We start from the raw sequence: 461,373 nt of genomic DNA, 5'->3' as shown, positions 1-461,373 counted from the left end.
GTTGATGCCTCCGGTGTTGCAGTGCGGGTGACGCGTTCCCGCCGATCCCGCACCCGCCGGTCTCCGATCCCGCCGCTTGGATGCCTCGCTCGTCCCCGGTTCCACGCGGGAAAGGTCACATTGCCCTTCGAATTCCAAGGGAATTTGCCCTCTGCGTGACGCCTGCGACACGTCTAGCGGGTCGCCTCCGTCTGGTATGCATCCGCGGCCCCGCACCGGCGACTACCCCCCGGCTTCTCCCATGCGCATCGTCGACGTCTCCGAGTCCTATTCGCCCCAAGGGGGCGGCGTCCGCACGTACGTGCACGCCAAGCTCCGCGCCGCCGCGGCGCTCGGCCACGACGTCACCATCGTCGCGCCCGGCACCTCCGACGAGGAGCAGACCGTCCCCGGCGGTCGCATCCTCCGCATCAAGTCGCCCCGCTCGCCGTTCGATGCCCGCTACGGCGTGTTCGTCTCGCCCCGCCCGGTGCACGCGGCGATGCTCGCGTTGCAGCCCGATCTGGTCGAGGGCTCGTCGCCGTGGCTCGGTGGTCACATCGCCGGCACGTACCCCGGCGATGCCAAGCGCGTGATGGTGTTCCACACCGATCCGGTCGCCGTGTGGGCGCAGACGCTGCTCTCGCCGCGGCTCGGCTTCGGCAGCGTCGATCGTCTGATGATGCCCGCGTGGCAGGCCTTCCGCCGCATGAGCGCGAAGTTCGACGGCACCGTGGTCTCGGGCCTGTGGCTCGCGCGCCGGTTGCTCTCGCAGGGCTTTCGTCGTCCCTTGGTGGTGCCGTTCGGCATCGACAAGTCGCGCTTCGACGCGGCCGCGCGCAGCGAGGACATGCGCACCGAGTTGTTGGCCGCGTGCGGCCTCGGACCCGACGCGCAGCTGGTCGCGGTGGTCGGTCGCCTCGACCCCGAGAAGCGCATCGGCACGCTGATCCGCGCCTTCGATCGCGCGCGTCGTCATCGCCCGATGGGGCTCGTCATCTTCGGCCGCGGCGCGCTGGCGCCGATCTACGGTGCGATGGCCAAGCGCGTGCCTGGCGTGCACATGGCCGGCTTCGTCGACACGCCCGAGCGCATGTCGACGGCGCTCGCGAGCGCCGATGCGTTCCTGCACGGCGGCGCCGCCGAGACCTATGGCATGGCGGTCGCCGAGTCGATCTGCGCGGGCGTGCCGGTGGTGGTCCCCGACGTCGGCGGAGCCAACGCGCTCTACGGCGCGCCGTGGGGCGAGCGCTACAAGGCCGGCGATCCGGACGCCGCTGCGGCGGCGCTGCTGCGCCTGCTCGACCGCGATCCGGTGGCGCTGCGCCAGGCGTGCGCCGGCAAGGCCGCTGCGATCCCGTCGATCGAGCAGCACTTCGAGAACCTCTTCGAGGTCTACGGCGCGCTGTGTGCCGAGGCCCGCAGCAACCAGGCGACACCGCGGCTGCGGGTCGCGTCGTGAGTCGACGCGCGCCCCGGTCACGGCTGCCACGGCAGGCGTGAGAAGCCCATGGCGCGCATCCACATCTACGTGCATGGCCGCGGTCGCGGCCACGCGAGTCGCTGCGCACGGATCTCCGAGGAGCTGCGGCGCCGCGGCCACGACGTGCTCGCCGTCGCCGGTGCCGACGCGGCGCCGGTGATGACGAAGGTGGTGCCGACCGAGCCGGTCGACTCGCTGCCGCCATCGTTGGGTCTCGCGACCGCGACCGGCCTCATGGCGCGCCTGCTCGACGCGCTGCACCGCAACCGTCGCGCGCGGCCGGACGTGGTGGTGAGCGACGGCGATCTGCCGGGGCTGGCGGCGGCGCGCATCTCGGGCGTGCCCGCGATCGCGATCGGCCACGGCCTGGTGTTCCTCAGCTGCCGGGCGCCCGCCGGCGCGCCGAGGCTGCCGTGGCTGCGCGAGTCGATCAAGGCGCGGCTGTCGAGCCTCGGCGCGTCACGACGGATCGCGGTGAACTTCGTCGATCTGCCGCTGCGCCGCCGCGATGCCGAGCTGGTGCGGCCACCGGTCGAGCGCTGGCCGCTGGCGGCGCGACGCGACGCGGTGGTCTGCTACTTCCGCGACGGCGTCGACGCGGCGCGGCTCGAGCTGCTCGCGCGTGTGGCCCCGGGCGCCCAGGTCTTCACCGCGAAGTCGCCGACAGTGGTGCCGGCCGGCGTGACGGTGCGCCCACTCGATCCGGGGGCGTTCGTGGCGTCGCTGGCCGGTGCACGCGCGGTGATCGCCAGCGCGGGCAGCCAGCTGATCTCGGAGTGCATCGCCCACGGCATGCCGCTGTTCGTGGTGCATGCCCGCGACGACGACGAGCAGCGTTGCAACGCGCACATGCTGGTGTCGGCGGGCCTCGGCCACGCCGCGCCCGCCGACGCGCTCGACGAGGCGGCCCTGCGGCAATTCCTGCTCGCGCCCGCCGTGCGCGGGGTCGCGCGGATGCCCGGCCGCGAGGGTGCGGCGGCGGTCGCCGACGCCTGCGAGGCGTTGTCGTCCACGGCCGGTCGCGCCGCGCCGGTGTCGGGGGCCGCGTGAGCCGTCACGCCGCAACGTGCCCGTCGTCGTCGCACGATGGGACGTACCGCACGCCTGCGCGCGCGCCGGGCGACGGCGTGATCTGCATCCAGCAATTCTCGTCCGACCGCGGCACCCGCTGTGCTACGGGATGCATCCAAGCGGCCCGGATCCGCGACCAGCACTCGGGGACCCCTGGCGCGCCGCGTCAGTTCCTTCGACACCGCCCAGACGTCACCGCGCCGCGGTGACGCATCGAGACGCGAAAGCGAGAGCAAGCATCATGCGCCAGCGCATCGACCTCCACGTGCACTCGAAGTATGCCGGCCGCTTCAAGCTGTTCGTCCTGAACTCGCTCGAGGTCGAGGAGTGCTACACGGAGCCGAAGGCGCTCTACGAGAACCTGGTCGAGCGCGGCATGACGATGGTGACGATCACCGATCATGACTGCATCGACGGCTGCCTCGAGATCGCGCACCTGCCGGGGGTGTTCCTCTCCGAGGAGGTCTCGGCACGCTTCCCCGAGAACGGCTGCATCGTGCACGTGCTGACCTACGGCATCACCGAGGCCCAGCACGTCGAGCTGCAGCGACTGCGCACCAACATCTATGACTTGGTGGCGTACATGCGGCAGCAGGACATCCTGCACAGCCTCGCGCACCCGTTCTCGCCGGTGAACCACCGCCTCACGCCGGCGCTGCTGGCCAAGTCGCTGGTGCTGTTCGACACCGTCGAGGTCATCAACGGCCAGAAAGACCCCAGCCACGAGCGGCTGATGCGGCACATGATGGCCACCACCGACGACGAGACCCTGCTGCGCTGGGCCGACGAGACCGGGCTCGAGCCGCCGGCGGCGCCCCGACGCTGGCGCATCACCGCGGGCTCCGACGATCACAGCGGCATCACGGCCGCGCGCGCGTACACCGAGTTCGAGGGCGAGGCGAACTTCGCCGCGCTGTCGGCCGCCGTGCGCAGTGGCGACGTACAGATCCGCGGCTGGGACAAGAACTCCACCAGCTACGCCCATACTGCGGCCGCCGGCGCGCTCAACTACATGCGCCACACCCATCGCAACGGCGACAAGCAGACCTTCTCGCGGCTCTTCGAGGTCGCGCGCGGGGGCAAGCTGCCGGCGCGCCTCGAAGACCTGCCGCCGGTGCTGCAGCGGCTGCTGCCGGCCTCGCTCGAGACCCTCGCCGAGCGCAACGTGCCGCTGTCGGGCAAGTGGCTCGCCGCCGAGGGCCACACCCCCGAGGTCCACGAGGAGCTCTACCAGGTCATCCTGGGCACGCTCACCCGTGCGTTCCGGGCCAGCTTCAAGGCCGTGCGCGAGAGCGCCGAGAAGTTCGACCCCGAGCCCATCATCGACGAGCTGCCCACGCTGCTGCGGCTGTTCCTGTTCAACATTCCGTACTACTTCGGCTTCCGCTTCTTCCACGCGGAGCGTCGTCGCGCCCGCGTGCTGCACGAGAGCCTGGGCCTGCCCGACACCCCCGAGCCGGAGTCGAAGGTCGCGATCATCTGCGACACCCTCGACAACGTCGACGGCGTCGGCATCGGCCTGCGTCGGCTCGCGAAGGAGCTGAACGAGGCCGGTCGCACCGCCTATCTCTGCGGTGTGCGCGTCGACGAGGGCAACGAGACCACCGAGGACGACATCGTCCGCTTTCCCAGCCTCGGGACCTTCCCGATCCCGGGCTACGCCTCGTACACGCTGGGCTGGCCGAGCCTGGTCGAGATGCTGCGATGGTTCGACCACCGCGAGATCGATCTCATCGTCATCACCACGCCGGGCCCGGTCGGCCTGATGGCGTTGTTGGCGGCCTGGATCCACGGCATCCCGGTCGCGGGCCAGTACCACACCCACGTGGCCGAGTTCGCCTATCGCCTCATCGGTGACCGCAGCGTCGCGCGCATCGTCGCCGGCTACACCGGCTGGTTCTACGGCTGCCTCAACGAGATCAGCGTGCCCAGCCAGGCCACCCGCGACGCGCTGGTCGAGTACGGCATCGACGCGCGGACCGTGCACGTGATCCCACGCGGCGTCGACACGCGGCTGTTCAGCCCCCGGCGCCGCGAGGAGAACTTCTGGGCCCGTCGCGGGCTCGACAATCGCCAGGTGCTGCTCTACGTCGGCCGCCTCTCGCAGGAGAAGAACATCGACGCGGTGGTCGAGGTCTTCAAGGGCCTGCGCGAGCAGGCGCAGCTCGATCGCGGGCTCGACGTGGGCCTGGCGATCGTCGGCGACGGCCACTACGGCGATACGCTCAAGGCCAAGCTCGAGGGGCTGCCGGTGTGCTTCACCGGCTACCTCCACGGCGAGGAGCTCGCGGGTGCATTCGCGTCGTCGTCGCTGATGATCTTCCCCTCGACCACGGAGACCTTCGGCAACGTCGTGCTCGAGTCGCTGGCCTCGGGCACCCCGGCGGTGGTCTCGGACATCGGTGGCCCGTCCGAGATCGTGCAGCACGGCAGCACCGGCTTCGTGATGCCGGCTGGCAACACCAGCGCGTGGCTGCAGGAGATCTCGGGTCTGCTGGCCGATCCGGAGCGGCTCGAGCACATGGCGAAGGCCGCCCGCGCGTACGCGACCGAGCACACCTACGCGGTGTCGCGCGAGGAGACCTGGGCGTTCTACGAGCGGCAGATCGCCCGCGCCCGCGCCCGCATGCGTGAGGCCGAGGTCTCGCTGCGATGAGCGCGGCGGCGTCGGCCGAGAAGCTGCCGCTGCGCGTGGTCCACTACGGGCGCCGCGATCCCAGTCGCGGCGCCGGTGGCGTCGAGGCCTTCGCGCGGCGGCTCGCGCTGGTGTTCGACGAGGTCGAGTTCGCGTGGCCGGGGCATCCCCAGCTGGGCGCGCTCGCCCGCGATCGCGCGATCATCATCTGCGACAACGACACCGCGCTCGACTGGCCGCGCGAGCTGCCGCTGGTCGCGTTCCAGCACGGGGTCGCGTGGCAGAAGGCCTGGCTCACCCACACGCTGACCGACGCGCGCATGGCCGCGCGGCAGCTGCTGGCCGCCCGGCGACGGCACACGGTGTGGGCTGCGTGTGCGCACTGGATCGCCGATGCGTTCGGCCGCCTGCACCCACAGGCACCGCAGCACGTCATCTTCCACTTCGTCGAGCCCGAGCGCTTCGATGGTCGGCTCGACAATGCCGGCTCGAACCTCGTGCTGCACGACGCGCGCAGCGAGCACAAGGGCAAGCGCTTGGTCGAGCAGCTGCAGCAGGCGCTGCCGCAGTGGCGCTTCGAGTCGCTGGCGTGCGCGCCCGAGCAGGTCGCCGATCGCATGCGCAAGGCCGCGGCGTTCCTGCACCTGTCGCGCTACGAGGGCAACAGCATCGTCTGCAACGAGGCGATGGCGATGGACTTGCCGTGCATCTTCACCGACGTCGGTCTCGCACGCGACGCCAAGCGCGGCCAGGTCGAGCTCGACGTCGCGCTGCTCGACGCCAAGCGCTGCTTCGAGTCGACCGCGTACCTGGTCGAACAGGTCGGTCAGCAGCTCGCCACGCTCGGTCGCGTGCGCCGCTCGCCGCGGCGCTTCATGCTCGAGCACGCGACCCCAGCGGCCGCCCGCGAGCGCTGGCGGGCGGTGATCGAAGACCTCGCGAGGCTGCGCGGCGCACCGATCGACCTCGGTGTGGCGCCGCGTACGGCCGCGGTGGCCGGGGGCGGCGGCGCGTGACCGGCTCGTCGCTGCGTGTGCTGGTGGTCGCCACCAACATCGACGTGCCCGGCACCCACGGCGGCTCCACCCACGTCGGCGAGCTGATGGCGGCGCTCTCGGAGTCGGCGCAGACCATGCTGCTGGCGCGTCGCGGATCGCACGGCCCCGGCGTGCACGGGGTCGGGCTGTGGCCCCGAACGCCGCCATTCGGCCTGCGCCACGCGCTCAGCACCGTGGTCTCGGCCCGGTCGCTCGCGGCGGTGCGCCGGTTCGCGCCGCAGGTGATCTACGAGCGCGCGTCGTCGTACGGCACCGGCGCGCTGCTGGGGCTGGCGACGGGGGCGCCCAGCGTGTGCATGGTGCTCGACGAGCACCACAGCCCGCTGTCGCTGCACTACGCCAGCCGCATCATCGCGACCGACACCACGCTGGTGCCGGCGCGCTACCGGCACAAGGCCGTGCAGGTGAGCTGGGGCGCGAACGTCGAGCGCTTCCGGCCCGACGTCGACACCTCGGCCGTTCGACGCCGCTTCGCGCTCGACGGCCGTCGCGTCGTCACGTACGCCGGGTCGTTTCGCAACTGTCACGGCGTCGACGTGCTGCTCGACGCGGTCGCGCGCCACCGCGGCGCGCCGCTGACGGTGCTGCTGGTCGGTGACGGCCCCGAGCGCGCCGCGCTGCAGGCCCGCGCGGCGACGAACGGCGGCGACGTGAAGCTGCTGTTCACCGGCGCGCAGCCGTACGACGACATGCCGGCGATCCTCGCCGCCAGCGACGTGTTCGTGGCCCCGTTCGTGCCCGAGCGCCACCCGCTGTCGGCCCGACGCGGGTTCGTGCTCGACCCGCTCAAGCTGTTCGAGTCGCTGGCCGCCGAGGTGCCGACCATCAGCGTGCGCGCACGCAACATCGAGGCGCTGTTCACCGATGGCGAACACCTGGCGTTGACGCCGAGCGGTGACGCTGCGGCCTTGGCGGCGGCGATCGATCGCATGCTCGACACCCCCGAGGTCGCGCGCGCGATGGCCCGGCGCGGGGCCGAGAAGGTCCGCCGCGAGCACACCTGGCGCGCCCATGCGCAGCACCTGCTGCGGCTGTTCGCCGAGGTGCGCAGCGCGTCCGCAGCGGCCTGAAGCGGCGCCGCGATCGCTCCGCTGGAGGGCACCCCTTCGGTCTCGCCGCCGCGTCGCATCGAGCGAAGGCCGAGGACGACGCCAAAGCCGTCACGAAAGGCGCGATGACGGCGGCCGTGCTCGCGCGATACCGACCGAGATCGCGTGCCCGTGGGGACGCGCGCGAGGGGGCGCCGTCGCAGCCGCGGCTTCGCGATCCGGGGAGCATTGAACGCAGGTGGTTTTTCCGCGATCGTTGGATCAACTGCCCGCAGCGGGCCGCCCGATCGCAGCCATGCCCCCCGAGTCCCACCATCGCGACGGTCCACCGCAGGTGCCGTCCGATCCGACGGCCACCATGGACGAATTCTCGGCGCCGCCTCCGGTCGCCGACCCCGAGCGACTCGGCCGCTTTCGCGTGGTGCGGCGACTCGGGCAGGGTGCGATGGGCGTGGTCTACGAGGCGCTCGACGAGGGCCGTGGTCAGCGCGTGGCGATCAAGGCCATGCACCGCCTCGGACCCGAGCGGGTCTACCGCTTCAAGCGCGAGTTCCGGGCGCTCACGGGCGTGCGCCACCCCAACGTGGTCGGGCTGCACGAGCTGGTCAGCGATGGCGAGCAGCTGTTCTTCACGATGGAGCTGGTCCGCGGCACCGACTTCATCACCGATCTGTGCGGACCCGCGATCCAGGGCCGCCGCCACCCCCCGTGCCGCGATCGCGAGCGGCTGCGCAGCGTGATGCGACAGCTCGCCGACGGGGTCCAGGCCATCCACGAAGCCGGCATCCTGCACCGCGACATCAAGCCCTCGAACGTGCTGGTCGCCACCGACGGTCGGGTGGTGTTGCTCGACTTCGGACTCGTCCGCGAACACGGGGTCGACGAACACGTCGGGGTGACCGCCGATGGTGCGCTGCTGGGCACGCCGATGTACATGGCGCCCGAGCAGGCCACCGGCGGTCAGGTCGGACCGCCGGCCGATTGGTACGCGGTCGGCGAGCTGCTCTACCACGCGCTCACCGGCGTGCCACCGTTCCACCAACTCGGCATGCTCGCGATGCTCGCGGCCAAGCGCGACACCACGCCGCCGCCGCCGTCGACGCTGGTCGACGACGTGCCACTCGATCTCGAGGCCCTGTGCGTGGCGCTGCTGGTACCCGACGCAGCGGCGCGGCCGACCGGCCCGGAGATCGTCGCCAAGCTCGGCGCCGTCGCGGGACGCGGCGGCGGGCTGCGGGTCGGCGAGGCCTTCCACGGCCGCAGCAAGGAGCTCGCGGTGCTGCGCGACGCCTATGTGCAAGCCGCCCGGGAGCCGGTGCTCGTGCTGATCGAGGGCCCCTCGGGCATCGGCAAGACCGCGCTCGCGCAGCACTTCGCCGCCGAGGTCGCGGGCCGCGACGACGCGCTGGTGCTCGGCGGACGCTGCTCCGAGCGCGAGTCGATCCCGTACAAGGCGCTCGACGCCGTGATGGACGCGCTCGCGCTGCGGCTTGGGGTCCACTCCGACCCGCGCTACGTCGACGCGCTGCTGCCCCGCGACGTGCGCTCGATCGCGCGGCTGTTCCCGGTGCTGCGCGGCGTGCCGGCGATTGCGTTGGCGGCCGGCCGCCGCGAGGACGACCCCGAGCCGGTCGACGCACGTCGACGCGCGATCGCGGCGCTCGCCGACATGCTGGCGCGCATCGCCGATCGTCGGCGCTTGGTGATCCGCATCGACGACTTCCAGTGGGCCGATCACGACAGCGCCGTGCTGCTCGGCGGCGTGCTCCGCCAGGTCGATCCGCCATCGGTGTTGATCGTGCTGACGGTGCGCGACGGCGCCCAACGCGAGGGCACGCCGCTGCAGCGCCTGCTGGCCGAGGTCGCCGAGCGCGACCGGGCGTTGGACGTGCGACGCCTGAGCCTGGGCCCGCTGCCGGCCGCCGAGGCCGAGGAGCTCGCGCTCGAGCTGCTGGGCGCGCGTGCACGGCGGGCTCGCGCGCTGGCCCGCGACATCGTGCGCGAGGCCGACGGCAGCCCGTTCTTCGTCGGCGAGCTGGTGCGCTACGCGAAGCTGCTCGAGAGCGGTGAGGGGCTCGCCGTCGACCAGTCGGTGGTCAGCCTCGACAACGTCATCCGCGGCCGGCTCGCGCGCCTGCCCGCGTTGGTGCGCCGCGTGCTCGACGTCGCAGCCGTCGCCGGCGGTCGCACGACCCAGCGCATCGCGCTGTCGGTGGCCTGCGGGGTCGAGCCCGATCCTGGCGCCATCCAGCGGCTGGTCGACGAACGGCTCGCGCGGGTCGGCGGCTCCAACCTCGACGACTCGCTCGAGATCGATCACGACCGCATCCGGGAGACCGTGCTCGCGCAGCTCGACGCCGCGCAGTTGGCTGCGCTGCACCTCGACATCGCCAACGCGTTGAGCGCGGCCGGTGTGGCCGACGAGCCCGCGCTCGCGCACCACTTCCGCGCCGCCGGCGAGAACCGCCTCGCCAAGGAACACACCCTGGCCGCGGCCGATCAGGCCGCCGCTGCGCTGGCCTTCGATCGCGCCGCCGAGCTGTATCGCATCGCGCTGTCGCTCGAGATGCTCGCGGCCTCGGACTACGCAGAGGTCGAGGCCAAGATGGCCGATGCGCTCGCCAACGCCGGGCGACTGCTCGAGGCGGCGCGCGCCTATCGAAGGGCGGCGGAGCGGGGCGGGCCGCTGGCCATCGAGTGGCGTCGACGCGCGGCGGAGCACCTGCTGACGGCGGGCTACACCGACGAGGGCCGCGCGGCGCTCGACGAGGCCCTGCGCGCGGTCGGGCTGGCACTGCCGACCTCCAACACGCGGGCGATCGGCTCCTTGCTGCTCGACCGCGCGCGCCTGGCCGTGAGCGGGCTGCGGCCGCAGCCCGCGGCCGCGGGCGACGAGGCCGAGCTGGTGCGACTCGACGTGTGCTGGGCCGCCTCGCGCGGGTTGGTGTTCACCGACGGCCTGGTCGGCGCGGCCTTCCATGCGCAGCACCTGCGGCTCGCGCTGAAGCGCGGCGAGCCGGTGCGGGTTGCCCGTGCACTCGCGGCCGAGGCCCACCTCATGACCGCGCTGGGGGCTGATGCGAAGCTCGCCGAGGCCGACGCGTTGATCGAGCGCGCCCGCGCCATCGCCGAGAGCACGGGCAGCGCCTACGCGCGAGGCATCGTCGCCGAGTGTGCGGGGAGCGTCGCGATCAGCGTCGGCGACTGGGCGCGCGCCTACGAGGCGCTGGAGGACGCGACATCGATCTTCCGCGAGCACTGCACCGGCGTCTCCCACGAGATCGGGATCTGTCGGGCGCACTCGGCGTTCTGCCTGCAGTTCCTCGGCCGCGTGCCCGAGCTGCGCGAGCGCGCGTACGCGCTGCTCGACGAGACCCGCGACCGCCCCAACCCGTACGTGTCGGGCTTTGCCCGCGGCATCCTCGGCAACATGGCGCTGCTGGCACCCGATCGCGTCGACGAGGCCGCCGAACAGCTGTCGATCTACCAGCACGACGTGCCGCGGCGCTTCGAAGCCCACCTCATCAACTACGTGTGCCAGACCGCTGCGCTCGAGCGCTACCGCGGTCGCGCGGAACGAGCGTGGGCGATGGCGGTGGACGACCGACCGCGCGTGGCCAAGCTCGGGGTTCGCCGATCTCCCCACGCGAACTCGGAGATCCTGCTGTGGCAGGCCCAGAATGCGCTGGCGGGCGCGACCGTGGTGCGCGACCCCGCGTCGCGCCTGGTCGACGCCGAGCGCCCCATCGACGCTCTGCTGCACCACCCCAGCGTGTTCGCACGCGCCTATGGCGAGCTCTCGCGCGCCGGTGCGCAGGCACTGTCGGGGCGCACCGACGAGGCGGTGGCCGCTCTCGAGCGCGCGATCGAGGGCTTCGAGCAGCGACAGATGCGAGCCTTCGCCGCCGCCGCGCTCCGACGGCTGGCGGCGCTGCAGGGTGGGAGCGCCGGTCGTGAGGCGCAGGCGCGCAGCGACGCTGCGATGGCGACGATGGGCGTCGTGCGACCCGACGCGTTCACCGACATGATGGCGCCGGGCTTCGTGCGCGCGTAGGGGATCTGACGAATGCACGGGCACGACGACGAACCATCGCCAGCGTCCGACCTCGACGATGCACTCGCGGCCGCCCACGCCGACGGCGTGCCGCAGTCGCAGGGCTCGGCCCGCGAGGGCCGCGGCCACATCGACACGGTGATGGTGGTGGTGGTGCTGCCGGCCGAGACCGTGCAGGCGATGCTGCCGGCCGGGCTGCAGCTGGGACCCCAGCCGCTGGTGCCCGCGGGCCGACACCCGCTGCTCATCTCGCTGGCCCACGATCACTTCGACGCATGGTTCGGTGACATGGACTACCGCGAGGCCATGTTCGCGATCCCGTGGGTCGAGCTGGCCGACGAGCGCGCACCGCATCGGGGCCCGTTCGTGTACATGCCACGGCTGTACCTCGACGCCGCGATGCCGCAGGTGCTCGGTGAGCGTGTGTATGGCTACGAGAAGCTGGCGGCGACGATCGAGGCCGACGCCGGCAGCTTCACCGCCACCGACGAGCAGGGCGATCTGCTGGTGCGGGCGCGCTTCGAGCCCGACGGCGAGCCGCGGTCGCCGGACGGCTGGCCCAACTTCGCGTGGGTGCGCAAGCTGTTCGAGCAACCGACGGTGTCCCAGGCCCGTCGTCGGCTCGACCGCGACGCCCGCGAGGCCGCCGCCGCCGATCAACGCCTGCTGGGCAGCTGCGTGCGCTACCTGCTGGGCGGCGTCGACTGGGACGGTCGCGAGGTCGCGCCGACGATCCAACCGATGCAGGTCGAGCTGCAGCTCGGCAACGGCCTCACGCTCCCGGGCGGGCTGCCGCAGCACGCCATCGCGTCGCCGAGCCTGGCGGCGCACGTGATGGGTGCCTTTCGCATGCGCGCGCAGCAGGTCGTGTCGCTGCCGGGCTCGGTGGCCGAGGTCCGCTACGACGCACCGCTCGGGCGTCCGCTGAAGGTTGCGGTGCTCGGTGGCGGGCCGGCGGCGTGCAGCGCCGCGTTCTGGCTCGCGCGTCAGCGCGGCGCCTACGAGGTCTCCATCTTCACGCAGGGCTGGCGCATGGGGGGCAAGTGCGCTGCGAGTCGCAACCCCGACGCATGCGACCGCATCGAGGAGCACGGCCTGCACGCGTTCCCCGGCTTCTACCGCAACGCGTTCCGCACCGTCCGCGAGGTCTACCGCATCCTCGAGCGACCGCTGTCGTCGCCCGAGGGCCCGCTGGCGGCGGCGTTTCGCAGCCAGCCGCACGTCGGGGTCTTCGATCGCCACCGCGATGCGTGGCGCTACTTCCCCACGCCGCTCGACCCCAACCCCCGTGAGCCCGGCGTGGTGCCGCAGCGCGGTGGCGAGGTGCCGCTCCGGCTGGGCGACGCCCTGCAGCGGATGTTCGCACGCGCGGGCAGTGACGCGGCCACGCTGGCCGAGCGCGAGGCCGCCGACGAAGGCCGCATCGAACGCTCGCTCGGCGCGCTCGGGCATGGCTGGCAGCAGGCGCTCGGCGGCGTGCTGGAGTGGTTCGCGCAGGCCTCGGGCAACGCGATCGAGGCCTTCGTCGAGACCCCGCCGGCCGCGTCGCCGCTCAAGCGCACGCTGCTCGCGACGCTACGCCACATTCGCGATGCACTCGCGTGGTACTGGCGCGACCGCCAGGACGACCCCGATGCATGGTTCACCTGGGGCGGACTCGACACCGTGCTCACGCTGGCGATCGGTGTGCTCGAGGAGAGCACGCTCGACTTCGACGAACTCGACGAGCACGACTTCGTGACGTGGATGCGGCACTGGGGGCTGGCGCCCGAGCACGCTGCGGTGTCGTCGCTGATGCTGGTGTACGAGACGCTGTTCGCCCACCTCGACGACCGCGCGCCGTACCGCATGGGCGAGCTGGCCTGCGGTGTGGCGCTGCGATGGTTCCTGTTGGTGTCGTTCGGCTACGAGGGCGCGCCGGCCTACGACTTCGGCTGGTCGTGCGCCGAGACGCTCATCACCCCCTACTACCAGGCGCTGCGGCAGCTCGGGGCCGAGGTGCACTTCTTCCACCGCGTCGAGCGGCTGGGCTTCGCCGGCAGCGGCGATGACAAGCAGCTGTCGCGGGTGCACCTGCGCGTGCAGGCGACGGTCGCCGAGGGCCGCGAGTACCAGCCGCTGCGGCTCGACTACGACCCGCCGGCATGGCCGATGACGCCGGACTGGTCGCAGCTGCGCGAGGGCGCCGAGCTGCGCGAGCGTGGCATCGATCTCGAGTGTGCCTACGACGGCTGGCCCGGCGTCGGTGAGCGCGTGCTCGTGCAGGGCGACGACTTCGACGTCTGCGTGCTCGCGATCCCGCTCGGCGCGCTGCCGCCGGTGATCGACGAGCTCATCGACCCGCGCTCGCCGCACTTCGATCCCGACTGGCACGCGTTCGTCGACGGCACCGCGCTCACGCAGACGCTCTCGACCCAGCTGTGGTTCCGGCGCGACGCGGCGCAGCTGTTCGATCAGCGCGACGCCGCGACCGGGCGCTCGCGCGTGCGCGGACTGGCAACCGGCTTTGCCCAGCCCCAGGCCAGCTTCGGCGAGCTCTCTCACCTCATCGCGCACGAGCGCTGGCCTGCGCCAGCCCCGGTGTTGCTGACGTACCACACGGGTGCGCTCGAGGGCGCGGTACGGCTGCCGAGCGTAGGCGACGCGACGCGCGGCTTCCCGGCGGCGGAACGGCTGCGCGCGCGCGGCATCGTCGAGGCGTGGCTGCGGGAGAACCACCGCGGTCTGTTCGATGGCGAGCTCACGGACTTCGAGGCGCTGCTCGATGCCCTGGCGGTGCCGCCCGAGCAGGAGTGCAGCGGGATCGAGCGACTGTGGGCGCAGCACTTCAACATCGCGTGTCAGCCCAGCGATCTCTACGTGCTGAGCCGCCCGCGACAGACTCGGCTGCGACGAGCGCCGCACGACAGCGGCGCGCGCTTCTTGCTGCTCGCCGGCGACTGGACCAAGACCGACATGAACTGCGGCTGTGTCGAAGGCGCGACGCAGTCGGGGATGCTTGCAGCCCGCGCGCTGTCGGGCCACCCGATCTATGTCTGGCGCGTCGGGTTCTAGTTCTGACCCATCACAATCCCTGTGTCGAGGTACTAGCCCGCGCGGGGTCGCGGCTTTGGGGGGCACGGCTGGGGCCGTGCCCCGGGCGGTCGTGCGGGGTGTTGGCCGCGAAGCGGCGCGGGCCGCAGCTCGGGCCGCGTGTCGGGTCGGCGCGCAGTGGCTTTGCGTCCCGCCGCATCGGTGGCATACCCACTGCACCGTGCACGCACCCGTGCTCGACGAACCACTTCGCGCCTTCCGCGATGCGATCGGCTACCTCGCCGAGGGGCGCGACGCGGTCGAGCGCGCCATCGGTCTCGTCGAGCGCGAGGCGCCCGGCGCGGACGGCATGCTCGCGCGTGGGCTCGCGATCGCGTCGACGCTCGCGACGCTCCAGCTCGACGCCAGCGCCTTGCAGGCCGCGATCGTGCGGCCGGCCTGCGAGGACGGCCTGCCGCTCGAGCGGGTCGCGGAGGTCGCGGGTGCCGAGGTCGCGCGGCTCGTGACCGGTGTGCAGCGGCTCGAGCACATCCGTTGGGATCACCTCGAGCAGGAGGCCACCGAGAACCTCCGCAAGATGTTCCTCGCGATCGCCTCGGACATCCGCGTGGTGCTGCTGGCGCTGGCGGAGCGCGTACACGTGCTGCGCGGGCTCGATGCACGGCCCGAGCCCGAGCGTCGCGGCATCGCGCGCGAGACCATGGAGGTCTACGCCCCACTCGCGAATCGGCTCGGCATCTGGCAGATGAAGTGGGAGTTCGAAGACCTCGCGTTCCGAGCGCTGGAGCCCCAGACCTACCGCGAGATCAAGGCGCTGCTCGCCGACAAGCGCACCGCGCGGACCGCCGCCATCGAGCAGGTCATCACGCTGCTGCGCGAGCGCGTGGGCGAGCTCGGCATCGACGCCCGCGTCAGCGGCCGGCCCAAGCACATCTACAGCATCTACAAGAAGATGCAGCGCAAGCGCCTGGGCTACGAGCAGATCTACGACGTCAGCGCGGTTCGGGTGATCGTCGATCGGATCGAAGACTGCTACGGCGTGCTGGGCATGGTCCACGGGCTGTGGACGCCGATCGCTGGCGAGTTCGACGACTACATCGCGCGCCCCAAGGGCAACGACTACCGCTCGCTGCACACCGCGGTGGTCGGCCCCGATGGCAAGCCGCTCGAGGTGCAGATCCGCACCCAGGAGATGCACGAGTACAACGAGTACGGCGTGGCGGCGCACTGGCGCTACAAAGAGGGCGCGTCGCGGGCCGACAAGCGCTTCGACGCGAAGATCAACCTCCTGCGTCAGCTGATGGCGTGGCAGCGCGAGGTCACCGTCGCGCCCGAGCACAACGACGACGGCGAGCTCGCCAACGCCATGCGCTCGGAGCTGTTCACCGACCAGGTCTACGTGTTCACGCCCGGCGGCGAGGTCGTCGATCTGCCGCAGGGCGCGACCCCGGTCGACTTCGCCTACCGCATCCACACCGACGTCGGCCATCGCTGCCGCGGCGCCAAGGTCAACGGCCAGATCGTCACGCTCGACTATCGCCTGCAGACCGGCGAGCGGGTCGAGATCATCACTGCGAAGCAGCCCAAGCCCAGCCGCGACTGGATCAATCCGCAGCTCGGCTTCGTGCACACCTCGAGCGCACGGCAGAAGATCAAGGCCTACTTCCGGGCGCAGCAGCGCGACGCAGCGATCGCCCAGGGCCGCGAGGTCGTCGAGCGCGAGCTCGAGCGCCTCGGCATCGCGTCACGCGGCGTCGAGTCGATCCTGAGCTTCTACCCCCGCTACGCGGCGCTCGACGACCTGCTGGCGGCGATTGGCTTCGGCGACGTCGTGCCGCAGAGCATCGGCACTCGCCTGCTCGAGTGGATCGAGCTCGAGCGCGCTGCGACGCAGCCGGTGCCGCAGACCACCGCGCCGATCGAGCCCGCCGCGAAGCGGGCCGCGCAGGTCAGCATCGCCGGCGTCGAGGACGTGATGAGCCACCCCGCGCGCTGCTGCAATCCGGTGCCGGGCGACGACGTGGTTGGCTACATCACCCGCGGTCGCGGCCTGGCGATCCATCGCGTCGACTGCAGCAACGCCCGTACGGACCACGAGCCCGAGCGGTGGATGCCGCTGTCGTGGGGGGCCCGGCGCAACCAGACCTATCCTGTGGCGGTGCGCATCGTCGCCGACGACCGCGCGGGCATGCTGCGCGACGTGCTCGACATCGTCGCGCAGGAGGGCGTCAACATCGCCAACACCGCGGCGGTGAAGTCGCCCCGCGAGCAGACCTCGACCATCACGCTGCAGCTCGAGATCCGCAGTGCCGAGCAGGTCGTGCGCATCATGAACCGCATCGAGCGCGCGGCCGGCATCCGCAGCGTGCGACGCGTGAGCGTCTGAGCCCGGGCACGGCGGCTCCCGCTGGCGGCGGGCGCGGTCGGTTCGGACGCGCGGGCGATCTCGTGATCGGTCGGCCCGCTCGCGAGTCTAGCCGGCATGGACCGGACGACATCGAGCACGTCTACGCGTTCGTTCGCTGCGCCGGTGGTGGCCCTGCTGGGGCTCGCCTTCGGTGGCGCGTGTGAGCCCCGTCGCGGCGATGCGGCGGGCACGGACTCGAGCAGCTCGGGTGAGCCGGCGTCGAGCGACGATGCGGCGGCGTCGGACTCGCACGCCAGCAGCGGCGAGGGCGACGCGTCGAGCGGTGGTCCGATCCTGCCGTGCACCGACTGCGATGGGCCGCCGACGGTGTTGTGGCAGCACGCCGAGGGTGGGCCGTACTGGGAGTCCGCGTTCGCGGCCGGGGTCTCGCCGAGCGGCCGCATCGCCGCTGCGGGACCGGTGGACTGGCCGTTCACGAGCGGCTTCCTCTCGATCTACGAGGCCGACGGCACGCTCGTGACGACGCTCGCCACGCCCGACAACGCCTACGGACTGGTGTGGGACAGCGAGACGTCGTTCGTCGTCGCTGCGCAGATGCCCGGGGGTACCGGCGTCTCGAACCTGCGCCGGTACGATCAAGACGGCAACGAGCTATGGTCGCGCACGGAGGCCGACACATCGATCGGCGCGCTCACCCGCACCACGGGCGGCACTCTGATCACCGGTGGCGGAACCTCGACCAGCGGGCTCATCGCGCGCTATGACGCCAGCGGTGCACCACTGGCGACCATCTCGACGCCGATCGATCTCTACATCTCCGATCTCGCCGTGGGCCACGACGGCCTGCTCGCCGTCGGCACCGACGTCGTCGACAACCCGTGGATCGGCAAGTACGACGGCCACGACGAGCTGCTGTGGTCCCACACGGAGGTGGGCAGCGACACCAAGGCGGTCGCGGTCGCGGAGGATGGCACGGTCTTCGCGGCCATCCAGACCGTCGCCGACACCCCTCGGCTGCTGAGCTTCGCACCGGACGGGACGCCGTTGCCCGACGTCGCGCTCCCGTGGGCGTACGGGCTCATCACCGACCTGCGGGCGCTGGCCGACGGTGACGTGCTGGTGGTGACTTCGGTGACCGAAGCCAGCGTGCATTGCTCGCTGACGCGGGTCACGTCCGCGGGGCAGATGACCTGGGGCGTCGCGTTCGCCGACTTCGCCGAGTTCGGTGACAACGAGTGCACGGAGGTGCACGTCGCCCCCGACGGGACGCTCGTCGCTGCGGGCGTCATGCGCGACCTGACGGGCGACGGCGATCCGTGGATCGTCGCGGTACAGCCGTGACTAGCCAGCGCTGCGCCGCGCCGTGTCGCGCTTGGCCTTGGCCTTGGGCTTGTCGGCGGGCGTGGCGGTGCGCGTCGCGGTCTCGCTGCGCTTGGCCGCGCCGCTGCGCTTCGCACCGCGGCCCTTGTCCGTCCGCGCCGACGCGACCAGCTCGGCCGCGTGATCGCGCGCGCTCTGGGTGACCTTGGCGCCGCCGAGCATGCGCGCAATCTCCTCGACTCGTTCCTGGTCGTCGAGGCGCGCGACCTCGGTGATGGTTCGCCCCTTGCGCTGCAGCTTTCCGACGCGGAAGTGGGCGTCGGCGAAGGCGGCGATCTGCGGCAGGTGGGTCACGCACAGCACCTGGTGGTGCGCGGCGGCCCGCTGCAGGCGACGGCCGATCGACTCGGCGACCGCACCGCCGACACCGGCGTCGACCTCGTCGAACACGTAGGTCGCGATGCGATCCTCGGCCGCGAGCGCGCCCTTGAGCGCCAGCAGCACGCGCGAGAGCTCGCCACCGGACGCGACCTTGCGCAGCGGCGCCAGCGGCTCGCCGGGGTTGGCCGAGAACAGGAACTCGACGCGATCGAAGCCATCGGGCCCGGGCTCGGCGTCGCGCTCGATCTGCACCTGCATGCGCGCCTTGGGGATGTGCAGCGCGGCGAGCTCCTGCTCGATCGCCGCGGCCAGGCCCGTGGCGGCCTCGGTGCGCGCGACGTGCAGCCGCTGCGCGCTTTGGTTCGCGGCCGCGAGCAGCTCGTCGGTGCGATCGCCCAGCGCACGCAGGTGCTCGTCGGCGTGCTCGAGCTGCTCGAGCTCGGCCCGCATCTGCGCGAGCTTGTCGGCCAGCTCGCCGATGCCGACGCCGTGCTTTCGACGCAGGCGTTCCAGCTCGTGCAGACGATCGTCGGCGGCCTCGAGCTCGCCGGGCTCCACCTCCAGCTCGTCGGCAAAGCGCGCAGCGGCGCGCGCCGCCTCTTCGCAGGCGATCTGCGCCACCGCGAGCTGCTCTTCGATGAGCCCGAGGTGGTTCGAGTCGTCGCGACCGCCCTTGGCGCGATCGAGCAGCGACGCCAGCCGGCCTGCGACCGCGTCGTCGGCGTCGTACAGCGTCGCGTGGGCCTCGCGGGCGAACTCGGCCCAGCGCTGGGCGTTGCGCAACAGCGTGACGCGGCGCGACAGCGCCTCGTACTCGTCGAGGTCGGGCGCCACCGCGTCGAGCTCGTCGACCGCGAAGCGCAGGTAGTCGAGGTGGCGCTCACGCGTGGCGGCGCGCTCCTGCAGCTCGTGCAGCGCGCGACGTGATTGCTGCCAAGCGTGGTAGCGGCCGTGGTGCTCGGCCAGCTCGCCGCCGAGCTTGGCCCACGCGTCGAGCACCTCGAGGTGGCGCGTGGCGTGGGTGAGGAAGTGGTGCTCGTGCTGACTGCAGATGTCGACCAGCTCCTCGCCGACCTCGGCCAGCACGGCCTGCGTCACGAGGCCGCCGGCCACCGCCGCACGGCTGCGACCGGCGCGGGTGATCGCGCGATGGACCAGCAGGCCGTCCTCGCCGTCGACCTCGGGGCTGTGGCCGTGGCGCTCGAGCACCGCACGTACGCGCTCCACCTGTGCGGCGTCGAGATCGAACTGCGCGTCGACCTCGGCGCTGTCGCCCCCCTCGCGCACCAGCTCGACGCGACCACGCGCGCCGCGTACGAGCGACAACGCGCCGACGATGATCGACTTGCCGGCCCCGGTCTCGCCGGTGAGCACGTTCAGGCCGGGCACGAGATCGAGGGCGACGTCTTCGAGCAGCGCGAGACCGCGAATGCGCAGGTGCAGCAACATGGTCGGCTGGACACTACCCGCCCCAGCCGAGCTTGAGCGCGAGCACGTCGAACACCGTCGCGCGTGGCGGCACCAGCCGCAGTGGCGCGTCCGCGCGGCGGATCGCCACGCGATCTCCGACCAGCAGCGGACAGCCCCACTGGCCGTCGATGGACAGGGTCGCGGGGCCCGCGTCCTCCGGGCCGAGGTACTCGATCGCGACGGTGTGCCCCGCGCGCGTCACCACCGGCCGATGGGTCAGCGTGTGCGGACAGATCGGCGTGATGGTCCAGGTGTCGGTGTCGGAGTCGACGATCGGTCCGCCGGCCGCGAGGTTGTATGCGGTGGAGCCCATCGGGGTCGACACGATCAGGCCATCGGCGCGCAGCGACGCGGCGAAGTTGCCCGCGATGCTGGTACGCAGCTGCAGCATGCGCGGCAACTCGCCGTGCTTCACGTAGGTGTCGTTGCAGCCGGTCTGCGTCGCGTGCAGCTTGCCGCCGCGGAACAGCTCGACCTGCATGCGCAGCCGCGGCTGCCACACCAGCTCGCCCGCGGTCGCGGCCCGCAGCGCCTCGTCGAGCTCGGCGGCGCCATAGGCGGCCAGGAAGCCGAGGTTGCCGAGGTTCACGCCCATCAACGGGATCGGCCGCGCGCCGACCCAGCGGGCGGCCCGGAGCAGGGTGCCGTCGCCGCCCAGCGCCACCACGAGGTCGATCTGGGTGGTGACGTCGTCGAGCTCGAGCGCGACGTGGTCGCTGCTGGGGCGGGCGCCGGAGCTCTGCAGCCACTCGCGCGGCAGCAGCACCGAGACGCCGTGGGTCGCCAACGTCTCGAGCGCGGCGTGGGTGGCCTTGCGGGCGTCGTCGCCGTCGCGCGGATACAGCAGGATCGAGCGCGTGGCGGCGATCGGCGAGCGGTCGGTGGGGATCACGGATCCTCGGGCGCGTAGATGTAGCCCTGGTGCTGGAACAGGCAGATGCGTCCGCCACCCTCGCCGCGGGCGCGCTCGAGCGCCGCGTCGCAGAGCTCCACCAGCTCGCGCAGTGCGTGCACGTCGCGGTTCGGGAAGAACGCCACGCCGATGCTCACGGTCTTGCCGCCGCTGCGGCTGCGGGCGTCGCGGGCGATGCGTTCGGCGACCGCGAGCGCCCCCGGAAAGTGGGTGTTGGGCAGCGCGACCAGGAATCCGCCGGGTCGTGCAGGGAACACGAGATCGATCTTGCGGACCGTCGCGTCGATCACCGCGCGCAGCGTTGCGCGCAGGTCGGGGGCAGCCTCGTCCTCTCCGTCGATGGCGATGCGCAGGCACGCGAGCGGATCGCTGTAACGCTCGGCGCGATCGAACTCCTGCTCGAGCCGCCGCAGGTGTGCACCGTCGAGCCGTCCGTCCTCGGTGACACCGGGCTCGCGTGCGTGCTCATCGCCCAGCATGCGACGCGCGCGGAGCAACGCGTCCACGCGTGCGCGCAGCTCCTCGGGATCGTAGGGCTTGCCGAGGTAGTCGTCGGCGCCCGAACGCAGGCCCTCGACGCGCGCGTTCACGGAGTTGCGCGTGCTGACCATGATGACCGGCAGATAGGTCTGCTGGGTCTTGGCCTTGAGGATGCGGCAGCACTCGAGGCCCGACAGTCGCGGCATCACGACGTCGAGCATCACGAGGTCGGGGCGCTCGCGCGCGAACACTTCGAGTGCGTGCTGGCCATCGGTCGCGTCGACCACGATGTGGCCGCCGGCCTCGAGCGCGTCGCGCGCAGCACGGCGATCTGCCTCCGTGTCATCCGCGACGAGGATGCGCGCCGGCCGGGCGGGCAGGGGCCCGGCGGTGTCGCTCGCGGGAGAGGTCACGTCGGCCATCGTGGGGCGGGGCGGGGTTGGGGTGGTCTCGAAGGCCTTCGGGCGCGCGCCCGGGTCGACCACGACGCCCGTCAGTGTAGCCCGTCTGGGCCCGTCTTGACAGCGACGCGGGGCCCGAGGCAGGCTCCGCCCCCATGGGGACGATGTACCCGAAGCCGAACGAAATCCGCCGTGACTGGTGGGTAGTGGACCTGAGCGGGCAGACGCTGGGCCGCGCTGCGAGCCAGATCGCGAGCCTGCTGCGGGGCAAGCACAAGCCCATCTTCACGCCCCATGCCGATGCCGGTGACTTCGTCATCGTCATCAACGCCGAGAAGGTGAAGCTGACCGGGCGCAAGCTCGATCAGAAGCTGTACCACAGCCACACCGGATTCCTCGGTCACATGAAGAGCGTGCCGGCGCGACAGATGCTCGCCGACAAGCCCGAGGAGCTGATCAAGCAGGCCGTGCGGCGCATGTTGCCGCGCAACGCGAACGGTCGCGCGACCTTCAGCAAGCTCAAGATCTACGCCGGCGCCGAGCATCCCCACTCGGCCCAGAACCCCAAGCCCTTCACGCCCGTCGCCTAGGATCCCATGGCCTTCTCCAACGACTCGATGACGTACTACGCGACCGGACGCCGCAAGACTGCGGTCGCGCGCGTGTGGCTCTTCAACGGTGGTGGCCGCATCACCATCAACCGCCGCGAGGCCGAGCGCTACGTGACGCGCCCGACGAACATGAAGATCGTCGAGCAGCCGCTCGTGGCCACCAACACCCGCGACAAGTTCGACGTGTGGTGCACGGCCAAGGGTGGTGGTCTGTCGGCGCAGTCGGGCGCCGTGCGCCTGGGCATCGCCCGCGCACTGCTGCGCATCTCGGACGAGTATCGCGAGGCGCTCAAGGAGAACGGCTACCTCACCCGCGACTCCCGGAAGAAGGAGCGCAAGAAGTACGGTCGCAAGGGCGCTCGCGCGCGCTTCCAGTTCAGCAAGCGCTAGGCGACGCAACGTCAGCATCGCGGTTGCGATGCGGGCCAGAGAATCTCGAAGGACGCGCGGGTGGGGAACCATTCCGCGCGTTCGTGCGTTCGAAGGCCGCCGTTGGTGCGCGCGCCAAACCGACATTCCCACCGCGGGCGCGCCCGCACGTGGGCGGAATCCCCTCGTAGTCGCGGTTTGCCGCGGGTTCGAGGCACTTTTGATCTGGCGCTCGCCGACGCGGCGAAGAACAATACGGCTCGAGCACATCGCGGCCAGTCACACCTGACCTCGACGTGCTCTCTCTTAGCCTGCCATGCGTTGTCTTGCTCCCGTCGAACTCCATTCGATCTTCGCGTCGTACGTCGCGGCGATCGAATGCCGCATGGTGGTTGTCCAACGGTTGGTGCGAGCTGTCGCCCGTCCTCGTCCTCGGATCCTGGCGCGCGCTTTCGGCGAAGTTTCGCCGTGAGTGCGACGTCCATGGCCCGGTGACGCGGCCAAGCGCTCGGCCCCGCACGAACCCCTCGAACTGATCCACAGGAGAATACCCCTCGATGTTGACCCACAAGAAGTTCATCGCTGCCTTCGCGCTGCTCTCCCCCCTCTTCGGCGCTTGCGTCGTCACCGACGGTGACGACGATGGTGCCTCCACCGGCGGCGCCACCGACTCGGCTTCGGCCTCGGCCTCGGCCTCGGCGACCGACTCGGCGTCGGCCTCGGCTTCGGCTTCGGCGACCGACTCGGCCTCGGCCTCGGCTTCGGCGTCGGCCTCGGCTTCGGCTTCGGCGACCGACTCGGCGAGCGCCACCGGCGACTCGACCGGTCCTGACACCGACACCGGCGGCAGCGCTGGCTACTGCAACTTCACCTGCGCCGAGGCGATCGACTGCTGCGCCGGCGAGCCCACCTGCGAGGCCGGCATCGGTACCTATCCGTACGCGTGGACGTGCGACGGTGGCTTCTGCGCCTTCGGCGGCTGTACCTCCGACGACGAGTGCACCATGGGCGGCGCGTTGCCGGCGTGGATCTGCGCCGACATCGGCGGTGGCACCATGGCGTGCCAGCCGGGCTGCGCGGCCGACATGGACTGCGAGGACCAGTTCCTGATGGGCTGGACCTGCACCGGTGGCGACGGCAGCTACTGCCAGCCGCCGGGCTGCACCGCCGACGCGGACTGCGGCGCGGGCTTCACCTGCGACACCGAGACCGGCGCCTGCCTGGTCCCGCCGTGCACCGCGGACGCCGACTGCGGCGACCTGGTCTGCGACACCGCCACCGGCCTGTGCGGCTGCACCGACGACGCGCAGTGCGGCGAGGGCAGCAGCTGCGTGATCGAGTAGTCGATCGCGCGTCGTTCCCTTCGAACGACACCAAGGGCGTCACGGCACATCGCCGTGGCGCCCTTCTTCGTTGGTTCGCGCGCTCGCTTCAGGTGCCGCCGATGCCGTCGACCTTCTGGTCGCCGATCACCTCGAGCGAACCCGGGCAATCGAGCGACTTCAGGAACGCGACGAGATCCGCGATCTGATCATCGGTGAGCTTGCGATCCAAGAGGTTCGCGTCGACCGGCCCGTGATCGCGCACGCCGCCGCCGGCCATGATGCGCACCGCCTCCTCGAGGGTGGCGACGCTGCCGTCGTGGAAGTAGGGAGCGGTGCGGGCGACGTTGCGCAGCGTCGGCGTGCGGAACATGAAGTTCTCGTCGGCGTTGCTGGAGATCTTGCCGCGACCGAGATCGGCACCCTCGGCGGCGGGCTCGCTCGCGCCGATGCCGGTGCGATGGAAGAGGCCATCGGTGAAGTTGTCCTGCGCGTGGCAGGTGATGCAGCCCGCGGTGGTGCTGAAGAGCGCCCAGCCGCGCTTGGCCGCCTCGTCCTGGGCGTCGCGGTCGTGCGCCGTGTCGCCGCACAGCAGCGTGCGCTCGTAGGCCGATAGCGCCTGCGTGACGTGCTTGCCGGTGATCGCGGTGCCTGGCGCGAGTCCGAACGCCTTGGCGAACGCGTCGGCGTACTCGGGCAGCGCGCCGATCTCCGCGGCCTTGGCCTCGACGCCGTCGCCGAGGCCCATGTTGCCGCCCTTGAGCGCGCCGAGGCCCTGCGCCTCGAGGTCGGCGGCACGCCCGTCCCAGTACAGCGCCGACAGCAGCCCGACGTTCCAGATCGTGGGTGAGTTGCGGGGCAGGTCCTTGTTGCCGGGGCCCAGCGCCTTCGCGCGGCCGTCGGCGTTGCCGAGCTCGTTCTGGTGGCAGCTGTAGCAGCTGCGCGAGCCGTCGACCGACAGGCGCTTGTCCATGAACAGGCGGTGACCGAGCTCGACCTTCGCGGCCGACATCGGGTTGTCGTCGGGCACCTTCGGCGGCGTGTGGATGCCGGTCGGCAGCTGCCAGCTCCACGCCGCCGCGGGCGTAGCGGCACCATCGTCGACCGCGTCGTCGGCCTTGTCGTCGGCCTTGTCGTCGGGCTTGTCGTCGGGCTTGGCGTCGGGCTTGGCCGCCGTCTTCGCGTCGGCCTTGGCGGCCGTCTTGGCGTCGCCCTTGGCGTCGGGGGCGTTGCCGCCACAGGCGGGGGCGAGCAGCGTGAGTGCGAGGGCTGCGATCGTTGCCGCGTTGCCGTTCAGCATGGCCCGCACGCTACCCGAGCGCGCCCGCTTCATCCACCGGGACGGCGGCCGACCATCCCCGCGCCCGCGCGGCGCGGGCGGGCTGCTATCCTCGCCCGCGTCATGTCGTTCGCGGGCCGTCGTGCACCCGTGTCCGCCGGTGCCTTCGCGGTGCTCGCGGTGGGTTCGTTCGCGGTGCTGTCGCTGCTGCCCGGCCTGGGCGACGCCGGCTTCTGGAGCGGCGCCGAGCTCGGCGTGCTGGACCGCGCGGCCGCGGCGACCGGTGAAGCGCGCACGGGTCTCGTGCGCGCGCCGGCACTGCCCGATCTACTGCGCACGTTCACGTGGTCGAAGCTCGGCGGTGAGCTGGGCCTGCGGCTGCCCCACGCGCTCGCCGTCGCGATCACAGCCGCGGCCTGTACGTGGCTGGCGCGGGCGCGCGGCGCCACCACGTGGGTCTCGATCGCCGCCGGTGTGATCGCACTGTCGATGCCGGCGCTCGCGATCGCGGGGCGCACGGTGATGGGCGATCCCTTCGGCGAGTGCTTCGGGGTGCTCGCGGTGGTCGCCGCGCTGGCGGGCGAGCGCGCCGCGGGGCCCAGTCGGGCGCTGGGGTTCGCGGCGTCGCTGGTGGCGATTGCGGCCGCGGTCGCCAGCGCGGGGCTCTTGCTCGGCGGTTTGGTGCCCGGCTTCGCGATGCTGGCGATGTTGCCGGCAACCGCGGAGCTGCGCCGCCGCGCGCTCGCGGCGGGCCTGCTGGTGGCCGCCGCGATCTCGGCGTGGCTGGTGGTGCACCAGGGCGACGGCTTCATCCCGCTGCTCGGCGCGGCGAAGGACCTCGAGCTGGTCGACAAGCCCGAGCTGCGCCGCTTCACCGCCGCGTTGTCCGATCTCGGGCACCAGAGCTTCCCGTGGCTGCCGCTGGCAGTGGTCGGGCTCGCGCTGGGGCGCGACCGCGGCCTCGCGGGGTGGCTGCTCGGCGGCGTGGTGATGTGCAGCGCGTGGTCGCTGATCTACGGCCTCACCGACGTCCCGCTGCGCGTCCCGGTCGCAATCGCGGCCGCGGGCGCGCTCGCGTCGCTGTCCGATCCTCGCGCCGCGCGTCCGCGTCGGCGCGCCGCCGTGCTGCTGGCGGTGTTCGGCACACTCGCACTCGCCAAAGATCTCGAGCTGGCGCCCGAGACCATTGCAGTGCCGCTGCACGCGTTCGCGGTCAACGAGTACCCCGCCGACCTGCTCGGCACCGCCGCGCAGCTGGGCCGCTTCGCGAAGCTGCTGGCGCTGGTGCTCGTCGTCGGGCTCGCGCTCGCACCCGGCGACGACGACGGCCGCCGATGGTCGCGCGTGCGCGCCCGCGTGCCGGCGGTCGTGGGCGAGCACGCCGCAGTCGTGCTGGCGCTGGCGCTGGCGGCCGCGTTCGCCTGGCAGCAGACCCACGGCCTGCTGCGCGAGACCAGCGCGAAGCTCTCGCCCCGCGCGGTGCTCGACCACTTCGCGGGTTTGGTGGAGGCAGGCGAGCTCGAGCCGACCCTCGGCACCCATCGTGTGCGCGACCGCGGCCTCGCGTTGTACGGGCCCGCCAGCCTCGAGCCGCTGCCCAATCGCCGGGAGATCTACGATCGCCTCGCCGGCGAGACGCCGACCGCCGTGTTGCTGCGCGCGCTCGACGTCCCCGCGGTCTACCAGCAGCACCGCCAACATGGCGTGCCGATGTTCGTGCTCGACGACACGCACGAGGACCTGCGGCTCATCAGCAACGTGCTGCCCGCGGGCGAGGTCGATCACAACCGCATTCTCGAGGTGTTGTTCGACGCACCGCCGGCGCTCGAGCACGAGACGCTGGTGCGCTTCGAGGAGTTCGTCGAGGTCATCGCGTGGCAGATCGACGCGCCGATCGTCCGCGGTCGGCGGCACACGGTGCAGATGGTGCTGCGCGTGCTCAAGCCGGTACCCGGCGGCGCCAAGATGTTCGCGCGCTTGCTCGGCGGGCGACTGTCGCGGATGAACCCCGACGCCCAGCCGCTCGCCGAGGACCTCTACCCGTGCAACCTGTGGCGGCCGGGCGACTACATCCTGCATCGCGCCAGCTTCGACGCGCCGTTGACCGAGGTGCCGGGCAGCTATGACCTCGTGATCGGGCTGCGACGCGGCGAGACCAAGAACTTCGAGATCAGCGTGCCCGCAGGGGCCGACGGGGAATTCGGCGTGCACATCGACGACCCGAAGCGGGGCTACGCCCGCATCGGCACCGTCACCGCCTGGTGATGCGCGCTCGGGGCTCGCGCGCCGTCGTCGGCCGTGCGCTGCGCGATCGAGGCGGGGGCACCAGCTCGTCGAGCGCGCGCATGCTCGCGCCGAGTTGCTGCTCGCCCCAGCGCACCAGCGCGTCGATGAACGCACGCACGGCGGCGGGCTGCAGCTCGCGCTCGACGAACACCACCGACAGACGTACCTCGCGCTCGAAGATGCCGGGCAGCACCCGCACCAGCTCGCCGCGCTGCAGCGCCTCGGACACGACCATGAGCGGCATCAAGGCGATGCCGAGCCCGGCGCGGACGGCCTCCTCGAGCACGACCATGTCGTTGCACGACATCGCGCCGGCGATCGCGACCCGGCGGCCGCGCGCGGTGGTCCAGTGGGTCGCCGGCAGCTCGCCGCGCTCGAAGCCTTGGATGCAGCGGTGCGCGCGGAGGTCCTCGACGCGACGCGGCGTGCCGGCGCGGGCGAGGTATGCCGCCGAGGCGACCGCGACCACGCGTGAGCGCCCGACGGTGCGTGCCATCAGCCCCGGCTCGAGCTGCATGCTCGCCCGCAGCGCGACGTCGTAGCCGCCCCGGCGCAGGTCGACCATCTGCGTGGTCACGTTCACGTGCACGCGCACCTCGGGGTGTGCGATCGCGAAGTCCCGCACCAGTGCGGCGATGTTGGAGCCGTGCACCGGCGGCACCGAGACCCGCAGGTCGCCGCGGAGGGTCGAGTCGTCGCGACGCACGCTGGCCTCGGCCTGGGCGACCGCGTCGAGCACGAGTCGTGCGTGGCGGTAGAGCGCCTCGCCGGCCTCGCTGACCGCCAAGCTGCGGGTCGAACGACGCAGCAGACGGACCCCGAGCCGGCGCTCGAGTCGCGACAGCCGTCGCCCGAGTGTCGAGCGCGGGACGCCCAGCTCGGCGGCCGCGCGGGACAACGAGCGCGCGTCGACGGTGGTCGCAAACGCCAGCAGATCGGTGGTCTCGAGCGGTTCGGACATTTGGAGCGGTTCCTGCCCAATCATGGCCGTTGTTGCGACATTGCTGCAAGCGGTCTGCGGGCCCACCCTGCGGCCACCATGAACGAACGATCCAAGCGAGTCCTGGGATGGGTGGCGACTGCACTGGTGGGCTTCGCCTTCGCTGCCGGTGGCCTGGCCGATCTGCTGGGTGCTGACGCCGTGATGGTGGGGATGCGGCACCTCGGGTACCCCGACTACTTCGCGCTCATTCTCGGCACCTGGAAGGTGCTCGGCGCGGTGACGATCGTTGCGCCCGGCATGCGCCGCCTGAAGGAGTGGGCCTACGCGGGCATGGTGTTCGATCTCACCGGTGCGATCGCGTCCCACGCGGCCGCCGGCGATGCCCTCGCGCAGCTGGCCACGCCGGCGGTGCTGTTGGGCCTGGTCGCGGTGTCGTGGGCGCTGCGCCCCGCCAGCCGTCGACTCGCGGGCTGACGCTGCGCTTGCGCGGGCGGAGCTTTCGCGACGGGCTGCTAGACTCCCGGCCGATGTCGCGGTCGTCCCCCGCTGCGCCCGACGCCCCGCTGCGGCCGTGGCCGGTGCCGTCGCTGCAGGTGGTGTCGACCCGCGCAGCGGCCGACGAGGCGATCGCGGCGTGGCGGACGTCGATGCCGAGCAGCGTGGCGTTGCACGTCGCCGCCACGCGCCCGGGTGGGTGGGCCGATCCCGACGATCATCGCAGCGGCGAGCTGTGGGCGCTGGCGCTGCATCGCGAGCACGGCGACGGCCCTGCGGCGCTGGTCTTGACCGGTGACGCGCTCGCGCAGGTGTCGACATTGCTCGCCTGGTGGGCGGGCGGGGAGTCGCCGTTCGTGGTGGTGCACGGGGCCCAGGCCGCAATCGGCCGCCTGTGGCGACACGGCGGCGAAGAGCTCGCGCCCGCGCGGCTGGGCTGCACCCAGAGCGCGGCGGTGCTGCTCGGTGATGGTCAACGCGGGCCCAGCAGCGTCGGCCTCGACGTGTGCGCGGCGTTGGTGCTGCAGCACGCGGTCTCGCTGCCGCGCTTCGTGCCCGAGCAGGAGCGTGATGCGCTCGTGCAGTGTGCGACCGCGGCCGCGGCCGTGCACGCGCTCGCGCAGCGCATGGTGCCGATGCTGCGCAAGCGCGACGCGATGGCGGCGTGGCAGCTCGAGTGCGAGCTGGTGCCGTCGGTGGTGGCGATGGAGCGCGCCGGCATGCCCTGCGATGCGGCGGCGTTCGAGCGCGTGGCCGCGTCGTGGCGCGACGAGCGGGCGCAGGCCACCGCTGCCGATCGCATCACGCGGCTGGACAAGCTCATCTCGACCTACGCCCACTGGCCCCGCGACTTCACCCACGGCAACCGCATCCACGCGCGGCTGCATCCGCTGGCGGCGGACTCGGGCCGCTTCTCGTGCACGGAGCCCAACCTCCAGCAGGTGCCCAGCGAACACACCGCGCCGGGGCTGCGGGCCTGCTTCCGTGCGCCCGCGGGCCACGTGCTGGTGGTCGCCGACTACGCGCAGATCGAGCTACGGGTCGCTGCAGCGCTCGCGCCCTGCGACGCGCTCGCGCAGGTGTTCCGCGAGGGCCGCGATCCCCACCGCGCGACCGCGGCGACATTGGCGGGCAAACCCGAGCACGAGGTCACTGCCCACGAGCGCAAGCTCGCCAAGGCGGTGAACTTCGGCTTCCTCTTCGGCATGGGCGCCGAGCGCTTCCGCGAGTACGCGGCGGCGGGCTACGGCGTGGAGCTCGATCTGGCGGGCGCACGACGGGCCCGCGAGGCGTTCTTCACCACGTTTCCTGGGATCGCCGCGTGGCACCGACGCGTGGCCGATCGATGCCGCAGCGGTGGCACGGTGGTGGTGCGCACGGCCCTGGGCCGACGCAAGCGCTTCCTGGCCGGGCACGTCAGCGTGCCGGCCGCGCTCAACATCCCCGTGCAGGGCACGGCGGCCGAGGGCTTCAAGCGCGCGATGGCGGCGCTGCACCGCGTGCTGCCGGCGCTCGGAGCCCGCGGCGTGCTGGTGGTCCACGACGAGTACCTCGCCGAGTGCCCGGCCGCGGCCGCGGCCGCGGTGCGGGACAGTGTCGAGCAGACCATGGTGGCGCAGATGGCCACCGTCGTGTCGCGGGTGCCGATCGTGGTCGAGGCCGAGATCGTCGAGGCTTGGCGCTGAGCTCGGCCGCGAGCGACGGGGCTCACGCAAGCACGTCGGCGATGCGGCCCTCGGTCTGCGAGCGCTCGATCTCCGACAGCAACGCCGACTGGATGTGGTCCTCGGTGCGATCGTCGGCGTGCTCGAACGCGATGCCGAGCGCGACGTCGTCCCGGTCGCCACGCACGTGCACCACTCGCGCGGGCACGCGGAACTCGGGGTACAGCGGCAGCCGCAGCGTGATCTCGATGTGATCACCCTCCATCAGCGGTGGACCGTCCACCAGCAGCGCGCCGGCGACCGAGAGGTTGCTGACGGTGTAGTGGAAGATGCCGCGCCGCGTCGAGACCATCGCCTCGGTATGGCTGAGCGTGCGGGGGTGTTGTCGCCGGTCAGCGGCGATCGCATCGACTTGCATGGCGAAGAGGTCCTTTCTGATCGGGCGTGCGCGAGCAGGTCGCAGGGCACGTCGCGGGTTCGAGGAACGTCGGCGACACCAACAAGGACAAGGACGCGCCCCCACCACTCGCAAACGGAGCGGGCACGATTTCCCAGGATAGACATGGTTCGTGGCGCGTGGGAATCGGCGCACGCGCGTGCGCGGTCGATCGCGATGGCGATCGCGCGCAGATCGAATGGACGTTCGCCGACGGCTCGCGTGGTGGGCGATCAGCCCAGACGCGCGGCGTAGTCGACGTAGCCGAACCGACGATGGACCTCGAGCGTGCCCGACTTGGGATCCCAGGTCGCGATCGAGGGCAGCCGCACGCCGTTGAAGGTCGTGGTCTTCACCATCGTGTAGTGGGCCATGTCGCGACACACGATTCGATCGCCTGTCCGGAGCGGTCGGTCGAACGAGTAGTCGCCGATCACGTCACCGGCCAGACAGGTCAGACCGCCCAAGCGTACGTCGTGCCCCCGCTCCCCGGGCTCACCTGCGCCCACCACCAGCGGCCGGTACGGCATCTCGAGCACGTCGGGCATGTGGGCGGTGGCCGAAGTGTCGAGGATCGCAATGCGCATGCCGTTCTCGACCACGTCGAGCACCTGCGCCACCAGCACGCCGGTGCCGAGCGCGACCGCTTCGCCGGGCTCGAGGTAGACCTCCACGCCCCAGCGCTTGCGGAACGCCGTCACGGCGGCGATCAGCTGCTCGACGTCGTAGTCGGGCCGCGTGATGTGGTGGCCGCCACCCATGTTGATCCACTTCATGCGGCCGAGGAACTCGCCGAAGCTGCGCTCGACCGCCGCGATCGTGCGGACCAGGGCGTCGGAGCCGAGCTCACAGAGGTTGTGGAAGTGCAGCCCGGCGATGCCCTCGAGCAGCTCGGGGCGGAACTGCCCACGGGTGACCCCGAGCCGCGAGCACGCACCGCACGGGTCGTAGAGCTCGACCTCGACCTCGCGGTGCTCGGGGTTCAGCCGGATGCCGAACTCGACCGGCCGGCCGCCCTGATCGAGGTGCCGTTGGTAGCGTGGCCGCAGCCGCTGCCACTGCGAGAACGAGTTGAACACCACGTGATCGCACAGCCCCAGCAGCTCGTCGAAGTCGGCGTCCGAGTAGGCTGGCGCGCAGGCGTGCACCTCGCCGCCGAAGTGCTGGCGCCCCAGGCGGGCCTCGTGCGGCGAGCTCGAGGTCACGCCGGGCAGCGCCTCGCGGATCTGTGCGAAGCAGGGCCACGCCGCGAAGCCCTTGAGCGCCAACAGGATCTTGCAGCCGGCCTCCTGCTGCACGCGCCGCAGGATCGCGAGGTTGTCGGCGAGCGCCCCGCGATCGATGACGAAGCACGGGGTCTCGACGGTCGCGAAGTCGATCGCGGGGACTCGTTCCGACACGAACACGTCGATCACAGCTCCTGCACGTGCCAGGGCAGACCGGCGGGCGCGAGGCGCTCGAGGAACGGCACCGCGTCGAACTGTTCCATGTGCCACACGCCCGGCCGCTTCCACTTGCCGGTCAGCATCATCTCGGCGCCGACGGTGGCGGGCACCCCGGTGGTGTACGACACCGCCTGCGCGCGGACCTCCTGCCAGCACGCGTGGTGATCGCAGATGTTGTAGATGAAGACCTTGCGGGCTTTGCCGTCCTTCTTGCCCTCGATGATGCAGCCGATCGAGGTCTTGCCGGTGTAGTTCTCGGCCAGACTGGCGGGGTCGGGCAGCAGCGCCTTGAGGAACTGGATCGGCACGATCTGCTGGCCGTTGAACTCGACCGGATCGATGCGCGTCATGCCGACGTTCTGCAGCACCCGCAGGTGCGTCAGGTACTCGTCGCCGAAGGTCATCCAGAAGCGGATGCGCTGCAGCCCGGGCAGGTGCTGCACCAGCGACTCGAGCTCCTCGTGGTAGATGAGGTAGGCCTTCTTGGGCCCGACGCCGGGGAAGTCGATGGTCTGGCTGATCGACATGGGGTCGATCTCCTTCCACTCGCCGCGCTCCCAGTACTTGCCGCGCGCGGTGACCTCGCGGATGTTGATCTCGGGGTTGAAGTTGGTCGCGAACGGATGACCGTGGCTGCCGGCGTTGCAGTCGACGATGTCGACCGACTCGATGGTGTCGAACAGCTGGTCGCGCGCGTAGGCGCAGAACACGTTGGTCACGCCGGGGTCGAAGCCCGAGCCCAGCAGCGCCATGATGCCGGCCTTCTCGAACCGCTCGCGGTAGGCCCACTGCCACTTGTATTCGAACTTCGCGACGTCCGGCGGCTCGTAGTTGGCGGTGTCGAGGTAGTCGACCTTGGCCTCGAGGCACGCGTCCATCAGCGGCAGGTCCTGGTAGGGCAGGGCGACGTTGATGACGAGCTCGGGCTGCAGCTTGCGGATCAGCGCGACGGTCTGCGCGACGTCGTCGGCGTCGACCGAGGCGGTCTGGATCGTGCGGCCGTGCAGCTCGCTGATCTGGGCCGCGATCGCGTCGCAGCGGGCCTTTGTGCGGCTCGCGAGCACGACGTCGCCGAACACCTGCGGATGCATCGCGCACTTGTGCGCGACCACGCCGCCGACGCCACCCGCACCGATGATGAGAACCTTGTGCATGGCCTTCTTCTCCCGCGCGCGGCGCTCGGATCGTGGTCGACCGGCCCGCGGCGCGCGCGAACGTAGCACGCCGCCCCCGCGCTAGGCCGCCCGAGCCGTCGTATGCTCGCGCCCACGCAACCCTCGAGCACGCTGCTGCGGGTCGCCTACGACGGCACCGACTTCCACGGCTGGGCGCGGCAACCCGCGCATCCGGCGGGCCCCGCCATGCGCACGGTGCAGGGCACGCTCGAGGACGCGCTGTCACGGCTGTGTCGCGCGGAGATCCGCGTGCGCGGGGCCTCGCGCACCGACGCCGGCGTGCACGCACGCGGGCAGGTGGCGGCGTTCGAGTGTCCGGTGCCGATCCCCTGCGCCAACCTCGTGCGTGCGCTCGATGACCTCCTGCCGGCCGACGTGGCGGTGACCGACGCCTGGACCGAATGCCCGGCGCCGATCGAGCCCCGCCACCACAACGACGGCAAGCACTACTGCTACCGCATCCGCACCGCGGCCGGCCGCGACCCCATGACCGCGCGCTACCAGTGGCTGCTGGGGCGGCCGCTCGAGCTCGCGCCCATGCGCGCCGCCGCGGCGGTGCTGGTCGGGACCCACGACTTCGCCGCGTTCCGCTCGAGCGCGTGTCAGGCCACCAGCACCGAGCGCACGATCTTCGGGGTCGAGCTGCGCGAACACGGCGCGCTGCTCGAGCTGCACGTGCGCGGCACCGCGTTCCTGCACAACATGGTGCGCATCATCGCGGGCACGCTGGTGGAGATCGGGCTCGGACGCGGCGATGCCGGTCGCATCGAGCGCGCGCTCGCGGCGGGCGATCGACGGCTCGCCGGGCGCACTGCGCCGGCCGCGGGCCTCGAGCTGGTCGAGGTGTCGTGGCCGGGGCGCACGCTCGCGGGCGCGGGCGCCTCGCTGCGGGGCTCCGCGCCGGGCTTGGGCGCGGGCTGACGTGGGGCTCACGCCGTGAGGTCGGCCGCACGACGGCCACCGCGACGGCGACCGTCACGACGACGGGGCCCACGGCGCAGATCGAAGCTGAAGCCGCGCTCGCCGACGAAGGACGCGATGCCGATCGCGAGGTTGAGGAGGGCGGCGACGATTGCGATGACGAAGAACACGTTCATGACAGGACGTGGCGCCGCGTGTGCGAGGCCCGTGCCGAGCCCCGCGGGGGGCTCGAGGCATGGATTCAAGCAGACTTGGGGCGTGTGACCGCGCACGCGTCCGGGCGGCCCTGGCTGGCGTGGTCGATCCACCCGGCTATGACAGTGGCCGGTCGGACGCACGAAGTTTCGCCAACGCGGGTCCCTCGTTGTCACACTCCCGGCCGTGCCCGACGCGCTGCGCTCCTCGGCCCCGGTCTCGCTGGCCATCCTGGCCTCGCGCGTGCTCGGTTTGGTGCGCGAGACCGTGTTCGCCGCGTTGTTCGGCGCCGGTGCGATCGCCGACGCCTACCAGGTCGCGTTCCGCGTGCCGAACCTGCTGCGCGACCTGTTCGCCGAGGGCGCGCTGTCGTCGGCGTTCGTGCCGACGTTCACGGCCGCGCTGCACAACGATGGTCGTGAGCGGGCGCATGCCCTCGCCGACCTCGTGATGTCGCTGCTGCTGGTGGTGACCGGGCTGCTCACCGCCGCCGCGATCGTCTTCGCCGAGCCGATCGTGGTCGCGATGACGCGCAGCTTCGCCGGCGACGCGGACAAGCTCGCGCTGGCGGTCGAGCTGACCCGCACGATGTTGCCGATCCTCGTCCTCGTCAGCCTCGCGGCGGTCTGGGCCGGCATGCTCAACGCGCAGCGGCGCTTCGTGCTGCCCGCGCTGGCGTCGGCATGGTTCAACCTCGTGAGCATCGCGGCGGGCGTGGTGGTGTTCGCACTCGGCAGCCGCGGGCACCAGGCGATCCTGTGGTGGAGCATCGGCACCACCATCGCGGGCGCGGTGCAGGCGTTCGCACAGCTCGGCGCGCTGTGGCGCGACGGCTACCGCCCACGGCTGCGGCTGCGCGGGGCCCTGGGCGACGTCGGCGTGCGCCGCATCCTCGGGCTGATCGCCCCGGCGGTGGTCGGCATCGCCGCGGTCAATCTCAACGTCTTCATCAACACCGGCTTCGCAGCTGCGCTCGGCGACGGTCCGGTCGCGCAGCTGAGCTACGCGTTCCGCCTGTTCTTCCTGCCGCTCGGGGTCTTCGGGGTGGCGATCGCGACCGTCACCACCACCGGCGTGTCCGAGCAGGCGGCGCGGGGCGATCGCGACGCGCTCGCGCTGCGCACCCGCGACGGCGTGTGGGCGGCCGCGATGCTCACCTCGGCCAGCGCGGTGGGCCTGTTCGTGCTCGCCGAGCCGATCGTGCGCCTGGTGTTCCGTTGGGGCGCGACCTCGGCCGACGATGCACTCGCGATCGCGTGGGTGCTGCGGGCCTACGTGCTGGGCCTGGTGCCCTACGCCCTGGTGAAGGTGATCGCGCCGGCGTACTACGGCGTCGATCGGCCGCGCATCCCCATGACGGCCTCACTGCTCGGCGTTGCGGCCAACCTCGTGTTCAACGCGCTCACGTACCGCGAACTGGGCGCGCCTGGCATCGCGCTCGGCACCAGCGTCGGGGCGCTGGTGAACCTCTCGGTGCTGCGCCTGTCGTTCGGCCGCGTGATCGCGCGACCGCCCGCGCAGGGCACGTGGTCGCGGCTGGGCGCGCTGATGCTCGGCAACGCCGTGCTCGCGGGGCTGGCGTGGGCGATGGTCTACGGCGCGGCGCGCCTGCCCGCCGGCGGCCTCGCGCAGCGCGTCATCGATCTCGGTGTGACCGCGGCGGCGGGCGGCCTGGGCCTGCTGGTGTATGCGGCCGTGTTGGCGCGACTCGGCTTCCCCGGCGCCACGCGGCTGCAGGGCCTGCTCGCGCGCATGTGGGGGCGTCTGCGTCGGCGTCGAGGTTGACGCTCCGGGGCAGCGTTCATCGCCGGAGCATTCGAGCGCGACACAGATGCGGGGTCGGCGTGCCATGGCCGGGGTAGATGGTCGCTGCACCGGTGGATAGGCACCCCGCGCTGGCGCGGGTGCGACGGGCGTTGCTGAAGTCGCCGCGCCTCGTGCACGCCGCCCGGTCGCTGTACAGCTGGCCGCCGCTGACGCGCACGCGCGCGTTCCGGGCGTTCGTCCACCACCGGGTCGCGGCCGCCGATCGGGCGCTGCCCGAGGTGGTACCACGGGTCGCGATCGAGACCGCGCTGACCTGCAACGCGCGCTGCGTGATGTGCGTGCACGGCGAGCGTCGCATGGTCGGCATCATGGATCGCGCGCTGTTCCAGCGCCTCGTCGACCAGCTTGCGCGCTGGGGCGTACCGGAGGTGTGCCTGTCGATCTACGGCGAGCCGCTGGTCGACAAGCACTGGCTCGAGCGGATCGCGATCGTACGCGCCGCGGGCCTGTCGTACTCCTTCTACTCCAACGGCAGCCTGCTGACCGAGGCGCTCGCGTCCGCGATGCTCGAGCAAGGTGGCTGGACCGACGTGAACTTCAGCGTCAACGGCTATTCGGCGGCGGTCTACGAGCGCATCATGCCGCCGCTTCGCCGCGAGCGGACCTACGGCAACCTGCAGCGCTTCCTCGCGCTCAAGCAAGCCGCCGGCGGCGGTCCGCGCGTGACCGTCTCGTGCGTGGCGATGCAGGAGAACGTGCACGAGCTGGCGGCGTTCGAGGATTTCTGGCGCGCACAGCCCGGCGTCGATCGCATCTCGATCACCAACCGGACCGACTGGCTCGGCGAGCTGGCCCGCAAGGACGTCGGGCAGCCGGTGCGCAACCGCCTGCGGGTGATCGCCCAGGACAGCTGGCACGCGCCGTGCCCCACGCCGTGGTCGTCGATGTTCGTCTACCACGACGGCCGCGTCGCACCGTGCTGTGACGACGCGGCACTGCGCAAGCTGGTGGTCGGCGATGCGAGCCGCGACAGCTTGCGAACGATCTTCCACGGTCCCGGCATGACGGCCCTGCGTGACGCCCATCGTGCCGATCGCCGACGCGAGCACGCGGTGTGCGGCTCGTGCCACGCCAGCTGGCCGTGGGTCTGATCGACGCGCGACGCCGCTGGCCGCCGAACCGGCGCGTCGAGCCCCGAGCTGGGGGGTCTTGCGCGTCGGCGCACGGGCCTGCCATCCTCCCGCGGTGCGCGGGTCCGCCACGCTCGCCTTGCTGCCATCGCTGGCCGATGCTAGCGTCGTCACACGCGCCGTCGTTGCGCGTCGAGCCGAGCATCGGTGGCACGGTCTCGTAGGCGGTTGGGTGGTGGTTTAGCGATGGACGATGGCGAGCGCGGGCACGAGCCCCGATGGAAGCGTGCGTGGGGCAGCGGGACGTTGCGGAGCATCGCCGTCGCGCTGGTGTGCCTTATCGGCGTGGCGGTGTTCGCCGCCACGGTGAACCATCACTATCCGCTGCGGGCGTGGTTGGTCTGGCGCGTGGGCCTGCTGTGGGTCTACCTCGCGCTGTACACCGCGGCCTGCGTCGGCATGGGCCGCGTGATCCTGCGACGGTTGCTGCGCGAGCACGAGCCGCCGCTGGCAGAGACCTGGCTGCTCAGCATGGCCGTCGGCCTGGTCGCGTTCGTGCTGAGCCTCTACGTGGCCGGCGCAGTCGGTGCCTTCCACCCCTCGGTTGCGCTGGGCCTGCCGGTGCTGTTCGTGACCTTCGCGCGTCGCGAGCTGCGGGGGCTGGTCGTGCGCACGATCGACGAGCTGCGCGCGCCGGTGCAGGAGTCGGCCGCGATGGCGATGTTCCGCCGCGTCGCCGTGATCTGGTGCGTGATCGGCTTCGCGGTGGTCTACGTGATCGCCTTCAGCCCCGAGGCCATCTCCCTCGATGCGGCCTGGTACCACCTGCCGATCGCCCACGACTACGTGCGTGCCGGTCGCATCGTGCCGTTTCTCTCCGAGTACAACCGCACGCTGCCGCACCTGTCGAGCATGATGTACACCTGGGCGTTCCTGCTGCCCGGGGTCCACAACCCGTTCGAGTGGATGCTGGCGCTGCACCTCGAGTTCGTGATGCTGGCGTGGCGCACGGTCGCGGTGGCTGCGGCCGCGCAGTGGATGCTGGGCGACCGCAACGTACGAGGGCTGTGGACCGGCGTGATGTTGTTCCCGCTGCTGTTCGCGTTCGCCCACAGCGTGACCGCCGGCGCCGAGCACTTCCTCGGCTTCTGGGCCGTGCCGGTGCTGCTGGCGACGGTGCGCCTGCTCGATCGCTTCGACCTGCGGTGGGCGGCGGTGCTGGGCCTGGTCTCGGGTGGATCGATCCTCACCAAGTACCAAGCCATCTACATGATCACCGCGTGCGGGGCGATGGTCGTGGTGCGCTGGTGTTGGCTGTGGATCGAGCGCCGTCGTGGTCGCACGGAGGTCACCGCGCGCACGCTGTGGCTGGCGCCGCTGGTGGTGATGGGCGTCGGCCTCGGCGTCGCGTCGCCGCACTTCATCAAGAACTATCTCTTCTACGGCGACCCGATGTACCCGTTCCTGATGGGCAAGCTGGCCGGCGCCCATCCCAACAACCCCGAGGCGACCACGCTGTTCACCTCGAACCTCGGCGACCCCGACAACCGGCCCACCTCCCACGGCATCGGCCGCCTGACCGACGCGGTGCGCAACTTCTTCACGTTCAGCTTCCAGCCCCACTACGTGGTCGTGAAGCAGAAGTGGCCGCTGTTCGGCAGCCTCTTCACGCTGCTGACGCCGTGCGTGTTCTTCCTGCGCGACACTCGGCGCATCTGGGTCGGCATCTGGTGCTGCTTCGTGGTGATCCTGGTGTGGACCAACACCTATCTGCAGGACCGCTACCTCAACGCCGCGGTCGCGGTCTTCATCGCGACCACCATGGCGCTGGTGGTGCGCTTGTGGCAGATGGGTCGGCTCGCGCGGCTGGCCGTGGTGCCGCTGGTCGCGTTCCAGGTGTTGTGGAGCGTCGACACCATGGTCTGGTCCGGCGAGGAGTTCATCAAGTCGACCATCGACTTCGTGCGCACGGGCTACGTCGGCAAGCTCGATCCGAGTGATCGCTACCCGTGGCGCAAGCACTTCCGCGAGATCACCGACGCGACCCCCGAGGACGCGGTGTTGCTCGTCCGCGGTACCCGCGAGGTGCTCGGGCTCGACCGCGTCGTCCACCGCGACGTGCAGTGGCACCAGGCGTACTTCTACTACGCGCCCCTGAAGACATCGCAGGAGCTGTGGGCGTACTACCGCGAGAAGGGCGTCACGCACCTGGTGTGGCAGCCGCGGGTCGGTCACGCCGGCTCGTTGCAGTCGACGATCCTCTTCAGCCAGCTGGTGAAGGACGCGAAGGCCAAGCCCAAGGCCTTCGGGCCGTGGCGCCTGCTGGCGCTGCCCGAGGCGCCCACCGACCACGACGCCCCGATCCGGGTCGCCATCACCGGGCTGCAGCGCAGCTATCCGGCGGGGCTCTACCAGGTGGAGGATCTGACGCTCTACAGCGGCAAGCTCACCGGTGGTCGCGGCGGGCCCAAGCACCCACGCAAGCCGTTGCCCAAGACCGGCGGACTCGGGGCGCTGCTGCCCGACGCCGACGCGGTGGTGCTGGGGCCGTCGGTCAAGCTGCCGAGCGAGGCCCAGAAACTGCTCGACAAGCGCTTCATCAAGGTCGAAGAAATCGACAAGGTGAAGATCTACCTCGAACGATAGCCGCGATGAGCGACGACCACTCGACCAAACACATCATCCAGTCGCTGATGGTCAACCTCGCGATCGCGGTCGCGAAGGGCGTGGCTGCGATCTTCACGGGCTCGGGTGCGATGTTGGCCGAGGCCATCCACTCCAGCGCCGACTGCACCAACCAGCTGCTGCTGCTGTTGGGGGTGCGTCGATCCGCGAAGCCGCCCGATCGCGAGCACCCGCTGGGCTACGGACGCTCGCTGTACTTCTGGTCGTTCATGGTCGCGCTGCTGCTGTTCACCGGCGGTGGTGTGTTCTCGATCTACGAGGGCATCCACAAGCTGCGTCATCCGGAGCCGGTCGAGCAGGTGTGGCTGGGGCTGACGATCCTCGGCTTCTCGCTCCTGCTCGAGGGCGGTGCGACGCTGTCGAACATCAAGGAGCTCCGCGCCCGCGCCAAGGGCAGACCGTTCCTCCGCTTCGTTCGCGAGACCAAGGACTCGGATCTGGTGGTCATCTTCGGCGAGAACTCGGCGGCGACCCTGGGCCTGGCGGCCGCCATGTTGGCGCTGACGCTGGCGTGGGCGACCGGTGACGCGCGCTGGGATGCCGTCGGCAGCATCGCCGTCGGGCTCATCCTCGTGGTGGTCGCGGTGTTCCTCGCGGTCGAGGTGAAGTCGCTGCTGATGGGTGAGCGCGCCGACACCGAGGTCGACGAGGCGGTCGCCCGCATCGCCGCGGCGGACCCCGACATCATCGAGGTTCTGCGGGTGCTCACGCTCCAACAGGGTCCCGGCGAGGTCATGGTCGCGCTCAAGCTGCGCATGCGTGCCGAGCTCACCGCCAACGATCTGTGCGGTGCCATCAATCGCTTCGAGGCGGCGCTCCAGCGCGAGCGTCCCGAGGTCAAGTGGTCGTTCGTCGAGCCCGACGTCGAGGCGTGAGCGAGACCGTGCCCGCGCCGGGCACGGTGACGGTGCGCGAGGGCGACAACCTGGCGCTGTTGCCGAGCGTTCGCGACGGCAGCATCGCGCTGGTCTACACCGACCCGCCGTTCAACACCGGGCGGGTGCAGAAGCGCGTGCAGCTGCGCACCACCGGCGCCAGCGATGGCGACCGCCGCGGCTTCGGCGGCCGGCGCTTTCGCACCGAACGGCTCGGCAGCCAACAATTCGACGACAGCTTCGGCGACGACTACCTGGCGTTCCTGCGACCTCGGCTCGAGCACCTGCGACGGGTGCTGACCGACGATGGTGCGCTGCTGCTGCACCTCGACCCCCGCGAGGTCCACTACGTGAAGGTCGAGCTCGATCGCCTGTTCGGGCGCGCGTGCTTCATGGGCGAGATCATCTGGGCCTACGACTACGGCGCGCGGAGTCGTCGACGCTGGCCCGCCAAGCACGACAACATCCTGTGGTACGTGCGCGATCCGAAGCGCTACTGCTTCGACTACGACGCCATCGATCGCATCCCCTACATGGCCCCGGGCCTGGTTGGTCCCGAGAAGGCCGCGCGTGGCAAGACCCCCACCGATGTGTGGTGGCAGACGATCGTGAGCCCGACCGGCCGCGAGAAGACCGGCTACCCCACGCAGAAGCCGCTGGCGATCGTTCGCCGCATCGTGCGGGTGCACTCGCGGGTTGGCGATACGCTGCTCGATCCGTTCGCCGGTAGCGGCACGTTGGGCGAGGCCGCGGCACGCGACGGTCGGCATGCGCTGCTCTTCGACGCGAGCCCGACCGCGATCGCGGTCATGCGACGCCGGCTCGCCACGTGGATCTGAGCGCGCCCGATCGCGCGCCGCCGTGACGCGGATGTCAGGGTGTGACGGCGGCGTCGGCCGTGCGGTGGTCGGGCCATCGCGGATCCCGATGGCTGACATTCGTCGGTGTGCATGGCGTCCGCAGCGTCGAGGGCGAAGGCTGTAGTAGTTGCGGTGCCATTGCCACTTTCGAGGCGCCGCCCGCAGGACCTGACGATGACCATGCACCGCTGGATTGCCCACAAGCTGCCCCTCTTCCTCTTCAGCACCGCGTCGCTCGCGTGCAACAACGACGGCCCGGCCGACGGCGGCGAGAGCGACAGCTCGGGCGGCACGACGGCGACGTCGCTGACGACCACGGGCGTGCCGCCCACCACCACTGACGGCAGCACGGGCACCGACACCGTCGACCCGGACAGCTCGGGCAGTGACACGACGGACACCGGTGAGCCCACGATCGCGCTGCCGGGCCCGACCAAGGGCGGCGCGATCCAGGTCTCGCCCGACGGCACTCAGCTGGCCGTGGTCAACAAGGGCACCGGCGAGCTGACGCTCTTCACGCTACCCGACCTCGCCGAGCAGGCGCGCATCGACGTGGGCAGCGAGCCCGAGTCGATCGCCTACGGGCCCGGCGGCGACGAGCTGTTCGTGGTGCTGCGCGGCAGCGGCGAGGTCGCGCGGGTGGTCGAGCTGGGCGGCTCGCCCAGCGTCGCGCAGACCGTCGAGGTCGGTGCCGAGCCCGGGCGCGCCGCGTTGTCGCCGACCGGCCAGACGCTCTACGTCCCGCTGTGGAACGAGGGCTACGTGATCGCGGTCGACACGGCGTCGATGACGATCGCGCAGGAGATCGAGACCGGTGGCGCGCCCTATGCGGCGTGCGTGACCAACGACCTCGACCTCGACGACGGCGACGAGACGGTGTTCGTGACCGACTTCTACGCGCAGCCCGCGGGCGCCAACAAGGAGGCCACCGATGGCGCCCGCGAGGGCCGCGTGTTCACGATCGACGCCGCCGGCACCGTCGGCGAGGTCTCGCTGGCGCCGCTGGCGGCCTCGGGCACCACCGGTTTCGAGGCCACGGGCGCCTACCCCAACCAGCTGTACTCGTGCGCCATCAACGACGACACGCTGTATGTCACCAGCGTTGGCGCATCGCCGGCGTCCTTCAACGGCGCGACCGACTTCCACCAGAACTTGCAGGGGTTGGTGCATCGCATCGCGCTGGCCGATCTCTCGCCCGTCGACGACGGGCCCATCGATCTGAACGCGCTGGTCGACGATCTCGTGGCGCCCAAGCGCTTCGTCGCGATCCCCATCGACCTGGCGTTCGCACCCAACAGCGAGTTCGGCTACATCGCCTCGCTGGCCTCCGACAGCGTGCTTCGGGTCGACTTCTCGGTCGATCCCCCGGTGGCAGGTTCGCCCTCGGGCGCGTCGTTCCTGGCCGCCAGCCAGTCGCCGGTCGGCGTCGCCATCGGCGGCACCAATGCCTACGTCGCCAACGAGGTCGCGCGGAGCATCTCGCACATCGATCTCGCCACGCAGACCACCGCCGCCGCCGACATCGCGTCGGCGACCGCTGCGGGCAGCGCGGCCGAGATCGCTGCGCTGCGGGGGCAGCGTTTCTTCGAGACCGGTCTCGGTCGCTGGTCGACCAACGGCTGGGTCAGCTGCGTGGGCTGTCACCCGTTCGGCACCACCGACAACGTCACGTGGTCGTTCCCCGCCGGGCCGCGCCAGACGGTGGACACGTCGGCGAGCTTCGACCGCAGCGGGGCGCAGCAACGCATCTTGAACTGGACCGGCATCTTCGACGAGGTGCACGACTTCGAGCTCAACACGCGGCTCGTCGCTGGTGGCACCGGCGCGATCGTCAGCGACACCACCCTCAACGACAACGGCACTGCCAACGCCGCGGCGCGCATCGACATCGTGGGGCCGGGGCAGACCGCCAACCCGATCAACGCCTTCAACATCGGCTCGTCCCGCGGCGCCGCGCTCACCGGTGCGTTGCCCGACGACTGGGACGACATCGAGGCCTACGTCGCGACGCTGCGCTCGCCAGCCGGCTCGACGCGGCCCGGCGGCGATGCAGCCGCGGGGCGCGACGTGTTCGAGGCCGCGCGCTGTGACGCGTGCCACGCGGGTCCGCTGTGGACGCTGTCGCGCCGCACGTACACCCCGGCGTTCAACCCCAACGACGGCACCGACGTCGACGAAAGGCTGACCTCGCTGGCTTCGGTCGGGATCGCGTCGCTCGGCATGGTCCGTGCGGACCAGGTCACCGGCAGCGACACCTCGGCGATGTTCGTGCTCGCCAACGATGCCAACGGCGCGCCGGCGCGTCACACCTGCGTGGTGCGGAAGGTCGGCACCTTCGGTGCGCAGGGCCCCGCGACGCGCGGCGCCGACGAGCTGCGCCAGAACGCGACCCCGGCCCAGGGCGTCGACGGCTTCAACGTGCCGTCGCTGCTGGGCATGCGCAACGGCGCGCCGTTCCTCCACAACGGCGCCGCCGACTCGCTCGAGGAGCTGCTCGATCCCTCGGGCGACTTCACCACCCACCTGCGCGCAGGCAATCAGGTGTTCGCGCCGAGCCCGGCCGAGCTCGCCGATCTCATCGCGTTCGTGCGCAGCATCGACGACGACACCGAGATCTTCCCGATCGACGCGCAGCAGGACTTCTGTCCCAGCTCGGTCCCGCAGTGATGCGAGCCCCCGCGGGCGGTGCCAGGGCGAGCGAGCGGCCCTGGCACCGCCGGTCGCGTCGCGGCGGCCTCGATCGCCGCGACGGCCCCCGGTGGACCGGCTTTGGCGGCATCATCGAGGGCGATGGATCTCATGCACCTGCACTACTTCCGCACCATCGCGGAGATCGGCAGCATGACCGCGGCTGCACGCAAGCTCGGCGTCGCGCAGCCGACCTTGACCTCGGCGGTGAAGCGGCTCGAGGACAGCCTCGAGACCACGCTGTTGCTGCGTAACGCCCGCGGCGTGGCGGTCACGCCCACCGGTGCGGCGCTGGCCAACGCGGCCTCGCAGATCCTCGCGTTGGTGGACGAGACCGAGCAGCGCATCCGTGGGCTCGAGCGCGAAGAGGTGGGGCAGTTCGCGATCGGCTGCCACGAGTCGCTCGGAGCCTACTTCTTGCCCGACTTCATGGCCGACTTCCTCAGCCGTGCCGCCGGCATCGACATCCGCGTGTGGAACGGGACCTCGGCGGACGTGCGCGAGGCGGTGCTCCGGCGCGAGGTGCACTTCGGGCTGGTCGTGAACCCGCAGCCCCACGACGAGCTGGTGTTGGTCGAGGCCTTCCCCGACGCGGTCGCCGTGGTCGCGCGCCGCGACCTGGTCCCGCGCGACGCGGCCGGCATCTCGGCGCTGCTCCGCAAGGGTCCGCTCATCTACGCCGGTCGGGTCGACCAGTGTCGGCAGATCGTCGACGCGCTGTCCGGGCTCGACCTGCTGCCACAGCGCCTGGTCAGCACCGGCGATCTCGAGCTGACCAAGAGCCTGCTGTTGGCGGGGGTCGGCGTCGGCATCCTGCCGCGCCGCGTCGCCGACTACGGCCACCGCGGCGAGCTCGTGGTGGTCGATCCGACGCTGCCGCAGATCGCCGATCGCATCGTGCTGTGTTGGCGGGCCGACGCCCATCGTACGGCGGCGTGGCTACGCACCAAGGCCGGGTTGCTCGAGCATGCCAATCGCATCGCGCCGATCCCCGGCGCCCGCCCGCCCGCGTCGTGAGGGCCGCGACCCGCTACGAGCAGAAGAGGTGGGCCTCGGGGTGGCTGCGAAATGCCGACGAGTTGATGAGGGGGCACTCGTCGCGGAGCAGGTCCTTCAGATCGGTGACTTCGTCCCACTCGAGCGAGAGCGAAGGGAACACGATCGGGATGAGCGGCGTCGGCAGGCTCGAGACCTGCGCGCGGAAGGCCGCGAGGGAATCGTCGGCGCGGCCGGTGTCCCACATGCCGGCGAAGTTGGCCTCATACGCGGCGACCAGCTCGGCATGCTGCGCGCCGGAGAAGTGCAGCATGTTCTCGAAGGTGTTGTGCTCGGCGTTGTCGGACAGGTTGTAGCTGCCGGTGAAGAGCTCGTCGCCGTCGACCACCATGTACTTGTGGTGCATCTGCGTGGCGTAGATCGCCGACCAGCGGTACGCGTAGTACTTGTAGCGGACATGGGCGCCGGCGTCGGCGACCATGAAGCCGAACAGAAAGCCCGAGTCGTTGCAGTCGCGCAGCTTGGTGGCGCTGGTGCCCGCGGCCGCGCGGCAGGCCTCGAGGTCTTCGACCTGATCATCGTGGGTGGCCTCGCTGATGTACTCTTGGCCGTCGAGGTAGATCAGGATCTCGACCTCGGGGTGCTCGGCTGCCTTGCGCATGAGCGCCTCGGACACCGGACGCGAGCGCAGGTGGCCCGAGGCGATGTGGATCGAGTCGGTCGCGCCGTCGATCGCCGCGACCCACTGGTCGGCGATGGTGTCGCGGCCCTCGGTCACGAAGGTGTCGGCGCCCTGGACGCGGAAGTTGGCGCTGGTGAAGAACGCATCGACGCTCGGGTCGTCGCCGATCAGCTCGTCGGTGATCGCCAGCGTCGCGTGCTCGGTCACGAGCGCCGGGTTTGCCACGAGGTCGCGCGAGTGCTCCCACATGAGGTCGAACTCCCGCTGCATGCGAAGGTTGAGCTCGCGCTGCCCGACCATGAACAGGGTGTTCTCGTCGTAGCGGGTGGCTGCGCCGCCCGACCAGTTCGCGCTGCCGCTCACCAGCGTGGCGGTGGTCGCCGCGTCGGCGCTGTCGCGCGGGCCATCCACGATCATGAACTTGTGGTGCATGATCTTGTTCACCCATCGCACGTCGACGCCGGCCGCCTCCAGACGGCCCGACTTCGAGCTCTGTAGCGCGGCACCGGCGAGCTTGCGATCGTCGTTGGCGGTGTCGAAGATGAAGCGGACGTGCACGCCGCGGGCGGCGGCCTCGGTCAGGGCGCGGTTGATGCCAGCGTCGGAGAACGAGTACATCGCGATGTCGAGGCTGTGCTGGGCGCCGTCGATGAGCTGCGCGACGCGGGCGTTGTGGCTGTTCTCGACCGTCTGGGGCGAGAAGATCACGTCGATGTCGGTGGTCGGTGTCGGCAGCAGGTAGCCGTGGTCGACGGCGTACGCGAGCAGCCGGTCGAACGCGATGCGCCCCACGAACGGCACCGCATCGAGCTCGGCGAGGTCGTCGAAGCGATCGTCGTCGTCAGTGCCGGCGGTCGCGTCGGCGCCGTCGCGGTGCGCGATGATGCCCCGCGCGGCGCGGGCATCGAGACCGGCATCGACGTCGAGGATGTCGAGATCGATCGCCGGGTCGTTCACCAGCGCGAGCACGGCACGGGCCTCGTCCGACGCGGGGTCGATGCCGCCGTCGGCCTTGCCGCCGCCGAGGCCGTCGTTGCGACCGTCGCTGGCCTCGTCGGCCTCGCCCGCGCAGGCGGAGAGCACCAGGGCACACGCGACGACGAGACGGCTGCGGCGGCTTCGCATGGCCCGCCCCGACTACAAACCGCAGGCCATGTAGGACATGACCGCACCTGGCCCAAAAGGTCAGGTGAATCGCGCGGTTGCCGGCGTCTCGCGGGGCGACGTCGGGCGGCGTCCGAGCTAGCCTGGCAACCGGTCTGGCCAGCGATCGGGGCTGGAAGACGGCCAGGGACGTCGTGGTAGCGTGCGCGCCTGCCCGTGCGCACTCCAGTAGCACTCGCCGTCTTCGTGGCCCTGGCCACATCCTGCGAATCGCCTGATGTGCCGGACCGCGAGCGGTGGGGCGGCACCCCGTGTCGGCTCGCGGGCCTCGATCGCCCCGCCCAGTGCGGCACGGTCGAGCGTCCGCTCGACCCTGCAGCGCCCGGCGGAGCCACCATCGCGATCCACGTCGCGCGCATCCCCGCGAGCAAGGCGGCGCGGCGCAACCCGTTGTACTTCTTCGCCGGCGGTCCGGGGCAGGGCGCCATCGCAGCGTTCGCGCCGCTGCTGTCGGCGTTGGACGAGCTCGGCCGTGACCGCGACATCGTGCTGGTCGATCAGCGTGGCACGGGGGATTCGTCGCCGCTGGCATGCAGCAGCGATCCCGACGCGCCGCTGTCGGAGCGGATGTCACCGGAGGTCGACGTGGCACTGCTGCGCCGCTGCCTCGCGGGGTACCAGGTCGACCCCCGCTTCTTCACCACCGAGATCGCCGTCGAAGACCTCGACGCGGTTCGTGAGGCCCTGGGCGACGCCCGCATCGACGTGATCGGCGGCTCGTATGGCACGCGCGCCGCGTTGGTCTACACCCGAGCGCACCCCGATCGGGTCGGACACATGGTGCTCGACGGCGTGGCGCCGGTCGACATGGCGATGCCATCGTCGTTCGGCGTCGACGGCCAAGCCGCGCTCTCGCGGGTGTTCGCCGACTGTGCGGCGGATCCCGACTGTGGGCCGCGCTTCCCCGACCTCGAGCGGCGCTTCGACGCCTACCTCGACGGGCTCGCTGGCCAGCCGCGATCGATGACGCTCGAGGACCCGCGCACGGGCGCGGTCGAGACCATCGTCGTCCAGCGCGACGCGATCGCCCATGCGGTCCGCGGGCTGCTCTACGTGCCGCAGCTGCAGGCCTTGCTTCCGCTCACCTTGGACCGTGCGGTCGCGGGTGATCTCGGCCCGCTGCTGGCCCAGGGCAGCGCGCTCGGCGGGGGCATGAGCGAGACCATGTCGCAGGGCATGTTCCTGTCGGTGGTGTGCGCCGAGGACGTGCCCTTCGCCGCGGTGCCGGCCGATCCGAGCTTCCTCGGCGGTGCGTTCGTGCGGCTGCTGCAGGACAGCTGCGCCCAGTGGCCGCGCGCGAACATCGATCCGCACTACCGCGATCCCATCGTGCTCGAGACCCCGACACTGCTGCTGTCGGGTGCGCTCGATCCGGTCACGCCGCCGCGCTGGGCCGAGCACGCCCTCGAGGGGCTGCCGAACGGTCGCCACGTGGTGTTCCCCGCCGCCGGGCACGGCAACCTGACCTCGGCGTGCGCGCGCGAGCTGATCCACGGCTTCTTGGACGACGCCGAATCGCTCGCCGACGACTGCGTGGCCGAGTCGGCGCGCCCGCCATTCTTCCTCGACCTCGCGGGGCCACCGACGTGAGCCGCGCCCTCCACCCGCACCAAGGGCACGGCCTGTCATGATCCGCGCGATCGATCTGCGCAAGGCGTTCGGCGAGAAGCTCGCGGTGGCCTCGGTGTCGTTCGAGGCGCCGGACGGACGCATCACCGGCCTGCTCGGGCCCAACGGCGCCGGCAAGACCACCACGCTGCGCATGGTCGGCACCATGGTGGTGCCCGATGCCGGGCGTGCGGAGATCGACGGCCGCGACGTGCAGCGCGAGCGCGACGCCGTGCGCCGAACGCTCGGCGTGCTGCCCGACGCGCGCGGCCTCTATCCGCGCCTGACCGCGCGCGAGAACGTCCGCTACTACGCGCAGCTGCACGACCTCGACGGCGAGGCGATCGAGCGCGAGATCAACCGGCTGTTCGACGTGCTCGACATGGGCGAGCTCGCAGATCGTCGCGTGCATGGCTTCTCGCAGGGTGAGCGCATGAAGGTGGCGATTGCCCGCGCGCTGGTGCACGGCCCTCGCAACGTGATGCTCGACGAGCCCACCAACGGCCTCGACGTGATGAGCACCCGTGCGATGCGCGACGTGATCCGCGGCCTGCGTGACGAGGGCCGCTGCGTGGTGTTCTCGAGCCACGTGATGCAGGAGGTCGCCGCGCTGTGCGATGAGATCGTCGTGATCGCGCGGGGCAAGGTCGCCGCGCGCGGCACCCCCGACGAGCTGCGCGAGCACACCGGCAAGGCCGACCTCGAGGACGCGTTCGTGGCCGCGATCGGCTCCGAGGAAGGACTGGCACCGTGAGCGTTCGTCACGTCGGCGTGGTGTTCCGCAAGGAGCTGACCGATGGTCTCCGCGACCGTCGATCGCTGTTCTCGGCGCTGGTGTTCCCGCTCATCGGCCCGTTGCTGGTGGTGGTGATGTTCCGCTTCCTCGCCCAGCAGCAGGCCATCGATGGACCGCTGCCGCTGCCGGTGGTCGGCGCCGAGCATGCACCCGGGCTGGTCGATTACCTCGGCCGCCATGGCGTCGAGGTCGAGCCCGCGCCGGTCGATGCCGAGGCGGCGGTCCGCACCGGCGAAGCCGCGGCGGTGCTGGTGATCGCGCCCAGCTACGGCGAGCGCTTCCGGGCGTCACGCAGCGCGAAGGTCGAGCTGCTGGTCGACAACTCGCGCAACGAGACCCGCAGCAAGGTTCGCCGCGTCCGCCGGGTGCTCGAGGGCTTCGGCGCGGAGATCGGTGCCGAGCGCCTGATGATGCGCGGCATCGATCCGCAGATCGCGGCACCGCTGGCGCTCGCGGAGGTCGACCTCGCGACCCCGCAGCAGCTCGCCGCGCAGGTGCTCAATGTGATCCCGATGTTCGTGATGATGGCGGCGTTCATCGGTGGGATGTACGTCGCGACCGACTCGACCGCAGGGGAGCGCGAGCGTGGCTCGCTCGAGCCACTGCTGGGCACGCCGGTGTCGCGCACCAAGCTGGTGCTGGGCAAGTGGCTGGCGACGTCGGTGCTGTCGGGCACCAGTCTGCTGCTCACACTGTTGACCGCCGGCATCGCGCTGCGCCGGGCCCCGCTCGAGGACCTCGGCATCGTCATGAACTTCGGCGCCGACCAGGCCGCACTGGTGGTGCTGGTGATGCTGCCGGTCGCAGGGCTCGCGGCCGGCCTGCAGCTGCTCATCGCCACCTTCGCCCGCAGCTTCCGCGAGGCCCAGACATACCTCTCGGTGCTCACGCTGGCGCCGATGCTGCCGGGTGTGTTGCTGACGGTCATGCCGCTCGACCAGGCGGCCTGGACCATGTGGGTGCCGATCCTCGGGCAGCAGCAGGTCTTGATGGACGTCATCCGCGGCGACGCGATCGGTCTGGCCGCGATCGTGGTGCCGAGCGTGATCGTGACGGTGCTCGCGCTGGTCGCCGTGCGAGTCACGGCGTGGCTGTTCGGGCGCGAGCGCATCGTCTTCGGCGGTTAGCAGCACCGCAGGTGCGCGCCGCTGTAGCCTCAGGGATCCGTCCTGCCGCGGGCGCCCGCCGAGCGCTGCTCGAGGTACGCCGCCACCAGTTCGTCGACGCCGGCGATCCAGTCGAGCGCACGCAGGCGATCGCGGTCCACGACCTCGCCGCACTCGCCCTCGAGCACCGGCACGGCGGCGCAAGCCTCGAGCGCGCCGTCGTCGAGCACGATCTCGAACAGCGAGACCGTGAAACCGGCCGCCAGCGTGCGTGCGAGGAACACCGGCACCGCGGGAGCGGCCCGCAGCGTCGCCGCGCCCTCGCCGAGCTCCTCCACCAGCTCGCGGGCGAGCGCGGCGGCGGGCGACTCGTCGGGTTCGATGGCGCCGCCGAAGAGGCTGAAGCCGCGGGGATGCGGGCGGTAGTCGGCGTCCTTGCGCTGCACGAAGAAGCGGGTGCGGCCCACGTTGGTGACGATCGCGACGGCGCCGCGGTGCGAGGACGTGGTCATGCTCTCCCGCCGCAGGATAGCGCAGGCGGCCGCGGGCGCCGACCCAGCGACGGTCACGGCACCACGGTGGCCGCGTCGTCCTCGACCATCACGCGGACCTCGCGACGGACGCGGCCGTGACCGTCGTCGTCGTCGATGATCTCGATCTGCGGCTGGCCGGTGATGCCCTCGCGCGCGAGCTCGTCCAGGATCTCCTGCTTCGCCGCCGCGACGCCGTGACGGTCGATGACCAGGTCGAGCCAGTCGTGCGAGAGCCGCCCGCCGAGCGTGCCGTGCACGCGGCCGTGCAGCCGACGGTCCTCGAGACGGGCACCCTCCAGCTCGGGGAAGGCCTGCTGCAGATCGGCCCAGATGCGCGCGGTGTCGAGCCCGTCACCGATCGCGTCGAGCTCGAGACGCAGCTCGCTGTGCTCGACCACGCGGCCGTCGTCGCCGCGCTCGCGGCTGTGCTGGCGCTCGACCGCCATGCGCACCTCGTCGGGGTGGTAGCGCTCGAGCACGAACTCGGCGATCGCATCGTGGTCGAGCTCGAGCTCGGCGTCGTCGATCACGATCGCGAGCCGGTGGCCGAGGTCGGCGTCGTACTCGCTGGGCAGCACGCAGGCCCCCGCGAGCACGGCGGCGCCGAGGCCGGTGGCGAGCAGCCAGCGCGGCCACCGGCGTCCCCGCGGCGCCGCCGGGGGCACGGCCGCGAGCAGGCGTCGCTCCAGCGCGTCGCGGGCGTCGGTGTCGACTTCGGGAGCTTCGGCACGCAGCGCGCGTCGCAGCTCGTCTTCGAGATCAGATCGCATGGGCGGCGGCTCCTTTCGCGGACGGCACGGTCGAGAGGCGCGCACGGAGCTCGCGCAGCGCACGGGCCATGCGTTGCTTGACCGCGGCCTCGGTGAACCCGAGCAGGGCCGCGATCTCACGGTAGTGGAGGTCGTCGGTGAAGTGCAGCGTCAGCATCTCGCGGGTCGTCGCGGGCAGCTCGCGCACGTGCTCGCGCAGCGCCGCGGTGCGCTCGTCCGGCGCGTCGCTCAGCCACGCCAGCGGCTCGATCACCGCGATCTCGTCGCCTTGGTGCTCGTCGAACGGGGCATGGTCGCGGCGCGTGCGGAAGTGATCGATGACGAGGTTGCGCGCGATCGTCAGCACCCAGCCGCGCACCGGCGCGCGCGCGGGGTCGAAGCGCGACAGGTGCTCGAGCAGACGGTGGAAGACCCGCGCGACCAGGTCCTCCGCGTCGGCGGGCGCGGCGACGCGTCGCCGGACGTAGGCGTGCACCGCGGGGTGCAACGCGCGGTAGAGAGCCCCGAGCGCTGCCACGTCACCGGCGGCGGCGCGCCGCGCCAGCCGGGCGTGGGTGTGGGCGTGGGACCAGGGCAGCAGCAAGGGGGGCCGAGCTCAGCATACGAGCGAGCGGTGCCGAGGGTGACATCGCGGCCGCGGTCGCGATGATGGCGTGCGCGCGCGACCACCTGGCGCGGGCCTCACAGGCCCAGCACGCCCTCGACCTGTTCCATCAGCTGCACGCGGCGCCGCGTGATCGGGCTGCTGCCGTCGACCAGCGCCGCGCTCTGCTCGAGCACGACTTGCAGCGGATAGCTGCTCACCGAGGGGTCGCCGGTCGGGGTCCCACCCGGCGGGCCCTGCCACCCCATCATCACGTCGGTGGTGCCGGCCAGCACCGCGTCGACCGCCGCGAGGCCCAGGCGTCCCGCGATCATGCGGTCTTGGAACGAGGGGTTGCCGCCGCGCACCAGATGACCGAGCACGGTCGCGCGCACGTCGACGCCGGGCAGGTCGGCGCCGAGGCGCTCCTCGACCATGCGCACCAGCTTCGTGCACGGCATGCTGACACCCTCGGCCTTGAGGATGAGCACGCGTCGACGCGCCCAACCCTCGCCGCGGTCGGCGAAGCCGCGGCGGATCGCACGCTCGACCGAGGCCACGATCGCGTCCTCGTCGCGGCCTTGCTCGCGGAACAGCACCGCGTCGGCCCCGGCTGCGATCGCACCGGCCATCGCGAGGTAGCCACAGTCGCGGCCCATGACCTCGACGACGAACGCGCGGCGGTGGGCGCGGGCCGTGTCGCCGATCTTGTCGCAGGCGGCAACGATGGTGTTGAGCGCGGTGTCGACCCCGATCGCGCTGGCGCTGCAGCCGACGTCGTTGTCGATCGAGGCTGGCAGTCCCACCACCGGGGTGCCGCACTCGCGGGCCAGGGCGTGCGCACCGGCGAGCGAGCCATTGCCGCCGATCACGACCAGGCCCGCGAGCCCGCGCAGTCGCGCGATCGCGGGCGCGCGGCCCTCGGGGGTGTGGAATCGGAGCTCGCGGGCAGAGCCCAGCACGGTGCCGCCGAGCGACGCCGCGGCATCGATCTCGGGATCCGGCCACACGCGATCACCGACGCGGCGCGTGAGCGGACGAAACGCACCCTCGCGCAGCCCGGTGTAGCCGCCGACCACGCCGACGACCTCGACGCCGCGGCTGGCACCGACCTTGGCGATGGCTCGGATCGCCGCGTTCATGCCCGGTGCATCGCCGCCGGAGGTCAGCACCGCGATGGCCCCGTGCGCCGCATCGCCTCGCGCATCGCCTCCGCGCGCTCCGCTTTCGTGGGTGGTTTCCATGTTGCCTCTGCTACCATCCTGCCATGTCTCTGATCTCGTCTGCACGTGCGGTCTTGCTGGGCTCCGGTGTGGTGGTCGCGTTGGCGTCGTGCGGCAAGGACGGCGGCGGCGAGGGCCAGGCCGACAGCAGCAGCAGCGGCGGTGGCTCGACCACGTCGACCGCGACCACCGACGCCGACGAGAGCTCGACCAGCACGTCGGGCGCCGACGAGAGCTCGACCACGGCCGTGATGACGACCTCGCCGGTGCCCGAGTGTGGCAACGGCGTGGTCGAGGCCCCGGAGCAGTGCGATGACGGCAACCAGATGGCCGGTGACGGCTGCGACGTCGACTGCACCACCGTCGTCGACACCACGCTGTGGAGCGACGTCATCCCTGGTGCCGCCGAGGTCGCCGAGGCCGGGCAGGGCGTTGCGGTCGACTCCCAGGGCAACGTCGTGGTGGTCGGCTACATCGTCGACGCGCTCGACAACCCCGACATCTGGCTGCGCAAGTACGACCCCGCTGGCGTCGAGATCTGGACCACCGTGCTCGATCCCAGCATGGGCGCCGACGATCGCGGCTACGGCGTGGCGATCGACGCCGACGACAACATCGGCGTGGTCGGTGACGTCGGCGTGGGCCAGACCTCGTCGGACATCTTCATCGCCAAGCTCGATCCCGACGGCGGCATCCTGTGGACCGCGGTGGTCGACGGGCCTGACAGCCAGAACGACATCGGCGAGGACGCGGCGTTCGACAGCGAGGGCAACCTCTGGGCGGTGGGTTCGGTGCGCGTCGACATGGCCGACACCAACATCTGGGTTGCCAAGTACACCTCCGACGGCACCGAGAGCTTCAGCGAGATCGTCGGCGGTCCGTCGACGCTCGAGGACCGTGCGCTCGGGGTCGGTGTCGACGCCGACGACAACGCCTTCGTCGGTGGCTACATCTCCGACGAGGGCTTCAAGCGCGACGTCTGGCTGCGCAAGTACGACCCCGAGGGCGTCGAGGCGTGGACGGTGGTCTGGGACAGCGTGGAGATGGGCGCCGACTCGGGCTTCGACGTCGCAGTCGCGCCCGACGGCAGTGTCGGCGTGGCCGGGCAGACCCCGGTCAATGCGGTCAACCAGGACGTATGGCTGGGCCGGTTCGCCAACGAAGACGGCGCGCTGGTGTGGCAGAAGAACTTCGGCGGGCCGGCGATCCTCAACGATGCCGGGCTCGGCATCGCGGTCGACTCGACCAACGCGTTCATCGTGTGCGGCCTCAAGGGACTGACCGACACCAACACGGACATCTGGATCCGCAAGTGGTCGAACGAAGGCACCACGGTGTGGACGCAGACCTTCGCCGGCGACGGGGGCAACCGCGACGTGGCGCTCGGCGTGGCGGTCGATGGCAACGACGACATCGCGGTCACGGGGCAGATCCGCGCGATGGACAACGACAACGCGGACATCTGGGTCGCCAAGCTCGGCGGCGACTGACGATCGCGGCAGGTCGAAACCACCGCGCCCGCGCTTGCGTCGCGTGGGATCGCGGTGCTAGATCGCGCACGGGAGGACGGTCGGCCGAGCGGGACAAGATGATCGCGCCGTGGTGCCCTCGGGCACCCACGTCGAGGAAAGTCCGGGCTCCACAGGGCAGGGTGCTGGTTCGACGCCAGTCGGGGTGACCCGAAGGAAAGTGCCACAGAGAACAGACCGCCCGCGTCCGCGCGGGTAAGGGTGAAACGGTGTGGTAAGAGCACACCGGGTCCTCGGCGACGAGGACCGCATGGTAAACCCCATCCGGAGCAAGGCCGAACAGGGGCAGGCGGTGTCCGCGAGGATTCCGCCAGGGGCTGCCCGTCCCGTCCCGGGTGCGCCGCACGAGAGGAATGATCATCACCCGCATGCGAGCAATCGCGGCGGGGACAGAACCCGGCTTACGACCCGTCTCGACCGACCGCCCTCCCACTTTCGTCGAGCCGCCCCGCCCCGACGGCAAGCCCGCGCGACTGCACGCCGCGCGCGAGCCGCGGACCACACTACGCTATGATGTTGGGCTGTCGATGCCGGCCCACGCCCCACGCCCACGCGTTCGCTTCGCATTGCCGTGCGCAGCGCTGGTGATCGCGTGTGCCGGCGGTGCGCCGGGCTCCGAGGGCAGCCACGGCGCCTACGAAGAGAGTCTGACGTCGCCCGACGGTACCGACGGCGCGACCTCGGTCGCGACCTCGGTCGGTGGCAACGAAGGCGAGGTCGGGCCCGGCAGCGGCATGCCACCGGATCTCGGCGCGTGCGAGGACGATGCCGACTGCGAGCTCTCCGACGAGGTCTGCTACCTGCCCGGCGTGTGCAAGTCGGGGGGCTGCGCGTTCGAGCCGCGACTGGCCGGCGACGCGTGCGACGACGACGACCCCTGCACCAACGGCGACGTCTGCGACGGCTCGGGCCACTGCATCGGACAACCATCACCGTGCGAGGCCCCGCACGCGCAGGGCGGCACCTGCGTCGACGGCCTGTGTGGCGGACTCACCTGCGACGTCGGGTTCGGCAACTGTAACGGCGACTGGAGCGACGGCTGCGAGTTGCCGCTCGACGACGCCGCGAACTGCGGCGGCTGCGACATGCCCTGCGTGGCGGGGCCCCACGGCACCGCGAGCTGCAACGCGGGCGCCTGCGAGCTGAGCTGCGACGCGCCGTGGGCCGACTGCGACGGCGACGTGACCAACGGCTGTGAGATCCCCGAGGGGGTCGCCAACAGCTGCGACGCCGGCGGCATCAACATGGGCGGCGGCTGCTGGACGCCGTACTGCGGGCAGTCGGCCGATCCCAACGCGACCAACTTCGGGACCTGGTACTGCATGGAGTGCTCGACCTGCCACGTGCCCGCCGGCGGGACCTGCCAGTGGTGCAACCACGCCACCGGTCTGTGGTACCCGGCCGAGGCCGGCTGCGCGTGCGGAGCCTACGAAGACCTCGCGTGCGGCTGACGCTGCGCGGTCACGCGACCGCCCAGCACGAGACCTCGATCGAGACCTGCGCGTCGAGCCAACCGAAGTAGCTCGGGCTGGTCGGCGAGACCACGAGGGTGAACTCGGTCGGCGGGATGTGTCCGACGCTGACGGTGCTGACGTGGCGCATCTGGGCGTCGTCGAAGGTCGAGGTCACGCACTGGCTCTCGGGCCCGTCGCACGCGCCCTCCTGCAGCGCGGCCGAGGCCGGGAAGCCGGTGGTCACCACGAGGTCGCAGCCGCTGTTGGCACCGACCATGCCCGGCGACATCCACGAGAGCGTCAGATCGGGCTGCGTGACGGTGGTGGGGCCGTCGACGTAGCCGTCCTGACCGCAGCTCGACGTCATCACGTCGTCGTGGTCGGTGATGATGCCGGAGAAAGCGCCGTCGAGTGCGGACTCGGGGCACATGCCGGTGACCTCGGTGATGTCGAGCGTGAAGTCGCCGGTGCCACCTTGACTGTCGACCTGCACCACCACGTACGCGCCAGCCGCCAACGCGCGCACGACCTCGCCGCGGCCGATGCCACCGTCGGCGTTGCAGCCCAGCAGCGGCCCGCCGCAGACCGGCCCGGTCTCGAGGTAGACCGCGGGCGTGAAGTCCTCGGAGCTGGCGCGCACGCGGAAGAGACCGTCGTTGGGCGCCGTCCAGCGAAACGCACGCTCGGGCACGCCGTCGCCGCCGCAGCTGCCCCCGTGGACATTGCTGCCCGCGACATTGGAGAAGTCCTGCGGCAGCAGCTGATCGCTGACGTCGGCGGCGGGGCAGTCGACCGGGTTGATGTTGAGCTGGGCGGTGCCCGACTCGCCGGCGTTGCCGTCGAGCACGACGACGACCCGCTGGCTGGCGTCGAACGACGCGATGATCTGCGAGTAGGCGACGCCGTCGCCATTGTCGCTGCAGCCGATCGCGGCGCCGTCGCAGGCGCCGTCGAGGGCGTACAGCACGGTGTCGAAATCCGAGCCCTGGGTGTCGAGCACGAAGAAGCCGTCGTAGGGCACGCGCCACTCGAACGCCGCGTCGGGGCTGCCGGCGCCGCCACAGGTGCCGACGAAGTCGTCCCCGCTGGCCTGGGTGTCGATCTGCACGAGGTTGCTGCCGAGGTCGGGCTCGAGGATCGACTCCACGCACGGCAGCGGCGGCAGCTCGCCGCTGCTGCTGTCGGCGTCGGTGGTCGACACGGTGGTCGAGGCGGTGGTCGAGGCGGTGGTCGAGGCGGTGCCGGAGACGGTGCTCGACGCGCTGGCGTCGCTGTCGGTCGCGCTGACCCCGGTCGAGCCGTTGCCCGAGCTGCCCGTGTCGCCGCCGTCGAGGTTCGAACGCGCCGGGTCGAAGCACGCCAGGGGTGCTGCGCCGAGGAGGATCAGGCCGACGCCATGCCGCATCACGAGCCGCAGTCTACCGCCCGCGGGCGCGCGGATGCGGGCCTCGGGGGCCGCGCGTCGGGGGCCGGCGCGGCTTCGCCCAGGCGTGCGGGATCGCGGGGGATTTTCGCGGGGCTACGGCCGCGGTGTCATGGCGCTACGCTTCGAGGGAAGGACCTGTCGTCGGGCGCCCATCCACCTCGCGGGCCATGTCCACTCGACCACCGCACCTACGACCGGTGACCTCCACGGAGGTCGAACCCGGTTCGTCCCCCCCCGATCCGACGATCTCGCCGGAGGTGCTCGCACGCGCCGAACGCGGTGACGTGCACGCGTGGTCGGAGATCTATCAGAAGCACTACATGGGCGTGTACCGACAGCTGCGCTATCTCGCCAACGATGCGGGACTCGCCGAGGAACTCGCGCAGGAGACCTTCGCGCAGGCGATGGCCTCGCACGCGCGCTTCGACGCCGCCCACGGGCGTGCGGGGCTGGCCGGCTGGCTGCATGGCATCGCGCTCAACGTCGTGCGCAAGCACTGGCGGAAGCAACGCAACGGCGTGCGGGCCCACGAGCGCCTCGAGGTCGCGATGCGCCTGTTGCCCGGTGGCGGTGGCGATCCCGACAGCCATCACCTGCGACGCGAGCGATCGCGGGCGCTCGGTGCAGTGCTCGACGAGCTGCCGCCGCGCTGGCGCGAGGCCTTCGTGCTGCGCGAGCTGCAGGGCCTGTCGACCGCCGAGGCGGCGGCGACCCTCGGCATCACCGCCGAGAACCTCGCCGTGCGGGTGAATCGAGCGCGCAATCGCATCCGCGAAGAGCTCGGCCGTCGCGGTTGGTTCGGCGGCGCGCTCGGAGGGGCCGCGACGTGACCGACGTGCGCGACGGATTGCCCGACGAGGAGCGCGTCACCGACGCGTTCTTCGAGGCCGCGTGTCACCACGCGGAGGCCGACGTCGCGCAGGCAGAGGTGCCGAGCTTCGCGGCCATCGTCGCTCGCGCCCATCGCATCGACCCTGCGGCGGTGCCGGCCGAGTCGGTCGATCGTGCGCGCAAGCTGGGGCGCCCGGCCGCGCTCGCGCCGGCGGCCGTGATCGCGGATTTCGACGGCCAGTTGCGCGTGTGGATGCTCGCCGCGCGCGAGGAGGCCGAGGCCGACATCGCACGGCGGGCCGCCGCTGGTCCACCGCCCCTGCGAGCGCCGGATCGTTCGCGCAGGTCACTGCGCATCGGTGTGTTTGCGGCGTGCATGCTGGCGGCTGCAGCGGCCGTGGTGCTCTCGCTCGATCGCTTCGAGCGCTGGCGCCTGTCGCAGCAGGCCGAGCAGCACGGCGGTACGCAATCGGTCGCGCAGGTCCGCGAGGACGATGGCTGGCGTGCGACCGATCGCGCGCCCGAGCCCGCGCCGCGTCGCCCCGCCGCGGTCGCACCGCCCTGGCACCCGCCGGCCGAGCCGGTGCCGGCACCGGTGCCGTCGTTGCCCACCGCGATCGATGCGGCTGCACCCGGCGACACGCCCGCGCCTGGGCGTCACCACGGCGCACGCCACGACGTCGGCTCGCACGCAGTGCCCGCACGGGATCATGCACGCGAGCGCGAGCGCGAGGTTCCCCGCGAGTCGCTGCTGCAGCGGCTCGATCGCGAGGCCCAAGCGGCGCTCGCGGCCGGTGATCGTGAGGGTGCCGATCGCTTGTACGCCGAGGTCATCGCGGTCGGACGCGAACACCCGCTGGTCGAGCTCGCCTTCGCCGAGCGCTTCGCTCTGGCCCGCCGCGGCGGGGGCGATCGCCAACGCGGCCTCTACGAGGCCTACCTCGGGCGCTTCCCCGACGGCCGCTTCGCCGACGCGGCGCAGGCGGGTCTGTGCCGCGCGGCGCCCAGCGCCGACAAGCGCGGCTGCTGGGCGGACTACCTGCAGCGGTTCCCGTCGGGGGCGTATCGTGCCCATGCCGAGCGATGGTCACCGAGCGACGAGCCGCCGACCGAGGGTGCCGACGACGCGCCATGAGTGCGGTGCGACGCACCTCGCGGTGGTGCCTCGCGTCGGCGCTGCTGCTCGGCTGCAGCGTCGAGGAGCTCTACATCGATCACGGCGGCCCGCCCGACGGCGTCACGCAGGGTCACGAGGGCGGCAGCACCTCGAGCAACGACACCACCGGCTGTGAGGCCGGCTGCACCGACGGCTCGCCGCCCGACGTGCCGTTCGACCTGCCATCCGATCCGTGCCTCGACGATCCCGCGTGCTGCCTCGCGCCGGGTGATGCGGGCTGCTGTGCGACGCCGGGCAACCCTTGGTGTTGTGCGGCGGGGGTCGACCCTTGGTGCTGCAGCGACCCCGCCGACCCCAACTGCTGCATCGCACCCGGCGACGTGGCGTGCTGTGCCGCCGGTCTGGACCATCCCTGGTGTTGCGTCGACGACGGTGGCATGGCGTGCTGCGGCGATCCGTTCAATCCGTCGTGCTGTCCGCCCGGCATCGTGCCGTGCTGTCGTCCCGGCGATCCTTGCTGTGGCGATCCTTGCTGCGGTGATCCGTGCTGTCTCGAGCCGACCTTGCCGTGTTGCGCCGATCCCATTGGGCCGTGCTGCCTCGACCCCGCTGGGCCGTGCTGCCTCGATCCGGGTGGGGCCTGCTGCCTCGACCCGGGCGGCCCGTGCTGCATGAACCCGGCGGACCCGTGTTGCCTGCTGCCGTCGGATCCGTGCTGCGTGAACCCGTCGGATCCGTGTTGCGTGTGGCCAGACGATCCGTGCTGCCTGAACCCCGAAGATCCCTGTTGCCTCGAGCCCGCCGCGCCGTGCTGTCCAGGCACCGGTACCGAGGGCGATCTGTGCTGTGTCGCGCCGTGGTCGAGCTGTTGCGCCGCCGAGCAGGCCGGCATGCCGTGTTGTGAGCCCTTCGATCCCGCGGATCCGTGCTGCTACGAGCCGTCCAGCAGCTGCTGCATCGCGCCCGATGCGGGCTGCTGCATGCCGTTCGACGCCGCGAATCCGTGCTGCTTCGAGCCGCTCGGGCCGACCTGTTGAACCCTCGCGCACGGCCGTGAAATGCGAGCGTTAGCTCGACACGGTTCACGCGAAAGTCTCCTCGAGTGAGCGATGGCGCGGCCGCGGCGGATGTCGCTGGTCACGACGGCTCGCTCCAACCACCGAAGGAGTATCCGATGTTCAATCGCGCTGGTGTGCGCGCGCTCGGTCTGCGCGCGTCGATGATCCTCTCCACTGCTGCACTGCTCGCCTGTGATCCGAAATTCGGCGACGGCTTCGGCGATGATGGCGATGCGACCGCCGATGACGGCGATGCCGACGACGGCCAGCTGCCACCGGACGAAGGCGGCGGCGAGGGCAACATCCCGCCCGATGACGGCGGCCCCGGCGACGACGGTGGGCACGACGGCGGGGACTGTCCACCGCCCGTCGATCCTTGCATCGAGGCGTACGACACATGTCTGCAGTCGGTCGAGGATCCCGCGCAGTGCGAGGACATCCTGCGCATGTGCTTCCCCGAGCCGGAGCCCGATCCGTGCTTCGAGGCCTACGACCAGTGCATCCAAGTCGCCGAGGACCCGACCGAGTGCGACGCCTTGCTCGAGCAATGCTGGCCCATCGATCCGTGCCAGCAGGAAATCGCGCAGTGCGAGGCCGACTACGGGCCGATGGCGCCCGAGTGCGCCGAGCTGTACCAGTGGTGCTATCCCGAGCCCGAGCCCGATCCGTGCTTCGACGGCTATCTCGCGTGCCTCGACGCCGGCATCGACGAGCCGGTGTGCTCCGCCGAGCTGTGGGTCTGCTACGTCGGTCCCGGCGTCGATCCCTGCATCGACGCCTACTCCGCGTGCATCGAGGGCGGCAATGATCCGCTGGCCTGCGAAGAGGAACTGAACGCCTGCTGGCCGCAGCCCGAGCCGGACCCATGCTCCGACGCGTACAACGCGTGCATCGAGGCGGGCACCGATCCGCAGCAGTGCGAGGAAGAGCTGTACGCCTGCTGGCCGCAGCCGGAGCCGGATCCGTGCTACGACGCGTACAACGCGTGCATCGAGGCGGGCACCGATCCGCAGCAGTGCGAGGAGGAGCTGTACGCCTGCTGGCCGCAGCCGGAGCCGGACCCGTGCTTCGATGCGTACGACGCGTGCCTCGAGGCGGGCACCGATCCGCAGCAGTGCGAGGAGGAGCTGTACGCCTGCTGGCCGCAGCCGGAGCCGGACCCATGCTACGACGCGTACCTCGCGTGCCTCGACTCGGGCTCCGACCCCGCCGAGTGCGACGCGGCGGTGATCGAGTGCTACTGCCCCGGTGATCCGAGCTGCGGCGGCATGGTCGAGGGCTGACGCCCGCAACGCCCGCGTCCCTCGCCGTGAGGACGCCGCCCGAGGTGACGGGTGGCGTCCTCGCGTGCGATCCTGCCGCGAGCGTGTGGGTCGCCCGGGTGATCGCAGCGTGGCTTTGCGCGGGAGCTCCGCTCGCACTGGCGTCGGCCCCCGCGACGGCACCCGACGTCACGCTGCCGCGGCCGGCCGGTGACGCGCCCGTGATCGTGCGCAGCACCGCGGTCGATCCTGCGGCGCTGCGGGCCGAGCTGCGCACGCGCTGGCCGGACGCGGAGCTGCTCGACTACAGCACCGCCGCCTTCACGCAGGTGGCCGGGCGCGCCTACGTCTACGTCGAGGTGCTGGGCGAGACCGTGGGCGACGTGCCGGTCTCGATCGCCGTCATCACCTCCGATGGTCGCGGCTACGTGCGGCAGGCGGTGGTCGGCGAGGGTGGGCGCGCGCGCGTGCTCGCGGTCGAGGTCGCGGGGCTGCTCGCGGCGGCGGTCGACGAGGACCTGCCGCCCGATCGCACCGATCTGGTGGTGCCGACGCTGCAGCAGCCGACGCCGCCGCAGCCACCGGTCCGACCGCCCCTGCGCGAACCGAGCCCAGCGCCTGGCCGCGCGTCGAAGCCCGCGCCGCCGCCACGCGCGACGCCCGAGGACGACGCGGTCGACGAGGCGTTGCCGCCCGAGCCCCGCGGCTGGCAGCTGGGCCCGGTCGTCGATGCGTCGCTGCTGCTCGGTGCGGCCCCGCGGGCACGTCGCGGAGCGCCCGATTTCGCAGGGCGTGCAGGGCTCGACGTACGCACGCCGTTCGGGCTCGCCGTCGGTGCGTCGGTGCGACTGCTGGGCGACAGCGCGCTCGAGTACCGACTGGTGCGCACGCGCCTCGACGCTCGCATCGGCTATGTCGGACGCGTGGGCGCGCTCGAGTACCTGGTCTCGATCGCACCGACCTTCGAGCCCTGGCGCGTGCGCGCCAACGGCCACGGCTTGGTGCTCGCGAGCAGTCGCGGTCGCGGTCGCACCGTGCTGTGGGGGGCGGCCCTGCGCGGCGCGGTGGGCTATGCGTGGCGGGTGCCCGAGCGTGGCATGCGGGCCCGCGTGGGGCTGGCGGCCGAGCTGGCCGCGAGCGCGCTGCGATCGGGCGCCGCGGCGCGGGTGCGTGAGCCGGTCGACGGCGCGCCGTTGTTCGCGATCGGTGGCCTCGAGTTCGTGGTCGGCGTCGAGGCGGCACTATGGTTCCAGCTGACCGGTCCGCGCGCGCGCGCGAAGCGGGGAGCACGAACGCGATGAGCAACCGCTACGACGAGGTCCCCTACACCAGCCATCCCTATGCCCGCACGCACCCCGATCGGCTCGCGACGCTGGCGCGGCTGTTCGGCCTGGAGCCGCCGTCGCCGACCACCGCGCGGGTGCTCGAGCTGGGCTGCGCCAGCGGCGGCAACCTGCTGCCGATGGCCGAGCTGCTGCCGCAGGCTCGCTTCGTCGGCGTCGATCTCTCGCCGCGCCAGATCGAGCGCGCGCGCGAGCTCGCCGCGGCCGCGCAGCTGGGCAACCTCGAGCTGCACGCCGCGAGCATCCTCGACGTCGACGAGCGCTGGGGCCAGTTCGACTACGTGATCTGTCACGGCGTCTACTCGTGGGTGCCGCGCGAGGTGCAGGACAAGATCCTCGCCATCTGTCGCGAGCGGCTGACCTCCGATGGCGTCGCCTTCATCAGCTACAACACCTATCCCGGCTGGCGCATGCGCGAGATGGTGCGCGACATGATGCGCTGGCACGTGCGCGGCATCGCTTCCCCCGCGGCCGCCATCGACCAGGCGCGCGCGCTGGTCGACTTCCTGGCGCGCAGCGTGGCCGGCCACGATCACCAGCCCCACGCGCTGCAGCTGCGCAAGGAGCTGGCGCTGCTCGAGCACGCCAGCGACGACTACCTCTTCCACGAGCACCTCGAGGAGTGCAATCAGCCGCTGTACTTCCACGAGTTCGTCGACCGACTCGCGCAGCACGGCCTACGCTACCTCTGCGAGAGCGACCTGCACACGATGCTCTCGCGCGAGCTCTCCGACGACGTGCGGCGCACGCTCGATCGCATCGCGCCGGATCTCGTGCACATGGAGCAGTACCTCGACTTCGTGCGCAATCGGCAGTTCCGCGCGTCGCTGGTGTGCCACGGCGAGCGCACGCCCCACCGCGCGCTGTCGCCGGCACGCATGCACGGGCTTCGTTTCGGCCTGCCGCCGACCGCGGCGGGCGAGGCGATCGACCTGTGGCCCGGCGTCGTTCACAGCTTCGTCGACGCCGAGGAGCGTCGCATCAGCAGCGGGCGATCGATCACCAAGGCCGCGCTGGCGTGCCTGCAGCGCAGCTGGCCGCGCGAGCTCGACTTCGCGACGCTGCATGCACGCGCCGCCACGCTGCTGCGGGAATCTGGCATCGCCATCTCCGAGGGCGCCGAGTCGGAGCTCGCCGCCGACCTGCTCGAGTGCGTGATCTCGGGCTCGGGTCTCGACGTCCGCTGCGAGCCGTGCGGGGCCCCCACCGCGCTACCGCAGCGGCCGTGGGCCCCGGCGGTCGCGCGCGCGCAAGCGCGGAGCTCGGGCGCCGCGACCAGTCTTCGCCATCAGCGTGTCGCGCTCGACGGCTTCGGGATCGAGCTGCTGGCCGCCTGCGACGGCACCCGTGATCACGCCGGGCTGCTCGCCAAGGCGATGCAGCTGCTGGCCCGCGGCGCCATCTCGGTGGTGCTGCCCGAGGGCGTCGACGTGTCACCGCAGCGGCAGGCCGCCGCGCTCGCGGATGCGATCGAGCGCACGCTCGCGCAGCTGCACCGCTCGTCGCTGCTGGCCGACGGCGGACCACCCTGAAGCGGGTCCAAGCGGGAGCCCCGCGTGCGGCCGCGGCCGACCCGGTTTGCGGGGTCGCACGCGGCGCGGGCAGGCCGCAGCCGGCGGGCGCGAACGATGCGAGCGCACCGCCTGCGGGCCCGTGATACCTACGGGCCCGCCCCCGGCAGGAGCGTCACTGGCCATGTCCGCCAACGTCCACGTCATCGAACACCCGCTGATCCTCCACAAGCTGACGCTGATGCGGTGCAAGGACACCAGCACCACGAAGTTCCGCGCGCTGCTCGAAGAGATCGCGATGCTCATGGGGTACGAGGTGACCCGTGATCTGCCGACCGAGCTGGTCGAGATCGAGACCCCGCTCGCGGTCACCCGCGCGCCCATGGTCGCCGGCAAGAAGGTCGTCCTGGTGTCGGTGCTGCGCGCCGGCACCGGCATGCTCGACGGCATCCTCAAGGTGCTGCCGGCCGCGCGGGTCGGACACATCGGGCTCTACCGCGACCCCAAGACGCTGCAGCCGATCGAGTACTACTTCAAGGTGCCGGCCAGCATGGACACTCGCCAGGTGATCCTCGTCGATCCGATGCTTGCGACCGGCAACTCCATCGTCGCTGCGGTCACGCGCATCAAGCAGACCGGCGCGCGCCACATCAAGTTCGTGTGCCTGTTGGCCGCGCCCGAGGGCATCCGCACGCTCAGCGCAGCCCACCCCGACGTCGAGATCTATACGCCGGCGATCGACGAACGCCTCGACGACCACGGCTACATCGTGCCGGGGCTCGGCGATGCCGGCGATCGGTTGTTCGGCACCAAGTGAGGCCCCCGCCGTCGTCGCGGCCCCCGGAGCGGGTCCGCGATGATGTCGCCGACGTTGGGCAAGTTGCCCGCGCGGGGGCGGCTTCGCGGGGCAACTCGCGCAAACCGGGTGGCGGGTGCGGGGCTGCGACTGATCGACTTGCACGATCGTCTCGACCAGCGCCCCACGCCTTGCGGGCGGTGTCGCGGGCTGTCGAAGATCGTGCGCGATGAGGACCACACGCGCGCGACACCTCGTGATCACGATCGCTGCGATGACCGTGTCGGCACAGCTCGGCGCACCCGCCACCGCCAGCGCGGGGGCGCAGCTGACCGCGCCACCCGAGGTGCAGCCCATCTATGGCGGCGGACCGTCGGCGGAGTGTTCGTGGCCGACCACGGTGTCGTTGGGCGGCTGTACGGGCACGCTGGTGCACCCCGAGGTCGTGATCTACGCCGCGCACTGCGGGCAGATCGACGAGGTGTTCTTCGGCAACTCGATCTACGAGCAGGGACGCTCGGTGTCGCCGGCGTTCTGCGAGGTCTATCCCGGCGGCGGTCCAGGTGCGGGCAACGACTGGGCCTTCTGCAAGCTCTCCGAGGCCGTCACCGACATCGCCGTGACGCCGCCGTTGATGGGCTGCGAGACCGAGCTGTTGGTCAGCGGGCAGGAGGTGTGGTTGGTCGGCTTCGGCAACACCGACGACGGCAACTTCGGCGTGAAGTACGAGGCCAAGGCCAGCTTCGGCTACATCCAGAACGACGAGGCCTTCGTCGGGGGCAACGGAGTCGACACTTGCCAGGGCGACTCGGGTGGTCCGGTGTTCGTGCAGCTCGACGACGGCTCGTGGCGAGCGTTCGGCATCACCTCGTACGGTGACGGCTGTGGTGGCGGCGGCTGGTACTCGATGATGCACACCGGCATGGCGTGGTTCGAGTCGGAGAGCGGTGTCGATCTCACGCCGTGCCACGACGCCGACGGTACGTGGAACCCGGGACCTGCGTGCACGGAGTTCCCACTCACGCCGGGGCAGGGCAGCGGCACGTGGCCCTCGTGCGACGCCGGCCCGCGCTCGGGGTGGTCGGCGAGCTGCGGCACGCCGTTCGCGGGTGACGACGACGACGCGCCGACGGTGACCATCGTCGCGCCCGACGACGGAGCGATGCTGCTCAGTGATTCCGGCAGCGGTCGCGCGCGGGTACTGGTCGATCTCGCGGCGGACGACGGCGACGGCACCGGGGTGCAGCAGGTCGTGCTCACCATCGACGGCACTGCCCTGCAGCCCGACGCCAGCGCGCCCTACCAATACGCCGTCGACCTCGAGCCCGGCGTGTACACGCTCGGGGCCACGGCCACCGATCTCGCCGGCAACCTCGGCGAGGCGGTCGCGGTCGAGATCGGCGTCGACGAGCGGCCGCCCTCGGCCGAGGACGGCGGCGACGGCGATGGCAGCGTCGGTGGCGGCGAGGGTGACGGCGTCGGCGACACCACCGACGACGCGCCGGCGGGCGGCGTGCTACCGCCGGGCTTCGGACTCGACGCCGACGCGCAGGGGTGCGGCTGTCGCTCCACCGGTGCCGGCGGCGATGGGTGGGTCGCGGGGCTGCTGGTGTGGGCGTGCGCGCGACGACGGCGTCGCGCGGCGCCGGTGTGCTAGCGTGCGCGGCGGTGACGGCCGCGCGTACGATCGCAGTGGTGGGACTGGTGGTGGCCGCGTGCGTGTGCGAGGTCGACGACGGCACGCACGCCCGCGCCCGCGTCGCGACGAACGCGACCGGCGAGTCCGCACCGGCACCCGCCGTCGTCGCTTCGGCACCCGCGCCCGCGCCGACCCGGCCCGTCGCCGTCGCCGCCGAGCCGGCCGCCGCCGAGCCGGCCCCGCTGGCCGCGGAGTTCGTCGCGCTGCCGCGTCGCGCTGCCGCGCCCGAGGGCCTCGTGCTCGACGACGCGGGGGCCGAGCCACGCCGCGTCGTCGCGTGGCGGGCCCGCAAGGGACAACGCGAGCAGGTGCAGCTGTCGCTGGGGCTCGAGGTCGCGCTCGCGCTCGGCACCCGCGTGGTGCCGTCGACGACGATCCCCGCGCTCACGGTCTCGCTGCTGTGCGAGGTGGTGAGCACCGGTCGCGAGGCGTCCGCGCTCGCGCTGTCGGTGACCGACGTGCAGGTGCCGAGCGTCGACGGTGCCGTCGCGACGCCGCGCGTGCAGCAGGCGTTGACGCGGGTGGCCGACGAGCTGCGCACGACCTCCGGCACCCTCGAGCTCGGTGCCGACGGGCGACTGGGGCGGCTGGAGCTGAGCTCGAGCGCCGACGGTGGCGCCCGCGAGCTCGCGCCCGAGCGGGGTGGCCTGGTCGCTGCGCTGCAGGAGCTGCTGCCGGTGATGCCCCGCGCGCCGATCGGCGTCGGTGCGCGTTGGACCGTGACACAGACGGTGCGGCGCGAGGGCGCCACACTGCAGCAGACCCGCGAACATCACCTGACCGCGCTCGACGAGCACGGCGCGACGGTGTCGATCACGACGCGTCACGTCGCGATCACCGACGACGCCGCGGCCGCGACCGTGGCGCTCGATCGCGCGACGCCGATGATCATCGAGGCCGCCAGCGGCGCTGGCACGGCGACGTTGGTGCTGCGCGACGATCACGTGCTCCCGCACGCGGCGACTGCCGACGTCGACGGCGTGACACGGGCGCAGGTGCAGATCGCCGGTGCACCCGAGTCGATCGCGATGCGAACGCGGCTGCATGCGGCGCTGCGTGCCGACGACTCGCCGGCGCCCTGATGGGCCCTCGAGGTCCTCGTGCGGCGTCGGCGGCGACCAACGGCGCGAGGGTGGAGCGCGGGTCGTACATCGGACGTACGTCTGCGACCTCGATTGGTTCCCGAATCCTGCCCACGATCGAACGGTGATCGATCCTGGGATCGTCGCGTTGAAAATCGCGTGATCCAGGGCCCGAAGTCGTGCGTGGTTCCCCTGCGTCATCGCGCTGCATGGGGGCTGCAGCGGTCGCTTTTCGGTCCCGTTGGGGTTTCGCGGGTCGCATGCGGTGCCGTATCGTTCCATCCGTGATGGGACTGCGACGACACGCGATCGTCGGTCTGTTCGCGGTGCTCGCCCTCGGCGCGTGGCACCTCGAGCCGGCCGAAACGCCGACGCCAGCCGCCACCGTGGCGCTTGCCACCGCCATCGGCGGTGCTCCTGCGGTCGCCGTGCCCGCGGCACAGGCCCGACGCGCGCCCGAGCCCCTGCGCGCGGCACCGCAGGCGCCGGTGTTCCCCAACCTCGCCGCGCTCGCGGCCACCACCCGCGCGGCGGCAGCAGTCGCCGACGCGCCACCCGAGCCCGCGCTCGAGCCCATCGTCGCACCGCCCGCCGACGCGGTCGGCCCCGACGAGCTGCTGCAGGTGCGCTGGACCGTCGAGCGTCGCATGCCGCTGGTCGACGTCGCGGGCAACTGGGGCATGTGGCCCAAGGATCTCCGCGAGCTCAACCCCGGCTACGACGCCGACGCATGGGTCGATGCCGGCACGCGCCTGGTCGTGCACGTCGCCGACCCCCGCAAGCCGACCCAGTCCGTCGGCGCGCCGAACAAGGGCCACCTGTTGCGTGGGATCCCGCTACCCGAGGGGCCGGCGTGGCGCCTGCGCGAGCATCGGCCGCGCGCGTTCGGATCCGCGACGACGATCACCGCGCTGCTCACGGCCATGCGCGCCTATGCGGCCGCCGATCCCAGCGCGCCCGCGCTGCGCATCGGTGAGCTCTCGCGTCGCAGCGGCGGTCACATCGATCCCCACGTCTCGCACCGCAGCGGTCGCGACGTCGACATCGGTTACGTGCTCAAGGATCCCGCGCCCGAGGGCGAACGCTTCTGGCGCGCGGCGACCGAGAGCTCGATCGACGCCCCCCGCACGTGGGCGTTCGTGCAGGCCCTCATCGCGACCGGCGACGTGCAGCAGATCTTCATCAGCGCGAAGCTGCAGCGGGTGCTCGCGCGCGAGGCCGCCAAGCACGTGTCGCGCGAGGAGGTCGAGCGAATCTTCAGCGCCGCCAACCCCGACGCCCGCGTGCACACCATCGTGAAGCACGAGCACGGCCACCGCGACCACATGCACGTGCGCTTCGCGTGCGAGGACGGCAACCTCCGCTGTCGCAGCAGCTCGGTCGAGGCGCTGTAGCGCGCCGCGGTCAGTAGCCGGACGGGATCCGTCCGTGCAGGAACGTGATCGTGTTGGGCGCGCGGAGGCGCGACCACGCGGCGCGACGCGGCGCGTCCGGGGTCCCGTCCAGCAGTGCCTCTTCGTCCGACCACGACGGCGTCTCGCCCGGCAGCAACGAGTGCAGTCCGCTCTGCCAGTGCCCGATGATGTAGGTGTGGCCCGCGACGCGGCAGCCGATGAGCTCGGCGAGGTGCTGCGCGAAGCGATGACCGGGGCGCGCACCGAAGGTCTCGCAGGTGCGAAACCACAGCAGGCCGGCGTCGCCGCGACACATGCGGGCCGCGACCCGATCGAGGCGCGTGCGCAGGCCGTGGCCGCGACGCAGCGCGTCCTCGTCGAGCGGTTGGGTGGCGACCCGCGCGGCGCCCCACTTGCCGTGCCCCCAGTACTGGATCTCCGCGATCGGTCGCTCGGGCTCGTGGCTGGCGAGCCAGTCGAGCGCCTCGTCCCACGAGCCCACGCCGCGATACGCGTCGAGCCGGCCCAGCGCCTTGTAGAGGCGTGCACCGGACCACCACGCGTGCGAGAGGCCGGGTAGCCACGGACCGCCGCGACAGGTGCGGTCGTACACCATCAAGCGCAGCGGTCGGGGCTCAACCGTCGCCATGATCGCTCCGCACGCACACCACTGCCGCGGGCTTGTACCGCACGCTCGCCTCGCGACGGCTGGAGTTCCACGCCATCCGGGTGTCGCCGAAGGTGTCGGCGGCGGTGTTGGTCCAGTAGGCACCCCGCGCCAGCATGCCCGCGTCGGTCAGTGACGCCAGCTCCCCCAGTGCGGGCAGGCGCCAGTGCGCGACGCCGGCGACGTCGAGCGCGTCGCAGTGCTTCTCGGCATCGGCGACGGTCATCGTCCCGCGCTGCCGGGCGACCAGCAGCACGTCGAGGGCACGGATCGTGCGCGCGCGCAGGGCCGCGATCACGCGCGTGCGCGGCGGTGCGGCGGCCTCCTGCGCTGCGCGGGAGGGCGTGCGCGCGGCCGTGCGCGTCGGCGCGGGCGGCTCTTGCTCGCGCGGGTCGGGCTTCGCGTCGGGCTCTGGCTTCGCGTCGGGCTCTGGCTTCGCGTCGGGCTCTGGCTTCGCGTCTGGCTCTGGCGTCGCGTCGGGCGTCGCGTCTGGCTCTGGCTTCGCGTCCGGCTCTGGCTTCGCGTCTGGCTCTGGCTTCGCGTCTGGCTCTGGCTTCGCGTCGGGCGTCGCGTCGGGCTCTGGCTTCGCGTCGGGCGTCGCGTCGGGCGTCGCGTCGGGCTCCGGCGTCGCGTCGGGCTCTGGCTTCGCGTCGGATTGGGCCGCGGCCGTGCGCGTCGCGTCGTCGTCGGCCGCGTCGCCGCCGCGGGCGAAGCTCACGACCACCGCGATGGCGATTGCGATGCTCGCGACCGCCGCGGCGGCGATCCAGCGGCCGCGGGGTGCGTCCTCGATGGGTTCGCCGTCGAGCGCGAGGGCCGGCGCAGCCGTCGGGGCCACCGCGGCGGTGGTCATCGCGGGCAGCACCGCCGCGGGCGGCGTGGGGATCGCCGCAGGCACCATGCTCGGCGAAGGTGGCGGGGCCGCGGGCGCCGGGGCGATCTGCGTGATGTCGGCGCGATCGAAGCCGTCGTCGTCGGGATAACCCTCGAAGGGGATCGTCGCCGCCACCTGCGTGCCGCTACGCGGTGCCGCGGCGACCTGCGTGCGATCGACCCCGAGGTCTTCGAGCGCGCGGTCGAGATCGATGCCGGTCGGTGCCTCCTCGTCGAACGCGGGGGCGCGCGCGACCACCGAAGCACCGGCGGCGAGCTCCTCGAGCATCTCTGCGTCGAGCTCGATCGCGCTGGCGCTGGTATCGGGCGAGGGCCCGCCCGCGGATGCGTCCGGCTCGAGCACGCCGGCGGTGGTGTCGAGCGTGACCACACCCGAGAAGGTGTTGGGCGTCACCGCGCCCGCGGTGGTGTCGGGTGTGACGCCGGCGTGGGCACCCGCGTGGGTGTCGAGCGAGGCCACGCCGGCGGTGGTCTCGGGCGTGGCACCGGCGTTGGTCTCCGTGCTCGGCGCGTCCGCGCGGGTCTGCTCGCGCGGATCCTCGGCGATCACCTCGGGCTCGCGGTGCTGCGCGACGGTGTTGGCCTCGGGCAGCACCGCGCTGCTGCGTCGCGGTGGAGGTGGCGGCGCCATGGTGGGCCGACGCACGCCGGCGGGCTTGCCCGCGGCCGGCTCGGCCGACGCGGCGGGCCGGGCCGTCGCGCCGCTCGGGCTCGCGGCGGGCTTGCTCGGCCGCGGCGCGACCGGGGCCGGCATCATCAATGTCGCGCGCCGAACCTGTGGCGCCGCGGTCGAGACGGGCGCCTCGCCCTTGGGCGCCACCGGCAGGTGGGCGACCATGCGGCGCAGACTCTGATCGATGCGCTCGAGCATCTCGTCGGCGCGTGCCTGCGAGAGCGTGAGCGTGCGCCCGAACGGCACCCGATGCGCGAGCAGGATCTCGCGCACGGCGTCGATGCGTTCGCGATCGAAGGCGCCGCCGCGCACGAGCACGTAGAGCCCCGCGCCGCGGTTGGCCTCGATGGCCGTCGCGAGCAGATGTGGATCGTTCTCGACGCCGCGCGTGATTGCGACGCGGTGGCCGCGCTGCTCGAGCATCGTCGCCACCGCGGCGGTGGTCTCGGCCCCGTCGATCGCGCAGCACAGCACGATCGGCACCGAGCCAGAGCTTTCGTTCGCGCGCGGGCTGTCCACCATCGGCTTTCCCGGGATCGTAGCAGTGTTTTGCGACCACACGAACCAAGCGCACGAACCGTGGGCGACCGGGGCGCGGTCGGACCGCGCGATGGTGGTATCATGCCGCGCGTGAGGCCCCCGACGCCCACCGCAGGCGAACCATCGACGCGATCGGTGCGCCCGTGGCCCGCGATGCTGCGCAGACACGCAGGACGCGTGGTCGTCGACAACATCTGGCGTGGGCTCTCCGCCGCCGGACGCATGGTGCCCGCGGCGCGTCCCGAGCGTCACGGCGTCGAGTGCATCCGCGACGTCACGTATCGCGACTCGTCGAGGGTCGAGCATCGCCTCGACGTCTACCGCCCGCAGGACGTCCAGGGCCCGCTGCCGGTGGTGATCTACGTGCACGGCGGTGGCTTCCGCGTGCTCTCGAAGGACACCCACTGGGTGATGGGCATTGCGTTCGCGCGCGCCGGCTACGTGGTGTTCAACGTCAGCTACCGCCTGGCGCCCCGCGATCCGTTCCCGGCCGGGCTCGAGGACGTCGCAGCCGCGTTCGCATGGGTGCGGGCGAACGCCGCGCGCTACGGCGGCGACGCCTCACGGCTCGTGCTCGCGGGCGAGTCCGCCGGCGCGAACCTGGTCACCGCGCTGACGATCGCGAGCTGCCAGCGCCGGCCCGAGCCGTGGGCGCACGCGGTGTTCGAGGCCGACGCGGTGCCCCGCGCAGTGATCCCGGCGTGCGGTCTGTTGCAGGTCACCGACCCGGATCGTTACCGACGTGAGCACGGCGTCTCATGGTTCGTGCACGATCGACTCGAAGAGGTCACCCACGCCTATCTCGGCGCCCACGCGTCGACCGACGATCCCGCGCTCGCGCTCGCCGATCCGCTGTGCGTGCTCGAGTGCGAGGCGGAGTTCGAGCGCCCGCTGCCGCCGTTCTTCGCCCCGGTTGGCACCGCCGATCCACTCATCGAGGACAACCGTCGGCTCGCGCGCGTGCTCGCACGGCGCGGCGTGCCCCACCGCGCGCCGGAGTATCCCGGCGAGCCCCATGCCTTCCATGCGCTGGTGTTCCGTCGCAACGCGCGTCGTTGCTGGCGTGACATCTTCGCGTTCCTCCGCGACACCGGGGTCTGACTCCACGCTGCCACCCATGACTGCTTCCGTCCTCCGCTCCACCATCGCCACCAAGGTCCTCATGGCCGCGTGTGGCATCGGTCTCGTCGGCTTCGCGCTGGTGCACATGCTCGGGCACCTGCAGGTGTTCGGCGGCCGCAACGTCTACAACGCCTACGCGCAGACGCTGCAGAACCTCGGCGCGCTCAAGTGGGTTGCGCGCCTCGGTCTGCTCGGCATCCTCGTGGTGCACGCGCGCTCGGGCGTGATGATGGCGCAGCGCAACCGGACCGCGCGACCCCACGACTACGCGGCGCGCAACTACCAGCGCGCGACCACGCAGGGCCGCACGATGCTGCTGACCGGCATCGCGTTCGTGGCGTTCCTGCTCTACCACCTGGCTCACTTCACGCTGGGTTGGGTCCACCCCGAGTACTTCCACACGCTGGATTCGCTGGGCCGGCCCGACGTCTACGGCAACTTCGTGCGGAGCTTCCAGCATCCGCTCATCACGGTGCTGTACTTGGTCGCGGTGTTCGCCGTCGCCATGCACTGCACCCACGCCACCAGCAGCGCGCTGCGGACCCTGGGCCTGTCGACCGGTCGTTTCCGCCGCGCGTGCGAGGCCGCAGGTCCAGTGGTCGGCGTCGCGGTGCTGGCCGGGTTCGCCTGCGTGCCGCTGGCGTGCCTGTTCGGGCTCGTGCAGCCCTAGCGCCCTGCTTCGCCCCCTCGAGAGCCGCATAGAGAGCCGTTCATCGTCATGGAACTCGACGCCAAGATTCCTCCTGGGCCGCTGCGCGAGAAGTGGGACAACCATCGCTTCGCGCTCAAGCTCGTCAATCCCGCCAACAAGCGGAAGTACCGCATCGCGGTGGTCGGCTCCGGGCTCGCCGGCGCATCGGCGGCCGCCAGCCTCGCGGAGCTCGGCTACGACGTCGACTGCTTCTGCATCCAAGACAGCCCCCGTCGCGCGCACTCGATCGCCGCGCAGGGTGGCATCAATGCCGCCAAGAACTACCCCAACGACGGCGACAGCGTGTGGCGGCTGTTCTACGACACCGTCAAGGGCGGCGACTTTCGTGCGCGCGAGGCCAACGTCTACCGCCTCGCGCAGGTCTCGGTCGACATCATCGACCAGTGCGTCGCGCAGGGCGTGCCGTTCGCCCGCGAGTACGGCGGCATGCTCGACAACCGCAGCTTCGGCGGCGCCCAGGTCTCGCGCACGTTCTACGCCCGCGGCCAGACCGGCCAGCAGCTTCTGCTCGGCGCCTACTCGGCGCTGGTGCGCATGATCGAGGCCGGTAAGGTCACGATGCACGCGCGCCACGAGATGCTCGACGTGGTGCTGGTCGACGGCCACGCCCGCGGCATCGTCACGCGCAACCTCCAAGACGGTGCGATCCGCTCGTGGGCCGCCGACGCGGTGGTGCTGTGCACCGGCGGCTACGGCAACGTCTTCTACCTCTCGACCAACGCCAAGGCCTCGAACGTCACGGCGGCGTTTCGCTGCTACAAGCGCGGGGCCGGCTTCGCGAACCCCTGCTTCACGCAGATTCACCCGACCTGCATCCCGCAGCGCGGTCAGTACCAGTCGAAGCTCACGCTCATGTCGGAGTCGTTGCGCAACGACGGCCGCGTCTGGGTGCCGCGCAACCCCGGCAACGCCGAGACCGACCCGGCGAAGATCCCCGAGTCGCAGCGCTACTACTACCTCGAGGAGCGCTACCCGAGCTTCGGCAACCTGGTGCCGCGCGACGTGGCTTCGCGCGCTGCCAAGAAGGTCTGCGACGACGGGCTCGGCGTGGGGCCCGAGGTGCTCGGCCAGCGCAACGCGGTCTATCTCGACTTCGGCGACTCGATCCGACGGCTTGGCAAGCCCGCGATCGAGGAGCGCTACGGCAACCTCTTCGAGATGTACGAGCGCATCACGGCGGTGAGTCCGTACGTCGCGCCGATGCAGATCTACCCCGCGGTCCACTACACCATGGGTGGCCTGTGGGTGGACTACAACCTCATGAGCACGATCCCCGGCCTGCACGTGCTCGGCGAGGCCAACTTCTCCGACCACGGCGCCAACCGCCTCGGCGCCAGCGCGCTGATGCAGGGCCTCGCCGACGGCTACTTCGTGATCCCGTACACGCTCGGCCACTACCTCGCGACGGGGCACCGCGGCAAGGTCACCGCCGACGATCCCGCCTTCAAGCAGGCCGAGCAGGAATGCCGGGCACGGACGGACAAGCTGCTGTCGCTCAAGGGCAAGCGCCCGGTCGACGACCTCCACCGCGAGCTCGGCCGCATCATGTGGGACCACTGCGGCATGGGCCGCACCGCCGAAGGGCTGCAGCAGGCGCTGAAGCTCATCCCCGAGCTGCGCGAGCGCTTCTGGCACGAGGCTGCGGTGCCCGGCAGCGCATCGGAGCTGAACCCGTGGCTCGAGCACGCGGGCCGCGTCGCCGACTTCCTCGAGTTCGGCGAGCTGATGTGCCGCGACGCGCTCGAGCGCGACGAGTCCTGCGGCGGCCACTTCCGCGAGGAACACCAGAACGCCGAGGGCGAGGCGGAGCGCGACGACGAACGCTTCTGCCACGCGGCGGTCTGGGAGTATCAGGGCGACGATCGCCCGGCGCTGCGGCACACCGAGCCGCTGGCCTTCGAGAACGTCAAGCTTTCGACCCGGAGCTACAAGTAGTGCGCGTTCGACTCAAGATCTGGCGGCAGAGCGGACCCAACGACACGAGCGCGGGCCTGCGGGACTACGAGCTCGAGGCCGACGAACACATGTCGTTGTTGGAGACGCTCGACTTGCTCAATGCCGGCCTCATCCGCAAGGGTGAGCTGCCGGTGGCGTTCGAACACGACTGTCGCGAGGGCATCTGCGGCGCGTGCTCGTTGGTCGTCAACGGGGTGCCCCATGGGCCCCGCGCGGCCACGACCACGTGTCAGATCCACATGCGCGAGTTCAAGTCGGGCGAGACCATCACGCTCGAGCCGTTCCGTGCGCGCTCGTTCCCGGTCATCAAGGACCTCGTGGTCGATCGCTCGTCGTTCGATCGGGTGATGGCGGCGGGCGGCTATGTGTCGGTGCGAACCGGTGCGGCGCCCGACGCCAACGCGATGCCGATCGGCAAGCACACCGCGGAGAAGGCCTTCGACTACGCGGCCTGCATCGGCTGCGGTGCGTGCGTGGCCGCGTGCCCGAACGCCAGCGCGATGCTGTTCGTGGGCGCCAAGGTCTCGCACCTGTCGCTGCTGCCGCAGGGCAAGGTCGAGCGATCGAACCGCGTCAGCCGCATGGTCGAGCGCATGGACGCCGAGGGCTTCGGCGGCTGCACCAACCACGGCGAGTGCGAAGCGGTGTGCCCCAAGTCGATCAAGCTCGACGCCATCGCGACGCTCAACCGCGAGCTCATGCGCGCGGCCGTCGTCGACGACTAACGCCGCGTCGCGATCGCGGCCTCGAGCGCGTCGGCGACCCCGGCGTGCTCGACGTCGGGGACGACCAGGCGCGCGACCGCCTTGACCTCGGGCACCGCGTTGGCCATCGCGACCGGGAAACCGGCTTCTTGCAGCGCGCGCAGGTCGTTCATCGCGTCGCCCACGACCATCACCTGCTCGCGCGAGAGCCCCAGCGCCCCAGCCACGGCCCGCACGCCGACGTGCTTCGAGATGCCGGCGCCGGTGAGGTTCACGAACACGGTGTCGGGCATCAGCGGCGAGGTCGACGGCACCACCTCGAGGCCGTCCCGTGGCTCGGCCATGACCTCGTCGAGCGCATCGGTGGGCAACAGCCACTGCGCGCGGACGATCGGCTGCGTGAGGCTGGCAAAGGCGCGGGTGCGGAACTCGATGCCCAGCAGGTCCGCGTGGGCACGCGTGCGCGGAACATCCTGCTCGACCGCGTGCTCGTCGTCGGCGTAGAGCTCGAGCGCGCGTCCGGTCGCCGCGGCGCGGGCGACGAGCCGCGCGACCGCCTCGGGCGGCAGTGGTGAGGAGCGGCGGCCGTCGCCGCCCAGCTGGATCACGCTCGCGCCGTTCTGGAACACGTGCCACCCCTCGGGGTCGAGCTGCTCGGCCCAGCGTCGCGCGATGCCGAAGCCGGGGCGCCCGGTGTTGATCGCGAGTCGGATGCCGCACGCGCGCGCGCGCGCGGCCGCATCCCACACTCGCGGCGCGATCTCGCCGTCGTTGCCGATCAAGGTGCCGTCGACGTCGATGCAGACCAGTCCGATCACGGGCTTGCTCATACGACAACTTCGGCGGCGCGCGCCAGGGCGACCGCGCGGCGCGGCTTCAGGCCGTGGACGGCGGGTCGCCGCCGTCAGGCCGCAGCGAGCGTTGCAGCGCGCGCAGCTCGGGGGCAGCGCCGGGGCTGTCCGCGGTCGGGTCGTCGTCGGCGCCGCCGTGCGTCCCGAGCAGCTCGCGCAGCCGCTCGCGCGCGCGGAAGAGGCGGCTCTTCACGGTGCCCGCGGGCACCTCGAGCACCTGGCCGATCTCGCCGACGGCCATGCCCTCCCAGTAGTGCAGCTCGAGGATGATCTGCAGGTCGAGCGGCAGCGCGTTCAAGGCATCGAGCACGACGCGCTCCTCCTGGCGCATCGCGACCACACGGCTGGGGGTGCCACCGGCGTCGAGCACCGACTCGAGCATCGGATCGAAGCGCGCGGCCTCGCGTCGGCTGCGGCGGAAGTGATAGATGAGCTGGCGGCGCGCGATGCCGAAGAGGTACGCGCGGAAGTTCAGGTCCTCGTCGATGCGATCGACCGCCTCGGTGCAGCCGAGGAAGGTGCGCTGGATCAGCTCGTCGACGTGCTCGGGGGCCTTTGCGCGCAGAAACCCGAAGATGGCGTCGAAGTGACGCCGCACCAGCAGGTCACCCGCGAGCGCGTCACCGTCGCGCCAGGCGAGCAGCAGATCGTGGTCGGTAGGCTCGGCGGCGATCACGGGCGGGTCTCCGCGAGCACCGCGAGGTCGTTGCCCTCGACCACCGCCGCGAGGTCGGCGCGCAGCTCCGGATCGTCGACCGCGAGCTCGGCCAGCGCCAGCTCGGCGAGCGCGTGGGCGCGCTGGTGCTCGCCGGCGTCGGCGAGCGCCCGTGCGAACGCGAGTCGATCGAGCCCGACCTGCGCCTCGGCGCGACCCCACACGGCGATCGCGATCGCGATCGCGTGGTCGAAGTCCTCCTGCGCGGCCGCCACCTGTCCGCTGCGTGCCCGCGCGCGGGCACGGTTCAGGCGGCAGCGGCCGTACTCCTGGTGATCGGGCCCCAGCGTGGCCTCGAACAGCGCCAGCGCCTCGTCGAACAGCGGCAGCGCGGCGTCGTCGCGGCCGTCGGCGACCTCGACGTTGGCCGCGCCCGTGAGCAGGCCGGCCAGCAGCGGATCGCGCTCCATGCCACGGGCCCGCACGATCGCCAACGCGCGGCCGTAGCTACCCCGCGCATCGTCGAGCGCGCCGGTGCGTCGCTGCGCGACCCCGAGGTTGGCCAGCGTGGTCGCGAGCATGGGGTGGGCGGGGCCGAGCAATCGCTCGCGCAGCGCGACCACGGCCTGCAGGTGATCCCGTGCGGCCTCGTCGTCCCCCCGCGCGAGCTCGACGGCCGCGAGGTTGTTCAGCGCCATCGCGACGCGGGGATGCTCGTGACCGTAGCTGCCTTCGAACAGCACGAGCGCGCGCTGCAGGTGCTCCTCGGCCGCGCTCAGATCGCCGATGCTGCGCTCGATGTCGCCGAGGTTGTTGAGCAGCATCCCGAGGTCACCATCGGAGGGGCGCAGGTCGGCCCGGTGGCGTGCGACCGCCTCTGCAGCTGCCGCTCGCGCCTCCGTGAGCCGGCCGCCGAGCGCGAGCGCGGAGGCCAGCACCGAGGGCAGCCGCGAGGGGTCGTCGCTGCCACCGGCGCGTTCGTCGTCGAGCGTGGCGCGCTCGGCCCACGCGAGCGCCTCGTCGAGGCGACGACGGCGGTTGCCCTCGACGAACACCAGCATCGCGGCCGCCTTGCCGGCCACGACGTCGTGACGACACGCGAGTGCCGATGCGTGCGCGCGCTCGAGGGTGTCGCTCGCCGTCGGATAATCGCCGATGCCTTCCTGCGCGCTGCCCAGCTGTAGCAGCGCCTCGGCGATCACCGGCTCGAAGCCAGTGGCCGTAGCGGTCACGGCCGCAGTCTCGGCGAGCGCGCGGGCCTCGTGCACGCGGCCGCTCGAAGCCACCGCCTTTGCGGTCGCGAGCTCGCTGCGCGCCGCGGCCACCCGGCCGGCGAGCGCCGGGGCTGGCTCGGGCGCCTGCTCGGGCTGCAGCAGCGCGCAGCCCTGCGGCGCCGGCAGGGCGTCGAGTGCGTCGAGTGCGACGGCGGGCGCGCGGCCGCCGGGCTGCGACAACACCTCGATCACCGCGAGCGCCTGTCGTCGGTGCTCTCGCAGGCAGCTGCTGCGTCGATCGAAGGCGGTAGTGTCGAGCGCCGCGTCGCAGGTGCGCGCCGCAACCTCGTGCCACTGGGCATCGAAGCGATCGATGCGTGTCCAGACCCGCGCGAGCGCGGGGTCGTCGACCTCGGTGCCGAGTGCCCCGGCAATCGCGGTGCGGGCCGCACCCGCCGCGGGCGCGAGCGGGGACGCCTGCGCGAGCGTGCAGGTCCGTGGGCGCGAGGACGCGGCCACCACCACGAGCCCTGCGATCGCGACGCTGGCCGCGGCGAGAGGCAGCCAGGGGTGCGCGCGCGCAGGTGCCAGCGCGCGCAGGAGTGCTTCCATGTCGTGGAAGCGATGCGACGGATCGACCGCGAGTCCGCGGCGCAGCGCTGCGAGCACGCGGGCGGGCACCGCGGTGCCGCGCGGCGTCGCGGGCGGACCACGGTGCTTCGCGCGCGCCACGGCCGCGAGCGTCGGCGCGACGAACGGTCGACCGCCGAGCAGCGCCTCCCACAGAGCCACGCAGAACGCGTACTGATCGCTGCGCGCGTCGGCCTCGCGACCGGCGTGCTGCTCGGGGGCCATGTACGCCGGGGTCCCGACCAAGCTGCCATCGCTGGTGCGGTGGCTGTCGAGCTCGTCGAGGTCGTCGCGGGGCGCCGTGGTCGCGCGCTCTTGCTGTGTGCGCGCGAGACCGAAGTCGATCACGCGCACGCGGCCGTCGCGGCCGACGATCGCGTTGGCCGGCTTGAAGTCGCGGTGCACCACGCCGGCGCGATGGGCCGCGGCCAGGCCCGCACCCGCGGCGCAGAAGACCTCGAGCACCGTGCGCCACGACCTCGGGGTCGACAGCCACGCCCGCAGATCCTCGCCCTCGACGTACTCGAGCACGAGGAAGCCGACGCGGGCGCCATCCTGGGCGGGCAGCGTGCCGACGTCGTAGATCGCGAGCACGTTGGGGTGGGGCGCTCGAGCCAGCGCCTCGGCCTCGCGCAGCAAGCGATGGCGGCGCGCCGCGCTGCCCTCGTGCGCGCCGGGGTCCTCGCGCAGCAGCTTGATCGCGACCGGTCGATCGAGGCGCGGATCGTGGCCGAGGTAGACGATGCCGCCGCCACCCGCACCGAGCGTGCGCTCGATCGTGTAGCGCTCGAGCGTCGGGTGCATCGCGCCGCCGAACAGACGCGCACGCAGGCGGGCCAACGCCGCGACGCCCTCGCCGCGCTCCGCCTGCGGCCGCGCGGCCAAGAGGCGCGCGAGCTCGGGCGCGTCGAGCGGCGGTGGACTGTCCACGCGATCATGGTAGCGCGGTCGCAGGGGCGCTTTGCGGCACCGCGCGCCGCAGCGCCTTCGCGCCGCAGTGGACTAGAAGCGCCCCGCGACCATGACGCCCGCCTGCCCGCGTCCGCCGTAGGGCGACACCTGCACCCGCTGCTCGCTCGCGTGCCGCTTGTAGGTGCTGCCGTAGGCCAGCATCGCGGCGCCGGCCGACACCATGGCGAACGAGCTCCAGTTCCACATGGTCCAGCCGGCGTAGGCGCGGCGGAGACAGCGATCGCCCGCGAGCGGGTCGCCGCCATCGATCTCTTTGTCGAGGCAGCGCTTGCCCATCGTGAAGGCCAGCGCGACGCTACTGATCACGCCGACGGCCCCGACGCCCAGCACCGCACCGCCGGCCCCCATGATCGCACCGAGCTTGCGCTGCTTGCCGGTGCCGGCGTCCTTCCACGCGTGGTAGCGCGCCAGCATCACGCCCGCGCCAGGGGCCACACCGACGTTGGCGAGGTTGAGCGACCACTGTCCGGCGGCGAGCCCGAGGTCGGTCTTGAAGGAGTAGGTGCACGCGACCGGCATCTTGGGATCGAGCGGACAGTCCTTCGCGAGCTTGGCGTTGCGCGCGATGGTGAGCGCCAGCGACGTGCCCGCGAGCAGGCCCGTGGCGGTGAGCAGCCCGGTGCCGCGGTACTTCGGCTGCGCGGGTGCGGGCTGGTCGACCGGTGCGCTCGCACTCGCTGCGGTGGCCGGTGCGGGGTCGGAGGCGATCAAGGACAGGACGACGACGACGGCAGGGGACATCGTCGAGGCCTTAGCGCCACCGTGCCGACCGGTTCACGGATCGCGGTCGATTGCATCATCGTCGGCGTCGCGGCCGTCGCTGCGGCCCTTCGTGGGTCGGGTCGCGGGCGATCAGGCGCCGCCGCAGACCTGCGCCACACCGGCGCCGTCGCACGGATCGGCGTCGCCGCCCTGGAGCTGCTGACACGGCACCATGCTCATGCACGCGTAGTACTCCTCGATCGCCGAGCCACACTGACCACCGCTCATCGCGGCGTACATCAGGTCGCCGGCGCAGTACTGCGCGATCTCCTGCGCGTACTGCATCGCGGCGGGGATGCACTCGAGGTAGTGATCGACGAAGGCGTAGCACTCGGGCGGCAGATCGCCCCCGCCGTAGCTGCCACCGTACGAGCCGCCATAGCTGCCGCCGTAGCTGCCACCGTAGGTCATGCCGTAGGTCATGCCGTAGGTCATGCCGCTGGCCCCGGTCGCGCTCGCTCCGGTCGCGCTGGCCCCGGTCGCACTGGCCCCGGTCGCGCTGGCGCCGGTCGTGTTCGAGGTATTGCTGGCGCCGGTGGCCGAGCTCGCGCCGCCGTCGCCGGTGCTCTCGTCGCCGCCGTCGGTGTCGTCCGAGCCGTCGTCGCCGGCGCTCGCCGAGCCCTGCCCCGTGGTGAAGTACGGATAGCTGCCGCCCGCTGGCTCGGCCCCGGTGGTGCAGCCCGCTGCGATCGGCAGCGCGCCGAGCGAGAGCAGCAGCGCGAGATCGGGTCGAGGCGCGCGGGGGAACGGATGCTTGTCGCTCGGGATCACGGGTGCTGGTCTCCGCCCTGGGCGCGACACCGCCCACCGGCACCCGAGGTGCCCGTGGTCGCCGCCCAAGCGGTAGTGCCGTGTGCGGCCCCCGAGGTTCCAGCGAAGCGTCAGGCCAGGCCGTCGAGCGGCTGCGTGCCCTCGTCGCCGTAGGTGCTGACGTCGACGCCCAGGCCCTCCAGCACGGCGAGGAACAGGTTCGCGAGCGGCGCGGCGTCGAACTGCACGTGACGACCCGGCGTGATCGCGCCGCCCAGTCGACCGGCGAGGAGAATCGGCATGTCACGGTGCGAGTGCGTGTTGCCGTCTTCGATCTCGCTGCCGAAGAACACCACCGAGTTGTCGAGCAGCGTCCCGTCGCCCTCCGGCGAGTCCTTCATCGCCTGCAGCAGGTACGCGAGCCGCGAAATCTCCCAGGTGTCGATCAGCGTGAGCTTGTCGTAGTTCTCCTGCAGACCGCCGTGGTGCGAGATGTTGTGGTGGCCGCCGCCGGCCCCGATGTCGCCGAAGTCGCGGTTGCTGCCGCCGTTGTCCATCATGAAGGTCAACACGCGCGTGCGATCGCACTGCATGGCCTTGACCATGATGTCGCTCATCAGCTCGACGTGCTGCTGGTAGTTCGAGAACGACAGATCGAAGGTGCCGAGCTCGCACTGCGGCATCGTGCTCTCCGATTGCACCCGCAGCTCGAGGTCGCGCACCGAGTCGAGGTACTCCTGCAGCTTGATGCGGTCGCGGGTGCCGAGCTTGGCGTGCAGCGCCTGGGCGCTCGAGGTCGCGTGGTCGAGCACGCTCAGCCGTCGGCTCTTGATGCGCGCCAGCTCGGCCGCGCTGGCGCCCGGGTCGAAGCCCGAGAACAGCAGGTTGAACGCGGTCGCCGGGTCGGTCAGCTTGGGGATCGGGGTGTTACCGACCCACGCGATGTTGCGCATGTACGCGCAGCTGTAGCCGCTGTCGCAGTTGCCGACGTTGCCACCCGACTCGGTGCCGAGCTGCAGCGAGGCCATCGAGGTCTGCTGCCCGATGTGCTGCGCATAGAGCTGGTCGATGGTCGTGGTGTTGGTGATGTCGGTCTCCGACAGGTTCACCACCGAGCAGCTGAGGAACGCACCCGTGCCGCGCGCGTGGTCACCCGCGGCCGGGAACTCGCCGGCGCGGTTGTCGACGCCGGAGACCACCAGCACGTCGTCGCGCAGGGCCTCGAGCGGCTGCAGGATCGGCGTCATCGCGTAGTCGCTGCCGACCGTGGACGGCGTCCAGCGCTGCATGTGGATGCCGCACGGCACGTAGACCGCGACGAAGCGCAGCGGCGTCTCGCCGGCCGCACGGGCATCGGGCTCCATCGCCTCGAGCCACGGTAGGCCGATCATCACGGCCGCGCCGCTGCCGAGGAACGCGCGTCGCGACAGCGCAGGGCGCTTGGTGAAGCGGGTCGTGTTCATGGGGCCTCCTGCGGCTGGCGCATGCGGAAGATGTCACTGGTGGCGATGGCGAGCGCGAGGTCCTCGAGGGCGAAGCCACCCTCCTCGGCATTCGCGAGGATCTCGTCGATGTAGGGCGCATCGGCGTCGCCCATGCCGCGGCCCAGCGCGTAGGTGGCTGCGTGTTGCACGGTGCACCGCGTGAAGTCGTCGCGGGTGGAGAGCAGCGTCACCATCTCGAGGCCGTCCTGGAAGGTGGTGCCGTCGGGCAGGTTGCCGCTGGCATCGACCGGCTTGCCGCCATCGCTGGTGCGGTAGGCCCCGATCGGATCGTAGTGCTCGAGCCCGAGACCGAGCGGATCGATGAGGTTGTGGCAGCCCGCGCACGAGGGGTTCTTGCGGTGCTCCTCGAGCTGCTCGCGCACACTCGCGTCGGGCAGCGGCTCGGCCGGCACCGGCGAAACATTGGGCGGTGGTGGCGGCGGCGGTGCACACAGCAGCTGCTCGAGCACCCACTTGCCGCGCTTGACCGGCGAGGACGTCTGCGGGTGGCTGAGCACGGTCATCAGGCCCGCCATCGTGAGGATGCCGCGGCGGTTGGCGCCCGCGAGGCTGACCGGCGAGAAGCCGGTGCCGGCCGGTGCCGGCACGCCGTAGAGCCCAGCCAGCCGCGCGTCGACGAAGCTCTCCTCGGCGGTGAGCAGCTCGCGGAGGCTGCGACGCTCGGTCACGAAGGAGCGGAAGAACAGCTCCATCTCCGTGCGCATCGCGACGTTGAGCTCGGGGTCGTAGTCCGGGAACAGCAGCGCGTCCTTGACGATGTCGGGCTGGACCGCGCGGATGTAGAGCCACTGGCCGGCAAAGTTGGCCATCAGCGCCTCGGCGCGCTCGTCGTCGATCATGCGCACGACCTGCTCGGCCATGACCTCGGGGTCGCCCAGCGTGCCGGCCTCGGCGACCGCGAACAACTCGTCGTCGGGCATGCTGCTCCACAGGAAGTACGACAGGCGCGACGCGAGCTCGTAGTCGTCGACCGGGTGGGGCGTGGTCGACTCGGGATCGGGATCGATCTCGACGCGGAACACGAAGTAGGGCGAGAGCAGCACCGCCTTGAGCGCGTGGCGGAGGGCATCTTCGAAGCCGTCGCCCTCGTCGAGCGCCGACTGCGTCAGTGCGACCAGCTCGTCGAGCTCGCCGGGCGCGAGCGGTCGACGCCATGCCCGCGGCGCGAACGCGGCCAGGATCTCGCGGGCGCAGGTGGCCTCGCTGCCGGCCACCGGCTCGCACGTGAGCAGCTTGGCGCGCACGTCGGTCGCACCACCGGGGCCGCCGGGGGCCTCGAGCTCGATCCAGTCGACCGCGAGGTTGCGATCGGCGCTCGTGGCCATGTCGTAGTAGTCGTTGGTGAAGCCGGCCGAGATGCTGCGGGTGCCGGCGTCGAGCGTGACCGCGAACTCGTACACGCCGGGGGCGTCGACGGTGGCCGCGACCGCTGTGGTGCCGTGGGCGACGCCGTCGACGGTGAGCTCGAGCTCGGCGTCCTCGGGGCCAGCGGCCTGCTGCCACGCGCGCACACGCACGGTGTAGTCGCCGGCGGTCGCGACCTCGAACGGCAGCGTGACCGTGCCGGTGGTGCTGAGCAGCCAGGCGTCGCCGAGCGTCGAGCCGCCGGTGGCGGTGCCGCCCTCGGCCTCGCCGCGCACGGTCTCGCCGCCGCCGGTCGAGGTGAACGCGGCATCGAGCACGCCGTCGACCGCACGCTCGTACAGGTCGAACAGCAGCGAGGTGACGCTGAGGACGTCGGCGATGTTGTCGAAGCCGAAGCTGTGATCGTCGGCGGGGAAGTTCTCGGCCGGCGACACGTCGAGACCCCAGAACAGGTCGCGCATGGTGTTGTCGTACTCGGCGCGGTTGAGTCGGTGCAGCGTGACGCGCCCGGGGTCCTGCGCCTCGGCGCCGCCTCCGGTCGAGTCGCCGTCGCTGCCACCGGCCTCCGCGGCGCCGGTGAGTCCCGTGCTGCCGCCCTCGGCTTGCCCATCGGCTCGGCCCTCGCCGACGCCGGTGTAGCAACCCGACGCGAGCGCCAGCGCTCCCATGATCACGACGGCTCGCGTGTTACGTTGCATCCCCACTCCCAGCTCGCACCATCGCAGCCCGCGACGTCGCCGGCAATCGGTCGTTGCGTGGCATGCAGCACCCTTCGTACGGCGCGTGCCGATGTTGGATTCGTGAGTCGGCTGCACTACGCAGACGGCACTTCGTCAGTGCGAGGTCGCGCGCTCGGGGCGGACGCGGGGGTTGCGATCGTGCACGAGCGTGCACGTCGACGCCCGCTCCCCGGGCCGACGCCGAGATCGCGTCCGCGAAGGGGGTTCGCGGGACCGTGGGCCGCGCTCGTCGGCGGGCCGCCGTCGTGACCGGCCCAGACGCGCGGGTGTCAGTCGTGCAACAGCAGGAACTCCTCGACGGTGCCATCGGGCCGCCGGTACATCAGCGCCTTGACGGTGCGATCGGCGAACACCAGCCGCAGGTGCGTGACCTCGAGGCCGCCGCGCTCGCGCGCTCGGTCGGCCTCGATGCGCACGGGCGTGCCGAGCTCGCGCAAGCGCCCCGCGGCCGCACGCACGCGCGCGGGGTCGTAGTAGGCCGACAGCTCGCTCGACAGCCGCGTGCGATCGAGGGTGCCGCGCTGCAGCTGGGCGAACAGCTGCCCCGCGACCTCGACCGCACCGGGGCCGGCGACGATCGGCACCTGCTCGGGCACCGCGAGCATCATCGCGACCAGCTCCGCGTGCAGGTCGCCCACGCTGCTGCCCTCGGTGTTGGCCAACAAGACCACGGCGGTGCCGGTCCGCGGGATCACGGTGTTGTAGGCGACGAAGCCGCTGACCGCACCCGAGTGGCTCCACAGCTCGTCGCCGGACTGTCGCCGCACGCCGAGCCCGCAGCCGTAGTCGGTGCTACGACCGTCGGCGAGGGTGCGCGCGGTCGTCAGCTTCGCGCGGGCGTCGGGTGGCACGACGGTGCCGGCCAGCAGGCCCAGGTCCCAGCGCACGAGGTCGCTCGCAGTGGCCCAGATGCCGCCGGCCGCATCGATCCAGCCGCTGGCTTCGCGCGGGGTCGGGCTCGGCTCGCCGAGTGCGAAGCGGGTGTGGCCGGTGGCCAGTCCCGCGGTCTGCGGCGCGGGCTCGAAGTGGCTGTGGTCCATGTGCAGCGGCGCGAACACGTGGGTGCGCAGCCACGGCCCCAGCGGCGTGCCGCCGACCTGCTCGATGACCCGACCGAGCACGAGGAACCCGGTGTTGCTGTACGACCACCGCGTGCGTGGCTCGAAGTCCAGCGGCGCGGTCGCGTAGCGCTGGATGACCGCCGCCGGGGTGGTCGGCGTGCGCATGCGCTGGTCGAGGAAGTCCAGCGGGTAGAAATCACGATAGCCCGACAGGTGGGCGCCGAGATCGTCGAGCGTGATGTCGCTGGCGCGCGTGAGCTCGGGTTGGTACTTCGCCACCGGATCGGTGAGCGCGAGCTTGCCGTCGTGCTCGAGCATCGCGGCGGCGGCACACACGAACTGCTTGGTGATCGAGCCGATCGCGAACGCGGTGTCGTCGCTGAGCTTCGCACCGCCGACGCGCGCGCGGCCGTAGCTGCGCGAGAACACCAGCTCGCCGCCGCGGGCGATGGCAAGCTGCACGCCGACCAGCCCGCGCTGCTGCAGCTGCGCCGCCATCCACGCGTCGACCGCGGCGGCGTCGAAGGCGACCGGCAGGTGCGGCGTCACGGCGACGACCGGTGGCCGCGGGGGCGCCGGCCCGCGCGAGCACGCCGTCGTGCTGCACAGCGCGGTCGCGACGAGCCAACCCGGAAGGCGCATGCGAAGCATGACCCGCGCCCGACCCGATCAGTGTCGACGACGACGACGCAGCCACGCGAGCAAGCCGAGCAGTGCGGCTGCCGGGGCCGGCGTGCCGCCGTCGCTGCGGCAGCTGCAGCCGCTGGTGTCGCCGTCACTCGGTGCCATCGCAGCGCCGCTGCTCTCGCTCCCGCTGCCGCCGCTGGTGGTCGCCGCCGCGGTGGTCTCGCCGCCGCCGTCCGAGCTGCCCGCGCCGCCCTCGCTGCCGACCGGACCGCCGCTGCTGCCGGCGCTGCCCTCCGTGCCGCCCGAGTCGGCGCCGCCGCCTTCGCTGCCGCCGCTGCTGCTGCCGCCCGCACCGGTCGGCGTCGGCGGCTCGTAGATGCCGCCGGCCTCCACCACGGTCACGACCATGCGGACGTCGGTCGGGGTGTAGAGCGCCGCGACCTCGTCACCGACGTTGTCGGCCGACGGCTTGCCGTTCATCGTGTCCTTGAGGATGCAGGCGATCTGGTTCACGCCCTGCGTCCAGTCGACGTACTCGCCCGGCGGCGACCAGAAGCCGTCGAAGGGCGTCTCCCACTCGTACGTGCCGATCTCGGTGTACGTCGGCGATTGGTACGTGCAGGCATACGTCGGCGTGGCTTCGAAGCAGACCTGGAACTTGGTCTCCTGTGCGGTCGGCTTGGTCTGCACCTCGAGGTAGACCCACACCGAGCCGCCGGTATAGTCGACCGGGCTGGTCCAGTCCTGCGGTGTGCCGGCCTGCGGCTCCACGCGGAAGTGCGAGTCGGGGAGGTCGGGCGAGTGCGTCCAGGTCTGGTCGAGCACCACGACTTGATCGGCGTGGGCCTCGGTCGCGAACCCCAGCGCAGCGATGGCGATGAGGCGTGCAGCATGGCGTCGCAGCGGTCGGAGGTTCCCCACGACGACGATGGTAGCGGTGATTCGTCGACCACAGGGGCGCCGCATCGCCGCGAAATTGCGTTGGCCGCACTACCGGGACGTCGCGCATGGATTGCCGATGCGCGGATCGCCTGCCGTCGTTAGCCTGGTTGCGGGTCCGTTCCTGCGGGTCCACGAGGGGGCTTCTCCAATGGCGGTCGCGGTCGCGGAAATCATGAACCACGAGGTCTTCAGCGTCCGCACTGGGGATCGTGCCGAGCTGGTGCTGCGGCACTTGGTGGCGCTCGGAATCACCGGCGCGCCGGTGCTCGACGCCGACGGCGTCACGATCGGCTTCGTCTCGCTGCGCGCGTTGCTCGACGCGCGCGCGGGTGGCTCGGTGGCTGCGTACATGAGCGTGCCGCCGGCGTGCATCGACGAGGGCGCGTCGATCCGCGAGGTCGCCGAGCGCATGGCCGAGAGCTCGCGTCACCACCTGGTGGTGGTCGATGCCGCAGGGCACGCGGTCGGCGTGGTGTCGTCGCTCGACGTGATCCGCGGTCTCATCGGTCGGCCCGCGCCGCACCCCGATGCGTTCCCCCACTTCGATGCGCGCACCGGTGTGGTGTGGTCGAACGACGTGCAGCTGGGCTTCTCGGCGCTCACCGAGGTGCCCGCGAGCGCGGGGCTCTTCGTGCTGATCGAAGCCGCACCGGGTCGACCCAACCGCGTGGTCTGGTCCGAGGGCACCGACGATCTCGCCCATCGCCTGCGCACGTTGCTGTCGACGCCCGCGGCCGCGCCGGCGCACCTGGTCGACGCGGCGCTCTCGGGACGGTTGTGGTTTCGCTGGGCCGCGACCGGCGCGCACGCGTTGCCCGCCCGCTCGTAGCCGGCCGCGGTGAGACGCCGCGGCGCGACGACACCTGCCTCCGTCAGCGCATGCCCTCGTTCCACTTCGGCAGCGCGGTGGCGGCCGGCGACGCGGGATCGCAGGGCTCGTTGGGCACCGAGATGTCGCCCTTGACGACATGGACGGGCTCGGGCTGCGGCGCGGCGATCTTGCCCTTCACCACCGTGGGCGGTGGTGGCTCGATCGCGGGGGCTTCGCCCATCACGTGACGCACGTCGGGATCGCGCGGCGGCGGTGGGGCAACCACCGGTGGCGTCGGCGCGGTCGGGATCGAAGGGGGCGATGCGACGGTGCCCACGACCGGGTCGTGGGGATCGTGGGGCGCGGATTCCGGCGGCGCGTGCGGGGTGCAGGCTGCGAGCGCGGCCACGGCCACGGCCGCGAGCGCGGCCGGACGAAAGCGGATCCGCCCGTGGTCGTCGTGGGCGTAGCGCACGCAGATGCGCTCGCCCGCGCGTGCGTCCAGCAGGGCCTGGGCCTCGTCCTGCGTCATCTCGGTCAGGTCGTGGACCTTCTTCGTGCACGACTGGCAGAAGCGGCCGCGGTCGACGGGCGTCATCGCGTCCCAGTCCTCGTGGCAGGGCGCGGCGATCGGCAGGTGCGAGGTCCTCATCGTGGGGCTGCCAACGCACCGCCGGCGCGAACCGATCTAGGGCCGCTTCACCGAGGCGCCGGCGTTCAGCCCATGGCCGCGGCCATCATGAAGAGCGGCGGCGGGGGTGATCCGGCCAGCACCATCTTGCGGGTGCGCTCGAACTTGATGTCGAGCAGGCGGGGCTGCAGCTCGCGGTTGGTCTCCACCAGCAGCCGCAGGAACGCGCCTTCGATCGGCGTGCGGCGCTCGATGGCGCCGTGGAGCTCGTCGAAGATCTGCGCAATGCGGGGCTCGATCGCGTCGGAGTGGGAGGCCCGCTGCGTGCGTGACTCGGGCTTCACCGCCGCAACGGCGGCCTCGACGTTGCCGCCGCCGGCCAGCTCGATCACGCGGCGCACGTACGGCTCGGGGTCGGCGAGCACCTGCTCGTAGGTCTGCAGCACCATCGGGTAGCCGCGCTGGGCCTGGTCGCGCAGCAACGAGAAGTTCTCCGACCACCACTCGAGCGCACCCGGCACCCGCATCGGGATCGGTTCATCGGGGGCCTCGACCGCGCGTTGCTGATCCTCGAGCGCCCACAGGCGCGCGACCGAGGCCTCGTAGTCACGCCACGCGCGGACGTTCGCGACCACGCCGTCGATGAAGCCGAGCTCGGTGCGCACGACCCCGGGGATGAAGACCTTGGTGACGCGTCCGCGGGTCTGCTCGGGCCGCACGTACGCGCCGGTCTCGGGGTGCGGGTTGGTGCCAAAGAAGATGCCGTCGCGATAGAGCCCTTCGTAGAAGCCGTCGGGGTTTGCGTCGCGCAGCGAGCCTGCGCCCCAGTTCTTCGGGAACGCGACGCCCTCGACCTCGAAGCCCGCCGCGACCAGCGTCTGCATCCACATCGAAGTGCCACTGCGCTTGGTACCGGAGACGATGAACATGATCCGCCTGCCTTTCGCCTCCTCGCACGTTCCGTGGACGGGCTCGCGGGTTCCTGAGGTGCGCGGGAGCTCGCGCGGTGCTCGGGTTCGTCGATTGCGGGAACCCTGCGGGCCCGCCACGCAACAGCGATTGCGAGGGACGGGGCAGCGGCACACGAGAGGACGACACGATGAAGCGAATCAAGACCCAGGACACCACCGTCTCCCAGAACCCGACCACGACCATCGAGGCGGTCGACGACGCTGCGCTCGCGACCGTCGCCGGTGGCCGTGAATGGGGTTGGGAAGGCGGCGGCTGGGGTGGCGGACCTGGCCCGACCAACGCGAGCTACGGCGGCTATGGCGGTGGTTGGGGCGGTGGCTATGGCGGTGGTTACGGGGGCGGCGGCGGCTGGGGCGGTGGCTACGGCGGCGGCGGCGGCTGGTACTGACGACGACACGCGGCGACCGGTCTGCGCGGGTTGGGGCGACGACGAAATCCGACGTCGCCCCACCGGCGCAGCCACGCGGAAGGCTCGACCCCGCGTGCGGTCCGGCGCCACGGCGACGGAGGATGAACGATGGCGACGATGTTGGCGGAGCAGATGAAGTTCCTGGTCGCCGATCTGCGGGCGGCCTCGTGGGTGTTGCAGGTCGATCCCGATCTCGACGCCGACGTCCTGCGCACGAAGTTCCTGTCGATTCATCAGTTCTTCCTGCGCAACCTCGGGCGCTCGCGGCCGGAGCTCTTCAAGGGCGTCGATCCGCGATTCCTGCTCGACATCGTGCGCAAGTGGATCGTGCTCTACCGCAGCACGCTCGCGCTCTTGCAGGAGGAGTATCCGCGGGTGCCAGGTAGCGTCGACCTCGCACTGGGCGACGAGAACTGGTCGGCGACCCTGGGCATCTCGTTCGAGGGCCTGGCCCAGGCCGGCATCAACTATGCGTCGCGCTACGCCGAGTTCTGGGCCGAGCGTTCGATCCGCGACCCCGAGGTCTACGCCTCGTTCCCGCAGCGGTTGGCCTTCGTCGGCTCGCCGGGGTACCGCGAGCTCGCGGCGCTGCGTCGCGAGAATCGCCTGGTCGTGAAGGATGACTTCGCGAACGGCGTGACCGCCTTCGACCTCTACGAGGCGCTGCGCGCTGCTTCGCCGGCACAGCGGCCCGCCGCGGTGTGGGCCGCGCGCGGCTGGCGTCTGGTGACCATCGATCGTGAGGCGGTGGTGCGTTTCCTGCGGTGGTTCGCGCCGACGCCCGCGGCGCTCGGTGTGTGAGGCCGCGTCCGGCCTGGTACGCTCGGGCGCCCGCCGCCATGAAGTACCTCCACACGATGATCCGCGTGCTCGATCTCCCCGCTGCGCTCGAGTTCTTCGGTGCGCTCGGCTTGAGCGAGCAACGGCGCCGCGACGAGCCCAACGGGCGCTTCACGCTGGTGTTCCTCGCCACCGCGCCCGGCGAGCCGGAGCTCGAGCTCACGCACAACTGGGACCAGCGCGAGCCGTACGACGGCGGCCGCAACTTCGGGCACGTCGCATACGAGGTCGATGACATCTACGCGGTGTGTGCTCGGCTGCAGGCCGCGGGGGTGACCATCTTGCGTCCGCCCCGCGACGGTCGCATGGCGTTCGTGCGCTCGCCCGACGCGATCTCGGTGGAGCTGTTGCAGCGCGGCGAGGCGCTCGCACCGGCCGAGCCGTGGTCGTCGATGCCGAACACCGGCAGCTGGTAGCGAGCGTCCCGTGGCGGGACACGCTGGCCGGTGTCGGAGCCACGCGCGGCGACCACATTCGGGCCGACCGGCGGCGCGCGGCGTGCGAGCACGTTACGAGGCAAAGCAGCCATGGAGTATCTGCTCGCCCCCGCCGCGTGTGAGCTCCCCGGGCCGTTCGAGCTCATCGATGCGCCCGAGACCATCGACGACGCGGCGGCCCTGCTCGAGCGCTTCGGCGCCGCCGCGAGCGGCCCCGGCCCCGTGACGCCCGTGCTCGCGACGCCGCAGTGGCCGTCGTGGGTGTTCGGCCCCCGGCGCGCGGAGCTGCCCGAGCACGCGCGGGTGTTGTTGGTGCCCGACGGCAACGTGTGGGGCTTCACGGCATTCGCACGCGCGCTCGCGAAGTGGCCGAGCGTGGCCTGCAGCGGGCCCATTGGCCCCGACGAGGCGCGCGATCACGTCACGCAGTTCGGCAAGATCGCCGTCGACGAGGGCATCCTCGTCGAGCGCGACCGCGACACCTTGCGGTTCCTGCAGCAGCGCGCCGCCGCCCACCCCGAGGCGGTCGCCGCCGTGCGGGCGCTGCTCGCCGACGAGGTGAGCCGCGCGACCTACGATCGGCTGATCTACGGCACGCTCAGTGATCTCTTCGAGCACTACGTGCGCACGGTCGGCCGCACGGTGCAGTACTTCGAGTGTCTGCGCTGGTCACCGGGCATGGTCATCGTCAACGGCGGCGTGCAGGAGGGCTTCGAGCTGCCGTACTTCGCCGCGCTCACCGGCGGCGACCTGCGGGTGATCAGCGCCGACCCCAGTGGCTTCGATCGTCTCAGCGGATTCGCGCGCCCGATCGTCGAGGCGTTGCCGGGTGCCTTCGTCGAGGTCCGCGAGGCGCTGTGGTCCCACGGCGGTCGCGTGCGGCTGCCGATCACCGACGACGGCACCGTGCTCAGCCAGTACAAGGATCGCAACCTCCATCACTTCGAGGAGGTCGAGTCCCCCTGCACGAGCGTGGACGGGCTCGTCGCCGCGCAGCGGCTCGAGCGCGTCGACCTCGTGAAGCTCGACGTCGAAGGGGCCGAGCCTGCGGTGATCGACGGCATGACCGCGACCCTGGCGCGACATCGACCCCAGCTCGCGATCTCCATCTACCACTGGCCGGAGCACATGTGGGAGCTGCCGCTGCGGCTCGCGGCGATGCTCGACGACTACGACTTCCACGTGCGCCACTACTCCTACGGTCGCTGGGAGTGCATCCTCTACGCGGTGCCGCGCGAGCGCCTGCCGTAACGTGCCGGGGTCTGCGGGCACCAGTGCCCGCATGACCCACGGCGCCTTCAGCTCGGACCGCTGCGACTGCTTCGAACGCGCCGGGCGCTGCGATGGGCGGCCCGCGCCGCGGGACTTCGCCGTGCACGGGGCGTTCTGGTTCGACGAGCACGCGTCGCCCGACTGTGCGCCGCCGAAGGTGTTGTCGCGGGCACGACGTGCGCAGGCGCGGGCCAATCGCGAGACGCTGCGCGAGCTCGAACCTTGAACAGCTTCCGCTGCGCACCGACGTGCGCGGGGCGATTCACCCCGATGGCAGGGACCGCTCGCGGTCGGAGCGCGGGCGGGAAGGAGAAAATGAAAGAAACGTCGCGGCTCTCACCGAATTGCGGATCACCGAATTGGTAATTCGGTCACTCTGTTTGTCCAAGGTGCCGCGATGAATTTCGTTTCTCCGCGATCCGGCGAGTCGGGCCCGCGCGTCGGCCAGCTCGTGCTGGGGTGGTTTCGGCTCGATCGCGTGATCGGGTCGGGCGCGTACGCGGTCGCATTCCGGGCCACCGATGTCCGCCACGCACGGCCTGCGGTCGTCAAGATCGCGCGGCCGCACCTGCTCGAAGGGCAACACGCGGATCAGGTACGACGGCGCTTCGCCGACGAGCTGCGCGCGATCAACAGCATCCGACATCCCAACCTCGTGTCGGTCTTCGGCGCGGGGCAGACCGGCGACGGTCTGCCGGCGATCGCGATGGAGTTCGTCGAGGGGCGCACGCTCGCGGACCACCTGCGCGGCGCCGACGGCCCGATGGCGCCCGAGATGGTCGCGATCTGCTTCACGCAGCTGGCCTCCGCACTGCAGGCGATCCACGCCGCAGGCGTGGTGCACCGCGACGTCTCGCCCGACAACGTGATGTGGGGCAGCGACGCCACCGGCAAGCCCAAGGTGACGCTGCTGGACTTCGGCATCGCGAAGCTCGATGGCCAGTCCCGCGGCACCGTCGGTGCGATCGGCACCCCGGGCTTCATCGCACCCGAGCAGTTCCTCGGCAATGCGGTGCCAGCCTCCGACATGTACGCCCTCGGCGCGATCCTCTGGTGGGCGTTGGCGGGTACATTCCACCATCGGGCGGTCGGTGATGGGGTGGTGTCATCGTTTGATCGGCGCTCGCAGGACGTCGGCATCGCCAACCCTGGTGTGCCGCCGTCGATGCGTGCGCTCGTGGCCCGACTGCTCGATCCCGATCCAGGCCGTCGTCCCAGCGCGGGCGAGTTCCTGCGGCTGTGGCAGGAGGTCAGCGGCGGCTATCGACAAGCTGCGCCGAGCACGGCCGCGATCGCTCCGCCGCCGCAGTGGGGTGAGGGCGGTGGGGCGCCGTCGCTGCGCACCCGCGAGGACTCGGGACGTCACGCCCAGGCGGTGCGGGTGTTGCTGGTCGACCCCAACCCGATCTCGCAGAAGCTCGTGCAGGGCTACCTGCGCAAGCTGCCGTGCGCGGTGGAGGTCACCAGCGACCCGCGGCGCGCGACCCGTTCGGATCATGGGCAGTACGACGTCGTCCTCTTGAGTTCGGACCTGCACGGCGTCGACGTCGGCGACGTGGTCGCGTACCTGCACGAGCACTACCCGGAGCGCGCGACCGTGGTGACGGGCTACCGTCGCGTCACCGCCGAGTTCGATCCGCACTCGGTGCGGATGTTCGTGGAGCTGCCGGGTCAGCTCGCGGCGCTCGAGCAGCTGTTCCACGAGATCGCGGGCGCGCGATCGCAGCAGGCCAGCGACCCGTCACCGTGGTCGACGCCGGCACGGTCGCTCGACGCCAGCGCGCTGCAGGCCCTCATCGTCGAGAGCCCCGAGCTGGCCCTGCAGACCGTCGACGCCTTCATCGGCGAGCTACCCGAGTCGATGGCACAGCTCGAGGACTGCAGCGAGCGTGGCGATGCCGATGGCGTGCGTCGGATGTGCCATAGCATCGAGACCAGCTCGCGCATCCTCGGCGCCGATCACCTCGCGCGGCTCGCTCGTGCCCTGCGGGAGCTGGTGGTGGCCGAGGGGCTCGAGGTGGTGCCGGGCTTCCACGCCGAGATGGAGCGGGAGTACGGCCAGGTCTTCCGCGAGCTGATGACCGTGCGCCGTGGCCTCGCCGGTGCGCACGGCGGCCCGGGCTAGCAGCGGCCGCGACCCGCGTGGCGGCGCCGGCCGTCAGCGCAACGATCCGAGAGGAGTGACCCATGTCCATGTCCGAAGCCTCCACCTATCGCATCGACTGCCGCGGCCAGCACTGTCCCGCGCCCATCATGGCCACCGCCAAGGCGGCTCGCACGCTCAAGGCCCGCGGCGGCGGCGTCATCGAGATCGCGGCCGACGACGCCGCGTTCCCGCTCGATCTGCGCAGCTGGTGCACCTCGTCGAAGGCCGAGCTCGTGAGCCTGCAGACCAGCGGCGAGCAGCACCTCGCGGTCGTGCGCATCATCGGTGCCGACGCAGGGCTCTCGACCGCGCCGCCGCTGTTGGCCCCGACGCCGGAGCCCAGCGCCAACGTCGCGCCGCGCAGCGAGTCGCTCGATTGTCGCGGCATGCAGTGCCCGCAGCCGATCCTCACGCTGTCGCGACTCGCCAAGTCGTTGCCGGCCGGCACCGAGGTCGAGGTCATGGCCGACGACGACGCGTTCCAGCTCGACGTCGCCAGCTGGTGTCGGACCAGCGGCGCGACCCTGCTGTCGATCGAGCGCCGCGGCGCAGAGTTCCACGCCCGCGTGCGGGTGGTCGGTGCGCGCCGCCGCGGCACCCCGGCGATGGCGACACCGCAGATCGTGACCGACCCTGGCTCGGCCTCGCTGTCGTCGTCGTCGTCGCTGTCGTCGTCGTCGTCGCTGTCGTCGTCGTCGCTGCGCATGACCAGCCTGCTCGAGCTGCGCCTCGACGGCCCGCCGTCGGGCTGGATGGCCCGGCTCGACGAGGTCGCGCGCGGCAGCCAGGCGGGGCAGCGCCTGCGGGTACTCGCCGACAACCCGGAGCTGTCGCGGGAGATCGTGCAGTGGTGTGCCGCGCACGGCCACGCGTTGCTCGGGCTCGACACCCGCGGCCCGGTCGCGGCGGAGCTCGAGATGCGTGAGCCGCCGCCGCGGGTCGTGACGCCGCCGAGCACGGCCTTGGCGGTGCGTGAGCCCGCCGCGGTGGCGAGCTCGCCCCACGCCAACCGCTGCACGTTGCTGGTGCTGCACAACGATCAAGAGGCACTGCTGGCGGCGTTGTTGGTCGCCGTCGGTGCCGCCTCGCAGGGGCGCGAGGTCGTCATGTTCTTCACCTTCTGGGGCCTGAACCTCCTGCGCGGCGATACGCCGAACGAGAACGCGCCGCACCAGAAGGTCTCGTGGATGCAGCGCATGCTGAAGTGGATGATGCCCAAGGGCCCCAAGCATCAGGCGCTCGGCAAGCTCAACTTCGGCGGCATGGGCAAGCAGATGCTCGACATGATCATGAAGCGGAACAACATCATGAGCCTGCAGCAGTTGCTCGAGTCGGCCGAAGAGCAGGGCATCCGCTTCATCGCGTGCACCATGAGCATGCAGGTCATGGGCATCACCAAGCGCGACCTGCAGCCGCGGAGCAACCTCGAGTACGGTGGCGTCGCCGCCTTCGTCGAGGCCGCGCACGGCTCGGGCATGAGCCTGGTATTCTGACGGGGCCGCCATGCGCACCATCACGCCGCTGGAGCTGGTGCGTCGCCACGAGCTGGCGATCCTCGACGTTCGGCCGCGCGACGAGCGGCTCGGCGGTGTGGGCTTCGTGCCCGGCTCGATCGCGGTGCTCAACGAGCCCCGCGCGATCGCAGCGGCGCTCGACGATACCGGCGGCGAGCACGGCGCGGTGCTGGTGTGCCTGAGCGGCAACCGCTGCCGCGACGCGTTCGCGGCGATCCCCGGCGGCGTGCAATCGCGGCTGTGGGTGCTCGAGGGCGGGGTTCTGGCCTGGCGCGCCGAGGGCCTGCCGGTCTGCGGCGTCGAGCTGGCCGAGCACCACGCCGACCCCGTGCTCGGGGGCCGTTCGCTCGCGGAGCTGCCGCGCGCGATGGCGGCCTGCTTCGTGGCGGAGATCGTCGAGGTCGCCGGCGACGAGATCGACCCGATGCAGCTCCTCGAGGCGTGCTTCGCACGGGCGGGCGCACGCTTCGACGCGCCGCTGGCCGACGATCTGATCCGCGTGCTCGACCACGCGGCCGCGGCTTCGCGTCGCGTCGGCACCGAGGCCAGCCGCGTGGCCGCCAACGTCGATCGTTTCCTCGCGGTGCTGCAGCGGCACGGCGACCGCGCCGGCTGACGCGCCCGCCGTGGCCGCTTGCCCCCGGTCGCGTGGCGCGGCACTCTCTGCGCGCCCATGCCCGCGGTCGTGTATGCCCTGTTCGATGCCTCGGACCGCGCGACGGCTGCGGTCGAGCTGTTGCAGCGCAAGCACGGGCGCGGCGGCGCGGTGACGGTGCAGCTGCACACGCGCGCGCCGCTCGACGGCAACCTGTTGCCGGAGGGCGCGACCGAGTTCGGCCGCAACATCGTGATCGCGATGGCGGCCGGTGGCGTGTTCATGGCGGTCGCCGGCGCGCTCGCGGGCGCCTTCGACCTGCTGCTCGGGATGACGATCGCGATGGGCATCGGCCTCGGCGGTGTCACCGGGGTGCTGATGGGCCTGGTCGGCGCCATGCAGGCCGGCACGCGGATTCCCAAGCGCGAGCTCCGGGAGCTCGAGCCGCGGGTGCGCGAGGGCTGTTCGCTGCTGGTCGTCGAGTTCGAGCGCAAGGACACCGCCGAGGCCGCGCACGACGACCTCGAGCCCTTCGCGCCGGTCGACGCGGGCACGCTGTAGTCCGGCCGGCGTCCGTGGCATGGTCGCGGCCATGACGGCCCCATCGACCCAGTGGCGCGAGCAGATCGCCGACGACGAGGAGCAGCGCTTCGCTCGCTATGCGCAAGGGTTGGTCGCGGCCCAGCGGCGGCGCGAGGCCGCGCAAGGCCCGGGCCGGGCGCTGCACCGTCGTCAGCTGCTGGCACTCGCCGCCACCCTCGACGTGCAAGACGACCTGCCGGCGCATGCACGGCACGGCTTGTTCGCGGCGGCCGGGCGCCACGAGACGCTGGTGCGGCTTTCCAACGGCGGCATGGATCGCCGCAGCGATGGCCGACCCGACGTGCGGGGCTTCGCGATGCGCGTGTTCGGCGTGCAGGGGCCCAACGCGCTCGGCACCGGTGAGACGGCCTCGCAGGACTTCACGCTCATCAACCACACCAAGTTCTCCGCAGCCAAGGCCGCGGACTTCGTCGAGCTGGTGCTGGCGCTCGAACGCGGGCCGCTGGCGCTGCTCGGTCACCTCATTCGGCGGCACGGTGTGCTCGGGGCACTGCGCGCGGCCAAGGCGGCCAAGGCGGTGATCGGCAAGCCCTTCAGCGGCTTCGCGACCGAGTCGTTCCACACCGTGGTGCCGTTCGCGTGCGGGCCGTACGCGGCGCGGGCACGTCTGCTGCCGCCACCGTCACGCTCGCCGCGGGCCGGGGCGTCCGACGACTGGGCCGCCGATCTCCGCGCACAGCTCGACCTCGGCCCGCTGTCGTACCGCATGCAGCTGCAGTTCTTCGTCGACGAGTCGACCACACCGATCGAGGACGCCAGCGTCGACTGGCCCGAAGCGATCGCACCGTATGTCGACGTCGCGACGCTCACGATCGCGCCACAATCGTTCGACGATGCCGAGGCACGGCAGCGCGAGAGCACCGCCGAGGCGGGGCGCTTCGATCCGTGGAACGCGTTGGCGGAGCATCGCCCGCTGGGCGACGTCATGCGCGCGCGCAAGGTCGCGTACTTCGCGAGCCAGCAGGCCCGCGGCGCGGCCTGAGCCCGAACGCAGCGACGCGCCGGCGATCCTGGGACCGCCGACGCGTCGTGGGGGCGCGCGCGCTGCCGTGCGCGCTACAGCGGGTTGCCGGAGTGCGGCGAGGCCAGGTACGGCATCTCGTCGAGGAACGCGAGGTCGTTGGCGTCGACACCGTCGCCGACCGCACCGCCGTTGTTGCACAGCACCGTCAGCAGGGTGTCGGTGACGTCATCCTCGAGCCGGCGACCGTTGGGGAAGCCGACGTTGTCGTAGGTCTGCCCCTGCGCGACGTTGATGCGCAGCAGGTCCGCGGCAGCCGTGCCGTTGGGCGAGAGGATGCCCACGATGTCGAGGCGCCCGTCGCTGGGGGTCGGCGCACAGCCAGCACCGAGCACGAGGTTGAGCAGCCCGGGCAACTCGGGGTTGAGGATGTACGTGCCGAACGAGGCCACGTCGTCGACCGGCGCCCCGCGGTTGAACGCGTTCTTGTCCTGCAGCGGGATCACGGCCTCGTTGACCAGCGGCACCGCGAGGCGCGAGACCTGCTGGAAGCCGCCGAAGTTGCTGTCGTCGCGATCGCCGTTGCGGATGGTGACGATCGGACGCAGGGCGCGGGCCCACAGGCCCACGATCGCGTTCTTCGAGGTCGCGTCGGCGGTGCGCTGCCCGCCGCGGACGATACGGTCGATCGGTACCTCGAGCACGAGCGACATGACGTTCACGCCGTCGGTGGTCGGCGCACCGGCCACGCCGAGCAGATCGAACACGTGCAGGTCGACGAAGAACGGTTCGTCGCGGGGGCCGGCGAACACGGTCGAGCCGTCGGTGGCGGTGGTGATGGCCTGGGCCGCGACCGCGTCGTAGCTGTCGTTGGGGAAGGTGCGGTCGCCGACGTGCCACGGTGCCACCGGCGCGCCCGTCACGATCTGCTCGATGATCTTGTCGCCCGCCTGGTTCTGGTACGCCATGTACAGATCGTAGGTCTGGATGACGTTGAGGTTGGCGCTGTTGATGTCGTCGACCGGGCCGACGTTGTAGAGGAAGGTGCCGCCGTTCTTCACCTGGGTGTGGAAGGCGAAGTGGTAGGTGACGTCGGTGCGCGCATCGCCGTCGTTGTCGAGGCGGAACTCGTAGCGGACGTTGTCCGAGAAGCGGTAGAAGTTCGGCCCCGACGAGGGGATGAGCAGCGGCACGTAGTTCGCCACCATCACCAGACGATCGGGATCGCTGGGGCTGATGAAGGTGTAGACGTCGGTGTTGTCGGCGAACTGGTCCTCGGCGATGGCCGGGGCCTCGCGGTGGCTGGAGGCGGATGCGGTACCCGGCAGGGCGACCAGCGCAGCGGCGGCACCGAGGGCGACGGAGAAAATGGTGGGTTGCGTCTTCATGGTCGTTGGATCCTTTTTGTCTTCACTCAGAAGGTGGCGGCGTAGATGGCGTTCTCGGTGGCGACCGCCATGACGGCGGCGTTGCGGGCTGCGGCGACACCGGTGGGGTGTCGTAGATCGGGCGCGTCGACGTCGGCGCGCGTGCCGGTCTTGGTGTTGGCGGTGAGCAGGAAGCTCTTGCCCTCGCCGTCGCTGGCGGGAATCACCGCCGTCTCGCCGCCCGGTACCAGCGAGACGCCGCCGATGCGGCCCATGCCGACGCCGCTCAGCACCTGCGAGACCTTGCCGGCGGCGTCGATGGCGAACAGCGAGCCCTCGCCGTCCTTGCCGCGCGCGCCGTGGTCCATCACCCACGCCACGCCGTCGGCGTCGACGTGGATCCCCGCGGGTGACACCAGCGGCGCGCCCTCGTGCACGATCACCGCGCTGCCGCCGGCGGTCGGCAGCCGGAAGACCGCCGGCACGCCAGCGTCGGTCCAGCCGCCGACGTAGAGCATGTCGCAGCCGGTGCCGACGACCACGCCTGCGGCTCGCGCGATGCCGGTGGCGGCGAGTTGCTGCGGCGCGCCGCCATCGGGGCGCAGGGTGTAGATGCCGCCATTGCGCTTCTGCAGCTCGGCGCTCTCGCTGCCACCGATCTCGTACTCGCCCGACTGCAGGCCCATGTCGGCGACGAACAGCGTGTCACCGTCGCACGAGGTCGCGACGTCCGAGGGGTAGAGCAGCGGCGCACCGGCGTGCAGCACGTCGAGCGTCTGGCTCGCGACGTCGAGCGCGAAGATGGTCGGTGCGTTGCCTTCGCCGTACGCCGAGACGTAGAAGGTCTCGCCGTCGGGGCTCACCGCGACCGCGCCCGCGTTGGTGAAGCCGTCGTCGGCGATGCGCTCGAGCGTCGTCGGAGCCCCCGTCGGTAGTGAATCGCCACCCCCGGAACCGCAGCCGAGGACCGTGGCGATGGCCCCCGAGAAGGCCATGCGGCCCAGCATTCGATGTCGTGTGTCGTGCATGCGTACTCCCCATCGACCAGGCCGCAGTCGAACGCGGCCGCTGGTCAGCGTCGTCTTTCTTGTCGTTGTCGTCGCGTCTACGAGCCAGAATCCACGGTCGGATCTGTGTGCGTCACAGGCCCAGGCCGCGTTCCACCAGCCACACGCAGCCACAGGCTGCGATCGCCAGCGAACCTCCGCGCACGACCACCGTCTGATACCGACGATGGTGCGCGGCCCATACGAGCGGCAGCATCACCAGGGTCACGAAGACCAGCTGCGCGAGCTCGATGCCGACGTTGAACGACGCCAGGGCCACCGCGCGATGACTCGCGGGTAGACCGACGTCGGCCAGCACCGACGAGAAGCCGAAGCCGTGCACGATGCCGAACGCCCCTGCGATCCACGGCTTCGCCACGCGGGCCTGCGGGCGGGCGACGTTGAGCGCGGCGACGGCGATGATCGAGGCTGCGATGGCGCTCTCGACCAGTTGCGACGGCAGCGAGACGACCCCGAGCGCGGCGAGTACCAGCGAGATGCTGTGCCCCAGCGTGAACGCGGTCACGACCCATGCGACGTCCCGCGCGGCGCGGCGCAGGCCTTCGCGTCGCGCGAGCACCCCCGCCGACAGCACCAGCGACAAGAGGAACAGCAGGTGATCGTAGCCGGTGACCAGGTGCACGGCGCCCTCGCGGACGAACGCGGTCGCGGTGCGCCACGCCGAAGGTGCGGTCGCGAGGGCGATCTCGCGTCGCTCGCCGCGGAGCACGTCACCGGTGCCGCCCGCCATCGCGACGAAGGTCTCGTGATCGGGATCCTCTGCGAAGACGGTCTCGTCGCGCAGACGCAGCCCCGTGGCGGGCTCGGGGCACGCGACCTCGATGCGCACGCGCAGCGCGTCGCGGCCATCCTGGGCGGTGATCTCGGGCGCTGCTGCGGTGCCGCGACAGCGACCGCCATCGGAGCTCACGGTGATGCCACCGGCGAGCCAGCCCCGCACCAGCGTCTCGCGGCCGAGCAGGCGCGCGTGCGAGGCCGACGCCGGCAGGCCCAGCGCGACCGCAGCGTCGACGGCGTCGACGGTGACGTCGAGGGTCGCGCCGGCGTCGTGGGTGACCACCGTGATGGTCTTCTTGCTACCCATGTGGGCCTGCGCGGTCACGGGCATCGCAGCGCCGACGAGCGCCAGCGCGAAGGGGGCCAGGAGGCGCGCCACCGCAGGGGTGGTTCGGGTGCGCTGCTCGACGTGGTGTCCCATGGGGTGGGCGTCTCCTGGCCTGACGACCGCGGTGCGGTCGGTCGGAGGCGGTACGACCGTGGTGCGACCGTGGATCGATGTGGGTGGGCGATTGCGGTCCCGGCCGCGAAGCGGTCGGCCGCGCGGGGGCCGAAGGCGGGCGAGGGCGGCTCGCACCACGACGGCAGCGGCCCCCGACTGCTACGCTGACCACCGCCCGTGATGAAGACGCCGCTGCGTGTCCTCGCCTCGGCCGTGGGCCTCGCCGCGTGCGGGCCCACGGTCACGCCGTCCACCTCGCCGACCGAGGCCGCGCTCGCGCGGCCCGACCCCCGCGACGTCACGCGCCCGGGGCTCGCACCGCCGCGGTATCGCGCCGGCTCGAAGGGGCCGCTCGAGCCCATCACCACCAACGCCTACGGCGCCTACGCCGATGCCCCGCACGCGCCGCAGCTCGGCGACGTCGCGCCCGACTTCGAGCTGCCGCTGGCGCGCGGCGGAAGCTTCTCACTCGCGCAGGCTCGCACGCGCGGCCCGGTCGTGATCGTCTTCTACCGCGGCTTCTGGTGACCCGCCTGCAATACGCAGCTCGGGGATCTGCGCGACAACCATCAAGCCTTCATCGATCGCGGCGTCCAGCTGGTCGCCGTCAGCGTCGATGCGCCCGCCGACTCGGTCGCGTGGGCCGATGCCAAGCACCTCGACTTCGATCTCGCGAGCGACCCGGACGAGGTCGTCATCGGTCGCTACGGCCTGGTGAACCCCGACACGCCCGAGCTGTCGCTCCACGCGATCTACATCGTCGATCCGCAGGGGCGCGTGTTCTATCGCAAGATTGCCCGGCGACGCGCCTACGCGGACGAGCTGCTCGACGCCATCGACTACCACTTCGGGCCCTGGCCGCGACCGTAGCCTCGAGGTTGCCTTTGGGGGCGCGGTCGCCTCGGCGGTGGTTTCACGGCTTGACAATCATTAACGATTGGGTTAAATAATTCAGCATGAAGCCCACGCCGCCCGATTGGCCGCGGATGTCCGCGAGCCTCTACTATCAGGACCCCCGCTCGGCGATCGACTGGATCGTGCGTGCCTTCGGTTTCGAGGCCCGTCTGGTCGTCGAGGGGGACGACGGCGCCATCCACCACAGCGAGCTCGTGTATGGCGACGCGCTGGTCATGGTGGGCGACGGCAGCGCGCAGAAATCCGCCGAGGAGCCGTGGCGCGAGCGGTGCGTCAGCCCCCGCGCGATCGGGGGGCGTTCGACCGCCGCGCTCGCGTTCTTCGTGGATGACGCCGATGCGCACGCTCGGCGCGCGCGCGAGGCCGGTGCGACGATCGTGCGCGAGCCGTCGACCAGCGACTACGGCGACGACTACTGGTCCGATCGCAGCTACGGCGCGCTCGACTGCGAGGGCCACCTGTGGTGGTTCATGCAGCGCGTGCGCAACAAGGGCGAGCCCCGCACGTGACCGCCGCTGCGCTCGACGCCACGCTGCTGGCGCTCGCAGACCCGACCCGCCGTGGCGTGGTCGATCTGCTCCGCCGTCGTCCCCACCGCGCCGGCGAGCTCGCCGACGCGCTCGAGATGAGCGCGCCCGCGATGAGCCGCCACCTCCGGGTGCTGCGGCGCTCCGGCCTCGTGCGCGAGGAAGGCCTACCGGAGGACGCGCGGGTGCGGGTCTACCAGCTCGAGCCGCGCCCATTCGCCGAGCTGCGGCGTTGGCTCGACGAAGTCGAGGCGTTCTGGTCCGATCAGCTCGAGGGCTTTCGCGCGCACGCCGAGCGCAGCGCGAGGCGGCGCCGATGACCACCCCACCTGGCGATGCGGCGCGCGTGAGTGTGGTGGTCCGCGTGGCGCGTGACGAGGCCTTCCGCATCTTCACCGAGGAGATCGACAGCTGGTGGCGTCATGGCCTCAAGTACCGGGTCGCGCGCGGCCGCAGCGTGATGGCGCTCGAGCCCGGGGTCGGCGGTCGCTTGTTCGAGCGTATCGGTGACGGCCCCGACGCCAAGGTGATCGCGACCGGCGAGGTGCTCGAGTGGGCCCCGCCGGCGCGACTGGTGCTGCGCTGGCGCGCGGTGAACTTCGCTCCCGCAGAGTGGACCACCGTCGAGATCGACTTCGAGGAACTCGACGACACCACCCGCGTGCGGCTGGTCCACCGCGGCTGGCACGCGATCCGCCCCGATCATCCCGCGCGGCACCGGCAAGCCGTGCCGGTGTTCATCCGCAGTCTCGGGCTGTGGTGGGGCGAGCAGCTCAGCGCCCTGCGCGAGCGCGTCGCCGTGTCTTGAGCACGCGCGCGCGTCGGCCGAGCGCCTCGCGTCCGCTTCACCATCGTCCGCGACGCCGACGCCGTCGCACGAGCGCGCCGAGCCCGAGCGCCAGCCACGGCGCAGCAGCACCAGGCGCGCTGCGATCCTCGACGCGGCACGCACAGCCACCGTCGTCGTCGGTGCCGCCCGCGGACGCACCGCCCGAGCTGTCGCCGCCGCCCGAGCTGTCGACCGCGCCGACCGTCGCGTCCCCCGAGCTCTCCGCGGTGTCGCTGGCGGAGACGGTATCGCTGGTGGTGGAATCACCGGAGTCGTCGACCCCGCCGCTGGTGGCCCCGCCTTCGCTCGAGCCCGCACCGCCGGTCGAGCCGCTGTCGCCACCGCTCGAGCCCTCGCCACCGCCCGAGCTGCTCTCGGCGGCGGCGTCGATGTTGCAGTTCGTGCAGCCGTCGTCGTCGACGTCGTTGCCGTCGTCGCAGTCCTCGATGCCGGTGTGCAGGAAACCGTCGCCGCACGCGGCGAGCTGGCACATCGTGCCCACGCAGATGTCGGTGTCGTCGGTGTTGCCGTCGTCGCAGGCCTCGACGCCGGCCTGTACGAAGCCATCGCCGCAGATCGGCGCGATGCAGCCCACCAGGCAGTCGTCGGCGTTGTCGGCGTTGCCGTCGTCGCACGGCTCGACGCCGACCTGCACGAAGCCGTCGCCGCAGGTCGCGGGCTCACAGGACAGCGGGCAGTCGTCGCCGTTGTCGGCGTTGCCATCGTCGCAGGTCTCGACCCCGGCGTGGAGGTAGCCGTCGCCGCACGAAGCCGGCTGACAGGTGTCGATGCAGTCGTCGGTGTTGTCGGCGTTGCTGTCGTCGCAGGGCTCGACGCCGATGTTGACGAAGCCATCGCCGCAGGTCGGCGCGATGCAGCCGACCAGGCAGCTGTCGTCGTTGTCGAGGTCACCGTCGTCGCAGGGCTCGACGCCGAGCTGGACATGGCCGTCGCCGCAGGTCGCGGGCTGGCAGTGGACGCAGGCGTCGTTGGAGGCGTAGTTGCCGTCGTCGCAGCCCTCGCCCTCGTCGAGCACTCCGTTGCCGCACGGCCCTGGCGGGGCACAGTCGGCCGCGAAGGCGAGTGCATTGTCGAACAACACGTAGAAGTCGCCGGTGAAGTCGTTGAACGAGGCGTCGGGGAAGATCGAGATGCCGATCACGCAGGCCTCGCCTTCGTAGCGCACCGCGACCGCGGGGTCGGGCAGGCCGAGGTTGTTGGTGCCGCTCCACAGCGCCAGCACCTCGGCCTCGGGCTTGGCGGTGGTGCCACCGCGGAAGCTGTTGGCGTGCAGCTGGGTGACGCCCGCGGTGATGGGATGATCGACGATGCTCAGCGGATCGACGTCGTCGCCGCTGTACTCGCACGCCCCGGCCTGCGCCGTCAGCGGGTCGTAGGACTCGAGCGCGCCCCACGTGCCGCCGAAGCTCGCGTCGCTGCGGTTCTGCCAGTAGAAGGTGCCGAGCACCACGCCGCCACCGGCGAGCACGTACTCGGCGAGCACGTCACCGACGCTGGCCGCGTTGGCGAACACGCCGTTCTCGAACAGCAGCACCGCGTCGTAGGCCAGCAGCTCGTCGAGTGTGGGCGTGACGTCGGCGTCCCAGCTCGTCAGCGTGTGGCTGGTGTTGACCCCGAAGTCGGCCGCGACGAAGTCGGCACCGGTGTTGGCGACGACGAGGATGTCGGCGGCCGCGGCCGATCGCGGGCTGAGCGACGCCGCGATCCACAGGGCCGTCGACGCGGCTGTGACAGTGAAGAGCCTCGGGCGCAAAGGGTTCGACACGAACGAATACCGCAGTGACATGTTGTCCAACGACCTCGACCACCGCAGTGTATCCGGCGGCGAGGGGGTTTGGGTTGGTCGACGGCCGGCCTTGGTGCGAGACTTTGTGCGGTGGACGATCGGGATGACAGCCGGCTCGCGGAGCACCTCCGGGGCGCGGCACCGGACGACTCGATCGAGCGGCGGGTGGTGCTGGCCCGCGTGCGCGCTGAGCTGGTCGCGGCGGTCTCGACGCCGCAACGGATCGGCCGCTTCGAGATCCTGCGGCGGCTCGGCGCCGGTGCCATGGGCACGGTCTACGCGGCGCGCGACGTCGAGCTGGAGCGCAGGGTGGCGATCAAGCTACTGCACGACGCCAGCGATGCCGAGGCCAGGCTCCGCAAGGAGGCCAAGGCGCTCGCGCGACTACGACACCCCCACATCGTCAGCGTGTTCGAGATCGGCAGCTTCGAGGGCCGCACCCACGTGGTCATGGAGCTGGTCGATGGCAGCGACGTCGGTGCCTGGCTGCGCGCGGCCCCCCGGAGCTGGCGTGAGGTGCTCGCGGTGTTCCTCCAGGCCGGACAGGGGCTGGCCGCGGCCCACGCCGCCGGCACGGTCCACCGCGACTTCAAGCCCGAGAACGTGCTGGTCGGCGAGGACGGCAGCGTACGGGTCGCCGACTTCGGCCTCGCACGCCACCGCACACCCACCGGATTCGCGGCCCTCGAGTCGCGCGGGCCCGCGACCACCGGCAGCCGCGATGGCGCGGTCGGGACCCCGGCCTACATGGCACCCGAGGTGATCGCGGGCGAGCGCGCCGGTCCCCACAGCGATCAGTTCTCCTTTTGCGTGGCGCTGTGGGAGGCGCTGTTCGGCGAGCGCGTCGGTTCGACCGCCGCGACGTCGGTGTTCGCGCTGCCGCCCCCGGCGACGGGTCGCGTGCCACCGCGGGTGCGGTTGGTGTTGCGCCGTGGTCTCGCGCTGCGCCCCGAGTCGCGCTGGCGTGACATGGACGCGCTGGTCGATGCGCTCGCGCGGACGCTGCGACGGCGCTGGTCGCCGCTGGCGGTGGCGTGCGCGCTGCCGCTGGGCTTCGCGTTGCTATCGGGCTCGGAGCCCGCCACACCACCTCCGTGCGACGCCCAGCTGCTGAGCGCGGCGTGGATGGACGACGAGCGCGAGGCGCTGCGCGACCACTACGCGCGTGCGTTCGACGGCGATGGCGCGCGCACCAGTCAGTTCGTGGTCGGGCGCATCGACGCTCGGGTGGCGGCGCTCGACCAACGACGTGGCGTGGCGTGTCGGGTCTTGGGGCGCGGCGGTGCCGACCCCGAGGTCGAGCTCGCGCAGCGACAGCTGGCGTGCCTCGAGCGCGCCGAATTGCAGCTCGCGGCCACGGTGGAGCAGCTGCAGCTGATGTCACGCGAGGCGCTGCTGTACGCCGCGCCGGTGCTGCCCGACGGTGGCGAGATCGCGGTCTGCGACGACCGCAGTCTGCTCGAGCACGAGCTCGAGGTGCCCGAGGACCGGCTCCACGATCAGCTCGATCTCTTGCGGCGACTGTGGCGTGCCGGCGCGGTGGCGGTCACCGGTGACAGCGCGGCCGCGCGCGCGGAGCTCACCGCGCTGGTGGAGCAGGCCCGCGCGCTCGGGCATGCGCCGACGCTGGCCTCGGTGCTCGTCGAGCAGGGCCGACTGCTGCACGGCGACGGCGACGACGTGGCCGCGCTCGCGGCCCTTCGCGAGGCGGTGATCGAGGCCGATCGCGGTGGCGCCGACGGTGTGCGTGCCGTCGCCCTGGCGCTGATGTCATCGCGGCTCGCCGACGCCCACGACTTCGAGGGGGCTCGTCACGCGCTCGCGCAGGCCGACGCGTTGCGGCTGCGGCTGTCGACGCTGCCGGCGTGGATGGCTGCGAGCGGCGAGCTGCGGCTCGGCTACGTCGAGAACGCAGCATCCGGGCCTGCCGCTGCGCTGCCGCACTACCAGCGCGCGCTCGAGCTGGCGCGCGCGGGCGGTGAGGATGCTTTCTTCATGCGCATGGACGCGCTGTCGGGGCTCGGTGCGGTCGAGATCGAACTCATGCGCATCGACGACGCCCGCGCGCACCTCGGCGAGCTGCTGGCCGTGGTCGGAGATCGGTTCGGCGACGAGCACCCCGACTACGGCCGCGCGCTGCAGGAGCTGGCGAGCTGTGACCTGCGGGTCGGCAATCTCGAGGACGCCGAGATCGGCTATCGGCGCGCACTCGCGATCCGCATGCGCAGCGTGCCGGCATCGGCGCTCGCCGTCGCACCACTGCGCATGAACCTCGCGATCGCGATGGCGGCACGCGGTCGCAATCGCGAGGCACTCGACGAGTTCCGTGGCGTGCTGAAGGTGCTCGAGGGCGCGCGCGGCAGCGACGACGGCGAGGTCGCGCGGGTACTGGTGAACATGGCCTTCACCCACCACGATCTCGGCGAGGACGAGCAGGGGCTGGCCGCCGCGACGCGGGCGTTGGCGATCCGCGAGCGCCGTCTGGGCGCCGAGCATCCAGCCACGGGCGCCGCCCACCAGGCGGTCGCGTTGACCGCCTCGGCGCTCGGCCACGTGCAGGAGGCCGAGTCGCACTTCCGCCGCGCGATCGAGATCGCCGAACGTGTCGAGGGTACGCCGGCGCGCTTCGAGCCGTTGCTCGGGCTCGGTGAGCTGCTGCTGGCGCAGGGGCGTGACGTCGAGCTCGTCGCGCTGGTCGGCGACGACGCTGCCTGCACACGCTCGGGGGCGGCGGTCTCCACCTGTGCTGGACTCGAGTTCCTGCGCGCACGCATGCTGCCGCGCGCGGAGCGGCTGCGGGCGATCGCCCAGGCCGAGGCCGCGCGCGCGCGGCTGGGGGCCGAGCAAGACGGAACGCTCGGTCGACGCATCGCGGCCTGGCTGCAGGCCCAGGGGGCGACCCCCGGCGGTCGCGGATGATGGCGAATTCGTGCCATCAGGACCCGTTTTTCGGCCCCGTCGAAGAATTCTCCCGTCGCCCGTGATCCGCGGCCGCGCTCGCCACTCTATCGCGCCGACCCTGCCCGAACGGCAGCGGCGAGGACCACCATGCGACGCGTTTCCATCCTTGCGACGACACTCCTGCTCTGTGCCGCCGCCTGCGATCCCGAGGGCGATGAAGCGAGCCGCGCGGCCGAGCTCGACGACGCGATCGTCGAGATCTCGCCCACGCTGTTGCCTGCGCCCGCCAGCTCCGACGACGCCGATGGCGACGCGCCGGTCGCCGACGTGCCGTTGGTGAGCCCGCTCGACCCGCAGGGCGATGGCGGCGCGACCTGTGTGAAGTACGGCACCGGCGGCACCGGCACGCTCAAGAGCAGCGCATGCAAGGCGGATGGACCCGTGTTCACGATTCCGCCCGAGTGGCTCGGCGAGGCGGAGAACCATACCTTCGAGACCGCACGGACGGCGTGCGCGGACTCCGGTCACGCACAGGTCGACGGCGGCGTCCAGCGCTGCGCCGCGGTCTGCGGTGCCGTCGGCAAGCTGCAGTTCACGGGCATCGGGCCCGACACCTGCGTCGATGACGTGGTGTTCGCGGTCAGTGGCCCCACGTGGAAGGCCGTGCCGGCCTCCACCTGCGCGGCGGGGCTGGGGCAGTTCCGTTACCAGGGCACCACGACCGCATCGTGCGGCTGTCGATGTCAGTAGCGCTCGACGATACGCAGCCGGTGGTGGAGCGACTGCCCGACGCGGCCAGCCTCGACCGCCGGCTCGTGTTCGCAGCGGTCGCCGGCAACCTGCTGGGCCACGATCTCGCGCCGGTCACGGTCGGCCGCTTCGTGGTGCTCGAGCGGCTCGGCAGCGGCAACTTCGGCACGGTGTGGCTGGCGTTCGACCCCAAGCTGCAGCGACGCATCGCGCTCAAGCTCGCCAGTGCGTCGGTGGTCGACGCGCCCCTGCGACTCCGGATCGAGCGCGAAGCACAGGCCGCCGCGGCGCTGTCGCATCCCAATGTCATCACCGTCCACGACGTCGGCGAGATCGACGATCGCCTGTACATCGCGATGGAGCTGGTGGTGGGCGTCACGCTCGCGCAGTGGACCCGCGCGGCGAAGCGACCATGGCGGCAGGTCGTCGAGCTGTTCGTCCGGGTCGCCGACGGTCTGCAGGCGGCGCACGACGCCGGCGTCACCCACCGCGACTTCAAGCCTGACAACGTGCTGGTCGATCGCGAAGGACGGCCGCGCATCGTCGACTTCGGCCTCGCGCGGGCAGGCAGCGGCGGCGGGCTCGGGCTCGGTCCGCGGCGGCAGGGCGCGCCCTCGCAGTCGACCACCAGCGGCGGCGACGGCAGCATCGCGGGCACGCCTGCGTACATGGCTCCCGAGCAGTTCGCCGGCCGCGACGTCGGGCCCAAGAGCGATCAGTTCGCCTTCGCCGTCGCGCTGTTCGAGACGTTGTTCGGCGCGCGGCCGTTCGCGGGAAGGACCATCGCCGAGCTCGCGACCGCGGTCACGCGGGGCCAGCGAGCGCCGGTGGTGACGCGCGGCGTGCCGCAGGCGGTGATGACGGTGTTGCGTCGCGCGCTCGCGGTCGACCCGTCGCAGCGCTTCGGCCAGATGTCCGACCTCCGCGACGCGCTGCAGCGCGCGCTCGCGCGTCGTGGTCGCGTGGCGCTCGGAGTCGGTGCCGCCGCGCTCGCCGGTCTCGGGCTCGCCGCGGGTGTCATGGCCGCGCCCGCCGCGGATCCCTGCGCCGACGTCGGCGACGAGTTGGTCGCGCTCTACTCGCCCGCCCAGCGCGAGCAGCTCGCGCGGCGGCCGGGCAGCGCGGCGGCGGCGGTCCTCGAAGACCTCGATCGCTACGATGCGCGCTGGCGCAGTGCGCGGGTCGACGCCTGCGAAGCGACCCTCACGCGCGGCGAGCAGTCCCACGAGCTCATGGACCTGCGCGTCGCGTGTCTGGCACAGCGCAGCGTTGGCTTCGGCGCCTTGGTCACCGCGCTGCTGAACGAGGACGAGGTCGCGGCCGGTCGCGTGCACGCATGGTTGGATCAGGGCGTCGACGCGCTCGCGCGCTGCGACGACGCCACCTGGCTGCGCAGCGATGGCCACCTGCACCTGGCGACGCGCACCGATCGGGGCGCCTCGCTGGCCGCCGATGCCGGCTGGGTCGAGCAGGTGTCACGCATCGACGCGTCGCGCATCGAGCAGATGCTCGGCCACTACGCCCGCGCGCGCGAGCTGGCCCAGGGCGTCGCCGACGAGGCTGCCGCCATGGGGCTGCGCGCCATCGAGGCCGACGCGCGCATCCAGCTGGCGAGCCTCGCGATGGAGCTGGGCGAGACCGACGGCGTGGCCGCCAGCCTCGATCGCGCGGTCGCGCTCTCGCTGGCGGCGGCCCCCGCCGACACCACGATCGATGCGCTGCTGCGGCGGGTCGAGCTCGATCAGCGGCAGGGCCGCGTCGACGGTGAGGCCAACGTGCGGCTTGACGTCGCCGAGGCCCTGCTCGCGCGCGTGCCCGACGACGACATCCGGCGCGCGCGGGTGCTCGAGGCCCGCGGGCTGGTCGCGCAGGAGCGCGGCGACATGATCGCAGCGCAGCATCTGCTCGAGCTCGCCCTCGAGCTGGCCATCGGCGCCTACGAGCCCGGCCATGCCAATGTCGACGCGCTTCGCAACAACCTCGCGGGGGTCCTGCTCGCGCGGGGGCAGAACGAGCGCGCACGGGCGCTGTGGCAGGAGGCGATCGCCTCGACGCGTGCTCGACCGGAGACGCCCCCGGCCGATCTCGCAATGCCGGTTTTCAATCTCGGCATCGCGATCCTGCGGCTCGGAGATCTCGAGGCTGCGGTGGCCCAGTTCGCCGAGGCGCGGGCGCTGTGGATCGACGCGTTCGGGCCCGAGCACCCGCTGGTCGCGCTGGCGCAGGCCTGCGAGGCCGAGGCCCTGCGCCGCGCGGGCGAGCTCGAGCGCGCGCGGACCCTGCAGGAGGCGGCGCTGGCCCTGCGCGAGCGGACGCTCGGCGAAGGCCATCCCGACGTCGCGTTCTCCCTCGAGGAGCTGGCGGAGATCGATCGCGCCGAGCGGCACTTCGCCGACGCGCACGCGCGTCTCGATCGCGCCTACCAGCTGCGGCTCGCGGCGACCGGGCCCGATCACGTCGACCTGGCGTACACACTGGTGCCGCTGGCGACGTTGCTGTGCGACGAGGGCCGGCCCGCGGACGCGCTGGCGCCCATCACCCGTGCCCTCGAGCTGCGCGGGCGGCCGGGCCTCGATCCGGCGCGCATCCCCGGGCTGCACGCGATCGCACTGCGGGCGATCGTCGGCGCCGCGGCCCGGTATCGCTAGCGGGCCCGTACCCGCACCCGCCCGTCGCACCGGCGAGGCCGAGGCCAGCGCAGCGGGGAGAATCCCGCTACGATTGCCCTCTCGCATGGCCGATTCGACCGTCCTCGACAGCCTGCAGGCCCTGTTGCCCACGCTCGACCGCGAGCTCGAGGACGCGGTGCCGGTGGTGCGACTGCGCCTCGAGGACGGCCGGCAGCTCGACGTGTTCCGTGCCGATCGCGTGCGCGAGCGGCCGATCGCGTGGCGCATCCGTGGCTTCGTCGGTGACATCCGCCCCACCGAGTTCGTGGCGGTGCTGCTGGGCGCGCTCGACGGGCGCGCGGTGCTGACGATGGCCGCGGATCCGACGCAGCCCGACGCCAGTGCCGGCGGACAGGTCGTGCAGGTCGCCGTGGCCAACCGCCGCATGGCCGACCTGGTCGACCTGGTCGCGGCGCGCGTGCGGGCGCGCTTCGGACCGCCGACGGCGTCGTGACGCACGGGCTCAGGCCGGGGTGCCGAGCAGGTCGCGGATCGACGCCGCCCAGCGATCGAAGGCGACCATGGTCGACTCGACCAGCGCCGGGTTCTCGGCCAGCTCGCGGATCTTGCCCTCGAGCTCCTCGCGGGCCCGTCGCAGCCGACTCTTGGCCGTGCCCTGCGGCACGTCCATGATCTCGGCGATCTCCTGCGTGGTCAGCTGCTCCCAGTAGAACAGCTCGATCGCAACCTGTAGCTCGAGCGGCAGCGCCCGTAGGGCCCGCAGCAGCAGACGCTGCTCCTGCTGACGCGCGACCACGGCCGACGGCGAGGTGCCCATCGCCTCGACCGACATCGAGCCGGGCTCGAACAACACCGCCTCGCGCTGACGCTTCTCGTAGTGGTGGTACAGCTCGTTGCGCGCGACCGTGAAGAGGTAGGTGCGGAAGCTCGACTGCTTGCGGAAGTTGTCCTTCGCGGCGATGCAGGCGGTGAACGTGCGCTGGATCAGGTCGTCGACGCCCTGATCGAGCTTGTTGCGGAAGAAGCGATACAGCGCGTCGAAGTGGCGTCGCAGCAGTGCGTCGCCGGCCGCTCGATCGCCCGCGCGCCACCGGTCGAGCACCACGAAGTCGTCATCCATCGCCATCTCAGGGTAGCGATCGCGCTCGCCGGCGCCAAGCCGGCGGAGCAGGCGGAGGTAGGAACGGTCGGGGGCACGGGGCGGGCGCGTCATCGTGGCGGAGGCGGGGCGGGACCGGGCGGTGCGGTTGCACGCTCGCGAGTTCGCACCTCGACCACGTAGGAGTCGCGAGCACGCCCGCGGATCACGGGCCGCTGGCGGCCCTGGCGTCGCTACGCCGGCACAGCGCATCCGCGCGGGTTCAGCCGCACTGCGCGACCGCCGTCAGGCCGCCGCCGCAGCGATCGACGTTGGCGGGCTCGCAGTGGTCGACCGCGCCGCTGGCGGTGCAGGTCAGCACGGCACTCGCACACTCGCAGTCGGTGCCGCGATTGCAGCACACCAAGCCCTCGCAGGTGTCGACCTCCGAGGTCGCGTCGTCGGGCGCCACCACGAAGGCCGCGCAGCGGCAGCCGCCGTCGGCGAACGCGAAGCACCGCGGTGTCGCGCACGTACACGCGAGGCCGTCGTCGCAGCACTGTTGGCCTGCCTCGCCGCATGCTGCCGCGCTGGCCCAGCCCGCCGGTGCGTCGAAGTGGCCACACGCGCAGACGTCCCCGCCGGGCGACGCGACGCAGCCGTCGTCGTCGCCCTCCGACTCGCTGTCCCCGCTCGTGGCGGGGGCGGGCCCGCCGTTGCACGCCGCGGCCGCGGCCACGGCGAGGCCAACCGCGAGGCCAACCGCGCGTGCGAACCAGGTGGGAGTGCACCAACTCGGGACCATCGAATCCGGCAACACGGGCAAGGTCAGCCTGATACCATGCCAGACACCGTGCCGGACACCACACGTGGCACCTGGGCTGCCACGCGGGACGCGAGAGCAAGATCATGATCTCCCGCATCGACAAGGACCACAGCCGCTTCCGCGAGATCGTCCGCGGGAAGATCCGCCAGAACCTGCGCAAGTACATCTCGCGCGGTGACCTGATGAGCCGCAAGGGCCAGGACACCGTGACGATCCCGATGCCGCAGATCGACATCCCGCGCTTCACGCTGGGTGGCAATCAGAAGCAGGGGGTCGGGCAGGGCGAAGGCGAGCCCGGCGATCCCGTCGGCGGCGATCCCCAGCAGGGCCAGGGCTCGGGCAAGGCCGGCGAGGGCGAGGGCGAGAAGAGCCTCGAGGTCGAGGTCACGCTCGACGAGCTCGCGGCGATCCTCGGCGAGGAGCTGGGGCTGCCCCGCATCGAGCCCCGCGGCACGCAGTCGCTCGACACCAAGAAGGACCGCTACGTCAGCCTGCGACGCACCGGCCCCGAGAGCCTTCGATCGTTCAAGGCCACCTTCAAGCGCGCACTGCGGCGGCAGGTCGCCAGCGGTACCTTCAAGAAGGACTTGCCGATCATCGTGCCGATCCGCGAGGACCGGCGCTACCGCAGCTGGCGCACCGACCCGCGGCCCCAGAGCAATGCGGTGATCATCTATATGATGGACGTGTCCGGCTCGATGGGCGACGAGCAGAAGGAGATCGTGCGCATCGAGTCGTTCTGGATCGACACCTGGCTGCGCAGCCAGTACCAGGGCCTCGAGTCGCGCTACATCATCCACGACGCGACCGCGCGCGTGGTCGATCGCGAGGTCTTCTTCCGCACCCGCGAGTCGGGCGGCACGATGATCAGCTCGGCCTACCGCGTGTGCTCCGATCTCATCGAGAAGGAGTTCCCGCCCGAGAACTGGAACATCTACGCGTTCCACTTCTCCGACGGCGACAACTGGTCGGTCGATGACACCGCGACCTGCATCAACCTGCTGCGCGACACGCTGCTGCCGGCCTGCAACCAGTTCGGCTACGGCCAGGTCGAGAGCCCCTACGGCTCGGGCCAGTTCATCAAGGACATCCGCGCCGCGTTCCCCAGCGATCCCAAGCTCGTGACCAGCGAGGTCACCGGCAAGGACGACATCATGGATTCGATCCGCGAGTTCCTGAAGGGAGGCCGCTGATGGCCCCGCTGCCGCCATACCTGCGCGAGCTGCAGATCGAGATCCAGGGCTACGCCGACGCCTACGGGCTCAGCTACTTCCCGCAGGTCTTCGAGATGGTCGACTACCGGCAGATGTGCGAGATCGCCAGCTACGGTGGCTTCCCCGTGCGCTATCCGCATTGGCGCTTCGGCATGGAATACGACCACATGGTCAAGAGCCACACCTACGGGCTCTCGAAGATCTACGAGCTGGTGATCAACACCGACCCTTGCTACGCGTACCTGCTCGAGGGCAACAGCCAGGTCGACCAGAAGCTCGTGATGGCCCACGTGTACGGCCACAACGACTTCTTCCGCAACAACCAGTACTTCTCGCGCACCGACCGGCGCATGATCGATCTGATGGCGAACAACGCCGCCCGCGTGCGGCGCTACATGGACCGCCACGGTGTGAACACGGTCGAGAGCTTCATCGACAACTGCCTCTCGCTCGACAACCTCATCGATCCGTGGCTCGCCTATCGTGATCCACGTCCGCGCGCGGCCGAGCCGACGCCCGAGGTCCACGACGACGACCGCGTGCGGCTGCAGAACCAGCGCACGTACCTCGAGGACTACATCAACCCGCCCGAGTTCGTCGCCGAGCAGCGCCAGCGCCAACGCGAGAAGCGGGAAGAGGCCAAGCGAAAGAACCCGCTGCAGCCCGAGCGCGACGTGCTGGGCTTCTTGATGCAGTTCGCGCCGCTCGAGTCATGGGAGGCCGACGTGCTCGGCATCCTGCGCGAGGAGGCCTACTACTTCCTGCCGCAGATGCAGACCAAGATCATGAACGAGGGCTGGGCCAGCTACTGGCACTCGCGCATCATGACCGAGAAGGCGCTGCGCGATGACGAGGTCATCGACTACGCCGACGTCGTGTCGGGCGTGTTCGCCAGCGCGCCAGGCCAGCTGAACCCCTACAAGCTCGGCGTGGAGCTGTACCGCGACATCGAGCGCCGCTGGGATCAGGGCAAGTTCGGACCCGAGTGGGAGCGCTGCGATCGGCTCGACGAGCGCACCGGCTGGGACAAGCGCCTGGGCCTCGGCAAGGCCAAGATCTTCGAGGTCCGTCGGCTCTACAACGACGTCACCTTCATCGACGAGTTCTTCACGATGGACTTCGCGCGCGAGCAGAAGTACTTCACGTTCCAGGAGAACCGTCGCACCGGTCGCCTCGAGATCGAGAGCCGCGAGTTCGATCAGATCAAGCAGCGTCTGCTGGGCGCGCTGACCAACTTCGGCCAGCCGTTCATCTACGTGGTCGATAGCAACTACCTCAATCGCGGCGAGCTGCTGCTCGGCCACCGCCACGAGGGCACCGACCTCAAGCTCGACTACGCCCGCGACACGCTGCGTGCGGTCGAGCGGGTGTGGCGACGCCCGGTCGCGCTGCTCACCGTGATCGACGACAAGCCCAAGCGCATCCGCTTCGACGGCAGTGAAATCGGCATCGCCGAGGAGCCCGAGGCCTTCAAGGTCTGAGGCCTGACGTCGTCGTTCTTCGGCTGCGCGCGCGGCCGAAGAACGGGTGGACTCACCCGGCGAGGCGTACCCGCACCGGCTCGGCGACGGCGGCGGTCTGGTGGAACCGGTGGACGCGCTCGATCAGCGGCAGCGTCAGCGCGTTGCCCTTTGCGAACAGCACGTTGCCACTGCGCGTCACGAGTGGTTCTTCGAGCACCATGCCCGGCCGCAGCTCGGCGATCTTCACCGAGACCACGGCGTCTTCCTCCCTGAGGGCCTGGAAGTCCTGCAGCAGCTCGACCAGCGGTCGTAGCATGGGTGGGAGCGTCGCAGCCAGCGCGCGCGCGATCTGGGCGACGCGCAGCACCGGCGTGACGTCGTGCAGGACCGCCAGCGCGACCTGGATCATCGCCGCGCCGCGGGCGATGTCGTCGAGCAAGCGCGGCGGTGGGGGCTCGAGGTGTCGCCGCACCATCTCTGCGACCTCGCGGAAGCGCGGCACCTCGGCGAGCAGACGCGCACCGATCTCGGGTACCGCCAAGACCTCCTGCTGCTCGGCCGCCGTCAGCTCGGCGCCCGAGAGTCGGCGCTCGACCAGCTCCGCCGGCAGTGCGATGTAGCCGAGCCCGTGCAGCATCGCCGCCGCGCGATAGCGCCACGGCTCGTGGAGCTCGAGCTTGGTGCACATGTGCTCGACCATGCTCGCGACCAGCGGCGCCTCGCGGAAGTACGACGGCGCGGTGAGGTGGAGCACCTCGACGAGCAGCTTGATCGAGCCGCTGACCGTGGTGTCGAGCAGCTCGCGCTCGGCGAGCACGCGGCGCCTGGCCTCGGCGCCGGCCTCGATGACGCGGCTGAGCTCGTCGACGGGGCACGGCTTCACGAGGTAGCGGAAGATCTGGCCCTCGTTCACCGCCTCGCGGGCCGACTCCGCGTCGGACTGGCCGGTGAGCAGCACCCGCGCGGCATCGGGGGCCAGCGCCCTGGCGTGGCGCAGGAACTCTGCGCCCGACATCTTGGGCATGCGCATGTCGGAGATGACGACGTCGAAGTCCTTGCACGCCTCCAGCGCCTCGATGCCGGCGGCGCCACCCTCGGCGGTGACGATCTCGAAGTCCTCGCCGAGGTTGCGCTCGAGCCCCTCGAGCACGCGTGGCTCGTCGTCCACACACAGCACACGGATCTGCGCAGACATTTCAGGCCGCCTCCGCCGCGTGGATGAGCGCATGTGCGTCAGGACCGAGCAGCGCGACGTCCTCGGCGCTCGGGGGCATGCCGTCGTCCAGCGCGGCGGCGACGGCGACCGCGGCAGCCAGCTGGGGCGCGACGCCGACCTCGGCGATCGAGGGCCCGTCGTGATGCGCGACCGCGTCGACGATGGCATCGGGCAGCCCCCACAGCGCCAGCAGGTACGCGCCGATCTCGGCGTGGGTCGTGCCCCACCGCTCGCGCTCGACCACGAACAACCTCCGTCCGCTCTTGCGCGCCGCGACGAGCGTGGTGTCGTACTCGTCAGGCACCGCCGACGCGACCACGAGGTGGCCGACGCCCGTGAGTACACCGGCGAGGTAGGCCATGCCGGCCTCACTGGCACGGAGCCGAGCTGCGAGCTCCGCGACCCGCAGCGCCCGGGCCTGCAGTGCCACCACGTCGAGCTCGCGCGAGGAACCGTCGGCGTGCTCGAATGCGGCCGCGACCGCGAGCGCCTCCAGCACCGGCAGGCCCAGCCGTTGGATGGCCTCGATGGCACCGGTGATGCGGCGCCCACCACCGAAGAACGGCGAGTTCGCCACGTGCACCAGCCGCGCGGTGAGGGCAGGGTCCTTGGCCGCGATCACGGCGACACGCGCGATGGCGGGGTCGCCCCGATCGAGCTCGGCACGGATCTCTCGGTAGATGTGGGGCGCGGCCGGCAGCCGATCGGCCGACACCACCGCGCGACGGAACACGTCGCCGTCGAGCAACCGTCGGAAGCGTACCGCCGAGCGCAGGATGTCGCAGAGCTGCTCGGCGGCGCAGGGCTTGCTGAGGATCTGATGCGCGCGTTCGACCGCCGATAGGGCGCTGGATGCCTCCATCTGGCCCGACAGCACGATGCGTGCGGTCGAGGGCGCGATCTCCCGCGCGCGCTGCAGCACCTCGGCGCCGTCCATGCCGGGCATGCGCATGTCCGTCACGATGACGTCGAACGCGTCGTCCGCCAGTCGGGCCAGGGCCCTGGGTCCGCTGTCGACGAACTCGAGATCCCAGTCCTCGTCGGCGACCATCAGCAGCGAACGCTCGAGTCCCTCGAGGATCTTCACCTCGTCGTCTACGAACAGGATCTTCACGCAGCCTCCAATTGTGGCATCGAGCGCTCGCTCGGGATGCGGATGATGAACGTCGTGCCACGGCCGACCTCGGACTCGAGCGTCAGCATGCCGTGGTGTTTCTCGACGATCACCGCGTACGCGATCGCGAGGCCCTGGCCGGTGCCCTTGCCGACCGGCTTCGTCGTGAAGAAGGGCTCGAAGACCTTCTCGCGGAGCTCGGGCGGGATGCCGATGCCGGTATCGGAGACGCGGATCTCGCACCAGTCGTCCGCCACCGACGCCGACACGCGAATGGTGCCGTGAGCGCCGCTCTCGCCGACCACGGCCGCGATGGCATGGGCAGCGTTCACGACGAGGTTCAGGACCACCTGGTTCAGCTCGTCGCGCAGACACAACACGGGCGGCAGATCATCCGGGATGTCGAGCTCGAGCTCGGCGACGTACTTCCACTCGTTGCGGGCGATCGTGACGGTCGACTCGATGGTCTTGCGGAGATCGACCTCGGACATCTCGCCGCCGCTGGGGTGCGAGAAGTCCTTCATCGCGCCGACGATCTTCGCGACCCGGCTCACGCCGTCGAGCGACTGCTCGATCGCGCGAGGCACCTGCGTGGCGATGCGCGGGAGCCGGAGCTTCGCGAGCAGCGTGCTCAGACGCGCGCGCCCGTCCGCCTCGTCGGCCGCGGCCGCGGCCGCGGCCTGCAGCACGGGCAGCACCTGCTCGAACACCTTCTGCAGGAAGGTGAGGTTGTCGCCGACGTACTGGATCGGCGTGTTGATCTCGTGCGCGACGCCAGCGGCGAGCTGTCCGATGGCGGTGAGCTTCTGCGAGTGGGTCAGCTCGGTCTGCGCGGCGGTGAGCTCCCGCAGGGCCCGCGCGAGCGCCTCGCGCTGGGCATCGCTTTCCTGGGTCTTGCGCGCGATGACCTGCGCGAGTCGGTGGCTCTGCTGGGCGACCGCGGCGGCACTGAGCACCTTCGCGTTGCTCTCCTCGGCGGCATCCATCAGCGCGGCAACCGTGCCCTCGCTGGCGGCGAGCGCCCGCTCGAGCTGCGAGATCCGAGCGTGGAGCTCGTCTTGGTCAGCCACGGACATCCCCGATCGCGACGCCCACGAACGTCTGGTTGAGGTGGGTTCCGTTGTACTGCTCGCCGTAGGTGCTGAAGCCCACCACGTTGTGCCGACCGAGGTAGCGACCGACCGCGTCGGCGAGGCCGCGACGCTCGAGCTCGAGACGACGCAGGATGCAGTCGCAACCGATCACGACGGCGTCGTCGCTCGCCGGCAGCTCTCGCTCGAGCTGCGATAGGATGTCGCCGCCCCGACCGAGGTTGAGCACCGTGCCCTGATCGACCGCGCACAGCAGCGTGAGGCTGCGGTCGGGGTTCACACGCGCGATCGATCGCACGCAGTAGTCGTCGCCCACCCGCAGCATGATCGGCGCCGCCGAGGTGGTGGGCGCGTCCAGCTGTTCGACGTCCACGCCGAGCATGCCCGCGTAGAACTCGGCGGCCGGATAGCCGTTCAGCGTCGTCACGAGGCGCCGTGCGGGGTCGGCCCCGGTCACCACCATGCGCTTGCCGGTGCTCTCGAAGTGCTCGAACTTGAGCGGCCGCACAGGCAGGTCGGTCGACACGACGGCAAGCACGGCGGCGCCCTCGACGAAGGCGTCGTCGATGAACACATGGGTGTGGGCGAACGCCAGGTCGTCGCCGGCGGAGCCGCCGACCAACGGCAGCTGGCCGAGCTCCTGGAAGAGCGCCGACGCGACCCGCTCCTCGGCGAGTGACAGCCCGTCGATGAGGAGCAGGCCGAACGAGTTGCGCGCGGGCGATTGCCCGAGGTCACGTTCGACGGCCTGGGCGATCGCCGCCGCTTCGAGCTCACACTGATGCAGGCGTGTGAGCGGGTAGATCCGGAGCGTGCAGCAGCTGGCCGGGAAACCCACCGCGACGATGCCGTCGGGTTGGAAACCGCTCGGCCCGATCTGGCCCGCGCTGGTGCAGCCGGTCATCGGTCCAGCGATGTGGCGTCGCAGCGCGGCCGCGAGGCGTGGCAGGTCGAACGACGCGGCGCAGAAGAACACGACGCCGCCCGCGGTGGCGTCGCCGAGCTGCGCCGCGATCTCGGCGGCTGCGAGATCCGGATCGGTCTGCGTCGTGGACGCACGTCTGGGCGAAGCGGTCGGCATCTGATTTCCTTCGTACGACGAATTGCTCACGCCGCGAGCGCGAGGGTGCAGGGGAGCAGCACGGTGAACGTGGTGCCGTCGGACTCGTGGTGCACGACCAGCTGGCCGTGATGTTGCCCCTCGACGATGTCGCGGATGCGATGCAGGCCCTCGCCTGCGCCGTGGCCCTCGCCGCGGGTGGTGAAGAAGGGCTCGAACAGGCGCTCGCGGATCTCCACCGGGATGCCACCTGCGAAGTCGCGGACCTCGATCGCGATGCGGTCCTCGTCGCGACGGCCGCGGACCTCGATGCGCCCGTGCGCCCCGGCGGGCAAGTGCTCCCGCGTGGCCTCGGCTGCGTTGCGCAGCAGGCCCAGCACAGCCTGCCCGATCGCGACCCCGTCACCGGCGATCGCACCGAGCGGCTCGAGCTCGATCTCGTAGGCGATCTCGGGAAACTCGGCATGGGCCAGCACCACCGCCGTGCGCACGCACTCGTCGCCCACGATGCTGCCCGCGCCGTGCTGCTGGCCACCCGTGAGGCTCTGCAGGGCGCGAACGATCTGGCGCACCTGTTCCAGACCGAGGGTCGCGGCGTCGTGGGCACCCTCGATGCCGCTGCGGATGCGGTCGATCTTGGCGCGCCGCAGGATCTCCACCACCTTGCGGTGCATGTCCGTGTCCGCCGTCGGCCCGGACGCGACACCGATGCGGTCGACGGCCTGGATCAGCCGCCGCGCGGCGTCGGCGAGGAAGCGGACATTGTCACCGATGTACTGCAGCGGGGTATTGACCTCGTGCGCGACGCTGGCGGCGACGCGGCCGAGCGACTGGATGCGATGGGCGGCGCGCGCGTCGGCCTCCAGCTGCTTCTGCCGCGAGATGTCGATCGAGACCCCTCGCAGCACCCGCCGCTCGCGGCTGCCGAGGGCGGACAGGAGGCTGCGCGTGTGGACCAGATGGCCGTCGGCGGCGACGAATCGCAGCTCGCACTCGAGCTCCAGCTCGGCATCGGTCTGCGCCACCTCGGCGCTGATGCGCTGCATCTGCGGGAGGTCGTCGCGATGGACCAACGTGGTGAAGACATGGGCCGCGCCGAAGTGCGTGGGGGGGTAGCCCAGCATGGCCTCGACCTTGGGCCCGATGTAGGTCGTGACCCCGGAACGCAGATCGACCTCCCACGGGATCGCCTGTGTGGTCTCGACCAGCGATCGGAACTGTTCACGGCTCGCGGCGAGCTCGGCGGTGCGCTCGTTGACCTGCTGCTCGACGAGATCGTTGACCTGGGTCAGCGCGGCCTCGCGCTCGGCGATGCGGCGGATGTCCGCGAGCGAGCGATGGATGCCCATGGCGAGCACGATGTCCTCGAACACCATCCACGCGGCGTGCTCGAGGAAGCGCCACCAGGCCGGGTTCGGCACGCCGTAGACCGCGGCGGGCCACAGCCACCCACGGCCCACATGATCGGCGGTCACCGCGAGGGTCGCCGTCACCAGCAGCGCGGGGTCGCGATAGAACGCGATGAACGCCAGCGATCCGAACACGTGGAAGTGGGTCTCGATGCGGCCGCCCGTCACGTGGATCAGCAGGCCCGAGAACAGCATCTGTGCGACGACGACGACGTGCCGCGTGAGCCGTCGGCCCGGCTGGGCCCAGATCAGCGCCAGCGGGGCTGCCGTGAGCGCCGCGCCGCCCACGAGGGCGATCCATACGTGCGGATGGATCGCTCGCGATGCCCCGGCGAACGTGAACGGGGTGGTTGCGAGCGCGAGCACGACCGCGACCGCCCACTGCAGCGGGAGCAGCAGCCGGAACAGCCGGTCGCCTTCGTGGTGCACGTGCGCGAGGTGGACCTCGCGGAGCTGGGCGCTGCGGGCCTCGAAGGTCGAGCTCATGGCGCCGACTCCGTGAGCGGGCAGCCGTAGACCGCGGCGTCGGTGGCTCGATGTGGGTCGGTGAGCGCGGCCTCCAGCGCGACGCGCCCCGGGCTCGAACCTCGCGCGCCGCGGGACGCCGTGATCCCGCCGACGAAGCGCCGCTCGCCGCCGGCAGCGAACAGCATCACCTCGCCCGAGGTGGCGACGCCGAATCGCTCGGTCTCCTCGCCGCGCTCGTGCACGATGCGAGCCCCTGGCACGTCGAGCGCAACCGCGGGCGCGAGTGGACCGTGGTCCTCGTCGTCGACCACGAGGATCACGTCGGCCGCCGTCGGGTCGAGGGCGATCACCTCTGCGAGCTCGTCGAGGCTCGCGCGCGTGCAGGTGCAGCGCGGGTGCACGAACATCAGCAGGGTCGCGCGGCCCGGCACGCGGGTAATCCCGCTGTGCTCCGGCCACGTCAGGGCTGGCTCACCGAGCTCGCCGGGGGTGAAGGCGTAGCGCAGCTGCGCCGCGCCGGCGCCCACGGTCGCCAGGCACGAGAGCGCCACGATGCCTGCCGCCCACCATCGTCGACGCCGCGTGGGATCGACGATGGTGGCGGTGCGCATGCGGGTGCAATCGCCGAGCGGGCGCCATGCTTGAGCCGTCGTCGTCCGCGCCGCCTCGTCGTCGTCGGCCCGCGAGGGGGCGGGCCCTCGCGGCGGTCCGCAGGACCAAGGTTCGAGGACTGCGCTGCCATCGCACCGCCGCGTGCAGACGGTCTGGGTAGCCGGCCTCGAACGCGCCATCGCGGGGGCCACGACGAGGGGAACGGCCGTGCTATGGTGACGCCCGCGTGCGTATCATCGCCTGGCCTGCGACGGACGTCGGCCGTGTCCGCAGCCACAACGAGGACAGTCACCTCGTCGACGTCGGTCTCGGCCTCTACCTGGTGGCCGACGGCATGGGCGGACACGCCGGTGGGGCCCACGCCTCGCAGCTGTGCGTCGACGTGGTCGACAAGGTCGTCCGCCGTGGCGCCGACGCACTCGGGGCAATCCCGATCGAGCATCGCGGCGCGGCGATCGCCGAGCTGCTGGGCGTGGCGGCGAGCGAAGCCAGCGCGAGGATCTTCGATCAGGCCAACAGCGATCACCGCCTGCAGGGCATGGGCACCACGCTGACCGGGATGTGGGTCTGCGGCGAGCGCGGCTACATCGTGCACGTGGGGGACAGCCGTGCGTTCCTGCTGCGCGGTGGCACCTGCCGCCAGCTCACCAACGATCACTCGTGGCTCAACGAGCAGGTCCAGGCCGGCATGCTCACCGAGGAGGAGGCCGCCGCCAGCGACCTCAAGCACATCATCACGCGATCGGTCGGCTTCGAGCGGTTCGTCGACCCCGACATCATCCCGGTGAGCGTGAACCTCGGCGACGCGTTCCTGCTGTGCAGCGATGGCTTCTCGAACTACGTCGAGTCCGACGAGATCGCAGTGCTCGCGCGCGATCACTGGTACGCCGACCTGCCGCGTGTGTGCACCGAGTACGCGAACAAGCGCGGCGGTGACGACAACATCACCGTCGTGGTGATGCTCGCCTGCAACGATCGCGACGAGCGGCGGCCGCAGCCAGCGTATCGACGCACCTCGCTCGAGACACTGCCACCGGGCGGCGGGTAGCGAGCAGCCGGCGCGAGCGGATCGCCGACTTGGTCGCGAAACCGCGTTCAGACGCGGGCCAGCGCAGTTCGAGGCCCGCGGCGAAGGCCCACCACCCCGGCGACCATGCATCCACCATGGGTTGGATGGAGCTGCGTGGGGGTATCCTCGTCGCATTGGGTTTGGTCGGGTGTGTGGGCCGCGAGCTGGGCGACGACAGCCGCGGCGACGATGCCGGGGACGACGGGGCCTCGAGCGATGACGACGGCACCAGCGATGCGAGCACGACGGTCGCGAGCACGACGGTCGCGAGCACGACGGTCGCGAGCACGACGGTCGCGACCAGCGACAGCGGCGACGACGGGCCCGGCTGCATGGCCGATCCCGAGGCCTACGAGCAGGTCGCGTTCTGCGTCGCCGTCGGCGATGAGCAGGCCTGCGGCGACTGCAGCGATGCCGCGTGCAGGGACGCGGCGATCTTGGCTTCGGGTGCCTGCTTCGGCGAGTTCCAGGGCGTGCTGTGTGGGCCCGAGCGGATCGCGGGGCAGTGCTGCTATGTCGCCGAGGTGCTGGATCAGGGCTGTGCCGGCCGTCCGTTGTTGCACGCGGGGACCGCGGTGGTGGCGAGCACCCGTGCGCGCGACGACTGGGGCGCGGCGACGCGACCAGGGCTGGCGGCGCTCGACGCCGACGCGCGTGCCCGGGCGTGCGCGGCGTGGCGCGAGGTCGCCGTGGCCGAGCACGCCTCGATCGCTTCGTTCGCGCGCTTCACCCTCGATCTGTTGGCCCACGGCGCGCCCGCGGAGCTGGTGCTCGAGGCCCAGCAGGCGATGGGCGACGAGGTCGTGCATGCGCGGCTGGCCTTCGGCCTCGCCGGTGCCTACGCGGGGGCGTCGATCGGCCCGGATCGTCTGCGGGTTCCCGAGGCCGGCGCGCGCACGCTCGAGGCGGCGGTGGTCGCCGCGGTGCTCGAGGGCTGTGTGGGGGAGACCATTGCGAGCGCGCGCGCCGGCCATGCGCGGGATGCCGCGCGCGACCCCGCGGTGATCAAGGTGCTGACGGTGATCGCCCGCGACGAACGACGCCACGCGCAGCTGGCGTGGCGCTTCGTCGCGTGGGCGCTGCGGCGCGCGCCGCAGCTCGCCGATGCGGTGGCGGCCGCCTTCGACGGCGTCGACCCCGGGGGCCCGGGCGCAGGCTGTGATGCCGACGATGATCTCCGCGCGCACGGGATCCTGCCGGTCGAAGAGTCGCTCGCGCTCGGCCGCGAGGTGCTGCGCGACGTCGTGCGGCCGTGCGCGGCGACCATGCTGCGACGGCTCGCACACCCGGGCGCGCGCGATGCCGTAGACTGCGCCTGACGTGGCGCAGCTCTACCTCCGACAGCTCTTGTCCGGCCGCGACTTCGCCCGTGGCGACGCCATGGCCGGCGGCATGCAGAACTTCGTGTACCTGCTGGGCGATCGCGACGCCGGCGAGTGCGTGGTGATCGACCCCGCGTGGGACATCGCCGGCATCATCGCGTGCGCCGAGCACGATGGCATGCGCATCACCGGCGCGATGGTCACCCACTACCATCCCGATCACGTGGGTGGCTCGATGTTCGGCTTCGACATCGAGGGCCTCGCCGAGCTGACCTCGCGTTGCCACTGCCACGCCCACGTCCATCGCCTCGAGTCCGAGGGCGTGCGCGCGGTGACGGGTCTGTCGAAGTCGGACCTGGTCGAACACGATTCCGGTGATCGCGTGCGGGTCGGCGGGGTCGAGGTCGAGCTGCTGCATACGCCGGGGCACACGCCCGGCTCGATGTGCTTCCGCGTCGCGGGGCTGAGTCACGGCGAGGAGGAGGCGCTGCTCGCCGGTGACACGTTGTTCCTGCAGGGCTGCGGCCGTGTCGATCTACCGGGCGGCGACGCCGAGCAGATGTTCCGCACCCTGCACGAGCGACTGGCCGAGCTGCCGCCGCAGATGATGCTGCTGCCGGGGCATGCCTACGGCGGCGACAAGGCCACCCTCGGTGAGGTGCGTCGCAGCAACCCCACGCTGCAGATCACGAGCCTGCAGGCGTTCCTGCGGCGCATGGGCGGGTAGGCGACGCTACGGCGTGGCGCCGGCCGGCGTGCCGCGCTGCACCGCACGATGGCGCGCGAGCGCGAGTGCGGCGTCGTTGCTGCGGACCCACTCGCTACCCGCGTGGCGCAGCGCGTAGCAGCCCGCGCGGTCGTGGTGGGCGGGCGCGCGTGGGACCATGGCCCGCGCACCCGCGGGCGAGCGGGACACCGGCGCCGCCGCGTAGCTCGCCGTGCGTCGATCGAGCGCGTCACCCTGCCACGCGAAGAGGCGGTCCTCGAGACAGATGAACGCGAGCGCGACGTCGGCGTGATCGAGCATGGGCGGCGAACTCCCGCGGGCACCTTGGCAAGCGCGCGCGTGACGGCCAAGAAAGCGGCCCAAACCCCGCGGCCTGCGAGCGCGCGGCTGCCGGTCGCGTGGGCAGGACCCTGGTTTCGGGCGCGTGGGTGAGGCTTTGACCTACCCAGCACGGGCGGTGGGCAACCAGGCCGACGCGGGTCCGTCATGATGGGGCATGGATCGATCGGGTCGATGGACGCTCGCGTGGCTGGTGTTCGCGGCGGCATGCGGTGGGCCCGACGAGGCGACGCCGCCGGTGCCCGCGTCGGTGCCGGCGACACCCGAGCCCACGGCGACACCCGTGCCGAAGCCGGTCGTGAAGATCGAGCCGCTGCCCGCGATCGAGCGCATCACGGTGCCCGCTGCGTTCGTCGGCAAGCACGTGCTGCTCGCGGCGGGCAGCGAGCTGCGCGTGGCGCCGCACGACGACGCGCCGCGGCTGCGCCTGCGATCCGCCGCGGCGGGCGGCACGGTCGCGCGTGCGTTCGAGGTCATGGCGAGCGCGGGCGAGCTGCTGCAGGTGCGACCGGCCCGGGCCGAGCACCGCTGCGACGATGGTCTGCCCGCGCTCGACCCCATCGAGCCCAGGTTCTGGGTCGGCCTCGACGCGGTGGCCGACGTGCTCGCGCGCGAGCAATCGCTGCAGCATGACGACGGCACCTCCGTGCGCCTGCGCGTGGGGCTGCCGGTGCTCGCCACCGGCGACGCCGGGGCGGTGGACCTCATGGGCTCGCGGCTGGCGATCGCGATCGATCCCCGCGATGTCGGCAATGCGTTCGAGCCGGCCGTGGCCGCCGCGCCACCCGCCCACGACGGCTGGCTGGCGGCCGACGCGGAGATCCGGGTCGGTGGCGAGCGCGTGGGCGCGGCCGCGTTCCATGTCGACGACGGCGGCGCGCCGATCGTCCTCGCGCGCACGTTGCATGGCGAGCGCGCCCATGTCGATCTGGTCGGCCCCTGCGTGAGTGCCCGCGTCGAGGTCGAGGTCGAGGCGCTGCGCGAGCGACCGTCGAGCACGGCGATGCCCGTGCTCGGGGGACTCGTCGCCGACGTACGTTCCTCGATGCGAAGCGGCACCGCGGTCACCTGGGCCGACGGCACCGCGGCGGGCAAGCTGCTGGCCGACGTCGAGGTCGGCGGCCGAGGTCGTCGCGCCAAGCGATCGACCTGCCTGCGGCTCGCGCCAGACGATCGCGTACTCGAGCCCTTCGAGCTCTGCGCGGCGACGCGCGAGATCCAGGTGATCGAGCCGTTGAGCATGATCCTCGGCGGCTCGTTGTCCGCCGAGCTCGAGGCCGAGCTGCTCGCGAGCCTCACCGACAGCGGCTCGAGCGTATCGAGCGTGCTGGGACGGGCCGGTGATGTCGATCTGGGTGGCGAGGTCTACGGTGGGCTCGGCGGCGCGATCGGGTCCGCGGGTGGCGGCGGCTCGTTGCACGCGGGCGGCATCGGCGACTTCGGGGGCGGTGCTGCGATGGAACCGTCCGCCGGCATCGATCCACCGCGGTCGGTCGTCGAGCTCGAGTCGTTGTCGAGCTCGGGTGTGCGCGACATGACGGCGACCCGCGCGTCGATCCGGGGCCGCCTCGCTGGACTGCGTCGGTGCGCCGAGGCGCACAGTCCGGCGTCGCGCGGTGAGATCACGCTGTCGTTCACGATCACGGACCAGGGGCGCGTGACCAAGCTCGGGGTCTCCGGCGTCGCCGAGCTGGAAGACTGCGTGCGCGCCGAGGTCGAGCGCTGGCGCTTCGCCGCCGATGGCGAAGCGACACTCGAGCTGGTGCTCTCGTTCACGTCGTGAATCCAACGGGGCGCGCCTGTCGTGGCAACCCTCGGGTCGACGATGCCGAGCCGGGGGCCCGTGCCCACAACCGGCTCGATGCCGCGGCGACTTCGCGTGCTCTCGTTCCGGTCGCGGCGCTGCGTGCACGCGTGCGCTTGGGGGTACACTGCTCCTGGGATCGATCCCGCGATGGAGGTGATGACGATGAAGCGCTCCACGATCGTGCTCGTGATGCTCGCGGCCTGTGGCGACGCCGGCGGTGGCGGTGACGGCAACGCCAGCACCGTGACGCTCACCGGCATCGGCGACAGCACCGGCATCGTCACCGCCGATGGCACCGCCGCCGACGGCCCTGCGACCGGTCCCCAGGACAGCTCGGCCGGCCAGGACGACGGTAGCCAGACCAAGTTCGACCTCGGCTCCAACAGCGGCCTGTGTCTCGATCAACCCGCGGGCATCTTCTGTAAGGGCTCGATCGCGGTCGAGTGCGACGGGGCCGGCAACGCCGTCGACACCATGAACTGCCTGCCGGAGATCTGCGTCGACGGCGAGGGCTGCGTGGCGTGCCTCGACGGTCAGTACGCGTGCAAGGGCCCGCGCGTGCTGTCGTGCAACACCGCCGGCCCGGAGCCGACGTGGCAGCAGGACGAGATCTGCGACCCCGCCGCGCAGATGGTCTGCGACTCGGCGTCGGGCTCGTGCGTGCCGCTGGCACCCATCGGCGACATCACGCCGACTGGCGAGTACTACCAGTACGCGGTCTTCGACCTCACGGCCGATGGCTTCTCGGGCATCTCCGACGTCGACAGCATCGACAACCGCATCTACTTCGTCGCGATGAAGAACGGCGTGCTCACGATCGGCGCCTACGATGTCGAGCTGCTCGACTCCGACGGCGACGGCCTGCTCGAGCCCAACCAGCACCCCGACTACCCCGAGGCCGAGGGCCCCATCGAGGAGCGCGTGTTCACGTTCGTGAACTCGTGGCCGGTCGACAACCCCGGCGCGTTTCCCAACATCATGGAGGTCTACGCCAAGCCCAACTCGGTGGTCTTCTCGGGGCCCAACGACGTGCGCGAGTACGATTTCGCCACCGGCATCACCAGCCAGGTCGCGCCGATGCCGACGTGGATCGGCACCACCAACTACGGCTGGCTGGCGTTCCTCGGCTACGACGAGATCAACGAGGTCTGGTACTCCGGCAACGAGTCGGCGCGGCGGGTGTTCCAGTACGACGCGGAGACCCAGACCTGGGGCTACGCCTTCGAGTTCCCGGTGCTGGCGGGCGATCACATGGACGGCATGGAGGTCGTGGTCGATCAGGAGACCGCGATTCCGTACGTCTACGTCTCGGACATGACGAGCAACTTCATCGGGCAGTACCGCCACGATCCCGATCTCGGCTGGGTGCAGCAGAACCTGTTCAGCTACGTCGAGGCCGCGGGCGCTCCGGTCGAGGGCTTCGGCTTCGGCGCGCTGAACCACTTCTGGTCGGGCTCGCTGTACTCGACCTTCTACGAGCTCGGCGGCGGCGACCTCAGCGAGTACACCGATCCGCCGGGCTGACGCGCGCGACCACGGTCGGCTGCGGTCAGGGGGCCCGCGCGCGGTCGCGGGCCCACGGCAGCGCAGCTGCCCAGTCGCCGTGCACCGCGACGGTGCCACCCTCGCCCGCGTGGGGGCCGATGATGAAGGTCTGCGACGGCGCGAGCTCGACCGCCGCGTACGCGGCGACGTCCGTGCTCGCGTTGCCGTACGCGGCGACGATGCGCAGCCCGGCGGCCTGTAGCTCCCGCAGGTACGCGGCCTTGAACGCACCGACACCGTCGGCGTTGGGCACCACGTCGCGGTGGCGCGCAGTGGTGTGCACGAGGCCCGGCGCATGGCCGCCCTCGTGCAGCCACGTGCGGGTGTGCTCGACCAGCCAATACGGACGTCCGGTCAGGTACACCACCGGCACGCCGGCGTCGTGCCACAGGTGCGTCAGCTCGGCGCCACCCGGGTATGCCGCGGCCGCGTACTCGCCCTCGCGCAGGTCTTCGAAGTACTCGTCGAGCACGTCGATGGTGACCTCGTCATCGGTGGTGGTGAGCGTGCCGTCGATGTCCGAGACCACGATCGCGGTGCCGGGTGCCCACACGAACAGCTGGCCCGCCGCGAGCGTGCCGTCGCCGTCGACGCTCACCCACGTGCGGTAGGTGCCGGCGCTCGGCGCGACGAAGGTGAAGCGGGCGAGGCCATCGTGGTCGGCGCGCACGTGGGCGATCGCAGTCGCGCTGCGCTGCGGATCGCAGGTGTCGATCCACAGCGTGACGGCCTCGTCCTCGAGGTCCTTGCCGAGCTCGCCGTAGGTGATCTTCGCGAGCAGCGTCGTGCTGGCGCCGGGGTTGGCAAAGCCGTCGTGGAGCACGTGGTGCGGGCTCGCGGCGGCCGCGATCCATCCGCTGCGATGGTGCGCGAAGCCCTGGGCGGCGGGCTCGGGCGCGCGGGCGTCCTCGCAGCGTCGCGGTGTGGCCGCGCTGGCGATCGCGGCGGTGAGCTCGGCGGCGGCGGGGCTCCGCCCGCATGCGAGCAGGGGCGAAAGGGCGATGCAGACGGCGACGGCCGACCTCACGCACGCGAGCATGGCACCGTTGCGAGCACCTGCGCCAGCTGCGATCGTGGAACCATTCGTGCTCCGTGCGGTGCGACTGGTGCTGTGCTCGGCGCTCGCGATTTCGGCGGGTGCGGCCGCGTGGGCGCGCCAGCTCCGAATCGACGCCGCGAGCACGTGGGCGCGCGCCCGGGCGACCGCGCTGCCCGAGCGTCGCGAGCGCTCGCGCTACGCCGGCAGCGAGAGCTGTCGTGCGTGCCACGGCGCGGCGTGGCACAGCTGGCACGGCAGCCACCACCGCACCATGACGCAGGCGGCCGCGCCCGACACCGTGGTCGCGCCGTGGGCCGGTGAGCTGCCCGGGGACGTGCAGCTGCGTTGGGACGGTGACGCACCGGTGGTCGTGCGCCCCGACGCGGCGCCCGAGCCGGTCGTCATGCTGACCGGCTCCCACCACATGCAGCTGTTCTGGCTGCACGATCGCGGCAGCGACACCCTGCGCGCGTTCGAGTACGCATGGTCGATCGACGATGCCGCGTTCGTGCCCAACGCCGCCACGTTGCTGCAGCCGGCCGACGCCGACGCGGTCTACACCTGGAACCGCGTGTGCATCCGCTGCCACGCGGTCGCGGGGGCGCCGGGCTGGCACGCCGGGACCGGTCGCGTCGACAGCAGCGTCGCCGAGCTGGGCATCGCCTGCGAGTCATGCCATGGGCCCGCGCGCGCGCACGTGGAGCGCCATCGCGATCCCGTGCGGCGCTGGCTCGCCCATGGGGCGCGGCCCGACGACGTCGTGCAACCCGCAGCCCTGGGCGCCACCGCAGCCACCGAGGTCTGTGCGCAGTGCCACGCGATCTCGATCGATCGCGACGAGGCCGGGTGGTTGCGGCACGGGCCCGATCACGCGCCGGGCGATCCGCTGGCGTCGTGGACCGAGCTGGTGCGTCACCCCGCGCGCGGCGGCGGTGAGACCTCGAGCGCACTCGCGGCCGCGCTCGCCGACGACCCCGGCTTCCTCGACGATCGCTTCTGGTCCGACGGCATGGTCCGCGTGACCGGTCGCGAGGCCAACGCGCTGCTGGCCTCGCCCTGCGCGGCAGCGGGCGACGCCGCGGGCGAGCGCGCCATCTCGTGCCTGTCGTGCCACACGCTGCACGGTGGTTCGCCGGACGATCAACTGCGCGCGGGCATGGACGGGGACGACGCGTGCACGCAGTGCCACGCCGCGTCGAGCTACGCGCGTCGCGAGCACACCCACCACGATCCCGCGGGTAGCGGTGCGCGCTGCCTCGATTGCCACATGCCGCGCACGACCTGGGGCTTGCTCGGTGCGATCCGCAGCCACGAGATCGATGTGCCCGATGCCGCGCACACCGACGCCACCGGGCGACCGCTCGCCTGCAACCTCTGCCACCTCGATCGCACGCTCGCGTGGGCGCGTAGCGAGCTGGCGCGCTGGCGGGGGCGCGAGGTGCCGACGCCACACACGGGTGACACGCCGATCGCCGCCTCGCTCGAGGGCCTGTTGGCGGGGGACGCCGGCGTGCGCGGGCTGTGGGCCTGGCACCTGGCGTGGCCGCCCGCGATCGCGGTGGCCGGCGACGGTTGGCAGCGCGAGCCGCTGGTCGAGCTGCTCGCCGATCCGTACCCCGCGCTGCGCTGGGTCGCGTGGCGATCCCTCGTGCGTCTCGCGGGCGATGCGATGTCGTCGGTGGCCCCCGGCACGCTGCCGGGCCCCGCGCACGCGGCCCGGATCACCGCCGCGTCGGGCTCGGTCCACGACCAATTCCGCGCTGCCCCCGGCTCGCCGGTGGCCGATCCGCGCGGACCGACGCTGCTGCGCAGTCCATCGGGTGCGCTGGATCGCACCCGCGTCGACGCCCTGCTCGATCGTCGCGACGCGCGGACGCTCCGGCTCGCGGAGTGACCACCGATGCGAGCCCTCGCGGGAGCAATGTTGGGCTCGCGGGCGAGCATCGATCCGTGCATGCGCAGTGCGATGCACCCCCCATCTTTCCCGCACGATGTCACCGATCCGAGGCCTTCTTGGCCGCTGGTTCGTGCGACAGTAGTCGCCGGGGGTGATGATCGTGCAGCACGTACGAGGACCTATCGCGTCGGCGATCCTGACGCTGCTGGCCGGCTGCTACTCCGGTCTCGACGGACGCGCCAGTGGTGACGACGCGGCCTCGGCTGGCACCGGCGAGGGTGGCAGCGCGACCGAGGCGACCGCGGGCGACAGCGGCGGGGGTGACGACGGCGTGGCCGTCGACTTCGAGCCCCCGCCGGTGCGGCTGCGGCTGCTGCTCGCGCGGCAGTACACCCATGCGATCCGCGATCTGTTGGGTGATGCGGCCGCCGCCGCCGCGACGCCGCCGACCGACGCCGCAATCAACGGCTTCGACGCGGTCGCGGCCTCGCAGCTGGCACTCACGGACGCGAAGGTGCAGGCCTACGAGGCGTCGGCGCGGACGGTCTCGGAGCTCGCCGACGCCGGCAAGCTGGCCGGGCATCACACCTGCGTCGCGACCGGACCGGCCGACGAGGCGTGTCTGCGCGAGTTCGTGGCCAGCTTCGGTCGGCTCGCGTTCCGCCGCACCCTGACCGCGGTCGAGATCGACGACTACACCGCCGCCGGGCTCGCGGCCGCGGCGGTCTACGACGACTTCGAGTACGGCAAGCGCGACGTGGTCGCGACCATGCTGCAGTCGCCCAACTTCCTCTACCAGGTCGAGGTCGGCGAGCCCGCCGACACCGGCGGCATGCGGCGGTTGACCTCGCTCGAGCTGGCCACGCGGCTGTCCTTCTACCTGCGCGACACCACGCCCGACGCCGAGCTGCTCGATCTCGCGGAGGCCGACGGGCTCGCCGACGCCGCAGCGGTGCGCGAGGTCGCTGCGGCGATGCTCGAGACCGAGGAGGCCCACCAGGCGCTGTCGGACTTCGCGTCGGAGGTCTACCGCCTGCGCGAGCTGCCCACCACGCCCAAGGACCCCACCGTGTTCCCGGCCTTCACGCCGTCACTCGCGGCCGCGATGGCCAGCGAGACGCTGGCCGTGCTCGGCGAGATCGTGTGGACGCAGGACGGCGACGTCCGCGATCTCTTCGACACCGACTACACCTTCGTCAACGCCGAGCTCGCCGCGCTGTACCAGCTGCCGAACCCCGAGCAGTACGGCGAGGGCTTCACCAAGGTGACGCTGCCGCCCGAACAGCTGCGCGGCGGCCTGCTGGGTCAGGCCGGGATGCTCTCGCTGCTCGGCCACGTGACCACGACCTCGCCGACCTACCGCGGCAAGTTCGTGCGGCAGCAGCTGCTGTGCCAGACGATCCCGGCGCCCCCGGTCAACGTCGACACCCAGCTGCCCGAGGGCGCCGAGTGGCGGACCATGCGGGAGAAGCTCGAGGCGCACATGTCCGATCCCGGCTGCGCCGGCTGCCACAAGATGATGGACCCGATCGGGCTCGGGCTCGAGAACTACGACGGCATCGGGCAGTTCCGGACCACCGAGAACGGCGCGACGATCGACGCCAGCGCCGACCTCGACGGCACCACCTTCGCGGGCGCCAAGCAGCTCGGGGCCGCGCTCAAGCAGCATCCCGACCTGCCGCCGTGCCTGATGCACAACCTGTTTCGCCACGCGACCGGGCACATCGAGGTGCCGGGCGAGGCCAGCGAGCTCGACGAGCTCGTGGTCGCGTTCGAGGACGGCGGCTACAACTTGAAGTCGTTGATGGTCGAGATGGTCGCGAGCCCAGCGTTTCGCATGGTCGGGGACGCGGAGTGAAGAGGAGGAGAACGCCATGCTGATCAACACCCCACGTTCTCACTTCATCCTACACCACCACACCATACTACACGGCGCCGCCGGTGGTGCTGCAGTCGCGCTCGCGCTGCCGCTGCTCGACGCCATGCTCAACGACCACGGCGACGCCTACGCCGCGGGCGGCTCCCTGCCACGTCGACTGATGACGTGGTTCTGGGGGAACGGCGTCGCGCTCAACGACACCAACAACCCCGATGCCGGCCTGCGCTGGACGCCGGCGGGGCAGGGGGCCGGCTACGAGCTCACGCCGCAGCTGCAGCCGTTCGCCAACGTCCGCGACTACGTCTCGATCCTGTCGGGCTTCCAGGTCGGTGCCGCCAACCCCGGACGCCGCGGGCACCACGATGGCTGTGCGATGTTCGCCGGCCATCCGTTCATCGAGCTCCCGCCGGGTGGGGCCAACTACGCGTCGAAGTTCGGCGGGCCCACGATCGACCAGGTCGCGGCCGCCAGCATCGGCTCGGAGACCTTCCTGCCGTCGGTCCAGCTGGCGGTCTCGAAGCGCATCATCGGTGGCGAGGGGCCGACGCTGCAGTATCTCTCGCACAAGGGGCCCGACGAGCCGCTGCCGCAGACGTTCGACCCCCGCGAGGCGTGGAACAACATGTTCGGCTCCTTCACGGTGCCCGACGATCCGGCCAAGCCGTTGCGGATCGCCAGCCTCGACACCGTCAAGGCCGACGTCGAGCGCCTCAAGATGCGGGTCGGCGCCGCCGACCGCCAGCGGCTCGACGCGCACCTCTCGAGCGTCGAGCAGATTCGCTCGCAGATCGATGCGCTCGCGCCCCTGTGCGACATCCCCGAGATGACGCAGCAGAGCAACGACGACGTCGAGGGCCAAGAGCAGCTCGAGGGCGTCAACAAGGCCATGTGCGATCTCATCGTCATGGCGTTCGCCTGCGACGTCACGCGCATCGCGAGCGTGCAGTTCACCGGCTCGGTGGGCTACACCGTCTTCAACGCGGTCGGCACCGGGCTCGGTCACCACGACCTCACCCACGACGCCGCGCAGAACGAGACCATCGATGCCTGCACGGTGTGGACCATGCAGCAGCTGGCGTACCTGCTCGAGCAGCTGATGGCGAGCCCCGACGGCGCTGGCAACCTGCTCGACAACTCGGTGCTGTTCGCGTCGAGCGACGCCTCGACCGGCCTCTACCACCGCACCACGGACATGCCGATCGTCGTCGCCGGTGGCGGCGGTGGCGGGCTGGTCCACCCCGGCATCCACTACCGCTCGCCCAGCGGTGAGAACACCTCGGACATCCTGCTCGCGTTGCTGCAGTGCGTCGTGCCCGAGGCGACCGAGGTGGGCTCGGGCAACGGCTACTCGAACACGCCGACCGCCGCGCTCAAGGCCTGAGGGCCGGGCCGGTCGGCATCCGCCCGACGTGCGATGAACGGAAGTGGCCGCGGGACCTTCGCCCCGCGGCCACTGCTGCATTCGGCATGCGCCTGGGCATGCATATGGCAGCCGCCGCGAGGGCGGCCGTTCATCCGCGACGGCGACGACGCAGCGCCGTGAGTACGAGCAACGCCAGTGCCCCGATGGGTCGCGTGTTCGGCTCGCTGTGGCAGCCGCAGCCGCCCGCGACCGGCTCGTCGCCGGCACCGGGCAGCGCGCCGGGGCCATCGCCGCCCTCGGAGCCGGCATCGCCACCGCTGCTGTCGCCCGCACCCGAGCCCGCGCTACCGCCGGCATCGCCCCCGCCGTCGCCGCTGCCGTCGTCGTGCTGGGCGTCGTCGACCAGGTGCATCGTGAGACCGTCGGTGCTCACGAGGATCGGCCGCGGGCGCACCGGCGTGCCTTCGCGCCACTGCGCGAGGATGTCGTCGGTCACGATCTCGGCCGCGGCGAGGTCGAAGCCCCACGCGGCGGCGACCTCGGGGTCGGGCACGTGGCGGCGCCAGCCGGCGTCGACCAGCCACACCTCGGGCGCCGACGCCGTGCGCACGAGCAACGGCACACTGCCGAGCGCGGGTCCGGCGTCGTAGTCCGCCAGCTCCGTGGCGTCGATGCGGATCGACTGCCAGAAGGGATCGAGGTGCCAGGCTGCGAGGCTGTCGGTGGCGAGCGCCCGCACCACGCCATCGGGCAGCGGCGGTCGCTCGCACTGCACGCTCGCGCCACTTTGCGCGAGCTCGGCGTTGTCGGCCCCGGCGTCGTCGATGCCGTAGGCGTGCACCGGATGCGGCGCGCCGTCCTGCAGCGACAGCGGCACCTCGAGCTCGAAGCCGTGGTCGCACGAGCCCAGTGGCTCGCATAGATCGTCGCGCGGGATGTCGGCGCGTCGACGCACGCCCACCGCCCCGGCCTCGCCCGCGGCGCCGTCGAAGTAGATGTCGACGTCGATCGCGGCCTCGGGCGCGTCGGGGTCCTGCGCCCAGCCGCGGATGCCCTCGCACGCGGTCGCGTCGACGTTGCCCGCCGGTGGCGCGGCGATGTCACAGATGCCGCCCCCGGGCCCGCCGCCCCACCACTCCCAGTGCCAGTTCTCGCTCGGCACGGTGGCGGAGAAGCCGTACTCGCCGCCGTGCGCCACCAGCCACGCGTGCACGCCACTGCTGGAGGCGTTCAGATCGAGCGCGTGTCCGCTCTGATGGTTGCTGTAGCCGGGGCTCGCCGCCAGGTTGCAGCTGTTGCAGCAGCAGCACTGGTAGCACATGTAGAGGTACTCCTGCTCGTCCATGGTGCGGAAGCCCGAGACCACGTGGATCTCGACACCATCGGCGGCCGCGGCCTCACGCATCACCCAGAACGCGTTGGCGGTGTCCTTCTCGACCGGCTTGCCGTCGATGTGCACGACGGTGATCTCGAACGGGCTGCCGTCGTCGTAGCCGGTGTCGGTCGACTCGGTGCAGTCGTACGTCGACGACGACAACACGCCGTCCTCGCCGAAGCCGACCAGCGGGATGTCACCGGGTGGCTCTTGGCCGCACGGGGCCGACATCGGACCGGCCGACAGCAGCGATGTGAACGCGACGAGTGGGATCATGAGCCGGTGCGACGCCCCTTCCGAGAGCACCAAGGTAGCGGGGGTGGGCCGCGACCGCCCCATCGCGTTCGTGCGCGTGCGTCGTTCTGCGTACCGATCGCGGGGCGCTCGTCACGAATGTTCGAGTTCCGCCGTCGCGCCGCCGATCCCCGAGGGCCGTGTCGGCTCGCGATCGCGCCCACGGGCCCGGGCCGGCCGGCGGATCCACGAATGCCCGCCAGGTTCCCTGGTACGCACCGTGGCGCAGCGTTCGGCCCAACGCGCGGGCATTCACGTGGCCCGGGAATTTTTGCGGAGCCCACCCGGAAACCACCGGACATCGGGAGTCTCACACGTCGGCGCTTGTGCGGGCCGCGGCGAGACCGTGACCTCCGGGAGCGCCGCCTCTCTCGCGACGGCTCGACCCGAGCCAGCAAGGGCCAACCATGCGACGTGTATCGCCGATTGCGGGCCATGGGCCCGCGAAGTTCGTCTCGTTCGGCCTCGCGCTGACGTTGGCAGCGTGTCAACGCGGCGACACGGCCCACCATGGGGATGACGGCGCCGAGACCAGCATGGGTCCCGCTGGCTCCGACGGCGCGCCCACGGGCGACGACGGTACGACGGGTGGGGCCGAGGGTGGCGACGAGACCGGCGACCCCGTCGAGATCTGCAGCACGATGCAGTTCGAGAACGTGATCGACGAGGCCGCGTGCCCGCAGATCCAGGGCATCGGCGTCGAGCCACCGCTCGCGGACGGTGTCGAGCTGTGCCGCCGCCTCTACATCGATCTCCTCGGCGAGTCGCCGACCGCGGTCGAGTACGAGCAGAACTGCAAGTACCCGACGACGGCTGCACTGGTCGACGACTTCATGGCGCGGCCCGAGTACCTGCGCACCAGCGGCCGTCTGTGGGCGGACCTGTTCCAGATGAACTCGGCGGTCACGCACTACGCGTACATCGCCGAGCTCGACGCCAAGGCGGCCGAGCTGCACGCCGGTACGATCACGCTGGGGCAGTTCGCCGAGCTCGCGGCCACGCACCCCGGCTTCCTCGGACGCTGGGACGGCAACGACCTGGTGGCGTTCGCGTTCCGGGCCTTCCTCGGTCGCGAAGCCACGCCCGCCGAGCGACTCGCGCTCGAGCCCATGTGGCACATCTGGGAGGAGCGGCCGGTCGCGGATCCCAACCAGAGCAACGCCAAGAACGTGTTCGTCGACACCCGCAACTGCGCGGCGCCCAACGAGTCGGCGTGCCACAGCGATTTCTGGGGCGACCAGACCATCAGCATCCCCGAGCCGATGCCGGGCGACGTCAGCGATCCGGGACCCAACGTGATCGATCAGGCCGCGCTCACGCCGGCGCAGCGGGCCACGCTCGCCAAGCCCGGCCAGCTCATCGCGCAACAGGCCGCGTTCTACGAGTCGTATGTCGATCGCGCGCTGATGCGCTACCTCGGCTACGACGCCGGCACCGCGCTACCGCTGGTGCGGCAGGCGCTGGTCGACCTGCTCGACGAGAACGGCGGCAACGTCCGCGTGGTCGATCGCGAGATCCTCACCAGCCTCCTCTACACCGCGACCAACCGCTACGAAGAGGCCGACTCACCCGACGACGAGAACTGGGATCCGCCGTACCTGCACGGACCCGTCAAGCAGATGGACGCCGAAGACTGGTTGCGCAGCGCCTACAAGCTCGCGGGCGCGCCGACGGCCGGCTGCGATCATCGCTACCCCGAGGTGCAGTCCGGCCCCGCTGGCTTCCACCCGCACACCTATCCCACGATGCCGAGCGGCGCGCCGGACTACACCCTGCGCGACAAGGCCCAGCTGCTCGGCGGCTGCCCCGATCGCGTGGCGCAGTTCCGGGAGTCCCGCACCGGCCTCATCGCCGCGCTCACCCAGGCCACCCTCACCGCCGAGCTGTGCGAGATGGCCAGCAACACCGCGCCGATCTATCCGTTGGCGGTCGTCGACGACCCCAACGACAAGTCTGAGGAGGCGCTGTGGGAGGCGGTCGATCAGGTGTACTCGGCCGCGCTCATCCGCCCGGTCATGGACGGCGCCAGCGAAGGCGTCGACGAGGGCATCTCGCTGTGCCGCGACGACCTCGCGTGCACCCCCACCGAGTTCGCGGTCCAGGCCTGTCGCCTGGTGCTGAAGTCCGCCGACTTCATCTACTACTAGCGCGTCACCCGAGCCCGCACCGAAAGAAGCCGATCATGTCGAAGCTCTTCGCCAATCGCCGCAACTTCCTGAAGCTCGGACTGGGTGGCATCGCGACCGGGGCCATCGCGCCCTCGCTGTGGATCCCTCGCACCAGCCGCGCGGCCCTGACGATCCCCTCGTCGCGCCACAACCACATGCTGCTGTTCAGCCTCGACGGCGGCGCGCGCACGGTGCCGATGTTCAACGGCAACGTCGACAACCGCTGGAACCCCTACGGCGTGCAGGCCGGCAGCAACGGCACCGAGTGGGGTGTGAGCGGCGTGTTCGACAACATGCCGTACCAGGACACCGTCGCGCTGGGCATGCCTGCGGTGCCGCCGATCACGGCGATCAGCCACGAGATCGCGGTGCTCTCGACCATCGATCACACCCCGGGCGCGTCGTCGGGCGTGGGCGATCACCAGACCGCGCGCAACTGGATCGGCAGCGGCTTCGGTGAGGGCGGCCCCGGCGTCATCAGCCGCATCTACGCCAACCACAAGAACTACACCCTCGGCAGCAATGGCCTGGTGTTCCCGCCGGCGCTGATCGGCACGGGTCAGGCGACCACGCCGCTGGGCGCCCCCGACGGCTCGATCACGCCGGTCATGGTGCCGTCGCACTCCGAGTTCGTGGCGCAGAACGGTGACGACGCCGGTGGTCAGCCCGGCTGGGCCCGCGCGCTCGAGGCCGGCCTCGACGGCTACGCGATCGCGTCGCGCAGCAACCGTCACAAGCAGGTGATCGCGCGACTCGCCAACGGCAAGGCCAACGTCGAGGCCTTCCGCAACGTGTTCCTCGACCCCGCGCTCAAGGTCGAGAGCGAGCCCAGCGGCAGCGCCAACGGCCTGACCAACGCGCAGCTCGCCGCGATCCTCGGCACCAGCCAGCTCGGCCGCGACACCGCGCTGGCGCTGCGGTTCCTCGGCTATGGCTCGGCCGCGGTGTGCATCGGCGACAGCGGCAACGCGGCCGCGTCGGTCGGTGGCTGGGACACGCACTCGGGCGAGATGACGGCCTACCCGGCCTCGGCCAACAACCTCGCGCGGGTGCTGTGCGGCGTGAACTATGCCCTCAAGCTGATGCCGCACCCCGAGGGTGGCACGTACTGGGATCACACCATCATCGGCTGCGTCACCGAGTTCGGTCGCGACAACGTGATGGACAATGGCTACAACTCCGGCGGCGGCTCCGACCACACCGGTGGTCCGGGCTCGCGCTACCAGTCGTACTTCGTCACCGGCGGCCTCGTCACCAAGGGCGGCTCGATCTTCGGTCGCACCGACGCATCGACGATGGAGGTGATGAACGGCGAGCCGGTGTTCGGCACCACCGCGTACTACGCGATGATGATGGCGGTGCTCGACATCGAGACCGAGAGCTTCTGGCCCGGGCTCGACCCGGTCAACGTGGTCTTCGGCTGAGGATGCGGCGAGGGAGGTCGATCATGCAGGTACGTACGATCGCTCGTTGGGGACTCGCCATTTCGCTCGCAGGCGCGGCCGCCTGCAACGTCGGCGACGGTGGCGGCCCGCAGTTCGGTGGGGTCGAGGGCGACAGCACCGGTGCCGCGGACGCGGGCGCCGACGGCAGCACCGGCGCGGAAGATGCCGGCGAGTCGAGCAGCGGCGGGGCGCCGGCGGGCGGCGACGACGGCAGCCCGACCGACGCCTACCTCGAGGAGGCCAAGAAGGAGTTCCCGACCTATCTCGATCTGCACGAGAAGGTCATCAAGCGCACCTGCTCGCCCAATGGTGGCGTGTGCCACAACAAGAAGGAATATCCCGACCTGCACACCCCCGACACCATGCTGTCGATGATCGATGTGCCCTGCAACCTCGCCGAGACCGATCCGCTGAACCTCTTCGATGGCTGCGAGCCAGCGGGTGACCACCTGCGCTTCGTGACCGGTGGCAACCTCGCGTTCTCCAGCGAGGTCGCCTACGTGGTGCTGCACGACGACGGCATGGGTACCGTGACCAACGCGGTGGTCTACCTGCGCGATGCGATTCCCGCCGCCATGGCGATGCCGGGCGTGTTCGAGTCGGTGGTGTTCGAGCGTGCGACCGGTGGCGGGATGCTCACCGTCGGGCAGGTGGACGACGCGGTGTCCTATGCCCCCGGCATGAACGCGTTGCAGGTGAACGACTTCGCGGCGCTGCCCGACGCAACCCGCACGCTGCTCGAGTCCGAGGTTCGTGGCGGCGATCCCAACCGCAACGGCACGTTCGGCAACGAAGACCCCTACCGCATGCTGCTGCCGGGTGACGCGCGCAAGTCGTACCTGCTGCAGCGGCTGCAGGGCAACGTGCCGGGCAGCCCGATGCCGCTGGCCAACCAGCCGCTGTCCACGCCCGAGATCCTCGCGATCGCGTGCTGGATCGAGGGCGCCGTCATGCCCGAGGGCGCTGGCACCGAGGCGAGCATCGACTACGACAACTGCGACTACGCGGCCGAGTTCGGCGAGACGCCGAGCGGCAGCGGCACGACCTTCTCGGGCGCGGTCCAGCCGATCTTCGATGCGCGCTGCGCCGCCGGCGGCTGCCACGGCGACGTTGCGCCGGCCGCGGGCCTCGACCTGACGCAGGGCAAGGCCTACGACGCGTTGATGCAGGCGTCGCTGCAGAACCCCGACGTACCCCGCGTGACGCCGGGCAACCCGACCAACAGCTATCTGATGACGAAGCTGGTGGGTAACGGGCTGCAGGGCGTGCAGATGCCGCTGGCCGCGACGCCGCTGGGGCCCGAGGAGCTCGACGTGATCCGCACGTGGATCTCGTACGGCGCGCCGAACGACTGACGCTCGCGCGCGAGCGCGGCGCTGAAGACAGCCATGATGAACGCGATGAACGCGACGGTGCGCGCACGCGAGCGGGCGCGTTCGGATAGACTGCAACCCGTGGTGAGCTTGGTGCAGCGCGACATCGCACGTCCCAACCTGCGGCGGAGCACGGCTCCGCACTCGCCCACGCGCGTTGGGCTCGGGCTCGCGCTCGCGCTCGCGGCTGCGTGCAAGGCGGACGACGAGGGCGGCACCTTCGATTTCGGCCAGTCGACCACGGGTACGTCGGGACCACCCACCACCAGCGCCGGCTCGAGCGGCAGCGATGGCAGCGGCAGCGTCGGCAGCAGCAGCAGCGGCAGCGACGATACCGCCACGACCTCCGCGTCGGAGAGCAGCTCCGGTGGTGGTGAGTCATCGTCGGGTGGGCTGGTGACCGACTACTGCACCGGGCTCGACGTGCTCGTCGTCATCGACGATTCGGACACGATGCTCGAAGAGCAGGGCAAGCTCACCGCCGCGCTCAGCCCGTTCTTCGCGCAGCTCGACCAGCTGTTGCCCGGCATCATGGGCTCGATCCGCGTCGGTGTGATCACGACCGACGCGCCCGAGTTCGTGGTCGCCAACCCGAGCATGGCCTGCACGCCGTACGCGAGCGCGGCGACGTGGATGAGCTACGGGCCGACGTTGTCGACCGAGCTCGCCTGCGCGACCGCGGTCGGCACGATGGGCGACCCCGACGAGCGACCGATGCAGATGGCGATCGAGGCGCTCGGCCCGACGATGCTGCAGCTCGGCGGGCCCAACGAGGCGTTCCTGCGCGAGGACGCACCGCTGGTCCTCATCATCCTGACCGACGAGGAAGACGACCTCGAGGCGGTCACGCAGTGGGGCAGCGAAGGCGATCCGTCGGACTGGATCACTGCGCTGGCGGCCACGCAGGATGGGCACGTGCAGAACGTCGTGCCGATCGCGTTGGTCGGTGTCGCGGAGCCCAACGATTGCCCGTTCCCCTGGGACGGTGTGACCGGGGCCGAGATTGCGCCGCGGTTCGCCGAGTTCGTCGACGGCTTCCCCCACGGTGCGCTCGGGGACATCTGCGCCGCCGACTACTCGACGTTCCTCATGGCCGCCGCGACCGAGGTCGTGGACGCCTGCAACGCCCACGTCCCGGAGTGACGCCCCGCGATCGCGTCGCGAGGCGCGGGCTCGCGCCGTCGTGGTCGCGTTCGTTTGCGCGGGGGTCGAGCTCCCCAGCCTGGGGCTGCGAGACCACGCCGCAGCGGTGAGGGTGCAGCGAGCGTGGGAGTCGACACCTCCCGTGCAGCGCACGGGTGCCGCAGTTGCGCTGCGGCACGCGATCGCGTGACCGAACCCGCGTTGTGATCATCGCGGTGGTCGCAGTCTCGCCCGACGCCATCGCCCCTCGCAGTCCTCCTTCGCGTGCGCCGTCGCCTTCCCGACCCGGCCGGGCTCGTCTACCGTCGTTCGGGCAGGTTGGGAGATGGGCATGACACGCGCAAGAAGCTTGGCCTTGGCGGCGCTCGTGGGGGCGCCGCTCGCTTGCTATCGGGGCCCCGCCGGCGGCGGCGGCGGTGACGGGGCCAGCGACGGCACCGGCGGTAGCGGAGCCGCGGACAGCACCGGCGGTACGCCCGACGCGCCCGAGCTCGGTGGCGTCGGCCAGGTCGGCATGCGCCGGCTGTCGCGCGACGAGTTCGACAACACGATCTTCGACCTGCTCGGCGACGACACCCGACCGGGTGCGTTGCTGCTGGCCGAGGACGTCGTCGATCCATTCGACAACCAGATCGAGAACCAAAGCGCCAATCGTCCGCTCATCGAGGCGCTCGAGCAGCTCGCCGGCGACATCGCGACGCGCCTGCTCGCCGACACCGCGCGGCGCGACACCGTGGTCGGCTGTCAGCCCAGCGGTGTCGCCGACGAGCAGTGCCTGCGCGAGTTCACGACCCGCTTCGGTCGCCGCGCACTGCGAAGGCCGCTGGCCGACGACGAGGTGCAGCGCTACGTCGACCTCGGGCTGATGTTCGCCAACGACGAGCAGGACTTCTACGCCGGCGTCGGCGTGATCCTGCGGGTGTTCCTGCAGGACCCCGAGTTCGTCTACCGCGTGGAGCTCGGCACCGAGACCAGCGAGCCCGGTGTGTTCCGGCTGTCGGACTTCGAGGTCGCCACGCGACTGTCGTACTTCCTGCTGGGCACCACCCCCGACGACGCGTTGCTCGATCGCGCCGAGGCCGGCGAGCTGTCGACCAGCGACGACGTGCGGCAGGCCGCGAGCGATCTGCTGGCCGACGCACGGGCCATGGACCGCATCGACCGATTCCACTCGATGTGGCTGGGCTACTACCGCCTGCCGCACCCCGCCGATCTGACCAACGCGATGCGCACCGAGACACGCATGCTGCTCGAGAAGACCATCGTCCAGGACAAGGCCGACTGGCGCGGACTCTTCACGAGTTCGGGCACCTTCGTGAACGATCTGCTCGCGCAGCACTACGGCCTGCCGTCGCCCGGCGGCGACGCGTTCGCGTGGGTCGACTACGGCGACAGCGGTCGCAAGGGCCTGCTCAGCCAGGGCTCGTTCCTGTCGGTCGCGGGCAAGTACGGCGACACCAGCCCGACCCAGCGCGGCAAGCTCATCCGCAAGCGGCTGTTCTGCCAGACCATCCCGCCACCACCGCCCGGCGTGAACGTCGACGAGCCGCCACCCGAGGTCACGAGTCCCTGCAAGATCGATCGCTACAACATGGGTCAGATCGACGGCTGCGACAGCTGCCACTCGCTCATGGACCCGGTCGGCTTCGGGCTCGAGAACTACGATCAGCAGGGCCGCTTCCGCACCACCGATGCGGGCCTGCCCGAGTGCGTGATCGAGGGTGAGGGCGAGATCGACGGCAACCCGTTCCAAGGCCCCGCGGGCCTGGCGGACCTGCTGGCCGAAGAGGGCCTGCTCGACACCTGCATCGTGTACCAGAGCTACCAGTTCGCCATGGGCCACCCGGTCGGCGACGACGACCAGCGCTACGTCGACGACCTCGTGACTGGATTTTCCGAGAACGGCTATCGCTTCGACGAGCTGATGCTCGGACTCGTGAGCGACGAGGCGTTCCTCTATCGCCGCGAGGAGGAGGGTTAGTCGCCATGGTGAGCATCCCTGTCATCAAGCCCCTGCATCGGCGCACGTTCCTGCGCGGTCTCGGCGGCATCGCGGTGGGCCTGCCGGTGCTCGAGCTCATGCTCGATCGCCACGGCGAGGCGCTCGCGGCCGGCGGTGGTGTACCGTGCCGGTTCTTCGTCGGCTTCCATGGCCAGGCCATGGGCGGCGACGGCGATCCCGAGCCCGACCGCTACCGTCCGAGCGCGTTCGGCCCTGACTACGACCTCAAGGACGCGACCATGCCGCTGGGTAACTACGGCGACGTGCGGCAGCAGGTCTCGATCATCAGCAACCTGCGCATCCCCTACAACAACTCGGGGCCGGGCAGCTGGAACAACGCGTTCCACCTCGGGGCCTTGCCACCGCTGCTGTGCGGCGTGAGCAACCCCGACGACAGCAGCTACTGCCGCGGGGTCACGGCCGATCAGGTGGTCGCCGACGCGATCGGTGCCGACACCAAGTTCGCCTCGGGCCTGCAGTACCAGGTGCAGCCCTCGTGGTATCTGACCGACAGCGCGCCGTACGGCCGCGACGTGATCTCGTACAAGTCCGATGGTGGCGGCGGCGTGGTCGGCAACCCGGGCCAGATCAGCCCGCAGGCCGCCTTCGCGGCGCTGTTCCAGGGCTTCCAGCCGCCCGATCCCGCCGATGCGCTCGCGGCCCAGCGCGAGCTGGCGCGTCGACGCAGTGTGCTCGACCTCGTGCACGGCGACATCGATCGCCTGATGCCGAAGCTGGGCGCGGCCGACAAGGTCCGCATGCAGCGTCACCTCGACGAGATCCGCGATCTCGAGGCGCGGCTGGCCGCCATCGGTCCCGCCGCCGGCGGCGAGTGCATGATGTTCGCCGATCCCGGCGCCGACCCGGCGATCGGGGGCAACAACGCCACCAATGGCGGCGATGGCTTCGACACCAACGCCGGCTACAGCGACGAGGACACCCGCGCGCGTCGCTTCTCGGACCTCGTGCACATGGCCTTCGTCTGCGACCTCTCGCGCTCGGTGGCGATGCTGTACACGATGGCGCAGTCGCACATGAGTGCGTATCCGTTCACCAACATCCCCTACGATCAGCACGAGGTCGGTCACTCGGTCGGGACCACCGCGGCGGTGAGCCAGATCCTCGCGTGGCAGCTGGACCAGTTCGCGTACCTGGTCGCCAAGCTGCGCGACACCCCGGAGGGCGCCGGCAGCGTGCTCGACAACACCGCGATGGTGCTGCTCTACGAGGCCGGCCACGGCCTCGATCCCGCGACCGGCGACCCGAACCGAACCCACTCGACCGAGAACATGATCGTCACGACCGCCGGACGAGCCGGTGGGATGGTCGCGGGGCAGCACATCGACGGCGGCGGCCTGCACCCGGTGAACGTGCTCAACACGGCGATGCGAGCGGTCGGGGTCGACGCCGATCTCGGCGAGGTGACCGGCATCATTCCGGGCTTGCTGCCGTAGCCCGGCGGCCCGGACAATCGCGGGCGTGCAGGCCCGCTCCCCGTTTCGCCCCGATCTGTTCGCCGGAAAGGTCGTGCTCGTCACCGGCGGTGGCTCCGGCATCGGCCTCGGCATCGCGCGCGCGTTCGCGGCCCACGGCGCGCACGTGGCCATCCTCGGTCGCAGCGCCGCGCGGCTCGGGGCCGCGGTCGCTGACGACCCGGCCTCGTACGTGACGCTGCCGTGCGACGTGCGGCAGCCGTCGGCGATCGACGAGGCGCTCGCGCAGCTGCGGGCCCGTCACGGCGACATCGACGTGCTGGTCAACGCCGCCGCTGGCAACTTCCTCGCGCCGGCGGCGAACCTCTCGCCCAATGGCTTCCGCACCGTGCTCGAGATCGACGCCGCGGGCACCTACAACGTCTCTCGTGCGGTCTTCCTCGCGGGCATGCGCGAGCGTGGCGGCAGCATCGTGAACATCTCGGCCACGCTGCACTACGGCGGCACGCCGCTGCAGGTGCACGCGGCCGCGGCCAAGGCCGCGATCGATGCCATGACCCGCACGCTCGCGGTCGAGTGGGGCCCCGCCGGGATCCGTGTCAACGCGATCGCGCCAGGGCCCATCGCCGGCACCGAGGGCATGGATCGCCTGCTGCCCGCGTCGCTGCGCGAGCGGGCCGAGCAGGGCATCCCGCTGCGACGCATGGGTCGCGTCGTCGAGGTCGCGACCACCGTGCTGGCGATCGCCAGCGACGAGATCGCCGGTTATGTCACCGGCGCGGTCTGGGTCGTCGACGGCGGGGCGTGGCTGCCGGGCGGGCTCGGTACGTGGATGACGTGAGCGCGGGCGCGCGCGATTGACGGGACCATGGTCGGGTCGTAGCGTGCGGGCACGCCGATGCGTCGAACGATCGCCTCTGTCCCCCTGTTCATGGCGGTGCTCGCCTGTGGTGGTGCGCCGACGGTGGTGGGCGCGGGCAGCAGCAGCTCGGGGGCGGCGACCACCGCGTCGTCGTCGTCGGGCGCCGGCACGGCGGGCGAGACCAGCAGCGTCGGTGGTGGTAGCACGGGCGTCGGCACGGCGGGTTCGTCGGGCGGCGGCAGCGGTAGCTCGACCGCCGGTGGATCGAGCAGCGGCGACGTGCGTTCGTGCACCGGCGTGTTCCCCGAGCACTGGATCGACGGGCTCGACTGCGCCGAGCCGCAGATCATGGTCCACGCCTACGACGACGACACCGTGATCCTCCGCCAGTCACTGTGCACCAGCTTCGAGGGGCCGTTCTTGTACCTGTTGTTCGGCGGCGAGCGTGCGCTGCTGCTCGACACCGGGGCCGGCGGCATCCCGGTCGCGCAGACCGTCGGCGGCGTGATCGAGCAGTGGCTCGCCGAGCGCGGCCGCAGCAGCATCGAGCTGGTGGTGGTCAACACCCACGCCCACGGCGACCACGTCGCGGGCAACCCCATGTTCGAGGGCTTGCCCGGCGTCACGGTGGTCACGCCGTCGGTCGCGGGCGTCTCGAGCTACTTCGGTATCGACGACTGGCCCGATCAGGTGGTGCCGTTCGACCTCGGCGGCCGCGTGGTCGACATCGTGCCGATCCCGGGGCACCAGGCCAGCCACCTGGCGTTCTTCGATCACGGCGCCGGGCTGCTGCTGACCGGCGACACGCTGTACCCGGGGCGCCTGTACATCGAGGACTTCGCGGCCTACCGCGAGAGCCTCGCGCGGCTAGTCGCCAACGTCGATCCTGCGCAGGTCTGCCACGTACTCGGTACCCACATCGAGATGACCAACAGCCCCGGCGTCGACTTCGAGTTCGGCGCGGACCAACACCCCGACGAGCACGTGCTCGAGCTCGGCTGGGATCACCTCGTGGAGCTGAAGAGTGCGGTCGATGCCATGGGCTCGCCGCACATCGAGATCCACGACGACTTCATCGTGTACCCGCTATGACACCACGCCCACCGATCTCCCTCGCCCTGCTCGCCGCGCTGCTGCTGTCGTCGTGTGACGACCACGAGTCGAAGGACGCCATCGCGGGCCTGCAACAACGCCTCGACACGTTGTCGGCCGAGCAGACCAAGCTGCAGACCGAGGCCAAGGCCGACCACGACGCCTTGGCCGAGGAGAAGGCGGCACGCGAGTCGCTGGCCGGCGCGCTCACGGCCGCGACCGCGCGGATCGACGCGCTGGAGGCCGAGCAGCGCAAGGCGCGGGAGCTGCCCAAGGCCCCCGAGCGCCCGGTGGTCGCCGGGCGTCCAGTCGACGGTGTGCGCTACAAGGTCACGCTCGGCGACTCGCAGAGCGACGGCTCGCCCGACGCGAAGGTCACGATGGTGATGTTCACCGACTTCCAGTGCCCGTTCTGCGCGCGCGCCGACAAGACCGTCGCCGAGCTGCAGCGCGACTACGGCAACGACCTGCGCATCGTCGCCAAGCACAATCCGCTGGGCTTCCACGCCAACGCCGAGGGCGCCGCGCGGGCGGCCGAGGCCGCCGGCAAGCAGGGCAAGTACTGGGAGATGCACCGCAAGCTGTTCGAGAACAGCAGCGCGCTGTCATCGACGCAGATCGAGGGCTACGCCAAGGATCTCGGGCTCGACATGAAGCGCTTTCGCAGCGACCTCGACGACGCCGGCGTCACCGCGCAGATCGAGGCCGACAAGAAGCAGGCGAAGTCGCTCGGTGCCAACGGGACCCCGTCGTGGTTCATCAACGGCAAGTACCTCGCGGGGGCGCAGCCGAAGGCCTCGTTCGCGGCCGTCATCGACGCGGAGATCGCCGAGGCCGATAAGCTGATCGCCGCGGGCACCGATCGCAGCGCGTTGTACGAGTCGTTGATGTCGAGCGCGGCCGAGGGCGTGGGCGTCGGTCGCTGACGCCCGACGCCCGTGCACGTCGCGTCAGCGACGGCGGCGGCGGGCAGCGACACCGAACGTCATCACGCCCAACGCGGCCAGCAGCGCTGCGTTGCGCCCGCGCGCGCTGTCGCTGGGGTCGACCGCACACGAGATCGAGCCGCCCGCCTCGGCGCTGCAGCCACCGGCGTGGCACTCGCTCTCGGCATACCCTTCGACCTCGATCCCGAGTGCGACCCGGAGGCTGTCGACGCATTCCGCCAGGTTGCCGCCGTGGTCGACGTACTGGCCATCGCAGAACAGCGCGCCCTGCTCGACGTCGCACTCCGCCTTGCAGCCGCCCTCGACGTCGACCTTGCACTCGGCGAAGCCGCTGGCTTGGCAATCGATCTGACACTGCGCATTGACCTCGGCCTCGCAGCGACCCTCGCACGACGCCTCGCACTTGCCGGCGCAATCCACCGTGGGCGCGATCGCATCGCAGTGGCCGGAGCAGTGCCCCTCGCAGCTGGCTTCGCAGGAGGCGTAGCACTCGGTGCCCTGGCTGTCGCTGCCGCAGCGACCCTCGCAGTCGCCCTGGCAGTCGAGCACGCACTCGCCCTTGCAGTCGAACTCGCCCGGGTCGAGCTCGCAGCTGCCCATGCAGTCGGCGGTGCAGCTGGCGCTGCAATCGACGTCGGCGGTCAGGCCACACTCGCCGTTGCAGCTCACGCTGAGATCGGCGGCGCACTGGGCCTGCACACTGAGCGGCTGGCACGCGACCTCGCACGCGACGCCGCCCTTCACCTCGCACTGGGCATTGGCTTCGACGTGGATGTCGCCGCACGCTCCGACGCCGGCGTGGGCGTCACCGGGCACGGCGAGCGGGGTCAAGAGGGCGAGCAGGGGCAGACAGGAAGCGATCAAGCGTTGCATGCGTAGTCTCCTCGGGCTCGACGAGCGCGGGCGGGCGGGGAGCCCCGCCCAGACGCCGCCGATTCCCCTGTCGACGAGCATGGACGCGGGTCGATGCAAAGGGCAGGGGCGGCGCGCACGGCCCGACGCGGGACCGGACCGACGGGTGATCCCGCGCACGGCCCCGCGCTCGTGCACACCGGCGGCCTGGAGCGATCGGCGGCCACCTGCGGGGTCCGGGGGTCTGATACGGTTCGCCCCGAGGACGCCGATGACGATTCCCCAGCTGTTCGCCGCCATGCCCTCGCGCTATCGCGCCGGCAAAGTCGACCGTTCGATGAGCTACTACTTCTCGATCGGCGACCACAAGTACACCGTGAAGGTCGATCCCAAGGCCTGCACGGTCGAGAACGGCAAGACGGTGGAGAACGCCGACTGTGTGCTCAAGACCACGCCGGAGCTGTTCGAGAAGATGGTCATCCACGGCAAGATGCCGGGCCCGATCGACATCGCGCGCGGCAAGGTCAAGACCAACGACACCGGCGCGCTGATGAAGCTGCGCGAGCTGTTCGACTTCGCGGGCGTCTGACCGTGGCCCGCATCGCTCGCACCGCTGCGACCGGCGACGACCTCGACCCCGCGATGCTGGCGTGGTCGAGCTCCTACGGTGTCGATCGACGCCTGCTCGAGGTCGACTGCCGCGGCAGCATCGGCCACGTCGAGGGCCTCGCCAAGGCGGGACTCGTCGATGCCGACGAGGCCGCGCGCCTCGTCGCCGCACTCGCGAGCCTGCCCGCGCGGGTCGCCAGCGGCGAGGTCGTACTGCCCGATGACGAAGAGGACGTGCACATGGCGGTCGAGCAGCAGCTCGGCCGCGAGCTGGGGGCGTTGGCCGGCAAGCTGCACACCGGTCGCAGTCGCAACGACCAGGTCGCGACCGATCTGATGCTGTGGTGTCGCGGCGCGCTGGCCTCGATCGAGCGCGGCCTCGACGCGGTCTTGACCGCCGCGGCCGGCTTCGTCGCCACGCAGGGTGAGGTCGCGATGCCGGCGTACACCCACCGGCAGGTCGCGATACCGGTGCTGTCACGGCTGTGGATCGAAGGCGCGTTGATCGAGCCGCTGCGACGTGACCGTCGGCTGCTGCTGCTGTGTGCCGACGAGCTGGTCGCGTGCCCGCTCGGCGCCGGTGCGATCGCGGGCACCAGCCTGCCGCTGCCGGTCGACGCGACCGCGTCGGCGCTGGGATTCGCCCACGGCCCGCGCAACCCGATCGACGCGGTCGGTCACCGCGATCACGCGCTGTCGATCGCCTTCGCCTGCACGCGCATCGGTCTGCACCTGGCGCGCTTCGCTGCCGACGTGATCGAGCTGTGCTCCGATGGTCTGGTCGCGCTCGGCGGCGCGATCGCGGGCGGCTCGTCGATGATGCCGCACAAGCGAAACCCCGACCTCTTCGAGCTGGTGCGCGGCCACGCCGCGCTGCGGCACGGCGAGCTGACCGGACTGCTGGCGCTGTTTGGCGGGTTGGGCAGCGGTTACCACCGCGATCTGCAGCACGACAAGACGCTGCTGTTCTCGGCGGTCGAGGGTGTGTGCGGGTGCCTCGACATGACCGCGCTGGGGCTGCGGCACATCACGCTGGTCCCGGCGAAGTGCCGCGCGGCGCTCGTCGAGGGCGATGCGATCGCCACCGATCTGTGCGAGGCGCTCGTGCTCGAGGGGGTGCCATTCCGCGATGCCTACCGCAGCATCGGTGCGTTGGTCTCGGAGCTGCGGGCCGCGGGGCGCCGGCTCGCGAGCCTCGATGCGGCCGAGCTGGCCGCGCGTGGGCTGCCGGCGTCCCTGGCCGAGCGGCTCGATCCAGAGGCGGTCGCGCGACGACGCTCCGTGCCACGGCCGTAGCCGTCGTCGGTCGGTCGCGGGCGAGGTCACGGGCCGGGCCGCCGCGTCGGGCGGCCGGCGTTCAGTCGTCCTTGGGGACGACCTTGCGGACGCCTGGGCTGGCCTTGGGCGCGGGCTCGGCCGCCTTCGCGGCCTCGGCCTCGTCGGGGAAGTGCCCCGACCAGTACAGCAGACGGCCACACGACTCGCACTCCTGGATGTCGTCGCCCTTGCGCAGCAGCACGTAGATCTGGTGCGGGATGACCATCTTGCAGGCCATGCAGCGCTCGCGATGGGCGGCGACGAAGGCCAGGCCACCGAGGCGCTTGCGGATGCGCTCGTAGGTCGCGAGCAGCTCGGGCTCGAGCTTGCCGGTGAGCGAGCGACGGGAGCTGCGGAGCTTGCCGATCTTGGTCTCGACGCGGGTGCGCATCTCCGACAGCCGCACGCGCTCGGGCTCGGCAGCGGCGCGCAGCTCGTCGAAGGCCTTCTGCATGGCCTCGATGCGCTGCTCGGTCTCGGTGACCGCCCCCTGCAGCTTCTTGATCTCCTCGGTGCGCGCCGCGATCATCTTGCGCGTCGATTCGATCTCGCGTTGGCTCGCCGCCAGCTCGCGGGCGGTCTTCACCTGGTTGACGCGGGCCTTGCTCTGCCGGACGACGTCTTCTTCTTCGTCGAGCTGGGCTCGCTGCGAGCGCTCGAACGCCCGGGTGTCGTCACACTTCCTGCGCTCGCTCACCAGCATCGCTTCGAGCTTGGCGAGGTCTTGGTCCAGCTCGGCGAGCCGCGCAGGGATGGCATCGAGCTTGCGCTCGAGGGTGATCAGCTGGCGGTCGCGGTGTTGTAGCTCGTACAGCGCAGTGATCTGCGGATTCATGGGTGCTCGACGGGTGCGGTAGGCCCACCTGGGATCGAACCAGGGACCAGCCGGTTATGAGCCGGCCGCTCTGACCGACTGAGCTATGGGCCCGGACGAAAGCGGTGAAACTGCGCGAACCATAGGGACCGGACGCGAAAGCGTCAAATAGCGCGTGGCGCGCGCGGTTCTGGGCCCTCGTCTTGCCGTGCGGCCCACGGCGCGCTGCGGCACACTGCGGGCGCCCCCTTCCGCATCCGCGATGCAGCAAGACGCACGCAAACCAGCGCTCGGTCGCGACGGCATGTGGCTGGGGGTCGCGAAGCTGTGGTTCCTGGTCTCGAGCTACGCGATCACGATCTCGCTGACGCATCTGGTCACGGCGGACGTTTACGGCTCGTACTACGCGATCGCGCGGCTGGTCGCGGTGCCCAACATGGTGATCATCTACACCGTGTTGTTCTCGGTCAGCCGACCGCTGGCCGCCCAGTTCGACGAGGGTTGCCCCGACTATGCCAGCATCCGTGCACGCGGCCTGAAGCTGGCGCTGGTGCTCGGGGTGCCGTCGGTGGCGGTGGTGTTGCTGGCGGCGCCGTGGCTGGCGAGCTGGCTGGCAGACCCGTCGCTCGAGGGGCCGCTGCGGGTGGTCGCACCGATCTCGTTGGTCTACGCGATCTATGCCGTGAACCTCGGCACGCTCAACGCGGTGCGCCGGTTCCGACGGCAGGCGTTGCTCGACATCGCGATGGCTGGCAGCAAGGCGGTGCTGATCATCGCCGCCGCGGCCGCCGGCCTGGGCCTGACCGCGACGCTGGCCGGCTTCACGCTCGCGAGTGTCATCGCGCTGCTGTTGTCGCGCGCGATGGTGGTGGGGGTCGCGCCGCAGCCGCTGGCGGCCGAGCGCGTCGGCGCGTCGATGGCCGCGTTCGCGGGGCAGCTCATCGTGTTCACCGCGGTCACCAACCTGCTGCAATCCGCCGACGTGTTGCTGCTCAAGTCCCACGCGGTCACCGAGCTCCAGGACGTCGCGGTGGGTCACTACGCCAGTGCACAGCAGATCTCGTTGGTGCCCTACAGCCTCATGAACGCGGTCGCGCTGCTGGCGTTCCCGCTGATCGCGGCGATCGACGGCCAGCAGCGCGCGAAGGTCCGCCTGTACGTCACGCAGACCGCCAAGGTCACCGTCGTGCTGCTGGCGTTCATGAGCGCGGTGGGCTCGTGCTGCGCTCGCGAGATCCAGATGCTGCTGTTTCCCTCGGCCTACGCCAGCGTCGCCAGCGAGCTGCGCCTGATGGTGTGGGGCTTCTCGGGCTACTCGCTGGCGGTAACGGTGGCGTGGATCCTGAACAGCGCGAAGCGACCGCGGCTGGCGGTCACGCTGGTGGCGGTGCCGCTGGTGGTGGTGGTCGCGGGCGCGCAGCTGCTGGTGCCGTCGCAGTTCACCGGTGGCGCGGCATGGGCGGTCGCGGCCGCGGGCCTGGCCGCCGCCATCGCGGCGCTGCTGGCCCTGCGCACCAGCTTCGGCGCGCAGCTGTCGTTGGCGCAGCTGCTGCGCATCGGCGTGTGCGTGGCGCTGGTCGAGCTGCTGGCGTGGTTGTGGCCGGTCACCTCGACCGCGGGGCTCGTCGGCAAGCTGGCGATCGTCGCCAAGCTCGTGGTGCTGGCGATCGCCTTCGTGGTCGCGGCCCTGGGCACGCGGGTGATCAGCGTCGCCGAGCTGAGGGGACTTCGCAGTGGCCGCTAGTCCGTCGTGGCTGTTGGTCAGCAAGCCGCTGCGCGCCCCCTTGCGCGACGGCACCACCGTGTTGGCGTCGTCGCTGGTGTCGGCGCTGCCGCCCGGGCGTGAGTGCGCGTACCTGGGCGATCCCGGCGCGCCGCTGCGGGCCGGCCTCGATCGCGTGCTGCCGTCGCCGCCGGTGGGTTACGCACCGGGCCTGGTCGATCGCGCGCGACTGCTGGCGACGCTGGTCGATCCAAGGCTGCGGTCGCTGCACGTGCACCTGTTCTTCTCACCCAACCCGACCAGCCAGGGGGTGCTCGCGGGTCTGCGCCGCGGCGCGTCGCTGCGCCGCTCGGGGGCGGCGCGACGGTGGGTGCAGACCATTCCCGCCGGCGACGGTGCCGAGCGCTGCGTCGGCGCGCTCGCGGTGCTCGACGCGGTGGTCGTGACCTCGGAGCACACCCGCGAGAACCTGCTGCGCGCCGGCTTGGCGCCGGAGCGGCTGCACTGCATCCGTCCCGGCGTGGTGCTGCCCGAGCACCTGACGCCGGTGGCTCGCTCACAGCGCCTGCTCTACGCCGGCGACCTCGACGACGATGTCGCCGCACGGGCCATCGCGCTGGCGGCCCTGCTGCAGCGGCCCGAGCTCTCGCAGTGGCGGCTCACGCTGGCGTGTCGACCCAAGGGCGACGACGACGTGCGTGCGCGCGCCCGCGTGCGACGCGAGCTCGCCGATGCGATCGCCGACGGCCGCGTCGAGGTGCTCGCCGAGGTCGACGACATGGACGCGCTGTTGCACGACACCGCGCTGCAGCTCTACCTGGCCGATCACACGCGGCGGAAGGTCGACCTGCCGTTGGTGCTGCTCGAGGGGCTCGCGCGGGGCATCGGCCTCGTCGCCGTCGACGCGCTGCCGGTCGCGGAGATCTTCGAGGTCGCGGCGCGCCACGGCTGCGAGATCGGCCTACGGGTGCCGTGCGAGGCGACCGCGGCGGCGCGGCGCATCGCCCATGCCCTGCTCGAGCCGGCCCGCGCGGCGCACTGGGGTGCGCAGGCCCGGCGGCTCGCGGGCGTGGCGTTCGACCGTCGGCAGATGGCGGCGGCGTACCACGAGCTGTGGCAGGAGCTGGAGCGGCGATGAACGACAATCGTGCCTACTACGACGCGTTCGCCCAGGGCTACGACCGCGGTCGCGATCGCGGCTACCACAAGCTCATCGACGATCAGGCCGCCGCGCTGGTGCGCCGCGTCGGCGAGGCCCGCGACGTGCTCGAGGTCGGGTGTGGTACCGGGCTCGTGCTCGCGCGCGTGGCCGACTTCGCCCGCAGTGCCCGCGGCATCGACCTGTCGCCCGGCATGCTCGAGCACGCGCGCGCACGCGGCCTCGACGTGCGCGAGGGCTCGGCCACCGCGTTACCGTTCGACGACGCCAGCTTCGACGTCGCCTACAGCTTCAAGGTGCTCTCGCACGTTCCCGAGCTCGACCGCGCGCTGGCGGAGATGCTGCGGGTCGTGCGTCCCGGCGGCCACCTGGTGTTCGACATCTACAACCGCCACTCGCTGCGCTACCTCATCAAGCGCGCGTTCGGCCCGCGTCCGACCTCGAGTCAGTTCGACGAGTCGGCGATCTCGACCGCGTTCCTGACCGCGGACGAGGTGCACGCGCGACTGCCCGCCGGCGCCAAGGTGGTGGCGCAGGCCGGCATCCGGGTGCTGACGCCGCATCCGCGGGCGTTGACGCTGCCGGCCATCGGTCGCGTGCTCGAGGGGCTGGAGTGGGCGTTGATGGACACGCCGGCCCGGCGCTTCGCCGGCTTCAGCGTGTACACGGTGGAGAAGCTGCGATGAGTCGCGTGCTGGTGGTCTCGACCACCTTCCCGCAGTACGAGGGCGACCCCCGCGGCGAGTTCATCCTGCGCCACTGGCAACAGGCCGCCCGCCGCGGCGTGCACGTGCGGGTGCTGGCGCCGCGCACCGCCTGGTGCCGTGACGACGGCCTGCAGGCGGCGAGCGGCCTCGAGATCGTGCGCTTCGACTACGCGCCCGCGCGTTGGTCGACGCTGACCGGCAACTTCGGAATCCTCGAGAACATCCGCGATCGTCCGTGGCGCGCGGCGCTGGTGTGGCCGCTGTGGCGCGGGCTCGCGGCCGCGCTGCGACGCGAGCTCGATCGCGGCGATGTCGAGCGGGTGGTGGCGCACATGCTGTTGCCGGGCGGCTGGATCGTCGCGGAGCAGTGCAGCCGCCGTGGGCTGCCGTTCGAGCTGTTCGGTCACGGCACCGACGTCGACGTGTTACTCGCGCTGCCGCGATCGCTGCGGCGGCGCTTCGCCGCCCATGTCGCGGCCGCCGCGACGATCCGCTTCCCGTCGGCGGAGAAGCGCGCGCGCTTCGAGCGGGCGTGCCCCGGCAGCCTGGCGCCGACGCGGCTGGTGGTGGAGCCGATGGTGCACTGCGTCCCCGATCCACAGCCGTCGCCGGCGCGCGTGCGTGATCCGGCGCGGCCATCGATCCTCTACCTCGGTCGGCTCATCCCGCAGAAGGGCGTCGACGACCTCTTCGCCGCGGTCGCGTCGGCGCTGCCCGCTGCCCGGCTCGACATCGCGGGCGATGGTCCCCATCGCCGCCGACTCGAGCGACACGCGCGGCGCCTGGGCCTGCGACCGCGCTTCCACGGCTTCGTCCACGCCGAGGCCAAGCACGCGCTGCTGGGCGCCGCCGATGTGGTGTGTGTGCCGTCGCGCGAGGTCGCCGGGCTGTCCGAGGGGGCGCCCCTGGTCGTGCGCGAGGCCTTCGCCTACGGCGTGCCCGTGGTCGCCACCGCGGTCGGCGGCATCCCCGAGCTGTCCGGCGGTGGGCGGCTCGAGCTGGTCGCCGCGGGCGACCTCGCGGCGCTCGGACAGGCGCTCGTGCGCGTGCTCGCGGAGCACGACGATGGCGCCGCCTCGTCGCCGCGGCGTCGCCACGCGATGTGATGCGGTCGCGACCGCGGCGCGACGAGCTCGGCTGCTATGCTGGCGGGCAATCGACGATGTGCACGCTGGTGGTTGCGACAGGCCTATGGCGCGACGTCCCCCTGGTGGTGGCGGCGAACCGCGACGAGTTGCTGCGGCGGCCCGCGAGCTCGCCGTCGTGGGTGGTGCAGGGCGGCGTGCGGTTCTTCGCGCCGCGGGACCTGCAGGCCGGCGGCACCTGGATCGGCGTGAACGCCCACGGCCTGTTCGTCGGCATCACCAACCGCTTCACCGGTCATGGCTCGCCCAAGGCCCCGCGCTCGCGCGGGCTGCTCGTGCTCGATGCGTTGTCGGAGGACTCCGCGACCCATGCGGTGCGGCGCATCGCGAGCGAGTCGCCTGCGCGGCACGAGCCGTTCCACCTCGTGATGGCCGACGCCGCCGGTGCGCACCTGGTGTGGAACGACGGCAAGCGCCATCATCACGAGCCGCTCGCGCCCGGCTTCCATGTCGTGACCGAGCGCAGCTTGAATGCCGCGCCGAGCGAGCGGGTCGCGCGCCTGCGTCGCGAGCTGCCGGCGCTGTACGGTAGCGTGCGGCCGAGCGCCGAGCAGTGGATGGAGGTGCTGCGCACCCACGCCGATCCCGGCATGGAGGGCACCTGCGTGCACGTGCCCGAACACGCCTACGGCACCCGCTCGTCGACGATCCTCGAGCTGGGCGCCGCGCCGCGCTGGTGGCACGCCGATGGCCCGCCGTGCACGACCCCCTACCGCGAGCTCGAGGACTTCGCGGCGCGGTTCGCCGACGCCTGAGCGCGGTGCACGACGGCGCGCCCGCGTACTATGCTCCGCCGCGACACGACCATGACCGACCAGGATGCAGGACTCTCCGCCGCGATTCGCGAAGTGTTGTTCGACCAGGCGACCATCGCGGCGCGGGTCGCCGAGCTGGCCTCGGCGATCGCCCACGACTATCGCCGCAAGAAGCCGCTGGTGGTCGGCGTGCTGAGCGGGTGCTTTCCGCTGATGGCCGACCTCGTGCGCGGCATCGACGTGCCGATGGAGGTCGACTTCATGGCGGTGTCGTCGTACGGCAGCGGCACCAGCTCCTCCGGCGTGGTGCGGATCCTGAAGGACCTGAACCAGGCCATCGAGGGCCGCGACGTGCTGCTGGTCGAGGACATCGTCGACACCGGTCTCACGCTGCGCTACCTGCTCGACAACCTGCAGACCCGGCGGCCCGGCAGCCTCGCGGTGTGCACGTTGCTGGACAAGCAGGAGGCTCGCACCGAGCGCATCGACGTGCGCTATGTCGGCTTCCGCTGCCCCAACGAGTTCGTGGTGGGCTACGGCCTCGACTACGCCGGGCTCTACCGCAACCTGCCGTACATCGGTGTGCTCAAGCCGGAGATCTACGCCAAGCCGTGAGCGTCGGCGGGGACATCGTGCTGCGCGGCGGCACCGTGGTCGCGATGAATGCCTCGCGCACCGTCACGGTGGCGGACGTCCACGTGGTCGCGGGCCGCATCGCCGCGATCACGCCGGTCGGCGCGTCGACGCCCGCGGGCGCACGCGTGCTCGACGTCGGCGGGCTGCATGTGCTGCCGGGCTTCGTGCAGGGGCACACCCACCTCGGACAGGCGTTGCTGCGGGGGCTCGCCGAGGGCCGCGATCTGCTGCGATGGCTGCGGGAGCGCGTGTGGCCGCTCGAGGCCGCCCACGACGACGAGAGCGCCTACTGCTCGGGCTTGCTGGGCGCCGCCGACTGCCTGCTGTCGGGCACCACGACGATCCAGGACATCGGCATCGTCACGCACATGGACGCGATCTTCCGCGCCATCGACGACAGCGGCCTGCGGGCGATCGCCGGCAAGTGCCTGATGGACGAGGGCCTCGGGGTCCCGGCGGTGCTCGCCCAGCCAACCGCGCAGGCGCTCGACGAGGTCCGTGCGCTGCACGGGCGCTGGCACGGCGCGGCCGGGGGCCGCATCCACGCGCTGCTGTGCCCGCGCTTCATCCTGTCGTGCTCGAAGGCGATGTGGGAGGGCGTCGTCGCGCTCGCCCACGAGCTCTCGCTGCCGGTGCACACCCACCTGCTCGAGCACGCCAACGAGGAGACCGAGGTCACCGCGCTGCTCGGTGAGGGCCAGCTCGAGTGGCTCGACGCGTTGGGTGTGCTCGACACGCAGCTGTCGATCGCCCACGGCGTACAGTTCGAGGCCCGCCACGCCGCGCGCCTCGCCGGCCGGCCCCTGGGCATCATCCACTGCCCGTCGGCCAACCTGAAGCTCGGGTCGGGCATCGCCGATCTGCCGTACTTGGACGGTGTGCCCGGCGTGCGGCTGGGCATCGGTTGCGACGGTGCGCCGTGCAACAACGACATGGACGTGCTCGAGGAGATGCGGCTGGCGGCGCTGCTGCAGGGCATCAAGTCGGGCCCGGGCCGTGTCGCCAGCGAGCGCGTGATCGCGATGGCGACCATCGACGGCGCGGCGGCGATCGGGCTCGATGCCGAGATCGGCAGCCTCGAGCCGGGCAAGCGCGCCGACCTCGTGGTGCTCGACCTCGACAAGCCCGGCAGCTTCGGCGCCGATGCGGTGTCGGTCTACGATCGCATCGTCTACGGCACCGCGCGCGAGGCGGTGGTGCACGTGTTGGTCGATGGCATCCCACGGGTCGAGCACGGCGCGCTGACCTTCACCGATGCCAAGCAGATGCTCGCGCGCGCACGGGCGGCCATCGGCGCGTTGCTCGGCCGCGCGCAGCTGGCCTGAGCCGCGGGGGCGTCGCTGCTTCGGCCGCGTGCGATCGCCGGGCTCAGCCCGCGGCGGTCGCTTCGATCCATGCCGCGACCGCCTCGGCGCCGTCGGGCGGTGCGGTGGCTCGCAGGCGCTCGTGCAGGTGCGAGCGGCGGGCGTCGTCGCCGAGCAGCTCGATCAGCGTGCGACCCAGCAGCTCGCGGTTGCGCACCGGATCGACGAGGTCGTCGATCACCAACGCACCGCCGGCATCGACCAGCGGCCGCACGTTGGCGCGCTGGTGCCCGTCGGCATGGAAGGGGTTGGGCAAGAACACGCTCGGGGTCGCGTTGGCCCACGCCTCGGCCACGCTGCCCGCACCGGCGCGGCTGATCGCGAGGTCCGCGGCACGCCACGCGGCGCCCATGCGATCGCAGAACGCGACCACCTTCGCCTGCACGCCGGCGTCGTCGTAGGCGCGCTGCAGCGTGGCGACGTCGAAGCTGCCGCACTGGTGGAAGACCTGCCACGACGACAGCGCGGCGGCGCCGTCGCGGTCGCCGACGAAGGCCATCATCGCACGGATGATCGACTCGGCGCCGTGGGTCGCACCGGTCACGAACAGCAGCGGGCGATCGCGATCGAGGCCCAGCGCGGCGCGGGCGTCGGCGCGGCTACCCTCGCCTATCGACGCCCGTCGCAGCGGGAACCCGATGACGCGCGCGCCCTCGAGCGCGGCGGTGGGGTAGGCGCTGAAGACCACCGTGCACTCGCGGCGCAGGTGGAGGTTGGCCTTGCCGGGGATCGCGTCGAGGTTGACCATCGCGCGCGGCAAGCCCAGCTTGCGCGCGGCCACCAGCGCGGGCCCGGACACGAAGCCGCCGGTCGCGACCACGGCCGCGACGCGCTCGCGCTGCAGCACCGCGACCGCTTCGGCCACCGCGCGGCGCCACGACCACAAAAACGGCACGAATCGCCAGGGCCTACGCATCCCCGGCAGCGGCTGCACGCAGCTGGCCACGAACGGCAGCTCCAGGCGACCCAGGGTGGCTGCGTCGCCGGGCCGTGCCGAGACCATGAACAGCGGATCGACGCGATCGCCCCGCTCGCGCAGTCGCTCGACGATCGCGACGTTGGGGAAGATGTGACCACCGGTGCCACCACCGGCAAGGAGCACGCGCGGGCGCTGGGGCACCGCCGCATGCTACCAGCTCGTGAACACGACCGCGCAGGCTCGCGGCCCCCGCGGGATATACTGGGCGGACCCGCGTGGCCACAGCCCGCACCACCCATGTCGCTCGATTCCTCGAGCACCTGCCGAGCGAGCTGCCGGCGGCGCTGCGCGATGGCTACCGGGCGCTGCCGAACCTCGGCGATCTGCTGAGCGACATGCTCGCGCAGGCCCTCGCGACGTGGCCGCAGCTGTCGCTGTCGGCCGAAGACTTCCTCGATTTCACGGCCGCGCGCATGCCCGCCGATCTCGCGCCCGACGAGGCCCTGGGCGGGTTGTTCGTGGCCGATCTGTTCCTCGCGTGCGCGTGTGCCCGCGGTGATCGGCGCGCGCTCGAGGCGTTCGAGCACGAGTACACCGCCGAGATCGCCCGGGGCCTGACCTCGATGGCCGGCGACGCCGTGCGTGGCGACGACTTCAAGCAGGAGGTCCGGCACAAGCTCTTCATCGGCAAGCCGCCGGCCGGCCCCAAGATCGGCGAGTACAGCGGTCGCGGCAGCCTGCGGCGGTGGGTTCGCATCACCGCGCGGCGCACGTACATCGATCTGATGCGCGCCAAGCAGCGCGACCCCGAGATCCTCGTGGGCGACGACGCGGTCTCGGAGCGCACCAGCGAGCAGGACCCGGAGCTCGCGTACATCAAGGACCGCTACAAGCTCGAGTTCCGCACCGCGTTCACCAACGCGCTCGGCACGTTGACCACGCGCCAGCGCAACATCCTGCGCCACCACTTCGTGCACAAGCTGCGCTTCGACGAGATCGCCGGCATCTACCGGGTCCATCGCGCCACCATCGCGCGGTGGATCGCGGATGCCCGCGCCGACCTGCTCGAGCGCACGCGCGCGCTGCTGCGCGAGCAGCTCGCGGTCGAGGGGCCCGAGTTCGACAGCATCATGCGGCTGGTGACGACCGACATGGACTTCACGGTCAGCCGGCTGCTCAAGCGCCCGGGGCCGTGATGGTTGCGAGCGACCTCGGCGACGCATCCATGACGCCGCAAGCAACCTGACATGAGGGGCGGGCTGAATGGGAATTCGATCAAGCGTGTGCTTCGTGTGCTTCAAGGTGTGGATGCGCACGTTCGACTGTGACGCGACGCGCCGAGCGCCGGACACTTGATGCGTGTCCGCTTGCAGTAGCCGTTCGCGCTCGGGCTTGAGGAGCGGCCCAGCGCGAGCGGTTACTCTCGCGGCAGCTGACTCGCGCTCGCGATTTTAGACGCGTTCTCCACCTGGGCGAAGCTGGAGCTCGCCTTCGCGCACAGGGGCTGCCGAGCTGGCGTGGAGCACATCTCGTTTCGCAGGAAGTGGCTTTGGTCCTGACCCGATTTGGTGGACACGCGAGAAGAGGGGACAATGCCAAGGAGAGTCGAGGTCGAGGTGTCCAAAACAAAGAGGCGGAAGCGCCGTTCGTTCACCGCGGAGTTCAAGGCCGAGGTCGTTCGCCTGGTGAACGCGGGCGGCAAGAGCATCGCCCAAGTCGCTGCAGAACTCGACCTCGAGCAAACGGCCGTGCGTGCGTGGGTGAAGCAAGCGGAGGTCGATGCCGGCCAGCAGCCTGCCGGCCAAGGGCCGCTGACGACGGACGAGCGTGACGAGCTGCGCCGCCTTCGCCGCGAGAACAAGCGCCTCGAGATGGAGCGAGAAATCCTAAAAAAAGCGACGGCCTTCTTCGCCAAGGAGAACTCGTGAGGTTCGAGTTCATCCAGGCGGAGAGGGCCAACTTCCCGGTGGCGATGATGTGCCGGCTGCTCGAGGTGTCGCGCAGTGGCTTCTACGCCTCGCGACGTCGACCACCGTCGGCGCGCAGCGCAGAGACGGTCCGGCTCGAGGTCGCGATCGCCGTGGCCCACAGCACGAGCCGCAAGACCTACGGCAGCCCGCGCGTCCACGCCGAGGTACGCGCGGCTGGGTGGGCCGTCGGACGCAAGCGTGTGGCCGCGATCATGCGGCGCAAAGGCCTCGTGGGCCGTGCTCGACGACGGTTTCGCCGAACCACCGAAGTCGACCCGAACTTGGCGATCGCGCCGAACATCCTCGACCGCGAGTTCAGGATGTCGGCGCCCAACCAGACGTGGGCGACCGACATCACGTACGTGCGCACGTGGGAAGGCTGGCTGTACCTCGCCGTCGTCATCGACCTGTTCTCGCGGCGCGTCGTCGGCTGGGCGGTCGCCGACCACATCCGCACCGAGCTCTGCCTCGACGCGCTGAGCATGGCGATCGGTCGACGCCTGCCCGACGCCGGCCTCGTGCATCACTCCGACCGCGGCTGCCAGTACGCCAGCGACGACTACCGACGCATCCTCCGACGACACGGCTTGACCTGCAGCATGAGCCGCAAGGGCAACTGCTGGGACAACGCAGTCGCCGAGAGCTTCTTCTCCGGCCTCAAGACCGAGCTCATCTACCGCCACGCCTACCGCACCCGCGCCGACGCGGCCAAGGCCATCACCGAGTGGATCGAGGTCTTCTACAACCGTCACCGCCGCCACTCCACTCTCGGCATGCTCAGTCCTGCCGACTTCGAAGATTTCCATCGACGCAACGCTGCTCAGGCAGCATAACCAACCTGTCCACGAAATCGGGGCAAGGCCAAGGCCAGATGGAAGATGCGTCAGAGTCGGGGACGCACACCTTCAGCGACATCGACCTCAGTGTGAAGATTCGAAAAGCTGCGGGCGGATTCTGCACCCTTTCGGGAGCGCTGGTGTCAACTGCTACGGATTCGTCTAAGGACGCGAAGTCGATGGTCGCGGTTACGAGCACGACGCTCGCCGGTCAGTGCGTCGAAGTCTTCCTCGACAAGGTGGCCGTGCCGCCCGCCGGCATCACGACCCGGACGTTCTGCTACGCCGCAGCGGTGGTGGACGATGCACCTCAATGACCGAACTGCCGTGGCTCTCGCCGCTTGCTTCGTCGTGTCGATTGGCTGCGGGCGCGAGGGCGGCCCAGCGGGTCAGCAGGGCGAGAATTCCGGTCGCTCAGGCTGCGCGCTCGCAGAGGTTGGCGGCGTTCAGCTGAACTCTGAGCACGCAACAGCGATTCAGGCCGCGATTCAACCCACTCCAACGATGGCTGCGGCCGAAAGACTGCTTGTCGATGCGGCGCTTGCTCATTTGTCGATGGGTGGGTCGCTCACGGACTCAAGCGCGCAAGAATGGCTTGGTACGTATCGGCGTTTTCAAGCTGCCGCCGCGCAGGACGCCAACGAGCGTCGCTCGATAGACGTGGTTCTCGAGCGCCTCGCAAAGGCCAAGTCAACATACGGGTTCAGGGACGGTCGCTGTTTGCTGGAGGAGGACGGAACATGAGGCGCTGGCTTCAGGCAGTCTTGGTGAGTTGCGCGTGCGGCAACGACGACGGTGTGACGTCGATGGGCGGGCACTCCGAGCACGGTGGCACCGGCGCGTCCGGCAGTGGCACCGGCTCGGCCGAAGGGTCCGCAACGAACACGAGCACGATCTCGGACTCCGTCAGTAGCGCTGAGGCGTCTGGCAACGTGGACAGCGAGACGACGTCGGGTGATTCCATGGCGAGTTCAGGGGAATCCACGACGGACGGCGGATCGGCCGTGGACCCGTACGCCCTGTGTGCTGGCGCGCGTTCAGAGGCTGAGTGCGAGGGCGTTGCGATCGAGGCGACGCCGGAGATCGCATCGCCGAGCTGCCAGTGGCGCGAGGTGTACAGCGTGAGCGTAGAGGAGCAGTGCACCCTCCTCGACGCGACTGCGCGGTGCATTCTGTTCTTTGGGAACCTGCAGGGGTGCGGGGGACCAGGGTGTACGTTTCCGAATGACGGCGAGCTCTACGTCCGCGAGGTGGAGGGAATCGCCGAATTGCTGACATACCCACGCAACGACGTGTGCGGGCCGCTGCCGGAGGCACCGGCGGGCGAGCCTGCGTGGGCGGATTGTGCGGGCTCTTCACATTCCGCGTGCGCATGCATCTGCGACCTCTTGTAGCCCTCGGCGAGGGCAGCTGTGCCGAATCACGGATCGCCGTGCACGATGCGGAGCTCGCCATCGGCGAAGGCTCCGACCACCAGCTCGGCCGCGCCGTCGCTGTCGAGATCGGCGATCGCCAGCTGGGCGATCGCGGTCCCGAGTTCGACCTCGGCCGCCGCGGTGAAGCGGCCGCGACCGTCGCCGAGCCATAGCCGCACGCGGGTGTCGTCGGCGGCGAAGAACGCCAGGTCGAGCCGCGCGTCGCCGTCGACGTCGCCGGCGCTGATGACCTGGCCGGCGACCTCGCCGATGTCGGTGCTGCGCAGCGCCTGCAGGCGGCCAAGCTGCCCGCGCCAGGCCTCGAGGCGGGGCGGTGCCGCGTGAACCACCAGCAGCTCGTGGTCGCCGCGGCCGTCGAGGTCGAGCACCGCGACGCCCTGGGCGTCGGGCAGCTCGTCGACGCGCTCGGGGCTGGCGAACCCGCCGGGGCCGCCGCGCGAGAGCAACACGCTGCCGTCCTCGGCGTGGGCCAAGAGCGCGTCGTCGAAGCCGTCGCCGTCGAGGCGCCCGATCGAGAAGCTCGTCGGCTCGAGTGGTGCTCCGACGGTGCCGATCACCGTCGACAGCGGGGGCTCGAACTGGCCCGGGCTGCGGCCGCGGGCCCACGCGAGCTCGACGCGATCGCCGACGGTGCCGAGCGCGACCACGTCGGCGACGCCATCGCGATCGACGTCGACGATCGCCGAGGTGCGGGTCGCGACGCCGACCTCCACGGTGTGCGGTCCCGTGAACGAGCCGGCGCGGTCGGCCAGGTAGATCGACATCGCGGTGTCGCAGCCCGCGACCAGCAGGTCGGTGGCGTCGTCGCCATCGGCAGGGCCCAGGGCAGGGTGCGCGCTGCAGCCGGTGACGCCCGCGTCGCGAAACGGCGCGAGCGTGCCGTCACCGGTGCCCAGGCCCATCGCGGCGACCACCCCGCGCTCGGTGTCGACGCCGAGCACGAGCACGTCGAGGTTGCCGTCGCCGTCGAACTCTGCGACCCGCAGCGCCACGGGGGTGAACGGCACGTCGTAGCGATCGATGTCGTCGCCGAAACACGCCTCGCCGGCGACCACGTGGCCATCGCCGCAGCTGCGGGGATACAGCACCCGGTCGACGCAGCCGGCGGGGCCCATCAGGCTGGCCAGCACGATCGCGATCAATCGCGCCACGCGCTGCACGGATCGTCGCGGGTGCATCCCATCGTCACGCTACCACGGCGCAAAGCGGCCAGGGGCGGACACCCGCAGCCGACAGGGCAGCGCCGACGCGCCCGTGGGATTGCGGCATGCTGTGCCCGCGAGGTGCGGCCGGATGAGCAAGCGCAGCCCCAAGACGAAACCCCCCGGCGGTGAGCAACGGCGGCGGCGGCGGCGACAGCAACCGCCGGGTCTGCACACGCCGCCCGGCACGCTCACCGCCGAGCCCGACGCCGCCGCACCGGTGGTGCACGCGATCGCCTATGGCCCGGTCGGTCAGGCGGCGTTCGAAGCCCATGAGCTCGACCGCTTCGACGCCGGCGAGATCGCACGGCTGCGACGCACCCACGCGGTCACGTGGCTGCACGTGGTCGGCCTGCGCGACGCCGGCCTGGTCGCGCGCATCGGTGAGGCCTTCGGCCTGCATGACCTGGCGCTCGAGGACGTCCTGCATACTAACCAGCGGCCGAAGATCGAGCGCTTCGATGCGGTGCTGCAGATCGTGCTGCGCATCGTCGACGAGCCCGGCTCGCCGGAGACCGAGCAGCTGACGGTGTTCATCGGTGAGGGCTTCGTGGTCTCGTTCGAGGAACGCAAGGGCGACATCTTCGAGGTCGTCCGGCAGCGCATCCGCGACGGCAGCGGGCTGGTCTGCGACCGCACCGCGGACTTCCTCGCCTACGCGCTGCTCGACGTGGCCGTCGATGCGTTCTTCCCGGTGCTGGAGGGCGTCAGCGACGAGCTCGAGGCCATCGAGGACGTGATCCCCACCGGCGACGCGGTCGAGATCGGCCCACGGCTGCGCCGCGTCAAGCACCAGCTGCTGGGGCTGCGTCGCGCGCTGTGGCCGTTGCGCGAGGTGCTGGGCGCACTGACGGCCGACGACTCGCCGCTCATCCACCCCGACACCCGCGCGTACCTGCGCGACTGTCAGAGCCACTGCGCCCAGCTCATCGACATCGTCACCGTCAACCGCGAGCTCGCCACCGACCTCGTCGATCTGCAGCTCTCGGTCGCGGGCCAGCGCATGAACGAGGTCATGAAGGTCCTGACCGTGATGGCCACGCTCTTCATCCCGCTGACGTTCATCAGCAGCGTGTACGGCATGAACTTCGATCCCAACGTCTCGCCGCTCAACATGCCCGAGCTGCGGTGGTTCTACGGCTATCCCTTCGCGCTGTCGCTGATGTTCGGCGCGGCGCTGGTGCTGCTGTGGTGGTTCCGCCGTCGCGGCTGGCTGTGAGGCTCGCCCACGGCTCTTCAGAAGCGCGAGGAGACCTCGAACCACAGCCAGTGCTCGGGGTTGGGGCTGCGCGCCAGCGTGGCGTCGCGGCGATCGAGGCGGAAGATGAGGTCGTAGCGCACGCGTGGCACGAACCACCGGCGCACGCGGTAGGAGACGTCGAAGTAGCCCCACACCGACTGCTCGTAGCGGGCGCGGTTCTGGATGTCGTCGTCGTAGTAGCGCCAGCGCATGCGGATGCGCAAGGGGTCGATGGGATTGGTCGTGATGAGGAAGATGCCCGCGCCGTCGTGGCGCACGCTGCCCGGGTAGTCGGAGTCCTCGGTGAAGTCGTGGCGCCACTGCAGCTGCATCCACACCCGGCGATGGGGATCGAAGCGCATGCGCGCGGTCATCGAGTAGCGTTCGCCGGTGCAGCCGACCACGGTCGCGCCAGGCTCCGTGCTCGGCATCGTGTCCTGCGGATCCTCGGTGACGGTCGAGCCGTTGGCATCGACGTCGTACGCGTTGTCGCCGAGGTCGCAGTACGACTCCACACCGCCGTTGTCGCCGATGTCGCGGTCCTGGACCTGGAACCATAGGCCGGGGCGGAACCAGTCGGTCGCCTGCGCATCGGCGCGGGCGTAGAACTTGATCTGCGGCCGTGGGCGATCGACGTCGCTCCACACGTCGAGGAAGGTCCGCAGGGTCACGCGGTCGGCCAGCTGCGCGCTGTAGCGGACCCGACCGCCGGCCTCGTTGCTCGCCCGCAGGCCGGCGTTCTGGTCGGCGGCGGCGATCGAGCGCGAGAAGGGGTTGTTGAACTTCTTGTCGTAGTAGCGGGCCGAGACCTCGATCTCGTGGACGTCCCAGGTCGCCGTGTGGCGCACGACCGTGCCCATGCCGCCGCCGCCGGGCTTGGTCTGGTTGTCGAAGCTCCGCGCGACCTCGACGAACAGATCGGCCCAGCGGTAGCCCCACGACGCATCGGCACCGACCGCCCCGAATGCGCCGCCGTACGGGAAGGGCGAGTAGGGGCGGAAGTCGAGGTCGACCCCCTGTGCACGCCAGCGCGGCGCGGCGCCGTAGCCGGTCACGCCGACGTGGGTGCGGCGATCGTGGAACCACGAGAAGTTGCCGCCGCCGAGCATCAGGTCGAAGAGGTTCGGCAGGGTCTGGAACGAGTACTCGCTCGACTCTGCGAGCAGGGGGTCGCGTCGCTTGAACACCGGCGGCGCGCTGCAATCTGGGTTGTCGCTGTCGGTCGGGTCGCTGCAGCGGTCGGTGTCGTAGACCTGGTACTGATAGATGTCGCGGGGCTGGAACGAGAAGAAGCCGTACAGCTGCAGCCAGCCCTTGGGCAGCGAGATGTGCTTGGCGCCGGCGGCGACCCCCAACAGGCCGTAGCGGAAGCGGTAGTCGGGGCTGCCGTACTTCGAGGTGTCGCAGGGCACCCCGTCGAGCTCGCCGGTCGATTCCTTGCAGAGCCGCGTGAGCTTGACGCGCCGCAGGTACGAGTCGTCGAGGAAGAAGCCGTTGGGGGTGTAGCGACCGCTGTTGTCGAAGGTCAGTCGCTGGCCGAAGCCCACGCGATAGCTGCCGAGGATCACGCCGTACTCCGGCGTGTCCCACTGGATGAACGCCTTGGGCAGCCGCACCCGCGGTCGGTCGATCTCGGCGCTGAGCGCATCGCGGTTGGGATCCCACGCCACCGGCCCCAGGCGGTTGTGGGTGAGGAAGCCGGCCATGCCGAGCGTGAGGTGCTGCAGCGTGTTGACGCGGGCCTGCAGCACCATCGGCGGCGCACGGTTGTCGCCGACGGTCCACACCGTCTGGTAGCGGATCGAACCGTTGACCGGCGCCTTGCGCGGGTCGACCTCGCCGACGGTGAGGAACGCGGCGATCGACGACAGTGTGCGCTCGCTGAGGACGCCGGCGGTGACCAGCGCGGCGGGATCGTGGATGTGGCCGGCCTCGGCACGGTAGGCGAGGATGCGGTCGACGTCGACGTAGGTGAGGTTGGGCAGCGCGTAGAGGTCTTCGCGTGCGGCAGTGTCGAGGTCGGTGCCGCGGCGCATCAGATCGACCAGCGTGTCGTAGGTGCCCTCGCTGATCTGGCCGCTGGTGTAGAGCTCGTAGAGGTCGTCGTCGTCGTCGACGTCGATGAAGATCTCGTACTCGATCGCGTGCGCGGGGCCGCCGACGGTCAGCGTCAGGACCGTCGCGAGCGCGACCACCAGTGCCCGCCACAGCCGCTCAGTCACAGGTGACCTCGTCACAGGCACCCCACAAGCCGACCATGCCCTGCTGCGCGGCGTACTCGAGGTCTTCGAATGCGTCGATGCGCTGCTGCCCATTCGGCGGGATCTGCAGCACGCACGCGAAGCCCCGCTCGACCATGAGCGCGTTGACGTCGCGGCCGTCGATCGAGACGTAGGCCAGCAGGCGATCGTAGTCGTCGGTGCAGACCTCGTCGTACGACAGCGAGACGGTGCGGCCTTCGACCAGCTGCTGGTTGAAGTCACTGGCCTCGTGCCCGTAGCAGTCGTTCTTGCCCTGCGTGCTCTCGGGCGTGTCGATGAGCAGGTAGCGCACGCGCTGGCCGTCGTCGAGCTCGACGGTGTCGCCGTCGATGACGCGCGCGACCACGGCCTGCCGAGGGCCGCAGCGGTCGTCGCCGGCCTCGCCGCAGGCCAAGGTGGCGCCGACGCCCGCGGATGCGAGCGTGAGCGTCAGTCTCGCGGTGGCAGCGTTCATCCGCACGCGTCGTTGGTGGCCATCGGCGTGCCGTGGTCGCCGGCGCCGTAGCTCGAGCTCGCGGCGCACCAGTTGGCGTCCAGATCGTTGGCGGCGGCATCGAGCGCGCCCTCGTCGAGGTTGCGCGAGGCACCGCTGGGCACGGTGGCCCAGGTGACGGCGTCGATGATGGTGCCGGCGACCCCGACCGCGAGGCCGTCGTTGCTGTTGACCAGGCCGAAGCCGAACACCAGGCCGCCGTCGGGCAGGCCGCCGTTGGTGGCCATCGTCGCGTCACGCACGAACAGCGCCCGGCTGCCCGCCGCGACCGACAGGCAGTTGGGGCTGGCGAGGGTCTGCTGCAGCGTGGTCGCGACGCCGTCGTCGGTGGTCGAGAGCTCGAGGCCGTTCAAGTCGATGTTCGCGAGCACGGCGAGTTCGAAGTACTCGCCGTTGGCGTCGGCGACCGCCGCCGGGTTGGCCATCACCTCGCTGATCACGAGGTCGCCGGGCCCGGCCATGACGATCGCCCGCATGTTGCCCCCGTCGTTGCACATGCCGGAGCCGCCGCCGCCGCAGTCGTCGCCGATCGCCCCCGGGGTCCCGCGATCACCGTCGCCGTACACCGCCGTCGCAGCGCAGAAGCTGCCTTGGTCGTCGTTGTCGGTGGGGTTCTCGAGGTCGGGATCGAGGCTGCTGGCGGCGCCGGGCGTCGAGCCGCTCCAGGTCACGACATCGAGCGCCTCGCCGCCGTAGCCCACGACCAGCGCGCCGCCGCCGTTGGCGAGGCCGAAGCCGAAGGTGCCGGCGACCGCCGGCAGGCCGCCGTTGGTGGCCATGTCGTCGCTGCGGGCGAACACCACCCGGGTGCCCGCGGTGACCGCGATGCAATCTCCGCCGACCGGCAGCGTGGTGTCGGGGTTGCCGACCTCGGTGCCGAGCTCGACGCCGTTCAAGTCGACGTCCGCGAGCACGAGCACCTCGAACCACTCGCCGTTGGCGTCGCTCACCGCCGATGGGTCGGGCATGAACTCGGTGATGACGAGCTGACCTGCGGTCGGCGGCACTGCGGTGCGATCGGTGCCGCCGTCGTTGCAGGTGCCCGGGTTGACGGTGCCGCAGGCGGGGTTGGTCTCGCCCGGGCTGCCGAGGTCGCCGTCGCCGTAGGGCGTGCTCGCGGTGCACCAGTTCGCGGGGTCGTCGTTGTCGGCCGGGTCCGAGAAGCTCGGGTCGAGCGCCGTGGCGGCGCCAGCGGTGGTGCTCGACCACGTGATGTCGTCGAGCACGGCCCCGCCATGGCCGATGAAGAGGTTGCCGTCGCCGTTGACCAGCGAGAAGTCGAAGGTCGCGGCGACCGCGGGCAGTCCGCCGTTGAGCAGCGGATCGGCCTCGCGCGCGACCACCAGCGCGTCGCCGACCCCGGCGAGGATGCAGTCGGCGGTGTCGATGGTGGACTCCACCGCCGCGTCGCGCCCCAGCTCGAGGCCGTTCAAGTGCACCGGCGCGGTCGCGGTGATCTCGATCCACTCGCCGACGGTGTCGTCGGCCGCAGTGGGGTTGGCGCTGAACTCGGTGATCACCAGATCGCCGACGCCGGGTGCGATCACGTCGACGAAGGCGGTGCCGTCCCAGCACTGACCCTCGGGCGGGGCGATCTGGCACTGCGCGTCGTTGGCCGCGCCCGGGGTCCCGAGGTCGCCGGCGCCGTACGGCGTGATGGCGGCGCAGAAGTGCGTGGGGTCGTCGTTGCCCTCGGCCGTCACGAAGTCGGGATCGAGGCTGCTGGCCGCGCCGGGGTCGCTGCCGGTCCATGCGACCTCGTCGAGCACGTCGTCGCCGTAGCCGAGGAACAGCGAGCCGGTGGAGTTGCCGAGCGAGAAGTCGAACAGGCCCAACGGGCTCTCGAGGCCGCCGTTGGTCGCCGGGTCGTCGCCACGCGCGAGCACCACGTAGCTGCCGGCGGTGATCGAGATGCACTCGCTGCCGTTGATGGTGCCGAGCGGCTCGCCCGCGACCTTGCCGAACGACACGCCGTTGAGGTCGACGGTCTTGCCGACGTAGATCTCGAACCACTCGCCGTCGTCGTCACCGACGGCGCTGGGATCGGCGTGGAACTCGCTCAGCACCAGGTCGCCGAGCCCGGGCGCGACCACGTCGCGTTCGCTGCCGTCCTGCACGCAGGTGGTCGGCACGCCGCTGCCGACGCAGACGTCGTTGCGCGCGCCCGGGGTCCCGACGATGTCGGCGGAGAACATCGTGGTCGCGTCGCACCACAGCGTGAGGTCGTCGTTGCCCGAGGCGTCCGGGCTGCGGCCGCCGTCGAAGCCGCGCGAGGTCGCGTCGCTGGCTCCGTCGTAGAGCACCTCGTCGATGGGGTTGCCGCCGCACAGCACCGCCAGCGAGCCGGCGGTGTTGCGGAGGTCGCCGAGGTCGTCGCCGTAGCCGTAGTCGACGTGGTCGGGGCGGATCGCAGGGTCTTCGATCACGCCGCCGACCACCGCCCAGCTCTTGCCCTCGATGGTGAGCGCGGTGACGACGTGTTCCTTCGGCGAGCCGCCGTCGTCCTTGGCCGAGCGCAGCACCAGACCCGAGACGTCGACCGCGACCTCTCGGGCGTTGTAGATCTCGAACCACTCCTGACCCTTGTCGGTGCCGGCCGGGTTGGCGAAGATCTCGGTGATCACCAGGTCGCCGGGCACGATGCCACCGGCACACTCGCCGCCGCGGTTGGGATCGCCGCCGTGGCAGGCGCAGAGCACCATTGCCAGCGTGACGCCGAGCGTGCCCGTCGCGGCGGTGCCCTGGGCGGAGCCCGGGGCGTCGTTCGTGCGGGGGCGAAGGCGGCGGTGACGTTCGTGCATGGTGGCCTCGTCGGCGGGGCTAGGGTGGCGAAACCGTGTCGTCCTGCGCGGGCGTCACGGGCGTCGGATGGCTCGGCGGGGTCACCGGCGCGAGTTCCTCGGATTCGGGATCGGGCGCGGTCGGATCGCCCGGTGGCGGCGCGTCGGGGCGCGGCATCAACTCCGCTGCGCGCGCCCAGGTGTCCTCGAAGCGCACCTGCTGCGGGCGCTTGATCACCATCTGCAGCTGCTCCTCGCCGGCGCGGCCACGCTTGCCGCGGAACTGGTACTTCGACACCGTCCCGCGCACCCGCACGAACTCGCCCTTGGCGTCGGCGATGTTGGTGCTGGCGAAGACCTCGTCGTCGAAGAACACCAGTGTGAAGTCCGAGAACATGCGGCGGCTCAGCATCACGCGGGTCGGCGCGCCGCCGTTGCCGATGCGGATGTCACCGACGGTCGCGAGCAGCTCGACCTCGTCGCCGACGTGATCCTCGAGGCGCTCGAGCGCGTCCCAGTGCGTCAGTGGCACGAAGTCCTCGCGGCCCGCCGACGCGCGATCGAAGCCGGCCACGAACTCGGCGCGGGCGTCCCACCAGGCCAGCCGCGCGTCGTAGTCGAGGTAGTGCTCGGCGCCCGGCCGCCAGATGCCGCGCTGGGCCGCGCGGGCCTCGTTCTGCGCGGCGACGAACGCTTCGTGGAAGCGGGTCGCGTAGCCGTACTTGGTGAAGTAGGGGCTCATGCCCGCGCGCACGCACTCGACGTTGTAGTTGACCCACTTGCCGTCCTTGCGGGCGAACACGTAGGCGAGGTAGCGGTTGTAGCGATCGCGGAGGTCCTTTGGGTGATCGCGCTCGAGGCGGACCTCGGTGACGCCGGCGAAGAACTCCTGCGCGAAGTGCTTGGCGTCCATGCCCAGCGGGGTCGGGATCTTCACGGGTCGCGGGGTCTTGGCCTGCTCGGTGCGCAGGTACTCCGCGAAGCCGACCTCGTAGGCACGCAGGGCCTTGTCGCTCTTGAAGGTCTCCTCGCAGTCGAGCCCGAGCAGGCGCAGGCTGGCGTCGAGGCCCTCGACCTTGATGGTGTCGCCGTCGACCACGGCCTTGTTGGCGAGCGTGAACACGCCGAGCACGAGGCCCGCCGGGGCCTCGCGATCGGCGAGCGACGCCGCGAGCTCGGTGCGATCGTAGCGACCGTCCTGCAGCGCCTCGGACTCGACCGCGCAGGACGCCGCCGCGACCAGCAGCACGCCAGCGAACCACGCGCGCGCGCCACTCACGGACACGGCGGATTGGCCTCCCCCGGGGTCCCCGGTACGCCGAGCTCGACCATCGCGCCGTCGGGCTCGTGCTCGTCGGCGCACCACGCCGCGTCCATGTCGTTCGCGTCCGCCGATGGCGTTCCGCCCAGGGCCCACGTGCCGTTGGTCGGCAGCTCGGTCCAGTCGAGCTTGTCGATGATCTCGTCGCAGCTCTCGAGCAGGAGCACGCCGCCGCCGTAGAGGTCGCCGTCGTACTCGCCCGCGAGGCCGTAGTCCATGCCGTCCGGGACCTGGTTCTCGGGTACGAAGGCGAACACGAAGTACTCGCCGGCGGCGATGCTCCGCTCGCGCCGTATGACCATGTCCTGCGCGCCCGAGCCGTCGCGATACGACAGCCGCAGGTGCAGCCCGTCGAGCGCGATCGCGTGATCGGAGACGTTGGCGATCTCGATCCACTGCGGCAGCGAGTTGGGTGTGCTCTGGGGGCCGCGCAGCTCGGTGATCACGAGCTCGCCGACCGCCGCGTCGGCGCACACGAACGGCAGCGGCTCGTGCACGCAGCCCACTGCGATGACGGCCCCGATCGCGAATGCGGCGCGCGAGCGCGAGGACGGCGTGCGCGCGGCTGCACGCATGCGCAGCCGCACGTGCGCAGGCGCGGGCAGGCGAGCACGCCGCCGCCGCGTGCCGAAGGTCGAGGCCAGCGTCCGCAAGGCCGCCAGTCTATGGCAAGCGATGGCGGTTGGGGTAGCATCGACGTGACGGTACGGGCCGTCGGCGCACGTGAGCTGCGCCCCTGGTGCACGCGATCGCGTGCGAAAAACGCCCCACCCGCACGAGGTCTTGGGCGTCCTGCCTCATCGTCCTCGCGAGTCCGGTACCCGACCCGCCGCTCGTGGACGGAATCGTTCACACCCGTGTCACCGCGGCGTCGCTTCTGCCGCTCGAGATCCCATGCACGAACCCCTGCCATTCTCGCTCTTCGAGCGCCTCCCCAAGACCGACCTCCACGTGCACCTCGACGGCTCGATGCGCCTGACCACGGTACTCGAGCTCGCGCAGCAGCAGGGCGTCGAGCTGCCCGCGCGCGACCCCGAGGGCCTCTCACGGGCGATGCATGTCGGCGAGAACACCGGCAGCCTGGTGAAGTACCTCGAGGCGTTCGACATCACGCTCGCGGTGCTGCAGACCGCCGACGGTCTCTACCGCGCCGCCTACGAACTCGCGCAGGACGCCGCGGCCGAGAACGTGCGCTACATGGAGGTCCGCTACTCGCCGATGCTGCACACGCGGCAGGGCATGCGGCTCACGCAGGTGGTCGAGACGGTGCTGCGGGCGATGTACGACGCTGGGCAGGCGCACGGCATCGAGGTGCGGCTGATCCTGTGCGGCATCCGCAACATCTCGCCGGAGTCGTCGCTGGAGATGGCCGAGCTGGTGGTCGCGTACAAGAACCGCGGCGTGGTCGGCTTCGACCTCGCGGGCGCCGAGTACGACTACCCGCCCAAGGATCACCAGGAGGCATTCGCGCTGGTGCGGCGTAACAACATCAACGTGACGATCCACGCCGGCGAGGCCTACGGCCCGGCGTCGATCGCTCAGGCGCTGCACCTGTGCGGTGCGCACCGCATCGGCCACGGCTGCCGCCTGCGCGAGGACGGGGATCTCCTCCACTACGTGGTCGACCATCGCATCGCGCTCGAGTGCTGCCCGTCGTCGAACGTCCAGACTGGCGCGGTCCGCTCGCTCGAGAGCCACCCGATCCGGCTCTACTACAACCTCGGCTCGCGGGTGACGGTCAACACCGACAACCGGCTGATCACCGACACGACCATGTCGAAGGAGCTCTACCTGCTGCACACGCGCATGGGTTTCTCCCTGCGCGACATCAAGCAGGTGATCCTGAACGGCTTCAAGAGCTCGTTCCTGCCCTTCCACGAGAAGCGGCGCTACCTCGAGAAGATCAGCCAGGAGCTCGCCCAGTTCGACGACGCCGGTGGCCCCGCCGAGGTGGTGGCGCTGGGCTCGCGCGCGGCCGCCGGGGCGGACGGCCCCCGGGTGGTCGCGGACGCCTGAGAGCATGCGTCACGGCCGGGTCACGGCGAACTGAGGATCGCTCGTGCGCAGGGTCGCTTGACCCCGACATCGGCGCCATCGCGGCGTCGGCGTATGCTGCCTGCCATGCGTTGGTCCCTGCGCTCGTCCCCGTCGCCGCGTCCGTTCGTCCTCGCCAGCCTTTGTGTCGCCCTCGTGCCGGCGGGCTGTGGCGACGACGCGACCGCGACCGACGACGCGTCGTCATCGTCGTCGTCGTCCAGCACCGGCGGCGCGACGGTGGCGGATTCCTCGAGTGGGACGACGCAGGCCGACAGCAGCGGCTCGAGCTCGAGCGCCGGTGAGACCGGCAGCGGTGACTCGAGCAGCAGCGGCGTCGCGGACTCGAGCAGTGGCGGCAGCGACTCCAGCTCGAGTGCGGGCGTGACCACGGCGGAGTCGTCGAGCAGCGATACCGGCATGGTCGCGCTCGAGTGCCCGGTCGCGGTGCTCGGGCCGGCCCTGCCCGCGCTCGCGTTCGGCAACACCATCGGGGTCCAGGACGACGGCAGCGGCAGCTGCGGTGGCAGCGGGGCGCCCGAGGTCGGCTACCACTTCACCGCGCCGGCCGACGGGCTCTACACCTTCGACACCCAGGGCTCGCAGCTCGACAGCGTGTTGTACGTGCTCGACGGCGACTGCGCCGGCACCGAGCTGGCGTGCAGCGACGATGGCGACGGCCACCAGTCGGCCGTGACCGTCTCGCTCACGTCGGGTCAGCTGGTCACCGTGGTGGTCGACGGCCACGGCACCGCCGAGGGGCCGTTCAACCTGCGCGTGCGCGCGGGCGGCTTCACCTGTCCGCTCGACGATCTCGGCAACGCGGTGCCGAACACGATCTCGGGCGACAACACCTCGCTCTACGACGGCTTCGCGTCGAGCTGCGGTGGGCAGGCCGGTCGCGATGCGCCGTACCTCTTCACCGCGCCGAACGACGGCTCGTTCACGTTCGACACCTTCGGCTCGTCGTTCGAGTCGACCATCGCGGTCTACGACGGCCCCTGCGGCGTGAACCAGCTCTCGTGCGGCGACCAGGGCGCGTTGGTGACGCTCGCGCAGGGCCAGCAGGTCACGGTCGTGGTCGACACCCAGTTCCAGACCGGTGCGTTCGACCTCCACGTCGCCGGGCTCGGCGGCGTATGCCCCGACCAGGACGTCGGCAACGCGGTGCCACAGACGGTGGCGGGTGACACGAGCGGGCACGACAACACCGACGCGGGCTCGTGCGGCGGTGCGTTCTCGGGCGACGATCTCTACGAGTTCACCGCGCCGGCCGACGGCCTGTACGCGTTCGACACCTTCGGCTCCGCGCTCGACACCGTGCTGTACGTGCGCGACGGCGGCTGCGGCGGCGTCGAGTTCGACTGCAACGACGACTTCGCGCCCGGGAATCCGCAGTCGCGCGTCGTGATGGGCCTGTCCGCCGGCCAGACCGTGATGATCGGCGTCGACGGCAACGGCACCGGCAGCTACCAGCTCAACATCAGCGAGGTGCCGTGCCCGAACGAGCCCTACCCGGGGACCCTGCCCGGCAGCGTGGCCGGCTCGACCGTCGGCGGCATCGACAAGGTGCGGGGCAGCTGCGCGACCGATCCCGTGACGTTCGAGACCCCCGACTACGTGTACGGCTTCACCGCGCCCGAGGACGGCGAGTACACCTTCACCACCTTCAACTCGAACATGGACACCGTCCTCTACATCCTCGACGGTGCCGCCTGCAACGGCGACGAGATCGCCTGCAGCGACGACTTCCAGTTCAACTGGACCTCGGCGCTCTCGCTGCACCTCGACGCTGGTCAGGCGGTCTCGGTCGTGGTCGACGGCAAGTTCGAGAACGAAGGCGACTTCGTGCTCGACATCGGTCAGCTCGGCGGCGGCCTCTGCCCCGACACCGACCTCGGGAACACGATTCCGGTCGCGACCAGCGGCAACACCTCGGTCGGCGACAACACCGTGGCGGGCACCTGCGGCGGGCTGACCCAGAACGACGACATCTACTTCTTCACCGCGCCGATGGACGGTCTCTACAACTTCAACACCGTCGGCTCGGTGAACGACACCGTGCTCATCATCCGCGACGGCGACTGCACGGGGCCCGAGCTCGGCTGCAGCGACAACACCGGCTTCGTCTCGACGGACTCCAACGTCGCGATCACGCTGGCGCAGGATCAGACCGTGATGGTCGCGGTCGATGGCGCCTTCGGCGACGGCGCGTACAACCTCAACATCGACTTCGTGACGTGCCCCGACGAGAGCATCGGTAGCGACGTGCCGGCCTCCTACGACGGCGCCACGCTCGGCGAGGCCGACAAGCTCGAGAGTCCCGACTGCCCCGACGACGGCTCGCCGGACTACGTGTTCGAGTTCACGGCACCCGCCGACGGCAGCTACACCTTCGATCTGCAGGGCTCGGACTACGACACCGTGCTGTTCGTGCAGGACGCGGCGTGCGGCGGCAGCGAGCTGGCGTGCAACGATGACTTCTTCGGCCTGCAGTCGTCCGTATCGGTCAACCTGACCCAGGATCAGACCGTGATGGTCGTGGTCAGCGGCTTCCAGGGCAACTCGGGCAACTTCACGCTGAACATCAACTAGTCACACCTCGAGGCGGGGCTCGGGCGACGACGGGGTGGCGCTGCTATGCTGGCGCGTCGATGCCGTCGCGCCGTGGCTCCGCCCCATCGTCGTGCCACCGTCGCCGGTGCTCGCCTTCGCTGCTCGTGGGGCTCGCGGCGCTCGCGGGGCTCGTGGCGCCCGCGGCCTGTGGCTCGCAGCCCGAAGGGAGCCCGCGCGCCGGCGGGCCGACGGCCGGTGCCCAGCCCCCGCTTCGTCTCCCGCACGAGGGCGCCGGCGTGCGGGTGCAGCAGCGCAGCAGCGCCGCGGTGCCCGGCTCCGACGGTGCGCTGCAGATCGCGCTCGGCGACATCACGGCCGGCCAGGTGCAGCTGACGCTGGGCAAGACCGATGGCAGCGCGGTGCTGCTGTCGAGGTCCGTGCGCACCGGTGACGAGGTCGCGTTCACGCTGGCGGGCTTCGGCTACCAGCTGGTGGTCGAGGATCTGCACAACGACCTCATCGGCACCGACTGGGCCGACCTGCGCGTCCGACCAGGCTCGGACGATGCCGCCACGCCGGCACCGCCGGCGGTCGATGAGGCCGCGCGCATCGAGGGCCTGCTCGCGAAGCTCGAGGCCAGCGGCGTCACCTTCATCCGCAACGGCAGCGAACACGACGCACGCGAGGCCGCGGAGCACCTGCGCAACAAGTGGGCGCACGCGCCGTCGATCGACACCGCCGAGCGCTTCATCGACGAGCTCGGCACGCGCTCGTCGAGCAGCGGCCAGCCCTACCGCGTGCGACTGCGCGACGGTCGCGAGCAGGACGCGGGCCCGTGGTTGCACTCGCTTCTCTCGCACGACCCGACGCGATGATCCACGGGGGGGTGCCGGTGGATCCACGCCGCGTGATTGCCCGCCCACGACACGGACGGGCGTACGCGGCACGATGGTGCGCGAGTGGCTTCCCCGAGTGTCGCGTTGTGGCTGTGGATCGCAGGGTCCGCGGCGCCTCGCGAGTACGCGGGGCCGGACGCTGTGCGGAGCCCCGGCGCGCCGACGAGTACGGCCGCGCAGCCCGGCGGCGGCGCGGCAGCGCCTGCCCGCACGGCCGCAGTCGGTGAGCGGCCTGCCGACGGGGGACCGCCGACGGTGTCGCCCCGACGCGAGCCCGGCACGGCCCGGCGGGTGGTGGTGCCACGTCGTCGACCCGAGCGCGTCGATCCCGAACGTTCCGGCAGCGTCGTCACACGCGAGGACATCGACGAGCGACTGTCACGCTCGGCCCCCGACGCGCTGACCTTCGAGCCCGGGGCCTACGTGCAGCAGACCGCCCACGGCCAGGCGTCGGTGTACCTGCGCGGGCTCACCGGCCAGCAGACCGTGCTGTACTTCGATGGCGTGCGGCTCAACACCAGCACGTTCCGGCAGGGCCCGAACCAGTACTTCTTCACGGTCGACTCGCGGGGCATCGACACCATCGAGGTCGTGCGGGGCAGTGCGTCCACTCGCTACGGCGCCGACGCGATGGGCGGTGCGATCCTCACGCAGCCGATCGAGCCCACGCTCGCGCGCGGCAAGGGCCCGGTCGTGGTGCACGGTCGCGGCATCGTCAACGCCCGCACCGCCGATGCGGCGCTCGGCGGACGCGCCCAGCTCGACATGTCGGTGAAGGGCAAGCTCGGCGTGCTCGCGGGGGTCGGCTACCGCGATGTCAACCAACTCCGCGCGGGCGGCCGCGTGATCGCGCCGGCGACCGACATGCCGCAGAACGTCCCGCCGCGCTTCGGCCCCGACGGCAAGACCCAGCTCGGCACCGGCTTCCGCGAGCTGACCGACGACGTGCGGCTGGTGTGGCGCCCGAGCGCGCACCACCAGCTGACCGCGGCGTATTACGACTATCGCCAGTACGACGCCCCGCGCACCGACAAGTGTCCGCCACCGACGGCGCCGCAGGACGAGTGCCTGCGCTACCTCGAGCAGTTCCGTACGATGGTGTACGGCAGGTACTCGCTGCTCGACGGTCCCGCGATGGCGGAGCACCTCGACGTGACCCTGAGCTGGAACCGCCAGCACGAGGACCGCGAGCTCCACCGGGGGTCGCCCTCCGTGACGCGCCTCGACGGGCGCGACGACGTCCAGACCTTCGGCACCGCGGTGCGGGTGCGATCGCGGCGCTTCGAGCCCGCGCGGGCCGCCCACTTCACGCTCGACTACGGCGCCGATGTCTACACCGACTACGTCACGAGTCGCGCGTGGCAGACCTTCACGGACGTCGACGTCACGGTCGGCTCGCCGGCCACGCAGTACACCCCGGGCGCCCGCTACTTGACCTCGGGCGCGTGGGCGATCGTCGAGTCGCAGTTCACCCGCTACCTGCGGCTGCGCACCGGCGGTCGGCTGGCGGCCGCGGCCGCGAGCGCCCGTGCGGTGCCCGAGCGCAGCTCGCAGGCGGTCGACCGCTACTGGCTGACCGCGGTTGCCCACGGTGGCCTCGCGGTGATTCCGCTGCGCTGGCTGACGCTGGCGTTCAACGTCGATCAGGGCTTTCGCGCGCCGAACATCGACGACCTCACGAGCCGGCAGCAGATCGGGTCGGGCTTCCAGTGGGAGAACCCACGGCTCCGCCACGAGACCTCCACGATGATCGAGGGCGGCATCCTCATCGAGCACCCGTGGATCGAGCTGCAGGCCTTCGTGTTCCGTAGCGCGATCGACCACATGATCCAGCGAGCGAGCCGCGAGATCGAGGCGTGCCCCGTCAACGATCCCGGCTGCAAGGAGTCGAAGGCGCGCTTCCAGCTGGTCAACCTCGACGGGCAAGCCCACATCGTCGGCGCCGACGGCAGCCTGCGCTTGTACCTGCCGGCGGGCTTCTTCCTCAACGCCTCGATCTCGTACGCGCGCGGGGAGGGGCCCAACCCCGACCATCCGCAAGTGCTGCACCAACCGCCGCGGGCACCGCTCTCGCGCATCCCTCCACTGCACGGCACCGGCGAGCTCGGCTGGCGCAACCGCAGCTTCGGTCCGTATGTCACGTTCGTGACGCGCTGGGCGCAGACGCAGGTGCGGCTGGCGACGCAGGACCGCAAGGACCTGCGCATCCCCGCCGGCGGCACCCCCGGCTACGTCGTGTTCGACGTGCGCGCGGGCTGGCGCTGGCAGCAGCGCGTGCTGCTCTCGCTGGTGCTCGAGAACGTCGCCGACACCGCCTATCGCGTGCACGGATCGAGCGTGAACGGGCCCGGTCGTGGGCTCATGTTCGAGGCTCAGTTCGGCTTCTGAGCAGGTCGAGGCGACTCACCCCTGTGCAAAGCGTGCTTCCACCCGAGCAACGACCCTGGTCGATGAACGGGAAACTCGCCAAGGTGCGTCCGCTCGAATGTGCACCCTTCAGGGAAGCTCGTCGAACCCCGCTTACGCCGGTGGGGCCCCGTCGTCCACGCTCTGCAGCGACCCCGATCGCGACGCCGATCGAAGGAGCTGCGCATGACTTCCCGAACCTTGTGCCTGACCCACCTCTTCACCTTCGCGCTGCTGCTGGGCGCGTGCCCGAGCGACGATCCGGGTGACACCGGTTCGGCCGACAGCAGCGGCGGCTCGGCCGACAGTGGATCGACCGGCGAGTGCATGCCCGAGATGGTGAGCGTCGATCCCCCGGATGAATCCGCCTGCGGGGCGTTGCCCACCGACTTCGTGCCCGGTGCCGACGACGACTACCCCGCGTGCGTGACCGACAACGGCGAGTGGACGCCAGTGCTCGAGGACCCGCCGGGCTCGGCGGCCCGCGTCGACGCCTACGAGATGATGCGGTCGCTGCTGCTCGGCCACACGCCCACGGCCGACGACTTCTTGGCCGCGCGCATGCAGTACGCGCTCGACGAAGGGCTCGAGTCCCGCATCCTGCGTCGCGAGGATCTCCACTTCCCGCGCATCGCCGACGCCGACCAGGACGCCGGCGTCGACTTCGACAAGCAGTGCACCGTGGGCGACAACGTCAGCAAGTACCCCGATCGCTGCGTGGGGCCGGCCAAGATCTCGCCGCTCATCAACGAGTCGTTCGCGGCCGGCATGACCGGCGAGGGTGATCCCAACGTGCACGCCGCCCGCATCGACGCCGCGGTGCTGTGGTTCCTGTTCGTGTCGACATACAAGGAGTCCTCGAGCTGCGTGCAGCTGCCCGAGGACTGTGACGCGCACCGTGGCTACTACGACGGCGCCACGCCCCGCGCGATGCCCAGGGGCCTCGCCGCGCAGATCGACGCCGTGTCCCCGATGGCGCACGACGCCGTCGAGGACGGCATCATGGCGATCGGATGCTGGCGCGACCTCTACCCCGACGCGCTGACCTGGGCGGACTTCGGCGCCGAGGGGCAGCAGGTGTTCTCGAGCGCCCACGAGCAGCTCGACAACGGCCTATGGTACGCCTTCGCGCGGCTCGTACGGGATCGCCTCGAGAAGCACCCGATGGTGTGCGGCTCCGAGGCCGACGCCAGCTGGGCGTGGCTGCAGGTCGCAGGTCCAGTGCTCGACCCCGAGGCGACGCGCCGCGACGCCGCCGCGGGCGCGACGCTCGGCGCGACGTGGACCAACGCCGCGCCAGCGGTCGCCGATCTCGAGGCGGCGATCGCTGCCATCGACGCCGCGTTCCCGTGCCCGCAGTGCGACGGCTGCGAGGTCGCGATCACCTACGGCTACGACTGAGCCGCTGCGCGACCGAAACGACGAAGGGCCATCCGCGGCGCGTGCCGCATGTGGCCCTTCGTTGCGTCCGCGGGTGTCGACGCGACTACGCGCAGGTCAGCGTCACCATGTGCGTGTGATTGTCGATACCGCCGGCACTGCCCATCACGATCACCTGGCCGTTCTCCTGCAGGGCCGCGAAGTCCTCGGCGGAGACGGAGACGGTGTGCATGTGGCCCATGACGCCGACGACGTAGTCTTGATCGACGCCGGCCATGACATCGGCGAGCGGGATGTTCAGCGCGTGCACGTGGAGGTCGAACATCGCGGTCGGGGCCGCGTCGCAGCCGGCCATGCCGCCGGAGCTGCTGCCGCCGTCCGAGCTGCTGCCGCCGGACGAGTCCTGTGCGCCGGAGCTGCCGCTGCCGTCGGTGGTCGGATCTCCGCCGGAGCTGCTGCCGGGATCGGTGGTGCTGCTCGAGTCGGTGGTCGATGCGGTGGTCGACGCCGTCGTGCTGTCGGTGGTCGACGCGGTGGTCGAGTTGGTGGTCGACGCGGTGGTCGAGTCGGTGGTCGATGCGGTGTCGGTGTCCGACGAGCCGGTGCTGCCACCGGTGTCGGCGTCGCCGTCGTCGCCACAGCCGGGGACGAGCGCGGTCGCGGCCGCACCGACGCCGAGCAACAAGAACTGCTTGCGTGTGATGGTCTGTCGCATGGTCAACCTCGGGAGTTCCTAGCGGTCGGACGGTAGCAAGAATCCCGTGGGCTCGCGCCATTTCGCAGCACCGACGCCGCCTGTGGTGACCAGGCGCGGCGACCGCCGCAGTTGCGCCCTCGAGGGTGGCGCCGTGGTAAAGCCTGGCGGGCATGGATCCGCTTCGACTGGTCTCCGCCGCGGGTGCGTTCGCGATGATCGCCATCGCCTACGCGATCGGTCGCGATCGCAGGGCCATCGCCTGGCGACCGGTGGTGTGGGGGATCGCGCTGCAGTGGCTCGCGGGCGTCGTTCTGCTGCGCGTGCCGCTCGGGCGCCGCCTCCTCGAGGGCGCAGCGGCCGGCGTGCAGACCGTGCTCGATCAGAGCTACGCCGGCTCGGCGTTCGTGTTCGGACAGCTCGGCGTGCAGCGCGGCGGCGACAGCGGCCTCGGGGTCGTGTTCGCGTTCCAGGTGCTGCCGACCATCGTGTTCGTGGCTTCGCTGTTCGCGGTGCTCTACCACCTCGGCGTCATGCAGATCATCGTGCGCACGCTGGCGTGGGTGATGATGCGGACGATGGGGGCCAGCGGCGCCGAGTCGCTGGTGGTGGCCGCGAGCATGTTCATGGGCCAGACCGAGGCGCCGCTGACGGTCAAGCCGTTCCTCGAGCGGCTCACCGAGTCCGAGCTGTTCACCATCATGGTCGCGGGCATGGCCAGTGTGTCGGGCGCAATCCTCGGCGCCTACGTGACCATCGGCAACGTCGCGATCGAGCACCTGCTGACGGCGGTCGCCATGACCGCGCCGATCTCGTTGGTGATGGCGAAGCTGGTGGTCCCCGAGCGCGAGCAGCCGGTGACGGCGGGTACCATCGCCGTCGAGATCCCCCGCACCGACGCCAACCTGCTCGACGCGGCGGCAACGGGCGCGAGCGACGGCCTCAAGCTCGCGGCCAACGTCGGTGCCATGCTCATCGCCTTCATCGCCCTGGTTGCACTGCTGGATGCGGCGCTGGGGTGGATCGATGTCGGTGGGGCGCCGCTGTCGATGGCGCGGCTGGTGGGCTGGATCTTCATGCCCATCGCGCTGCTCATGGGCACCCCGCCCGGCGAGGCGGTCGCGGTCGGCAGCGTGCTGGGCACCCGTACGGTGCTCAACGAGTTGGTCGCGTTCGGGCAGCTACATCAGGTCGCGGGCGCGCTGTCGCCCCGCGCCCACGCGATCGCGACCTTCGCGATCTGCGGCTTCGCCAACGTGTCGTCGATCGGCATCCTCATCGGTGGCCTCGGCGGTCTGGTGCCCTCGCGCAAGCACGACATCGCGCGTCTGGGTGTGCGCTGCCTGGTCGCCGCGACGCTGGCCAACTTCGCGTCGGCCTGCGTGGCCGGGGCGCTGATCTAGTACCTCGACACAGCGATAGTGATGGGTCAGAACGCCGTCATGGCCGCGACTCCGCAAGGCGCCGTGCCGCCGGAATACCGGGCGTACTAGTACCTCGACACTAGCCGCGCGCCCGCGGGCGTCGTCGGCGGGCGTGCATGCCCGCTCCGAGCAACCCGAGCATGATCAGGCCGTGCAGGTGCAGCCGGCCGATGCTGCAGCCCTGGCCGCTGCGTCCGTCGTGGGCCTCGTTCCACGCCGCGAGCGCGTCCGCCGATACCCCGTCGTGATCGACGAGCAGCATGGGCGCACCGTTGCCGGGCATGCTCTCGACCCGCAGCGCCGCGGGCACGATGTCGAGCCGTGCGGGCGACCCGTCGTCGTCGTCACGGATGATGCGGCCGTCCTCGAGCTCGATGAAGCTGCGGCCGTCGCAGTTGAACACCTGGGTCGCCAGGAAGCGGTTGCTCACCGGCGGCAGCGCCGGGTTGGCGTGGAACAACGGGTCGGCGGTCATCTCCACCGGCGACAGCGTGGTGAACAGACGCGTGAGCACCGTGTGTGCGCCGAGCAGCTCCACCGCGTGCTCGCCGGGCGCGACGATGCGCTCCTGCATGGCCGCAGCGAAGCCGGCGCCGTCCCACTCGCTCGGCTCCGCGCCGCCGGCTCGGAGGGCGGCCCACCAGTCCTCGTCGTCGTAGCCGCCCGGCGTCGGCAGGTACGTCCGCAGCAGGCCGGCGACGAGCGTGTGCTGTGGGACGCAGCCGTCGTCGCAGCGCATCAGGCCTTGGTCGACCAGCGCGTCGATCACCGCGGTGCCGGGCAGCTCGGCGAACCGGGCGGCATCCCAGCCGGGCGCGCGTACGCCCACCGTGGGCACCAGCGCGGGCGTGCCGGCGTACTCGGTGACGAACGCGTGGCCGTTCGCACCGTCGCCGTCGACGGCCAGCGTGACCAGCTCACCGTAGTTGCTGCCCAGGCTGGCCCATTCGATGCGCAGCGGATTGATGACGACGTGGCGGTAGTTGGTCGGGGCCATGCGGGCCTCGCCGAGGAAGAACACGCGCACGCCCATGTCCGGCTTCGCGGCGATGCGCGTCAGACGGATCGGCACGCACGGCTCGTCGCCCTGGTAGCGCAGCACCACCGGATGGATGGCGTCGACACCCGCGCCTGCGCGCAGCTTGAAGGCCGTGAACACGAAGCCCTCGTCGAGGTACTGCTGGAGGATCGGCGCGGCCTCGTCGTCCTGGGCGTAGCCGTTGTCGTCGAGCCACGCCAGCACGCCCGCCACCGTGCCGCCATCGAGCACCGCATACTCGAACGCGCCGGCGGTGCCGGCGATCACCACGGACGGCGTCTCGCCACCGCTGTCCTCCTCGCCGTCGTCGCCGGCCGCGAGCTCGGCGCCGGCGTCGGACAGCACCATCCCGCACATCGCGACGCCGCGGTCATCGTCGCAGGTGCCCTCGAAGCGCTGCAGCAGCGTGAAGGTGGGCACGGTCGCCGCCAGCAAGGCCTGGAACATCGGCTCCGAGCCAACCTCGACCTCGGGCACCGCCATCATCGGCACCAACCAGGCGAAACTCTCGGCGTCGCCATCGTACTGGATCTGCACGTGGGCCTCGATGGTGTCGCCGTCGACCACGAACAGCACGTTCTCGCCGGTCTGATCGACCGGCATCTCGACCGGCCCGGGATTGGCGTCGCAGAAGGTCCCGCCGCAGGCCGCGGCCGATCGTGCGGCCGTGGTCGTCACGCCGAACACGGTCAGCGCGATCCCGAGACGTGTCAGCAACATCGGGGCATTCGAGCGTTTGGGTCGGCGCATGAAAGGTCGAGCCTCCTTCGCCGGGGGGTAGTGCCGGCTCGGCCCCAGACGATCGAGCGCCCACGCCGATCGTGGTAGTTTGGTCGCAATGGGCAGTCTCGTGGTCGTTCGGCACGGTCAGGCCTCGCTGTTCGCGAGCGACTACGACGTGCTGTCGGAGCGCGGCGAGGCGCAGGCGCGGTTGCTCGGGCGCCACCTCGGCGAGCACGGTCCGCACCCCATGCTGGTCTTCACCGGCCCCGCGCGCCGCCAGCGGGACACCGCGCGACTGTGCGGCGAGGCCTACGCCCGCGCCGACCAGCCGTGGCCGACCCCGACCACGATCCCCGAGCTCGACGAGCACGACGCGTTCGCGATGGTGCGTCGCGCGGTGCCGCTGCTGCAACACGATGCCTCCGTCGCGCAGCTCGCCGCGGCCGCGGCCGCCGGCGATCCCGGCAAGCGTTCGGCGGCGTTCCAGCGGCTGTTCGAGGCCGTGATGGAGCGCTGGCTCCGCGGCGAGATCGACGACCCCACGCTCGAATCGTGGCCGGCCTTCGCCGAGCGCGTGCAGCGGGGCCTGTCGCGGCTGCTGCAACACGACGGCCCGGGCGTCCGCATGATCGCGTTCACCTCGGTCGGACCGCTGGCGGTGATGCTGAAGCGAGCGCTCGGGACCGACGACCTCATCAGCTTCCAGACCGCGTGGCGCATCCGCAACAGCTCGATGACCAGCTTCGTGTTCAGCACCCGCCGCAACGCCACCGACTTCACCCTCGATGCCTTCAACGCGCTGCCGCACCTGCCGGATGCGTCGGCCTGGAGCTTTCGCTAGCCGGAGCGCGCCCGCGCCGACCTGGCGCACGACCCCCAAAAGAGCTCGAAGACCGCCATGGATTTCTCGCCCTCGCCCGTGATGCAAGCGCTGCTGCCGAAGGTCCGCAGCTTCCTCGACGAACACGTGATGCCGCTGGAGGCCGGGCTCGCGCGCGGATTCTGGGCACTGCAGCCCGAGCTCGACCACGTGCGTGCGCGCGCCAAGCAGGTCGGGCTGTGGCAGCCACAGGTCCGCCGCGAAGCCGGCGGCATGGGTCTGTCCGTGCTCGAGCACGGCATGGTTTCCGAGGTCCTCGGCCGCACGCCGCTCGGCCACTATGCGCTGGGATGCCAGGCGCCCGACGCCGGCAACCTCGAGCTGCTGCTCGAGTACGCCACCGACGACCAGCGCGAGAGCTTCCTGCGGCCGCTGCTCGACGGCACCGCCCGCAGCGCCTTCGGCATGACCGAGCCCGAGCACGCCGGCAGCAACCCCGTGTGGCTGTCGACGCGGGCCGACGACGACGGCGACGCGTGGGTCCTGCACGGCCACAAGTGGTTCACCACCGCGGTCGATGGCGCGGCGTTCGTGATCGTCATGGCCGTGACCGACCCCGACGCCGCGCCGCACGAGCGCGCGAGCATGATCGTGGTGCCGACCGACACGCCCGGCTTCGAGCACGTGCGCAACATTCCGATCATGGGCGAGGCCGGCGAGGGCTGGCTCAGCCACGGCGAGATCCGCCTGCACGGCGCCCGGGTGCCCAAGGCCAACCTGCTGGGCCCGCGCGGTCGCGGCTTCGCGCTGGCCCAGGCGCGGCTGGGGCCGGGGCGCATCCACCACTGCATGCGCTGGCTGGGCGTGTGCGAGCGATCGTTCGAGGCCCTGGTCCACCGCGCGGCGACCCGCGAGCTGGCACCGGGCCGCACGTTGGGCGAGCAGCAGACCGTACAGACGTGGATCGCCGACGCCCGCGCCGAGATCGACGCGGCGCGCCTGCTGGTGCTGCGCGCGGCGTGGACCATCGACCACGAGGGCCTCGAGCGCGCGCGCGAGCAGATTTCGCTCATCAAGTACTTCACCGCCGACGTGATGCTGCGGGTCATCGACCGCGCGCTGCAGGCCCACGGCGCCGCCGGCATGACCGACGAGGTGGTGCTGTCGCACTTCTATCGTCATGAACGCGGTGCGCGGATCTACGACGGTCCCGACGAGGTCCACCGCGCGGTGGTCGCCAAGCGCATCCTCTCGAAGGCGCGCCGCGAGGCGGGGCAGCCATGAGCGAGCCCATCGGCACGATCGATGCCGCCGCGGCGGTGCGCGAGGGCGAAGCGCTCGACGTCGCCAAGCTGGACGCGTGGTTGGCCGAGCTGCTGCCACAGCTGCAGGGGCCGCTGTCGGTCGCGCAGTTCCCCGGCGGCTACTCGAATCTCACCTACCTGCTGCGCAAGGGCGAGCACGAGCTGGTGCTGCGGCGCCCGCCGTTCGGTGCGCGCGTGAAGTCGGGCCATGACATGGGTCGGGAGTACCGCGTGCTCGCCGGACTCGCGCCGGTCTATCCCCCGGCCCCGCGCCCGCTGGCGCAGTGCACCGACCCCGCGGTGATCGGCGCGCCGTTCTACGTGATGCAGCGCCGCCGCGGGCTCATCGTCCGCAAGCAGCTGCCCGAGGGCATCACGCCCGAGCTGCTCGGACGCATGTGCGAGTCGCTGGTCGACGAGCTGGTGGCCTTGCACGCCGTCGACCTCGACGCCGCGGGCCTGCGCGACCTCGGTCACCCCGAGGGCTACGTGCGGCGACAGGTCGAGGGCTGGACCGCGCGGTGGCACAAGGCGCGGACCGACGACGTGCCCGACATCGAGGCGCTCGCCGAGTGGCTCGACGCCCATCAGCCCGGCGACGGCGACGTGTGCCTCGTGCACAACGACTACAAGTTCGACAACGTCGTGCTCGACCCGGAGGATCCGACCCGCATCGTCGCCGTGCTCGACTGGGAGATGTGCACGATCGGCGATCCGCTGCTCGACCTCGGCACGACCCTGGGCTATTGGGTGCAGGCCGACGACGCCGGCGCCTGGCGTGCGATGGCGTTCGGGCCGACCGCGATGCCGGGCGCGTGGGGACGGCAGCAGGTCGCACGACGTTACGCCGCGCGCAGCGGTCGCTCGCTCGAGCACGTGCTGTTCGCCTACGTGTTCGGGCTGCTCAAGATCGCCGTGATCGTGCAGCAGATCCATCAGCGCTACCGCCTCGGTCTCACCAAGGACCCCCGCTTCGCGACCCTCGATCGCGTGGTGGCCGTGCTCGGCCGCACGGCGGCCGAGGCGCTCGCACGCGGCACTCTCGGGTGATTGCGGGCGTTCGCGGGCGCCGCGTCGGCCGCTCGGCTTGACGCGGTGGGTGGGCGCACTTAGCTTTCGCCCTACGCCGCGGTCGCTCGAACGAGCGCCGCCTGGAAGGACGCGATTCCCACGTGACGACGACCCACCGCTTCACCGCTCGCATGCTGGCCTCGGCCACCGCAGTGAGCCTCTCGCTCGCGCTGCCCGCCTGCGAGGTCCCGAGCCGCGACCGCTGGGTCACGACCGAGAACGCCAACGTCGACATCGACTGGGACGAGGTCGGCGAGGCCTACAAGGCCGCCGAGGGCCCCGAGGACCTCGAGCGCCGCGTGAACGAGATCTACACCGGCGACGAGGTCATCAGCGTCGCGGTGCAGGACGTCGACGAGAAGACCCAGGTCGTGACCGGCTTCTTCGACAAGGACGAGGACGGCAAGGTCGCCGACGAAGAGAAGATCTTCACGATCCAGCGCGACGTCACCGGCCCTGATCAGGGCCAGTACCAGATCGCCGGCTACGGCCCGTACCACGGCTACCACTCGCCGATGTGGGACATCGCCTCGGGCATGCTGCTGGGCTCGATGATGATGAGCGTGTTCTCGCCGGGCTATCGCCCGCTCTACAGCACGCCGTACACCACGCCGGTCTCGCGACGCGGGCAGCTGGTCACGCAGCGCAACAGCTGGCGGCAGTCGAACCCCGAGGCGTTCAACAAGCGCGCGAGCAAGAGCGGTCGCAGCTACGGCGCCAAGGGCGGTGGCTTCGGCGGCGGCAAGCCGAGCCCGAGCCCGCGCATGCCCAGCCGCGGTGGCGGTCGCTTCGGCCTGCGCCGTGCACCGGCCCACGCACCCACGCGCCTGCTCGCGTAGGCGCGCGGATGATCACGCGACTCGCCGAGCTGCCGCTGCCGCAGCGCGAGAGCGCCGAGCTGCTCGCGCTGACCCACGAGCGGGTCGCGCCCGACGGTGACTACGCCGGCTTCGGGTGGTGTCGGCTCGACGCGGTGGTGCTGGCGGGGCACGATCGACCGCCGCGCACGATTGCGCCGGCGGTGGTGCTGGCGTTGCACGCCGCCGACGCGCAGCCCGACGACGGCGACATCGAGCTGTTGTTCGAGCTGCCCGACCAGAGCGTGTGCGCGCCGCTGTCGGTGGTGCTGCCGCTGCTGCTCGCGCGCCTGCCGACCTCGAGCGACATCGTGCTCGCGCTGTGCAACCCCGGGCAGGTCTCGATCGCGGCGCCCCCAGGTGCGCCGCGGCTGCACTACGGCCTCGGCGATGTCACCTCGTGGCTCGACCACGAGCCCGATGGGCCGCGTGTGCGACTCTCGGCGCGGCGCTGGGAGATCGCGATCGGAGCACCATGACCATGGACGACACCCAGCGCCGGCTCGCCGGCCTGTACCTCATGAAGAAGCTCGACCTCTCGCCCGAAGACGGCGGCATGCCGCTGCCGCTGCCGCTGCCGCGCGAACTCGACCTGCTCGACGAGGTGCTCGATCCGCTGGTGGTCGCGGGCCTCGTCGACATGGACCGTCGCCGCAAGCAGTACGTGCTCACCGAGCGGGGCATCGAGACCATCGGACATCACATCGACGAGGCCGAGCACTACATCGACGAGTTCGACGGCATGGCGGTCGAGCAGCTGGTGCCGCTGCTGCGGCAACGCCGGCTCGATCCGCTGCGCGTGCGGTTCCTGTGGGGCTGGTACCAGGGCGAGTTCGACGACCTGGTGCTGTGGCAGCAGCGACGCGGCCTCGCGGAGATCGACGAGGACTGGGCGAGCTACCTGGTCGGCGACGGCTTCTGGCGCGAGCTGGCGACCGAGCTCGCCGGCGACGCGAACTGAGCCGGCACCCTCGCAGCGCCACCACGCAACGGTACTCGTACCTCGACACAGCGATTGTGACGGGCCATGACACCGCCCTGACCGCGCCTCGCTGCGTTGCCGCACCTTGAAATACGCCCGGTATTCCGGCGGCACGGCGCCTTGCGGAGTCGCGGTCATGACGGCGTTCTGACCCATCACTATCGCTGTGTCGAGGTACTAGCTCGGGCGCGGCGCGGCGACGCGGGCCATGCGATCGATGACCACCGGGCCGACCGCGACGGCGGTGCCGGGCGACGACAGCTCGAAGGCGGCGCGCAGCATGGCCTCGACGCGCTGCGCGTCGTCGTCGCTGCGGGCATGGATGACCGCGAGCGGTCGCGCGGGGCCGACCGCCTCGCCGAGGCCGGCGATGTCGCCGAGGCCGACGCCGAAGTCGATCGCATCGCTGGCGTGGCGACGGCCACCACCGAGCGCCATCACGGCCAGTCCGACCCCGCGCACGTCGATGCGGGAGACCACCGCCTCGCGCTCGGGGTACACGGCGCGCGCCACCGGTGCGAGCGGCAGCAGCAGGTCGGCGCGATCGAGCAGATCGGTCGGGCCACCGAGGGCCGCGACCATCTTCGCGAAGCGCTCGGCGGCGGCGCCCGAGCGCAGCGACTGCTCGGCCCGCTCGCGGCCCTCGTCGACGCCGCGGGTGACCCCGCTGCTCGCGAGCAGCTCGGCCGCCAGCGCGATCGTGACCTCGCGCAGGCGCGGCTCGCCGGCATCGCCGCGCAGCAGCGCGATCGACTCGCGCACCTCGATCGCGTTGCCGGCGGTGCGTCCGAGCACCTGGTTCATGTCGGTCACCAGCGCGACGCAGCCCAGGCCCGCGCCGGCGGCAACGTTGACGATGCTGTCGGCGAGTTCGCGCGCCATGGGCAGGTTGTCGGCGAAGGCACCCGAGCCGAACTTCACGTCCATCACCAGGTGCGAGAGCCCGGCGGCGAGCTTCTTCGAGAGGATCGAGGCGGTGATGAGCGGCACCGACTCGACCGTCGCGGTGACGTCGCGGATGGCGTAGAAGCGGCGGTCGGCGGGCGCGAGGTCGGCGGTCTGACCGATGATGGCGCAGCCGACGTTCTGCAGCACCTCGCGGAAGCGATCGAGCGGCGGCGTCGCAACGTAGCCGGGGATCGACTCCAGCTTGTCGAGCGTGCCGCCGGTGTGGCCCAGCCCGCGGCCCGAGATCATCGGCACCGCGGCGCCGCAGGCCGCGAGCATGGGTGCGAGATGCAGGCTGACCTTGTCGCCCACACCACCGGTCGAGTGCTTGTCGACCACCGGGCCCTGCAGCGACATGCCGCGCCAGTCGAGCACGGTGCCCGAGCGCATCATCGATGAGGTCAGCGCGACGCGCTCGTCCATGTCCATGCCACGGAAGAACACGGCCATCGCGAGCGCGGCGACCTGGCCCTCGGAGAACGAGCCGTCGACCAGGCCGCGCACGAACGCGGCGATGGCCGCGGGCGAAAGCGCTTGGCCGTCGCGCTTGCGGCGGATGATCTCCTGCGGGAACAGCTCGGCGGCGGGGTCGGCGGACATGGGCGGTGGCTCCTTCGGCGTGACGGCGGCGATGGGGCGGCGTCACTCGCCGTAGGGCACCCAGATGTTCTTCACGTGCACGCCGTGGCGCAGGAACTCGCGGCCCTCGCCCTGGCGGCGATCGAACCAGTCGCGGCGACGGCCGTAGTTCACCCACGTGCGCTTCATGTTGCCGATGCTGGCGGCCTCGACCATGCGGCTGCCGGCGGCGGGGCCGAAGTACCACATCGACTCGAGCTCGTCGTGCTCGGCCATGGTCTTGGCGAGGTCGTCGCGCACGCCGGTGACGATGTTGACCACGCCGCCGGGCACGTCGGAGGTGTCGAGCACCTGGTAGAGGTCGGTGGCCGCGAGCGGGAAGCGCTGCGAGGGCACCACGATCACGCGGTTGCCGACCGCGATCGCGGGGGCCACCAGCGAGACGAACGCCAGCAGCGGGCACTCGTCGGGGCAGGCGATGCCCATCACGCCGATGGCCTCGTTCATCGCGATGGCGACCGAGCGTGAGGGCGGGTTGTGGACCACGCCCTCGAACTTGTCGGCCCACGCACCGTAGGTGAACAAGCGCGCGATGGTGGCCTCGACCTCGCGCGCGGCCGCGGCCGCGTCACCCGAGAGCTGCGCGAGCCGATCGCGGAAGTCCTGCGCACGGGCCTGTAGGTTCTCGGCGATGAAGTAGAGCACCTGCGCGCGGCCGTGGGCAGTCGCGCCGGTCCAGCCGGTCGCGTTGCGGGCGGCCTCGACTGCGTCGCGGATGTCCTTGCGGTTTCCGTCGCCGACCTCGCCGCACAGCCGCCCGCCATGGCCGACGATCGCACGGCTGTAGGCGCCGTCCGGGCGCACCTGCTTGCCGCCGATGTAGAGCTTGGGCGTGCGATCGATGCCGACGCCGTCGCTACCCAGCTGCACGCCGCCGCTGACGAAGCCAGGGTAGGGCTCGACCGCCGCGGGCTCGTCGATCTGCGGCAGCGTGTGCTCGAAGTCGGGCTCGAGGTAGGCGTGCATGCCCTCGATGCCGCCCTCGCGGCCGAAGCCCGACTCACGGTAGCCACCGAAGCCGCATGCGGCGTCGAAGGTGTTGGTGCAGTTGACCCACACCACGCCGCAGCGCAGTCGCGGCGCGACGTCGAGCGCGAGGTTGAGGCTCTCGCTCCACACGCTGGCGGCGAGGCCGTAGCGGGTGTTGTTGGCCAGCTCGACCGCCTCGTCCGGGGTCCGGAAGCTCATCGCGACCAGCACCGGCCCGAAGATCTCCTCCTGCGCGATGCTCGAGGCCGGGTGCACGTCGGTGAACAGCGACGGCGGATAGAAGCAGCCCTCGGTCGGCACCGCCCACGACGGCTGCCACAGCGTCGCGCCCTCGGCCACGCCCTGCTTCACCAGCTGGTCGATGCGGGCCAGCTGCACCGGCGCCACGATCGCGCCGATGTCGATGCACTTGTCGAGCGGGTCGCCGACCCGCAGCGTCTCCATGCGGGCGCGCAGCTTGGCGATGAAGCGCGGCGCGATGTCCTCCTGCACCAGCAGGCGCGAGCCGGCGCAGCACACCTGGCCCTGGTTGAACCAGATGGCATCGACCACACCCTCGACCGCGCTGTCGAGGTCGGCGTCGTTGAACACCAGGAACGGCGACTTGCCACCGAGCTCGAGGGTGAGGTGCTTGCCCGAGCCGGCGGTGGCCTTGCGGATGATGCGTCCGACCTCGGTCGAGCCGGTGAACGCGATCTTGTCGATGCCAGGGTGCTCGACCATCTGCGCGCCGGTGCTGCCGTCGCCGGTGATGATGTTGACGACGCCCGCCGGCAGGCCTGCGCGCTCGATGAGCTCGCACAGCAGCAACGCCGACAGCGGCGTGAACTCGGCCGGCTTGAGCACGATGGTGTTACCGGCCGCGAGCGCGGGCGCGATCTTCCACGCGAGCATCAGCAGCGGGAAGTTCCACGGGATGATCTGACCGACAACGCCCACCGCCTTCGAGCCGGCGAGCTCGGTGTCCATCAGCTGCGCCCAGCCGGCGTGGTGGTAGAAGTGGCGGGCGACCAGTGGGATGTCGATGTCGCGGGTCTCGCGGATCGGCTTGCCGTTGTCGAGGGTCTCGATGACGCTCAGCAACCGCGCGTGCCGCTGCACCAGCCGGGCGATCGCGTAGAGGTGGCGCGCGCGGGTGTGCCCGGGCAGCGCGGCCCAGGCCGGCTGGGCGGCGCGGGCCGCCGCGACCGCGGCGTCGACGTCGGCCTTGCCGGCGTGGGCGACCTTGGCGAGCTCGCGGTTCTTGCTGGGATCGAGGGTCGCGAAGTAGGCCCCCGACGCGGGCGCGATCCAGCGGCCGTCGATGAAGAGATCGAACTTGTTGCCGTGCGCCCGCAGCCACGCCAGCGCCGGGCCCGAGCCCTCCGGTGCGGGTCCGTACTCCATGCTCTGATAGATCTCGGCGACGCTGCTCACGGCTGACCTCTCGCAGCCAGCGGCGCCCACGGGCGGCTGGTGCGAGGCAGAGCATGCCGCAATCCGTCGGGCTTGTGGATCCGCCGCGACGGGCCGCGGTGCGTCAGGCCAGCGCGTGGCGATAGCCGGCGGAGTAGCGGCCGGTGACGTGGTGCTCGAGCTGGCGCTCGATGTCGCCGAGCAGGCTCGACGCGCCGAAGCGGAACATCTCGGGCTCGAGCCATGCGCGGCCCAGCTCGTCCTTCATCATCGCGAGGTAGACCAGCGCCTGCTTGGCCTGGCTGATGCCGCCGGCGGGCTTGAAGCCGATCTCGACGCCGGTGCGCTCGAGGTACTCGCGGATCATCCGCACCATCACCAGGCTCACCGGCAGGGTCGCGTTCACGCTCTCCTTGCCGGTCGAGGTCTTGATGAAGTCGGCGCCGGCCATCATGCACACCAAGCTGGCGCGGGCGACGTTGCGGAGCACGCGGAGATCGCCGGTCGCGAGGATGGCCTTGAGGTGGGCGTCGCCGCAGGCCTCGCGGAACGCCTTGACCTCGTCGTACATCGCCTGCCAGTTGCCGGTGAACAGGTGCGCGCGCGTGATGACGATGTCGATCTCGCGGGCACCCGCGGCGACCGAGGCCTCGATCTCGCGGATGCGCTCGGGCAGCGGCGACAGGCCGGCCGGGAAGCCGGCCGAGACCGCGGCGACCGGGATGCCGCTGCCGCCCAGCGCCTCGACCGCGACCGGCACCATCTCGTGGTAGACGCAGACCGCGGCCGTGCGCAGATCGAGCGCGCCGATGCCGAGCGCATCGATGATGTGCTGCTCGAGCGGGCGACGGGCCTTGGCGCACAGCCGCTGCACGCGACCGGGGGTGTCGTCGCCCGACAGCGTGGTGAGGTCCATCAGGCGGATCGCCCGCAGCAGCCATGCGGCCTGCCAGTCCTTCTTCACGCTGCGCCGGGGGCCGATGGTCGCGGCGCGACGCTCGACCGCGCTGCGGTTCACGCGGACGTCGCGGACCCAGTCGAGCTCGAGCGGCATGCCGGGGTTGCGCGCGTGCGTCGTGCTCGGCTCGGGCGCGGGGTTCGGCACCGGACGGATCGCGCTGGGACCTGCGCCACTGCTGCTCTTGTCGCTGGGGCTCATGGGCAATTCCTTCGGGCCTGTCGCACCCTGGCCGTGCGCGAGGCACCGCGCCCTGGGCAGGCGAGTCTGCCGGATCGTTCGCAGCCACGACAAGGCCCACGCGCCGGTCGGGCCCACGCGGTGCCTGGGGCTGCGATCCACCGCGCGAGGGCGCTGGGCGTGCGCCCGCCGAGGTCGCTCGCGGCCGCCCGTCGACACCGTGGGGGCGCCGCGCGTCAACGCGGGGGCGCGTCGCTCGTCGGCGCGCGTTCGGTGTCGAGCACCTCGCGCACCTTGTCGGCCAGCGCGGCGGGGGTGAAGGGCTTGGGCAGGAACGCAACGTCGTCCCGCATCACGCCGTGACGGAGCACCGCGTCGTCGGCGTGGCCGGACATGTACAGCACCCGGAGCTCGGGGCGTCGCGCGCGGAGCAGCTCGGCGAGCTCCCGTCCACCCATGCGGGGCATGACCACGTCGGTGAGCAGCAGATCGATGCGCTCGCCGTCGGTGTCGAAGCGCTCGCACGCGGCGTGGCCGTGTTCGGCGCTCAGGACCTCGTAGCCGAGTCGGCGCAGCAACAGCCCGACCAGCTCGCGCACGCTGGCGTCGTCCTCGACCACCAGCACGGTCTCGCGTCCCCGCGGCGTCGCCCGCACGCCGGCGGTTCGCGGCGCTGGCACGCAGGCGTCGGGCGGCAGCGCAGCGAAGTAGATCGCGAAGCGCGTGCCGACCGCGCGCGTGCTCTCGAGCTCGATGACGCCGCCGCTCTGCTGCACGATGCCGAGCACGGTCGAGAGCCCGAGGCCGGTGCCACGCCCGATCTCCTTGGTGGTGAAGAAGGGTTCGAAGGCGCGGGCTTGCACCTCGGGCTCCATGCCGACGCCGTCGTCGGAGACGGCGAGCAGCACGTGGGCGCCCGGTGACAGGCCGGGGTGCGCGGCACAGAACGCCGCGTCGAGCACGACGTTGCGGACCTCGATGGTGAGCTGGCCGCCGGTCGGCATGGCGTCGCGGGCATTGATCGCGAGGTTCATCAGGACCTGCTCGAGCTGGCCGCGATCGAGCAAGACCAGCGGTAGCTCGCCGTCCTGCGCGACCACCAGATCGATGTCCTCGCCGATCATCCGCCGCAACATGCGATGCAGGCCCTGGACGACCTCGCCCAGCGCGGTCGGGCGCGGCTCGAGCAGCTGACCGCGGCTGAACGCGAGCAGTTGTCGCGTGAGCGACTCGGCGCGATCGGCCGCGCGACGGATCTCCTGCACGTACTCGAGGACGGGATGCTCGCGGGGCAGCTCCGCCATCGACAGCTCGCTGCAGGAGATCACCACGCTCAGCAGGTTGTTGAAGTCGTGGGCCACGCCGCCGGCCAGCCGGCCGACCGCCTCGAGCTTCTGCGACTGGCGCAGCTGCGCCTCGCTGCGTGCGAGCGCGGCCTCGGCCTCGCGACGGGCGGCGCGCGTGCTGGCCTCGGCGACCTCGCGTTCCACCGCCGGGCCCAGGCGCGTCATGTGGCCTTTGAGCACGAAGTCGCGGGCGCCCGCACGCATGGCCTCGACCGCCGTCTCCTCGCCGACGGTGCCGGACATCAAGATGAACGGGATGTCGCGTCCGGTCTCGCGCAGCATCGCGAGCGCCGCGGGCCCGCTGAACCGTGGCATGGCCCAGTCACACACCACCACGTCCCACGGGCCCGCCGCGAGCGCGGCCGCGAACGCGTCGGCGGTGTCGACGATCTGTGCGGTGATCTGGCGGCCGCCGCGTCGCAGCTCGTGCAGCGCGAGCTTGGCATCGCTGGGACTGTCGTCGACCAACAAGACCCGGAGCGCCTCCGTCACGGCGAGCCTCGGGTGGCGGGGGGCGGCTCGTTCAGGCGCAGCCAGAAGTCGCCGAGCGTCTGCGCGGCGGCGACGAACGCGGAGAAGTCGACTTGCTTGCGCACGTAGGCGTTGGCGCCCATCGAGTAGGCCGCGAGTCGGTCTTCGTCGAGCGTGGAGCTGGTCAGCACGATCACCGGCACCAGCTGGGTGCGGATGTCGGCACGGATGCGTCGCAGGACCTCGAGGCCGTCGACGCGCGGCAGCTTGAGGTCGAGCAGCACGATCGCGGGCAGATCGGCGTCGGTCGGCGACGTCGGCCCGTGCAGCCACAGGAACTCGAGCGCCTCCACACCGTCGCGCGCGACCGCGACCTCGCTGGCGACGCCGGCCTTCGATAGGGCGCGCAGCGTGAGTTTCTCGTCGCTGGGGTTGTCTTCGACCAGCAGCACCAGCTTGCGCATCACGGCTCTCCACCGGTTTCGTCGAGCAACGTGAACCAGAACGTCGCGCCTTCGCCCGCGCGGGACTCCGCCCACACGCGGCCGCCGTGGCGCCGGACGATGCGCTGGACGGTCGCCAACCCGATGCCGGTGCCGGGGAATTCGACGGCGCTGTGCAGCCGCGCGAACGGGCTGAACAGCCGCTTGACGTACTCCATCGCGAAGCCGGCCCCGTTGTCGCGCACGTAGAACGCGGGCCCGCCGACCAGCTCGGCCCGTCCGAACTCGATGCGGGGATCCTGGGTGGCCGCGGTGAACTTCCATGCGTTGTCGAACAGGTTCTCGAGCAGCACGCGCGCCAGCACCGGGTCGACCCACGCGACCAGATCGGGCGCCACCTCCACGTCCACGTGGCGCTGCGCGTCGCGGGCCGCGTGGTCGGTCGCGATGCGGGCGACGATCTGGGACAGGTCGACTCGCTCGCGACGCAGCTCGCTGCGGGCCACGCGGGACAGCGACAGCAGGGCGTCGATCAGCGCGCCCATGCGCTCGGCGTTGTCCCGGATCTCGTGCAGGCAATCGAGGCCGTCGGGGCCGAGCTTGTCGGCGTAGTCGGCGAGCAGGATCTGCGCGAAGCCGTTCATGCCGCGCAGCGGCGCGCGCAGGTCGTGGGCGACCGAGTAGCTGAAGGCCTCGAGCTCCTTGTTAGCGAGCGCGAGCGCGAGCTCGGTCTCGCGTCGCGAGGTCACGTCGCGGATGGCACTCGCGACCAGCGTGCCCTCGGGGGTCACCAGCGGGCCCAGGCTGATTTCCACCGGGAACGTCGAGCCGTCCTTGCGCAGCGCGTGCAGACCCTGGCCCGACGCCATCTCGCGCGTGCGGGGGTCGGCCATGAACCGCGCGCGGTGCTTGGCGTGCAGCTCGCGGTGGGCGAGCGGCACCAGCTGCTCGATGCGGAGCCCGACCAGCTCGTCGCGCACGTAGCCGAACATCCGCTCGGCCTGGGCGTTCACGGCGACGATGTGCCCGCTGCCGTCGACCACGACCATCGCGTCGGGCGTGACCTCGAGGATCTCGTTGTAGCGCGGATCGGGGATCGCCCTCGCGGGCATGTCGTCGGTGCCGAGCGTCACGAAGGCCTGGGCTAACCTGAAACGCGCCGGCTGGGCAATCGGGCTCGCCCCGGAGGCTCAGGGGTCGGCGCCGACGAGACCCATCCGTATCGCGCAGCGTACGAGTCCCGCCACGCCCCGAACGCCGATCCGAAGCAACAGCTGCGCACGATGGCTCTCGACGGTCTTCACGCTCACCTGCAGCGCATCGGCAATCTCCCGGGTGGACAACCCCTCGGCGATGAGCCGCAGCACCTCGACTTGCCGCGGGGTGAGCCGCGGCGTCGCCGGGCTCGCGATGCCCTCGGGTGCGGTGGTCGGGGGTTCCGTCGACACTGGCGTCGGCGCCGGATCGATGCCGCGCACGCGGGCGAGCAGGGTCCGCGCGTCCTCGAGCGCACGCTGTCGCACCTCGCCGGTGTGATGCGCAGCGGCGTCGAGCAGCGCGGCCAGGTCGGCCAGCGCGTCCGTCGTCGCGGGCACGGACGCAGCGCTGCCGAGCCCACGCGCGACCGCATGCGCGAGGCGATGCAGGTGATCCTTGCTGACCACGTCGATCGCCCCCAGCGCGAGCGCCTCGGCGGTGGCGGCCTCGCTGATCGATCCCGACACCACGATGAAGGGCACGTCGGGTTGCTGCGCCCGCGTGATGCGGAGCGCCGAGGTGGCGTCGAGCCCCGGCGTGCTGGAGTCCGAGATCACCAACGACCAGCGCTGTCGCGCCAGCGCCTCGCGTAGCTCGTGCTCCTGCTCCACCCGCACGCAGCGCGCGGAGCGGCCCATGCGTCGCAGCTCGTGACCGATGAGCTTCGCATCGGTCTCGGAGTCCTCGACGATGAGGATGTCGTACGTCGCTGAAGTCTCGACCACCGGCGTGCTCCTGCGGCGCGAGTGTAACCCGGAGTCCAAGGCCGGAGACCCGGAAGCACGTTCATACCCGCGCGTACGACGTTGGACCCCCGCGCGTATCAGGGCATCCCCGAGAACATTCGATCGCACGGGCGCCGAGCGCGGCCGCCCGTGTGTGCTCAGGCGACGCGTCGCAGGAATTCGATCACGAGGCGCTGCAGGTCCGCGGCCGCGACGCCGGACATGTGCAGTGTCTGCTCGTGACTGAGCACTTCGTCGGCCAGTCCGGCGCCGAGGTTGGTCAGCACCGAGATCGCGGCCACGCGCATGCCGCAGTGTCGTGCGACGATCACCTCGGGCACGGTCGACATGCCGACTGCGTTGGCGCCCATGGTCGCGAACGCGCGGATCTCGGCGGGGGTCTCGAAGCACGGTCCGAGCAGCGCCATGTACACGCCCTCGCGCAGCGCGATGCCGAGCTCCGCCGCGGTCGATCGCAGCACTGCCTGCAGTGCCTCGTCGTAGGCGCCGCTCATGGCGGGGAAGCGCGGTCCGAAGCCGTCGTCGTTGGCGCCCACCAGGGGGTTCTGGCCCTGCAGGTTGATGTGATCCGTGACGAGCATGAGCGTGCCCGGGGTCGCGTCGCGGTCCAGCGCGCCCGCGGCGTTGGTCACCACCAACGTGTCACATCCGAGCAGCTTCAGCGTGCGGACCAACGGCACCACCGCCGCGGCGGGGTGGCCTTCGTAGAGGTGCACGCGACCCGCCAGGCATGCGACGTCGCGACCACCCAGGCGTCCCATCACGAGCGAGCCGCGATGACCGGCGATGCTCGGTACCGGGAAGCCCGGCAGCTCGCCGTAGTCGATCGCGACCGCGTCTTCGATGCGATCGGCGAGGCCACCGAGGCCCGAGCCGAGGATGATGCCCACGCGGGGCTCGAGCGCGCCCTTGCGGGCACTGGCGATCGCGGCGGCGCGACGGGCTTGTTCGGACATGGGCGGCCAAGCGTAGGGGCTGGGGCTCGCGGTCCGCAAGCGGCCGCGACCGCGCGGCGGCCGGCCTCACACGAACTTGCGCGCGAGCGGCTCCCACACGCTGCGCGGCAGCGCGCTCATCGATCGCATGGCGAAGGCGATCGGCAGCGGGAAGGCGTGCAGCGCCTTGCGAGCGACGATGGCGTCGAAGATCTCCTGCGCGGCCTGCTCGGGCTGCAGCTCGAACGGCAGCTTGCCCGCGCCCTCGTTCATGGCCGTGCGCACGTAGCCGGGGCGGACCTCGGTGACGCCGATCCCGGCGGGACCGAGGTCGACCCGCAGCGCGTCGAGGAACGCGGAGAGGTAGGCCTTGCTGGCGCTGTACACCGCGAGCTTGGGCAGCCCACGCCAGGCCGCGATGCTCGATACGCCGACCAGTGTGCCGCGGCCGCGCTCGATCATCCCCGGGATCGCCGCGACCAGGGTCGCGGTCGCGCCGACGACGTTGACGTCGAGCATGGTGCCGCAGTCGGCCCAGGTGAGCTTCGCGCTGTGTCGCTGGGTCGCGACGCCGGCGTTCGCGACCACGAGGTCGAGCCCACCGAGCTCGCGATCCGCCTGCTGCACCGCGGCGGTGATGGCCGCGGGGTCACCGACGTCGACCGCGACCGTGGTGGCGCGGCCACCCGCGGCGGTGATGCTGGCGGCGACGCGCTGCAGCTCGGCCTCGCGGCGGGCCGCGAGCACGACGTGGACGCCCGCGCGCGCGAGCACGTGGGCGAGGGCGTCACCGATGCCGGCGGAGGCACCGGTGACGAAGGCGTGGTGGAGATCGTGGCCGGGCATCTGCAGCCGCAGCATCGCTCAAATCCGCGAGGTTGCGGCCCATTCGGCGGCGCTACGGGCCGTAGACGCACGCCGAGCCGTCCCAGGCGCAGTGGCCGACGTCGTCGCAGATCGACTCGGGGAGCGGCGCGCAGTCGACCGCGCAGCCGCTCGGGTACAGCGCGCACTGCGGGTTGTCGTCGCACGCGTCACCCATCAACGACGCGCAGTCGACCCAGCCTGCGGTGGTGCCCATGCTGGCACTGGCCGTCGCGCTCGGATCCTCGCCGGTGCTCGAGCTGCTGCCGGTGCTGGTCCCGGCCCCGTCGTCGCCGTTGTCGTCCGGTGCGCAGGCGAAGAGACAGCCGGCGAGCAGGCACAGCAGCGGGACGCGTCGCATCATGGACACCACGTTAGCGGAGCGACGCGCGGCTCGAAAGGTCCCGCCGCGTCGCCTCAGCGTGAACGTGGGGCGATCGACGTCGACAACAACGAGGCGGCGCGCGCGGCCGCCGGCGGTGGCACGCCGAGCAGGTCGGCGAGTGTGGGTGCGAGCTGCAGCATCGATGGCACCGCGTCGCGGACCCCGTGCGCGACGCGGCCGGGCGCCGCCACGAGGATCGGCACCTCGCGATCGTAGGACCAGGGCGAGCCATGGGCGGTACATTCGCCGAGCTCGTCGTCGAGCAGCGCGTACTCGGGCGCGATCATGTAGATGTCGCCCGAGTGCGGCGCGAACACGCTGCGGCAGGCGAGGGTGTCGAGCTCGTCGTTCTCGCCGCAGGGCTCGTGCATCACGTCGATGGCTCCGACCCACGCCAGCCCGGCGTCGCGCAGGGCCGCCAGCGCGCGGGTCATCGCGAGCTCGCGGCGCGGCGCGGGCTGGGTATGGAACGCCGCCGACAGCGTCAGCTCGGTGGTGGTCGCACCGTCGACCCAGCGCCCCTCGCCGAGCTCCGCCGCGATGGTGCGCTCGACCAGCGTCACCAGCGTGTCGGTCAGCAGCAGCGGCGCGGGCCGACCCGCAGCCGCGGCCGCCGCACGGGAGGGCAGCGCGCCGTGATCGCTGGTGAGCACGACGGCGTACTGCTCGCGACCGACCGCGGTGTCGAGCGCCGCGATCAGTCGTGCGAGCCCGCGATCGATGTCGAGCAGGTGCGCGCTGCGTTCCCAGGATTCCTGGCACCACGCGTGGCCGGCGTAGTCGTGCGGCGAGAACGACACCGCCAGCAGATCGGGCACCTCGTCGCGGCCCAGCTGCTCACCGTCGAGGGCCGCGATTGCGGCGTCGACCAGCAGGCCGTTGGCCGCGGGCAGCAGGCCGAGCGCCTCGAGCGGTGCCGGCGAGGCGCTGGGATCGTGGGGGAAGCGGGCGCCGAGACCCGCGGGGTCGCCCTCGCCGTCCTGGTCGTCGCCGCGACCGGTCATGCGCGCCAGTGCTTCGGCATCGTCGGCGTGCCACGGCTGCAGCAACGCCGACGGTGGGTGGGCCGCGGCGAGTGGGGCAACCCAGGCCGGCAGCCGATCGGCATAGGCGGTGCTGGTCGTCATCGCGCCCTGCTCGGCGTCGAACCACAGCGCGAGATCGGGGTGCTGGCCCAGCATCAACACCGCCGCGCGGGGCTTCCACGCGATCGCGACCGCCTTGCCCGCCGGCGCCGCGGCATGCAGCGCATCCGCGATGCCGGGCACTTGCAGGTGGTGGGCCGAGGCGCCGCCGCGGTGACGCGCGCCGTCGACGACGCCGAACTGCGCCACTGCGTCGTCGCGATCGACGCCGACGCGCTGGCCCTCGACGTACCAGCGGTTGGCGATGATGCCGTGCTCCGACGGCGTGGTGCCCGAGCCGATGGTCGCGTGGCCCGGTGCGGTGTTCGTGGTCGCGTACGGGTAGCGGGCCTTGGGCCACAGCGCGCCGCGATCGAGCAGCCCGGCGATGCCGCCCGCGAGGTCGTCGCGATCGCGATCGAACGACCAGCTCGGCAGCTGGTCGATCACCACCAGCACCACCAGCTTGGGCCGCGTTGCCGCGGCGGTGGTCGGCGTGGGCGTGGCCGTGTCGGTGCCACGGGGGCACGCCGCGAGCAGGGTCGCGAGCCCGGCGGCGCACAGGGCGAGTGGGGGGTGAGGACGCATCGGCATGGCCAGTCGCCGCGACCCTACAACGGGCCTGCGACGCCATCGTCGTCGCAGCGGTTTCAGACCGGCGGGTGCGGATCGTACTGGATGTACCGGCGCACCTGTTGGGCGCGCTCGCGGGAGTGCAGTCGCGCGACCAGGTGCAGCGCGAGATCGATGCCGGCCGAGACGCCGGCGGCCGTGAGCACCGCGCCGTTGTCGACGAAGCGCGCCTCGGGCTGCACGTCGATGTCGCGGCCGAGCTCGCGCAGCAGCGCCAGCGAGCCGTGGTGTGTGGTGGCCGGGCGACCGTCGAGCAGGCCGGCCTTCGCCAACACCAGCGCACCGGTGCACACGCTGGCGATGATGGTGCCGCGGGCGGCCTGCTCGCGCACCCACGCCAGCATGGTCGCGTCCTGCAGCATCGGCCGCGTGCCGCGCCCGCCGGGGAACACCAGCAGCTCGGCGTGGGGCGCGTCGGCGAGGGTGTGATCGGCGACCACGCGCAGTCCCTTTGCGCAGCGGATCTCGCCCGCGACCGGCGCCATCGTGAAGGTCTGCACCCGATCGTCGGGGAACTGCTCGGCCCAGGCCGACAGCACCTCCCACGGACCGGCGAAGTCGAGCTCCTCGACACCCTCGAAGACCAGCACTGCGATGCGTCGAACGTCCGTCATGCGAGCCGCCAGCTTAGCGTGCCCGTCGCGCCGCGTGGTAGGCTCCACGGTGAACGATGTCCCCCGAGTTCTATAAGGTCCTGCACGTCTTCGGCGTGGCGCTGTTGTTCTGTTCCCTGGGTGGCATCGCGCTGCACGCACCCCACGCCAAGCGCGGTGACGCGGCCGCAACGTCGGCGCGCAAGCGCCTGGCGGCCGCGCACGGCATCGCGATGCTGCTGGTGCTCGTCGGCGGCTTCGGCTTGATGGCCAAGCTGGGCCTGATGAGCACGTGGCCGCTGTGGATCATCATCAAGCTGGTGGTGTGGGTGGTGCTCGGTGGCGCGAGCGCCTTCGTGGCGCGCAAGCCCGAGGTCGGCGCGGGCTGGGTGTTCGTGCTGCCGCTGCTCGGCACCATCGCGCTGTGGGCGGTGTTCTACAAGCCCGGCTGAGGCCGCCGACCATGCGAACGCCGAGCGACTCGTTCCCGCGTGTGCGGCAGCTGGCGGCCGCGATGATGCTCGCGTCGCTCGCGGCCTGCGACCCGCCGGGGCCCTCGGATGCCCGCATCTCGGTGGTCGCGCCGCGCGACGACGACCCGGTGACCGCGCGGTGGTTGCGGAGCTGGTGTCGAAGCTCGAGCGCATCGGCGACGAGCCGGTCGCCGTCACGCGCACGACCCCACACGATGCCCGGGCGGCAATTGCCAGTGCTGGCACCGACCTGGTGGTGGTGGTCGGTGCCGACGTGCTCGCGCCCGATCGCTTCGACGAGGCCCGCACCGACGCGCTCGGTGAGTCGGGGTTCGTGCTCGAGGTCGACGGCGACGGCGACGAGCGTGCGGTGGCGTGGCTGGCCGGTGGCAGCGCGCTGGCGCGGCAGTACGCCGCCCACGAGCTGCTGCGCCGGCTCGGCGTGCGCTACTTCCATCCCGAGGACACCTACGTGCCCGAGCTGCCGCCGGAGCAGATCGCCGCGAGAGCCCGCACGCCCACGATCCTCACGCGCGCCGGCGAGACCGACCACATGCCCGACTTCGCGTGGCGCAGCTGGTCGTTCCACTCGCAGCACCCGCTCGAGCAGCTCGAGTCCTTCTCCGACGGCAGCTTCCCCATCGACGAGGCCGAGCACGTCAACACCTGGATGATCGCGAACTTCGGCAACCGCTTCCGCGGGGCCGGTCGCGGCGTCGCCGGGCCCGCGGCGAGCGACCTGCGCAAGCTCGAGCTCGAGGACCTGCGCACCGAGCTGGGCTTCCCGCGCGGCGGCGGCATCACGCTGCACAACCAGCAGCAGGGCGCGTCGGCGCAGATCGACCCGACCAGCGCGACGCCGGTGCAGCAGCAGATCGAGGACATCGTCGACGAGCAGCTGCGCGACATGCCCGACGCGCGGTGGTTCGGCATCCACTTCGGCGCCACCGAGTTCACGACCACGCCCGATGTCGAGACCGTGCAGTGGATCGACTGGGCCGCACAGGCGGTGCTGGCCCGCGACCCGTCGATCTCGATCGAGATCAACGACCACACCACCGGCTCGCAGCCGAGCCCCAACTTCGACGACCTCGGGTGCCCCAACGGCACCAACGACGAGGGGCGCATCGACTACTACGATCTGGCGTTCCACACCGATCCCCGCGCGGGCGTGTCGGTGCACACCACGATGTTCTACCCCCTCGAGGGTCCGGCGCGGGTCTATGCGCAGCAGAGCTTCGCCCACAAGCTGTGCCTGATGGGCAAGGCCTCGGCGCAGGGCCGCGACCTGACATGGTTCCCGGAGTCGGCGTGGTGGCTCGCGTTCGACAACGCGGTGCCGGTGTACCTGCCGCTGTACGTGACCGCGCGCGTGCGCGACGTCGAGCTGCTGCGGCCGCTGTTGCCCCGCAACGGCGGCACGCTGCGGGGCCACCGGATGTTCAACACCGGTCAGGAGTGGGGCTACTGGCAGCAGGACTACGCGGTCGCGCTGCTGGGCTGGAACGCCGACCTCACGGCCGGTGACATCTGGGGCGAGATCTTCGATCCGCTGTGCCCGGCGGACACCTGGCCCAACGGCTGCGACGTACGCGACGACGCCGTCGCGATCGTCACGGAACTGGCCGAGCACCAGCGGCGGCTGTTCCTCGAGCAGGTCGACGCGCGCGGCCGGCCGGGCGGGTTGTACACGTACTTCGCCGGCGAGGATCCTGCCGATGCCATTGCGGCCGACGCCGGGCTCGAGTTCCGCCCGGTGCGGCCGTCGTTCTCGACCGTGGCGCGCCATGACGAGGACGAGCTGGCGGCGCTGCGCGACGTCGACCTCGCGGCGCTGACGGACTCGCTCGACACCCATCGCGCGCTCGAGGACCGCGCCTTCGCGTTGCTGGCACGCATCGACGACGCGGACGCCGCGCGGTGGTTCCTCGAGATCGCCGATGGCATCCAGATCGATCGCCTGCGGGTCGAGCAGGCGGTGCACCTCTATCGCGCCGTGATCGACTGGCGGCAGGCACTGCTCGACGGAGTCGAGGCCAGTGCGGCCGCCGACGCGGTCGCCGACGAGCTCGCGCTCGCGAGTGCGGTCACCGACACGGCCGCCGAGGTGATCGCGCGGCGCGAGCTGTTCTACCGCTACCCCGCCGCGCAGGCGTACGGTGGCGGCGTCACGCCCGAGACCGGCGTGCAAAACGGCACCACCTACCCGTATCGCGTCTATACCAAGACGCACCTGCTCAGCTATTGGCGCGGCCGCGACGACGAGGCCCGGCGGGTGATCGCAGGCGAGGACGACGGCGCGGCCACGCGGGTCGACATGCGCGAGGGCATCGCCGCGGTCGGCGAGCCGCTGACGATCACGTGGCCACAGCTGCAAGGCCTGGGCGGCGACGTGAGCGTCGGTGCGGCCGGCGAGGTCGGCCCACCGACGACGACGCTCTCGTTGGGTGACGACGAGGGCTGGTTCCCGATCGCCGGCGAGCTCACCTCGAGCGACGGCGCCGTGCCGGTGGTCGGCGCCGCGGCCCGCAGCGACGTGTTGGCGCGCACGCCGGCGCAGGGCGTCACGCTCATCGAGCCCACCAACCCGACCGCGCAGGGCGTGCTGCAGAGCGTGTTCCCGGCGCTGCAGTGGGCCCGCGTCGGCACCGCGGCGACGCTGGCGTTCGCGCCCGATGCCGACGGCGACGGCTCGACGGTCGCCGCCGATGTCACGGGCACCGCGTACACCGAGGCCGGCACGAGCTTCACGGCGGCCGCGGTCGACTTCGTGCTGCCGATCCAGCTGGCGTCGGGCAACGCGATGTCGCAGGTCCACGTGGTCCACGCCGTGATCGAGGCGCCGCTCGATCTGAGCGCGCCGATCACCATGCGTGGCGAGCTCTCGGTCGACGATCTCGTCGACGCGTTGGTACAGCTGGCGGGGTTCGACCCGGCCGGCTCGCGGACGACGCTGGCCGGCATCTTCGGCTTCGACGCCGACCAGCCGCCCGCGACCGTGCCGTTCGTCGCCGAGCTCGACGCGATGCCGTGGTAGAACCGTCCGCCGCCCCCACGGGCGTGCGCGTCGGGGGATCGGCATGACGTTGCGCATCCTGTGTGGGCTCGCCCTCGTGGTGCTCGGTTGCGACGCCGGGCGAGGCGTCGCTGCCCCGCCGGCGACGCCGTCGAGCGTGGTCGCACCGCCGGCCGCCGCCGCCGCCGCGCCGCCGCCGACGACGGCGCCCGCTGCCACGCCCGAGCCCACGGCACCGACCGCCCCCCGCGAGCTGGCGCCGTGGATCACGGCCCGCGCAATCATCGTCGACGGCCACGTCGATCTGCCGTGGCGGTTGAGCAAGGGCCTCGACGCCGCAGGGCGACCCACCGAGGACCCGTCGCAGCGCACCGCGGCCGGTGACTTCGACTGGGAGCGCGCGCGCGAAGGCGGGCTCGATGCGCCGTTCATGTCGATCTACGTGGCGTCGAGCTTCGAGGGCAAGGGCGCCAAGGCCGAGGCCGAGCGGCTCATCGCGTTGGTCGAGGGGCTGGCCGCCGCGGCGCCCGAGAAGTTCGCGCTGGCGCGCAGCCCCACCGATGTGCGCAGCAATGCGGCCATGGGCCTGGTCTCGCTGCCGATGGGCATGGAGAACGGTGCGCCGCTCGAGCACGAGCTCGCCAATGTGAAGCACTTCCGCGAGCGCGGCATCAGCTACATCACACTCACCCACGCCAAGGACAACCACGTCGCCGACTCCTCGACCGACGCGCGCCACACCAACGGCGGCCTGTCGGCGTTCGGCAAGCAGGTCGTCGACGAGATGAACGCGGTCGGCATCATGATCGACGTCTCACACGTCTCCGACGACACCTTCTGGCAGGTCGTCGAGCGCAGCCGTGTGCCCGTCATCGCCAGCCACTCGTCGTGCCGGCACTTCACCCCGGGCTTCGCGCGGAACATGACCGACGACATGATCGTCGCGCTCGCGAAGCAGGGCGGCGTCGTGATGATCAACTTCGGCTCGGGCTTCCTCGACGCCGAGGTCCGCCGCGGTCGCGAGCGCCACGAGGCGGCCGTGCGCAAGCTGCTGCGCAAGTCCAAGCTCCGCGAGGACGATCCGCGTGCGGCCTCGATCCGCGCCGCCTACGAGGCCGAGCACCCGCAGGTTCGCGCGAGCGTGGAGCACGTCGCCGATCACATCGAGCACGTGATCGGCCTGGTCGGCATCGACCACGTCGGGCTCGGCTCCGACTTCGACGGCGTGGGCGACAGCCTGCCCGAGGGCCTGCGTGACGTGTCGCAGTACCCGAACCTGGTGCGGGTGCTGCTCGAGCGCGGTCACGACCGCGCCGCCGTCGAGAAGCTGCTGGGCGGCAACCTGCTGCGGGTGTGGGACGCGGTGCTGCGGCACGCGCAGCACCGGCCGGCCCCGCGCCAGTCCCCCGCTAGAAGCGGCCCACGAGGCTGAGGCCGCCGCCATCGCGGGCGAAGCTCGGTGCGAGCCGCATCGCGCCGCCGCCGAACCGACGGGCCTGGCGACGATGCGCCGTGCCGTAGCCGAGGATGGCAGCGCCCGCCGCGACCGCGGTGAACGACAGCCAGTGCATCGTGGTCCACGCCGGATAGCGCCGCTTGATGCAGCGATCGCCCGCGAGCGCATCACCCGAGTCGATCTCGGCGCTCACGCAGTGGGAAAGCGACGTGAACTGCAGGGCGATCGCACCGGCGATGCCGCCCGCGCCGACCACGACCAGCGTCACGCCACCGCCGATGATCCTGCGGATCGGTCGCTCACGCCACGCGCGGGCGTCGTGCCAGCCGTGGTTGCGACCGAGCACGACGCCGCCGCCGGCCGCGAGCCCGACCGCCGCCGTCTCGAGCGCGAGCTGGGTGCCGACGAGCGCGGACTCCACGTCGCCGCGTGCGGTGCAGCGGGTGCTGCTGCCGTCGAGTGGACAGCTGCGATCGAGCAGCACGTTGCGCACGATCAGCAGCACCAGCGCGCCGCCGCTGGCGGCCCCGGCCGAGCCCAGCAGCGCAGCGCCGCGATCGGTCGGCTCGTCCGGATCACCCGTGGTCGGGGCTGGCTTCGCGAGCGCGCAAACGGCCGCGGTCAGCAGGGCGGCGAGCTGCATCGTCCAGGGATAGCACGGCGGTGGACGCGTTCGCACCCGTGCGCCGGCGCGCGTCGCCGCCGGTCATCGCTTGGGGCGCGTGCGGGCGCTGCTGCGCGTGCTCGCGGCCGGCGCGTGTCGACCGGTCGCGCCGCCCTTGCGACGCGGCGGCGCGACGGTCAGATCGTCGAGCCCCGGCGCGAGGTCGGGGTTCTTGCCGAGCGCGGCGGCGACCAGCTGCTCGACGGTGATGCCGGCCATCCGCACCAGCTCGGCGACCGTCATGTCGTCGGGGATCGCCGCCGGAGGCACGGCCTCGCGCGCGCCACCGGCCGTGTCGTCGGAGTCGCCGTCATCGTCGTCGTCGTCGTCGTCGTCGTCGGCCGCGTCGTCGTCGTCGTCCGCGTCGATCCCGTCGTCGTCGTCGTCGTCGTCGTCGTCGTCGTCGTCGTCGTCGTCGGTGTCATCGTCGTCGAGCGTCGCGGGTCTGCGGGCGCCGCGTGCCGCGGCCTCGGCCAGCGTCGAGGCGCGGGCACGTGCCCGCGTGCCGCCGTCGATGAGCTCCACGCGATCACACACCCCGCACAGCGCCGCGAGCACGGCCACCGGCGGGAGATCGGGCAGTCCCAGCTCCCGCAGCGCGACGTGCAACGCCGCGATGGGCTGCGGCCCGCGCTCCACCAGCACGCGCTCGATGCCCTGGCGCAGTGGGTTGTCCCGCGCGCTGGGCCGGAAGAACCACGCGCGGTCGTCGTCGAGCCACTGCACGCCCATGCGCGCCTCGAGCACCTCGCGTAGACCCGCCAGCGGGACCGCACCGACGGCGCGGGCCACCGCGCCCACCGACGTGCAACCGCGTCGCTCGAGCAGCTTGCGAGCCTGAGTCTCGATCAGCGCGCGCGTCGGCGGGTCGATGACGTCGTCGTCCTCGAGCACGTCGTCGTCGTCGTCGAGGCCGTCGAGGGTCTCGTCACCGTAGTCACCGGCGTCCTCCGACGCGGTGTACACCCGTGAGCCCAGCTCGTCGGCATGCGAGGGCCGTGCGAACCCTTCGCTCGCGTAGGTGACGACGCGTGGTCGACCCGGCACGTCGCGCGCCATGCCGGCCGAGATCGTCAGGGCGTCGAGGGCCCGTGGCCGTGCGGCGAGGGCCGCCGCGATCGCCGGGCTGCTGGTCGACAGCGGCTTGCCCAGCTGCACGCGCCAGCGCTCGAGATCCTTGAGGTGTTCGGGGCGCCACTGCGGGTCGTCGCGCAGCGCGGCACCGTCGATCGCGAGCACCTGATCGCGGGTGACCACGCCGCGCCGCGACAACAGCTCGCGCGTGCGTGGGGCGACCGACTTCATCCAACGGGTGCGGTCGTGCAGGTGCTTCGCGATGGCGCGCGGGTTCCAGCCCCGCTCGCGCAGCTCGGTGCGCCACGCCAGCAGCGATGGCGCCAGTGTGGCGGCGTGGGTGGCCGACAGGCCCAGCGTGCGTGCCAGCGCGGGCGCGAGGTCCTGCAGCTCCAGCCACTCGCCGAGCAGCAGCGCCGACGCGACGGCCGACAGCGGTGGGTTCTCGAGCAGCGCGGCCGCGAGGGCCTCCGACTCCTCGGCCGAGCCGGGCGAGGTCGCGATCAAGCGCGCACCGGCTTCGGTCACGGCGCCGTCGTCGGCGTTCGCCCAGCCCAGCGCAGCAGCGGCGATGCGCGGCTCGACGGCATCGCTCGGCGCCGCGAGGAACTCGCGCACGGCGGTGAAGACGATCGCCCGCGCCCGGCCCGGCGCCGCTGCGACCACCGGGGCCGCGCTCGCACTCGGGGCCGGTGGGGCCGGCTCCACGGCGGCGCCCGGCCGCGTCGGCACGACGGGCTTGCTCGGCACTCGCTCGGCATCGGGCCGCAACGAGACCTTGAGGGACAAGTCGTCGAGCGCAGAGGCGATGCGCGTGGTCCTATCACGCCGAGCATGGCGCGAACAAGCGTCCGCGCGTGCGCGAACCGGTCGCACCCGCAGGCCTGCGGTGCGCGCGTCGCGAACGCGCGCGGCCGCTCGGCCACGGCGGATTTGTCAGTTCTCGACGAAGGCCTTGAGCCGCTTGCTGCGGCTGGGGTGCCGCAGCTTCCGCAGCGCCTTGGCCTCGATCTGGCGGATGCGCTCGCGCGTGACCGAGAAGTCCTGGCCGACCTCTTCGAGGGTGTGGTCGCTGGCTTCGCCGATGCCGAAGCGCATGCGCAGGACCTTCTCCTCGCGGGGGGTGAGCGTCGCCAGCACGCGGCGGGTCTGGTCGGCGAGGTTCAAGTTGATGACCGCGTCCGACGGCGAGGTCATGTTCTTGTCCTCGATGAAGTCGCCGAGGTGCGAGTCTTCCTCTTCGCCGATCGGGGTCTCGAGGCTGATGGGCTCCTTGGCGATCTTGAGGACCTTGCGGACCTTGTCGAGCGGCAGCTCCATCTTCTCGGCGATCTCTTCGGGCGTGGGCTCGCGACCGAGCTCCTGCACCAGGTAGCGGCTGGTACGGATGAGCTTGTTGATGGTCTCGATCATGTGCACGGGGATGCGGATGGTCCGTGCCTGGTCCGCGATCGCGCGGGTGATGGCCTGTCGGATCCACCACGTCGCGTAGGTCGAGAACTTGTAGCCGCGCTTGTACTCGAACTTGTCCACGGCCTTCATGAGGCCGATGTTGCCTTCCTGGATCAGGTCGAGGAACTGCAGGCCGCGGTTGGTGTACTTCTTGGCGATCGACACCACCAAGCGGAGGTTGGCCTCCACCAGCTCGGCCTTCGCCTTCTCGGCCTGACGACGCGCGGTCATCAGCTTGCCGTGGAGCTCCTGCAGCTCCGGCGCGCGCATGTTGGTCTCCTGCTCGACCTGCTTGATGCGCTTGGTGGCCAGCCGCATGCGGGCCTCGACCTCGTGCAGCTCCGAGGGGTGCAGGCCGAGCCGACGGCACAGCTTGAACTCCTCCTCCTCGGACAGGCGCACGTCCTTGAAGAGCTTGCGCAGCTCCTTCAAGTCCATGCCGGCCCGGCGCTCGCACTCGGTGAGGTCGCGCTCGGCTCGCACCACGCGGTCGACCAGCTGGGTCAGCTCCTCGACGATGCCGTCGATCGGGCGACGGCTGAGGTTCATGTCCTGGATGGCCTCGACGCACGCGGTCTCGTGATCGTCGAGCTGGGTCTGCAGCTTGCCGCGACGGGTGTCGCCGGGCTTTTTCTCGCCCAGCGCCTCGACCTGCTCGCGGAGCTTCTCGATCTCCTTCTGATGCCGACGGATGCGCTCGAGCTGCTTCTGCATGTTCTCGATCGCAGCTTCTTGGTTCACCGGGCTCGGCTCCGGTGCGACGGTGCCCGGGGGGCCACCATCGGCGGGGTTGGACACCTGGATGACGTCCTTGACCCGCATCTGACCGCGCTTGATGCGGTCGTACATGTCGAAGATGAACGGGATCGAGACCGGGCTGCGCAGCGCAATCTCGAGCAGGCGACGCTCGCCCTCCTCGATGCGCTTGGCGATCTCGACCTCGCCCTCGCGGGTGAGCAGCGAGACCGAGCCCATCTTGCGCAAGTACATGCGAACGGGGTCGTTCGTGCGGGCCTGCTCGTCCTCTTCGTCCTCACGCTCGTAGCGCTTGGGCATCACCTTGCGGGTCGCGACCTTGGTCTGCGACTTCGCCGACGCGCCCTTGGGCTCGTCCTTGGCGACGATCTGCACGCCCTCGGCGACCAGCATGCTCTCCCACTGGTCGAACTCCGCCGGGTCGATGAGGTCGGGCGGGAGCAGCTCGTGCAGCTCCTCGTAGGTGATGTGCCCCTTCTTCTTGCCGTACGCGATGAGGTTCTTCTTCAGCTTCTCGGCGTCGACGGTACGCGTCGGGGTCTTGCGCTGCATGGTGGAGGCCTCGAGACCTTGGGCGGGGTGAGCCATGGGCTAATGAAATCCGGGGCGGAAGGAAGCGGGTGCGAGGTCGGCGGGGGATCGCCTCGTCACTCGCCTTGGAAGACGTCCGTGGGCGGCGTCAGTGGGCGGGGGGGTCGTACGGACGTCGCAGCTCGTCGATGCGGCGTGCGAGCTGCAAGGAGTAATTCTGCCGCTCGGCGGCCTCGCGGTCGAATCCTTGGCTAGAAAGTCGACGCACGTCGGCCTCGGCCGCGCGCTTGAGGCGGATGAGCTTCTCGCGCTCGCAGCTGCGCAGCAGCTCGACCAGCAGGGTCTGCGGGTCGCGTTCGCCGAGATCGCGGAAGCGCCCGGCGAACACCGCGTCGTGCACCTGCGGCTGTGCGGCGGGCTCGACCAGTGCGAGTAGGTCGGGCATCGTGAGGTCGTCGCCGCGGCGAGCGCCATCGATCACGGCGTGCGCGATGGGGGCCAAGCGCGGGTCTTCGATCCAATCGAGCGCGCCTTGTCGCTCCGCCACGCTCGCCAAATGGGGAACGTCGACCAACAGCATGGCCAGTTGACTCTGGCCCGCTGGAAGCGGCGGCAGGGGCTGCACGGCGGCGGATAGTGTCACAGGTGCCCCGGTTGTCGAGCCAATTTCGCGAGAGTTTTCTTGCGGGCGGCCACGTTGGGGGGCCCGCTCGGGGGCCCTGCGGTTCGATGCCGATGGCCCGCCGGATTCCAAGCGAGCGCCCGACTCGGACTGCGCCAGCCGACGCAGGGTCGCCTCGATGCGGGTGCGCGGGAGCTCGAAGAGCTCGGCTGCGCGGTCTGCGTACAGCTCCCGCTGGCTCTCTCGCGGGGCCTTGAGCACCAGTGGCAAGATGCGATCCAACGCGCGCGCGCGGGCGTCCACCGCGGTGCCGGCCTTCTCCTTCATGCGCTGCATCATCTGCACGAGCGCGGCCTCGGGGCGTGAGAGAAGGGCGGTGAGGCGCTCGCGCCCGACGCTGTCGGGGTCCTGGCCCTCGGGCAGCAGCACCATCCGCACGTCGAGATCGGCCTCGAGCAGCAGGGGCAGCGCCGTCCATGCCGCCTTGCGACCGGCGGCGTCGCCGTCGAACGCCATCACCACCTGATCGCAGAAGCGCGCCAGTAGCTTGGCCTGGTCGGCGGTCAGCGCGGTGCCCAGGGGCGCAACCGCCTCCTTCAGTCCCCACTGATGCATCCGCACCACATCGAGGTTCCCCTCGACCAAGATGGCGCGCCGCGTCGCGGCCAGCGACGCGCGGGCCTGGTGCAGCCCGAAGAGCATCTTGCCCTTGGTGAAGAGCAGCGACTCGGGCGAGTTGTAGTACTTGGGCGGCGGGTTGCCGTCGTGGGCCTCGTCGTGGGGGGGCACCACGCGGGCGGAGAACGCGACGACCTCACCGCCGGGCGCGATCACGGGGAACACCAAGCGGCCGCGGAATCGGTCGTACCAGCCCTGCGACTTCTCGCTGCGGCCGATGAGTCCCAGGCGCTCGGCCAGCGGCAGCGACAGGCGCTTGTTCGCGATCGTGGTCGCGAGTCGATCCCAGCCGGCCTCGGCGGGCGCCGGCGCGTAGCCGAGGCGGAACGCGGCGGCGGTCTCGGCATCCACGCCGCGCGTCGCCACGTAGGCGCGCCCGGCCTCGCCCTCGGGCGCGTGCTCGAGCCAGCTGCGCCACGTGTCCGCGGCGAGCTGGCACAGCGCGTAGGCCTCGTCCTTCTCGTTGCGCGCCGCAGCCGCCTGCGGACTCTCGGCGGGCAGCGTCACGCCGTACATCTCGGCGAGCTTGCGGACCGCCTCCGGGAAGCTCTTGCCGTCGATCTCCATCACGAAGCGGATGGCGTCGCCGCCCTGGCCGCAGCCGAAGCACTTGAAGCCCTTGCGCGCGGGGTTGACGTTGAAGCTCGGGGTCCGCTCGCCGTGGAACGGGCACAGACCTTTGTAGTTGGCGCCCGCGCGACGCAGCTCGACGTAGCGCCCGATGAGGTCGACGATGTCGGCCTTGTCTCGGACTTCCTGGACCTTGTCGTCGGGGATCGCGACCACGGCGGAGGTGGATCCCTACGATCGCGACCGCATCGGCGCAACCTCGCCGAAAACTTGCGGAGCAGGGGCCGAACGTGGCAGCCAACGAGGTGCCATGAGCACGACCGCCGAGCCGACCTGGGAGCGCGCGATGCCCGACGAGGGTGCTGGGTCGCAGCCGCGCGGCGGTGCCGAGCGACGGGCCAGCGGCCGCCGGGCGCGCGCGCGCGATCGCCTGCTCGACCGCGGTAGCCAGCCCCAGCCGGTGCCGGGTGAGCTCGCACGGGTGCGCGACATCGAGAACACGCTGCTGTTCATCGATGACGACCTGCGCGAGACGGCGCTCGCGATGACGCGGATCGAGGACTATCTCACGCTCGCGCTGCGAACCCTCGAGTCGCCCGACGTGCGACGCGAGCACGTGAGCGCGCTGGCCCAGGACGTGCGGGTGCTCGATCACCTCGATGCGCTGTCCGAGACCCTCGAGAGCCTGCGCCGTCGCCTGGCCAAGCTGTCGAGCACGATGAAGTAGCCGCGGTCGCGCCAAGCCGCTGCCGGTTCGCGTTATCCTTCCGGCCGCCGATGCGCGAGCCCCCCGTCGCCTTGCCGCTGCGACCCGAGCTCGCCGGCCAGGCGCTGCTGGTGACCGCGGCGGTGTACGTCGGCTACGCGCTGGTGGGCCTGCTGGGGCTGCCCGGCGATCTGCGCTACCTCGGGTTGGTCGCGGCGTTCTACCTGCTGCCGGGGTTCATGCTGCGCCGCGACCCGGAGCGTGCGCGCGCGTGGCAGGTCGGGCCCGACGGCGTGGTGCCGCGGTGGTCGTGGCGTGGCGCCCGGTGGGCCGCCACGCTGGCGCTGCTGGTGTTCCCGCCGTTCGTGCTGGGCTTCCTGTGGTTCTACGCCCGCGTGTGCCACGGTGATCTCACCCCGGTCGCGCCGGTGCTGTCGATCGAGTCGCTCACGCCGGCGGCCGGCGGGCTCGAGCGTTACCTCGCGCGGCTGTGTCGCCCCTACGAGGGCTCGTTCTGGCCCGGCGCGCTGCGGGTGCCGGCCGAGTGGGCGCGCTGGGGTGGTGCGGGCGCGCTGCTGGCCGTCGCGATCGAGGTGTTCGCGATCGCGTTGCCCGAGGAGGTGTTCCATCGCGGCTACCTCATGAGTGCGCTCGAGCAGCGCTGGCCGGCGTCGCGGCGGGTGCTGGGCGCACCGATCGGCGCGGCGGCGGTGCTGGCGAGCCTGGTGTTCGCGCTCGGGCATTTGGTCGGCATGCTCGAGCTGGCGCGGCTGGCGACGTTCTTTCCGTCGCTGCTGTTCTCGTGGCTGTGGCGGCGCAGCGGCAGCCTGTGGGCACCGGCGCTGTTCCACGCCGCGGCCAACCTGCTGATGGCGATGCTGATCGCCAGCACGTTCCCTTGATCGCCAGCGGGCGCGATCAACGACCGTGCGCGCGCAGCCACGCCTCACAATCACGCGAGGCCTCGGCGCGCTGCGGCAGCCCGCGGAAGATCTCGCAGGCCTGCTGTGCGAGGGTGCGCGCGCGCTCGCGGGAGAAGGGCGGCAGCGCCCTCGCCAGCGCAAAGCGGGTGTCGGCGAGGTCGGCGGGCGGGAGCTCGCCGGCGCTGCGGACCGCCAGCGCCGCCTCGAACTCCGTCACCGCCGCCGCCGCGTCGCCGCGCTCCAACAGCGTCTCGCCGCGGACCTGTCGCAGCCACGCGACCCGCGGATGATCGGGGCCGAGCACCGGCTCGCGCAGCGCGAGCGCGCGATCGAGATCGGCGAGCGCACGATCGTACTGCTTCATGGCGCGCCGCACGTTGCCGCGGTTGCCCAGCGGCGTGGCGTTGTCGACGTGGTCGGCGCCGCGGGCGGCGGTGATGAGCGCCAGTGCACGATCCTGCTGTGCGATGGCTTCCTCGTAGCGGCCCATGTCTTTGTAGACGTTGCCGATGCCGACCAGGGTGTCGGCGAGCTCGACGTGGTCGGGCCCGAGCTTGGCCTCGCGGACCGCGAGCGCGCGGCGGTAGAACCCGAGCGCCTGCTCGTAGTCCTTCATGCGCTCGTAGGCGATGCCGATGTTGGTCAGCGTGAACGCGGTCTCCGGGTGGCCGCTGCCGAAGTTGTGCTCGTCGATCGCGAGCGCGAGTCGGTACTCGTCGAGTGCGGCGGCGTAGTCACCGCGCACGTCGTGCAGCCAGCCGATGTTGTTGTGCAGCTCGGCGGCGGTGCGGTCGTTGGGGCCGCGGGTGGCCTCGATGATCGCGAGCCCGCGTCGATAGACCGCCAGCGCCTGGTCGTAGTCGCCGCGGCGGTTGTAGAGCGTGCCGAGGTTGTTGAGCGAGACCGCGACCTCCTGGTGGACCGGGCCGAACGTGCGCTCGCGGATCGCCATGGCGCGCAGGTGCACGCGCTCGGAGTCGTCGTAGCGCCCGGCCTGCTCGTAGCAGATGCCGAGGTTGTTGAGGGTGTCGGCGATCTCCGGGTGCTCGGGGCCGAACGCGGCCTCGTAGCGCCCGATGGCGTGCTCGAGATCGACGATCGCCGGCTCCATGCGTCCCAGCTGGGCCTCGGCCAGGCCGATGTTGTTGAGGCTGTGGGCGAGGTCGGGGTGGTCGCTCGGCAGCACCTGTTCTTGCAGCGCAAGCGCCTGGCGCTGCTCCTGCAGCGCGAGGTCGTAGTCGCCGCGGATCTCGTGCAGCGTCCCCAGTGCACCGAGCAGCATGTGCTCGAGTCGCGGCGGTGTGCCATTGCGGACCAGCTCCGCACGGGCGTGCACGGCCCACTCGAGCCCTTCGGTGTGGCGACCGAGGCGCGCACCGATCACGTAGACCAGCTGCACGGCGATGCGATACGCGAGCTCGTCGTCGCCGGCCGCGAGCGCGTCGGCCCAGCCGGTGCGCAGCGTGATCTCGGCCTGCGCGAAGCGGCCGAGCGCCCGCTCGACGCGCGCCCGCAGCAGCATCATCTCGCCGTGGACCGGCGCGTAGCTGCTCGCGCGCGCGTCGGCAGCCAGCGCGCCCACCTCGTCGCCGGCCTGCGGGTACTCGCCGGCGGCCAGCAGCGCGTCGACGTGTCGGGCCCGCTCGCGCAAGGCGTCGACCTCGTCGGCGACCGCGTCGCCGGGCGGTTCCACGCGCGCCGCCAGGGGCTCGAGCTCGGCGCATGGCTCCGGGCTCGGCAAGGCTCCGACCGCCATGGTCGCGCGGGCCACCATGGCCTCGCGATGTTCGCCCTGGGCCTGCGCGAAGACGTCGAGCATCGCGGCGAACCGGCGCTGGCGATCGGCGATGCAGCGCAGGTGGGCGGTCTGGAGCGCGTCGGACCAGCTCGACGCGGCGCAGCCCTGCAGCCGCGCGTCGCGGGTGCGCGCGAGCCAGCCGTCGATGCCCTGCTCGACGCGCACCCAGGTGTCCTGCGCGTACGCCAGGCCGGTGCCGGTGATCTGCTCGCGCAGCGCGTCGCGCTGGGGCTCGGTCCATGCGTGCAGGATTGCCTCGGCGTCGTCGCGGCACGACGCGCGCGGGTCGTCGCGCAGCGTCGCGAACGCGGCCACGCCAGCGCCGAGCCCGAGCGTCGCCACCAGCGTGCGGCTACGCCGGGGGCCCGGCCCGATCGCGTCGAGCAGCGCGTCCATCGACGGCCAGCGTGCGCTCGGATCGACCTCGAGCCCGCGCTCGAGCACGCGACGCACGCGGTTGGGCACGGCGCGGGTCGAACGCGGCTCGCGGCGGCGCCCCGAGCGGACGTGCTCGAACAGCGCCGAGATCGTCGCGCCCTCGAACGGGCGCTCGCCGTACAACGCTTCCCACGCCATCACGCACCAGGCGAACTGGTCGGCTCGCGCGTTGACCATGCCGCCGCGCTGCTGCTCGGGGGCCATGTACGCCGGCGTGCCGATGAGCGCGCCGGTGCGGGTGATGATCGGCGACGCCAGCGGATCGTCGCCCTCGCGCTCGAGCCAGTCGTCACTCGAGACGGTGGTGGCGTCGAGCTCGAGGCGCGCGAGCCCGAAGTCCATCAGGCGCACACGGCCCGGGCGGCCCGCTGGGGCGTCGTCGATCATCAGGTTCTCGGGCTTGACGTCGCGGTGCACGAGGCCGGCGGCGTGTACCGCCGCGAGTCCGCGCCCGCCGTGCACGAGCACCTCGACGATGCTGCGCCACGGGTGGGCATCCGCGAGCCACTCGCGCAGGGTCTGACCGCGCACGAACTCCATCGCGATGAACACGAACACGGTGCCGTCGTCGGCGACGTGGTCACCGACCTCGTGCACCGCGACGACGTTGGGATGCGTCACGCGACCGAGCGCCTGCGCCTCGCGACGCACCCGCGACGACACGTGATCGGCATCGTCGCGGCCCGGCTGTGCGACCAGCTTGATGGCCACGCGGCGATCGAGATCCTCGTCATACGCGGCGTACACCACGCCCATGCCGCCGCTGCCGATGCGACGCAACACGGTGTAGCGGCCGATGCGGGTCGGCGCGGTCGCGATCGCGAACAGCCGCGACTCCAGTAGGCGTCGCACATGACCGGTCTCGAAGCCCTCGCGGGGTGGCGAGGAGGGCTCGGTTGCGCCGTCGGGCGGTCGTGGGGGCGCGCTGTCGTCGTCGTTCACGGCTTCGCCCCATCGCTTGCGCCGCGCTCGAACGGCGGCGTCGGCGGAGGATAGCAGGCGACGCACGCCCGCGATCGTGGCGCGACGGTTTGCGCGGGCGCTGCGGCCGTGACAGAACCGCAAGCGAGCATGGTGGCGAACCCTTCTCGCGTCGCGGTGTCCCTCGCCCTCGCGGGCGGCCTCGCCTGTCGCCCCGCAGTCGCGCCGACCTCGACCGCTGCGCTCGTCGACGACGGCGAGCTCGTCACCATGGCGGCGCAGGGCCGCCTGCGCTTCGGCATCGACGCCGCCGCCGCCGCGCGGACCGGCGACGACGCGCTCGCGGTCGCGTCCGAGGGTTGCCACGTCGTGACGCCGGCCGCCGCCGGCACCCCGCCGCGCTTCACGTGGCTGGTCGTCGACGGTGTGGTCACGCGGGTCGACGTCATCGACGCGGCGATCGTCGCCGAAGGTGGCGGACGCGTGGGCATGTCGGCGGACGAGCTGCGCGCGCGCTACCCCGAGGGCATCGTCGAGGGCCCGCACAAGTACGAGCCCGACGGCCACACCTGGCGCATCGGTCCGCCCGACGCGGCGCACTTCGTGTTCGAGCTCGACGGCACCGACCACGTGGTCGCGTGGCGTGCCGGTGTGCCGCCGCAGGTGGACTGGGTCGAGCGCTGCGGTTAGTGCACCGCTCGGGCGCAGCGTCGCCCAGGGCGTCGTCGATGCCGCGCGCGTCGAGTGGGCACGCGGCGACGATCGAGCTTGCCGAAGCTGCGTCGCGGTCGTAGCGTCACGGCCGTGCCGGCGCGCGTGGCCGCGTTCTTCGACATCGACAAGACCGTGCTCGAGATCAACTCGGGCACGAAGTGGATCGCGTACATGCGTCGCACCGGGCAGATGGGCGTGGTCGAGCTGGCGCGCGCGCTCAAGTGGCTGCTGCAGTACCGCTTCGGCCTGCTCGACTACGAGGCGATGGCGACCCGCGTGCTGCAGGCCTACGCCGGCAAGCAGGTCGCGCCGCTGGCCCGCGAGATCGAGCAGTGGTTCCTCGACGAGGTCCGCTGGGCGATCTGCGTCGAGGCCCGCGAGCGCATCGCCCGGCACCGCGACGCCGGCGAGACGGTGGTGCTGCTGACCTCGGCGACGCAGTTCATGACTCAGCCGCTCGCGCGCGAGCTCGACATCGAGCACATGCTGTGCACGACCATCGAGGTCGAGGGTGAGCACTTCACCGGTCGTCACGTGCGACCGGCGTGCTACGGTGCCGGCAAGGTCCACTACGCCGAGGCCTACGCGCGCGCCCACGACGTCGCGCTCGAGCGCAGCTACTTCTACAGTGACAGCTACACCGACCTGCCGATGCTCGAGCGCGTCGGCCACCCGGTGGTCGTCAACCCCGATCCCCGTCTGCGTCGCGTCGCGTCGCAGCGCGGCTGGCCCATCGAGATCTGGCGCGCACCGGTCTCGACCCCGAGCAAGGACACGAACGATGTGGGATTCCGAGCTGGGTGACGTCGACGACGTCATCGACCGAGCACTGCGTGAGGACCTCGCCGCCGGCGACGTGACGGCGCGCGCGATGGTGCCGCGCGACGCCACCGCGAGCGCGCAGCTCGTCGCCAAGGGCGAGACCGTGGTGTGCGGCTTGACGGTCGCCGCCGCGGTGTTCGTGCGGCTCGATCCCGACGCGCGCTGGCGGCCGCTGCGTCGCGACGGCGAGTCCGTCGCGCGGGGCACCGTGCTGGCCGAGGTCGAGGGCAACGCCCGCGCGCTGCTGGCCGCCGAGCGCACCGCGCTGAACCTCGTGCAGCGCATGTGCGGCATCGCTGCGACCGCGCGTCGCTACGCCGAGGCCGCCGGCGGTCGCTGCCGCGTGACCGACACCCGCAAGACCATGCCCGGCCTGCGTGCGCTCGATCGCTACGCCGTGCGAACCGGTGGTGCCCACAACCATCGCAACGATCTCGGCGCGGGTGTGCTGATCAAGGAGAACCACATCCGCTGCGCCGGCGGCATCGCGCCCGCGATCCTGGCCGCGCGTGCCCACGCGCCCCACGGCATGCGCATCGAGTGCGAGGTCACCAACCTGGTCGAGGTCGACCAGGCGCTCGCCGCCGGCTGCGATGCGATCCTGCTCGACAACATGGACGACGCGACCATCGCCGCGGCCGTGGCCCGCATCGCCGGTCGCGCGATCATCGAGGTCTCCGGCAACGTCGAGCTCGAGCGGGTGCCCAAGCTCTCGACGCTCGGCATCGATCTGGTGAGCGTCGGCGCGCTGACCCACTCGGTGCGTGCGGCCGACGTCTCGCTGCTGTTCGAGATCCGCACGTGAGCGACGACGCGCTCGGCTCGCTGTCGCAGCGGCTGCGCACGCGCTGGCTGGGGCGCGCCCACGAGCACCACGGGCGCATCGGCTCGACCAACGATCGCGCGGCCGCATGGTCGGACGCGCCCCACGGCGCGCTCGTGACCGCGGATCGTCAGGACGCGGGGCGCGGTCGCTTCGGTCGGGTGTGGCACTCGCCGCCGGGCGCGAGCCTCTACGCCAGCTTCGTGCTGCGGCCGTCGCAGGCCGATGCGCGCTGGTCGGCGCTGGGGCTGGCGGTGGCGGTCGGGCTGTACGAGGGGCTCGCGGGCACCATCGGCGGCCTCGGCCTGCGTTGGCCCAACGACCTGCTGGTCGGCGATCGCAAGCTCGGCGGCATCCTCTGCGAGGGCCGCTGGGCCGGCACCACGCCACAGTTCGTGGTCGGCTTCGGACTCAACGTGCGCGCGCAGCCGTGGCCACCGGAGCTCACCGCGATCGCGACCTCGATCGAGCAGGCCACCGGCGAGCGCTGCGATCGCGTCGCGCTGCTGGCCGCGGTGCTGCACGCGCTCGAGCCCTGCCTCGAGGCCTTCGCCCGCGACGGCTTCGCGGCCATCCGCGATCGCTACGAGGCCGCGTGCGTCTCGCTCGGCACCGTGGTCGCGGTCTCGGTCGACGGCGGCCGCGCGCGCCGCCAGGTGAGAGCGATCGGCCTCGATCACGACGGCGCGTTGCTCGTGCAGGGCGACGCGGGGCGCGAGCGCGTCGAGGCCGGCGAGCTGTACTAGCGGGTGGCGTGCCCAAGCGCGCGGCGGTCCACGCAGGGCCCGTGGGCCCGCGACGTCGCTGCCATGGCCGCGACGACGATGTCTCGCCACTGGCAGTGGCACATCACCTGTGGCGGCAACGATTCCGGTGCCCCGTGGGCTGGCCCCGGATCTTGCACTGCCACGATGCATGGCTGGTTGGATGGTGGATGGCGTGGTCGGCGCGTGCGCGCTGCTGGCAGTGTTCGGTGCGGTGGAGGGCAGGGCGCAGGCGTGCTCGCCGGTGCCCGATCTGGCGCTCTTTCCCTCGCTGACGGACGGCGCGCGTGCAGGGGTCCCGACCGACGGCGTGATTGCCTTCCGCGCGCAGACCTACGGGCCGATCGACGAGGCCCTGGCGCTCATGACGATCACGGTGACCGCGGGCGACGTCGAGATCCCCGGCACCATCGAGACCGTCGAGATCCACGACGCTGCACCCGACGCCAGCGACCTGTTCGTCGTGTGGCGGCCCGATGCCGGCTTCGCAGCCTCGACCGCGTACGTCGCCACGATCGCGGTGCTCGATCAACCCGATGCGATGGCGCCGAGCGTCGAGATCAATCTCGACGTCACGACCGGTGAGGCGGCCGCCGGCGCGCTGCCGCAGGCGGCGCTCGAGGACGTCGCGCTGTCGGCGGTCGAGACCGCGCAGGGGCGGCAGGTGTGCTGCGACGGGGACATCGGCGCGTGCGGCCCGACCTGTGTCGGGGAGGATCTGCAGGACGTGCCCGTGGTCGACGCGGGGTTGGTGCTGCCCGAGGATCCGATGCTGTCGCAGTCGTTCCTGCGCGCACTGTCGGGGCCCGAGGATGGGGTCGTGCCCTACGCGGTGCTCGACGTCGCCAGTGCGCTCGGTGAGGTCGGACTGCAGGCCTCGTTCGCCGCTGCGGCCGATCGCTACTGCATCGGTGTCGAGGTCGTGAGCCTCATCGATGGCAGCGTCTCGGCGCCGGTGGTCGCGTGTGTCGACCACGGCGATCTCGTGCTCGAGTCAGGCCCCAACCCTGGCGTCGACACGCTCGCGTCGCAGTGCGAGGCCCCGTACTGGGGCGACACCCACGAGCCCTACGTGCCCGGCGGCGACGACGGTGGCAGCGACGGCGGCAGCGACGGCGGCAGCGACGGCGGCAGCGACGGTGGCTCGGCCGATGGCGGCAGCGACGGTGGCTCGGCGGGCGATGACGCGGGGGGTGACGACGCAGGCGCGAGCGACGACGGTGACGGCAAGGGCTGCGCGTGCGAGGTCGATCGCAACGCGTCGCCGCGCGGTGGCTTGCTGCTGCTGCTCACCGCCGGGGCGTGGTGGCGACGCCGACGACGGTCGTGACCGGGTTGCGGTGATCGGCCGCGGCGGCGATCATCGCCGCGGCATGTTCATTCGCGACCGACTCGCGCACAAGCGGCCCGTCTTCAGCTTCGAGTTCTTCCCGCCCCGTACCACGGAGGGGGAGACCGCGCTGCTGCGGAGCCTCGAGCGGCTCGCACCGCTCGAGCCCGACTTCGTGTCGGTGACCTACGGCGCGGGCGGGAGCACGCGCACGCGCACCATCGATCTGGTGGTCCGCATCAAGCGCGAGTTCGGCATCGAAGCGATGGCGCATCTCACCTGCGCCGGCGCCACGCGGGACGAGCTCGCGGGCGTGCTCGACCAGCTCGCCGAGGCCGGCGTCAAGAACCTGCTGGCGCTGCGCGGCGACCCACCCAAGGGCGAGCAGCGGTTCGTGGCCACCCAGGGCGGCTTCGCCCAGGCGGCCGAGCTGGTCGCGTTCGCGCGGGCCCACGGCGAGTTCTCGATCGGTGCGGCGTGCTACCCCGAGACCCATCCCGAGGCCCGCGACGCCGAGGTCGACCTTGCACCTCAAGGCCAAGGTCGACGCGGGGGTCGACTTCCTCGTGACGCAGCTGTTCTTCGACAACGACGCGTTCTTCGACTTCGAGCGCCGCGCGCGGGCAATCGGCATCACGCAGCCGATGCTCGCCGGCATCATGCCGGTGACCAACGTCTCGCAGATCGACCGCTTCTCGCAGATGTGCGGCGCATCGATCCCTGCGCGCCTGCGGGAGCGCCTCGGCGACGTCGAGGGCGATGCGCAGGAGGTGTTCTGGACCGGCGTCAGCTATGCCGCGCACCAGTGCCGCGGGCTGCTGCGGCCCGCCGGCGGTGAGGCGTTCGAGCGCGCGCCGCAGGGCGTCGCGGGCATCCACTTCTACACGCTGAACAAGTCGCCGGCGGCCCGCGCAATCTTCGAGATCCTCCGACTCGCGCGGGTGGGCTTCTGACGCGCGCCCTCCGGTCCGCGGCGACCCGGCTGCTGGTGGCCGCAGCGGTGATGTCGTGCTCGCCGGTCGCCGCCGCGTTCGAGCCGGTCGCGCCATCGCTGGGGGTGTTGACGCTGCTGCGCTGCCAGGCCGCGCTCGGCCTGCGCGCGTTCGAGACTGGCACTGGCCGCTGCGATGCCACGCACGCCTGCGTCGGGTTGTTCGTGCACGTGGTGGTCGAAGACGGCGAGCCCGTGCGACCGCCGCAGTGGTTTGCGGCGCAGGTCGCCGCCGCCAATCGGCTCTACGCCGACATCGGCGTCGCGTTCGAGGTCGCCGGTGTCCGCGAGGCGCCCGCCGATCAGGCCGACATCGACGGCCGCAGCGACCGCGACGCGCTCGGCCGCGATGCGACCCCGGCCGGTGTCGTGCACGTGTTCGTGGTCCGACGCTTGGCGGATGTCGACATCGCCGGCGACGAGATCCGCGGCGTGCACTGGCGCGTGCGCGCCGAGCCGTCGCGTCGCTTCGTGATCCTGTCGTCGATCGCACCCGAGCGGGTGCTCGCGCACGAGCTGGGCCACTTCTTCGGGCTGCCGCACTCGCGCTTCGCGGTCAGCATCATGAACAAGACCCCGCGCGACGAGCCGCCGCCAGAGCTGCGCGGCTTCCACCCCTCGGAGCTCGCGATCATGCGCCGCGAGCGTGACCGGATGTTCGGCGATCGCACGCTGGTGCGGCGCAATCGTCGGTCGCCGCGGCGCTAGTACCTCGACACAGCGATAGTGATGGGTCAGAACGCCGTCATGGCCGCGACTCCGCAAGGCGCCGTGCCGCCGGAATACCGGGCGTATTTCAAGGTGCGGCAACGCGGCGAGGCGCGGTCAGGGCGGTGTTATGGCCCGTCACTCTCGCTGTGTCGAGGTACTAGCAGGCGCAACGCCGGGCCGTGTCAGTTGCACAGGCCGGTCACGGCGTTGCAGCTGAGGCTGCAGCAGATGCTGCCGTCGGCGAGGAGACACGCGAGGCCTGTGGGGACACAGCAGGTTTCGTCGAGCGTGAGCTCGCAGGAGCTCGAACAGGTCGCGGCGCCGTTGCCAGTCCAACCCAGGCTGCCGCACGACTCCGTGCCGGACTTGCCGAAGTCGCAGTGCTCGGGTCCCTCCACGATTCCGTTGCCGCAGGTGTAGCAGTCGGTGGCGTCGAAGGTGCAGTCGTCGTTGCAATGCACCGCGCCCGTGACGTAGCCGAAATCCTCGCAGGTCATCGTGATGGGCACGCCGGGGTCACACTGCTCGTCCCCGAGACGTAGGTAGCCATCACCGCAGGTCGCCAGCACGCACTCGCCGACGCAGTCGTCGTCGTCGTTGGTGTTGCCGTCGTCGCAGAGCTCGTTGCCGAACTGGATGCCGTCGTGGCAGACGTTGAGCGTGCACTTGCGGGTGCAGTTCGCCACGGGGTTCGGTGCGCTCAGGTCACAGGCCTCTTCGGGGTCCACCACGCCGTTGCCGCACGTCGCCGGGACGCACGCGTTGCTGCACGCGTCGTCGTCGATGTCGTTGCCGTCGTCGCAGGGTTGGCCGGGCCCGGGAAAGCCGTCACCGCAGGTGTTGAAGGTGCAGTCGTGGTGGCAGGACGCGAGGTCGCCGTTGTCGGGGCCATCGTCGCAGTCCTCGTTGCCACCGATCTCGCCGTCGCCACACGAACCTGCGCCGGTGTCGGGTGGGCCGGTGTCGAGTGGGCCGGTGTCGAGCACCCCGGTGTCGAGCGATCCGGTGCCGCCCTCGCTCCCCGCCGAGACCGTGAGCGCACCGGTCCCTGGGCTCGACGACGCGCCGCCGTCGCCGTCGCCGTCGAGGCCGGCGTCTTGCCCGAACAGCGGGTTGTCGCGGCTGCACGCGAGCGACCCGGCCGCGATGGCGACGATCGCCGCGGCGCACCGATGAACTCGAAGGCCAAGGAACATGCCCCCATTGTGACGCGCCTGGGTGGTGGTTTGCACGCCGCATCCGCATCCCGCGGGCCGGGGGTAACGCGTCGGCGTCCTCGCCATCCCCTTGGGGGTGGTCAGGGGTGGGCGTCCGCTTGTGGGTCGCTGCGCTCGCGTGCGATCGTGCGCGGCGATGGCATCGGACACGGAACCAGCGCTCGCGGCGGAGCGCTTCGTCGCGATGGTCGAGCAGGGCCTGCGCGTGGCGCCCGAGTTCCGCTGGCGACTGCGCGCGTGGAACCGCGGCCGCGTGGACCTCGAGCTCGACTACGACGACGCGTTCGAGCGGCCAGGCGGGACCATCAGCGGCCCGACCATGTTCACCCTCGCCGACCTGACGCTGTGGGCCGCGGTGTGCTCGATCGTCGGCTACGCACCGCTCGCGGTCACGGCCCACATGGCGATCCACTTCCTGCGGCGGCTGCGACCGGTCGCATTGCTGGCGCGCTGCGAGGTCCTCAAGGCCGGCCGGCGCCTGATCCACGGCGACGTCCGCATGCACTCCGTGGATCGCCCCGGCGAGGTCGTGTGCCACGCGACGGGCGCGTACGCGATTCCCGAGACGTCGACTTCCGTGCCATCCTCGGCGCCATGAAGGACCGCAGGATGTCGGGCACGAGGGGGTACGTCGTCGTCGCGGGGTGGCTCGGGCTGGCCGCGGCGGCGGGCTGCAAGCCCGAGGACGAAGGCAACCCACCACCGATCGACATGTCGGCGGGCTCGATGGCGATCACCGCCGGGAGCATCTTCACCGATGGCGTCGCCGACCCCTCCAGTTCGGGCGGCAGCAGCGGCTCGAGCGGCAGCAGCGGCTCGAGCGGCAGCGGCGACTCGAGCGGCAGCGGGACGTCCGCCGGGATGCCCGCGTGCGTCGACGGCGAGGTCTGCGAGGTCGACGGTACCTGCATCACGATCTTCGTCGACACCACGCCGATGGCGGTGTGCACCCACGGCGCCACCGACGAGCCCTGCCTCGACGGCTCGCAGTGCATGTCGGGCGTCTGCGACACGAGCGGTGTGCCCGACGGCGGCAGCGGCTACTGCGGGTAGCCGCGATCGTCATGGCGCGTCGACGCCGAAGGTGTCGCAGCCGTCGACGTCGCCGGTATCGAAGCCGCGGCGGAACCACTTCATGCGTTGTGCCGACGAGCCGTGGGTCCAGGTCTCGGGCTGGACCTTGCCGGTCGCCATCTTCTGCAGGGTGTCGTCGCCGACCGCACTCGCGGCGCCGAGCCCCTCCTCGAGATCGCCGGCCTCGAGCAGGTCCTTGCGCTGGCTGTGGAACGCCCACACACCGGCGTAGCAATCGGCCTGCAGCTCCTGCCGGATCGACAGCTCCTTCTCGCGGCGCGCGTCGCCGCGGGCCTGCGCCGCGGTGCGCTCGAAGACGCCCTGCAGGTGCTGTACGTGGTGCCCGACCTCGTGCGCGATCACGTAGGCCTGCGCGAAGTCGCCGGGGGCGCCGAACTTCTGATCGAGCAATCGATAGAAGCGCAGGTCGATGTACACCATCTCGTCGCCGCCGCAGTAGAACGGCCCCACACCGCTGTCGGCGTGGCCACAGCGGGTCTGCACGGCGTCGCTGAAGAGCACCATCTTGGCGTCGCGCCAGCGCGGGCCCAGCAGCTTCGACCACGTCGCCTGCGCGTCGTCGAAGACGAACGAGACGAACTCCTTGAGCTCGCGATCGGCGTCTTGGTCGGCGGGGATGGGCTCGCCGCCGCCATCACCACCGCCCCCCAGCAGCGGCGTGATGTCGATGCCGATCCAGCGCGACACCAGCACCGCGATGATGGTGCCGACGACCCCGAGGCCGATCTTGCCGCCCGCGCCACCACCGCGACGGTCGATGACGTTGCTGCTCTGGTGTCCGCGTTCCCACTTCATGGCGTGCCGGGGAGCGTAGCAGCGCCCGTCACCCGTGGCGCACGCAGGACTCGAACGCGACGATGTGATGTTCACGCACGCGTCGGTGCATCGCCCGGAGCTTGCGCTCGACCGCCGGTGAGGAGCCCTGCGCCAGCGCGGTCTCGTAGATCGCCGCGTTGCGCAGCTCCTGGTCGACCGCCCGCGCACAGGCAGCGGTGCGCTCGGGCGGCGACGCCACGGTTGCGGGGTCCCACAGCACGGGCGGGTCACCGTGCCCCCGCGCAACCGACAGCTTCACGAGCCGACGGAGCTGCCGACGCTTGCTCCGCAGCACCCGCGGGAAGGGTTGCCAGCGCTCGATCGTCAGCGCGGCCTGGTAGAGCGCGATGCTCCGTCGCAGGTCATCGATCGCCGTCCACAGCACGGTCCGCTCGTCGTCGAGGCGCCCGGGCTCGGGCGTCGCGGCGAGGCTCGCAGCGAACATGATGGCGGCCAACATGGCGACGCCTGCCATGATGCCCCAACTCTGCGCGCCGGAGTCAGACCGCGCCGGCCCATCGTCGGACGCGCGCCCCTTGGTGTGGTCACGGCCCGACGCGCACGCGCAGGGCCTCGCCGAGCGCCCGGAAGTGCTCGCGCCACTCGATCGCGATCGGGTCGCCGCGCTCGGCCTGCTCGTAGAAGCGGGGATAGACCGCCTCGAGCAGGGCATAGAAGCGGTTCTGCACGTGGTGGAGGTCGAGCTCCAGCGACATCTCGCGGCCGAACTCGGCGGCGCGCCGGAGTCGCCGCAGGCGCCCCAGCTGCTCGGGTTCCTCGGCCCACAGGTTGGCGGCGCGCTCGATCGCCTGACGCAGGGCGAAGCCGATGCCGGCGCTGTCGAGCTCGGTGCCGACGTCCTCGGACTCCGACAGCAGCGCGCGGATGCGGGGGAACTCGAGCTCGTGGCGCTCGAGCTCGCGGCGCAGCGAGCTGTTGTGCACGAAGTCCGCCAGCCCGCGCAGCGACTTGGGCAGCGGCAGGTCGAGCGTGGCGAGGTAGCGCAGCAGCGGCGAGTGGGTCTCGTAGAGCTGGCTGGCGAGCGCCTCGGCGTCGGTCAGCGCCGAGCGGACGATGACGTCGAGCGCGCGCTGCTGCTCGTCGCGGAACAGCGAGCGCAGGGAGTAGGTGAGCTCGAGGAAGTGGCCGTCGAGTAGGCGCAGCACCTCGGGCATGTCGGCGCGCTCGAACGCGCTCGCGACCTCGCGGCACATCGCCTCGTAGTCGGCGGCCTGCTCGAAGTGCCGCACGCCGCCCGAGAGGTTGTGATCGCCGAAGTGCACGAAGCCGAAGCTGCGCACCTGGGTCTCGTAGGTCACGCGCGAGGTGATGCGGATGGTGCCGAGCACCAGCTTCGCACGGCCGAGCGAGTGGCTGCGCATGTCGAGCTGATCGACGAAGTACGCGAACAGCTCGGTGCGCTCTTCGTAGCCGTGGAACAGCGAGCTGACCGCGTAGTGGGCCGCGAGCTTGTCGAGGTCGAGCACGTCGACGTTGCGGCGGTAGACCACCGCGGCGTCGGCGAACTCCGGCAGGTTGCCGACCGCGTGGGCGAGCTGCGCGAGGAACCCCGCCTGCAGCCCGTCCGGGCCGGCCAGCCCGGGGTCGAGGCGCTCGGCCAGCGATGCCGCCCGCGCGGCGTAGCGGATGATCTGTACCGTCTCGATGCCCGAGACCTCGTCGAAGAACCACCCGCAGCTGGTGTACATCAGCAGGGCGTGTCGCTGCAGCTCGAGCAGCTCCAGCGCGCGCGTGCGTGCGGCCGGGTCGAGCTTGCCGGTGGCGTGGCGCAGCAAGAATCGCTCGAGGGCCTCGGGGCTGCGATCGAGGATCGCGTCGATGTAGCCGTCGCGCGCGACCCATGGGTCGCGCAGCAGCGGTGCGCCGGCGGTCTCGAACACCGCGTCGAGCCGCGCCGCGAGCCAGTCCAGCGCGGCGCGCAGCGGCCCGCGCCAGCGCTGCGACCAGCCCGGGTGGCCGCCGCTGTTGCAGCCGCAGTCGGCGCGCCAGCGCTCGATGCCGTGGGCGCAGCTCCACGAGGTCCGCTCGACCACGCGGGCCTCGTAGGTCGGAGGGTGCCGCGCGAGGAACTCGCCATAGTTGACGAGCCGCACGTCCTGGGCCTGCTCGAGGGTGTGCAGCGCGTACGCCAGCGCCATGTCGCCGTAGCGATGGTGGTGACCGTAGGTCTCGCCGTCGGTCGCGACGTGGACCAGCTGGGCCTCCTCGCGGCCGTCGAAGGCTCCGCGCAGGCGGGTGGCGAAGCCGTCGCCGCTCTGCAGCAGCCGCTCGAACGCGATCGCCTGCGACACCGGACCATCGTAGAAGAACACGGCGATCGAGCGGCCACCCGGCAGCTCCACGCGATAGGCCCGCCGCGGATCGATGCGCGCGCCGCCGACGTCGACCCACGGGCTGCCGTCGCTGCGCGCTCGGATCGCGCCGGCCTGGTGGGGTGCCAGCAGCGTGAATGCGATGCCCTCGTCGGCGAGCAGCTCGAGGGTCTCGATGTCGACGGCGGTCTCGGGCAACCACATGCCCTCGGGACGCCGCGCGAAGCGGACCTCGAAGTCGCGCAGCCCCCAGCGGATCTGCGTGCGCTTGTCGCGGGGCCGACACAGCGGGAGGATCGAGTGGTTGTAGGCCTGCGCCATCGCGGAGCCGTGCCCGGCGAAGCGCTTGCGGCTCTGACCATCGGCCGCGATGATCGAGCGATAGACGTCACGTCGCGCGCGCTCGAGCCAGGCCAACAGGGTCGGCCCGAAGTTGAAGCTCATGCGCGCGTAGTTGCTGACGATGCGGGTGATGCAGCCCTGCTCGTCGAGGATGCGCGCGGCCGCGTTGGGCCCGTAGCACTCGGCGGTGATGCGCTCGTTCCAGTCGTGGAACGGGTACGCCGACGGCTGCACCTCGATCGACTCCAGCCACGGGTTCTCCCGCGGCGGCTGGTAGAAGTGGCCGTGGATGCAGATGTACCGCGCGCTCACGTGGGGTCCCCGCAACGCAGCATGATACAGCCGAGCGGCGGGAGCGTGAGCTCGAGCGACCAGCCGCGCCCGTGCGCGCCGACCGGCTCGGCGTCGCGGCCTCCGAAGTTGCCGAGCCCACTGCCGCCATACTCGCCGGCGTCGCTGTTGGCGAGCTCGTACCAGTGCCCGGGGTGCGGCACGCCGATGCGATAGCCCGGTCGCGGCACCGGCGTGAAGTTGCACACCACGAGCACGCTCTGGCCGCTGCGGCTGCGGCGCAGCCACGCGAACACGCTGTTGGTGGCGTCGGTGAAGTCGATCCACTCGAAGCCCGCGGGGTCGTGGTCCTGCTCGTGCAGCGCGGGCTGGTCGCGGTGCAGGCGGTTGAGATCGGCGATCCAGCGCTGCACCCCGGCGTGCATGCCGTCGCCGAGCAGGTGCCAGTCGAGCGAGAGGTCGTGGTTCCACTCGCGCTCCTGCGCGAACTCGCCGCCCATGAACAGCAGCTTCTTGCCGGGCTGGCCCCACATGTAGCCGTACAGCAGGCGCAGGTTGGCGAACTTCTGCCAGCGGTCGCCCGGCATCTTGCCGAGCATCGAGCCCTTGCCGTGCACGACCTCGTCGTGGGACAGCGGCAACACGAAGTTCTCGCCGAACGCGTAGATCATGCGGAAGGTGAGCTCGTGTTGGTGCCAGCCGCGGTGGATCGGATCGCGGCCCATGTAGCGCAGCGTGTCGTGCATCCAACCCATGTCCCACTTGAGCCCGAAGCCGAGCCCGCCGAGCCAGGTCGGACGCGAGACCATCGGCCACGCGGTCGATTCCTCGGCGAAGCTCTGCGCGCCGGGGAAGCGGCGGAACAGGGCCTCGTTGAGCCGCCGCAGGAACGCGATCGCCTCGAGATTCTCGCGTCCGCCGTGGACGTTGGGCACCCATTCGCCGGCCTTGCGCGAGTAGTCGAGGTAGAGCATCGACGCGACCGCATCGACGCGCAAGCCGTCCACGCCGAAGCGCTCGAGCCAGCTGAGCGCGCTCGACACCAGGAATGAACACACCTCGTAGCGGCCGTAGTTGAAGATCGAGCTGTGCCAGTCGGGGTGGTAGCCCTTGCGCGGATCGGCGTGCTCGTAGAGGTGCGTGCCGTCGAAGTTGGCCAGCGCGAACGCGTCGGACGGGAAGTGCGATGGCACCCAGTCGAGGATCACCGTGATGCCGGCGGCGTGCAGCGTGTCGATCATCGCGCGGAAGTCGGCGGGGCTGCCGTGACGCGCGGTGGGGGCGAAGTAGCCGGTGGTCTGGTAGCCCCACGAGCCGTAGAAGGGGTGCTCCATCACCGGCAGCAGCTCGACGTGGGTGAAGCCGGTGCGACCGAGGTACTCGGCCAGCCTCACCCCCAGCTCGCGGTAGCCGAGCATGCGATTGCCCTCCTCGGGCACGCGCATCCACGAGCCCAGGTGGCACTCGTAGATCGTCATCGGCGCGTCGAGGCGGTTGGCGGCGGCGCGGCGCTCGAGCCAGGCCTCGTCGTCGAAGCTCGGCGAGCTGCGGGCCACCAGCGAGGCGGTGCGCGGCGGTGCCTCGGCCCACGCGGCCACCGGGTCGGCCTTCTCGGCGTGGCCGTGCTCGCCGACGATGTCGAACTTGTAGCGGCAGCCGGGCGCCACGCCCGGTACGAAGCCCTCCCAGATGCCGGAGCTGCCGTGCACGTGCAGCGGGTGGGCGCCCGGGCGCCACGCGTTCCAGTCGCCGATGACGCTGACCTCGCGCGCGGACGGGGCCCACACCGCGAACGCGACCCCGTCGACGCCGTCGACGCAGTGCGGGTGCGCGCCGAGCTTGTCGTGCACGCGCTCGTGGGTGCCCTCGTTGAACCAGTGCAGATCGTCGGCGCTGATGCGGCTGGCGTCGTGGCGCACCGCGCCCGCCTGCACGCCGCCGGCGCGGGCCTGCGCGAGCCGGGTCAGCTTGGCGAGCGCGGCCTCGGGCAGCGCGTCGACGCCGAAGCGCGCGCGTCGACGCCAGTTGGGTCGCTCGAGCCAGGTGCCCGGCACGTTGTGGGGGTGCAGCTCGCCCCACAGATCCTCGAGCGCGACCAGGGCCAGCGGCGTTTCGCTGTCGCCCAGATCGACCAAGCACGCGTCGTAGGCCGCGTCGGCATCGGCGTCGGGCGCGAGCGGCGTGCGCTCCGACCAGTGTGCGCGCAGGCTGCCGCGCAGCGCCGCGCGTGCGCGATGATCCGCGGCCGCGGTGGCGTCGTCGATCCAGCCCAGTGCGACGCGGTCGTCGATGTCGTCGCCGCACCAGTAGGCCGCGAACGTCGGCATGTCGTGGGTGTTCACCGAGGCCGCGGTGTCGCTCCCGGCGCGGGGCAGCGCGGGTGGCTGCGGCCGCGCGGCGTACTCGACCACGTGCATGCCCAGCACGCCGTGCTCGCGCATGGCCTCGTGGACCTCTCCGGGCACGGTGCCGAGGTCCTCGCCGACCAGCAGCGTGCCGCTGCGGTGCGACTCGATCGAGAAGATCGCGTAGAACTCGTCGTGGGGATACTCGAGGTAGACGCCCTCGGTCGCGCGGGCGCCCTGCGGGATCACGTACAGGCGATGCAGGCCCATCACGTGATCGATGCGGAGCGCCTTGGCGTACCGCAGGTGGTTGCGGATCATCGCAATGGTGTACGCGTGGCCGCTGCGCCGCAGCGCGTCGGGGTGCAACGGCGGGAAGGCCCAGTTCTGTCCCCCGCCGAACAACAGGTCCGGCGGCGCGCCGGTGGCGAGGCCGTGCACGAAGACCTCGCGATGTCGCCAGGTGTCGAAGCCGAGCCCGTGCACGCCGACCGGCAGGTCGAGGTAGAGCCCGAGTCCGCCGCCGGACATGTGCTGCGAGAGCGCCGTCAGCTGCTCGTGGCAGCAGAACTGCGCGAACAGGTGGTGCCGCATCGCGGCCTGTTCGACGGGGTCGACCGGCGCCGGCAGCACGCCGGCCCTGGCGGTCTCGGGCCAGCGATCCCAGGCCACCCCGAAGCGTTCCTGCGCGGCCCGGAAGCGGGCGTAGTCGACCAGCTCGGGGCGCGCCGCGACGAACGCATCGAAGGCGTCGCGACGCGGGCCGGTGTCGGCGAACAGCGCCTCGGCCAGCGGCGCGAGCACGCGGCGTCGCAGCGCCATCTCGGCGCGGTGCTCGACCAGATCGAGCCCGCGCAGCCGATGGATCTCGGCGGTGGTGTCGGGGTGGGCGAGCACGGCCGCGGCCGCCGGCGTGTGGGCGAGCTCCGGGATCGCACGCAGGTCGAGGTACAGCTCGTTCCACGCCAGCCGCGAGCACGGCACGTAGGGGCTGGCCTCGCACGGGTCGTCGAGGTACGCCGACAGCAACGGCAGCGTCGCGACCGCGCTGCCACCCCGCGCCGCGACGACGTCGTACAGCCGCGCCATGTCGCCGAAGTCGCCGACCCCGAGGCTGCCCTCGGAGTGCAGCGCGAACATCGGCGCGAACACGCCGAAGTGCCGCGGTGGCGGGCTCGCGGGCGGCTGCCACACCCGGCGCGGTGCGGCCAACACCACGGCGGCGGCGTCGGTGCCCGCGACCACCAGGCGGTGGTAGCCGGTCGGTAGTGCGGTCGGCCAGCGCGCCGCGATCGCGATGGTGTCGGCGTCGGTCGCCCGCGCTCGCTCGGCGTCGCTGGCCCGCAGCGGCAACGAGCGCACCTCGCCGTGCTCGAGCGTGAGCGTGAGCGTGAGCGTGGCGTCGATGCGCTCCCGGGGCACGCGCAGCTGCACGTCGAGCCAGCCATCCCATGCGACCAGCACCGGCGGCAGCAGCTCGCGCGCGCGGGCTTCTTCGCGCTCGCGGATCGCGGCCTCGAGGTCGCCCTCGACGGCCGCGCCGAGGGCCGCGAGCACAGCCCGCAGCGAGTCCTCGCGGCTGTCACGGAACGTGCCGGTGAAGTCGTGGAAGCCGACCTGCAGGCCCCATGCACGGGCCAGTCGAACAATCGCGGGGGGATGATCCACCAGTGCCTCGCTTCGGATGTCCAGTCGAACCCTGGTCGTGCGGCTCTACTTGCGCTCGCCGAGCACGATCACCCAGCCGATGCCGTCGCGATCGGACAGCGCCGGCGGCCCGCTGCGGGAGTGGCCCACGCCGATCTCGCGGATCGTGTTGTCGAAGAGCGCATCGCAGTGCTGGGGATCTTCGAGCCATGCCTGCAGCACGGCGCCGGCGCCCTCGTAGTCGCGCGCGAGCAGCTCGTAGCGCGGCGCGCCGTCGTAGCCGGCCTGGGCCGCGCGCGACAGCGGCGTGCTGCCGTCTTGTCCCTCGTGCGAGAGGCCCGTGTGCTCGGCGACGAAGGTCGCATGCAGGCGCGCGGCGCAGTGCAGCTGCGGCTGCAGCTCGAAGGCGGTGACCGGGTTGTGGTGCACGTCGCCGCAGCTACGACCCTGCCGGCGCACGGTCGCGATGCGCTCGAGCAGCGAGGCTTCGAGCTCGGCGTACTCGCGCGGCCAGGTCGCGGCCGGCTCGCAGTACGGGGCCTCGCCGACGTCGTCGACCTGCAGCTCGTCGATGACGCAGCCAGCGGTCGGCGCGAGCACGGCGATCGCCGCGAGCACGGCGCTCGACGGGGTCAGACGGCGTGACGGTGGACGCGGCACGGGCGGCGCGTAGGCTATCACGCCGCCGGCTGGCCCGCGGGATACCGGCTACGGCTGCGGCACGCCGAGCACGACCACCCAGACCGCGCCCCAGCGCGACGCGGGATCGCCGAGCGCAGCGACGCCGACGTCCTGCCAGTCGGGTGCGTGCAGATCGGCACAGTGGGCGGGGCTGCGCTGCCACAGCGGGTCGACGATGCGTGCGGCGTCGACGGTGCCGGCGGCGATCAGCTCGCTGACGATCACCGGCTCGTAGCCGGCCTGTGCGACCCGGGCATCGACGAGCGCCGCGTCGGCGTCTGCGTGGCTCAGGGTCTCCTGACCGACGAGGTACTGCGCATGCCGCCGCGCGGCGCACTGCAGCGCCCCGACCGGCTGCAGTGGATCCGGCGCGGCCGGAAAGCGACCGAGCGCACCGCACTCCGACGCGCTCGCGCGCGCGTTCTCCAAGGCGCGCAACAGCGACGCCTCGGCGCGTTGCTCGGGCTCGCCCCACGTGCGCACGGGATCGCAGTAGGCCGCGTCGGGCAGCGCGCTGCGGTCGGGCTCGTCGGCGGGCGCGGCTTCGCAGGCCCCGAGCAGCGCCGTCACGGCCGCGAGCGCGCGGCGTCGCGTCGCGTCACGGTGCGCCGAAGGTCTGCGTCCACAGGTGTCCATACGCGCCGCCGGGATGGTAGCCGACCCCGATGTCGTCGAAGCCCGGGTTCATGATGTTCGAGCAGTGGCCGTCGCTACCCATCCACTGCGCCATGGTGCCGGCGGCGTCGGGCGAGCCAGCCGCGATGTTCTCGCCGGCGGTCGACCAGGTGTAGCCGGCGTCCTCGATGCGCTCGAACGGCGACCCGCCGTCGGGATCGTCGTGCTCGAAGTAGTCGCGCGCGGCCATGTCGGCCGAGTGCAGGCGTGCTGCACAGCGCAGCGCGGGATCCATGCGCAGCGGCGTGGTGGCGGGGAAGTTGCCAGCCGTGCGGCAGTCGGCCCCGTGCGCGCGCGCGTCGTTCACCCGCGCGAGGATCTGCTCTTCGAGCTCGGTCCACTGCGGATCCCAGTCGGCCGCGCCGACGCAGTAGGGGATGTCGGGCACCGCCTCCCAGGCGTTGGCGTCGTCATCGATGGGATCGCCGTCGCACGCCGACGCCAACACCACGCACGACGCGAGCCCCATCGCGTGCGCGACGAAGCCGGACGCGGACGTGATCGAGCGACGCTTGCGACGATCAGGCGCCATGGCCCCGTCAGTGTCGCGCGATCGTGGTCGGCCCGTCATCCGCGACGACGCTCTCCGAGGACCCGCGCGCTTGCGAAATTGCCGCGTTGGTGCTACCTTGAAGCGGCCCGCAGAGGTTTTTCGGTTTCTCGTCGTGCAGCGCCGATGCGCTCCGCCGCGAGATCCGGACCTGATGGGTCGAGCACGGCGAGTTCGCTCCGCAATGCGGAGGCGAGCGCGTCGGATCACGGCGGCGTGGCGTCATCGCGCGGCCGGGGGCCGCTGATGCACGCGGCTCCGAACCTTCGAACCCGGGTGGACTGCCCGAGGAGCCGCACGTCATGACTACATCCATCGACCCGACCCAGCCCACTCAAGCGCCATCGCGCGCCGAGCATCGCCGGCGCCCGCGAACTGCTGGCGCTCGAGCCCTTGCGCACGCTGGTCGCCCAGGGTGAGTTCGATCGTCTGCGCAATCGTTGGCTCGACGTGATGGCCGCGACCGATCTGGTCTCGACCGCGCAGCTGCGACCGGCGCAATCGCTGAGCTTCGACGAGCCCGCGTCGCGGGCCCTGATCGACGCGCTGCACGGCACCGAGGATCTGGAAGGCACCTTCGATCGCCTGCGCATCGCGCTGGCACGCGCCGGCCTGCGGGGGCCCTCGTGGCAGCTGCTCACCACCGCCCAGGCGCTGCTGCGGCCCGAGCTGCATGCCTACGTGCGACCGTCGGTGGTCGCCCTGCAGGCGCAGAGCCTCGGACGCAAGCTGGTACTGGGCCGCGCCGCGACCGGCCGCGACTACCGGACCGTGCTCGAGATGTACGACGAGATCCGACGGGCGCTGGTGAACGGCGGGACGACCCCGCGTGACCTCCTCGACGTGTTCGACTTCTGCTGCGAGTCGACCACGACCCTGCGGGCCGAGCGGTCGAGCGCCAGCTCGGTGCACTGACGTCGCGTGCCGCCGCCCGCCGCTGCCTCGCGCTTCAGATGACGCCGCGTGACCGCAGCTGCGCGAGCGCGGCGTGGTCGAGCCCGAGCGCGCCCCACACCGCGTCGTTGTCGGCCCCGAGTGCACCGCCGGCGTGGCGGGTCTGCGCCGGCGTGCGCGACAGCAGCGGTGCCAGTCGTGGCACCGCGAGCGTCGAGCCGTCGGGCAGGGTGATGCGCTCGAGCATGCCGCGGGCCGCGTAGTGCGGATCGGCGAAGATGTCGGCGATGCTGTAGATCGGCCCGCTCGGCACCTCGGCCAGCGCGAGCTGGGCGAGCGCGTCGGCCAGCGCTCGCGTGCTCGCCCACGCCGCGATGGCTGCGTCGATGCGCTCGGTCTGCGCGACACGGCCGTCGTTGCGGGCGAGCGTGGGATCGCCGCCCAGGTCGTCGCGACCGATGGTGTGCATGAGCCGTTGGAACAGGCTGTCGTTGTTGGCGCCCAACACCAGCCAGCCGTCGGTGCAGCGGTAGGTGTTGCTGGGCACGATGCCCGGCAGCGCGCTGCCGCTGCGCTCGCGCACGAATCCCAGCCGATCGTACTCGGGCACCAGGCTCTCCATCACCTGGAACACCGACTCGTACAGCGCACAGTCGATCACCTGACCGCGACCCGAGCGGCCGCGCTCGTGCACGGCGATCATGGCTCCGAGTGCGGCGTGCAGGCCGGTGAGCGTGTCGCCGAGGCTGATGCCCGCGCGCACCGGCGGTCGATCGGGCTCGCCCGTGGTGTAGCGCAGGCCGCCGAAGGCCTCGGCGACGTTGGCGAAGCCGGGCTCCTGGGCCTTGGGGCCGTGCTGTCCGTAGCCCGAGATGCGCACGACGATGATGCGCGGATCGATGGCCCAGAGATCCGCAGGCCCAAGGCCCCAGCGCTCGAGTCGTCCCGGGCGGAAGTTCTCGATCACGATGTCGATGCCCTGCGCGACCAGCTTGCGCACGAGCGCGCGGCCCTCCTCCTGACGCAGGTCCGCGGTCACGCAGCGCTTGTTGCGGGCCAGTGAGCGCCACCACAGCGAGGTGTCGCCGTCGAGCTTGCGCCACCGTCGCAACGGATCGCCGTCGCCGGGCGGCTCGACTTTGATGACCTCGGCGCCAAAGCCCGCGAGCACGAAGCCGGCGTACGGGCCCGCCAGCAGCTGGCCCAGCTCGAGCACCCGCAGGCCCGCGAGCGCAGCGGGTGTGGCGGCGTCGTCCATCGCCGCCAACGTGCCACGCGCGCGACATCATCGGCAAGCGCAGGCGTGGGCCGGCCCGTGCTTTCGCGCGGGTGCGGCATCGGCTAAGAGTGCCCGTCGGCGCGTCGCGTCGGCGCCAGGCGTCCATGCAGAAGATCGTGATCCATCGCGCAGGCGGCTACGACCGGCTCCGCCTCGAGCAGCATCCGCTGCCGCCGTGCTCGCCGACGGACGTGCACGTCCGTGTGCGCGCGGCCGGCATCAACTACGCCGACTGCATCGTGCGCATGGGCCTCTACGCCTCGGCCAAGGACTACGTCGGTTGGCCCATCACCCCCGGCTTCGAGGTCGCCGGCGAGGTCGCGCGCGTGGGCGCCGAGGTCGATGACGTCGCGGTCGGCGAGCGCGTCATCGCGGTGACCCGCTTCGGCGGCTACACCAGCGATCTGGTGGTGCCGCGGCGGCAGGTGTTCGCGGTCCCGCGCGGCCTGTCGTTCGAGCAGGCCGCGTCGTACCCGGCGGTCTTCCTCACCGCCTACCACGCGATGGTCGAGCTGGCGCGGCCCAAGTTCGGCGCCACCGTGCTGGTGCACTCGGCCGCCGGCGGGGTCGGGGGCGCGTTGGTGCAGATCGCTCGGCTGCTGGGTTGCCACGTGGTCGGGGTCGTCGGCGGCACGCACAAGGTCGACCACGCCCACGCGCTCGGGGCCCACGTGGTGATCGATACCTCGCGCGAGCCGCTGTGGCCGACCGCCGAGCTGCATGCGCCGGCGGGCTACGATGTGGTGCTCGACGCCAACGGCGTGACGACCCTGCGTGGCAGCCTCGCCCACCTGGCGCCGATGGGCCGGTTGGTCGTCTACGGCTTCGCGTCGATGCTGCCCAAGGCCGGACGGCGACTGTCGTGGCTGAAGCTGGCGTGGAACTTCCTCACGACCCCGCGCTTCTCCCCGTTCGCGCTGACGCAGCGCAACCGCAGCGTGATGGGCTTCAACCTCAGCTATCTCTTCGATCACGTGCGACTGATGCAGGACGGCATGACACAGCTGGGCAAGTGGTTCGAAGAGGGCGCGCTGCGGCCGTTGCCCGTGACCAGCTTCGGCCTGCACGAGGCCGCGGCCGCACAGCGCCTGCTCGAGTCGGGCTCGACCATCGGCAAGCTGGTGCTGGTGCCGGAGCCCACGCCATGAGCGAGCGCCGCGAGATCGCGTTCGTGGCCGAGCAGGGCGGTCAGACCCTGGCAGCGCTGGTCCGCGGCGCGATGGACGTGCCGTGGAGTCGCGCGCGCACGCTCGTGCGCGAGGGCAAGGTCTGGCTCGACGACGTCCGCGAGCACGACGACGCCCGTCGCGTGCGGGCGGGGGCCCGCATCCTCGTGCGACCGACCGCGCCGCGGGAGCGGCTCGAGGTCGGCGCGTTCCCGGCCGAGCGCATCATCCACGTCGACGCCGACCTGGTGGTGGTCGACAAGCCTGCGGGCATCTCGAGCGTGCCGTTCGATGACGACGAGCACGACACCGTCGTGCAGCAGGTCTCGGCGCAGCTGCGTCGACGCGAGCGCCGACAGCTGCCGCCGCTGCGGGTCGTGCATCGGCTCGACAAGGACACCACCGGGCTGCTGGTGTTCGCGCGCACCAAGACCGCCGAGCGGGAGCTCGCGCAGCAGTTCCGCGCCCACACCATCCACCGTCGCTACCTCGGGCTGGCCCACGGTCGCGTGCGCGCCGGCGCGATCGAGAGCCTGCTGGTGACCGATCGCGGCGACGGTGTGCGGGGCTCGTGGCACGGCCGAGCGCGCGCACCGAGCTCTGCGCGGCGAGCCGTGACCCACGTCAGTGTCGAGCGGTTCGTCGCGCTGCCGCCCGCGGCCTTCGACGGCGTGGTCGGGGTCGGCGTCAGCTTCGTGCACTGCCGACTCGAGACCGGTCGCACCCACCAGATCCGCATCCACCTCGCCGAGGCCGGGCACGCGCTGGTGTGCGAGCCGGTCTACGTGCGCGCGTGGCCGCCCGGCTCGCGCGATGCGACTCCGCTGCTGCGGCCGCCACCGCGGCTCGACGCCGCTGCGTTGCGCGTCATGCTGCACGCGGCCGAGCTCGGCTTCGTGCACCCCGATCACGGTGAGACGGTGTCGTGGCAGGCCGCGGAGCCCGAAGACTTCACGGCTTGGCGCGAGCATCTCGACCGCCTCGCGCGGCTCGGCAGCGACGGCGATCCGGGCGACGCCATGGTCGATCGCGGCCCGGGCCGCGCCGCGGCGATTGCCGCTCCAGGCCCCGCGCAACCGCGCCCTGCGGGGGTTTCGCGGGCGGAATCGCAGCGCAGCGGTCCGCCGTCGGGCTCGCGCCGCGGGCGCACCCGCGGCCGTTGATCGGGCCGCGCTGCCGCCCGGACGTTCCGCGTGTGGACCGCGTTGGACCGAACAATGATCGACCCGGCCCACACCTCGAAGTTGACGCCGCACTGAACGGATGATACATAGGGGCGTCCGTTCAGTTCGAGCGCGACGATCCGTTCGATGCTAGAGGACCAGTCAGGCTTCTCCCGCGCCAGGATCCTTCTTCAGAGGGCAGGCAACGGTACATCTGCTCGATCCGGCGCGGGAGAAGCTGACGTTTCCTCGGCTGCGGCGACGCGGGGAGATCTCTCGGGCGACCTCGACGACGCGCTGTCGCAGGTTGCCGAGCGACTGCGTGCGCACCACGAAGTGGATCTCGTCGCGGAGCACGTCGTAGCACCGCGTCTGGGCGCGTTCGGGCGTTGGCCGGCGAGCCTCGATCCGCGCCTCGAACAGGCGCTCGCGCGAAGAGATCTCGTCGCACCGTACACGCACCAGGCCGACGCACTCGCAGCGACCTTCGCGGGCGGTGACGTGGTGATCGCGACCGGTACCGCGTCGGGCAAGTCGCTGTGCTACCAGCTGCCGATCCTCCATACGGCGCTGCTCGAGCCCGACGCCCGCGCGTTGTTGCTGTTCCCGACCAAGGCGCTCGCGCGGGATCAGTGCGCGGCGATGCGGGAGCTCGCGCGGCAGCTGCCCGCGCCGGCCCACGTCGGCGTTGCGCCCTACGACGGCGACACACCGCCCGACGAGCGCCGCGCGGCGCGATCGCGGGCCGCCGTGGTCGCGACCAACCCCGACATGCTGCACCGCGGCGTGCTGCCGATGCACGAGGGCTGGGCGCGCTTCCTCGCCGGCCTGCGCTACGTCGTACTCGACGAGCTGCACACCTACCGCGGCGTGTTCGGCTCCCACGTCGGCAACGTGCTGCGCCGGCTGTGGCGGCTGTGCGCCCACTACGGCAGCCGGCCGCAGATCATCGCCGCGTCGGCGACCATCGCCAACCCCGTGCAGCTGGCCCAGCGGCTGTGCGGTCGCGACGCGTTCACCTGCATCGACCGCGATCACGCCCCCGCGGGCCCGCGTCGCGTGATGGTGTTCAACCCCAAGGTGGTCGATCCCGTGGTCGGCGTGCGACGGGACTACCTCAAGGTCACGCGCGTCATCGCCAGCGAGATCCGGCGCGCGGGCATCCAGAGCCTGGTCTTCTGCCGCACCCGCAAGGCGGTCGAGCTGCTCACGCGCTACCTGCAGGACGACGAGCGCGCCGAGGCCGGGCCGCTGGCGCACACGCCCGCGGACACGGCGATCCGCGGCTACCGCGGGGGCTACCTGCCACAGCGGCGCCGGGAGGTCGAGCAGGCGCTGCGCGACGGCGAGGCCCGCATGGTCGCCACCACCAACGCCCTCGAGCTCGGCATCGACATCGGTGGGGTCGATGCGGTGGTGCTGTCGGGCTACCCCGGCTCGCGGGCGGCGACCTTGCAGCGCATCGGCCGGGCGGGCCGACGCGGGCGTGCGTCGCTCGGGGTCATCGTGCTGTCGTCGATGCCGACCGATCAGTTCATCGCGGCCGACCCTGCGTTCCTGTTCGAGCGCCCGGCGGAGCACGCCGCGGTCGATCCGGACAACCCGGAGGTGTGGCTGCCGCACCTGCGCTGCGCTGCGCAGGAGCTGCCGCTGTCGGCCGCCGAGGGCTGGGGGCAGCTGCCGCCCGCGGAGCTGATCGCCGGTGCCGAGTACCTCGCAGACCGCGGCGCATTGCTGCGCCAGGACACCGAGGTGCCGGTATGGCTGGCGCTGGGGGCCGACAGCGCCGCCGATGCGGTCGATCTGCGCGGCCCGATCGAGGAGAACTTCGCGGTCGTCGACGAGGGTGGCGACATCCTCGCGGAGGTCGCCTTCGACGACGCGCCGCTGTACCTGCACCCGGGCGCCATCTATCCCATCGAGGGCCGCACCTACGAGGTCCGCGCGCTCGACTGGGACGGTCGCAAGGCCAGCGTGCGCGCGGTCGCCTCGGACTACTACACCGAGGCAATCCCCAAGCTGCGCGTACGCATCATCGACGACGAGGCGCCGATCGACGACGCCAGCGATCGTGGGGCGCTCGGCGAGGCCCACGTGGTGCGGACCGTGCCGGGCTTCAAGAAGCTGCGCTTCCGTACCCACGAGAACATCGGCTTCGGTCCCATCGAGCTGCCCGACCTCGAGCTGCACACGCGGGCGGCGTTCTGGCCGATGCCGCGGGCGTGGGTCGCTGCGGTCGAGCCCACCGCGCGCGCGAGCGCGACCATCGCTGCGACCCATGCGATCCACCACACCGCCGCGCTGCTGCTCATGTGCGATGCGGCCGACCTCGGCCACGCGTTGACAGCGGGACATCCGGCCGCGTTCGCGGGTGTCGAAGGTGGTGTGGGCCCGGTCGATCCCGCGACCGTGCTGGCCGCAGCCGCGCGGCCGTACCTCGTGCTCTTCGACTGGACGCCGGGCGGGGCGGGGCTCGCGAGCGCGGCGCTCGAGCTGGGCCCGGCGCTGTTCGAGCACGCCGCCGCGGCGGTGCGCGGCTGCAGCTGCGCGCAGGGCTGCCCGACCTGCATGGGCCCGGCCATCGCCGATCGCGAGCGACCGGTCTCTCGGAGCCTGGTGCTCGATCTGCTGGGGGCGCTGGCGGGGGCCGCCGCGGCGGCGCCGTGAGCATGGCGCGGCGGCTGGCCTCGCTCACGGCCGCGAGTCCGTCGTCGCGGGCGTCCGCGCCGATCGCCGCCAGCACCACCGTCACGGCTGCGGTGCCGGGCTTCCATGTCGACGACGGTTGCGCCGGTGACGATGACGCGAACGGTGCTCGCGATGCCCGCGCGGTCGAGGCCGCGCACGTGCGAGCGGCCGTCGCTGCGATCGCGCGGCGCGGCGCCGTGCGTGCGCCGTGCCTGTTCGATCTCGAGACCACCGGGCTGGGTGGGGACGCGGTGCCGTTCGTGGTCGGGCTCGCGTGGGCCCGCGACGATGGTCCGCTGGTGCTGCAGCAGTTCCGCCTCGACGCCGCCGCGAGCGAGCGCGCGATGTGGCTGGCGGTGGTCGACGCCCTCGCGGGCGCCGACGCGATCGTCACGTACAACGGTGCCAGCTTCGATCGCACGATCGTGCGGCTGCGCCTGCGACGACTCGGGCTCTGGCGCGGCGCGGTGGCGCATCGCTTCGAGCACGACCACCTCGACTTGCTGCCGCTGTGCCGTCGCGTGTGGCGGGGGCGCGCGGGCGATGCCCGGCTCGCGACCCTCGAGCGCGTCGTGCTCGGCGCGCATCGGCTCGACGACATCGCCGGCGAGGCGATCGCGAGCTGGGGGCGTGCGTGGATCGACGGCGATCGCTCGCCCGTCGCGAGCGAGGCGGTCGCGAAGATCTGCCGTCACAACGCATGGGATCTGCGGGGTCTGGCCGCGCTGGCGGTGGCGTGCCGCGGGCAGCTCGAAGCGCCCGAGCACCCCGCGGCGGTGCTGGCCGCCGTGCGACACCACCGCGAGGCCGGGGCCGAAGCATGCGCGCATGCGATGGCGGAGGCGGGGGTGCGACGCTGGCCGCTGGTGCCCGCGCGTCGGGCCGGCGCCGACGCGATCGCGCTGGCGCTCGAGCTCGCGGCGTTGCGTCGGCGCGCGGGTGATCGCGACGGCGCGCACGCGCTGCTGTCGGCAATCTGCGAGGTCGCGCCGGGTCACACGGAGGCCGCCACCGCGCTCGCGAAGGACTGCGAGCACCGCCTGCGTCGGCCCGATCTCGCGCTGCAGTGGGCGCTCGCGGCCGCATGGCCGTGCGCGCAGCGGGTGGCTCGGCTGCGGCGCAAGCTCGCGGTCGGCTCGGGCGTCGCGATCGAGTGTCCCGCGATCGAGTGTCCCGCGACCGCCACCGCGGTCGTGCCGCCCGTGGCAGCCACCGACCTGCACGAGATGCCGCCGGGCCCGACGCTCCCGGGCGCACGCACGACGGCGCCGGTGGTGCCGGCGGCCGCCGTCACGCGTGCGGAGGCAGGGGCTGCGGCGATCCCCGGCAGCTGGCGGCGACGCTCGGCCACGGTCGTGGGCTAGCGGGCACCGCAGGCGCTGTAAGCCCGGGTCGCGCGCTGCGTTGGGACCGGCGTCGGCGCTCGCGAATCGCGTGCGGGCCCGTGCTACGTTAGGCCGTCCCCGTGAAGCGCAGCGCATCGACGACCCCCAGGAGCACCCGCGTGGGCATCGCCTCGCTGCTGGCGATCGCAACGGCGTCACCGGGGTGCATGTCGCTCTCGCCCCAGCTCGCGCCGACCGACTTCGCGGCGCTCGAGCAGGTCGACGATCGGGCGGAGCGCGAGCGGCTGTACGCCGAGAACGCGATCTACCGCCACAAGGCCCCACAGGGGATGCGCTACACCAAGGGCACCAGCGAGCGCTCGGAGAAGCGCAGCTGGCAGTCGCTCGACGTCGTGCTGCGCTCGGACGCGGCCGCCTCCGAGGCGCTGCCGTACCGCAAGCTGCGGCTGGCACGGCTGTTCACGGCCCTGGGCATCGTGTCGTCGGTGGTGGCGGTCGCAGGCATCGCCGCGTCGGCGCGCGAGGGCCTCGATCTGCAGCGGCTCGATGGCACCGGTGCGCTGCTGCTCGGTGGCGGCCTCGCGACAGCCGCGTTCGGCATCACCGCGGGCATCCTCTACACCCGCGCGAAGCGGGACTACGACCGCGCGGTCGACATCTACAACGACGATCTCGGGGTCCGGCTCGGCCTGTACACGCCCGAGGGTCGCTACATCGCGCCGCGCGGCACCTTGGTCGACAAGGACGGCTTCATCCTGCTCGATCAGCCCGAGGCGCCGCCGCTCCCCGCCGAGGCGGGGGCCGAGCCACCGCCGGCGCAGCCCGAGGGCCCCGCACCCGAGTCGCCCGCGCCCGAGGTCACCGCACCCGCGGCGGGCACACCCGAGGCGGGCGCGACGACGCCCGCGCAGCCACCCGCAGCTGTGACCCCCGGCGGCGGTGCGGCAGCACCCGCGCCCGTGGTCGGGCTCGACCTGCGCATGCGCCACTGATCCGCCTGCGCATCCGCGCGCGCGGACGCTGCGATGCCCTGGCCGCGGCCGTCGCCCGCGTGCTACGTGTTGCTGCATGCAGCGCATCGTCACGCGCGTCCGGTCCGGCCTCGTCGCCGCGGGCGTCGCCGTGGTGCTCGCCCACGCCACGGGCTGCGCCGAGCAGGCTGGCCCCGTGCACGAGCTCTCGGGGCAGCAGCTCTACGAGCACTACTGCGCCCGCTGCCACGGTGTCGACGGCCGGCCGGTGCCCGAGCAGCCGCAGGCGCGCAACCTCTCGGATCGTCGCATCGTCGACAACCTCAGCGACGAGTCGATCGAGATGACGATCCGCATGGGCCGTGAGCCGGCGATGCCGGCGTTCCGCGATCAGTTCACCGAGGCCTCGCTGCAGGTATTGGTGGCCTACGTGCGCAGCCTGTCGGGCTCGCGTGGCACCCACGCCAAGCCGGCCGGCCGCGCTGCGCCCTGAAGGCCGGCTCGTGGGCGACGGCATCGAGCTGGTGTGGCCCGGCAAGTACGACGCGGACGGGCGACGCGTGGTCGTACCCGTCGCGCCGAGCCCGTGGCGCACGAGCGAGCGACACGGGCCGCGAGCGGCCCCGTGTCGGGGCGAGCTGGTCGCCGGCGATAACCTCGGCATCCTCGATGCGTGGCTGGAGCAGCATCGCGGCCGCGTCGACCTGGTCTACATCGATCTGCCGTTCGCGATCGGCACCTCCTTCGACGTCGTCGCGCGGGTGCACGTGCCCGGCGACGACAAGACGGTGCTACGGATCCCCGCCTTCGATGATCGCTGGCCGACCGGCGGGGGCTATCTGTCGATGCTCGCGCCCCGGCTCGAACGCATCCACGCGCTGCTGGCCGCCCACGGCAGCCTCTACGTCCACGTGGATCCGACCGTCGCCCACGCCGTGAAGCTGCTGCTCGACGAGGTCTTCGGGCCCGCGAGCTTCCAGCGCGAGATCGTGTGGCGCATCGGCTGGGTGTCGGGCTTCAAGACCGTCGCACGCAACTGGATCCGCAATCACGACACCATCTTGTTCTACGTGAAGGACCCCGCGCGCATGCGCTTCAACAAGGTCTACGTGCCGCACCCGCCCGGCTACGCGCGGCGATCGGGCGCGCCCGCCAAGGCGCCGGGCATCGCCGTCGACGACGTGTGGAACGCCGGGCCCGCCGACCTCGCGCTGGTCGGCCGCGACGCGCTCGACTCGATCCAGATCAAGAGCTTCTCCCGGGAGAAGACCGGCTACGCGACACAGAAGAACGAGAGCGTGCTCCGGCGCGTGCTGGCGGCGTCGTCCTCGGAGGGCGATCTGGTGGCGGATCCGTTCTGCGGCGCCGGCACGACCGCCGCGGTCGCGCTCGCGATGGGCCGGCGCTTCCTCGCCTGCGATCGCGGCGACGCGGCGATCCAGCTGGCCCGTGCACGCCTGCTGCGCGAGCACGCGGGGGCGGCGTGGTCGCATGGCCGTGCCGAGCCGGCGCGCCCCGGCGACGTTGCCTCGCGGCAGTGGCCGCTGCAGGTCGTGCGGGTCGGAAGGGGCACGCGCTGGCAGCTGCGTGCGCCGGACCACGACGACGTGCCGCAGCTCGAGCTCGACGTCGAGCTCACCGGCCAGACCCTGGTGCTCACGCTGGTGTCGCTGCGGCCGAGCGCGACAGCGACCGCGCCGGTGCGTTCGCTGCTCGAGCGCGGTGCCGATCCGCTGCTCGAGCTGGCGGTCGATGCCGACGCCGATCCGTCGGTGATGCGGCCGCAGCAGCTACGACAGGCCAGCCCCGAGCGGGCGATCGACCGGCGGGTCGAGCTGCCCGCGGGCGCGCACGGGCAGGTGTGGCTGCAGCTGGTCGACCTCGAGCTGCGTCGCCTCCGCGTGTGGCTGACATGGGCCCGCGACGGTGCGCGGGCGAGCGTCGACGCACGACTCCTGCACGAGCCGTGACGGCGGCGGGCCGTCGGTCAAGGCGGGGCGCTGCGCGGGATCAGGTGCTCGACGCCACCTTGCCGCAGCAGCGGCCGATCGCGTGCGTCGTCCCAGCCGAGCAACGGTGCGAGGTCGGCTTGCGCCCGGTTGGTGAAGCGAGCGGCCAGCGGTCGGCCGTGCGCGCGCGAGGGCACCGTCGCGCGCAGCCCCCGACCCTCGTCTTCGACGAGGGTGCTGGCATCGAGCGCAACGCGGCGACCATCGTCGAGTCGCAGCCACAGACCCGCGGCGTCACCATCGACGGCGAGCACGCGCAGCGGCGTGTCGACGATGGTCACGTAGCACCACTGGGCGCCGAGCGCGACGATGGGCTCACCACCGTCGGAGAGATCGAGCCCCTCGGTGAGCGCGCGCGCGACCCCCGGGTGCGTGACCGGCTCGCCGTCGAACGACCAGGTGCCGCGCTCGCCGAGCGACAGCGGCACACCGCGACGCAGGCGCTCGAGCAGCTCGGGATCCAGCGCGGGCGCCGGCGCGGGCGCGTGCGCTGCAGGGGCCGCAGGCGCGGGTTCGGCTTCGGATTCGCTCATCGCGGGCCACTAGCTTAGCAACGACCGTGCCCGCGGCGGGTTTGACCCCACGCCGCGCGTCATGATAGCTCGCGCAGGCAGAAAGGGTCCTCGGGTCGTCGCGCACGCGCGGCGGCGGCACACGTCGTCATGAGCCTGGTCGTCGTCGAGTCGGTCTCGCTGGCCTTCGGCAAGAAGGAGCTGGTCGCAGGTCTCGACCTGCGCATCGCCGCCGGCGATCGCGTGGGCTTGGTCGGCCCCAATGGCTCGGGCAAGAGCAGCCTCATGCGCCTGCTGGCTGGCGAGATGCGACCCGACGCCGGCGCGGTCCGGATGCGTCGGCAGCTGCGGGTGGGCTACCTGCCCCAGGACCTCGACGTGCAGGGCGGCAAGACGCTGCTCGCGAGCGTGCTGTCGGCGGTGCCGGGGCGCGCGGAGCTCGACGCCGAGTGCCAGCGCGCCGAGCAGGAGTTCGCGGCCGCGGAGGCCGAGGGCGACGAGGCTCGCATCCTCGCCGCGGCGGAGTGGATCGGCGAGGTGCACGGCCGCATCGCCAGCTTCGAGCAGGACTACTCGGAGCACGAGGCCAAGCGCATCCTCGCGGGCCTCGGCTTCAAGGCCCGCGACGAGGCCCGCGACCTCGGCGAGTTCTCGGGCGGATGGAAGATGCGCGGCGCGCTGGCGGGCCTGCTGTTCCAGCGCCCGGAGCTGCTGCTGCTCGACGAGCCCACCAACCACCTCGACCTGCCGACGGTGGCGTGGTTCGGTGAGTTCCTGCGGGCGTACCCCCACGGCTTCGTGCTCATCTGTCACGACCGCGAGTTCCTGAACGAGCAGATCAACCGCGTGGTCTCGCTCGAGCCCGAGGGCGTGCGTCAGTACCGCGGCGACTACGAGTCCTACGTCAAGCAGCGCGCCGAGGAAGAGGTCGTGCTCGCGAACCAGGCCAAGAACCTCGCGCGAGAGCGCGAGAAGGCCGAGCAGTTCATCGAGCGCTTCCGGGCCCAGGCCAACAAGGCCAAGGCGGTGCAGAGCCGCGTCAAGCAGCTCGCGAAGATGGACGAGGTGCAGACGCTACAGCACCGCGAGACCCTGCGATTCGCATTCGCGCCGACCGAGCGCGGCGGCGCGGAGCCGCTGCGCACCGCCGGCTTGCGCAAGGCCTACGGCGAGCACGTGGTGTTGCGCGACGTCGCCGTGCGTGTCGCACGGGGCGATCGCATCGCCATCATCGGTGTCAACGGCGCCGGCAAGACCACGCTGCTCAAGCTGCTGGCGGGCGAGCTGTCGCCCAATGCCGGCGAGATCATCCTCGGACACAAGGCCAAGCTCGGCTACTACGCGCAGCACCACGCCGACACGCTCGATCCGCGGCGCACCGTGCTCGAGACGGTCGCCGAGGGCGGTGAGCTGTCGAACACCCGCGTGCGCACGCTGCTGGGCGCGTTCCTGTTCCACGACGAGGACGTCGACAAGCCCATCGCGGTGCTCTCGGGCGGCGAGCGGGCCCGCGTGGCGCTGGCGCGGCTGCTGGTCGATCCGGGCAACGTGTTGCTGATGGACGAGCCCACCAACCACCTCGATCTCGACTCCAGCGAGGCACTCGCCGCCGCGCTGTCGAGCTTCGACGGCACGCTGGTGTTCGTGAGCCACAACCGCAGCTTCGTGCGCAAGCTGGCGACCAAGATCTGGAACGTCGAGGACGGCCACGTCGAGGTCTATCCCGGCACGCTCGACGAGTATCTCGACGCGCACCGGGGCAGCACCGCAGCGGCTCGCGCGGCCAAGCCGACCCGCGAACCCGAGCCGACCCTCGCGGTCGCGCCCGCGCAGCGCGACGGCGGCGTGACGCGAGCGCCGGCCGCCGCCGCCGTGGCCAAGAACGCCGGCAACGACAAGGCCCGCCGCCGTGCCGAGGCCGAGAGCCGGGCGCAGCGCAGCCGGCTGGTCGCGCCGCTGCGCAAGCGGGTGGCACAGCTCGAGGCCGACATCGAGCGGCTCGAGTCGGCGCAGCGCGAGCGCAACCTGGACCTCGCGCGGCCCGAGACCTACGCCGACGCGGCGCGACGCAACGCCCTGCTCACCGAGTACCAGCGCGACGCCGACGCCCTCGCCAACGCGACGGCGGCCTGGGAGCTCGCGGTCGCGGAGCTCGAGGCCGCCGACGCGCCGTAGCCTTCGCGCGCGCTGCGGCTTGGGCACGCGGTCTACTTCTTCAGGCGCTTCAGCTGCGAGCGCACGTCGCCGGCGTAGCGACCATCGGGCGCGAGCGCGAGGTACTTCTCGTACGCGGTCGCGGCATCGGCCTTCTTGTTGCGGTCCTGCTGCAGCACGCCGATCGTGAGCCAGCAGTCCGCGAGGTCGGGCGCGACCTCGGTGCACTGGGTCGCGGTCGCCAGCGCGGCGTCGGCCTTGCCGAGCTCGAGCTCGATCTGCGCCAGCAGCAGCAACGCGTCGGCCTGCTTCGGCGCCGTGGCGAGGATCTCCTGCAACAGCGTCTTGGCCTCTCCGAGCTTCTTGCGCGAGCTGCCACCCTTGGCCGACTGGTACAGCGCGCGGGCCTCGTCGAGGCGCGCGGAGGTGTCGGCATCGGGGGTCGGACGGGCGACCGTCGGCGGCGCACCGGCGACCGAAGCGGTCGTGCCCGGCGTCGGCGCGACGGTGCCCGCGGTCGCGCCACCGGTGGCGGTCGGCGGCGTGCCTGCGCCCGCCGTCGGGTCGGGCGTCGTGGGATTGGGTTGCGCGGCGACGGGCTCGGGTTGCACCGCCTTGCCGGCCGCAGGGTCGGGCTTGGCCTTGGCGGTCTCCGGCGCGACGCTGCCGGGGCGCACGTCCTCCTTCGCGACGGCGTCGGCGGGCGCAACCTCGGTGGGGCTCGGGAACAGCTGGCCGCGGAAGGCGTACGCACCGATCGCCACCAGCACGCCCGCGGCGATCAAGATCGGTCGCCATGGGATCGGACGCGGTGCCGGTGCGAACGCGCCGGCATCGAAGCCGCCGTCGCCGAAGTCCTCGGTCGAGGCCTCGCCGAAGTCGTCGTCGTCGCCGAGGAAGTCGCGCTCGAGCGCCGACACCGGCGCCGCGGCGGGGGCGGGCGCATCGAAGTCGCCCACGGCGGCGGCCGTGCGCGCGGCCGGCATGCGCGGCGCATCGTTGACGGTCGGCGGATCGGCGAACTCGCCGAAGTCGTCCTCGTCGATCGCAGGCGCGGCTTGCATCGGCGTCGACGCCGGTGCGGCGGCGGCGTGCTCGGCCTCGTGTTCGATCGCCTGCCGGATCGCGGCGGCGCTGGCCTTGATCCGCTCCATCCGCAGCGCGACCTCCTGCAGCGACGCGGCGTGGGCCGGCTCGGCCGACTCACCGGTGGTGATGAAGGTGCCGGTCGCGGTCGTCGGCGCGGCCGCGGGCATGGGCGCGCGGGCGGCAGGGGCCGGCGCCGCGGCGGTCACGATCGTGGGCGCAGGCGCAGGCGCAGGCGCGGGCGCAGGCGCGGGCGCAGACGCAGCTGGGGCCTCCGGCGCGTTGGCGCCGTCGGCGAGCCACGGCGGCGGTGCCCACGATCGCGGCGCGACCTCGTCCTCGCGCGGCCGCGGCTCGTGCAGCGAGCCGTCGACGTGGGTGCGTGCGGCCTGCGACGTCTCGGGCGCGGGCGTCGAGCCGACCGCAGGCGAGACCGCAGGGCGCAGGGCCGCAGGCCCGACGATGGTCGCCGCGCGCGGAGGTTGAGGTGCGCTCGCCGGCGCCGACGATGCGGGGCGCTGGCTCGGGTCGAGCCATTCGCTGCACCATCGGCACTTCACGGCCGCGTCTTGAATCGGTTCCGCGCAGAATGGACAGGGTTTCACGACGATTCGACCTTAGCACACGCACTATCGCCTCGCGCCGTGCCTTGGGCAATCGACGGGGGCCACATCGACCTGCGGCGACACGCGACGCGGCCTGTCCCGTGACGCTGGAACGACCGCCAGCACCGCGACAACCGCTGGCAATCCGTCACGCCCGGCCGTGTTCGGGGCGCTGCGGCCGGCCCGCGCGCGAGCACGCCGTGGCGAGCTCGCGGCGGCGTCGGACGCCGGTCCGGCCCGGCCGCACCCTCGCGTGGGCGCGTGCGGCCGCCACCCCGAGTCCGTGCGTGCGTGCTATGGCTGGCGCCCGCGAACATGACGATTGCTCGACATGCCGCCGGACCCGCAGCGGGGCCGCTCGCGTCGCGCCTCGCCGATGCCGGTGATCTGCGGCGCTACGACTGGGTCGACGCGCCGACGCCGGTCGAGCGCGCAGCGTGGCTCGACGCTCCGGGCACGCGCGTGTGGATCAAGCGCGACGATGCCAGCAGCCCGATCTACGGCGGCGGCAAGGTCCGCAAGCTGCAGTGGGTGCTGGCCAATGCGCCCTACGACGACGGGCGACCGATTCTCTCGGTCGGCGGCACCGGCAGCCATCACCTGCTGGCGCTGGCGTTGTTCCTGCGACCGCTGCAGCGCGAGCTGCATGCGCTGGTGTTCGAGCAGACCTGGACACCGCACGTACGACGCAACTTCGCGGTGCTGGTGTCGAGCGGCACGCGGCTGTGGCCGGTGACGACGCGCGCGCGGCTGCCGTGGGCGTGGTTGGCCTATCGGCTGTGGCGGCGACCGCCGATCCTCGGCGTGCAGATGCCCGCCGGCGCCAGCACGGCGCTCGGTTGCTTCGGATTCGTCGAGGCCGCGCTCGAGCTGCGGGCGCAGATCGACGCCGGGGTGCTGCCGCGTCCCGAGGTGATCTACGTGACGGCGGGCTCGGCCGGGACCTGCGCCGGGCTCGCGCTGGGCTGCGCGCTCGCGGGGCTGCCGGTCACCTTGCAGCTGGTCTCGTCGGTCGAGGCGTGGGCCTTCAACCGCGTGATGTTCGGCCGCATGATCGGTGCCGCCCACGAGGAGCTGCGTCGCCGCGGTCTGCCCGAGGCGCAGCGGGGCTCGGCCGCCGGATGGCTGCGCGAGTGCGGCATCGGCATCGCGATCGATCACCACGAAGTCGGCGGCGGCTATGGCGTGCCGACGCCACAGGCGATCGCCGCGGAGTCGCTGGCGCGCGAGCACGGACTGCGGCTCGAGACCACGTACACCGCGAAGTGCCTCGCCGCGCTGCAGCGCATCGAGGGGGCCCACCGCGGCCGCCCGCGCGACGTCCTGTGGTGGAACACGCACGGCGGTCGCGATCTCTCGGCCGAGGTCGATCCCGACTGGCGCGCACGCAGCCCGATCGCGATTCCCGACGAGGGCTGACCCGCGTCGGGGCGTCGCTGCGCTCAGCCGCCGCCGAGCACGCGCGCGACCACGACCTTGGTGATCTCGCCGTCGAGCTCGTCGCGGTGTTGCTTCATGAGCAGGCCCATCAGCTTGCCGGTGGCCTTGGGGCCCTGCGCGGCGAGCTCGTGCTCGGCGACGATGCGCCGCACGATCGCCTCGGTCTCGGGCTCACCGAGTCGCTTGGGCAGGAACTGCTCGCAGAAGGCGACCTCGAACGCGACCTCTTCGAGCGCCTGCTTGCCGCGGTCGCCGGCCTTCTCGAACTCGGGGATCGACTTGCGCAGCTGCTTGACGTAGCTCGAGATCACCGAGAGCCACAGCTCGTCGGTCTCGCTGGCGCCCGAGCCGGACTTGAGCTCCATCAGCACCTTGTTCTTGAGCATGCCGATGACGTTGAGCGTCTTCTCGTCGCGATCGCGTCGGGCCTGCTTGGTGCGCGCCTCGAACTCGTCCTTGATGGCCATGGTCGGCAAGGGTAGTCCCGTGGCGGCGGCCTTGGGAAGGGTCGCGCGCAGGCGTGCGCCCGCGCGAGCGAAGGCGTTCGCACGGCGCTCGTCGTGGCGCCGGTCGGGGACCACGCTGGTGCCCGCGTGCTGTCGCAGACGGTCGCGATTGCCCCGCAGTGCATCGGGGTCGCTGCGGGTCAGTGCGGCGACCAGCTCGCCGACCGCGTCCGCGAGCTCGTCGGCCGCGACCACGCGATCGACCGCACCGTGTCGAAGCGCCGCGTCGGCGTCGATGCGCGCGCCGAGCAGCACCATCTGTCGGGTCGACGTGGCACCGAACACGTGCTCGAGCAACGCGAGCCCTTCGGCCCGGTAGACCACGCCCAGACGCGCCGCGGGGATCTCGAAGGTCATGCCGCGCCGCGCGATGCGGAAGTCGCATGCGCACGCGAGCTCGACCCCCGCGCCGACGGCGTGGCCGTCGAGCTCGGCGACGAACGTGGCGTCGGCCTCGCGCATCGCTGCGATCGCCGCGCCGAGCGGCGCGTCGGGGAACGCGGTGGCGTGGGCGTGGGCGCTCGCCGCCAGCGCCTCGAGATCGAAGCCGGAGCAGAACACCTCGTGCCCCTGCGCGCGCAGCAGCACGACCTCGCCGCGCAGCGTCGACGCGCGCTCGCAGATCCACGCGAGCGTCGCGGGTCCGACCGGGTTGCGTCGCGCGGGATCGCAGAGCTCCCATGCGAGCACGCCGGACGCGAGCACGTGCTCGCGGATCCCGGGCGCGCTCACGGTGGGGGCGGGGCGTCGGTGCGCGTGCCGGCGGGCGGCGCCGACGGTGGCGTGGCGTCGGCGGTGCGTCGCACCTCGAAGTGCGGACCGGCGCCGGGGGGTTGAATGGTGCCCTCGTCGGCGGCCTTGCGCAGATCCTCGAGGGTGCGTGCAGCCGGCGAGTCGGGGTTCTGCATGATCTTGCGGCGCAGGGCGTAGGCGCGCTTGCGACGATCGTCGGGGCTCAGGTCCTTCGGGTCCGCGGCGATCAAGCGGCGGTCTTCTTCGCTCAGCTCTGGGATCGCCGGGGCCTCGGTCGGCGCCTTGGCCTCGGGGGCCGGTGCCACTGCGGCGGCCTGGGGCTTGGCCGCGTCGGCACTGCCGTCGGGGGTCGAGCACGTGCACGCGCTGGCCCCGAGCAACGATCCCAGCATTGCGATGCACAACCACGAACCACGCGCGACGACCATGACGACGCCCAGCCTAGCAGTCCGCGGTGGAACCCAGCAACACGCGGGGCGGACGGCGCGTGTGCGCCCCTTCAACCCCGCGGGGCCGGCGGCCGTGCGGCCCGCAACGGTCGCAGCAACAACGCCGGGATCGCGACGGCGCACAGCAGCTCGATCGCGAGCCAGCCCACGCCGACACTCGCGGGCTCGAAGGCGTAGCGTCGCGGCAGGCTCGCGATGCCCATGCCGAAGGCGGCGATGGCGGTCACGAACGCCGTGCCCGCGAACACCGTCGCGGCGGTGCTGGCCGCGGCCGCGACCACGCGCAAGGCGACCAGCGCCGCGACCAACAGCGCCCAGCCCAGGTAGGCCAGAGCCGTTGGCCGCAGGACGAGGTCGTCGAGCTCGAGCATCCACAGCGCGAGCCCGACGTGCACGGCGATCCAGCCGCCGAACTCGGCCAGCAACGCGCCGACTGGCACCACGACGCGACCCGCCGGAGCGTTGCCGGTGGGCACGCGAGCCATCAACAACACCATGAACGGCATCGTGACGGCGCCGAGGCTCGCCGCCAGCGCCTTCCAGCCAGCGACGTCGTAGGCCGCCAGCAGCGTCAGGCCCGACAGCACCGCCGCGCCCGCCAGCGCCTCGACGCGGCGCAGCGCCGGCACGAAGCGACCGGGCACGCGACGCTCGGCCGCCAGCATCGCGAGCGCGCCGACCACCAGCATGGCCGCAGCGCCGGCGAGGATGTGCCAGGGCAGGCGCAGCGCGATCACGTGGGAGCGCGGATGGCCGAGGCCGGCGAGCAAGCCCTCGGCGAGCGCGTGGATCATCGCGCCGCTCGGCAGCACCGTCATCGCGGCCAGCTCGCCGCGACCGACGTCGGCGAGCCCCAGCGGCACGCCGACGAACGCCCACGAACCCAGCAGCGCCAGCAGTGCGATGCCGATCGCACCGGGCCCGCGCTTGCGGCCGCCGTGGAGCCCCACCACCAACGCGAGCATCGACAGCGCCCACGCGCTCAACAGCAGCAGCCCGAAGAACACCAGCGTCGACGCGACACTGCCGGTCGCGATGCAAGCGCCCACGGTCACCACCGACAGCGGCAACGCGGTGAGGAGGATCGGCGCCAGCGCGCCCGCGGTGAGGCCCAACGCAATCTCGCGGCTGCGCAGCGCGGTGCCACTGAGCGGCAGGAGGGTGTTCTCGTGCACCTCGGATGCGACCGTGATGCCGACCATCACCGGTCCCACCACCACCAGCAGCAGCATCAACACCAACGCCGCAACCGCGCCGGTCACCGCGATGCTGGCCGCGGCATCGAGTGGTGAGGCGTAGCGGACCACGTTGGGGATCATCTCGGCGTCGAGCACGGCGGTGAGCGCGGCGACGTGGTTGGCGTCGTTCCAGTCGAACGATCGCGCGGCGTGGGCGAAGCTGCCGGCGAGGTGGGGGCCTTCGCGACGCGCCCGCTCGGCGAGCTTGCCGTGGATCGCCGCGCAGTGATCGATGCACGCGGTTCGGCTGGCCCCCACCAGCAGGCGTCCGGCCTGCTCGATGCGCGGCGCGAACAGTGGCAGCCGCGGCCGCTCGGCGCGGGGGTCGTCGAGGGCCTTGAACTCGCGCAGCGCCTCGCGCTCGCGCAGCGCCAGCTCGTAGGTCACGTCGTCGTCGGCGACCAGCGCGAAGCCGGTGAACTCCTGCAGCCCGCGCGGTGCCTCGAGGTCGAGGCCGACGCGGGCGGCACGCTCGAGCGGCCCGGCACCGCGCGCGAGCGCGAGGCCGGCGGCGACGCTCAGCACCGCGAGCACGAGGGCCAGCACCGCCGTGCGGCGGGCTCGCGCGCCGCGGAGGCTGCGGGCGACGAAGGGCAGGGCGGCGGTGCGCAGGCGGGACAGGCGGGTCATGGGGATTCCTCCGGGCGGGGGCTCTGCCTAGTTCACGCGGTCTTCGGACAGGCGATCGTAGACGTCTTCGAGGCGACTGCGAACCCGACTGCAGGTCACCACGCGAACACCGGCGGTGACGAGCTCGGCGAGGACGTCGGCCATGCCGGCCTCGCCGCCGTGGATCTGCACGCTCAAGGCCGGCAGCTCGTCGACCTCGCCCTGCGACTCGATGAGTGCGCGGTGTCGGGCGAGCACCGCGATCGCAGGCTCGACACCGCCGGGCAACACCCGCAGCTGGTACACGAAGCGTGCGACCTCGTAGCGGTCGATGATGTCCGCGACCGGGCCCTTCACGACGATCTTGCCCTGTTGCAGGATCGCGACCTCGTCGCAGAGATCGTCGAGCTCCCGCAGGATGTGGGATGACACCACCACGGTGACGCCGCGTCGGCGGACGTCGTCGAGGATGCGACGCAGGTCGGAGCGGCCGCGCGGGTCGAGCCCGTCGGCGGGCTCGTCGAGGATCAGCAGGTCGGGCGCATGCAGCAAGCAGCGCGCGATCAGCAGCCGCTGGCGCATGCCCTTGGACAGCTCGCCGGCGGGCACGTCGGCCTTGCCGCGCAGCGCGAAGGTCTCGAGCGTGCGATCGATGGCCGGCGCGAGCGCAGCCTCGTCCATGCGGAAGCACTGGCCGAAGAAGCGGAGGTACTCCCGCGGGGTCAGCTGCTTGTAGAGGGGATTGCCGTCGCCGAGGAAGCCGATGCGGCGGCGCAGCGCCTGCTGGCGCTCGGCGTCGTCGGGGCGGATCCCATCGATCTCGATGGTGCCCTCGCTGGGCTCGAGCACGGTCGCGATCATCCGCAGCGCGGTGGACTTGCCGGCGCCGTTGGGGCCGATGAGTCCCAGGATCGAACCCGAGCGCACCTCGAGATCGACGCCGCGCAGCGCCCAGCCGTGGCCGTCGTAGCTCTTGCCCACGCCCGCGAGTCGAATCCGCATCCCTGCAGCCTCCACGCTAACAGGTCCGGGCGAGCTTGCGGGGGACGAAATCGGGCCCCGGGCGATGGCCGCCCGCCGGGCGAGCGCGTGCAGCGGGCGGCGGCGTCGCACGCGACGGCGTGCCACGCGTGACCAAGACCTGCTGACCCAAGACCTGCTGACCACGAAGTGCCGACCACGAAGTGCCGACCAAAAAGTGCATCGACGGTTGGCCCCATCGCCGCGCTCGCACTACCTTGGAGATCGTGGGCAACCCTCGACGACGCGTGGGCGCTGGCGCGACTTCCACTTCGCGGCTGGCGCTGGTCGCGGTCGTCGGGCTCTCGGGATGCGCAGCCTCGCGCGCCCGCAGCTTCGGTGACGTCATCGTGCACGAGGGCTCGACGCGGCCCCGTGGCGGCGCGCCCTCGCAGCTGTCGCGATCGCGTCAGGCGGTGGCGGTGATCGAGACCGACGTCGGCCGCGGCATGGGCTTCGTGGTCGACCCCAACGGCTACCTCATCACCAATCGCCACGTGATCGAGGACGCCGATCACATCGTCTCGGTGAGCTTCCCCGAGATCGAGCCCTCCCGTACCTACGAGGGCGTGTCGGTGGTCTACACCGATCCCGAGCACGACCTCGCGCTCCTGCAGATCGAGACCGACGACGAGCTGCCGTACCTGCCGTTGGCGACGCGCAAGGTCGTGCCGGTGGGGCGCTACCTGCACGAGACCGACGACGTGTTGACCTTCCGCCGCGGCGACGAGGGTGGCGAGTGGCTCTCGCTCGATCGCGGCAAGGTCGATCGCCTCGCGGTCTACAACCCGGTCGCGGGCAAGGGTGCGTTCGTCGGGGTCTCGGCGCCGATCCAGCGCGGCCAGAGCGGCGGCCCGGTGCTCGACGACGCCGGCCGTGCGGTCGGCGTGGTCACGTGGATCTGGCGCGACAAGGAGGGCGGCTTCGCGATCCCGATCGCAGAGGCCAACCGCATGCTCGCCGAGCGTCCCCACCTCGATCGCAACGACGAGAAGGTCGCCCGCGCCGAATCGCGATCGCGCAACTTCCTCACCGCGCTGGGCCGCGGCGACGTCGAGGGCGCGCGACAGCTGACCTCGCCGAGCTTCGCCCGCAAGGTCCGCGGCGAGGCGGTCTCGGCCATCATGGGCGCGATCGAGTCCGACGGCATGCCCGTGATGCAGGGCTTCATCGCGGCGGTGGAGTCGCTGGTCATCAGCGACCACCTCACGCGCGAGGTCGCCTTCGATCGCCTGCGCGAGATGGTCTCGCGCACCGGCACCGAGGCCTTCCGCGGCGAGCTGGGCGTCGCCGACGTGCTGCCGCCGAGCCAGGTGGTCACGTTCTTCTTCGAGTTCGGTCAGGCCTACTTCGCGGCTCGCGAGTTCGGCCAGCAGGAGCCCGAGGCCGCGCTCGCGACCGCGATGCAGCGGCTGCAGACGATCGACGCCGCGCGAACGTTCGCACTCGCCGACGCGATGCAGACCCTGGGCGGCACCTCGGTCGAGATCGACGAGGTCGAGCTGGTGCCGGCCGCCTACGCGCCGCGTGCCCTGGTGACGCTCAAGGGACAGCGCGCCCCCAGTGCCGACGACGAGACCGTCGCCGCCGGTGCGGCGCCGCAACAGATTGCGGTGCACATGCGGCTCGAGTGGGGCGATTGGTACGTCGCCTCGGTCGGGCGCGCCGTGGTCGCCGAGGCCGACGAGGACTGACGCGGGCTCGCCTGCAGTGGACGAGCCGGCCTAGCGCGCAGCCTCGAGCATCGCCTCGTCGTCGGTCTCGAGCTCGTTGCGGCGGTCCGTGACGGCGGCGTCCAGCTTGCGCACGCGCACCACGGTGCCGGGCTCGCGCGCGTGTTCGAAGGCCATCTGCCACCCTGGCAGCGGATCGGGCGTGGTCATCGCGTAGACCAGCGCGGCGTCACGGGCCGACAAGTTGACGCAACCATGGCTGGTGCGGCGGCCGAAGCGGTTGTGCCAGAAGGTGCCGTGCAGACCGTAGCGCTTGTAGAAGAACTGCGCCCACGGCACCGCCTCGACCGCGTAGGCCTCCTCGTCGCCCGGCTGCGAGTCCATCGTCGAGGTCGCCATCTTGGTCTTGATGCGGAAGATGCCCTGGGGCGTGGGGTGCTTGTGGTTGCCGCTGGCGATCATCGTCACGAACAGCGGCGCGTCGCCGAGCATCACCGCCAGGGTCTGCTGCTCGAGCTCGACGTCGATCCACAGCTCTTCGTCGCCGATGCCGTCGGGGCGCGCGGCCTCGAACCACCGCCGGATCTCGCTGGCGTCGACCCAGCCGGCGGTCTCGCCGACGACCGCGACCCACTCGACCCCGCGCCGTCGGACCACGCGATCTTCGACGAACAGCTCGGCCTGCAGCGGCAGGCGCCCGACCACCGCGGCGTCGGGTGAGGCGTCGGCGCGCACCAGCGCGGCCGGCCACGCGATGCTCCACGCCAAGCGACCCTGCTCGGGCAGCGGCGATGCGACCACGTCGCGGCCAGCGAACGCGCTGGGCTCGAGGCGGCGCACGTCGGCCTCGCGCACGACCCGGTGAGCGCCATCGACGAGCACCGCTCCACCGCGGCTCGGTCGCCGGTAGTCGAAGGCGTAGTCGTGATCGGGCACCAGGTGATCGACCGGTGCGGCGCCGGCGTTCATCGCCGTGCGCGAGCTCCAGCGGGGCGCAGCGGGGTGGGCTCCGCTGGCGTCCTTGCGCTTCACGCGGGCGTAATAGAACGGCGTCAGCTGGCCGCGCGCGAGTCGGGGCAGCTCGGTCGGCGGCTTCGCGCGGGCATCGGTGTGCTCGAGGCAGACGAACGCTGCCACGCCGACCCGCGCCCAGCGACCACCGGCACACTCGCGATCACCGTCGACATGCTCGAACACCGCGAAGCTCTGGCCGTGCGGGAGCTTGCCGCGGAACTTCGCGCCGAAGCTCGGCTCTGCGTAGATCATCATCGCCCGCGACGCGCGGCGTAGCTCGAGCGAATCGGCTGCGGTGGCGCCCACGCGGGCCAGCAGCGCGCGCTCGAGCGCGGTCGTGGCACCGCGGGGGTCGAGCGCCGGCCGCGGCACGGTCGCGGTCCGCTGCGCGGGTGCAGCGTCGGCTGGCGTCGGCGCAGGCTCGCCGTCGGCGGGCGTCGGCACGGCGGCATCGATCGCACCGGCGTCGCCACCGTCGGATCCCTCGGGCGATGCGGTCGGCTGGCCATCCGCGGCCGCGGGTTCGCTCGGCGCGGGGTCGCACGCCCACGCGGTCAGTGCGATCGCGCCGGTTGCGATCGCGGTGATCACGGTCGGGCGACGCACGGTGGACGCGAGCACGTGTGCAATACTCCGCTCAAACCCGATGCAACCGCAAGAATCCTGGCGAGGCACGCCCCGCTACATCGTCTCGGAGGAGCTCGGCACCGCGGTCGACGTCGCGGTCCACCTCGGTCGCCCGTTGTTGGTCAAGGGCGAGCCCGGCACCGGCAAGACCCTGCTCGCCGTGAACCTCGCCGCCGCGCGCGGCGTGCCGCTCGAGCGCTGGCAGATCAAGTCGACCACCAAGGCGGTCGAGGGCCTCTACACCTACGACACCGTGCGGCGCCTGCACGACAGCCGCTTCGGCACCGGCGAGGTCGCCGACATCGCGCACTACATCGAGCTGGGCCCGCTGGGCCGGGCCTTCGATCGCGGTGAGCCCTGCGTGGTGCTGATCGACGAGGTCGACAAGGCCGATCTCGAGTTCCCCAACGACCTGCTGCACGAGCTCGACACCATGAGCTTCACGATTCCGGAGACCGGTCGCACGGTCACCGCGAAGCGGCGCCCGATCGTCATCATCACCAGCAACAACGAGAAGGAGCTGCCGGACGCGTTCCTGCGGCGCTGCGTGTTTCATTTCATCGAGTTCCCCGATCGCGAGCTGATGACGCGCATCGTACGGGTGCATCATCCCGATCTCGACGACGCGCTGCTGGCCGGCGCGCTGGAGGCATTCTATCGCCTGCGCGGCACCGATGGCCTGCGCAAGCCGCCGTCCACCAGCGAGCTCATCGACTGGATCTCGGCGCTGCGCTTCGCCGACATCGCGCCGGCCAAGCTGCTCGGCGCTGGGCTGCCGTTCCTCGGCACCCTGCTCAAGAAGGAAACCGACGTCGAGACCGTCAGCCGCACCCGCCGGCGCTGACGCGCGAGGGGCACCGCCGATGTTCATCGACTTCTTCCAGGCTTTGCGTCGCCGTGGCGTCCCCGTCACCACCCACAACTGGTTGGCGCTGGTGCAGGCGGTGATCGACGGCCTGCACGGTCAGCAGCTCGACGGCTTCTACCGGGTCGCGCGCTGCCTGTGCTGCGCCAGCGAGCAGCACTACGACGGCTTCGATCAGGCCTTCGCGGAGGTGTTCCGCGGCGTGGTCGGTGACGGTGCCGCCGTGCTCGCCGAGCTCGACGAATTCCTGCGCGATCCGAAGAAGCTGGCCTTCCTCGATCCGGCGCTGCGCGCCGCGCTGCAGTCGCTCGACCTCGAGACGCTGCGGCGAATGTTCGAGGAGCGCCTCGCCGAGCAACGCAAGCGCCACGAGGGCGGCAACCGCTGGATCGGCACCGGCGGGACATCGCCGTTCGGCCAAGGCGGCGTGCACCCCAGCGGCGTGCGCATGGGCGGCAGCGGCGGTGGTCGCAGCGCGCTGGCGGTCGCCGATGCCCGTCGCTTCCGCGCCTATCGCAGCGACCTGGTGCTCGACACCCGTCAGATCGCCGCCGCGCTGAGACGGCTGCGGAAGATGGCCCGCAAGGGCGACGAGCTCGAGCTCGATGTGCCCGAGACCGTCGATGCCACCGCACGCAACTGCGGCGACCTCGAGATCGCCTGGAAGCCGCCGCGCAAGAACGACGTCCGCGTGCTGCTGATGATGGACGTCGGCGGCAGCATGGACCCGTTCGCGCAGTGGGTCAGCCAGCTGTTCTCGGCGGCCAGTCGCGGCGGTGGGTTCCGCGAACTCAAGGCCTACTACTTCCACAACTGCGTGTACGGGCGCGTCTACGAGGACGCCGCGTTCACGCGCGGCATCGCGACCACCGAGCTGCTGCGGGACCTCGATCACAGCTGGCGCCTGGTGATGGTCGGCGATGCGTACATGCACCCGGGCGAGCTCATGATGTCGTCGTCGGATTGGTGGCAGGGCGGTGGCGGTCCGGTCGGAATCACCTGGCTGGCGCGGCTGGCCGATCGCTTCCCCCACGCGGCGTGGCTCAACCCCGAGAAGCCCGACATCTGGGACGCGCCGACCATCGCCGAGGTGCGCCGGGTGTTCGCGATGTTCCCGTTGACCCTGGACGGGCTCGGCGACATGGTCGCGCACCTGCGACGTCCGCCGTCGCCGGCCCGCTCGCAGCTCGTGCACCAGCTCGCCCACGGCGAGTCGCTGCCCTCGCGGCCGCGCAACGACTACTGACGCCGGCCCGCGCCGCGAAGCACGTTCACAGCCGCCGGGCGTTCGTGCTAAAGCACCCGCATGCGATCGACCCCGTCCGTCACGCTCGTCGCCACCTTGCTCTCGCTGACCCTGTCCGCCTGCGGCGGCGACAAGGGCGACGCGAAGGACGCCAAGGATGCCAAGGGCGCCGACGGCAAGGACGCCAAGGGTGACGCCAAGGGCGATGCGAAGGGCGACGCCAAGGGCGACGACAAGGGCGAGCCGACGCTCGCGGTCAACGAGGGCGACGCCGCGGTGCCGGGCCCGGTGCCGCCCGAGACCAGCGCCGCGTTCTTCGTGATCGAAGGTGCGTTGGTGCCGCTGGGGTGCTTCGACAAGGACAAGAAGAAACTCGAGGGTGGCGACGCGTGCCTCGCGATGGTCCCGGCCGGCACCGATGTGCGGCTCGGATCCAAGTTCGCTTCGTTCAACAAGAAGACCGGCGATCGCGTCGAGCCGTCCTGCATGGGCGGCAGCGGCAAGAAGGTCGCGATTGCGGTCGAAGGCATCACCGAGGGCGCCGACTTCACCCACGCGACCTGGCCACAGTCGGCGCTGAAGATCGTCGGGCGCTCGGGCGACGACACCACCCGTGGCCCCAAGCTGATGCTCGGCGACGACGACAAGTCGAAGCTGACCGCGGCGATCAAGGCCGAGGGCGGCGAGGGTGACTTCATGGTCAACCAGGTCGCCGAGGTCGACGTCGATGGCGACGGCAAGCTCGACAAGCTGGTGGCGGCCTGGATCGCCGACCCGTCGAGCGACGAGAACTATCGCTGGAGCGGCGTGTTCGTGGCCGCCGGCGGCGACTTCGGCAAGATGTCGCTGGTCTTCAAGGTGAAGAACAAGCCCGACGTGTTCGAGGCGCGCGGCTGGCTCGACCTCGACGGCGACAAGAAGCTCGAGCTGTGGCTGCGCCGTCAGTCGCAGGACGGCAGCGCTGGCGACCAGCTGTTCACGGCGCCGTCGGGCAAGTGGTCGGGCATCGGCAAGTGGAGCTGCGGCGCCGAGTGAGTCGCCGCTAGCTGCGGGCCTTGGGCACCAGCCCCAGCCGTGGCGCGCCGGCGGGCGGCTGCTTGGCCACCAGCAGCTGCTTCAGCACCTCGACCACGGCGGCGTCGCTGCACGCGTCCTGCGACCACGACACCAGGCGCACGCGGTCCCAGCCGGGCAGGAACGCCCAGCGGATGCCTTGGTGCGTGCTCCACAGCGCGCCCTCGACCCCCGGCACCGGCTCCGATGCGAACGCGGGGTTCTTGGTGATCCGCTTGAGTCGCGTGTCGTGGCTCTGCGCGGCCTCGGTCGGCGACGCACCGTTCACGAACGAGCCGCGGAACCACAGCGGCTGCGCGCCGGTGCGGTGGAAGTAATAGCCGCAGCTGTTGACGTGGGACTCGCCGAGGTAGAGCTCGAGCCCGCACGCGCGCTGTGCGATGTCGGCGTCGAAGCCGATCTCGGCCGCGCAGCACTGCGGGTCCGCCAGCTCCGGCGCGTAGAGCCGGCACACGCCGTTGCTCTCGTCGGGGCGGCCGGTGCCGGGACTGGTGCCGACCGCGACCTGATCGGTGATGCTGGGCCGCTCGCGCTCCTGCGCGCGCTGTACCGCCTCGACTGGATAGAGGTCCTCACCGTCCCGCACGACCCGGGGGTCGTTCTCGTCGATGACGTTGGCCTTGGGCTTGGGCGCGGTCGCGGTGGGGTCGACCTGGGCGGGGCAACCGGTGGCGAGCACCGTGAGCAACGACAGATGCGGCAGGGGGCGCAGTGCGCGTTCGAGTCGGCGGAGCATTGCGGGTGCCCGAGGTCTACCGCCTCCGGCGCCACGCGGCCAGCAGCAAGGGAACGATTGCCCAGCCGTCGCGCGTGCCGCTGCCGACGCGACAGCCGCGATCGCCGTCGTCGGGGGCCGGTGGTGGATCGACGCCGACCTCGACCTCGAACGCCAGCGCGGCCTCGTTGCCGGCCTCGTCGGCGACCACGACGTGCAAGCGCCACGAACCCGGCGGCAGCGCCTCGACGCGGAACCCGGGCGCGAGCACGCGGGTGGGCTGCGCGGGCCGGGGCTCGCCATCGAGCCACGTCCACATCGCGTACTCCTGGGGATCCTGCGCGTCGTCGATCGCGAGGCGCACCTCGAACGACGCCGGCGCCTGCAGGTACGTGCCGTCCTCGGGCGAGAGCAGCGAGAGCCGCGGCGCGAGGTCGTCGACGAACGCCGGCCCGAACAGCTGGTGGAGCGTTGCCACCGAGTTCTGTCGGCCCGCGTCGTCGCACAGCTCGAGCGCGAGCGCGGGGCATGCGGCCGGGCCAGGCGTGAGGTCGGTGTCCTGCACGACGCCGTGGCACGCATCGTCGAACCACGTCTCGCTGTCGTCACCCTCGGGGTACATGATCTCGCTCGCGAGATCGACGTGATCGAGGCCCCAGGTGTGGGCGGCCTCGTGCAGCGACGTGGTCGCGCCAGCCACGACCCAGTCGACCAGCTCACCGTCGAGGTGCGCGAAGGCGATCTCGTTGGGGTTGGCGTCGCCGCAGTCGCCCGATGGCGCGCTGCCCAGCGCGCCGAACTCGGCCTCGGTGCCGCCGTACACCACCATCGTGTAGTTGCCGAACGAGGGCCGCGTGCCGGTCACGCGCACGCCGAACGGCGCGGCGTGGGCCCGCATCGCCTGCAGGATCGCGACGCGGGTCTGCAGCGAGCCCGAGAACGCGGGGATCGGGTCGTTGTTGTACCAGTGGCAGTCGTGCCGCGCGTCGCTGGGGTTGCAGCTGCGCAGGTGCACGCCGTCGAAGTTCACGAACAACACCGTCGGCGTGCCGAGCACGCGGGCCTCGCGGAACGTCGCGTCGCCGGCGATGCCATCGGGGCCGAATGCGGCCGCCGGTGGCTCGGGCAGCGGCACATCGAGGCGGTGTCGAGGCCCCGCGGGCAGCTCGCCCGCGAGCACGAGGGCGAGCGCGGTGCCGGTCACGGCGTCGATCGTGGACCCGCGGTCCGCCGCCGTGCACGTCGCCGCAGCGCCGCGAGGCACAGCAGCATCGCGGCAGCGGGGCCGCGCGGGTGCGTCGTCGCGACGCTGCAGCCCTGCGTCGGATCGTCCTGCAACACCGCGTCGTCACCCTCGGGCAGCTCGCTGCCCTCGGGCAGGATCTCGAACTTCACCCGCTGGCTGCCGGCGTTGCCGGCCTCGTCGGTGATGACGACCTCGAGGTCGTACTTGCCCGGCGGCGGGTTCTCGAGCAGCAGATCGAGCTCGATGTTGTCGCCCTCGTAGCCGGCTGCGGGGATCTCGATGTGGTAGAACTGCGGATCGAGATCGTCGGTGATCTCGCCGAGCAACGGGATCGTCGTCGGTAGCACGAAGACCTCGCCCGGCAGCGGCGAGACGATCTCGAGCTCGGGCGCGGTGGTGTCGGGGATCGGCGGGCCGAACAGCCACCGCAGCTCCTGCCAGCTGTTCTGGAAGCCCGCATCGCAGAAGCGCGTGTGGACTTGGTTGCACGAGCCAGCGGTGGGCTGCAGGTCGGTGTTGGCGACGATGCGCTCGCAGACGTCGGTGAAGCTCTGGTGCAGCCCGCCGCTCTTGAACGGGTTCATCACGTCGAACTCGGCATCGACGTGCTCGAGCCCCCAGGTGTGGGCGGCCTCCTGCAGGATCACCGTCGAGCCGGTGTTCGAGGTGTCGAACGCGGCCGTGAAGCTGGTGTCGTTGCGGTGCACGTCCTCGCAGTCGATGTACGGCGCGATGCCGGCGAAGTCCTGCGGCCCGAGATCGCCGTAGAGCACCATCGTGTAGGGCGTGTCGTCGGGCGGGCGATCCACCACGACGCGGATGCCGAAGTCGGCGACCGCCTTGCGGGTCGCCTGGAGGATCGAGATCCGCTGGGTGTCGTTGCCCGAGAACGGCCCGACGTAGCCGTCGAAGATGCTCGCGAGCGTGCTGCAGTTGTAGTGGGCCTCGTTGCCGCAGCCGCCGAGCAGCACCGCGCCGTCGAAGTTGACGTAGAGGATCTCCTGCTGCCCGGCCGCCCGCGGTACGTCATCCGCCGAGATCGGCGCGGCGGGCAGGGGTGGGGTCGAGGCCTCGAGGGCGAGCCACGCCAGCGTGCAGAACGACCACATGCGCCCTGGCACCTTAGCAGGCGCGCAGGTGGCCGTGGGCGTCCGCGGGTTGGAATCGCCTACGCGCGCACGCGTCGACGGCGGGGACCCGCGAGCAGCAGGGCGAGCCACCACGGCTGTGGCGCCGCGGTGCCGTGGGCGCTGCGGCACGCACAGCCGCCGGCGTCGTCACCGGACGCGGGCACGCCGCTGTCGCTGCCACCGGACTCGCCGTCGTCGCCCGCACCCGTGGCGTCCGCGGTGGCACCGGTGGTTCCGTCGGCGCCGCCGGTGTCGGCCCCGGCGGTGCCGCCCGTGGTGTCGCCCGGGACCATCGCGTCCGAGCCGACGATGGTGATCGCGATCTCGTCGCTGGCGGGGTTGGCCGACTCGTCCTCGACGTCGACGCGCACGGTGTAGTCGCCGTCGGGCAGCCCGGTGATGGGGAACTTCAGCTCGATCGGGCTCGCGAACGCCCCGTCGTTCTCGAGCGGCTCGGCGAGGTTCGGACCGTCGATCGTGATGGTGGCCTTGATCACCGCCGGGGTCTGATCGTCCTGCAGGCCGACCTCCAGATCGAACTTGCTGCCCTCGATGGTCGCGCCGTCGGCGGGCGCCAGGATCGCGACCGCCGGTGCCGCGGTGTCCGGCACGCTGGGCCCGAAGATGAGCAGCAGCTCGGCGTGGCTGCTCTGGTGGCTGTTGTCGCCGCAGGCCTGTTGATGGTGGCTGCAGAAGCCCTGCGTGGGGTTCAGATCGGTGTTGCTGACGATCTGATAGCACTCCTCGCGGAAGGTCTTGTTGCTGCCCTCGGTGGTCGGGTAGAGCAGGTCCTGCTTCTCGTCGACGTGGTCGAGGCCCCAGGTGTGCGCGAGCTCCTGCAGCATGATCTCGGCGACGCCGTCCGCGGAGGTGCTGGCCTCGAGCGTGAACGAGACCTCGCCGCCATAGTTGTCCCAGCAGTCGCCAGCAGGGGCGATGCCGGCGAAGTCGGGGTTGCTACCGGCCCAGTTGCCGACCATCTCCATGTCGTAGTCGCCTGCGCCCGGCCGCTGGTCGGTCACCGTGATGCCGAAGTCCGCGACCCGCTTGCGCACCACTTGGATGATCGCCGCGCGGTTGGCCACGTCGCCGGAGTACGGCTCCACCGTGCCGGGAAAGATGGTCGTGCAGTTCTGCTGCGGATCATTGTTGCCGCACGCGTTCAGCTCGCCACCGTCGAAGTTGACGTAGAGGATCTTCGAGCCGAGCCGCTGCGGTCGCGCATCGTCGACGATCGACGGCTGCTCGCTCGGGCGCGGCGCGGTGGCGATCGCTCGGCGCACCGGCGCCGTGGCGGGCTGCGGCTCGACGCGCGCGTCGTCGGCGGGCACCGGCGTGGCGGTGGCGACGGTGGGGAGCAAGAGGCCGAGGGCGAACAGCAGGGGCGACGGACGCATGGGATCCTCGATCGAGCGCGCGCGGGGGGAGCGGGCGGGCGCGGAGGTGGTTGGAGCCAGGTGGGCTTGGGCCCACTCTACGCCACGGGGCAATGCGGCGGAACGGCAGGCTTGCAAGCCTCGGTCGATCCGCCGCACCCCGAGCGGGTCGGTGTGTCGCGTCGGTTCCAGCGGGACGTGAGTCCCAGCACGAAGATACGTGGACCGCGGATCAACCCGCGGGCACGGTCGCGCAGCCGAACTGGATCGAGACCTGGGCCCCTTGGAAACCCTGGATCGTGTCGCAGGTCTGCGGGCACAGCAGGATCGTCGTGGGGTCCGCGGGGTCGTCGTAGTACCAGCCATCGGTCACGCCACCGCAGTCCGCGGGGCCCTCGACGTAGCCGATGTCGAGCGTGCCGACGCCGTCGAAGAACTCGACGTTCACCTCCATGGGATCGAACGTCTCGCCCTCGGGCGGCGGCGGGATCGTGAACTCGCACGCCAGCGTGGAGCCCTCGATCACCTGCGCGGCGACGGCATCGAAGATCGGCTGGAACTCCTGGTCGCACAGGTTACCGAAGATGCCGCCGGTCGCCATGGTCAGCTGCATGTACACCGCGCCCGCGGCCGCCGAGGTGATGCAGCAGCTGGTCGAGTTGAGGCAGCCCGCGACCGGCCCCTCGGGGGCCGCGATCGCGTGCAACTTGTACGGCACATAGGTCGGGTCGAGCGCGGCCCACATGGTCTGGAAGTCGTTCGCCGACAGGTCCGAGTTGTCGTCGGTGACGACGATGACGTGCTTGCTGGCGGTCGCGCGCATGGCCGGCGCCCACTCGGCGTGGTGCTCGATGAGCTTCTGCAGCGCGTTGTTGCTGTCGACCCCGTCGACGATGTGGGTCAGCCCGGGCGGGTTGTTGTCGTCGGTCGGGCACATGCCGGAGCCCAGCGGTGGGTCGACGCAGACGCCGGTGTCGCCATCGATCTGCGAGATGAGCACCACGTGCGCGTCGATGTTCGCCAGGAAGATCTGCGATGAGAACGCGTTCATGTTGGCCTGCACGGCCTGCGCCTCGAAGTCCATGCTGCCGGAGTTGTCGACCACGATGATGATGTCGGCCGGCTGCAGGCCGATCGACGACATCATGTCGATCGACTGACAGGCACCGCCGCCGCTGCTGTCCGAGCCGCCGGGGCCGGCGACGTCGAGCTTGCCGAGCGTGTCGTTGGTGTCGGTCGCGTCGCCGGTGCTGTCGGAGCCCGCGCTCGTGATTGTGGTCGCCGTGGTCAGCGTCACGCCGCTGCCCGACTGGTTGCCCTCGTCGCGGTCGCTGCCGCAGCCCGCGAGCGAGCCCGCGACGATGGTCGAGATCATCAAGTTGCGCATAGGCCAAGCACCCCCGTCGCCGCATCATGCCGAGCGACCGGGCCTTGGACAACGCGGGTCGCCGGTTTGCCGACCGGTGCCGTCGGCTTTGCGCACACGCGGACGTGGGAACCAGCACGAACGCCGCGGACCCGGCTGCGAACGGCGATCACGGGGGATCGCGGTGCGCAGTCGGGTCCGTCGCGGCTGGGCCCCCCTCATCCGGTCGGGGGGCGCACGGGGTGCGGCCCTGGCGGGCGTTCGGGGGCACCGAACCTCGCCTTGGGGCCCAGGGCTCAGTGCAGCCAGCGCTCCGGCTCTTCGCCTTCGCCCTCGCCCTCGCCCGGTTCGGCGTCGGCACTCGAGGCGTCGACCCCCTCGGTGCGATCACGCTCGCGCAGCAGTGCGGCGATCACCAGGCCGAGGCCAGCGGCCCACAGCACCACCATGAATGCGATCCAGTAGGCCGAGGCGTCCATACCGACCAGCAGAGGGTGCGCCGACGACTGGGTCATCGCCACGAACTCGACCTCGAGGTTGTAGACCGCACCGGTGAACGCCAGCTGCAGCATCACCACGACCGCACCGACGATGAGCACGCGATGTCGTCCGTCGCGCTTGCGCGAGGCCAGCAACAGGGTCGCGACCGCGGTCTCGGCCACCAGCAGGCCCTGCGCGATGGTGGCCCACATGATCTCGGACTTCTCGTTGCCGAGGCCCGAGCGATCGAGCACGAGGGCGTACGCCGAGGCCAGCGCCGCCGCGGTGAGCACCACCGCCAGCTGGAAGCGGCCGAACGCGCGCCGCACCTCCTGGTAGCTGGCGACCGCCGCGGCACGGGCCGGCCGCACGAGGCTCGACACCAGCAGCCATCCCAGCACCGGCATGAGGAAGCCGGTCGCCACGAAGGTGACGAGGTTGACCTGGTCGTAGGTCTGCACGTGGATCTGCTCGCTGAGGTCGAGCAGCGTCAGCGCGCTGCAGCCGACGCTGGCGAGCCCGAGCGCCGCGCCCTCGATGGGGCGGAACAGCGGCGCCCATGGCTGCTCGACGCGGCGTCGCCACGAGGTCAGGCACATCACGCCCAGCATGAACTGGGTCACGAAGGCGTAGCCCATCATCGGCATCACGAGCTCGCCGGGGTGGCGGAGCATGCCCCCGTACGGCAGGCCCGAGTGCGCCACGGTGCTGGCGAGTGCGGCGGGCAGGGGCCCGAGCAGCAGGCCGGTCGCCGCCATGTCGCCGACCAGCATGGTGGTGCCGATGAGCCCCGGCACCAGCACGGCGAAGCCGAGCAGGCCGCCGACCACCAGCGCGTTGACCCGCTGGCCGAGCGCGTCGCCGAGGCCGATCGCCGTCAGGTAGGTGACCGCGGCGAAGCCGAGCACGCAGCCCATCAACGACAAGGTTGCGAACAGGCCGATCGTCGACGCCAACATGCCGCCCGCGACGGTGACCAGGCCGAGGCCCGCCACCAGCGCGTAGACGTTGGGCCCGATGGTCATCGCCATCGCGAGGTCACCGGCCGAGAGCCCGGTCATGCGCAGCACCGGCAGCGTGCCGGCTTCGCGCTCACGGGCGGTCGTGGTCGCGGTGACGGTCGGCCCGACCACCACCAGCAACAGCGTGCCGAGCATCATGAGGACGCTGCCGAACAGTCGCACGCGGGTGTCGTCGCTGACCGGCGCGCGGTAGCGGATCGACGGCTTCGTGAGGGCCATGGACTCGCTGCCCTGCAGCAGCCAGCCGCCGTACCACACCGCAGCGCCCGAGTCCTGCACCGCGCGGGCGAGCTCGTCGACGTGGTTGCGGGCCATGGTCGCGACGCCGTCGCCGACCTCACCCACGCCGGAACGACGGGCCAGACCGGTGAGGCTGCTGGTGCCCTCGTCGCCCCACTCGTCCTCGACGCCACCGATCGCCAGCCAGGTCGCGACCGCCATGCGCTCGGCGTAGTCGGTCGGCGTGGTGCGCTGGGGCAGCAGCTCGGCGATCAACTCGACGCGGCCGCCGGTGCCTCCGCCCTGCTCGCCGCCGTCGCGCTGGGTCAGCGCGTCGACGCGGCGGGCGACATCGGTCAGCGTGGCGCGCTCGATGGCGATCTGCTCGAGCAGCAGGCGCCGCTGATCGCTGCGCGGCTGGGGCATGCCGTCGCGGGTGAGATCACAGCCGCCGACCCAACCCACGCCGTCGAAATCGATCGCGCGGCAGTCACCCGGGAGCTCGGGCATCTCCACGTCGAGCGCCCACAACAGTCGCTCGCGTCGCCCCTCGACCGAGGTCACCGTGGCCGGCCGCAGATCCACCGCCGCCATCGAGAGCGCCCGCCGCAGCGCGACGGTGTCGCCCTGTAGCGCGCCCGTGCGCGGGCTGAGCTTGGCGCCGTTGGCCAGCTCGGCGGCCTCGTCGAGCCGCGCGTTGGCGCTGGCGATCCGGCGCGAGAGCTCCTCGAGCACGGCCAGTCGCAGACGTCGCTCGTGCTCGAACTTGGCGTCGACCCGCGCCTGCTCGCGATCCTCGTAGGCGCAGGCCGGACCGCCCGGCGCACCGCAGACCGCAGACGCGGACTCGATGCCGAGCGAGACCCGCAGCATGTGGGCCTCGCGGCTGTCGATACCGGTCAGTGCCGATATGCCCAGCCACGCCAGCCCGGACAACACGAGGATCGTGACCACCGCGGAGACCAGCTTGGCGCGCAGCTCTCGGCGAAGGAACGGTCGCAGACGGAGATACAGTGGTTGACGCATGATGGCTCCTTCGCTCCCCGGATGGGGGCCGTCACTCGGGGGGCGGTCGAGATGACGACGAGGGACAGCGAGCTTCCCTCATTGTTCCACAGAACGACGCGTGTGGCTCTGTGATTCGGTCCCCTCGTCGACGTGGTCTTCGGTGCAACGCGCGGGGGTGGTTCGTCGCGTTGGCCACGTCGTGATGGGCTCGACGTGGGGGTCCGCGTTGGGGTGACTCGAGTGGGTTGGCCGGGGCGCGCGTCCGCCGGCTCGGCTGCGAACGCACGAGTACCCCGACGGATTTCACCCGTGCGCGTGGTCGCGATGTCGGCGAGGGCACCACCGGCGCGTGGTCGCGGTTGCACCACGTGCAGCGCGCCGGTGCTCTGCGCGCCCACGTCGCGTTGCGATGGGTCTCCCCCAAGGCGTGGGCGCGCCGCTAAGATGCGGCCCACGATGACGCAGCGACCTCCCGGAGTGCATCCGGCCATCGAGCCCGACGACGCGACCCTCGTGGTCCCGGCCAGCCTGGCCGCACGTGGTACCGCCGACGGCGACGCCGGCGCGGGGTGGTTGGGACGCCTGCGCGCGTGGTTCGAGGATCCGCGGCACGCCGACGACCGTGCGATCCTCCGTGCACGCCTCGCCGCCGCCGGCTCCGGGGACGCGGCCGCACTGGCCGATCTCGAGGACGCGTTCGCGGGGCCGCTGCCGATCGGCACCGGCGGCCGTCGCGGTGAGGTCGGGCCTGGCCCCAACCGGATGAACGAGACCGTGATCCGCGAGACCGCGCAGGGCGTCGCCGATCTCGTCGCCCAAGAGGCCGCGCCCCGTCGCGTCGTGATCGCCTACGACACGCGGACCCACAGCCGCACGTTCGCCCACGCGGCCGCGCAGCAGCTCGCGGCGTGCGGCCTCGAGGTGATCCTGCTCGACGAAGCCCGACCGACGCCGCAGCTCTCGTACTGGGTGCGCGCGCGGGAGTGCGGCGCGGGGGTGGTGATCTCGGCCAGTCACAACCCGCCGGGCGACAACGGCATCAAGATCTATGGAAGCGACGGCGCACAGGTGTTGGGCGCCCGCGATCGCGCGCTCATGACCGCCATCACCGCGGCCATGGCCCGACCGTTGCAGCCCTCGGGCCCCGACGACGCGTCGCGGGTGCAGATCGCCGTCGGCGACGGCATCGCAGCCTTCGACGGGCCCTACCACGACTCGGTGTGGTCGCAGGGCGTCTGGCGCGAGGCCGCCGCGGCCGCGGCGGTGTCGATCGCCTTCACACCGCTGCACGGGGTCGGCCACACCGCCGTGCTGCCGCTGCTGCGACGCGCCGGTGTGGCGGTCGCGGTGGTGCCCGCGCAGCTGCCCGACGGCGGAGCGTTCGGCACCGTCGCGAGCGCCAACCCCGAGGTCCCCGACGCGCTGGCGCTGGTGATCGCCCAGGCGCAGCGCGACGGCGCCGATCTGGCGCTCGCGACCGACCCCGATGCCGATCGCCTCGGCGCCGCGGCGCGCAACTCGAGCGGCGACTTCGAGTTCATCGACGGCAACCGCCTGGGCGCGCTCATGCTCGATCACGTGCTGCGCCACGCGAGCCTGCCGGCCGACGGCTGGGTGCTGTGCACGCTGGTGACCTCGCCGATCATCGCGACGATGGCGAAGGCCGCCGGCGTCGACGTGGTCGACGACTTGCTGGTCGGCTTCAAGCACCACGCCGGCATGCTCGACGAGTTCCCCAGCCGGCCGCTGGTGTTCGCGTGCGAGGAGTCCCACGGCTACATGCGCGGCAACGACGTCCACGACAAGGACGGTGCCGTCGCAGCGTTGTTGCTGGCGGAGTGCGCGGCGTGGGCGAAGCAGCAGGGGCGCACGCTGCACGGCCAGCTCGACGCCATTTTCATGCAGCACGGCTATCACCGCGAGCGCACCGCGAACCTCTACGCCTACGGCGCGCGCGGGCGCGAGGCGATTTCCGGGCTCATGCAGCGCTGGCGTGACGAGCCGCCGCGGAGCATCGGGGGGCTCGACGTGATCGGCGTCGAGGATCGCAGCCGCCCCCGCGCGACCGGCAGTCGCGTGCGCGACCTCCCCGGCAACGTGCTCGTGTTCGAGCTGCAGAGCCGCGGTGCGCTGGCCTGTCGCCTGGTGGTGCGACCCAGCGGCACCGAGCCCAAGGCCAAGGTCTACGCGCTCGGACGCGGGCCCGCGACCGCCGACGCGGCCGGGTTGTCGCGGGTGGCGGCGGAGGTCGACGCGATGGTCGACGCCGTGCTCGCCGATGCCCGTGAGCGCGCCGATGCGATCATGCGCGGGGGCGACGGCAGTTGAGGTGGCGCGCGGTCGCGGCGGCGGCGGTGGTCGTGGTCGTGGCCGCGCTGGCGTGGTCGTGGCTGCGCGCCCGTGCCGAGCGTTCGCGACGCGCCGCGATCGACGAGGCGCTCGCTGTCGGTGACAGCGAGGGCGAGCCGGTCGACGGTCGCACCGGCGTCGGCGCGCGCAGCAATGACTCCGCGAGCCGGCGCGTACTCGGGCAGGTCGTCGACGAGTTCGGCGAGCCGGTCGACGACGGCCGCATCTCGCTGCGGTGCCTGGTCGAGGACGAGGTCGTCGCGATCCCGCGCTCGAGCGTGGCGCTCGACGACGAGGGGCGCTTCGCCGCGCCGGGCTGCTTCGGTGTGATCTGTGCCGAGCTCCACCATCCCGCGCTGCGGCCGGCGCAGCCGTGGGTGCTGCGCATCGGCGAGCCCACGGTGCTGCAGGCGGTCGGCTTGGCGCGGCTGCACGGCGAGGTCGTCGATCGCGGCGGTGCACCGATCGCGGGGGCCCGGGTGTCGCTGCGGCCCGGCGACGACGCCGACCCCGAGGGCATGATGCCGACGGTCTCGCGCTCGACCACCACCGATGCCGACGGTCAGTGGTCGATCGCGCTGGTCGAGCGGGCGCCGTGCGATCCCTGCACCGAGGTGAGTGGCGGCTGCGACGACAGTGTGTTGCCGTTGCACGACCATCTGTGGGTGGCCGCCAGCGCCGAGGGCTTCGCGCCGGCCCAGCTCGAGCTCGAGCTGACGCCCGGCCTCGATCGCGAGGCCCCCGCGCTGCGGCTGGGAGCCCCGGCCGACACCTTGAGTGGCCGCTTGATCGGCGCCGACGGGCACACCTACCCGCGTGCCCACGTGATCGCTCGGCCGACGGGAGCGGGTGAGGATGGCGTCGTGCTCGAGCAGCACGAGGCGGACGTGCAGGGCGACAGCTTCGCGTTCGAGTCGCTCGGTGCGGGGCCCTACGACCTGCGGGTGCTGCAGGACGGGGTCGAGATCGCGACCGCGAGTGCCGTGCGACCGGGCGACGACGTCGAGCTGGTGGGCCAGACGCCGGCGGCGGGCCCCGACGTGGAGGTTCGCGTGCTGCTCGCGGGCGTGCCCGCGCCGGGCGTGCGCGTGGACGGAGGCCCGTTCCGCGGCGCCGTGACCGATGCGCAGGGGCGGGTGCGGGTCGAGCAGGCCATGCCCGGCGACTACGTCCTGCGCGTTCGACGTTCGGGATCGCCCTCGGTGACCCATCCGCTGCACGTCGATGCCACGCACCACGACGACCCGGACCCGGCGGCGCGCGGCGTGCCGTCGCCGCGTCCGGCCGCCATGGCGCCCGGGCAACCCGAGCCCCTGCGCGTCGACATCGAGCTTCCCGCCTGACTTAGTTGCTATAGTCCCCCAGTCGTGAGTGTCCCGAGCCAGTCGCGGGCGGGGTCGGGCTCGTCGGCCGACGGCTTCCCCCAGCTCTTCGGCAAGTACGTGCTCGTGCGGCAGATGGCGCGCGGCGGCATGGGCGAGCTGTTCCTCGCCGCCGCCGGTGAGCGTGGCTTCGAGAAGCCGTGCGTCGTCAAGAAGGTGCTGCACAACCTCGACGACGCTGGCGTGCACCGCCGCTTCCTCGACGAGGCCAAGGTGGTGGTGCGGCTCAACCACGCCAACTTGGTGCAGGTGTTCGACGCCGGCCGCGTCAACGACGAGTACTACCTCGCGATGGAGCTGGTCGAGGGCAAGGACCTGCGCGCGGTGTGGAACCGCTGCGCCCAGCTCCACCGTCGCATCCCCGTCGACGTCGCGATGCACGTCGTGCGCGAGGTGTTGCGCGGGCTGAGCTACGTGCACGACGCGATGGGGCTCGACCTCGTGCATCGCGACATCTCGCCGCCCAACCTCCTGATGGGCTACCGCGGCGAGGTGAAGCTGACCGACTTCGGCCTGGCCAAGAGCGCCATCAAGCGCGAGATGACCAGCCCCGGCGTGGTGTTCGGGCGCTACAGCTACCTCTCGCCCGAGCAGGCCAAGGGCCTGCCGGCCGATCGTCGCACGGACATCTACGCCTGCGGCATCGTGCTGTGGGAGCTGCTGACGGGGCGGCAGCTGTTCCCCTCGAACAACCGCACCCACCAAGAGGCGCTGGCCGCCGTGCGCAACCCCAGCGTGCGCGCGCCCTCGGAGCTGGTGCCCGGCATCCCGGTCGGACTCGACGACGTGCTGCTGCAGGCACTCGCCGCCGACCCGGCCGAGCGCTATCAGACCGCGGGCGAGTTCCGCGTCGCGTTGTCGGAGATCCTCGCGCGCGACTTCCCCTCGTGCGACGCCGATCGCATCTCCGAGTTCATGCGCGAGATCTTCGCGCGCGAGTACAAGGTCGAGGGGCGTGACTACGCCCAGCTGGCGCAGCAGGACTTCAAGGACCTGCGGGCCCGCGCCAGCGACAGCGAGGCCATCAGCATCAGCGACGTCATCGCGCTCGAGGGCGGACCGCCGGCGACCCGCACCGCGAACTCGACCATCACCCTCGGCGAGTCCGACATCGTCGAGCTCGATGCCCCCGGCGCCCGGCCGGCCCAGGTGCCCAACGCCAAGTCGCTGCGCGAGTCGGCCCAGAGCTGGGTCGGGCAGGTGGTCGCGCAGCGCTACCGGGTCGAGGGGCTGATCGGCATCGGGGGCATGGGCGCGGTGTTCCGCGTGACCCACCTGGCGCTGGGCAAGACCTTCGCGCTCAAGGTGCTGCACTCGATCTACACGCGTGACGCCGACATCATCACGCGCTTCATGCGAGAGGCCCGCGCGGCCACGCAGACCGGTCACCCCAACATCATCGACGTCACCGACATCGGCACCACCGAGTCGGGCGACGTCTATCTGGTGATGGAGCTGCTCGAGGGCCAGCACCTCGGCGCGACCATCCGCCAGCAGGGCCCGCTGGCGATCCGCCGCGCGGTCCACATCGCGCGACAGATCTGCCGCGCGCTGTCGGCTGCCCACGAAGTCGGCATCATCCACCGCGATCTCAAGTCGGAGAACGTCATCCTCACGCCGCGCGGCAAGGACCCCGACTTCGTGAAGGTGCTCGACTTCGGCATCTGCAAGCACGTCAACGCCGACGCCTCCACCACCTCGCCGGGCCTCGTGATGGGCTCGCCCGACTACATGGCGCCGGAGCAGGGCGCTGGGCTCGACGCGACGGTGGCGTCCGACGTCTACGCGGTCGGCTGCATCCTCTTCGAGATGGTCACCGGGCGGCTGCCGTTCGAGGGCCGCAACGCGATCGACGTGCTGATGCAGAAGGGCGCCCGCGAGGCCGTGCGGGCGACCGCGTACCGGCCCGAGCTGCCGGAGCCGCTCGCCGACGTGATCGCCCGTTGCCTCGCGCGGGCCTCCGCGCTGCGTCCACCGTCGATGCGCGCGCTGGAGTACGAGCTCACGCGTGCGGTCGACGGCCGCGCGAGCGCAGTCGCCAACGTGCTAGGCCTGCAGGCCGCAGGCGACTCGCTCGACGGCGTGCGCATGAACGACGATCCCTCGCCGGCGGCATCGGCGAGCTTCCACCGCGCTGCGATCGCAGCGATCGACGCACCGCCGTCGGGGTACGTGCAGCCCGAGCGCACGGTCATCGCTCCGCCCCCGCGCGCGCCCGTGGCCGCGCCGCCGTCGGGGCGCGAGGACGCCGAGGCGCACCGACGCCCGTCGGCTGCCGCCGCCGCAGGCAAGGCGTTGTTGTTCGTCGCGTTGGGCGGGCTCGTGGCCGCGGCTGCATTGCTCGCGGTCGCACCCGAGTTGCTCGACCGTGTCCGCGGCGAGCCGTCGCCCGCGGTGGACGAACACCCCGCGACGCTCGATGAGCGCACGCATGCACCCGACGATCGCAAGCCGGGCGAGGCGCCCGTGGTCGAGGACGCCAGCGGCGGCGACACGAAGCACGGGCGCGGGCCGCAGCCCACCGAGCGCGAGGACGCCACGCCCCCGCGGGTCTCGCCCGGGCCCGACGATGCGGCCAAGGTGCCGACGCCGTCGATCGAGCCGCCGGCACCGACGCCCCACGAAGACTGGCTCGGCCTGGCCCAGGCGGCCGTGGTCGGCAAGCACTGGCGCGAGCCGGCCGAGGGCAGCCTCGCGGTTGCGCTCACCAACCTCGCCATCGCCGAGCCCGGCAACGCTGCGATCGCCAAGCTGCGGCAGCAAGCCGCCGACGACATCCTCCCCGGCGCGATCGCGAGTCTCGAGCGTCGCCAGTGGACCGAGGCGGCCGAAGGCTTTCGCGATCTCGTGGCGGTGTGGCCCGAGCACCCCGAGGCTCGCACGGGCCTGGCCGACGCGTTGTTCGGGCAGGCGCGCATCCTCAAGCGCCACAAGGATCACGCGGCCGTGCTCGCGACCGCCGACGAGCTGCTCAACGTCGCGCCCGGCGACTTCCGGGCGCTGATGCTGCGGGCCGAGTCGTTGATGGCGCTGCGTCGCTACGGCGAGGCCAAGGACGCCTACGGCGAGGCCCGCAAGCAGAAGCCGCGCAACAAGGACGTCGCGAAGGGCTTCTGGAAGGCCGCCGCGCTGGCCCGCAAGGACGGCTGAAGCCACGGCCCCGGCCGCGCTCGAGCTGCTACGCTCTGGCGGTCGTGACGTCGTCTCGCCTGCGCTCGATCCTCTCGCTCGCGCTCGTGTCCGCTTGCCACCGCGGCGCGGTCGCGAACCCGACCTCGCCGACCGAGCCCAAGGCCGCACCGAGCAAGCCGGTCACGGCCACGACGGCGACGCCGCGCACCCCCGAGCAGCTGCAGGCAGCCGCGTTCGACGCGACCGTGCTCATCACCACCGAGTGGGGCGCGGGTACCGGCGTGTTCATCGACCCGCGCGGCTATCTGCTGACGAACTACCACGTGGTCGCATCCGGGCGAAACGAGGACTTCGGAATCGGTGTGGGCGTGACACTGCCGCTGCGCCACGACGACGGCAGCATCACGGCGGGCGAGCGGCTCACCGCGGTCGCGGTGGCGATCGACGAGAAGCGTGACCTGGCGCTGCTCAAGGTCGGCGGCGACGGTCGCGAGTTCCCGGCGCTGAGCATCGCCGCCACCGATCCGCGCCCTGGCACCCGCGTGTTCGCGCTCGGCAATGCTGGGGTCGGTCTCGGCTGGGCGATCAAGCGCTGCGCGATCAATGCCATCGGCACGCTCGACGATCAGGTCAGTGCGATCGTGCAGATGCAGCGCGACGTCTCCGCCGAGGAGAAGACACGCATCGAGGAGGGCATCCGCAAGGCCGCCACCGATGCGGGCCGACAGATCCAGACCGACTGCTCGATCCTCCCCGGCGACAGCGGCGGGCCGCTGGTCGACGAGTCGACCGGCGAGTTGGTCGGCCTCAACGTCGCCGTCCGCACCGCGTTCAGTCAGTTCGTCTCGCTGGGCTCGCTGGCCTTCCACATCCACGCCCAGGAGCTGCGCGACTTCGCCAAGGACCGCCCCGAGGCCGCCAAGACCTTCCTGCCCGATCCCTGGACCAGCGCGGGCACGCTCGGGCAGCTCATCGACTTCGATCAGGACGGTGAGGTCGACGCGCTGACCTTCGCCGGCACCTGCGGCGAGAACCTCACCTGTCAGGTCGCCTTCGGCGATCTCGATCAGAACAGCTTCCGTCGCGTGAAGACGCTGCCGACCCCCGCCGAGGTGCAGGGCTCGCGGGCGTTCGACGCCGAGCTGGCGATGCTGCGGAACTCGCGACTGCCCCGCAAGCCCCAGGCGTTTGCGATGCCGGTCGCCGACACCCTCGCGTACCTCGACACCAACGACGATGGGGCCTTCGACACCGTCGTGGTGCAGGACGGCGAGAGCGGCAAGACCCGCGGCTACACCCTCGCCGGCGGGGTGCCGACCCGCGAGCCGGCGCTGGACGGCGTGCTGCTGCGGGATCTGGCGCAGCGCTTCGAGAAGGCGCCGCTGCGTCCGGGGGTCGAGCGCTTCGTCGACGCGCTGACGACCGGCCAGTCCGAGCTCACCGGTCTCGATCGCGTGCATGCCATCACCGCACGCACCGACGACCGCTCGAAGGACGGCGTGCCCGACACCCTCGACGTGCAGACGCGGCTCGACAAGCGCGTGCTGTTCGACGTCGATCAACAGGTGCTCCCGAAGCTGGCCGCCATCGCCGCGCGGAGCAAGGCGCGCACGCGGGGCGGTCCGCGCCCCGGCGGCGACTTGGCCGTGCTGCGTGCCCTCCGCGCGGGTAGCCTCCACGCCGACGTGATGGTCGTGCAGTCGTCGCCGACCCGGGTCTTCTACGACACGAACGACGACGGGGCCTACGATCTCATGCTCGAGGGCGCCTCCATCGACAGCGGCGTCGCGCTGCGTGCCGCCTCGATCGACGCCGGCGGCAAGCTGGCGATCGCCACCGAGCACCTCGGTCGCCTGCTGCTGCGCCCGGCGCTGCTCCACGACAAGGCGCGCGGCGAGCGGCTCGCGACGATGCTCGCCAACAGCTTCCCGACCGCACCGCGGGCGGCGCTTGCGGACGACGCCAGCTCGTTCCCGCCGCCGCTGCCGACCGCCGCGGTCGGGGTCTCGCCGATCGGCAGCTTCGGGAACCGCGTGTTGTCGGTGTTCGATCGCGACGCCGTGGTGGTGCTCATCGATCTCGACGACGACACCTTCAAGGGCAAGCGCGCCAAGCAGAGCCCGCTGGCGGTGGTCCAGGCCGGCAAGTTCGATGCCGAGGTGACGCTTCGCTTCGCCAACGGCGCGGTGTGGGCCTACTACGACGCCGACGACGACGGCCGCTTCGAGCACATCTTCGTGGCCGGCAGCGGCGAGCCCGGCAAGGTCGCGATCGGCTACAAGTCCGGCAAGCGCGGGGTGGAGCGCGATGCGGCACGCGCAGGCACCCGGCTCATCGATCCGGCGCTCTTCCGCGACAGCGCGCGGCGCAAGCTGCTCGAGGAGATCGCCAAGCAGTTGCTACCGGGCTGAGCGGTGCACGTGCGCCGCTGCACCGCGCTCGGCTAGCCGCGGCGCGGGCCGCCGCCGCGACGGCCACCGCCGCCGCGACGTCCACCACCACCACCACCACCGCCACCACCACCGCGCCGGCGGGGGGCCGGCGCGGACGCGGCCGGGCGACGCTGGCTACGGTCGAGGTCGGTCATGGGCGGCGGCGCGACCGACCACGCGTGCTGCTCGACGCGGTCGATGTGGCGCTGCATGAGCCGCTCGATGTCGACCAAGAACTCGCGCTCTTCGTCGTCGCACAGCGACAGCGCGATGCCCGAGGCGCCGGCCCGCGCGGTGCGCCCGATGCGGTGCACGTAGGTCTCCGGCACGTTCGGCAGGTCGTAGTTGATCACGTGCGTGACGCCGTCGATGTCGAGTCCACGCGCGGCGATGTCGGTCGCCACCAGCACCTCGAGATCGCCGCGTCGAAAACCTTCGAGCGCGCGGGTGCGGGCGTTCTGCGACTTGTTGCCATGGATGGCCGCCGAGCGGATGCCGGCCTTCTCGAGCGCCTGCGCGATGCGGTTGGCGCCGTGCTTGGTCCGACTGAACACCAGCGTCGATCGCACGCCCTCGCCCCGCAGGAGGCTGACCAGCAGCCTGGGCTTGTCGCCGCGGCCGACGAAGTAGATCTGCTGCTCGACGCGCTCGGCCACCGAAGACGGCGGCGCGACCGCGACCGTGACCGGGTCGTGCAGCATGGTGTCGGCGAGCGTGCGAATCTCGTCGGGCATCGTCGCCGAGAACAGCAGGTTCTGACGCTTGGCCGGCAGTGCCGCGATCACGCGGCGGACGTCGGGGAGGAAGCCCTGCTCGAGCATGCGGTCGGCCTCGTCGAGCACGAACACCTCCACGCCGCGGAGGTCCACGCGACCACGGCCGTGCAGGTCGAGCAGGCGCCCTGGCGTCGCCACCAGGATGTCGACGCCGCGATCGAGCTCGGCGATCTGCGGGGTGTCGTTGACGCCACCGAAGATCACCGCGTGCCACAGCTCGAGGTGCTTGCCGTAGGTCGCAAAGCTGTCGCCGATCTGCGCGGCGAGCTCACGCGTTGGCGTGAGCACGAGGCCGCGGATCTTGGGATCATCGCCGGCGCGCGCATCGACGCGCTGCAGCATGGGCAGCGCGAAGGCTGCGGTCTTGCCGGTGCCGGTCTGTGCGCAGCCGATCAGATCACGGCCTTCGAGCACGGGCCGGATCGCCTGCTGTTGGATGGGCGTTGGCTCGCGGTAACCGGCCTCGTCGACCGCGCGAAGGATCGGGGCTGCGAGCCCCAGCTCGTCGAAAGTCACGTGGGGCAGGTCGTCGCACGCTTTGGGTGCCGAAGCAAGTCCGGCGGGCCCGGTGGGCGCGATTGTGCCGCTAGAAGAAGATCAGCGTCACCAGCACGAACGACGGGATGAGGATCGCCACGCTCCACTTCATGTAGCCGAAGAAGCTCGGCATCACGACCTTCGACTCCTCGGCGATGGCCTTGACCATGAAGTTCGGCCCGTTGCCGATGTACGAGTTGGCGCCCATGAAGACCGATCCGCACGAGATGGCGACGAGGATCACCTCGGGGACGTTGGTGCCGGGCACCAGCGCGCCGCTCAGCAACCCGCGCTCCGTCATGCCGCCGGCGGTCTCGAAGAACACCAGGTAGGTGGGGGCATTGTCGAGGAAGCTCGACAGCACGCCCGAGGCCCAGAAGAACTTCGCTGGCGTGTCGACGCCGAGCTGATCGCCGCTCGACTGCAGGATCAGCAGCGCCGGGATCATCGTCAGGAAGATGCCGATGAACAACGCGGCGACCTCGAGGATCGGGAACCACGAGAACGAGTTCTTCACGCGGGTCTCGGCCGGCGAGGTGAACCGGGAGCCCAGCATGCAGCCCACCATCGCGGCCTCGCGCACGAAGATGCCGTGCTCGTCGCGGATGAAGGCCGCGCAGGCCACGATGCCGAGCAGCCACACGACGTTGATCGCACCCTCGATCTTGAGCGGCGTGGCGTGGGCGAGGTCGGAGCGACGGGCCTCGGCGCTCTCACGGCCGTAGAAGTGGCGATCGACCACGAAGTACAGCACCAGCAGCATGCCGGCGACGACCGACATCTCTTTCCACAGTCCCGTGGTCCACAGGAACGGCACGCCTTGCAGGTAGCCGAGGAACAGCGGCGGGTCGCCCAGTGGCAGCAGCGAGCCGCCGACGTTCGAGACCAGGAAGATGAAGAAGACCACCGTGTGCACCACGAAGCGGCGCTCGCGGTTTGCCCGCAGCACCGGGCGGATGAGCAGCATGGATGCGCCGGTGGTGCCGATGAGCGAAGCGATGACGGTGCCGAACGCGAGGAACGCGGTGTTCGACTGCGGCGTGCACTTGAGGTCGCCGGCCAGGTAGATGCCGCCCGAGATGTAGAACAGCGCGCCCAGCAGCGTGATGAAGCTGGCGTACTCGTGGAGCTTGAGGCCGAGCTCGCCGAAGTTCGGCTCGATCATCGTGAGCCACACGACCGGGTACAGCGAGAGCGCGAGGCCAAGCAGCAGCTTGTTGAGGTTGCTGTGCCACCAGTGCTCGAGCTTGGTCAGCGGGATGATCGCGATCGACAGCAGCATCACCACGAAGAACACGACCATCCACGTCGGCGGCGGGTGGTGGTGGGCGCCGCCCGCCTCGTTGGCGAGCGCGGTCGCCGGCGCCGCCGCCAACGCGAGCGCGCCGATCGACAGCAGGGGGGTGAGGCGAGGGCGGGCGAGCGGGCGAGGGCGAGACGCGTGCATGCGCTTGGTCTTTCGAGGGCGGTGCGCCGTGGGAGCGGCGTCGTCGAGCGGGAGCGCGGAGGGGGAGGGGTGCCTCGTGCGGGCGGCCGGATGCCAGCCAAGCCCAGCAAAGCCGCATCTTACGTCCCGAACTCATGTGAGGGCTAGTGCATTATCCTCTCGGGGCTCGCGTGGGCGGCGGTCGTCGCGGGCGTACGGGTCTCATGTCCGACGTGTTGGCGATGGCCGATGCCGTCCACCTCGAGTGGCCGGCGCTGCAGCAGGCACTGGCGCAGGCGCTCGGTAGCCCGGCGGCGCGGGCTCGGCTCGAGCAGGAGCGTACACAGGCGGCCGGCGGCGACGAATCTGCGTCGTCGTTGTTCTCGCTGCAGGGCGATCTCGCGGCATGCGCGTCACGACTGGTCGAGCTCGACGAGCTCGAGTCGCTGCAGCAGCGCAACCCCGACCTCGCGCACGCGAGCCTCATGGCGCGCGTCGAGCCGATCGCCGCGGTGCTGCAGCGCGCGGCGCGGGGACTACCGCTCGACGTTGCGGAGCTGCTGGCGGTCGGCGACGCACTGGTGGCAGCGGTCGCGTGGGCGGACGCGCTGCAGCATGATCCCAGCAAGGACCGCGAGCCGCCGTTGCCGGCGTTGCGTGCCGCGCTGAGCTCGCTGCAGCCGCCGCGTCCGCTGACGGCACGTCTGCAGCGGTCGATCGAGCCCGATGGTGTCGACGGCGAGCCCGCGCTGGCCGACGGCGCGAGCGAGACCCTCGCCCGGCTGCGCGAGCAGGTGCGCCGCGCCAAGGCTGCGCTGCGCACCGCCGCCGAGCGGCTGCTGCGGCGCCCCGCGCTGGCCGACGCCTTCGGCGACGCCTACGTCACCGAGCGCGAGGGCCGGGTGGTGCTGCCGGTGCGGGCCAGCGCGTTCTCGGCGAGCGGTGGCCCGGGCACCATCGGTGGCATCATCCACGACGCCAGCCAGAGCGGGCAGACGCTCTTCGTCGAGCCCCACGAGCTGGTCGACGAGAACAACGCCGTGCGCCACGCCCAGGTCGCGGTCCGCAGCGAGGAGCAGCGCGTGCTGGCCGAGCTGTCGCGCGAGGTCCAGCGCAGCGCGGACGTCATCGGCGACTGCGTGGAGGCGCTGGTGCGCGTCGACGCGATGGCGGCCCGTCTCGCGCTGTCGCGGGCGCTGGGCGGCATCACGCCGGTGCTGCTCGAGCCCGCCGCCGACGCCGTGCTCGAGCTGCCCGACGCGCGACATCCGTTGATGTTGCTGCGCGGGCGCGAGGTCGTGCCCAACCTGCTCCGCGTCGCCCACGGCACCGCGCTCGTGATCAGTGGCCCGAACGCGGGCGGCAAGACCGTCGCGCTCAAGACCATCGGGTTGTGCGTGCTGCTGGCGCGGGTGGGCGTGCGGCTGCCGACCGCCAGCCCCGCCCGCGTGCCGCTCTTCCGCGGCATCGTCACCGACGTCGGCGACGACCAGTCGATCGCCCGGGATCTGAGCACGTTCTCGGCCCACATCGGCCACGTGCGCCGGGCCTGCGAGCGCGCGCGCGACGATGGCGAAGGTACGCTGGTGCTGCTCGACGAGGTCGCGGTCGGCACCGATCCGGATCAAGGCGCGGCGTTGGCCGAGGCGATCGTGCGCGAGCTCGTCGAGCGCCGTGCGACCGCGGTGGTCACCACGCACTACGAGCGCCTCAAGCTGCTGAGCCACGGTGATGCGCGCTTCGTCAACGCGGCGGTGGGCTTCGAGCTCGCGACGTTGTCGTCGACCTTCCGCATCCATCTCGGCATCCCCGGCAACTCGAGCGCGCTGGCGGTGGCGCGCCGGCTGGGCTTGCCCACCGCGGTGCTCGACGCCGCGGCCGCGCTCGTCGACGGTGGCCGCGCCGACCTCGACGCGGTGCTGGTCGAGCTGGCCGAGCTGCGCGAGGAGCTGCGCGACCGAAGCCTCGAGCTGCGCCGCGAGAGCGATGCGATGACGGCCGCACGGCTGCGGCTCGAGGCGCTCGAGCGCGACGAGTCCGAGCGCGCCTCGGCCAAGCTCGCCAAGGCCCACCAGGCCGCGGCCGCCGAGCTGCGGGGGCTCTCGGCCGAGCTGCGCGACGCCCGGCGGGCGCTGCGTCGCGGCGCCGACGAGGCCGCGATCGCGCGGGTCGCCGGGCAGATCGGCGACGCCGCGTCGCGTCTCGACGCTTCGCGACCCGCGGCGCCCAGCGGCCCGTCGGCACCGAAGGTGGTGAGCACGGCGGTCGGCGATCGCGTCCGCGTCGAGCGACTCGGGCTCGACGGCGAGGTGGTCGCGATCAAGGGCGATCGCGTGACCGTGCAGCTCGGCAGCGGTCGCACCACCGTCGCGCGTGACGAGCTGACGGTGCCGAGCGGTGGGCGACCCAAGCCCGGCCCGACCCGCACGGGACCGGCCGCGGTCACGCTCGAGAGCGACGGTGCGCGCTACTTCGGTGCCGAGGCCCGCGCGGTCGAGCCGGGCGTCGACAACGTCGTCGACCTGCGCGGCGTCCGGGCCGACGAGGCCCTGGCACTGCTCGAGTCGCAGCTCGCACGGGCGATCGAGGACGACACCGAGCTCGTGATCGTGCGCCATGGCCACGGCTCCGGCGCGCTGCGCAAGGCGGTGCGCGAGCACCTGCCGTCGTTGCCCCACGTCGCGCGCCATCGGCCTGGGCTGCCGGCCGAGGGCGGTGACGCAGTGACCGTGGTATGGGTGCGGGGATGAGGTCGTCGTTCGCTCCGCAGGCGGCGACGCTCGCCGCAGCGATCGCCATGCTGCCCGGTGATGCGTCGGCGGGCCCCAACGAGGGCGAGGCGCGACCGATCGCGCGCGACGCCGATCGCGTCTACACGACCGTCGCGGGCGAGGCCGATGGTGCCGCAACCGTCACCAACCCCGCCAACCTCGGCTTCCTCCGCGGTTTCGGCGGCGTCCTCGATCTCTCGTGGACCCGTGGCGCTGCGCTGCGCCGCGGCAACGGCGTGGGCCTGTTGCTGGGCCTCCCGCTGCCGCTCCAGATCGCATCGATCGGTCTCGCCTACCAATACCTCAACCCGCTCACGCCCGGCGTGGTCGACAGCGGGGTCGCGCAGCCGCAGAACCCCGACGACCCCTACAGCAAGATCACACTCGCGGCCGCGTTCCCGCTCGAGCGCTGGCTGTCTCGACGCGCCAGCACCCCGCGCGCGCTGCGACGGTTGTCGCTCGGCATCTCGTACTCGCGGCTGGCGTCGGCACAGAACTTCCACGCCGCAGGGACCAACTCGGTCGATCTGGCGCTGGCGTGGTGGCCGACGCGATTCCTCGCCTTCGGCTTCGTCGCGCGCAGCATCAACATCCCGCGCACCGGGCCCGAGCCACCGGTATCGCAGTCGTACGTGCTCGACCCCGAGCTCGCGCTGCGTCCGCTCGGCACCAACGCGCTCGAGCTCGCGGTCGGCCTGCGCTATGCGCCGCGGGTCCCGGGGGACGTGCGCTGGAGGACCCACTACGTCGATCCGCGTGGGCGCGTGCTGCTCAACCTCCGCGGCGTGCGGCTGTTCGCCGAGGCCGAGCGCTTCCAGTATTGGCCGGCGAGCTCCAACGGCGAACAGAGCGACGCTCCCCGCGACGCCGTGCGCATCAACGCCGGCTTCGGCATCGACTTCGGTCACTTCGGCTTCATGGCCGGCGCGACCAGCTCAGCCGGCGGCACGTCGTCGTTCGCGGCCGACGGCGGCGTGCTGCGCCTGCGGGCCTCGCAGGAGCGCTACCGCAGCGTCGTCGGGGCGCGGCCCCGCGTCGTCACCAAGTTCGAGCTCGATCGCTACGCCGGCGACCGCGGCATGTGGCGGTTGATCGGCGAGCTCGACGATCTCGCCGACCGCCGCGGGGTTGCGCTGGTCCACACCGACGGCATGCACCTCGGATGGGCCCAGCTCGAGGAGATCCGCGAGGCGCTGCTGCGCGTGCGCGAGCGCGGCGGCAAGGTCGTGGTCTACATGCACGGCGGTGGCCTGCGTGGCTACTTCCTCGCCGCCGGTGCCGACCACGTGGTCGCGCACCCCAACGCCGGCCTCGAGCTGCTGGGCATGCGCATCCAGGCGTTCCACTACGCCGACCTGCTGGCCAAGCTCGGCGTGCAGGCCGAGTTCGTGCGCGTGGCCGAGTACAAGGGCACGCCCGAGAGCTGGGAGCGCCCGGCTGCCAGCGAGCCGGTCGCGCGTCAGCGCCAGCAGCTCGTCAGCGACGTGTGGAACCATGTGCTGCGCACGGTGGCGAGGGATCGTGGCCAGGATGCGCGCGTCATCAAGGCGTGGATCGACGACGCCCCCATCGATCCGCCGACGGCCCTGCGCGAGGGCATCATCGACGAGCTGTCGTTCCCCGACGAGCTGGACGCTCGGCTCGAGCGTCTGCTGGGCCGTCGCATTCGCATCGAGCCGCCCGATCGTCGCAAGGAGCATGCAGCGATGTTCGGGCCGCCGCCGCGGGTCGCCGTGCTCACCATCGAGGGCGACCTGCTCGACGGCGAGAGCTTCACGGTGCCCCTGCTCGGCCGCCGCATCGCGGGCGGCACGACGCTGGCCAAGCAGGTCGAGCGTCTGCGAAAGGACGACTCCGTGCGCGCGGTGGTGGTTCGCATCGACAGCGGCGGCGGCTCCGTGCGCGCGGCCGACGACATCGCCCGCGAGCTCGACCTCACCCGCAAGCGCAAGCCGGTCGTGATCTCGATGGGCAACGCCTGCGCCAGCGGCGGCTACTATATCGCCACCGGCGGCCAGTACATTTATGCCGATGCCACCACGGTGACGGGCAGCATCGGCATCTTCTATCCCAAGTTCGACCTCTCGGGCTTCGCCGAGAAGATCGGCATCGGCATCGATCAGTTCGACTTCGGTGACCACGCTGGCCTGCGCTCGTGGTGGAAGCCGTACAGCGAGGACGAACGCGAGGCTGCGCAGCGCAGCATCGAGGACGGCTATCGCGAGTTCACGGCCCGCGTCGCACGTGCGCGCAGCATGACCCCCGAGCAGGTCGACGCGGTGGCGCGCGGGCGGCTGTGGTCGGGCGTGCGCGCGATGGAGCTCGGCCTGGTCGACGACTACGGTGGCCTGCGCGAGGCGATCCAGCGCGCGCGCGCGATTGCGGGGCTGCGCACCGATGAAGGCGAGATCACCCTGGTGCCCGACCCGCCGAGCCTGCTCGCCAACCTCAAGGCGATCCTCGGCTTCGATCTGCCCAACCCGCTCGGCGCCTCGCCCAGTGCTCGCGGGTTGGGGCAGGTCGCGCTCGGGTGGGCGCTGCCGGTGCCGCTGGTGCGGGTGCTGCGGCTGGTGCCGTTGTCGCTGTGGTTCGGCGATCGGCCCGGCGCGCTCGCGCTCGCCGAGGAGACCATCGTCTTCGAGGACTGACGCGCGGGCCCCCGACGGCGGGGGCTGTTCGCGGGCCGCTGGCTAGGCCAGGTTCTCGTTCGCGAAGTCCCAGTTCACCAGGTGATCGAGGAACGCGTTGATGAACCCGGGACGGGCATTGCGGTAGTCGATGTAGTAGGCGTGCTCCCACACGTCGAGCGTGAGGATGCAGCGCTTGCCGTCGCGCAGCGGTGTGTCGGCGTTGGCGGTGGTGGTGATCGACAGCTTGCCGCCGTCCTGCACCAGCCACGCCCAGCCGGAGCCGAAGCGGCCGGTGGCGGCGGCGGCGAACTCGGCGCGGAACTTGTCGTAGCCGCCGAAGTCGCGATCGATTGCCGCGGCGATGTTGCCCTTGGGGGCACCGCCGCCCTGGGGCTTCATGCTGTTCCAGAAGAAGGTGTGGTTCCACACCTGCGCGGCCTGGTTGAACAGCGCGCCCTCGGTGGTGCGGATGAGCTCCTCGAGGGTCTTGTGCTCCTCGGGCTTGCCCGCGGTCAGCTCGTTGAGCTTGTTCAGGTAGGCCTGGTGGTGCTTGCCGTAGTGGTAGTCGAAGGTTTCGGCGCTCATGTGGGGCACGAGCGCGTCCTTGGCGAAGGGCAGCGGGGGAAGCGTGAAGCTCACGGTGACCTCGTTGGGGAAACGGCCGCGAGGGCCGAAGCGCGCGTAAGGTTGCACGATGGGATTCGCGCGTCAAACCGTGCACGGCACATTGCAGCGGCGCGCTGCACGATTCCCGGCCTCGGTGCCCGCTTGCGAGGGGGCGAGTGGCGCGGTCGGGTGCTATCGTGACCGCGCACCCCCGAGGCGGGGACCGAGCATGGCGCTCGGCCACGACCGGAGGCGGGAGGCCCGACGTGAGCGATACCCCCGAGGTCAAGTATGGCCGTCCGAGCGCTGCACCGCAGCTCGAGACGCGCAAGGCGATCACGGTGCCCGAGATCCGTGCGCGCAAGGGCGGCGAGCCGCTGACGATGGTCACGGCGTACGACGCGACCTTCGCCCGCATGCTCGACGAGGCCGGTGTGGAGCTGCTGCTGGTCGGCGACTCCCTGGGCATGGTCGTGCAGGGCAACGCCGACACGCTCGGCGTCACCGTCGACGACATCGTCTACCACACGCGCGCCGTCACTCGCGGCGCACGCCACTGTCACGTGGTCGGCGACATGCCGTTCCTCAGCTATCAGGTGACGCCTGAGGAGGCGGTGCGCAACGCCGGGCGCATCCTCGCACAGGGCGGAGCCCACGCCGTGAAGCTCGAGGGCGGTGCCGCGATCGCGCCGACCATCGCGCGCATCGTCGCCGCTGGCATCCCGGTGATGGCCCATGTGGGGCTGACCCCGCAATCGGTCCACGCGCTCGGGGGCTTCCGCGTGCAGGGCCGCGAGCACGACGACGCCGAGCGCATCTTCGCCGACGCGGTCGCGGTCGCGGAGGCCGGTGCGTACGCCCTCGTGCTCGAGGGCATCCCGGGCGAGCTCGCCGCGCGCATCACCGACGCGATCGCGATCCCGACCATCGGCATCGGCGCGGGCGTGCACTGCGACGGCCAGGTGCTGGTCTGCTACGACCTGCTGGGCATGACCGCCGATCTCCGGCCGAAGTTCGTCAAGCGCTACGACGACGGCTTCGATCGCGTGGTCGCGGCCGCGCGTCACTTCTGCGACGAGGTGAAGCAGCGCGCGTTCCCGGGCAGCGAGCACACCTTCGCGATGCGCAAGCGCCCAGTGTCGATCACCGGCACGTGACGACGCGCCCTTCGCCCCGCGGCCTGCCTGCGTTCTGGTAGGCTGCAGGGGCGATGCCGCTGTCACCGGAGCAGGAGTGGACGTTGGTCGCGTGCGGGCTCGTCGCGCACGCCGACGGGATCCTCGACGTCGGCGAGTGGGATCAGGTGTTGTGGATGCTCGACGAGCGTCTCGCCGCCGACGAGGCCGCCGGCTGGCTCGAGCTGCTCAGCCAACGCCAGGCCCTGCAGGCGCGCCTGACCGAGCTGCCGCTGCCGCCGCCGTTGTTCACCGAGTCGATCCTCGAGCGTGCTTGGCGGATGGCGTTGGCCGACGGTCGCGGCAGCGATGAGGAGCGTGCCGTGCACGACGAGATCGCCAGTCGCCTCGGCGCCGACCCGGCCGAGGTCAAGCAGCTGCGTCAGCGCTGGCGCGAGCAAGCCGCGCGCCGCGCCGACGCGGTGATTGCCTTCGCGGCCATGCTCGCCAACGCCGACGGCGTTGCCGACAGCGGCGAGCGGGCGGAGTTCGATGACCTCGTCGCTCGGATGCCGGTCGACGCCGCGCGTCGCGAGCAGCTGGCACAGATGATCGACGCCGCGCCTTCGATCGACGACGTGGTCGGTCGCCTGGCTGCGCTCGCCCCCGAGGAGCGGGGCATCGCGCTGGTCTCGCTGGTGCCGATCGTGCGGGCGTCGTTCACCGGCGATCGCGAGCGCCACCTCTTCCTCGAGCTCGCCGAGCGGGTCGCGATCCCGCGGGCCGACGCCGAGCGCATGCTCGAGCGATGAGCAGCGGCGCAGCGCGGCACGACGCCGACCGCATCGGCCCGACCGCGCACTACACCGGCTACGTGTGGCAGCGCCTGCACCTGCCGTACGCGCATCACCTGGCGACCACCCAGGGGGCGGTGCTCTACTGGGGCTTCTTCGCGCTCGGCGAGTGGACCACGCGGGTGTTGCCGGGGGTACCGAGCATGCGCGGCTACCTGGCCTACCGGCACCTGCTGATCGATGCCCTGCTCGAGGACCTCGCCCCCGACCGGCTGATCGAGCTCGGCGCCGGGCTGACGCCGCGTACGTTGCAGTGGGCGATCGACCGCGACGTCGCGTGCGTCGACGTCGATCTGCCGGACATGATCGACACCAAGCGTCGCGCGCTCGAGCGGCTCCCCGATTCGCTGCGTCGACGTGCGATGGCCCGGCTCACACTACAGCCCGCCGACGTGCTCGCGCCAGACTTCGCCGCGACCTTGCGCGCGCTGGTGGCCGGCGCCAAGCGACCGGCGATCGTCGCCGAAGGGCTGGTCAGCTACTTCGACGCCGACGCGCGAGCTGCCCTCATGCGCGTCGTCGCGGACGCGCTGGCGGACGGCGGCGACTTCGTGGTCGACCTGCACACCGCAGACGCGCAGGCCCAGCTCGGCCGCGCGACCAAGGTCCTGCGCGGGGCGATCAAGGCGCTCACACGGCGGCGGCACGCCCTCGATCCGCTGCGCGATCGCACCGCGCTGCACGGTGCGCTCGCGGACGCGGGCTTCGTCGGCAGCCGCATCCTCGACGCGCGCGACTGGGTCCGCCGCGTGCCTGCGCTGGGGCGGTTGTCGTCGCCCGCCCACGTCGTGCACGCGTGGCGCAGCAACGGCGCCGCGCCGCGTTGACGCGTCACTGCAGCGACCACGGCAAGATCGCGTGGGCCTTGCCGGGCGCGAGGAACAGCAGCGACAGCGGACCGCGGGCCAGCGCGACGTCCAGCGCCGGCGGCAGCTCGAGCTCGCCGCGGCGGCGGGGGCCACGGGCACGGTCGCGACGCGTGCGGGTGGTCGCGCGCGCGCTTGGATCGCGACGCTCGCGACCGAAGCCGAGTGCGCCGAGCACCAGCTCGACCAGCGAGCGCTGCTCGGGTAGCACCCGCAGCGGCAGCTCGGCGCGGCCGCGGATCCCCGCCCGCTTGCGCAGCTGTGCGATGGCCTCGTGTAGGCCGCCGATGTGATCGACGAGCCCGACTTGCTTGGCCTTTGCACCGATCCACACGCGCCCGCGGCCGAGCTCGTGCACGCGCTCGACGGCGAGCTTGCGCCCGTCGGCGACGCGGCTGCGGAACAGCTCGTAGGTGTGCTCGATCGACGCCTGCACGCGCGCGCGCTGGTCGTCGTCGTAGGGGTGCCAGGGCGCCTGGATGTCGGGGTTCTGGCCCTGCTTCATCGTCACGGCCGTGACCCCGAGCTTGGCCAGCAGGCCCGAGACGTCGGGGTGGATCGAGATCACGCCGATCGAACCCGTGATGGTGACGGGATCGGCGAACACGGTGTCCGTGCCAGTCGCGACGTAGTAGCCGCCCGAGGCGGCCACGTCGCCCATCGACACCACGATCGGCGGCTGCGTGCGCGGATCCTTCTGTTGCGCCTCGCGGGTCAGCTGGACCTCGCGCCACATGACGTCGGACGCGAGCGCCGAGCCGCCGCCGCTGTTCACCCGCAGCACGATGCCCTTGCAGGCGGGGTCGCCCCGCAGCTCGCGGAGCGTACGGGCGATGGTGTCACCGCCGACGAAGTGCAGCCCGAGCAGCGGGATCGTGCGGCTCTCGCCATCGATGATGGTGCCCTCGACCAGGACCACGCCGATGTACGGTGCGTCGGACCAGGTTGCCGCGCCGTGATCGGCATCGGGGAAACGCTTGAACTCGACCTGCGCGCCGATCACGTCGGAGACCCGCTCGAGCAGCTGATCGCGGAACACCACCTCGTCGACGAGCGCGGCCTCCACCGCCTGCTCGGGGGTCTGCGGCGCTGCGTCGAACGCAGCTCGCACGGTGCTGCGCGCCAGCTTGCGCGCGCGCGCGATGTCGCCGACCGCCTGGGCGTAGGTCGCCTCGAGCACGGCTTGCTTCTGCTCGCGATCGGGCGCGGTGGGGGCGTTCTCGGTGAACGACTCGCCGGCGCTCTTGTACTCGTCGATGCGGATCACTTCGGCGCGCACGCCGAGCTTCGCCAGCGCGTCCTTGAAGTAGAAGCTGGTGCTGGCGATGCCGTAGGCCTCGAGCGAGCCGGCCGGATGCATGTAGATCCGCTCGGCCGCAGTTGCCACGTAGTACGCCGGCAGGCTCGCGCCCTCGAGATACGCGAACACGTGGCCGCCCGCGTCGCGCACCCGCACGAGCGCCTGCCGCAGCTCCCACAGCGTGCCCCAGCCGGCCTTGCCCGGGGGATAGACCACCAGCACGCTGCGCTCACCGGCCGCCCGCGCGCGCTCGAGTCGTTCGAGCATCGCGATCAGGCTGGTCTCGTCGGAAACCTCCGCGAGATCGATGCGCTCGGCGTCGATGCGACGTGGCCAGAACACGCGGTCGTTGCGACGGCTCGACAGGTGGGCCTCGAAGCCGAGGCCATCGACGCCGCTGCCGAGCCCGGCGTGCAGCCCCGCGCGCGCGCGCACGAAGTCCCAGCCGAGCTCGAGCGCGACCGAACCGCGCAGCGCTCGGTCGGTGCGTAGCGGCTGCAGGCTGGTCTGATCGAGTGTCGTGACCTCGACCTGCTCGACCTCGCCGAGCAGCGCCACGCCGCGATGCCGCAGCGCCAGGCGACCGCGCGGGTACAGCCCGGCGGTGCCGCCCAAGCGCGACAGCGCGGTGCCGGGCTCTGCCCGCGCGAGCACGGCCCGCACGCCACCGGCGAGCTCGAGCGTGCGCGTGCCGAGCGGGCGCAGCGAGACCTCGCCGATGAGTGCAGCTTCGGAGCGGAACTCGTCGTCGCGCAGATCTCCGGGGCCGAGCCGGGCGGTGAGGCCGATCGAGCCGTAGTTGCGGATGCGGTACATCGCGCCGAGGTCGAGGTCCGGCCGCCGCAGCCACTGGTTCTCGCTGCGGATGCCGTGCACCGCGATGCCGAACGAGCCCTTCTCGCCGAGGCCAGCGGAGAACGCCCACGTCAGCTTCGTTGCCGAGGGGTTGCGTGACTCTGCGAAGTCGAAGATGCCCTTGCCCAGGCGCGGCTGCAGGAACTGGGCCCCGAACCCGAGCGCGAGGCCGAAGCGCAGATTGGCCGCGACGAACGCACCGAAGCCGCTGCCGCGCGCGTAGGTCGACAGCGCCTGGTAGCCCAACAACGCCACGTCGAGGCCGGGCGCCGCGCTGAGCAGCGCCGGGTTGAGCTCCATGCTGCTGGCGTCGCCTTCCGACGAGTAGTCGTGGATCGGTCGGTCGACGCCCTCCGAGACCGTGCGCTCCTGGGTTTGTGGCGGCGCTGCCAGTGCCTCCTGGGCGACCAAGCACGATGCGAGCGCGATCGCGCCGAGTCGTCGCGCGACCGTCACTGGATCTCGTCCTGCGTGATGATGTCGACCAGCGCGAGCACGTAGCGCACCTCGAGGATTCTGAGCGTCTCGTCCCACGGCACCGCGATCCCGCGCTCCTTCTCGAACAACACGTTGGCGCCGAGCGGGATACCGCTGACGTTCTTGCCGAGGTCGGGCTCGTCGTCGTCGTCGTCGTCGTCGTCGAGGCTCGCGTCGGACTTCGGCATCGTGCGCGCGACCTCGACCACCTCGCCGAGCAGTGCTGCGGCGTGGGCATCCTTCACGCCCTGCGGCAGGAACAACCCCGCCTCGGAGCGGTCGGGGTTCTTGACGATGCGCACCAACACGCGGGGGCCCAGCGGCTGGATATGCCGCGATACCCGGGTGTTCGCGCTGTCGGCGGGGGGCTCGACGGTCGCGGCGCCGTCGGTCGCGGCAGGCTTCGACTTGGGTCGGTTCATGGTTCGGCTTTCGGCGCCCGCACGGGCTCGGCGACCAGCGAGTGGCCGGTGCTGTCGGTCACGAGGATCTCGACGATGTCGCCCGTGCGTGCGGCGTCGAGCGGCAGCAGGGCCGTGAAGGCCTGGGGCGTGCGACCGCGCAGGCGATCGCCGCGGTGTGTCGGGCCGCCGACGAGCACGGAGGTGATGCGCCCGATCTGCGCGGCGTGGGCCGCCCGCGTGTGCTCCTCCTGGAGGGCGATCATCTCGCGCAGGCGGCGGGCCTTGGTCTCGGGCGGCACGTCGTCGACCAGCTTGCGCGCGGCGTGGGTGATGCCGCGATCGCTGTACTGGAACATGAACGCCGTGTCGAACTTCACCTCGCGCATGAGCGCGAGCGTCTGGGCGTGGTCGTCCTCGGTCTCGCCGCAGAAGCCGACCATCAGGTCGGTCGACAGCGCGAGCTCCGGCATCGCCGCACGTAGCCGCTCGACCAGCCGCAGGTAGCTCTCGCGGTCGTGGCCACGGCCCATGCGCTCCAGCACCGCGTCCGCGCCGGACTGCAGCGGTAGGTGCAGCTGCGGCATGATCTCCGGCACGCACGCCATGGTCTCGATCAGTCGCTCGTCGACGTCGCGCGGGTAGGGGCTGGTGAAGCGCACGCGCTCGATGCCATCCACGCGCGCGACCATGCGCAGCAGCGTCGAGAAGTCGACGTCGTCGTGGCGGTACGAGTTGACGGTCTGGCCCAGCAGCATCACCTCGCGGTAGCCGCGTGCCGCCAGGGCCCGCGCAGTGCGGAGGATCTCCGCCGGCGCCACCCCGCGCTCACGCCCGCGGGTGTACGGCACCACGCAGAAGCTGCAGAACTTGTCGCAGCCGCGCTGAATCGTGATCTGGCCGCTGATGCCGTCGTCGTCGGGGATGCCGTCGAGGCCCTCGTAGGTCTCGTCGCGATCGAGGCGTACGTCGACCACGTGCTCCCCGGCGCGCGCGCGCGCGACCATGTCGGCGATGCCGCGGTAGCTGTCGGGGCCGGCGACGATGCGGATGTACGGCGCTCGCTCGGCGACCTTCTCGCGCAGGTGCTCGGCCATGCAGCCGGTGATGCCGATGACGAGCGCTGGGTTCTCGCGGGTGTGACGGAGCAGATCGCTGGTGCGACCCCACACGCGATCCTCGGCCTTCTCACGAATCGCACACGTGTTGACGAGGATGACGTCGGCGGTCGCGGGATCGTCGACGCGCGCGTACCCTGCCGCGGCGAGGCGACCGGCGATCAGCGCCGAGTCAGCCTCGTTCATCTGGCAGCCGAAGGTCTCGAGGTAGACGCGCCCGCACGTGCCGGTGCCGTCGGCCGCCGGCGTCGCCGCCTGCAGACCTGCCGGCGAGCCGTCGCGCGGCCGGATGCGCACCAGTTGCGTCATGGGCGGCGGCATCTTCACGCCAAACCTCGGTCGCGGTCCAGCACGGCCCTGACACCGTGCGTTGGCGCTCTGATGCACGTGCGTGCAGCGCGGCGACGCCGACGAAGGGCATGCGCGGGGTCCGGGGCGCTCGCGGCTGGCATTTCGCGCTCACGCTGCCGGGGCGGCTGGGCCTCGCCCGGCGCGCCGCGGCTCTCGAGGCGGTTCCATGCCGTCGCGCGGCCGGGTTTGCTCGCCGCGGGGCGGGTCGCTTATAGTCCGCACCGCGAAACCAAGGCCGACCGCCTCGCGAAGTTCGCGATGGCTGGACACCGCATTTCGGAGCGCCCATGCGTCGACTGTATCCCTATATCGTCAGCAGCTTCCTGTTCCCGATCGCCTGCGGCAACCCGCCCAAGCCAGAGAAGGCGCAGGACCTCGAGAAGATCCAACCGAAGGACAGCGCCGGTGATGCTGGTGCCGCACTCGGTGCGATTCCCGATGGGCCGATCGCCACTGTCAACGGCGTCGAGATCCCGAACGCGAAGTTCCGCGAGATCTACGACCTCAAGGTCAAGAAGTACGCCGACCGTGGTCGCGAGATCCCGGCGTCGGCCGATCGCCGCTACCGGAAGTCCATCGTCGAGCGCCTCATCTACCACGAGGTGCTCAAGCAGGAGGCGGAGTCGCTCGGCGTGAAGTACGACGAGGCCGCTCTGAAGGAGCGCGAGGAGCAGCAGAAGCGGGGCATCCGCGACTGGGACAAGCACCTCGAGCGCCGCGGGGAGACCGAGGCCAGCCTGCGCGAGATGTACATCGCGGAGCTGCGCGAGAAGGCCATCCTCGACAAGTCGGGCAAGCTCAAGGTCACGCCCGAGGAGATCGAAGAGGACTATCAGAAGATCAAGGGCAACTGGAAGTCGGACCAGCCGCGCGTGCGGGCGTCTCACATCCTGATCCCGGTGGGCCCGGCGAAGACCGCCATGGATCCCCACGTCGAGCCCGGCGCCACCGAGAAGCCGACGCCCGAAGGCACGCCCGAAGAGCAGGCCAAGTGGGACGCCGAGGCCAAGGCGAAGGCCGAAGAGATCTACAAGTTGGTCACGGCACCCGACGCCGACTTCGCGGCGATCGCCAAGGACAAGTCCACCGGGCCGTCCGCGGCCAAGGGTGGCGACATCAGCATCTTCACCGCCGACCGCATGGCGGAGGAGTTCAGCAAGGTCGCCTTCGAGATGAACGTCGGCGACGTCAGCAAGCCGGTGAAGACCAAGTTCGGCTACCACATCATCAAGCTCACCGGGAAGTGGCCGGCCGGCGAGCTGCCCAAGGAGGCGCTCGAGGATCAGATCGTCAGTCGCCTCGAGCAGCGCAAGCTGCATCAGGGGCGCCGCGAGCTGAAGGACGAGCTGCTCGCCAAGTACACGATCGTCGACAACGTCGCGCCGACCCTCGGGCCCGAGCCGGAGAAGAAGGCACCGAGCGGCAAGCGCGAGATCATGGACCGCAAGGGCGCCGGCGCCGGTGCCCGTCGCGGAGGTGCGCCGGCGGCCGCACTCAAGATCGACGGTGCGCCGGAGCAGGACGAGAAGAAGGACGAGCCCGAGGATCCCGACGCGCCCGAGTGAGCTCGAGCCCGACCGTCCTGGCGAGCGCCCGCGGGCGTTCGACGATGGGCGTGAACCAATGAAAAAACGGGGCCGCCTTGCCGGGCGAGCCCCGTTTTTTCGTGGTTGGTGGCGAGCGCGGCGACTACAGGAAGGTGCCGCCCACGTGGAGGCCGAAGATCAGCTGGTGAACCGGGGCGAGGTCGCGGTTCTGCGGGTCCTTGGTGCACGAGGTGGTGTCACCGACCTCGTGGCAGACCTTGTTGTGGCCGTTGAGCAGCACGTCCGCCTTCACGCCGAGGAAGATGCGTCGGCTGACGAAGACGTCGATGCTCGGCGAGAAGACCCACGAGAAGCCCTGCGAGTACTGCTTGTCGCCACCGCTGATGATGAACGCTTGTCGCGAGAAGCCCGGGCCCATGCCGAGACCGAAGTCGAAGCGCCACACCGGCAAGATTGGCTTCACGATGCCGTACACGCTGTTCTGGTACGCACGCTTGAAGCCACCCATGCCTTGCACTTCATACTGCGTGTCGAAGAAGCCGAGGTTGTACGCCGCGCCAGCGTAGATCCACGGCTTGAAGCGGTAGCCGAGCTCTGCGCCGAGACCGAAGGACGGGCGGGTCTTGCCGTCGACGGTGATGTCGGGGTCGTGCAACGACCGCTTGCACTTGGCCTCGCCGGGCATGCACACCGAACCGCCGAGCGTGATACCGAACTGGCCGCCCTTGCGCGTGATGTTGGGCTTCGCCTCGGCGGAGGTGGCGGCGAAGAGGGCGCCCGCGAGGGCAACGGTGGGCAGGGCGAGACGGGTGAGGGCGTGCATGGGCTTCCTCGAGCGGCCTGCCGCGGTGTCACGCGAAGCACGCGCGTCACCCCTGGGCAGCTCGTGGGGAGCATAGACGCGGGCCCGCGCCGTGGGTATTCACGACCCCGACGTGGGCCCACCGGAGGGCAAAAATACGGCCCGACGCACGAAAATGAAACTCGCGTCGACGGCCGCGAATTGCTGCGCTAGCATCCCAGCGGCTCTCGACTCGACTATTTTACTGTCGAAAGCCGGGATTTTCGGATGACGCCGCTCGAAGCGCTCGAAGAGCAGAGCATCTACATCTTCCGCGAGGCCTACAAGCACTTCCGGCAGCTCTGCATGCTGTGGTCCATCGGCAAGGACTCCACGGTGATGCTGTGGCTGGCCCGCAAGGCCTTCTTCGGCCACGTGCCATTCCCGCTGGTGCACATCGACACCAGCTACAAAGTGCCGTCGATGATCGCGTACCGCGACGAGCTCGCGCGGCGATGGAAGCTGCAGATGGTCGTCGGTCAGAACCGCGAGGCACTCGCCGCCGGCATGAACCACACCCACGGCCGCCTCAACTGTTGCCGGGCGCTCAAGACCGATGCGTTGCTCCACACCCTCGACGGTTCGTGGCCACGGATGCGCATGGGACCTGACGGGGTCTACCGCGAGGAGGAGCGACCCGAGGCGTTCACCGGTGTGATTGTCGGGGCGCGCGCAGACGAAGAGGGCAGTCGTAGCAAGGAACGGTACTTCTCGCCGCGCGATCACAGCGGCGACTGGGACGTGTCCGAGCAGCCGCCCGAGCTGTGGAACCAGTTCAAGACCGACTTCGCGGCCGGCACCCACGTCCGCATCCACCCGCTGCTCGACTGGACCGAGACCAACGTCTGGGAGTACATCGAGCGCGAGCGGATCCCGATCATCGACATCTACTTCGATGATGGCACCGGCCACCGCTACCGCTCGATCGGTTGCGAGTGCTGCACCAGCAAGATCGAGTCGACTGCCCGCACCACGGGCGACATTCTGGTCGAGCTGCGCCGTACCAACGTGCCGGAGCGCGCCGGCCGGGCCCAGGACCAGGAAGACACGTATGCGATGGAGAAGCTCCGTCGCGAAGGGTACATGTGACGTGGACCAGCCGGTAGCGACCGCGGACGCCCGCGAGACCATGCAGATCGTGATCGTCGGCCACGTCGATCACGGCAAGTCCACCCTGGTCGGTCGCCTGCTGGCCGACACCGGCGTGCTGGGTGACGGCAAGCTCGAGAAGGTGCGCGCCACCTGCGAGCGCCAGGGCAAGGTGTTCGAGTACGCGTTCCTGCTCGACGCCCTCGAAGCCGAGCAGGACCAGGGCATCACCATCGACGCCGCGCGCGTCTTCTTCCGCAGCGACTCGCGGGACTACATCATCATCGATGCGCCGGGGCACATCGAGTTCCTCAAGAACATGGTGACCGGCGCCGCGCGGGCCGAGGCCGCGGTGCTGCTCATCGATGCCAAGGAGGGCGTTCGCGAGAACAGCCGCCGGCACGGGTACCTGCTCGGCATGCTGGGCATCCGCCAGGTCGCGGTGGTCGTCAACAAGATGGACCTCGTCGGCTTCGATCGCGCGCACTTCGATGGCATCGTGACCGAGTACCGCGCGTTCCTTGCCGAGGTCGGCATCACGCCCGCGCACTTCATCCCGATGGCGGCCCGCAGCGGTGACAACGTCGCGTCACGCAGCGCGTCGACGCCGTGGTACGACGGCCCCACGGTGCTGGAGGCGGTCGATGGCTTCCGCAAGGCGCCTGCGCGCACCGACCTGCCGCTGCGCATGCCGGTGCAGGACGTCTACAAGTGGGGGCATCGTGGCGACGACGCCAGGATCATCGCTGGCCGCGTCGAGGCCGGAGCGGTGCGCGTGGGCGAGCGGGTGCTGTTCTCGCCATCCAACAAGACCGCCACCGTGGCCTCCATCGAGCGCTGGGCCGCGCCGACCCCGGAGGTCGGCGAGGCTGGCCGCTCGGTCGGTGTCACGCTGGATCAGCAGCTTTTCATCGAGCGCGGCGAGATCATGAGCCACCTGCACGACGCGCCCGAGGTCGGCACGCGCCTGCGGGTGAACCTGTTCTGGCTTGGGAGGCGGGCGATGGAGCCCAGTCGCGTGTACAAGCTGAAGCTGGCGACGGCGGCGACCGAGGTCCGTATCGCGCAGATCCACCGCGTGTTGGACGCCAGCGATCTGCAGACCCACGGCGACAAGCCGCGGGTCGATCGACACGACGTCGCCGACCTCGAGCTGGTGACGCGCCACGCGATCGCGTTCGATCGGAACGAGGACAACGAGGCCACCGGTCGCTTCGTCATCGTCGACGGCTACGACATCGCGGGCGGCGGCATCGTGCGCGAGCTGGTGCCGGACGAGCAGCACGCACTGCGCATGCACAGCCGCCTGCGCGACGTCGAGTGGGTGCGCGGCGACATCACCGCCGGCCAGCGCGCAGAGCAGAACGGCCACCCCGCGACCCTCGTGATGATCACGGGCGGCCACGGCGTCGGCAAGCACGCGCTCGCGCGCGCGCTGGAGTCCGTGCTGGCGCGCAGCGGCCACCACGCCTACCTCCTCGACGGGAAGAACGTCTTCCTCGGTGTCGACGCCGACCTCGCGCTCGACGACCGCGACGAGCTGGTGCGACGCTTCGGCGAGGTCGCACACCTACTGCTCGACGCCGGCATGTTGGTCGTGTCGACGACCAACGTGATCGGGCTAGCGGATCACCGGGCGATCGAGACACTGGTCGCGCCGGCGCCCGTGTTCGCCGTTCACCTCGGCGCCGATGGTGCAGGGGAGCGCGCGGCGCTCCACTTCGAGGCCAACGTTGCCGTCGACGGCGCCGTGGTCGGCATCGTCGACGAGCTGCGCCGTCGCGGTCGTCTGCGGCCGCGCTGATCGTCCGAGCACTTGTCGCGCCACACGGTTCGGGGCCAACCTCGCCGGGCCCGGCCGCGTGCGGGGCCGGAGTTCGAGATGGCGAAGGCGAGCAAGAAGGCCAGCAAGGCGGCCAGCAATTCCGAGGGCAGCACCGCGAAGAGGAAGACCTCGCGCAAGAAGGCGGCGGTCGAGGCGGGCTCGCGGGGCCTCGGGTCCGACGAGCTGCTCGCCGCCGACGCCGAGCCCGAGCTGGCGCGTCGGGTCGAGGCCGACGGCGGGCAGGTGCTGGCGCGCTACCGCGATCCCCTGGGTGGTCACGTCACCCTGCTCGTGTCGCTGCCGATCGACCGCGTGGCACCGACGCCGTTCCAGCGCGATCTCTCGGCGACCCACGTCAAGCGACTCGGCGAGGTGATCGACAAGCTCGACTGGTTCCTCGATCCCATCGTGGTCGTGCGCGGTGACGACGGCGTGTACCTCACGCCCAATGGCAACCATCGCCTGTCGGCGATGAAGAACCTCGGGGCCAAGGCGATCGTCGCGCTGCTCGTGCCGCAGTACCAAGTCGCCTACAAGATCCTCGCGCTGAACACCGAGAAGGCCCACAACCTCCGCGAGAAGGCGCTCGAAGTGATCCGGATGGCGCGGTCGCTGGCCGAGCTCGATCCGCGGCCGGAGCAGGAGTTCGCGCTGGAGTTCGAGGAACCGTCGCTGGTGACGTTGGGCGCCTGCTACGAGCAGCGCGGACGCTTCTCGGGTGGCGCGTACAACCCCGTGCTGCGGCGTGTCGACGCGTTCTTGGCCGCGCCGCTGCCCGAGGCGCTGGCGGTGCGCGACGCCCGGGCCGCCGCCGTGCTGGGGCTCGACGACGAAGTCACTGCGGCGGTCGAGCGCTGCAAGCAGCGTGGCCTCGAAAGCCCCTACCTGCGCGCGTTCGTGGTGGCGCGCATCAACCCGCTGCGCTTCGACAAGGGCGCCGGCGGTGACTTCGACGACGTCATCGCGCGCATGACCGCCGCGGCGGCGAAGTTCGACCCTGCGAAGATCAGCGCCGATCAGCTGGCCAGCGCCGGCGGGGCGGCCGACGAGTGACGACCGCGGCGCTCTGGGTGCGCTAGAACTCGTAGTTCACGGTGTACTCGACGCACTGCTCCGCGGCCTGATCGATGCGGATCCAAACCTGCGCCGAGTCGTCGACGCTGCCCGCGCAGTTGAAGTCGGACATCGACAGCGAGCCCGGCGCGCAGCAACCCGGCTGACCGCCGGGCGCGTTGGCGGCCTCGCTGCCCGGCGGGCACGTCACCTCGGCGTCGGCGCCGTCGTCGGCACACGCGAGGAACTTGCACAGGCGAAGACCGCCGTTGGCGATCACCATGCGCGAGGGGGCGACGCCCGGCGGTAGGCCGACGTTGTCCTCGCCCTGGTAGGTGAACCAGTCGACGTCGAGTGCGTGGTCGAGCTCGCCGGCGATCGACCCGGGATCGTCGCCGTCGCCGAGCGTGCCGAGGTCGACGGCGGCGTCTTGGGAATCGTTGGGTTCGTAGCCGTCGATCCCACACGCCACCGCGGCCTCGCAGACGTCGGCGACACACACGGTGCCCTCGTCGCAGGTGTCGTCGGCGCCACAGGGGCAGTCGATGGTGCCCGCGGGGCAGTCGGCGCCCGAGCTGCTTCCGGGGCCGTCGCTGCTGCCGGTGTCGACCGCGGTGGTGCCGGTCGTCGTCGAGTCGTCGCTGGTGGTGCTGGAGGTGCTCGCCGAGGTCGACGACGTGTTCGTGCTCGATGTCGTCAGCGACGTCGAGCTGTCGGCGTCGGTGGTGCCGCTCGATGAGGAACCGCCGCTGCCGACCGCGTCGTCGTTGCTCGCGCAGGCGATCGGAGTCGAAGCGAACATCAGAGCAAGGGGCCAAGTGCGCATGCCCCGAGCATATGCCACGAACCCTTGGGCACGCGCGTCAGGGCGACAACACCAGCAATGCCGCCCCCTGTGCGGTCGCGATCTCGACGGCGCAGCCCGCCACCGGAAGCTGCCCCGACTCCGGCGGGAGCGCGCGGTGGGGGCGGTGCTCGCCGCGGGCCTCCAGTCGCCGCGCCGCGTGGCCGCCGAACAGCACCAAGAAGGCGCCGACGGCCGCGTCGAGCTTGAGGGCGCCGGGGCCGGCGGCCGCGCCATCGAGCAGCGCCTCCGCCATCGCACGTGCCACCCGACGATCGACCGAGAGCCCGATCATGCAGCCGAGATCACCCTCGATGACGCAGCGGGCCTGATGATCGTAGGCATGCCCGTCCCACACCACCGGCGGCGACAGCCGCACCGGCGTGGCGAGCACCCGCCGAAGCATGCGAGACAGGCCGTCGGAGAGCTGGTCGAGCAGGACGCGGGTCTCGCCGCCGATCTCGTCGGGCGTTGCATCGTCGCGCTCGAAGGCCTCGACCCACTCGTCGACCTCGGTGGCGCTCAACACCCCGATCTCGACCAGGGCATCCGACAGCCGTAGGTTCTCGAGCTGCTGCTCCCACGCGAGCTGCTCGATGCGCGCCGCGGTGGCCTTGCCGATGCCGAGCGCGATCGCGATGTCGCCCCAGCGACCGTCGACGTGGCGTTGCAACGCGTTGATCTCGTCGGCCTGGGCGGGTGTCACCAATCCATGGGCGACCGCCAGCTCACCGATGGTGGAGTTGACCGCGCGCAGCAGTGCCAGCGCCTCCCGCAGGTCAGCGGGCGTGATGACGCCGCGGTGCACGAGCCACTGCCCGAACAGGCGCGGGCGCGGACGCAGCACGTGCGTTGCGGACGTCTCGGCGTGGGGGGCAAGGGCTCCTGGTGTGGCGAACGCGTCCATCGTCGCCCAGGGCCATCGACGGCCACCCCGGCCCACTTGAGCCCGCCGGCGCCGCCTTGCGGGAGACGGCGTCCGCCCACGGGACGGCCGGGGGCGCGCACCGTGCCGTACCCACCTACGAGCGCGGCGCCCGAGCGTGCTATGTCGTCGCGCCGCCGTCGACGACGACGAGGTCGCGTTGGGCGAACCAGCGCTCGACACCATCGTGATAGCGGGCCTCGATGGCGGCCCGCTTCACCTTCAGCGACGGCGTCAGCATCCCGTTCTCGATTGTCCACGCATCGCGCAGCACCACGAGCTTGTCGAGTCGCTCGTGCTGATCGAGTGTCGTGTTGACGTGCTTCACGTGGGCGCCGAGCGACTGCTGTAGCGCCTCGCGCTGCTCGGCGTCGTCGAGACGGCTGCGCACGTGATCCGCCAGCACCACCAACGCGAACGGCTGCGCGCGGTTGGCCCCGGTCACGCAGACCTGGTCGACGGCCTCGTGCAGTAGCAGCTCGTTCTCGATCGGCGCTGGTGCCACGTACTTGCCCTTGCTGGTCTTGAACAGCTCCTTGACCCGGCCGGTGATGCGCAGGCGACCGCGCTCGTCGATCACGCCGAGATCGCCGGTGTGCACGAAACCGTCGGCGTCGAGTACCTCCGCGGTGAGCACCGGGTCCTTGTAGTAGCCCATCATGTTGCCGGGACTGCGCACGAGCACCTCGCCGTCGGCGCTCAGCTTCTGCGTGACGCCGGGCTGCGGCTGACCGACATAGCCGATGCGCACGTCGCCAGGGCGGCTCATGTGCGAGAACGAGGAGTTCTCGGTCATGCCGTAGCCCTCGAGCAGCTCGAGCCCGAGCTGCCTGTACCAGGCAATCAGCTCGCCGGGGATCGGCGCCGAGCCGGAGCCGGCGAAGCGGACCGCGCCGAGCCCGAGCCCGCCGAGGATCTTGCGTCGGATCAGCCCGCGCACGATCGGCAGGCGCAGCAGCAGCGCCAGCCGCGAGGGCGGCAGCTTCGCGTACACCCCCGACTGGAACTTGTGCCACAGCCGCGGCACGCTCACGAACAAGGTCGGCTGTGCGCGCCGCAGGTCGTCCACGAAGCGCTCGAGGCTCTCGGCGAAGTAGACGTGGAAGCCGAGCAGCATCGAGGTGGCCTCGACCAGGGTGCGCTCGAGCGAGTGGGCGAGCGGCAGATACGACAGCATGCGATCGTCGGCGCGCATGCCGAGCTCGTCGATGTAGCCCTGCGCGCTGCCGAGCGACGCGAAGCTGTGCATGACGCCCTTGGGCACACCGGTGGTACCCGAGGTGTAGATGATCGTCGCGAGTTCCTCGGGGCTGCGGTTGCCGCTGCCGGTGTAGGGCTCGGTCTTCGCGATCAGCTCGGCCCACTTCGGCGACGACGCGAGGCTGTCGTGCTGGGGTGCGAGCGGCAACACGATGCGGGGCAGCTCGGCGGCGACTCCAGCAGCCATCGCATCGAATCCGTCGAGCTTGCCGACGAACACCATCCGCACGTCGCCGTGGCTCAGGATCTGCGAGATGGTGTCGGCGGTCAGCACCGGGTAGAGCGGCACCGACACGTGGCCCGCCAGCCAGATCGCGAGATCGGCGAGGAACCACCAGGCGTTGTTCTTCGCAAAGATGGCGATGTGACTGCCCGGGGGCAGACGATCGCCCTGGGCCCGCAGGTGTGCGGCCATGCGCCGAGCCTCGTCGACGGCCGCGGCGAAGCTCAGCTCGCGCAGCGTTCCATCGCCCATCGGCTGCGTGAGCCAGATGTCGTCGGGGCGCGTGGCGGCGAAGGAGAGCACGCGATCGAGCTGGGTCTGTGGTGGCATCGGCTTCACGCGTGCGCGGGCACGCACCCTCAGGATCGCGCCAACCGTGTCGTGCGGGCAATCGCGTTCGAGGGCGTCGCCGTCGATGAATCGTTCGGGCCCGCCCGGCGTTCCACGCCGAACGCCGACGGTAGACCGCCCACGCGCGGGCTTGCCAGCCACGCTTCCTGCGGCCGACCGCGAGGTCACCGCTTGACGTGCGGCGCATCGATCCCGTATACGATTCGGCTGCCGGCGCACGTGCTGACCGGCGAATGAAGCCCTTCGAGGCCCCGGGCGCGCCCGGGAGGAGGACCCCGCAACGTGACGATTCACGCGTCCAAAACCAGCGACACCGCCCATCGGTGCGGATGCCAGACCTTCGAGTCCGGTGGTCCGACGATGGTGGTCGCGGGCGTGAACGTTCGACGTCGTGGGGCTCCTGCGTCGCTCGAAGGCTGACGCGCGCGACGCTGGGGGTTCGGGTCAGACGTGCCCCATGGGGTGGCCTCGTGACGAGGCGCTCCGTGGGGCGGGGCCGCGCCAAGTGTGGCGATCTCTCCGGTGAGAGCGGTCGTGCGCGGACCCTGGCACATCGAGATCACCCATGATGTGCCTTTGGGTTCGAGGGTTCTTGGTGGACCGCCGTCTCGCGACGTCGGCAACTACGAACCTCCGAAGCCCCCCACGCAGTCGACCAACGGGGACCAGTGCGACAGTTCGGTCCGCCAGACGGCGGAACGCGAACGGACGTCGCCCGAGCTCCACCCGAACTCGCTTGCCGCATCCACGCCGTCGACGATCTCGCGCGATGGGGTGACGGGCGCATGGACCACCGATGGTGGTCTGCCCGGAGCCCCGCTGCTGGCGCGAGCGTCGACCCGCGTGGGCACGCACCGTCGCGCGCGGTCGGGGAACGACGAGGGGCGCATCGCCCGAGGTCGTCGTTCCCCCAAAGAACCCTCCACCCGGAGGGTTCTTTTTTTTGCGACACTCTCCGTCGTCGACGGCGAGCGCGTGCGAGAGATCGACATCTGGCAGCACCTCGATGGCGGCGCCTGGTCGTCGGAGCTCGCCGCCGCGCTGGACGCAGCCAGTCGCGGCCCGCTCGATCGCAAGGTGCTGTTGCCGCTCGCGCCGAGGTTGCTGCGCTCGGCGCAGCCCGAGGCGCGCGCGATCGGCTGCGCGCTGCTGGGCGGCCACGCACGTGTGCCTGCGCTGATGCTGCTGGTCGCCGCGCTCGACGACGAGCACGCATCGGTCCGGTTCGCGGCCGTGCAAGCGCTCGCCGAGGGCACCGCCACCACGCCGATGCGCTTCGTGCACGCCTTGCTGCACCCGCGTCCCGACGTACGTGCGGCCGCCGTCGCGTGTGTGCCCGATGGCGCGCGTGTGTTGCTGGCGTGGGTCCGCGCCGATCCCGAGCTGTCGAGCGCATGCCAGGGCGCGCCGTGGCCCGAGCAGCCGTTGCCGCTCATGCTCGATCTCTGGCGTCGCGGTGTGATCACGCCGGCGGAGGCGATTGATGCGCTGACCACGTGCACGGTATCGGCGCTGCGCGACCACCTGCTGCACGGCGAGCAGCGTCGCGAGCAGGACTGCGGCGCCTGTCTGCAGCGCGTCCAAGAGTTCAAGCCGTGGCGAGATGTGCCGGGTCGCGATGCCTGCGATGAGCTGCTGCGGCTGGTGATCATCGCCGCCGAGGCGGGGACCGAGACGGCGCCGGTGTGGGGCGCCCTCGCGTCGGCGGTGGACGAAGCCAGCGGCACGTTGCGGCAGCGTGCCGCGGTCTCGGTGCTCGTGCTCGCCCACGCGGGCACGCAGCACCCACGCGCATTGCAGCTCGCGTGTCACGCCGACCTCCGGGTGTTGTTGGCGCCGGTGCTGCCGACGTCGGCACGACGCGCCGCTGCCCGCACGCTGGTCGCACCGATGTTCGCCCGTCGCGCTTCGTCGTCGCTCGCGTCGGCGGTGCTGGCGAGCGAGGTCGTCGACGATCCGGCGGCCGGCGGCATCGACCTGCGCACGGCGGCCAGCGTCGCCTCCACGCAGGGCGCCGCGGCGCTGTCTTGGTTGTACGCAGCGCTGGGGCCCGCCGCGGCGGCACTCGCCGGGCAGCAGCTCGAGGGTTGGGACGAGGTGTGCCGTCTGCCGCCGAGCGCCGTGCGCGTGCAGTGGTTGGGCGCGGCCTGCGAGGCCGCGCCCGCCACCGCGGGCCCGTTGCGCGCGATCGCGGCGCTGCGCCTTCGCGACGACCTCGCGGACGTTGGCATCGAGATGTCGCCCGGGCCCGGCGACGCGGTCTCACTCGCGCTTTCGTGTCTGTCGCTCGGCGATTGCGAGCCGTGGGCGAGCGACATCGGCGCGTGGGAGCGGCTGTGGTCACGGCTGGCGCTGCACCGCGTGCCCGCATGGCTCGCCGAGGTGTTGCCCCGCGCGCTGACGTTGCCCCACGATCACGTGGCTGCGCGAGCACTCGTGGCGATGGTGCTCGGGCATGCGACCGCGGCCACGATCGCCGTGCTCGACGACGATGGCTTGGTCGAGCTTCGACGTCGCGCCGACGCGCTCGGCCTCGATGGGGATGCGATCTCGGACAAGTTCATCGCGGCGGGCCGCCGACGCGCCGATCCCCGCATCGCCGCGTGGTCGGCCGCCAACGGCGGCGCGGCCCCGAGTGCGGTCCCGCGGTCGGTTGGCATCCACCGCCTGACCCCCGCGCAGGCCGATCGCATCGCGAGCTGCGACGACGACGAGCTCGAAGCTGCGCTGCATCCCGCACTCGCCGCGCCGTGCTTCGGGCTCACCGACGCACTCGCGCGACGCACCGCGCCGTCGCAGGATGCGTTGGCGGTGTGCGTGGCGCTGGTGGGCTGCGTCGACGGCATCGACGCCGTGGCTCGCGAGCTGGCGCGCTTCGGCAGCGAGCAGGAGCCGTTCGTCGACGCACTGCGCTTGGCTGCGGTCACGCTGTGGCGCGACGTCGAGCTGGTGCCGCCGCTGGTCGACGCGATGCTGGTGGCGTTCGAGCGCAACGCGGCCGGCTTTGCGACGTGGTTGACGGCGGAGGAGGGCGGCTGGAGCGGTGTGCTCGCGCGCGCGGTGGCCTTGCCGTCATCGCTCGCCCGGAGTCTGCTGTGGCAGGCGACCGCGAGTGTGCTGCTGGGCTGGTGGTACCACCGTCGAGCACGGGAGCTCGCCGAGGGATTCGAGCCCGCCGTCGTCGAGCTGTGCGTGGGTCTCCTGGACACCGAGCTCGGGGTCCACGCGGCGCGCGTGCTGGTCACGCTGCTCCGCGCCGGCACGAGCGGCGGCGCGGTCGAGGCTCGTGGGCCTCGGGTGGTGGCGCTGCTTCCGGGCTGCACCCGCGAGGTCCACCAGGCCCTGGCGGCGTGGCTACCCGTGCGCGGTGTGCCCTCACGCGACGCGCCCGCGCGACGCACGAGGCCGGCGCTGCCCGCCGACCTGCACGCCGAGCTGCGGGCGAGCGACGATCTCGGCCACCTCGCGCGCGCTTGCACCCACGATCGCGAGGCTCTCGTACACGCTGCGGTGCTCCGTCTGCTCGAGCTGGGCGAGGCCGGGGAGCTGCGGCTGGTGGCGCTGTTGCGGGGGCGCCTGCGACACGCGGACGCCTTGGTCGACGGCATTGCGCTGTGGAGCAGCGCAGCCGCACTCGCTGCACTCGCGGAGCTGCGCGACGACGAGTCGCTCGGTTCGCACCGACGTTGGCGCGTCGCCATCGCGCTGGTCGAACGCGATCGCGGTGCGCTCGACGGCGCGGTCGCGCTGCTCGCACGCCCGGCGATGGCGGGCTGTTCTCGCAGCAACGACTTCGGGCTGCTGCTCGCGGCGTGCGACGACGCTTCGGCTGCGGATGTGCTCGATAGGATTGCGGCGGGCGTCGATCCGCTGCTCGCCGACGCCGCCATGCGCTGGTGGCTGGCGCAGCCCGGTCCGGGCGGGCTGGCGGGCGTGCGACGGGCGCTACGCTCCGCGGGGGCCACGACGCCCGCGCTGCGGCGCGAGGCCGCGGCCGCGTTGCTCGCCGGTGGCGATGCGATCGGTTTGCCGCTGCTCATTCGCTGGGCCGCCGACCCCGAGGTCGCGCTCCCCGAGGTCCGCGACGCGCTGGGGGTGCAGCTGCGTCGGGCCGATGGTGCGGTGATCGACGCGATCGTCGAGCTGGCGCTGCTGGGCGGCCCGACGCTGGCACCCGAGCTGCGCACGCTGGACTTGCTGGAGATTGCACCTGCCGAGGTGCGCGCCCGTGGCGTGGCGCGGCTGCTGGTCGAGGGCAGCGACGTCGCCGCGCGGCGCCGGATCGCCGCGGGACGGCTGCTCGACCCGGAGCGCGCCGCGAAGCTACACGAGCTCGCGCGCAGCTTCGCGTGGGGGGTGATGCGCGGGCGCGAGCTCACCGGCAAGCGCTTCGCGATCCACATCACGCCGAAGCGCGAGCAGTGGGGCTTCACCCACATGGGCACCACCGCGATCCACGTGACGCCGCTGCCGATCCTCGAGCGCGTCCGTCACGGTCGCGACATCGTCGAGGGGCTGATCTTGCACGAGCTCGGCCACCACATCTGGCACGGGGCGCCGGAGGGCATGCGGGTGTGGCGGCGCGCCAAGAAGGAACGGCTGCACCAGCTGTTGAACCTCGTCGCGGACGAACACCTCGAGCGCAACCTACGATCGATGGACGCCGAGTTCGGCGATCGGATCAAGCGGCTCGACGCCCACGCCTTCGGTCACGCGCCCCGCGAGATCGCCGTGCTCGACCTGCTGCGCATGCTGAACGGCGCCGCCATCGACGTCTTCGCGGCGGTGCGGCCTGCGGTGGCCTTCGACGAGGCCAGCGTGCGGGTCGAGAGCGGTCGCCTGCTCGCCGAGCTCGATCGGGTGGGCCACTCGTTCGCGCGCTTCGTGCGGGCGCTGCGGATGGGGCTCGGCGATCGCTCGGGCGATCCCTTGGTCGCCACCGCGCTGACGTACTTCGGCACCGGCTTTCGTCAGCTCGACATGCACGGGTTGATGCGGGTCACGCGGGCGTTGGCGCGGCTGTTCGGCGGCGATGCCCTGCTCGCCCACGGCTTCGGTGGCCACGAGTCGTTGCGGTGGAACGAGCGCGATGCGGATGTCGCGGGCGACGGCATTGCCGACGCCGACGTGCAGCGCGAGGTCGAGCGCATCCTCGAGCCGCCGCGCGCGTCCCACGGCGACGGCGCGCCGCGCCGGCTCGCAATCAACGTCGGCGCCGGCGACAGCTTCAAGCCCATCGACAAGCTCGAGAAGGTGCCGCCGGACGAGGCGGCCCATCGCGCCATCGCGGCGCCACTGCAGCGACCGGCGCTGCGCCTGCGCGAGACCCTCGTGCGCCTGGGCCTGGCGCACGTGCGCAGTCCGGCCCGCGTGCGTGGCCATGCCCTCGACCGCGCGCGGGTGCTGCCCTTGGTCACGCGCGGCGACCCGCGCATGCTGATCGCCCGCACCATCCAACCGGACAGCGACCTGTTCCTGGGGGTGCTGGTCGACTGCTCCGGCTCGATGAGCGGCGCCAACCTCGATCGCGCGCGGCGCTTCGCGGTGCTGGTCGCCGAAGCGGCGCGCGGTCTGAATGGGGTCGACGCGCGCTTCTTCGGCTTCACCGACAAGGTGATCTACGAGGCCGGGGACGCGCGGCGCTGCGCGGTGTCGTCCCTGCGCGCCAGCGATGGCAACAACGATGCCGCCGCGCTCACCCACGTCGCCTCGGTCGCGACCGCGTCGCATCGCAAGTCCAAGCTGCTGGTGATGATCAGTGACGGGTTGCCGACCGAGTGCTCGGTGTCGGCCCTGCGCCAAGTGGTGCAGCAGCTCACGCGGCGCCACCACATGTGCTGCGCGCAGGTGGCCGTGCGGCCGCTGACCGAGATCTGCTTCCCGAACTACGTGCTGCTGGACGACGCCAACCTCGATGCTTCGGTGCGTCGCTTCGGCGACCTCATCGGCAAGCTGGTCGGGCGTGCCCTGGCGATGTGATCGAAGACCGAACGAAAGAGGCGACGATGTCCGGACGCAAGTGGAAGATCGAAGAGCTCAGCGTGGGGATGACCGGCGAGGCCACGTTCTGGCCCAACCCGGTCGAGGACTCGGAGTTCGGCCTGCGGAGCACGCACTTCGACGGTCGCCGCGCGCCCAAGGTGGTGTTGACGCGGGACCGGCGGGTGGTCGCGGGCGTCTCGTGCCTGGTGCGCATCACCGCCATCTCCAAGCCCGAACGGGAGGATCGCGGCACCATCGAGGTCGAGTGGATCGGGCCGGCGCCGTTTCGCATCGAGAGTGTGTGGCTGGATCCGGTGGTCTCGAAGAAGCTGCAGGTGCTGCTGCAGAGCGGCCTCAACATCCTGCTCGATGGGCCGCAGGGCTGCGGCAAGACCGTGCTCGCACGGGCGATCGCAGCCAGCCTCGGCTACGAGTTCGTGTTCTTCAACTGCGGCGCGGTGATCGACGCCGTGGACTTCTTTGCGACCATCCAGGTGCGCGCTTCGAGCAGCGGCTCGCCCGTCACGGACTTCGTCAAGACCGAGGTGCTGGAGGCGGTCGAGCGCGCCGAGGTCGAGCCATCGCGGCGGTTCTTGGTGTTCCTCGACGAGCTCAATCGCTGTCAGGAGAGCGCCCGCAACGCGCTCATGCCGGCGCTCGACAGCACACGACGGGTGTTCCATCCCATCGAGAACCGCTTCGTCGCGATCCCCGACAACGTGCAGTTCATCGCGGCGGTCAACCGGGGTCGCGAGTTCAGCGGCACGTTTGCCATCGACGCTGCGCAGCTCGATCGTTTCGCGCCGCTGCAGATGGACTACCCGCCGCCCGAGGAGGAGGTGAAGCTGCTGGTCGCGCGCCACCCCGATCTCGCCCACAAGCTGGTCGAGGACGTCGTCGCGGTCGCGGACGCGGTGCGCAAGGCACCTGACCTGCCGGGCACGCTGTCGGTGCGCGCGACGGAGGAAGCGTGCGTGTACCTCCAGCATCCGCTCTTCTCGGGGCAAGCCCGCAGCGCAGTGCCGGAGATCCTGAAGAGCTCCTTCTGTGGCCGGTTCGCCGGCCGTGCCCACGATGTCAACTCCGACGCGGGCACGGTGTGGGCGGTGGTGGCGGGCAAGCTGCGCGAGCGGGGCTACGCGCCCGGCGACGCGTAGCCCTCACCCGAGCATGCGCGCCGACTAGCCCTTGGGCGCCGGCTTGTAGAACGAGTAGTTGAGCGAGTTGCTGCGGCTGACGAGGCTGTTGTACTTGTCGAGCAGCTTCGCGGGGCTGCCCTCGACCCACGACGCGGGGCCGCTGGCGAAGCGCTCGAGATCATCCTTGGTGAAGGCCTGGTTGTCGCGCTTGCGACGGAGCACCTCCTTGGCGATCTTCTTGAACTCCTCGGCCTCCGACTGGAACGAGCTGTACATCGTCACCGAGTCGAGCTCCTCCTTGTGGGCCTTGCCATACTCCTCGGTCGCGCTCAGCTCGGTCTCGAGCTCGTTGACGAGCGGCTCGAACACCGCCAGATCGAGCTTGAACTCCGGCGCGACCTCGACGTCGGCGGTGTCCATCACCTTCTTCGAGAGCACCATGATCTTGCGCTGGTGCCACATCAAGGTCTTGCCCATCTCGGCTTCGATGCGCGAGAGGTCGCGCTCCTGTAGCGCATCGTTGCGGTTGCCGACGATCTCGCGCAGCTTGGCGTTGGTACCCTCGAAGGTCTCGATCGCTGCCATGAGCTTGGGGTGCAGCTCCTTGGCCTTGGCCCACTTGTCGTCCTTGTAGTTGTCCTCGTCGTAGTACTTGTAGGCCTCGTTCATCAACGGCGCCGCGGTGCTGACCGCGTCCGCGAAGGCCTTCGCGGCCGCCTCGAGGTCGGCGTCGTCGGGCTCGAGCTCCGCGGCCTTCGCGATGCCGTCGAGGCACGGCTTGGTGTCGCGGATCTCGTAGAGGCCGTAGACGCTGGTCTCCTTCCCGGTGGGGCCGACCTTGGGGTCGTCGATCCAGTCGAAGTAGCGCTTGCCCGAATCGGAGATGTTGGTCGCGGGCCCGTTGATGCAGTCGATGTACGCCTGCAGCTTCTCGCCGAGACGGTCGTCGTCGGTCTTGGGACCGCCGGTGAGGCCGCCGCCGGCCTCGTTGGCGGCGGCTTGGGCCCCATCGTTGATGAGCGCGACGATTTTGTCGCAACCAAGTCCCGGCATGAGGGACAACACTGCGAGCAGCGAAATCTTGGTACGGACCGGCATGGGTCCCGACCGTACAGCAACCACCGTGCCGTTCGTCGGGACTCACGGTTAATCGTGTCGGGCAACACGCTCGCCCGACTTGGGCAGGCGACTTGCCCACGCTTGCCCGAATTGGGCAGCAGGGCGCGGTCGTGCTCGGGCGCTGCGTCGGCGTGCTAACGTCGTGACCTCGCCTGCGATGGTCCGCGTTCGTCACTTGCTCGCCGTCGTGCTCGCGTGCGCACCCGGCTGCCTCGGGATCGAGGGCACCGATGTGAGCACGAGCGCCGCGGTGGGCGACTCGGGGAGCGCCTCGGGGCTGAACACGACCGCGGCCGGCAGCGAGTCGGCCTCCGCCTCGGCGGATGGCGGCGATGGGGCCGGTGGCACCACCGCCGACGGCGGCGCGAGTGCGAGTGCGAGTGGGCCACCCGATGACAGCGGTGGCGACTCGGGTGAGGGCACCACCGGGCGCCCAGGGGATGGCAGCTCGGGCAGCGGCGGCGCGGCGTCGGGCGACACCACCGGCACCAGCGACACCGGCAGCGGCTCGGCCGGCAGCAGTGGCTCGGACGGCAGCAGTGGCTCGGCCGGCAGCAGCGGTTCGGACGGCAGCGGCGGTTCGGACGGCAGCAGCAGCGGCGCCGCGTCGACGTAGCCGGTGCGACGGTGCGGGGAGCGCTGCGGCGTCACGACTCGGCGCGGCGCCTTGGCTTCGCCTTGCGTGCCTCGGGCGCGACCTCGACGACGGTGCGTCGGACTGCGAGCCCGCGCTTGCGCAGCAGGCGATAGAGCGTGACGTTGTCGACGCCCGCGCGGGCGGCCGCGCGCGCGACGTTGCCCTCACAGGCCTGCAGCAGCTCGGTGAGGTACTGCGTCTCCAGTGGGGCCAGCCACGCTTCGCGTAGCTCGCGGAGCGTGGGCGCCCGCTCGCGGTGCGACGCGGTCGCGACCGTCGCGTTGCGCGGCGACGCCGGGCCTCGCGACCGATCGGTGCGCAGCGACTCGGGCAGATCGGCGGGCTGGATCTCGCCCTTCGACATCACGACCGCGTGCTCGATGGCGTTGCGGAGCTCGCGGACGTTGCCGGGGAAGTCGTAGGCGCGCAGCAGTGCGAGCGCCTCGGGTCCGATGCGCGGCGCCGGCTTGCCCATGCGGTCCGCGGCCTGCTGCAGGAACACCGCCGACAACACCGCGATCTGCTCGCGATAGGCCCGCAGTGGCGGCAGCTCGAGCACCATGACGCCCAGGCGAAAGTAGAGATCGGCGCGGAAGCTGCCCGCGGCCACCATTGCGCGCAGGTCACGGTGCGTGGCGCCCACCAGCCGCACGTCCACGCGCTCGGGGGGCTTGTTGCTGCCCAGCTTGGCGACCTCGCCCGACTCGACCGCGCGCAGCAGCTTCGACTGCAGCGACAGCGGGAGATCGCCGAGCTCGTCGAGGAAGAGCGTGCCGCCGTCGGCCTTGTGGAACTCACCCTGCTTCTCGAAGCTGGCGCCGGTGAAGGCCCCGCGCACGTGGCCGAACAGCACGCTCTCGAGCAGGTTCTCCGGGATCGCGGCGCAGTTCACCGTCACGAACGGCTTCGACTCGCGCCGAGAGTTGAAGTGGATGGCGTGGGCGACCAGCTCCTTGCCAGTCCCGCTCTCGCCGTGGATCAACACCGGGACATCCGACGGCGACGCGCGCTCGATGCGTCGCTCGACCTCGAGCCACTGCGGTGACAGCCCCTTGATGAGCAGCGGCCGTCGGCGGTCGTCACGGGTGCGGCGGTACTGCTGGGCGCGCCGTAGGAAGCGGGCGGCGGTCTGCGCCAGCTCGACCAGGGCGACCAGGTGGTGCGGCGTCAGTGCGCCGCGGTCGTCCGCCGAGACCGTCAGCACGCCGATCGCTCGGTCCTGCCACGGGATCGGCACCGCCGCGATCGAGCCGACGTCGAGGAAGTAGCGCGCGTAGTTCGGATCGGCCGCGGTGTCGCGGCACAGGTACGGCTCGTTGCGTTCGAACGCCAGCAGCGCGATCCCAGGCGGCTGGCCGGGCGACGGCCGACGCACGCGCGCGTTGGGCAACGTGACGACGAGATCGTCGACGACGTGGAAGTCGAGTGCGAGCGCCTGCTCGTCGTCGCGCCAGAGGAAAATCGCGCCGTGGCGCGTCGACGTGCGGCGCAGCGCGAGCTCGAGGAGCCGCCGCTCGAGCTGCTCGACATCGGCGTCGTGGAGCTCGCGGGCGTCGTCGTCGAAATCCATGGGTGATGAATCATCGACACACGAATTGCAAAATTGCAACTCGTTGCAGCCGACAATGATCAAGCATTTCAGATGCATGGGGCGTGTAGGTCAGCGGCATACCCGTTGCTCATGGCGCCCCATCAGAGTCCCCGGAAGAGAGTCCCGACCATGCGCCGCCTGCTGCTCACGCTCCCGTTCGTCTGCTTCGCCTGCTCCGCCGACACGACCGACGCCGACATCGAGTCGCGCCTCGACATCACGCCGGCCGAGAGCCAGGCCCTGCTCGCGCTGCTCAACGCACCGGCGACCACCGTCGAGCTCCTCGACCTCGAGATCGGCCTCGATCGCCGCGCGGCGGTGGCGATCATCGGCCATCGCAACGGCACCGACGGCAACCTCGGCACCGCCGACGATCATCGCTTCGACACCCTCGAGGAGGTCGAGTCCGTGAAGTACGTCGGCGTCGCGAGCATGCAGCGACTGCACGACTGGGTGCTCGATCATCCGGTGCCCACCGGCGCGCTGGTCGAGGGCGTCGAGTTCACGGCCGATGAGGCCGCGTCGGTGCTGTGGGGCGTGAACTCGGCCGACGTCGCCGAGCTGGACATCGACGTCGCGCTGTCGAGCACCGCTGCTCGCAGCCTGGTCGAGCACGCGCCGTACGCCTCGCTCGACGAGCTCGCGGCGGCGCCCAACGTCGGCAAGGCGACGCTGCTGGCGCTGCGCGGCTTTGCGCCGGCGTGGGGCGACCTGTCGGTGCTCGCCGGTAGCTTCGACGGCGTGACCTTCGAGGCGCGCGAGGCCGCCGATGCGCTCGAGCTGGCCAACCACGCCACCTTCGAGGATCTCGTGGGCCTCGGCGTCTACGCCACCGGCGCGCATGCGGTGATCGATCATCGCCCCTACGCGTCGCTCGCCGACGTCGCGGCCGTCGCGGGTGTCGGTCCCTCGACGATGCAGGCGCTGAAGGCCCTGTAGCGGCAGGGCGTCGGGGCGCCGAAGGCCCGTAGACGGGCGTCGGCGGCCCCGCAATAGCTTCGCGCCCGTCGGCGTCGTTCTCGGGGCAACCTTGGAGCGATGTCGACCTGGATCGTCGCCCTCGACCTGCGCCCCTCGAGTCACGGTGCCGTGCGCTTCGCGTCGTGGGTCTCGCAGTCGGGTGGCGAGCCGCTCGAGCTGGTGGGCGTGCACGTGATCGAGCGCGAGCAGCTGGCGCCGATCTTCCGGCTGCAGAGCCCCGACGAGGTGGGTCGTCGAGCTCGCGAGGCGTTGCAGCGCGAGCTCGACGAGGCGGCCATCCGCGAATTCTTCACCCGCGAGGTCGTCGCGCTCGGTCCCCGCGCCCACGAGGTGTTGGCGCACCAGGCCCAAGGCGAGCACGCCGAAGTCATCGTGGTCGGTCGCCAGGTGGCCGACGATGCCCGCGCGACCATCCGACTCGGCACCAACGCGCGTCGGCTGCTGCGCGCGCTGCCGACCACCGTCGTGGTGGTGCCGCCGGACTACGCACAGATTCCGTTCGGCGCCGGGCCGGTGCTGGTCGCCACCGACCTGGGGGAGGACGCCGTGGCGGCATGCCGCTTCGCCGCACAGATGGGCGCTCGCCTCGGGCGCGAGGTCATCGCGGTGCACGTGATCCCGCAGCTCGATCCGGTGCTGCGCGCCTACGTGGCCGACGGGCCCTGGAACGAGCTCGCCGAGCAGGAACACGCGCGCGCGCTGGCCGAGCTGCGGCGGTGGCTCGATCGACACGGGCTCGCGCAGCTCGAGTCGCGCGTCGAGCAGGGCGCCGTCATCGACACGCTCGGCCGACTCGTGCAGTCGACCCACGCGCCGCTGTTGGTGGTCGGATCGCGTCGACTGCCGACGGTCGAGCGCGCCTTCGTCGGCAGCACCGCGGCGGCGCTGGCGGCCGAGCTACCGCTCGCGGTCGCGGTGGTGCCGCAGGAGCGAGCCAGCGCCGGCGATGGCCATCGCTGAGCGACGCATCGAGCGGGCACGCGCGGGCCGCCATGGGCAGGTCAGAACGAAAGCGTGAGCCCGCCGAAGAGCGTCCACAACGCGACGCCGCCGAACGGCCCCGCCCACACCGAGAAGGTCGCGGGGCGCACGAAGAAGCCCACGCGGTCGTTCCACACGCCCTTGAGCTGGCCGCCGATGTCGGCGAAGAAGTAAGGATCGGCGCCGCGGCCGTAGGTGTTGAGACCGAAGCCGGCGGCCGCCAGCGGCGCGACGTACAGCTTGAAGTTGCTGCTGGTCACGACGCGGAAGTCCCACATGAAGATCGGTCCGGTGGTGAAGCCGAAGTCGCCGAAGCCGAAGTGGGTGTGCAGCAGGCCGCCGAGCGCGGGGCCGACGTCACCCTTCTTGAAGTGGTACTGGAAGTCGACGCCGACGGTGCCGACCGCGAAGCCGAACGGGATGTCGAGTGTCGGGCCGGCGCCGATCTGCAGCGCCCACGGGCGCTTGTTGGAATTGTCGTTGGGGCCCGCGAGCGCGGTTGCTGGCGCGGCGGCGAGCCCGATCGAAAGCACGGCGGCGGACAGACGCTTCACACCGCGACGCTACCGCGTGTGGCCGTGAACGCAACCTTCTGGCGTCCCGCAGCGGTCGAACATCGCGACCTCGCGGACCGCGACGTAGTGTGGATCACGTCGATCGTGGGGCACCCGAGCGGCGGACGTGGGCGTGCGAGCGTGACGCGGGCCTGCCGCGCACACCGTCGCGGCATCGCTCACCCGCCGCGCGAGCACCAGAACAGCAGCGCAGGGTAGGCGGCCAGCCACGCCAGCAGGAAGCGGTTGAGGCCGAGCAGCGCCACATTCGCGACGTGGAACGCGAGGGCGACGGTGGCCAGCAGCGCGCATGCGGTGGCATCGACGAGCGCGAGGGGAAATCCACACTCGAAGGCGAGCACACCCCCGGCGGCCGCGCGCCGCACGGTGGCATGCGTCAGTGCGCGACGGGCTCGCGGTGGCACGCCGTACTGTGGGATCGAGAGCAGGGCGGGCAGCGCGGTGCCGTCGCGCCAGCGCCGGTCGGCCAGCTTGGCGACGCCCGCGATGAAGTACGACAGCACCAGTTGGGCCGCGATGTATGCGAGCCCGAGCTCGGCCCACGATGTTCGCGTGCGCGCGATTGCCAGGCCCAGCAACACCACCATCGTCATCGCATCGCTGCCGCCGTTGTAGCTGCCGCGGAAGCGCACCGAGCACGCCAGCGTGGTCGCGACCAGGCCCCACGCCGGCAGCGGGTGCGACCACCACGGCAGTGCGAGCGCGAGCCCGAGCTGCAGGCGCACGACCCACGCAAAGCCGCGGCCGTCGAACAGCTGATCGAGCGCGCGGCGCAGCGGCCGGGGCAGCGTGTCGTACTCGATCCGCAGCGTCGACCAGCGGAAGACACCCGCATCGCGCCACGCATGGCGCACCGACCACAGCTCGATCGCCGCGACCGCGCAGACCAGCGCGGCCAGCCACGAGGTCCAAGCGAGGGCCTGCTCGAGCGTCGCGCTCATGCGGCCAGCACCGGCGAGCGCGCGAGCACGGTTCGATCGGCATCGCCATCGACGATCGACCACTGCCACCGCGCGCCGTCACGGCCGCGGAGCTCGGTCGGGACCGCCTCACGTGCGAGATCGGTGACGAGTAGCAGCGTCACCGCTTGTTCCGGCGAACCATCGAGCTCGCCTTCGGTCACCAGTCGCGCGACCACGCCGTGGTACGCGAGCGCGAGGTTGCCCGCCGGCGCCAGCAGCCAGCGATGTCGCGGGACCGCGAGCGCGTCGAGCCACTCGCCCCATGCGGCGTCCGGCGCCGCGAAGCGCACGCGCAGGGACGGCGCGGTGTCGACCCGATCGAAGAACCGCCACGCCGGCAGCAGCACGCGCAGACGCTCGAGCCACGGGTTGGTCCGCGCGGCACGCTCGTGCCACGTCGCGAGCACCACCACGGCGAGCACGCACATCGCCATCGTGGTGGACGCGGGCACCCACGACACAACGTCGCGTCGGAGCGTCGCCGTGCACGCGTCGGTCGCGGCCCGAGTTGGGCCAGATGCGCCCGTTCGCGCTTCAGGGGCGCCGGCGCGCGACGAGCCCGAACATCAGTGGCACGCGCGCGACCCCGGCGGGCCACCGCCAGCGTCGCGTGCCCGGCTCGGCCTCGAGCCCCGGGTGCACGCGGCAGCCGTTCGCGTAGGGGTACTCGCGCACGTGCTCGAGCTCGAGGCCGGCCTCGATGCACGCCTCGAGGATCTCCGCGAGCGTCCACTGCCAGCTGGTCGCGGGAATGTCGTTGCTGCCGGCGGCCGCGTCGTCGTGCTCGGCGGCGAGCGCCGTGCCGGAGCCGGCGACGTAGTCGCCCACGGGCTCGACGAACGGCTCGCGGGCGAAGTAGTCGTCGCGATCGAGGCGGAACTCAGGCCCGACCGACCACACCAGCGGGTGGAACTCGACGTAGACGAGTCGCCCGCCGGGCTCCAGCACCCGCGCGACCCCGCGAGCCCACGCGCGTAGATCGGGTAGCCAACCCACCGCGCCGTAGCTGCAGAACGCGAGCTCGAAGCGCGACGGCGTGTCGTGCAGCCACTGCACCACCTCGGCGTGCTCGAACTGCGCGGGGATCTCGCTGCGGTCCGAGAGCGCCTTCGCGAACGCGATCGCCTCGTCGCTGAAGTCGACGCCGGTCACGTGCGCGCCGCGACGTGCGAGGCACAGCGAGTCCTGGCCGCTGTTGCACTGCAGGTGGACCAGTCGACGGCCCTCGAGCGGTCCGAGCAGCGCGAGCTCCTCGTCGAAGAGCACGTCGTGGCCCGCCCGCAGGCGCGCGGCCTGATCGCCCTTGTGGGCGTTGTGGTTGCGGGTGGCGACGTTCCAGCTGCGGCGGGTGTTCTCACGGGCGTCGGCGGGCATCGGCCGCGAAGGGTAGTACGCGCGCCTGGGCAAGCCCAGGCCGCCCGTGGCAGGCTTGCGCCGCGGTGAGCAAGGCCAAACGGACCGATCCCCAACCCCACGCGCAGCACGCCGCCGACCGGCACGATCGGATCGTCGTGCGCGGCGCACGGGTGAACAACCTCGTCGACGTCGACCTCGAGCTGCCCAAGCGACGGCTGACGGTGTTCACCGGCGTGTCGGGCTCGGGCAAGAGCTCGCTGGTGTTCGGCACCATCGCCGCCGAGTCGCAGCGGCTGATCAACGAGACCTACAGCGCGTTCGTGCAGGGCTTCATGCCCACGACCTCGCGGCCCGACGTCGACGTGCTCGACGGGCTCACCACCGCGATCATCGTCGATCAGGAGCGCATGGGGGCGAACGCCCGCTCGACCGTCGGCACCGCGACCGATGCAAATGCGTTGCTGCGGATCCTCTTCAGTCGGCTGGGCAAGCCCAACATCGGCCCACCCAACGCCTACTCGTTCAACGTGCCGTCGGTGAAGGCCTCCGGCGCGCTCACGGTCGATCGCGGCGCCGGCAAGAACCGCGCGAAGGCGGTCAGCTTCAACCGCCTGGGCGGCATGTGCCCGCGCTGCGAGGGCATGGGCTCGACCTCCGATTTCGACCTCACGGCGCTGTACGACGACAAGCTCTCGCTCGACCAGGGCGCCATCACCATCCCGGGCTACAGCATGGAGGGCTGGTACGGCCGCATCTTTCGCGGCTGCGGCTACTTCGACCCCGACAAGCCGATCCGCAAGTTCACCAAGAAGGAACTCGACGATCTGCTGTATCGCGAACCCACCAAGATCAAGGTCGACGGCATCAACCTCACCTACAGCGGGCTCATCCCGCAGATCCAGAAGTCGTTCCTGTCGAAGGACGTCGACGCCATGCAGCCGCACATCCGCGCCTTCGTCGAGCGCGCGGTGACCTTCAAGACCTGCCCCGAGTGCGGCGGGACGCGGCTGGCCGCCGAGGCGCGGTCGTCCAAGATCAAGGGCAAGAACATCGCCGACGCCTGCGCGATGCAGATCAGCGACCTCGCGCAGTGGGTGCGTGGGCTCGAGGCGCCCGCCGTGGCACCGCTGGTCGCGGCGCTGGTGCACTCGCTCGACTCGTTCGTCGAGATCGGGCTCGGCTACCTCTCGCTCGACCGGCCCACCGGCACGCTGTCGGGCGGTGAGTCGCAGCGCACGAAGATGATCCGCCACCTGGGATCGGCGCTGACCGACGTGACCTACGTGTTCGACGAGCCGACCATCGGGCTACACCCCCACGACATCGAGCGCATGAACCAGCTGCTCCTGCGCCTGCGCGACAAGGGCAACACCGTGCTGGTGGTCGAGCACAAGCCCGAGAGCATCGCGATCGCCGACCACGTGGTCGACCTCGGGCCCGGTGCGGGCAAGGCCGGCGGCAAGGTCTGTTTCGAGGGCACGGTCGAGGGCCTGCGCAGCAGCGGCACACTCACAGGTCGTCACCTCGACGATCGCGCGAAGCTCAAGCCCAGCGTGCGCAAGCCCAAGGGCAAGCTCGAGATCCGCGGTGCGAGCAGCAACAACCTCCGCAAGGTCGACGTCGACGTCCCGCTCGGCGTGCTGGTGGTCGTGACCGGCGTGGCGGGCTCGGGCAAGAGCTCGCTCATCCACGGCTCGATTCCCGCAGGTGCAGGCGTGGTCTCGGTGGATCAGGGGGCGATCCACGGCTCGCGCCGCAGCAACCCCGCGACCTACACCGGCCTGCTGGAGCCGATTCGCAAGGCCTTCGCCAAGGCCAACGACGTGAAGCCGGCGTTGTTCAGCCCCAATTCCGAGGGCGCGTGCACCAGCTGCAACGGCGCGGGCGTCATCTACACCGACCTGGCGATGATGGCTGGCGTCGCGACGCCGTGCGAGGACTGCGGCGGCAAGCGCTTCCAGGCCGAGGTGCTCGAGTACCGCTTCGGCGGCAAGGACATCAGCGAGGTGTTGGCGATGTCCGTGACCGAGGCGCTGGCGTTCTTCGGCACCGGCAAGGCCAAGCTGCCGGCGGCGCACGACATCCTCGCGTGCCTCGCGGGCGTCGGGCTCGGCTACCTGAGCCTCGGCCAACCACTGACGACGCTGTCGGGCGGCGAGCGCCAGCGACTCAAGCTCGCCACCCACATGACCGAGCCCGGTGGCATCTACGTGCTCGACGAGCCGACGTGCGGCTTGCACCTCGCCGATGTCGAACAGCTGCTCGGGTTGCTGGATCGCCTGGTCGACGCCGGCAAGTCGGTGATCGTCATCGAGCACCACCAGGCCGTGATGGCCCACGCCGATTGGATCATCGATCTCGGCCCGGGCGCCGGCCACGAGGGTGGGCGCGTGGTGTTCGAAGGCCCGCCGGCGACGCTGGTGGCCAAGCGCGCGACGACGACCGGCAAGCACCTGGCGGTCTACGTCGGCGCGTGAGCGCGGCGCGAAGGTGGAATCGGTGCGCCCCGCTGCCGGCCCCACGCGACGAAGGAACGCGGCCGCGCACGCTGAAGGGCTCCGTGGAGCCTCGCGGCTCGACGCTTGCTTCGATCCACCTACGCGGAGCGGGAGACGGGGCTCGAACCCGCGACATCCAGCTTGGGAAGCTGACACTCTACCAACTGAGTTACTCCCGCGCGGTCTCGACTCGTAGCACGTCCGGGCCCCGGCGGACAAGCGGGATCCCAGGGCGGAGGCGGTGCTGCGGCGCTGCCGTGGTGGTCGCGCGTCGCGCCCGAGGGGGCGCGGCGCAGTCGCGCTATGCTGTCAGGATGGATTGCATGCTGCGCGCGAGCTTGGTGGCGCTGGTGGGTCTGGCGACCGGCGGCTGCCTCGGGATCGAGGGCACCGACGTGAGCACGAGCGCAGCGGTCGACACGATGTCCACCAGCGGTGGCGCGAGCGATGGCGGGACGACGGGCGGTGCGTCGGCGAGCACCAGCGCGGGGTCGTTCACGGGCACCGATGCCACCGATGGCGGCTCGAACGGGACCGCGGCCGACACCGCCGACACCGCGTCGACCGGTGCAGGCGACGGCACCAGCGGCGACGGTGGAGCATCGGGCAGCGACTCGGGCTCGGGCAGCGGCTCGGGCAGCGACTCGGGCTCGGGCTCGGGCAGCGACTCGGGCTCGGGCAGCTCGGGCAGCGACTCGGGCTCGGGCAGCTCGAGCGGCGGGCCCAGCTGTGGCGATGGCGTCATCGAGCTCGACGAGGAGTGCGACGGCGACGATCTCGGTGGCTTCGATTGCGCCAGCCTCGGGCTCGGCGACGGCACGCTGACCTGCACCGCACAGTGCTACTTCGACCTCGGTGGCTGCAGCGGGTGAGCGGCGACGACGAGGCCCGCACGCGCGTGCGCGAGCGGCTGCGGGCGCGTCGGGCCGCGCTGCCGCGCGCGTGGATCCACCAGCGCTCGACGGTGCTGTGCGATCACGTGCTCGCCTCGCCGCTGTGGGCGGAGGCCGAAGCGCTCGTCGCCTTCGTCGGCGTGCGCGGCGAGCCCGATACCGCCGCGATCCTGCACGCGGCGTGGGAGCGGGGCACGCCGCTGTGGCTGCCGCGCGTGCGCGGTGACGTGCTGGAGTTCGTGGACACCGGCGGGCCCGACGATCTGCGCTCGGGCTGCTTCGGCTTGATCGAGCCCAGCCCCACGCGCCCGCGCATCGACGCGCTCGCGCAGCTCGGGGGCGCGCTCGTGCTGGTGCCGGGACTCGGTTTCGATCGCAGCGGCGCGCGCATCGGCTTCGGTCGCGGCTACTACGATCGCGCGCTCGCGGAGCTCCGCGACGATGCCGGCTTCCACCGCGTGGGCGTGGCCTTCGAGGACTTCGTCGCCGAGCCGGGGGATCCCGACGCCGCGATCCCGATGGCCGCGCACGACGTGCCCGTGCAGTGGCTCGCGACCGAGCGCGGCGTGCAGCCGTGCACGACGTCGACGCGCTAACCCGCAGGCGCGAGGCTCGCGACCACGGCCTCGATGACCATCTGCGCCAGCACGTCGAGCGTTGCCTCGCCCTCGGCGACGCTCGCCGCCGACGGCGTGCCGCAGTAGGCCCGATCGAGCCCGCAGTCGACGAAGTCCCGCGCGCCGGCGGCGATGCGCTCGTGCAGCGGCACGATGTGCGGGGGCAGGGCCTGCGCGCGCGGCAGGTCGACCAGCGCTGGCGCGATCGCCAGCACCAGCGACGACTCGTAGGAGCCCGCATGGCACGAGCCGCTCTTGAACTCCGCGCCGAGCCGCTCGGCGAGGCGGCGGCGGGTCTTGTCGACGAACAGCAGCGCCACGCCGGTCGCGGCCTCGAAATCGGACGCGACCCGGCGCAGCGTCTGGATGTGCGCCGGCTCGAGGTGTGCGTTGGTCACGACCACGCGGGCGAAGCCCATCGCGTGCGCGGCCATGCAGGTCTCGAGCACGCTCGCGTAGGTGGTCTCGGCGCGCATCGACACCGTACCCGCGAAGCTGCGCGCCCAGTCGGTGACGCCGTAGTTGATCGCGGGGAAGCGCAGGCACACCAGGCCCCGCTCGGCCAGCGCGCGCCCGGCCCGGCGCGCGACCTCGACGCTGATCATCGTGTCGGTCCCGAGCGGCAGGTGCGGGCCGTGGGCCTCGACGCTGCCGGTCGGTACGATCGCGATCGACGGCGTCGGGCGCTGAAGCAGTGCCTGCACCCGCGGATAGGTGAGCTGGATCAGCTCCGCGTCGACGCCCGTGCTCATGTCGCCGCCCGACCGCGTAGCTCGCCGCGCTTGATCTTGCCGGTGTCGGTGCGCGGCAGCGTTGCGAACACGATGCGGCGCGGCACCTTGAACGCGGCGATGTGGCCGCGCGCGTACGCCATCAGCTCTTCGGCCAGGGCGTCGCTGGCGGTGGCGTGCTCGTGCAGCTCGACGAAAGCCATCGCCTTCTCGAGTCCGGCCTCGTCGCGGTAGCCGACCACGCCGGCCTCGCGCACCGCCGTGTGGCCCATCAGGCAGTTCTCGACCTCGACCGGCGAGACGTACACGCCCGAGCACTTGAGCATGTCGTCGCCGCGGCCGCAGTACCAGAAGTAGCCATCGGCATCGACCATGAACTTGTCGCCACCCTTGACCGCGTCGCCCCAGAAGGTCTCACGGCTCTTGTCGCGCATGCGCCAGTAGCCCGCGCCCGCCGAGGGGCCCTCGATCACCAGCGTGCCGATCTCGCCGGCGGGCACCTCGCGGTTGTCGTCGTCGACGAGGCGATGACGGTAACCCTCGACGATGCGGCCGAGGCTGCCGGCCTTCACGTCGCCGGGACGATTGGTGATGTAGACGTGGAACATCTCCGCCGAGCCGATGCCGTCGTAGACCTCGACGCCGAAGCGCTGCTTGAAGTCGAGGTACAGCCGCGGTGGCAGGGCCTCGCCCGCACTGACCAGCGAGTGCAGCGTGTGCAGATCGAAGCGCAGCTCGTCGGGCAGCGCGGTGAGCTTGGCGATGTTGGTCGGCACCGTGACGAACTGCGTGACGCCGTGGTGCTCGATGAGCGCGAGGTAGTCGCGGGCCTCGAGCCGCTCGTGGGCCAGCAGGCAGCGGCCGCCGACCGCGAGCGGGAACAGCAGGTTGCTGCCGAGCGCATAGCCGAAGAACAGCTTCGGCGCCGACATCGTGAGGTCGCCGCCGTGGAGCCGCAGGGTTCGCTGCGCGTAGGCGATCGTGTTCCACACGAAGTCGTGGTGCATGTGCACCACGCACTTGGGGTTGCCAGTGGAGCCCGACGACGACAGCCAGGTCGCGAAGTCGTCGCGCCAGGTCGGCTCGGTACGGGCCTCGGGCGCCTGACGATCGACCAGCGCGTGCCAGTCGTGGGTGCCCGCGGGCACGGCCGCACCACTGCGATCGAGCACGATGACGCGGGGAGGGTAGGGCGCGTCGCCGACGACCGGCGCGAGCATCGGCCACACCTCGGCGTCGACGATGATGGCCTTGGGTCGTGCGTACTCGAGGTAGTAGGCGTAGTCCTTGGGCTGCAGCCAGGTGTTGGTGGGCACCGCGACGCAGCCCGCACGCAGCACGCCGAAGTAGGCCTCGGCCCACTCCGGGGTGTCGAGCAGCAGCAGCTGCACACGGTCCTCGATGCCGAGGCCGAGCTCCCGCAGTGCGTTCGTCACACGGCAGCTGCCGGCCACGAGTTCCCGATAGGTGCGCGTCGTCGTGGTGGCGGTCGCGGGGTCGCCACCGGCCTGCAGATCGGTGTGCAACAAGGCGACCTGGTCACCCTTGCCCTCGGCGATGCGATCGTCGAGGAAGAAGGTCACCATGTTGAGGCGGTCGGGGATGACGATCGGGTCCGACATCGGCGTCGCGCGCGAGCGTCCCACGTGCCGCGACGCGCGGGCAATCGGCAGCATGATCGGGTAGGCTCACGGTTGCGCATGGACGTGCAGTACCCGTTGGTGCAGTTCGACCTGCGGCGCGACGACTTCGTCGTGTGGCTGCGGTGGATCTCGCTCGAGAAGCCGCCGTCGCCCCAGGCTCCGCCATCGCAGGGCATGCGGGTCGAGCTGCAGCTCAACCGCAACACCGTGCTGGGGCCCTCGATCGTCTATCGCCGCGAGCTCGAGCAGGCGCCGGTCTACCTGCGCAGCAACCGGCCACGGGTGTGCGAGGTGCTGCAGGCCGCGACCACCAAGGGCGTGGTCGACGTGCAGCTCATCATCCACGGCTCGATCGCGAACGCGCCCTACGCGTCGCTGTTCCACGTGCGCGACTACGACGGGCAGGCGATCGACACTCGGCCCATCGAGGCCACGCCGATGCTGCAGGTACAGCCGAGCACGCCCGGTGATCGTTGGCACGTGGCCGGGCAGGCCAACGTGCGCGTGCGGCTGGAGCTGAGCGGCGCGCCGATCCACCTGCGGGTCGTTCGCTGACCCGCGCGGTGATCGGAGCGCAGGGCTCTCGAGCGCCACTCAGTGCTTGGTCAGCATCTCTTGCATGCCCGGGATGTCGCCGAGCAGCGGCATCAGCACGATCTCGATGCGGCGGTTCTGTGCCCGCTGCTCGGGGGTATCGTTCGCGGCGACCGGATCGAACTCGCCGAAGCCGGCCGCACCCAGCTGTGCGGCGGGGTAGCCCTGCTCGATCATCGTGTCGACCATGACCACCGCGCGCGCGGTGCTGAGCTCCCAGTTCGACTTGAAGCGGGCGGTCTTGATCGGAACGTTGTCCGTGTGACCCGAGACCAGGAACTCGCGGTCGCCGACGCTCTTGAGCGCGGGCACCAGCTGCGCCACCGCGGCGACGCCTTCGGGTCGCAGCTTGGTCTTGCCGCTGTCGAAGAGGATCGAGTCGGACAGCTTGACGACCATGCGACCCTTGCGGAACTGCACCTCGATGGTGCCCGCGTCGACCAGCGCCTTCAGTCGCGAGAACAGATCCTTGTAGACCTTGAGCTCGGCCTCGCGCTTGGCCTTCTCGGCGCGGAGGTCGGCGAGCTCCTTGGCGGTGAGGCCCTGCTGCTTCGCGAGGTCTTCGATCTGCGCGTTCAGCTGGGTCAGCTCACCCTCGAGCTCGGCGATGCGCTGCTCGTAGGTCTTGTTCTGCTTCGAGAGCTCGTCGTTGTCGGCGCGCGACTTGTCGAGGTCCGTCTTGGTCTGGGACAGCTCGGCGCGGGTTCGGTCGAGCTCTGCTTGCAGCTTCTTGGCCTTGCAGCCCCCGAGCAGCGATAGTGAGGTCACCAGCAGGATGAGGGCGGGACGTCGCATGGGCGGCCAAACCTACCACCGCCGCGCCGGCCTGCCCGCCGATTGCTTGACCTACTTGTAAGGGTATGTAGGATACCCTCGGGCGCGTCCCTCGGGGCCGTCCAAAGCATCGAATTCACGAGGAAAAATGGCGAATCGGCGCGGCAAGACGAGGACGGCGACCCCGAGCAACAGCGGGACCGCTCGGTCCTGGACGGAGTTCTTTGGCGTCGCGCTGGTCGCGGGCGGGGTCCTGACCCTGGGCGGCCTGTTCTCGTACCAGACCGGCACCGGCGCGTGGATGGGGCCGGTCGGGCACCTGCTGGCGTCGGCGCTCTACGCGAGCCTGGGCATGGCCTCGTACCTCGTGGCGCTCGGGGTGCTCGCGACCGGCGTGCAGTCGCTGCTCGGTCGTGGCGTCGAGCTCTCGCTGTCGGACGCGGTCGGCTTCACGATCGCGACCATCGCGGGCTGCGTGCTGCTGCACGTCTCGTTCCCGCACTACCGCGTGCATGGCTACACCGCCGGCGGCCTCGGTGGTGAGCTCGTCGGTGAGGTCTGCATGGGCCTGTTCCACCGCGCGGGCACCTACCTCGTTGCCGGCACCGTGATGTGCATCGGCCTCATCGCGTCGACGCCGTTGTCGACCGCCCACCTCGTGCGGGCCGCCCGGGTGATCGGTCGCGGCGTCGCCTCGCTCACGCGCTACCTCGTCGAGGGCGCGCGCGCGCTGCTCGTGTCGGCGCGCGAGGGTGATCCCGAGACCGCGGCGGCGGTCGCCGCCAAGCCGCGCGCCGAGGCACCCGCGCCGAGCCGACGTCGTGCGCCGGCCAAGCCCCGTGTGGTGGCGGCGGTCGCGGACGACGAGGACGAAGAGGACGAAGAGGAAGAAGAAGACGAGGAGGAAGCGGAGGACGAGGAGGAAGCGGAGGAGGAAGAAGAAGAGGAAGAAGAAGAAGACGAGGACGAAGAGGACGAGGACGAGGACGAAGCCGCCGAGGGTGAGGCCGAGGACGAGCTCGACGACGAAGGCGACGACGACGAGACCTCCGCCCGTTCCGCAAGCAAGCGCAAGACGGCCGCCAAGCCGGCCGCTGCGAAGGCGCCGCGCAAAGGCGAGGATGTGCCCGAGATCGTCGTGGGTGCAGTGGCCGATCCGGCGAAGCCCAAGAAGGCTGCGCCCCCGCGTCCCGAGGAACTCGCGAAGGTCGCCGCGTCGACGCCCAAGCTGGTGCCGCCCGCACCACGTCGGCCGGAGTCGGCGATTCCCGGCGTCATCCGCCTCACCCAGGGTGCCTACGAGCTCCCGCCGCTGCAGCTGTTCGAGGCCGCCGAGGCGACGGTCAGCGACTTCGATCGCAACTTCGTGCTCGAGCAGGCGCAGCGCCTGGTCGCCGCGCTGGCGGAGTTCCGCATCAAGGGCAAGGTCACCAAGATCCACCCCGGTCCGGTCATCACGCGCTACGAGTTCAAGCCCGAGGCCGGCGTGAAGCTCTCCAAGATCGAGAGCCTCGAGAACGACATCGCGATGGCCCTCGAGGCGCTGCGGATCCGCATCCTCGCGCCGATTCCGGGCAAGGCCACCGTCGGCTTCGAGGTGCCCAACAAGACCCGCGAGACCGTCTACATCAAGGAGATCCTGGCGGCCGAGAACTTCGGCGCCGGCAACAAGCTGCCGCTGGCGCTCGGCAAGGACATCACCGGCCACGTGACATTCACCGACCTCGCCAAGGCGCCTCACCTGTTGGTCGCCGGTGCGACCGGCTCGGGCAAGTCGGTCGGCGTCAACGCCATGGTGTGTTCGCTGCTCTACACCTGCACGCCCGAGGACGTGCGCATGGTGATGATCGATCCGAAGATGCTCGAGCTCTCGATCTACGAGGGCATCCCGCACCTGCTGTTGCCGGTCGTCACCGACCCCGAGAAGGCCGCGCTGGCGCTGCGCTGGGCGGTGCAGGAGATGGAGCGCCGCTATACGCTGCTCTCGGAGGCGCAGGTCCGAGACATCGCTGGCTACAACCGCAAGCTCGCCGAGCTGCAGGCCGACTGGGACAAGGAGAAGGCGCAGCTCGAGCTCGCGGCCGCCGAGGTCGCCCGTGACGCGGCCGAGCACGGTGAAGACGGCGCGCTGGGCAGCAAGCTCTCGGGCACGTCATTCGACGCCGAGGGCAACCCGCACACCGTCACCGGCGGTGTCGACATGCCCGAGCGTCCGAGCAAGCTGCCGTACATCGTGGTGATCATCGACGAGTTCGCGGACCTGATGATGGTCGCGAGCAAGGAGGTCGAGCAGTGCGTCGCTCGCATCGCCGCCAAGGCGCGTGCGGCGGGCCTGCACCTCATCGTCGCGACCCAGCGACCCAGCGTCGATGTCATCACCGGCACCATCAAGAACAACTTCCCCTCACGCATCGCGTTCCAGGTCACGAGCGAGGTCGATAGCCGTACGATCCTCGACGGCAAGGGTGCCAAGCAGCTGCTCGGCATGGGCGACATGCTGCACATGGACCGCGGCATGCAAGCCCAGCGCGTGCACGGCTGCTATGTCTCCGAGGACGAGATCCTCAAGGTCGTCGAGTTCGTCAAGCGCCAGGCCAAGCCGGTCTACAACATGGACATCGTCCGCAAGCGCGACGACGAGGGCGAGATGGGCGACGCCGACGAGAACCTCGATCCGATGTACGACCGCGCGGTCGAGATCGTCGCCGAGGCGCAGAAGGTGTCGACCAGCATGCTGCAGCGGCGGTTGGGCATCGGCTACAACCGGGCGGCGAAGATCGTCGAGTGCATGGAAGAGCGCGGCGTGATCGGGCCTGCGCGCGGCACCACGCCGCGCGAGGTGTTCGTGACGGCGGCGTGAGCGTAGCCGGGCGTCCCGCGCTGCGGGCCCGGCCCGGCGGCCGGCGGCCGAGGGCGGTGGATCGGGGGCACCCTCGCATCCGCGCGGGCACGGATCCATCGCCGGTGATGGCGGACTACCGTCTCGTCGATGCGTCGTCGCTCGCACTGGGCCGCCTTGCTCCTCGCGCTCGCGTGCGAGGCGGTCGCACCATCCGGCCCTGAGGTCGTCGAGGCCCGCGAGATCGGCGTGCTCGGCGACAGCGGCCTGATCGACGGGCGCGACGGCGGGCCCAGTGCAGTGCTGTGGGGCCACGACGTGTGGACCTTCGGCGACACGGTGCTGCGGGTGCCCGACGTCGACGGACAGAACTGGCACCACAACTCGTTTTCGATCACCGCTGACCTCGATGCGAGCGATGGCATCTCGGGATTGCATGAGCCGCTGGATGCCGTCGGTGCGCCGCTGTACCTCGTGCCGCCGACCCCAGCCGAGAAGGCGTTCAACGACGCCCACCTGGGCGACCCCTGTGCGCAGACGCCATGCGGCGCGCGCTGGGCCGCATGGCCGAGCGCGCCGGTCTACGACGTCGATCGCGACCGGGCGCTGATCTTCTACGGTCTGATCTACGCCGAGCCGGGCCCGTTCAATTTCGAGGGCGCGGGCGGATCGATCGCGATCTGGGACCGGCTCGACGCGGTCGTGCGCCGACCCGAGATCGATGCCGGTGCCGAGCATCCCACGCTGATGTTCCGCGCGGGCGATCCGTCGTTCGGCATCAGCCCGCACATCGAGGGCGACCACCTGTACAGCTTCGCCTGCGACGAGCACCGCGGCACCCACGTGTGTCGCATCGGCCGTGTGCCGGTCGAGCAGGCGCTCGATCGCAGCGCGTGGCGCATGTGGGGCGGCAACGACTACGACGCCGATCTCGAGCACGGCACCGTGCTGTTCGAGGCCGCACCGATCGCCTCGATCACGCCGCTGCCCGCCACCGGCGAGTGGCTCGCGGTGTACTCGCCACCCTTCGACACCACCATCGTCGCTCGCACGGCGCCGACGCGGACGGGCCCGTGGTCGGCACCGTCGCGGGTGTATCGCGTGCCCGCCGGCGAGCCTGCGCCCTACGACGCCCAGCACCACGCCGAGCTCGCCGAAGACGGTGGCGTGGTGCAGTACGTGACCTACTCGCGGCCGACCGAGGGATGGTTCGGATCGGAGTTCGCGATCGTGCGTGTCGAGCTCGTCCCTTGAACACGCGCCCTCCCGGCGCGCACAGTGTGGCGCGCTGCCCGTGGCTCGATGTGGCAAGGCCCGGCTCGCCCGCGTGGTGAGGCACGGGACGTCGGGGTCACCGCCGCGTGATCGCCTCGGGATCCGACAGCATCTCGATGAACGCGCGCGCATACGCATGCGCGTCGCCAGGCCACCGCGCGGACACGTAGTTGCGATCGCGCACCACGAAGCCACGCGCGAGGTGCTCGGGATCATCGCGTCGCAGCGAGCGCGGCCCGGCGTCGAAGTCCTGCGGTTGCGCGAGCGCGGCGGTCACCTCGGCCTGCACCGTCTCGGGATATGTGCGGTAGTAGTCGCCGAGCCAGAGCTTGGTCAGGCGCCACGCCAGCAGCTCCATGCGCGCCGGCAGTGCGGTGGTGCGGCGGCCGTGGAGCACCGAGCGTGCATCATCACCGCGGGTGCGCGCCGCGACGATGACACCATGACAGATCGCGCCGACTGGCTCGTCATCGGCGAACATCCTCGCGACGACGCGCTGCACCTCGCTCGCCTCGAGGTACTCGCGCATGCCGGGCGCGTGACCACCGGGCAGATGGATCGCATCGAACTCGTGATCGGCGAGCTGGTCGTAGCGCAGCGGCGACGCGAACGCGGGCAGGGCCGCGGTGCGCTCCCACGCCGCGCGGCCGCGGGCGTCGGCGCGCAGCGAGGGCGCGAGCGGACCGAGGCCGCGACCGGTCAACATGCGGGGATCGGCCTGCGCCGCGCGCCCGTCGGGCGTCGCGAACACCAGCGTGTGCCCAGCGTCGTCGAGCGCGGCACAGGGCACGCCGACTTCGGTGGGATCGACATCGTGACGGGGCAGCGGGACCAGTACGCGCGCCATGGCCCGCAGCATGCACGCTTGCGCGGACGCGGGCGTGGTGAAAACCATCGCCGGCGGCGTGCACGGCCCCATGAGCCTGCGCTACGCTCCCCCGGAGAAGAGAGCCCCCGCCCCATGGACGTCGTCACCTGCGTGCTGTCGTATGGCCTGCTCTGCAGCGCCCCCGAGAAGACCCCCGAGCCAGCCGCGCCCCCGGCGATCACCGACTTCGACGGCGACGAGCCGGTGGCCGAGAAGGGCGCGGCCAGCAAGGTGCTCGCGAAGGTGCAGAAGTTCTATGACGGCACCACCGATTTCGGCGGTGACTTCAAGCAGACCTACGTGCACCCGGTGTACGGCACCAAGACCGTGAGCACCGGCAAGCTGCGCGTGAAGAAGCCCGGCAAGATGGTCTGGGACTACAGCGCCGACGACAACCCGGACTTCTGGGTCGACGGTACCAAGGTCACCGTGGTCGAGCGCGACACCAAGCAGGTGCTGCGCAAGGACGTCGACAGCTCCGACTTCGCCGGCGCCGAGAAGTTCTTGTTCGGCGGTAAGCAGCTGCTCGACGATTTCCTCGTCAAGCTCGCCGCCGAGAAGCTCGTCACCCGCTACGGGATGGCCGCGCACACGACCATCCGCCTCAAGCCCAAGCAAAAGAGCGCGCACTACAAGGAGCTGCTGCTGGTCGTCGATGACGCGACCGGTCGCGTCGACGCGTTCGTGGTGCTCAACGGCGACGGCAGCACCAACCACTTCGTGCTGAGCGGCGTGAAGACCAACACCGGCGTCGGCGACGACGCGTTCGAGTTCGTGAAGCCCAAGGGTTTCACCGAGATCGACGGCTGATCGCGGAAGCCCGCGGTGTCCGAGCGGCGGCGGAGATCCCGGGTGGATCCGCGCCGCCGCTTGCGATCGACCGTGCACGAACGCTGGTGCGCCGCGTCGCTGCGCGACATCGTGGTCGTGAGGCAGCGCGCGTTGTCGGCCCCGGCGCCCACGGCGACGGGCGGGCTGGCGTGCGCCCGCGTTGCAGGGCTTCGAGGCAGGCTGCTAGGCTCCGCGCGTCCGGCCACGCGTGCCGGCACGTGCCGCGCCGCGTGGCCCCTCCTGGCGCGCTCGCCACCCCTACGAAGAGAATCCGATGAACCGCTTCAGCTTTCCCATCGCCGCCGTGATGACCTCGTTGCTCGCTCTCGCGGCTTGCCCCGCGGGCGACGACTCCGACACCGGGGCCGATTCCGGCTCCTCGAGCGCCACCGGCATGACCGGCATGACCGGCATGACCGCGACCTCGGGCATGTCTGCCTCGTCGACGACCGACGGCACCGCCGACTCGACCGGCGGCTCCGACGTGTGCCCGGGCGCCGGTGGTGCCGCGGCCGATGGTGATGCCTGCACCGCGAACGGCGACTGCATGTCGGGCGTGTGCACGATCTTCACCGATGTGCCGCTCAACGCCGACGCGACCTGCGGCCCGTCGCCCGCCACCGACGCCGGCTGCAACACCCGCGTGACCGGCACGGTGTTCGACTTCTCGACCCGCATGCCCGTCGCGGGCGCGACCATGAAGGTCGCCGGCGCCCTCAACGCGATCACGAACCCCGGCGGCGCGACCGCGCTGGCGCAGGCGACCTCGGGCGCCGATGGCCGCGTCGACGTCACCTCGGACGTGCCGATCAACCAAGCGATCGCCATCATCGCGCTGGTCGAGGGCGCCGACGGCTACCTCACCGCGACCGGCCTCGCATCGCCGGTGATGGGCTCGGTGTACGCCGTCGGCACCGGCATCCACGACCTGTGGCTGGTGCCCTCGGCGAAGCTCACCGCGTGGTCGACCGCGCTGATGGCCGACGCCGAGGTCGACGCGGCCTCGCTGCCGCTCGGCGATGCCGGCGGCGTGATCGGCTTCGTGCGCGGGCCCGACGGTCTGCCGGTCGCGGGCGCGACCGTCGAGCCCGCCGACGCGGGCAGCGGCGCGATCATCCGCTACGTTGCCGCCGACGACACCATCACCGCCGACATGACCACCGACACCGGCATCTTCATCGTGATCGGTGCGGCGCAGACCGGTGAGGACTTCGACGCTAAGATGGGCGGGAGCACCATCGCCAGCGGCACCGCAGGCAGCGCCAACGGTGCTGCGTTCACGCTGATCCTGAGCGCCGAGTAGCGCTCGCGCGTCGGGCGTGCGCGGACACGCGCGCGTTCTCGAGGAGCCGAGTCGGGCCCCGGTCACGAGGGCGTCGACGTCGGCTTCGTGCGTTTCGCGGCGCAGCGGCGCTCGCCCGGCTTTGCGTGATCGGACACGCTCTGGTAATGCGGAAGTCGGACCGCTGCCCCCTTGGGTCCGCCCGCCTTGCCCCGGAGATTCGCGTGACCACCTCGCTTCGTTCGATTCGCATCACCTCCGCCCTCGCCACCGCGCTCGTGACCCTGCCCATCGGCTGCGGCTCGAGCGGCGATGGCAACGAGTCGAGCGCCGATTCCACCGGCGGCGATCTGCCGGCCGGCTGCGACCTCTACGTCGAGCCCAGCGACGACGACCAGACGGCGGTCACGGAGGCGTTCGTCGACGCGACCGACGGCAAGACGCTGTGCCTGGCGGCGGGCGAGTACCACCTGACGCGTCAGCTGTCGCTCAACGCCAACGGCGTGACCGTGCGCGGCGCGGGCAAGGACATGACGATCCTCGACTTCACCGGCCAAGAGACCGGCGGCAACGGCATGCTCGTGAAGGGCAACGACGTCACGCTCACCGAGTTCACCGTGCGCAACACGCCCGGCGACGGCATCCGCGGCGACCAGGTCGAGAACATCGCGTTCGTGCGGGTGGGGGTGATCTGGGAGGCGATGCACGCGCTGTCGAACGGCGCCTACGGGCTCTACCCGGTCGGTAGCAACGGCGTGCTGATCCAGGAGTGTGAGGTCGTCGGCGCCCGCGATGCCGGCATCTACGTCGGCCAGTCGACCGCGATCGTGGTCGAGGACTCGATCGCCCACGACAACGTCGCCGGCATCGAGATCGAGAACTCGACCGACGCGATCGTGCGGCGCAACGAGAGCTACAGCAACACCGCCGGTATCCTCGTGTTCAACCTGCCGGGGCTCGACGTCAAGGACGGCAAGCGCGCCAACGTCTACGAGAACGACGTCCACGACAACAACGTCACCAACTTCGCCGATCCCGGTACGGTGGTCGGCATCGTCCCGCCAGGCGTGGGCATGTTGGTGCTGGCCGCCGACAACAACGAGATCCACGGCAACACCATCGCCAACAACGACAGCGTCGGTGTGGCCATCATCGCCTACAGCGAGGAGTCGGGGCTGTTCGAGCCACCCAACGACCCCGCCTACGACATCTGGTCGGAGGGCAACTACATCCACGACAACACCTTCATGGGCAACGGCACCATGCCGGACCCGCTGGTGTTGCTGCTGGCCGGCAACATGACGCCGACGCCCGACGTGATCATCGATGGCTGCATTGCCGGCGACAAGAACAACGACGACGGCTCGCTGTCGAACTGCTTGGGTGAGGGCAGCTCGGTCACGTTCATGAACGCCGACCTGTGCGGCGACGCGATGGGTGCGACCAGCGATCCTGCCACCGTCGCGTGCACGCAGCCCGCGCTGCCCACGGAGTAGCGTCGTATGTCGCGCCCGCGCTGCCGTCGTTCGTGCCTCGTCGCGCTGCTCGCCGCTTCGGCGTGCGGCAGTGATCCCGCGCCCTACGATCCCGGCGATCCGCCGTACGAGAAGCTCTCGGACTGGCGCTTCTTCGAGGGGCCGCTGGCGCAGATGCAGCCGGTGGATGGCGTGTACGCGTACACCGTCAACGCGCCGCTGTGGGCCGACTACGCCGGCAAGGGGCGCTACTTCCAGCTGCCCGAGGGCGGCAAGATCGAGCGCACCGAGCAGGACGAGTGGGGCTTCCCCGAGGGCACGATCTTCATCAAGACGTTCTTCTTCGACACCGACCGCAGCGAGCCCGACGACGATCCGCACATCGTCGAGACCCGCCTCTTGGTCTACGAGAAGACCGGGGTGAAGTCGTACATCTACGTGTGGGACGACGAGCAGACCGAGGCCGTGCGCAAGAAGGCCGGCGCCGACGTGGACCTCGACTACCTCGACGAGAACGGCCAGCCGGCGCAGCAGCACTACCTCGTGCCCGACCAGAACACCTGCGAGGACTGCCACTCCCGCGACGACGTGCCGCGGGTGCTCGGCCCTTCGACGCTGCAGCTCAACACCGACGCGCCGCCGGAGTCGGGCATGAGCGGCAACCAGATCGATCTGTTCGCCGAGCTGGGGTTGTTCACGACCCCGCCACCGCCGGCCTCGACGTTGCCCGCGCTCAGCCACCCCGCGGGCGACGACGCGCTCGAGCTGCGCGCGCGCTCGTATCTGCACGGCAACTGCTCGCACTGCCACCGCCCCGGCGGCGGCGGCGGGCCGAGCGGGCTCACGTTCCTGTTCACCGAGGACGACCCGCCGTCGTACGGCGTGTGCAAGGTGCCGGCGGCGGCCGGTGCCGGTGCCGGTGGTCGACAGGTCGACATCTGGCCCGGTGATCCGGAGCGCAGCATCGTGCCGTTTCGCATGAGCACGACCGATCCGGACATCAAGATGCCGGAGCTGCCGAGCCTGCTCGCCGACGACTTCGGTGCGACGCTCATCAGCGATTGGATCGCCGGCATGGACGATCCGCCCTGCCAGTAGCGTGTGTCGGGCCGCGGCCGCTACTTGCCGCGGCCGCTGGCGCTGCGCATCGCCGGGTCGTTGTAGAGCTTGAACTGCCGGTAGACCTTCGGCACCTTGCCGCGCTCGACGATGGCGCGCCAGGTGGCGTCCAGCTCGACGCAGAGATCGTCACGCTGCTCGTCGATGACGCGTAGCCGCAGCGCGGCGGTGTGGCGCAGCTCGGGCGCTGCGAGCGGGTTGCACATTGCCTGCTCGGTGTGGAAGCGCCGCAGCTCGATGATGGTGAGCTTGTCGATGAGGGAGCCGACGGTCTCAGCCACTGTGCCCCCCACCGTGCCCCCCACCGTGCCCCCCACCGTGCTGGCCGCGGGTCGCGGCCGAGCGCGCCCATGCGATCACGAGGTCGTCGATGGCCTCGATGGTGTCGTTGCGGCGCTGGTTCAGCTGGTCGATGGCCCGCTTGGCCCGCGCGACCGCCAGATCGTCGTCGGTGCGGGCGGCGTCTTCCTCGTGCCACAGCGCGCAGTTGATCTGCGCCAGCTCGGAGACCAGGGCACCGAGGCCTGGCACGGCCGGCATCGGGGGCAGCTCGTTGGGTGTCATAGGTGCTCCAGCGCCCACAGCAGGCGGGCGGTACGGCGTGCGTCCTCTTCGTCCCGGGGCAGGGCGCGCGCGAGATCGGCGAAGCTGGGCTGCTGGTGCGGACGCATGCGGGCGAGCGCGGCGGCCAGCGAACGGTGACCCCACGCCATCGCGAGCTCGCGCAGGCCGCCGGCGTCGCGCGGGCACAGTCGCTCGCGCAGGGCTCGGGCCGCGCGGCGCACGGTCGCGGGCGCGTCGGCGGCGTGGGTGAAGATGATGCCGTCGATGCGTCGTGCGCGGAGCCAGGCCGGGGCGCCGCCGGTGAGCCACGCCTGCGCCTGCGTCAGCGCACAGGGCGTGACGCCGGGGGGCGCGGGCTCGGCGGCGGCGCCGTCACCTTCGCGCTCGAGATGGGTGTCGTCGACGATCCAGATGCACAGCGGATCGACGGCCGCCGTGGCAGCGGTGGCCTCGATCGGAGGTGGTGCTTCGTTGGCGGCGACGTGCGACGACGCGGGCGTCTCGACGCCTGGCGTGTGCGTGCCGGCACCGGGATCGATCGCAACCATAGGGGTGTTGGATCGCGTCACGCTGCACTCCGTCCGTCGCCACCGTCGTCGCGATCACTGCGGTGGGCGGCGACCTGGCCACGCAGTGCGAACGCCCGCGCCGCAGCACCGAGGCGATCGGGCAGTGACAGCAGTGCCTGCCAGCGCAGCGCGCCGAAGCGACCGCGACCTGCGGCACAGGCCGCCCACAGTGAGTCGGTGGCGGGCACGCCGGCGAAGTGGCACCGCCACATCGCTCGCCAGTGCGAGTCGTTGGCGTCGTCATCGTGGGCCTGCGGCGGTGCGTGGCACCACGACGGTGTGCGCAGTCCGAGCATGCCGTGATCGTCGCGGAAGCCCTCGCGTACGCGCACGCGCCGGAGCAGCTCGGTGTGGGCGTGCAGGGGCACCGGCGCGGGCGAGAACTGGCGCAGCGCCAGCGCGAGGACGTCGGCCAGCTGCGCGGGCTCGGGGTCGGCATCGACGCACAGCGCGGCGGGACCGGGCACGAACGCGAGCCCGCCGGCGACCCCCTGACGCAGCACGACCGTGGGACAGCCGACCTGCGCGGCGAGGTGGATCGCGACCGTGTCGACGCTGATGAGGCCGTGGGCGTCGGCGAGCAGCGCGGTGTAGTCGGCGAGCGAGCAGGTCTCGACGTCGGCGGCGGTGCCCGCTGCGATCGACGCCAGCACGGCGCGCTCCGACGGCGCACCGACCACGACGACGCGCTGGCCGAGCGCGGCCGGGATCGCGGCCACGAGCTGACGCCAGTCGTCGGGGGTGCGCCAATCCTTGCTGCGTTCGCTGCCGAAGGGATGAACCACCACCGGACCGCGGCGACGGCGGTTGCCCTCGCGCAGGCCCGACCAGCCCGCGAGCCGCACACCGGCCGCGAGCGCATACAGATCCTGATGGGCGAAGCTCGACAGGCGCTGGTCGACACCCCAGCCGTTGAGGTGGTCGATCGCGCCGTGCGACGGCACGTAGCGACCCAACGCATCGATCGAGGGGCCGAGCACGCGGCCACCCTCGGCCAGCAGCGCCGGTGCGAGCCAGCACGAGAAGCGCGTCGACGACAGGTTCACGACCACGTCGAAGCCGCCCTCGGCCGTGATCGCATCGACGTGGGTGCTCAGCGTGCGCAGGGCTGCGATCGCGTGCACGCGGGCGCGCCGGCGCAGGCCGGTGAAGGGCAGGCGGTGGCGCGCGGCCACGCCGGGCAGCAGCGCAGCGGCCTGCTCGGTCTGCTCCCAGTGCAGCAGCTCGACGCCCGCGGTGTCGCGTCGCCGCGAGAGCGCATCGGTCACCCGCGCGGCGGTGACGACGTCGCCGAGGCGCTGTAGCGCGAGCACGGCGATTCGTTGGCGTTCCCGGGGCACCTGGGAGTCCATGTGGCGATGGGCGCGGCACCGGGCAAGCACGGCCATCGACCCGTTTGGGGACGCCCGGAGGATCGAAAGGGGTGGCCGCGCCTGGGACTTCAGCGGCCGCTCGGGTCGGGCGATGTCCGGGCCGGAATCCGTGGCCGAACACGACGCGACTCCGCCGGTGCTCCGGTTCGCGATGCGGGTGATCGACGCCGTCGATCATGCCGAGCTCGCACGGGTCTGCGTCGACGAGCTGGTCGGTGCGTTCCGGATCCCTCGCGCGCGGGTGCTCGACGCCGAGACGGTGTGGAGCAGCGCCGGGGAGGACCTCGACGAGCGCCCTTCACTGACCATGGCGTTGCGGCTGTCCCCCGCCGATCAGCCGCCGGTGCGGCTCGAGGTCGGCTTCGGGGATCACGACGATCCGGCGATCGTACGGCAGCAGCTGCTCGATCTGGTCGGCATGGTGCGCCGCGCGTGGTCGCGGCTGAGCCAGCTCGAGCGCGAGCGCACCGATGCGCGCCGCGACGCGCTGACTGGCCTCGACAACCGTCGCGCGATCGAAGAGTGGCTCGACGGCGCGTGCCTCGAGGCGCTGCACCTGCGTCGGGATCTCACGGTCATGCTCGTGGACCTCGATCACTTCAAGCGCGTCAACGACACCCACGGCCATCCGGCCGGCGATGAGGTGCTGCAGCTGGCGGCGGTGTGCTTCCGTGCCCACCTGCGGCCGGGGGATCGCGTCTGCCGGTGGGGCGGCGACGAGTTCTTGATCGCGCTACCAGGCGTCGCCGCCCGCGGTGCCAGCGGCATCGCCGAGCGGCTGCGCGAGGCCTTCGCCCGCGACGCCCGGGCCCGCGGCTGCACGATGACGATCGGCATCGCCGATCTCGAGGCGCTCGGCCCCGGTGAGGCGGGCGCCGCCAGCATCATCGCGCTGGCCGACGGTTGCTTGCTCGGCGCCAAGCAAGCGGGGCGCAACTGCGTGATCGCGGCGGCGTGCCTGCGCGACGTCGGCTGAGCCGGCTCGGCTCACGGGCGTTCGTTGACGGGCACGTCGACGCAGCGCATGCACGGCGTCATGTTGGGCATGGTGCGCGGGGCCTGGTCACCCTCGCGCGCTGCGATCGGTAGCGGCACGGTGGTGGTGAGCCAGTGGCGGTGGCGTCGGGCGTAGAGCCGCACGCGCGGCGGCGCGTCGCCGCCCAGCTCGAGCACCGCGAAGCCGGGCTCGGACGTCGCGACCGGCGGGCGGTAGCCCACGCCCCTCACCCACGCGCTGCGAAGCGCGGCGCGACCGGCTCGCGGAGCCGCCGCGTTGCCACTGACGACCTGCCACAGCGGGCGCTCGAGGAACACGCGGTCGCTGCGGGCGATCGGTGCCGCGAGATCGGGTTGCACGTACAGCGAGCGCTCGCCGCCCGCGACCACGCCGGCGAACATGCCCGACTGCAGCGCGCGCTGCAGCACCTCGGGCAGGCGGTGGAAAATCGCCGAGGGATCGTGGTTGCTGCCGAGCCCGTGCTCGAACGCGCCTTCGACCGGCAGGTACAGCGCGAGGACCCTGGGGGTCGACGACGGCGTGGTCGCGAGCGCGTCGAGCAACGTCAGTGATCGCGCGACGGCAGCGTCGGCCTGGCGACCGCGATCGCGGGTCCACGGCTGCAGATCGAGCAGCACCAGCTCGACCACCCCGCCGTCGCCGTCGCCGTCGATGCGGCAGCGTGCGACGTCGCAGCTCGAGATCACCCGCGCGGTACCGTCGGCCGCGATGCGGACCACCGCAGCGTCTCGGGTCGCCGGGTTGCGCGCGGCGACGCCGAGCTCGGCGTCACCGGCGAGCGCGAAGACCTGTGCGCCCCGCAGGCCCAGCGCGGCAGCTGTGACCGGCGCCGGGGCGTCGCTGGGATCGACGCGACGCCCACGGTGCGCGCGACGGTGCGGCGTGAAGTCGCCGAGCAGGAGCACGGTCGCACGCGCGTGTGGGGCGAGCGCATCGTGCAGCGCGGTCGCGGTGGGCGTCGCGGCGGGGCCGACCGCGCCCGCACCGCCGACGATCGCGATCGCGACCCGCTCGGCGGCCGGCGCGGTGAGCCCGGGCTCGAATGCACCGCGGTGCATCGCGCAGCCGGTCGCCAGCGACAGCGCGGCGGCCAGCGTCGCCTGCCGCCGGTACCTCATCGCGGCGGCGTCGCCTCGGGGCTGCGCGCCAGCTGCACCAGCTCGATGCCGAGCTGACGCGCGGCATCGAAGATGCGCTCGTCGCGGTAGAACTCGCCGAACACGACCCGACGGATGCCGGCGTTGGCGATGGCCTTGAAGCAGTTCCAGCACGGCGATGCCGTCACGTAGATGCTCGCGCCCTCGATCGCGGTGCCGTTCTTCGCGGCCTGGATCACCGCGTTGATCTCGGCGTGGATCGTGCGCACGCAGTGGCCGTCCTCCATCAGGTGGCCGGCCTCGTCGCAGTGCGGCGTGCCGCGGATCGAGCCGTTGTAGCCGGTCGAGAGGATCGTGCGATCGCGGACGATCACGGCGCCGACGTGCTTGCGCGCGCACGTCGCTCGCGTGGCGATCACCGCCGCGATGTCCATGAAGTACTCGTCCCAGCTCACGCGGGCGCCGTGGTCGTGGTCGCTCACGGGTGGCAATCTCGCACGAAATGGGCGCCCATCGGGCGCACGCGGGCCGGGGCCGGCCAACTTCGTCGCGCAGCTCACGTCGGGCCGCCTTGCCTCCGGGGCCGCGTCGCAGCGAGACTCCTGGGCGCTCGCACGCGATGTCCGATCCCGTCACGCCCGCCCGCCTGTTGCAGTGCTCCGTCAACGCGCGGCCCGTCGCGGTCGCGGTCGCGCCCCATCGCACGCTGCTCGAGGTGCTGCGCTACCAGCTCGACTTGATCGGCAGCAAGCAGGGCTGCGACAAGGGCGACTGCGGTGCGTGCACCGTGCAGGTCGACGGCGTGCCCCGGCTCGCCTGCCTCACGCTCGCGCTCGCGGTCGAAGGTCGCGAGGTCACCACCGTCGAGGGCCTCGCGAGTGCGCCGTCGCTGGGTTGCCACCCGCTGCAGGACGCATTCGATCGCCACGACGCCGCGCAGTGCGGCTTTTGTACCCCTGGCATCCTCATGAGTGCGGAGGCGCTGCTGCGCCGCGTGCAGCGCCCGGTCGAAGACGCCGAGGTCCGCGCCGCGCTGGCCGGCAACCTGTGCCGCTGCACGGGGTACACCAAGATCATCGATGCCGTGGTGGACGCCAGTCGCGCCATGTATGGCGGCGCTGCGCGTCCCTAGCTCGGCCGCGCGTGCATCCCACGCGAGCGGTGGTCGCGGCATGGGTTTGCTAGCATGCAACCCATGAAGACGAACCTTGTCCTGACCTGCATGATGGTGCTCGGCGTTGCGTGCGGCGGTGATGACTCGAGCACCGATGGTGGTGCCGACAGCAGCACGACCGCGAGCACGACCGCGAGCACGACCGACTCGACCACCGCCAGCACGACCGCCAGCACGACCGCGAGCACGACCGACTCGACCACCGCCAGCACGACCGCGACGTCGAGCACGACCGACACCAGCGGTAGCGACTCGAGCAGCGCCAGCGGCTCGGACTCCGGCAGCAGCAGCGCGGATCGACCACCGACGCCAGCAGCTCGGGCGACGCCGGCAGCTCGAGCACGACCGACGCGTGCGTGTCGCTGACCGACGACCCCTCGGCGATCGGCAATGTGTGCGACGTCGATGCCGACTGCCCGGATGGCTACGCGTGCTTCGAGGCCGGTGGCATCGTCGCGATGTCGAACTGCCACATCCTGTGCACGATGGACTGCGAGTGCCCCGACGGCTACACGTGCCAGATGCAGAACATCAAGGGCAACATGTTCAGCGAGTGCCTGCAGCCCTGAGGGCGCCCCCGATCGCGCCACGATCGCAGGAACCGAGATCGGCGCGGACGCGCACGTGGCAGGGGTCACGCGCGCGTGCGTGGTCGGGTCGGCGTCCACCGTGATATCCCCTTGGGTGAGCGCCGCGCCGTCTCGCGGTGACGCCTTCGCCGATGCCGGACGACGCAGCAAAGACCGTGACGCGCGTGGTGCCCAAGGGCGGCCTGGTGGGCAAGAGCCACCGCAAGGTCGACGCCATGGAGCGCATGCGCGGGGTGACGCGCTACACCGACGACCTCGCGCTGCCGGGCATGCTGCACGCGAAGATCAAGCGCAGCCCCCATGCCCACGCGCGCATCGTGTCGATCGATGCCAGCGCCGCGCTGGCGATGCCGGGGGTCTTCGCGGTCGTCACCGGCAAGGACTTCCCGACCCCCTACGGCATCATCCCGTGGACGCCCGACGAGACCGCGCTGGCGGTCGACAAGGCGCTGCACGTCGGTGACGGCGTCGCGGCCGTGGCCGCGATCGACGAGGACACCGCGATCGCAGCGTGCGATGCGATCGCGATCACCTACGAGCCGCTGCCGCCGATCTTCGATCCCGAGCAGGCGCTGCGCGAGGCCGACAGCAACCCCATCAATCCCTACGCCAAGCACGGCAACCTCTCGAAGGAGGTGCTGCTCGAGTTCGGCGACGTCGAGGCCGGGCTCGCGGGCGCGCCGCTGGTGATCGAGGGCGACTACTTCTTCGAAGGCACCACCCACGCGGCGATCGAGCCCCACTGCGCGCTGGCACAGGTGGAGCCGAACGGGCTGCTGACGGTGTGGTCGTCGACGCAGGTCTCGCACTACCTGCACCGCGAGCTGTCGAAGGTGCTCGAGCTGCCGGCCCATCGCGTGCGCGTGATCCAGCCGCCGCTGGGCGGCGCGTTCGGGGGCAAGAGCGAGCCCTTCGATCTCGAGTTCGTGGTCGCCAAGCTCGCGATGGCGACGCGACGCCCGGTCAAGCTGCTCTACACCCGCGAAGAGGTCTTCTACGCCCACCGCGGCCGCCACCCGATGCGCATGCACTACCGCACCGGCTTCTCGAAGGACGGCAAGATCCTCGCGATGGACGCCCGCACGGTGCTCGACGGCGGCGCCTACTCGAGCTTCGGCCTGGTCACGACCTACTACTCGGGGCAGCTGGCGTGCTCGCCGTACGTGATGGGCGCGTACCGCTTCCACTCGAAGCGCGCGTACACCAACAAGCCCGCGTGCGGGCCCAAGCGCGGCCACGGCAGCGTGCAGCCCCGCTTCGCCACCGAGGTGCAGCTCGACAAGGCTGCGGTCGCGCTCGGCCTCGATCCCATCGAGCTCCGACGTCGCAACGACATCGGTGCCGACGCCCGCACCGTCAACGAGTTCTGCATCGGCAGCAACGGCTTCCTCGAGTGTCTCGAGAAGGTCGAGCACGCCAGCGGCTGGCGCGAGCGCCGGGCCACGCTGCCCTACGGCCGCGGCCTCGGGGTCGCCGGCAGCACGTACATCTGCGGCACCAACTACCCCATCTATCCCAACAAGCTGCCGCAGGCGGCGGTGCAGATCTGCCTCGATCGCAGCGGCCGCGCGCGGGTGTTCTCCGGCGCCAACGACATCGGCCAGGGCAGCAACACGATGCTCGCGGTCATCGTCGGCCACGAGCTCGGCCTGCCGCTCGAGGACATCCGGGTGCTGTCGGCCGACACCGATCTGACGCCGGTCGATCTGGGCGCGTACAGCTCGCGCATCACCCTGATGGTCGGCAACGCGTGCCTCGAGGCGGCCCAGAAGCTGCGCAAGCGGGTCGCCGGCGCGGTCGCGAAGCGCTGGGGCGTGCCCGCGGGCCGCGTGGTGCTGGCCGATCGTCTCGCCATCGATCGCGAGCAGCCCGACCAGCACGTCGCGATCACGCAGGCGTTCTGGTGGGCGGAGGAAGACCACGGCCTGCTCGGCGAGGTCGGCTCGTACAACACCCCGAAGGATCGCCACGGCGACTACCGCGGCGGCACCATCGGCGCGTCGCCGGCCTACAGCTTCACCGCCCACGTCGCGGAGGTCGCCGTCGACCCCGACACCGGCGTGGTCGAGGTCGGCACCATCTGGGTCGCACACGACTGCGGGCGCGCGCTCAGCCGCAAGGTCGTCGAGGGCCAGATGGAGGGCTCGGCGTACATGGGCTTCGGCGAGGCCATCATGGAGCAGCACATCGTCGATCCTGCCCACGGCGGCGTGCACACCGGGCCCAGCCTGCTCGACTACCGCATCCCGACCTTCCTCGACACACCGACGCTGCACAGCCTCATCGTCGAGGCCCCCGACGCGCAGGGGCCCTACGGCGCCAAGGAGGCCGGTGAGGGGCCGCTGCACCCGTCGATTCCGGCCATCGCCAACGCGATCTACGACGCGGTCGGGGTCCGCATCGACACGCTGCCGTTCTCACCGCCCAAGGTGCTGCGCGCGATCCAGGCCCGTCGCAAGGCCGAGGCCGCGGGCGAGCTGCCGGCGCACAAGCCCGAGTCCACGAGGACGCCATGCTGAGGTTGCCCCTGCTCGACGTGGTACGGCCACGGGACCTCGACGACGCGCTGGCGCTGCTCGCCACGCCCGGTGCGCGCGTGGTCGCCGGCGGCACCGACCTGCTGCCCAACCTCAAGCACCGGCTCGATCGGCCGCCGCTGCTGGTGTCGCTCGCGGGCTTGCCCGAGCTCGAGCGCATCGCGGTCGACGTGTGCGCCGGGGTGCTGCGCATCGGCGCCGCGGTCACGCTCACGAATCTCGCCGAGGACGCGCGCGTGCGCGAGTCGTTCCCCAGCCTCGCCCACGCCGCAGGCCACGTCGCGAGCCCGCTCATCCGCAACATGGGCACCCTGGGCGGCAACGTGAACCTCGACACCCGCTGTCGCTACGTCAACCAGACCGAGTTCTGGCGCTCGGCGATCGGTGGCTGCCTCAAGAGCGAGGGCAGCGTGTGCCACGTCGTGCCGGGCGGTCGCAACTGTGTGGCCGCGATGTCGAGTGACTGCGTGCCCGTGCTCATCGGCTTGGACGCCAGCATCGTGCTGCGGTCGGTCCGCGGCGCCCGCGAGCTGCCGCTGGCGGAGTACTTCCAGGCCGACGGCACCCGCCACACGGTGCGCGCCGACGACGAGCTGGCGTGTGAGATCCGCGTGCCGCTGCCGACTGGACCCCGTCGCTGCGCGTACACCAAGTGGTCGGTGCGCAAGAGCATCGACTTCCCGCTGGTTTCGATCGCACTGCGCTTCGATCTCGATGCCGACCGTGTCGACGCGATGATCACCGCGGTGCGCGTGGTCGTCGGCGTGCTCGGTGCGCGCCCGCGCGAGGTGACGCGGCTCGACGATCTGGTCGGCGCCAGCCTGAACGATCCCGCGGTCGCCGAGGCGGTCGCGACCCGCGTGCACGGACAGTGCAAGCCGCTCGAGAACGTGCCGTACGAGGCCGGCTATCGCCGCGAGATGCTGGCGGTGCACACCCGCCGTGCGATCGCGGCGATGGTGGGGGCGTAGATGGCCGCCGCCCGCGATCCCGCGGCGGCGCTGGCGACCAACGTCCGCATGCTCCGCGAGTCGCGGGGCCTCACCCACGCCCAGGCCGCGACGCTGGCGGGCCTGCCCCGCGCGACCTGGACCAACCTCGAGTCGGGCGCCAGCAACCCCACGCTCGCGGTGCTGCTCGCGGTCGCCACCGCCCTGCAGATCACCCTCGACGAGCTGGTCGCGCCGCCGCGGGCGACCGCGCGGCTGTACAAGCAGGACGCGCTGGTGCAGCGACGACGCGGCGACGCCATCATCCGCAAGCTCTTGCCCGATCCGCTGCCGGGCCTCGACATCGAGCGCATCGAGCTGCCCCCGGGGGCCGGCTTCGCCGGGGTCCCACACACCGCGGGCACACGCGAGTACCTGACGTGCGAGCGTGGTGCGATGGAGCTCGCGGTGGCGGGCACGAAGTATCGGCTCGAGGCCGGCGACGTGGTGGTCTTCCGCGGCGATCAGAACCACGGCTATCGCAACCCGACCGCCAAGCCAGCGGTGGCGTTCTCGGCGGTGGTGCTCGCGCCGGGTCCGGTCTGACGCCACGTCGTCCGCCCGGCGATCTGGCGCTCGCCCCAAGGGATTTGCGCCGCGCGCGGGATCGGCAGTAGGCTTCGCCGCGATGCTGCGGTTGCGTTGGTGGTGGCCCCGCGGGCCGGTGGGCGCGGTCCTGTGGCTCGTGGCGTGTTCCGGCAGCCCGACCACGCAAGACGGCAAGGACGGCAAGGACGCCGAGAAGGCCGCGACGAGCAAGCCCGCCGCCAAGCCGGTGCCAGCGCCCGTACCCACGCCGACGCCGCCGACGCGCGCGCTGCCCAAGACGCTGACGCGCAGCGACGCCGAGGCCAAGGCTGGCGAGATCTGGGCCGACCACCGGCAGTCGTTCTACTGCGGCTGCGCGTTCACCAACGATCGCAAGACCGTGCGCGCGTCGTGTGGCTACAAGACCCGCGCGAACGAGGCCCGCGCCCACGTCATCGAGTGGACGCAGGTGGTGCCGCCGTCGGCGTTCGGTGCCCACCGTGCATGCTGGACCACCGAGGCCTGTCGCCGCGACGACGGCACCGCCTACGGCGGGATCGAGTGCTGTCGCAGCGCCGACCCGGTGTTCGCGGCGATGGAGTCGGACCTCTACAACCTCGTGCCGGTGATCGGCGAGGTGATCGAGGATCGCTCGGACCACGCGCTCGGCGAGATCAAGGGCGAGGAGCGGCTCTACGGTGCCTGCGATGTCGAGGTCGACACCGCCGCGGGGGTGATCGAGCCGCCCGAGCGCATGCGAGGTGACATCGCACGGGTCTACCTCTACATGCGCGCCACCTACGGCGACGAGCTCCACGTCGCACCCGAGCAGTGGAGCTTGCTCGAGTCCTGGAACGCGGCCGACCCCGCCGACGACTGGGAGCGCACGCGATCGGCCCGCATCGCCGCGGTGCAGGGGCAGGGTGATCCGCAGCTCGCGGGCGCCCCGGCACCCGCCCCGGCACCCGGGACGCCCGCCGCGGCCCCTGCCGAAGCGGGGTCGAAGGGCGCACCGAAGCAGGGCGCACCGAAGCAGGGCAAGCCCAAGGCCCCGCCCAAGCCCGCGCCGACCGACGCACCCGCGCCGTCAGAATAGAAACGTCAGCTGCACGCGCACCCGGTCGCCGCGCAGATCGCCGTCGCCCCACAGGTGCACGAAGTCGGCCTGCAGCTTGAGCGCATGGCCGGCGAAGTAGTACGAGAGCCCCGGTCCGGCCTCGTTGCGATCCGCGATGCCGGTGGTGCCGAGCCCACGCACACCCGAGTAGCGTGCGGCGAGTTCGAGCGGTGCGCGGGGGATCAACAACCCGGCCTGCGCGGTCCAGCCGACGCCGTTGCGGGCGGCCTCGCGGGGCGCCGGCGCTGTCGTGCCCGCGGCGTCGGTCACGGTCGCGTCGCCGTACTCGCGCTTGCCGTGGCGAAACCACACGTCCGCGAGCAGCGAGAACCCGGCGACCTTGAACGCGAGATCGGCCGTGACGTTGTGGGTGTCGGTGGTGCCGCCGTCGGACGGCGCCCCGCCGCCGATGGCTCGGGTGCGGTGGTCGTCGTCGGCGAAGGCATACGCGCCGCCGAGGGCGAGCTTGGGCCGGCGTCGCCGCGCGAGGTCGGACTCGACGTCGTCGTCGAAGTCGCCGAGCGGCAGCACCTCGAAGCGACCGTAGTAGATCATGCCGAAGTCGGTCGGCTTGGCGAACTCGGTGCCCTCGCCCATGAACACGCCGAGGTGATAGCGCAGCTTGCCGAGCCCGAAGAGGTCCTTCGAGCCGAGGTCGATGCCGACGTCGCGCTCGAGCCCGAACTCCGCGCTCGCGAGCGAGAAGTCGATCATCTGCAGCTTGAGGACCGGCTCGACCCGCTGGCGCGAGTAGGGGATGAAGAAGAAGCCCACCTGCGGCACGAGGTTGGCGAAGCGCTCGAAGCGGAGCCACGCCTGGAAGACCGGCGACTGGCGGGTCGCACCGTCGACGAGGCCGAGATCCCGCGGGGACAGCTGCGCCTGCAGGTAGTACTTCACGGTCTCGGAGAACATGTTGCCGCTGAAGAACACGCGCATGCGTCGGACCTCGAGCATCTGCGAGGTCTGCGGCGTGCCCCGCGGGCGTGGGCGCTGGTCGTCGATGGTGTAGAGGAACTGGCCGCCGAGCCCGAGCGACAGCGAGAAGCGGCGATCTTGGGTGGTGAAGGTGAGCCCGCGGCCCAGCTCGTAGCGCGGGCGCTCCTCGAGCGCGGCCGCGGCCTGCCCTGCGGCCTCGCCGTGGGGCCGCACGATCGGCGGATCGCGTGGGCTATCCACGGCGGGGGGCGACGACGCGGCCTCGACGAGGCCGCCCAGCGCGAGCAGGAACGCGGCGGTGATCATGCGAGCGCGGCGGCGGGATGATAGCCCGCATCGGCGCGGCGTCGATGCTCGCTTCAGCGAGCCGCGAGCACGTGCTGGAGCGCTGCGTCGCCGGCCGCGATGAACTCGGGTGCCTGGTGCGCGCGGCCCCACGTGGCCGTGCACAGCCCCTGCAAGAGCGCGAGCTGTCGCGCGCACGCCCACGCCCGCGCGTCGAGCTCGCGACCCCAGCCGCGCAGGAACGCGAGCACCCGTGGTGCGTCGGGCTGCAGTGGCACGCACGCGCGCACGAGGTCGGTGAGCGGGTGATCGCCGCGGGCGTGACCGAAGTCGACGCACGCGACCTGCAGATCGGCGCCGTGCCCCTGCACCCGCCAGTTGCGGGGATCGAAATCGCGGTGGCACGCGACCCTGCGGTGTCCCTCGAACGGCGAGGTGTCGATGCGCGCCGCGATCGCGTCGCACAGCGGCGCCGGCAGGTGGGCGCGCGCGCGGCCCAGCCACACGCGGAAGCGCCGGGACAACGCGTCGCCGATCGCGACCGGATCGTCGTCACCACAGGGCACCGCGTCGAGGCGCCGGCGCAGCGCGCCGGCCCCCGCCCAGATCGCGATCGCGTCGCTCGGATGTCGGGCGATCGCGTCGACGGCATCGGCGCCCGCGACGTGGGTCATGAGCAGCGCCCGCAGGGCCGGCGCGGCGGCCAGCAGCCGCGGCGCGCCGCAGTGGTCCGCCTCGACGAGCCCGTCCGCGGCGCGCAGGGCCTCGCACTCGCGCGCGAAGCCGCGATCGGCCCGCACACACTTGAGCACCGCGATCGCGCGGCTGTGATCGCGCGGATCGTGGAGCACGAAGACCGCGGCGGTGGTGCCACCGCCGCAGCGCCGCGCGACGAGACGGTCGGCCGAAGGGGCGCCGAGCTCGGCACTGGCCCACACCAGCGCCGCGCGCGCTGCTTCGTCATCGGGGACTGCGTTCGCCATGCTCGCGAAGGGTCGGTGCGCGGCGAGCCTATCGCCTTCGTCGCAGCGCGCCGTCCAGGGGCGGCGTGACCTGGATCGCATCCGCTTCGCGCAGGCCCTGCGAGGGTTCGCGCGCGCGTGCTCGGCTTGCGCAGTGCTGGCGCCTGCGCCTATCCTCGTGCGCTCGTCGGATTCCGCGTGCGCTTGGCGTTCGACACTCCTGCACAGTGGCTCGGCCGCATCGTTCCCCCGCGATGACGCGCCGACCCGGTTGACCCTGACCTCCGAGAAGGAGCCCCCCGTGCTGCGAAACCTCGCCCTTTGTGCCCTCGCCGCGCCCGCGCTCGCGCTGCTCGCCCCGTCTGCTGCGCACGCCGAGGCGCCCGTCGATGCGCCGCCTGGGTGGTCGCCGACCTGGGACATGTCGCTGGAGGAGCTGCAGGCGATCGGGCTCGGGCAATCGCGCGGCAATCCGGTGCCCGCCCGACGGCCGCCGGGCTTGGTCGACGAGGTGCGGCCGCAGCAGGCCGACGTGGCCGCGGTGATCTTCGTGCAGTTCGAGCCGATCACGCTGACCGAGGGCTTCGACGACTCGCACAACGACATCTCCGAGATCGCCGGTGGCGACTTCGAGGGCTACGGCGGCGACGCGTCGGCGCGCGCGGCCGTGATCGAAGCGGTGCGGATCGACTGGGCGCCCTACAACGTGCTGGTCACCGACACGCGCCCGAGCTCGGGCGACTACACGATGAACGTGACCACGCCGACCAATCCCTTCGGCGGCGGCGTCCTCGGCATCGCGCCGCTCGACTGCTCGAACATGTTCAACAAGAACAACATCACCTTCGCGTTCCACGGCGCGGGTGATGGCTTTCCGGCGCCGATCCAGGCCACCACCATCGGCCAGGAGGTCGCGCACTCCTACGGCCTCGAGCACGTCGACGATCCCACCGACATCATGAACCCGGTCAACTCGGGCGGCGATCCGTCGTTCCGCGACGAGTGTCTGCCGGTGGTGCAGGGTGGCGCTTGCCCCGAGCAACACGAGCCCAATTGCGGCTCGGGCTTCAGCCAGAACGCGCACCAGGATCTGCTCGATCTGTTCGGGCCGGCGAAGCCCGACACCGAGGCACCGCTGGTGCAGATCGTCGCGCCCGGTGATGGCGCGAGCTATCCCGTGGGCGCCGACTTCGAGATCGTCGTGATGGCCACCGACGACAATGCCGTGCAGACGGTGCAGCTCTTCAACGGCGCCGCCGATCTCAACAAGACCGACATGACCGCGCCGTTCGGCTGGGACGTCGCCGACATCCCCGCCGGTGACTACGCCTTCACGGTCAAGGCGATCGACCTCGCCGGCAACGAGGCCATGAGCAACGTCGTGCACGTCCACGTCGGCGACGATCCGCCGGACGACTCGGGTGGCTCGGCGTCCGCCGACGGCACCGGCGATGGCGGCGGCGACACCGAAGGCGACAGCGATCCCGGCCAGGACGGCGGCGAGGCATCTGGCTGCGGCTGCACCAGCGACGCGCCCGCGCCCGCGGGTGGCCGCGTGGGCCTGCTCGCGCTGGTCGCCGCGCTGGGCCTGCGTCGCCGCCGGCGCTGAGCTCATCGACGCCGCGGGCGATCGATCGCTGCAGCGGCGGGCCGCGTCGCTTGACGCGGCGGCCGCGGTGCCGGACGCTGGCGAGCGATGCGGGGGGCGACACGGGCATCGTTGTGCATGGCGTGGTTGCACGCCGCGTGTTCGTTCGACGCCAGCGGTCAGCCGACCGCGGACGCGAGCACCGGCACCAGCGGCACCGCGCACGGCAGCTCGGGCGCGACCGCGGCCGCCTCCGACAGCGGTTCCGCCGTCGACACCACCGCAGCCGACGGCAGTGGCGAGGGCGGGCTGCCGCCCGGTCCGTGGGACGACGGCTGGCCGATCCCCGCCGAGCCGCAGACCGAGGGCGATCCGGAGGCTGGCTGGTATCAGCTGACCCACGAGGGTTACGTCTCGTGCGGCATCCCGCTGTCGATGTGGGGCCTGCTGGCGCCGTTCATGTCGAACTTCACGGGCGGGGAGCCGCTGCCCGATCGCGACGGCGACAACGCGAACATCCCGTACAACTGGAACGTGCACGTCGCCGGCAGCGGCGTGAAGGTGGTCTCGCAGAACTGCCTGACCTGCCACGCCGGCCGCTTCGACGGCAAGCTCGTGATCGGGCTGGGCGACGTCGACACCGACTTCACGCAGCGCATCGATCAGCTGCTCGAGCTGGTGCCGACCCCCGATCTCCCCGCCGGTGATCTCGACGAGCTGAGCAAGTTCCTCGATCGCCTCAAGGTGCTCGGGCCCTACACGACCATGCGCACGGTCGGCACCAACCCCGCGGAGCCGATGGCGGTGACCTTGGTGGCGCACCACGATCGCGACACCCTGGCGTGGTCCGACGAGCCGCTGCAGCCGCTGCCCGAGATCATCGTGCCGTCGGATCCGCCGCCGTGGTGGCGCGCGCACAAGAAGAACGCGCTCTTCTACAACGCGATGGCCCGCGGCGATCACCGCGGCACCATGATGCTGGCGTCGTCGCTGTGCACCGACAGCGTCGACGAGGCCACCGCGATCGCGGCCTACTTCAACAACATCCACGCCTTCGTGCGATCGGTGCGGGCGCCGCTGTACCCGTACCCGATCGACGCGCCGCTGGCCCAGGCCGGCGAGCCGGTGTTCCTGGCCCACTGCGCGGGCTGCCACGGCACCTACGCCAGCGGGGCCGCCGGTCACGACGACAGCGGTGACACCTATCCCAACCTGCTGCTGCCGCTCGACGTGATCGGCACCGACCCGGTGGTCGCGCAGGGCGGGACCATCTACGCGCCGCAGATGGTCGAGTGGTACAACCTGTCGTTCTACGGCACGATCACCCGCATGGCGCCGGACGAGCCCTTCGAGGGCTACGCCGCGCCGCCGCTCGACGGCATCTGGGCGACCGCGCCGTTCTTCCACAACGGCTCGGTGCCCAACCTCGCCGCCGTGATCGACTCGAGCAAGCGCCCGACCTACTGGAAGCGCGTCGATCACGACACCACGAACTTCGACCAGCCCTCCGTGGGCTGGCCGTACGTGGCGCTGGACTACGGTCAGGACCAGGCCGACGCGGCCGAGCGGCGCCACATCTACGACACCACGCAGTTCGCCCACGGCAACGGCGGGCACGACTTCGGCGACGCGCTCGACGACGCCGAGCGCCGGGCGCTGCTCGAGTACCTGAAGACGCTGTAGTGCGGCCCTCGCCGGCGCCCGCGCTTGGTATGCTCGCGCGGTATGGCTGACGGCTTCGTCGGACGCAGCGTGCCGCGTCGAGAAGGGCACGACAAGGTCACGGGCGCGACCTCCTACGTCGACGACGTGGTGCTGCCGGGCATGTGGCACGGCGTCACCGTGCGCTCGAACGTGGCGCGGGCCAAGCTGCTCGGCATCGAGTTCGGCGCGGGCATCCCGTGGCACGAGTTCGCGATCGTCACGGCCGCCGACCTGCCGGGGCCCAACGTCGTCAAGCTGATCGACGTCGATCAGCCGCTGCTGGCCCACGGCGAGATCCACCACGCCGACGAGCCGGTGGTGCTGCTGGCCCACCCCGATCGCGCGATGGCGGAGCGGGGACGCGCGGCCGTCACGTTGCGGCTCGAGCCGCTGCCGGCGGTGTTCGATCTCGACGCAGCGCTGCGCGGCGACGTGATCGTGTGGGGCAAGGACAACCTGTTTCGCGAGTACCTCACCGGCCACGGCGACGTCGATGCAGCGCTCGCCGATCCCGACCTGGTGGTGGTCGAGGGCACCTACGAGACCGGCGCGCAGGAGCAGATGTACATCGAGCCCCAGGGCATGATCGCCGAGTACGACGACGCCACCGGCGTGTGCGTGCAGGGCTCGCTGCAGTGCCCGTACTACGTGCACGCGGCCCTGGTGGCGCTCTTCGAGCTGCCGCCCGAGAAGATCCGCGTGATCCAGACGGCGACCGGCGGCGGCTTCGGCGGCAAGGAGGAGTACCCCTCGGTGATCGCCGCCCACGCGGCGGTGCTGGCCCGCAAGGCCGGCCGGCCGGTGAAGCTGATCTACGATCGCGTGGAGGACGTCCGCGCGACCACCAAGCGTCACCCCTCGCGCACCCGCCATCGCACGGCGGTGCGCAGGGACGGCACCTTGGTGGCGATGGACATCGACTTCGTGATCGACGGCGGTGCCTACCTGACGCTGTCGCCGGTGGTGCTCTCGCGCGGGGCCATCCACGCCGCCGGGCCCTACCGCTGCGAGCACGTGCGCGTGCGGGCGCGGGCGGTCGCCACCAGCCATCCGCCGCATGGGGCCTTCCGCGGCTTCGGTGCGCCGCAGAGCGTGTTCGCGCTGGAGCGCCAGCTCGATCGGGTCGCCGACGCGCTCGGCATGGACCCCGCGGCGCTGCGCCGCAAGAACCTGCTGCGGCAGGGCGAGCGCACGGCGGTCGGTCAGTTGATCGACGAGCCCATCGCGCTGGAGGCGGTGCTCGATCGCGCGCTGGCGTCGTCGCGCTGGCACGAGCGCCGTGCCGCCCACGAGGCCTTCAACCGCAGCACCGACGGGCCGCTGCGCCGCGGCATCGGGCTCGCCACGTTCATGCACGGGGCCGGCTTCACCGGCGCCGGCGAGGTCCACCTGGCCTCGGTGGCGCACCTCGAGGCCCATGTCGACGGCACCCTCGAGGTGCTCGCCGCATCGACCGAGATCGGCCAAGGCACCACCACGATCTTCGCGCAGATCGTCGCGGACGCGATCGGCCTGCCGATGGAGCGCGTGCGCGTGGCCCGGCCCGACACCGCGGCGGTGCCCAACAGCGGACCGACGGTGGCCTCGCGCACGACGATGGTGGTGGGCAACCTGCTGCGCCGCGCCGCGCTCGAGATCCGCGCCAAGCTGGTCGCGGGCGGCGGGCTGCCGGCGGGCGACGGCGCGCTCGATCCGGCCGCGTTCACCCGCGCGGTCGCGGCCTTCGTCGAGCGCCATGGTCGCCTGCGCGGCGAGGCCCGCTACCAGCCGCCCGAGGGCCTGGCCTGGGACGAGAAGGCCTTCCGCGGCGATGCCTATGCCGCCTACGCGTGGGCGGCCTACGTCGCCGACGTGACCGTCGATCTGCGCACCGCCGAGGTTCGCATCGAGGACTTCGTGGCGGTGCAGGAGGTCGGGCGCGTGGTCAACCCGGTGCTGGCCGCGGGCCAGATCGAAGGTGGGGTCGCGCAGGCGATCGGCTGGGCGATCTACGAGCGCGTGGTGTGGAAGGACGGCCGCGTCGCCAACCCGCAGATGACCAACTACATCATCCCGACCTCGGTCGACACCCCGCCGATCCGCGTCGAGTTCATGGCGCCGTTCTTGGGCGACGACGCGCCGAGCAAGGGCATCGGCGAGCTGCCGATGGACGGGCCCGCGCCGGCGATCCTCGCCGCCATCGCGCATGCGAGTGGGGCCGACGTCACGGCCATCCCGCTGCTGCCCGAACAACTCATGCTCGCACTGCCAGGGGGCCAGGCCTAGATGGACCACGCGACTTCATTCTCGGTCAACGGCCGCGCCGTCACGGTGCAGGCCCATCCGCTCACGCGCCTGCTCGACGTGCTGCGCGAGCAGCTGCGCCTCTTCGGCACCAAGGAGGGCTGCGGCGAGGGCGAGTGCGGCGCGTGCTCGGTGTTCGTCGACGGCGTGGTGGTCAACAGCTGCCTGGTGCCGATCGGTCAGTGCGAGGGCGTGGCGGTCGAGACCATCGAGGCGCTCGCCGACGATCCACGGGTGCGTGTGCTGCAGGACGCGTTCGTGCGCTGCGGCGGGGCCCAGTGCGGCATCTGTACCCCCGGCATGCTGGTGGCCGCGACCGCGTTGGTGCGCACGCGACCGCAGGCCGACGCCGACGAGATTCGCACGGCGCTCGCGGGCAACCTGTGCCGCTGCACCGGCTACGTGCGCATCGTCGACGCGGTCGCCCAGGCCTGCGACGAGCTGGTGCGCAGCGGCGACGCAGGTGCGCGATGAGGGCCACACTCGACGGCTTCGAGGTCGCCCGCGCGCGCAGTCTCGACGACGTGCTCGCGCGCTTTGCCGAGGGCGGCTGGTCGGCGCTCGCCGGTGGCACCGATCTCATGGTGACGCTCGGTGCACTCGCGCTCGCGCCGTGCCGGCTGGTCGACGTGTGGGCGGTGCCGGAGCTGCGCGGCATCACCGTGCACGACGACGTCGTGGTGCTGGGCGCGCTCACGACCTACGCCGAGGTGCAGGCGCACCCGCTGCTCGTGGCCGAGTTCCCGATGCTGGTCGAGGCGGCGCGGCTCTCGGGGGCGGCGGCGATCCAGAACCGCGGCACCCTGGGGGGCAACGTCGCCAACGCATCGCCGGCCGCCGATAGCCCACCGGCGCTGCTGGCCTACGGCGCCGAGCTCGAGCTGGTCAGCCGCGCGGGGCGCCGGCGGGTGCCCTATCGAGGCTTCCACACCGGCTACAAGGCCTCGCTGCGGCGAGCCGACGAGATCATCACGGCGCTGGTCTTGCCGCGGCCGCGGGCGGGCACGGCGCCCGTGCAGCACTACCGCAAGGTCGGCACCCGCAAGGCCCAAGCGATCGCGAAGGTCGGGCTCGCGTTCGCGATGGATCTGCGCGACGGCGTGGTGCACGACGTGCGGCTGGGCCTGTCGAGCGTGGCCGCGACGCCATTGTTCGCCGAGCGCACCGCGGACTGCATGCGCGGGCGGCCGCTGCGGGCGATCATCGACGAGGCCGCGGCGACCTTGGCCGACGAGGTCACGCCCATCGACGACGTGCGCTCGACCGGTGCGTACCGCCGCCGGGTCGCGGTGAACCTGCTGCGCGACGCGCTGGAGGCGGCCGCCGCTGGTCGTGCGCCGGTCGATTCACTCTGATCCGCGACGCCCGTGCGACCGGCCACGTCGGCGACCACGCACGGCCGCGATCGACTGGCCGCGTCCGCACGGCGGTGTCACACTGCAATGTCGATGGTGGCTGGCATGGACAGAACCACGCGCGCGAAGATCGACTCGATGCTCTACGAAGTGCGCAGCTTCCCCGAGCGCGCGCCGTGGGACGTCGACGCGCTGGCCCGCCGCTATCAGACCGATCCGATGGTGATCCGGGCGCTGCTGGAGACCGAGGGCGTGGCGCTGGTGGAGGACGCCGACGACGACGTCGACCCCAATCAAACCACCCAGGTGATGAGCCAGGACGAGCTCGGGATCGACGGCTCGGGTCAATGACTGCCGGGCGCATCGTCGCCGGAGCATTGCCGCCGCTGGGGTGAGCTGCACGCCGACCGCGTGCAGGTTCTCGCGCGGCGTCGGCTTTGCTATCGTGCGCGCCCATGCTGCGTAGGCCCCGGGCGAGCGCGTGCACGATCCTCACCTGCGGGTTGGGCTTGCTGCTGGCGTCGAGCGACGGCGCTGCCGCGGCCCCTCGCAGCTACGACGGCCCGGCGGCGGTCGACGCTGCGGCCCAGCTCGACGCGGCCACGCTCGACGTGCGCACCGCGGTGCCGACCGACGACGTCGATGGCGATGACGCCGCCGACACGCAGGGCGACGACGAGGGCGATGACGACGAGGTCGAGGGCGACGAGGTCGAGGGCGACCCGGCGGCCGACGGCCAGATCACCGCGAGCGACGCGGCCGCCGCCGACGCCGAGACGCAAGACGGAGCCGAGCCGCCGGTGTCGACCGACGACCTCGCCGCGACCGGCGATCCCATGGCGATCGAGGTCCCGCGCAGCGCGGGCCGGGGCAAGGTGCCGTACCGCGCGCCCAAGCACCGCGTGGTCTATCGCAACCTGTTGGCGGGTCGCATCAACCCGCTCGGGCTCGTCGACGAGATCACGCTGGGCTATCGCCGGCGGCTGTCGAGCAAGTCGACGCCGATGTTCCGCGACGCCCACGTGATGCTCGGCGCCCACGGCTTCCTGACGCCGGCATTCCTGCGCGTGGGGCCGGCGATCGAGGTGCAGCCGGTGGGCGTGTTCTCGCTCGGCGCCAGCTACGACTACCTGGCCGCGTTCGGCACCTTCCAGCAGCTGCAGTCGTACCGCTCGCCGAGCGCGTCGTGGGGCCCGAAGGACCTGCGACGGGGCGTTCGCGAGGGCACCAACTACGCGACCGGCGGGCACCTGGTCACGCTGACCAACGTGTTGCAGGCGAAGATCAAGCGCTTCGCCCTGCGCAACACGCTGCGGGCGTACTGGTCGCACGTGCACCTGCGCAAGGGCGACCGCGTGTACTACGACCAGGCGCTCGACATCCTGATGCCGCAGAACGGCTGGGCGCTGACCAACGACACCGACGTGATGGCCATCTTCGACTTCGGCCTGCGCGTGGTGGTGCGGCACACGCTGACCCATGCGTTCTACCGACGCTCGGACTTCCCGCCGGGCGAGCCGGTCACGCAGCCCAACGGACCGACCTCGCGGCTGGGTCCCGCGCTGGCCTACACGTTCTTCGATCGTCCGGGCGCGCGCTTCAACCGCCCGACGATCCTCGTGCTCGCACAGTGGTGGCTGCGCCATCGCTGGCGCACGGGCACCCAGCTCAGCGCGGCCGTGCCGTATGCCGCGGTGGGCTTCAGCTTCGAGGGCGATCTGTACCCCGCGCGCAGGCGAACGCGCCGCAGCTCCGAGTCCCGCCCACGGCGCTGACGGGCTGCTACGATGGTGCCCCGATGGTCGAGTCGAGCGAGGTCTGGAAGCGCTGCAGCTCGTGCAAGAAGCCGCTGTCGTACGGCGCGCAGTACTACGTGTGCAGCGTGTCGACCTGCACGCGCAAGCGCACCGGCTTCGCGTTCTGCTCGGTCGATTGCTGGGAGACCCACCTGCCGCTGATGCGGCACCGCGAGGCCTGGGCGGTCGAGGAGGTCGCGCCCACCAAAGAAGCGTGGGCGCGGGAGCTGGCGGCCGAGGCGGGTGACGGCGCAGGCGCGTCCCGGCCAGCAAGCGCCGCGGCCTCGACCGCCACCGGCGGCAGCGCGCCGGCACCTGCGAGCGCGCCCGCGGTGGTGCGGCGCGCCGGTGAGCCCGATCGTGGGCGTCGCATCGCGGTGCCGAGCGCACCCGCCGAGCCGCCGCCGCCGCGCGAGGTGCTGGTGATCGCATCGCGACTCAAGGAGTACATCCGTCAGCGCTACGGCATGAACACGTCCGATGGTGTGCTCGAGCCGCTGTCGGACCATCTGCGCATGCTCTGCGATCGGGCGGTGCTCGCGGCCCGCGACGAGGGGCGCAAGACCGTGCTCGACCGCGACCTCGCGTTCCTCGACGACGAGCGATGAGTCGCGTCGTCGCGTGGTCGCTGCTGGCGATCGCGGTCGCCTGCGGCGGCGAGCCGCCGCCGGCCTCGGCGACGACCTCCGCCGCATCGACGGTGATGCCCGCGGGGTCGTCGACCTCGGCGTCACCCGAACCGCCGACGGCGCCCGCGACCGCACGGCGACCCGCCCGTCCGCCCGAGCCGGCGGTGCCGCAGCTGCGCCCGCCGCCGCCGGGCCTGGCCGATCTGCGCGAGGCCGTGCCGGCCGCCCGCTTCGCCATCGGCTACGCCACGGCCGACAACTTCACTGCCGCGCCGCTGCCCGGCTACGGGGCACCCGGCGCGTGGGCCCACCCCGCGCTCGCAGCGGCACTGGCCGAGGTCGACGCCGTGCTGCTCCGCGAAGGCCTGGGGCTCTTGATCTACGACGCCTACCGCCCGCGGCGCGCGACCGCGGCGATGGTGGCATGGGCGCGACGCAGCGGCCGCACCGATCTGCTCGATGACGGCTACATCGCGGCGCGATCCCAGCACAACCGCGGGCTCGCGATCGACGTCACGTTGGTCGAGCGTCCGACCGGCACGCCGCTGGCGATGGGCACGGCGTGGGACACGTTCTCGCGCGACAGCGCCACCTTCGCGGTGCAGGGCGAGGCGCGACGCAACCGCGAGCGACTGCGGGCCGCGATGATCGCCGTCGGCCTGCGCCCGCACGACGGCGAGTGGTGGCATTTCGCGCTGCCGCATGCCGACGCGCCGGTGCTCGACGTCGCCTACGCGCCTTGATCGGGGATGCGCTGCGCGATCACGGCGGCGCGCCGGCGTCGATCCACGCGCGCACGGTCGCGATCACGGCATCATCGAGCAGCACCGGCGCGTTGCGGGGCATGTGCGCCACGATCGCGCCAGCGTCGTTGGTCGGTTCGCACTCGGCCAGCAGACGATACAGCCAGCTGCCGTCGGGATCGCCGGGGGCGACGAGCGGCAGCGAGGTCTTGGCGGTGACGCTGTGGCCGAGCAGTGCGTCGTGCAGATCGCTGCGCGTGAGATCGAGGCCGCCCGCGGCCGCGAGACCGTGGCAGCCCGAGAACGAGCACGCGGGCGCGAACAGCGTCTGGCGGATCGTTGCCAGCGTGGGCTCCGGCAGCGGCGCCGCGGTGCGGTCGACGTCGTGGCACACCGGCACCGGTGGCAGCCCGGCGTCGTCGTCGTCCACCGGCGGCACGTACAGCGGTGCCGCGAGCTCCGCGGGCGTCGGCGGGCCCTGGCTGCCACTGCGCGGGTAGCCGATCACGAAGCACGAGCCCTCGAAGTGCTTGATGTCGTCCTCGGTGCCGACGAAGTGCGAACCGCTGATCACGGAGCCATCGAGCAGCATGTCGGACTCGACCAGCAGCAGCATCACGCACATCTCCTGGTCGCCCACGCCCCAGCCCACGTCCTCGGAGCGGAAGTTGTCGTAGCCGCAGGTGAACGCGAGGCCGTCGCTGCCCTCGAGCTCGAGCGGCGGGTCGTAGGTGCGTCCGTTGGCCTCGGCGTCGAAGCCCTCGAGCTGGTAGAGGGTCTTGCCGTCGTCCTCGCCGCCGACCACCCGCAGATCGAAGTAGTCGCCGAGGCCGTGGTAGTGCGGCAGTGCGTAGTGGATCTTCAGGCGGTCCCACAGCGACGGGTCGTTGCCCGCGAGGTAGCTGCGGAAGTCGCATGCACCGCTGTTGCGCACGCGGCTGGAGGCGGGGATGTCGAGGTCGAGGTACGACAGCCGCATGGGCGTGAGCACGACATCGACCTCGCGCGGATGGATGAGGTCGAGCGTCAGCCACAGGTTGGTGGCGAGCTCGCGCGGCGAGAGGTTCAACAGGTGGACGCCGCCGACGATGCGGCTGTGCGCGGGGATCTTGATCACCGCGCCGGCGGCGGTGCGTTGGGTCTCGGTCCAGGTCTGGGTCGACTGGGCGAACAGCACCGTGCCGGCCTGCGCCGCGGCGATCTCTTCGAAGCCGCGGGAGCCACAGTCCCAGTAGCCGTCATCGCCCTCGTAGACGTCGTCGGGCACCACGAACCAGTTGCTGTGGTGGAAGCTCGAGAGGTTGGAGAGCGTGACCGCCTGCACGTAGAGCGGCTGCTCGTTGTGCAGCGTCCACGACACGCACGGCTCGGTCTCGCCGAACGGCGGCAGCACGCCGTCGCCGAACTCGTGCGTGACGCTGGCGTGGTCGGTGCCGTCGCCGGTGTCACGACCACCGTCGGAGCTGTCGAGCGGCACGACGGTGTCGCCGGTGTCCTCGGAAGGCGGCGCCGAGAGCCAGCCGGAGCCACAGCCGAGCCACAGCGGCGTCGTCAGCAGGGCGAGGGCTCGGCGCGTCGACGATCCCACCATCGCCGACGACCGTAGCATCATCCGTCGCTGGGTGGACCGCCCTGCACACGGACCTGGAAGTAGGTCCAGGTCACCCCCTGACGATCGTCGCGCAGCACGTAGAACACGGTCGCCAGCGCGTGGGGCGGCACCTCGGTGTCGTCCTGCTCGTCAGGGGTCAGTCGCCAGGTGTTCTTCGCCAGCGGGTCGTTGCTGGTGGGCGATAGCAGCGCCCCCCAGGTCACGAACCACCGCGCGTCGTAGGTCTCGTCGCGCTCGGTGAAGGTACCGTCGTCGCGCGGGATCACGTAGGTCTGCAGATCGTCCTCGCGGGCCTGCGCCTCGAGCTCGATGCGCGCGCCCCATGGCAGCTCGATCACGTCGCCGGTCGCGAGGATCGCCGCGGCGATCATCGGTGCCTCGTCGCTCGCATCCTCGAAGGCCTGCAGCGAGAGCTGCTCGATCCGCGGGTGGCGGTCGGGATCGGGGATCGGGTCGGGCACGGCCGGCAGCGCCTCGGCGGGCACGCCGAACATCTGCGCCAGCTGGACCAGCGCGCCATCGGGGCCGACCGCGAGCCGCTGGGTCGCGTACACGCAGGCGGGGTCGGGGTCGTCGGCGCCGAGCAGCTGTGCCAGGCACAGGGCGGTGTCGCCCGAGCCGGGCGCGTGCCCGACCATGGTCAGCTCGATGTCGCCGCCGAGCAGGAAGCTGGCGTCGATCGGCACCGTGTAGCGCGGCCGCGCGGGATCGTCGGCGGTGATGCGGCACGGGCTCGGCGTGGTCGGCAGCATGCCGCTGCTGGGATCGAAGCCCGCGAGATCGGGTGGCGGACACTCGGGCACGTCGGCCACCGCCAGCGGCAGCGCGTCGGACAGGCAGCCGAACAGGCCCTGGACCGGCTGGAGATTGCACGCCAGCCACACCGGCTCGACCTCGGCGGCGATGCGGGCGGCGTTGAGCGGACCGTCGGGATCGACGAACAACGGCACCACCGTCGCGGTCGACAGCGGCATCGCCTCGGCCATGGTCGCGGCGTCCTCGGCCATGCCGGGCTCGTCGACCTCGACCCGCATCGCCAGCGGTCGCAGCGACACGATGCGCTCGACCTGCGGCAGCATGTCGCCGCAGCCACCCAGGCCGAGCACGCCCACGGCGACAGAACCCACGGCGGTGATGATGCGCGGCGTCATCAGAACTCGAGCTTGGTGCCCAGCGAGGGGATGATCGGCAGGCCCGCGATCGGCACCTGCGTGGTGAAGTCGTACGACTGGTTGAGGAACTCGGTGTTCTGATGGTTGTAGACGTTCTGCACGTCGAGGTACAGCGACAGCTTCACGCGCCGCCACACCCAGGTCTTGTCGATGCGGATGTCGAGCTGGTGGAACGCGGGCAGGCGCGACGAGTTGCGGCGGCCGTCGATCGGCAGGTACGAGCCCTGCGAGGCGTCGTAGACGGCGCCGATGGTCGGCGTGTACGGGTTGCCCGAGACCAGGCGGAAGCGGCCGCCGATCTGCCAGTTGCGCGGCAGCCTCCACACCCCGACGAGCGTGAGGATGTGGGTCTGATCGAAGTCCGCCAGCAGCATCGGTTCCGACGGCGCGGCGCGGCGCTCGCTGCGGTTGAGGGTGTACGCGACCCAGCCGAACACGCTGCCGGTCAGCTGCTTGCGCGCGAGGATCTCGAGGCCGTAGGTGCGACCGGTCTGGCTGTTCGCGAAGGTCTCCGGGCCGATCGAACCATCGGGACGCCGCACCACCGCGGTCGACGGCGCAATCTCGTCGTAGAGGTAGGTGAAGAAGCCGGTCGCGTCGATGCTGATGGCGTAGGGCAGCTGCTGCGAGACCCCGAGGCTGGTCTGCACCGCGCGCTCGAGCCCGACCCGCGGGTTGCCGAAGACCTTGCTGGCCTCGACCGGCTGGGCCGCCTGCGTGAACATGCCGACGCCGGCCTTGAGCACGGTCTTGTCGGCCACCTGCACCGCGCCGCGCAGGCGCGGCTCGACCGACGCGCGCGAGTAGATGCCGCCGAAGTAGCTCACGCGCACCCCCGGTGACAGCGTCACGCGATCGCCCGGCGTGAGGTCGACGGTCGAGTAGACCGCGGGGATCACCAGCCAGCCGGTCTGGCTCGATTGCAGCTGCGCGCCGGTGTCACCGCTCATCAGCGCTGCGACCGGCGGCGCGTCGACGGTCGCGGTGAAGCGACCCGAGCGCAGCTCGGTGCCCACGCGCCACTTCACGCCCTTGCTGGCCTGATGGGTGAGCTCCGAGCGCAGCGTCAGGTTGTGCACGCCGAGGTCGAACTGGAACACGTCCGAGATGCCGAATTGCAGCGTGTCGTAGCGGTACGACGGCGTGATGAGGAACTCCCAGGGGCCCTTCTTCTTGCGGTAGACCAGATCGACGCGGTGGAAGTACTGCGAGGTCTCGAAGCGATCGCGATCGTCGGTGCTGACGTCGTTGGGATCGGCCGCGACCAGCTTCAGCTTGTCGCTCGAGCCGAACACCCGCACCGAGAACTCGCCACCGCCCAGCGGGTAGTCGAAGAGGATCTGGTCGTCCCAGTAGCGCGGCGCGAGCGTGAGGTTGATGCCAGCGTCGTCGGGGATGACCCGCGGCAGCAGCAGGTCGATGTAGCTGCGCCGGGCCGCGACCGCGAACGAGCCCTTGCCGAGCTTGCCCTCGACCAGGAAGCCGCTGTCGAAGATGTCGCTGTCGATGTAGCCGTGGTAGCCGTCGCGTCGACCCTTGCGCGGCTGCACGTCGATGATGCCGCCGAGCACGTCGCCGTAGCGGCTGTCGAAGTTGCCGGGCACGAAGTCGATGCGCTCGAGGATGTCGGCGTTGAACACCGAGGTGAGCCCACCGAAGTGGTAGAGCAGTGGCACCTCGTGGTGACCGATGAACACCGCCGAGTCGTTGGGGCCGGTGCCGCGGATCGCCAGCAGGCCGAGGCCGAACGGCGCCCGGGCGACCCCGGGGAAGTTCTGGATCGCCTTGAGCGCGTCGCCCTGGGTACCGGGTAGGTTGCCGATCTCGGCCGGCGTGATGGTGCGGCGCGCGACCTCTTCGCGCTCCTCGCGGATCGATCGCACGACGGTGCGGTACGGATTGCTGGGCAGTCGCTGCAGGTAGTACTTGACCTCGAGGCTCTCGCCCTCGGTGAGGCGCTCGACGTACTCGATGCGCTCGAAGCCGGGCGCGAGCACGACCACGCGCACCAGCGTCGCTGGCGTGCCGCGGATGGTGAAGCTGCCATCCTGGTCGGAGCGCCGCGTGACCTGCCACGGCGGTGCGGCCGGGTCGGCGTAGCTGCGCTTCTTGACGCGGCCCTCCGGGGTTCCGTCGGGCGCGGGCACGACCACGATGGTGGCGCCCTCCACGGGGGTGCGTTGACCGGCCTCGAGCACCGCGCCGCGCAGGCGCAGCGCGCCGGCGCTCGCGTCGTCGCCGGTGATCGCCGCGTCGCCGGCCACCCCCGCGTCGCCGGCGTCCGGCGGCGTGTCGGCGTCGTCGACGGGATCGGTCACCGGGTCGGGCGTGGCGGGTGCGGGTGGTTCGAAGGGGATCGCCAGCCGCGTCGCGATCTCGACCGGCGCGCCGTCGAGGCTCGCGGGACGAAACCGCAGGCGGCCGACCGCCTCGAGCGCGAGCGCGTCGAGCTCGGGCACGAGCGACTGCTCGATCGAGAGCTCGAACGGCACGCCATCGACGCCGACCACGAAGCGCACGACCACCTCGCCCCGCGGCGGCGGTTCGCGCTCGGCCAGCGCGGTGGGGTACTCGATCACGACCTCGCTCAGTGGTTCGGGCGGGACCACGCGGGCGCGCGGGTCGTCGGCCGGGCTCGCATCGCCAGCGGGACCGGCCGCGCGGACCGGGCTCGCCACCGCGCCGGTGCCGGCCACGACCGCAGCCACGAGGGTGCATGCACGCGCGAGCATGCGGGCGCGGAGGCGGGGCAGGGCGGACGCGCGCACGAGGGCGGGGCGAATCTAGCAGCAGTCCGCGTTTGCGCGACAGGGTCGGGCCCGACGAATTCGCGGTCGTCGGGGCCGGCGTGGCGGGCATCAGAACCGCACCGTCGCGGCCACGCCGACCATGCGGCGCGAGATCGCCGGCGCCCACGCGATCGCGCGCTCGCGCGGCCGATGCCGCAGGAGCGCGATGCCCGAGGCGAGCAGCATCGGTGCCACCGCCATGGTCATCAGGCCGGCCCGCGCCACGCGGATGTGCGCCAGCGTCCGATCGACCCTCGCGAGCACCGAGGGATCGTCGATCGTGTCGGTCGACGTGAAGGTCCTGCCGAGCTGCATGCTCTGGCGCGCGCCCCAGCCGAACACCCCGGCACCGACCGCGAGCGCGGCCACGCCCAACGCGAGGCCGGTGCCGCCGAGCGCGACCGCGACCCGCTCGGGCCGTCGCACGCGGGTGTCGTCGCTGGCCAGGCCGGCGGCGAGCGAGCGCCCGCCGAGCGCACCGAAGGCCGCGCCACCTGCCGCGAAGCCCACGGTCGCGAACGCCCGACCCCAGCGCACCCCGATGTCGGCGCCGTCGGGGACGCGGCAGGTGCTCGCGTCGCGCTCGTCGCCGCAGTCGGGCAGCAGGGTCATGCGCGCGGTGATGATCGCCGCGGCGGCGCTCGCGAAGCCGAGCCCGACCAGCACGCCGGTGTGGCGGCGATTCACCGTCGGCACGCGATCGGGGAACGGATCCTCGACGCCGCGCGCCCGCATCACGTCGATCGGCTCGGGTAGCGCGGTCGCCTGCGGTCGCACGTCGCGACCGAGCTGGGCTGCGATCGCGTCGGCGCCGAGCGGCACGGACGTGGACCCTGCGTCGGGCTCGGGCGCAGCGTAGGGCGCGGATGTGGCGTCGGGCGCCGTCGCGGCGTCCGGCGCAGGCGCGGCGACGGTCTCGCGCGTCGGCGCGGTCGCGGTCGACGCTGCGAGCGGCTGCGTCGGCGCGGGGCCGCTCGGATGCACGCCGGCGTGGGCGCGCGTGGCGACCGAGCCGTGCGCGATCACGAGGGCACCGACGAACCACACGCGAGGGGCGAAGCGGCGCGCGGTGGGCCTCGAAGTGGATGCTGGCATGGGCGACGACCTCCGTTGCGGCCGCGGCGCGTCGAACTCGGCGCGCGAGCGATCGCTCGTGGTGCTCCACGGTCGTGGTGCCCCTGGAGTTCTTGCGAAAGTCTCGCGCGCGCAGCGACGCGATCGAGGTCCCGGATCACGCGCCCCAGCTTGCGCGACCGGGTGGTGGCGAGGGATAAGGGAGCGTGACCCTGCGACGTTGCCTCGTTGCGCTCTCGTCGTGTTGGCTCGGCCTCGCCTGCGAGTTCGACAGCAGCGGCGGCGGAGCCGGTGGGGTCGGCACCGGTGACAGTGGCGACGTCGGCACGACCACCGCGACGGGCGGCACCACCGGATCGCCGAGCACCTCTGCGGGCACGGCGACCGGCACGAGTGCGACCGGCACCACCGCGCCGACCACATCCACCGGGCCCGGCGAGGGCTCGACCGGCGAGCCCGCGAGCACCACCGGCGACGTCGTCGACGGCAGCAGCGGCGCGCCCGAGGGCAGCAGCTCGAGCGGCGCCCCCGAGGTCACGTGCAACGGCGCCGCAATTCCGCTGCTGCCCGACGCCGACGGCCCCTTCATGGAGATCAGCGTCGAACAGGTCGCATTCCTCGACAGCGGCACCAACGTGACGTTCGTCGGCCCCGGCGAGAGCACCACCTTGGGCTTCGACTTCCAGCTCGCGAGCTGCGAGTGCCAGGGCTGCATCGCGCAGGGGATGATGGGGATCATCGACGGCCCGTGGCGCGCGTGCTTCTACGACGGCTTGCCCGCGTGCAACACCGCGATGGGCTCCGCGCAGATGAACGTGACGGCGCCGTCGACCCCGGGCTTCTACGAGATCGCCTACTGGCGCACGTGGGAGTACGGTTGTGAGGACGACGCCGGCGACCCCGCGCCCGAGCAGGCGGTCGCGGGGATCTGCGTGCTCGCGCCCTGAGGCAAGCGCGCCGGCGCACGCTGCGGCCCGCGCATGAACGCGCCGCGTTGGTGGATGCGCTGCGCTCGCCACCGCCGATGACCTGCGGACGTGGGCGCGCCAACCTCTGTGGCGGCAGGTGAAGCCGCGGAACGTCTCGACGTCACGCCCTCGTGGCTTGCGCTCGCGCCCGGGCCAAGGCTATCAAGCCGACCCATGTCGTCCCGCCTTCGCTTCCAGGTCCTCGTCGCGCTCAGCTGTTCGTTCGCCTGCCTCGATCCCGGCAGCGACGAAGACACCACGAGCCTCTCGGCCACCACCGCGAGCAGCAACGACTCGACCGGCGCCGGCGACAGCAACACGGCTGGTTCGATGAGCAGCACCGCCGGCACCTCGGCGACCACCGGCGAGCCCGGCCCCGAGGACAGCGACGCGTCGTGCAGCGATCAGATCGACAACGACGACGACGGTCACGTCGACTGTGACGACTTCGACTGCTCGATGAACGACGCGGTCACCGTCTGTGGCGGCGCCACCGGGGGCGGCGGCGAGGACACCGAGGCCACCTGCATGGACGGCGTCGACAACGATGGCGACAACTACATCGACTGCGACGACTTCGACTGCGACAACACCGTCGCCTGCGGTGGCATGGGCACCGGTGGTGGTCCCGACGAGAACACCAACGAGCTGTGCAGCGACATGATGGACAACGATGGCAACGGCCACACCGACTGCGAGGACTTCTCGTGCTCGATGGGCGAGGGCATCACCATCTGCGACGGCCCCGAGGAGGACGACGCGACCTGTGCCGACGGCTGGGACAACGATGACAACGGCTACATCGACTGCGAGGACTTCAACTGCTCGATGAACCCGGCGGTGACCGTGTGCGCGGCCGTCGAGGACACCGACGAGGAGTGCTCGGACATGATCGACAACGACGAGAACGGCTTCGCCGACTGCATGGACTTCAGCTGCACGATGAGCCCCGACGTGACCGTGTGCGGCGAGGAGAACAGCGACGCGCTGTGCATGGACGGCATGGACAACGACATGGACAACTTCGTCGACTGCGACGACTTCGACTGCTCGAACAACCCGATGGTCACGGTCTGTCCGTGAGCGAATCGGCGCTGGCGCCCGCGTCCACGATGGCCGCCGGGCGCCGCGGCCGCGAGAACAGCGAGTACATCGCGGGCACCACGTAGAGCGTCAAGAAGGTGCCCACCGCCATGCCGCCGATGACGGCGATGCCGAGCGATTGGCGGCTGCCGGTCGAGGCCCCCAGCGTGAGCGCGATGGGGGCCACGCCGAGCACGGTCGACAGCGCCGTCATCAACACCGGGCGGAAGCGAGCTGCGGCGGCCTCGCGCACCGCGAGCTCCGGCGCGAGCCCGCGAGCCTTGTGGTGGTTGGCGAACTCCACGATGAGGATGCCGTTCTTGGTGACCAGGCCGACCAGCATGATGAGGCCGATCTGGCTGAACACGTTGATCGACCCGCCCGAGACCGCCAGCGCCCCGAGCCCGCCGACCAGCGACAGCGGCACCGTCATCATCACGATCAGCGGATCGATGAAGCTGTCGAACTGTGCCGCGAGCACCAGGTAGGCCAGCAGCACCGCGAGCCCGAAGGTGAACAGCAGGCTGCTGGCGCTGTCCGAAAAGTCGCGCGCCTCGCCGACCAGTGCGGTGCGGAAGCCGCTCGGCAGCAGCTCGGCGGTGACCTCGTCGAGCGCGTGGATGCCGTCGCCGAGGGTGTAGCCGGGCGCGAGCCCGGCCGAGAGCGTCGCCGACACCGAGCGGTCGAAGCGGTAGACCGCCGACGGCGCGATGCCCTCGGCGCGGCGGGTCACCGCCGACAGCGGCACCAGCTCGCCCGAGGCGGTGCGCACGTGGAGGTCGTCGACGTCGCTGGGCTCGTCGGCGGCGCTGCGATCGAGCTCGCTGATGACGTCGTACTGGCGGCCGCGCTGCAGGAAGTAGCCGATGCGGCGCTCGCCGAACGCCAGCTGCAGCGCGTCGGCGACGTCGCGCACCGCGACGCCGAGGTCGGCCGCGCGGGCGCGATCGACCTCGATGCGCAGCTCGGGCCGCGCGAGCTTGAGATCGGCGTCGACGAAGCGCAGCTCGGGGCGCGCCGCCGCGCGCTCCAGCACCTGCGGCAACACCTCGAGCAGCTCCTCGGGGGTCGGGGCCTGCAGCGCGTACTGCAGCTGGAGGCCGGAGAAGCGCGCGCCGATGGTCGGCGGCTGCGACGGCAAGACGCGGAGCTCGTCGGCGTCGCCGCCGATGCGCGCGACGTCGGCGAAGATCTCGGCCTGGCTGCGGCTGCGCTCCTCGGGCTCGACCAGGTAGATGTTCTGCAGGCCGACGTTGGCGGCCGCGCCCTGCCGGCCGACGATGCTGAAGGTGCGACGGATCTCCGGCACTTGGTCGACCAACGTGGTCGCGAGGCGGTCGAGCGCGGCCGCGTTGTAGGCGAAGTTGGCGCCCTCGGGGGCGAGCGTCGTCACGCGGATGTTCGAGCGGTCCTCGAGCGGAGCGAGCTCCTGCGGCAGTGCCTGCCACAGCGCGATGGTGGCGGCGCCGAAGACCACCAGCAGCGTCGGCGCCACCACCCGCACGCGCAAGAAGCCCGCCAGGGTCCACGCGTAGCTGCGGGTCGCCATCGACAGCAACGGCTCCATCACGCGGTGGAGCAGGCCCGGGCGCGCGTCGGCGCGGGGGCTGCGGAGCAGGCGATGGCACATCATCGGCGACAGCGACAGCGCCACGAAGGCGCTGATGACCACCGCCGCCGCCACCACGATGCCGAACTCGCGCAGCAGCCGTCCGGTGAGGCCGCCGACGAACACGATCGGCACGAACACTGCGACCAGCGCGACGGTGGTCGCGAGCACGGCGAAGTAGACCTCGCGGGCGCCCTCGAGCGCCGCCTGCTCGGGTGCCGCGCCGCGCTCGATGCGGCTGTAGACGTTCTCGAGCACGACGATCGCATCGTCGCAGACCACGCCGATCGCCAGCACCAGCGCCACCAGCGAGAGGATGTTGATCGTGAAGCCGAGCGCGTACATCACGAAGAACGTCGGCACGATGCTGATCGGGATCGCCAGCACCGGGATCAGCGTCGCCCGCCAGTCACGCAGGAACAACAGGATCACCAGCGCGACCAGGCCGAACGCGGTCAGCAGGGTCTCTTGCACCTCGCGCACCGACTTGCGCACGTAGGTCGTGAAGTCGTAGCCGATGTCGACCTCGATGCCCGGCGGCACCGCCTCGCGGATGGTGTCGAGTCGCTGGTAGAGCTCGTCGGCGATCGCGATGGCGTTGCTGTTGGGCTGCGGCACGATCGCGACGCCCACCATCGGCGTGCCGAGCTCGCGCAGGCCGGTGCGCGGGTTCTGGGCGCCGAGCTCGGCGCGCCCGATGTCGCCCAGCACGATCTGCCGCCCGTTCTGCTCGCGCAGCACCAGCCGCCCGAATTCCTCGGGCGTCGACAGCAGCTGCGCGGCACGCAGGCCCAGCTCGGTCTGGGTGCCCTCGGTGCGTCCGGCCGGTAGGTCGACGCTCTCGCGCGCGAAGGCGTCGCGGATGTCGGCGGGTACGACCCCATGGCCGGCCATCGCGACTGGGTCGAGGCGCAGGCGCATCGCCCATCGCTGCTCGCCGAAGATCCGCACGCTGGCCACGCCGGGGATGGTCTGCACGCGCTCGCGCACCAGCGTGTCGGCGACCTCGTTGATCGCGAGGATCGACGCGCTCTCGCTCGACAGCGTGATGAAGATGATCGGCGAGGCGTCGGCATCGGCCTTCTCGACCACCGGTGGGTCGACGTCGGGCGGGAGGTTGCGCCGTGCGAGCCCGACCTTGTCGCGCACGTCGTTGGCGCCCTCGGCGATGTCGTAGTCGAGCTCGAACTCCACGCGGATGTCGCTGATGCCGTCGCGCGAGGAGCTCGAGATGGTGCGGATGCCAGCCACACCGCCCAAGGCCTGCTCGATGGGCTCGGTGATGGTGGTGTCGACGGTCTGGGCCGCGGCGCCGGCGTAGGTCGTGCGCACCGTGACGACGGGTGGATCGACCGCCGGGTACTCGCGCACGCCCAGCAGCGCCAGCGCGACCGCGCCGAACACCAGCAGCGCGATCGCGGTGACGACCGCGAGCACCGGCCGGCGCACGCCGAGCTCGGACAGCGTCACGGCGCCGCGGCTCCCGGCGTCGCCGACGGCGGGGCCGCGTGCGCCGTCGCGGCCGGGGCCGGCGAGGTCCACGGCGTCGCGGTGACGGCCATGTTCTCGCGCACACGCAGCAGGTTGGTGACGATGACGCGGTCGCCCGCAGCCACGCCCGTCAGCACCTCGACACGGTCGGGGGTGCGGTGACCGAGCTCGACCTCGATCGCCTTGGCGACGCCGTCGCGCTCGACGAACACCTGGTGGCCGCGTTCCGACGGCAGCACCGCGATCGAGGGCACGAACCGCGTCGTGGTCGGCGCGGCGGTGAGGGTGACGGTCGCGAACTGCCCTGGGCGCAGCTCGCCGGGCTCGTCGATCACCCCACGCACGATCACGCTGCGGGTCTGGCTCTCGAGCTGGGGCTCGACGACGGTGACGCGACCAACGACGGCGGCGCCGATGCCCGCGACCGTGATCGACAGCGGCGCGCCCGGGGTGACCGCGTCGGCGAAGCGCTCGGGCACGCGAAAGTCGAGCTTGAGACGACGGGTGTCGTAGAGCGAAGCCAGCGGTACCGCCGGCCCGACCCACGCGCCCTCGCTGACGTGCCGGATGCCCAGCGTGCCCGCGAACGGCGCGCGGATGCGGGTCTTCGACAGCATCACCTCGAGCTCCACCAGCTGCGCCTGGGCGTCGTCGAGGTTGGTGCGCGACTGATCGAGGCTCTCGATCGCCGCGATGCCGGTCGCGACCAGCTCGTCGTCGCGCGCCACCGTGCGCTTGGCCAGGCCCCGCTGTGCTCGCAGGCGCGCGCGGCGGGCCAGCAGGTCGTCGTCGTCGAGCTCGAAGAGCACGTCGTTCTTCTCGACGACCGCGCCCTCCTCGACGTGGATCTTCACCAGCTTGCGGGTCAGCTCGCTGACCAGCTCCACCGACTCGTTGGGCACCAGCGTGCCGGGCACCACCAGGGTCGGCGCCCACGGTTCGTCGGACACGATCGCGACCCGCACCGCGAGCGCGTCACGGCTGGCCGGCGTCGCAGCGCCCCGGGCCGCGGGCGTGGGCTGCTCGGCGGCGTCGCGGCTGCGCCACCACCATGCCGCCGCGCCGAGGCTGGCGAGCGCCATCGCCAGCGCGAGCCAGCGCGCCGGACGAGCCTGCGGCGCAGGACTGTGGGAGCCGTCGGCCACCTCGGGCCTAGCCTGGCGCATGGACGCGGGTTTGCCAAAGGGGCGGCGACGGTTTTCGGCGCGAGCACGGCCCGCGCACGGCCCGCTATGGCAGGCACCCCGTGCGCGTGCGACTCACCACCAGGTCGTCCACGTACGATGCGCTCGGATCGGCGGGTGCGTTCCCCCACCAGGTGTCGAGGTGAATCAGGTTCCACCCCAGGGTCGGCGCGCCCTGCAGGAAATCGAGATCGGCCGCGGCGGCATCGGGGGCGCCGTCGACGAAGCTCTCGGCGACGCCCTCGCCCTGCTGCGACAACATCGCGTGCAGCTCGACGCAGTGCCACGTGCCGGACTGCGCGGCGGCGAACAGCGGCGCGTCGCCGCGCACCGACGCGAACGGAGCCATCGCGGACCAGCCGCGGTTGAAGTCGGCGCACAGCACCGAGCCGTCGTCGTCGGTGCAACGCTTGGGTCGCAGGTCCATCACGTCCTGATCGTCGAGCCCGTAGAGCTCGACCGCCGCGAGCCCGTGCCACTGCTCGTCCATCGCGGCGATCTGCACGATGTGATTGGGCGCGCCGCCGGGCCAGTGGTCGTCGGTGCGCATGCGCAGGCTCAGCCACACTTCGACGAAGCGCTCCTCGATCGCCGGCGCGACCGCGTGTGCGGGCCCTTGGCCGAAGCGCAACCACGCGGCGCCGGAGTAGGTGTCGGGGCCGTGCTCGATGCGCAGCGCGTGGCCGCCCTCGTCGAGCGACGCCACCGACAGCGCGCCGGCGTCGTCGTCGAACGACGAGAACGCGGCGGCCGGGTCGGCGCCCTCGAAGTCCTCGCAGAAGACCCAGTCGGCCGGCAGCGGCGACGGGCAACCATCGACCGCGCCGGTGTCGCCCGAGCTGGTGTCGCCGGGGGGTGGATCGACGTCGGTGGTGGCGTCGCTGGCCCCGGTCTCGACCTCGCCCGTGCCGCCCGCGCCCGACGACGTCGATGCGGTCGTGCCGCTGGCGCCGGACAGGCCCTGCGTGCTGCCAGCGTCGTCGCTGCCGTCGGCGTCGGCGAGCCCCGATCCGCTGGAGTCGAACTCGCAGGCCAACAGTCCCGCGAGTGCGCATGCGCGAACCTCTTCCATCGGCCACCGCATTGTCGACGACGATAGCATGGGCGATGTGCGTCGGCGCGGACGTCACCGCCGGGCGATCGTCGATCGTCGGCGTCTGGTGCGATCGCATCAGCGATCGCGCAGGCGTGCGAGTGCGGCCTCGAGCGTGGCCAGGCGCGTGGTCGCGGCCGCGAGCTCGCGCTCGCGATCCTGCTGTACCTGCGATCGCTGCGTGAACGTCGTTTCGGCCTGCTCGAGCTCCGCCTGGGCCCGCGCCACGCGAACCCGCGCGGCATCGCGCGAGGCGAGGGCGTCGCGGGCCTCGTCGATCGCACGATCACGGGCATGCGCGCAGGCGAGTGCGGCCGCGGCCGCGTCGTCGCGTGCGGAGGTGGCCTCGCGCACGCGGGCGTCGAGGTCGAGCTCGATGTTGGCGGCCGCGGCCGCGACGGCCTCGTCGGGCGCCGTCATCGACGGCCCGACCGGCATCGCGCCCCACGCGTCGAAGCCGGGTGGATCGAGATCCTCGGCCAGGCAGCCGGGCCCGGGGGCCGGCCACCGGCCGAGCGCCGCGAGGGCCTCCAACGTCGTGGTGACGCGGCGACGCACCGCCACCGAGACGCCGTGACCGGCGGCCTGCATCGCTGCGATGGCCACTTCGAGCGCTGCGTTCACGCGTTGGCGATGGGCCGCACCCGCACGCTGCTGCAGCGCCGGCTCGGCGCCCGCCACCACCGCGCTGCGCAGGTGGGCGGCCGACTCGAACAGCGCATCGATGCGTTCCGGCTCGCGCCAATGCACCTGCCCGACCGCCCACGCGGTCGCGCCGGGCTTGGGCAGGCCCTTGATGGCCTGTGCGAGCGCGGCGTCGCCGGCCTGCTTCGCGGCCTGCACCGCGCGGCCGCGGGCGGCGGTGAAGTCGGCGATGGCTCCGCGGTACAGCGGCGCGGCGGCCTCGAACAGCTGCGCAGGTGCGGTCAACCGGCAAAGATCCTACACTCTCGCGTCGTCGCCGTTTCGCCTGTAGGCGCCACGGCCGCCCCACGTTCTCGCCCTCGGCGCGCCGACATGCAGATCCGAACCTTCATCGTGCTGGGCACGCTCATCCTCGGGGGCACCGCCGCCTGGTGGGTCATCCAGGACCCCGGCACCGGCGAGGTGCTCGACGAGCTCCCGACCGACGCCGAGGGCATGCCGCTCGACGAGCGCGCGGTCCGGGCCCGCCACGATGCCGAGCTGCGCGCGCAGGCCCGCAACACCAACCTCGCGGCCCGCGATGCCGCGCCGCAGCCGGTCGTCGATCCGTTCGGCGACGGCCGCATCGACCGCAGCAGCGCCGAGTCGGGCTTCGACTTCAAGATGACCGAGCTCGAGACCCTCGCCCGCGAGCGCACGCGCATCGACCGGCCGACCTGGGACGAGCACTATCGCCAGGCCAACGACGCCTTCGCGGCGCTGTCGTCGACGCTCGACGCCAACGAGCCCGGCGATCGCGAGGCGCTCGAGCAAGCCCACCAGCGGCTGCAGGAGGCGCTGCGGCGGGTTCGCGTGCGCGGCCGGAAGTTCTCCGACATATAGTCCTTCACGGTGTCCTCCCGCCTCCGCTCGCCACTGCTCCGAGTGCTGCTGTCCGCCGTGGCGGTCGCGGCGTGCGACCACGAACGCAAGGACGAGCTCTTGCTCGACATCGGCGTGCGCGAGAACTCGGTCGAGCGTCTGCCCGACGCGCACGTGCCGATCCCTCGCGGCGACCTCGCGACCATCGGCGAGGTGGGCCAGTGGTTGTTCCTCGCCACCCGCGGGCTCGCGCTCGCGCACGCACAGGTGGTCGAGCGCATGGGCGAGGTCGATCGCGATCTCGTGTTGCCGCTGGTCGACATCGATCCCGCCGGCACCAGCGGCCAGGTGGTGTTCATTCGCTGGCCGGACGCTCGCGGCCGCGCGGTGCCGCCGACGCTCGACGAGGCCCAGCGCTGGGTGTTGGTGTCGCTCGCGTTCGGGCCCGATCGCGTGCTCGACGTCGAGCTGCTCGAGGGCGGCGTCTTGCCCGGGACGGTCGAGCGCCGCCGCGTGCAGGCGCAGCTGGTCGCCGCCAAGACCCTGCAGGAGCGGGCCGGCGGTGCCGCGTTCTACACCGTCGATCGATTCCAGACCGAGCCGACCGGCCTCAAGCGCAAGCCGCAGCGCCTCGCGACGGTCATCCACGCCATCGCGCAGGGCGACCAGGGCCCCGACTTCGAGCTCGCGATCGACGAGCCGCGCAAGGGCAAGCAGCGCCGCGACGAGCCGCCTCTGGTCGTGCGCGAGCTCGCCATCCATGCGCGCGGGGCCCTCGCGGTCGACCCCGTGGTCACCACGCTGCCCGACCCGCACCCCATCACCGTCATGCGGGCCATGCAGGCCGCACGGGCGCTGCACGTCCGCGCGGCGTCGGGGGACTACGAGATCGCAGCCGACGGCACCGTGACGCGTACGGGCGCGTCGCCGTAGCCGCGGGCCGCGTCCGCCGGCGGCCGCCCATCGATGGCAAACCCGCACGCGTCCTGATAGCGTGGCAATCACGCGATGAGCGACGCAGCCACGGAGCCCGAGCGCGACGCCACCGATCTCGCGGCTGGCACGCTCATCACGTTCTCGAAGCGGTTCCAGATCGTGGGGCCGCTGGGCGAGGGCGGCATGGGCAAGGTCTTCAAGGCCTTCGACCCGCTGATGAACCGCTACGTGGCACTCAAGGTCATGAAGGCCGACGTGCCCGAGACCGAGCAGCGGCGCTTCCGGCTCGAGGCCCGCTTGGGCGGCAGCTTCACCCACAACAACCTCGTGCGGGTGCTCGACGTCGGCACCACCCGCGAGCACGGGCTGTTCTGGTTCGCGATGGAGTTCCTCGAGGGCCGCGACATCAGCGACGCCGTCACGGGCGGCCGCACGGTGCCGATGCACGTGCTGTGCGAGATCTTCCGGCAGGTGCTCGACGCGCTGCGCTACGTCCACCTGCGCGGCGTCGTGCACCGCGACATCAAGCCCGCGAACATCTTCGTGTGCCGCGACGCCTTCGACCCCGAGCTGCGCACGGTGAAGCTGCTGGACTTCGGCGTGGCGCGGGATCTCGGCGACGCGCGCCCCGAAGACCCCACCCTGGTGCTCGGTGATCCGCGCTACATGGCACCCGAGCAGACCCGGCCCGCGCAGCCGATCGACGCGCGCGCCGATCTGTACGCCCTGGGCATGACCTTCTACGAAGCCGTCACCGGCCGGCACCCGTTCGAGGACGCCTTCGACGAGCACCCGCGCGAGCTGTTCCGCTGCCACCGCGAGCGACGTCCCGCGCCGCCCAGCACGTACCTGCCCGCGGAGACCAGCGCGGAGCTGGCCGAGGCAATCGACGGCTTCTTCGACGCAGCGTGCGGCAAGCTTCCCGACGAGCGCTTCGCCGATGCCCGCGTCATGCGTCGGGCGATGGGCGAGCTGATGCGCTTCGACAATCGTCGCGCCAGCTGAGCCGGGACCCACGCGACGGTCGAGGGATCAGCCCGCGACGCGCTGCTCGAGGCTGCGACGGAACCGCTCGACGTCGTCCCATGTCGCGCGTCGCATGTCGTCCATGCGCTTGAGCTCTTCTGCCGGGACCTTCGCCCGGCGCTGCTCCAACAGCTTCATCGTCAGCGACAGGTACTCGTCGAAGAGCTCCTTGAGGCGCTCGGCGACGTGCTCGTCCGGCATCGCGGTCGTGAACGACATGACAGCGACCAGCATGCCTGCGATCACGGCCGCGTGCACGCCCTCGGTGCTGCTCCTTGGGGCGGTGAATTGCCGCGGTCGCCGGCCGGAAGGTCGCGGCGCGGGCTGGCCGATGGCGCACGGGTGGGCTGCGACGGTCGCGACGGCCCTCGGTTGCAGCGCGGTGTCACCCCGTGGTGTGCGGCAACGCGCCCGGGGCCGAGCGCGCCGTCGGGCGGTGCGCGCGATCCATCTGGACACCCCGCGGCGTAACGCGGTAACTGCAGCCGATGTCCCTACGCCGCCCGGTTCTCGTCCTTCGCGCGCTGTCCTCGGTCCTGCTCGTGACCACCGTCGCCTGCAACGACGACGGCGGTGGCGACGGGGGCTCCGGCAGCGGCAGCAGCGACGGCACCGACGGCTCCGCGAGCGCGAGCACGCAGGGCACCAATGGCACCACCACGGCGAGCACGACCGCGAGCACCGCGTCGACCACCAACGCGACCACGGCCTCGACGACCAGCTCGCCCACCACCGACACCGATCCCACCGGCGAGAGCGCCGACTCGACCGGCGGGATGGTGGTGCCGAGCAGCGGCTGTGGCCTCGCCATCGATGCCTTCGCCCATCTCACGCGCATCGACCAGAGCAGCTACGTGTTCTCCGGCTCGGCCGCGGGTCGCGAGTACCAGGTCGACGTGCATCCCGGGGTCTTCGATGCCGCCGGCAACGACACCCCGCAGCCGCTGTTCTTCGGCATCCACGGCTGCTACGAGAACATCGACAACTCGCGCAACAACCTCTTCCGCTTCCTCGCGCTGGGCGGTGGCGATCCCGGTCATCCCTTCATCGCCGTGTATCCCAAGAGCGAGGGCGACTGCTGGAGTAACAACCCCAACTCCAGCGACCACGCGTATCTCGAAGAGATCTACGCGCAGGTCTACGAGGACCTCTGCATCGACACCCAGGCGGTGTTCTTTGCCGGGCAGAGCTCGGGCGCGTTCGAGGCGACCTCGCTGCCGATCTGGAACATCTACGGCGACCTGCCGGGCCGCACCCACGCGGTTGCCATCAACGCCGGCGGGCTGCCCTACCGCGCGCCGCTGCCCAGCGCCGACACCGTCGATCCGGTGCACTTCTTCGGCATCCACAGCGTGATCGATCCGATCGTGCCGATCAGCAACGGTCGCGGCGCCCGCGACTACTACCTGCAGGTCAACGGCTGCAGCACCACCACCGGTCCGCTCGATCCACCGGCGGGCTGCGGTGAGAACGGCGGCCAGGGCCAGTTCGACTGCAACTGCGTCGCCTACGACGACTGCGATGGCGAGCCGGTGCTGTGGTGCGAGCACAACTGGGACGTGCACTACATCCCCGACTGGGGCCCGCAGGCGATCCTCGACTTCTTCTTCGACGTGTACTGACGTCGCGGTCCCGTCGCGTCGCGGTCAAGTCGCGAGGCTGCACGCGCAGGTGCACAGCGGCACGTCGGAGCCGGGCGTGCCGTCGGTGCAGTCGAGCCAGCCGACCGGCCGTGGGCCGCCGCAGGCGGTGGTCGACAGTGCGGTGCCGTCTTGCAGCAGCGACACGTAGGGATCCTCGGCGGGCTCGCACCCTGGCGTCTGTCCGCAACCGGACGCGTCGAACTCGACCTCGAAGCAACCCGTCTGCGAGTCGAGCAGGCTGCACAGGTCGCCCTCGCGCGCGACGTGCAACACCGTCAGCCAGCCGCAGCCGCGATCCGCGGCGGCCTCGCACGCGCCTTGCTCGGCGAGCGACTCGCAGCTGCCGTCACCGGTGTCGTCCGCGGCGACGGTGCTGCTGCCGGTGTCGTCGCCGGGCGCGTCGCCGGGGCGACAGGCGAGCGCGGCGACGAGGATCACGGGGGCGAGGGCGCGTGCTGCCACACTGCGGAGAGTAGCAGGCCCCATCGGGCACTCCGCCAACCGCGTTGCGCCCGAACGGCCACGCACCGGCCGTGCACCGAAGAGGATTGGCGCCGCGCGGCCTTCTGGCGTAGAGTGCTCAAGACCACCGCGAGGCACGCGGTGGCGTTGGATTGGAGTGACAACATGAAGATGGTAGTGAAAACCCGATGGTGGATGATTGCGGCGGTATTGTGCGGCGCGTGCGGTGAGCCTGCGGGCGATGACGACGGCTCGAGTTCTGCGACGAATCCGTCGACGGCCTCGGCCAGCAGCACGGATTCGAACCCCGAGACCAGCTCGAGTGGCGACCCGACCACGGGCGAGGTCCCGACCACCGGCGAAGAGCCGACCGGTGGCGCGTCTGCGTGCGCGGAGGCGACGAGCCGCGAGGCCTGCGCGGCGACATTTGGCTTCGACGGCTTCGCGTGCCAGTGGCTCGACATGTACAGCTTCGAGGTCGTCGATGCGGCGTGCGCGTTCACGCCGGTCGAGGGCGGTGGCGCCTGCGTCGACAATCCCCTCGGCGACACCGATTGCGGCTCCGAGGACGCGTGCGGCAGCAACGGCACCGTCTACTTTCGCATGGCCGACGATGGCACCACCGAGGTCCTGCGCAGCGGCAGCACCTGCACCCACGCCGACCCCGCGGGCGCGTGGATGACCTGCGCGCCCGGCGATGGCGGCGTCGACACCGACGCCACCACCGGCGGCAGCGACAGCAGCGGCGGCGGCGGAGCCTCCAGCACGGGTGGCGCGAGCGAGCCCGACCTCTGCACGTGCGCGTGCGACGAGCTCATGCCGTGAGGCCTGCGCTGCCCCGCGTCACGGCGTGTCGGCGCGGGGCAGCGAGATCGTGAACGCGGTGCGGCCCGGACGGCTGTCGACCGCGATCTCACCGCCGTGGGCGCGCACGATCGCGGCCACCAGCGCGAGCCCGAGCCCGGTACCGCCGGCGCGGGCGGTGGTGAAGAAGCGCTCGAACACGCGGGGGAGGTCGGCGGGATCGATGCCGCGACCGTCGTCGACCACCGCAATGCGGATGTGGCGGTCGTCGGCGCCGAGCTCGATGGCGATCGCGACCGTGTCGCCGCCGTGGCGCAGCGCGTTGTCGATGAGGTTGTCGAGCGCGCTCTCGAGCTGCCGCGCGCTGCCGACGATGCGGGCCCGCTGGGCCTCGTCGCTGCGGGCGTCGTGCAGTGCAACGGCGTCGCTCCGGCGGGCAACGACCCCGTGCAGCAGCGCCGCGGGATCGATGGCCGCAGGATCGCCGAGTCGCTCGGCCCGCGCCAGCGCGAGCAGGCCGTCGACCAGCGTGGCCAGTCGGGTCAGCTCGGCGTCGGCGTTGGCGAAGAAGCGCTCGCGCTGCGCCGCGGGCATCTCGGGATCGTCGTGCAGCAGCTCGAGCGTGCCGCGCAGGGTCGCGATCGGGGTGCGGAACTCGTGCGCGACGTTGCCGGCGAACTCGTCGATGTAGTCGAGCCGCGCCTGCAGCTGGCCGTGCATGCCTCGCACGGCGTCGGCCAGCGCACCGACCTCGCGCACGTGCGACTCGCCGAGTGGGCCCAGGCCGCCGGCATCACGCGCGCCGGCAGCGATGCGTCGCGCGGCCTCGGAGAGGTTGGCCAGCGAGCGGCTGCCGAGCCAGCCGCTGGTCCACGCCAACGCGACGGTGAGCGCGGCCGCGACGGCGAGCGCGACCAGCAGGCGCGGGCCCATCTGCGCGAACGCCTGCAGCTCCTCTCGCGGCGTGCGGCTCATGACCACGGCCCCGACGACGCGCCCGCCCTGCTGGATCGGCACCGCCACGAACGAACGCACCGACGCGAAGCGGCTGGGTCCGTCGAGCGCCGCAGGATTGCGGCTGCGAACCCGCGAGCGCTCGCGCTCCACCAGGCCGAGCTCGCCGGCGAGCGCACGCTCGACCTCGGGGTCGTCGGCGAGGCTGTGACCGGTGGTGCCGCCGGTGCTCGCCAGCACCACGCCGGTGGCATCGACGATCTGCGTGGCGCACAGCGTCCGGGTGCGCGCGGTCGCGAGGTCGTCGCGCAGACCCACGGCGACCTCGCGCATTGCGTCGCCTTGCACGCCCCCGTGTTGGGCGAGCCCGGCCTCGACCCGCAGCGCCCACAGGTGCCCCTGCGCGATCAGGTGCTCGCGGGTCTGTCGACGCAGATCGTGGTCGAGTGCGCCGCTGCCGACCAGCGCCAGCCACGGCAGGCAGAACACCGCGACGTACGAGAGCAGCAGCCACGCGCGCAGCGACAGCCGCAGCGTCATGGGGGCGGCCCCAGGCGGAAACCCACGCCGTGCACGGTCTCGAATGGATCGAGATCGAACGGCTTGAGCTTGGCCCGCACGCGGCGGATGTGCGAGTCGATGGTGCGCTCGCTGACCGCCCGCGCGTCGGGGTAGGCGGCCTCGGCGAGCTCCTCGCGGGTGATGGCGCGCCGCGGTCGTGCCAGCAACGCGCCCAGCAGACGCAGCTCGGTGGCGGTGAGCGTGAGCTCGACCTCACCGACGAACACGCGGTGCTCGTCCAACCGCACCTGCAGCGGGCCCCACTGCAGCATCGCTGGGGTCGCGACCGGTCGCGTGCGACGCAGCAGCGCCTTGACGCGACTGACCAGCTCGCGCGGCGAGAACGGCTTGGTCACGTAGTCGTCGCCGCCCAGATCGAGCCCGAGCACGCGATCGATCTCGTCGTCGCGGGCCGACAGGAACAGCACCGGCACCTCGCTGTGCTTGCGCAGCTCACGGCACAGCGAGAAGCCGTCGAGCTTCGGCATCGCGACGTCGAGCACCAGCAGGTCGGGCTCGTCCTGCTCGAACAGGCGCTTGGCGGCCTCGCCGTCGCTGGCCTCGACGACGACGAAGCCCTCGCGAGAGAGCGCGTAGCGCACGACCTCGCGCAGGTGGTCGTCGTCGTCGACCAGGAGGATCCGGGGGCTCGTGCTCATGCGTGGAGTTCCATCGCGGCGAGCTCGTCGATCGCCGCCAGGCGAGCGCGGAGGTCCCTCAGACGCTCCCGAATGGGCACGCTGTTCCCCGCCAACGAGCGCAGTCCGATCTGTAGCCGCAGCTGCACCATGCCGTCGAGCACCGCCTCGATCTCGGCCGTGGTGGTCTCGCGGGCGCGCTGCAGCTGCGCGAGGCCCTCGGCGACCGCGGGGGTTGCGGGGCCGTGGGCACCGATCTGCCGCACGAGGCGATCGACCATCGCGAGGCGCTCGTCGGCGCGCTCGAGCTCGGCCACCAGGCGGTCGAGATCGGCGGGAAGGTCGAGTTCGACCGCGGCGGGATCGGCCATCGCGTCGCGCAGGCTGTCGACCGCGGCTTCGATGCGCGCCACCAGCGGGCCGCGTCCCGCACTGCGTGGCGGTGGCTGCCGCAGCAGCGGCAGCAGCAGCGGCCAGCATGCCAGCGCGCCGAGGGCGACGGTGGGGCTGTGTCGGCGCCGCGACAGCAGCCACGCGATGACGAAACCGATCGCGAGGTAGCCGGCGCCCAGCGAGAGCGAGATCACCTCGATGCGTGCGAGCAGCATCATGGTGCGGCCTCCTGCTCCTTGCCCTTGCGCCACCGGGGGGCGTCGGCCTCCCAGCCGCGATAGTCACCCTTGCTCGAGCGCCAGGTCGTCTGCACGCTCGAGAACACGTCGGCCTCGAGCGGGCGCAGGAACGTGATCTCGGCCCGCGGGCGCACCAGGAACGGCCGTAGTACCCAGCCGCCCTGGGCGAGCACGACCGCCGCGACCGCGAGCGCACCGGTGTGGGCGAGGATCCGCAGCGCGCCGCCGGTCGGCAGCAAGCTCGCGGTGGTGACGAGGCCGATGACGCCGGCGATCGCGAGCGCGCCGCACATGGCGAGCACGGCGGCGTGGTAGTCGATGCGTAGCGAGAACAGCAGCCACAGCGCCGGCCCCATCGCGGCCAGCAGCAGGCTCGCGCGGGCGCAGCCGACCAGCGCGGCGAACACCAGTCGCTCGTGCCGCAAGGCGACGCCCGCGACGCGGTAGAGCGCGTGCACGGTCGGCAGCGCCACCAAGAGCGGCAGCAGCAGCACCAGCGGCAGCTTGAGCGCGGCCCACAGGTGCTGCAGCCCGCCGCGGTAGGAGCCGACCACGAGGCCGAACAGGCCCGCGGCGACGACGATGACCGCGAGCAGGGCCGGGACCAGGCGCGCGAGCGCACCCGAGGCGTCGTCGCGGCCGCGCAGCAGCGCCGCGGGCTCGCGCAGCACCGCCACGGTCAGCTGCAGCGCGGGGATCGGGGGGGCGAGGGTGGTGGTGTTCATGGCGACACCGCCTGCTGCACGTAGCCCGCGACCGACAGCATCAGCCGCGCGCCGATCGCCAGCGCCAGCGTGGCCCAGCCGATCACCAGGAAGCCGAACCGCGAGCGGGTCGGTGCGCTCGATTGCTCGGCGGCGTGCAGGTGGACCAGCGCGACGGCGGCCATCACGATCGCCGGCACCGCGACCACGCCGGCCATCGCCAGCGCCCACAGGCCCGAGGTCGCCGCGAAGAACAGCGCGATCGGGACCAGGCCCAGCGCCACGCGACCGCCGGCGACCAGGGCCCGCGCGAGCGCGGCGACCAGCCGCTCCGGCCGTGCGTGCAGGCCGAGGAACTGATGCACCGCCAGCAGGGCCGGGGCGGTCAGCACCATCGCGCCCAGGGCCGGCCCCATCAGCATCGCAGTCGCTCGCGCGGCGACGTCGAGCTCACCCGAGCCGAGCGCAGCGGCGGCCCCGGCCGCGGCCATCGCCGCCGCTGCGCCGATCACTTGACCGACCGGCGGCGTCTCGACGTCGACGCTGCCGTCGCGCGAGGCCGCCGGTTCGAGCGGGGGTGGATCGACGCGCCACGGCGTCGCAGGCAGGGTGGTGGAGGCGTCGGTGCCGAGCATGCGGCTTGGTTCGTAGCAAGCCCATGCGGTAGGTCTCGACGCCGCGCGTGGGCGCGGGGTCGCCGAGTTCGTGCAGATCCCGTGCAGGGCGCTTGGGGGCGCGCCTTCGGCCGGGCCTGCAACGTTCTCGCGGTGCAGGGAATCGAAACCACCGCGCGCCGCACTCGTCGGCCATGCCCGCCCCCTCGCGCGCGTTCCTGTTCCTCCTGGTCGGGGTCATGCCGGTCGTGCCGGCGTGTCCGTCGAAGTCCGACGTGCCCGCCGGCGGGGACTGCACGACCGCGTGCGACAGCGGTGACGAGACGAGCAGTGGCAGCGGCGCTGCCGACGACGACGGCGAGGTCGACACCGGCCCGACGACCGCGGGCACGGGTCCGACGACCGTCACGGGCGATCCGACCGGCGCGGATGCGTCGACGAGCGGTGGTTCCACCGGCGACGACACCGCGGGTAGCAGCACCGGCGAGTCGGCCGACGAAGCCTATCGTCCCTGCATGGACGACGCCGACTGCGGCGGCGGACTGTGCTTCCACGGCTTCTGCACCGTGGAGTGCTGGTCGGCGCAAGCGGGTGAGACGCCGTGCCCGGCTGCGCCCGAGGGCAGCGGCATCGTGGTGAGCTGTGACCGCATCGGTGTCATCGGGGCCAGTCACTCGTGCGAGATCTCGACCGAGGCACCGAAGTACTGCATCCCGACCTGCACCGAGCGCTCGTCGTGCCCGGAGCACGGCTCGTGCGTCACCGACCTCTGTTCGGTCGAGTCCTTCTGTGGACTCGCGCCCTACGAACTCGACGATGCCAGCTGCAGCGACGGGGTCGACAACGACGGCGATGGCTATGTGGATTGCGGGGACTTCGATTGCTCGATGAGCGAGCAGGTGACCCTGTGCGGCGACGAGAACGACGACGCGGCGTGCAGCAACGGCGGCGACGACGACGGTGATGGATACATCGACTGCGACGACTTCGACTGCTCGCTGAATCCGGTCGTCACGGTGTGCTGAGCGATCTCGAGGGCGCGCGCGCGCACGCCCCGTCGGTGTGGCACGGCGACGGCGTCACTCGATGTCGGTCGGTACATTGCCGAGCACCGCGGCGGGCAGCCCCGTGTAGAGCCCGCCATCGAGGCGCACGCCGCCGCCCAGTCGTACGGCGGTGTTGCCCTCGATGGTCGCGGCACCCGAGGCGCGCAGGGTGCCGCCGGCGATCACCGCCCCGCCGCCGTCCTGGGCGGCGTAGTTGTCGAGCAGCTTGGCCGATCCGCCGAGCTCCACCGTGCCGCTGCTGAACACGCCGCCACCCGAGATGGCCGCGTTGTCGACCACGCGGGTGTCGCCGGCGAGCTCGAAGTAGGCCCCGTCGTCGAGCGCCACGCCGCCGCCGCGCGCGGCTCGATTGCCGTGGATGACGTCCTGCAGCGGCGCGGTGGGGTTGGAGCTGATCACGAGGCGTGCGTGTTCGAGGAACACCGCGCCGCCATCACCGTCGCTGACGTTGGCGGTCAATGAGGCGTTCCACAGCGTGTTGTCGCCGACGAAGGCGGTCGCGCGCAGGTACATGCCGCCGCCGGCGTCGACGGCATAGTTGCCCGAGATCGCGGTGCCGCCGCGCATGACGAAGCGTGCGTTGTGGCCGAACACGCCGCCGCCGCGGTGTGCCCCCTCGTTGCCGCGCACGGCGGTGCCGACCAGCGTCACCTCGCCGTACGAGCTGAAGATGCCGCCGCCGTCCACCGCGAAGGAGTTGTCCACCTGGCAGTCGGTCAGCCACAGCTGTCCGTCGCTGTAGATCGCGCCGCCCTCGAGGGCGCTGCCACCGATGAACCCCACCCGCTCGGCGCGCAGCCGCCCCGAGCTCCGCAGCAGGCCGCCGCCATCGACGTGGCCGCCGTCGGCGAGCACGACATCATCCATCGTCGCGTCGGTGCCGGGCGCGAATGTCAGGAGGCGGTCACCGCCGTCGCTGCGCAGCACGGGGCGCGTCGGCAGGCCGTGGATGTGGATGTCGTCGACGATCTCGATGTGTCCGATCACCTCCGCCTCGGTGTCGATGGCGAACGCCTGGGGGTCGAAACATACCGATCCGCCCGCGCGCACGCGCGCGACGGCGTCGCGCAGCGATCCGGGCACCGCATCGGCGTGCTCGGTCACGACCTCGTCGCAGAACAACATGCGGTGCGGTCGCGCGGATGGCTGCAGCTGCCCCACGAGCTGGGCCAGCTTCGTGCCCTCGGCGAGCTCGATGCGCGAGACGTGGAGCTTGCCCAGGTCGGTGTACAGCACCTGCACGGGCTCGGCCTCGCCGAGCAGCTCGCCGCTCTCCGGATCGCGCGCGACGAGGGTGTCGTCGGGGTTGGGCGACTGCAGGAACACCACGTGCGACCGCTCCGGATCGAGCTCGCGAAGGTCGAGCGTCTGCGCCCATGCGCCGTCGAGCTCGCTCGCGTCGATGTCGATCGCATGCGGCGCGAGATCCAGCCGTGGACCGAAGTCCGCCCCACGCATCGCCAGCGCCTCGGGGGTCGCGGTCTCGCTGTCGCACGCGGCGAGGCCGAGGACGGACAGCATCAGGAGTGTCGAGGTCGCAGTGGTCAACGTGCGTGGCTTCATCGCCTCGCACGCCGGTGCAGCGGCCGTGCCACGGAACTTCGTCGGGCCCTGCCGACGCTCCCGCACGCGCGCGCGTCGATGTCCCCGGGGACAGCCGTGTGCGTGGCTCCGGTGTCGCCGCGTCGCTTCGCCGCGGGCCGGCGCCCGCGATCACGCCACCGCGGTGCCGCGCTGCGCGGCACGTCGCTCGCGACGCTCGCGACGACGCTCGGCGCGGCGCCAGCGTCGGTGCTCGCGTCGCGAGACGCCGTAGTGGCCCACGTCCTCCGGCGGCACGCCGCCGTGGACCTCGTGCCCCTGCTCGGTCTCGGGCATCGGCAGCGGGCACGACGCTGGATCGCCGGTGTCGGCGGACGTCGTCGGCTCACCCGGCGTGGTCGCGGCCTCGGTCGCTTCGGTGGTGGTGGGCGTTGCGTCGCCGCGGGTCTCGGGGGTCTCGGGCGAGGGCGCGGTCGTCTCGGTGGGCGGCGGGGCAGCCGAGGCGGGCGCTGCGGCCAACGCGATCACGGCCCCGGCGGCGAGCGTCGCAACCCAGCCGGCGGCGGCGGCCGGCTGCGGATCGCGGAAGCGGAGCGCGCCGCGAGCATCGACGGTGTAGCGCAGGCACGGCTTGGGACGGCCGACCAGCCGATGCAGGAACGCCTCGGCCTGCGCGCGCGTGAGCGCGGAGAGATCGTAGACCGGCGCGTCGCAGCGATCGCAGTGCAGCACCGGGCCGTCGCCACGCAGGCGCGACGCTTCGGAGCAGGGGTGGGCCAGCGGCAGCGATCGACGGTGCAGCATCGCGGGATCACCGTAGCAAGTACCCGCTGGAGCCGGGAAGTCGCGCCTCAGAATGCCTGAAGACCCGGCGACGTGGCGGCGTCTTCGCTTCGCCGTGCCGCGTCGCGAGGCCCCGCATGCTCGAAGCTCCCGCTGGCGGCACCTCGCGCGACGCGTGGGGGCGCTGGCGGCCGGCGTGGCCGCGTGCGTGGGTGTCTGCGCCGCCGGCGATGCGCAGGCCCACTGGAGCGCGAGCTACCGCCGCTCGCTCCTGGTCGAGCGTTACCTGACCTGCGATGACGACATCGACGTCGCGTGCGTCGGTCCGGTCGCGGCGGCCGGCTCGCTGCGGGCCGCGCTGGCGCCGATCGTGCTCGCACCCGATCGCAACGACGCCGCCGCGGTCGAGGCCGCGCGCGAGGCTGCAGTGTGGGCCGCGTACACCGACGATCGCAGCGCGGTGCCCTCGCTGCGCGCGATGCTGACGATGCCGCTGCCGGCAGCGCTGCGGGACACCCATGCCGAGTTCGAGGTTCATTCGCTACAGGCCGAGGCGGCCTACGCCCTCGCGGCGCTCGGCGATCGCAGCAGCACCGACGCGGTCGTGACGTTGCTGCGCGAGCTCGAGGTCCACGGCCACGGCTCGCTGTGGGCCGACACGCTCGAGGCACTGACCCGGCTCGACGTGCAGGCCGCGAGTCGCTACGCGATCGGCTTCCTCGCGCGGCTCGAGCTCCCCGACATGCGCATGAGCATGCCCGGCGGATCGAGCCAGCTCGTCGCGCTCGTGCCGATCGTCGCGGCCCACGATCGCGCCGCGCTCGGCGAGCTGCGGCGGCTGAGCGCCGGTGAAGACGCGACCGCCCACGGTGAGCCGCGCGTGCCGCTGACCGACGCCCACGCCTTCTGCCAGGTGGTCGCGGCCCGGCTCTCGCTCGGCGACGAGCCGCTGCGCACCCGCGTGCGCAAGGCGTTCTCGGGCTCGTACAGCGGCACCATGGTCGCGACCTGTGACGCGGCGCTCCTGCGGACGTTCGGGGACGACGTCGCCGACGTCGACATCCTGCTGCGGCACGTCGGTCGCGACGACCTCGGCTTCGATGCGCCGATGTCCCTGGTGGCGTACGATCGCATCATCGCCCTGCTCGCGCGGCTGCACGGTCGCAGCGACGCCGCGTCACGACGGGCCCGCGCGCAGCTGCGCGAAGGTCTGCGCGCGCGCTCGGGCTACCCCCACGTCGCCCAGCGCGAGCACCGAAACTACGCGCCGCAGTTCGAGTTGCTCCACCACGCCGCGCTCGCGGCCGCCGGTGACGTCGACGCGCTCGCACGGGTGACGGCCTTCGCCGATGCGGCCGACGATCGCTCGGGTCTCGCCGACCTCGCGGCCCTGCGTGCGCTGCAGCTGCAGCTGCCGGGGGCCGCCGAGCTCGCCGCGGCCCGGCTCGCGCGGGACGTCGCCTTCGCGAACGACGAGCGCTCGGGCATCTTCGCGGGCGCGCGCGTGCGACTGCTCGAGGCCCTGGTGGCGCAGCGGCCCGACGATCCGCGCTGGGCAGTCGCACTGGTCGACGCCGACATCGAGGTCCGCGAGCACGCCCTCGCCGCGTACTCCCGCCACGCGCCGGCGCGCAGCTGCGAGGTCGTGCTGGCGGCCGCGCGCGACGCCACCGCGCGTGGCATCGACGATGGCCTGCTCGCCCTCACCACCCGCGGCGATGGCTGTCGCCCGCAGCTGGCATGGATCGCCGCCGACACCGACGCGCGCGACGAGCTCCGCGGCATGGCGATCGAGGCGCTCGCGATCCTCGGTGTCGCGCCGGCGCGTGCGCTGCAGCGGCACCCGCCCGAGCGCCTGCGGTCGCACGTGCAGCGCGCCGCGGTCATCTCGCAGAGCCTCGAGCCGCTCGCGCGTCGCCGGACCCGACGCTGACCCGCGGGCCGTGCGATCAGAACGCCACCTGCAGCTGCACGCGCAGGCGATCGCTCGTGCTTCCGCGCTCCCACAGCCGCGTGTAGTCCGTCCGCAGCTCGAGGTCGGGTCCAGCGAAGTACCAACCGAGACCCCCGCCGGCCTCACGCCCCGCGTCGAGGCTGCTACGCCGACCGTAGACGTCCAAGACCTGCGCATAGCGGACCACTGGCTCGAGTGGGATCGTCGGCAGCAGCCACGCCAGCTGAGCAAACCAGCCCAAGCCGCTGCGTGCCGCCTCGACTGGGCCGGCCGCGCCGGGCTCGCGTCGCCCCACCCGCCACAACGCGCCGCCCTCGAGCGACATGCCGCGCCAGTGGAGTGCGGCGTCCACCGTCGCGCTGTGGTTGTCGGTGGTGCCGCCGTCGCTGGGCCGCGCCCCGAAGACCCCGCGATCGCCCGCGGCCCCGTCGTGGAACGCGTACGCGAGCCCGATCGCCAGCCTCGGGGACGGCGAGCGCGGCTGGTCGCTCTCGCCGTCGGTCCCCATGGATCCGAGCGGGCGCAGCTCGAGCCGTGCGACGTACGCGAACCGCGGCGTGCGCAGCTCGAAGGTGTTGCGTCCATCGCCGGTGAAGACCCCCAACGCGTAGCCGAACCTGCCACCGTGGCCGCCCAGATCACGCGAGCGCAGCTGCACGCCGATGTCGCGATCGAGGTTGAACTCCTCGTTGACGATCGAGCGATCGATCGCCGCCAGGTTGGCGTCGGAGATCAGTCGCTCGCGACTGAAGGGCACCTTCGTCTGGCCGATCCAGAGCTCGGCGTCGCGGAGGCGCGTGAACTCGACGCGGGCGTCGCGGAGCGGGTCGTGGCGGACCGCGGCGACGTCGTCGCGTAGCCCGCCCGTCATGTCGCGCGGGGTGAAGCCCAGCTGCACGTAGTAGCGCACGTGGGGCGAGCCGACGTGCCCCGCGAGCGTGAGTCGGGCCCGCCGCAGCATCAGCGTCGCTGCGGTCGCTTCGCCGGCGGCGTGCTCGGCCTCGAGCCGCGGCTGCAGGCGCGCGCGCACGCCGAGCGCGAAGCGGCCGTCGCGGGTCACGACGCCGAGGCCTTTGCCAGGGGTGTAGCGGGCGTCGGCGGGGATGCCGGCACCGGCGAAAAGCGCAAACGCGGCCGCAACGAGGTGCATGCGACAACCCTGGCGCGCGAACCCCAACCGCAGCCGAACGAGGGCGTCACCCGCGCTCGTCGACGATCGTGCTGGCGGTACAGTGGACGCCGCGCATGCAGGTGCTCGTCGTCGATGATTCGTCGGAGTTGCTCGATCTGCTCGAGCGCGCGCTCGTGCGTGATGGGCACGAGGTGCGGGTCGCTGCCTCGGTGGCCCAGGCGCGCACGAGCATCGCGGCGGCAGCCCCCGAGCTGCTCGTGCTCGACGTCGCGCTGCCCGACGGCACCGGCATCGCGCTGTGTCGGGAGCTACGCGATGCCGGCGCGCGGTGGCCGATCCTGCTGCTCACCGCGCACGGCGAGGTTCCGCGTCGGGTCGCCGGCCTGGACGCTGGCGCCGACGATTTCCTCGTGAAGCCGTTTGCGCTGGCCGAGCTGCGTGCGCGCGTGCGCGCGTTGGGGCGGCGCGGACCGATCGAACGACAAGCCGCGATCTGCCTCGGCGACGCGCGACTCGAGCTCGGCAGTCGGCGCGCCAGCATCGACGGTCGCGAGATTCCCATCACCGCGCGCGAGTGGGCGATCCTCGACATCCTGGTGCATCGGCGTGACCGCGTGGTCTCCCGCGCGAGCATCCTCGAGCTGGTGTGGGGCGACGCGAGCGAGGGCGCGAGCGCAAGCCTCGACGTGTTGATGGCGAGGATCCGTCGCAAGCTCGGCGCCGAGGCGATCCGCACGGTGCGAGGGGAGGGCTATGTCGCGACGCCGCGCTGAGCCACCGCGGCTCGCACGTCGCGTCGCGCTGGTGGGCGCAGCGTGGGCCGCGGTCGCGGGGGCCTGCGCGGCGCTGATCGCCGCGATGCTGAGCGGCGGCCTGCTCGCGCGGTATGAGGATCGCGTCGCGCTCGCGGCGGTCGCCGAGCTGGCCGACGAGATCGACGAGGAGCTCACCCGCGGCGCGCCCGACGATCCCGCGGACGATCGACATCCGATCCGGATCGGTCCCGACGGTGCGCCCGTGCTGGCGACCGTGCTCGACCACGAGCTCGCCGACGTGCGCGAGCCGGGGGCGGTGGCGGCGATCGTCGACGCCACCGGGGTCGTCGCCGGCGACCCGCGGCTGCCGACGATTGCGTCGGGCGACTGCGAGGTGCTCGCGGACCTCGAGCTCGAGCGGCGCGTGTGTGCGGCCGCGCTCGGCGATGGTCGCCTGGTGGTGCTGGGGGTCAGCGCGCAGGACGAACGCGAGCGCCGACGCCTGACCTGGTGGAGCCTGCTGGTCGGTGCGCTGGTGGGGGCCGCGCTCGGCGGGCTGGCGAGTCACCGCAGCGCCAGCTGGACCATCGCGCCGCTGACCGAGCTCGGGGATCGCGTGCGACGCATCGATGCCGATGCGCCACGGGCCGACCTGCTCGAGCCACCCGCGCGACACGCCGAGCTCGAGGCGCTGCGCGACAGCGTCGCGCAGCTGGTCGCGCGTCTGGGGCACGCGCTCGTGCACGCGCAGTCCTTCGCGGCCCAGGCCGCGCACGAGCTGCGCACGCCGCTGGCGGTGTTGGCTGGCGAGCTCGAGCTCATGCTCGAGGGCGAGCCGGCCGACCCGGCCACGGTGCGTCGGCTGCAGGCGCGGGTGCACGAGCTGGTGCGACTGGTGCAGCGCCTGCTCGTGCTGGCGCGGCCCGGTCGCGCGCCCGCCGAGCAGGGCGAGGCCGTCGAGCTCGCCGAGGTGATCGATGGCGTCATCGGCGAGCTCGGCGTCGAGCAGCGCGCGCGCGTCCACGTCGAGCTCGCCCGCGAAGCAATCATCCGCGGCGATGCGGAGCTGCTACGCGCGATGATCCACAACGCCGTCGACAATGCGCTGAAGTTCTCCGACGCGCGGGTCGACGTCCGCGTGACGGCGACCCGCGAGTCCGTCGACGTCGACGTCATCGACGCGGGGCCGGGCATCCCCCCGCACGAGCGTGAGGCGGTGTTCGCTGCCTTCCATCGCGGCGCGGCGAGCCCGGGCGTCGCCGGTCATGGCATCGGGCTCGCGCTCATCGCCCACGTCGCCGCCGCACACGCCGGCGCGGTCCGCCTGCTCGAGGTCGATCGTGGCGCGCACCTGCGGATCTCGTTGCCGCGCTGGTGCGAAGACGGCCGCTGACCCGCGGGACCCGGAAACGCAAAAAGGCACCGAAGGAGGATCCTCGGTGCCTTCGACTCGGTGGAGGTAAGGGGACTCGAACCCCTGACCTACGCGCTGCCAGCGCGTCGCTCTCCCAACTGAGCTATACCCCCGTCGGCTCGACCCGATCGCTCGGGCGAGGGGCGTTCGAGTACACCGAGCGCCGCCGTCTCGTCAAGCGCTACGAGGGGGGCTTCGCCTTGCCCGGTCGTGTCGGCCGGTCCATCATCAGCCCGCGCGCCGCCACGTGGCCAGCCAAGGCCCCGTGAGCCCCGGGTGTGCGCCCGATCCACGTCGGGGCGCGCCCATCGTGGCAAGGGGACGCGAGCTCGGCTGCGGAACGCATGGACGTCAAGGAACTCTTCGGACAGGGCGGACCGCTCATGTGGGCGATCCTCGGCTCCTCGATCATCGGGGTCGCGTTCTTCATCGAGCGCCTGTGGTCGCTGCAGCGCGCACGGCTGCTGCCGCGGGCGTTCGTCGATCGCATCCGCGGTCTGGTGGTCAAGCGCAAGACCAGCGAGGCGCTGCTGCTGTGCGAGGAGAACCGCTCGTCGATCGCGCTCATCATGGCCGCGGGTCTACGGGCCTACGGCCTCGGGCGCGGCCGCGACGTCGTGAAGGAGTCGGTCGAGGAGGTCGGCGAGCGCGAGGTGGCCCGCATGGGGCGCAACGTCGAGATCGTCGGCACCGTGGCCGCGGTGAGCCCACTGCTGGGGCTGCTCGGCACCGTCGTCGGCATGATCCAGGTCTTCAAGAAGTTCGTCGATGCCTACAAGCAGGGCATGGTCGGGCCCGACGCCTTCGCCGAGGGCATCTGGCAGGCGCTCATCACCACCGCGTACGGCTTGGTGGTCGCGATCCCGATGCTGGTGCTCTACAAGTTCCTGCAGGGCCGCAACGAGCGCATCGTCATCGACATGGAAGAGGACGCGATGGGCCTGGTCGACCTGCTCGACGACGCCGCGCTCCACCGCGACGCCGACGCGGCGCGCTCGGCCAAGGATCGCGACGAGGCGCCCGCCAAGCCCAGCGGCACCAAGGCGAAGGCCGACGCCGACGAGGACGCGCCGTGAGCTTCGCGCGCCGCAGCAAGCGGCGGCGCGGCGAGGTCTCGATCGACCTCACGCCGCTCATCGACGTGGTGTTCCAGCTGCTCATCTTCTTCGTGCTGACCTCGACCTTCCAGAACAACCCCTCGTTCAGGGTCAAGCTGCCCAAGGCCAAGAACCGCGAGGTCACCCAGCAGCCCAAGGCGCTGGTGGTGACGATCGCGAAGGACGGCAGCATCGAGCTCGACGGCAAGGCGGTCGACGCCCGCGAGCTCGAGCTGCGCATGTGCGCGGCGGCGCAGTCCGACGAGACCACGGGGGTGAACATCCGCGCCGACGAAGCCACCGAGCACCAACATGTGGTGCGGGTGATGGACGCCGCGCGCACCTGTGGGCTCGACAAGCTCGGCATCCTGCACGGGCGTTGACCGCCCACCGTCCCGAGCTGGGGCTTGGCGTCGGCTCGACCCCCTTGCTTGTCGCCGGTTTCTTGCCCGGAGATCTCGCGCCCACGTAGGTTGCACTCGGCATCATGCACTGGATGAACCGCATCCTGCTGGCCGGGTTGGTCGCCGCGCTGGTGGCGTGGGGTCCCCAGCAGCTCGAGCTCGCCGCCGGCACCGACGAGCTCACCCGCGTCGAGGGTGAGCGCGACGAGCTCGACGCCGCCAACGCGGCGCTGCGCCGGGAGATCGCCGAGCTGCAAGCCGAGGTCCGCGCGCTCAAGACCGATCCCGACGAGGTCGCACGCATCGCGCGCGAAGACCTCAACCTCGTCGGCCAGGGCGAGATCGTGTTCGAGGTCGAACACCGCCCGGCCCCGAAGACCGACGCCACGCCATGACCGCCATCGCGCGCAGGTTCTACGCGGCACGCCGCGCCATGGTCGACAACTGGCCGCTGCTCACGGCGCTGGCCTGCTGGCCGTTGCTGCTCAGTGGGCGGCTCTCGCTGGGTGCGCTGGTGCGTGCCGAGCTGGCGGTGCTGTCGGTGGTCACGCTGCTCGCGACGGCGCTGGCGTGGGTGACGCTGCGCGAGCTGGTGCCGCGCACGACGGTCCGCAACCTCGCGTGGCACGAGCTCGAGTTCGGCGTACCGCTGGCGACGGCGGTCTACGTCTGCATCGCGCTGGCCGGCGGGCCGAGCTCGTTCCTGCATCCGCTGGCCTACGCGCTGGTGTCGTTCACGCTCATCGTCCACCGCACGCGCATCGGCATCACCGGCGTGCTCTTGGTGACCGGCCTGCTCGAGTGCCTGCTCGCGGCCCGCATCGGCACCGCGCCGGCGTGGCGGCAAGGCGCGCAGCACCTGGTGTTCCTCGGCTTCTTCGCGGCCGGCAACCGACTGGTGCTGGGCAGCCTGACCCGGCGGCTGCGCAGCGAGCATGCGCGCCGGGTCGACGACGAGCTGTCGCGCATGCGGCAGGAAGCCAAGGACTTCCGGCTCATCGCCTCGCAGCTGCCGCCCGAGAGCCGCGCGCGTCGCCGCAGCGACGAGGAGCTGCGCATGGTCCACGCGGCGGTCGAGAACATCCACGAGCAGGTGTTCCACTCGCTCGAGCTGCTGCGCACCGCGCTGGGCCTGCACACCGCCGTGTTGCTATGGTGCGAGGCAAACGACGACGACCGCAGCGGCCGCAACCTGCCACGGCTGTCGATCAAGGAGATGGCCAGCGACGGCGAGCTGCTGTCGGAGACGCCGCAGCTGGCGAGCTCGGGCGTGCTCACCAGCGTGCTGGCCGATCCCAAGCCGCTGCGCTTGCATGCGCTCGGCGGACGGCGGCTGCCGCCGTATTATCGCGGTCCCGAGCCGGTCACCGACCTGTGCGCGGTGCCGCTGCTCGAGGGCAACCGCCTGCGCGGCATCCTGTGCGCCGACCGCATCGGCGACCGGCCGTTCGGCGACGCCGAGCTGGTGGTGCTGCAGCGCGCGGCGAGCCACATCCTGCGGGTCGTCGAGCACGAGCGGGTGTTCAACGCCGTCGAGCGCGGCAAGTACGAGCAGGAGCAGTTCTATCGCGCCAGCGAGCTGCTGAACTCCGCGCTCACGCTCGACGACGTGTACCAGAAGACCTTCGCGGCGGTGAAGGCGATCGTGCCGTACGACCTCGCGGTGCTCACGTCGGTGCACGGCGAGCGTCATCGCGTGCTGGCGATCGATGCCGCCGCCCACGATGGCGACGCCGAGGCCTGGCAGCAGGCCGCGGCGCGGCTACAGGCGCTCGAGTTCGACGACGCAAACTCGCTGGTCGCGATGGCGGTGAAGAACCGCCACTGGATGCCCGCCGGCGCCGACCTGGTCGATCCCGACACCGTGGTGTGGACCGGCAAGACCCGCCTGCGCAACGCCAAGAGCCTGCTGGTCCTGCCGCTGTCTCGGGGCGACGAGGTGCTCGGGGCCATCACGCTGGCGTCGTCGCGGCCGGGTGTGTTCGGGCAGGCGCTGCGCGACATGCTGCGGGTCATCGGCCACCAGGTCGGCGTGAGCCTGCAGAACGCACGGATGTATCAACAGATGGAGGAGCGCGCGACCACCGATGGTCTCACCGGGCTCACCAACCATCGCGCATTCCAGGAGCGGCTGGCGCAGCTGCACGCGCTGGTCGAGCGCACCGAGCAGAAGTACAGCATCATCCTGACCGACATCGATCACTTCAAGGGCATCAACGACACCTACGGCCACCCCATCGGTGACCAGGTGCTGCGCAAGGTCGCGGCGCTCTTCGCCGGACGCGCACGCAAGGTCGACATCGTCGCTCGCTACGGCGGCGAGGAGTTCGTGCTGGTGCTACCCGACACCGATGCCGCGGGCGCCGAGTCGTTCGCCAATCGCCTGCGCGAAGAGGTCGCGCAGACGGCGATGGCCAGCGAGCACGGCAGCTTCAACGTGACGATCTCGATGGGCATCGCCGAGTACGGCAAGGACGGCCGCGATCGCCTCGAGCTGATCGAGCGCGCCGATCAGGCGCTGTATTGGTGCAAGGAGCACGGGCGCAACCGCGTGCACCGCTTCGGCGCGACCTGACAGCCCGTGGTGCACGCCGCGACGGGATGACCACCGCCTGCGAGTGCGCCGCGCACGAGAGGCGACCCGCGCTTGCACGCCGATGCTACGATGCCGCCGCCCGTGACCGTTGCGGCCATCCTGCGTGTGCTGATCGAGATCGCCGCGCCGTCGACCCCCAACGACGGTCGCGTGTCGGTGGCGACCGTGCCCAGGGTCGCGCCGGGGGCTGCCATCGAGCTGTCGGTGACGATCCTCGACACACCGCTGCCGGGCGCGCCGGTCGAGCTGTGGCTGTGGTCGACCGACGTCGAGCTCGCCGACAACCGCTTCGACGGCCGCGACGTCGTCGACCCGCTCGCGACCCAGCCACGCATGCGCGCGCGGATGAACGCGCCGACGCAGCCCGGGCCCCACGTGATCCACGGGCGGCTGTCGTACCTCAGCTGCGACGAGCAACGCTGCCGCACGCGTCGCGCTGCGGTCCAGTGGGTGGTCGAGGTCACGCCGCCGGTTGCGGCGCCGGTGCCGGGGCGGTAGGTCACTCGCGGGTCGTGTGCTGCGGGTCGATGCCCGCACGCACCATCGCGGCCGCCAGCGTCGCGCGCAGCACCACGCCCGCGTTGGCGAGCACCACCACGGCGGCGCCGTCGGACGGGCGCCACACGAGGCTCGCCGCAAAGTCGCCGGTGTTGCCGTCGTGGCGCAGCACCATCGCGTCGCCATCGCCGTGACGCTCGAGGCCGGCGGCATAGCGCGCGTCGCCGCGGCCGGTCGCGCCCGCGTGCTCGCGCACGGCCGCGAGCATCGCGGTCGCCCACGCCGGCCGTGATCCGCCGGGACGATCGGACAGCGCCGCGGCAAAGCGCAGCAGATCGTCGGCGGTGCTGATCACGGCGCCGGCGGGCTCGGTCTCGTGCAGCCCGAACGCGAAGCGTTCGAAGTCCGCGACCACGTCGACCGCCTCGGGGCCGTCGTCGCCGGGGACGTGGCCGCACGCGACGTCGCCGTGGGGATCGACGTGGATCTCGGTGTGCGCCATCGCCAGTGGCGCGAGCACGTGGGTGCGCAGCGCGTCGACGTAGTGCCCGTGGCTGCGGGCCTGCAGCAGCGCGCCGACCAGCACGTAGTCGCCGTTGCTGTAGCGCCAGCTGCGGTTCGCCGGCTCCGTGGGCTCGCCGACCAGCGCGTGCAGGCGCGCCGCGGGGGCCAGCGCGGCCATGTCGGCGCGAGGCGTGATCTCGGGCAGCCCGGCGCGGTGGTCGAGCAGCTGCCGCAGCGTGGCGCCGGCGATCCGCTCGCTGACGCCGAGCTCGCGTGCCGCGGCGCGACCGAGCGGTGCGTCGAGCTCGAGCGTGCCCGCCTCGACGTGGGCATACACGGTCGCGGCGGTGAGCATCTTGGTGAGCGAGCCGATGCGGAAGCGCGTGTCGTCGTCGACGCGGTCGTCGCGGCCGCGGCAGCGCAGGCCGTCGGCGAAGCGCAGCACGACCTCGCCGTCGCGCGCGACGGCCACCAGGGCGCCAGGGACCCCGAGCGCCACGCGCTCGGAGCACAGCGCCCGCGCCACCGCGCGCTCGGCAGCGGGCAGCGGTGCAGCGTCCCGCAAGCACGCGCGCTTGTCCTGCGGCATGTCGACGCCCGCGCGCGTGGACGTCGGCGGCGCGCCGGCGCCCGTCGTCGCGGCGGTCGGCACGTCCGCGATCGTCGATCGCGACTCGCCACCGCACGCCCATGTCAGCGCGGCGACGAGCAGGGCGGCGCGCGGACGCATCGTCCGCAGCATGCCAAAGTCCGCGCGGGCCGGGTGGGCCACGCGGGGCGCGGGCGGCTCAGCCGACGCCGGCGGTGTCGCCGAGCCACTCGCGGCGCGCACCCTGGAAGCGGATCCGGGCCGCCCGCAGCCGCGCGTAGATCGTGTTCAGGTTCACGCCCAGCGCCGCGCCGATCTCCGGTGCCGTGAGGCCCTCGATGTCGGCCAGCACGAACACCGTGCGCTTGTCGTCGTCGAGCGTGTCGAGGAAGCGCGCGACGAAGTCGCTGGCCTCGGCCTGCGCCGCGGTGTCGGCAGGATCGCCGAGACGCTCGGGGTCGGTCGAGGTGAAGCCACGCGAGGCGGCGCGGTGCAGTCGCTTGCGGGCGTCGGCGGCCACGCGCCGGGTGATCCCGAACAACCAGCTGCGGATCGGCACGTCGCGGTCGTAGGAGGACCAGCGGCGATGCACGACCACGAACACGTCCTGGGCGGTGTCCTCGAGTGCCTCGGGCGGTACGCCCAGACGACGCAGGATGCGCCACACGAACCCGAAGTGCGCGCGATAGATCGCGCCGAACTCGGGGTCGAGCCCGCTCACGGCGTCCCGGCCCCCCGGGAGGCACACGAGCGCGGGCACGGACGGCCACGACGTGGTGTCCGCTGCGCTGCGCCCTGTTCGCGATCGACGACGTTCCACTTCACACCCCGATCCAACCCGGGCGGTGGCGGCCACGGCCGCCACCTCCGGTGCGGGCGTACGGCCCGCTGCGACGACTTACCCCGAACCCACGCAACCCAACACTTCGATCCACCCGGCCGCACTCCGTGGCCGGGTTCTGACGCACCGTCGGTCATGGGCCGACGTCGCCGGCCACGACGAACCGCTCCGCTGCGTGCATGGCGGCCTCCGATCACGCGACGCATGGTACTCAACCGCTGCACAGGCAGGCATCACCCCCATCACTCGCGACCTGCCTTGGCATCGCAGCCGCGCGATGCGGCGGCGCCGTAGGCCGAGCCCGGCCAGCGACGCAGGAACCCCTCGGCGTGTGCGCTCGCCTGCTCGCGTCGACCCAGCGCGCACAGGGTCTGGATCTCGAGGATCGCCACCTCCTGCGTGAGCACGCCGCGGGCGAACTCTCGGTGATGGCGCTCGAGCAGCGCGAGTCGTTGCGCCGCGTCGTGCTCGCGCTTGGCCGCCTGCACCAACGCGATCTCGGCGGCGGCATCGATCGGGCTCGCGACGGCCTCCCGCGGCCCTTGGGTGCCACGGTTCGTGCGCGGACGCGGGCGCGCGGCATCGGGGACGCGCGCGTCGACGTCCGCCACCACGGCGGACTCCTCCGGTGGCGCCGCGAGCTCGGCGGCCACCGGCGGCGGCGCGACGCCGAGCGACGGCGTGGGGTCGACGGCCGGGCTACGAAGGGGCAGCGGCTCCGACGGCTCCGCGCGATCCATCGCCTGTGTGGTCGCGGGCGCTTCGCTGCGCACGGCCATCACGACCCGTGTGGTGCCGCCGATGACGAGCAATGTCGCCGCCGCGATGGCGACCGCGAGGCCGCCCGCGCGCAGCCACGGCAGCACCTGCGACAGGCCGGCGGGCCGCATCGACTGCAGCACGCGCCCGTCGTCGGCGGCCGGCGGCGCCGGGGCGATGCGCAGGTGCACCGCCGCGAGTACGCGCGCCTGCGTGGCCCCGTCGGGGCTGCTGGCGACGCGAAAGCGCTGCAGCATCGCGCGTTCTTCGGGCTGGAGCTCGGGCAGGTCCAAGGGAGGTGTCCGGGGGTGACAACCGTGCCATGGACCGGGCCCCGCGGATCCGTGATGCCGCGTTTGCAGGTGCGCCGTCGTGCGTGGGTGTCGGCCACGATCGGGCCGTCGCGGTGGGCTTGGGCACGCCGACCTGAGCCGACGGCCCCCGCAGCCCCCGCAGCCTGCGGCGTCAAGGCTCGGCGGCGGCGCCGTGGGGGGCCGCGAGCCTGCCGCGCAGCCACCCCGCACCCGCCGCGCCCGCGAGCGCGACGGTGGCCCCGATCGCGGCCGCCCGCCACCACGCGGGCGTGAGGCGGCGGGGGATCGCACCGTGCCGGCCGCTGCGCGACACGTCGGCGCGCGTGCCCGCGTCGGCGCGCAGCTCGGCGTCGACGGCGTCACCGGGATCGATCGCGTCGGCGAGCGCATCCATCGAGCCGAAGCGCTGCGCGGGGTCGAGCGACAGCCCACGCAGCAGTGCCCGCGCCGCGCCCCTGGGCAAACGAGGCCGCGAGGGCAGCACCGCGCAGGTCCCGGCGTCGTAGGCGATCGCCAGGTCGTAGGCGGATTCCTGCGGGAATGGCCGCGCGCCGAACAACGCCTCGAAGGCGGTGACGCACAGCGCGAACTGATCGCAGCGTCCATCCAAGTCGCGGCCGAGCAGCTGCTCGGGCGACATATAATAGATAATGCCGACAATCATGTTTGCACGGGTCAGTCGCGTGCGCAGCGGCGCGTCGTCGATGCTGTCGGTGCGCGAGCGCGACAGATCGGCGACGCCGAGCGCGAGCCCGAAGTCGACCCACACCACGCGGCCGTCGCGGGCGACCAGCAGGTTGGTGGGCTTGACGTCGCGGTGCACCAAGCCCGCGCGGTGCACCGCTGCGAGGCCGCGGGCGGCCTGCGCGATGACGCGGAGGATCTGTCGGGGGCTGCGCGTGCCCTGACGCAGCCAGCGACGCAGGTGCATGCCGGGCACGTACTCGAGCGCGAGGTAGGCACCGTGCCCGTCGTGTCCCATGTCGAACAACGACACCACGCCATCGTGGCGGATCTTCGCCAGCGCCTGGGCCTCGCGACGCAGGCGCGACCACAGCTTGGCGTCGACGCCGGTCGGGGTCGTGCGCACGAACTTGAGCGCGACGCGGCGTCCGATCTCGACGTCGTACGCCCGCCACACCACGCCCATGCCGCCTTCGCCGATGCGCTGCTCGAGCACGTAGCGCCCCACGCGGGAGCCGACCTCCGGTTCGTCGAAGGCCGGCGGCGCGGGCGGGGGCGACGATGGCAACGGCAACGAGCGATCGCGTTCGACCGGCAACGGGATGCCCGCGAGCCCGAGGCCGCAGGCGGGCAGGGTATCGACGCGGGTCTGTGCGTGCGTGCTCGTCATCGAGTTCGACGCGTGGCCATGGGATTGCCACGTGCTCCCACCCCGGCGAGCCCGACCAGCGGGCGCGCGAGGGCGTGTGCGGCCGCGAGGCCCCACCTTTCTAAGATGACCGAGACCGCGCGGATTTCCGCCGGTAATTCGTGTGCGCCGCCCGTGGCGGCGATCGCCTCACAGCCGCTCGATCAACCCCGCTGCACCCATACCACCGCCGATGCACATCGTGATGAGGGCATAGCGGCCGCCGGTGCGACGCAGGGTCGAGAGCGCGGAGGCGACCAGCTTCGCGCCGGTGCAGCCGAGCGGATGACCGAGCGCGATCGCGCCGCCGTTGGGGTTGACCTTCGCCTCGTCGAGGCCGAGCTTGCGGATCACCGCGAGCGACTGCGATGCGAAGGCCTCGTTGAGCTCGATGACGTCGATGTCGCCGAGCGCGATGCCGGTGCGCGCGAGCAGCTTGGGCACCGCGGCGATGGGGCCGATGCCCATGATCTCGGGGGCGACACCGGCGGTCGCGAAGCCCACGAAGCGCGCCCGCGGCACCAGGCCGTGCTCGCGCGCGAAGGCCTCGCTGGTCACGACCATCGCCGCGGCGCCGTCGTTCATCGGCGAGCTGTTGCCGGCGGTGACGCTGCCCTTGACGTGGAATGCGGGCTTGAGCGCCGACAGGGCCGCGAGGTCGGTGTCGGCGCGGGGGCACTCGTCGACCTCGAAGCGCGCGCCGCTGGCGGTCGTCACCGGCACGATCTCGTCGGTGAAGTGCCCGGCTTGCTGCGCTGCGATCGCGCGCTGGTGCGAGCGCAGCGCGAACGCGTCCTGGTCGGCGCGCGAGACCTCGAAGCGCTGCGCGACGTTCTCGGCGGTGAGACCCATCGAGATGTAGACCTCGGGGCGCTCGCGCACGATGGTCGGGTTGAGCACGGCCTTGTTGCCGCCCATCGGCACCATGCTCATCGACTCGACGCCACCGGCGATGCCGCAGGCGATCTGACCGGTCATGATGCGCTCGGCGACGATCGCCAGCGCCTGCAGGCCCGAGGCGCAGAAGCGGTTGACGGTCATCGCCGACACCACGTCGGGCAGGCCGGCATGCAGCGCGATGGGGCGCGCGACGTTCAAGCCCTGTTCGCCCTCGGGCATCGCGCAGCCGAGCACGACGTCGTCGATCTGCTCGAGCGGCAGCGACGGCACGTCGGCCAGGGTGCCGCGGATGACCTCGGCGGCGAAGTCGTCGGGGCGGGTGAGCGCGAGGCTGCCCTTGAGGGCTCGACCGACCGCGCTGCGGCGGGCGGTGACGATCACGGCGTGTTGGAGCTCGGTCATGGTGGTCTCTCTCGTGGAAGCTTGGCGATTGCGGGTGGAGCGGCGGCCGCGACGTGGGCCGCACGCGACGGGCCGGACTAGTTGCGCAGCGGCTTGCCGGTCTTGAGCGTGTGCTCGATGCGGGCGCGGGTCTTCTCTTCGCCGCACAGGCTGACGAAGGCCTCGCGCTCGAGGTCGAGCAGGTCCTGCGCGACCAGCTTGGTGCCGGGCGCTCGCATGCCGCCCGAGAGCACGTGACCGATCTTCTCGGCGACGAGCTTGTCGTGGGCCGAGGCGTAGCCGCCCCAGTGGAACATCGCGGCGCCCATCATGAAGCTGGCGCCGCGGCCGGAGCCGACCACCGTGATGGGCTCGTCGCGATCGGGCGGCACCCAGCCGGCCTCCGCGAGCGCGATGGCCTGCTGCTTGGCCTGCGCGATGACGTGCATGCGATGGAACACGACGCGATCGCTGGCCGCGAGGAAGCCGAGCTTGCGCGCATCGGCGGCCGACGTGCTGACCTTGCCGCCAGCCGCGGCCTCGAAGCCGCGCCGCACGAACGGGTATGGATCGCCGTCGTCGACCGCGCTGGCCCACGCCGAGGCGCGCCGCGCAATTTCCTTGAGGCCGCCGCCGGCCGGCACCACGCCGATGCCGGCCTCGACCAGGCCCATGTAGAGCTCCGCGTGGGCCACCACCGCCGCCGACGACAGCGTGGTCTCGGCACCGCCGCCCAGGGTCATGCCGTAGGGCGCCGCGACCACCGGCAGCGCGCCGTGGCGCAGGCCCATGAGTGTGTCCTGGAACGCGCGCACCGCCTCGCCGAGATCGTCCCACTTGCCGGCGGTCGCGAGCGCGAGGATCTGCCGCGCGTCCGCGCCGGCGGAGAAGTTCTCCGCCTGGCTACCGACCACCACGCCGCGGAAGCCACCCTTGCGCTCGAGCAGCCCGATGGCGTCGCGCAGCATCGCGACCACGCCCTCGTCGAGGGTGTTCATCTTGGAGCGGAACTCGATGCAGGCGATGCCATCGCCGAGGTCGAGCAGCGCGGCGGTCTTGGTGGTGTGGATCTCGGCGGGGCCCTGCTTCTTCGACGCCAGCACGATCACGCCGGCCGGCTGCGGCACCGGCACGTGGGCGCCGCGCTCGGGCACGAACTGGGTCGGCGCGTCGGCCGTGCCGCCGTACCAGCGGGCCTCGGGGCCGCCCTTCGCGAGCAGCGCGAGCACGGCCGGGCTCGGTGCCAGGCCCATGGTCTTCATCTGCTCGACCGACCACGCGACGCCGATCATGTCCCACAGCGCGAACGGGCCCGCGCTCCAGCCGTAGCCCCAGCACATCGCGTCGTCGATCGGCTTGGGCGCGTCGCAGATGCTGCCCAGCCGGTTGGCGGCGTAGTTGAAGAGCGGCAGGTAGACCTTGCGCAGGAACTCGCCCGCGCGGCCGTCGGCCCGCATCGCCGCGGCCACGCGCTTGCCGAGATCGGGGATCTTCGCGACCTCGGCGAGCTCGGGGAACGACGGCTCGATGCGCGCGCGATAGCTGAGCGTGGCGAAGTCGATCGACTGCACCTCCGAGCCCTTGTCGCCCTTGACCTTCTTGTAGAAGCCCTGACCGGTCTTGTCGCCCTTCATGCCCGCCGCGAGCATCTTCTGCACGATGTCGTGCGCACCCATGCGGTCGTGCAGCTCGTCGTAGTTCGGTGCCGAAGGATCGCTCGACGTGACGCGGCGCAGGTTCTCGGTCACCAGCGCGCTGACATCGAGGCCGACGAGATCGCCGAGGCGGAACGAGCCCGTGCGCGGGCGGCCGAGCAGCGGGCCATTGAGCAGGTCGACCTCCTCGACGGTGTAGCCGCCGTCGAAGGTGGCGCCGAAGGTGAGGATCGTCGCGGCGACGCCGATGCGGTTGGCGATGAAGTTCGGCGTGTCGCGGCACGGCACCACGCCCTTGCCCAGCACGGTCTCCGAGAACCACGAGATCTCGTCGACGACCTCGGGCGCGGTGTCGGGGCCGGGCACGACCTCGAGCAGGTGCATGTAGCGCGGCGGGTTGAAGAAGTGCATGCCGACCAGCCGGCGGCGCGCGTCTGCGGGCAGCGCCTCGGCGATGCTGTGGATCGGCAGGCCCGAGGTGTTGGTGGCCAGCACCGCGTGGGCCGGCGCAGCCGCGGCGATGCGGGCGAACAGCGGCTGCTTGATGTCGAGGCGCTCGATCACCGCCTCGATCACCAGGTCGGCGTCGGCGACCGCGAGCTCGAGGTGATCCTCGAGGTTGCCGACGCGGATGCGATCGGCGAAGGCGGGATCCATGAACGGCGCGGGGCGGCCCTTGAGCATCGCCTTGAGTGCGCCGGCTGCGATCGCGCTGCGGGCGGCCTTGGGCGCGTCGGCGGTGGTGCCGGGCGGCACGATGTCGAGCAGCCACACGCGGGCTCCGGCGTTGGCGAGGTGGGCCGCGATCTGGGCGCCCATGGTGCCGGCGCCCAGCACTGCGGCGCGAATCGTGTGTGTCGGTCGATGCAGCGTCACGGCCGCGACGCTACCAGGTCGCCGCGGCGGTCGTCCATCGGCCCGGACGGTCACGGAACCGTCGCGTTCGCAACGCGCGTGCGCACCGGGTAGGGCGGTTGCTAGCCTCGTGCGATGCGGCTGTCGATCGCGACGCACAACCCCGGCAAGCGCACCGAGCTCACGGCGCTGCTGGCCGCGCACGGCGTCGCCATCGATGACACGCCGGTCGACGACACGCCGGCGGAGACCGGCCGCAGCTACCGCGACAACGCGGCCATCAAGGCCTGCGCGATGGCGCGTCGCCACGCCACCCTCGCGCTCGGCGACGACACCGGCCTCGCGGTCGCGATGCTCGGTGGCGCGCCGGGGATCGACACCGCCGGCTACGCCGCGGCCCACGGCGGGTGGGCGTCGGCGTGTCGCGAGCTCGTGCGACGGACCGGCGCGTCCGCTGGTGCCCGCGACGTGCGTGCGACGCTGCACTGCGCGTTGGTGCTGGCGTCGCCCGAGCGCGTCGTCGCCGAGGGCAGCGCGGCGATCCCCGGGGTGCTGCGGTGGCCGCCAGTCGCGGCCCCTGGGCTGGCCGCGATCTTCGAGCCCGACGGCTCGCTGCCGCTGCTCACCGACGGCGTGCTCGTGCACCGCCGTGTGGCGTTCGAGCAGCTGTGGCCCGCGCTCGCGCGCGCGATCACATCGAGCGACCGATGAGCGCGAGGAACTCGCGGCGCGTGCTGGCGTCGTCGCGGAAGACCCCGAGCATCTGCGAGGTGACCATGCTGACGCCCGGGCGATGGATGCCGCGGGTGGTCATGCACTCGTGGGTGGCCTCGACCACGACGGCGACGCCGCGGGGCTGCAGCGCCGCCAGGATCGTGGTCGCGATCTCGGCCGTCATCTTCTCTTGGATCTGCAGCCGCCGCGCGAAGATGTCGACCACCCGCGCGAGCTTGCTGATGCCGACCACGCGGCGATCGGGCAGGTAGCCCACGTGGGCCTTGCCGACGATCGGCACCATGTGGTGCTCGCAGTGGCTCTCGAACGGGATGTCCTTGAGCACCACCACCTCGTCGTAGCCGCTGATCTCGCTGAAGGTGCGCTGCAGGATCTCGAGTGGGTTCTCGGCGTAGCCAGCGAAGAACTCGTCGTAGGATCGCACCACGCGATCGGGAGTGCCGCGCAGGCCCTCGCGATCGGGGTCGTCGCCGGCCCAGCGGATGAGCGTGCGCACCGCGGCCAGGGCCTCGTCGCGGCTGGGTCGCTGGCGCGCCGCGGCCTCGCGTTGACGTCGGGATTCGGCCTCGAGCTCGGCGCGGTCGGTCATCGCGCGCCAGCTTGCCTCAAGCCAGGGGGCCGGCGCCAGCGGACCACGACAGCTTTGCGCGCGCTCCGACGCGATCGGCTCGCCATGATGGTCCCATGGCCGAGCGCGTCCGCGACTTCTTGAACCAGCCGGTGCACGCGGTGATGACCCGCGATCCGGCGTGCGTGCACCCGACGCAGCACCTCAGCGTCGTTCGCCACGCGATGATGGCGGCGCATGGTCACCACGTGCCCGTCATCGACGAGGGGCGCTTCATCGGGCTGCTGGCGCCGTCCGATCTGCTGCGGGTGCTGCCCGGCGACGCCTACGAGCGCGCGCCCGAGAGCCTCGATCCGCTGCTCGATCGCGTGTCGGTGCGCACCGCGATGCAGGAGGACGTGGTGACGATCGGCCCCGACGCGACCCTGCGGGAGGCCTGCGCGCGGTGGCTGCAGGGCGGCTTCCACTGCCTGCCCGTGGTCGATGCCGGCGGCGCGCTGCGGGGCCTCGTCACCACGAGCGATCTGATGCGTGCGTTGCTCGCCGCCGCCGACGAGCGCTGATGCCTCGCGCGTCAGTCGATCGACGTCGCCGCGGTGGGTCCCGCGATCACGTCGTCGAAGCCGAGCGGTGCGTGGGGCAGCAGGCGTCCCTGCGCGGTGGCCCACCGTGTCCACGCGAGCACCGGCTTGGGTGGTGTCGCGTCGCCGAAGATGACGGTGTCCATCAGGGTCGCGAAGCGATCCACGATGATGTCGGCGAACGCCGCCCCCGCGCTGGCGCGGGCGAGGTGAGGCCGGCCGGTGTAGCCGGGGAACGGCCGCAGCGCGCCCCAGCCGGTCGCGGCGGCGCCGAACTCGAGCTCGCGCGCGAGCGCCTCGCGGCCGAGCCGGCGCGCCACCGCGGCCGCGGCGGTGAGCTTCGCATCGGCGGTGTAGCGGGGGCACGGCGGCAGCGCGCGATGGTGATCGCCGACCGTCTCGGGCGCCCAGTGCAGCGCGAGCGAGGTCTCGAAGAAGCCGGCGTGGAAGTCGAAGCGCAGCTCGCGGGCGACCGCGGCGCGCTCGTCGTCGTCGTCGATGCAGCGCAGCGCCTCGGCGAACGGCATCGCGTTGTCGAACGCCAGCATGTCCTGTAGCACGGCGTGGAAGGGCGCCAGCGCCCGCACGCCGGACCGCCGCAGGAAGCTCACGCCGGCCTCCAGCGCGAGGTTGTGCAGCGGCGCACCGTGGAAGGTCATCAGCACCACCCGGGTCGCGCCCAGGGAGAGCAGCGCCCGCGCGCTCGCCAGCACCGCGTCGCGCACGAGGGAGAACGCGCACGGCCGCGAGCCCGGGCCCGCGCAGGGGTCGACGCCGAGCTCGAGGTGATCCGCCAAGAGCAGCGGCAGACCGTGCCGGCTTTGCACGCGCTGGGCCAGCTCGGCCATGCACCCGCGCGAGAGCTGACGGTCGTTGTGCAGCGACAGATGGGGTCCGTGGTACTCGACCGGATCCACGCACAGGACCACGGGCGCGCCGCTGGCGACCAGCGCGGCGGCCTCGCGATGCGGGCGATCGAACAGCGAGCGGTTCATGGGAGCCCGAGCATACGAGGGCCCGCCGGCCGGCGCCGCCGCAAGCTCGCATGGCCGCGGGATCTGGCGTATGGTCCGCCCCAGCCATGCCGGTCGAGTTCGTGATCTACAGCCCGCGCGCGGCCGCCGAGCTCGGTCGTCTGGAGCGCGACTGCGCGGCTCTGCAGGCGGCGTGGTTGGAGCGACACCCCGACGAGGACGCGATCGACGTGCGCCTGGGCGGTCGCGTGCTGGCGGCCGAGGACGTGCCCGCGCTGGTGCCTGCGGATCGTCGCCGCGGCGGCGCCCGCAACCCCGCGCTGCTGCTGTTGCAGGACCGCGTCGCGACGGTGAACGCGAGCCTCATCGTGCGTGCGCCGGGCCACGAGGTCACGCCGTTGCTGGTGTCGGTGTTGCGGCTGCTGCTCGAGCACGGCGGTGCCGGCGTGGTGCTGCGCGACGACGTGCTGCACACCTGCGAGGACCTGCTGCGCGAGCTGTCGAGCAAGCGCGGTGCGGTCGGATTCGGCGACGGTGCGGCCGCGACGAAGCCGGTCGACAAACCGCGCTCGATGGGCGCAGCGGTGGCGCTCGCGGTGCGGCGCCTGGTCGACGAGGGCGCGCTGGTGCTGGTCGAGGAGGCCGACGTGGTCTCGCTGGCCGAGCGCCTGCTCGGCCACATCGAGACCGCCGACGCGCCCGACATCGGCCGTGCGATGAGCGAGTGGTTGCTCGATCAGGACGAGGTCGAGGAGCTGTTCGTCACCGACGCACGGCTCATCGAAGAAATCCGCCGCAGCATGGCGTAGCTGGCCGTTCCCGCGGGAACCTGCCGCCGGGCGCGTGCGTGCCACAGGCGCCCCGCATGCCGTGGACCCGACGCCGCGCGATGACGTCCCTGGTCGCAGGCCTGGTCGGCTGCGGCGTGGGCGATGCGACCGCGCCGCCGGGCCGGCCGTCGCGTCCCCGTCCGCCCGCGCCGCCGGGCGAGGTTGATCCGGTGGGCGACCTCACGGGCCTCGATGCCGCGACGCGACGCTGCTTCACGGACCGCAGCGGCTTCGAGCCGCTGCCCCCGGCGGCCGCCGGCAGCTGGCGCGTGCTGCGGCCCGAGCCCGCACAGGACGTCGCGCAGTACCTCGCGACGCGGCCCAACGTGCCCGCGCCGCCCCGCGATCGCATCGTGCTGATGCCGCTCGGCCACTTCCCGTTCGATGTGATCGCCGACGAGGGCTTCGTGGGGCTGGTGCGCGCGCCCGAGCTGTTGGCGGTGGCGCGCTTCGTCGAGGCGACCTTCGGGCTCGCGACCGAGGTGCTGCCGGCCGCGCCGCTGCCCGAGGAGCTACCGACGCGCGTGCACCGACGCGCGCGCCAGACCAGTGCGCTGGCGCTGATCGAACACGTCGGCGCGCGGCTGCCCGCGCAGGCCTACGGCGTGCTGGCGCTCGTCACCGTCGATCTCTTCGTGTGGCCGGAGCAGCAGTTCGCGTTCGGCTACTCGACCTTCACCGAGCGCATCGGGGTCGCCGGGTTCGCGCGCTTCGATCCCAGCTACCACGGCGGCCCAGCGCCCGCCGACCTCGCCGGCACCGTGCTGCGTCGCAGCCTGCGCGTGGTCGCCCACGAGGTCGCGCACCTGTTCGGGCTCGCGCACTGCCAGTACTACCGCTGCCTGTGCAACGGCGTCGCCGATCTCGCGGAGCTCGACGCGCTGCCGCCGTGGCTGTGCCCGGTGTGCCTGTGCAAGCTGCAGCGCGCCACCGGGCTCGACCCCATCGTGCAGCACCGCGCGGTGCTGCGGGCGTTCGAGGCGCTCGACCTGTTCGACGAGGCGGGGTGGATGCGCGACCGGCTGGCCCGCATCGGCGCCGCCGCCTGACACCGCGGCGCGTCGGCAGTGGCCCGCCCGCGGACGGGTGATGCGCGACGCCGCAACGGGGGCGGTTGCGCCCGGCTCTGGCGCCGCTGCGCGACGCAGCCCGCGATCCACACCAGGGGGAGCTCCGCGCTCGGCGCGAGCAATTTGGGAATCGCATGCTACCGTGTGACTCTGGGGTTTGGAGTTCGCGATGCGTACGCGGGCATGGCTTGCATCCCTGGGTCTGCTGTCGTTGACGGCGCTGCTGCTCACGCATCCGTCCGCGGATGCGTCGGTGCCGGCCGAGCAAGGCGCCAACGACACCGACGCGGCGTTCGAGGCCGACGCCGACGCGGTGCCGACCGCGGTGGCCGAGGTCGCCACCGCCGCGACGACGCGTCCGGTCGCGGCAGTTCCGGTGCTCGCGGGTCTGTCGGGGGCTGCGACCGCGCTGGCCGCCCAGGACACCGCCCGCGCGATCGCGATCGTCGAAGGCCTCGCGCCCGCTCCGGGTAGCCCCGAGTGGTTTGCCGCCGGCGCCATCGTCGGTCGCGCCCATCGCCTCGCCGGTCGACCCGAGGCCGCGATCGCGGCGCTGCGTCCGCGGGCCGAGCACAAGCAGATCGCGAGGCACTTTCCACCCGACGTCCTCGCGGTCGAGCTGGCCCAGGCCGAGCTGGCGTACGCGCGCACCGACGCGGTCGACACCGCCAAGGCGGATGCAGCGCTCGACGACGGCATCGGGCGCCTGCGCAGGCTCGAGAAGTTCGAGCAGCTCCGCAACTTCGCGCAGCTGCGGGTGCTGCGGGCGCAGATGATGGCCGAGCAGGGTGGGGGCGCCGGCGCGGCACGTCGGGCCGCGAGCGCGCTGCAGGAGGTGCTGCAGGAGTACCCACACCACCCCGAGCGCGGGCTCCTGTGGCTCGAGCACGCCCGCGCGCTGGCGCGGGCCGGCGCAACCAAGGACGCCACCGCCGAGCTGCGCAACATCGCGATCGAGCGCAACGGCGAGCCCGAGGGCATCGCGGCGTGGGCCGAGCTCGAGCGCATGGCCGCCGCCTCGGGCAAGCCGCTGGCACCGCTGACGTGGAGCGAGCGGCTGACCAGCGCGACCGCGGCGCGCCGCAACAAGCGGGTCGACGTCTCGCGCGAGATCCTCGAGCAGCTCATCGCCGACCCGGCCACGCCGAGCTCGATCCGCACCCAGGCCGAGCACGCCCGCTCGGTGACCGCGGCCAAGCAACGCGACTTCGGCACCTGCGCCGCGGACCTGCGCAAGGCCTACGCCGCCTCGGGCAGCCTCGCGGTGAAGGACGACCTGCTCAAGTGCCTCGAGAAGGGCGCCTTCTACGACGAGGCGATCGACCTCGTGCTGGCCGATCTGAAGACGAAGAAGGGCAAGAAGAAGCAGTATCGCGCCGCGATCCACTGGGAGGCGCTCGATCTCGCGGTGCGCGGCGGCAAGTACGAGCGCGCCCGTGCGCTGCTCGCCAGCTACGAGAAGGACGGCAAGGCCCACGGCGAGGAGCGGGCGTGGCTGCACGCGTGGCTGGCCTATCGCCTGGGCGACGAGCCGGCCGCGATCGCGGCGTTGCAGGCCTACGAGAAGAAGTACCGCGGCGAGGCCGGCCGGCGGGCCCGCTACTTCCGCGGCAAGCTGCAGCTGCGCAGCGACGACGCGATCGCGAAGGCCGAGGGCGAGCGCACGCTGCGGGCGATCGCGGCCGCGGATGCGCTCGACTACTACGGCGTGCTCGCGCGCCAACGGCTGCAGGACGCCGGCGCCGAGCTGCCGCCCTTGCCCAAGCTCGCGCCGGTCGCCGAGGAGCTCGATCCGCCGGGCCGCGGCGACGCGCAGTCGATCCTCGATCGCCTCGCGGCCAGCTACGGCGACGCGTGGCCCTCGATCGAGCGCGCGCAGCAGCTGTACCGCGCCGGCTACAATGACGAGGCCCGTCGCGAGCTCCGTGTGACCGTGCAGGCCTACACCACCCGCGGCAAGAAGGCCGGCGGCGTGCGCAGCGAGGACGTGCTGGTCGGGCTGGGCTGGAAGGCCAACTGGAAGTTCCCGCGGGTGGCCCCGACCAAGGCCGGCCGCAAGCAGCTGCGCGACAAAGAAGTCGTCGAGGATCTCCGCGAGGGCCTGCGCGAGGTCGCGTTCGCGATGCAGGAGCCGCACCTCTACGTGAAGCTGAGCACGCCGAAGGACGCGCCGCTGCGCTCGCGCTGGACCGTGCGCGCGTTCCGACCCGCCATCGAGCGCGAGGCTCGGCTGCGCAAGATCGATCCCAAGCACCTGTGGGCGCTGATGTACACCGAGTCGCGCTTCCGGCCCCACGTGGTGTCGCCGGTCGGTGCCCGCGGCGCGCTGCAGATCATGCCGTGGACCGCCCACCAGCTGGCCGAGCGGCTGGGCGAGACCGATGAGGGGCACTTCTTCGACAGCGATCGGCTGTTCGACATCGACACCAACGCGCACCTGTCGGCGTACTACGTGGCGGAGCTGCTGGCGAAGTTCCACGGCCAGGCACCGATGGCCTACGCCAGCTACAACGGCGGCCCCAGCAACGTCGCGCGCTGGCTCGCTGCCAAGTCGCAGGGCCCCGCGCCGCTCGAGCTCGACGCCTTCGTCGAGGAGATTCCCTTCCGCGAGAGCTACCGCTACGCCAAGCGCGTGACCGAGATCTACGCCACGTACGCGCTGCTCTACGAAGGCGAGCTCCCCCGCGGCACCAACCGCGTGGATCCGAGCTTCGAGGACAACATCGACTTCTAGCCGCGCGGGGAATCACACCCCCCGGGCGTCTGGCATCGCCCCGCCATCGGGCTTACGCTCCGCCCCGGTCCGCGCTCGAGCGCGGGCGAGAGCCCCATGAGCAGCACCGCAATCCACCCCGAAATCCGCGACATCTTCGAGCAGCTCGGCGTGGCCGCGCCCGAGCCCGGCGCAGGCCTGAAGGTCCAGGATCCCTCGAACGGCAACCTCCTCGCGGAGCTGTCGCTGTGTGAGCGCGCCGAGGCCGACGCCGCGGTCGCGCGATCGGTGAAGGCCTTCGAGGCCCTGCGCGTGGTGCCGGGCCCCAAGCGTGGCGAGCTGGTGCGGCAGATGGGCGACCTGCTGCGGGCGCGCAAGGAGCCGCTGGCGCGTCTGGTCACCGCCGAGGTCGGCAAGGGCATCGAGGAGGCCCGCGGCGAGGTCCAGGAGATGATCGACATCTGCGACTTCGCGGCCGGCATGTCGCGCTCGATCGGCGGTCGCACGCTGATGTCCGAGCGCGCCGGTCACCGCATGTTCGAGCAGTGGCTTCCGCTCGGGCCGGTGCTGTGCATCAGCGCGTTCAACTTCCCGGTCGCGGTGTGGTCGTGGAACGCCGCGCTGGCGTTCATCTGCGGCGACCCGGTGGTGTGGAAGCCCAGCCTCAAGGCGCCGCTGTCGGCGATCGCGACCCATCGCCTGCTGCAGCCGGTGCTGGCCGCGGCCGGCCACGGCGACGCGATGCAGCTCGTCATCGGCGGTGACGCCGACGTCGCGACCGCGCTGGTCGCCGATCCGCGGCTGCCGCTGGTGAGCGCGACCGGCTCGTGTGCGATGGGCCGCAAGGTCGGCCCGGTGGTCGCCGCCCGCCTCGGTCGCTCGCTGCTCGAGCTCGGGGGCAACAACGCGATCATCGTCGACGCGACCGCCAACCTCGAGCTGGCGGCGCGGGCCATCGCCTTCGGTGCCGCCGGCACCGCGGGGCAGCGCTGCACCAGCACGCGGCGGCTGTTCCTCGCGCAGAGCATCGACGCCGAGCTCGTGCGTCGACTCGTCGCCGCCTACCGTCAGCTCGGCGATCGCATCGGTGATCCGCGCGATCCGAAGCACATGGTCGGGCCGCTCATCGACGCCGGCGCCAAGCAGGGCTTCGTCGACACCATCGCGCGGATCCGTCGCGAGGGCGGCGAGATCCTCGCGGGCGGCAACGTGCGGCCCGGTCCCGGCCACTACGTCGAGCCCACGCTGGTGCGGGCGCCGGCCGATCGACCGTTCCCCGTGATGGACGAGGAGACCTTCGCGCCGATCCTCTACATCCGCAGCTTCCCCGACGACCGCCTCGATCTCGCGATCACCTGGCAGAACCAGGTCGAGCAGGGCCTGTCGTCGGCGCTGTTCAGCGACAGCCTGCGGGCGGCCGAGCGCTTCTGGAGTCCCGAGGGCAGCGATTGCGGCATCGCGAACGTGAACCTCGGCACCTCCGGTGCAGAGATCGGTGGCGCGTTCGGTGGCGAGAAGGCCACCGGTGGTGGGCGCGAGTCGGGCTCCGACGCCTGGAAGGCGTACATGCGGCGCCAGACCTGCACGGTCAACGGCAGCGACGCGCTGCCGCTGGCGCAGGGCATCCGCTGGGAGTGAGCGCGGCGGAAGCAACTGCGCGTTGCCGGTGTCCCTCCCCGGCGCTAGGCTAGAGCGCTGTCGCGAACGGGCGTGCGATCTCGGGTCCCGGAAGGGAGCCTGCCCGCACGCCGATCCGAGCGAACCCCTGACCGGGTCGCGCAACGATCCCGACGACGAGACCACCCACGCGGCCCTGACCGGCCGAGACCGCACGGCCCTGACGGGCCCTGACGAAGGAGGCGTGCATGGCGATCACACAGGAGCTGTTCGCACTGGGCCAGGCGGCGCGCCGCCTCAACGACGGGTCCGAGCAGCTCAACGCGCTCATCGGTCGGGTCGACGCGCTGCTCGGCCAGCTCATGATCGGCCTCGACTACGTGCACCCGCGGCCGCTGTCCGAGAACGTCACCTACGATCGCGACGGCAAGCGCACCATCGAGATGGCCTACCTGGCCTACTGTCGGGTGCAGAAGGGCTACACCCTGGCGATCAAGACCGTGAAGGTGCACGAGTCGAAGACCGCGATCGCGACCCAGGCGCCCGGTGAGTTCATGCCGCTGCTGCAGGCGCCCCGACGCCTGCGCTACGCGGCCGTCGACGTGCTGCCCGAGCTGGTCGCGGGCCTGTCGGGCCAGGTCGAAGAGGTCGCCGGCGCGATGGAGCGGCGCTGCGCGACGGCGGCGGCGCTGGTGCGACGGCTCGAGGCGATGGTGGGGCCGAGCGTCCCGCCGCCCGAGATCGTGCAGGCGGTGCAGGTCGCGAGCTCGCACGCGCGACCGACGGTGCCCTACGCCATCGATCCCGACGCCGTGCGCCGGCGCTAGCGCGCTGTCGCGGCATCGACCCACCAAGGCGGCGCGGTTGCCTGGCGCAGGGCCCCATGCGACAAGCGCTGTCGCGATGGCCAAGCAAGTACTCGTGACCGCGGCGTTGCCCTACGCCAACGGCTCGATCCACCTCGGGCACCTGCTCGAGGCGATCCAGACCGACGTCTACGTGCGCGCGCGCAAGCTCGCCGGCGACGACTGCGTGTTCATGTGGGCCGACGACACCCACGGCACGCCGATCGAGCTGCGGGCGCGTCGCGAGGGCATCACGCCCGAGCAATTGATCGCACGGGCGTGGGACGAGCACCGTCGCGACTATCGCGACTTCGACATCGGCTTCGACATCTTCCACACCACCCACTCCGAGGAGACCCGGCAGCACGCCGAGGCCATCTTCGGCGCCATGAAGTCGCAGGGCGACATCCTGGCCCGCGCGGTCGAGCAGCTGTACTGCCCCAACGACCAGATGTTCCTGCCCGACCGCTTCGTGAAGGGCATCTGCCCCAAGTGCAAGTCGCCGGACCAGTACGGCGACAGCTGCGAGGTCTGCGGCAGCACCTACGCGCCCTACGAGCTGGGCTCGCCGCACTGTTCGATCTGCGGCACCACGCCCGAGATGCGCAGCTCGGAGCACCTGTTCGTGCCGCTGTCGCGTCACGAGGCGTTCCTGCGGCAGTGGCTGGCGCCGGTGGAGCAGGGCGGTCGCACCGAGCTGCAGCCGACCGTGCGCAACTACGTGATGGAGTGGATCGAGTCGGGGCTGCGCGACTGGGACATCTCGCGCGACCCGCCGTACTTCGGCTTTCCGATCCCCGGCCACCCCGACAAGTTCTTCTACGTGTGGTTCGACGCGCCGGTCGGCTACATCGGCGCGACCCAGAAGTGGTGCGCCGAGCAGGGCCGCGACTTCGCGGCGTACTGGCGCGACCCCGAGCGTGCGAACACCGAGCTGGTGCACGTCATCGGCAAGGACATCGTGTACTTCCACTGCCTGTTCTGGCCCGCGATGCTGCACGCCGCCGGCTACACCACGCCGTCGCGGGTGCACGTGCACGGCTGGCTGACGGTGGCCGGCGAGAAGATGTCGAAGACCCGCGGCACCTTCGTGCTCGCGCGGACCTACCTCGATCACCTGCCGCCCGACTTCCTGCGCTACTACTTCGCGGCCAAGCTAGGCGCCGGGCAAGAAGACATCGATCTCAACCTCGAGGACTTCGTGCTGCGCTGCAACGCGGACCTCGTGAAGAAGGCCGCCAACCTCGCGAGTCGCTGCTGCAAGTTCATCGGTGCGCGGCTGGGCGGCACGCTCGCCGCGTTGCCCGACGACGCGCAGGCGATCGTCGCGGCCGGGGCCGCGCGGCTGGCCGAGGTGCCCGCGCTCTACCGTGCGTTCGAGTCGGGCAAGGCGGTGCGCCTGGCGATGCAGATCGCCGACGACGTGAACCTCTACGTCACCGAGAAGGCGCCGTGGAAGCTCGGCCCCGACCAGGCCGAGCGCGCCCGTGCGGTGTGCTCGGTGGGCGTGTGGGCGACCGTCGTGATCGCGGCGATCTTGAAGCCGGTGCTGCCGCGCTGGGCCGAGACCGTCGAGCGCATGCTGAAGCTGCCGGCGCCGCTGGACTTCAGCAACGCCGCCGCGCCGCTGCCGGGTGGCCACGTCATCGGCGAGTACGAGGCGCTCGCCGAGCCCATCGACGCCAGCAAGATCGCCGCCATCATCGAGGCCAGCAAGGAGACCACGCCCGTGACCACGACCCCCGAGACCCCCGCCGCAAACAGCAAGCCCGCGAGCCCCGAGGCGCCGGCCGCCGCGGCCGCGCCGGCGGAGCCCGCCGTCGCCGAGGCGCTGGCGGCCGAGACCACGATCGACGACTTCGCGAAGATCGACCTGCGGGTCGCGAAGATCGTCGGTGCCAGCAAGGTCGAGGGCGCCGACAAGCTGCTGCGACTGGTGCTCGACGTCGGCGCGCTGGGTCAGCGCACCGTGTTCTCCGGCATCGCGAAGAGCTACCCGCCCGAGTCGCTGCTGGGCAAGCACGTGGTCGTGTACGCCAACCTCAAGCCCCGCAAGATGCGCTTCGGCGTGTCGGAGGGGATGATCCTCGCGGCCGGTGCCAGCGACGATGCGGTCACGCTGCTCGAGCTGGATCCGCGCAGCCGACCCGGCGAGCGCGTGTCGTAGGCGGCCGTGAAGAAGCCCGAGCATCGCTGGCAGACGCGACGGCATCGGGCGGTGCGGCGGGTCGACGCGACCGCGCCGCACGAGGCCCGCACCGAGGTCCTGCAGCTGCAGTTCGACGACGGCCGCGAGGCGACCGCGGAGCTCTCGCTCGCGCAGCAGCGGGTGCCGGCGTGGGCGCTCGAGGCGGATCCCGACCTCGAGCACGCGGTGATGTGCTGGCTGGCGGCGCGCGGCGGAGAGGCGATCACGCTGGTCGACGACACCGGCATGCTGCGGCGCACGGGCAGATTCACCCTCGATGCGCTCGGCGACGCGGTGGTCGGCGCGACGCGGGTCATCACGCTGGCGCCGTCGAACGCCGAGCTGGTCGCGGCGCTGCACGCCTTCGATCGCGTGATCGCGTGCGAGGACTCGTCGGACGATCCGCCCGAGGTCGCGCGCTGCGAGCGACTCGGGCCCGACCTCGATCCCGATCTCGATCGCGTCGCGGCGCTGCGGCCCGAGCTCGTGGTCAGCTCGCTGACCGTGCCGGGCATGGAGCGCATCGTCACCGGCCTGCGCGCGCGCGGGGTCGCACAGCTGGTGTCGGCGCCGCGCAGCGTCGCGGCGGTGGCCGACGATCTGCGTCGGCTCGGCCACGCGCTGGCGGTCGATCCATCACCGGCGCTGGCCCGCTTCACCGCCGAGCGCGACGCGCTCGCGCGCAGCCGGCCCGCGACGCCGCGACGGGTCTACCTCGAGTGGTGGCCGCGGCCGATGTTCACGCCCGGCCGTGCGTGCTTCTCGAACGAGCTGATCGCCCTGGCCGGCGGCGTCAACGTATTCGGCGATCGCGAGGGCCAGAGCCTCGAGATCGACGCCGCGGCGCTGCGGGCCGCCGATCCGGACGCGTGCTTCGTGTCGTGGTGCGGGGTCGCGGCCGACAAGCTCGACCCCGACAACCTCGTGCGCCGCGAGGGGCTCGGGGAGCTCCGCGCGGTGCAGCGTGGGCAGGTCTTCGCGCTCGACGAGCGCTACGCGGGACGGCCCGGGCCGAACATGCTCGAGGCCGCGAGGCGCATGCGCGCGCGGCTGTGGCCCGAGCTGCCGTAGGCGCAGCGGGGCTCGCCTATCGCGACCGCGCCGGCGGGGCCGGCAGCTCGCAGGCGCGCCACAGGTACCAGCTCGCGACCGTGCGCCACGGCGCCCAGCGTTCGCCGTGGCGTGCGAGCTGGTCGCGGGTCGGCATCGCGCGCGCACGCTTCATCACGCCGAATCCCTTGCGCACGCCGAAGTCGTCGATGGGCAGGATGTCGGGGCGGCCGAGGCGGAACATCATCAGCATCTGCGCGCTCCAGCGGCCGATGCCGCGGACCGCCACGAGGCTCGCGATGATCGCTTCGTCGTCCATGCGCTGCAGCTGCGCCATCGAGGGCAGGCGACCGTCGAGCGCCCGCGTGGCGAGGTCGCGCAGCGCCAGCAGCTTGGACTGCGAGAGGCCCGCGCCGCGCAGCACGTCGTCGGACAGCCGCGCGATCGCGGCCGCGCTCGGGGCTCGACCCGCGCGACCGCCGGCGGCGACGCAGATGCGGCCGTGGATCGTCGCCGCTGCGCGTCCGTGCAGCTGTTGGTAGACGATCGAGCGCGTGAGCGCGGCGAAGGTGGTGCCGCCGGCGTCGATCTCGAGCCGGCATGGGCCCACGGTTGCGATGAGTCGATCCATCGCCGGATCCGCCGCCCGCAGCTGGCGGGTGGCGGCGTCGAGGTCGAGGGTGGGCGGGCTCGCGCGGCGCGTCGGCACGGGTGCCAGCGAGGGTAGCAGCCCGAGCGGCCACGACCCGGGCCGCCCGTGTGTCACATCCGTCGGCGAGCTGCGTCTGCCAAGCCATCGAGGGGGGCGGGCTCGCCCGAACGGCGCGCGTCGCCCCTCGCGTCCCCAGAGGTCCCATGTCGATGCTCTCTTGGATGCCTTGGTACACGCTGCCGCTGATGGTGCTGGGGTTCGTGATCCCCGTGGTGTTCGTGATCCGCCTGCTGGCCGGCTCCGCGCAGCGCAACCGGATCCTCGCCCAGGGCATCCCCGCCCAGGCGCGCGTCGCCAAGATCTGGGAGACCGGCGTGCGGGTGAACGACAGCCCGCAGGTCGGCTTCGAGCTGCACGTGTACCCACAGGGCGGCCAGCCCTACGTCGCGCAGACGCAGATGATCGTCTCGCAGCTGCAGATCCCCCGCATCCAGCCCGGCGCCACCGTGGTCGTGAAGATCGATCCCACCGACGCCGCCAAGGTCGCGATCGTCCTGTGATGGGAGGCGGCGCGCGCCGGGCCATGGTCGCGCGCCGGTTTCTTGGAGCGTCGGCGACGACGTGACAGGTTGCCTGCCCATGCGGGTCGAAACGCTCGATGCCAACCTCGGACGGCAGATCGACGACGTCGTGACGGCGATGCGGGCCTACGTCGGCCATCGCACCGTGTGGCTCGACCCGTTCGGCATGCTCTGGCACGCCGAGCCCGAGGACGAAGAACTCGAGGCCTTGGGCCATCGCTACGTCGGCACGTTCATGCAGCCCAAGGGCGATGACCTGCGCGACGCACTACGCGGGCTCGCATGGCCGCGCGTGGAGTGCCTGAGCGTGCAGCCGCGCGTCAGCGCGCCCGTGCAGCTCGCCGCCGCGGTCTGACCGCGAAAGAGGCGGCGTCGCTGCCCGGCGGAGACTAGAACGACTTCGACCAGCGCAGGAACACGCCGTAGCTCTGCGCGCCGCTGGTGGCATCGCGACCAAAGCTCGCGCCCGCCGAGAAGTCGCCGCCGCCGAGCTGTCGCGAGTACTGGAGGCCGCCACCGGCCGGTCGCCAGTCGTCGAGCTGGACCCGCAGCTGCAGCGTGCCGGGCACGTCGAGACCCTCGAGCGACATCGGGATGCTGAAGGTGCTGTTGCCGAGCTTGTCGACGATCTCGCGGTGGTTGATGCCGACGTAGGTCGCGGCACCGACGACCATCGTGGTCGCGACCACGACCTGCGCGGTGTCACCGAGATCGTTGCAGGCCTGCACCGCGCGGGTGGTCAGCTCGCGTCGCAGCTCGCGGGCCTCCGGGATCCTCAGCAGCGCGCCGATCGCCGCCGACACCCCCTTGTCGACCACGCGGCACGACAGGCTGTTCGGCTGCGACGACTGGAAGACGATCTGTCGTGGACGTGGCACCGCGCCGTCGAAGAAGGGGCGGTTGTCGTCGAACCGCAGGATCGGGCCGTCGAGTCGCAGCGGGTCTCCCGGCCCGAGATCGGTGATGAGCGGAGTCGGGGCGGCGTCGGCCATGTCGCCACGATACCGACCGCGAGCAGCGCTTGCCAACGTCGATCGTCGCGGCCGCTGTGGCTCGCGCGACGATCGCTCCAGCGCCGCCCGTGATCCGCCGCGGGCTCGCTCCAGGACGTGCGTCGATTGAACCACGCGCGCGCGTCGAACACCTGCAACCGGCGGTGGGCGAGCACGTCGGCGGTTCAGCGCGTCCGCGCGCGCCGACGCGCGAGCGCGAGCGCCGTCCACAGCCACCACGATGGGCGCGCGTGGCCGTCGCTGCGGCAGCCGCAGCCGCGCGCGTCGGTGTCGGCGTCGCCGTCCGCGGCCCCGGCCGCGGTCGAGCTGTCGCTGCCGCCGCTCGACCCCGCGCTGGCGTCCGCGCCACCGCTGCCGGAGTCGAGCCCCGCGCTCGCGCTCGAGCTGCCACCGTCGCCCGAGTCGTCACCCGGGGCCGCCGCAGCGGTGCGATTGACGATGTGCGCGTAGCCGCGGGTCTGCGCGTCGAAGATCTCGATCGAGCGTCCGATGATCGCGTCGAGCAAGAGCTTGTCGCCTTCGCTCAGCACCTCGTCGGCGCGGGTGACCAACACGAACGAGACGTCGTAGGTATCGGGCGCGTCCGGCCACGCCGGTATCCGCGGGCCCTCGGCCGCGATCACGTCGTCGATCGTGATGTCGCGGCGGGTCGCGTCGACGGTGTAGCTCTCGGCCTCGAACAGGAATGCACCCGGGTCCGCACACACGCCGTCGCCGCTGGCCGCATCGATGCAGTTGCTGGGGTTCTCGAGCACGAACCACGGCGCGACCTGCTCGGGCGGCAGCAGGCCCATCAGGTAGAGATCGAGGTCGCTGTACTCGTAGATGTCGTGCTTGATGGCGGTGAAGCTGCCGTCGCCGTTGTCGAGCCAGTCGTGGCCCTGCACCGGTGAGCCGCCGGAGTCGAGGTAGAACGACCAGTGGGCGTTGGCGCGACCGAGCATGTCGCGGCTCGGGCCCGCGCCGCCGTCGTACGAGACGAACGCCAGCCACGCGTGGCCGAGCTCCTGGCCGAACACCAGCGAGATGTAGTTGTCGTTCACGCCGCCGGCGTCGCCACCGAGGTAGTTCTGCCAGCGATTCATGTGCAGGAAGCCGTAGATCTGGCTGTCCGGCGTGTCGTCGAAGTAGCCCATGCCCTCGTCGGGGATGACGGCATCCTCCGGTGCGATGTGCTCGTAGCCGATGCCGTGCACGTCGTTGGCGACCGACTGGTACAGCGCGCCGATCGGCGGTGGCAGCTCGAAGGTGGTGAACATCACCAGGAACTGGCTGTCGTCCGGGTGCACCGCGAGGAAGCCGGCCTCGAGATCGCCGAACGCGGCGAGGAACGGCTCGCGCTCGAACCAGTTGCCGTGCTCGATGCTCTGATCGACGTCGCGCATCAGCAGGTAGCGTTCGCGCTGCTCGACCAGCTCGACCGGGGCCGCTGCAGCGGGCCGCGGTTGCAGCACCGCCACGGCCAGCGAGGCGACGAAGAAGCCGAGCTTTCGCACCACGGCATCGTGGCCCCGCGGGCGCGCACGGGTCAACTGCGCTTGGGGGCCGAAGCGGCGCGCCTGCGACCCGGGCGGCCGCTGGGCGACTCACGGCGCGACGGGCGTCACGCGCGGTCGGAGGTTGCACGAGGTCGCCACGACATCGTCGCCGAGCCGCGCTCGCAGGCCCGCGACCGCGCGATCCAGGCGCGCCTCGCCCCACACACGGACGAGCACACCGAACTCGGTGCGCGCGTCGACCCGGGCCTCGTAGGCGTATGCCAGGGCCTCATCGGTCATGCTGGCGATCTCGGTCTCCACGCGCTCGCGATCGACGGCGTCCGACAGCGTCATCCAGGCCACCGTGCAGTCCTTGCCGAGCGGCCGCGCGGGCTGTGACGCGAGTACGGCGGCGGCGGCCTCCACCATGGTGGGGAACACGAACGGCGCGGATGCGGGGCCGTGGTCGTGCAGCAGCGCGGTGCCGTGCTCGTCGTACTCGCCCGTCACCCAGAGGTCGTCGGCTGCGCGCGCGACCACGGTGACCACCGGCACCGGCGTCGGCAGCTCCTCGAGCACCCCGCCGCGCTCGCGCAGCAGCACCCCACGCTCGTCGTTGCCGACCGGGCAGGTGAAGTAGGCGTCGCCGGCCGCGTCGATCGACGGCGATCGGGCGATGCCGACGCACGGCACATCGAGCCGACGCCAGGTGTTGCCGTCGAAGCGGGCGACGAAGCCCTGCTCATCGCGCTCGCTCGAGACCCGCGCGGTGAGCAGCGCGCGATCCGGCGCCGTCACGCGCAGCGCGACCTCCTCGAGCGTGCCGCGTTCGAGCGCGGGCAGCGGGGTGGTGCGAGTACCGGTGGGGGTCTGCACGTCGACCACCAGCGCGCCGTCGCGACGCACCGCGAAGAACAGCTCACCGCTGGCGAGCGAGGCGAACGCCTCGGGCCGGCGCGGCAGCACCGGCGCCTTGGGGGCGCCGTGCAGCACGATGAACGGCTTGGCGGCCGCGACCGCGCGCTCGCTGCCCGGCTTCGGTCGACTCGATTCCTCCTCGCCGTCGCCCACGATCGGCATCGTGAAGGCGAGCAGTGCGACCACGGAGTCCTCGATCCACGGGCCGTAGGCGGTGACGTGCCAGTCGTACAGCGGCTTGTGGGTCGGCAGCGGCTGCCACTGCCCCTGCGCACGTCGGTACACCCGCGGGGGATCCTCTGCGCCCCGGGTCGCGAAGCTCGGCGCCAGCGTGAAGTAGTGGCCCTCGGGCCCGTGGCCGCCGAGTGCGATGGGCGTCCACCAGAACATGCCGGCCTCGAGCGCGTCGTACATCGAGGCCGAGAGCTCGAGGCCGCGAACCCGCGCGGGGTCGTGCTCGACGGTGCCGTCGCGCCGCAGGTGCACGAGCGTGGGACCGTGGGCCGCGTAGGCTTCGCCCGCGTCGTCCTGCAGCAGGATCAGCTCGGCGTTGCCGTCGTCGGGACTGCGCGCGACGGTGACGAAGCTCGGCGCGTCGGCGGCGACCGGCAGGCCGCTCGACGCCGGGGCCGCGGGCGGCTTCGTGCGGGTGATCGAGGGCTTCGATCCTGCGCTCGGCATGGTGCCCGTGGTGGCCGTGCCGATGCTGCCCGGCGGTGCCGATGGGTCGCTCGCACCGCTGGTAGCCGATCGCTCGGGCGTCGCGGCGGTGTCGATGGGCGCAGCCCCGTGCGCTGCGGACTCTCCCTCGCGGTGTGCGACCACGGCAGCGCCGTCGGAGGCGGTCGTGCAGGCGACGATGATCGTCCCCACGAACAGCGGCAGCGAGACTTCGACGAGGGGACGGCACAAGATGGCCCGGAGCATGGCGCAGCAACGCGCGACCGCTTCGAATTCGTCGGAGACGGGTGCCGGTGCGGCAGTGGCGCTGGTTCTGGATCCATGCGGAGCGGGCGCTAGGGCGCCTGCTCCGGCGGTTCTGCGGATTTCGGTGCGGCCCGGTGCCCGATGTCGTCGTCTTGGCATCATGCGCGTTCGTCTGTCGTTCCTGGTGCCCGCACTCGTGGGGGCCTGCACCGATCCATCGCCGCCCGAGGCCGAGTCCGGCACCGGCACCACGATGATGTCGAGCGACGACACCAGCGAAGCGACGGTTGGCGACAGCACGTCGGGCGATGCGCCGGAGACGGTCGGCGGCGGCGAGTCGAGCTCTGGCGGCGACGCAGAGTCGTCGGGCAGCACGACCGGGGACGAGCCGCCCGTGGTGGACGAGCCCTGCGGCACGGGACCGTGGACCTGTGTTCCGGTCGCGCCCACCGGCCCCTACGGCAGCGCGACCTTCGAGGTGCCCGCGGCCCAGAACTGGGTGAACACCGGCGTGTTCCTGCGGGCCGGCGAGCAGGCCACGATCGACGCGTCGGGGGATTGGCAGATGGGCCCCGACACCGGCATGACCATCGACCACGGCCCGTGTCAGGTCGGCGACCTCGTCGCACGCATTGGCCTCAACTACAAGGATCCGCAGCTGACGTGCGTGCAAGGTGCCGGTGTGGTGATCACCGCCGACAAGGACGGCGTCCTGTTCGTCGGCGGCTTGCCGAGCAACGACCTCGGCGAGACCTACGAGACGCGCCGCTTCGCCACCGGCAGCAAGTCCGTCACCGTCACCAGCGACCACGACACCGTGCCCACCGTCGAGGCGGTGCTCGCGGCGGACTTCGACTATGGCGCTGTGACCTCGGGCTGGGTCGAGCTGCGCGGCGACCACACCATCGTGACGATGCCCACCGCCCTGGTCGGGCCCGACGCGGCGGTCGTGGGCGCGGCGATCGCCCGCATCGATCGCTTCTACGAGCTGCACCAAGAGCTGCGCGGCGCGGTGCCACAGCAGGGCCAGCGCATCCGCTTCATCCCCGATCCCGATGTCGTGCCGATCGGCTACATGCTGGCGGGCAATCCGGTGCGGATGGATCCGATCCTCGTCGAGCCGACGTACGCGAACCGAATCTCGCTCGCGGGCATGCCGGGGGTCGACGTGTGGGGCTTCGCCCACGAGCTCGGCCACGACTTCACCTTCGTCGGTGGCCTGTGGTGGTATCAGGAGAACTCGCTGGAGTCCTGGCCGAACCTGTTCTCGATCCACGCCCTCGACGCGCTCGGCCTGCCGCTCAACGGCGAGGTCGCGCAGTGTCCCGCGGGCGTGCCGGTGCCCTACGCCAGCTGGGACGCGTGGGATGGTCTGTGCTTCTTGATGCAGTTCCAGTACGCGTACGGCTGGTCGTTCTACGCCGACTTCTTCGCCGAGCTCAACGTCGCACGTCCGGGGCTCGTGCCCAGCGGCCCTGCGGCATGGACGTACGTCCATGATCGCTTCGAGGCGATTGCGGGCGCCGACGTGACACCGACGTTCGCGGCGTGGGGTGTACCCAACCCCGGATGATGGCAACCATCGCGGCGCGTCGTCAGCCGTCGGCGACGAAGCGGTAGCCCACGCCCGACTCGGTCACGAGCCACCGCGGGCGCGCGGGATCCGGCTCGAGCTTGCGGCGCAGCTGGGCCATGAACACTCGCACGTAGTGGGGCTGCGCGGCGACGTTGCGGCCCCACACCTCCTCGAGCAGCTGCCGGTGGGTGAGCACGCGGCCGGGGTGGCGCGCCAACGTGACGAGCAGGCGCCATTCGATCGGCGTGAGGTGGATGGGGTTGCCGTCGATGCTCACGCGCCGCGTCGCGAGGTCGATCTGTAGCGGTCCTGCGACCACCGTGCTCGCGCCCTCGTCGGTGCGTTGCGTGCGACGCAGGGCCACACGGATGCGCGCCAGCAGCTCGTTGGCGCCGAACGGCTTGGTGAGGTAGTCGTCGGCGCCGGCATCGAGCGCGCTGACCTTGTCCTGCTCGTCGGTGCGCGCCGACAGCACGAGGATCGGCAGCTGCGACCACTCGCGGATGCGGCGGGTGAGCTCGACACCGTCGCCGTCGGGCAGGCCCAGATCGAGCAAGAGGAGATCGGGACTCGAGGCCGTCAGCAGCGCCATGCCTTCGCGGGCGGAGCCGGCCTCCAGCACGCGAAAGCCGTGGCTGTCGAGCAGCGCGCGCAGGAACCGACGGATCGGCAGCTCGTCCTCGACCACGAGCACGGTGACCGCGGGCTCCTCGCCGCTCACGGCGCGTCCTCGGCCATCGTGAGCGCACGTGCGTCGTCAGGTGGCACGGCGGCGCCGGGGAGCGTCACGCGGAAGCACGCGCCCTCGCCGTCGTCGCGGGGCTCGACACGAATGTCGCCGCCGTGGGCCGACACCACCGCCTTGGCGATCGCGAGGCCGAGACCCGCGCCGCCGTCGCGGCGACGATCCGGGCCGCGGTAGAACTTCTCGAACACCCGCGCGCGCTCGTCCTCGGGTACGCCGGGGCCACGGTCGGCGACCGTCAGCTCGAACGCACGGCCGACGGCGCGGGCGTCGAGCTCGATCGCGGTGCCGTGCGGCGCATGACGGGCGGCGTTCTCGAGCAGGTTGACCAGCACCAGCTCGAACGCGACCGCATCGAGCTCGACCAGGAGGCCGTCGTCGAGCCGCACGCGGACCTCGTGATCGCGCAGCACGCCGGCGCAGCGGGCCAGCGCCGCGCCGACCAGCTCTTCGGGCACTTGCAGCTCGCGGCGCAGCTGTAGCGCGCCGCCCTCGATGCGGGTGATGTCGAGCAGATCGCGGAGCTGTCGCGAGAGTCGCTCGGCCTGGTCGTGGATCGCCTGCAGCAGCTCGCGCCGCGCGGCGGCGTCGAGCCCCGGCGGATCCGCCAGCAGGGTCGACGCCGCGCCGACCACCGTACCGAGCGGCGTGCGCAGGTCGTGGGACACCGAGCTCAGCAGGCTCGCGCGCATGCGCTCGGTCTCGGCGGCGAGCTCGGCCGCGCGCGCCCGCTCGGTCTGCCGGCGGAAGCGATCCGACAGCGTGCTCGCGGTCGCGCCGACGATGCCCATCGCCGCGAACGTGATCATGTAGTCGAGATCGTCGATCGCGAAGGTGAAGCGCGGGGTCACGAACAGGAAGTCGAACACCGCGACACTGAGGGCCACGGTGAACAATGCCGCGCCGCGTGGGACGAAGAAGCTCACCGACAGCACCGCCAGCAGCAGCACCATCACGAGATCCGACTCCGTGACGTGACCATACAGCGCGCTGTCGAGCCCCGCTGCCAGGGCGACCGCGGCCGCACCGAGGCCGTAGCCGCGCAAGGCCCCGGGGGTCGCGTCGGCCCGTGACATGGGTGCGGACGCTAGCATGGCGGTGGGGGCGCGCCGACGCAGCGGCCCAGCCGCGACGCATCTTGATGCTTTCTTGATGCGCGCGGCCGCCATCTTGCCCAGTCGCGACGGGCCACGCTGCCCAGACTCCGGGCGTGCACGCGAGCTCCGAGGTCCTGCCAGCCCATGGCGCCCCCGCCATCCCCGAGCCCGCGTCGACCTCGCGATCGCGGCTGCTGCCGCTGACGATCGCGGCGATCGGCGTGGTCTACGGCGACATCGGCACCAGTCCCCTCTACGCGATCCGCGAGTGCTTCGCGCCCGAGCAAGGTCTGGTGGTCGGGCGACCCGACGTGCTCGGCGTGCTGTCGCTGGTGTTCTGGTCGCTGGTGCTGGTCATCTCGCTCAAGTACCTCGTGTTCGTGCTGCGCGCCGACAACCACGGCGAGGGCGGGATCCTGGCGCTGCTGGCACTGGTGGTGCCCAAGGGCCGCAGCCACGGCACCCATCGTCGTTGGCTCGCGGGCGTGGGCCTGTTCGGCGCCGCGCTGCTGTACGGCGACGGCATGCTGACCCCGGCGATCTCGGTGCTGAGCGCGGTCGAGGGGCTCGCGATCGTGGCGCCGGGGTTGTCGCCGTGGGTGGTGCCGGTGACGGTGGCGATCCTGCTGGGGTTGTTCGCGGTGCAGCCCTTTGGCACCGCGAAGGTGGGCGCCGTGTTCGGGCCCGTGACGATCGTGTGGTTCCTGGCGCTGGGTGCCATGGGCATCGGCGGGATCCTGCGCGCACCCGAGGTGCTGCTGGCCGTCGACCCGCGCTGGGCGCTGGGCATGTTCGCGGATCACGGCGTGACCGCGTTCGCGGTGCTCGGCTCGGTGTTCCTGGTCGTGACCGGCGGCGAGGCGCTGTACGCCGACATGGGCCACTTCGGCGCCGCGCCGATCCGGCTGGCCTGGTTCGCCTTGGCGCTGCCGTGCCTGCTGCTCGAGTACTTCGGCCAGGGCGCGCTGCTGTTGGTCGAGCCCGGCGCGGTCGACAACCCCTTCTACCGCCTGGCGCCGTCGTGGGCACTGGTGCCGGTGCTGGCGCTCGCGACCGCCGCGACCATCATCGCGTCACAGGCGGTCATCTCCGGCGCGTTCTCGCTGACGCGACAGGCGGTCGGCCTCGGCTTCGCGCCGCGGCTCGAGATCCGCCACACCTCGGCGTCCGAGCACGGGCAGATCTACGTGCCGGTCGTGAACGTGGTGCTGGCGATCGGCACGCTGGCGATCGTGGTCGGGTTCGGCACATCGGCGGCGCTCGCCGGCGCCTACGGCGTCGCGGTCACCACCACGATGGTCATCACGACCGCGCTGCTGCTGTTGGTGGCGCGCGAGCGCTGGGGCTGGTCGTGGGCGGCGGCCGGCGGGCTGGTGGCGGTGTTCCTGGTGTTCGATCTGGCGTTCTTCGGGGCCAACGTGGCGAAGGTTGCGGCGGGAGGCTGGCTGCCGCTGCTGATCGCGATCGCGATCACGGCCGCGATGACGACCTGGCGGCGCGGTCGCATGCTGCTGACGCGGCGGATCGAGCGTGACGCACTGCCGCTGCGCACCTTCGTCGACGCGCTCGCCGACTCGGACGCCGTGCGCGTCGACGGCACCGCAGTGTTCCTCACCGCGGAGCCGGAGGTGGTGCCACAGTCATGGCTGCACAACCTCAAGCACAACCGCGTGATCCACCGGCACGTCATCGTGCTCGACGTGCAGACCCTCGACGTGCCGCGGGTTGCGGCCGCCGAGCGTCTGCAGCGCGAGCCGCTGTCCAAGGGGGTGCAGCGGGTCACGCTGCAGTACGGCTTCATGGAATCGCCCGACGTGCCCCAGGCGCTCGCGGCCGTGCTCGCCGAGCTCGGCGCCACCACCATGACGACCAGCTACTTCCTCGGTCGCGAGCGCATCGTCGCGGCGACGCGCCATCGACTGTGGGTGCCGTGGCGCCGGGTGCTGTTTGCCGCGATGCTCCGCAACGCCCGCGACGCGTCGCTCTACTTCCGCCTGCCGCCCAACCGCGTGATCGAGCTGGGGGCGTTGGTCGAGCTGTGACCGCCGACCGACAGCCACAGCAGCACCAGCGCGAGTGCGAGTCCGGCGAACATGGTGATCACTTCAACGGCAGCATGGCCCCCAGAGGTTCCCGCCGCCCGCAAGGATTCCGCCCAGGGCCGTCTTGATTTCGTCGTGGTGTGTCGCGTTCAGGCGTCGGCATCGCGGGCGCGGATCATGCCGCACACCGCGTCGACCCACGGCTTGGTGGCGTTGAGCGATGGCACCAACCACAGCTCTTCGCCGCCGGCGGCGCGCCAGTCGTCGCGCGCCCGAATCGCGATCTCTTCGAGTGTCTCGAGGCAGTCGGCGACGAACGACGGGCACATCACCGCGATGCGCTTCACACCCTTGGCCACCAGCGCAGGGAGCACCTCGTCGGTGAACGGGCGGATCCACGGGGTGCGACCGAGCCGGCTCTGGAACGAGGTGCTCCAGCCGTCGTCGGGCAGCGCGAGGCCGGCCGCCAGCGCCCGGGCGGTGGCGTAGCAGTGCGCGCGGTAGCACTGCGCGTTCACGGGACCGATCGCGTCGCAGCAGTCGGGCTTGGCCAGGCAGTGGCTGCCGCTGCGATCGCCCTTGTGGCAGTGCCGCTCGGGCTGCCCGTGGAAGCTCATCAGCACGTGCTCGGGCTGGTGCTCGTCGAGCACCGGCCGTGCGACCGTGACGAACGCATCGATGAAGCTGCGCGCGTCGTAGAACGGCGGCACCACCTCGAGCATCGGCGTGTGCCAGAGGCCGGCGGCGCGCTCGTACAGCAGCTGCAGCGTCGAGCCGGTCGAGCTCGAGGCGTACTGCGGGTACAGCGGCACCACGATGATCTTCACGCAGCCGGCCGCGCACAGCCGCTCGAAGGCGTCGCCGACGTCGGGCTGGCCGTAGCGCATGCCGAGCTCGACGCGGTGCTGCGGCAGCGCCGACGCGACGGCGTCGCGCAGCGCGACCGAGTGCACGAGCAGCGGCGAGCCGGCTTCGGTCCACACCTTCTGGTACGCGTGGGCGGACTGGCTCGGGCGCCGCGGCAGGATCACGAGCTCGAGCAGGGCCCCCCGCACCGGACGGGGGATGTCGATCACGCGCGGGTCGGACAGGAACTGTCGGAGGTAGCGACGGACCTCGGGGGCGCGTGGGGCCTCGGGCGTGCCGAGGTTGCACAGCAGGACGCCGGTCGGGACCTCGGTCACGAACCCGCCTTGACGTCGGTGCCGGCGGCGTGGTCGAGCACGCGTTGGATGCGAGCGACGACGCCGGCGGGATCCGTGACGACGCCCTCGGCCAGCGCGGCCTGGTCGTGCAGCAGCTCGATCCACAGCGTGGCCTCGGCGTCCTGGGCATCCTCGGCGATGCGCTTGGCGGTCGCGCGCACGAAGGGATGACCGGGGTTGAGCTCGAGGATGCGTGGCCGCGCCGTGATCTCGCGTCCGGCCATCTTCAGGATGCGCTCCATGTTGCGGCCGAGCCCGCCGGCGTCGTCGACCAGGCACGCCGCCGAGGCGGTCATGCGCGCCGAGCTGCGCACGTCCTTCACGCGATCGCCCAGCACCGCCTTGGCGCGCTCCACCAGCGGCGCGAGCTCGCCCGCGTCGGCGGCATCGTCGGGCTTGGCGAAGTCGAGCTCGCCCTGGGTCACGTTGACCAGGGGCTTGTCGCGGTAGCGCTCGAGATCCTGCACCACCCACTCGTCGACCGCGTCGGTCATGAGCAGCACCGCGAAGCCCTTGGCGCGGCAGGCCTCGAGGTGGGGGCTGCGCGCGAGGTCGTCGCCGGACTCGCCGGAGATGTAATAGATCGCGGTCTGCTCGGCCGGCATCGCGTCGACGTACTGTGCGAGCGACACCAGCGACGCGGCGCCCTCGCCGGTGGCCGCGGTGCTGCCCCAACGCAGCAGCTCGCTCAGCTGCTCGCGGTGGGCGTTGTCGGTGTGCAGGCCCTCCTTGAGGAACACGCCGAACTCGTGCCACAGCTTGGCGTAGCCCTCGGGGTCGTCCTTGGCGGTGTCGGCGAGCAGCGCCAGTGCCTTGCGGGTGAGCTGGCGGCGGATCGCGGCCAGCGAGTGGTGCTCCTGCAGGGTCTCGCGCGAGACGTTGAGCGGCAGGTCCTCGCTGTCGACCACGCCGCGGAAGAACCGCAGGTACGACGGCAGCAGCTTGTCGCAGCTCTCCATCACCAGCACGCGGCGCGCGTACAGCCGCAGGTGCTTGCTGTCCTCACCGAACAGATCCATCGGCCGGTGGCCGGGCACGAACAACACGCTCTTGAACTGGATCGGCGCGTCCATGCCGACGTGCAGGCGCGCGAGCGGCTTGTCGCCCGGCAGCACGAAGCCACCCATCACGTGGGTGTAGAACTCCTGGTACTCGGCGTCGGTCAGCTCCTTGGCGCTGCGGGTCCAGAACGCCTTGGCCGCGTTGACCTGCTCGCCGGCGCCCTGGAGCTCGCCGCCCTCGTCGCGCTGGGTGAGCTCGATCGGGTGCAGCACGTAGTCGCTGTAGCGCTTGATGATCTGCTGCAGGCGCCAGCGGTCGAGGTACTCCTTGGCGTCGTCGCGCAGGTGCAGCTCGATGCGGGTGCCCCGCTCGCCGCGGCTGCCGGCCGACATCTCGAAGCTGCCGTCGCCGGCGCTGGTCCAGCGCACCGCCGCCTGGCCGGGTCGCGCCGAGCGGGTCTCGACGACGATGCGGTCGGCGACCATGAAGCCACTGTAGAAGCCGACGCCGAACTGGCCGATGAGGTCGAGGTCGGGCTTGCCCTCGCGATTCTTCGCGGCCTGCTGCAGGAACTCGAGCGTGCCGGAGTGCGCGATGGTGCCGAGGTTGCGCTCGGCCTCGGCGGCGGTCATGCCGATGCCGTTGTCTTCGACCACGACCACGCCGGTGGCGACGTCGATCTGCACGAGGATCTTGGGTGCGAGGTCCTTGCCCTCGAGCTCGGGCTCGACCAGCGCCGCGAAGCGGGCCTTGTCGAGGGCGTCGGAGGCGTTGCTGACCAGCTCGCGCAGGAAGATGTCGCGGTTGGTGTACAGCGAGTTGGTGACCAGGCGCAGCACCGCCGCGACTTCGGCCTTGAATGCATGGGTCGTCGGGGTCTCGCGGTCGTCGCTCACGGCCGCGAGGCTAAACCCGTCCGGTGGGCAGTCAACCCCCTGGGCTGGCCGCGGCCCCGGGGCCGGGCGAGTTCGTAGCCGAGCCGCAGCGCACCGCCGCAGAAGACGCCGCCGAGGCTGACCGGTCGATCGCCGCTGACGAGGCCCTCGGGCGGTCGCAGCGTGCCGCCGACCTCGACGTCGAGCTCGAGCAGCGCGCCACCCAGACGCAGCTGCGGACCGCCGCCGAGTGTGGCCTGCCCGGTCGCCGCGGTGGTGGAGGCGGTCGCGACCGCGGGCGTGCGCGCGACACCACGCAGGCGTCCGAGCGCCGCCGCGACGACCACGCGCCCGCCGAGTGCGAGCCGTCGCGAGAGCGGCACGCGGCCGGCGGCCCCGAGTCCGAGCGTGAGCAGCCACGCGCGCACGCTGCCGGCGTCCCGCCGCGCGACGCCGCCCTCGAAGCCCGCGCGCGCGACGATGCCCGCGTTGCCAAACCATGCGCGCACGTCGAACTCGCCGCCCCACGAGCCGAGCGGTGCTCGCTCGAGCGCGCGCGCGCGGGCGGTGGCGCCGACCAGCACCGCGAGGCTGCGGCGTCGGAGATCGATCCGCGCCCGCGCGCGCTCGGCCGCGGCCGCGGTGGCCGCGGGGTCGCTCGCCTGCGGCAGCGTGGGGGCGGTCGACGGCGGCATCAGCAGCTCGAGCCACGAGGCCGCGAACAGCTGCGAGATCGCCAGCGCGATCACCCGCTCGCGACCGGGCTCGGCGGCCGGCAGCGGCACGACGCGCTCGAGCCGCTTGCGCGTGATCGGATCGGCGATCGCGATCGCCAGCTGCGTCGATCCGCACGTCAGCTCGATGCGCAGCGGTGGACCGCGACGGACCTCGTCGGTGATGCTCGCCAGGTCGAGCGCGAGCAGGCGTCCGACCTCGGGCGCATCGATGCCGGGACAGCCCTCGGCGTGGACCTCGAGGTGATCGCGTCGCACGTGCACGGCCGGCGGCGGCGCCACGACGGTGGGCTCGGGTGCCCGCGCGTCGATGCCGTCGCCGCGTTGCGACGTCGCGTCGACGTCGGCGTCGGCGTCGGCCGGGGTCTCGGCGGCGTGGGCATCCTCGGGCGTGGCCGCGGCGGCGTGATCGTCGTGGGGGGCGGCGTCGTGGTCGTCGTCAGCGTCGGGCGCGGTGGTGTCGTCGTCACGCGACGCGTGCGACGCGTCGTCGGGCGGTGGTGCGTCGCCACTGGCGGCGAGCGCCAGCCACGACGCGAGAACCACGGTGCACGGGGGCACGGGCAACGATGCTACGCCGGCCGTGGCCCGTCGTCGCGCCGCGCGTGCTCAGGGCAGCTGCGCGCGCATGGCTTCGATGCGGGCCACGTGCACGCCGCCGGGGTGGTGCGCGAGGTAGTCGGCCGCGGCCGCGCGGGCGCGCGTGAGGTCGCCGGCCTCGAAGAGCTCGAGTGCGGCCTCGGCCCGTGCGTCCTCGCTGAGCGCACCGCCGGGTGACTTGCGGGTGGCGGCCAGGAACGCCGCCGCGGCGGCGCGGTGGCGTCCGCGTGCGCGCTCGATCTTGCCGAGCTGGAACGCGGCACCGTAGGCGTGGGGATCGTCGCCGTGCTCGCGCACGATCGCGTCGAGCGCCGCGGCTGCGGCGGCCCGATCGCCGCGCGCGAGCGCGGCGTCGGCGGTGGCGAGCAGCGCGTCCACATCCGGGGCCGGCGTGACCTCGGCGCTGGTGGGGGGCACCGGCGCCGGCGCGGGCTTGGCCGCGCGGCGAGTCCGATCGACGCGCGGGACCGGCGGTAGGTCGACGCTGGCGACCGCCGCGGTCGTGATCGCGAGCTCGAGTCGCAGCTCGTCGCCCGCGTGCAGATCGGCGACCTCTGCGGCGCCGGTCCGCGCGACCCGGACGTGGCCGTGCTCGACGGTGACGCGAACCGCGGCGGGCTCGCGGGTGATCCAGAACGCGGTGCCGACCACCGTCACCTCGACGCCATCGGCCTCGACCACGAACGTGCGCGGCAGTCCCGGGCGCACCTCGTAGTGCACGCGGCCACTCGACTGCTGCAGGCGGATCGCGGTGGCGCTCTGCATCGCGAGCTCGACCCGCGCGCCGTCGTGGAGCGTCGCGATCGAGCCATCGGCGAGCGCCAAGGTCGGCGCCGTCACGCTCGGGATCGACGGCGTCGCGATCGGCAGCACGACCGGCTCAGGTGTGAGCTCGGCTGCGAGCGTGGTGCCGCCGTCGGGCTCCGCCTCGGAAGTCGCCGACGGTCGCAGCCACAGCAGCAGCCACACCGCCGCCGCGACCGCAGCCACGCCGGCCAGCACCGCGGGTCGCCAGCGCCGCGGCGCGGTGTCGCGGCGCGGCGCAGCGTCGAGCGCGGCCTCGATGCGGGCCAGGGCTCGTCGCTCGCGCAGCCGGTCCCACGCGGGCTCGCGTGCGCGCAGCTCGTCGAGCGCACGTTCCACGGCGGGGTCACGGGCCTGGTCGTTCACGGCTCACCCCCCGATGCCGGTGCCCACCGACCCAGCGCGTGGGATAGCGAGCGCTCGCAGTCGGCGATGCGACGCTTCACGGTCGCCAACGACACGCCGCAGGTGAGCGCGACGTCCTCGAGCTTCTCGCCCTCGATGCGGTGCAGCGTCCACGGCAGGCGGTGATTCTCGGGCACCCGCACGAGCGCGGCGACGAGCTCGTCGGCGGGCGCCCGGTCGCGGGGATCGGAGGTTCGCGGCTCGTGCCAGCGGAACACCTCGAGCAGCGCGAAGCGACGCCGCGCCCGCGTCAGCCGCGAGTGGGTCAGCCGGATCGCGATCGTCACCAACCACGGACGCACGTGGCTCGCGGAGCGCAGCGTGTCCATGCGCTCGCTCGCCCGCACGAAGGTGTCCTGCACGATGTCGTCGACGTCGGCGTTGTGGCCGAGCCAGCGCGCGACCGCGGTCGCGACCGCATGGGCGTGACGCAGGTAGAGCTCGCGGAAGGCGGCGCGGTCTCCGCTGCGGACTCGGGCGACGAGCACCCCGTCGTCGGTCTCCTGCAGGTGCAGGTGCCCGGGTCCGGGTTGCGCCGAGGTCACCACGATGCTGTTAAGATCACGCCAGCTTGCCCAAGTGGCTCAGGAAATCGTGCCCGCCGCCAATTCACGGCGCAGCGGGCCCGCAGCGGCTCACCCGGCGCGTCGCGACGCGGGCGATCGCGCCCGTGGTCGCGCTCGGACAGCTGGCGGCCTGTGCGGAGCCCGTGCTCGTGCTCGGCCGTGCCGGTAGCAGTGGCGACAGCGGCGTGCACTCGGGGGCCGAGGTCACCAGCATGGGCACCGTGCCCGACCTGCCGCCGTTCGACGCCTGTGATCCCGAGCTCGGCTGCCAGGACAAGATCGACGTGCTGTTCGTGATCGACAACTCCGGGACGATGGGCGAGGAGCAGCTCAACCTCGCCAAGAACTTCCCGCTATTGGTCGAGCAGCTGCAGTCGCTCGAGGACGGTCACGGCAATCGCGTGGGCGCGGACGTCAACATCATGGTGACCACCACCGACGTCGACAATCCCTCGTGCCACGGCGCGTGGGTCAAGCCCGACTACGTCCCCGCCCGTGGCGCACCGGTGTCGACGCCGTGCACCGAACGCATCGCCCGCTTCACCGGCCTCGGGATGCCGCCGCCGGTGGTCGAGCAGGCCTGTACCGACGTCTGCGCGCCGGCGCTGCCGGTCGCGCCGCGCGATCAGTTCATCCACTTCGATCGCGACGGCGACAACGTCGACGCCGGCGATGCCGCGGCCGCACTCGCGTGCGTCGGGCCCCAGGGTATCGACGGCTGTGGCTACGAGAGTCCGCTCGAGGCGATGTCGCAGGCGCTGAATCCCGCGGCGTGCTGGAACGATCCCGCCCGCTGCGACGATCCAGCGTGGAGCTGGATCGAGCAACCGTTCCTGCGCGACGGTGCCGTGCTCGCGATTGCGATCATCACCGACGAGACCGATTGCTCGGTGCGCGACTTCTCGATCATGACCGACCCCGACTTCCTCGAGGTCAATCCCGTCACCGACATCCGCTCGCCGAGCTCGGCGCTGTGCTGGCACGCGGGAGCGCGCTGCGACGATCTCGACCCCGCGACCGGCGTGTATGCGCAGTGCGTGCAGTCGAACCACGACGACGACGGCAGCGAGGACGTCGCCGACGACCGCGCGGTGCTGCAGCCGGTGTCCCGCTACGCCCGGCTGCTGCACTCGCTGCGCGACCAGGGGCGCGAGGTGATCATGCTCGGCATCCTTGGCGTGCCGGAGGTCACCGAGCACGCCGCGCTGCCCCGTACGAGCCCGTCGCGGGCGGCGTCGCGGCGCTCGAGTACCGCGGCTGGCGCGACCCCGAGTACCCCGTCGGCGACGTGCTTCCCGACGAGTGGGCCGACGGCGTCGACGCGGCCTACAAACAGTTCGAGTTCGGCATCGGGCCCGGCTGCACCGGCTACGACGACGCCACCGGCGTGTTCACCGGCCAGGCGATCGCCGACGTCCGCATCCGCAGCGTGTGCGAGAGCCTCAACACCGCCGACGATCCCAGCACCCCGGCGATCGACGAGACCCGCGTGCGCTGCTGCATCGAGTCGATCTGCGACGACGATTTCAGCGCCGCGATCGGCTGCCTGACGGGGCTCATCCAGACCGCGGTGACGCCGGTGGGCTAGATCGCTGTGTCGAGGTACTAGCGGCTACGCACTTGTGCGTAGCCCTCTTGGCGTAGGCGCCTGCGAACGGTCGCAACGCGTGCGCGATTGGGCGCACGGGTCGTGGTCGCGGGCACGCGGGCTTGATAGCCTGGGCAACGTGGGCGGTCGCATCTGCGTTCGAGGGGCACGGGTCATCGGGGCGAGCTTGCGCGTGTGCTTGGCCGTGGGGCCGGTCGCGTTCTGCGTGGCCGGCTGCGTCGCCGACGACGGTGACGACGAGGCCGAGCTGCGCGAGCTGCCGCTGACGCCAGAGCAGCCGGTGTTCGCGGTCGGGGCCCCGCTGCCGGGGGCGTACTGCGACATCCAGGTCACCGGCGTCGGCAACGTCGCGATGGAGGAGGACTACCTCCCCCACGTGATCCAGTGCGAGAACGGCGGTGCCAACCTCGAGGCGCTCAAGGCCCAGGCGATCGCGGCGCGCTCGGTCGCGTACTACTCGATCGCGACCTCGGGATCGATCTGCGACGGTCAGGGCTGCCAGGTCTACAGCTGCGGCTCGAACCCGCTGCCGGTGCACTACCAGGCGGTGCAGGAGACCAGCGGGGTCTATCTCAACTACAACGACACGCTGACCTACGGCTTCTTCGTCGCCGGTGATAGCTCGGTCGGATCGCCGAGCTGCGTCGGCGTCGATGGCAACGCCTCGACCGAGCACTGGGTCACCTACAACGAGGGCCGCAGCGGCACCGACGTCGAGCAGACCGAGCTCGGCTACGTGTTCAACCCCGGCGACTCCGGCTACGGCCAGAACCGCGGCTGCATGGGGCAGTGGGCCGCGCGGTGCCTCGAGAACGACAACGGCTACGACTCGACCGCAATCCTGCAGTTCTTCTACGGCGACGACATCGTGCTCACGCAGGCCAGCGGTGAGTGCGTGGTGCCGCTGCCGGGCAGCAGCGACACCGGCGCGGTCGACTCGAGCGGCGGCGCGATGGACTCGAGCGGTGGTGCGGTCGACTCGAGCAGCGACGGTGGTGTCACCACCGCGCCGATGACCACGACCACCACCGCCGGTGGCGAGGGCGGCTCGCAGTCCGGCGGTGAGAGCAGCGGTGTCAGCGGGGACGTCAGCGCCAGCGATGGCACCGGCGGCGGCGATGCAGATGGTGGCGACGCGTTGCCCGACACCTTCGGCGAGAACACCGACGCGTCGCAGGGCTGCGCGTGTGGCGTGGGCGACGGTGAACCGCCATCGTGGTGGCTGCTCGCAGCGCTGCCGTGGCTCGGGCGGCGCCGACGGCCGCGCTGAACGCCGCGCGGCGGTGACTTCGGGGCGACGGGCGTCCGTCAGCCGCCGTCGTCGAAGCCGGCGCTGGCGATCGCGAACGGCAGCACGACGTTGCCGCAGTCCCACTGCCACACGAACACGGTCTTGGTCGCCGCCGAGTAGGTCACGCCGGCGGGCTTGAACGGCAGCGGCTCGCCCACGGCTGTCCAGCTGTCGCCGCGGTCGTCGGAGACCACGACGTGATCGGCGGTGACGTCCATGATGCGGCCGTCTGCGAGCGCGACCGGGTGGCCCGAGACGATGCCCTCGGCGACCTTGGTCCAGTGCTGGCCGAGGTCGTCGCTGCGCGCGATGCCGGAGTCGTAGATCGTCGACCAGTAGATGGTGCCGTCGGCGGCCCACAGCGGCCGCGCCACGACCGGCAGATCGGGCGCGGTGTTCTGCCAGGTGAGGCCGGCGTCGGTGCTGCGGAACACGCCGCAGGTCGCGTCGGCGTAGCCGCATGCCCCCAGGAGGAACGTGTCGGCGTCGATCACCAGCGGCGCCGAGCTGAAGTTCGAGTCGGCCGGGAGGTTGGGCCCGAGATCGGTCCACGTCAGGCCACCGTCGGTGGAGTGCATGAGCCGCTGGGTCTGCTCGTGCGAGCCGGCCAGCAGCGTCTTGCGCTCGGGATCCGAGAAGTCGACGCTGACCAGATCGTTGTGGCCGAAGTCGCCCAGCTGCACGAAGGTCAGGCCGCCGTCGTCGGTGCGGTAGACCCCACCGCCGTTGTAGATGCCCGACTCCCAGAACACCGCCGGGTGCTCGGGGTCGTAGACGATGGACGACGGTCGATTGGTGATCATCGCCGAGCCGGCGCCGGTGCCGAGCGGGTTCCAGCTGGTGCCGCCGTCGCTGGTCATGAAGAGCCCCGCGAGCGCGACGCCGGCGATGATCTCGTCGGTGCACGGGCGCGCCGAGAGCATCGTCAGGTTGCCGCACTCCGACGGGAAGTTGGCGAGGTTGCCGGTCGCGTCGATCCACTGCGACGGTGGTGCGTCGGCGACCGGCGGTCGCCCGTCGCACGCGATCGCGGGCGGGCCGCTGTCGCCGCCATCCGAGCTCCCCGCGCCCGTGCCGGTCTCGTCGAGCGCACCCGAGTCGGTGCCGGGCAGCTCGGTGGTCGCACCGGGGCCCGGGCCATCGCCGGCGGTGCTCGACGCGGTGGCCCCATCGCTGCCGCTCGAGCTGGCGTCGTCGGTGGTGGCGGCGGAGGGCGAGGCGCCGCAGGCGATCAACGGAATCGCGAGGCAGAGCGGGCGGAGGTTCGGCCGTGGCATGCGCGCCCGAGCCATGCGGGCGCCGTGGCGGATCTGTGAGGAAATCGACCGCGCCCAAGGGCACGGCCCCCGGGCGGGACATGCGGCATCGGGTGGTCCGCCCAGCGCCACGCCGGGTGTTCGCGCTCGGAGGCCAGGCCCGGCCGTGGCAGCCGGAGGCTCAGGCGCTGGCGATCACGAGCCGGGACGAAGTGGTCGAGCGCGCCGTGAGTGGCCGCGAGGAACTGCATCGTCTCGACCACCAGATGTTGGATCGCGGTGTTCCACGCATCACGTGCCGCCGCGCCGTCGAGGGATGCGACTTCGCGGATCTTGGGATGGACGACATGGCGAATGTGATGGCCGACCTGGTCCGCGATGCCGCGATCGAGGCCGAGCAGCTTCATCGTGACGCGACCGCGTTCCGTCTCGTGCACCGGGACGCGACTGCATGCGCTCGGTCGGTTCGTCGGCATCGAGCGGGACCCAGGCAATGTGCTCGAGCGGGTCATCGGTCGCAGGGGGACGTCGAAGGCCTCGACCTGCTCGAGCTGCCTTTGGTGGTGGGTAGAGGGCGGGGGTGGGCGGCGCGATCGATGGATCGAGTGAGATCGGTCGACGTGATGGGGGAACTCGGGTTGGTTTCGCGCGCGAACGGTCGCGCGCGGTGACGCGGGCGTCGTGGGTGGCTGGTTTCGCGGCGCGGGGCGTCGTGGGTGGTGATACGGTGCGAGGGTGGAACGGATCGTCCACTCGCCGGCTCGGACCGTCCGCGCCACGCACGAGCCCTCGGCGAGCACGTCCGGCGGGTACAGGTTTCGGTCGCTGACGCTCGCACGTCGCGTGCGGCGCATGGCGGAGCCTGCTCGTCCACGGCGCATCATCGCGATCGCGCCGCAGCAGTCGGCCGCTGCAGCGCGCGTACCGACCGGCGCAGCGACGAGCGAGCCTCGCTTGCTGGACCGCGTGCGGCTCGCCGTGCGAACGCGGCACTACAGCCGGCGTACCGAGAAGGCCTACGTCGCGTGGACGCGGCGGTTCGAGCTCTTCCACGGCAAGCGACATCCGGCGCAGCTGGGTGCGTCGGAGGTCGAAGCGTTCTTGTCTTCGCTCGCGACCGAGGGGCAGGTTGCTGCATCGACGCAGAACCAGGCGCTCGCGGCGATCGTGTTCTTGTACCGCGAGGTGCTCGACTTGGAGTTGCCGCAGCTGGCAGAGGTGGTGCGGGCGAAGCGGCCGTTGCGGCTACCGACCGTGCTGCGTCGTGATGACGTGGCGCGCGTGCTGGCGCAGATGTCGGGCACGCCGTGGCTGGTGTCGCTGCTGCTGTACGGTGCGGGGCTGCGACGGCTCGAGTGCCTGCGGCTACGGGTGAAGGACGTCGACTTCGCGGGGCACCTGGTGCGGGTGCGCGAGGGCAAGGGGAATCGCGACCGGGTCGCGATCTTGCCGGCGGTGGTGCGCGACGCGTTGCGGGTGCACCTCGCCGAAGTGAAGGCGCAGCACGAGCGGGATCTGGCGGAAGGGGGCGGGTTCGTCGAGCTGCCGACCGCGATCGCTCGCAAGTTCCCGAACGCTGGACGCGAGTGGGGGTGGCAGTGGGTGTTCCCCGCGACGCGGGTGTACCGCGACCGCGAGTCCCGGGAAGTGCGTCGGCATCATCTTCACGAGACGGTGCTGCAGCGGGCTGTGAAGGCTGCGGTGGCCGCAGCGGGGCTGTCGGTGCGGGCGACTTGCCATACGTTCCGGCACTCGTTTGCGACGCACCTGCTCGAAGATGGGTATGACATTCGGACGGTGCAGGAGTTGCTTGGGCATCGGGATGTCACGACCACGATGATCGATACGCACGTGCTGAACCGAGGGCCGAGCGGGGTGCGGAGTCCGGCCGATCGGCTCGAGGGGATGGGCTTCGGGGGATCGGGGCGGCGCGGGGAGGGGGAGCGGGGTGGTGCGAGCGGTGCGAAGCGGCCGGGAGGGCCGGGAGAGCTGAGCGGCTTGCTGGATAACGCGGATTCGCGAGGCGCTGAAGAACGGGGGAATCGCGTGTGGTCGCAGGAACTTAGGAAGAGAGGGTGAGTGGCGTCACGTGGATATACAGACCGGGATAACTCGGCGGGGGGCGGCAAACGCAGGTCTGCCGAATGGTTAAGCGTTTGGGCTGTCACGCGAGGCGAGAAGACCGCTCTCGGCGAGGGAGCAGCTCGAGCGTGGCAGGGCAAACGTGATTTGAACCAAGCCGCTGCCTCAGGCGGAGCGTCGGAGCCACGGACTGTATGGCGATGTTGGCTCGAGCGCGGTGAGGTCATGTGCTCCGACGGCGGCTGGTGCTGCGTGGTAGGGTACGGTTTCGTGGTTCTGCGGAGCCGACCAGACGCCGCACGAGTGCTCGTCGCGAGCGAGCGCGGTCGCGTCGGCACGCACGACCGCCGAGCGGACGCAGAGAACCATCGGGCCTCCCGAGGGTGGTCCGTGTCGAGGGACTCGTTGATGTATCGTGACGTCGTTCATGAAGAGTCGAGGGAGTCGAGCGGTTGTATGCATGCGGCCCAAACGGACGACCGCGGGATGAGCTCCGCGATGCGGATCATGGTCGGCGTGGCACAGCGCGGGCAGATTCGCAGGTCGACGCCGGTGATCCGGAAGAAGCGGTCGCGCCAGGTGAGTTCGTCGGTCGCGAGATCGGGCTTGTGTGCACCGAGCCGTTCGCGCGCGACCTCGAGGAGTGTGGTCGCATGACTGGCGGCGAGCAGGCCGTAGTGACGCAGTCTGACGAAGTCGGGCGGCAAGACGTGCTGCAGGAAGCGGCCGATGAACGCGTCGTGGGTGAGCGTGACAAGCTTGCGATGCCTGCCGACGAAGTGGACGTGGCCGTCGTCGATGGCGCGCAGGCGTCGATTGTCGAGCCCGACGCGGTGGGTGTATCGACCGAGGTACGCGTAGACGTGCTCGGGCCCGCCGAAGGGCGGCTTGGCGTAGACGATCCAGTCGGTGGCGAAGAGGCGTTCGACGAGCGCGTCGAACCACGTCGGCGCGGCGACGTTCGCCGGAAGCCGAAGGTCGCCGCGCCGCCTTGCCCGACGCAGGCCGCACAGCATCTTGGCGCGAAACAACGCGGCCATGACGCGCAGAGGAAACAGGTACCGGCGTCCGCTCGCGACCCAGCGCTCTCGATCGAGCGAGAGCCCACCCCCGGTGACGATGCAGTGCACGTGGGGGTGGTAGGCGAGCGTGCGGCTCCACGTGTGCAGCACGCTGGTGATACCGAGTGTGGCGCCCAGCCGCTTCGCGTCTCGGCCCAGTTCGAGCAGCGTCTCGGCTGCCGCGTGAAACAACAGTCGGTACACCGGGACAGGGTTGAACCGGGCGAGCGCTCGCAGCTCGCTTGGCAGCGTGAACACCACGTGGAAGTAGTGTGTCGGCAAGATCCGCCGCCTGCGCTCGTCGATCCACTTGGCCTGCGCCAGCGACTGGCATTTCGGGCAGTGTCGATTGCGGCAAGAGTTGTACGAGGGGCGCGTCATACCGCAGGACCTGCACGCATCGAGGTGGCCGCCGAGCGCGACGGTGCGACAGCACTCGATCGCTCGCATAGCGCGCAACTGGTCGCGGCTAGGGGTGTGGCTCCGGCGGTAGGCGTCGCCGTGCTCGCGGAAGATCGTGGCGACCTCGAGCGTGGGACGGGACCTCGGAGCGCCACACCCAGGTGGGTGCGGCTCGGTCGGCATCGCAGTAGTCCTGTGCTAGCCGGCGAGCGAGGCGAGCATTTCGAGCGGGCCGGTGGTTCGACTCAAGCGACCGATGCCGACGCGGACGTACATCGACGTCGTGTTCACGCTCGCGTGGCCCAAGAGCACCTGCACAGTCCGAAGGTCGGCACCGCTCTCGATCATGTGCGTCGCGAAACAGTGCCGCAGCGTGTGCGGTGTGACACGCTTGTGCAAGCCGGCCGATTTCGCGGCGGCCTTCACCGCCCTCTGAACGACGTCGCGCGTGAGGGGACGAGTCGGATCCAGCCCAGGAAACAGCAGGGAGCCTGGCGGCCGGCGCTGCTTCCAGTACGCGCGGAGGGCCGCGAGCAGGGGTCCGCCGAGCAGTGTGTAGCGATCGTGGCCTCCCTTGCCCTCGCGTACACGCAGGACGTTGCGCGCACTGTCGATGTCCTCGATGCAGAGCGCGCACGCCTCCGACACGCGCAGGCCGGAGCCGTACATCACCATGGCGATCGTCCGCGAGGTGAGCGAGCTGATCGCGGCCAGAAGTCGGCCGACCTCTGCGATGCTGAGGATCTCCGGCATGGTGCGATGTCGCCGACGGCGAGGGATCGGGAGCATCACCTCCGGGCGCTGCGCGACGTGCGAATAATAGTACGCGAGCGCCGCGTAGCACACTCCGACCGTCGACGCCGTGAGGCGTGCTCGCCCAAGATGCTCGAGATACGCACGGATCTCGTCGGTGCCCATCTCCTCCGGATGGCGGTCGCCGTGAAACCTGCTGAACTGCGTGACGTAGCCCGTGTACGAGCGGCGAGTGCTCTGCTGGAGTCCGCGGAGATCGAACGCTCGCGCCAACTGCTGCTTGAAGTCCTCCATCGTGCTCTCCTCCGGCGATTCGTTGCCGGAGGTCCACGATCCGCGATCCACGGTGGCTCTGTCAGCGGCCCCGCGTGTGCCGGGGGCCCTGATCGCCTCCCAAACCGTCGTCCGCACCACGCTACGCCACAGCCGCCGCGAAGCGGCTTGGTTCAATTAGAGTTAGCCGGATCTGCGAGATCTCGATGAGCATGCCGAGGACGCATAGCTGGAACGCTTCGGTCGCCGGACCGATGACCGAGACAGCGATCCGTGCACAGCACGAGCCCGCTTGGCATTACCGGATCTCTCCCAACCGCTACGATCCCGGAGTGGCGTTCCGAGGGACGGCGCGCGCCGGCAAGATCTACGTTTTGACCGGGTCCTGTAGATACGAGTGGGCCACCGGCCACGCAGAGCTCCGGCCAGCGACGTTCGTGGACGCGCCCGACGGCGAATACTCGTTCGAAGTCCTGAGCGCAGTTCCGTGCGAGATCGTGCATGTCTGGCTTCTTCCGCCGGAATTCCGCCAACGCCCCAGCACGGGCGCTGCCAAGGAGCCCGGCTAACGAGCCGTTGCAACGGACGGGCTCATCGGGCTTCGCCCGATGCTCCCGCCGCTGAACGCCTGATATGTTGGGCGGACGAGAACGGTGGCCAAGCGGCCAGAAGCCTTCGCGTTGAGTCGCGAATCCGCACGCCCTCAGCGTAGGCGCGGGCGCTTGCGGAGAATGGGAATGCTCGATAGGATCGCCGCGCCAACGCAACCCAGATGTCGGTCACCGAGCTACAAGCCTCGAGCATCCACGAACTCGTCGACGTCGTTCTGAAGATCCGCGCGGAGCTAGGCGACGACGGTTTCCTTTGGTACCGTGGGCAGTCCTGCCAGAACTACCGGCTGTTGCCGAAGCTAATGCGCGACGGCAAGTCAGACGCGGAAGTATTCGAGAGGGAGACGCGGTTGCTGACGCGGTTTCGCCAGAGAAGTATGGCGTACTGGCCCACCGGATACCCGCAGACAAGCTGGGAACACCTCTTTGCAATGCAGCATCATGGCGCGCCCACGCGGTTGCTGGACTGGACGGAGAACCTGTTCGTCGCCTGCTATTTTGCGTTGAGCTCTGACCCTCCGCACGCAGACCACGTCTGCGTTCCCTCGATATGGTGCGTCGATCCGGTCCGATGGAATCGATCTACCCCTGTGCTCTCGGAGTACGGCGATACGATCCGGGTACTCACAACGGCCGATGAAGAGCTTGAGAGCTATATGCCGGAGACTCAGAAAAGACGGGGCAAGTCGCCCGTTGCAATGTTTGGAGCCCACAACTCGGATCGCATCGTAGCTCAGCGTGGCACCTTTGTCGTATGGGGGGCAGATCCCCGGCCCCTCGAAGAGTTTGCCTCGCCTTCCGACCCGACGTTGTTGTGGCGCGTGACGCTGAACGCAAAGCGAGAAGACCTCTTCAAAGACCTCCAAACACTCGGCTTTACTGAAACCATGATCTTTCCCGAGCTGCCGTATC

The 461,373-nt window shown here is 71.6% G+C and carries 374 protein-coding genes, 3 tRNA genes, 1 other RNA gene and 2 pseudogenes (2 of these 380 only partly in view); 213 read left to right on the top strand and 167 right to left on the bottom strand.

Going from position 1 to position 461,373, the window contains the following annotated elements; all coding sequences use genetic code 11:
- The 10 genes from dusB to IPH07_11880 form a co-directional block, all read left to right on the top strand.
- Window positions 1-5 carry the final stretch of a tRNA dihydrouridine synthase DusB gene (gene dusB, locus IPH07_11925; protein ID MBK6918100.1) on the top strand. The gene continues 1,168 nt to the left of window position 1, outside the view, so the window shows 5 of its 1,173 coding nt (coding positions 1,169-1,173); the start codon falls outside the window, past its left edge; the stop codon is at window positions 3-5.
- 236 nt (window positions 6-241) lie between these two features.
- Complete coding sequence (locus tag IPH07_11920) at window positions 242-1,441, top strand: glycosyltransferase (GenBank protein MBK6918099.1); 1,200 nt, start codon at window positions 242-244, stop codon at window positions 1,439-1,441.
- Window positions 1,442-1,489: 48 nt separating this feature from the next.
- Window positions 1,490-2,512, top strand: a complete 1,023-nt coding sequence (locus IPH07_11915) for a glycosyltransferase (protein MBK6918098.1) — start codon at window positions 1,490-1,492, stop codon at window positions 2,510-2,512.
- Window positions 2,513-2,774: 262 nt separating this feature from the next.
- Window positions 2,775-5,189 carry a glycosyltransferase gene (locus IPH07_11910; GenBank protein ID MBK6918097.1) on the top strand — a complete coding sequence of 805 codons (2,415 nt, stop codon included), beginning with the start codon at window positions 2,775-2,777 and terminating at the stop codon, window positions 5,187-5,189.
- Window positions 5,186-6,184, top strand: coding sequence for a glycosyltransferase (locus IPH07_11905; protein MBK6918096.1), 999 nt, complete (start codon window positions 5,186-5,188; stop codon window positions 6,182-6,184). Before IPH07_11910 ends, IPH07_11905 begins: the two co-directional genes overlap by 4 nt.
- Complete coding sequence (locus tag IPH07_11900) at window positions 6,181-7,296, top strand: glycosyltransferase (GenBank protein MBK6918095.1); 1,116 nt, start codon at window positions 6,181-6,183, stop codon at window positions 7,294-7,296. The genes IPH07_11905 and IPH07_11900 overlap by 4 nt, the downstream gene beginning before the upstream one ends.
- Window positions 7,297-7,570: 274 nt before the next feature.
- Window positions 7,571-11,329 (top strand): protein kinase, encoded by a 3,759-nt coding sequence (locus IPH07_11895; protein MBK6918094.1) that lies wholly within the window; start codon window positions 7,571-7,573, stop codon window positions 11,327-11,329.
- 12 nt (window positions 11,330-11,341) lie between these two features.
- Complete coding sequence (locus IPH07_11890; GenBank protein MBK6918093.1) at window positions 11,342-14,383, top strand: NAD(P)-binding protein; 3,042 nt, start codon at window positions 11,342-11,344, stop codon at window positions 14,381-14,383.
- A 199-nt stretch (window positions 14,384-14,582) separates the two neighbouring features.
- Window positions 14,583-16,748, top strand: coding sequence for a bifunctional (p)ppGpp synthetase/guanosine-3',5'-bis(diphosphate) 3'-pyrophosphohydrolase (locus IPH07_11885; protein ID MBK6918092.1), 2,166 nt, complete (start codon window positions 14,583-14,585; stop codon window positions 16,746-16,748).
- Window positions 16,749-16,892: 144 nt separating this feature from the next.
- A complete protein-coding gene (locus IPH07_11880) occupies window positions 16,893-18,071 on the top strand; it encodes a hypothetical protein (GenBank protein MBK6918091.1) in 1,179 nt (392 codons plus the stop codon).
- Here the strand turns inward: IPH07_11880 and recN are convergent, their stop codons facing one another.
- Genes recN through IPH07_11865 form a run of 3 tightly spaced genes read right to left on the bottom strand, consistent with a single transcriptional unit; the run spans window position 18,072 to window position 21,707 of the window.
- Window positions 18,072-19,880 carry a DNA repair protein RecN gene (recN, locus tag IPH07_11875; GenBank protein MBK6918090.1) on the bottom strand — a complete coding sequence of 603 codons (1,809 nt, stop codon included), beginning with the start codon at window positions 19,878-19,880 and terminating at the stop codon, window positions 18,072-18,074.
- Between the two features lie 13 nt (window positions 19,881-19,893).
- Window positions 19,894-20,793 (bottom strand): NAD(+)/NADH kinase, encoded by a 900-nt coding sequence (locus tag IPH07_11870; protein MBK6918089.1) that lies wholly within the window; start codon window positions 20,791-20,793, stop codon window positions 19,894-19,896.
- Window positions 20,790-21,707, bottom strand: coding sequence for a response regulator (locus IPH07_11865; GenBank protein MBK6918088.1), 918 nt, complete (start codon window positions 21,705-21,707; stop codon window positions 20,790-20,792). Before IPH07_11865 ends, IPH07_11870 begins: the two co-directional genes overlap by 4 nt.
- Window positions 21,708-21,850: 143 nt before the next feature.
- Between IPH07_11865 and rplM the strand changes: the two genes are divergently transcribed.
- The 3 genes from rplM (at window position 21,851) to IPH07_11850 (ending at window position 24,018) form a co-directional block, all read left to right on the top strand.
- Window positions 21,851-22,285 (top strand): 50S ribosomal protein L13, encoded by a 435-nt coding sequence (gene rplM / locus IPH07_11860; GenBank protein ID MBK6918087.1) that lies wholly within the window; start codon window positions 21,851-21,853, stop codon window positions 22,283-22,285.
- Window positions 22,286-22,312: 27 nt separating this feature from the next.
- On the top strand, window positions 22,313-22,696 hold the full coding sequence (gene rpsI, locus IPH07_11855) for a 30S ribosomal protein S9 (GenBank protein ID MBK6918086.1): 384 nt from the start codon (window positions 22,313-22,315) through the stop codon (window positions 22,694-22,696).
- Window positions 22,697-23,232: 536 nt separating this feature from the next.
- A complete protein-coding gene (locus tag IPH07_11850) occupies window positions 23,233-24,018 on the top strand; it encodes a hypothetical protein (protein MBK6918085.1) in 786 nt (261 codons plus the stop codon).
- 88 nt (window positions 24,019-24,106) lie between these two features.
- Here the strand turns inward: IPH07_11850 and IPH07_11845 are convergent, their stop codons facing one another.
- Window positions 24,107-25,297 carry a c-type cytochrome gene (locus IPH07_11845; protein ID MBK6918084.1) on the bottom strand — a complete coding sequence of 397 codons (1,191 nt, stop codon included), beginning with the start codon at window positions 25,295-25,297 and terminating at the stop codon, window positions 24,107-24,109.
- Window positions 25,298-25,399: 102 nt separating this feature from the next.
- On the opposite strand from IPH07_11845, the gene IPH07_11840 reads away from it, so the two are divergent.
- Window positions 25,400-27,541 carry a hypothetical protein gene (locus IPH07_11840; protein ID MBK6918083.1) on the top strand — a complete coding sequence of 714 codons (2,142 nt, stop codon included), beginning with the start codon at window positions 25,400-25,402 and terminating at the stop codon, window positions 27,539-27,541.
- Here the strand turns inward: IPH07_11840 and IPH07_11835 are convergent.
- Complete coding sequence (locus IPH07_11835) at window positions 27,528-28,523, bottom strand: substrate binding domain-containing protein (protein MBK6918082.1); 996 nt, start codon at window positions 28,521-28,523, stop codon at window positions 27,528-27,530. The genes IPH07_11840 and IPH07_11835 overlap by 14 nt on opposite strands.
- A gap of 78 nt (window positions 28,524-28,601) precedes the next feature.
- Between IPH07_11835 and IPH07_11830 the strand changes: the two genes are divergently transcribed.
- Both IPH07_11830 and IPH07_11825 read left to right on the top strand, forming a co-directional pair.
- A complete protein-coding gene (locus IPH07_11830) occupies window positions 28,602-28,979 on the top strand; it encodes a DoxX family protein (GenBank protein ID MBK6918081.1) in 378 nt (125 codons plus the stop codon).
- 53 nt (window positions 28,980-29,032) lie between these two features.
- On the top strand, window positions 29,033-30,685 hold the full coding sequence (locus IPH07_11825; protein MBK6918080.1) for a hypothetical protein: 1,653 nt from the start codon (window positions 29,033-29,035) through the stop codon (window positions 30,683-30,685).
- Between the two features lie 22 nt (window positions 30,686-30,707).
- On the opposite strand, the gene IPH07_11820 is transcribed toward IPH07_11825, so the two are convergent.
- From IPH07_11820 to IPH07_11810, 3 genes are all read right to left on the bottom strand, one after another.
- Window positions 30,708-31,082 carry a PilZ domain-containing protein gene (locus tag IPH07_11820; protein ID MBK6918079.1) on the bottom strand — a complete coding sequence of 125 codons (375 nt, stop codon included), beginning with the start codon at window positions 31,080-31,082 and terminating at the stop codon, window positions 30,708-30,710.
- Window positions 31,083-31,333: 251 nt separating this feature from the next.
- Complete coding sequence (gene nspC, locus IPH07_11815) at window positions 31,334-32,479, bottom strand: carboxynorspermidine decarboxylase (protein MBK6918078.1); 1,146 nt, start codon at window positions 32,477-32,479, stop codon at window positions 31,334-31,336.
- 32 nt (window positions 32,480-32,511) lie between these two features.
- Complete coding sequence (locus tag IPH07_11810) at window positions 32,512-33,699, bottom strand: saccharopine dehydrogenase family protein (protein MBK6918077.1); 1,188 nt, start codon at window positions 33,697-33,699, stop codon at window positions 32,512-32,514.
- 102 nt (window positions 33,700-33,801) lie between these two features.
- Here IPH07_11810 and truA point away from each other — a divergent pair, with 102 nt between their 5' ends.
- On the top strand, window positions 33,802-34,641 hold the full coding sequence (gene truA, locus IPH07_11805) for a tRNA pseudouridine(38-40) synthase TruA (GenBank protein ID MBK6918076.1): 840 nt from the start codon (window positions 33,802-33,804) through the stop codon (window positions 34,639-34,641).
- Window positions 34,642-34,649: 8 nt separating this feature from the next.
- Here truA and IPH07_11800 read toward each other — a convergent pair whose 3' ends face one another.
- Complete coding sequence (locus tag IPH07_11800) at window positions 34,650-34,817, bottom strand: hypothetical protein (protein ID MBK6918075.1); 168 nt, start codon at window positions 34,815-34,817, stop codon at window positions 34,650-34,652.
- Window positions 34,818-35,022: 205 nt separating this feature from the next.
- On the opposite strand from IPH07_11800, the gene murJ reads away from it, so the two are divergent.
- The 7 genes from murJ (at window position 35,023) to IPH07_11765 (ending at window position 45,858) form a co-directional block, all read left to right on the top strand.
- Window positions 35,023-36,621, top strand: a complete 1,599-nt coding sequence (murJ, locus tag IPH07_11795; GenBank protein ID MBK6918074.1) for a murein biosynthesis integral membrane protein MurJ — start codon at window positions 35,023-35,025, stop codon at window positions 36,619-36,621.
- A gap of 77 nt (window positions 36,622-36,698) precedes the next feature.
- A complete protein-coding gene (locus tag IPH07_11790) occupies window positions 36,699-37,754 on the top strand; it encodes a radical SAM protein (GenBank protein MBK6918073.1) in 1,056 nt (351 codons plus the stop codon).
- A 225-nt stretch (window positions 37,755-37,979) separates the two neighbouring features.
- Entirely contained in the window at window positions 37,980-40,379 is a 2,400-nt protein-coding gene (locus IPH07_11785) for a hypothetical protein (protein ID MBK6918072.1), read from the top strand.
- A gap of 5 nt (window positions 40,380-40,384) precedes the next feature.
- Window positions 40,385-41,293 carry a cation diffusion facilitator family transporter gene (locus tag IPH07_11780; GenBank protein MBK6918071.1) on the top strand — a complete coding sequence of 303 codons (909 nt, stop codon included), beginning with the start codon at window positions 40,385-40,387 and terminating at the stop codon, window positions 41,291-41,293.
- A gap of 26 nt (window positions 41,294-41,319) precedes the next feature.
- Complete coding sequence (locus tag IPH07_11775; protein ID MBK6918070.1) at window positions 41,320-42,132, top strand: site-specific DNA-methyltransferase; 813 nt, start codon at window positions 41,320-41,322, stop codon at window positions 42,130-42,132.
- Window positions 42,133-42,327: 195 nt separating this feature from the next.
- A complete protein-coding gene (locus IPH07_11770; GenBank protein MBK6918069.1) occupies window positions 42,328-44,820 on the top strand; it encodes a hypothetical protein in 2,493 nt (830 codons plus the stop codon).
- 123 nt (window positions 44,821-44,943) lie between these two features.
- Window positions 44,944-45,858, top strand: coding sequence for a LysR family transcriptional regulator (locus IPH07_11765; GenBank protein MBK6918068.1), 915 nt, complete (start codon window positions 44,944-44,946; stop codon window positions 45,856-45,858).
- Window positions 45,859-45,871: 13 nt separating this feature from the next.
- Here IPH07_11765 and IPH07_11760 read toward each other — a convergent pair whose 3' ends face one another.
- On the bottom strand, window positions 45,872-47,644 hold the full coding sequence (locus IPH07_11760; GenBank protein ID MBK6918067.1) for a hypothetical protein: 1,773 nt from the start codon (window positions 47,642-47,644) through the stop codon (window positions 45,872-45,874).
- Window positions 47,645-47,902: 258 nt separating this feature from the next.
- Here IPH07_11760 and IPH07_11755 point away from each other — a divergent pair, with 258 nt between their 5' ends.
- From IPH07_11755 to IPH07_11745, 3 genes are read left to right on the top strand one after another with little or no spacing between them, the layout of a single operon-like run.
- Window positions 47,903-49,273 carry an alpha/beta fold hydrolase gene (locus IPH07_11755; protein MBK6918066.1) on the top strand — a complete coding sequence of 457 codons (1,371 nt, stop codon included), beginning with the start codon at window positions 47,903-47,905 and terminating at the stop codon, window positions 49,271-49,273.
- Window positions 49,274-49,310: 37 nt separating this feature from the next.
- Entirely contained in the window at window positions 49,311-50,045 is a 735-nt protein-coding gene (locus tag IPH07_11750) for an ATP-binding cassette domain-containing protein (GenBank protein MBK6918065.1), read from the top strand.
- A complete protein-coding gene (locus IPH07_11745) occupies window positions 50,042-51,214 on the top strand; it encodes an ABC transporter permease (protein ID MBK6918064.1) in 1,173 nt (390 codons plus the stop codon). The genes IPH07_11750 and IPH07_11745 overlap by 4 nt, the downstream gene beginning before the upstream one ends.
- Before the next feature lie 29 nt (window positions 51,215-51,243).
- Here the strand turns inward: IPH07_11745 and IPH07_11740 are convergent, their stop codons facing one another.
- The 4 genes from IPH07_11740 to IPH07_11725 form a co-directional block, all read right to left on the bottom strand.
- On the bottom strand, window positions 51,244-51,705 hold the full coding sequence (locus tag IPH07_11740) for an NUDIX domain-containing protein (protein ID MBK6918063.1): 462 nt from the start codon (window positions 51,703-51,705) through the stop codon (window positions 51,244-51,246).
- A gap of 53 nt (window positions 51,706-51,758) precedes the next feature.
- The gene (locus tag IPH07_11735; protein ID MBK6918062.1) at window positions 51,759-52,496 is read right to left on the bottom strand and encodes a hypothetical protein; all 738 of its coding nucleotides are present in this window, start codon (window positions 52,494-52,496) and stop codon (window positions 51,759-51,761) included.
- The gene (locus IPH07_11730; GenBank protein ID MBK6918061.1) at window positions 52,486-53,079 is read right to left on the bottom strand and encodes a sigma-70 family RNA polymerase sigma factor; all 594 of its coding nucleotides are present in this window, start codon (window positions 53,077-53,079) and stop codon (window positions 52,486-52,488) included. Before IPH07_11730 ends, IPH07_11735 begins: the two co-directional genes overlap by 11 nt.
- 98 nt (window positions 53,080-53,177) lie before the next feature.
- Complete coding sequence (locus IPH07_11725; GenBank protein MBK6918060.1) at window positions 53,178-54,251, bottom strand: ATP-dependent 6-phosphofructokinase; 1,074 nt, start codon at window positions 54,249-54,251, stop codon at window positions 53,178-53,180.
- 95 nt (window positions 54,252-54,346) lie between these two features.
- On the opposite strand from IPH07_11725, the gene IPH07_11720 reads away from it, so the two are divergent.
- The 3 genes from IPH07_11720 (at window position 54,347) to IPH07_11710 (ending at window position 57,282) form a co-directional block, all read left to right on the top strand.
- Window positions 54,347-55,792 carry a hypothetical protein gene (locus IPH07_11720; GenBank protein ID MBK6918059.1) on the top strand — a complete coding sequence of 482 codons (1,446 nt, stop codon included), beginning with the start codon at window positions 54,347-54,349 and terminating at the stop codon, window positions 55,790-55,792.
- An 85-nt stretch (window positions 55,793-55,877) separates the two neighbouring features.
- Window positions 55,878-56,251: RNase P RNA component class A (gene rnpB, locus IPH07_11715), an RNA gene on the top strand.
- A gap of 107 nt (window positions 56,252-56,358) precedes the next feature.
- On the top strand, window positions 56,359-57,282 hold the full coding sequence (locus IPH07_11710; GenBank protein MBK6918058.1) for a hypothetical protein: 924 nt from the start codon (window positions 56,359-56,361) through the stop codon (window positions 57,280-57,282).
- Window positions 57,283-57,292: 10 nt separating this feature from the next.
- Here the strand turns inward: IPH07_11710 and IPH07_11705 are convergent, their stop codons facing one another.
- Window positions 57,293-58,690: a hypothetical protein gene (locus tag IPH07_11705; protein ID MBK6918057.1), complete on the bottom strand. Its 1,398-nt coding sequence runs from the start codon at window positions 58,688-58,690 to the stop codon at window positions 57,293-57,295.
- 278 nt (window positions 58,691-58,968) lie between these two features.
- Here IPH07_11705 and IPH07_11700 point away from each other — a divergent pair, with 278 nt between their 5' ends.
- From IPH07_11700 to IPH07_11655, 10 genes are all read left to right on the top strand, one after another.
- The gene (locus IPH07_11700) at window positions 58,969-59,541 is read left to right on the top strand and encodes an RNA polymerase sigma factor (protein ID MBK6918056.1); all 573 of its coding nucleotides are present in this window, start codon (window positions 58,969-58,971) and stop codon (window positions 59,539-59,541) included.
- A complete protein-coding gene (locus tag IPH07_11695) occupies window positions 59,538-60,677 on the top strand; it encodes a hypothetical protein (GenBank protein MBK6918055.1) in 1,140 nt (379 codons plus the stop codon). Before IPH07_11700 ends, IPH07_11695 begins: the two co-directional genes overlap by 4 nt.
- Complete coding sequence (locus IPH07_11690; protein ID MBK6918054.1) at window positions 60,674-61,696, top strand: hypothetical protein; 1,023 nt, start codon at window positions 60,674-60,676, stop codon at window positions 61,694-61,696. Before IPH07_11695 ends, IPH07_11690 begins: the two co-directional genes overlap by 4 nt.
- 137 nt (window positions 61,697-61,833) lie before the next feature.
- Window positions 61,834-63,000, top strand: a complete 1,167-nt coding sequence (locus IPH07_11685; protein ID MBK6918053.1) for a hypothetical protein — start codon at window positions 61,834-61,836, stop codon at window positions 62,998-63,000.
- Window positions 63,001-63,026: 26 nt separating this feature from the next.
- Entirely contained in the window at window positions 63,027-64,280 is a 1,254-nt protein-coding gene (locus IPH07_11680; GenBank protein MBK6918052.1) for a hypothetical protein, read from the top strand.
- Window positions 64,277-65,854 (top strand): methyltransferase regulatory domain-containing protein, encoded by a 1,578-nt coding sequence (locus tag IPH07_11675; protein ID MBK6918051.1) that lies wholly within the window; start codon window positions 64,277-64,279, stop codon window positions 65,852-65,854. Before IPH07_11680 ends, IPH07_11675 begins: the two co-directional genes overlap by 4 nt.
- Window positions 65,855-66,017: 163 nt before the next feature.
- Window positions 66,018-66,650, top strand: coding sequence for a uracil phosphoribosyltransferase (upp, locus tag IPH07_11670; protein ID MBK6918050.1), 633 nt, complete (start codon window positions 66,018-66,020; stop codon window positions 66,648-66,650).
- Between the two features lie 208 nt (window positions 66,651-66,858).
- Window positions 66,859-68,286, top strand: a complete 1,428-nt coding sequence (locus IPH07_11665) for a trypsin-like serine protease (GenBank protein MBK6918049.1) — start codon at window positions 66,859-66,861, stop codon at window positions 68,284-68,286.
- Between the two features lie 11 nt (window positions 68,287-68,297).
- Window positions 68,298-69,410: a hypothetical protein gene (locus tag IPH07_11660; protein MBK6918048.1), complete on the top strand. Its 1,113-nt coding sequence runs from the start codon at window positions 68,298-68,300 to the stop codon at window positions 69,408-69,410.
- A 287-nt stretch (window positions 69,411-69,697) separates the two neighbouring features.
- The gene (locus tag IPH07_11655; GenBank protein MBK6918047.1) at window positions 69,698-70,804 is read left to right on the top strand and encodes a penicillin-insensitive murein endopeptidase; all 1,107 of its coding nucleotides are present in this window, start codon (window positions 69,698-69,700) and stop codon (window positions 70,802-70,804) included.
- 10 nt (window positions 70,805-70,814) lie between these two features.
- On the opposite strand, the gene IPH07_11650 is transcribed toward IPH07_11655, so the two are convergent.
- Both IPH07_11650 and IPH07_11645 read right to left on the bottom strand, forming a co-directional pair.
- Window positions 70,815-71,420, bottom strand: a complete 606-nt coding sequence (locus IPH07_11650; GenBank protein MBK6918046.1) for a hypothetical protein — start codon at window positions 71,418-71,420, stop codon at window positions 70,815-70,817.
- 19 nt (window positions 71,421-71,439) lie between these two features.
- On the bottom strand, window positions 71,440-73,521 hold the full coding sequence (locus IPH07_11645; GenBank protein MBK6918045.1) for a hypothetical protein: 2,082 nt from the start codon (window positions 73,519-73,521) through the stop codon (window positions 71,440-71,442).
- Window positions 73,522-73,731: 210 nt separating this feature from the next.
- Between IPH07_11645 and IPH07_11640 the strand changes: the two genes are divergently transcribed.
- From IPH07_11640 to IPH07_11630, 3 genes are all read left to right on the top strand, one after another.
- Complete coding sequence (locus tag IPH07_11640; protein ID MBK6918044.1) at window positions 73,732-74,679, top strand: alpha/beta hydrolase; 948 nt, start codon at window positions 73,732-73,734, stop codon at window positions 74,677-74,679.
- A 16-nt stretch (window positions 74,680-74,695) separates the two neighbouring features.
- Window positions 74,696-75,370, top strand: a complete 675-nt coding sequence (locus IPH07_11635) for a succinate dehydrogenase cytochrome b subunit (GenBank protein ID MBK6918043.1) — start codon at window positions 74,696-74,698, stop codon at window positions 75,368-75,370.
- A 1,505-nt stretch (window positions 75,371-76,875) separates the two neighbouring features.
- Window positions 76,876-78,093, top strand: coding sequence for a succinate dehydrogenase/fumarate reductase iron-sulfur subunit (locus IPH07_11630; protein MBK6918042.1), 1,218 nt, complete (start codon window positions 76,876-76,878; stop codon window positions 78,091-78,093).
- On the opposite strand, the gene IPH07_11625 is transcribed toward IPH07_11630, so the two are convergent.
- The 9 genes from IPH07_11625 to IPH07_11585 all read right to left on the bottom strand — a co-directional run bounded on the left by IPH07_11625 (window position 78,090) and on the right by IPH07_11585 (window position 90,125).
- Window positions 78,090-78,890 (bottom strand): HAD-IIB family hydrolase, encoded by an 801-nt coding sequence (locus tag IPH07_11625; protein MBK6918041.1) that lies wholly within the window; start codon window positions 78,888-78,890, stop codon window positions 78,090-78,092. The genes IPH07_11630 and IPH07_11625 overlap by 4 nt on opposite strands.
- A gap of 58 nt (window positions 78,891-78,948) precedes the next feature.
- The gene (locus IPH07_11620; protein ID MBK6918040.1) at window positions 78,949-79,599 is read right to left on the bottom strand and encodes a sigma-70 family RNA polymerase sigma factor; all 651 of its coding nucleotides are present in this window, start codon (window positions 79,597-79,599) and stop codon (window positions 78,949-78,951) included.
- A complete protein-coding gene (locus IPH07_11615; GenBank protein ID MBK6918039.1) occupies window positions 79,596-82,352 on the bottom strand; it encodes a serine/threonine protein kinase in 2,757 nt (918 codons plus the stop codon). Before IPH07_11615 ends, IPH07_11620 begins: the two co-directional genes overlap by 4 nt.
- A gap of 72 nt (window positions 82,353-82,424) precedes the next feature.
- Window positions 82,425-83,135, bottom strand: coding sequence for a hypothetical protein (locus IPH07_11610; GenBank protein MBK6918038.1), 711 nt, complete (start codon window positions 83,133-83,135; stop codon window positions 82,425-82,427).
- Between the two features lie 111 nt (window positions 83,136-83,246).
- The gene (locus IPH07_11605; protein MBK6918037.1) at window positions 83,247-83,927 is read right to left on the bottom strand and encodes a hypothetical protein; all 681 of its coding nucleotides are present in this window, start codon (window positions 83,925-83,927) and stop codon (window positions 83,247-83,249) included.
- Between the two features lie 110 nt (window positions 83,928-84,037).
- Window positions 84,038-85,369 (bottom strand): DUF1552 domain-containing protein, encoded by a 1,332-nt coding sequence (locus IPH07_11600; protein ID MBK6918036.1) that lies wholly within the window; start codon window positions 85,367-85,369, stop codon window positions 84,038-84,040.
- Window positions 85,366-87,474 carry a DUF1592 domain-containing protein gene (locus IPH07_11595; GenBank protein MBK6918035.1) on the bottom strand — a complete coding sequence of 703 codons (2,109 nt, stop codon included), beginning with the start codon at window positions 87,472-87,474 and terminating at the stop codon, window positions 85,366-85,368. The genes IPH07_11600 and IPH07_11595 overlap by 4 nt, the downstream gene beginning before the upstream one ends.
- Before the next feature lie 311 nt (window positions 87,475-87,785).
- Complete coding sequence (locus tag IPH07_11590) at window positions 87,786-89,219, bottom strand: beta-lactamase family protein (GenBank protein MBK6918034.1); 1,434 nt, start codon at window positions 89,217-89,219, stop codon at window positions 87,786-87,788.
- Window positions 89,220-89,246: 27 nt separating this feature from the next.
- Window positions 89,247-90,125: a hypothetical protein gene (locus tag IPH07_11585; GenBank protein ID MBK6918033.1), complete on the bottom strand. Its 879-nt coding sequence runs from the start codon at window positions 90,123-90,125 to the stop codon at window positions 89,247-89,249.
- A 169-nt stretch (window positions 90,126-90,294) separates the two neighbouring features.
- On the opposite strand from IPH07_11585, the gene IPH07_11580 reads away from it, so the two are divergent.
- A complete protein-coding gene (locus IPH07_11580) occupies window positions 90,295-90,975 on the top strand; it encodes a CBS domain-containing protein (GenBank protein ID MBK6918032.1) in 681 nt (226 codons plus the stop codon).
- A 43-nt stretch (window positions 90,976-91,018) separates the two neighbouring features.
- Here the strand turns inward: IPH07_11580 and IPH07_11575 are convergent, their stop codons facing one another.
- Window positions 91,019-91,609, bottom strand: coding sequence for a hypothetical protein (locus IPH07_11575; GenBank protein MBK6918031.1), 591 nt, complete (start codon window positions 91,607-91,609; stop codon window positions 91,019-91,021).
- 65 nt (window positions 91,610-91,674) lie between these two features.
- Window positions 91,675-92,517 (bottom strand): hypothetical protein, encoded by an 843-nt coding sequence (locus IPH07_11570; protein ID MBK6918030.1) that lies wholly within the window; start codon window positions 92,515-92,517, stop codon window positions 91,675-91,677.
- Between the two features lie 170 nt (window positions 92,518-92,687).
- On the opposite strand from IPH07_11570, the gene IPH07_11565 reads away from it, so the two are divergent.
- The 10 genes from IPH07_11565 to IPH07_11520 all read left to right on the top strand — a co-directional run bounded on the left by IPH07_11565 (window position 92,688) and on the right by IPH07_11520 (window position 101,358).
- The gene (locus tag IPH07_11565; protein MBK6918029.1) at window positions 92,688-92,948 is read left to right on the top strand and encodes a hypothetical protein; all 261 of its coding nucleotides are present in this window, start codon (window positions 92,688-92,690) and stop codon (window positions 92,946-92,948) included.
- 129 nt (window positions 92,949-93,077) lie between these two features.
- On the top strand, window positions 93,078-93,770 hold the full coding sequence (locus tag IPH07_11560; GenBank protein ID MBK6918028.1) for a hypothetical protein: 693 nt from the start codon (window positions 93,078-93,080) through the stop codon (window positions 93,768-93,770).
- A 38-nt stretch (window positions 93,771-93,808) separates the two neighbouring features.
- Window positions 93,809-94,225, top strand: a complete 417-nt coding sequence (locus tag IPH07_11555; protein ID MBK6918027.1) for a VOC family protein — start codon at window positions 93,809-93,811, stop codon at window positions 94,223-94,225.
- A gap of 111 nt (window positions 94,226-94,336) precedes the next feature.
- Window positions 94,337-95,497 (top strand): FkbM family methyltransferase, encoded by a 1,161-nt coding sequence (locus tag IPH07_11550; GenBank protein ID MBK6918026.1) that lies wholly within the window; start codon window positions 94,337-94,339, stop codon window positions 95,495-95,497.
- 31 nt (window positions 95,498-95,528) lie between these two features.
- On the top strand, window positions 95,529-95,744 hold the full coding sequence (locus tag IPH07_11545) for a hypothetical protein (GenBank protein MBK6918025.1): 216 nt from the start codon (window positions 95,529-95,531) through the stop codon (window positions 95,742-95,744).
- A 171-nt stretch (window positions 95,745-95,915) separates the two neighbouring features.
- Window positions 95,916-97,643 carry a protein kinase gene (locus IPH07_11540; protein MBK6918024.1) on the top strand — a complete coding sequence of 576 codons (1,728 nt, stop codon included), beginning with the start codon at window positions 95,916-95,918 and terminating at the stop codon, window positions 97,641-97,643.
- 62 nt (window positions 97,644-97,705) lie between these two features.
- On the top strand, window positions 97,706-99,157 hold the full coding sequence (locus tag IPH07_11535) for a sulfurtransferase TusA family protein (protein MBK6918023.1): 1,452 nt from the start codon (window positions 97,706-97,708) through the stop codon (window positions 99,155-99,157).
- A gap of 10 nt (window positions 99,158-99,167) precedes the next feature.
- Complete coding sequence (locus IPH07_11530; GenBank protein MBK6918022.1) at window positions 99,168-99,794, top strand: hypothetical protein; 627 nt, start codon at window positions 99,168-99,170, stop codon at window positions 99,792-99,794.
- 57 nt (window positions 99,795-99,851) lie between these two features.
- A complete protein-coding gene (locus tag IPH07_11525; GenBank protein ID MBK6918021.1) occupies window positions 99,852-100,334 on the top strand; it encodes a hypothetical protein in 483 nt (160 codons plus the stop codon).
- A 31-nt stretch (window positions 100,335-100,365) separates the two neighbouring features.
- Window positions 100,366-101,358 carry a catalase gene (locus IPH07_11520; GenBank protein ID MBK6918020.1) on the top strand — a complete coding sequence of 331 codons (993 nt, stop codon included), beginning with the start codon at window positions 100,366-100,368 and terminating at the stop codon, window positions 101,356-101,358.
- A gap of 74 nt (window positions 101,359-101,432) precedes the next feature.
- On the opposite strand, the gene IPH07_11515 is transcribed toward IPH07_11520, so the two are convergent.
- From IPH07_11515 to IPH07_11505, 3 genes are all read right to left on the bottom strand, one after another.
- Window positions 101,433-102,725, bottom strand: a complete 1,293-nt coding sequence (locus tag IPH07_11515; GenBank protein MBK6918019.1) for a DUF4331 domain-containing protein — start codon at window positions 102,723-102,725, stop codon at window positions 101,433-101,435.
- A gap of 26 nt (window positions 102,726-102,751) precedes the next feature.
- Window positions 102,752-103,732, bottom strand: coding sequence for a hypothetical protein (locus IPH07_11510; GenBank protein MBK6918018.1), 981 nt, complete (start codon window positions 103,730-103,732; stop codon window positions 102,752-102,754).
- 112 nt (window positions 103,733-103,844) lie between these two features.
- Window positions 103,845-104,969 (bottom strand): HupE/UreJ family protein, encoded by a 1,125-nt coding sequence (locus IPH07_11505; protein ID MBK6918017.1) that lies wholly within the window; start codon window positions 104,967-104,969, stop codon window positions 103,845-103,847.
- Window positions 104,970-105,170: 201 nt separating this feature from the next.
- Between IPH07_11505 and IPH07_11500 the strand changes: the two genes are divergently transcribed.
- The 5 genes from IPH07_11500 (at window position 105,171) to IPH07_11480 (ending at window position 107,240) form a co-directional block, all read left to right on the top strand.
- Complete coding sequence (locus IPH07_11500) at window positions 105,171-105,518, top strand: redoxin domain-containing protein (GenBank protein MBK6918016.1); 348 nt, start codon at window positions 105,171-105,173, stop codon at window positions 105,516-105,518.
- A 27-nt stretch (window positions 105,519-105,545) separates the two neighbouring features.
- The gene (locus tag IPH07_11495) at window positions 105,546-105,860 is read left to right on the top strand and encodes a peroxiredoxin family protein (GenBank protein MBK6918015.1); all 315 of its coding nucleotides are present in this window, start codon (window positions 105,546-105,548) and stop codon (window positions 105,858-105,860) included.
- A gap of 86 nt (window positions 105,861-105,946) precedes the next feature.
- Entirely contained in the window at window positions 105,947-106,414 is a 468-nt protein-coding gene (locus IPH07_11490; GenBank protein MBK6918014.1) for a VOC family protein, read from the top strand.
- Window positions 106,411-106,752, top strand: a complete 342-nt coding sequence (locus tag IPH07_11485) for a transcriptional regulator (GenBank protein ID MBK6918013.1) — start codon at window positions 106,411-106,413, stop codon at window positions 106,750-106,752. Before IPH07_11490 ends, IPH07_11485 begins: the two co-directional genes overlap by 4 nt.
- Window positions 106,749-107,240 carry an SRPBCC domain-containing protein gene (locus tag IPH07_11480; protein ID MBK6918012.1) on the top strand — a complete coding sequence of 164 codons (492 nt, stop codon included), beginning with the start codon at window positions 106,749-106,751 and terminating at the stop codon, window positions 107,238-107,240. Before IPH07_11485 ends, IPH07_11480 begins: the two co-directional genes overlap by 4 nt.
- A gap of 37 nt (window positions 107,241-107,277) precedes the next feature.
- Here the strand turns inward: IPH07_11480 and IPH07_11475 are convergent, their stop codons facing one another.
- On the bottom strand, window positions 107,278-109,068 hold the full coding sequence (locus tag IPH07_11475) for a DUF4215 domain-containing protein (protein MBK6918011.1): 1,791 nt from the start codon (window positions 109,066-109,068) through the stop codon (window positions 107,278-107,280).
- A gap of 90 nt (window positions 109,069-109,158) precedes the next feature.
- On the opposite strand from IPH07_11475, the gene IPH07_11470 reads away from it, so the two are divergent.
- From IPH07_11470 to IPH07_11455, 4 genes are all read left to right on the top strand, one after another.
- Window positions 109,159-111,987, top strand: a complete 2,829-nt coding sequence (locus IPH07_11470) for a protein kinase (protein ID MBK6918010.1) — start codon at window positions 109,159-109,161, stop codon at window positions 111,985-111,987.
- Between the two features lie 129 nt (window positions 111,988-112,116).
- Window positions 112,117-112,719, top strand: a complete 603-nt coding sequence (locus IPH07_11465) for a hypothetical protein (protein ID MBK6918009.1) — start codon at window positions 112,117-112,119, stop codon at window positions 112,717-112,719.
- Window positions 112,710-115,367, top strand: coding sequence for a serine/threonine protein kinase (locus tag IPH07_11460; GenBank protein ID MBK6918008.1), 2,658 nt, complete (start codon window positions 112,710-112,712; stop codon window positions 115,365-115,367). Before IPH07_11465 ends, IPH07_11460 begins: the two co-directional genes overlap by 10 nt.
- 85 nt (window positions 115,368-115,452) lie before the next feature.
- Window positions 115,453-115,842, top strand: coding sequence for a hypothetical protein (locus tag IPH07_11455; protein ID MBK6918007.1), 390 nt, complete (start codon window positions 115,453-115,455; stop codon window positions 115,840-115,842).
- Window positions 115,843-115,851: 9 nt separating this feature from the next.
- Here the strand turns inward: IPH07_11455 and IPH07_11450 are convergent, their stop codons facing one another.
- Together IPH07_11450 and IPH07_11445 are read right to left on the bottom strand one after the other, a co-directional pair.
- Window positions 115,852-116,469, bottom strand: a complete 618-nt coding sequence (locus tag IPH07_11450) for a sigma-70 family RNA polymerase sigma factor (GenBank protein MBK6918006.1) — start codon at window positions 116,467-116,469, stop codon at window positions 115,852-115,854.
- A gap of 241 nt (window positions 116,470-116,710) precedes the next feature.
- Complete coding sequence (locus tag IPH07_11445) at window positions 116,711-117,166, bottom strand: hypothetical protein (GenBank protein ID MBK6918005.1); 456 nt, start codon at window positions 117,164-117,166, stop codon at window positions 116,711-116,713.
- A 170-nt stretch (window positions 117,167-117,336) separates the two neighbouring features.
- Between IPH07_11445 and IPH07_11440 the strand changes: the two genes are divergently transcribed.
- Both IPH07_11440 and IPH07_11435 read left to right on the top strand, forming a co-directional pair.
- Entirely contained in the window at window positions 117,337-118,446 is a 1,110-nt protein-coding gene (locus tag IPH07_11440) for a DUF444 family protein (protein ID MBK6918004.1), read from the top strand.
- Window positions 118,446-119,948 carry a SpoVR family protein gene (locus tag IPH07_11435; protein ID MBK6918003.1) on the top strand — a complete coding sequence of 501 codons (1,503 nt, stop codon included), beginning with the start codon at window positions 118,446-118,448 and terminating at the stop codon, window positions 119,946-119,948. Before IPH07_11440 ends, IPH07_11435 begins: the two co-directional genes overlap by 1 nt.
- 52 nt (window positions 119,949-120,000) lie before the next feature.
- Here the strand turns inward: IPH07_11435 and IPH07_11430 are convergent, their stop codons facing one another.
- The 6 genes from IPH07_11430 to IPH07_11405 are packed head-to-tail and all read right to left on the bottom strand — an operon-like array spanning window position 120,001 to window position 126,899.
- Window positions 120,001-121,125, bottom strand: a complete 1,125-nt coding sequence (locus tag IPH07_11430; protein MBK6918002.1) for a response regulator — start codon at window positions 121,123-121,125, stop codon at window positions 120,001-120,003.
- A gap of 1 nt (window position 121,126) precedes the next feature.
- On the bottom strand, window positions 121,127-122,260 hold the full coding sequence (locus IPH07_11425) for an HDOD domain-containing protein (protein ID MBK6918001.1): 1,134 nt from the start codon (window positions 122,258-122,260) through the stop codon (window positions 121,127-121,129).
- Window positions 122,257-123,330, bottom strand: a complete 1,074-nt coding sequence (locus IPH07_11420; protein MBK6918000.1) for a sensor histidine kinase — start codon at window positions 123,328-123,330, stop codon at window positions 122,257-122,259. Before IPH07_11420 ends, IPH07_11425 begins: the two co-directional genes overlap by 4 nt.
- Window positions 123,323-124,432, bottom strand: a complete 1,110-nt coding sequence (locus IPH07_11415; GenBank protein ID MBK6917999.1) for an FIST C-terminal domain-containing protein — start codon at window positions 124,430-124,432, stop codon at window positions 123,323-123,325. Before IPH07_11415 ends, IPH07_11420 begins: the two co-directional genes overlap by 8 nt.
- A 26-nt stretch (window positions 124,433-124,458) precedes the next feature.
- On the bottom strand, window positions 124,459-126,306 hold the full coding sequence (locus tag IPH07_11410; protein ID MBK6917998.1) for a PAS domain S-box protein: 1,848 nt from the start codon (window positions 126,304-126,306) through the stop codon (window positions 124,459-124,461).
- Window positions 126,303-126,899 carry a RedB protein gene (locus tag IPH07_11405; GenBank protein ID MBK6917997.1) on the bottom strand — a complete coding sequence of 199 codons (597 nt, stop codon included), beginning with the start codon at window positions 126,897-126,899 and terminating at the stop codon, window positions 126,303-126,305. The genes IPH07_11410 and IPH07_11405 overlap by 4 nt, the downstream gene beginning before the upstream one ends.
- Before the next feature lie 227 nt (window positions 126,900-127,126).
- Here IPH07_11405 and IPH07_11400 point away from each other — a divergent pair, with 227 nt between their 5' ends.
- The 3 genes from IPH07_11400 (at window position 127,127) to IPH07_11390 (ending at window position 130,018) form a co-directional block, all read left to right on the top strand.
- Window positions 127,127-127,948 (top strand): serine/threonine-protein phosphatase, encoded by an 822-nt coding sequence (locus IPH07_11400; protein MBK6917996.1) that lies wholly within the window; start codon window positions 127,127-127,129, stop codon window positions 127,946-127,948.
- Between the two features lie 116 nt (window positions 127,949-128,064).
- Window positions 128,065-129,288: a ferritin-like domain-containing protein gene (locus IPH07_11395; GenBank protein MBK6917995.1), complete on the top strand. Its 1,224-nt coding sequence runs from the start codon at window positions 128,065-128,067 to the stop codon at window positions 129,286-129,288.
- A 61-nt stretch (window positions 129,289-129,349) separates the two neighbouring features.
- Complete coding sequence (locus IPH07_11390) at window positions 129,350-130,018, top strand: MBL fold metallo-hydrolase (protein ID MBK6917994.1); 669 nt, start codon at window positions 129,350-129,352, stop codon at window positions 130,016-130,018.
- A gap of 6 nt (window positions 130,019-130,024) precedes the next feature.
- Here IPH07_11390 and IPH07_11385 read toward each other — a convergent pair whose 3' ends face one another.
- Complete coding sequence (locus IPH07_11385; GenBank protein ID MBK6917993.1) at window positions 130,025-130,318, bottom strand: hypothetical protein; 294 nt, start codon at window positions 130,316-130,318, stop codon at window positions 130,025-130,027.
- A 196-nt stretch (window positions 130,319-130,514) separates the two neighbouring features.
- Between IPH07_11385 and IPH07_11380 the strand changes: the two genes are divergently transcribed.
- Both IPH07_11380 and IPH07_11375 read left to right on the top strand, forming a co-directional pair.
- The gene (locus IPH07_11380) at window positions 130,515-132,140 is read left to right on the top strand and encodes a hypothetical protein (protein MBK6917992.1); all 1,626 of its coding nucleotides are present in this window, start codon (window positions 130,515-130,517) and stop codon (window positions 132,138-132,140) included.
- 186 nt (window positions 132,141-132,326) lie between these two features.
- Window positions 132,327-133,688, top strand: a complete 1,362-nt coding sequence (locus IPH07_11375) for a hypothetical protein (protein ID MBK6917991.1) — start codon at window positions 132,327-132,329, stop codon at window positions 133,686-133,688.
- A gap of 25 nt (window positions 133,689-133,713) precedes the next feature.
- Here IPH07_11375 and IPH07_11370 read toward each other — a convergent pair whose 3' ends face one another.
- Window positions 133,714-134,736, bottom strand: a complete 1,023-nt coding sequence (locus tag IPH07_11370) for a hypothetical protein (protein ID MBK6917990.1) — start codon at window positions 134,734-134,736, stop codon at window positions 133,714-133,716.
- Between the two features lie 46 nt (window positions 134,737-134,782).
- Between IPH07_11370 and IPH07_11365 the strand changes: the two genes are divergently transcribed.
- From IPH07_11365 to IPH07_11355, 3 genes are all read left to right on the top strand, one after another.
- Window positions 134,783-136,642: a hypothetical protein gene (locus IPH07_11365; GenBank protein ID MBK6917989.1), complete on the top strand. Its 1,860-nt coding sequence runs from the start codon at window positions 134,783-134,785 to the stop codon at window positions 136,640-136,642.
- Window positions 136,643-136,805: 163 nt separating this feature from the next.
- Entirely contained in the window at window positions 136,806-138,503 is a 1,698-nt protein-coding gene (locus tag IPH07_11360; GenBank protein ID MBK6917988.1) for a DUF1592 domain-containing protein, read from the top strand.
- 16 nt (window positions 138,504-138,519) lie between these two features.
- A complete protein-coding gene (locus tag IPH07_11355) occupies window positions 138,520-139,905 on the top strand; it encodes a DUF1552 domain-containing protein (GenBank protein MBK6917987.1) in 1,386 nt (461 codons plus the stop codon).
- A 130-nt stretch (window positions 139,906-140,035) separates the two neighbouring features.
- Here the strand turns inward: IPH07_11355 and IPH07_11350 are convergent, their stop codons facing one another.
- The gene (locus IPH07_11350) at window positions 140,036-141,538 is read right to left on the bottom strand and encodes a D-alanyl-D-alanine carboxypeptidase family protein (protein ID MBK6917986.1); all 1,503 of its coding nucleotides are present in this window, start codon (window positions 141,536-141,538) and stop codon (window positions 140,036-140,038) included.
- A gap of 425 nt (window positions 141,539-141,963) precedes the next feature.
- Between IPH07_11350 and IPH07_11345 the strand changes: the two genes are divergently transcribed.
- The 9 genes from IPH07_11345 to IPH07_11305 all read left to right on the top strand — a co-directional run bounded on the left by IPH07_11345 (window position 141,964) and on the right by IPH07_11305 (window position 154,000).
- Window positions 141,964-143,703, top strand: a complete 1,740-nt coding sequence (locus IPH07_11345) for a DUF1549 domain-containing protein (protein MBK6917985.1) — start codon at window positions 141,964-141,966, stop codon at window positions 143,701-143,703.
- Window positions 143,704-143,738: 35 nt separating this feature from the next.
- Complete coding sequence (locus tag IPH07_11340; GenBank protein ID MBK6917984.1) at window positions 143,739-145,148, top strand: DUF1501 domain-containing protein; 1,410 nt, start codon at window positions 143,739-143,741, stop codon at window positions 145,146-145,148.
- Window positions 145,149-145,171: 23 nt separating this feature from the next.
- Complete coding sequence (locus IPH07_11335) at window positions 145,172-146,524, top strand: hypothetical protein (protein MBK6917983.1); 1,353 nt, start codon at window positions 145,172-145,174, stop codon at window positions 146,522-146,524.
- 99 nt (window positions 146,525-146,623) lie between these two features.
- Complete coding sequence (locus tag IPH07_11330; protein ID MBK6917982.1) at window positions 146,624-147,685, top strand: hypothetical protein; 1,062 nt, start codon at window positions 146,624-146,626, stop codon at window positions 147,683-147,685.
- A gap of 331 nt (window positions 147,686-148,016) precedes the next feature.
- Window positions 148,017-149,666 (top strand): DUF1592 domain-containing protein, encoded by a 1,650-nt coding sequence (locus IPH07_11325; GenBank protein MBK6917981.1) that lies wholly within the window; start codon window positions 148,017-148,019, stop codon window positions 149,664-149,666.
- 5 nt (window positions 149,667-149,671) lie between these two features.
- Window positions 149,672-151,141 carry a DUF1552 domain-containing protein gene (locus IPH07_11320; protein ID MBK6917980.1) on the top strand — a complete coding sequence of 490 codons (1,470 nt, stop codon included), beginning with the start codon at window positions 149,672-149,674 and terminating at the stop codon, window positions 151,139-151,141.
- A gap of 25 nt (window positions 151,142-151,166) precedes the next feature.
- Window positions 151,167-151,961: an SDR family oxidoreductase gene (locus tag IPH07_11315; GenBank protein MBK6917979.1), complete on the top strand. Its 795-nt coding sequence runs from the start codon at window positions 151,167-151,169 to the stop codon at window positions 151,959-151,961.
- A 57-nt stretch (window positions 151,962-152,018) separates the two neighbouring features.
- Window positions 152,019-153,074 carry an MBL fold metallo-hydrolase gene (locus tag IPH07_11310; protein ID MBK6917978.1) on the top strand — a complete coding sequence of 352 codons (1,056 nt, stop codon included), beginning with the start codon at window positions 152,019-152,021 and terminating at the stop codon, window positions 153,072-153,074.
- Window positions 153,071-154,000: a thioredoxin domain-containing protein gene (locus tag IPH07_11305; GenBank protein MBK6917977.1), complete on the top strand. Its 930-nt coding sequence runs from the start codon at window positions 153,071-153,073 to the stop codon at window positions 153,998-154,000. Before IPH07_11310 ends, IPH07_11305 begins: the two co-directional genes overlap by 4 nt.
- 24 nt (window positions 154,001-154,024) lie before the next feature.
- Here the strand turns inward: IPH07_11305 and IPH07_11300 are convergent, their stop codons facing one another.
- Window positions 154,025-154,894, bottom strand: a complete 870-nt coding sequence (locus tag IPH07_11300) for a hypothetical protein (protein ID MBK6917976.1) — start codon at window positions 154,892-154,894, stop codon at window positions 154,025-154,027.
- Window positions 154,895-155,144: 250 nt separating this feature from the next.
- Here IPH07_11300 and IPH07_11295 point away from each other — a divergent pair, with 250 nt between their 5' ends.
- The gene (locus tag IPH07_11295; protein ID MBK6917975.1) at window positions 155,145-155,462 is read left to right on the top strand and encodes a hypothetical protein; all 318 of its coding nucleotides are present in this window, start codon (window positions 155,145-155,147) and stop codon (window positions 155,460-155,462) included.
- 2 nt (window positions 155,463-155,464) lie between these two features.
- The gene (gene argH / locus IPH07_11290) at window positions 155,465-156,778 is read left to right on the top strand and encodes an argininosuccinate lyase (protein MBK6917974.1); all 1,314 of its coding nucleotides are present in this window, start codon (window positions 155,465-155,467) and stop codon (window positions 156,776-156,778) included.
- A 61-nt stretch (window positions 156,779-156,839) separates the two neighbouring features.
- On the opposite strand, the gene IPH07_11285 is transcribed toward argH, so the two are convergent.
- Window positions 156,840-157,634, bottom strand: a complete 795-nt coding sequence (locus tag IPH07_11285; protein ID MBK6917973.1) for a hypothetical protein — start codon at window positions 157,632-157,634, stop codon at window positions 156,840-156,842.
- Between the two features lie 19 nt (window positions 157,635-157,653).
- Window positions 157,654-157,727: transfer RNA gene (locus IPH07_11280), tRNA-Ile, on the bottom strand.
- A 148-nt stretch (window positions 157,728-157,875) separates the two neighbouring features.
- Here IPH07_11280 and IPH07_11275 point away from each other — a divergent pair.
- From IPH07_11275 to IPH07_11245, 7 genes are all read left to right on the top strand, one after another.
- Window positions 157,876-159,357 carry an oligosaccharide flippase family protein gene (locus IPH07_11275; protein ID MBK6917972.1) on the top strand — a complete coding sequence of 494 codons (1,482 nt, stop codon included), beginning with the start codon at window positions 157,876-157,878 and terminating at the stop codon, window positions 159,355-159,357.
- Entirely contained in the window at window positions 159,347-160,474 is a 1,128-nt protein-coding gene (locus IPH07_11270; protein MBK6917971.1) for a glycosyltransferase, read from the top strand. The genes IPH07_11275 and IPH07_11270 overlap by 11 nt, the downstream gene beginning before the upstream one ends.
- Window positions 160,471-161,181 (top strand): class I SAM-dependent methyltransferase, encoded by a 711-nt coding sequence (locus tag IPH07_11265; GenBank protein MBK6917970.1) that lies wholly within the window; start codon window positions 160,471-160,473, stop codon window positions 161,179-161,181. Before IPH07_11270 ends, IPH07_11265 begins: the two co-directional genes overlap by 4 nt.
- Window positions 161,178-162,308 carry a glycosyltransferase gene (locus IPH07_11260; GenBank protein MBK6917969.1) on the top strand — a complete coding sequence of 377 codons (1,131 nt, stop codon included), beginning with the start codon at window positions 161,178-161,180 and terminating at the stop codon, window positions 162,306-162,308. Before IPH07_11265 ends, IPH07_11260 begins: the two co-directional genes overlap by 4 nt.
- 68 nt (window positions 162,309-162,376) lie before the next feature.
- Window positions 162,377-163,102, top strand: a complete 726-nt coding sequence (locus IPH07_11255; GenBank protein ID MBK6917968.1) for an NRDE family protein — start codon at window positions 162,377-162,379, stop codon at window positions 163,100-163,102.
- A 51-nt stretch (window positions 163,103-163,153) separates the two neighbouring features.
- A complete protein-coding gene (gene hpt / locus IPH07_11250; protein ID MBK6917967.1) occupies window positions 163,154-163,717 on the top strand; it encodes a hypoxanthine phosphoribosyltransferase in 564 nt (187 codons plus the stop codon).
- Window positions 163,714-165,063: an amidohydrolase family protein gene (locus tag IPH07_11245; protein ID MBK6917966.1), complete on the top strand. Its 1,350-nt coding sequence runs from the start codon at window positions 163,714-163,716 to the stop codon at window positions 165,061-165,063. Before hpt ends, IPH07_11245 begins: the two co-directional genes overlap by 4 nt.
- A 43-nt stretch (window positions 165,064-165,106) precedes the next feature.
- Here the strand turns inward: IPH07_11245 and IPH07_11240 are convergent, their stop codons facing one another.
- Window positions 165,107-166,222 carry a glycosyltransferase gene (locus tag IPH07_11240; GenBank protein MBK6917965.1) on the bottom strand — a complete coding sequence of 372 codons (1,116 nt, stop codon included), beginning with the start codon at window positions 166,220-166,222 and terminating at the stop codon, window positions 165,107-165,109.
- Between the two features lie 74 nt (window positions 166,223-166,296).
- On the opposite strand from IPH07_11240, the gene IPH07_11235 reads away from it, so the two are divergent.
- From IPH07_11235 to IPH07_11220, 4 genes are all read left to right on the top strand, one after another.
- Complete coding sequence (locus tag IPH07_11235) at window positions 166,297-167,217, top strand: sigma-70 family RNA polymerase sigma factor (protein MBK6917964.1); 921 nt, start codon at window positions 166,297-166,299, stop codon at window positions 167,215-167,217.
- Between the two features lie 396 nt (window positions 167,218-167,613).
- A protein-coding gene (locus IPH07_11230; protein ID MBK6917963.1) for an IS3 family transposase occupies window positions 167,614-168,824 on the top strand; the annotation gives its coding sequence in 2 pieces (ribosomal slippage) (window positions 167,614-167,920 and window positions 167,920-168,824; 1,212 coding nt in all).
- A gap of 38 nt (window positions 168,825-168,862) precedes the next feature.
- Window positions 168,863-169,144: a hypothetical protein gene (locus tag IPH07_11225; GenBank protein MBK6917962.1), complete on the top strand. Its 282-nt coding sequence runs from the start codon at window positions 168,863-168,865 to the stop codon at window positions 169,142-169,144.
- Window positions 169,131-169,571 (top strand): hypothetical protein, encoded by a 441-nt coding sequence (locus tag IPH07_11220; protein ID MBK6917961.1) that lies wholly within the window; start codon window positions 169,131-169,133, stop codon window positions 169,569-169,571. Before IPH07_11225 ends, IPH07_11220 begins: the two co-directional genes overlap by 14 nt.
- 10 nt (window positions 169,572-169,581) lie before the next feature.
- Here the strand turns inward: IPH07_11220 and IPH07_11215 are convergent, their stop codons facing one another.
- A complete protein-coding gene (locus IPH07_11215; GenBank protein MBK6917960.1) occupies window positions 169,582-169,791 on the bottom strand; it encodes a hypothetical protein in 210 nt (69 codons plus the stop codon).
- 456 nt (window positions 169,792-170,247) lie between these two features.
- Window positions 170,248-171,414, bottom strand: a complete 1,167-nt coding sequence (locus IPH07_11210; protein MBK6917959.1) for a VCBS repeat-containing protein — start codon at window positions 171,412-171,414, stop codon at window positions 170,248-170,250.
- 142 nt (window positions 171,415-171,556) lie between these two features.
- On the opposite strand from IPH07_11210, the gene corA reads away from it, so the two are divergent.
- Window positions 171,557-172,684, top strand: a complete 1,128-nt coding sequence (corA, locus tag IPH07_11205; GenBank protein ID MBK6917958.1) for a magnesium/cobalt transporter CorA — start codon at window positions 171,557-171,559, stop codon at window positions 172,682-172,684.
- 17 nt (window positions 172,685-172,701) lie between these two features.
- On the opposite strand, the gene IPH07_11200 is transcribed toward corA, so the two are convergent.
- The 5 genes from IPH07_11200 to IPH07_11180 are packed head-to-tail and all read right to left on the bottom strand — an operon-like array spanning window position 172,702 to window position 180,213.
- Window positions 172,702-174,927, bottom strand: a complete 2,226-nt coding sequence (locus IPH07_11200; protein MBK6917957.1) for a hypothetical protein — start codon at window positions 174,925-174,927, stop codon at window positions 172,702-172,704.
- A complete protein-coding gene (locus tag IPH07_11195; GenBank protein ID MBK6917956.1) occupies window positions 174,920-175,420 on the bottom strand; it encodes a thermonuclease family protein in 501 nt (166 codons plus the stop codon). The genes IPH07_11200 and IPH07_11195 overlap by 8 nt, the downstream gene beginning before the upstream one ends.
- Window positions 175,417-178,260 (bottom strand): hypothetical protein, encoded by a 2,844-nt coding sequence (locus IPH07_11190; protein ID MBK6917955.1) that lies wholly within the window; start codon window positions 178,258-178,260, stop codon window positions 175,417-175,419. Before IPH07_11190 ends, IPH07_11195 begins: the two co-directional genes overlap by 4 nt.
- A gap of 19 nt (window positions 178,261-178,279) precedes the next feature.
- Complete coding sequence (locus tag IPH07_11185; protein ID MBK6917954.1) at window positions 178,280-179,524, bottom strand: thermonuclease family protein; 1,245 nt, start codon at window positions 179,522-179,524, stop codon at window positions 178,280-178,282.
- Window positions 179,515-180,213: a hypothetical protein gene (locus IPH07_11180; protein MBK6917953.1), complete on the bottom strand. Its 699-nt coding sequence runs from the start codon at window positions 180,211-180,213 to the stop codon at window positions 179,515-179,517. The genes IPH07_11185 and IPH07_11180 overlap by 10 nt, the downstream gene beginning before the upstream one ends.
- A gap of 241 nt (window positions 180,214-180,454) precedes the next feature.
- Between IPH07_11180 and add the strand changes: the two genes are divergently transcribed.
- The 5 genes from add (at window position 180,455) to IPH07_11155 (ending at window position 188,853) form a co-directional block, all read left to right on the top strand.
- Window positions 180,455-181,576, top strand: coding sequence for an adenosine deaminase (add, locus tag IPH07_11175; GenBank protein ID MBK6917952.1), 1,122 nt, complete (start codon window positions 180,455-180,457; stop codon window positions 181,574-181,576).
- A 105-nt stretch (window positions 181,577-181,681) separates the two neighbouring features.
- Window positions 181,682-184,189: a hypothetical protein gene (locus IPH07_11170; protein MBK6917951.1), complete on the top strand. Its 2,508-nt coding sequence runs from the start codon at window positions 181,682-181,684 to the stop codon at window positions 184,187-184,189.
- A gap of 59 nt (window positions 184,190-184,248) precedes the next feature.
- Window positions 184,249-185,025: a DUF5329 domain-containing protein gene (locus tag IPH07_11165; GenBank protein ID MBK6917950.1), complete on the top strand. Its 777-nt coding sequence runs from the start codon at window positions 184,249-184,251 to the stop codon at window positions 185,023-185,025.
- Window positions 185,026-185,301: 276 nt separating this feature from the next.
- A complete protein-coding gene (locus tag IPH07_11160) occupies window positions 185,302-187,434 on the top strand; it encodes a TonB-dependent receptor (GenBank protein ID MBK6917949.1) in 2,133 nt (710 codons plus the stop codon).
- 204 nt (window positions 187,435-187,638) lie between these two features.
- Entirely contained in the window at window positions 187,639-188,853 is a 1,215-nt protein-coding gene (locus tag IPH07_11155) for a hypothetical protein (GenBank protein ID MBK6917948.1), read from the top strand.
- Between the two features lie 85 nt (window positions 188,854-188,938).
- On the opposite strand, the gene IPH07_11150 is transcribed toward IPH07_11155, so the two are convergent.
- Window positions 188,939-189,553: a hypothetical protein gene (locus tag IPH07_11150; GenBank protein MBK6917947.1), complete on the bottom strand. Its 615-nt coding sequence runs from the start codon at window positions 189,551-189,553 to the stop codon at window positions 188,939-188,941.
- A 188-nt stretch (window positions 189,554-189,741) separates the two neighbouring features.
- Here IPH07_11150 and IPH07_11145 point away from each other — a divergent pair, with 188 nt between their 5' ends.
- Entirely contained in the window at window positions 189,742-190,929 is a 1,188-nt protein-coding gene (locus IPH07_11145) for a NupC/NupG family nucleoside CNT transporter (GenBank protein MBK6917946.1), read from the top strand.
- 100 nt (window positions 190,930-191,029) lie between these two features.
- Here IPH07_11145 and IPH07_11140 read toward each other — a convergent pair whose 3' ends face one another.
- Window positions 191,030-192,709: a DUF2330 domain-containing protein gene (locus tag IPH07_11140; GenBank protein ID MBK6917945.1), complete on the bottom strand. Its 1,680-nt coding sequence runs from the start codon at window positions 192,707-192,709 to the stop codon at window positions 191,030-191,032.
- 118 nt (window positions 192,710-192,827) lie between these two features.
- Here IPH07_11140 and IPH07_11135 point away from each other — a divergent pair, with 118 nt between their 5' ends.
- The 6 genes from IPH07_11135 to IPH07_11110 all read left to right on the top strand — a co-directional run bounded on the left by IPH07_11135 (window position 192,828) and on the right by IPH07_11110 (window position 197,725).
- Window positions 192,828-193,553 (top strand): histidine phosphatase family protein, encoded by a 726-nt coding sequence (locus IPH07_11135; protein ID MBK6917944.1) that lies wholly within the window; start codon window positions 192,828-192,830, stop codon window positions 193,551-193,553.
- A gap of 57 nt (window positions 193,554-193,610) precedes the next feature.
- On the top strand, window positions 193,611-194,816 hold the full coding sequence (locus IPH07_11130) for an acyl-CoA dehydrogenase family protein (GenBank protein ID MBK6917943.1): 1,206 nt from the start codon (window positions 193,611-193,613) through the stop codon (window positions 194,814-194,816).
- Window positions 194,813-195,886 (top strand): phosphotransferase family protein, encoded by a 1,074-nt coding sequence (locus tag IPH07_11125; protein ID MBK6917942.1) that lies wholly within the window; start codon window positions 194,813-194,815, stop codon window positions 195,884-195,886. Before IPH07_11130 ends, IPH07_11125 begins: the two co-directional genes overlap by 4 nt.
- Before the next feature lie 122 nt (window positions 195,887-196,008).
- Entirely contained in the window at window positions 196,009-196,746 is a 738-nt protein-coding gene (locus IPH07_11120; protein MBK6917941.1) for a hypothetical protein, read from the top strand.
- Between the two features lie 8 nt (window positions 196,747-196,754).
- Window positions 196,755-197,243: a hypothetical protein gene (locus IPH07_11115; GenBank protein MBK6917940.1), complete on the top strand. Its 489-nt coding sequence runs from the start codon at window positions 196,755-196,757 to the stop codon at window positions 197,241-197,243.
- Complete coding sequence (locus tag IPH07_11110; protein MBK6917939.1) at window positions 197,240-197,725, top strand: hypothetical protein; 486 nt, start codon at window positions 197,240-197,242, stop codon at window positions 197,723-197,725. The genes IPH07_11115 and IPH07_11110 overlap by 4 nt, the downstream gene beginning before the upstream one ends.
- A 198-nt stretch (window positions 197,726-197,923) precedes the next feature.
- Here IPH07_11110 and deoA read toward each other — a convergent pair whose 3' ends face one another.
- The 12 genes from deoA to IPH07_11050 form a co-directional block, all read right to left on the bottom strand.
- The gene (gene deoA / locus IPH07_11105) at window positions 197,924-199,294 is read right to left on the bottom strand and encodes a thymidine phosphorylase (protein ID MBK6917938.1); all 1,371 of its coding nucleotides are present in this window, start codon (window positions 199,292-199,294) and stop codon (window positions 197,924-197,926) included.
- 42 nt (window positions 199,295-199,336) lie between these two features.
- Window positions 199,337-201,709, bottom strand: coding sequence for an aldehyde dehydrogenase family protein (locus IPH07_11100; protein MBK6917937.1), 2,373 nt, complete (start codon window positions 201,707-201,709; stop codon window positions 199,337-199,339).
- A gap of 133 nt (window positions 201,710-201,842) precedes the next feature.
- The gene (gene deoC, locus IPH07_11095) at window positions 201,843-202,877 is read right to left on the bottom strand and encodes a deoxyribose-phosphate aldolase (protein MBK6917936.1); all 1,035 of its coding nucleotides are present in this window, start codon (window positions 202,875-202,877) and stop codon (window positions 201,843-201,845) included.
- A gap of 215 nt (window positions 202,878-203,092) precedes the next feature.
- Window positions 203,093-204,694 (bottom strand): response regulator, encoded by a 1,602-nt coding sequence (locus tag IPH07_11090; protein ID MBK6917935.1) that lies wholly within the window; start codon window positions 204,692-204,694, stop codon window positions 203,093-203,095.
- Window positions 204,691-205,137 (bottom strand): response regulator, encoded by a 447-nt coding sequence (locus IPH07_11085; protein MBK6917934.1) that lies wholly within the window; start codon window positions 205,135-205,137, stop codon window positions 204,691-204,693. The genes IPH07_11090 and IPH07_11085 overlap by 4 nt, the downstream gene beginning before the upstream one ends.
- Entirely contained in the window at window positions 205,137-206,249 is a 1,113-nt protein-coding gene (locus IPH07_11080) for a PAS domain S-box protein (protein ID MBK6917933.1), read from the bottom strand. Before IPH07_11080 ends, IPH07_11085 begins: the two co-directional genes overlap by 1 nt.
- A 57-nt stretch (window positions 206,250-206,306) precedes the next feature.
- Entirely contained in the window at window positions 206,307-207,098 is a 792-nt protein-coding gene (locus tag IPH07_11075; protein ID MBK6917932.1) for a response regulator transcription factor, read from the bottom strand.
- A 158-nt stretch (window positions 207,099-207,256) separates the two neighbouring features.
- Window positions 207,257-208,075: a purine-nucleoside phosphorylase gene (locus tag IPH07_11070; GenBank protein ID MBK6917931.1), complete on the bottom strand. Its 819-nt coding sequence runs from the start codon at window positions 208,073-208,075 to the stop codon at window positions 207,257-207,259.
- Between the two features lie 66 nt (window positions 208,076-208,141).
- Complete coding sequence (locus IPH07_11065; protein MBK6917930.1) at window positions 208,142-208,915, bottom strand: SDR family NAD(P)-dependent oxidoreductase; 774 nt, start codon at window positions 208,913-208,915, stop codon at window positions 208,142-208,144.
- A gap of 37 nt (window positions 208,916-208,952) precedes the next feature.
- Window positions 208,953-209,282: a hypothetical protein gene (locus tag IPH07_11060; protein ID MBK6917929.1), complete on the bottom strand. Its 330-nt coding sequence runs from the start codon at window positions 209,280-209,282 to the stop codon at window positions 208,953-208,955.
- Between the two features lie 53 nt (window positions 209,283-209,335).
- A complete protein-coding gene (locus IPH07_11055) occupies window positions 209,336-211,021 on the bottom strand; it encodes an alkaline phosphatase family protein (GenBank protein MBK6917928.1) in 1,686 nt (561 codons plus the stop codon).
- A 56-nt stretch (window positions 211,022-211,077) separates the two neighbouring features.
- Complete coding sequence (locus IPH07_11050; protein ID MBK6917927.1) at window positions 211,078-211,674, bottom strand: DJ-1/PfpI family protein; 597 nt, start codon at window positions 211,672-211,674, stop codon at window positions 211,078-211,080.
- Window positions 211,675-211,730: 56 nt separating this feature from the next.
- Between IPH07_11050 and IPH07_11045 the strand changes: the two genes are divergently transcribed.
- From IPH07_11045 to IPH07_11035, 3 genes are all read left to right on the top strand, one after another.
- A complete protein-coding gene (locus IPH07_11045; GenBank protein ID MBK6917926.1) occupies window positions 211,731-212,105 on the top strand; it encodes a hypothetical protein in 375 nt (124 codons plus the stop codon).
- A gap of 160 nt (window positions 212,106-212,265) precedes the next feature.
- The gene (locus IPH07_11040; protein ID MBK6917925.1) at window positions 212,266-215,163 is read left to right on the top strand and encodes a hypothetical protein; all 2,898 of its coding nucleotides are present in this window, start codon (window positions 212,266-212,268) and stop codon (window positions 215,161-215,163) included.
- Between the two features lie 43 nt (window positions 215,164-215,206).
- Entirely contained in the window at window positions 215,207-216,574 is a 1,368-nt protein-coding gene (locus IPH07_11035; GenBank protein MBK6917924.1) for a dipeptidase, read from the top strand.
- On the opposite strand, the gene IPH07_11030 is transcribed toward IPH07_11035, so the two are convergent.
- From IPH07_11030 to dnaG, 4 genes are all read right to left on the bottom strand, one after another.
- Window positions 216,552-217,241: a hypothetical protein gene (locus IPH07_11030; GenBank protein ID MBK6917923.1), complete on the bottom strand. Its 690-nt coding sequence runs from the start codon at window positions 217,239-217,241 to the stop codon at window positions 216,552-216,554. The two genes, IPH07_11035 and IPH07_11030, sit on opposite strands and share 23 nt — an antisense overlap.
- Window positions 217,242-217,304: 63 nt before the next feature.
- On the bottom strand, window positions 217,305-219,125 hold the full coding sequence (locus tag IPH07_11025; GenBank protein ID MBK6917922.1) for a hypothetical protein: 1,821 nt from the start codon (window positions 219,123-219,125) through the stop codon (window positions 217,305-217,307).
- 147 nt (window positions 219,126-219,272) lie between these two features.
- Entirely contained in the window at window positions 219,273-221,132 is a 1,860-nt protein-coding gene (rpoD, locus tag IPH07_11020) for an RNA polymerase sigma factor RpoD (GenBank protein MBK6917921.1), read from the bottom strand.
- Between the two features lie 91 nt (window positions 221,133-221,223).
- Window positions 221,224-223,161, bottom strand: coding sequence for a DNA primase (gene dnaG, locus IPH07_11015; GenBank protein MBK6917920.1), 1,938 nt, complete (start codon window positions 223,159-223,161; stop codon window positions 221,224-221,226).
- Window positions 223,162-223,255: 94 nt separating this feature from the next.
- On the opposite strand from dnaG, the gene IPH07_11010 reads away from it, so the two are divergent.
- Window positions 223,256-223,672: a hypothetical protein gene (locus tag IPH07_11010; protein MBK6917919.1), complete on the top strand. Its 417-nt coding sequence runs from the start codon at window positions 223,256-223,258 to the stop codon at window positions 223,670-223,672.
- 50 nt (window positions 223,673-223,722) lie between these two features.
- Window positions 223,723-224,553, top strand: coding sequence for a CPBP family intramembrane metalloprotease (locus IPH07_11005; protein MBK6917918.1), 831 nt, complete (start codon window positions 223,723-223,725; stop codon window positions 224,551-224,553).
- 16 nt (window positions 224,554-224,569) lie between these two features.
- Here the strand turns inward: IPH07_11005 and IPH07_11000 are convergent, their stop codons facing one another.
- Entirely contained in the window at window positions 224,570-227,752 is a 3,183-nt protein-coding gene (locus tag IPH07_11000; protein ID MBK6917917.1) for a tetratricopeptide repeat protein, read from the bottom strand.
- A gap of 156 nt (window positions 227,753-227,908) precedes the next feature.
- On the opposite strand from IPH07_11000, the gene IPH07_10995 reads away from it, so the two are divergent.
- The 7 genes and pseudogenes from IPH07_10995 (at window position 227,909) to IPH07_10965 (ending at window position 233,883) form a co-directional block, all read left to right on the top strand.
- Entirely contained in the window at window positions 227,909-228,421 is a 513-nt protein-coding gene (locus IPH07_10995; protein MBK6917916.1) for a lectin, read from the top strand.
- A 78-nt stretch (window positions 228,422-228,499) separates the two neighbouring features.
- Window positions 228,500-229,249 (top strand): HAD family hydrolase, encoded by a 750-nt coding sequence (locus IPH07_10990; protein MBK6917915.1) that lies wholly within the window; start codon window positions 228,500-228,502, stop codon window positions 229,247-229,249.
- Entirely contained in the window at window positions 229,227-230,072 is an 846-nt protein-coding gene (gene nadC / locus IPH07_10985; protein ID MBK6917914.1) for a carboxylating nicotinate-nucleotide diphosphorylase, read from the top strand. Before IPH07_10990 ends, nadC begins: the two co-directional genes overlap by 23 nt.
- Window positions 230,069-230,836 carry a biotin--[acetyl-CoA-carboxylase] ligase gene (locus IPH07_10980; GenBank protein MBK6917913.1) on the top strand — a complete coding sequence of 256 codons (768 nt, stop codon included), beginning with the start codon at window positions 230,069-230,071 and terminating at the stop codon, window positions 230,834-230,836. The genes nadC and IPH07_10980 overlap by 4 nt, the downstream gene beginning before the upstream one ends.
- A 169-nt stretch (window positions 230,837-231,005) precedes the next feature.
- The gene (locus IPH07_10975) at window positions 231,006-232,184 is read left to right on the top strand and encodes a hypothetical protein (protein MBK6917912.1); all 1,179 of its coding nucleotides are present in this window, start codon (window positions 231,006-231,008) and stop codon (window positions 232,182-232,184) included.
- A gap of 43 nt (window positions 232,185-232,227) precedes the next feature.
- Window positions 232,228-233,137: pseudogene (metF, locus tag IPH07_10970) on the top strand (methylenetetrahydrofolate reductase [NAD(P)H]).
- A 35-nt stretch (window positions 233,138-233,172) separates the two neighbouring features.
- Window positions 233,173-233,883, top strand: coding sequence for a matrixin family metalloprotease (locus tag IPH07_10965; protein ID MBK6917911.1), 711 nt, complete (start codon window positions 233,173-233,175; stop codon window positions 233,881-233,883).
- A gap of 185 nt (window positions 233,884-234,068) precedes the next feature.
- Here the strand turns inward: IPH07_10965 and IPH07_10960 are convergent, their stop codons facing one another.
- On the bottom strand, window positions 234,069-235,082 hold the full coding sequence (locus IPH07_10960; protein ID MBK6917910.1) for a hypothetical protein: 1,014 nt from the start codon (window positions 235,080-235,082) through the stop codon (window positions 234,069-234,071).
- A gap of 157 nt (window positions 235,083-235,239) precedes the next feature.
- On the opposite strand from IPH07_10960, the gene IPH07_10955 reads away from it, so the two are divergent.
- The gene (locus IPH07_10955; GenBank protein MBK6917909.1) at window positions 235,240-235,701 is read left to right on the top strand and encodes a PaaI family thioesterase; all 462 of its coding nucleotides are present in this window, start codon (window positions 235,240-235,242) and stop codon (window positions 235,699-235,701) included.
- Window positions 235,698-236,156 (top strand): hypothetical protein, encoded by a 459-nt coding sequence (locus IPH07_10950; GenBank protein ID MBK6917908.1) that lies wholly within the window; start codon window positions 235,698-235,700, stop codon window positions 236,154-236,156. The genes IPH07_10955 and IPH07_10950 overlap by 4 nt, the downstream gene beginning before the upstream one ends.
- 9 nt (window positions 236,157-236,165) lie before the next feature.
- Here the strand turns inward: IPH07_10950 and IPH07_10945 are convergent, their stop codons facing one another.
- The 7 genes from IPH07_10945 to IPH07_10915 all read right to left on the bottom strand — a co-directional run bounded on the left by IPH07_10945 (window position 236,166) and on the right by IPH07_10915 (window position 245,797).
- Window positions 236,166-236,993: a zinc metallopeptidase gene (locus tag IPH07_10945; protein MBK6917907.1), complete on the bottom strand. Its 828-nt coding sequence runs from the start codon at window positions 236,991-236,993 to the stop codon at window positions 236,166-236,168.
- A 28-nt stretch (window positions 236,994-237,021) separates the two neighbouring features.
- On the bottom strand, window positions 237,022-237,489 hold the full coding sequence (locus tag IPH07_10940) for a hypothetical protein (protein MBK6917906.1): 468 nt from the start codon (window positions 237,487-237,489) through the stop codon (window positions 237,022-237,024).
- Between the two features lie 70 nt (window positions 237,490-237,559).
- The gene (locus IPH07_10935) at window positions 237,560-240,001 is read right to left on the bottom strand and encodes a DUF3536 domain-containing protein (GenBank protein ID MBK6917905.1); all 2,442 of its coding nucleotides are present in this window, start codon (window positions 239,999-240,001) and stop codon (window positions 237,560-237,562) included.
- On the bottom strand, window positions 239,998-243,993 hold the full coding sequence (gene glgB, locus IPH07_10930) for a 1,4-alpha-glucan branching protein GlgB (GenBank protein MBK6917904.1): 3,996 nt from the start codon (window positions 243,991-243,993) through the stop codon (window positions 239,998-240,000). The genes IPH07_10935 and glgB overlap by 4 nt, the downstream gene beginning before the upstream one ends.
- A 45-nt stretch (window positions 243,994-244,038) precedes the next feature.
- Complete coding sequence (locus tag IPH07_10925) at window positions 244,039-244,632, bottom strand: hypothetical protein (protein MBK6917903.1); 594 nt, start codon at window positions 244,630-244,632, stop codon at window positions 244,039-244,041.
- A gap of 48 nt (window positions 244,633-244,680) precedes the next feature.
- The gene (locus IPH07_10920) at window positions 244,681-245,223 is read right to left on the bottom strand and encodes a hypothetical protein (GenBank protein MBK6917902.1); all 543 of its coding nucleotides are present in this window, start codon (window positions 245,221-245,223) and stop codon (window positions 244,681-244,683) included.
- 28 nt (window positions 245,224-245,251) lie between these two features.
- The gene (locus IPH07_10915) at window positions 245,252-245,797 is read right to left on the bottom strand and encodes a CAP domain-containing protein (GenBank protein MBK6917901.1); all 546 of its coding nucleotides are present in this window, start codon (window positions 245,795-245,797) and stop codon (window positions 245,252-245,254) included.
- Window positions 245,798-246,271: 474 nt separating this feature from the next.
- Between IPH07_10915 and IPH07_10910 the strand changes: the two genes are divergently transcribed.
- On the top strand, window positions 246,272-246,793 hold the full coding sequence (locus IPH07_10910; protein ID MBK6917900.1) for a hypothetical protein: 522 nt from the start codon (window positions 246,272-246,274) through the stop codon (window positions 246,791-246,793).
- Window positions 246,794-246,827: 34 nt separating this feature from the next.
- On the opposite strand, the gene IPH07_10905 is transcribed toward IPH07_10910, so the two are convergent.
- The gene (locus tag IPH07_10905) at window positions 246,828-248,030 is read right to left on the bottom strand and encodes a CoA transferase (GenBank protein MBK6917899.1); all 1,203 of its coding nucleotides are present in this window, start codon (window positions 248,028-248,030) and stop codon (window positions 246,828-246,830) included.
- A 125-nt stretch (window positions 248,031-248,155) separates the two neighbouring features.
- Here IPH07_10905 and IPH07_10900 point away from each other — a divergent pair, with 125 nt between their 5' ends.
- From IPH07_10900 to IPH07_10870, 7 genes are all read left to right on the top strand, one after another.
- A complete protein-coding gene (locus IPH07_10900) occupies window positions 248,156-249,199 on the top strand; it encodes a zinc-binding dehydrogenase (protein MBK6917898.1) in 1,044 nt (347 codons plus the stop codon).
- Window positions 249,196-250,380 (top strand): RluA family pseudouridine synthase, encoded by a 1,185-nt coding sequence (locus IPH07_10895; protein ID MBK6917897.1) that lies wholly within the window; start codon window positions 249,196-249,198, stop codon window positions 250,378-250,380. Before IPH07_10900 ends, IPH07_10895 begins: the two co-directional genes overlap by 4 nt.
- Window positions 250,381-250,716: 336 nt before the next feature.
- Window positions 250,717-253,047 (top strand): DEAD/DEAH box helicase, encoded by a 2,331-nt coding sequence (locus IPH07_10890; GenBank protein ID MBK6917896.1) that lies wholly within the window; start codon window positions 250,717-250,719, stop codon window positions 253,045-253,047.
- On the top strand, window positions 253,044-254,432 hold the full coding sequence (locus tag IPH07_10885) for a ribonuclease H-like domain-containing protein (GenBank protein ID MBK6917895.1): 1,389 nt from the start codon (window positions 253,044-253,046) through the stop codon (window positions 254,430-254,432). The genes IPH07_10890 and IPH07_10885 overlap by 4 nt, the downstream gene beginning before the upstream one ends.
- Before the next feature lie 101 nt (window positions 254,433-254,533).
- The gene (locus IPH07_10880; protein MBK6917894.1) at window positions 254,534-255,406 is read left to right on the top strand and encodes a hypothetical protein; all 873 of its coding nucleotides are present in this window, start codon (window positions 254,534-254,536) and stop codon (window positions 255,404-255,406) included.
- Window positions 255,407-255,482: 76 nt separating this feature from the next.
- Window positions 255,483-255,878, top strand: a complete 396-nt coding sequence (locus tag IPH07_10875; protein MBK6917893.1) for a cytochrome c — start codon at window positions 255,483-255,485, stop codon at window positions 255,876-255,878.
- Window positions 255,879-255,888: 10 nt separating this feature from the next.
- Window positions 255,889-257,355, top strand: coding sequence for a site-specific DNA-methyltransferase (locus IPH07_10870; GenBank protein ID MBK6917892.1), 1,467 nt, complete (start codon window positions 255,889-255,891; stop codon window positions 257,353-257,355).
- 17 nt (window positions 257,356-257,372) lie between these two features.
- On the opposite strand, the gene IPH07_10865 is transcribed toward IPH07_10870, so the two are convergent.
- The gene (locus IPH07_10865; protein ID MBK6917891.1) at window positions 257,373-257,927 is read right to left on the bottom strand and encodes a hypothetical protein; all 555 of its coding nucleotides are present in this window, start codon (window positions 257,925-257,927) and stop codon (window positions 257,373-257,375) included.
- Window positions 257,928-258,056: 129 nt separating this feature from the next.
- Between IPH07_10865 and IPH07_10860 the strand changes: the two genes are divergently transcribed.
- Window positions 258,057-260,081, top strand: a complete 2,025-nt coding sequence (locus IPH07_10860; GenBank protein ID MBK6917890.1) for an ABC-F family ATP-binding cassette domain-containing protein — start codon at window positions 258,057-258,059, stop codon at window positions 260,079-260,081.
- Window positions 260,082-260,113: 32 nt separating this feature from the next.
- Here the strand turns inward: IPH07_10860 and IPH07_10855 are convergent, their stop codons facing one another.
- Window positions 260,114-261,706, bottom strand: a complete 1,593-nt coding sequence (locus IPH07_10855; GenBank protein MBK6917889.1) for a hypothetical protein — start codon at window positions 261,704-261,706, stop codon at window positions 260,114-260,116.
- A 360-nt stretch (window positions 261,707-262,066) separates the two neighbouring features.
- Between IPH07_10855 and IPH07_10850 the strand changes: the two genes are divergently transcribed.
- Entirely contained in the window at window positions 262,067-263,170 is a 1,104-nt protein-coding gene (locus IPH07_10850; protein MBK6917888.1) for a pyridoxal-phosphate dependent enzyme, read from the top strand.
- Between the two features lie 23 nt (window positions 263,171-263,193).
- Here IPH07_10850 and IPH07_10845 read toward each other — a convergent pair whose 3' ends face one another.
- From IPH07_10845 to IPH07_10830, 4 genes are all read right to left on the bottom strand, one after another.
- Window positions 263,194-264,429 carry a GatB/YqeY domain-containing protein gene (locus IPH07_10845; GenBank protein MBK6917887.1) on the bottom strand — a complete coding sequence of 412 codons (1,236 nt, stop codon included), beginning with the start codon at window positions 264,427-264,429 and terminating at the stop codon, window positions 263,194-263,196.
- Window positions 264,426-264,878: a hypothetical protein gene (locus tag IPH07_10840; GenBank protein ID MBK6917886.1), complete on the bottom strand. Its 453-nt coding sequence runs from the start codon at window positions 264,876-264,878 to the stop codon at window positions 264,426-264,428. The genes IPH07_10845 and IPH07_10840 overlap by 4 nt, the downstream gene beginning before the upstream one ends.
- A 71-nt stretch (window positions 264,879-264,949) precedes the next feature.
- Window positions 264,950-266,767: a hypothetical protein gene (locus IPH07_10835; protein MBK6917885.1), complete on the bottom strand. Its 1,818-nt coding sequence runs from the start codon at window positions 266,765-266,767 to the stop codon at window positions 264,950-264,952.
- Window positions 266,768-266,794: 27 nt separating this feature from the next.
- Window positions 266,795-267,748, bottom strand: coding sequence for an ABC transporter ATP-binding protein (locus IPH07_10830; GenBank protein MBK6917884.1), 954 nt, complete (start codon window positions 267,746-267,748; stop codon window positions 266,795-266,797).
- A gap of 245 nt (window positions 267,749-267,993) precedes the next feature.
- On the opposite strand from IPH07_10830, the gene IPH07_10825 reads away from it, so the two are divergent.
- Window positions 267,994-269,460, top strand: coding sequence for a trypsin-like peptidase domain-containing protein (locus IPH07_10825; GenBank protein MBK6917883.1), 1,467 nt, complete (start codon window positions 267,994-267,996; stop codon window positions 269,458-269,460).
- A gap of 30 nt (window positions 269,461-269,490) precedes the next feature.
- Here the strand turns inward: IPH07_10825 and IPH07_10820 are convergent, their stop codons facing one another.
- A complete protein-coding gene (locus tag IPH07_10820) occupies window positions 269,491-271,074 on the bottom strand; it encodes a L,D-transpeptidase family protein (protein ID MBK6917882.1) in 1,584 nt (527 codons plus the stop codon).
- A 25-nt stretch (window positions 271,075-271,099) separates the two neighbouring features.
- On the opposite strand from IPH07_10820, the gene IPH07_10815 reads away from it, so the two are divergent.
- Genes IPH07_10815 through IPH07_10805 form a run of 3 tightly spaced genes read left to right on the top strand, consistent with a single transcriptional unit; the run spans window position 271,100 to window position 274,226 of the window.
- The gene (locus tag IPH07_10815) at window positions 271,100-271,924 is read left to right on the top strand and encodes a MoxR family ATPase (protein ID MBK6917881.1); all 825 of its coding nucleotides are present in this window, start codon (window positions 271,100-271,102) and stop codon (window positions 271,922-271,924) included.
- A 19-nt stretch (window positions 271,925-271,943) separates the two neighbouring features.
- Window positions 271,944-273,191, top strand: coding sequence for a VWA domain-containing protein (locus IPH07_10810; GenBank protein MBK6917880.1), 1,248 nt, complete (start codon window positions 271,944-271,946; stop codon window positions 273,189-273,191).
- A 60-nt stretch (window positions 273,192-273,251) separates the two neighbouring features.
- Window positions 273,252-274,226: a hypothetical protein gene (locus tag IPH07_10805; protein MBK6917879.1), complete on the top strand. Its 975-nt coding sequence runs from the start codon at window positions 273,252-273,254 to the stop codon at window positions 274,224-274,226.
- A gap of 7 nt (window positions 274,227-274,233) precedes the next feature.
- On the opposite strand, the gene IPH07_10800 is transcribed toward IPH07_10805, so the two are convergent.
- The 6 genes from IPH07_10800 to IPH07_10775 all read right to left on the bottom strand — a co-directional run bounded on the left by IPH07_10800 (window position 274,234) and on the right by IPH07_10775 (window position 282,845).
- Window positions 274,234-275,001: a hypothetical protein gene (locus IPH07_10800; protein MBK6917878.1), complete on the bottom strand. Its 768-nt coding sequence runs from the start codon at window positions 274,999-275,001 to the stop codon at window positions 274,234-274,236.
- A gap of 16 nt (window positions 275,002-275,017) precedes the next feature.
- Window positions 275,018-276,184 carry a hypothetical protein gene (locus tag IPH07_10795; GenBank protein ID MBK6917877.1) on the bottom strand — a complete coding sequence of 389 codons (1,167 nt, stop codon included), beginning with the start codon at window positions 276,182-276,184 and terminating at the stop codon, window positions 275,018-275,020.
- Window positions 276,181-277,335, bottom strand: a complete 1,155-nt coding sequence (locus IPH07_10790) for a hypothetical protein (protein ID MBK6917876.1) — start codon at window positions 277,333-277,335, stop codon at window positions 276,181-276,183. Before IPH07_10790 ends, IPH07_10795 begins: the two co-directional genes overlap by 4 nt.
- Window positions 277,336-277,394: 59 nt before the next feature.
- Entirely contained in the window at window positions 277,395-278,753 is a 1,359-nt protein-coding gene (locus IPH07_10785; GenBank protein MBK6917875.1) for a hypothetical protein, read from the bottom strand.
- 211 nt (window positions 278,754-278,964) lie between these two features.
- Window positions 278,965-280,107 (bottom strand): VWA domain-containing protein, encoded by a 1,143-nt coding sequence (locus IPH07_10780; protein MBK6917874.1) that lies wholly within the window; start codon window positions 280,105-280,107, stop codon window positions 278,965-278,967.
- Between the two features lie 287 nt (window positions 280,108-280,394).
- On the bottom strand, window positions 280,395-282,845 hold the full coding sequence (locus IPH07_10775; protein MBK6917873.1) for a hypothetical protein: 2,451 nt from the start codon (window positions 282,843-282,845) through the stop codon (window positions 280,395-280,397).
- A gap of 438 nt (window positions 282,846-283,283) precedes the next feature.
- Here IPH07_10775 and IPH07_10770 point away from each other — a divergent pair, with 438 nt between their 5' ends.
- Genes IPH07_10770 through IPH07_10755 form a run of 4 tightly spaced genes read left to right on the top strand, consistent with a single transcriptional unit; the run spans window position 283,284 to window position 292,101 of the window.
- Complete coding sequence (locus IPH07_10770; protein MBK6917872.1) at window positions 283,284-285,155, top strand: phospho-sugar mutase; 1,872 nt, start codon at window positions 283,284-283,286, stop codon at window positions 285,153-285,155.
- On the top strand, window positions 285,152-286,519 hold the full coding sequence (locus tag IPH07_10765) for a carboxypeptidase regulatory-like domain-containing protein (protein MBK6917871.1): 1,368 nt from the start codon (window positions 285,152-285,154) through the stop codon (window positions 286,517-286,519). The genes IPH07_10770 and IPH07_10765 overlap by 4 nt, the downstream gene beginning before the upstream one ends.
- A gap of 24 nt (window positions 286,520-286,543) precedes the next feature.
- Window positions 286,544-289,708, top strand: a complete 3,165-nt coding sequence (locus tag IPH07_10760; protein MBK6917870.1) for a protein kinase — start codon at window positions 286,544-286,546, stop codon at window positions 289,706-289,708.
- A gap of 44 nt (window positions 289,709-289,752) precedes the next feature.
- Window positions 289,753-292,101: a trypsin-like peptidase domain-containing protein gene (locus IPH07_10755; protein ID MBK6917869.1), complete on the top strand. Its 2,349-nt coding sequence runs from the start codon at window positions 289,753-289,755 to the stop codon at window positions 292,099-292,101.
- Window positions 292,102-292,133: 32 nt separating this feature from the next.
- On the opposite strand, the gene IPH07_10750 is transcribed toward IPH07_10755, so the two are convergent.
- The gene (locus tag IPH07_10750) at window positions 292,134-293,414 is read right to left on the bottom strand and encodes a DEAD/DEAH box helicase (protein ID MBK6917868.1); all 1,281 of its coding nucleotides are present in this window, start codon (window positions 293,412-293,414) and stop codon (window positions 292,134-292,136) included.
- Window positions 293,415-293,484: 70 nt separating this feature from the next.
- On the bottom strand, window positions 293,485-294,882 hold the full coding sequence (locus tag IPH07_10745; GenBank protein MBK6917867.1) for a sodium:proton antiporter: 1,398 nt from the start codon (window positions 294,880-294,882) through the stop codon (window positions 293,485-293,487).
- A 203-nt stretch (window positions 294,883-295,085) separates the two neighbouring features.
- Between IPH07_10745 and IPH07_10740 the strand changes: the two genes are divergently transcribed.
- Both IPH07_10740 and sppA (IPH07_10735) read left to right on the top strand, forming a co-directional pair.
- Entirely contained in the window at window positions 295,086-297,611 is a 2,526-nt protein-coding gene (locus IPH07_10740) for a Smr/MutS family protein (protein ID MBK6917866.1), read from the top strand.
- Entirely contained in the window at window positions 297,608-300,280 is a 2,673-nt protein-coding gene (sppA, locus tag IPH07_10735; GenBank protein ID MBK6917865.1) for a signal peptide peptidase SppA, read from the top strand. Before IPH07_10740 ends, sppA (IPH07_10735) begins: the two co-directional genes overlap by 4 nt.
- Before the next feature lie 42 nt (window positions 300,281-300,322).
- Here the strand turns inward: sppA (IPH07_10735) and IPH07_10730 are convergent, their stop codons facing one another.
- Window positions 300,323-300,901: a superoxide dismutase gene (locus IPH07_10730; GenBank protein ID MBK6917864.1), complete on the bottom strand. Its 579-nt coding sequence runs from the start codon at window positions 300,899-300,901 to the stop codon at window positions 300,323-300,325.
- Between the two features lie 233 nt (window positions 300,902-301,134).
- Here IPH07_10730 and panB point away from each other — a divergent pair, with 233 nt between their 5' ends.
- The 3 genes from panB to IPH07_10715 are packed head-to-tail and all read left to right on the top strand — an operon-like array spanning window position 301,135 to window position 303,664.
- Window positions 301,135-302,025 (top strand): 3-methyl-2-oxobutanoate hydroxymethyltransferase, encoded by an 891-nt coding sequence (gene panB, locus IPH07_10725; GenBank protein ID MBK6917863.1) that lies wholly within the window; start codon window positions 301,135-301,137, stop codon window positions 302,023-302,025.
- Window positions 302,026-302,078: 53 nt separating this feature from the next.
- Window positions 302,079-302,795 (top strand): hypothetical protein, encoded by a 717-nt coding sequence (locus IPH07_10720; GenBank protein MBK6917862.1) that lies wholly within the window; start codon window positions 302,079-302,081, stop codon window positions 302,793-302,795.
- Window positions 302,792-303,664, top strand: a complete 873-nt coding sequence (locus IPH07_10715; protein ID MBK6917861.1) for a class I SAM-dependent methyltransferase — start codon at window positions 302,792-302,794, stop codon at window positions 303,662-303,664. Before IPH07_10720 ends, IPH07_10715 begins: the two co-directional genes overlap by 4 nt.
- Window positions 303,665-303,668: 4 nt before the next feature.
- On the opposite strand, the gene sppA (IPH07_10710) is transcribed toward IPH07_10715, so the two are convergent.
- The 3 genes from sppA (IPH07_10710) to miaB form a co-directional block, all read right to left on the bottom strand.
- Window positions 303,669-306,314, bottom strand: coding sequence for a signal peptide peptidase SppA (sppA, locus tag IPH07_10710; GenBank protein MBK6917860.1), 2,646 nt, complete (start codon window positions 306,312-306,314; stop codon window positions 303,669-303,671).
- Window positions 306,311-306,664, bottom strand: coding sequence for a co-chaperone GroES (locus IPH07_10705; GenBank protein ID MBK6917859.1), 354 nt, complete (start codon window positions 306,662-306,664; stop codon window positions 306,311-306,313). The genes sppA (IPH07_10710) and IPH07_10705 overlap by 4 nt, the downstream gene beginning before the upstream one ends.
- 89 nt (window positions 306,665-306,753) lie before the next feature.
- Window positions 306,754-308,163, bottom strand: a complete 1,410-nt coding sequence (gene miaB / locus IPH07_10700) for a tRNA (N6-isopentenyl adenosine(37)-C2)-methylthiotransferase MiaB (protein MBK6917858.1) — start codon at window positions 308,161-308,163, stop codon at window positions 306,754-306,756.
- Between the two features lie 329 nt (window positions 308,164-308,492).
- Between miaB and IPH07_10695 the strand changes: the two genes are divergently transcribed.
- A complete protein-coding gene (locus IPH07_10695) occupies window positions 308,493-309,770 on the top strand; it encodes a peptidylprolyl isomerase (GenBank protein ID MBK6917857.1) in 1,278 nt (425 codons plus the stop codon).
- A 124-nt stretch (window positions 309,771-309,894) separates the two neighbouring features.
- On the opposite strand, the gene IPH07_10690 is transcribed toward IPH07_10695, so the two are convergent.
- A complete protein-coding gene (locus tag IPH07_10690) occupies window positions 309,895-310,575 on the bottom strand; it encodes a hypothetical protein (GenBank protein MBK6917856.1) in 681 nt (226 codons plus the stop codon).
- Window positions 310,576-310,821: 246 nt separating this feature from the next.
- Between IPH07_10690 and IPH07_10685 the strand changes: the two genes are divergently transcribed.
- The 3 genes from IPH07_10685 to IPH07_10675 all read left to right on the top strand — a co-directional run bounded on the left by IPH07_10685 (window position 310,822) and on the right by IPH07_10675 (window position 314,560).
- Window positions 310,822-311,682 (top strand): sulfate adenylyltransferase subunit 2, encoded by an 861-nt coding sequence (locus IPH07_10685; protein ID MBK6917855.1) that lies wholly within the window; start codon window positions 310,822-310,824, stop codon window positions 311,680-311,682.
- Complete coding sequence (locus tag IPH07_10680) at window positions 311,645-313,486, top strand: adenylyl-sulfate kinase (protein MBK6917854.1); 1,842 nt, start codon at window positions 311,645-311,647, stop codon at window positions 313,484-313,486. Before IPH07_10685 ends, IPH07_10680 begins: the two co-directional genes overlap by 38 nt.
- Before the next feature lie 78 nt (window positions 313,487-313,564).
- Window positions 313,565-314,560, top strand: coding sequence for a ParB N-terminal domain-containing protein (locus IPH07_10675; protein MBK6917853.1), 996 nt, complete (start codon window positions 313,565-313,567; stop codon window positions 314,558-314,560).
- Between the two features lie 22 nt (window positions 314,561-314,582).
- Here IPH07_10675 and IPH07_10670 read toward each other — a convergent pair whose 3' ends face one another.
- The 3 genes from IPH07_10670 to IPH07_10660 form a co-directional block, all read right to left on the bottom strand.
- On the bottom strand, window positions 314,583-315,362 hold the full coding sequence (locus tag IPH07_10670) for a hypothetical protein (GenBank protein ID MBK6917852.1): 780 nt from the start codon (window positions 315,360-315,362) through the stop codon (window positions 314,583-314,585).
- Window positions 315,363-315,423: 61 nt separating this feature from the next.
- Complete coding sequence (locus IPH07_10665; protein ID MBK6917851.1) at window positions 315,424-316,251, bottom strand: hypothetical protein; 828 nt, start codon at window positions 316,249-316,251, stop codon at window positions 315,424-315,426.
- 199 nt (window positions 316,252-316,450) lie between these two features.
- The gene (locus tag IPH07_10660; GenBank protein MBK6917850.1) at window positions 316,451-318,142 is read right to left on the bottom strand and encodes an AMP-binding protein; all 1,692 of its coding nucleotides are present in this window, start codon (window positions 318,140-318,142) and stop codon (window positions 316,451-316,453) included.
- 996 nt (window positions 318,143-319,138) lie between these two features.
- Here IPH07_10660 and IPH07_10655 point away from each other — a divergent pair.
- Window positions 319,139-324,142 (top strand): VWA domain-containing protein, encoded by a 5,004-nt coding sequence (locus tag IPH07_10655; protein ID MBK6917849.1) that lies wholly within the window; start codon window positions 319,139-319,141, stop codon window positions 324,140-324,142.
- A 26-nt stretch (window positions 324,143-324,168) separates the two neighbouring features.
- Complete coding sequence (locus tag IPH07_10650; protein ID MBK6917848.1) at window positions 324,169-325,302, top strand: MoxR family ATPase; 1,134 nt, start codon at window positions 324,169-324,171, stop codon at window positions 325,300-325,302.
- A gap of 24 nt (window positions 325,303-325,326) precedes the next feature.
- Here IPH07_10650 and IPH07_10645 read toward each other — a convergent pair whose 3' ends face one another.
- The 3 genes from IPH07_10645 to IPH07_10635 all read right to left on the bottom strand — a co-directional run bounded on the left by IPH07_10645 (window position 325,327) and on the right by IPH07_10635 (window position 328,610).
- Window positions 325,327-326,382, bottom strand: coding sequence for a YiiG family protein (locus IPH07_10645; GenBank protein MBK6917847.1), 1,056 nt, complete (start codon window positions 326,380-326,382; stop codon window positions 325,327-325,329).
- A gap of 192 nt (window positions 326,383-326,574) precedes the next feature.
- Complete coding sequence (locus IPH07_10640; GenBank protein ID MBK6917846.1) at window positions 326,575-327,054, bottom strand: hypothetical protein; 480 nt, start codon at window positions 327,052-327,054, stop codon at window positions 326,575-326,577.
- Window positions 327,051-328,610 carry a sigma-54-dependent Fis family transcriptional regulator gene (locus IPH07_10635; protein ID MBK6917845.1) on the bottom strand — a complete coding sequence of 520 codons (1,560 nt, stop codon included), beginning with the start codon at window positions 328,608-328,610 and terminating at the stop codon, window positions 327,051-327,053. The genes IPH07_10640 and IPH07_10635 overlap by 4 nt, the downstream gene beginning before the upstream one ends.
- A 150-nt stretch (window positions 328,611-328,760) precedes the next feature.
- Here IPH07_10635 and IPH07_10630 point away from each other — a divergent pair, with 150 nt between their 5' ends.
- Window positions 328,761-329,570: a hypothetical protein gene (locus IPH07_10630; protein MBK6917844.1), complete on the top strand. Its 810-nt coding sequence runs from the start codon at window positions 328,761-328,763 to the stop codon at window positions 329,568-329,570.
- A 99-nt stretch (window positions 329,571-329,669) separates the two neighbouring features.
- Window positions 329,670-330,572, top strand: a complete 903-nt coding sequence (locus tag IPH07_10625) for a universal stress protein (protein MBK6917843.1) — start codon at window positions 329,670-329,672, stop codon at window positions 330,570-330,572.
- A 41-nt stretch (window positions 330,573-330,613) separates the two neighbouring features.
- Here IPH07_10625 and IPH07_10620 read toward each other — a convergent pair whose 3' ends face one another.
- The 4 genes from IPH07_10620 to IPH07_10605 all read right to left on the bottom strand — a co-directional run bounded on the left by IPH07_10620 (window position 330,614) and on the right by IPH07_10605 (window position 333,504).
- Window positions 330,614-331,147 (bottom strand): hypothetical protein, encoded by a 534-nt coding sequence (locus IPH07_10620; protein ID MBK6917842.1) that lies wholly within the window; start codon window positions 331,145-331,147, stop codon window positions 330,614-330,616.
- A 179-nt stretch (window positions 331,148-331,326) separates the two neighbouring features.
- On the bottom strand, window positions 331,327-332,109 hold the full coding sequence (locus IPH07_10615; GenBank protein MBK6917841.1) for a hypothetical protein: 783 nt from the start codon (window positions 332,107-332,109) through the stop codon (window positions 331,327-331,329).
- Window positions 332,106-332,582, bottom strand: a complete 477-nt coding sequence (locus IPH07_10610) for a hypothetical protein (GenBank protein ID MBK6917840.1) — start codon at window positions 332,580-332,582, stop codon at window positions 332,106-332,108. The genes IPH07_10615 and IPH07_10610 overlap by 4 nt, the downstream gene beginning before the upstream one ends.
- A gap of 82 nt (window positions 332,583-332,664) precedes the next feature.
- Window positions 332,665-333,504, bottom strand: coding sequence for a class I SAM-dependent methyltransferase (locus IPH07_10605; protein MBK6917839.1), 840 nt, complete (start codon window positions 333,502-333,504; stop codon window positions 332,665-332,667).
- Window positions 333,505-333,569: 65 nt separating this feature from the next.
- Between IPH07_10605 and IPH07_10600 the strand changes: the two genes are divergently transcribed.
- Complete coding sequence (locus tag IPH07_10600) at window positions 333,570-335,963, top strand: excinuclease ABC subunit UvrA (GenBank protein MBK6917838.1); 2,394 nt, start codon at window positions 333,570-333,572, stop codon at window positions 335,961-335,963.
- A 127-nt stretch (window positions 335,964-336,090) separates the two neighbouring features.
- Here IPH07_10600 and IPH07_10595 read toward each other — a convergent pair.
- Window positions 336,091-336,163, bottom strand: a tRNA-Gly gene (locus IPH07_10595).
- A 135-nt stretch (window positions 336,164-336,298) separates the two neighbouring features.
- On the opposite strand from IPH07_10595, the gene IPH07_10590 reads away from it, so the two are divergent.
- On the top strand, window positions 336,299-336,856 hold the full coding sequence (locus IPH07_10590; GenBank protein ID MBK6917837.1) for a hypothetical protein: 558 nt from the start codon (window positions 336,299-336,301) through the stop codon (window positions 336,854-336,856).
- Window positions 336,853-337,473 carry a 5-formyltetrahydrofolate cyclo-ligase gene (locus IPH07_10585; protein MBK6917836.1) on the top strand — a complete coding sequence of 207 codons (621 nt, stop codon included), beginning with the start codon at window positions 336,853-336,855 and terminating at the stop codon, window positions 337,471-337,473. The genes IPH07_10590 and IPH07_10585 overlap by 4 nt, the downstream gene beginning before the upstream one ends.
- Here the strand turns inward: IPH07_10585 and IPH07_10580 are convergent.
- Together IPH07_10580 and IPH07_10575 are read right to left on the bottom strand one after the other, a co-directional pair.
- Window positions 337,470-338,246, bottom strand: a complete 777-nt coding sequence (locus tag IPH07_10580) for a creatininase family protein (GenBank protein ID MBK6917835.1) — start codon at window positions 338,244-338,246, stop codon at window positions 337,470-337,472. The genes IPH07_10585 and IPH07_10580 overlap by 4 nt on opposite strands.
- Window positions 338,243-339,847, bottom strand: a complete 1,605-nt coding sequence (locus tag IPH07_10575) for a benzoate-CoA ligase family protein (protein MBK6917834.1) — start codon at window positions 339,845-339,847, stop codon at window positions 338,243-338,245. The genes IPH07_10580 and IPH07_10575 overlap by 4 nt, the downstream gene beginning before the upstream one ends.
- A 78-nt stretch (window positions 339,848-339,925) precedes the next feature.
- Between IPH07_10575 and IPH07_10570 the strand changes: the two genes are divergently transcribed.
- On the top strand, window positions 339,926-340,423 hold the full coding sequence (locus IPH07_10570) for a hypothetical protein (GenBank protein MBK6917833.1): 498 nt from the start codon (window positions 339,926-339,928) through the stop codon (window positions 340,421-340,423).
- Between the two features lie 39 nt (window positions 340,424-340,462).
- Here IPH07_10570 and IPH07_10565 read toward each other — a convergent pair whose 3' ends face one another.
- Window positions 340,463-341,257 carry an OmpA family protein gene (locus IPH07_10565; GenBank protein MBK6917832.1) on the bottom strand — a complete coding sequence of 265 codons (795 nt, stop codon included), beginning with the start codon at window positions 341,255-341,257 and terminating at the stop codon, window positions 340,463-340,465.
- A gap of 127 nt (window positions 341,258-341,384) precedes the next feature.
- On the opposite strand from IPH07_10565, the gene IPH07_10560 reads away from it, so the two are divergent.
- Window positions 341,385-344,096 (top strand): DNA translocase FtsK 4TM domain-containing protein, encoded by a 2,712-nt coding sequence (locus IPH07_10560; protein ID MBK6917831.1) that lies wholly within the window; start codon window positions 341,385-341,387, stop codon window positions 344,094-344,096.
- A gap of 129 nt (window positions 344,097-344,225) precedes the next feature.
- Window positions 344,226-345,329, top strand: a complete 1,104-nt coding sequence (locus IPH07_10555) for a DUF4185 domain-containing protein (protein MBK6917830.1) — start codon at window positions 344,226-344,228, stop codon at window positions 345,327-345,329.
- A 97-nt stretch (window positions 345,330-345,426) separates the two neighbouring features.
- On the opposite strand, the gene IPH07_10550 is transcribed toward IPH07_10555, so the two are convergent.
- Window positions 345,427-346,206, bottom strand: a complete 780-nt coding sequence (locus IPH07_10550) for a DJ-1/PfpI family protein (protein MBK6917829.1) — start codon at window positions 346,204-346,206, stop codon at window positions 345,427-345,429.
- 105 nt (window positions 346,207-346,311) lie between these two features.
- Between IPH07_10550 and IPH07_10545 the strand changes: the two genes are divergently transcribed.
- The 4 genes from IPH07_10545 (at window position 346,312) to IPH07_10530 (ending at window position 350,904) form a co-directional block, all read left to right on the top strand.
- Window positions 346,312-347,028 (top strand): outer membrane lipoprotein carrier protein LolA, encoded by a 717-nt coding sequence (locus IPH07_10545; protein ID MBK6917828.1) that lies wholly within the window; start codon window positions 346,312-346,314, stop codon window positions 347,026-347,028.
- A gap of 295 nt (window positions 347,029-347,323) precedes the next feature.
- Window positions 347,324-348,352, top strand: coding sequence for a hypothetical protein (locus IPH07_10540; GenBank protein MBK6917827.1), 1,029 nt, complete (start codon window positions 347,324-347,326; stop codon window positions 348,350-348,352).
- A 203-nt stretch (window positions 348,353-348,555) separates the two neighbouring features.
- Window positions 348,556-349,827: a right-handed parallel beta-helix repeat-containing protein gene (locus IPH07_10535; GenBank protein ID MBK6917826.1), complete on the top strand. Its 1,272-nt coding sequence runs from the start codon at window positions 348,556-348,558 to the stop codon at window positions 349,825-349,827.
- 6 nt (window positions 349,828-349,833) lie between these two features.
- Entirely contained in the window at window positions 349,834-350,904 is a 1,071-nt protein-coding gene (locus tag IPH07_10530; protein MBK6917825.1) for a hypothetical protein, read from the top strand.
- 20 nt (window positions 350,905-350,924) lie between these two features.
- On the opposite strand, the gene IPH07_10525 is transcribed toward IPH07_10530, so the two are convergent.
- Genes IPH07_10525 through IPH07_10510 form a run of 4 tightly spaced genes read right to left on the bottom strand, consistent with a single transcriptional unit; the run spans window position 350,925 to window position 353,398 of the window.
- On the bottom strand, window positions 350,925-351,206 hold the full coding sequence (locus IPH07_10525; protein ID MBK6917824.1) for a DUF4254 domain-containing protein: 282 nt from the start codon (window positions 351,204-351,206) through the stop codon (window positions 350,925-350,927).
- Window positions 351,199-351,489: a DUF4254 domain-containing protein gene (locus IPH07_10520; GenBank protein ID MBK6917823.1), complete on the bottom strand. Its 291-nt coding sequence runs from the start codon at window positions 351,487-351,489 to the stop codon at window positions 351,199-351,201. The genes IPH07_10525 and IPH07_10520 overlap by 8 nt, the downstream gene beginning before the upstream one ends.
- Complete coding sequence (locus tag IPH07_10515) at window positions 351,486-352,037, bottom strand: hypothetical protein (GenBank protein MBK6917822.1); 552 nt, start codon at window positions 352,035-352,037, stop codon at window positions 351,486-351,488. The genes IPH07_10520 and IPH07_10515 overlap by 4 nt, the downstream gene beginning before the upstream one ends.
- 17 nt (window positions 352,038-352,054) lie before the next feature.
- On the bottom strand, window positions 352,055-353,398 hold the full coding sequence (locus IPH07_10510; GenBank protein ID MBK6917821.1) for a glycosyltransferase family 9 protein: 1,344 nt from the start codon (window positions 353,396-353,398) through the stop codon (window positions 352,055-352,057).
- A 142-nt stretch (window positions 353,399-353,540) separates the two neighbouring features.
- On the opposite strand from IPH07_10510, the gene IPH07_10505 reads away from it, so the two are divergent.
- The gene (locus IPH07_10505; GenBank protein ID MBK6917820.1) at window positions 353,541-354,407 is read left to right on the top strand and encodes a GGDEF domain-containing protein; all 867 of its coding nucleotides are present in this window, start codon (window positions 353,541-353,543) and stop codon (window positions 354,405-354,407) included.
- An 11-nt stretch (window positions 354,408-354,418) separates the two neighbouring features.
- Here IPH07_10505 and IPH07_10500 read toward each other — a convergent pair whose 3' ends face one another.
- Together IPH07_10500 and IPH07_10495 are read right to left on the bottom strand one after the other, a co-directional pair.
- Window positions 354,419-355,567 (bottom strand): hypothetical protein, encoded by a 1,149-nt coding sequence (locus IPH07_10500; protein ID MBK6917819.1) that lies wholly within the window; start codon window positions 355,565-355,567, stop codon window positions 354,419-354,421.
- Window positions 355,564-355,980, bottom strand: a complete 417-nt coding sequence (locus IPH07_10495) for a dCMP deaminase family protein (protein MBK6917818.1) — start codon at window positions 355,978-355,980, stop codon at window positions 355,564-355,566. The genes IPH07_10500 and IPH07_10495 overlap by 4 nt, the downstream gene beginning before the upstream one ends.
- A gap of 185 nt (window positions 355,981-356,165) precedes the next feature.
- Here IPH07_10495 and IPH07_10490 point away from each other — a divergent pair, with 185 nt between their 5' ends.
- The 7 genes from IPH07_10490 (at window position 356,166) to IPH07_10460 (ending at window position 362,460) form a co-directional block, all read left to right on the top strand.
- Entirely contained in the window at window positions 356,166-356,678 is a 513-nt protein-coding gene (locus IPH07_10490; protein ID MBK6917817.1) for a (2Fe-2S)-binding protein, read from the top strand.
- A gap of 63 nt (window positions 356,679-356,741) precedes the next feature.
- Window positions 356,742-357,086 carry a hypothetical protein gene (locus IPH07_10485; protein ID MBK6917816.1) on the top strand — a complete coding sequence of 115 codons (345 nt, stop codon included), beginning with the start codon at window positions 356,742-356,744 and terminating at the stop codon, window positions 357,084-357,086.
- The gene (locus tag IPH07_10480) at window positions 357,077-357,289 is read left to right on the top strand and encodes a hypothetical protein (protein ID MBK6917815.1); all 213 of its coding nucleotides are present in this window, start codon (window positions 357,077-357,079) and stop codon (window positions 357,287-357,289) included. The genes IPH07_10485 and IPH07_10480 overlap by 10 nt, the downstream gene beginning before the upstream one ends.
- Before the next feature lie 152 nt (window positions 357,290-357,441).
- A complete protein-coding gene (locus tag IPH07_10475; protein ID MBK6917814.1) occupies window positions 357,442-359,829 on the top strand; it encodes a molybdopterin-dependent oxidoreductase in 2,388 nt (795 codons plus the stop codon).
- Window positions 359,823-360,818: an FAD binding domain-containing protein gene (locus IPH07_10470; protein ID MBK6917813.1), complete on the top strand. Its 996-nt coding sequence runs from the start codon at window positions 359,823-359,825 to the stop codon at window positions 360,816-360,818. The genes IPH07_10475 and IPH07_10470 overlap by 7 nt, the downstream gene beginning before the upstream one ends.
- The gene (locus IPH07_10465; protein ID MBK6917812.1) at window positions 360,819-361,382 is read left to right on the top strand and encodes a helix-turn-helix transcriptional regulator; all 564 of its coding nucleotides are present in this window, start codon (window positions 360,819-360,821) and stop codon (window positions 361,380-361,382) included.
- 82 nt (window positions 361,383-361,464) lie between these two features.
- Entirely contained in the window at window positions 361,465-362,460 is a 996-nt protein-coding gene (locus IPH07_10460; protein MBK6917811.1) for an endonuclease, read from the top strand.
- On the opposite strand, the gene IPH07_10455 is transcribed toward IPH07_10460, so the two are convergent.
- Both IPH07_10455 and IPH07_10450 read right to left on the bottom strand, forming a co-directional pair.
- Window positions 362,452-363,726: a hypothetical protein gene (locus IPH07_10455; GenBank protein MBK6917810.1), complete on the bottom strand. Its 1,275-nt coding sequence runs from the start codon at window positions 363,724-363,726 to the stop codon at window positions 362,452-362,454. The genes IPH07_10460 and IPH07_10455 overlap by 9 nt on opposite strands.
- Before the next feature lie 53 nt (window positions 363,727-363,779).
- Window positions 363,780-364,688 (bottom strand): hypothetical protein, encoded by a 909-nt coding sequence (locus IPH07_10450; GenBank protein MBK6917809.1) that lies wholly within the window; start codon window positions 364,686-364,688, stop codon window positions 363,780-363,782.
- Between the two features lie 280 nt (window positions 364,689-364,968).
- Between IPH07_10450 and IPH07_10445 the strand changes: the two genes are divergently transcribed.
- The 9 genes from IPH07_10445 (at window position 364,969) to IPH07_10405 (ending at window position 374,765) form a co-directional block, all read left to right on the top strand.
- On the top strand, window positions 364,969-366,276 hold the full coding sequence (locus IPH07_10445; protein ID MBK6917808.1) for a hypothetical protein: 1,308 nt from the start codon (window positions 364,969-364,971) through the stop codon (window positions 366,274-366,276).
- 117 nt (window positions 366,277-366,393) lie between these two features.
- Window positions 366,394-367,938: a c-type cytochrome gene (locus IPH07_10440; GenBank protein MBK6917807.1), complete on the top strand. Its 1,545-nt coding sequence runs from the start codon at window positions 366,394-366,396 to the stop codon at window positions 367,936-367,938.
- Between the two features lie 42 nt (window positions 367,939-367,980).
- Window positions 367,981-370,224: a xanthine dehydrogenase family protein gene (locus IPH07_10435; GenBank protein MBK6917806.1), complete on the top strand. Its 2,244-nt coding sequence runs from the start codon at window positions 367,981-367,983 to the stop codon at window positions 370,222-370,224.
- Window positions 370,225-370,716, top strand: coding sequence for a (2Fe-2S)-binding protein (locus IPH07_10430; protein ID MBK6917805.1), 492 nt, complete (start codon window positions 370,225-370,227; stop codon window positions 370,714-370,716).
- The gene (locus tag IPH07_10425) at window positions 370,713-371,597 is read left to right on the top strand and encodes an FAD binding domain-containing protein (GenBank protein MBK6917804.1); all 885 of its coding nucleotides are present in this window, start codon (window positions 370,713-370,715) and stop codon (window positions 371,595-371,597) included. The genes IPH07_10430 and IPH07_10425 overlap by 4 nt, the downstream gene beginning before the upstream one ends.
- Before the next feature lie 105 nt (window positions 371,598-371,702).
- The gene (locus tag IPH07_10420) at window positions 371,703-371,948 is read left to right on the top strand and encodes a hypothetical protein (GenBank protein MBK6917803.1); all 246 of its coding nucleotides are present in this window, start codon (window positions 371,703-371,705) and stop codon (window positions 371,946-371,948) included.
- A 104-nt stretch (window positions 371,949-372,052) separates the two neighbouring features.
- Window positions 372,053-373,372 carry a hypothetical protein gene (locus IPH07_10415; protein ID MBK6917802.1) on the top strand — a complete coding sequence of 440 codons (1,320 nt, stop codon included), beginning with the start codon at window positions 372,053-372,055 and terminating at the stop codon, window positions 373,370-373,372.
- 23 nt (window positions 373,373-373,395) lie between these two features.
- Entirely contained in the window at window positions 373,396-374,001 is a 606-nt protein-coding gene (locus tag IPH07_10410) for a hypothetical protein (GenBank protein ID MBK6917801.1), read from the top strand.
- On the top strand, window positions 373,998-374,765 hold the full coding sequence (locus tag IPH07_10405) for a peptidase M15 (GenBank protein MBK6917800.1): 768 nt from the start codon (window positions 373,998-374,000) through the stop codon (window positions 374,763-374,765). Before IPH07_10410 ends, IPH07_10405 begins: the two co-directional genes overlap by 4 nt.
- 19 nt (window positions 374,766-374,784) lie before the next feature.
- Here the strand turns inward: IPH07_10405 and IPH07_10400 are convergent, their stop codons facing one another.
- From IPH07_10400 to IPH07_10385, 4 genes are all read right to left on the bottom strand, one after another.
- Window positions 374,785-376,356 (bottom strand): hypothetical protein, encoded by a 1,572-nt coding sequence (locus tag IPH07_10400; protein MBK6917799.1) that lies wholly within the window; start codon window positions 376,354-376,356, stop codon window positions 374,785-374,787.
- Window positions 376,357-376,373: 17 nt separating this feature from the next.
- Complete coding sequence (locus tag IPH07_10395; GenBank protein MBK6917798.1) at window positions 376,374-377,528, bottom strand: hypothetical protein; 1,155 nt, start codon at window positions 377,526-377,528, stop codon at window positions 376,374-376,376.
- Complete coding sequence (locus IPH07_10390; protein ID MBK6917797.1) at window positions 377,528-380,281, bottom strand: TonB-dependent receptor; 2,754 nt, start codon at window positions 380,279-380,281, stop codon at window positions 377,528-377,530. Before IPH07_10390 ends, IPH07_10395 begins: the two co-directional genes overlap by 1 nt.
- Window positions 380,282-380,407: 126 nt before the next feature.
- Window positions 380,408-381,433, bottom strand: a complete 1,026-nt coding sequence (locus IPH07_10385; GenBank protein ID MBK6917796.1) for a hypothetical protein — start codon at window positions 381,431-381,433, stop codon at window positions 380,408-380,410.
- Between the two features lie 185 nt (window positions 381,434-381,618).
- On the opposite strand from IPH07_10385, the gene IPH07_10380 reads away from it, so the two are divergent.
- On the top strand, window positions 381,619-382,359 hold the full coding sequence (locus IPH07_10380) for a hypothetical protein (protein MBK6917795.1): 741 nt from the start codon (window positions 381,619-381,621) through the stop codon (window positions 382,357-382,359).
- Window positions 382,360-382,554: 195 nt separating this feature from the next.
- Window positions 382,555-383,463, top strand: coding sequence for a hypothetical protein (locus IPH07_10375; GenBank protein MBK6917794.1), 909 nt, complete (start codon window positions 382,555-382,557; stop codon window positions 383,461-383,463).
- Here IPH07_10375 and IPH07_10370 read toward each other — a convergent pair.
- The 4 genes from IPH07_10370 to IPH07_10355 all read right to left on the bottom strand — a co-directional run bounded on the left by IPH07_10370 (window position 383,447) and on the right by IPH07_10355 (window position 389,770).
- The gene (locus IPH07_10370; protein MBK6917793.1) at window positions 383,447-386,542 is read right to left on the bottom strand and encodes an efflux RND transporter permease subunit; all 3,096 of its coding nucleotides are present in this window, start codon (window positions 386,540-386,542) and stop codon (window positions 383,447-383,449) included. The genes IPH07_10375 and IPH07_10370 overlap by 17 nt on opposite strands.
- Window positions 386,539-387,708, bottom strand: a complete 1,170-nt coding sequence (locus IPH07_10365) for an efflux RND transporter periplasmic adaptor subunit (GenBank protein ID MBK6917792.1) — start codon at window positions 387,706-387,708, stop codon at window positions 386,539-386,541. Before IPH07_10365 ends, IPH07_10370 begins: the two co-directional genes overlap by 4 nt.
- A gap of 85 nt (window positions 387,709-387,793) precedes the next feature.
- Window positions 387,794-388,819 carry a hypothetical protein gene (locus tag IPH07_10360; GenBank protein ID MBK6917791.1) on the bottom strand — a complete coding sequence of 342 codons (1,026 nt, stop codon included), beginning with the start codon at window positions 388,817-388,819 and terminating at the stop codon, window positions 387,794-387,796.
- Between the two features lie 99 nt (window positions 388,820-388,918).
- Window positions 388,919-389,770, bottom strand: a complete 852-nt coding sequence (locus IPH07_10355; GenBank protein MBK6917790.1) for a hypothetical protein — start codon at window positions 389,768-389,770, stop codon at window positions 388,919-388,921.
- Between the two features lie 87 nt (window positions 389,771-389,857).
- Between IPH07_10355 and IPH07_10350 the strand changes: the two genes are divergently transcribed.
- From IPH07_10350 to IPH07_10340, 3 genes are all read left to right on the top strand, one after another.
- Window positions 389,858-390,367, top strand: coding sequence for a hypothetical protein (locus IPH07_10350; protein MBK6917789.1), 510 nt, complete (start codon window positions 389,858-389,860; stop codon window positions 390,365-390,367).
- Between the two features lie 9 nt (window positions 390,368-390,376).
- On the top strand, window positions 390,377-391,279 hold the full coding sequence (locus IPH07_10345; protein ID MBK6917788.1) for a hypothetical protein: 903 nt from the start codon (window positions 390,377-390,379) through the stop codon (window positions 391,277-391,279).
- A 75-nt stretch (window positions 391,280-391,354) separates the two neighbouring features.
- Entirely contained in the window at window positions 391,355-392,287 is a 933-nt protein-coding gene (locus tag IPH07_10340) for a serine/threonine protein kinase (protein MBK6917787.1), read from the top strand.
- Window positions 392,288-392,314: 27 nt separating this feature from the next.
- Here IPH07_10340 and IPH07_10335 read toward each other — a convergent pair whose 3' ends face one another.
- Entirely contained in the window at window positions 392,315-392,527 is a 213-nt protein-coding gene (locus IPH07_10335; protein ID MBK6917786.1) for a hypothetical protein, read from the bottom strand.
- A gap of 269 nt (window positions 392,528-392,796) precedes the next feature.
- Between IPH07_10335 and IPH07_10330 the strand changes: the two genes are divergently transcribed.
- Window positions 392,797-393,930 (top strand): hypothetical protein, encoded by a 1,134-nt coding sequence (locus IPH07_10330; protein MBK6917785.1) that lies wholly within the window; start codon window positions 392,797-392,799, stop codon window positions 393,928-393,930.
- Between the two features lie 24 nt (window positions 393,931-393,954).
- Here the strand turns inward: IPH07_10330 and IPH07_10325 are convergent, their stop codons facing one another.
- The gene (locus tag IPH07_10325) at window positions 393,955-394,413 is read right to left on the bottom strand and encodes a hypothetical protein (protein MBK6917784.1); all 459 of its coding nucleotides are present in this window, start codon (window positions 394,411-394,413) and stop codon (window positions 393,955-393,957) included.
- Window positions 394,414-394,584: 171 nt separating this feature from the next.
- Here IPH07_10325 and IPH07_10320 point away from each other — a divergent pair, with 171 nt between their 5' ends.
- On the top strand, window positions 394,585-395,238 hold the full coding sequence (locus tag IPH07_10320) for a hypothetical protein (protein ID MBK6917783.1): 654 nt from the start codon (window positions 394,585-394,587) through the stop codon (window positions 395,236-395,238).
- 18 nt (window positions 395,239-395,256) lie between these two features.
- Here the strand turns inward: IPH07_10320 and IPH07_10315 are convergent, their stop codons facing one another.
- Genes IPH07_10315 through IPH07_10295 form a run of 5 tightly spaced genes read right to left on the bottom strand, consistent with a single transcriptional unit; the run spans window position 395,257 to window position 399,341 of the window.
- Window positions 395,257-396,711, bottom strand: a complete 1,455-nt coding sequence (locus tag IPH07_10315) for a histidine kinase (GenBank protein MBK6917782.1) — start codon at window positions 396,709-396,711, stop codon at window positions 395,257-395,259.
- A complete protein-coding gene (locus IPH07_10310) occupies window positions 396,708-397,391 on the bottom strand; it encodes a response regulator transcription factor (protein ID MBK6917781.1) in 684 nt (227 codons plus the stop codon). The genes IPH07_10315 and IPH07_10310 overlap by 4 nt, the downstream gene beginning before the upstream one ends.
- Complete coding sequence (locus IPH07_10305) at window positions 397,388-397,981, bottom strand: hypothetical protein (protein MBK6917780.1); 594 nt, start codon at window positions 397,979-397,981, stop codon at window positions 397,388-397,390. Before IPH07_10305 ends, IPH07_10310 begins: the two co-directional genes overlap by 4 nt.
- Complete coding sequence (locus IPH07_10300; GenBank protein MBK6917779.1) at window positions 397,978-398,727, bottom strand: hypothetical protein; 750 nt, start codon at window positions 398,725-398,727, stop codon at window positions 397,978-397,980. The genes IPH07_10305 and IPH07_10300 overlap by 4 nt, the downstream gene beginning before the upstream one ends.
- Window positions 398,724-399,341, bottom strand: a complete 618-nt coding sequence (locus IPH07_10295) for a hypothetical protein (protein ID MBK6917778.1) — start codon at window positions 399,339-399,341, stop codon at window positions 398,724-398,726. Before IPH07_10295 ends, IPH07_10300 begins: the two co-directional genes overlap by 4 nt.
- Before the next feature lie 173 nt (window positions 399,342-399,514).
- Here IPH07_10295 and IPH07_10290 point away from each other — a divergent pair, with 173 nt between their 5' ends.
- Window positions 399,515-400,345, top strand: coding sequence for a hypothetical protein (locus IPH07_10290; GenBank protein MBK6917777.1), 831 nt, complete (start codon window positions 399,515-399,517; stop codon window positions 400,343-400,345).
- Between the two features lie 54 nt (window positions 400,346-400,399).
- Here IPH07_10290 and IPH07_10285 read toward each other — a convergent pair whose 3' ends face one another.
- Together IPH07_10285 and IPH07_10280 are read right to left on the bottom strand one after the other, a co-directional pair.
- Window positions 400,400-401,908, bottom strand: coding sequence for a hypothetical protein (locus IPH07_10285; protein ID MBK6917776.1), 1,509 nt, complete (start codon window positions 401,906-401,908; stop codon window positions 400,400-400,402).
- A gap of 192 nt (window positions 401,909-402,100) precedes the next feature.
- Complete coding sequence (locus tag IPH07_10280; GenBank protein MBK6917775.1) at window positions 402,101-402,733, bottom strand: hypothetical protein; 633 nt, start codon at window positions 402,731-402,733, stop codon at window positions 402,101-402,103.
- A gap of 154 nt (window positions 402,734-402,887) precedes the next feature.
- On the opposite strand from IPH07_10280, the gene IPH07_10275 reads away from it, so the two are divergent.
- Window positions 402,888-404,645, top strand: coding sequence for a hypothetical protein (locus tag IPH07_10275; GenBank protein MBK6917774.1), 1,758 nt, complete (start codon window positions 402,888-402,890; stop codon window positions 404,643-404,645).
- A 16-nt stretch (window positions 404,646-404,661) separates the two neighbouring features.
- Here the strand turns inward: IPH07_10275 and IPH07_10270 are convergent, their stop codons facing one another.
- A complete protein-coding gene (locus IPH07_10270) occupies window positions 404,662-405,816 on the bottom strand; it encodes a hypothetical protein (protein MBK6917773.1) in 1,155 nt (384 codons plus the stop codon).
- Window positions 405,817-405,911: 95 nt separating this feature from the next.
- Here IPH07_10270 and IPH07_10265 point away from each other — a divergent pair, with 95 nt between their 5' ends.
- Entirely contained in the window at window positions 405,912-406,571 is a 660-nt protein-coding gene (locus IPH07_10265) for a response regulator transcription factor (protein ID MBK6917772.1), read from the top strand.
- Window positions 406,552-407,946, top strand: coding sequence for a HAMP domain-containing histidine kinase (locus tag IPH07_10260; protein ID MBK6917771.1), 1,395 nt, complete (start codon window positions 406,552-406,554; stop codon window positions 407,944-407,946). The genes IPH07_10265 and IPH07_10260 overlap by 20 nt, the downstream gene beginning before the upstream one ends.
- 61 nt (window positions 407,947-408,007) lie before the next feature.
- Here the strand turns inward: IPH07_10260 and IPH07_10255 are convergent.
- A tRNA-Ala gene (locus IPH07_10255) sits at window positions 408,008-408,080 on the bottom strand.
- A 231-nt stretch (window positions 408,081-408,311) separates the two neighbouring features.
- Between IPH07_10255 and IPH07_10250 the strand changes: the two genes are divergently transcribed.
- The 5 genes from IPH07_10250 to IPH07_10230 all read left to right on the top strand — a co-directional run bounded on the left by IPH07_10250 (window position 408,312) and on the right by IPH07_10230 (window position 412,562).
- The gene (locus tag IPH07_10250; protein MBK6917770.1) at window positions 408,312-409,043 is read left to right on the top strand and encodes a MotA/TolQ/ExbB proton channel family protein; all 732 of its coding nucleotides are present in this window, start codon (window positions 408,312-408,314) and stop codon (window positions 409,041-409,043) included.
- Entirely contained in the window at window positions 409,040-409,447 is a 408-nt protein-coding gene (locus IPH07_10245; GenBank protein ID MBK6917769.1) for a biopolymer transporter ExbD, read from the top strand. Before IPH07_10250 ends, IPH07_10245 begins: the two co-directional genes overlap by 4 nt.
- Window positions 409,448-409,560: 113 nt before the next feature.
- Complete coding sequence (locus IPH07_10240; protein MBK6917768.1) at window positions 409,561-409,863, top strand: septum formation initiator family protein; 303 nt, start codon at window positions 409,561-409,563, stop codon at window positions 409,861-409,863.
- Window positions 409,860-412,043 carry a diguanylate cyclase gene (locus IPH07_10235; protein MBK6917767.1) on the top strand — a complete coding sequence of 728 codons (2,184 nt, stop codon included), beginning with the start codon at window positions 409,860-409,862 and terminating at the stop codon, window positions 412,041-412,043. The genes IPH07_10240 and IPH07_10235 overlap by 4 nt, the downstream gene beginning before the upstream one ends.
- Window positions 412,044-412,145: 102 nt before the next feature.
- The gene (locus IPH07_10230; protein ID MBK6917766.1) at window positions 412,146-412,562 is read left to right on the top strand and encodes a hypothetical protein; all 417 of its coding nucleotides are present in this window, start codon (window positions 412,146-412,148) and stop codon (window positions 412,560-412,562) included.
- 1 nt (window position 412,563) lies between these two features.
- Here IPH07_10230 and IPH07_10225 read toward each other — a convergent pair whose 3' ends face one another.
- The 6 genes from IPH07_10225 to IPH07_10200 all read right to left on the bottom strand — a co-directional run bounded on the left by IPH07_10225 (window position 412,564) and on the right by IPH07_10200 (window position 420,753).
- Window positions 412,564-413,796, bottom strand: coding sequence for a beta-lactamase family protein (locus IPH07_10225; protein MBK6917765.1), 1,233 nt, complete (start codon window positions 413,794-413,796; stop codon window positions 412,564-412,566).
- Window positions 413,797-413,854: 58 nt separating this feature from the next.
- Window positions 413,855-414,415, bottom strand: coding sequence for a sigma-70 family RNA polymerase sigma factor (locus IPH07_10220; GenBank protein ID MBK6917764.1), 561 nt, complete (start codon window positions 414,413-414,415; stop codon window positions 413,855-413,857).
- Between the two features lie 323 nt (window positions 414,416-414,738).
- A complete protein-coding gene (locus tag IPH07_10215) occupies window positions 414,739-415,548 on the bottom strand; it encodes a hypothetical protein (protein ID MBK6917763.1) in 810 nt (269 codons plus the stop codon).
- Window positions 415,549-415,720: 172 nt separating this feature from the next.
- Window positions 415,721-416,923, bottom strand: coding sequence for a serine/threonine protein kinase (locus tag IPH07_10210; GenBank protein ID MBK6917762.1), 1,203 nt, complete (start codon window positions 416,921-416,923; stop codon window positions 415,721-415,723).
- A gap of 168 nt (window positions 416,924-417,091) precedes the next feature.
- Window positions 417,092-418,243: an acetyl-CoA C-acyltransferase gene (locus IPH07_10205; GenBank protein ID MBK6917761.1), complete on the bottom strand. Its 1,152-nt coding sequence runs from the start codon at window positions 418,241-418,243 to the stop codon at window positions 417,092-417,094.
- 77 nt (window positions 418,244-418,320) lie between these two features.
- The gene (locus tag IPH07_10200; protein MBK6917760.1) at window positions 418,321-420,753 is read right to left on the bottom strand and encodes a 3-hydroxyacyl-CoA dehydrogenase/enoyl-CoA hydratase family protein; all 2,433 of its coding nucleotides are present in this window, start codon (window positions 420,751-420,753) and stop codon (window positions 418,321-418,323) included.
- 114 nt (window positions 420,754-420,867) lie between these two features.
- Between IPH07_10200 and IPH07_10195 the strand changes: the two genes are divergently transcribed.
- On the top strand, window positions 420,868-421,443 hold the full coding sequence (locus IPH07_10195) for a non-canonical purine NTP pyrophosphatase (GenBank protein ID MBK6917759.1): 576 nt from the start codon (window positions 420,868-420,870) through the stop codon (window positions 421,441-421,443).
- Here IPH07_10195 and folE read toward each other — a convergent pair.
- Window positions 421,424-422,056, bottom strand: coding sequence for a GTP cyclohydrolase I FolE (gene folE / locus IPH07_10190; GenBank protein MBK6917758.1), 633 nt, complete (start codon window positions 422,054-422,056; stop codon window positions 421,424-421,426). The genes IPH07_10195 and folE overlap by 20 nt on opposite strands.
- A gap of 95 nt (window positions 422,057-422,151) precedes the next feature.
- Between folE and IPH07_10185 the strand changes: the two genes are divergently transcribed.
- A complete protein-coding gene (locus IPH07_10185; protein MBK6917757.1) occupies window positions 422,152-422,598 on the top strand; it encodes a CBS domain-containing protein in 447 nt (148 codons plus the stop codon).
- Between the two features lie 11 nt (window positions 422,599-422,609).
- Here IPH07_10185 and IPH07_10180 read toward each other — a convergent pair whose 3' ends face one another.
- On the bottom strand, window positions 422,610-423,611 hold the full coding sequence (locus tag IPH07_10180; GenBank protein MBK6917756.1) for a creatininase family protein: 1,002 nt from the start codon (window positions 423,609-423,611) through the stop codon (window positions 422,610-422,612).
- Window positions 423,612-423,697: 86 nt separating this feature from the next.
- Between IPH07_10180 and IPH07_10175 the strand changes: the two genes are divergently transcribed.
- From IPH07_10175 to IPH07_10145, 7 genes are all read left to right on the top strand, one after another.
- Entirely contained in the window at window positions 423,698-424,399 is a 702-nt protein-coding gene (locus IPH07_10175) for a hypothetical protein (protein ID MBK6917755.1), read from the top strand.
- A gap of 80 nt (window positions 424,400-424,479) precedes the next feature.
- Entirely contained in the window at window positions 424,480-425,469 is a 990-nt protein-coding gene (locus IPH07_10170) for a hypothetical protein (GenBank protein ID MBK6917754.1), read from the top strand.
- Between the two features lie 190 nt (window positions 425,470-425,659).
- A complete protein-coding gene (locus IPH07_10165) occupies window positions 425,660-428,224 on the top strand; it encodes a lytic transglycosylase domain-containing protein (protein MBK6917753.1) in 2,565 nt (854 codons plus the stop codon).
- Between the two features lie 96 nt (window positions 428,225-428,320).
- On the top strand, window positions 428,321-429,841 hold the full coding sequence (locus tag IPH07_10160; GenBank protein MBK6917752.1) for an aldehyde dehydrogenase family protein: 1,521 nt from the start codon (window positions 428,321-428,323) through the stop codon (window positions 429,839-429,841).
- 227 nt (window positions 429,842-430,068) lie between these two features.
- Entirely contained in the window at window positions 430,069-430,647 is a 579-nt protein-coding gene (locus IPH07_10155; protein MBK6917751.1) for a hypothetical protein, read from the top strand.
- 76 nt (window positions 430,648-430,723) lie between these two features.
- Complete coding sequence (gene metG / locus IPH07_10150; GenBank protein MBK6917750.1) at window positions 430,724-432,832, top strand: methionine--tRNA ligase; 2,109 nt, start codon at window positions 430,724-430,726, stop codon at window positions 432,830-432,832.
- Window positions 432,833-432,838: 6 nt separating this feature from the next.
- A complete protein-coding gene (locus tag IPH07_10145) occupies window positions 432,839-433,924 on the top strand; it encodes an ABC transporter substrate-binding protein (protein ID MBK6917749.1) in 1,086 nt (361 codons plus the stop codon).
- A 16-nt stretch (window positions 433,925-433,940) separates the two neighbouring features.
- On the opposite strand, the gene IPH07_10140 is transcribed toward IPH07_10145, so the two are convergent.
- Window positions 433,941-434,534, bottom strand: coding sequence for a DNA-3-methyladenine glycosylase 2 family protein (locus tag IPH07_10140; GenBank protein ID MBK6917748.1), 594 nt, complete (start codon window positions 434,532-434,534; stop codon window positions 433,941-433,943).
- A gap of 224 nt (window positions 434,535-434,758) precedes the next feature.
- Here IPH07_10140 and IPH07_10135 point away from each other — a divergent pair, with 224 nt between their 5' ends.
- Both IPH07_10135 and IPH07_10130 read left to right on the top strand, forming a co-directional pair.
- Window positions 434,759-435,115, top strand: a complete 357-nt coding sequence (locus IPH07_10135) for a hypothetical protein (protein ID MBK6917747.1) — start codon at window positions 434,759-434,761, stop codon at window positions 435,113-435,115.
- A 79-nt stretch (window positions 435,116-435,194) separates the two neighbouring features.
- On the top strand, window positions 435,195-435,491 hold the full coding sequence (locus IPH07_10130; protein MBK6917746.1) for a hypothetical protein: 297 nt from the start codon (window positions 435,195-435,197) through the stop codon (window positions 435,489-435,491).
- Between the two features lie 34 nt (window positions 435,492-435,525).
- On the opposite strand, the gene IPH07_10125 is transcribed toward IPH07_10130, so the two are convergent.
- The 3 genes from IPH07_10125 to IPH07_10115 form a co-directional block, all read right to left on the bottom strand.
- A complete protein-coding gene (locus IPH07_10125) occupies window positions 435,526-436,128 on the bottom strand; it encodes a hypothetical protein (GenBank protein MBK6917745.1) in 603 nt (200 codons plus the stop codon).
- A 185-nt stretch (window positions 436,129-436,313) separates the two neighbouring features.
- Complete coding sequence (locus tag IPH07_10120) at window positions 436,314-437,645, bottom strand: hypothetical protein (GenBank protein MBK6917744.1); 1,332 nt, start codon at window positions 437,643-437,645, stop codon at window positions 436,314-436,316.
- Window positions 437,646-437,735: 90 nt separating this feature from the next.
- On the bottom strand, window positions 437,736-439,457 hold the full coding sequence (locus IPH07_10115; GenBank protein ID MBK6917743.1) for a hypothetical protein: 1,722 nt from the start codon (window positions 439,455-439,457) through the stop codon (window positions 437,736-437,738).
- 175 nt (window positions 439,458-439,632) lie between these two features.
- On the opposite strand from IPH07_10115, the gene IPH07_10110 reads away from it, so the two are divergent.
- Window positions 439,633-441,045 (top strand): hypothetical protein, encoded by a 1,413-nt coding sequence (locus IPH07_10110; GenBank protein MBK6917742.1) that lies wholly within the window; start codon window positions 439,633-439,635, stop codon window positions 441,043-441,045.
- 22 nt (window positions 441,046-441,067) lie between these two features.
- Here IPH07_10110 and IPH07_10105 read toward each other — a convergent pair whose 3' ends face one another.
- Complete coding sequence (locus tag IPH07_10105) at window positions 441,068-441,769, bottom strand: response regulator (protein MBK6917741.1); 702 nt, start codon at window positions 441,767-441,769, stop codon at window positions 441,068-441,070.
- Complete coding sequence (locus IPH07_10100; protein MBK6917740.1) at window positions 441,766-442,869, bottom strand: PAS domain-containing sensor histidine kinase; 1,104 nt, start codon at window positions 442,867-442,869, stop codon at window positions 441,766-441,768. The genes IPH07_10105 and IPH07_10100 overlap by 4 nt, the downstream gene beginning before the upstream one ends.
- 155 nt (window positions 442,870-443,024) lie before the next feature.
- Between IPH07_10100 and IPH07_10095 the strand changes: the two genes are divergently transcribed.
- Complete coding sequence (locus tag IPH07_10095) at window positions 443,025-444,932, top strand: potassium transporter Kup (GenBank protein MBK6917739.1); 1,908 nt, start codon at window positions 443,025-443,027, stop codon at window positions 444,930-444,932.
- A gap of 149 nt (window positions 444,933-445,081) precedes the next feature.
- Here IPH07_10095 and hemH read toward each other — a convergent pair whose 3' ends face one another.
- Genes hemH through IPH07_10070 form a run of 5 tightly spaced genes read right to left on the bottom strand, consistent with a single transcriptional unit; the run spans window position 445,082 to window position 451,102 of the window.
- Window positions 445,082-446,116: a ferrochelatase gene (hemH, locus tag IPH07_10090; protein ID MBK6917738.1), complete on the bottom strand. Its 1,035-nt coding sequence runs from the start codon at window positions 446,114-446,116 to the stop codon at window positions 445,082-445,084.
- A complete protein-coding gene (htpG, locus tag IPH07_10085; GenBank protein ID MBK6917737.1) occupies window positions 446,113-448,035 on the bottom strand; it encodes a molecular chaperone HtpG in 1,923 nt (640 codons plus the stop codon). The genes hemH and htpG overlap by 4 nt, the downstream gene beginning before the upstream one ends.
- Window positions 448,032-449,309, bottom strand: coding sequence for a hypothetical protein (locus IPH07_10080; GenBank protein MBK6917736.1), 1,278 nt, complete (start codon window positions 449,307-449,309; stop codon window positions 448,032-448,034). Before IPH07_10080 ends, htpG begins: the two co-directional genes overlap by 4 nt.
- Window positions 449,310-449,357: 48 nt before the next feature.
- A complete protein-coding gene (locus tag IPH07_10075; GenBank protein MBK6917735.1) occupies window positions 449,358-450,491 on the bottom strand; it encodes a FecR domain-containing protein in 1,134 nt (377 codons plus the stop codon).
- A gap of 23 nt (window positions 450,492-450,514) precedes the next feature.
- Window positions 450,515-451,102 (bottom strand): RNA polymerase sigma factor, encoded by a 588-nt coding sequence (locus tag IPH07_10070; protein MBK6917734.1) that lies wholly within the window; start codon window positions 451,100-451,102, stop codon window positions 450,515-450,517.
- A 125-nt stretch (window positions 451,103-451,227) separates the two neighbouring features.
- Here IPH07_10070 and IPH07_10065 point away from each other — a divergent pair, with 125 nt between their 5' ends.
- Entirely contained in the window at window positions 451,228-452,673 is a 1,446-nt protein-coding gene (locus tag IPH07_10065; GenBank protein ID MBK6917733.1) for a VWA domain-containing protein, read from the top strand.
- A gap of 237 nt (window positions 452,674-452,910) precedes the next feature.
- Window positions 452,911-454,002: a hypothetical protein gene (locus IPH07_10060; protein MBK6917732.1), complete on the top strand. Its 1,092-nt coding sequence runs from the start codon at window positions 452,911-452,913 to the stop codon at window positions 454,000-454,002.
- A gap of 38 nt (window positions 454,003-454,040) precedes the next feature.
- Here the strand turns inward: IPH07_10060 and IPH07_10055 are convergent, their stop codons facing one another.
- Together IPH07_10055 and IPH07_10050 are read right to left on the bottom strand one after the other, a co-directional pair.
- Window positions 454,041-455,300, bottom strand: coding sequence for a hypothetical protein (locus IPH07_10055; GenBank protein ID MBK6917731.1), 1,260 nt, complete (start codon window positions 455,298-455,300; stop codon window positions 454,041-454,043).
- Window positions 455,255-455,686 carry a hypothetical protein gene (locus IPH07_10050; GenBank protein MBK6917730.1) on the bottom strand — a complete coding sequence of 144 codons (432 nt, stop codon included), beginning with the start codon at window positions 455,684-455,686 and terminating at the stop codon, window positions 455,255-455,257. The genes IPH07_10055 and IPH07_10050 overlap by 46 nt, the downstream gene beginning before the upstream one ends.
- Before the next feature lie 445 nt (window positions 455,687-456,131).
- Between IPH07_10050 and IPH07_10045 the strand changes: the two genes are divergently transcribed.
- Window positions 456,132-457,358 (top strand): integron integrase, encoded by a 1,227-nt coding sequence (locus IPH07_10045; protein MBK6917729.1) that lies wholly within the window; start codon window positions 456,132-456,134, stop codon window positions 457,356-457,358.
- Between the two features lie 500 nt (window positions 457,359-457,858).
- On the opposite strand, the pseudogene IPH07_10040 reads toward IPH07_10045, so the two are convergent.
- Window positions 457,859-459,007 (bottom strand): annotated as a pseudogene (locus IPH07_10040) (IS91 family transposase).
- A gap of 15 nt (window positions 459,008-459,022) precedes the next feature.
- Window positions 459,023-459,922, bottom strand: a complete 900-nt coding sequence (locus IPH07_10035; protein ID MBK6917728.1) for a site-specific integrase — start codon at window positions 459,920-459,922, stop codon at window positions 459,023-459,025.
- Between the two features lie 700 nt (window positions 459,923-460,622).
- On the opposite strand from IPH07_10035, the gene IPH07_10030 reads away from it, so the two are divergent.
- Window positions 460,623-461,373 carry the 5' portion of an FRG domain-containing protein gene (locus IPH07_10030; GenBank protein ID MBK6917727.1) on the top strand. 41 nt of this gene lie beyond the right edge of the window, so 751 of the gene's 792 nt are visible here — the first part of the coding sequence; it begins with the start codon at window positions 460,623-460,625; the stop codon falls past the right edge of the window.

This window comes from Deltaproteobacteria bacterium (assembly GCA_016709225.1).
Classification (GTDB): Bacteria; Myxococcota_A; Polyangia; order Nannocystales; family Nannocystaceae; genus Xiheibacterium; species Xiheibacterium phototrophicum.
Note: the sequence above shows the minus strand (reverse complement) of the source record. Positions and strands in the feature narration are given on the sequence as shown.

What these genes read in the sequence shown, in the direction of transcription:
- IPH07_11920 (MBK6918099.1), top strand. Translation starts at nt 242, where the DNA reads ATGCGCATCGTCGACGTCTCCGAGTCCTATTCGCCCCAAGGGGGCGGC.
- IPH07_11915 (MBK6918098.1), top strand. Translation starts at nt 1,490, where the DNA reads ATGGCGCGCATCCACATCTACGTGCATGGCCGCGGTCGCGGCCACGCG.
- IPH07_11910 (MBK6918097.1), top strand. Translation starts at nt 2,775, where the DNA reads ATGCGCCAGCGCATCGACCTCCACGTGCACTCGAAGTATGCCGGCCGC.
- IPH07_11905 (MBK6918096.1), top strand. Translation starts at nt 5,186, where the DNA reads ATGAGCGCGGCGGCGTCGGCCGAGAAGCTGCCGCTGCGCGTGGTCCAC.
- IPH07_11895 (MBK6918094.1), top strand. Translation starts at nt 7,571, where the DNA reads ATGCCCCCCGAGTCCCACCATCGCGACGGTCCACCGCAGGTGCCGTCC.
- IPH07_11890 (MBK6918093.1), top strand. Translation starts at nt 11,342, where the DNA reads ATGCACGGGCACGACGACGAACCATCGCCAGCGTCCGACCTCGACGAT.
- recN (MBK6918090.1), bottom strand. Translation starts at nt 19,880, where the DNA reads ATGTTGCTGCACCTGCGCATTCGCGGTCTCGCGCTGCTCGAAGACGTC.
- rplM (MBK6918087.1), top strand. Translation starts at nt 21,851, where the DNA reads ATGGGGACGATGTACCCGAAGCCGAACGAAATCCGCCGTGACTGGTGG.
- rpsI (MBK6918086.1), top strand. Translation starts at nt 22,313, where the DNA reads ATGACGTACTACGCGACCGGACGCCGCAAGACTGCGGTCGCGCGCGTG.
- IPH07_11850 (MBK6918085.1), top strand. Translation starts at nt 23,233, where the DNA reads ATGTTGACCCACAAGAAGTTCATCGCTGCCTTCGCGCTGCTCTCCCCC.
- IPH07_11845 (MBK6918084.1), bottom strand. Translation starts at nt 25,297, where the DNA reads ATGCTGAACGGCAACGCGGCAACGATCGCAGCCCTCGCACTCACGCTG.
- IPH07_11840 (MBK6918083.1), top strand. Translation starts at nt 25,400, where the DNA reads ATGTCGTTCGCGGGCCGTCGTGCACCCGTGTCCGCCGGTGCCTTCGCG.
- IPH07_11835 (MBK6918082.1), bottom strand. Translation starts at nt 28,523, where the DNA reads ATGTCCGAACCGCTCGAGACCACCGATCTGCTGGCGTTTGCGACCACC.
- IPH07_11830 (MBK6918081.1), top strand. Translation starts at nt 28,602, where the DNA reads ATGAACGAACGATCCAAGCGAGTCCTGGGATGGGTGGCGACTGCACTG.
- IPH07_11825 (MBK6918080.1), top strand. Translation starts at nt 29,033, where the DNA reads ATGTCGCGGTCGTCCCCCGCTGCGCCCGACGCCCCGCTGCGGCCGTGG.
- IPH07_11820 (MBK6918079.1), bottom strand. Translation starts at nt 31,082, where the DNA reads ATGCAAGTCGATGCGATCGCCGCTGACCGGCGACAACACCCCCGCACG.
- IPH07_11810 (MBK6918077.1), bottom strand. Translation starts at nt 33,699, where the DNA reads ATGCACAAGGTTCTCATCATCGGTGCGGGTGGCGTCGGCGGCGTGGTC.
- truA (MBK6918076.1), top strand. Translation starts at nt 33,802, where the DNA reads ATGCTCGCGCCCACGCAACCCTCGAGCACGCTGCTGCGGGTCGCCTAC.
- IPH07_11800 (MBK6918075.1), bottom strand. Translation starts at nt 34,817, where the DNA reads ATGAACGTGTTCTTCGTCATCGCAATCGTCGCCGCCCTCCTCAACCTC.
- IPH07_11790 (MBK6918073.1), top strand. Translation starts at nt 36,699, where the DNA reads ATGGTCGCTGCACCGGTGGATAGGCACCCCGCGCTGGCGCGGGTGCGA.
- IPH07_11785 (MBK6918072.1), top strand. Translation starts at nt 37,980, where the DNA reads ATGGACGATGGCGAGCGCGGGCACGAGCCCCGATGGAAGCGTGCGTGG.
- IPH07_11780 (MBK6918071.1), top strand. Translation starts at nt 40,385, where the DNA reads ATGAGCGACGACCACTCGACCAAACACATCATCCAGTCGCTGATGGTC.
- IPH07_11770 (MBK6918069.1), top strand. Translation starts at nt 42,328, where the DNA reads ATGACCATGCACCGCTGGATTGCCCACAAGCTGCCCCTCTTCCTCTTC.
- IPH07_11765 (MBK6918068.1), top strand. Translation starts at nt 44,944, where the DNA reads ATGGATCTCATGCACCTGCACTACTTCCGCACCATCGCGGAGATCGGC.
- IPH07_11760 (MBK6918067.1), bottom strand. Translation starts at nt 47,644, where the DNA reads ATGCGAAGCCGCCGCAGCCGTCTCGTCGTCGCGTGTGCCCTGGTGCTC.
- IPH07_11750 (MBK6918065.1), top strand. Translation starts at nt 49,311, where the DNA reads ATGATCCGCGCGATCGATCTGCGCAAGGCGTTCGGCGAGAAGCTCGCG.
- IPH07_11740 (MBK6918063.1), bottom strand. Translation starts at nt 51,705, where the DNA reads ATGACCACGTCCTCGCACCGCGGCGCCGTCGCGATCGTCACCAACGTG.
- IPH07_11735 (MBK6918062.1), bottom strand. Translation starts at nt 52,496, where the DNA reads ATGCGATCTGATCTCGAAGACGAGCTGCGACGCGCGCTGCGTGCCGAA.
- IPH07_11720 (MBK6918059.1), top strand. Translation starts at nt 54,347, where the DNA reads ATGTCTCTGATCTCGTCTGCACGTGCGGTCTTGCTGGGCTCCGGTGTG.
- IPH07_11710 (MBK6918058.1), top strand. Translation starts at nt 56,359, where the DNA reads ATGCCGGCCCACGCCCCACGCCCACGCGTTCGCTTCGCATTGCCGTGC.
- IPH07_11705 (MBK6918057.1), bottom strand. Translation starts at nt 58,690, where the DNA reads ATGCGGCATGGCGTCGGCCTGATCCTCCTCGGCGCAGCACCCCTGGCG.
- IPH07_11690 (MBK6918054.1), top strand. Translation starts at nt 60,674, where the DNA reads ATGAGTGCGGTGCGACGCACCTCGCGGTGGTGCCTCGCGTCGGCGCTG.
- IPH07_11685 (MBK6918053.1), top strand. Translation starts at nt 61,834, where the DNA reads ATGTTCAATCGCGCTGGTGTGCGCGCGCTCGGTCTGCGCGCGTCGATG.
- IPH07_11675 (MBK6918051.1), top strand. Translation starts at nt 64,277, where the DNA reads ATGAGCAACCGCTACGACGAGGTCCCCTACACCAGCCATCCCTATGCC.
- upp (MBK6918050.1), top strand. Translation starts at nt 66,018, where the DNA reads ATGTCCGCCAACGTCCACGTCATCGAACACCCGCTGATCCTCCACAAG.
- IPH07_11665 (MBK6918049.1), top strand. Translation starts at nt 66,859, where the DNA reads ATGAGGACCACACGCGCGCGACACCTCGTGATCACGATCGCTGCGATG.
- IPH07_11655 (MBK6918047.1), top strand. Translation starts at nt 69,698, where the DNA reads ATGGGACTGCGACGACACGCGATCGTCGGTCTGTTCGCGGTGCTCGCC.
- IPH07_11650 (MBK6918046.1), bottom strand. Translation starts at nt 71,420, where the DNA reads ATGGTGTACGACCGCACCTGTCGCGGCGGTCCGTGGCTACCCGGCCTC.
- IPH07_11640 (MBK6918044.1), top strand. Translation starts at nt 73,732, where the DNA reads ATGCTGCGCAGACACGCAGGACGCGTGGTCGTCGACAACATCTGGCGT.
- IPH07_11635 (MBK6918043.1), top strand. Translation starts at nt 74,696, where the DNA reads ATGACTGCTTCCGTCCTCCGCTCCACCATCGCCACCAAGGTCCTCATG.
- IPH07_11630 (MBK6918042.1), top strand. Translation starts at nt 76,876, where the DNA reads ATGCCGGGCACGGACGGACAAGCTGCTGTCGCTCAAGGGCAAGCGCCC.
- IPH07_11610 (MBK6918038.1), bottom strand. Translation starts at nt 83,135, where the DNA reads ATGTCCCCTGCCGTCGTCGTCGTCCTGTCCTTGATCGCCTCCGACCCC.
- IPH07_11600 (MBK6918036.1), bottom strand. Translation starts at nt 85,369, where the DNA reads ATGAACACGACCCGCTTCACCAAGCGCCCTGCGCTGTCGCGACGCGCG.
- IPH07_11595 (MBK6918035.1), bottom strand. Translation starts at nt 87,474, where the DNA reads ATGCAACGTAACACGCGAGCCGTCGTGATCATGGGAGCGCTGGCGCTC.
- IPH07_11590 (MBK6918034.1), bottom strand. Translation starts at nt 89,219, where the DNA reads ATGCGCCTTCCGGGTTGGCTCGTCGCGACCGCGCTGTGCAGCACGACG.
- IPH07_11580 (MBK6918032.1), top strand. Translation starts at nt 90,295, where the DNA reads ATGGCGGTCGCGGTCGCGGAAATCATGAACCACGAGGTCTTCAGCGTC.
- IPH07_11575 (MBK6918031.1), bottom strand. Translation starts at nt 91,609, where the DNA reads ATGAGGACCTCGCACCTGCCGATCGCCGCGCCCTGCCACGAGGACTGG.
- IPH07_11570 (MBK6918030.1), bottom strand. Translation starts at nt 92,517, where the DNA reads ATGTTCATCGTCTCCGGTACCAAGCGCAGTGGCACTTCGATGTGGATG.
- IPH07_11565 (MBK6918029.1), top strand. Translation starts at nt 92,688, where the DNA reads ATGAAGCGAATCAAGACCCAGGACACCACCGTCTCCCAGAACCCGACC.
- IPH07_11560 (MBK6918028.1), top strand. Translation starts at nt 93,078, where the DNA reads ATGGCGACGATGTTGGCGGAGCAGATGAAGTTCCTGGTCGCCGATCTG.
- IPH07_11555 (MBK6918027.1), top strand. Translation starts at nt 93,809, where the DNA reads ATGAAGTACCTCCACACGATGATCCGCGTGCTCGATCTCCCCGCTGCG.
- IPH07_11550 (MBK6918026.1), top strand. Translation starts at nt 94,337, where the DNA reads ATGGAGTATCTGCTCGCCCCCGCCGCGTGTGAGCTCCCCGGGCCGTTC.
- IPH07_11545 (MBK6918025.1), top strand. Translation starts at nt 95,529, where the DNA reads ATGACCCACGGCGCCTTCAGCTCGGACCGCTGCGACTGCTTCGAACGC.
- IPH07_11540 (MBK6918024.1), top strand. Translation starts at nt 95,916, where the DNA reads ATGAATTTCGTTTCTCCGCGATCCGGCGAGTCGGGCCCGCGCGTCGGC.
- IPH07_11535 (MBK6918023.1), top strand. Translation starts at nt 97,706, where the DNA reads ATGTCCATGTCCGAAGCCTCCACCTATCGCATCGACTGCCGCGGCCAG.
- IPH07_11530 (MBK6918022.1), top strand. Translation starts at nt 99,168, where the DNA reads ATGCGCACCATCACGCCGCTGGAGCTGGTGCGTCGCCACGAGCTGGCG.
- IPH07_11525 (MBK6918021.1), top strand. Translation starts at nt 99,852, where the DNA reads ATGCCCGCGGTCGTGTATGCCCTGTTCGATGCCTCGGACCGCGCGACG.
- IPH07_11520 (MBK6918020.1), top strand. Translation starts at nt 100,366, where the DNA reads ATGACGGCCCCATCGACCCAGTGGCGCGAGCAGATCGCCGACGACGAG.
- IPH07_11515 (MBK6918019.1), bottom strand. Translation starts at nt 102,725, where the DNA reads ATGAAGACGCAACCCACCATTTTCTCCGTCGCCCTCGGTGCCGCCGCT.
- IPH07_11510 (MBK6918018.1), bottom strand. Translation starts at nt 103,732, where the DNA reads ATGCACGACACACGACATCGAATGCTGGGCCGCATGGCCTTCTCGGGG.
- IPH07_11505 (MBK6918017.1), bottom strand. Translation starts at nt 104,969, where the DNA reads ATGGGACACCACGTCGAGCAGCGCACCCGAACCACCCCTGCGGTGGCG.
- IPH07_11500 (MBK6918016.1), top strand. Translation starts at nt 105,171, where the DNA reads ATGAAGACGCCGCTGCGTGTCCTCGCCTCGGCCGTGGGCCTCGCCGCG.
- IPH07_11490 (MBK6918014.1), top strand. Translation starts at nt 105,947, where the DNA reads ATGAAGCCCACGCCGCCCGATTGGCCGCGGATGTCCGCGAGCCTCTAC.
- IPH07_11480 (MBK6918012.1), top strand. Translation starts at nt 106,749, where the DNA reads ATGACCACCCCACCTGGCGATGCGGCGCGCGTGAGTGTGGTGGTCCGC.
- IPH07_11475 (MBK6918011.1), bottom strand. Translation starts at nt 109,068, where the DNA reads ATGTCACTGCGGTATTCGTTCGTGTCGAACCCTTTGCGCCCGAGGCTC.
- IPH07_11465 (MBK6918009.1), top strand. Translation starts at nt 112,117, where the DNA reads ATGCGACGCGTTTCCATCCTTGCGACGACACTCCTGCTCTGTGCCGCC.
- IPH07_11460 (MBK6918008.1), top strand. Translation starts at nt 112,710, where the DNA reads ATGTCAGTAGCGCTCGACGATACGCAGCCGGTGGTGGAGCGACTGCCC.
- IPH07_11455 (MBK6918007.1), top strand. Translation starts at nt 115,453, where the DNA reads ATGGCCGATTCGACCGTCCTCGACAGCCTGCAGGCCCTGTTGCCCACG.
- IPH07_11450 (MBK6918006.1), bottom strand. Translation starts at nt 116,469, where the DNA reads ATGGATGACGACTTCGTGGTGCTCGACCGGTGGCGCGCGGGCGATCGA.
- IPH07_11440 (MBK6918004.1), top strand. Translation starts at nt 117,337, where the DNA reads ATGATCTCCCGCATCGACAAGGACCACAGCCGCTTCCGCGAGATCGTC.
- IPH07_11435 (MBK6918003.1), top strand. Translation starts at nt 118,446, where the DNA reads ATGGCCCCGCTGCCGCCATACCTGCGCGAGCTGCAGATCGAGATCCAG.
- IPH07_11430 (MBK6918002.1), bottom strand. Translation starts at nt 121,125, where the DNA reads ATGTCTGCGCAGATCCGTGTGCTGTGTGTGGACGACGAGCCACGCGTG.
- IPH07_11415 (MBK6917999.1), bottom strand. Translation starts at nt 124,432, where the DNA reads ATGCCGACCGCTTCGCCCAGACGTGCGTCCACGACGCAGACCGATCCG.
- IPH07_11410 (MBK6917998.1), bottom strand. Translation starts at nt 126,306, where the DNA reads ATGAGCTCGACCTTCGAGGCCCGCAGCGCCCAGCTCCGCGAGGTCCAC.
- IPH07_11405 (MBK6917997.1), bottom strand. Translation starts at nt 126,899, where the DNA reads ATGCGCACCGCCACCATCGTCGATCCCACGCGGCGTCGACGATGGTGG.
- IPH07_11395 (MBK6917995.1), top strand. Translation starts at nt 128,065, where the DNA reads ATGGGTTGGATGGAGCTGCGTGGGGGTATCCTCGTCGCATTGGGTTTG.
- IPH07_11390 (MBK6917994.1), top strand. Translation starts at nt 129,350, where the DNA reads ATGGCCGGCGGCATGCAGAACTTCGTGTACCTGCTGGGCGATCGCGAC.
- IPH07_11385 (MBK6917993.1), bottom strand. Translation starts at nt 130,318, where the DNA reads ATGCTCGATCACGCCGACGTCGCGCTCGCGTTCATCTGTCTCGAGGAC.
- IPH07_11380 (MBK6917992.1), top strand. Translation starts at nt 130,515, where the DNA reads ATGGATCGATCGGGTCGATGGACGCTCGCGTGGCTGGTGTTCGCGGCG.
- IPH07_11375 (MBK6917991.1), top strand. Translation starts at nt 132,327, where the DNA reads ATGAAGCGCTCCACGATCGTGCTCGTGATGCTCGCGGCCTGTGGCGAC.
- IPH07_11355 (MBK6917987.1), top strand. Translation starts at nt 138,520, where the DNA reads ATGCTGATCAACACCCCACGTTCTCACTTCATCCTACACCACCACACC.
- IPH07_11350 (MBK6917986.1), bottom strand. Translation starts at nt 141,538, where the DNA reads ATGATCCCACTCGTCGCGTTCACATCGCTGCTGTCGGCCGGTCCGATG.
- IPH07_11345 (MBK6917985.1), top strand. Translation starts at nt 141,964, where the DNA reads ATGCGACGTGTATCGCCGATTGCGGGCCATGGGCCCGCGAAGTTCGTC.
- IPH07_11340 (MBK6917984.1), top strand. Translation starts at nt 143,739, where the DNA reads ATGTCGAAGCTCTTCGCCAATCGCCGCAACTTCCTGAAGCTCGGACTG.
- IPH07_11335 (MBK6917983.1), top strand. Translation starts at nt 145,172, where the DNA reads ATGCAGGTACGTACGATCGCTCGTTGGGGACTCGCCATTTCGCTCGCA.
- IPH07_11325 (MBK6917981.1), top strand. Translation starts at nt 148,017, where the DNA reads ATGACACGCGCAAGAAGCTTGGCCTTGGCGGCGCTCGTGGGGGCGCCG.
- IPH07_11320 (MBK6917980.1), top strand. Translation starts at nt 149,672, where the DNA reads ATGGTGAGCATCCCTGTCATCAAGCCCCTGCATCGGCGCACGTTCCTG.
- IPH07_11310 (MBK6917978.1), top strand. Translation starts at nt 152,019, where the DNA reads ATGCGTCGAACGATCGCCTCTGTCCCCCTGTTCATGGCGGTGCTCGCC.
- IPH07_11305 (MBK6917977.1), top strand. Translation starts at nt 153,071, where the DNA reads ATGACACCACGCCCACCGATCTCCCTCGCCCTGCTCGCCGCGCTGCTG.
- IPH07_11300 (MBK6917976.1), bottom strand. Translation starts at nt 154,894, where the DNA reads ATGCAACGCTTGATCGCTTCCTGTCTGCCCCTGCTCGCCCTCTTGACC.
- IPH07_11295 (MBK6917975.1), top strand. Translation starts at nt 155,145, where the DNA reads ATGACGATTCCCCAGCTGTTCGCCGCCATGCCCTCGCGCTATCGCGCC.
- IPH07_11285 (MBK6917973.1), bottom strand. Translation starts at nt 157,634, where the DNA reads ATGAATCCGCAGATCACTGCGCTGTACGAGCTACAACACCGCGACCGC.
- IPH07_11275 (MBK6917972.1), top strand. Translation starts at nt 157,876, where the DNA reads ATGCAGCAAGACGCACGCAAACCAGCGCTCGGTCGCGACGGCATGTGG.
- IPH07_11265 (MBK6917970.1), top strand. Translation starts at nt 160,471, where the DNA reads ATGAACGACAATCGTGCCTACTACGACGCGTTCGCCCAGGGCTACGAC.
- IPH07_11260 (MBK6917969.1), top strand. Translation starts at nt 161,178, where the DNA reads ATGAGTCGCGTGCTGGTGGTCTCGACCACCTTCCCGCAGTACGAGGGC.
- hpt (MBK6917967.1), top strand. Translation starts at nt 163,154, where the DNA reads ATGACCGACCAGGATGCAGGACTCTCCGCCGCGATTCGCGAAGTGTTG.
- IPH07_11225 (MBK6917962.1), top strand. Translation starts at nt 168,863, where the DNA reads ATGGAAGATGCGTCAGAGTCGGGGACGCACACCTTCAGCGACATCGAC.
- IPH07_11220 (MBK6917961.1), top strand. Translation starts at nt 169,131, where the DNA reads ATGCACCTCAATGACCGAACTGCCGTGGCTCTCGCCGCTTGCTTCGTC.
- IPH07_11215 (MBK6917960.1), bottom strand. Translation starts at nt 169,791, where the DNA reads ATGGAATCACCCGACGTCGTCTCGCTGTCCACGTTGCCAGACGCCTCA.
- corA (MBK6917958.1), top strand. Translation starts at nt 171,557, where the DNA reads ATGAGCAAGCGCAGCCCCAAGACGAAACCCCCCGGCGGTGAGCAACGG.
- IPH07_11195 (MBK6917956.1), bottom strand. Translation starts at nt 175,420, where the DNA reads ATGAACGCTGCCACCGCGAGACTGACGCTCACGCTCGCATCCGCGGGC.
- IPH07_11190 (MBK6917955.1), bottom strand. Translation starts at nt 178,260, where the DNA reads ATGCACGAACGTCACCGCCGCCTTCGCCCCCGCACGAACGACGCCCCG.
- add (MBK6917952.1), top strand. Translation starts at nt 180,455, where the DNA reads ATGCACGAACCCCTGCCATTCTCGCTCTTCGAGCGCCTCCCCAAGACC.
- IPH07_11170 (MBK6917951.1), top strand. Translation starts at nt 181,682, where the DNA reads ATGCGTTGGTCCCTGCGCTCGTCCCCGTCGCCGCGTCCGTTCGTCCTC.
- IPH07_11165 (MBK6917950.1), top strand. Translation starts at nt 184,249, where the DNA reads ATGCCGTCGCGCCGTGGCTCCGCCCCATCGTCGTGCCACCGTCGCCGG.
- IPH07_11155 (MBK6917948.1), top strand. Translation starts at nt 187,639, where the DNA reads ATGACTTCCCGAACCTTGTGCCTGACCCACCTCTTCACCTTCGCGCTG.
- IPH07_11145 (MBK6917946.1), top strand. Translation starts at nt 189,742, where the DNA reads ATGATCGCCATCGCCTACGCGATCGGTCGCGATCGCAGGGCCATCGCC.
- IPH07_11140 (MBK6917945.1), bottom strand. Translation starts at nt 192,709, where the DNA reads ATGTTGCTGACACGTCTCGGGATCGCGCTGACCGTGTTCGGCGTGACG.
- IPH07_11135 (MBK6917944.1), top strand. Translation starts at nt 192,828, where the DNA reads ATGGGCAGTCTCGTGGTCGTTCGGCACGGTCAGGCCTCGCTGTTCGCG.
- IPH07_11130 (MBK6917943.1), top strand. Translation starts at nt 193,611, where the DNA reads ATGGATTTCTCGCCCTCGCCCGTGATGCAAGCGCTGCTGCCGAAGGTC.
- IPH07_11125 (MBK6917942.1), top strand. Translation starts at nt 194,813, where the DNA reads ATGAGCGAGCCCATCGGCACGATCGATGCCGCCGCGGCGGTGCGCGAG.
- IPH07_11115 (MBK6917940.1), top strand. Translation starts at nt 196,755, where the DNA reads ATGATCACGCGACTCGCCGAGCTGCCGCTGCCGCAGCGCGAGAGCGCC.
- IPH07_11110 (MBK6917939.1), top strand. Translation starts at nt 197,240, where the DNA reads ATGACCATGGACGACACCCAGCGCCGGCTCGCCGGCCTGTACCTCATG.
- deoA (MBK6917938.1), bottom strand. Translation starts at nt 199,294, where the DNA reads ATGTCCGCCGACCCCGCCGCCGAGCTGTTCCCGCAGGAGATCATCCGC.
- IPH07_11100 (MBK6917937.1), bottom strand. Translation starts at nt 201,709, where the DNA reads ATGGAGTACGGACCCGCACCGGAGGGCTCGGGCCCGGCGCTGGCGTGG.
- deoC (MBK6917936.1), bottom strand. Translation starts at nt 202,877, where the DNA reads ATGAGCCCCAGCGACAAGAGCAGCAGTGGCGCAGGTCCCAGCGCGATC.
- IPH07_11085 (MBK6917934.1), bottom strand. Translation starts at nt 205,137, where the DNA reads ATGCGCAAGCTGGTGCTGCTGGTCGAAGACAACCCCAGCGACGAGAAA.
- IPH07_11070 (MBK6917931.1), bottom strand. Translation starts at nt 208,075, where the DNA reads ATGTCCGAACAAGCCCGTCGCGCCGCCGCGATCGCCAGTGCCCGCAAG.
- IPH07_11065 (MBK6917930.1), bottom strand. Translation starts at nt 208,915, where the DNA reads ATGCTGCGGCTGCAGATGCCCGGCCACGATCTCCACCACGCCTTCGTC.
- IPH07_11060 (MBK6917929.1), bottom strand. Translation starts at nt 209,282, where the DNA reads ATGATGCGACGCGTCCCGCTGCTGTGCCTGCTCGCCGGCTGTCTCTTC.
- IPH07_11055 (MBK6917928.1), bottom strand. Translation starts at nt 211,021, where the DNA reads ATGCCGATGCGTCCTCACCCCCCACTCGCCCTGTGCGCCGCCGGGCTC.
- IPH07_11050 (MBK6917927.1), bottom strand. Translation starts at nt 211,674, where the DNA reads ATGACGGACGTTCGACGCATCGCAGTGCTGGTCTTCGAGGGTGTCGAG.
- IPH07_11045 (MBK6917926.1), top strand. Translation starts at nt 211,731, where the DNA reads ATGTCCCCCGAGTTCTATAAGGTCCTGCACGTCTTCGGCGTGGCGCTG.
- IPH07_11035 (MBK6917924.1), top strand. Translation starts at nt 215,207, where the DNA reads ATGACGTTGCGCATCCTGTGTGGGCTCGCCCTCGTGGTGCTCGGTTGC.
- IPH07_11030 (MBK6917923.1), bottom strand. Translation starts at nt 217,241, where the DNA reads ATGCAGCTCGCCGCCCTGCTGACCGCGGCCGTTTGCGCGCTCGCGAAG.
- rpoD (MBK6917921.1), bottom strand. Translation starts at nt 221,132, where the DNA reads ATGGCTCACCCCGCCCAAGGTCTCGAGGCCTCCACCATGCAGCGCAAG.
- IPH07_11010 (MBK6917919.1), top strand. Translation starts at nt 223,256, where the DNA reads ATGAGCACGACCGCCGAGCCGACCTGGGAGCGCGCGATGCCCGACGAG.
- IPH07_11005 (MBK6917918.1), top strand. Translation starts at nt 223,723, where the DNA reads ATGCGCGAGCCCCCCGTCGCCTTGCCGCTGCGACCCGAGCTCGCCGGC.
- nadC (MBK6917914.1), top strand. Translation starts at nt 229,227, where the DNA reads ATGTGGGATTCCGAGCTGGGTGACGTCGACGACGTCATCGACCGAGCA.
- IPH07_10975 (MBK6917912.1), top strand. Translation starts at nt 231,006, where the DNA reads ATGGCTGGTTGGATGGTGGATGGCGTGGTCGGCGCGTGCGCGCTGCTG.
- IPH07_10960 (MBK6917910.1), bottom strand. Translation starts at nt 235,082, where the DNA reads ATGTTCCTTGGCCTTCGAGTTCATCGGTGCGCCGCGGCGATCGTCGCC.
- IPH07_10955 (MBK6917909.1), top strand. Translation starts at nt 235,240, where the DNA reads ATGGCATCGGACACGGAACCAGCGCTCGCGGCGGAGCGCTTCGTCGCG.
- IPH07_10950 (MBK6917908.1), top strand. Translation starts at nt 235,698, where the DNA reads ATGAAGGACCGCAGGATGTCGGGCACGAGGGGGTACGTCGTCGTCGCG.
- IPH07_10945 (MBK6917907.1), bottom strand. Translation starts at nt 236,993, where the DNA reads ATGAAGTGGGAACGCGGACACCAGAGCAGCAACGTCATCGACCGTCGC.
- IPH07_10940 (MBK6917906.1), bottom strand. Translation starts at nt 237,489, where the DNA reads ATGGCAGGCGTCGCCATGTTGGCCGCCATCATGTTCGCTGCGAGCCTC.
- IPH07_10915 (MBK6917901.1), bottom strand. Translation starts at nt 245,797, where the DNA reads ATGGGGCTCGCGTCGTGCGTGGTGTTGGCGTCGGCGTGCGACGGCGAT.
- IPH07_10905 (MBK6917899.1), bottom strand. Translation starts at nt 248,030, where the DNA reads ATGGACGACGCCGCCACACCCGCTGCGCTCGCGGGCCTGCGGGTGCTC.
- IPH07_10900 (MBK6917898.1), top strand. Translation starts at nt 248,156, where the DNA reads ATGCAGAAGATCGTGATCCATCGCGCAGGCGGCTACGACCGGCTCCGC.
- IPH07_10895 (MBK6917897.1), top strand. Translation starts at nt 249,196, where the DNA reads ATGAGCGAGCGCCGCGAGATCGCGTTCGTGGCCGAGCAGGGCGGTCAG.
- IPH07_10875 (MBK6917893.1), top strand. Translation starts at nt 255,483, where the DNA reads ATGCAGCGCATCGTCACGCGCGTCCGGTCCGGCCTCGTCGCCGCGGGC.
- IPH07_10865 (MBK6917891.1), bottom strand. Translation starts at nt 257,927, where the DNA reads ATGAGCGAATCCGAAGCCGAACCCGCGCCTGCGGCCCCTGCAGCGCAC.
- IPH07_10860 (MBK6917890.1), top strand. Translation starts at nt 258,057, where the DNA reads ATGAGCCTGGTCGTCGTCGAGTCGGTCTCGCTGGCCTTCGGCAAGAAG.
- IPH07_10850 (MBK6917888.1), top strand. Translation starts at nt 262,067, where the DNA reads ATGACGATTGCTCGACATGCCGCCGGACCCGCAGCGGGGCCGCTCGCG.
- IPH07_10840 (MBK6917886.1), bottom strand. Translation starts at nt 264,878, where the DNA reads ATGGTCGTCGCGCGTGGTTCGTGGTTGTGCATCGCAATGCTGGGATCG.
- IPH07_10835 (MBK6917885.1), bottom strand. Translation starts at nt 266,767, where the DNA reads ATGACCCGCCTGTCCCGCCTGCGCACCGCCGCCCTGCCCTTCGTCGCC.
- IPH07_10830 (MBK6917884.1), bottom strand. Translation starts at nt 267,748, where the DNA reads ATGCGGATTCGACTCGCGGGCGTGGGCAAGAGCTACGACGGCCACGGC.
- IPH07_10815 (MBK6917881.1), top strand. Translation starts at nt 271,100, where the DNA reads ATGCAACCGCAAGAATCCTGGCGAGGCACGCCCCGCTACATCGTCTCG.
- IPH07_10810 (MBK6917880.1), top strand. Translation starts at nt 271,944, where the DNA reads ATGTTCATCGACTTCTTCCAGGCTTTGCGTCGCCGTGGCGTCCCCGTC.
- IPH07_10805 (MBK6917879.1), top strand. Translation starts at nt 273,252, where the DNA reads ATGCGATCGACCCCGTCCGTCACGCTCGTCGCCACCTTGCTCTCGCTG.
- IPH07_10800 (MBK6917878.1), bottom strand. Translation starts at nt 275,001, where the DNA reads ATGCTCCGCCGACTCGAACGCGCACTGCGCCCCCTGCCGCATCTGTCG.
- IPH07_10790 (MBK6917876.1), bottom strand. Translation starts at nt 277,335, where the DNA reads ATGTGGTCGTTCTGCACGCTGGCGTGGCTCGCCCTCGAGGCCTCGACC.
- IPH07_10785 (MBK6917875.1), bottom strand. Translation starts at nt 278,753, where the DNA reads ATGCGTCCGTCGCCCCTGCTGTTCGCCCTCGGCCTCTTGCTCCCCACC.
- IPH07_10780 (MBK6917874.1), bottom strand. Translation starts at nt 280,107, where the DNA reads ATGATCTCGACCATCGTCGCGGGCTCGCTCGCGGGCTGCGGCAGCGAC.
- IPH07_10775 (MBK6917873.1), bottom strand. Translation starts at nt 282,845, where the DNA reads ATGCGTCAACCACTGTATCTCCGTCTGCGACCGTTCCTTCGCCGAGAG.
- IPH07_10770 (MBK6917872.1), top strand. Translation starts at nt 283,284, where the DNA reads ATGACGCAGCGACCTCCCGGAGTGCATCCGGCCATCGAGCCCGACGAC.
- IPH07_10745 (MBK6917867.1), bottom strand. Translation starts at nt 294,882, where the DNA reads ATGCACGCGTCTCGCCCTCGCCCGCTCGCCCGCCCTCGCCTCACCCCC.
- IPH07_10740 (MBK6917866.1), top strand. Translation starts at nt 295,086, where the DNA reads ATGTCCGACGTGTTGGCGATGGCCGATGCCGTCCACCTCGAGTGGCCG.
- sppA (MBK6917865.1), top strand. Translation starts at nt 297,608, where the DNA reads ATGAGGTCGTCGTTCGCTCCGCAGGCGGCGACGCTCGCCGCAGCGATC.
- IPH07_10720 (MBK6917862.1), top strand. Translation starts at nt 302,079, where the DNA reads ATGCCGCTGTCACCGGAGCAGGAGTGGACGTTGGTCGCGTGCGGGCTC.
- IPH07_10715 (MBK6917861.1), top strand. Translation starts at nt 302,792, where the DNA reads ATGAGCAGCGGCGCAGCGCGGCACGACGCCGACCGCATCGGCCCGACC.
- miaB (MBK6917858.1), bottom strand. Translation starts at nt 308,163, where the DNA reads ATGACGCAACTGGTGCGCATCCGGCCGCGCGACGGCTCGCCGGCAGGT.
- IPH07_10695 (MBK6917857.1), top strand. Translation starts at nt 308,493, where the DNA reads ATGCGTCGACTGTATCCCTATATCGTCAGCAGCTTCCTGTTCCCGATC.
- IPH07_10690 (MBK6917856.1), bottom strand. Translation starts at nt 310,575, where the DNA reads ATGCACGCCCTCACCCGTCTCGCCCTGCCCACCGTTGCCCTCGCGGGC.
- IPH07_10685 (MBK6917855.1), top strand. Translation starts at nt 310,822, where the DNA reads ATGACGCCGCTCGAAGCGCTCGAAGAGCAGAGCATCTACATCTTCCGC.
- IPH07_10680 (MBK6917854.1), top strand. Translation starts at nt 311,645, where the DNA reads ATGCGATGGAGAAGCTCCGTCGCGAAGGGTACATGTGACGTGGACCAG.
- IPH07_10675 (MBK6917853.1), top strand. Translation starts at nt 313,565, where the DNA reads ATGGCGAAGGCGAGCAAGAAGGCCAGCAAGGCGGCCAGCAATTCCGAG.
- IPH07_10670 (MBK6917852.1), bottom strand. Translation starts at nt 315,362, where the DNA reads ATGTTCGCTTCGACTCCGATCGCCTGCGCGAGCAACGACGACGCGGTC.
- IPH07_10660 (MBK6917850.1), bottom strand. Translation starts at nt 318,142, where the DNA reads ATGCCACCACAGACCCAGCTCGATCGCGTGCTCTCCTTCGCCGCCACG.
- IPH07_10650 (MBK6917848.1), top strand. Translation starts at nt 324,169, where the DNA reads ATGTCCGGACGCAAGTGGAAGATCGAAGAGCTCAGCGTGGGGATGACC.
- IPH07_10645 (MBK6917847.1), bottom strand. Translation starts at nt 326,382, where the DNA reads ATGCCGGTCCGTACCAAGATTTCGCTGCTCGCAGTGTTGTCCCTCATG.
- IPH07_10635 (MBK6917845.1), bottom strand. Translation starts at nt 328,610, where the DNA reads ATGGATTTCGACGACGACGCCCGCGAGCTCCACGACGCCGATGTCGAG.
- IPH07_10630 (MBK6917844.1), top strand. Translation starts at nt 328,761, where the DNA reads ATGCGCCGCCTGCTGCTCACGCTCCCGTTCGTCTGCTTCGCCTGCTCC.
- IPH07_10625 (MBK6917843.1), top strand. Translation starts at nt 329,670, where the DNA reads ATGTCGACCTGGATCGTCGCCCTCGACCTGCGCCCCTCGAGTCACGGT.
- IPH07_10615 (MBK6917841.1), bottom strand. Translation starts at nt 332,109, where the DNA reads ATGAGCGCGACGCTCGAGCAGGCCCTCGCTTGGACCTCGTGGCTGGCC.
- IPH07_10605 (MBK6917839.1), bottom strand. Translation starts at nt 333,504, where the DNA reads ATGCCCGCCGACGCCCGTGAGAACACCCGCCGCAGCTGGAACGTCGCC.
- IPH07_10590 (MBK6917837.1), top strand. Translation starts at nt 336,299, where the DNA reads ATGGATTGCATGCTGCGCGCGAGCTTGGTGGCGCTGGTGGGTCTGGCG.
- IPH07_10580 (MBK6917835.1), bottom strand. Translation starts at nt 338,246, where the DNA reads ATGAGCACGGGCGTCGACGCGGAGCTGATCCAGCTCACCTATCCGCGG.
- IPH07_10575 (MBK6917834.1), bottom strand. Translation starts at nt 339,847, where the DNA reads ATGTCGGACCCGATCGTCATCCCCGACCGCCTCAACATGGTGACCTTC.
- IPH07_10570 (MBK6917833.1), top strand. Translation starts at nt 339,926, where the DNA reads ATGGACGTGCAGTACCCGTTGGTGCAGTTCGACCTGCGGCGCGACGAC.
- IPH07_10565 (MBK6917832.1), bottom strand. Translation starts at nt 341,257, where the DNA reads ATGCGACGTCCCGCCCTCATCCTGCTGGTGACCTCACTATCGCTGCTC.
- IPH07_10560 (MBK6917831.1), top strand. Translation starts at nt 341,385, where the DNA reads ATGGCGAATCGGCGCGGCAAGACGAGGACGGCGACCCCGAGCAACAGC.
- IPH07_10555 (MBK6917830.1), top strand. Translation starts at nt 344,226, where the DNA reads ATGCGTCGTCGCTCGCACTGGGCCGCCTTGCTCCTCGCGCTCGCGTGC.
- IPH07_10545 (MBK6917828.1), top strand. Translation starts at nt 346,312, where the DNA reads ATGGACGTCGTCACCTGCGTGCTGTCGTATGGCCTGCTCTGCAGCGCC.
- IPH07_10540 (MBK6917827.1), top strand. Translation starts at nt 347,324, where the DNA reads ATGAACCGCTTCAGCTTTCCCATCGCCGCCGTGATGACCTCGTTGCTC.
- IPH07_10530 (MBK6917825.1), top strand. Translation starts at nt 349,834, where the DNA reads ATGTCGCGCCCGCGCTGCCGTCGTTCGTGCCTCGTCGCGCTGCTCGCC.
- IPH07_10520 (MBK6917823.1), bottom strand. Translation starts at nt 351,489, where the DNA reads ATGACACCCAACGAGCTGCCCCCGATGCCGGCCGTGCCAGGCCTCGGT.
- IPH07_10515 (MBK6917822.1), bottom strand. Translation starts at nt 352,037, where the DNA reads ATGGTTGCGATCGATCCCGGTGCCGGCACGCACACGCCAGGCGTCGAG.
- IPH07_10500 (MBK6917819.1), bottom strand. Translation starts at nt 355,567, where the DNA reads ATGAGGTACCGGCGGCAGGCGACGCTGGCCGCCGCGCTGTCGCTGGCG.
- IPH07_10495 (MBK6917818.1), bottom strand. Translation starts at nt 355,980, where the DNA reads ATGGACATCGCGGCGGTGATCGCCACGCGAGCGACGTGCGCGCGCAAG.
- IPH07_10490 (MBK6917817.1), top strand. Translation starts at nt 356,166, where the DNA reads ATGTCCGATCCCGTCACGCCCGCCCGCCTGTTGCAGTGCTCCGTCAAC.
- IPH07_10485 (MBK6917816.1), top strand. Translation starts at nt 356,742, where the DNA reads ATGAAGACGAACCTTGTCCTGACCTGCATGATGGTGCTCGGCGTTGCG.
- IPH07_10475 (MBK6917814.1), top strand. Translation starts at nt 357,442, where the DNA reads ATGCCGGACGACGCAGCAAAGACCGTGACGCGCGTGGTGCCCAAGGGC.
- IPH07_10470 (MBK6917813.1), top strand. Translation starts at nt 359,823, where the DNA reads ATGCTGAGGTTGCCCCTGCTCGACGTGGTACGGCCACGGGACCTCGAC.
- IPH07_10465 (MBK6917812.1), top strand. Translation starts at nt 360,819, where the DNA reads ATGGCCGCCGCCCGCGATCCCGCGGCGGCGCTGGCGACCAACGTCCGC.
- IPH07_10460 (MBK6917811.1), top strand. Translation starts at nt 361,465, where the DNA reads ATGCTGCGGTTGCGTTGGTGGTGGCCCCGCGGGCCGGTGGGCGCGGTC.
- IPH07_10455 (MBK6917810.1), bottom strand. Translation starts at nt 363,726, where the DNA reads ATGATCACCGCCGCGTTCCTGCTCGCGCTGGGCGGCCTCGTCGAGGCC.
- IPH07_10450 (MBK6917809.1), bottom strand. Translation starts at nt 364,688, where the DNA reads ATGGCGAACGCAGTCCCCGATGACGAAGCAGCGCGCGCGGCGCTGGTG.
- IPH07_10440 (MBK6917807.1), top strand. Translation starts at nt 366,394, where the DNA reads ATGGCGTGGTTGCACGCCGCGTGTTCGTTCGACGCCAGCGGTCAGCCG.
- IPH07_10435 (MBK6917806.1), top strand. Translation starts at nt 367,981, where the DNA reads ATGGCTGACGGCTTCGTCGGACGCAGCGTGCCGCGTCGAGAAGGGCAC.
- IPH07_10430 (MBK6917805.1), top strand. Translation starts at nt 370,225, where the DNA reads ATGGACCACGCGACTTCATTCTCGGTCAACGGCCGCGCCGTCACGGTG.
- IPH07_10425 (MBK6917804.1), top strand. Translation starts at nt 370,713, where the DNA reads ATGAGGGCCACACTCGACGGCTTCGAGGTCGCCCGCGCGCGCAGTCTC.
- IPH07_10420 (MBK6917803.1), top strand. Translation starts at nt 371,703, where the DNA reads ATGGACAGAACCACGCGCGCGAAGATCGACTCGATGCTCTACGAAGTG.
- IPH07_10415 (MBK6917802.1), top strand. Translation starts at nt 372,053, where the DNA reads ATGCTGCGTAGGCCCCGGGCGAGCGCGTGCACGATCCTCACCTGCGGG.
- IPH07_10410 (MBK6917801.1), top strand. Translation starts at nt 373,396, where the DNA reads ATGGTCGAGTCGAGCGAGGTCTGGAAGCGCTGCAGCTCGTGCAAGAAG.
- IPH07_10405 (MBK6917800.1), top strand. Translation starts at nt 373,998, where the DNA reads ATGAGTCGCGTCGTCGCGTGGTCGCTGCTGGCGATCGCGGTCGCCTGC.
- IPH07_10400 (MBK6917799.1), bottom strand. Translation starts at nt 376,356, where the DNA reads ATGGTGGGATCGTCGACGCGCCGAGCCCTCGCCCTGCTGACGACGCCG.
- IPH07_10395 (MBK6917798.1), bottom strand. Translation starts at nt 377,528, where the DNA reads ATGACGCCGCGCATCATCACCGCCGTGGGTTCTGTCGCCGTGGGCGTG.
- IPH07_10390 (MBK6917797.1), bottom strand. Translation starts at nt 380,281, where the DNA reads ATGCTCGCGCGTGCATGCACCCTCGTGGCTGCGGTCGTGGCCGGCACC.
- IPH07_10385 (MBK6917796.1), bottom strand. Translation starts at nt 381,433, where the DNA reads ATGCCAGCATCCACTTCGAGGCCCACCGCGCGCCGCTTCGCCCCTCGC.
- IPH07_10375 (MBK6917794.1), top strand. Translation starts at nt 382,555, where the DNA reads ATGTCGTCCCGCCTTCGCTTCCAGGTCCTCGTCGCGCTCAGCTGTTCG.
- IPH07_10360 (MBK6917791.1), bottom strand. Translation starts at nt 388,819, where the DNA reads ATGGAAGAGGTTCGCGCATGCGCACTCGCGGGACTGTTGGCCTGCGAG.
- IPH07_10350 (MBK6917789.1), top strand. Translation starts at nt 389,858, where the DNA reads ATGCAGATCCGAACCTTCATCGTGCTGGGCACGCTCATCCTCGGGGGC.
- IPH07_10340 (MBK6917787.1), top strand. Translation starts at nt 391,355, where the DNA reads ATGAGCGACGCAGCCACGGAGCCCGAGCGCGACGCCACCGATCTCGCG.
- IPH07_10335 (MBK6917786.1), bottom strand. Translation starts at nt 392,527, where the DNA reads ATGTCGTTCACGACCGCGATGCCGGACGAGCACGTCGCCGAGCGCCTC.
- IPH07_10330 (MBK6917785.1), top strand. Translation starts at nt 392,797, where the DNA reads ATGTCCCTACGCCGCCCGGTTCTCGTCCTTCGCGCGCTGTCCTCGGTC.
- IPH07_10320 (MBK6917783.1), top strand. Translation starts at nt 394,585, where the DNA reads ATGGTAGTGAAAACCCGATGGTGGATGATTGCGGCGGTATTGTGCGGC.
- IPH07_10315 (MBK6917782.1), bottom strand. Translation starts at nt 396,711, where the DNA reads ATGACGCTGCGGCTGTCGCTGCGCGCGTGGCTGCTGCTCTCGTACGTC.
- IPH07_10310 (MBK6917781.1), bottom strand. Translation starts at nt 397,391, where the DNA reads ATGAGCACGAGCCCCCGGATCCTCCTGGTCGACGACGACGACCACCTG.
- IPH07_10305 (MBK6917780.1), bottom strand. Translation starts at nt 397,981, where the DNA reads ATGATGCTGCTCGCACGCATCGAGGTGATCTCGCTCTCGCTGGGCGCC.
- IPH07_10300 (MBK6917779.1), bottom strand. Translation starts at nt 398,727, where the DNA reads ATGAACACCACCACCCTCGCCCCCCCGATCCCCGCGCTGCAGCTGACC.
- IPH07_10295 (MBK6917778.1), bottom strand. Translation starts at nt 399,341, where the DNA reads ATGCTCGGCACCGACGCCTCCACCACCCTGCCTGCGACGCCGTGGCGC.
- IPH07_10290 (MBK6917777.1), top strand. Translation starts at nt 399,515, where the DNA reads ATGCCCGCCCCCTCGCGCGCGTTCCTGTTCCTCCTGGTCGGGGTCATG.
- IPH07_10285 (MBK6917776.1), bottom strand. Translation starts at nt 401,908, where the DNA reads ATGCTGTCCGTCCTCGGCCTCGCCGCGTGCGACAGCGAGACCGCGACC.
- IPH07_10280 (MBK6917775.1), bottom strand. Translation starts at nt 402,733, where the DNA reads ATGCTGCACCGTCGATCGCTGCCGCTGGCCCACCCCTGCTCCGAAGCG.
- IPH07_10270 (MBK6917773.1), bottom strand. Translation starts at nt 405,816, where the DNA reads ATGCACCTCGTTGCGGCCGCGTTTGCGCTTTTCGCCGGTGCCGGCATC.
- IPH07_10265 (MBK6917772.1), top strand. Translation starts at nt 405,912, where the DNA reads ATGCAGGTGCTCGTCGTCGATGATTCGTCGGAGTTGCTCGATCTGCTC.
- IPH07_10260 (MBK6917771.1), top strand. Translation starts at nt 406,552, where the DNA reads ATGTCGCGACGCCGCGCTGAGCCACCGCGGCTCGCACGTCGCGTCGCG.
- IPH07_10250 (MBK6917770.1), top strand. Translation starts at nt 408,312, where the DNA reads ATGGACGTCAAGGAACTCTTCGGACAGGGCGGACCGCTCATGTGGGCG.
- IPH07_10240 (MBK6917768.1), top strand. Translation starts at nt 409,561, where the DNA reads ATGAACCGCATCCTGCTGGCCGGGTTGGTCGCCGCGCTGGTGGCGTGG.
- IPH07_10235 (MBK6917767.1), top strand. Translation starts at nt 409,860, where the DNA reads ATGACCGCCATCGCGCGCAGGTTCTACGCGGCACGCCGCGCCATGGTC.
- IPH07_10225 (MBK6917765.1), bottom strand. Translation starts at nt 413,796, where the DNA reads ATGCGTCCGCGCGCCGCCCTGCTCGTCGCCGCGCTGACATGGGCGTGC.
- IPH07_10210 (MBK6917762.1), bottom strand. Translation starts at nt 416,923, where the DNA reads ATGACGAGCACGCACGCACAGACCCGCGTCGATACCCTGCCCGCCTGC.
- IPH07_10205 (MBK6917761.1), bottom strand. Translation starts at nt 418,243, where the DNA reads ATGACCGAGCTCCAACACGCCGTGATCGTCACCGCCCGCCGCAGCGCG.
- IPH07_10195 (MBK6917759.1), top strand. Translation starts at nt 420,868, where the DNA reads ATGCGGCTGTCGATCGCGACGCACAACCCCGGCAAGCGCACCGAGCTC.
- folE (MBK6917758.1), bottom strand. Translation starts at nt 422,056, where the DNA reads ATGACCGACCGCGCCGAGCTCGAGGCCGAATCCCGACGTCAACGCGAG.
- IPH07_10185 (MBK6917757.1), top strand. Translation starts at nt 422,152, where the DNA reads ATGGCCGAGCGCGTCCGCGACTTCTTGAACCAGCCGGTGCACGCGGTG.
- IPH07_10180 (MBK6917756.1), bottom strand. Translation starts at nt 423,611, where the DNA reads ATGAACCGCTCGCTGTTCGATCGCCCGCATCGCGAGGCCGCCGCGCTG.
- IPH07_10175 (MBK6917755.1), top strand. Translation starts at nt 423,698, where the DNA reads ATGCCGGTCGAGTTCGTGATCTACAGCCCGCGCGCGGCCGCCGAGCTC.
- IPH07_10170 (MBK6917754.1), top strand. Translation starts at nt 424,480, where the DNA reads ATGACGTCCCTGGTCGCAGGCCTGGTCGGCTGCGGCGTGGGCGATGCG.
- IPH07_10165 (MBK6917753.1), top strand. Translation starts at nt 425,660, where the DNA reads ATGCGTACGCGGGCATGGCTTGCATCCCTGGGTCTGCTGTCGTTGACG.
- IPH07_10160 (MBK6917752.1), top strand. Translation starts at nt 428,321, where the DNA reads ATGAGCAGCACCGCAATCCACCCCGAAATCCGCGACATCTTCGAGCAG.
- IPH07_10155 (MBK6917751.1), top strand. Translation starts at nt 430,069, where the DNA reads ATGGCGATCACACAGGAGCTGTTCGCACTGGGCCAGGCGGCGCGCCGC.
- metG (MBK6917750.1), top strand. Translation starts at nt 430,724, where the DNA reads ATGGCCAAGCAAGTACTCGTGACCGCGGCGTTGCCCTACGCCAACGGC.
- IPH07_10140 (MBK6917748.1), bottom strand. Translation starts at nt 434,534, where the DNA reads ATGGATCGACTCATCGCAACCGTGGGCCCATGCCGGCTCGAGATCGAC.
- IPH07_10135 (MBK6917747.1), top strand. Translation starts at nt 434,759, where the DNA reads ATGTCGATGCTCTCTTGGATGCCTTGGTACACGCTGCCGCTGATGGTG.
- IPH07_10130 (MBK6917746.1), top strand. Translation starts at nt 435,195, where the DNA reads ATGCGGGTCGAAACGCTCGATGCCAACCTCGGACGGCAGATCGACGAC.
- IPH07_10125 (MBK6917745.1), bottom strand. Translation starts at nt 436,128, where the DNA reads ATGGCCGACGCCGCCCCGACTCCGCTCATCACCGATCTCGGGCCGGGA.
- IPH07_10110 (MBK6917742.1), top strand. Translation starts at nt 439,633, where the DNA reads ATGCGCGTTCGTCTGTCGTTCCTGGTGCCCGCACTCGTGGGGGCCTGC.
- IPH07_10100 (MBK6917740.1), bottom strand. Translation starts at nt 442,869, where the DNA reads ATGTCACGGGCCGACGCGACCCCCGGGGCCTTGCGCGGCTACGGCCTC.
- IPH07_10055 (MBK6917731.1), bottom strand. Translation starts at nt 455,300, where the DNA reads ATGCCACGGCCGAACCTCCGCCCGCTCTGCCTCGCGATTCCGTTGATC.
- IPH07_10050 (MBK6917730.1), bottom strand. Translation starts at nt 455,686, where the DNA reads ATGAAGCTGCTCGGCCTCGATCGCGGCATCGCGGACCAGGTCGGCCAT.
- IPH07_10045 (MBK6917729.1), top strand. Translation starts at nt 456,132, where the DNA reads ATGGCGGAGCCTGCTCGTCCACGGCGCATCATCGCGATCGCGCCGCAG.